Source organism: Streptomyces sp. NPDC002004, from assembly GCF_053593975.1.
Window position 1 is genome coordinate 1 of record NZ_JBSFDP010000003.1, and the last position, 451,309, is coordinate 451,309.

The following is a 451,309-nucleotide window of genomic DNA, read 5'->3' on the forward strand; positions in this document are numbered from 1 at the left end:
TGGGAGAGTAGGACGCCGCCGAACAAATTTTGAGAAGAGCCCCAACTTCTGGATCCGGTCCGGGAGTTGGGGCTCTTCTGCGTTTACGGGGCCATCATGCCCATCGCCTGGTGGCCCCGGTCTCCATCACCGAGGGGCCCCTGACAGGGCGAAATCTCCTTGCACAGGGTGCGGTTCGCGTTGATCATCGGTGGATGACTCATGTGATTCGTGCCGTGCGTGCCGAGGAGTGGCCGGCCGTCAGGGAGCTCCGGCTGGCCGCGCTCCAGGACCCGGCCGCGCCGATCGCCTTCCTGGAGACCTACGAGAACGCCGCCGCCCAGCCGGACGAGTTCTGGCAGGGGCGGACGACCCGGGCCGCCGACAGCTCCGCCGTGCGGCAGTTCGTCGCCGAGGGCCCGGACGGCACCTGGGCGGGCTCCGTCACCGTACTGGTCGAGGAGGCGGGCACCGAGGGCGTCTTCGGGGACCGTATCGACCAGCGGCAGGGCCACCTCGTCGGTGTGTACGTGCGCCCCGAACACCGCGGTAGCGGCGTGGCGGACGGGCTGTTCGAAGCGGCCGTCGACTGGGCCGCCTCGCTGGAGGGAGTGAGCCGCGTCCGGCTGTATGTGCATGAGAAGAACGCCCGGGCCGAGGGCTTCTACCGCAGGGCCGGCTTCGTACGCAGCGGAGTGACCACCCCGGTGGCCGGAGACCCTTCCGCCCAGGAGGTGGAACTCGTGCGCGAACTCAAGACGTCCTGGGTGGCGTCCTGAGTTCAGCGGGGCGTCCTGGTCAGAGCGGAGGCACCGGCAGGTCGTCGTGCGGCCAGCGGGCGCGGCCCTGTTCGCGGGAACGGAGCAGGGCCAGCGCCGGCATTCCCCGGTCGGCCCCCGAGGTCAGCAGCTCGGGGAGCTGACGGAGCGGCGCCACCGCCGCCACATCGTCGAGGACCAGGGCGAGTGGTGGGTCGAGCCGACCGGAGGATGACCGTTCGGCCATGCGCCGGCCGTGCTCGACCACGCTTGAAACGAGCGCCGTGAGCAAAGGCATCGCCCCCGGGCGGGACTTGGGGTCCTCGATGGCTTCACCCACCACATAAAGCGTGCCCCCTTCGTTGACGAAGGAATCCAAGGCAAGGGCATCATTTCGGTTGGGAGTGCAGGCCTCACGCACATGGACGGTGAAGAGGGCGGAGAGAGCGCGGGCCGTGAGTTCCACGGCCATGTCGCGCCGCTCGGGGTGCGCGGTGAGTGCGGCTTCCAGCTCCCCGGCGGACCCGGCGGCCGCCCTGGGGTTCGTACGCAGCGCGCGTACTGCCTCCTGGAGACCGGAGCCCTGTGCCCAGCGGTGGACGTGGCGGAACTGGCGGCCCTCCACGGCGGCGGCGTGCAGGAAGCTGCGGAGGAGCGTTTCGGCGGTGTCGGCCAGCGCGGAGTCCACCTTGGCGGTGGGTCTGACGGGGGCCAGCAGATCGGCGGCCCTGCGTCCGGCGGTGGCCTTGTCCTCGCAGCCCGTGGTGGGGGACCAGTGCATCCGCGCGGGCGTGTCGCACAGATGCGACGGGTCGTAGAGGAGCACCGGGCCCAGCTTCGCGCGGGCGTCCTTGGTCTCCGCCCACACCGTGGGGTCGGAGGTGAGGACCAGCGCGGGACCGTCGGCGTCCCGGACGGCCTGGACGGCGACGGGGCGGCGGGACGCGGGCGGGCCCAGGACGACGGGCGTACGCGGGGCGGGCAGGCCGGGCTGAGCCGCGGGGCCCCCGTCGAACGTTGCCGGTTGCGGGACGGCGCTCTCGGCGTGTGCCACGGTCGCCTCGACGGGCGATGCGGATTCCGGGCCGGGGCGGGACTCCGCCGGGTGCGCCGCCGTCGCGGCCACCGGCACCGGACTCGTGGGCTCTGTGGGTCCCACGGCCGAAGTGCCCGCTGCCGCTGCCGCAGCCGCGGGCTCGGGGACCGCGGGCCCTGGTGCCTCGTAGTACGTCCCCGGCCGCTTCGCGCCGTGCGCGTGCGCGAGTGAGGCGGACGCTCGGGCCGGGTGCGGTCTGCCCGCCCGGCGCGCCCGCCAGCGAGCCACCACGCCCATGCCGAACAGCGTCAGCACGAGCAGCACCATCAACTGCCCGATGAACAGCCCCCAGAACAGCCCCCACCCGGAGAGCTGCTCGGTCGGCGTGTCCGGCCAGGCTCCCGGCAGGTCGTGGGGCTGCCCGATGAGATGCCGCATCGCGAGCGGGGTGTGCGCGAAGGTGACGGCCGACGGCCACGAGCCCCGCGCGAACAGCGCGCCGAGCCCCGTCGACGTCCACACCAGCAGGGTCATGCCCAGCAGGAAGGCGAGAGAGCCGACCAGCAGCCCGTCGGGGACGCCCCCGGCGCGCCGCTGTCCCGGGCCCGCCTCGTACCCGTGGCCTGCCTCGTGCCCGTGGCCCGTCCCGCGCCCCTGGTCCTGCATGTCACGCCACCGTGGATTCCGACGAGTCGTTCAACTGGTGTTCCATGAACGCGGCCGCGCGCTCCTCCGCCTCCCTCTCCGCGGCGGCGAGGGCGTCGTCCGCGAGGTCGCTCGAGGACTCGGTCATGGCCCGGTCGGTGAAGACGAGCGGCCGCTCCGTCTCGGTGACCAGGTGCTTGACCACCTGGACATTGCCGTTGACGTCCCACACCGCGATGCCCGGTGTCAGCGTCGGGATGATCTCCACCGCCCAGCGCGGCAGGCCGAGGACGCGTCCCGTCGCCCGTGCCTCGTCCGCCTTCTGGGCGTAGACGGTACGGGTCGAGGCCATCTTCAGGATGGCGGCCGCCTCCTTGGCGGCCGCGCCGTCCACCACGTCGGAGAGATGGTGGACGACGGCGACGAAGGACAGGCCGAGCCGGCGCCCGAACTTCAGCAGCCGCTGGAACAGCTGGGCCACGAAGGGCGAATTGATGATGTGCCAGGCCTCTTCCACCAGGAAGATGCGCTTCTTGCGGTCCGGCCGGATCCAGGTGTGCTCCAGCCACACACCGACGATCGCCATCAGGATCGGCATGGCGATGGAGTTGCGGTCGATGTGGGAGAGGTCGAAGACGATGAGCGGGGCGTCGAGGTCGATACCGACCGTCGTCGGGCCGTCGAACATGCCCCGCAGGTCGCCGTCGACGAGGCGGTCCAGGACGAGCGCGACGTCCAGGCCCCAGGCCCGTACGTCGTCTATGGCGACGTTCATCGCCTGCGCGGACTCGGGTTCGGGGTGCCGCAGCTGCTCGACGATGTCGGTGAGGACGGGCTGCCGGTCCACGATCGTCTCGTTGACGTAGGCGTGGGCCACCTTCAGCGCGAAACCGGAGCGCTCGTCGAGGCCGTGGCCCATCGCGACCTCGATGATGGTGCGCAGCAGCGCCAGCTGGCCCGTGGTCGTGATCGAGGGGTCCAGCGGGTTGAGGCGGATGCCGTGGTCCAGGGCGGCGGTCGGGTCGAGCCGGATGGGAGTTATCCCCAGCTCCTCCGCGATCAGGTTCCATTCGCCGACGCCGTCCTCGCCCTGGGCGTCGAGGACGACGACCTGCCGGTCGCGGAAGCGGAGCTGGCGCAGCACGTACGTCTTCTCCAGCGCCGACTTGCCGTTGCCCGACTCGCCGAGCACCAGCCAGTGCGGCGCCGGCAGCTGCTGTCCGTACAGCTGGAACGGGTCATAGATGTACCCCTTGCCGGAGTACACCTCACGCCCGATGATCACGCCGGAGTCGCCGAGGCCGGGCGCGGCCGTGGGCAGATAGACCGCCTGCGCCTGCCCCGTCGACGTACGCACCGGCAGCCTGGTCGACTCGACCTTCCCGAACAGGAAGGACGTGAAGGCATCGGTGAGGACCGACAACGGATCCCGCATCACCACATCAGCCCCTACCTACGGATCCCGGTCGCGAACGGCAGCGTGTTGACGAATGCCCGGTGGTGCTCCCGGTCGCACCATTCGAGCTTCAGATACGACTTCCCGGCCGAGGCTCTGATGGTGCGCTTGTCGCGGGCCAATGACTCGGGGGAGCGGGCGGACACGGTGATGTAGCCGACGAGGTTCACCCCGGCGGCGCCGCTGGCGAGGTCCTCGCCGCGCTGGTCCAGGCGCGAGTGGGCGGCGATGTCGCGGGGGTCGACGGTGCGGTTCATCTTGGCGGCGCGGCTGGCGTCCGCCTCGTCGTTGGTCTTCTCCGTCAGCATGCGCTCGATGGCGACCTCCGTCGGCTCCAGGTCCATGGTCACGGCCACGGTGCGGATGACGTCCGGGGTGTGGACGAGCAGCGGGGCGAGGAAGTTCACGCCCACGGGAGTCATCGGCCACTCCTTGACCCAGGCGGTGGCGTGGCACCAGGGAGCGCGGGTGGACGACTCCCTCGTCTTGGCCTGGAGGTAGGTCGGCTCGGTGGCGTCCAGCTCGGCCGGCCAGGCGTTGCGCCTCGACATCGCCTGGATGTGGTCGATCGGATGGTCCGGGTCGTACATGGAGTGCACCAGGGAGGCGAGCCGGGCCTGGCCCAGAGGCTGCCGTACGCGGATGTCGGCCTCCTGGAGGCGCGAGCAGATGTCGGTCAGCTCACGGGCCATGACGACCGCGAGGCCCGCGTCCCGGTCGAGCTTGCGGCCCGCCTGCGGGCGTGCGGCGCGGGCGACGGCCTGTGCCTCCGCGGCCAGTTCGCGGGTGTAGTGCATACAGGCCACGAGGTACGCGCGGTGCTGCTCGCTGCTCGTCGACACCATCGACTGGAGCTGGTCGTAGGAATGCCGGAGCCAGGTGGGGGCCTTTTCGTCGCCGCGGACGGTGACGTCCTTGGCGTGCGCGTCGGGGTCGGCGGGCAGCGTGCGGGCGAGCATCTGCAGCCGGGTGACGAACCCGTCTCCGTTGGCGACGTGCTTGAGCAGCGTCCCGAACCGGTCGACGAGCGCCTCCTGGTCCTCGGAGTCGCGCAGCCCGACGCCCGGTCCCTCGATCTCGATGGCTGCCGTGACGGTTCGCCTGTCGGCGTGCAGCAGCACGGCGATCTCGTCCGGGCCGAAGGGGGCGGCGAGCCAGGTGATGCGGCCGATGCCCGGCGGCGGACCGACCTCGACCTCGCGCCCGTCGAGCCGGGTGCCGGCCTCGGCGGTGCCGGACCGGTAGGTGGCGCCCCGTCGTACGGTCCGCCGGTAGCTGCGGTTGATCTCGAACCACTTGTAGAACGTGCGCCGCTTGTACGGGACGTACACGGCGGTGAGCGCCAGCAGCGGGAAGCCCATGAGCAGCACGATCCGCAGGGACAGCACCGGGACGAGGAGGCCGCACATCATCCCGAGGAACGCCCCCGCGATGATCAGGGCGATCTCTCCGGTCTCACGGTTCCGGCCGACGATCGCGTTCGGCCGTGCCCGGCCGATGAGATAGGTGCGGCGGGGCGTGACCGGGTGGGACAGATGAGAGTCGGTCGTCAACGCCCTTCACCTCCGGTGCGGTTGCTGTTGCGGGTGTTGCCGGCGTGGGGTGAGTTGACGGGGCTGGGGCTCCGCGGCGGGGGTGCGGCGGAGGGGACAGTTCCGCCGCCTCCTCCCGTGCCGGTACCGCCGCCTGACGCCTGGCCGCGTGTGCTGTGGGCGGCGACGCCACCGCTGACCGGGTTGGCGGGGCGCGGGGCCGCTCCGCCGCCGCTCTCGGCCGCCCGGCCCCGGGAGCTGTGCGTCTTGATGCCCTGGGAGACGAGCGCGGCGGGGGAGCTGATCACGGCGGCGGCCTTGTTCTCGGCGCCGCTCATGATGCGGTTGTTGCGGCCGGCGGCGATCTCGTCGCCGAAGCCCGGCACGAACCGGTAGATCATCGCGCTGGCGAAGATGGCCAGCAGGATGATGGCAAGGCCGGAGACCACCGCCGAGAAGGCGTTCGGGCCGTCCCCCGTCGACAGCGCCCCGGCGAGCCCCAGCACGATCACGATCACGGGTTTGACCAGGATCACGGCGATCATGATTCCGGCCCAGCGGCGGACGTGTCCCCACAGGTTCTTGTCGACGAGGCCCGCGTACACGACGGTGCCGAGCAGCGCTCCCACGTAGAGCAGAGCGGCCCGGATGACGAGCTCCAGCCACAGCACGCCCGCGGCCAGGATGGAGACGAGGGACACCACGATCAGCATGATCGGGCCGCCGCCGATGCTCTCGCCCTTCTTCAGGGCCTCGGAGAACGAGCCGAAGAAGACGTCCGTCTGGCCGCCGGTCGATTTCGCGAGGACCTCGGTGACGCCGTCCGTCGCCGATACGACGGTGTAGAGGATCAGCGGGGTGAACGCCGACGCGATCACCGTCAGCCAGAGGAACCCGACCGCCTCCGAGACGGCCGTGGACAGCGGTACGCCGCGGACGGCCCGCTTGGCCACCGCCAGCAGCCACAGCAGCAGCGTCAGCACGGTGCTCGCCGCGAAGACCACGGCGTACTGCTGGAGGAACTTCTGGTTCGTGAAGTCGACGTTCGCCGTCTCGCGCACGGCCGTGGACAGCTTGTCGACGGTCCACGACGCGGCCTCGGCACAGCCCTTCGCCAGGGAGGAGAGGGGGTCCAGGGGGGCGGTGGGGTCGGTGTCGGTGAGGTTGCTCCGGCCGCCGGGGGATTTGTTGCCGCGTTCGCAGTAGTTCTTGGCGGGGCCCCGGATCAGGTCGCACGGGTCGTTGCTCGGTTTCGGCGAGGGTGCGGCGACGGCCCTCGTGGCCACCAGCACGACGGTCGTCTGGACTGCGACCACGACGGTGGCGAGTGAGAGGGTGCGGCGACGCTGACTACCGGGCATACGTGAACCCTCCGTACTGCTCCACGGCCTTTGCCATGTCCTCGGCGGTGGACGCCGTCTGGTCACGGCCGACGGGCACCGGGCCGTCCTTCTGTTGGAAGTCGGTCACTTTCCAGTCGCCGTCGATCCACTGCAGCTCATGCGTGGTCGTGTACCAGCTCTCGGTCACCGGGTTCTTGGAGCCATCGCCGGCCAGACCGAAGAGCGAGGTGTACCAGACGTCGACCGTTGCCTTGTCTCCGCTGAAGCTCTTGACCTTGGTTCCCACCGGGATGACGCGGGACACGAAGGTCGTGCCACTCGGAGCGGTGCCGTCCTTGTTCAACCCGATGCTGGTCAGGAACTTCTCGCCCGAGTACACGCTGTCGAGGTCTCCCTGACGCCGGGCTGCGACGTCAGGGGCGTACACGGCGTTGACGATCTCGTGTCTCCGGGCTCGGTCGAACATCTCGGTTGAACTGAGCGCCACCGCATAGTTCGCCGCCGCCGACTGCGCCCCCTGCTGGTCGTGTGCGAACCCCGACGGGATGCCGTCCGTGCTGCCGCTCACCGGCTGCTTCCCCGATGCGGCCGTGGGCGCGGCCGCCGCTCTCTTGGGGGCTCCGTCGGACGACGACTCGCTCCCGCCCCGGTTCGCGAACGCGATCGCGGCGATGAGCAGCACCGCCACGCCGACGACCGTGACGAGACTGCGCGAGGAGGACCGTCCGGTCCGCCTCGCGCCGCCGTACACGTCGCTGTCGCGTTCCGGGAGCCGGGTGCGGGTCTGTCCGGTTCCTCCGAACCCGTCGTCACCGGCGCCGCGGCCCAGGTCGCCGCCTCCGTACCCCTGGTCGTCGCCGAGACTCATACAGCGAACGCCCCCTCAACGTCATGCCGAACCGCCGGACTCGCGTAGTACGACGGTAGCCGTGCTGGTTCCCGCGCGGGCGCGGTGTGGTGACTCGACATCAGGGAAACGCAACCTCAGCCGGTGGGCGCGACGGACGGGTGGGATAGGGGGAGTGGAGAGGGAACCGGTTCGAGGCGCCGCCCCGAGAGGGCGGGGGCTAGACCGCCATTCCGTACACGATGGTGAAGAGTGTGCCGAGCGAGCCGATGATGAAGACGCCGGTCAGGCCCGCGATGATCAGGCCCTTGCCCTGTTCGGCGCTGAAGGTGTCGCGCAGTGCCGTGGCGCCGATGCGCTGCTTGGCCGCGCCCCAGATCGCAATGGCGAGGCAGAGCAGGATCGCGATCGCCATCACGACTTCGACCATCACCCGCGCCTCGTTGCCCAGGCTCCCGAAGGGTCCCCAGTCCGGGGCGATCCCGCCGATGATGGTGGTGATGTCGCCCTTTTCGGCTGCCATAAGCATGTAACTCACCGCCCCTGTTGGGTAGTTCCGCACCCCCTGCGGGTGCGCAGAGGTCACGCTCATTCTCGCCGACAATGCCGCCGACGTATGTCGACTTGACGTCATTGCTTGGCGGGTTTCGTACGGATCCCCGGTCGACGGTCCGCGCGGGCCCCTCGCGGGTGCACGGGACGGTATACAAGGGAACGTATGGTCACTCTGTGTATCACGTGGGGTGACCTCGGGCAATGACGGCAAGGCCGACGTCCCGGATCTTGGAACGGTGGCGGCTCGCGTGGCTCCCGGTCGCGACCTTCGTCCCTGCGTTCGGGGGATCGGTCCGCGACGGAACGGGGACCGTGCCGTGGCCGCGGACGACGGCAGGGCGCCGACAAGAAGACGGTGGCGGTCGCGAGCCGGCGTGTCACGTCGGCGACGCCGGCATCGGTGCTTCTTCGCGGCCGTCGGAGAGTGGCGGCAGGACGATCCGCCGCGGTACGCGGCCGCCGACGTCGATCCCGGGCGGTCGGCGACCGGGCGTCAGATGTGCTCAGCGCTGGGGCGAGTTCCTGGTGTGGTAGCGACGGCGCTTCATGATGACGACGGTCACCGCTGCCACCAGGAGCAGTACTGTCGGCGTGGCCATTTCCCGAACCTCCTCGGCGACGCAGGGGGGCGTCCCCTGACGGGTCATGCCGATGATCGCATGTGCGGTGCACCGCGGGAACGCCCCGGTACGGCGTCGAACATCACGGGAACCCCCGGCGCCGTTCCGCCGTCAGGTCGTGGACCGACGCGTGCGTCAGAGCCGGAACACTCCCCGCCAGGTCCATCCGGCGCCGAGGACCGTGGTCCGCAGGGGATCGCGCATGTCCCGCGAGTCGAACAGGACCACCTTGTGCCGACGGCCGTCCGGACCCCGCTCGTACGTCCACTGCTGGTTGACGTAAGGTCCCCGACTCCACTGGCGCGACGCACCGTGCCTCGGAGGGTTCCCGACCAGCGCCACTTCCTTCACCTCGTCGAGGACGAGTGCCTCGCGCTCGGCGGGGACCAGTCGTATCCGGGTCTTCATGGTGCGCTCGAGGCGGCCGCCGGGGAGGGAGTCGTCCGTATTGGGCAGCACGATCCGCCACTGCGCCACCAGGTCGGCCTTCTCCGCGGCGAATGCCTCGCGCACGTGGAAGGGCACGCCCGTCCCGTTGAGCGCGAGCAGCCTGGCCCGGATCTCCGTCGTGGGGAGCGGAGTGACCCCGCTCTCCGGGTACTTGGTGCCGGTGCGCCACTCCCGGTAACGGGTCCGGATGTCCCGAAGACGGCCCATCGTCCTACCTCCTGGTGTCACTTCATCGACGTCGAAATCCAGGGAAGACGCGGGCGGTAGACACCTTTTACTCCTGGAACCAGAGTGGAAGATCTGGCTCGACTTGGTTTTGCCGAACGCCGGTCTGCGAGCCCGGCGGTAAGCCTGAGTTCCTCATCCGCATGCCGGAGGGGGCGTTCCGTCACTCTCCTCGGATGTTTTCAACTCTGCTTCCGCTTCTCCTCATCGAGGTAGGCGCGAATGGCTGCACGCCGTTCTTGCATGAACTCGGCAGGGTTCGCGTCGAATCTTGCACAGTCGCTGCGCCATCTGTCAAAGGCGGCGGCGATATCTTCGCCGGAGTGAACGTACTGGCACCCTTGGGGATGGGCATCGGTCATGGAGAAGCCATGCAAGTGAAGAAGAGCCGAGCCGACCATGGGATCTCCCACGTGAGTCTCTGCGACACCTACCCATTGGCTGGCCCAAGAGTGCACGTCTTCTCGGCTCTCGCCCTCCGCGATCAACCCGAGCCAGTGGGCGGCTACTTCCCCACGGGTGGGATCAGCAGGATGATGCGTGCGCACACTGCGTCCCTTCTCTTGACTACGGTGATGATTCAGGTCGCGCCGACTGCAGTCTGTGCATTGCTTTTGGGCATTGCCCGCTCCCTCCATTCGACCCGTTCACGGATGTGCGAGGTAGTTACTCAGGGCCTGGAGGGGAAGCGTCCACTCGGAGACTCGCTCGCCATCCTCGTCCACGTTCTCGTGACGGGTGACGAAATCCCAGGGGCGGGTTGGATCAAAGGGTTCTTCGAGCTCCTCCAGGAGGAGCATCTGGTTCTGGATTGTCACGCCCTCTGCAGTCCTGTACATCGGCCACCAGAAGATGAAGTTGGCCGTTGCCGGATCGGTGATCGAGCTGATGAGCGCGGCACGTTCATGCCCATCCAGGATTCGGCCGACGTTCTCGCGCCAGCTGGATTCATAGTGCCCACGTTCCCAATGGCTCAGATCTGCTTGGAAGGTTTCCTGATGTCTGCCCAAGGTGATCTCGCCGACGGCAATGTGAGACTCCGAAGATTCGGCGAATCGTTGCGGAAACTCAATCATGAATGACATGTCAGTCCTTGATCCGGTTCAATCGGCTGTCGGAGGGGTGCCGCCCGGCGTTGGCATCGCCGGTCGGGTCGACCATCGGCGGCACCCGGGCAGGGCGGTGGTCCGAACTCCGCGCTCTACGTTGCGTGCTGCGTCGGTCCGTGGGCGGCCGCCTGCCCGAAGTGGTGTCCCGGGCACGGCATGGTGCGCAACGGCGGGCTGTTGAAGTGATCACGGATCGGGCATCCCAGGTGTGACGGGCCGTTCGGTATGACAGGGTCGGTCCGGTGGACGTGCTGAAACCCCATGACCCCGCGCGGATCGGCGCCTATTCGCTCCTCTCCAGGCTCGGAGCCGGTGGCATGGGGCAGGTGTACCTCGGCCGCTCCCCCGGTGGCCGGCTCGTGGCGATCAAGGTGATCAAAGAAGAGATCACGGATCACCCGGACGCCCTCGCCCGCTTCCGGCGCGAGGTGGAGACCGCACGCGCCGTACGCAGCGCGTACACGGCGAACCTCATCGACGCCTCCCTCGACGCGCCGCCGTACTGGTTCGCGACGGAGTACGTCTCGGGGCCGACCCTCGGTCGGGCGGTGGCCGAGCGCGGGCCGTTGCCGGCGGAGACCTGCCGCGGGCTGTTCGCGGCCCTGGCCGAAGGTCTCGCGGCGGTGCACGAGCACGGTGTCACCCACCGGGACTTGAAGCCGCAGAACGTGATTCTGTCGGGGCAGGGGCCCCAGCTCATCGACTTCGGGATCGCGCGGGGCGTCGGGCACACGGCGCTGACCGAGACCGGCATGGCCGCGGGCACTCCCGGCTTCATCGCGCCCGAAGTGCTGATACGCAATGAGGTGGGGCCCGCGGCCGATGTGTTCGCGCTGGGCGCCACCCTTGCGTACGCGGCGACGGGACGTCCGCCCTTCGGGTCGGGCGACCCGTCGGGCGTCAGCTACCGGGCGGTCCACGAACCGGTCGACCTGGCCGGTGTCGAACCGGGGCTGGCGTCCCTCATCGAGGCCTGCGTCGCCAAGCAGGCGAAGGACAGGCCCGCGCTCGCGACGGTGATCGAGCGTTGTGCGGTGCGGTCGGCGCTGGTCGAGGACGACTTCTACCGGCAGCTCGCGGGGATCGGCGGGGCGAGCATCCCGACGCCGACGCCGACGCCGACGCCGACGCCGACGCCGACGCCGACGCAGACGCAGACGCCGACGCCGACGCCGACGCCGACGCCGACGGGCCCCGAGGCCGTGGCGACACCGGCCCAGCCCCCGGGCCCGCACGACCTCCCCACGGCGGTGCCCTACACGCCGACCCAGACGGTCGCGACGGCGCGCGGCCGTTCCGCGCGGTGGGTGTGGGCGGTCGCGGCGGGGCTCGTGCTGGGAGTCGGAGCGGCCACGACCGCCGTCGTGCTGATGAAGGACGACGACGGGAAGCGGCCGAGCGCGGCGTCCACGCCCGGCGACAGGCAGCGGTCGAGCCCCGGCGTGACGCCCTCCGCGTCCGCCCATGGTGCGGGGAAGGGCGGCGGCGGTACGGCGCCGCAGCCACCGGAGTACATCGAGCAGACCAACCCGTCGCGGGACTACTGGACAGCGCAGACGGGCTCCACGCACGGCGAGGGCTCCTGCGGGCTGCCCGCCGAAGAGCGAAGCGAGCAGTTCCAGTTCTCCGTGTCCGAGGCCGATTCCTACGACCCGTACACGTCCGGCAAGGGCAAGATCTCGCTCCGGCTGAAGTACGCGGCGCCGAAGCCGGGCGAGCGGTACGACGTGGCGGTGGCCGTCAAACCTCCGCACGAGATCGACCCGGACACCGGCAAGCCGTACCAGGGCGGGCTCCAGCAGAACCTCGACCTCGGCTACACGAGCCGCCCGGTCGACCTGTACGCGCGCTACCGGAGCGGCTCCACCGGGTTCGTCGACCTGACGTACCCCGACGACTTCGAGAAGATCGTGCGGGGGAAGAAGTACGGCACCGCCATACCCGTCGGGAACGACCCCGGCGACTGGACGGTCCTCTTCCTGCACGTCAAGGGTCCGAAGGAGTACGCGAGCATCGCCTGCTACGGGTTCACCGCCAAGTAGCCGACGCGACACGTCAGCTCGGCGAAAGGCTCATAAACAGGGCTGCGATGGGGGAGAGTTGGAGGGTGCGGAAGGTCTGGGTGGCAAGCGGCGTCGCGGTCGCTCTGTGTCTGAGCTTCGTCGGCCTCCTCGTGGTCGGCACCTTCATCGTGGCCGGGAACCTCACCAACGGTGTCGGGGGACAGTCCGTCGGGCTGGCCAAGGGCGCCGTACCGGCGGCGTACCAGCCCGTCGTGCAGAAGTGGGGCAACCTGTGCAGGGCCCTCAACCCCGCGCTGCTCGCCGCCCAGCTGTACCAGGAGAGCGGCTGGGACGCCCACGCGGAGAGCCACGCACAGGCCCAGGGCATCGCACAGTTCATCCCCAGCACCTGGGCCACGCACGGCATCGACGGCAACGGTGACGGCAAGCGGGACATCTGGAACCCCGCCGACGCCATTCCGTCCGCGGCCTCCTACGACTGCGAACTCGCCAAATATGTGAAGGACGTGCCGGGCGACGTCACGGACAACATGCTGGCCGCGTACAACGCCGGCGCCTACCGGGTCATCAAGGCGGGCGGCGTACCGGCGATCCGGGAGACCCAGGGCTACGTCAAGACGATCCGCACGCTCGAGAAGAGCTTCGCGCGCCCCCTCGGCAGGCTGTCGCCCTCGCGGCAGGCCGCCGGGGCGATCTACTACGCGCAGAACAAGCTCGGGACCGAGTACCTGTGGGGCGGGGACGGGACGCCCGACCAGGGCGGGCGGTTCGACTGTTCGGGGCTGACCAAGGCTGCCTACCGGAGTGTGGGCGTGGAGCTGCCCCGGGTCGCCAACGACCAGTACAACGCCGGGCCGCACCCCAAACGGGACGAACTGCTTCCGGGAGACCTCGTCTTCTTCTCCGACGACCTCAGCAACTCCCGGGCGATCCGGCACGTGGGGATCTACGTCGGCGGCGGGTACATGATCGACGCACCCCGGACGGGTGCCGTGATCCGGTTCGACCCGGTCGACACACCGGACTACTTCGGCGCCACACGGGTCACGGAGGACGGAGCGAAGGCGCTGGAGGCCGCGTCGCCTTCGCAGGTGTGAGGCGGGGTACCGCGGCGGAAGCCGGACGGAACTGCCGTGGCCGAAAATTTTCGTTACGCTCTGTGAGAGCTGCCCCCTGAGCTGCAGTGATGTGTCTCTCTTCGATAACGTCTGCGTGATCATTCGGTGGAGAGTGGAACGTAGGGAAGGGGACCGTGCGTTCCTCTTGCTGAAGCGGATCTACGACCACGGGGGTTGACGGAGAGGCGCGCGTACGCGGCGCGCGCCGCGCGAGAGAAGACGAAGGGGCCGCACCACGATGGCTGGACTCGCCGCATCCGGGCCTGACCTCGACGTCGACCTGCTGTACGACATCAATGGCCTGGCCAAGGAATCTCCCGGCTGGCTCGACCGGGGCATGGCGTTCGTCGGCGAGTACGGCCTGCTGCTCGCCCTGGTGCTCCTCGTCCTGTGGTGCTGGTGGACGCAGCGGCGCCGGGCCGGCTCCCTCGACGACGCCGCGTCGTCGGCCGCCGCCATCGTCTGGGCGCCCCTCGCCGCCGCCATCGGCGTGCTGGTGAACGTCCCCATCCGCGGATTCGTCGGCCGCCCACGGCCGTTCGTCGACCACCAGGGGCTCGACGTACTGGTTGCGGGCAAGAGCGACTACTCGTTCGTCTCCGACCATGCGACGCTCGCGATGGCCATGGGCGTCGGTCTCTTCGTCGCGAACCGGACGTTCGGGCTCGTGGGGATCGGGCTCGCTCTTCTCGAAGGGTTCTGCCGGGTGTACATGGGCGTCCACTACCCGACCGACGTGGTCGGCGGCTTCGCGCTCGGCACGGCGGTCGCGCTTCTGCTGTCCCCGCTCGCGACGGCGGCGCTCACCCCGGTCGCACGGGCCGTCGGGCGTACCGCGCGGGGCGGATGGCTGATCCGTGCGCAGGGCTCCGCGGAGAGCACGGCGTCCACCGGGTCGGACGCCGGGGTTCCGGGGCCGCGCGACGCGGGCGGCCCGGACGCCGATGGGGCCGGGGACGCTACTGGGCGGCCGGGGGCACAGGAGCGGGACCTCGCCGCGTAGTCCTGCGGTGCGGACGTGACGGCTCCGGCTCCAGGGGGCCCGGGTCGGTCTGCGCGGCCGCGGCCGGCAGTGCGGCCGTCTGCTCCGAACCGGTCCGCCGTCCCCTGCGCCGCATCAGCAGGACGCCGCCGGCGGCCGCCGTGGTCGCCACGGCCGCAGAGGCGATGGCCAGCGGGCCCGCCTCGGGGTGCTCGTCGCCGTTGTCGGTCACGGCGGCGGTGGCCGCGCCCAGGGTGAGGGCGGCGGCCGAGGCGGCCGTGGCCGCGGCTATTCGGGTGCGGGTGGTTCGTACGGGCGCGGTGCGCTTGATGCGTATGGGTGTCATGCCTTCAGGGCAACGCGGGGTGCGTCTCTAGGCCAGCCGAGGGCGTGTTGGGGCACCCGTACGGGTTGCGGGTGCCGCCGTACGGGGGACGTGGCGGCCCGGGAGGTTTCGTCCGCTCGTCAGGGGGCGGGTCCCCCGGACGGCGGCGGCTGCCGCAGGCCCGGGGCACGGCCGTGGCCATGCCCCGGGAGGCCGCTCACGAGGCCCCCGGGGACGCCGCTACAGGGCCTGCGGGAACGTGAAGACGCGGTTCGGGTCGTACTTCTTCTTCAGGGCGGCCAGACGGGGCGCGGACCCGCCGTAGTACGCGGTGCGCCAGTTCGTCAGCGTGGGGTCGGTGTAGTTCTGGTAGGCGGCGCCGGAGGCGTAGCGCTTCATGGCGTTGTGGGCGCGGTCCAGCCAGGCCGTGGCCGTCGCACCGGAGGCACCGGCGCCCCAGGAGGCGATGTACTGGGCCAGCATCCGGGAACGGCGGTGGACGAAGGCCGTCGCGGTCGGATCGACGCGGTTGATGGCGCCGCCGAGCGCGGTGAGCGCGATGCTGCCGCCGCCGCCCCTGACGGCCTGTATCTGTGCGAGCAGGGCCTGGATGCCGGCCGCGGAGAGGGAACGGTCGAAGAAGTCGGAGCGGGCCGCATACGTCTCGCGGCCCAGGGCGCCCTTGGGGGTGCGGCCCGGGGTCGACCCGGGCAGATGGCACTGGGTGGGCTCGGCGAATGCGGAGCACCCCGCGTATATCTCCATCGCCTGCTCGTACGAACGGCGCTTGAGGGTGACGCTGCGGGCGGGGGCGCCCACGCGGTCGGCGAGACGGTCGACCGCGTTCTGCAGCTCGCCGTAGGTGCCGAGCGAGAACGCGGCGACCGAGACGGTGGGCGTGCCGCCGGGTGTGTTGGCGAGATGGCAGGACGACCAGATCTCGTCGGGCTGGTCCGGGCCCCACTCCTGCCACGCCTTGACGACGGCGGCGGCCTTCGCCCAGGGCCAGGTCAGATAGGCGGTGACCGCCTGGGGTGCCGGGTGCGGGCGGAAGCGGAGTTCCGTCACGATGCCGAAGTTGCCGTTGCCCGCGCCGCGCAGCGCCCAGAACAGGTCGCTGTTGTGCGACTTGTCGGCGACGAGCTGCTTGCCGTCGGCGGTGATCAGCGTCGCCTGGGTCAGGCTGTCGCACGTCAGGCCGTAGGCCCGGGAGACCACGCCGTGGCCGCCGCCGAGGGTGAGGCCGGAGACGCCGACGGTGGGGCAGGAGCCGGCGGGGATGGTGACGCCCTTGGCGGCCAGGGCGCGGTACACGTCGATCAGCTTGGAGCCCGCACCGACGACCGCCTCGCCGGCGCTCGCGCGGATCTTCGACAGCTTCGACACGTCGATGATCAGCCGGTTGTCGCCGGAGGACCAGCCGGCGTAGGAGTGACCGCCGTTGCGTATCGCCACCGGTATGTGGTGGGCGCGGGCGTACGAGAGGGTCGTACGGATGTCGTCGGCGTGCGCGACGTAGGCGACGCCCGCGGGCTTCAGGTTGTCGAAGCGGGTGTTGTAGAGCTGGTGGGCGGTGGGCCAGGCACCGTCGCCCGGGCGGACCAGGATGCCGTCCAGGTCCTTGGCGAGGGCCTTCCAGTTGGCGGCGGACGCGTTGGCTGCCGTGGCGGTGCGCAGGGGCGTGCCCGAGGTGTCCGCCGTCGTGGCGGTACGGGCGGCGTCCGTGCCCTTGGTGCCGTGGGAGCCTCCCGCGGTGCAGGCCGTCGCGGCCGCCGCGGCCAGCGTGGCCGCGCCCGCCCCTATGAACATCCGCCGTTCCATGGTCTCGTCTCCCCGTCCCGCCGTGCCCCGGTCACGGGCTCTGGCATCCGTTGCTGGACGAGACGACTATGCGGGTGCCGGGGTTCCATCCCGATACCGGGGTCCCCGCGAGCGGAACACCCGCGCGCCGCACCGGCACAGGACCCGCGCCCGAGGCCCGCGGCTGGCGCGCCCGTGGCGGCCGGCGAACAGGTCGTGGCGGTCGGCGGAGCGGTCGTGCCGGTCAGACGGCCGTCGTGTGTTCGTCCGCGTCCGACCTCGCCCGGCTCCGCGCTCTTCTCGCCGGCCCCCGCCAGCCGCAGCTGCAGTGGGCCGCGCAGAAGCGGCCCTGCTCGACCGTGGTCGTGCGGTGGTCTTCGGGTGCGGGTATGTCCGCGGGGTCCTGGGGCTGTGCCACGGCTCCACGGTACCGGCGTGACGGGCGCCCCCACGGGTCGTTAAACGGAATGACAGGGCGTTCGGACACGCACGGACGGGCTTGGGGGTCGGACGATGGTGGCGCGACAGCACGGGAGGGCAGGCGGCGCGCTGGTCGCTGCCATCGCGGTGGCGGGGCTGATGGCCGGTGTCACGGGGTGTTCCGGAGGCGGCGCCGCGGCCGCCGAGGACGGACATGCACCCGATCCCGTCGAAGCGCTCCACCAGGCCGCCGCCCGGCTGATCGGCGCGGGGTCGTCGAAGGCGCATACGTCGATGGAGATGGCCACCGGTGGGACCAGGGTCACCATCCGGGGCGAGGGGGTGTACGACTACCGCCGGGGCCTCGGGCAGTTGAAGGTGACGCTGCCGAAGGACCCGGCGGGGGAGGCGGAGCACCGGCCGATCACCGAACTCCTCGCGCCCGGCGCGCTGTACATGAAGAACCGGGGCGCGGGTGTGCCCGAGAACAAGTGGGTGCGGGTCGAGACGGCGTCGCTGTCGGACGGGAATCTGGTCACCGGGGGCGCCACGGACCCCCTCGTCGCCGCCGAAGTGCTCCGCGGCGCCCGGAAAGTGACGTATGTGGGGGAAAGCGAGGTGGCCGGGGTGCCCGTGCGGCACTATCGCGGCACCGCCGATCTGCGCCGGGCCGCGCAGAACGCGTCACCGGAGAACCGGGCGGCACTGGCCGCGGCGGCGAAAGGGTTCTCCACGGCCGAGGTTCCGTTCGACGTGTACCTCGACCACCAGGGGCGCGTCCGCAAACTGCGCCACGAATTCAGTTTCGCCAGCTCGGTGGAGCGGGGCGGCGGCGGGTCGGCCGGGCGGGACAAGGGGCACGGGGAGCGGCGGGAGACCGTCGCCGTGGCCTCGACACTGCTGCTGTTCGACTTCGGAGCGCCGGCGAAGGTGCGGCTGCCGGAGGCCGGGGACATCTACGCGGGGAAGATCGCCGAGCAGTGAGGACCCCGGGCGGGGGGCTGGAAATGGCCCTTCCGTGCCATGCGCGGGCTGTGGAGCGGTCCCTACTCTAGGAAGTCGGTGGCGGCAAGAAAGAGGTGATGTGGGTGACTGCGGTACGCGCAACGGCGGTTCAGGACCACATCGCCCTCGCCGAGATCGAGCTGTGCGGTGAGCTGATCATCGCGGCGTCGGCGGCCCGGGAGGAACGGCTGAGCGCCGACCGCATCGACGAGGTGCTGAGAGTCGGGGACGACCGCGACAGGGCCGACGCCGACAGGAACTTCGGGTGACGCAGGTCCCGGGTGACCTTCGCCTCGGGTGACATGGATCTCAGGTGACCTGTCCCTCATGCCCCGGCGCCGGGGGCCGTGCATCCGTCCCCGGCCCGTCCGTCATCTGCGGCCCCGGCCCTGGCCCCGCGCCGTTCGCCGCGTCCCCGGCCGCGGCATCAGGTCCTGAGCAGCCGTGCGATTGCCTTCGTCGCTTCCTCGACCTTCGCGTCGATCTCGTCGCCGCCCTTGAGTGCCGCATCCGCCACGCAGTGCCGCAGATGCTCCTCGAGGAGCTGGAGGGCGAAGGACTGGAGGGCCTTCGTAGACGCCGAGACCTGGGTGAGTATGTCGATGCAGTAGACGTCCTCGTCGACCATGCGCTGCAGGCCCCGGATCTGGCCCTCGATGCGGCGCAGCCGCTTCAGATGCTCGTCCTTCTGCTTGTGGTAGCCGTGCACCCCGCGGTCGTGGTCGGTGACGATCTCCGCCGCGCCCGCCGCAGTCGTACCGGGCGCCGTCACGCCCGTCGTCGCGTCCGTCGTCATCGCGTCCTCCCGTTGGGACGGGAGCCTCCCGAGGCTCCCTGGCTGAAGCTGTACGCCCCGTATACCCCTAGTGGGTATATGGTACCGAATTTTCCTGGGTACGAGACCGTTGGCCGGACCCAGTACGGAGCACAGTGCCCGATGGGCGACACTGGGGGATGGCCCGTTAGCCGTGGCCGGATGATGCGCCTAGCATCAGCCTGACCGAAACCGATGTACCCCAAGGACCCCTTGTGCGCTTTCGTCTGACCCCCAGGGAGACGAGCTTCTACGACATGTTCGCCGCATCCGCGGACAACATCGTCACGGGCTCGAAGCTCCTGATGGAACTGCTCGGGGCGGACGCCTCCGCCCGGGCCGAGATCGCAGAGCGTATGCGGGCCGCGGAACACGCCGGTGACGACGCCACGCACGCGATCTTCCACCAGCTGAACTCCTCGTTCATCACGCCGTTCGACCGTGAGGACATCTACTCCCTGGCGTCGTCCCTCGACGACATCATGGACTTCATGGAGGAGGCCGTCGACCTGGTCGTGCTGTACCAGGTCGAGGAGCTCCCCAAGGGCGTCGAGCAGCAGATCGAGGTACTCGCGCGGGCCGCCGAGCTCACGGCGGAGGCCATGCCGCACCTGCGGACCATGGACAACCTCACCGAGTACTGGATCGAGGTCAACCGCCTCGAGAACCAGGCCGACCAGATCCACCGCAAGCTGCTCGCCCACCTCTTCAACGGCAAGTACGACGCGATCGAGGTGCTCAAGCTCAAGCAGATCGTGGACGTCCTGGAGGAGGCCGCGGACGCTTTCGAGCACGTGGCGAACACGGTGGAGACCATCGCCGTCAAGGAGTCCTGAGACACGTCCATGGACACCTTCGCGCTGGTGCTGACCATTGCGGTCGCGCTCTTCTTCACGTACACCAACGGCTTCCACGACTCGGCGAACGCCATCGCCACGTCCGTCTCCACACGGGCCCTGACACCACGGGCCGCGCTGGCGATGGCCGCGGTGATGAACCTCGCGGGCGCCTTCCTCGGCAGTGGTGTCGCTCACACCGTCAGCAAGGGCCTGATCGAGACGCCCAAGGGCTCGACGGGCATGGGCATCCTCTTTGCCGCGCTCATCGGGGCGATCGTCTGGAACCTCGTCACCTGGTACTTCGGGCTTCCCTCGTCCTCCTCGCACGCCCTGTTCGGCGGCCTGGTCGGCGCCGCGCTCGCGGGCGGTACGCAGGTCATCTGGTCCGGTGTGATCGACAAGGTCATCATCCCGATGTTCCTGTCGCCGGTGGTCGGCCTCATCGTCGGCTATCTCGTGATGTGCGCGATCATGTGGCTGTTCCGGCGGGCCAACCCGCACAAGGCCAAGCGCGGGTTCCGTATAGCGCAGACCGTTTCGGCGGCCGGCATGGCGCTCGGGCACGGTCTCCAGGACGCCCAGAAGACGATGGGTGTCGTGGTGATGGCGCTGGTCATCGCCGATGTGCAGGGGGCCGACGACCCGATTCCGGTCTGGGTGAAGATCGCCTGTGCGGTGATGCTGTCGCTCGGGACCTACGCGGGCGGCTGGCGCATCATGCGGACGCTGGGGCGCAAGATCATCGAACTGGATCCGCCGCAGGGGTTCGCCGCGGAGACCACGGGGGCGTCGATCATGTTCACGACCGCGTTCCTGTTCAAGGCGCCTATCTCCACGACGCATGTGATCACCTCGGCGATCATGGGTGTGGGGGCGACCAAGCGGGTCAACGCGGTGCGCTGGGGGGTCGCCAAGAACATCGTTCTCGGCTGGTTCATCACGATGCCCGCGGCCGCGCTCGTCGGGGCGGTCTGCTTCTGGATCGTGAACCTGGCCGTGCTGTAGCAGGGGTTCTCTCTTCCGGTGCCCGGCGCGGTGTACGCGCCGGGCACCGGCCGTTTCCGGGGGCGTACCCCCCGAGGCGGTGCGGTGCGTACCCGTGCCGGGTGCCCGGTGGGGTGCGTACCGCTTGCCGGCCGTTGCATCGGGCTGATGCAGCACGGCAGGCGCCCGGCACCGGGGTGCTGTGCCCACCCGTTCCGCCCCAGCGGAACGATTGCCCGCAGCGGGGGAGGGCCGCTTGCCCGCGGGCTGGGGAGAGTGCGGGGCGGTGTCGCCGGGTGTGGTGGGAGGGCGTGAAAAGGGGCCCGCCCCCCGGGAGCCAGGGGGCGGGCCCTTTTACTTCCTCGCGGTGGCACCGCCATGCAGCACCGCGAGGGGTCTGTCAGCCGAAGCGGCCGGAGATGTAGTCCTCGGTGGCCTGGACCGACGGGTTGGAGAAGATGCGCTCCGTCTCGTCGATCTCGATGAGGCGGCCGGGCTGGCCGACGGCGGCGAGGTTGAAGAAGGCGGTGCGGTCGGAGACGCGGGCCGCCTGCTGCATGTTGTGCGTCACGATGACGATCGTGAAGCGCTCCTTGAGCTCGCCGATCAGGTCCTCGATGGCGAGGGTGGAGATCGGGTCGAGGGCCGAGCAGGGCTCGTCCATCAGCAGGACCTGGGGCTCGACCGCGATCGCGCGGGCGATGCACAGGCGCTGCTGCTGACCGCCGGAGAGGCCGGAGCCCGGCTTGTTGAGGCGGTCCTTGACCTCGTTCCAGAGGTTGGCGCCCTTGAGCGACCGCTCGACGATGTCGGCCAGCTCGGACTTCTTGTAGTTGCCGTTCAGGCGCAGGCCGGCCGCGACGTTGTCGAAGATCGACATGGTCGGGAACGGGTTCGGGCGCTGGAAGACCATGCCGACCGTGCGGCGCACGGCGACGGGGTCGACCCCGGTGCCGTAGAGGTCCTCGTCGTCCAGGAGCACCTTGCCCTCGACGCGGCCACCGGGGGTGACCTCGTGCATGCGGTTGAGGGTGCGCAGGAAGGTGGACTTACCGCAGCCGGACGGGCCGATGAAGGCGGTCACGGAGCGGGGCTCGACGGTCATCGAGATGTCCTCGATGGCCTTGTGGGAGCCGTAGTAGGCGGTCAGACCGGAGACGTCGATTCGCTTGGCCATAATTCATTCACTTCCGGGGTGGCCGCGTCAGCGACCGGTCTTCGGGGCCTTCCAGCGGGCTATGCCGCGGGCCGCCAGGTTGAGGATCATGATGAAGGCGATCAGCACGAGGGCTGCCGCCCATGCGCGGTCGTACGCCGCCGGGCTGCCACCGCTGTTCGAGTACTGCTGGTAGATGTACAGCGGGAGCGAGGACTGGGGACCGTTGAACGGGTCGTTGTTGATCAACGGGTTGCCCCAGACCAGGAGCAGCACGGGGGCGGTCTCACCGGCGATACGGGCGACGGCCAGCATCACACCGGTGGTGATACCGCCGATCGACGTCGGCAGGACGACCTTGAGGATCGTGCGCCACTTGGGGACGCCGAGCGCGAGCGATGCCTCGCGCAGCTCGTTCGGGACGAGCTTGAGCATCTCCTCGGTGGAGCGGACCACGACCGGCACCATCAGGATGGCGAGGGCCATCGACCCGGCGAACCCGGAGTAGCCGAAGCCAAGGATCAGGATCCAGAAGCTGAGGATGAACAGACCGGCGACGATCGACGGGATGCCCGTCATGACGTCGACGAAGAAGGTGACCGCCTTCGCGAGCTTGCCGCGGCCGTATTCGACCAGGTAGATCGCGGTGAGCAGGCCGATCGGCACGGCGATCAGGGCGGCGAGGCCGACCTGCTCCAGGGTGCCGAGGATGGCGTGGTAGATGCCGCCGCCGGGCTCGTAGTCGGCGACGGTGCCCATCGAGTGCGACAGGAAGTACGGGCTGAGCGCCTTCACGCCGCGCGAGACGGTCACGTAGATCAGGGAGACCAGCGGTACCACGGCGAGGACGAACGCGACCCAGACGATGCTGGTCGCGACCCGGTCCTTGGCCTGGCGGCGGCCCTCGACCTTGGCGGCGAAGCCGTACGTGCCGGCGACGAAGAGCACGGCGGCGATCAGGCCCCACTGGACGCGGCTGTCGAGGCCGGCGCCGAGGCCGATCGCGATGCCCGCGGCGAGGGAGCCGACGGCGAGGGCCCAGGGGGCCCAGCGGGGCAGGCGGGCGGCGCTGAGGGAGTTCGGCGCCTTGGGGGCGGTGGTGGCGGCGTGGCTCATGCGTTGGCCCCCGAGTACTCCTTGCGGCGGGCGATGATCGCGCGGGCCGCGCCGTTGACCAGCAGCGTGATGACGAACAGCACCAGACCGGAGGCGATGAGGGCGTCACGGCCCTGCTCGGAGGCCTCGGCGAACTTGGCGGCGATGTTCTGGGCGAAGGTGCCGCCGCCCGGGTCGAGCAGGCTGGCGTTGATCTCGAAGCTGGGGGAGAGGACCGTGGCGACGGCCATGGTCTCGCCGAGCGCACGGCCGAGGCCGAGCATCGAGGCGGAGATCACGCCGGAGCGGCCGAAGGGCAGCACCGACATGCGGATGACCTCCCAGCGGGTCGCGCCGAGCGCGAGCGCGGCCTCCTGGTGCATCAGGGGCGCCTGGCGGAAGACCTCACGGCTGACGTTGGTGATGATCGGCAGGATCATGATCGCCAGCAGGATGCCGACGGCGAGCAGGGTGCGCGGGGCGCCGCCCTCCCACGACAGGATGCCGGTCCAGCCGAAGTAGTCGTTGAGCCAGCTGTAGAGGCCGGTCAGGTGCGGCACCAGGAAGAGGGCGCCCCACAGGCCGTACACGATCGACGGCACGGCGGCCAGCAGGTCGATGACGTACGCGATGGGGCCGCCGAGCTTCTTCGGCGCGTAGTGCGTGAGGAAGAGCGCGATGCCGACGGCGACGGGGACCGCGATGGCCATGGCGATGACCGAGGAGACGATCGTGCCGAAGGCCAGGACCGCGATGCCGAACACCGGCGGGGTGTTGTTGGCGTCCCACTGGAACGTGGTGAGGAAGTTGCCGTGGTCCTTGCTGAGCACCAGCGAGGCGCGGTACGTCAGGAAGGCCGCGATGGCCGCCATGATCAGCAGCAGCAGGATGCCCGAGCCGCGGGACAGACCGAGGAAGATCCGGTCACCGGGGCGGGTGGCGCGGCGGGCGCCCTTCAGCCGGACCGGGGCCGTGGCGCCGGCGGCGGGTGGAGGTGGAGTTTCTGTGGCGTTCTGTGTCGATATATCCATCGGGGGTCTCCGGTCTGCGGAGTCGTGGGGAGGGTGGCTCCCGTACGGCTCCAGGCGGCGGTGCACCGGACGGTGCGGTCCGCTCCGTCACCGGAGCGGACCGCACTTTGATCAGCTCAGGGAGGCGACGGTCTCGCGAACCTTGGAGTTGATCTCGGCGGGGATCGGCGCGTAGTCGAGGTCCTTGAGGGAGCTCTGGCCGTCCTCGCTCGCGATGTAGGTCAGGAAGGACTTGGTGGCGGCCAGGGTGTCGGCCTTGTTGCCCTTCTCGCAGGCGATCTCGTAGGTCACGAGGGTGATCGGGTAGGCGCCGTCGGCCTTGGTCGCGTAGTTCAGCTGGAGGGCGAGGTCCTTGCCCTTGCCCACGACCTTGGCGTCCGCGATCGCCTTGGTGGCGTTGTCGATCGTGGCCTTGACCGGCTGCGAGGCACCCGTGTCGATGTCCACGGTCTTGATGCCGTCCTTGGCGTAGGACAGCTCGAAGTAGGAGATGGCGCCGGCGGTCTGCTTGACCTGCTGGGCCAGACCCGCGGAGCCGGTGGCGGACTGGCCGCCCTTGGCCTGCCAGGCCTTGCCGCCCTCGTACTTCCAGTCGGACGCGGCCGAGGCCTTCAGGTACTTGGTGAAGTTGTCCGTGGTGCCGGACTCGTCCGAGCGGTGGAAGGCCTGGATCTTGGTGCTGGGCAGCTTGGCCTTCGGGTTCAGCTTCTGGATGGCCTTGTCGTTCCAGGTCTTGATCTTGCTGTCGAAGATCTTGGCCAGGGTCGGGCCGTCCAGGACGAGGTTGTCGACGCCGGGGACGTTGTAACCGACGGCGATCGGGCCGCCGACCATCGGCAGGTCGATGGCCTGGCTGTCCTTGCAGACCTTCTTCGACTGCGCGAGCTCCTCGGGCTTCAGCGCGGAGTCGGAGCCGGCGAAGGCGACCTGGCCCTGGAGGAACGCGGTGACACCCGCGCCGGAGCCCTCGGGCTTGTAGTTGATCTGCACGTTCTTGCACTCGGCGGTGTAGGCCTTGACCCAGGCCTGGATCGCGTTCGCCTGCGCGGAGGAACCGTTGGCCAGCAGCTGGCCCTTGGCGTCGTCGCACTTGATGTTGCCGGCCTTGGCGGTGGCCTGCTTGCCGCCGCTGTCCTTGGTGCCGCTCGTGTCGTCGGAGCCGCACGCCGTGAGGGCCAGGGCGCCGGAGACGGCGATGGCGCCGAGGGAGAGGGCGCGGAGCCGGTTCTTGCGCTGAGACTTCACTTTCGGATGTTCCTTCCAGGAGCCGCCGTCCGTTTCGGCGGCGTGCGGAGTCGGTGTCACTACACGTCTAGCGCGCGGCGACGGGGGCCGAATATGTGCCCGGCCCGTCCCGCGTAAGGCCGAAATTAGGCAGAAGAGGTGACGTGGCATCCGGTCGGAAGTGAACGGCGGGTGAACCTCGGCGGACGGTGTGGTTAGGTCACGGAATGCTTACGGAACGGCCGCTTCAGGGGCACGGCCCCGGCGGGCCGGGTCGGGGCCCGGGCTCCCGGTGCCCGTGGCGGTCCGGCTTCGGGGCCGGGGCGGGGCCCGGTGCGAACCGGTGGCCGATGGGCGGCGGGCGGCGGTGGGTCCCGAGTTCGTCGGCTCGGGGCGCCGTACTTCGTCCGGTATGCGAAGCCACCGGCGGGCGCCCGACGGATAGATGTACCTTTTAGAACTTTATGGGCTCGATCGTCCTAAAGGTAGACGATATCCGCTTGCGCCTCGATCCTTCCCGCGCTTGCTGCCCCGGGCGTTCCCGTGCGCTCGCGAGCATCAGGCGTTCCCACCGCGCCCGCCGGCGGGGGACAGGAGCGCGGGTGCCCGGGAGTCACGCGAAGTGCAGGGCGCTGAGGAGGTCGTCGACCAGCTGCTTGTCCCGCAGCCGGGTCGCGCGCAGGCGGGCGTCCCGCGGCGGGAGCCAGACGATGCGGTCGATCTCGCGGTTTGGCTTGAAGTAGCCGGTCGTCGCCTCGGCCGCCCAGTACTGGACCTCCTTGGGGCGACCGCTCACGAGGTAGTGGACGGAGGGGAGCCGCGCCCCGACCACGCAGCGGTGACCCGTCTCCTCCTCCACCTCGCGGATCGCGCCCGCCAGCGGGTCCTCGTCCCGTTTCAGCTTCCCCTTGGGGTGCGACCAGTCGTCGTACTTCGGCCGGTGCACCAGACAGATCTCCAGCGCGCCGTCCACCGGCGAGCGCCGCCACAGGACGCACCCCGCCGCACGTACGATCCCGTCGCTCACGAGGTGATCGCCGCCTCCCGCTGCCACACCTGCTGGAACGCGAACCGGGCCGCCTCGACCTCGTGCCGCTGGTCGGCGTGCAGCACGCCCAGCGCGTAGGCGGTGGCCGGAGTGATGCGCGGTGTCCGGGCCGCCGACGCCGCCGCGGCGGCCGCTTCGGCCGCGTCCCGGTGCCGGTCGAGCGCCTGTCCGGCGCCGATGAGCCGGACGTCCGTGCCGTCGTCGCCCTCCAGCACCTCCAGGGCGTACCGGTGCAGCCGCAGCAGCGAGCGCACCTGGTGCCACGGCGCGTCCTGCGACTGCGGCACCGTCTCCGGCGCCAGCCCGTGCACCAGCGCCTCGGCGTTGTACGGGTGCCCGGCGAGGCCCAGCGGCAGCGCGGCCACGGCCTCCATCAGCCGGGCCTCCGCCTCGGCCGCGAGCGGCTTCAGCTCCACGGTGTCGGCGGCCGGCGCCAGCGGTACGTCGCTGGCCAGGACGGCGACACCGTCGGCCACCGCGTGGAAGCGGGACGAGCCGAGCGCCTGCAGCGCGGTGGAGTGCGCCCGGGTCCTGGCCAGGGTGAGCTGCCGGTCGAGCAGCGCCCCGGCCTTGGCGGCGCCCACGGTCAGCTGCCCGCCCGCGGCGCCCGCCCGTCCCCGGTCCCGGACCTGCTCGGCCGCGGGCACCTCCCACGCGGGTACGGCGCCGTGCGACGGCCGGCCCGCGACGGTCGCACCGGGGGCCGGAACCGCAGCGGCTCCCGACCCCGACAGCCGCTGCAGCGCGGCGAGCAGCCGTTCCAGCCGCGCGGCGTACGCATGCTCGCGCGCCAGGGTGCCGGAGAGCCAGGCCAACTCCGGGCGCAGCCCGTCGGCCCACTCGGCGTCGAGGAGGGGCCGGAACGTGTGCAGCGTCCCGCTGATCCGGCGGGCCGCCCGTCTGAGGGCGAGCGCCGCCTCCCCGTTGTCGCGGTTGTCGCGGCCCTCCTGGTGTTCCCGGAGCGAGCGGAGGAAGTCGGTCGCCTGACCTTGCAGGTAACCGGTGACCGCGTCTCCCGCGGCCTGCCCCGAGGGGTCACGTCGTGCCACGCCGGCGCCTCCGGGCGTCTATGAGCATCTCCTGAACGTTCGGCAGCGGCATCCCGTCCCCGTCGGTCGCATGCCGGGTCCAGTCGCCGTCGGGACCCAGGTGCCAGGAGGACGTGGTGTCGGACATACCGGTCTCCAGGAGCCGGTTGAGGGCTGCGCGATGGGCCGGGTCGGCGACCCTGACCAGTGCCTCGATACGACGGTCGAGGTTGCGGTGCATCATGTCGGCGCTGCCGATCCACACCTCCGGCTCGCCGCCGTTGCCGAAGGCGAAGACCCGGGAGTGCTCCAGGAAACGGCCCAGCACGGACCGCACGCTTATGTTCTCGGACAGGCCGTCGACCCCGGGGCGTATCGCGCAGATGCCGCGCACCCACACGTCGACGGGCACGCCGGCCCGCGAGGCGCGGTAGAGCGCGTCGATGACGGCCTCGTCGACCATCGAGTTGACCTTGAAGCGGACATAGGCGGGCCGCCCGGCGCGGTGGTGCTGGATCTCCTTGTTGATCCGCGAGATCAGACCGTCCCGCAGGGACTTCGGTGCGACGAGCAGCCGGCGGTAGGTCTCCCGCCGCGAGTAGCCGGAGAGCCGGTTGAACAGGTCGGACAGGTCGGCGCCGACCTGGGGATCGGCGGTGAGGAGCCCCAGGTCCTCGTAGAGCCGCGCGGTCTTCGGGTGGTAGTTGCCCGTGCCGACATGGCTGTAGCGGCGCAGGGTCTCGCCCTCCTGGCGGACGACCAGCGACAGCTTGCAGTGCGTCTTCAGGCCGACGAGCCCGTAGACGACGTGGCAGCCCGCCTCCTCCAGCTTTCGCGCCCACTTGATGTTGGCCTGCTCGTCGAAACGGGCCTTGATCTCGACCAGGACGAGGACCTGCTTGCCCGACTCGGCGGCGTCTATCAGCGCGTCGACGATCGGCGAGGTCTCCGAGGTCCGGTACAGCGTCTGCTTGATCGCGAGGACGTCCGGGTCGGCCGCGGCCTGCTCCAGGAACGCCTGGACGGAGGTGGAGAACGAGTCGTACGGGTGGTGCAGCAGCACGTCCCGCTCGCGCAGCGCCGCGAAGATGTCGGGCGGGGACGCGGACTCGACCTCGGCGAGGTCCCGGTGGGTGCCCGCGACGAACTTCGGGTACTTCAGCTCGGGCCGGTCGAGCTTGGCGATGCCGAACAGGCCGGTGAGGTCGAGCGGCCCGGGCAGCGGGTACACCTCGGCCTCGCTGATCTTCAGCTCGCGCACCAGCAGGTCCAGCACGTACTGGTCGATGGACTCCTCGACCTCCAGCCGGACCGGCGGCCCGAAGCGGCGCCGCATGAGCTCCTTCTCCAGGGCCTGGAGCAGGTTCTCGGCGTCGTCCTCCTCGACCTCCAGGTCCTCGTTCCTGGTCAGCCGGAAGGTGTGGTGCTCCAGCACCTCCATCCCCGGGAACAGCTCTTCCAGGTGCGCGGCGATGACGTCCTCGATGGGGACGTACCGGTTCGGGGACGCCTCCAGGAAGCGGGACAGCAGCGGCGGCACCTTGACGCGGGCGAAGTGGCGGTGGCCGCTCACCGGGTTGCGCACCACCACGGCGAGGTTCAGCGACAGGCCCGAGATGTACGGGAAGGGGTGTGCCGGGTCGACGGCCAGCGGGGTCAGCACCGGGAAGATCTGGTGCCGGAAGAGCGTGAAGAGCCGTGCCTGCTCCTTCTCCGTCAGCTCGTTCCAGCGGACCAGGTGGACGCCCTCCTCGGCGAGCGCCGGGGCGACGTCCTCCTGGTAGCAGGCGGCGTGCCGCGCCATCAGCTCGCGCGAGCGGGACCAGATCATCTCCAGCACCTCGCGGGGCTGGAGGCCGGAGGCGGAGCGGGTGGCGACGCCGGTCGCGATGCGCCGCTTCAGGCCGGCCACGCGGACCATGAAGAACTCGTCCAGGTTGCTGGCGAAGATCGCGAGGAAGTTCGCCCGCTCCAGCAGCGGGGTGTTCGGGTCCTCGGCGAGTTCCAGGACCCGTTCGTTGAACGCGAGCCAGCTGCGCTCCCGGTCGAGGAAGCGTCCCTGGGGCAGCTCGGCGTCGCCCTCGCCGCCCGTCTCCTCGTACACGTCGAGGTCGGTGTCGATCTCCGGCTCCAGGTCGGAGACCCTGGCCGCCACGGTGTGCGGACGGTGCGCGGCGATGGAGCCCACGGAGGGCTGGGCGTTCTGGGCGTTCGGAATGTTCTCGCGGCCCGCAGGGCCTCCACCGGGGGCGGTGGTGGTTGACGGGTGGGCCGGTGCCTGGGCGTGGGGCTGGCTCATGAACCCATTCTTCCGCGCGAGAGCCACTACGGGCGCGTCGGAATCCAATGGGTCGGGCACGACGGGCTGCATTCACCGAGCGTCGCAAGCCCGGCTGAACCGTCGGTTACGGGGATATGACGTGCAGGACATCGCGGGGAGGCTCCCGGGCGTTCGACCGTACGTCCGGGAGCCCCCGTTTCACGCCGTACGACGGCGCAGCACCCGGAACGCGGCGTACCCGGCCGCCGCGGCGAGGGCCAGCACGATGCCGCTCTCCAGGAGCTGGACGTACCAGTAGTGGGAGTGGGGGTGGTAGTCCACGAACCAGCCGGTGATGTGGAGGTCCGCGGGGCACTTGCCGGAGTCCGGCGCGCGCCGGAAGCAGGCGTCCCAGGGGAGGCGGCCGCCGGAGGAGGTGAAGTAGCCGGACCGCATGCGGAAGGAGCCGAAGGGCTCCAATCCCACGTGGGTGCCCGACCCGGTGATCGTCCGTACCGGGAACACGTCCCAGCGCACCGATCCGATGACGAACAGCACCAGCCCGGTGACCAGCGCCGCCAGCGAGGCGGCGGCCAGCGTGCGGTGCACCAGCAGCCCGACGAGCGTGCCCACGGCGACCGCGAGCAGGCTGTAGGCGAGCAGCACCGGGCCCGACGCCTCGTACATGCCGCGGTCCGCCCAGTTCAGGTTCCACCTGCCCCACTCCAGCGAGGTGGCGAGCCTGAACAGGAGCATGAGTGCGAGTGTGCCGGCCGAGGCGACGACGGCCGCCACCGACAGCTTCGCCGCCAGCCAACGGGCGGGCGAGAGCGACTGGGTCCAGGCGAGGCGGTGCGTCCCCGACTCCAGTTCACGGGCGATCAGGGGGCCGGCGACGAAGGCGCCGATCAGCAACGGCACGAGGAGGAGGGCGACGGCGGCGTACTCCGTCACGGACGACAGGAACGTCTCGCCGCTGGAGTACCAGAAGAAGCCGGGGTCGCAGGGGCCCACGCATTTCATCCGGTCCGGCTCCGGGTACGCCCAGGCCGCCCACCGGGCCGAGCCCAGGACCGCCGCCGCGCACAGCACCAGCGCCGCTCCCGCCCACAGCGCCGTCCTGTGCACCCGGACCGTGGCCCGCTGTGCCCCTCGCAGGGCCGTGGCGCTCATGCGGACACCGCCGTGGCGTCCGTGGTGGCGCCCGGTGTGAGCAGCGGTGGGGCGTCGGGGGAGCGGAGGTGGGCGAGCACGATGTCCTCCAGGGTCGGCCGGGCGGTCTCCCAGGCGGGGCCGGGCGGGTCGGCGGGGGCTTCGGGGCGGATCAGGGCCGTGAGGCCGCGGCCGGTGGCGCGGGCTTCGACGACCGTGTGCGGGGCGAGGTCCTCGGCCCGTCCGCGGCCGGTGACGAGGGTGTGCGCGGCGACCAGGTCGTCGATGCCGCCGCCGAGCCGCACCGTGCCCCCACCGATGAGCAGCAGCCAGTCGCAGGCGTCGGCCAGCTCGCCGACGATGTGCGAGGACATCACCACGGTGGTGCCGTGCTCGGCGGCCTCGGCGAGCAACGTGCCCATCAGCTCGTGGCGGGCCAGCGGGTCGAGGTCGGCCATCGGCTCGTCGAGGAGGAGCAGCTCGGGGCGCTTGCCGAGGGCGAGGGCGAGGGCGACACGGGTGCGCTGACCGCCGGAGAGGGAGCGCACCCGTGCGGCGGGATCGACTTCGCCGCCGCGCACGATCCGCTCGGCGACGCCCGCGTCCCAGCGGCCGGGGTTGAGTTCGCGGCCCAGCCGGAGGGTGTCCGCGACGGTCAGCTGCGGGTACAGCGGCTTGTCCTGGGCGACGTAGGCGATGCGTTCCCGGGCGGCTGCCGGGGTCGTGCCGAGGACGGTGAGCGCGCCCTTGGTGGGGCGGACGAGGCCTGCCGCGTGGGCGAGCAGCGTCGACTTGCCCGCGCCGTTGGGCCCGACCACGGCGCAGATCCGGCCTGCGGGCAGCCGGAACGTGCAGTCGCGCAGCGACCAGCTCCGGCCGAAGCTTTTGCCGAGCGAGGCCGCCTCGACGGCGGTGTCGGTCATGGTGAGTCCCCCTCGGTGCGGCTGAACGTCGCGTCCAGCACGGATGTGAAAAGCGCTGCGGCGTCGTCCCTGTCCAGTCCCGCGGTGCGGGCGCGGCCCAGCCAGTCGGCGAGTTCCGCGCGCAGCGGGGAGCCCGTCGGCGCGGCGGTGCCCAGGGACCTGCGGACGAAGGTGCCGAGGCCCCTGCGGGCCTCGACCAGCCCTTCGCGCTCCAGCTCGCGGTAGGCCTTGAGCACGGTGTTCGGATTGACGGCCGTGGCCTCGACGACCTCACGGGCCGTCGGCAGCTTGTCGCCCGCCTCCAACAGACCGAGGCGGAGCGCCTGTTTGGTCTGCTGGACGATCTGGAGGTAGGTGGCGACGCCGCTGCGCCGGTCGATGCGGTATTCGACCACTCGAGCAACCACCCTTTCACTAATTGAGTAGTGAAAGGGTGGTGTGCGGAGGGTGTGCGTGTCAAGATCGGGAAGCGGGTAACCTTCTGGCTTCCGTTGTTGATATGTACATGAAGTAGGGGGACTCTTTGTCCAGGCCGAACCAATCGCCCCTGGTCAGGATCGCCGTGATCGTCATCGCGGTCATCGGCGCCAGCGTCTGGTGGTTCGTGAAGAAGGACGAGCCATACACGCCGCCGAAGGACACCACCAGCGAGTGGGCTGCCGAGGTCGGCGACTGCATGCAGAACCACGGCACCGACGACGATCCGGACCTCCAGGTCGTCGACTGCTCCGACAGCAAGGCGCAGTACAAGGTCGAACAGACCCATGCCGACACCTGTGAGCCCGGTCAGACCAAGTACACGCAGACCAGGCGGGGCAGGGTACTGCTGACCCTCTGCATGTCGGAGATCAAGAAGTAGCCCACCCCGCGGCGGGCCGCGCGCCCGGGTGCGGGCCGGACGCCGTGCGGACGGGGCCGGAGGCGGACCCGTACGGGTTCACCTCCGGCCCGTACGAGTCCGCGCTCCCGTCATGCACGGGAGCGCGCTCGTACGGGAGGACGCCCGTACGCGGTCAGGACTCCGTCCGGTACATCAGGTCCGTCTCGTGGGTGACGAACCCGAGCCGCTCGTACACCCGGACCGCGGACTTGTTGTCGGCGTCGACGTAGAGCATCGCCGTCGGCAGGCCGGCGGCCGCGAGGTGCCGCAGGCCGATCGTGGTCAGTGCCCGCCCCAGGCCCCCGCCCTGGGCGCTGGGCAGCACTCCGAGGACGTACACCTCGCCGAGCTGTTCCTCGGCGTGGACCTTCGTCCAGTGGAAACCGACGATCCGGCCGTCGTCCTCCCGCACCGCGAGGAAGAAGCCCTCCGGGTCGAACCAGGGCTCCGTCTTGCGGTCGTCCAGGTCGCGCTGGGTCAGGGAGCCCTGTTCCGGGTGGTGGGCGAACGCCTCGGCGTTCACGGCGAGCCAGGCGGTGTCGTCCTGGCCGGGGACGAAGGTGCGGACGCGGATGCCCTCCGGGAGCACCGGGTCCGCCAGCTCCATGCCGGTCAACGGCCGTCGCATCTGGCGCAGTTCGCGGAACAGGGTGAGCCCGAGCACCTGCGAGAGGTGCCGGGCGGCGGAGTGCCCGCCGTGCGCCCAGACCCGCAGCCGCTTGCCGGACTCGGCGAGCAGGGCGGTGCCCAGGGCGCGGCCGTGCCCGTGGCCGCGGTGCGCCGGGTGGACCACCAGCTCGGCCGCCGGCGCCTCCACCGGGTCGGTGTCCTCCAGCTGGGCGTATCCGATCAGCTCGTCGTCGACGCTGAGCAGCAGATGGCGTACACCCTCGCGGGGCCCGCCGCGCAGTTGGAGCCGCCCCTGTTCCGACACGGCCAGCTGCCCGTCGGCCCGCGCGGCATCCATGATCAATCCGAGCGCGGCCTCGGTCTGGTCGGGGGTGAGAGAGGTCAGGGTCTGGATCCGCCGGAGCGGGGTGGAAAAGCGGGCGTCGTTGCTGCTCATGTCTAGAGCGTACGGCGGCGGGTTGGGCGAACTGGGCCTTTCCCGCGTTGCGCACCGCTCCGACCGCCCCCGACGCCCCTCCTTCCGCGGCGTGTGGCGCCCGGGCAACCAGCTCGTAACCGGCAACCCCCTGTTGCGCTACGCGCGTTGACCCTAGGCTGCGGCGGGCAGGGACCACTTGTCGCATACACCTCACAGGGGGACGCGTGTCAACCACTTCCCAGCCGCGCAGGCAGCCGGGACGCCGTATCCAGAGAGCGCTCGCCGCCGCCGCAGGGCTCGCCACCGTCGGTGCGCTCGCCGCGGCGATGCCCGCGAGCGCCCACAGCGGACACCACGGCCACCGGCACGACCGTACGGTCGACGTGCAGTTGCTGTCCTTCAACGACTTCCACGGGAACCTGGAGCCGCCGGCCGGGTCGTCGGGCCAGGTCGTCGAGACGGAGCCCGACGGCACGACGAAGAGGATCGACGCGGGTGGCATCGAGTACCTCGCCTCCTCGCTGCGCACCGCCCGCCGGAGCCACCCGTACAGCGTGACCGCGGCCGCGGGAGACCTGATCGGGGCGAGCCCGCTGCTCTCCGGGCTCTTCCACGACGAGCCGACCGTCGAGGCGATGAACAAGCTCGACCTCGATGTGACCAGCGTCGGCAACCACGAGTTCGACGAGGGCGCCAGGGAACTCGCCCGGATGCAGAACGGCGGGTGTCACCCCAAGGACGGGTGCTACGAACCCGGCCGGACGTTCGAGGGCGCCGACTACCCCTACCTCGCGGCCAACGTGACCGACGAGAAGACCGGCAAGCCCATCCTCAAGCCGTACTGGGTGTGGAAGCACAAGGGTGTCAAGATCGGTTTCATCGGTGTGACCCTGGAGGGCACGCCGGATATCGTCTCCGCGGACGGCGTCAAGGGGCTGAAGTTCCACGACGAGGTCGAGACGATCAACAAGTACGCCAAGGTGCTCGACCGGCAGGGCGTGAAGTCGATCGTCGCGCTCATCCACGAGGGCGGCGCGCCCGCCTCCTCGTCGTACAACTACAACTGCGACTCGCCCGGCTCGGGTGACGGCATCTCCGGCCCGATCGTCGACATCGCCAAGGGCGTCACGCCCAAGGTCGACGCGCTCGTGACCGGTCACACCCACCAGGCCTACGTCTGCACGATCCCCGACCCCTCGGGGCGGCCGCGCATGGTGACCTCCGCCGCCTCCTACGGCAAGCTCTACACGGACACCACGCTGACCTACGACCGCCGCAGCGGGGACATCGTCCGCACCGGCGTGAAGTCCGCGAACCACGTCGTCGACCGGACCCAGCCGAAGGCCGCCGACATGACGGCCCTCATCGCCCGCTGGAACAAGCTGGCCGCGCCCGTCGCCAACAAGCCGATCGGCTACATCTCCGCCGACATCAACGGCCGTGGCGCCGAGACGCCCGAGCAGCCGCTCGGCGACCTGATCGCCGACGCCCAGCTCGCGCACGCCAAGTCCCTGGACCCGAAGGCCTCGGTGGCGCTGATGAACCCCGGCGGCATCCGCGCCGACCTCGTCTACAAGGCGAGCGGGAGCGAGGGCGACGGTGTGGTGACGTACGGCGAGGGCTTCACCGTGCAGCCCTTCAGCAACACCGTCAATCTGGTCGACCTCACCGGCGCCCAGCTCGTCACCGCGCTCCAGCAGCAGGTCAGCGGCCCGAACGAGGCCTCCCCGAAGATCCTCCAGATCTCCGACGGGCTGACGTACACCCTCGACACGACCAAGACCGGCGCTGCCCGCGTCGTCGTCGACTCCATCAGGCTGAACGGCGCGCCGCTCGACCCGTCCGCCACCTACCGCGTCGCGATGAACTCGTTCCTCGCCGGCGGCGGCGACGGCTTCACGGAGCTCGGCAAGGGCACGAACCCGCTCGTCGGCGGAGACGACCTGAAGGCGCTCAACGACTATCTGACGGCCAGGTCATCGGCCGCCAGCCCGATCGCGCCGCCGAAGGCCGACCGGATTACGGTCATCAACTGACCAATTTTCAAAACAACTTGGGGTTGGGCTTGCGGATGGGGTCGGGATGTATGGTGAAATCTACCGATGCGTTCCCCCCACCGCATAGCCACGCATCCGACGTACGAGGCGCGACACGAAGCGCCCTACGCACCGCCGTACGACGTCCCGCACGCACCCCTGTACGAAGACGAGTACGGCGGTCTTCGCATCCCCTCAGATGGGCCGGCCGGCGAATCGGTTCCCCCGACGGGCCCGTCCGCCGCGCCGGTTGCTCCGCGCCGCAACCCGTACGACGAGCTGGCGGCTCTCGCGGACAATCCGTTGGAGGACTTCCTCGTCGAGGAGCCCGAGCCCGGCACCGGGGGCCCCGAGAGCGATGACGACTCCTGGACCCCGCCCAACCACCGTCGCGGCAGCCGCCGCCGCAACCGCTTCGCCGGTCTGCCCATCGCCGTCAAGTTCGTCGCCGGGGTCCTGGTCCTGGTGTCCTTCCTCACGCTCGCCGACCGCTGGGCCGTCCTCTACGCCGAGCACAAGGCCGCCGACAAGCTGAAGCACCAGATGCATCTGTCCGCCGCCCCCGAGGTGGAGATCGGCGGCTTCCCCTTCCTCACCCAGCTGGCCGCGCAGCGCCTCGACTCGGTGCGCGTCACCGTCCCCGACGTCGCCGCCGACCGCGTCACCCTCGCCGAGGTCTCCGCCACCGCACACGACGTACGCATCGACGGCGACGGCCCCACGTCCGTGCGCGGCGCTCTGGTCCACCGCATGCGCGGCCAGGTTCTGCTCTCCTTCGCCGACATGAACCGGGAACTCGGCGCCTCCCAGGTGACCTTCAGCGGCCGTGGCCCGGACCGCGTGCTGGCCCGCGGCACCCTGCCGGTCGCGGGCCACGAGCTGCGCCTGCGGGCCGATGCACGGATCCGGCGCGAGGGTGACCGCGGCATCGCCACCTCGATCGGCGGGATGCGCCTGGACATCGGCGATCTGGCGACGTACCGGCCGGGCACCCGCCCCTCCGAGGGCCTGCACCTGACCCGCTCCTCCGTGCGCCGCCTGGCCCGGGAGACGGCGAAGGCGAAGGCCTTCCTCTCCGTCCCGGCGATCGTGCACCGCCTGGGCGTCCCGGACGGGGTGGTGCGCGAGGCGCTGCGCGACGACGACAGGCTGAGCCGGCTGACCGGGACCCCGCGCTTTCTGCACGAGGTGATGCGGATGAACCTCATCGACGTGGCGCTGGCCCACCCCTGGCTCCTGAAGCGCCTCGGCCTCGACCCGTCCCTGCTGACCGCCCTGACCCATCTCACCCGCCCGCGGGTCGCCGACCGCCTCTCCCTCTCCTTCCACCTGCCGAAGCCCCGCGCGGGCGATGTGCGGCTGCTGGGCGTCACCGTCGAGAAGGGCGGCATCCGGGCGGATGTGGCGGGGTCGGGCCTGATGCTCGGGCACTAGGGGATGTCGTTCGGACCAGCCCGGGTCCGACCTGATCCGAACGAAACCCCCCAGGGGGTGTCCTGCGGCTCGCGCCGGGCGCACCGGGCCCGGCGCGAGCCGCAGGAGGACGCCTCCCGGGCCGTGTCCGCGAAGCCGAGCCGGGCGCGACTCCGCGGACTAGGCCTAGGAGTGCGGGTTGTGCCTCAGGAGGGTCTCCACCAGGCCGCTCGTCCCGTCCGGGAAGTCGAGCGGCACGATGCCGAGTCCGGTCCAGGGGCCGGCCTCGGCGCCGTCGAGGAGGCTCTTCACCCGCGGATTCAGCCGGCTCGCGTTGTACTCGGGCGGCAGGAGCGCGGCCGTACTCACGAAGTTGACGTACTGCTTGCCCGGCTGCTGGGCCGCCTTGCGGAACTGCGCCTCGACCAACGGGTACTTGCGCAGCGGTTCGGCCATGTAGTCGTCCTGGACGTCGAAGACGGCGCCGTCGCCCCAGCGCAGCCCGCCCGGCAGACCGCCGTTGTCGGCGAGCAGGACCACACGCCCGCGCGCCGCGCCGAGCGAGGGCAGCGCGTCGGCGATGAGGAAGAGCGGCCGCCAGCCCTTCCCGTCCAGGTAGCTGTCGAAGACGCGCCGGAACTCGGCGTCGCTCTCCTCCGAGTACTCCTGCTTCAGCCGCATCAGCACGGTCTCGGACGGGTGGGCGCGCAGGAAGTCGCGGCACGCCGTCATGACGTCGTCGAAGTTCAAGTGCTGGTAGAACGCGCCGTGGTGGATGGCGAACGCGTTGTCGAAGAGCCGGCAGCGCACGTCCAGGAAGCGGATGCCCGCGTTGAGCAGTTCGGGGACGGTGAGCCGCTGGCAGGCGGTCCACGGGCCGCCGTAGCGCGCGCCGGAGTCGTGCGCGCCGGGGATCGTCAGCCGTTGCAGTGCGGTGCCGTCCGCGATGCCCGCCATCCAGTCCTGGACGCCCAGCGTGGCCGCCCGCGCCGCCGGCAGGTCGAGCGACGCGAGCAGCCCGGCGGCCGAGACCGCACCCGCCCGCAGCAGGAACCCCCGCCGGTCCATCCCCGCCGCCCCCGCTGTTGTCCGTGTGCCCCTCGCTGTGGTCATGGCGGCAGGGAAGCACGGCGGGGCGTCAAGTGACAGGTGTGGTACGTGAGTTGCTGAAGTTGACTAGTTATCGTCGGTGGGGGTGACGACCGCGGGGTGCGGGGACCTGCCGGCGCGGACGTGTCCGGGGGCCGGTGCGAGTGGACACGGATGCGGCCCCTCTCCCGGGGAGGGGGGCCGTCTCATTCCACCTTTCCTGTGGCCTGCTCAGCGTCCGCCCTGGCTTCCGCCATTGCCGCCGTGGTCTCCGCCACCGCCGCCGTGGTCGCCGCCGCCGTGGTCACCGCCGCCGTGGTCTCCACCGCCGTGGTCTCCGCCACCGTGGTCTCCACTGCCGTGGTCCCCATAGCCACCGTTGTCGTGGTCTCCGTGCCCTCCGTAGCCTCCGTTGTCGTTGCAGTCTCCGCCGTAGCTCCAGTCGTCGCAGCTGTCGTGGCCGGTCTGGTACGTCACGGCGTGGACGGGGGCGGCCGCTGAAGCCGCGCCCGCCGCGCCGATCGCGGCACCGCCGACCACCATCACACTGGCTGCTGCCACGGCGAACGAACGCCTGATGGTTGTTGCTCGCATGAATCCTTTCCTTCCACCGGATCGAGGTGGATGGCCACACGCATGCGATGGATGCAGTGCGGTCGCAAGAGATCACCGTTCGAAAGCAGGGGCAGGGTCGCCGCTTTCGAACGGGAGCACGTCCCCGGCTGCCGTTCCCACCCTGCAGGAACCTCGTCGCCCGGGGCGGGCCCTGGTTGCGACTCTCACGCCACCCACGCTAGTGCTGCCCCAGCACGCCAGCACCTTGAAATGGCAACTAAATAGAAGTCGCAGGTCAGGCAGGGTGGGGAGGGTGACGACGGTCAATTCGGCAGCACACGAGCCCTCCGAGGTGCCGCTATCGCACCTCGGCCGCCCCCGGAGGAGGCGTGGGCGCCCCGGGGAGGGTGATGGTGACCAGCGTGCCGCCGCCCTCGGCCGGGACGAGGGTCACTTCGCCGCCGCACTGCCCGATGGTGCGGGCGACGATGGACAGGCCGAGGCCGGAGCCGGGGAGCGCGCGGGCCGACGGGGAGCGCCAGAAGCGGTCGAAGACATGGGGAAGGTCCTCCGGGGCGATCCCGGGACCGTGGTCCCGGACCGTGAGACTGCCGCCGTGCAGGGCCACCTCGATCGTGCCTCCGGGCGGGCTGAACTTCACCGCGTTGTCCAGGATGTTGACGATGGCCCGCTCCAGGGCGGCCGGCTCGGCGCGGACGTACCAGGGGGCCAGATCGGAGACGAGGGTGAGCTCCGGGCCGCGCAGCCGGGCCCGCTCCAGGGCGGTGTCCGCGATGTCGTGCAGGGGCAGCACCCGGACCTTGTCGGTCTGCTGGCCCGGAGCCGGGCGGGACAGTTCCTGGAGGTCGCCGATCAGGGCGGCCAGCTCGGTCATCTGCGCGGTGACCGAGGCGAGCAGGGCCTTGCGGTCGTCGGGCGGGATCGCCCGGCCCGTCTCCTCGCTCCGGGCGAGGAGCTCGATGTTCGTCCGCAGGGACGTGAGCGGTGTCCGCAGCTCGTGGCCCGCGTCCGCGATCAGCTGCTGCTGAAGGTCGCGGGAGGAGGCGAGCGCCGACGTCATCGCGTTGAAGGAGCGGGACAGCCGGGCGATCTCGTCGTCGCCCTCGACCGGGATGCGCACGGTCAGGTCCTCGGTGCGCGCCACGTGCTCCACGGCCAGGGTCAGCTCGTCCACCGGGCGCAGGGCGGTCCGCGCGATCCACAGGCCCGCCGCGCCCGCGCCCAGGACGCCCAGGCCGGCCAGGAAGGTCAGGACGAGCGTGAGGTTCTTCAGCGCACCGTCGACCTCGTTCAGGGGGCGGGCCACCGACACGGCCCCGGTCAGACCGACGAGCGGGTAGGTCAGGACGCGGTACTTGACGCCCTTGCGGTCCGTGGTGTCGTGGAACGACTGGGGGGTGCGGCCGCCGGCGACGGCGGTGTCGTCGGAGGTGACGCGCAACGACTCCTTGCCGAAGATCACACAGCTGTTGCCCTCGCTGTCCACCACCTGGATCGTCTGCTTGAACAGATCGGGGGTGCCGCGCACCGGGGTGGCCCTGCGGCACTGGCCGTTGGCGTCGATCAGCGTGCGCACGTATCCCGGCTCCACCCGGTTGGTGCTCAGCGCGTTGTCCAACGAGCCGACCAGGGCGTTGTGCACCATGAACCAGCACACCGTCGCCACGGCCGCCACCGCCACCGCCACCGCCGCGGAGACCAGCACGGCCAGCCGCGCCCGCAGCGGCCACGCCCGGAACCTGCGGATCACTCCGCGCCGCCCGCCCGCAGCACATAGCCCACCCCGCGCACCGTGTGCACCAGCCGCGGCTCCCCGCCGGCCTCGGTCTTGCGCCGCAGGTACATGACGTACACGTCGAGGGAGTTCGAGCTCGGCTCGAAGTCGAAGCCCCACACCGCCTTGAGGATCTGCTCACGGGTGAGGACCTGGCGGGGGTGCGCCAGGAACATCTCCAGGAGCGTGAACTCCGTACGCGTCAGCTCCACCTGCCTGCCGTTGCGCGTGACCTCGCGGGTCGACAGGTCCATGCGCAGATCGGCGAAGGACAGCACATCGCCCTCGTCGGCCCGCCCGGCCGCGCCCGCGTACGAGCTGCGCCGCAGCAGCGCCCGGATCCGGGCGAACAGCTCGTCCAGTTCGAACGGCTTCACCAGGTAGTCGTCGGCGCCCGCGTCGAGTCCCGTGACGCGGTCGCCGACCGTGTCACGCGCCGTGAGCATCAGGATCGGCACGGTGCTGCCGGCGGAGCGGATGCGGCGGGCCGCGGTCAGGCCGTCCATCCGGGGCATCTGGATGTCGAGGACGACCAGGTCGGGCCGGTAGGCGTCCGCCTTGTCGAGGGCGTCCGCACCGTCGACGGCGACCTCGGTGCCGTAGCCCTCGAATGCGAGGCTGCGCCGGAGGGCCTCGCGTACGGCCGGTTCGTCGTCGACGATCAGGATGCGGTGCGCTTCGCCTTCGGCGGGACTCATGGCTGAGGTTCCTCGGGGTCGGGGTGGACGGCGGGGGCTGGTACCAGGCTCCCACGAGCACGGCACCGGGCCCGGGTCAGTCGCTGCCGCCGCTCCTCAGGGTGTCCAGGTCGGCCTTCACCGTGTTGACCGGGATGGCGAAGCCCAGGCCCACGCTGCCCGCGCCGGACGACGAGGCCGCGGCCGACGAGGTCGGGGAGTACATGGCGGAGTTGATGCCGACGATCTCGCCGTTCATGTTGAGGAGGGCGCCGCCGGAGTTGCCGGGGTTGAGCGAGGCGTCGGTCTGGATGGCCTTGTACGTCGTCTTCGACGAGCCGGTGTCGCCGTTGAACTGCCGGCCGCCGAACTCGAAGGGCCAGCCGCCGCCCTGCTGCTGCTCGCGGCCCTCGTCCGTGGGGACCGTGACGTCGCGGTCGCGCGCGGAGACGATGCCGCTGGTCACCGTGCCGGTCAGGCCCTCGGGGGAGCCGATCGCGACGACCTGGTCGCCGACCTGGATGCCGTCGGAGTTGCCGAGCGTCGCCGGCTTCAGCCCGGACGCGCCCGACACCTTGATCAGCGCGAGGTCCTTCCTGCTGTCGGTGCCGACGACCTTCGCCGGGTACCGCTTGCCGTCGCTGGTGGTCACCCGGATCGAGGTGGCCCCCGCGATCACGTGGTTGTTGGTGACGACCTCGCCGCCGGAGGTGATGATCACGCCGGATCCGGTGGACCGTCCGGCGCCCGAGGCCGCGCTGATCTCGACGATGCTCGGGCCGGCGGCCGCCGCGACACCGGCGACGGTGCCCCGGGTGGTCTGCGCGACGCTGGTGCCGTCGACGCCCGGTGCGCCGACGTCGTGCCGGGCGCTGAGCTCCTGGAAGGCGTACGCGGTGCCGCCGCCGATCGCGGCGGCCGCGAGGGCCACGGCGGACAGCAGGGCGACGGGCCCCCTGGCGCGCCGTCGCGGCCGCGGCTCAGGGACGGAACCGGGCCCGGGAGCGTACGGGGGCGGAGGGGGCGCGTCCTGGACGGAGCTCGTGTTCCACGGGGGAGGGTACGCACTCGGCGTACCGGCAGGACTGGGGTAGCGCTCGGGGTACTCGCCGCTGTGGCGAAAGCTCTCGGTCATGTACCAGAGGGTGTCCCGCGATCATGAGAGTTCCCTGAGTACGTCCTGAGAAGCCCGGCAGAAGTGCGTATGCCCCATATAAGGACGCCCGGGAGCCCGTTACCCGGCCGGTCCGCCCGGGGTGCGTCCGCGCGCGGGGCGTCCCGCTCAGTCGCAGCCGCAGGACTGGCGTACCACCAGGCGGGACGGGAACAGCTTCAGCCGCTCGCGGCGCGAGCCGGCGACCTTGAGCCCGTCGTCGAGGACCAGGTCGACCGCCGCCCGGGCCATCGCGGACCGGTCGGAGGCGACGGTGGTGAGCGGCGGGTCGGTGAGCCCCGCTTCCTTCACGTCGTCGAATCCGGCGACGGCGAGTTCGCCGGGCACGTCGATCCGCAGCTCACGGGCGGCCCGCAGCACGCCGATGGCCTGGTCGTCGGTCGAACAGAAGATCGCAGTGGGCCGGTCGGGGGCGGACAGGATGTCGAGGCCGACCCGGTAGGCGTCGTAGCGGTTGTAGGGCGCTTCGAAGAGACGGCCCTCCAGGGACAGGCCGGCCTCCCGCATCGCCCGGCGCCAGCCCTCGACGTGGTCGGAGACCGGGTCGCCGACGGCGGGCGTCTCCGCGGTGCCGCCGAGACACGCCACGTAGTCGTGACCGTGCTCCAGGAGGTGCCGGGTGGCGAGCTGGGCGCCGCCGAGGTCGTCCGTGACGACGGCGACGTCGTCGATGGCCTCCGGCCGCTCGTGCAGCAGCACGACCCGTGCGTCCCAGGCGTCGATCTCCGCGGCGGCGCGGTCGCTCATGCCGTGGCTGACGAGGATCAGCCCGGAGACCCGCATGCCGAGGAAGGCGCGCAGATAGTGGACCTCGCGCTCGTCGACGTAGTCCGTGTTGCCGACGAGGACCATCTTCCCGCGCTCGGACGCGGCCTGTTCGACGGCGTGCGCCATCTCGGCGAAGAACGGCTGCCGGGCGTCCGGCACGATCATGCCTATCAGGTCGGTACGCCGCGAGGCCATCGCCTGGGCAACCCTGTCGGGCCGGTAGCCCAGCTCCTTGATCGCGGCGAGAACGCGCTCGCGCGTGGCCGGGGCGACCGGCCGGGGTCCGTTGTTGATGACATAGCTCACGACGGCGGTCGAAGTACCCGCCAGTCGCGCCACATCGTCCCGCGTCACCTTGGCCACGCGCGAAGTCTACGCGGATGGACCCCCGTCTTTGCAGGCCGATGGGCGCACCAGTTTGCAGAACCTCGGTCCGGCTACCGCTTGCCGGACCCGGCGGCCGGTTCCTCCGTCTTGGCGGCGGCCGCCCGGCGCGGTGCGTCCTCCTCGGCGGGACGGGGCGTGGCCTCCTTCGCGCGCGCCTCGTCGGCGCCGCGCTCGACCTTCTCCGGGGCGACGAACCGGTAGCCGACGTTGCGCACGGTGCCGATCAGCGACTCGTGCTCGGGCCCGAGCTTGGCGCGCAGCCGTCGCACATGCACATCCACGGTGCGGGTGCCGCCGAAGTAGTCGTAGCCCCAGACCTCCTGGAGCAGCTGGGCGCGGGTGAAGACCCGGCCAGGGTGCTGCGCCAGGTACTTCAGCAGCTCGAACTCCTTGAAGGTCAGGTCCAGGACCCGGCCCTTCAGCTTGGCGCTGTACGTCGCCTCGTCGACCGACAGGTCACCGTTGCGGATCTCCATGGGGGAGTCCTCGCCCGCGATCTGCTGGCGGCCCATGGCCAACCGCAGCCGTGCCTCGACCTCGGCCGGGCCCGCGGTGTCGAGCAGGACGTCGTCGATGCCCCAGTCGGCGGTGACGGCGGCGAGGCCGCCCTCGGTCACCACCAGCATGAGCGGGCAGCCGGGGCCGGTGGACCGCAGCAGCTGGCACAGGCTGCGCACCTGCGGCAGGTCGCGGCGGCCGTCCACCAGGATCACGTCGGCACCCGGGGTGTCGACCAGCGCGGGTCCCTCCGCCGGGGCCACCCGCACGTTGTGAAGCAGCAGACCGAGAGCGGGGAGCACCTCGGTCGACGGCTGAAGGGCATTCGTCAGGAGCAGCAGAGAGCTCATCGCGTCCCACCTGCCAGGGTCGTCCCACTGTCGTGCACGGTTCGCTCGCCCATTACGTCGGTTCCTCCTCGGTCCCTGCGAGGACGTTGTGCGGTGCGGCACAGCTTTCGTACCTGCGGTCAAGCCTCGTACTGCGTACTGCTTCGTACCGGTGCGGAGCCCCGCGCCCTGGGATCCGCCGCGCTCTCGTTCGTCCGTCTCGTTCGTATACCCCGGTCGTATACGACCTCCCTGAAAGCACAAAAGGACCCGGGGGCTGCGCTGCCCGGATCCTCTCCCCAGCAGAATAGCCCACATGAGTTCCGGTACGGCAGGTCGAACGGCGCGATCTTGTGTGCGGCCGCTCACGTCGCGCGCACGGCGCGTGATGCTGCGTACGTCCGACGGGGTGCCGATCGACGCCGCGTACGACCCCGGTCCCGCCCCGGGCGGAGAGCTCGCGATCGTGGTCGCGCACGGCTTCACGGGGGATCTGGAGCGGCCGCACGTGCGCCGTGTCGCCCGGGTCCTCGCGCGTCACGCGGCCGTGGTGACCTTCTCCTTCCGGGGTCACGGACGGTCGGGCGGGCGGTCCACGGTCGGCGACCGCGAGGTGCTCGACCTGGCCGCCGCGGTGGAGTGGGCACGGGCTCTCGGGCACCGCCGGGTGGTCACGGTCGGCTTCTCGATGGGCGGTTCGGTGGTGCTGCGCCACGGGGCGCTCGGTCACACCGAGTACGGGGGGCGCACGGAAGCGCGCGCTGACGCGGTCGTGGCGGTGAGCGCCCCGGCGCGTTGGTACTACCGGGGCACGGCGCCCATGCGGCGGCTGCACTGGATGGTGACGCGGCGGGCGGGCAGGCTCGTGGGGCGCGTCGGATTCCGGACCCGCATCCACCACCGGGAGTGGGATCCGGTGCCCGTGTCCCCGGTGGAGTCGGTGCCGCTGATCGCGCCGGCCCGGCTGCTGATCGTGCACGGGGACCGGGACCCGTACTTCCCGGTGGACCATCCGCGCATGCTGGCGGGCGCGGCCGGGGGCGCGGCGGACCTCTGGCTGGAGCCGGGGATGGGGCATGCGGAGCACGCGGCGAGCGAGGAACTGCTGCGGCGCATCGCCGCGTGGGCGTCGGACGCGGGTCCGAGGGCGCCGAAGCCCTGAGGCCCGCGGACCGGGGTCCGAGGGCGCCGAAGCCCCGAGGCCCGCCGTGACCGCCTTGCGGGGTGCCGCATCATGTAACGGCACCCGACGAAGGAGAGGAGTGCCCGTGGCAACGGGGACCATCCGTTACTGGGCGGCAGCCAAGGCCGCTGCCGGCGTCGCCGAGGAGCCGTACGACGCCGACACCCTGGCCGAGGCGCTCGACGGCGCACGTCTGCGGCACCCCGGCGAACTCGCCCGGGTCCTGCAGCGCTCGTCGTTCCTGATCGACGGTGACCCCGTGGGCACCCGGGAACATGAGACGGTACGGCTGGCCGAGGGCGGCACGGTCGAGGTGCTCCCGCCGTTCGCAGGAGGGTGACCATGAGCAACCAGCCGTACGGATACGAGCCGCCCCATGAGGGCGACCACACGCAGCAGTGGGAGGGCCGGACCTGGGACACCCAGACCCAGTCGTCCCTGCACCACTCGGCGGACGCCGCCGAGACCGCCTATCTGCCGCCCGTCCAGTCCGGGCAGCCCCTTCCGCCACAGGCGGAGCAGTCGCCGTACGCGGCCCCCGGTACCGGGGGCTTCGGACACCAGGCCCACCCGGGCGCCCACGACGGCAGCGGGTACGGGGCGCCGCAGGGCGGGAGCACCGGTACGGGCTACGGGGCGCCGGCGAACGGCAGCGGCTACGGGGCGCCGCAGGGCGGGAGCACCGGTACCGGGTACGGAACGCCGCAGGGCGGGAGCACCGGGACCGGGTACGGGATGCCGCCGCAGGGCGGGAGCACCGGGACCGGCTACGCAACACCGTCGAACGGCGCCGGCACCGGCTACGGCGCCGTGCCCTCCGCGCCCGGTGCGGCGGACAGCACCGGCGCGTTCGCCGGGACCGGCCGGGACACCGGCGCGCACGGCAACGGGACCGGGCAGAGCACCGACGTCCCCGAGTACGGAGCCCCGACCACCACGGGCAACGCCCGGATCACCGACGCGCAGCGCGCCCGCGCCGAGGGACGCTCCCCGGTCATCGAACCGGGCATGCAGCCGGCCGCGCTCACCGCGGTGCTGGGGCTGCTCCTGGCCTCGGCCGCGCCGCTCGGCGCCTACGCCCTGTTCATCCCGCTGGTCGCGCTCCAGGCGCTCACCGCCGCCGGATGGTTCCGCCTGAACGGGATGTGGCCCGCCCGTCAGGGCATCGCGCTGGCCTTCGCGGGCGCACTCACCGCGGACGTGACCCTGCTGGCCGCGGGCCGCGAGAACGCGCCGGCCGCGATCCTCGGCACCCTCGGCGTGTGGGTCCTGCTCTCGCTCGTCCTCCAGCTGCGCAGCCACGCCTCTCAGGACGAGCGGATGTACGGACTGATGGCGACCGTCGCCTCCGCGGCGCTCGCGATCGTGGCGGCAGGGCAGCTGGCCGCCGCTCCGGAGGCCGTCACCGTGGGCGGGGTCGCGGTCGCCGTCGCGGTCCTCGCACGAGCGCTCCCGCTGCCCACGGCGGCGTCGGTGGTCGTGGCACTGCTGGCCGCCACGGGCGCCGGATTCGCCGCCGGCGGCTTCACCGGCTTCGGTGCGCACGGCGCGCTGCTGGGCCTCGGCGCCGGCGCGTGCGCACTGATCGGGCACCGGGTGGCGAGCTACGACTACCCGTCGCGGTTCGTCCACATGACCGCCGGCATCGCCCTGCCCCTCACGGCCGCGGCCCCGGCCGTCTACCTCCTCGGCAGGGTGCTCGGCTGACGCCGTCCGACGGCCCGGACGCTCCCGTGCCGTGCGTCACAGGTGATCCACAAGTACGCGGTCGGGTCCTCGCAGAGGGGACCCGGCCGCGTACGCTCGCGCACAGCGACTGTTGACGTCAGGTGGGGGGAAACACCGAGCATGCGCGCACTGCGAATACTTCTGATCATCACCGTCGTCCTCATGGGACTGTTCGTGGCTGCCGACCGCCTCGCCGTCGGTTTCGCCGAGGACCAGGCGGCGGACAAGCTGCGCAGCAGTGAGGGCCTGACGAGCACGCCCGACGTGACGATCAACGGTTTCCCCTTCCTCACCCAGGTCGCGAACGGTCAGCTGGACGACGTCGAGATCGGGATCAAGGACTACGAGGCCTCGACGGGCGGCGCGAACGGCACCGGGGGGAACGCGGGCGGGTCCGAAAGGATCCGGATCGACCGGCTGCACGCCCGGATGCGCGGGGTCACGTTCTCCGGCGACTACTCCTCCGCCACCGCGTCCGAGGCCTCCGGCACGGCCGCCGTCTCGTACCCGGAGCTGCTGAAGGCCGCGCACGTGGAGCCGGTGCGGCTCACCGCGGGGGTCACCGCCCAGGTCGTCGGCCTGTCCGACGGGGGCAACGGCAAGATCAAGGTGGCCGTCGAGGCCACCGTCCTCGGCCGGAAGCTGCCGCGCCCCCTGACCGTGCTCAGCTCGGCCCGCGTGGACGGCGACGTCGTGAAGGTGCACGCCGACGCGCTGCCCGCGCTCGGGGTGCCGCTCGCCGAGGCGAAGGTCCGTCAGATCACCGACTTCCAGCAGAAGATCACCGGGCTGCCTGCGGGCATCCGGCTGGACAAGGTCGAGGCGGCGCCGGACGGTGTGAACCTCTCCGTGACGGGTTCGGACGTCAAGCTGGTCGGGTAGGGACGGACCGCACGGCGGGACCCCGTCCGTCCGAAAGGCGAGACGGAGGCGTCCGTTCCATAGATGCAGAGGCAGCCGGCCGACCCTCGGGGACGGCCGGAAGGGGCTTCGACGTGATCAGCGTCCCATAATCCGGACGATCGCGTCTCATCATGCGACACGCCGGTGACACGACAGCCTGTCCGTCCCTACGATCGCACCCATGAAGCGACAGGCGGATCTCACGAAGCGGCGGGCAGTAGACCTGTGCCGCGTCGCCGCCATGCTCTGTCGCTCCTTCTGAGCGGGATCTCTCGCATCCCGTTTCCCCAGGCCGTAGGACGGCCACCCGTGTAATGCGCAGCGCCGTGCCCCGCTCCCGGGCACGAGTCGCACCTACGCGCATCCCACTCGACGCACATCCCGCCGCAACTGCCCCGGAGGAGAGAAGAGCATGAGCCGCAGCGACGTCCTGGTAGACGCCGACTGGGTCGAGGCCAACCTCGACAACCCCAAGGTCGTCATCGTCGAGGTCGACGAGGACACCTCCGCGTACGACAAGAACCACATCAGGAACGCCGTTCGGATCGACTGGAAGAAGGACCTCCAGGACCCGGTCCGCCGTGACTTCGTCGACCAGGCCGGCTTCGAGAAGCTGCTGTCGGCCAAGGGGATCGCGAACGACGACACCGTCGTCCTCTACGGCGGCAACAACAACTGGTTCGCGTCCTACGCCTACTGGTACTTCAAGCTCTACGGACACCAGGACGTGAAGCTCCTCGACGGCGGCCGCAAGAAGTGGGAGCTCGACTCCCGTGACCTGGTCGACGGTGCCGAGGTGCCGCAGCGCCCGGCGACCGAGTACCGGGCCCAGGCCCAGGACGCCTCGATCCGTGCCTTCCGCGACGACGTCGTGGCCGCGATCGGCAGCCAGAACCTGGTCGACGTGCGCTCGCCCGACGAGTTCAGCGGCAAGCTGCTCGCCCCGGCGCACCTGCCGCAGGAGCAGTCGCAGCGCCCGGGCCACGTCCCGAGCGCCCGCAACATCCCGTGGTCCAAGAACGCCAACGACGACGGCACGTTCAAGTCGGACGACGAGCTCAAGGCCCTCTACGCCGACGAGAACGTCGACCTGGCCAAGGACACCATCGCCTACTGCCGCATCGGCGAGCGCTCGGCCCTGACCTGGTTCGTGCTGCACGAGCTGCTCGGCGTCGGGAACGTCAAGAACTACGACGGCTCGTGGACCGAGTACGGCTCCCTCGTCGGCGTGCCGATCGAGCTCGGCGCAGCCAAGTAACCCCGGCCCCAACCCGAAACATCAGGAGAGACACATGTGTGGAGCGAAGGCCGGCGGCCCCGACGCGTCGACCATCAAGCCCGGTGAGACCACCATCCAGGGGCAGGTGACCCGCGACGGCGAGCCCGTCACCGGTTACGTGCGTCTGCTGGACTCGACCGGCGAGTTCACGGCCGAGGTCCCGACCTCGGCGACCGGTCAGTTCCGGTTCTACGCGGCCGAGGGCACGTGGACCGTTCGCGCCCTGGTTCCGGGTGCGACCGCCGACCGTACGGTCGTCGCCCAGACGGGCGGACTGGCCGAGGTCGCCATCGCCGTCTGAGCAGGAGCCCCCCGTCCGGGCGCAGCCGGGGCGGGGGAGCGGGACGGCGGGCCCGCGCTTTCATGAACGGCCGGAGGGCCGCTCCCCAGGGGGGTTGGACGCCACCTGGACCGGGGAGCGGTCCCTCCGGCTCCGCCGTTCTCCGAGCCGGTGCGGTCGGCGGTCCCGGCCGTACTCTGGACGTATGTACGCGCGTAGGCGGCACGTCTACTTCGCCATGATGGGCACGTGCCTGGCGCTGTTCGTCCTGGCCTGGGGAGTCGTGCGCCTCTGGTCCGTCCCCGCGGCCGTGGCGATGTGCGTCGTGGCCATGGTGATCCCGCCCGTCGCCGCGATGGTCGCGAACCGGCGGGGTCCCGAGGACCGCTGGTGGGACGACCCCTCGGGCGACCCGAAGTCCGACGAGTGGTGGGACGAGCTGGACGGCAAGAAGCGGCACTAGATTGCCGGCCCTGTGCGCCCGTCCTGCGAACCCGGAGAAACCCGCCGGCAGCCCCGCGCCCGCGCCGCCGCAACCCCGGCGGCCGCTCCGTGCCCGCCCCGTCAGTACACCAGCGCCTGGACGCCGTCCGTCGTCGCCTCCTGCACGAAGACCTGCGCACCCGCGATCCGTACGCCCTCGATGACGTCCTTCTCGGTGATGTCACGGCGCGCCGCGCACTGCGTGCACAGGGTCAGCCGGCCGCCCGCGAGGACCGAATCGATCAGGCCCGGCAGCGGTGCCGCGTGCGGCAGCTCGAACTCGGCGGCCCGTCCGGGCAGGGCGAACCACGACGACTCGCCGGTCAGCCACAGCGAGACCTCGACACCGCTGGCCACCGCCACCGCCGCCACCGTGAACGCCTGCGAGCAGCGCTCGGGGGCATCCGCCCCCGCGGTCACCTTGATCACGAGCTTCTTCGCCATGCCCGGAACTGTAGCCCGCGCGGTGCCCTACTAAGCTGGAGCCCGGCTCTGTACAGCTCGTCACCCTCATCAAGGAGCACCCGTGCTTGAGGCATTCTTCGAAGCTCTGCTCGTCCTGGTCTGCGTCGGCGTGCTCGCCTTCGCCGGGCTGACCGTGAAGAAGCTGTACCAGGGCCAGCGCTGACCGCCGCGCTGACCGTCACCAGGAGATATACGAGCACCCCATGATCGAGATCCCGTCCGACCTCCACAAGGACCTCCTCCCGCTGGCCTTCCTGCTCGGCAACTGGGCCGGCGCGGGCGTCACGGACTTCCCCGGCACCGAGAAGGCCAATTTCGGCCAGGAAGTCACGTTCACGCACGACGGGCGGGACTTCCTCGAGTACCACTCGCACACCTGGGTGCTCGACGCCGACGGCAACAAGGTGAAGCCGCTCGAGTCGGAGTCCGGCTACTGGCGCGTCGACGCCGACCGCAAGGTCGAGGTCGTCATGGTGCGCAACGACGGTGTCGTCGAGGTCTGGTACGGCGAGCTGGCCGAGAAGAAGCCCCAGATCGACCTGGCCACGGACGCGGTCGCCCGCACGGAGGCCTCCGGTCCGTACAGCGGCGGCAAGCGGCTCTTCGGCTACGTCAAGGGCGACCTGATGTGGGTCGGCGAGAAGGCGACGCCCGAGGTGCCGCTGCGGCCGTACATGTCGGCGCACCTGAAGAAGGTCGTCACGCCCGAGGACGTCGCCGAGATGGCGCGCAACCTGGGCGACCTCCCCGACGACGGCATCGCCTTCTTCAAGTAGGCGGTTCCGACCGAGGCCGGTCGGCCGCATTCAGGCGGCCTACGCCCGGCGTACTCCTACACTGGATCCGTGGTGAGCACCGACTGGAAGAGCGATCTGCGGCAGCGCGGCTACCGGCTGACCCCGCAGCGGCAGCTCGTGCTCGAAGCCGTGGACACCCTGGAGCACGCGACCCCCGACGACATCCTCTCCGAAGTGCGGAAGACGGCGTCGGGGGTCAACATTTCCACGGTCTACCGGACGCTGGAGCTGCTGGAGGAACTCGGCCTGGTCAGCCACGCCCACCTCGGGCACGGCGCACCGACGTACCACCTCGCGGACCGGCACCACCACATCCACCTCGTCTGCCGCACGTGCAGCAACGTCATCGAGGCGGACGTCTCCATCGCAGCCGAGTTCACCAGGAAGCTCCGGGACACCTTCGGCTTCGAGACCGACATGAAGCACTTCGCGATCTTCGGGCAGTGCGAGAGCTGCGCAGCGGGCGGGAAGCCGGACGAGAAATAAAACCGGCGGCCGCCTGGTCGTAGGGTGAGTGGATATGAAGAGCCCCCTGCTGATCCTGCCCGGCGCCGTCCCCGCCGAGGGTGTCGACGAAGGCGTCGCCGCGCACTACGGCGACCTCTTCCGCGAACAGCGCGCCCTCGCCGACGGGAACGGCTTCGTGGACCTGTCCCACCGCGGCGTCGTCACCGTCACCGGCGAGGACCGCCTGAGCTGGCTGCACCTGCTGCTCACCCAGCACGTCAGCGAGCTCCCCGCGGGCCGCGCCACGGAGGCACTGATCCTCTCCGCGCACGGGCACGTCGAGCATGCCCTCTATCTCGTCGACGACGGCCGGACGACCTGGGCGCACGTGGAACCGGGCACCCAGGAAGCGCTGATCGCGTACCTGGAGTCGATGAAGTTCTTCTACCGCGTCGAAGTCGCCGACCGTACGGCCGACTTCGCGGTGGTGCACCTCCCCGCCGGTTCCATCGCCGACGTGCCGGAGGGCGTCGTCGTACGGGAGACCCCGCACGGCCGCGACCTCTTCCTGCCGCGCGGCGAACTGGAGGCGTACGCACAGACGCACGGCCCGGCGGCCGGCATCCTGGCTTACGAGGCGCTGCGCGTCGAGGCCCACCGGCCGCGCCTCGGCTTCGAGACCGACCACCGCACCATCCCGCACGAGCTCGGCTGGATCGGTACCGCCGTGCATCTGCAGAAGGGCTGCTACCGCGGGCAGGAGACCGTCGCCCGGGTCCAGAACCTCGGCAAGCCGCCGCGCCGCCTGGTCTTCCTCCACCTCGACGGCAGCGACGTCCATCTGCCGCCGCACGGGACGCCCGTCCAGCTCGCGGACGAGGGCCCGGACGGCCGGAAGCTGGGCTTCATCACGACCTCGGTGCGCCACCACGAACTCGGGCCGATCGCCCTCGCCCTGGTCAAGCGGAACGTCCCCGTCGACGCCCGGCTGACCGCGGGCACGACGGCGGCGGCGCAGGAGGTCGTGGTCGAGCCGTAGCGGCCCGACGCCGCCCGTGGGTGCCCCGGTGCGGGGCGCCCACGCCGTCCGCCGGGCGGGGCCTACATCTCCAACAGCACCGTGAACGGACCGTCGTTCGTCAGCGACACCCGCATCCGTGCCCCGAACCGTCCCGTGGCGACCGTGGCCCCGAGCGCCCGCAGCTGTGCCACCACCTCGTCGACGAGGGGCTCGGCGACCTCGCCCGGCGCCGCCGCGTTCCAGGTGGGGCGGCGGCCCTTGCGCGCGTCGCCGTAGAGCGTGAACTGGCTGACGACCAGGAGGGGCGCATCGATGTCGCTGCACGACTTCTCGTCGTGCAGCATCCGGACCGACCAGAGCTTCCGGGCCAGTTGGGCGGCCTTCTCCTTGGTGTCCTCATGGGTCACGCCCACCAGGACGCACAGACCCTCGCCCGTGATCTCGCCGACCGTCTCACCGTCCACGACGACGCTCGCGCCGTCGACCCTCTGCACCACCGCACGCATGCCGACCATCATGCCGTGTCCCCGCACGCGGCCATATGGGCCCCTCGCATGCCGCGGATCCCCCCATCCGGGGCCGATCGGGGGCACTCGGTCACATATGACCCACCGGGAGTGGCACGATGCTCACACGCGGTGCAACCGCGAGCCGGTCGAGGGGACGGTGGAGGACCATGACCACGCCGAGCACCGGGCAGCCGCCCGGACCTGTGTCGCTGACCCGTACGAGCCTCCGCACGGCGGGCCCTGCGGTGCCGTCGCGCCCGCCCACACAGCGGACCTGCAGCCCGCTGGCGGACGACGAACCGGTGCCCGAGCTGGGCGGGCTGCGGCTGCCCGAGCTGCGGGCCCTGCGCCGCGAGGCCCAGCAGGACGAGGCCGACCTCAGCTATGTGCGGCGTCTTCTCCAGGGCCGGATCGACATCCTCCGGGCCGAGCTCGGGCGGCGCAGCCCCACCGGGCCGGCGGAGGTCGCCGGGCCGCACCCGCAGGGGCCCCTGCTGGACCGGCTCCCGGAGATCCTCAGGGACCAGCCGGCGCGCCAGCGCTCCTCGGCCCGCCATGTGAGAGTGGGCACACCGCACAGCGAGAAGTACCGGCTGCTGGCGGCCGACATGCTCGCGGAGGTCGAGCTCTCCGACCTCGGGGCCAGGACGGATGACGAACTGTGCGCCGCGATGGGCCGGCTCGTACGCTGCGAGCAGCAGGTCTCCCGGCGCCGCCAGCAGCTTCAGCGGACCGCCGACGGGTGCAGCGCCGAGATCGCCCGCAGGTACCGTGAAGGTGAAGCACAAGTGGACGACCTGCTCTCGTGACGCGGAGGCCCCGGCGATCCCGGTGACCGTCGCCGGTGGCGGGTCCTCGTGGAAGGCCACCCGCCATGACCCCCGCGCCCGCGCACCCCGCCGACGCCCCCGCCATATCCCCGGTCCTCGCCGAGGTCGTACGCTCCGGCTTCGTCGAGGGCCGTCATCGGGGCAGCCTGGTGCTGCTGGCGGCGGACGGCAGCGTGGAGCTGGCGCTCGGCGATGTCGGCGCGCCCGTCTTCCCGCGCTCCTCCAACAAGCCGATGCAGGCCGCGGCCGTGCTGCGCGCAGGCCTGGAGCTGTCCGGCGAGCGGCTGGCGCTGGCCGCCGCGAGCCACTCGGGCGAGGGGTTCCACCTCGACCTGGTGCAGAAGATGCTCGCCGAGTTCGGGCTCGCCGAAGGACTGCTCCAGTGCCCGCCCGACCTGCCCCTCGACCCCGCCGAGGCGGAGACGTACCTTGCACGGGGCGCGGTCCGTGAGCGGATCACCATGAACTGCTCCGGCAAGCACGCCGCGATGCTCGCCGCCTGCGAGCTGAACGGCTGGGCCGCCGAGGACTACCTGGACCCCGGGCACCCGCTCCAGCGGCTCGTCCTCTCGGTCGTCGAGGAAGCGGCGGGGGAGCCGGTCGCCTCGGTCGGCACGGACGGCTGCGGTGCGCCGCTGATGGCGGTCAGCCTCGTCGGACTGGCCCGCGCCTACCGGCACTTCGTCCTCGCCGCCCCCGGTACGCCCGAGCGCCGGGTCGCGGACGCCATGCGCGCCCACCCCGAGTACGTCGCCGGGACGCGCCGCCCCGACACCTGGCTCATGCGGGAGCTCCCCGGGACCCTCTCCAAGATGGGCGCCGAAGCCGTGCAGGCGGTCGCCCTGCCCGACGGCCGCGCCCTCGCCTTCAAGATCGACGACGGCGCCACCCGGGCCCTGGGCCCGGTGCTGGCCCGGGCCCTGGAGCGGGTGGGCGTCTCCTCGCCGGTGCTGGAGCGGATAGGGCATGTGCCGCTGCTGGGCGGGGGCGTCGAGGTCGGAACGATCAGGGCGGCGTTCTAGGGGGGTCTTGCCGATCACGCCGGGCTCGCGGGGCTTGGCACGCACATCCGCGGCGTTGTCGTCAGTCGCCGCCTCCCCCACGCTCGGCTGCGCTCGCGCGGGGGGACCCCCATCGCGTCGACTCCCTCCTCCGCCTTGCAGCTGCGCTCGGCATCCGGAGGATGAATCGAAGAGCCGAGGCGGAGAGAGCGAAGCGAACGCAGCGCACCAAGCCCCGCTCCCTGATCCGGCCTGAACGACAAGACCCCCCCTAGACCGCCGAGCAGCCCGGTACGCCACGTACGCGACGCCGGCGGGCGGCCGCTCGCCGGCGGCCACGGGACACCGGAACGCCGAGCACGCAGCCGGGCCGGTGGCGGGAGCGCCGGTTCCACCGTCAGGCCGACGACGGGAGTGCCGTCACCCGTCGGGCCGGTGGCGGGAGTGCCGGTCCACCCGTCGGGCCACCGCAGGCAGCGCCGGGCCACCGGAAATTCGGAGGCAGTGCCGTGGGCCGGGCGCCTAGCGTGAGGACATGCACCTGGACGTCCGCCACATCACGCCCGCCGACATCCCCGCGTGGACCCGTGCCCTCAACACCGGCTTCCTCCGCACCCCGGCCGTGACGCCCGAGGAGATCGAGGACCGCTCCTCGTACGTCGACCCGGACCGCACGATCGGCGCCTTCGAGGACGACCGCTGCGTGGCGACGTTCCGCTCCTTCCCGCAGCAGCTCACCGCCGTCGGCGGCACCCCGGTGCCGGCGGACGCGATATCGAATGTGACGGTCACCGCCACGCACCGCCGCCGCGGTCTGCTCAGCCGCATGATGACCATGGACCTGGCGGCGGCCCGGGACCGGGGCGACGTCGTCGCCACACTGATCGCCGCCGAGTACCCGATCTACGGCCGCTACGGCTTCGGCCCCGCGACCTGGACCGCGGAGTGGACCGTGGACGTGCCGCGCGCCGGCCTCGACCCCCGCTGGTCGGGCCCGGACGACGGCGGCCGCATCGACCTGGTGGGACCCGAGGACGTACGCAAGCTCGGGCCGGAGCTCCATGAGCGCTTCCGCCGCGCGCAGCCCGGCGCGACCGACCGCGACGAACGGTGGTGGCGGATCCACACGGGCGCCGTCGACCTCGCGAGGAGCCCGTGGACGGAGCCGTTCTACGCCGTGTACCGCTCGGCCGCCGGCGAGGTCGAGGGACTGCTCACCTACACCGCGGACGATCACTGGGGCGACGCCAAGCAGCCGCTGAACACCGCGAGCGTGCAAGCGCTGATCACGGTGACCCCGGCCGCCGAGCGCGCCCTGTGGCACTACCTCTGCTCGATCGACTGGATCACCATGGTCAGGACGGGCCATCGAGCCCCGGACGACCTGCTGCCGCTGCTCCTCCCGGACCCGCGCGCCGCCCGGATCACCACACAGGCGGACTACCTGTGGGTGCGGATCCTGGACGTCGTACGGGCCCTGGAGGCACGGACCTACGCCGGACGGGGCGCCCTCACGATCGAGGTGGGGGACGGGGACGGGCTGTCCGCCGGGCGGTACCGGCTGGAGGCGGGGCCCGACGGGGCGGTGTGCGCGCCGACCTCCGAGTCCGCCGATCTGGTGCTCGGCGTCGGTGAGCTGGGCGCGCTGTGGCTCGGGGACGAGTCGGCGGCGCGGCTGGTGGCGCTGGGCCGGGTGACGGAGGAGCGGCCGGGTGCCGCCGCCGTCGCCGACGCCCTGTTCCGCACCTCCCGGCGCCCGTGGTGTCCGGACGGCTTCTGAGCTGCGGTCCCCCGTCGGTCCGGGTACCCGGATCCGGCGTCCCCGGGCTCCCGGCTCGTCTCCGGCGAGCGGGCACCCCGAGTGGGCATGACCGGGCTCCCGGCTCCCCTCCAGGAAGGGAGCCCGGTCAGCCGGACCGGGGTGGTGCCCGTGCCGCACCGTGACACGGGCAGGAGGATCACGGGGCGGCGAGCAGCAGCACGAGGACGATGGCGCCGATGCTGCTGCACGTCGTGTTCCTGGCCTTGAGGCCGATGGAGAGCAGGGCGAACGCGATGATCCCCAGGGGGCCGTACTTCCACTGGACGAGCTGCTCGAATCCGACGGCGACTGCGGCGATGACGAGGGCGAGGAGCGGCATGGCGGTCCCTCCTTCGGGCCGGCTGGTCGCTCGCGCTTGGCGACCACGTTCCGCTAGGTGTGGGAAGTTGGCGACCAACTCCACTTGAGTTATCTCCGTGATGGCCGACCTATAATCGCCATAGCCTCAACTCCCCAAAGATGGCGTGAAGTTGTAGGGTTCGGGCTGTGAACCGGGAACAGGCCCCCGTCGACGAGCGGAACAGGTCACGGAGGTCCCACCACGAGGTCGCCGACGAACTGCGCGACCGGATCAGGGACGGCCGGCTCCGCCCGGGCCAGCGCATGCCGACCCAGGCCGAACTGGCCGACGAGTTCGGGGTGGAGCGGACGACGGTGCGCCAGGCGCTGCGCGTTCTCCAGTCGGAACGGCTGCTCGCCCATGCGACGAAGGGCAGCCCGGCCACGGTCGCGGACCCCGGGGACCGCGCCGCCGCAGGACCCGGGGGCGCGCCGCAGTCGACCATGGTGGGCCTCGCACCACGCATCGCGGCCGCCTTCGATGCGCCGCACGTGGAGATCGACGCGCTGTGCCTGACGGCCGTCTCGCTCACCCTCGCGATCGGCGAGCCGCTGCGCCAGATCCATGCGGGGCGCATGAAACCGGCCACGGTCGACGTCCGTGTGCTGCTGCCCAGCCGGGACATCGACCTCGCTTTCCCGGCCGCCGTCGAGCATTCCGGCGACCGGGTGCGCCCCGGTGCCGACGAGCTGCTGCACCGTCGCTGGCTGGTTCAGCGCAATGCCCAGGGGCAGGTGCTGCGGCACAATCTGCTCGCGCTGCGCGCGACGCACGGCATCGACGTCAACGTCTCCTTCCGCGCCCTGCCGTTCACCCCGCCCGTGAAGCTCTATCTGCTGAACAACAACGAGGCGCTGTTCGCGTACTACACGCTCAAGAGGCGGGGCGAGGAGATCGACCACGAGTACCTGGAGCTGTACGACGCCCAGGGCACCCAGTCCACCCTGTTCCCGTTCGAGCAGGGCGAGGGGCTGCGGGACACGACGTTCGTGGAGCAGTCGCACGTCTGGTTCTCCGCGCTGTGGAACACGATCAGTTCGGAGCTCACGCTCACCTGACGGCCCACGGCGTCCTCCCGGACGGGCGGTGCGGGCGGCGGACCGCCCCGGGTGTCACAGGGCGGGAGCGGCGACCGTCAGGGCGAGCACCACCGCCCCGATCGAGCTGCACGTCGGGTTCTTCGCGCGGACGCCGACGGTGAGGAGCAGCAGTCCGGCGATGCCGAGCGGGCCGTACTTCCACTGGACGAACTGCTCGAAGCCCATGACGAACAGGGCGGAGAGGAGGGCGATGGCGGGCATGGTGGTTCCTCCTTCGGATGCGGGGGCGCATTCCTCCTTCGAGGGCCGAAGCAGCGGAGGTAAAACTTCCGCCATCTTGGCCAAGTTGGCAACCAACTACAGCTAGGTTGTGCCCACTTGGTCGTTGTCCATAAACAACTTTCAAACAACTCCCGCTTGACTACGGCAAGTTGTAGCGTTTGGTTGTGACCCAGGAGAACGTTGCGGTGAACGGCAGTCGTCAGAGGCCCACTCCTCAGCACATCGCCGACGTCCTGAGGGAACGCATCCGTGCGGGTGCCCTCAAGGCCGGTGACCGCCTGCCCACCCAGGCCGAGCTCGCCGAGGAGTTCGGGGTGGAGCGCGGTGCCGTGCGCCAGGCGATCAAGTACCTCCAGAACGACGGCCTGCTCAGTGGTGTCACCAAGGGCAGCCCCCCGCGCATCGCCCGGCCCGCGCCGGTGCGCGAGGAGCCCCAGCCCACGATGGTCGGGCTGGCTCCCCGCCTCACCGAGGCCTTCGCCGCCCCACAGGTCCGTATCGACACGGTCTCGCTCACCGCCGAGACCCTGATGCTCGCCCTGAGCGAGCCGCTGCGTCTCATCCACGAGGGCCGGCTGCGCCCGGAGTCCGTCGACGTCCGGCTGCTGCTGCCCAGCCGGGACATCCAGCTCGCCTTCCCGGTCTCCGTGGGGCTCCGTGCCGATGACGACCCGGTCCACCAGCGCTGGCTGGTTCAGCGCAATGCCCAGGGGCAGGTGCTGCGGCACAATCTGCTCGCGCTGCGCGCGACGCACGGCATCGACGTCAACGTCTCCTTCCGCGCCCTGCCGTTCACCCCGCCCGTGAAGCTCTACCTGCTGAACGGCGCCGAGGCGCTGCTCGCCTACTACACGATCGTGCGGCGCGAGGAGGACGGCGACAGCGGCAGGCTGGACATGTACGACACGCTCGGCGCCGAGTCCCTCCTCTTCTCCTTCGAGAAGCGCGCCGGACGGCGCGACACGGCGTTCGTGGAGGAGTCGCAGAACTGGTTCGACGCCCTCTGGGAAACCGTCACGTCGGACCTGACACTCTCCTAGTGACTTCTGATACGACACGGACAGAACTGGCGGCGGAAGAGATCGGGAAGCTGCGAGAACTGATCGACCGGGCTCGCTTCGTCCTCTTCGACTTCGACGGCCCGATCTGCCGCCTGTTCGCGGGGCACAAGGCGGAGCGGGTGGCCGGAGAACTGGTCGACTGGCTGGAGGGACAGGGGCTGCACGGCCTGCTGACGCCCGAGGAGCGCGAATCCCTCGACCCGCACGACGTGCTGCGCGCCGTCGACCGCCGGCATCCGCACAGCGATGTGGTGACGGAGCTGGAGGAACGTCTCACCCAGGCCGAGATGCGCGCCACCGCCACCGCCTGGCCGACCGCGTACGCCGACCCGCTGATCAGGACGTGGAGCGCCGTGGGCGCCCGTCTCGCCATCGCGACGAACAACTCCCCGGGCGTCGCCCGCACCTATCTGGAGGGCCGCGGGCTGGGCGCGTGCTTCGCCCCGCACGTCTACGGCCGCACCGGGAACCTGCATCTGCTCAAACCGCATCCGCACTGTCTGCACCAGGCCCTCAGGGCCATGGGCGCAGACCCCGCCACCGCCCTGATGATCGGGGACACCCCGTCGGACCACGCCGCCGCGCAGCAGGCCGGCGTCCCCTTCCTCGGGTACGCACGCAACGACCGCAAGGCCAAGCTGCTGAGGGAGGCGGGAGCCGGGCTGGTCGTGGGATCGCTCGAAGTGGTGCTGAAGGTCCTCAGGGGACAGGCCTGACGCGGCATCGAACACGAGGTCCCCTGCGAGTGGCGTTACCGCTTTCGGCTCAGGTCTTGACACGTCCGTGTCGTGACGGGGCGCGCCCGCCACTAGGGTGTGCATCACCTTTTCATGCGGTGCACGAGTATGCAGGAGTGGCCCGTGGGCGGACGCCCTGTGCCCCGACCCGCGCGTCCCTCCGGGGATTCGGCGTACGAACGGTTCGTGAGGACCGCCGTCTACTTCGGTGCCCCGGTCCGGGGGCACCACCACCGTACGTATGCGGTGCGGCCGTTCACCCGCTCCATGGCCCGCCTGGCGGGCGGCGCCGCCGACGAACCGGTGGCGGTGCGCCTGCGGTTACCGGATGCGCCGCCCGTGGCGATCAGGACGTGGGCCGACGAGGCCGGAGTGCTCGCCGCCGTCGGAAGCGTGCTGCCGCACGTCCCCCACTACATCGCGGGCCGCGGCGACACCGCCATCCACAGCCATGTGGACGGTGTACCCCTGTCCGGCGTCTGCCCGGACGGACACCCCGTCGACCCGCCCCTGATCGGGGCCCTGACCGGGCTGCTCGCCGGGCTGGGCCGCGTCCGCAGGGACGCCCTGCCGCCCTTGCCGCAGGGCTGGCCACGGCCCGAGGCCGGCGACAGCCGTGCGTTTCTGCGCACCCTCGCGCAGTTGACGGAGCGCCGGATCCGGCAGGCCAACTGGCCGGAGTTCGGCGGGCTGTTCACCTCGCTCGGCATCCCGGACGACGCCGTGCTCCGGTACGCCGAGCGTGCCCCGGCCCTGACCCGGCGCCCCTACGGGCTGCTGCACACGGACCTGCACCGGGACAACGTGATCGTCCCCCGCCACGGTGACGTCCCGCTGGTCGCCGTCGACTGGGAGTTCGCGAGCTTCGGTGACCCGTTGCACGACCTCGCGGCCCATCTGGTGCGCATGCGGTACCCCGACGCGCAGTGGCGGGAGGTCACCACGGCCTGGGCGGCCGCGACGACCGCGGTCCGGCCCCGGGCGGTGGAGGGACTGGAGCGGGACCTGCCGCACTACGTCGCCTTCGAACGCGCCCGGTCCGCATATCCCGCCGTGGTGCGGGCGGCCCGGTCGCTCGGCGCGTCCTTCGACCAGAAGGCCCTCGACGAGGCGACCGCCACGGTCCACCGGGCGCTCGCGGACGCGGCGGAGCCGCTGCGCCTGGCCCGCGTGCCGGACGTGGAGGAGATCGAACGCCTCCTGTTCCGGTGGGCGGCGTGCGGCGGCCGGCGCGAGGGCGCCGGTCCGCGCCCGGCCGCGTCCTGGATCCGGCACCGGCCCGATCCGCGCGTCCCCGCGCGCGGCGACTTTCCGCAGCGGTGCGTCCAGGACGCGCTCGCCGCGGAGGGCGCCGCCCCCGCGGAGCACGTGTTCAAGGGCACGGCCCATCTGAACACCGTCGTCCGTGTCGACAACGCCGACTTCCCCGTCGTGGTCGTACGCCGCAGGGCGAGCTCCGTCGCCCAGCCGGAGCGCAGGTTCCTCAGCGAACACGCGGTCCTCGGGGCCATTGAGCGGTCCGGGGCGCCGGTGCGGGCACCCCGGGTGCTGGCGCTGGGCGTCAGCGATCTGCTCGGCGACCGGCAGGACCCCTTCGCCGTCCACTCCTACGAGGGGCCGGCCGGCACCTGCCGCCCGCCGAGCCACCCGGTGAACGGGCTGCTGCCGCACGAGGCGGACGACGTCGTCGACCAGCTCTGCGCGCTCACGCGGGTCGACCACGCCGGTCTGGACCCGGCTGCCGAAGGCGTCGACTTCTTCCGCTGGCTGAGCGCCGAACTCGCCCGGCTCGTGCACGACCTGCCCAGGACCACCCAGCAACTCGCCCGCGAACTCGGGCTCCCCGACGGGTACCGGCTCCGCGAGATCCTCGACCAGTACCGGGTCGCGCCGCGCGCGCCGGCCCTGCTCCACGGCGACCTCAACCCCTGGAACCTGGTGCGCCGTGACGGGACCATCACCGTCATCGACTGGGAGATGGCGATGATCGGCGATCCGCTCTACGACCTCGTGCGCCATCTGCACCTCACCCCGACCCGCCCGGAGATCCGGCGCCGGATGTTCGAGCGGTGGAGCGGCCGGCTGCCCGAGCGCCACACGACCGGCTGGGCCGACGACTGGCGGGTCTACCGCTGGATCGAGATCGTCCGCTCGGCCTACGTCGACCTGGACCGCCTGGTGACCGGTGCGGGCCTCGACGCGCCGAACGTGCAGCGGGCCGTCGACTCGTACGCGATGACGCTGCGGGCGGCCACGGCCCTGCTCGGGCTCTCCGTGGGCTCGACGACCAACCCGTATCTGGCCCGGGCGTTCCCCGGCAAGGGCGGCCGGGGCCGTACGGGGGCGGCGCGCCCCCGCCCGGCGGGCACGGGGGCGGGCGGGTGAGGCCGCCCGGCACGTACGCTCACGGCATGAGCGGGACGGGAGCGCACGGAACGGACCGGCAGCCGGGGCGCGAGGCGGGCCTGGGACTGCGCGAGCGCAAGAAGCTGCGGACGTACCAGGCCGTCTCGGACATCGCGATCACGCTGTTCCTGGAGAAGGGGTTCGAGAAGGTGTCGGTCGCCGAGATCGCGGCCGCGGCCGAGATCTCCAAGCCGACGCTCTTCCGGTACTTCCCGACGAAGGAGGACCTCGTCCTGCACCGGTTCGCCGACCACGAGGACGAGGCCGCGCGGGTGGTGCGCGGGCGTCCGGCCGGCCGGACGCCCCTGGAGGCGCTGCGGCTGAACTTCCTCGACGGCCTGGAGCGGCGCGATCCCGTGACCGGCCTCAACGACGCCCCCGAGGTCCTCGCCTTCCACCGGCTGATCTACGGCACCGCGTCGGTGGTGGCCCGGCTGTCCGGCTATGTGGAGCGCTCGGAGAACGCCCTCACGGAGGCCCTGTCGGAGGGTGACGACAGCCTCGACGCACAACTCGACGCCCGCCTCGCCGCCGGCCAGATCATCGCCGTCCAGCGGCTCCTCGCCCTCGACAACTGGCGCCGCATCTCCGGGGGAGAGACCGCCGACGCGGTCCACCCCGCCGCGGTCGCCGCGGCGGAACGGGGCTTCGCCCAGCTGGGCACCGGCCTGACCCGGTACGCCGCCCCCGGCGCGGCAGGCGGGTGACGTGACGGAACGGGCCGGATGACCCGCGGGACTCCGGGTAGAAGGAGACGGTGCGCCGGGTGCGGCGCGACACGTGGCGTACTTTTGCAAGCGGGTGCTTGCAAAAGTTAGCGCCGATGCGGCACCATCGGGGCATGGCATCGCTCAACGTCGGCAATCTCGGTGAGTACCTGCGCGAGCAGAGGCGCAGTGCGCAGCTGTCGCTGCGGCAGCTCGCCGAGGCCGCCGGGGTGTCCAATCCGTATCTGAGCCAGATCGAGCGCGGGCTGCGCAAGCCGAGCGCGGAGGTGCTCCAGCAGGTCGCCAAGGCGCTGCGCATCTCCGCCGAGACGCTGTACGTGCGGGCCGGGATCCTCGACGCCGAGCGCGGGCAGGAGGAGTGGCAGAGCGAAGGTGCGACGCGCGCCGCCGTCCTCGCCGACCCCTCGCTCAACGAGCGGCAGAAGCAGGTGCTGCTCCAGATCTACGACTCCTTCCGCAAGGAGAACGGGGTCGTGGTCGCCTCCCGAGACCGGGAAACCACGGATGTCGCCCAGGGCGCCGCCGAAGACGCGGCCGGTGCCGATGCCGACCACACACCCTCAAGCTGACGGATCCGGGAGGACCACAGCCATGGCCATCACCGACGACCTGCGCAAGACGTTCACCGACCCCACCCCCTTCTACTTCGCCGCCGGCACCGCCGACCTGGCCTACCAGCAGGCGAAGAAGGTGCCGGCGATCGTCGAGCAGCTGCGCGCCGAGGCCCCGGCCCGTATCGACGCCGTCCGCAACACGGACCCCAAGGCCGTCCAGGACAAGGCCACCGCCCGTGCCAAGGAGGTCCAGGAGGTCATCCAGACCAGGGTGACCGAGTTCTTCGGCACGATCGACACCGACCTGAAGAAGCTCGGCGAGTCCGCCCAGGACCTCGCGCTGCGCGGGGTCGGCGTCGCCGCCGAGTACGCGGTCAAGGCGCGCGAGACGTACGAGAAGGTCGCCGAGCACGGCGAGCAGGCCGTGCGGAACTGGCGCGGCGAGGCCGCCGACGAGATCGTCGAGATCGCCGACGCCGTCGAGCCGAACCCGAAGCCGGAGCCGGTCGAGGTCAAGGAGGAGCAGGCCCCCGCGGCCGCCGCCGACGCCTCGGCCCGCAAGACCCCCGCCCCGCGCAAGGCCGCGCCCAAGAAGAACACGGCGAAGAAGGCCACGCCGCCCGCCAAGTGAACCGCCGCCACGCGACGTGCCGGGCACTCCAGGAGTGCCCGGCACGTTCAGTGGGTAGCGGGGACCCGGTACGGCGGTACCGTGGCCGCGTGTCGACTCGATCGGACCGGGCCGGCTTCGACTCAGGACTCAGGTGGTGGGCAAGGTGCTGATGACGGCATTCGGCGGCTTCATGTGGCTGCTCTACACCGCCATGCTGGTCATGGCGGTCGTGGCCCTGGTGATGGCCGCGGTCGCCCGGGAGGACGCGTACCGCGCCGCCGACAAGCAGAACAAGGTGTTCTGGCTGATCATTCTCGGGATCGCGGTCGCCGTGAACCTGGTCGTGCCGATGCTGTTCCTGCAGATCGCGGGGCTGATCGCGACGATCGTCTTCTTCGTCGACGTGCGGCCCGCGCTGCGCCAGGTCTCCGGCGGCGGACGCCGGCGCGGCAGCAGCAGCGACGGACCGTACGGCCCGTGGAACGGCGGCCGCTGAGTACCCCCTGGGCGCCCGCGCCCTCTCGGGGCGCCGGGCCCCGGCGTGCGGGCACCCGGCGTACCGGCCTCAGGCCGGCGGGGTGCGGTCCAGCAGCAGGACCGCCACGTCGTCCGTGAGATCGCCGCCGTTGAGGTCGCGGACCTCGTTGACCGTTGCCTCCAGCAGCTCCTGGCCGGTCAGGCCGGTGGCCATCTGGCGGCGCACCAGCTCCACCATGCCCTCCTGACCGAGCCGCTGTCTGCCCTCGCCGATGCGGCCCTCGATCAGGCCGTCGGTGTAGAGCATCAGGCTCCAGGCGCCGCCCAGCTCCACCTGCCGGCGCGGCCAGCGGGCGCGCGGCAGCAGGCCGAGTGCCGGACCGCTGTTCTCGTACGGCAGCAGCGACGCCGGGCGACCGGCGCGCGCGATGAGCGGCGTCGGGTGGCCGGCCAGGCTCAGCCCGGCCCGGCGGCCGTCCGGCGAGATGTCGATCGTGCACAGCGTCGCGAAGATCTCGTCGTTCGGCCGCTCGTGCTCCAGCACCTCCTGGAGCGTGGAGAGCAGCTCGTCGCCGCACAGCCCGGCGAGGGTGAGCGCGCGCCACGCGATCCGCAGCTCCACGCCGAGCGCGGCCTCGTCCGGGCCGTGGCCGCAGACGTCGCCGATCATGGCGTGCACCGTGCCGTCCGGGGTCCGGACGACGTCGTAGAAGTCGCCGCCGAGCAGCGCCCGGGACCGGCCCGGGCGGTAGTGCGCGGCGAAGTGCAGCGGGGAGCCGTCCAGCAGCGGTGTGGGCAGCAGTCCCCGCTCCAGCCGCGCGTTCTCCTGCGCGCGCAGCCGGGACTCGGCGAGCTTGTGCTGCGCCATGTCGGCGCGTTTGCGCTCCACGGCGTACCGGATGGTGCGGCTCAGCAGCCGGCCGTCCAGTTCGTCCCGGAACAGATAGTCCTGGGCGCCCACGCGGACCGCCTCCGCGCCCATCTCGGTGTCGCCGGTCGCGGTGAGCGCGAGCACGGCGTGCCGGGGCGCGAGCTCCAGCACGTGCTTGAGCGTGGCGAGCTCGTCCGGGCCGTCCTGCTCGGACCCGCGGCCCGGAGCGGGCAGCGCGAGGTCCAGCAGGATGCAGTTGACGTCGTCCGTGAGCAGCCGCTCGGCCTCGGTGAGGTTGCGGGCGGTGCGTATACGGATCGGCTTGCCGGCCGCGTCGAGCAGCTCGGGCACGCTGAGGGACCCCGCCGGGTCGTTCTCGATCACCAGCAGGGTGAGGTTGGTGCTGCCCTGCGCGGGCCGTCCGGTGCGCGCAGGGGTCGCCGGAGCGTCCTGTGCCGGGACATGGCCGGACACGGACGCGGTCCCCGGTGTGGACGGGGACGCGGTGCCGGATGTGGACGTGGGCTTGAGATCGGACTGGGGCTGAGCCTGACCACTTTCCACGGCCGGGATGGCTCTCTGCCGCGGTATGGGTGCGGGCATCCTCTTCGTTCCTTCCCTCCCCCCGAGGGCATGGGGGAGCGACCTACGACGCCCCACCAGACGCGAAGGACCATAGCGTCAGCCGGCCGGGCAATGGAATGCCGAGCGGCAAACAGCCACCGTCATATGCCGCATCCCCTGGCGGAATTGGGCAGGTCGCCCGAGATGTCGGGATGACGTACATCACGCGATCGGCGCGGGGCGGTCACGGGAACGTGCCGGAGGTCACGTGAGGGCGGTCACGCACCGGCCCGCCCGCGCCGGAGTCGTGTGTGCGGCGGGCGCGCCCGACCTGTACATGAGGTGGGCGCACCGGACGGCCGGGTGAGCGCCGTCACTTGTCGGGCCGCACCACCCCGAGGATCGGCATGGATCCCGCGCCCGTGATCGTCACATTCCGCCCGGGGCGCGGTGCGTGCACGATCGCGCCGTCGCCGATGTACATCCCGACATGGCTGGCGTCGTCGAAGTAGATGATCAGGTCGCCGGGGCGCATGTCCTTGATGTCGACGTGCGGCAGCTGCCTCCACTGCTCCTGCGAGGTGCGCGGAATGCCGTGTCCGGCGGAGAGCCAGGCCTGTGAGGTGAGCCCCGAGCAGTCGTACGACCCGGGTCCCTCCGCTCCCCACTGGTACGGCTTGCCGATCTGCGCCGTCGCGTACTCCACGGCCTTGCGGCCCCGGACGCTCGCCTTGCCCTTGATGTCCTTGAGGATGCCGGAGCGCAGCCAGGTCGTCTGCCGGTCGTACTCCGCCTTCTGCTCGAGCTTCGCGAGCTGTGCGCGCTGCTTCGCCTCCAGCTCCGACTCGAGCTTCTCGGCCTCGGCGATCCGCTCCTTGATCTGTTTGCGGGCCTTCGCCTTCGCCTTGCGGTTGGCGTCGAGCAGCTTCCACTGTTCCGAGGCGTCCTTGGCGTACTGCCGGAGGTCGTGCTGGGTGCGGGTCAGATCGGAGATCAGGCCCTTGGTCGCGTGCTGGCCCTGGCGCACGCGGTCCGCTCCGTCGAGGAACTGCCTCGGGTCGTCGCTCAGTACCAGCTGCGCCTCGGGCGGTACGCCGCCGCCGGTGCGGTACTGGGCCCGGGCGGCGGCGCCGGCCCGGGCCTTCAAACCGTCCAGCTTCTTCTGGCCCTTGACGATCTCGCGGGCCAGTTTCACGATCTCGGCGGACTGCTTGTCGCTCTTCTCCTCGGCGGAGTTGTACGCGTCCGTGGCGACCGCCGCCTCGTGGTAGAGCCGGTCGAGCTGGTCGCGGACGTCCGCCAGGTTCTTGGAGACTGGTTTGTCCGGCTTCTTCGGCTTCGGCGGGCTCGCCTGGGCCGGTCCCGTCGCCGTGAGCACCGTCGCCGCGGCCAGTGCGCAGATCAGCGCAGCGGACGCCGTCGTCGCGCCTCGTTTCCGGATCACTCCCGCCCCCAAGACGAATTCCCGAGCCGACGGCAAAAACTGATTTACCGTCAGTAACTTACGATGCCTTCGGGATGGTGCCATGTCCGCGCTCCATGCGACAGAGGCAGACAACAACTCCGAACCCCCTCCTGCCTCCATCCGACGTACGAAGGGCCGAGATCGTTCCCTCCCGGGAGCCGGCCGCGGCCGTCGGGTGCCAAGGGCCGGTCGCCACCACGTCGGAAGGGTCCCCGCGGGGCAGGGGCGGGAGGTGCTCTCGGGCGCAGGCGGGTCAGCCGCGCGGCGCCAACGCCCCCCACCGCACGGTCACTTCGCCCTGCCGCCAGCGCACCGGCCCGTCGACGACCGGCCAGTCCGTCGTCAGGTCCCGCACCGTGCGGATCCAGCGTTGCCGCGCCCCGTACGCCGCGTAGGGCGCCGCGGCAGCCCAGGCCCGGTCGAAGTCGCGCAGGAACGCATGCACCGGCTCGCCCGGCACATTCCGGTGGATCAGGGCCTTCGGCAGCCGTTCGGCGAGGTCGGAGGGGCGGTCCAGGGAGCCGAGGCGGGCCGCGAACGTCACCGTGCGGGGCCCTTCCGGGCCGAGCGCCACCCAGACGTGGCGGCGCCCGATCTCGTCGCAGGTCCCCTCGACCAGGAGCCCGCCGCGGGAACCGGTCGCCGGGTCCGCGGGGGCGAGCCGGGCGCACAGCCGCTCCCAGACGGCGGCCACCTCGCCCTCGTCGTACTGACGGAGCACGTTCGCGGCCCGGATCAGCAGCGGCCGGTGGGGGAGCGGCACCTCGAAGCCGCCGTGCCGGAAGGTGAGCCCGTCGCGCTCGTACGGAAGCGCCGCGGCCACCCGCGCGGGGTCGATCTCGACGCCCACCACGTGTGCGCGGGGAGCCGCCGTGCGGAGCCGGGAGAGGAGCTCCACGGCGGTCCACGGCGCGGCGCCGTAGCCGAGGTCGACGGCGATGGCCTGGGAGGTGCGGCGGAGCTCCGCGCCGTGGGCGGCGGTGATCCACCGGTCCATACGGCGCAGCCGGTTCGGGTTCGTGGTCCCGCGTGTCACGTTGCCCACGGGGCGGGACGTGCGCGGGGCCATGCATCGAGGGTAAGCGGTGGGCGCGGGTCGCCCCGACGAAGGTAATGATTGGGCAAAGGGGAAATGGAGGAGCGCTCTCCGGTGTTTTCGCCTTGGAGGGTGGGCCGCGCCCTCCGGAGGACGACACCAAGGAGGACCGCCACGTGAGCCAGTACGCAGGCAGGCTCGGGCGACGCTCCACGGCGGCGGCACGGAGCACGGCACACACCCGGCTCCGGCTGCCCGGCACCCACCGCAAGCCCCGCCGCGTCGCGATGCTCAGCGTGCACACCTCTCCCCTGCATCAGCCGGGCACCGGCGACGCGGGCGGTATGAACGTCTACATCGTGGAGCTGGCCAGGCGGCTCGCCGCGATCAACGTCGAGGTGGAGATCTTCACGCGCGCCACCACCGGCGCCCTGCCGCCCGTCGTCGAACTGGCACCCGGCGTCCTCGTACGCCATGTGGACGCGGGCCCGTACGAAGGCCTCGCCAAGGAGGAGCTGCCGGCGCAGCTGTGCGCCTTCACGCACGGCGTGATGCAGGCCTGGGCCGGGCACCGCCCCGGGTACTACGACCTGGTGCACTCGCACTACTGGCTGAGCGGCCACGTCGGCTGGCTCGCCGCCGAGCGCTGGCGCGTCCCGCTGGTCCACGCCATGCACACCATGGCCAAGGTCAAGAACGCCGCGCTGGCCGAGGGCGACACCCCCGAGCCCGCCGCCCGCGTCATCGGCGAGACCCAGATCGTGCGCGCCGCCGACCGTCTCGTCGCGAACACCGCGGAAGAGGCCGACGAACTCGTACGCCACTACGACGCCGCCCCCGGGAAGGTCGCCGTCGTCCACCCGGGCGTCAACCTGGACCGCTTCCGCCCCGCCGACGGCAGGGCCGCCGCCCGCGCCCGCCTCGGGCTGCCGCAGGACGCGCTGATCCCCCTGTTCGCCGGCCGCATCCAGCCCCTGAAGGCGCCCGACGTCCTGCTGAAGGCGGTCGCCGTCCTGCTCGACGAGCGCCCGGAGCTGCGCGGCCGGCTCGTCGTCCCCGTCGTCGGCGGCCCCAGCGGCAGCGGTCTCGCCAAGCCCGAGGGGCTGCAGAAGCTGGCCGCGCGCCTCGGCATAGCCGACGTCGTGCGCTTCCGGCCCCCGGTCGGCCAGGACCAGCTCGCGGACTGGTTCCGAGCGGCCTCCGTCCTCGTGATGCCGTCGTACAGCGAGTCCTTCGGACTCGTCGCCATAGAGGCACAGGCGGCCGGCACGCCGGTGCTCGCCGCCGCGGTCGGCGGCCTCCCCGTCGCCGTACGGGACGGGCGGACCGGTTTCCTGGTCGCCGGGCACGAACCTGCCGCCTACGCGCGGGTGCTGCGCGACTTCGCCGACGACCCCGCCCTCAGCACGCGGATGGGTACGGCCGCGGCCCGCCACGCCGAGTCCTTCGGCTGGGACACGGCGGCCGCCGCCACGGCGGACGTGTACACCGGAGCGATGCACGACCACCGCCGTCGCGTACGCTCGCACCATGGCTGACGCAGCTGCCGCGCAACAGGCGCACCAGGTCATCGAGTCCGTCCTCAAGGACGCCGAACTGGAGTGGGAGAGCCCGGAGCACGGCTCGTACGTCGTGAAGCTCCCCGGCACCCGCAAGCTCTCCACGACCGTGTCGCTGATCGTCGGCCGGCACTCGCTCTCGCTCAACGCCTTCGTGATCCGGCACCCCGACGAGAACGAGGCGGGCGTGCACCGCTGGCTGCTGGAGCGCAACCTCAAGCTGTACGCCGTGAGTTACGCGGTCGATCCGCTCGGCGACATCTACCTCGTCGGCAAGCTGCCGCTCGCCGCGGTCACACCGGACGAGGTGGACCGCCTGCTGGGCTCGGTCCTGGAGGCCGCGGACGGGTCCTTCAACACGCTTCTGGAGCTGGGTTTCGCGGGCGCGATCCGCCGGGAGTACGAGTGGCGCGTCGCCCGCGGCGAGTCGACGCGCAACCTCGAAGCCTTCACCCACCTGACCCAGCGGCCCACCAGCTGACGGCCGGCCGGAGCACGGTGCCGTACGACGCCGTGCTCCGGCCGGCCCGGGCCATCACGCGCTGCTGACCTCGGTCCTGGCGGTCTGGGCCGGGGCGGCCGCGGGCACGGTTTCCTCGGGCGGGAGCCGGCGCATCAGCGCCCAGTAGCCCACCGCCGCGACCGTCCCCACCACCGCGCAGCCCGCCCACAGCCACGACGCGCCGAAGTGGTCGATCGTGTAGCCCGACATGAGCGGTGCCACCAGGGCGGCGACGGACCAGGACAGGGTGTACATGCCCTGGTAGCGGCCGCGGCCGTGGGTCGGCGAGAGGCGGACGACGAGGCCGGTCTGGGTGGGTGCGTTGACGATCTCGGCGAGGGTCCACACGCATACCGTCAGGGCGAAGACGCCGACCGAGCCGGCGAACGCGGTGAGCCCGAAGCCGTATCCCGCGACGAGCGCGGACAGGACGAGCAGGCGGCCCGGGTCGCGGTGCTCGATGAAGCGCGTCACGGGGATCTGGAGGGCGACGATCAGAACGCCGTTGACGGCGATGGCCGTTCCGTAGTCGGCCGGGGTGAAGCCCGCCGTTCCCATCGCGACCGGGAGTCCGACCGAGCCCTGCTGGAAGATCAGCGCGACGAGGAAGGACAGGCCGACGACGCCCATGAAGCGGCCGTCGCGCAGCACCGTGCCGAGGCCCGCCTCGGGTTCGGCCCCGCCCACGGAGTCCGCGCGGACCGGCCGCGACTCCGGCAGCTTCGCGAACACGACGAGCGCGCAGACCAGCGTCATGCCCGCCTCGATCAGGAAGCCGGCGAGGTAGCTGACCTCGGCGATGAAGCCCGCGGCCATCGAGGAGACCGCGAAGCCCAGGTTGATCGCCCAGTAGTTCAGGGAGAAGGCGCGCACCCGGTCCTCGGGGCGGACGATGTCCGCCATCATCGCCTGCACGGCGGGCCGGGACGCGTTGCTCGCCATGCCGACCAGGAAGGCGACGGCGGCGATCGCGACCGGGTCCCGCATGAAACCGAGCAGCGCCACGGACACGGCCGTCGACGACTGTGCGATCAGGAGGGTGGGCCGGCGCCCGAGCCGGTCGGTCATCACGCCCGCGCCGAGCGAGGAGACCACCCCGCCCAGGCCGTGGAGCGCCGCGACGAGACCCGCGTACGACGCCGAGTAGCCACGGCCCAGCGTCAGGTACAGCGCCATGAAGGTGGCGACGAAGGCGCCGAGCCGGTTGACGAGCGTGCTCGTCCACAGCCACCAGAACGCGCGGGGGAGCCCCGAGACGCTCTCCCGTGCGGCTCGTCTCAGGCTGGCTGGTGACATCGATATCCCCCCACGGGTCGGCGGCGTGCGCGCGATGATGGTGTAAGCGGCTCAGGCGGTGATCACAACTTACGAGTCGGGGAGCCCGCGGGGCCACTGGATTAACGGAAACCGTCAATGGTGGGCGGCCGGCACCCGCCGGTGGCCGCCCGCCGGATGCGTGGTCTGTCCGCCCCTCGGCCGGGCGCACCCGCGCTCTGCCGGTTCGATTACGCTCAGAGGCATGGCCGACGCACCGTACAAGCTGATCCTCCTCCGCCACGGCGAGAGCGAATGGAACGCGAAGAACCTGTTCACCGGCTGGGTGGACGTCAACCTCAACGAGAAGGGCGAGAAGGAGGCAGTCCGCGGCGGTGAGCTGCTGAAGGATGCCGGCCTGCTCCCCGACGTCGTGCACACCTCGCTGCAGAAGCGCGCGATCCGCACCGCGCAGCTCGCCCTCGAGGCCGCCGACCGTCACTGGATCCCGGTCCACCGCAGCTGGCGCCTGAACGAGCGCCACTACGGCGCCCTGCAGGGCAAGGACAAGGCGCAGACCCTCGCCGAGTTCGGCGAGGAGCAGTTCATGCTGTGGCGCCGCTCCTACGACACCCCGCCGCCGCCGCTCCCGGACGACTCGGAGTTCTCCCAGGCGCACGACCCGCGCTACGCCTCGATCCCGCCGGAGCTGCGCCCCAGGACCGAGTGCCTCAAGGACGTCGTCCACCGGATGCTCCCCTACTGGTACGACGGCATCGTCCCGGACCTCCTCGACGGCAGGACCGTCCTGGTCGCCGCCCACGGGAACAGCCTGCGCGCCCTGGTCAAGCACCTGGACGGCATCTCCGACGCCGACATCGCGGGCCTGAACATCCCCACCGGCATCCCGCTCGCCTACGAGCTCGACGCCGACTTCAAGCCCGTCGTCCCCGGCGGCACCTACCTCGACCCGGAGGCCGCGGCGGCCGCCATCGAGGCCGTGAAGAACCAGGGCAAGAAGAAGTAACGCCGCACGATCGAGGCCCCTACCGGCGGTTCTTCCGTCGGTAGGGGCCTTTTCCCGGTCCTCGGGCCGTCTCCGGGCCGTCGAACTGCGAGGTGGGGCCTCGCACGCCGCGAACCGTGAACCGGCAGGCCATCAGGACCGCGATCGACAGGGCCACGACCCTGGGAACGCCGGTCCAGTCACTCATCATGCCTGCACTACTGCCGGCCAGAATGTCCCGCAGCTCGGGCATTTGAACCTCGATCCTCAGCCGTGGGCGTGACGCCATGGCAGCCTCCCTCTGTGTTGATAAAGAGTGGTTAGGCGCTGCTCGCGCGCGGATGCGTAAATGGGTCGCTCTCTTTCAGGAGAGCGGCCTTGCGCGCTTTCGAGGGCTCTGGTCGAGATTTATCCGGGCGGCCTGATATGGCAGCCGGAAGCCTGATGGGCGTGGTGATAGGCGCTGTCGCGCATAGCGGGTCCGGCCCGCTTGGCAGGGCGGTTCGAGGGGCGAGGCGCCCCGTCGTCACATCACCTGGAAGGGCGCCCAATGCCTGGCGCCCGGTGTCCAGGGCCTCCTGATGCGGAGGACGAGCTCAGGTTCCGGATGGTGCGGTGGCGCCGTTTGCGAATCCGACGCGATGAAGTGTGACGCCGGCGTGTGGTGAAGTGTGATGCGTGAAGTCATCGTAACAGTTCCGGTGATGTGATCTGTGAATCTACTCGCCCGAAGATTTGGGCGCGGCAACCCTTAATCGTTCACGCGGTGCATGTGAGCCGGGAAGCGAAACTGGGCAGAGTTTTCACGAATCAGGCCGACCCGTCGGCGCTTTGGATATCTGTCCCACGGGTTTTTGCGTTGGGCGCCCGGGTCGGTGAGCATCTTCGGCGACGACGCACGCCATGGTGTGCGGGGTCCGCGGCTCATGTGAAGGGTGACAGACCCTTGTTCTCCAGATGTGCGAGCAACGAGTCGAGGCAAGCGTCCGCGGAGGCGAGGTCCGTACGGAAGAAGGAGTCCTCGCCGAGCGGACCGCCGCTGACGATGACCGTCCAGGCCTTCCTGCGTTCCAGCGTGCGCTCGCCGTCCGCCTTGAACACGGTGGTCACCCCCTGCTCGGCGAGCCATTCCATCAGCTCGAGCACGTCCACCCGCGCCCCCTCCCGCAAGATCCGGTTCCCGGGCCATGATGCCTCGGGCCGTCTCCGGGCGGTCGGGTGACCGCGAGGCTGGTCGGGGTGCTCCCGAAGAGGGGGCAGAGGGGCGGCGGTTGCGGGAGGAAACCGGTCGTCTTCGGGGACCGGGGCGAGAGAGCATGCGCTCATGGAGATTTCCGGACCGCCTTCCGGCGTCGTCGACGTCCCCCCGCGGATCGCCCGGCTCGCCGGGGACCAGCCGCTGTCGCCTGTGTGGCAGAACGAGTTGGGCGGTCTGACCTTTCGGATCGGCGACGGGGACGGGCGGCTGTTCGCCAAGTGGGCTCCGGTGACGTCGGGGCTGGATCCGGTCGCCGAGGCGGAACGCCTGGAGTGGGCCGGTCGCTTCACGCCCGTGCCCCGGGTGCGGGAACACGGAGCGGACGGGGACGGTGCCTGGCTCGTCACCGAGGGGCTTCCCGGCGAGAGTGCCGTCGCGCCCAGGTGGACGGCGGATCCGGGGACGGCCGTACGTGCGCTGGGGGAGGGACTGCGGGCCCTGCACGAGCGGTTGCCCGTGGCCGACTGCCCGTTCGGCTGGTCCGTCGAGGACCGTCTGGAACGCGCCCGGCTCGCCGGCATCCGCGTCCCCGCGGATCTGCCCGCGGCCCCCGCGACCGACCGTCTCGTCGTGTGCCACGGCGACCCCTGTGCACCGAACACCCTGCTCCACGAGGACGGCACCTGGTCCGGGCACGTGGACATGGGCGCGCTCGGTGTCGCCGACCGCTGGGCCGATCTGGCCGTCGCCACCTGGAGCACCGAGTGGAACTACGGCCCCGGTTGGGAGGGCGCCCTCCTCGACGCCTACGGAATCGCTCCCGATCCGGAGCGCACCGACTTCTACCGCCGTCTCTGGGACGCGACATGACGGCGGCTTTCGCTCCCGGCGGCGAGAGCCCGGGCGCCCGGGTCGGTCCCGGCGTGGCGTTGATCTTGCGGCCGGGGCGCTTCCTAGGGTGAGGGGGCGATGGAGTGGACAGGACATGAGGTTCTTCGGCCGGCGGGTGCGGGGGACGTCGGGGCGTTGATGGCGCTCCGGGCCGAGGCGGAGGAGTGGCTCGCCGCTGCCGGGGTCGACCAGTGGTCGGACACCGGTCTGGCGCGGCGGGCCGTCGAACGGTGGCGGCAGGCCGTCGACGAAGGACGCACCTGGGTGGTCGGCGACGCCGACGGGACGATCAGCGCCACGGTCAGCCGAGGCCCCGCCGACCGTGACTTCTGGGGCGACGGCGACCGGCCCGAATCCGGCTTCTACCTCTGCAAACTGATCGTCGCCCGGCGTGCGGCGGGCCGGCGCCTGGGCGCGCGGATCGTCGACTGGGCCGCCCGTGTGGCGGCCGTCGAGGGCCGCGACTGGGTGCGCGTCGACGTATGGCGCACCAACCACGGATTGCAGCGGTACTACGCGGACCTGGGTTTCCGGCACGTCCGCACGGAGGCGCCCCCGCACCGCAGGTCGGGCTGGCTCGCCCAGCGGCCGGTCGCCTTGGTCGCGCACCCGGAGGTCCCGCTCGCGGTACGGGGCTGCGGCGCGGACGTTCCCTGAGGGAAGGGCCCCCGGCCCGGGCCTCCTGGACGTCCTCCGAGGAGAAGCGCAGGATCGGTGTGTGAGAGCCGTGAGCCGGCGCTCTCCCACGAGGCCGTCCCCGATCCCCGGCGATCCCGTGTGCGCGTGCCGCGCACCGTCGGCCTCCACAACTGTTGGTCCGCGCTCTGCGCGACCTGTTCTCCCCGACCCTCACCCCCACCCCCACCGCACGGCGGCCCGGGCACCCGGCCCGGTGTCCGGACCGGGCGTCGGTGCGGGAGGCGATTTCCCTATGAATATGCGTACACCGCGTACCGAGAGTTCTCAGCATTCCGCCGCGCACGCCGCGCGGCCCGCGCCCCTTCCCTTGCGTGCCGCCGATGCCGGGCTGCTCCTGCTGCGGCTGACCGTGGGGCTGATCATGGCGGGCCATGGTGCCCAGAAGCTGTTCGGACTGTTCGGGGGGCCCGGTCTGGACGCGACGGGCAAGGGCTTCGGCGACCTGGGCTGGCACCCGGGCGTGCTCTACGGCGGCCTCGCCTCGGTCTCCGAGTTCCTCGGAGGGCTCGGCCTGGCCCTGGGCCTGTTCACACCGCTCGCGTCGGCGGCCCTGGTCGGGGTCATGATCGACGCGATGGCGGTGGGCTCCGACAAGGGCCTGTGGGCCGAGAAGGGCGGCATCGAGCTGCCCCTGACCATCTGCGTCGTCGCGCTGGCCGTCGCCGCCATCGGGCCGGGGCGTCTTGCCCTCGACCGGCCGTTCCCCTGGCGGGACGGCGGATGGATGCCGGCGGCCGTCGCCCTGGTGCTGGGCGGCGTGGGAGCCGCCGTCGTGCTGGTGCTGCGAGGCGGCCCTTAAGCGGCCCAGGGAGCTCTCCCGTGGTGCGGGACGGGACCGGGTGCGCGTGTGCGCCGTTGATGCGCCCGCCGGAGTGGGCATGAAATGGACAAGGAGGCGGTCTTCTCGTGCCTCCGAGGTCCTCAAGGTCCTTCAGGGAGGGAACCCCATGGCCGAATCCCCCACCATCGAACCCACGTCCGACCAGTCTGCCGGGGCGCCGGGGCTGCCGGTGCTCGTTCTGCTCGGAGCCTGCGGGTGCGGCTCCGGCTGTGGGTGCGGGTGCCAGTCCGGGGCGCCGTGCCAGTGCGGAGGCTGCTGCGGCTGACCGTTGTCACGCGAGGGCGCCCGGCGAGTCCGGGCGCCCTCGCGCGCAGCTCACGCTCCGTCGACCACCGTCGGCGGCTGGATGTCGTCCGCGTGCTCACCGGTCACCAGGTAGACGACGCGCTTGGCGACCGACACGGCGTGGTCGGCGAAGCGCTCGTAGTAGCGGCCCAGCAGGGTGACGTCGACGGCCGTCTCGATGCCGTGCTTCCAGCGGTCGTCCATCAGGTGCTGGAAGAGCGTGCGGTGCAGCAGGTCCATCTCGTCGTCGTCCTGCTCCAGCTGCAACGCCAGGTCGACGTCCTTGGTGATGATGACCTCGGCGGCCTTCGCCATCAGACGCTGGGCCAGCTGACCCATCTCCAGGATCGTGGCGTGCAGGTCGCGCGGCACCGCACTGTCGGGGAAGCGCAGACGGGCCAGCTTCGCGACATGCTGCGCGAGGTCGCCGGAGCGCTCCAGATCGGCGCTCATACGGAGCGAGGTGACGACGATCCGCAGGTCGGTCGCCACCGGTTGCTGGCGGGCCAGCAGGGCTATCGCCCGGGCCTCCAGGTCGTGCTGAAGATCGTCGACCTTCTGGTCGGCGGCGATCACGCTCTCCGCCAGCTTCAGATCGGCGTCGAGCATGGCCGTCGTGGCGCGCCCGATCGCCGAGCCGACCAGGCGGGCCATCTCGACCAGGCCCTCGCCGATCGAGTCCAGTTCCTCGTGGTACGCGTCCCGCATGTGGGTCGTCCCTCTCTCGCTCTGCTCCGGCAGTACCGAGCTCTCGCTCCGCTCCGGGGGTTCCTGGAGGCCCGGAGGCCCCCACGCTCCCACGTTCCGGCTCGAACGCATCCGTTTTTGTCACCCCAAGTGAACCCACCCTGTCCCCGTGGTGAACTCTGGGCGACGCATCCCTCGATTCCCCGCAGGGGCCGATCGGATGAAGTGAACCCGCCCGGTCCCCAAGGTGAACTCTGAGCGACGAGTGTTCGAGGTGGCGCACGGATGGCTGTGAGCGGACCTTTCACCCCGCATAACCTGGATGCATGGACGTGAACGCGGCGGTCGCCGCAGCGGCAGCGATCGCCGGGGTGTGCACCGGCGTCATCGCCATGCTGGCGTTCCGCTGGAGCGAACGCGACCAGAAACGCCCCACCCGCACTTCCCTGCACACCGATCCCGTGCTCCCGCCCGGCGTCGACACCGTGCTGTCGGTGCTCCGCTCCTCCGCAGTGGTCCTCGACGAGGCCGACGCCGTGGTCAAGGCCAGCTCGGCCGCGTACGCCCTCGGGCTGGTCCGTGGCGGAAAGCTGGCGGTGGAGCCGATGCTCCAGATGGCACGTGACACCCGCCGTGACGGGGAGATACGTCAGGTCGAGCTGGACCTGCCACGGCGCGGGACCGGCCGCGGCGAGGCGCTGGCCGTCTCCGCACGGGTCGCCCCGCTGGGCTCCCGTCTGGTGCTGCTCCTGGTCGAGGACCTCACCGAGGCCCGTCGTATCGAGGCGGTGCGGCGTGACTTCGTCGCGAACGTGAGCCATGAGCTGAAGACGCCCGTGGGCGCGCTCTCCCTGCTGTCCGAAGCCGTCATGGGCGCCTCCGACGACCCGGAGGCGGTGGAGCGGTTCGCCGGACGCATGCAGATCGAGGCCACCCGGCTGACCAATCTGGTGCAGGAGCTCATCGACCTCTCCCGGGTGCAGAACGACGACCCGCTGGAGGACGCCGAGCCCGTCGGCGTCGACGAACTGGTGGCCGAGGCGATCGACCGCTGCCGCCACCAGGCCGGCACCAAACAGATCACGATGGCCTCCGGCGGCACCGCGGGCCTGCACGTCTGGGGCAACCGCGGCCAGCTCGCCGCCGCCCTCGGCAACCTCGTCGAGAACGCCGTGAACTACTCCCCGGCCCGCACCCGCGTCGGCATAGCGGCCCGCCGGGTCACCGCGCCGGGCGGCGATCTCATCGAGGTCGCCGTCACCGACCAGGGCATCGGCATCTCCGACAAGGACAAGGAACGCGTCTTCGAGCGCTTCTACCGCGTCGACCCGGCCCGCTCCCGCGCCACCGGCGGCACCGGCCTCGGCCTCGCCATCGTCAAGCACGTGGCGGCCTCGCACGGTGGAGAGGTCACCGTCTGGAGCTCCGAAGGCCAGGGCTCCACCTTCACCCTTCGGCTGCCGGAGGCGGGCGTCGCCCGTGACCGCGCGCCCCACGAGCCCGGCCTCGCCGACGAGGACGGAACCACCGACGAGACGACCGTCTCATCCCCGTACGAACCGCTTCCCTCCCCGGAGGTCCTTCCGTGACCCGAGTGCTCGTCGTCGAGGACGAGGAATCCTTCTCCGACGCCCTGTCGTACATGCTGCGCAAGGAGGGCTTCGAGGTCGCCATCGCGACCACCGGCCCGGACGGTCTCGACGAGTTCGAGCGCAACGGCGCGGACCTCGTCCTGCTCGACCTGATGCTGCCGGGCCTGCCCGGCACGGAGGTCTGCCGGCAGCTGCGCAGCCGGTCCAATGTCCCGGTGATCATGGTGACCGCCAAGGACAGCGAGATCGACAAGGTCGTCGGGCTGGAGATAGGAGCCGACGACTACGTCACCAAGCCGTTCTCCTCGCGCGAGCTGGTCGCCCGTATCCGCGCCGTGCTGCGCCGCCGCGGTGAGCCGGAGGAGGTCACCCCGGCCGCTCTGGAGGCGGGACCGGTCCGCATGGACGTCGACCGGCACGTCGTCACGGTCGGCGGCTCCAAGGTGGACCTGCCGCTGAAGGAGTTCGACCTGCTGGAGATGCTGCTCCGCAACGCGGGCCGTGTGCTCACCCGCATGCAGCTCATCGACCGCGTCTGGGGCGCCGACTACGTGGGCGACACCAAGACGCTGGACGTCCACGTCAAGCGGCTGCGCGCGAAGATCGAGCCGGACCCGGGGGCGCCGCGCTTCCTGGTGACGGTGCGCGGACTCGGATACAAGTTCGAGCCGTGATCGGCTTACGGTACGGCGTCCGCACGTACCCGAGCCCCCACAGGGACGGGAAAGGGCGGGAACCCCCGGGGTTCCCGCCCTTTTCGTATGTCCGCGGTCACTGACCGGCGGCGGCCTGCGAGGCGCTCGGCGTCGCCTTGCCGCTCGGGGTCGCCTTGCCCGTGGAGGCGGGCTGCGACGACTTGCCGGCGCCCGGCCTGCCGGAGGCCGAGGCCGAACCGGACGGCGAGCCGCTGGGGGAGCCGGACGGCGCGGCCGGGATCTCGCTCGGGCCCCACTCCTTGAAGTAGTTCTCGGCGGGGACGACCCACGTGAGCAGCTTCACGTCGCCGGCCCGGCTGAACGAGAAGGTGACGTTCTGGGAGTTGCCCTCCTGGATGGCCTCGTTGCCGTTCGGCAGGACCGCGGCGGCGTTGCCCTTGCCGCCGATGACGACCGAGCCCTGGGCGGGCACGACGACCTTGCCGGAGCCCTTGGCGGGCGACAGCTTGGCCTTCAGGCCGGTGCCGGGGATCGTGATCGAGTCCAGCGTCTGGGGGAGGCCGCCGTTGTTGAACAGCGTCGCGCTGACCACGGCCGGGCCCTTGGCGGTGCGGTCCGGCTGGGTGATGATCGTGGCGTTCTGGACCTTGATCTCACCGACGGTGGTCGCGGCGACGTTCGGCTTGACCTCGAGCGTCTCGGCGTTGTTGCCGGCCGCGCACGCGGCGAGCGGGAGACACGAGAACGCGATGGCGGTGGCGGCGAGAGCGCCGCGTCGAAGGCTGCGGCTCACGGCGGCGGCAACTCCTTGAACGTGGGCGGAACACGGGTGCGGAACGGGGCGGGCGGCCGCAAAGCCGCCCTAAGGGTCTGTCAGCGGGGTTAGGTTACCGAGCCGTTCCCGGGCCGCCGCACCCGACCCGCCCCTAGAGCGATCAGGGGGTCGGCGTGCCCCCTTCCGTCACCCTCACGGCATCCGTCCCGACCGCGGGGCGCCCGGCATGTCGAGCATCCGTTCGCCTTTCGCGCATAAGAACTCACGGGGAAGGGCGGGAGAACCTGCTGCCAAGAGCCGGTGATGCCGTGCTCCGGGATTTTCCGCAAGGAATGCACGGCGGCCCTGGAATTGATCACACGGCCGTTGATCAATTCCGGATTCGATCGCCACTCCGATGGCACTCGGGTGGCACTTCGGTCAGTACTTCGGTCAGTACTTCGATCCGCACATCCCTGGATTCGTCTCCGGGTGTGGCCGGCGATTCGTTCCGTTCGTGGCTCCGTACGTGTCCTGGGACACCGAACGGAGTACCGGAACCGGACCTCTTGGAACCGGGCAAATCGGGACGTTCAACCACTTGAGCGTGGCGCCCGGGGCTTGTAACGTGCACGTTTCACCTTGCCTGGAGAGCGGCTCCCACCTGCGAATACCCGCCTCCGCCACCCCTCCGCAGCACGTTCCGGTTGTTGTTGTCAAGCCCCGAGATATGCCCTGACCTGCGAAAACGCCATTCAGAAGACGCCGTTCTCGTGTTACCCTGGATAGCCACGGAAGGGGTACCTGTCACATGACGTTCAAGGTTGGCGACACCGTGGTCTATCCCCATCACGGGGCCGCGCTGATCGAGGCCATCGAAACTCGCCAGATCAAAGGCGTGGACAAGACCTACTTGGTGCTGAAGGTCGCCCAGGGTGACCTGACGGTGCGTGTGCCAGCGGACAATGCGGAGTTCGTCGGCGTGCGTGATGTGGTCGGTCAGGACGGGCTGGACCGGGTCTTCGAGGTGCTGCGCGCGCCGTACGCGGAGGAGCCCACGAACTGGTCCCGTCGCTACAAGGCAAATCTCGAGAAGCTTGCATCGGGTGATGTCATCAAGGTCGCCGAAGTAGTGCGCGACCTGTGGCGCCGCGAGCGTGAGCGCGGTCTCTCCGCAGGTGAGAAGCGCATGCTCGCCAAGGCGCGGCAGATCCTGGTGAGCGAGCTCGCGCTCGCCGAGAACACCAATGAGGACAAGGCCGAGGCACTGCTCGACGAGGTCCTCGCGTCCTGACGTCCGTACGTCTGGCGTACACAATGCCGCGGTGCCCGATGACGCAATTGCTGTCGCCGGGCGCTGCGGCATGTTCGTACGCCTTTTTGGTGTCAGAGTTCTGAATGTTGCAGAACTCCTCACAGACCCAATGGCACAGACCCTGGAACCCCTGCCGTGCCGGGTCCGGGCGGCTGACTCGACCGACTGTCACGGAAGGGTCCGGTCGAGGCGTCGCGCCCGGCACTCCCCCAGCTCCCCGTGCAGGGGGTACCTCCCAGGCCATACCCATGTCGGCCGAGCACACAAACCTGAACGGAAGCGATGTCTGACGATTCGCGCCCGGTCCCCGCTGGGGGACCCGCACGAGCAGGGGGAACGGCCGTCGCGGCCGTGATCCCCGCCGCCGGACGGGGCGTGCGCCTCGGTCCGGGCGCCCCCAAGGCGCTCCGTGCGTTGGGCGGCACGCCCATGCTGATCCACGCCGTGCGGGCGCTCGCCGCGTCCCGCGCGGTCTCCCTCGTCGTGGTGGTGGCCCCGCCCGACGGCGCGGCCGAGGTCAAGGCGCTCCTCGACGCCCACTCGCTGCCCGAGCGCACCGACTACCTCGTGGTGCCCGGCGGCGACACCCGCCAGGAGTCCGTCAGGCTCGGCCTCGACGCGCTGCCGCCCGGTGACGCCGTCGACGTCGTCCTCGTGCACGACGCGGCCCGGCCGCTGGTGCCCGTCGACACCGTCGACCTGGTCGTCGAGACCGTCCGTGCCGGGGCCCCCGCCGTCGTTCCCGCGCTGCCCCTCGCCGACACCGTCAAGCAGGTCGAGCCCCGCCCGGCCGGCGAGCCCGAGCCCGTCGTCGCCACGCCCGACCGGGCCGTGCTGCGTGCGGTGCAGACGCCGCAGGGCTTCGACCGGGAGACCCTCGTGCGGGCGCACGGGACCGTCACCGACGACGTCACCGACGACGCGAGCATGATCGAGCGGCTCGGCCTCCAGGTCGTGGTCGTGCCCGGCCACGAGGAGGCCTTCAAGGTCACCCGGCCGCTCGACCTCGTCCTCGCCGAGGCCGTACTGGCGCGCAGGAGGGCGAACGATGGCTTCTGACGCCTCCGGGTCCAGGCCGCCGACGGGCGGCGCCGTCCTGCCGCAGGTCGGTGTGGGGACCGATGTCCACGCCTTCGAGAAGGGGCGTGAGCTGTGGTGCGCGGGGCTGCTGTGGCCTGACGAGGAGTACGGGCTCGCCGGGCACTCCGACGGGGACGTCGCCGCGCACGCGGCCTGCGACGCACTGTTCTCGGCCGCCGGGATCGGTGACCTCGGCGCGCACTTCGGGACGTCACGGCCCGAGTGGTCCGGCGCCTCCGGCGTCACCCTCCTCGCCGAGGCCGCCCGCATCGTGCGCGCTGCGGGCTTCGAGATCGGCAATGTGTCCGTCCAGGTCATCGGGGTGCGCCCCAAGGTCGGCAAGCGGCGCGACGAGGCGCAGAAGGCGTTGAGCGCGGCGGTCGGGGCCCCGGTGTCGGTCTCCGGCACGACGACCGACGGCCTCGGGCTGACGGGACGGGCGGAGGGGCTGGCGGCGATCGCCACGGCTCTGGTGGTCCGAACGCCCTGACCTGGCGGGGGCGCCTCCACCAGCCCCCTCCTCAAGCCTCCCGCCCGGTGCCCGGCACCGGGGCTGTGCCCACCCTCCCCCAAGCTCTCGACTGCGCTTGAGCAGGGGGGACCCCCATCGCCCCTGGGGGTACCGCCCAGGCCCTTGAGGAACTGGGGGAGGAACGACTGCCCACAGCGAGGAGCGACCCCTCATCACCGCACCCGCCACGGCGGGACAGCCGCCGTCCGGCGGGAGGGGGCGTGGCGGGACCTCCGCCCGCAGTGGCCGGCGCGCAAGTGCCGGGTTGCCGTCCGTGTGACGGAGGCGCGCCGGTCCGAGGACGGAGGTCCCGGCGCGCACCCGACCCACCACGAGGCGAGGCGCACCGCCCAAGCACCGCAGGCCGCCCACGCACCCGACCCACCACGCACAGACGGCGCACCCGCCCGAGCGCCGCAGGCCGGAACGCGGCGAGACCCACCACACGCAGGCGGCGCACCCACCCAAGCGCCGCAGACCGGAACGCGCCCGGCGCACGACGAGGCGAGGCATGGCGGCGGCTCGGTGCCGGGTGGTCCGGGGAAGACGAGCAGGCGGCGCCGTACGCCGGTGCAGGCCCCCGGCCAGGTCCGGTGCAGGCCCCCGGCCAGGTCCCGCCAGGTCTGGGGCCGAATGGGGTGGGAGCTGTTGGCGGGGTGGCCGTGACGGGTACGCGTACAGCCGTCATCCACCCCACGCCCAGGGAGCGCGCCATGTCCGTCGAACTGTCCGAAAAGCTGAAGCAGCTCCTCGACAGTCCCGTGTTCATCGTCGTGGCCACCATCCAGCCCGACGGCAGCCCCCAGACCTCGCCCGTGTGGGTGAAGCGGGACGGCAACGACGTGCTGTTCTCCACGACCGTCGGCCGCCGCAAGGAGAAGAACATCCAGCGTGACCCGCGGGTGAGCGTCGTCGTCCAGCCCGCGGACGACCCGTACACGTACGCGGAGATCCGCGGCACCGCCGAGATCACCACGCAGGGTGCCGACGGACTGATCGACGAGCTGTCGATGAAGTACACCGGCAAGAAGTACGCGGAGTTCAACCCGGACTCCGCCGCGGACTCCCAGCGCGTGATCGTGAGGGTCACACCGCAGAAGCTCGTCGGCCGGCTCTGAACCTCCGCGAACGTCACGAATCGGTGCCCGCGGCCCCGAGGGTCGCAGGGCACTGTCCGCGGGCCACTACTCTGGAGTGGTGACTATTCGCCTGTACGACACCAGCGCCCGGCAGATCCGTGACTTCACCCCGCTCCAGCCGGGTTGCGTCTCGATCTACCTGTGTGGTGCCACCGTGCAGGCCGCACCGCACATCGGCCACGTCCGCTCGAACCTCAACTTCGACATCCTGCGCCGCTGGTTCACGTACCGGGGGTACGACGTCACGTTCGTGCGGAACGTCACCGACATCGACGACAAGATCATCAAAAAGGCCGGTGAGCAGAACCGGCCGTGGTGGGCCATCGGTTACGAGAACGAGCGCGCGTTCAACGACGGCTACGCCGCGCTCGGCTGCCTGCCGCCCACCTACGAGCCGCGTGCCACCGGGCACGTGACCGAGATGGTCGAGATGATGCGCGGTCTCATCGAGCGGGGCCACGCCTACGAGGCCGACGGCAACGTCTACTTCGACGTGCGCTCCTTCCCGGAGTACCTGAAGCTGTCCAACCAGGACCTGGACGAGCTGCGCCAGCCCGAGGGCGAGGGCGAGACCGGCAAGCGCGACCAGCGCGACTTCGCCATGTGGAAGGCCGCCAAGCCGGGCGAGCCGAGCTGGGAGACGCCGTGGGGACGCGGCCGCCCCGGCTGGCACCTGGAGTGCTCCGCCATGGCCCACAAGTACCTGGGCCGGGAGTTCGACATCCACGGCGGCGGCATCGACCTGATCTTCCCCCACCACGAGAACGAGATCGCCCAGGCCAAGGGCTACGGCGACGAGTTCGCCCGTTACTGGCTGCACAACTCCTGGGTCACCATGAGCGGCGAGAAGATGTCGAAGTCGCTCGGCAACTCGGTGCTCGTGAGCGAGATGGTCCAGCGGTGGCGGCCCATCGTGCTCCGCTACTACCTGGGCACCCCGCACTACCGCTCGACCATCGAGTACAGCGAGGACGCCCTGCGCGAGGCCGAGTCCGCGTTCGCGCGGATCGAAGGCTTCGTCCAGCGCGTGGTGGAGAAGGCGGGCGGCGGCGTCGAGCCCGCCGACGAGGTTCCGCCCGCGTTCGCCGAGGCCATGGACGACGACCTCGGGGTGCCCCAGGCGCTCGCCGTCGTGCACACCACGGTCCGCCAGGGCAACTCCGCCCTCGCCGCCGACGACAAGGAGGCGGCCGTCGCGCGGCTCGCCGAGGTCCGCGCCATGCTCGGCGTCCTGGGCCTCGACCCGCTCGACCCGCAGTGGGCGGGCGAGGGCGACCGCGGCGATGACCTGCACGGCGTCGTCGACTCGCTGGTGCGGATGGTGCTGGACCAGCGCGAGGCCGCCCGCACCCGCAAGGACTGGGCCACGGCGGACGCCATCCGCGACCAGCTCAACCAGTCCGGACTGGCCATCGAGGACGGCCCGCAGGGGCCCCGCTGGTCCCTCGGACCGCGCTAGCCGACGGCAGAGGTGCCGCCCGGCCGTCCGGGCGGCACACTTCATAGACGTACACACAGACAACGCTTCACGAAGACAGGTAGGTCATGGCCGCTCACAACCGTCGCATGTCCGGCAAGAAGGGCGCGCAGGTCGGCAGTGGCGGCCAGCGACGCCGCGGGCTGGAGGGCAAGGGCCCCACGCCGCCCGCCGAGATGCGCAAGGGCCACGCCAAGCAGCGTGCCGCGCAGGCCAAGGTGCGCCGCGCGACCGGGCGTCAGGCGGCGCCCAAGGGCCGGGGCGGCAGGTCCGCGTCCGAGCTCGTCGTCGGGCGCAACCCCGTCGTCGAGGCCCTGCGCGAGGGCGTACCCGCCTCCACGCTCTACGTCCAGCAGTTCATCGACAACGACGAGCGCGTCCGTGAGGCGCTCCAGCTCGCGGCCGAGCGCGGCGGCATCAACCTCATGGAGGCGCCGCGGCCCGAGCTCGACCGTATGACGAACGGGCTCAACCACCAGGGCCTCGTGCTCCAGGTGCCGCCGTACGAGTACGCGCACCCCGAGGACCTGGCGAGCGCCGCGTACGACGACGGCGAGGACCCGCTGATCGTGGCTCTGGACGGGGTCACCGACCCGCGGAACCTCGGTGCCGTGGTGCGGTCCGTCTCCGCGTTCGGCGGGCACGGTGTCGTCGTGCCCGAGCGTCGGGCCGCCGGGATGACCGCGGGTGCGTGGAAGACCTCCGCCGGGACCGCCGCCCGTACGCCCGTGGCGCGGGCGACCAATCTGACGCGGGCGCTCGAGGCGTACAAGAAGGCCGGGATCGTCGTGGTCGGGCTCGCCGCCGACGGCGAGGTCGAGCTCGGTGAGCTCGAAGCCCTCGGGGGCCCCGTGGTGATCGTGGTCGGCAGCGAGGGCAAGGGACTCTCCCGGCTCGTCGGGGAGACCTGCGACTTCCGGGTGCGGATTCCGATGCCGGGTGGCGCGGAGTCCCTGAACGCCGGTGTCGCCGCGGGTGTGGTGCTGTACGAAGCGGCTCGCCGCCGGAGCTGAACGGGGCCGTCCGCGCCCGTAGCTGATCGTTTGACGCGGTCCGGACATTTCTCCTCGGTCAAGCAGTGTCCTAACCTCTCGTCACTCGGTTAGATGAGTGTGGACACCAGAACACCCCGCACACCCACGGGGGACCGCTCGTCGGGATTCGACGACGCTCCCGCGCTGAGCATGGTGAAGGTGCCGTGCGATCCGGCGCAGGTCATCGTCAATCACGCGAGCTTCCGCGTGCAGCTCCCCACCGAGCGGCAGGCGCGGTCCCCGCGTATCGCACGGCACTTGGGCTCGGCCCAGGACACCGCGCGCATCCCCGTCGTCGGCGCGCGCCGACGCGCACCCGTCGTCTGGAGCGGCAGGTCCGCGCCGGGAGACCCGGGTGCGAGCGGACTGCTCCAGGCCGTGCGGAACACCGGCGTGCGCCACGCGGGTGACGGCGCGCCGGTGAGCCGCGGTGCCGCCACGCAGGTCATCCCCCGCATCGGCTTCGACGAGGACGCCACCGTCGGGACGCCCGGTGTGACCGAGACCCGGCGGACCCCGATCCTGCCGCAGCAACTGCGCACCGCGGGCAGCGCCTTCGAGGAGGCGCCGTACAACCTCCCGTACGACGACGGCTCCTACGGGGACGCGTCCTACGACGACGAGTTCGGGCCCGGCGGCCCCGGTGACGAGGACGCGTACGACCTCGACAGCGTGCGCGTCCGGCGGCACGGGAACGACCCCGTGCGCCACGCCTACTACCCGGGCCGCCGGATGAACCTCGGGGTCGTGCTGCTCCCGCTGCGGGTCTTCCTCGGTTTCATCTCCATCTACGCCGGCATGGGCAAGCTCTGCGACCCCGTCTACTTCGACGGCGGCGAGCGCGGCTCCATGGTCAAGTGGCTGCACTCGCTGCACCCTTGGGCCCTTGCCGAACCGCTGCGGGAGTTCGCGCTCCAGCACCCCGTCGGCGCCGGGCTGAGCGTCGCCTTCCTCCAGGTCATCGTCGGCGTGCTCACGGTCCTCGGACTGTGGCAGCGGGTCGCGGCCGTGATCGGGGCGCTGCTCTCCGCCGCGCTGATCGTCACGGTCAGCTGGCGGACGCTCCCGGCGTACGACGCGCCCGACATCATCTACCTCGCCGCCTGGTCGCCCCTGATCATCGCGGGCGCCCCCGTCTACTCCGTCGACGGACGCCTCGCGTCGGAGGCCTGGCGCACCCTGGGCCCGCGCGCCGAACTGTGGGAGCTGCGGCGGCGTGTGCTGCGGCGCGGCACCATCGTCTCCGCGATCGCCGTCGGCGTGACCCTCCTGGTGGGCTCGCTCCTCGGCGGCGCCGTGCGCGACGCCGACCGGGTGACCGTGCCCGGCCCCGGCGAGGCCCCGCGCAACGAGATTCCCGGCTCACCGCTCCCGCAGGAGCCCGGCCGGCGGCACTCCGGCAGCACCAGCGGGCCGTCCGCGTCCGGTACGCCCACGCAGGGGCAGAGCGGTTCGGCCGGCCCGTCCCGGTCCGCCGACACCCCCGGTGCCTCCCGTGCGACGGGCAGTGTCAGCGCCGGGCAGCCGACCCAGGGGGCCGGGCAGGGCGTCCCGCAGCACTCGGCGGCCCCGCAGGCCCCGTCCACCACATCCGGGCCCGCCGCGGGCGGCACCAGTTCCCCGGGTGGTGCCGCCGCCAGCGGCGGCACCGGCGGGGGGAGCGCCACGGGCGGTTCCGGCAGCGGCAGCGGAAGCGGCGGAAACGGCGACTCGAACGGTCTGGTGGGCGGCCTGCTCGGCTGACCCCCCGCCCCACGGCACCTCGTCCGCGCGTGCCCGGCACCGGAGCCCCCGGTGCCGGGCACGTGGCGTGCAGGGGCTGAGGCCGGCACGGCTCGTGTGCGGCGAGGCCGGCCCGTCGTCGCGCCAGCGGGTCACGAGAGGCCCGGCCGGGCAGTCGGAGGCGCGGAGGCCGGGAAGCCGTGAGCCGGAAGGTGCCGGACCGGGAAGGCCGTGAGCCGGGAAGCCGTGAGCCGGAAGGTGCCGAACCGGGAAGGCCGCGAGCCGGAAAGCCGTGAGCTGGAGCGCCTCGGCTCTATCGCCGGAGCGCCTCCAACTCCTTCGCGGCCTCGGTCAGGTCCTTCGCCGTGTCGATGGCGCGCCAGTACGCGCCCTGCGGGATCGGAAAGCCCGCGAGCCGCTTGGCGCGTGCGAGCCGCGGGAACGTCGTGCGCTCATGGTCGCCGCGGTCCGGAAGCATCGCGGTGAAGGCGGCCGAGAAGACGTAGACGCCCGCGTTGATCAGATACGGAGACGGCGGCGCCTCGACGAAGTCGGTGATGTGGCCGAAGCGGTCCGTCTCGACGGCGCCCCACGGAATCCGCGGCCGGGCCAGCGCCAGTGTCGCCGTCGCCTCCCGCTCCGCGTGGAACGCGGCCATCTCGCGGAGCGAGAAACGGGTCCAGATGTCGCCGTTCGTGGCGTACCAGGCCTCATCGGGGTGCGGCAGATGGGCCGCAGCGAACTTGAGGCCGCCACCCCGGCCCAGCGGCTCCTTCTCGACCACCGTCGTGACGCGCAGGGGAAGGTCCGCGGACTCCAGCCACTTCTGGAGCACCTCGGCGAGATGGCCGCACGAGACGACGGCGTCCGTCACGCCTTCCTCGGCGAGCCAGGCAAGCTGATGGCCGATGATCGGGGTCCCGGTTCCCGGGATCTCGACCATCGGCTTGGGCCGGTCGTCGGTATAGGGGCGCAGGCGCGAACCCTGGCCGCCGGCCAGGACGACGGCTTGGGTGGGGCGCGCGTGGGCAAGCGGATCGGTCATGTCGGCACTGTACGTGCCGACGGTAAGAGCCGATGGCAGGAGCCGCCCGTGCGCCCCGTGGCCGGTCAGCCGCGGTGCTGGTCGGCGACGCCCGAGGCGAAGGACGTGTCGCACACCGGGCGGGCGTAGGACTGGGCGCGGATCGGGCCGTACTTGCGGACGGCGGCCTGGCCCAGCGCACGCGCGATCGACATGCAGTGCCGGGCGAGCGACGGCTTGCCGTTCACGGCTTGCTGAAGGTGCGTCAGCGCGGTGCCGGGGTTCTTCTCCTGGAGCTCCAGCAGGAGCTTGTCGCGCAGGACGTCCTGGGGCGCGCGCGACCTGGCCTTCGTGGAGACGTTCTGCGCGGAGGCCGTGAGGATCGAATCCGTCGCGTGACCCGACCAGTTGACGCTGGTCACCGCGAGCGTCCCGGACAGGACCAGGACGACGGGCAGGACGAGAGCGAGAGTGCGGCCGATACGGCGGGCGGCGCCGGGTCGGGGCGCGGTGCCACGCCGCTCCGCCGGCTTCTTGGAGTGCGTCGAGTGCGTCACCCGAGTGAGAGTAGCGGGCGGTAATGATTTGGCGACATTTGGTCACCCTGATGAGCGACAGCCGCTGAGGTTTTTCTTTACGTGTGTTGACGTCGAGGGTGCGGGTGGTGAGTGAAATGCCCGGTATGCAGGGGTATTTATCGACAACGTACGGGAGCCCCGCACCGGGGTGCGGGGCTCCCTTCCGGCGCCTGCGGAATGCGGGTGCCGTACGACGCGTGCGTGCCGTGCGTCAGTCGCTCAGGCGCTCGCCCGTCGACGTCGAGAACACATGGATCTCGCCCGGACGCGGCACCACGTGGAGCTCGGAACCCTTCTCCGGGACCTGGCGGCCGCCCACGCGGACGACGAGGTCCTTCTGCTGGCCGCCGACCTCGGCGGTGCCGTAGACGTAACCGTCGGCGCCGAGCTCCTCGACGACGTTCACACGTACGGCGAGGCCGGCCGGGGCGTCGTCGGCGTCCTTGGTGAGGGTCTTGGCCGCGGCGCCGCCGAGCTCCACCACGTCGAAGTGCTCGGGGCGGACGCCGACCGTGACGGTGCGGTCGCCCCGGTCGGCCGCGGCGGCCAGCGCCTCGCGGTTCACCGGCACCACGGAGTTGCCGAACTTCACACCGCCGTCGGTGATCGGCACCTCGACGAGGTTCATGGCGGGGGAGCCGATGAACCCGGCCACGAAGAGGTTCGCGGGGCGGTCGTACATGTTCCGCGGCGAGTCGACCTGCTGGAGGAGGCCGTCCTTCAGCACGGCGACCCGGTCGCCCATCGTCATGGCCTCGACCTGGTCGTGGGTGACGTACACCGTGGTGATGCCGAGGCGGCGCTGCAGACCGGCGATCTGCGTACGGGTGCTGACCCTGAGCTTGGCGTCGAGGTTCGACAGCGGCTCGTCCATCAGGAACACCTGCGGCTCGCGCACGATGGCGCGGCCCATCGCGACGCGCTGCCGCTGGCCTCCGGAGAGGGCCTTCGGCTTGCGCCCCAGGTACTCGGTGAGGTCGAGGATCTTCGCGGCGTCCTCGACCTTCTGCCGGATCTCCGCCTTCGGCACGCCGGCGATCTTGAGCGCGAAGCCCATGTTGTCGGCGACCGTCATGTGCGGGTAGAGCGCGTAGTTCTGGAACACCATCGCGATGTCCCGGTCCTTGGGCGGCAGATGCGTGACGTCGCGGTCACCGATGCGGATGGCGCCGGCGTTGACGTCCTCGAGTCCCGCGAGCATGCGGAGCGAGGTGGACTTGCCGCAGCCGGACGGGCCGACGAGTACGAGGAACTCGCCGTCCTCGATCTCGATGTCCAGGCCGTCGACGGCGGGCTTCTCGGAACCCGGGTAGATCCGGGTTGCCTTGTCGAACGTGACAGTGGCCATGCTGAAGGGCCCCCTTCACCGGCAGGAACGTGCCGGACGATCCGTTGTAAAGGTGGTCGGCCACCGCGAGGCTCCGCGGTGGCCCGGTACCCGTGGACTAATCCACGGGAGTGAACTGGGTCAGGACGCTACCTGCCGTTCAGCGGCTCTGTCAGTACCCACTGCCCTGTGAACTTCGACGAAATTTTCGACGAGCACCGTCCCGGGGATGGGTACACTGCACGGGCAACGCCTCCTTAGCTCAGCTGGTCAGAGCGCCGCTCTTGTAAAGCGAAGGTCGTCGGTTCGAATCCGACAGGGGGCTCTTGGTGCACCGCGCCGACCTGGGGTTTCTCTCCAGGGGCGTCCTGTTCGGCCCCGGACGAAGCGTCCGGGGCCGTTTGTGTGCGCAGGACCGCGACGGGCCCGACCGGTTCCCCGCTCCGGTCGGGCCCGTCACCTGTCTCTCGTGGACCTTGAGCTCGACGATCGGCTCAGCTGTGCTCCTGCTCCACCGGCAGCCACAGCTCGGCGTCGGCCTCGGTCCCGTCCGGCGACAGCCGGGTGCGCAGGATCTCGGGGCCGGGTCGGCTGCGGTACGGGTTCGACGGGAACCACTCGGTGTACACGTCCCGCCACAGCTCCTGGATGGCCTGCGGCGCCGGCCCGCTGGTGGTGAACACCGCCCACGTGCCGGCCGGAACGGCCAGGGTCTCCATGCCCTCGGGGGCGACCGCCGAGGTGATCACGGCGTGGTAGTAGTCGAGTTCCGTACCCTCGGCACGGCTCGGGTCCAGGTCGTCGCAGACCGAGACGATGCCCTGCGGCTCCTGGTCCGGCAGCTTCTCCAGGCGCCCCGAGATCTGCGGGTCGATCCCGCGGACGAAGTCCATGATCGCCTGGTTCATCCCGGAATGCACCAAGGGGACCCGGGTCTTGAGACCGACGACGGTGAAGTCCGGCCGGTTCGCTATGCGGTGACGCATACTGCTGCTCCCTTCGATGATGAGGCGGAAGGCCATCCGGGGCTGGGAGCTGAGCGCGGCGCCGGTGCGTCTGGCCTCGCCGGGCCCGACGCCGTGCATGGCGCGGAACGCCCGCGCGAACGCCTCCCCCGAGCCGTAGCCGTAGCGCACCGCGATCTCCAGCAGAGTGTCACGTCCCGCGAGCACTTCCGCGCCCGCGAACGTGAGCCGCCGACGCCGGATGTACTCCGACAAGGGCATGCCTGCGAGTGCCGAGAACATCCGGCGCAGGTGGTACTCCGAGGTGGCCGCGATGCGAGCCAGTTCAGCCACGTCGACGGGCTGGTCGAGGTGCCGCTCGACGTGCTCCATGGCCTGGTTCAGCCTGTCCAGCACTCCCCGTCCCCTTCCTCTTTGCGATCACCACGCTAGGCAGCGCAGGGGTGCCGGACCCGACATCCTGTGCCCGATCCTGTCGGGTGCACGCGCGCGCCCGGCCGGCGGAGCGCAGGGCGGGCGCGCCGGGGCTCGTCGTCCGCCGCGCCCCGACCTTCCGCGGCAGGCCGCACGCGGGGACGGCCGGCGGCATACGCGGCGCCGGGGGGGCGGGGGCTGCGGTCACCGACCGGCGTACAGCGCCTCCAGTTCACCCGAGAGCGCGGCGCGCACATACCGGGTGGTCTCGTCGGCCAGCACCTCCGGTTCGTCGTGGAGCAGCGCCGTCATCGTCTTCTCGGCCACGTCGGACGCCAGGATCTTCGGGGAGTCGATGTCCGCCGCCAGGTCGGTGTCGACATAGCCGGCGTGCACGCCGACCACCAGGGTGCCCTGCTCCCGCAGCGCCAGCCGGAAGGCGTTCGTCAGCGACCACTGGGCGGACTTGGAGGCCGCGTAACTCGGGAGCCGCCTGTTGGCGACCCACGACGCCACGGACAGCATGGTGACCAGCGCTCCGCCGCCGTTGGCGGCCAGTACGGGAGCGAACGCACGCGAGACGGCCCAGGTGCCGAAGTAGTTGACCTCCATCTCGCGCCTGGCACCGTCGAACGACCCCTCGAGGAGGGACGGGCCACCGGCGACCCCGGCGTTGTTGATGACGATGCTGACGTCGTCGGCGGCACGCGCGGCCGCGGTGACCTGCTCCTCGTCGGTGACGTCCAGTCGCAGCGGAACGAGCCCGGTGTCCCGGACGGTCCCCGGGTCCCGGACACCGGCGTAGACCTTGGCGGCGCCGTGCGCGAGCAGCGCCCGGGCGAAGGCCAGTCCGATGCCGCGGTTGGCTCCCGTGACGAGGGCCGCCGAACCCTTGATGTCCATGATCACCCTCCCTGCGGGCGGAGGTGGGGGCTTTCCTTCGACGCTAGGCCGCGGACGGCGGCTGCTCCACCCGTCACCCGGCTGCACCTGCGCGGGGGCCGGCCGGGGCCCGGACCCGTGCGGCGGTGCGAGGGACCATCGGACCGTGCGTGGCTCGTCCCGGAATGTCGATCACCGTGCCGGTCGTGGGGAGCCGCGTTTAATCGGGACATGCGCAGCGAACCACACCGCATCGTCCGGCCGCGGGACGGCGCCTCCGGCGGCGCCGTCCCGCGGGTGTCGCCCGTGCGCCGCGCCCTGCGTACCGCGGGCCGCCGCACCGTCGCGTACGTCCGCGCGGCCCCCGGTACCTACGTCTGGCTCGTGGTCCTGTTCGTCACCACCGTCGCCCTGCACCACATGTCGCCGCAGTTCGAGGAGGATTTCCTGCGGCAGCGGTCCACCAACCTGCACGAGCTGTCGCAGAACCCGGTCCGGGTGCTCATCGCCAGTGCCTTCTGGATCGACGGCAGCCACTGGCTTCCGTACGCCGTTCTCTACACGGTCTTCCACGCCCCGGCCGAGCACTGGCTGGGGACGGCGCGCTGGCTGGCCGTCGCCTGTGCCGCGCACGTCCTGGCGACGCTGATCAGCGAGGGCGCCCTGCTGTGGGCCATCGGTCACGGGCTGGCGCCGCTGTCGGCGGTGAACACCCTCGACGTCGGGGTGAGTTATGCGCTGGCCGGAGTGATGGGCGTGCTGACGTACCGGATCGCTTCGCCGTGGCGGTACGCGTATCTCGTCGCCGTGCTGGCCGTCTACGGTGCGCCGCTGGTCCGGGACCCCACTTTCACCGGTCTCGGCCATCTCACCGCGGTCCTCATCGGCCTGGCGTGCCGGCCCCTGGCGTCGAGAAAAACACGGATTTCGTCGCGCCCTTCCCCCTGCCCGGAACCCCCCTCCGAGCAGTAACGTCCGCCCCATGAGCAGCACGATCAACGGCGGAATCTCCTTCTGGTACACGGACGACGGCCTTCCGGCGCCGCGTGAGCCGCTTCCCGGTGACGCGAGCGCGGACGTGGTGATCGTCGGCGGCGGGTACACGGGGCTGTGGACCGCGTACTACCTGAAGAAGGCCGCGCCCTTCCTGCGGATCACCGTCCTGGAGCAGAAGTTCTGCGGCTACGGGGCCTCGGGCCGCAACGGCGGCTGGCTCTACAACGGCATCGCGGGCCGCGACCGGTACGCCAGGCTCCATGGGCGCGACGCCGCGATACGCCTCCAGCAGGCGATGAACGACACCGTCGACGAGGTCGTGCGGGTCGCGGCCGAGGAGGTGATCGAGGCCGACGTCCACCAGGGCGGGGTGCTGGAGGTCGCCTACACGCCCGCGCAGCTGGCACGGCTGAAGTCGTTCCACACCACGGAGCTCTCCTACGGGGAGAAGGACCGGGAGCTGTACGGCGCCCGGGAGACGGCCGAGCGGATACGTGTCGCCGGTGCCGTCGGCTCGACCTGGACGCCGCACGGGGCGCGGCTGCACCCGGTGAAGCTGGTGAAGGGGCTCGCCGACGCCGTCGAGGCGCTGGGCGTCACGATCCACGAGTCGACGCCGGTGACGGAGATCAGGCCGAAGCACGCGGTCACGCCGTACGGGACGGTCCGGGCGCCGTACGTGCTGCGCTGCACGGAGGGGTTCACGGCGTCGCTGAAGGGACAGCGCCGGACCTGGCTGCCGATGAACTCGTCGATGATCGCGACCGAGCCGCTGCCGGACGCGTTGTGGGAGTCGATCGGCTGGGAGGGGCGCGAGACCCTCGGCGACATGGCGCACGCGTACATGTACGCGCAGCGCACCGCCGACGGCCGCATCGCGCTGGGCGGCCGCGGCGTTCCGTACCGCTTCGGATCGCGCACCGACAACGACGGCAGTACGCAGCCGGAGACCGTGGAGGCGCTGCGGGCGATCCTGGTGCGGTTCTTCCCGACGCTGGCCGGGGTGCGGATCGATCACGCCTGGTCGGGTGTGCTGGGGGTGCCGCGCGACTGGTGCGCCACGGTCACACTGGACCGTGCGACGGGCCTCGGCTGGGCGGGCGGCTATGTGGGCTCGGGGGTTGCCACGGCCAATCTGGCGGCCCGGACGCTGCGGGATCTGGTGCAGCAGGATTCGGGTCAGGCGGGCCCCTCCGGGCTGACGGCCCTGCCGTGGGTGAATCACCGGGTCCGGAAGTGGGAGCCGGAGCCGCTGCGCTGGCTGGGCGTGCACGGGATGTACGCGACGTACCGGACGGCGGACCGGCACGAGCTGTCGCGTCCGACGACGCGGGACTCGCGGCTGGCGCAGCTGGCGGACCGCGTCGCGGGTCGGCACTGACCATCAGTCCGGCGACGAGGGCACCGAGCAGCATGATCGCCACGGCCACCCAGATGGCGACGGTGTAGCCGTGGACGATGCCCGCCTTGGTGACCTGTGCGCGCCGCGCAGGGTCGGCGAGGCGGGCGGCGACGTAGGCGGCGGCGCTGGACGTGGCGATGGTGTTGAGCAGCGCCGTGCCGATGGAGCCACCGACCTGCTGCGAGGTGTTGACCGTCGCGGAGGTGACCCCGGAGTCCCGGGCGGCGACGCCCGCGGTGGCGGTGGCCATGACCGGCATGAAGGTGAGGCCCATGCCGAGCCCGAGGAGGAGTTCGGCGGGCAGGACGTGCCCGGCGTAGGAGCTGCCGGGGGTGAGCGTCGTCAGCACGAGGAGTCCGCAGGCGGCGAGGAGCATCCCCGGGACCATCAGGGCGCGGGGCGGGACCCGGGAGATGAGCCGGGCGGACACCTGGGTCGAGCCGGTGACGATCGCGGCGGTCATGGGCAGGAAGGCGAGTCCGGTCTTCAGCGGCGAGTAGCCGAGGACGACCTGGAGGTAGTACGTCATGAAGAGGAACAGCCCGAACAGCCCGATGGTGGCGAGCGCCATGGTCAGGAAGCATCCGGCGCGGGTGCGGTCGCGGATGATGTGCGGCGGCAGCAGGGGGTGCCGGGCGTGGTTCTGCCACTCGACGAACCCGACGAGGAGCGCGGTGCCGCCGCTGAGGAGGGTCAGCACCAACGGGCTGCTCCAGCCGTGGGACTCGGCCTCGCTGACGCCGTAGACGACGCAGACGAGGCCGCCGCAGCCGAGCAGGACGCCGGGCACGTCGAGCCGTGACTCGGCGTTGCCGGGGCGGTCCCGGAGCAGGGTGAGGGCGCCGGCGACGGCGATCACGGCGACGGGGATGTTGACGTACAGGCACCATCGCCAGGTGAGGTATTCGGTGAGCACCCCGCCGACGATCAGTCCGATGGCGCTGCCGCCGCCCGCGAGGGCGCCGTAGACGCCGAAGGCCTTGCCGCGTTCCCCGGGGTCGGTGAAGGACGTGGTGAGCAGGGACAGCGCGGAGGGGGCGAGCAGGGCGGCGAAGGCGCCCTGGAGGGCGCGGGCGCCGAAGAGCATGCCGGGTGAGGCGGCGGCGCCGCCGATGCCCGATGCGGCGGCGAAGCCGATGAGGCCGACGACGAAGGTGCGCCGACGGCCCACGCGGTCGGCGACACGGCCGCCGAGCAGGAGCAGGCCGCCGAAGGCGACGGTGTAGGCGGTGATCACCCACTGCCGGTTGGCGTCGGACATGCCGAGGTCGCGCTGGGCGGAGGGGAGGGCGATGTTCACGATGGTCGCGTCGAGGACCACCATCAGCTGTGCCAGGGCGATGACCACGAGGGCCCACCACCGGTGGGGGTCCCGAGTCCCTTCGACCACACCGGGCGGATCACCTTTCCGGGTGATGGTCACATGGTCAGAACAGCATGGATCGGGGCGTGTCGCATCCGCGTGTCAGGGCTTCGGGAGCAGCCCTGCCGTCCGCGGCGGTGGTGCCTACACCCGCGGGAAGCGCGCCTGGAGCGTCCAGACCGCCGGGTTCTCGCCGAGTTCGTCGTGCAGGTCGGTGAGGTCGGCGAGCAGATCGTGCAGGAAGTCGCGGGCCTCCCGGCGCAGCTCGCCGTGCGAGAACGTCAGCGGGGGCTCGTCGCCGGGCATCCAGTCGGCCTCGATGTCGACCCAGCCGAAGCGGCGTTCGAAGAGCATGCGGTCGGTCGACTCGGTGAAGTCGAGCTCGGCGTGCTGGGGTCGGGATGCGCGGCTGCCCTTCGGGTCCCGGTCGAGCCGTTCGGCGATGTCGCACAGTGCCCATGCGAAGTCCAGCACCGGCACCCATCCCCAGGCTGTGGACAGTTCCCGGTCCGCCTCGGTGTCCGCGAGGTACACATCGCCGCAGAACAGGTCGTGACGCAGGGCGTGCACGTCGGCGCGCCGGTAGTCGGTCTGCGGTGGGTCCGGGAAGCGGTTGGAGAGGGCGTAGCCGATGTCGAGCACGTAGGTGATGGTGTCACGCCGGGGCGGCCTCCGTGGACGGCCGGGGCGGCCACCGTGGGAGGCCCGGGGCGGCCCCATGGGCGGTCCATATTGAGGTAAAGATGCTCGCTCTCTGTCGTAAAGTCGGTCACGCTCTGGCGCAATTACACAAACTCCTGTCATCAAACGGACATGGCTCGCATAGGATCGCGCCCGTGGACCGACCCCTCCCCAAGCGGATGACGTACGCCTCCGCCGGACTCGTGCTGGCCCTCGCCGCCTGCGCGGCGCTCAGCGGCGGAGTGCGGGGCACCCCCGGAGCGTCCGGGGTGCACGACCCGTACTTCCCGCGGATGGGCAACGGCGGTTACGACGTCGCGCACTACGCGCTGGACCTGGACTACGAGCCCGGGAACCGGCACCTCACCGGCACGGCCGACATCACCGCCCGGTCCACCCAGGCTCTCAGCGCCTTCAACCTCGATCTGAAGGGGCTCACCGTCCGATCGGTGACGGTCGACGGCACCCCGGCCCGGTTCAGCCGTGCCGGGCAGGAGCTCACGATCCGGCCGCACGACGACATCCGCAAGGACAGGACGTTCCGTACGACCGTCCGCTACTCCGGGACCCCGCAGACCATCACCGACCCGGACACCTCCAAGGAGGGCTGGCTGCCGACCGAGGACGGCGCCCTCGGCCTCGGCGAGCCGACCGGGTCGATGGCCTGGTACCCGGGCAACCACCACCCGAGCGACAAGGCCACCTATGACATCACGGTCACCGTCCCGAAGGGTCTGGAGGCCGTCTCCAACGGTGAGTTGCGGCGCCGGAAGACCCAGGGAGGACACACCACCTTCTCCTGGCACGAGGGCCGGCCGATGGCCGACTACCTCGCCACCGTCGCGATCGGCGACTTCGAGACGAAGACGTACGACACCAAGGGCCTGCACGTCTTCACGGCGGTCGACCCGGACCAGTCCGGCACGGCGCAGAAGGTCCTCGGGCGGCTTCCCGAGGTCATGGAGTGGGAGCAGCGCGTCTTCGGCCCGTACCCCTTCTCGTCGACCGGCGCGATCATCGACCGCAAGGGCGACGCCGGCTACGCGCTGGAGACCCAGACCCGTCCTGTCTTCCCGGGCACGCCGTCGCTGCACACCTTCGTCCACGAGCTGTCGCACGAGTGGTACGGCGACTCGGTGACGCCGAAGTCGTGGCAGGACATGTGGCTCAACGAGGGCTTCGCGACGTACGCGGAGTGGCTGTGGGACGAGCAGCACGGCGGCGACAGCGCGCAGAAGACCTTCGACGACCTCTACAGCGGCAGCGACGGCTCCGACGGCATCTGGGCGTTTCCGCCGGCCCGCCCCTCCAGCGCGGCGCACATCTCCGACAGCCCGGTGTACGAGCGGGGCGCGATGGTGCTGCACAAGGTCCGGCAGACCATGGGCGACAAGGCGTTCTTCGCGCTGCTCAGGAGCTGGCCCGGGGACCACAGGTACGGCAACGCCGACACAGCCGACTTCACCGCCTATGTCGAGCACGCGGCGGGGCCCGCCAGGCGCGGGCAGCTCCGGAAGGTCTGGGACGACTGGCTGTACGGGGACGGGAAGCCGGACCACGCCTGAGGCTCGGGCCTCCGGCCGCGGGTGTCACAGGGGTTTGCGCAACACCGTGCAGGGCCGTCCCCGTTGGAGGTCCCTGCGCTGCCCGACGGTCTTGTATCCGAGCGCCGTCCAGAAGGCGAACGCGCCGGGGTTGCCGTCCAGGACGGCGAGGCGGACCGCGGTGCGGCCGGCGGCGCGGAACCGTTCCTCGACGAGGGCCGCCAGCCGGCGTCCGTGTCCCTGCCGCTGCGCGGCCGCGTCCACCATCAGCAGCCCGATCCACGGATCCGGGTCGGCCGGATCGGGGTGGTGGGCCAGCGTGACCGCCACCCCGACGAGGCTCCCCTCACTGCGCGCGAGCAGCACCTCGGCGTCCGGGTGCGCGAGTTCGTCGGCGAGCGCGGTGGCGACGTGCTCGGGCCGGATGTCGTCCGGGTCGGGGAAGTCGCCGCTGAGGGCGAGGAACTCGCGGTTCGAGGCGTAGAGGACGGTGAGTTCCGACAGCAGGGGCCCCGGAATGTCGTGATCGGGGGCGGGGGAGAGGGGTTCTAGGAGCACTCGGGCAAACTACCGGGCCGCCGTGGGCCCGGTCCGGGTCGCGGCCCGGCGTGGCCGTGGTCGGCCGGGTGGAGCACGAGGCCCCCGGCCGCGGGCGCGCGACCGGGGGCTCTCGAGGTGCGACGGGACGTCAGACGTTCACGCCGGAACTCAGACGTTCACGCCGAAGTCCTGGGCGATGCCGACCAGGCCGGAGGCGTAGCCCTGGCCGACCGCGCGGAACTTCCACTCCGCGCCGTTGCGGTACAGCTCGCCGAAGACCATCGCGGTCTCGGTGGCGGCGTCCTCCGACAGGTCGTAGCGCGCGATCTCGGCGCCGCCGGCCTGGTTGACGATGCGGATGTACGCGTTGCGCACCTGACCGAAGTTCTGGCTGCGGGTCTCGGCGTCGTAGATGGAGACCGGGAACACGATCTTGTCGACGTCGGCCGGGAGGGCCGCAAGGTTGACGTTGATCGCCTCGTCGTCGCCTGCGCCCTCGCCCGTGCGGTTGTCGCCGGTGTGGACGATGGACTGGTCCGGCGTCTGCTTGTTGTTGAAGAAGACGAAGTGCGCGTCGGAGTAGACCTTGCCCTGGGGGTTCACCGCGATGGCCGAGGCGTCCAGGTCGAAGTCGGTGCCCGTGGTGGTCCGGACGTCCCAGCCGAGGCCCACCGTGACGGCGGAGAGGCCCGGCGCCTCCTTGGTGAGCGAGACGTTGCCGCCCTTGGTCAGGCTTACAGCCATGTCGGGAGGTCCCTTCCTAGAATCGTGTCTGCGGGCTTCGCAGGGTCGAAGCTACCGTCACCGCTATGAACGCCGGGCAGGGGTGTGAAGGTTCCAGGGTTCTTTGCTTTCTTTACTCCGTTCACCCTGGACGGTAGGCGGGACGGGAGCCGGACGGGAGCGGTACGGCGTCCGCGGGGCCGCTCGGGACCCGGCGGGGGCATCACCCCAGACCCCGGGCGGTCTCCCCCCGGCCCCGCGAAACGGTCTCCCCGGCCACCGGGGTGGCTTCTCCCGCCCCCGCGGGCGGTCTCTCCGGCCCCGGGGCGTCCGCAAATTCGGGTGCGGGCACTGCCGGGAGCCGGGACCATGGGAGTCATGTCCGGTCCCTATGTCATCCGCGGTTCGGTCGCCCTGCCGGAGGCCGAGCTGATGTGGCGTTTCTCCCGCTCCTCCGGCCCGGGCGGTCAGCACGTCAACACGAGCGACACCCAGGTCGAGTTGAGCTTCGACCTGGCACGGACCGAGGCGCTGCCGCCGGTCTGGAAGGACCGCGCGCTGGCGCGGCTCGCCGGGCGGCTGGTGGGGGGTGTGGTCACCGTCCGCGCGTCGGAGCACCGGTCGCAGTGGCGCAACCGCGAGACTGCGGCCGTGCGGCTCGCCTCGCTGCTGGCCGAGGCGTCGGCGCCGCCGCCCAAGCCGCGCAGGGCCACACGGATTCCGCGGGGGATCAACGAGCGGCGGCTGCGCGAGAAGAAGCAGCGCGGTGAGACCAAGCGGGGGCGTTCGGGGCGGGACTGGAGCTGAACCGGGCGGCGTCCGCACGGTGACGCGGGCCGAATCCGGCGGCGTTCGCGCGGGGGACGCGGGTCGAACCCGGCGGCGTGTGCGCCGGGACCGGCGCCGAACCCGGCGACGTCCGTGCCGGGACGGGGGCGGAACCGGGCGGCGTTCACGCCAGGTGCCGGTAGCGGCCCCTGAAGTACAGCAGCGGACCCCCCTCCGCGCTCGGCAGATGAGCCGTCAGGACGCGGCCGATGACGAGGGTGTGGTCGCCCGCCTCGACGCGCTGCTCCGTGTGGCACTCCAGGGTGGCCAGGGCTCCGCCGACCATGGGGGCGCCGGAGACCTCGCCGCGGACGTAGGGGATGTCCTCGAAGAGGAGGCGGTCGCTGATCCGGCCCTTCATGGCGAAGCGGCCGGCGATGTGCCGCTGGCTCTCGGTGAGGACGGAGACCGCCCACCGGGGCTGTTCGGCGAGCAGGTCGTCCATGCGGGACCCCTCGCGCAGGCTGACCAGGACGAGCGGCGGGTCCAGGGACACCGACATGAAGGCCGTCGCCGTCATACCCACGTCCTCGCAGCGCGGCCCGTCGGGGGCGAGCGCGGGTTCGCGCGCGGTCACCAGGACCACACCCGCGGCGAGCCGGGACATCGCGGCACGGAACTCGTCATCGCTCACCCCCACAGCATGCCCGTCGGCGGTCGGGGCGGGCGGGACACGGAGGGTCTTCGGCGCGGGCGTCTTCAGCACGGGAAAACGCTAACCGGGCGCTCCCGGCCGCCGGATCGGGCCCCGGACGGAGCCGGGACCTAGGGGAGGGGACCTAGGTCCCCGTGCGGCGGCGGCCTGCGGGAGTACGCGGGAGAACGCCGGGAAAGCAGCCGACCGCCGGCCGCGAGCACGGAGGTATTTGCGTTCAGTAAGTAGACGGCCGGACAGTAAATGCACGGCCCAACCGTTCGGCCCCTGTTGTGACTTGAGTCACAGGTGCCATATTTTGTTGACCCTGTGTACCGGCTGGGCAGCGCGCTGTGATTCAGTGGCGGAGACACTGCTAGGAGTACGCGCCGACGCGCGTCCGTAGACCGATGACCAAGCTTGGAGTTGCTGTCGGAGTCCCTCGGGGAGAGCTAAGCATGGAGACCGAGTCGGAGCCCTACGTCCGTCTTGCGACCCTGCGGCAGCTGCACCAGGTCATGGCGGACATGAACACGGCGCGCAGCCTCGCCGACACGCTGCAGACCGTCGCCGACGGCGTCGTCAACGGCCTCGGGTACGAGCTGGCCTGCGTGAACCTCGTGCGTCCCGACGGAGACCTCGTCGTCGCCGCGTTCTCCGGCAACGCCGCCGCCGAGGCCCTCATCACCGGCCGCGTGGGCTCCCGCGGCTCCTGGGACCGCCGGCTGAGCATGGGCGAGGCCTGGGGCGACCTGCGGTTCATCCCGCACACCGAGGGCTGGGTCCTCGACGACGACGACGTGCCCCAGTGGCACACCGACGGCCCCGAGCCGCGCTTCGAGGACGAGTGGCACTACGCCGACCGCCTCTTCGCGCCCATGTACGCGCCGGGCGCCTCCGGGGGCGAGCTCATCGGCGTCATCTCGGTCGACCGGCCCCGCAACGGCCGTCGACCCGGTGCCTGGGGGCGCGAGGCGCTCCAGATGTACGCGTTCCAGGCCGCCATTGCGATCAGCAACGCCCGGCTGCGAGCAAACATGCAGCGCGCGCTCGTCCGTCTGGAGCGGGAGCAGCAGGCGCTGCGGGCCAGTGAGGAGTCGTTTCGGCAGGCCTTCGAGTACGCGCCGAGCGGCATGGCGATCGCCGAGCTGGGCGGGGACCAGCACGGCCGGATCCTGCGGACCAACGACGCGTTGTGCCGGTTGCTCGGCCGGCCCGCGTCGGCCATGCGGCGCTACTCGTTCTCCGACCTCGTCCACCCCGAGGACATCGGCACGCTGCTGCGCACCTCCGCCGAGGGCGGCCGGGCCGAGCTGCGACTGGGGCGGCGGGACGGCACGTATGTGTGGGTGTCCCTGCGCAACAGCGTCGTCGCGGACGCCGCGGACGGTCCGCGCTTCCTGCTCACGCACGTCGAGGACATCGAGGACCGCAAGCGGCGCGAGCTCCAGCTCGCCCACCGGGCCAGCCACGACTCGCTGACCGGACTGCCCAACAGCGCCGAACTGCGCGCCCGGCTCTCCTCGCGGCTGTGCCGCCGCCCGCAGTCGCTGCCGCACGATGCCGCCGAGTCCCTGGACGCGGCGTTCGGCGGCCCCGGCGCCCGCGCCGCCTTCGGCGGGGGTCCGCCCGGCTCGAGTGGATTCGAGAACATCGGGGACGACGGCCAGGGCCCCGGTTTCGACTACGCCCCCGGCGAGGGGCAGCGCCTCCCGGCGTACGACGGCTTCGACGGGCACGTCCACACCATCGCCCCCGAGGGCGACACCGACGACGGCGCGAAGGGCCTCGCGGTCCTCTTCTGCGACCTCGACGGCTTCAAGTCGATCAACGACCGGTTCGGGCACCACACGGGTGACGCCGTGCTCATCGAGGTGGCGCGACGGCTCACCCACGGTGTGCGCGACGGGGACACCGTGGCACGGCTCGGCGGCGACGAGTTCGTCGTGCTCGCGGACGGACTCGGCCGCGCCGACGCACAGGACCTCGCGGTGCGGCTGCGGAACGCGATCATCCCGCCGATCCGGGTCGACGGCAGGGCCGTACGGGTCGGCGCGAGCTTCGGGATCGGGTGGGCGCACTGCGGGATGACGGCCGAGGAGGTCCTGCAGTCGGCCGACCAGAGGATGTACGTGGAGAAGCGTTCGCGTGCGAAACAGCACAGGCGGGCCGGCTGAGCCCCAGGTCAGCGTTTCGATGCGGTCCAGGACACCTGTTTGCGTCACCTGATGGGGGTAGGCTCGCCAAGTCCCCCACTGACCGCACTGCACCCGCTGAGGAGTGACGAAGGGATGACGGCCGGCAACAACGGCGCGAGCACGCCCGAGAACGAGGACCCGTTCGGCTATCTGTACGCCGACGGACAGGCATCCGGCGCCACCCCGCCGAGCGGGGGCGGTGGCTATGGATACCCGGGGCCCCGCTCCGTCAATCGCGTCCGTACGGTCGGTGACCGACAGTACGGACAGCAGGGGCAGACCGCGGCGTACGGGCAGGCGCCCACGGCCGCATACGGCCAGGTCCCGCAGCAGGGTCGCCCGAACCCGCACTACCAGGCTCCCGAGACCCTCCCGGGCGGTGCTCCCCGCCAGTCCCCGCCGCCGTCCGGCGGCCGGGGCCGCGGCCCCAACACCAAGGGCCTCCTGATCGGCGCCGTCGCCGTGGTCGCCGTCGTGGTCATCGGGATCGGCGTGGCCGTCCTCACCGGCGGCAAGGACAACAAGGGCACGGACGACCAGGCGGGCTCCGGCCCGGCGGCCACCCAGTCGTCCGAGCCGACGGACAACGCCTCGAACTCCAGCCAGGCACCGGGCGAACTGCCCAAGTCCGACGCCAAGGCGCTCAAGCTGAGCGGCGCCACCACGGCGTCGGACATCCCGGGAGCCAAGTCCGCGGGCGGCGTCTACGTCGGGAACTTCAACCAGCCCGGCGCGTCGGCCACCTGGACGGTGAGCGTGCCCAAGAGCGGTGACTACACCCTCTTCGTGGGGTACGGCGTCCCTGGAAAGGCTGCGAAGCCGACCCTCACGGTGAACAGCCAATCCTCGAATCAGAAGCTCAACATGGACAACTTCGCCCACGCTCCAGAAGGGGCCTGGGACAAGGGCTGGACGAAGACGTTTGCCTGGATCTCGCTCAACAAGGGCACAAACACGCTGACTATCTCCTGCGAGAGCGGCGACCAGTGCGACTTCAATCTCGACCAGGTCTGGCTGAAGGCCGGTCACGTCAAGAATTAAGCCTCGGGTTCCGGGAGCGGGCGCCTCGTTGAAGCGACCCGCTCCCGTTGCTCAGCTCACGAATGCACCCAGGGGCACGTGTAACGGTTGAGAATTCTACTGCCGTCGAAATTTGCGACCTCTACGGTCCAGGCAAACATTCCCCCGTTGTAGCTGGCTTCAGTGGTCCAGTACTTCCAGTTCGGTGCGTTGTCATAGTTGTGGTGCCAGGACCAGTACTTGGGGTGCCCGTTGTAGTCCTTGGTCACGAAGCGGACAGCCGGGTGGTGTCCGTCCGATGCCATGTCCTTCACCCCGAGCGTCAGGGGCTTTACCAGGGTCGGGTCCACAGGTGTACCGCTCCATGACCCGTAGGCGCCTGACGTACCACAAGCGCTTGTTGCTGCCTGGGCGGGTGTGGATACCGCGACAGCTAAGACCAGTGCCGCCAATCCAGTTACCGGAATCGCTACTGCGCGCTTCACGTCTCTCCAAAATCGGGGGCCTGAAAGCTAGCAAGCGTATGTCAGAATCGCGACCGATATGGCGATGGGGGAGTGCCATATCTTGCCATTCTGGCCGGGGAGTTTAGTTCCCCCCGCTTTTAAATGGCCGAATGCTGCCTTGGCTGCGGAACGGCAATTACCTTGGCTCGACGGAGGATCAGAGGGTGCCCGGCAGGTCGCGAGCTCACGCCCCGGTCGGCTATTGCGTGACGGTGGTCTGGCCCAGCAGCTTCTCGTAGGTGTCGCGGTCGAACTCCCCCGCCACCGGCGCCAGTACCGTCGCCGCAGAGAGGGCGACGGCCCGGGAGAGGCGGTCCGGCCAGGGGAGGTTTTCCACCAGGCCCGACAGCAGGCCGGCGACCGCCGAGTCGCCGGCGCCGGTCGGGTTGCCATGGGTGCGGGCCGGGGGCGCGGCCTGCCATGTGCCGTCGGGGGTGACGGCGAAGAGGCCGCGGGCGCCGAGCGAGGCGACGACCGTGCGGGCCCCGCGACGGCGGGCGTCACGGGTGGCCTGCGACGGATCGTGGGAGCCCGTCAGCTCGGCGAGTTCGTCGGCATTCGGCTTGATGATGTCGGGACGGGCGGCGAGCCCGCGGCGCAGGGGTTCGCCGCTGGTGTCGAGCAGCACGGGAACGCCCGCAGTCCGGGCGGTCCGCACCAGTTGGGCGTAGGCACCCACGGGCACCCCCGGCGGCAGGCTGCCGCACAGGGCCACGGCGGCGCACGACGGCCGCGTGAGCAGTGCCTCGTACGTCCCGGTGAACGCCGCCCACTCGGCGGAGGAGACGTGCGGGCCCGGTTCGTTGAGCTGTGTCGTGTCGCCGGAGGCCGCGTCGACCACGGCTATCGTGCGCCGGGTCGCACCGGCGACCGGCACCAGCGCGTCCGTGAGGCCGTCCACCTCGGCGAGCGCGTCCCGCAGCGCACGGCCCGTGCCGCCGCCCGCGAATCCGGTGACCGTCACCTCGTGGCCCAGCGCGGCCAGGATCCGGGCCACGTTGAGGCCCTTGCCGCCCGGCCGCTGCAACACCTCGGACACGCGGTGCGAGGCATGGGGCCGCAGTGACGGAACGCGATACGTGATGTCGAGAGCGGTGTTCAGCGTGACCGTGAGGATCACGTGGCCCTCCCCCGAAAGACTGTCCTTACCCATGGTTCGGGGCCTGATCATGCCAAAGACATGGCGGTAGGCCCAGACCGTGGGTCGCCCACCGCCACCGAACCGGGTCGAGAATCAGCCGAGTTCGGGCACAACCACCCATTCGCCCTTGCGCATCACGCCCTTGAGCGTGAAGCCGGCGTCCAGAACCACCAGGTCGGCGTCCTTGCCCGCTTCGAGGGAGCCCACCGTGTCGTATCGGCCGAGGAGCTTCGCGGGGTTGGCCGAGACGGCCCGCACGATGTCCTCGACGGGCAGCCGGTCGACGGTGGCCGCCCGCTGGAAGGCGCGGTCCAGCGTCAGCGTGGAGCCCGCGATCGAACCGCCCTCCGCGAGCCGCGCGACTCCGTCCCTGACCTCGACCGCCAGTGGCCCCAGATGGTAGGTGCCGTCGCCGAAGCCCGCCGCGTCCATCGCGTCGGTGATGAAGGCGACCCGGTCCGGCCCCGCATGACGGAACGCCAGCTCCAGTGCGGCCGGGTGCAGATGGGTCCCGTCGTTGATGAGCTCGACGGTGACCCGCTCGTCCTCCAGCAGCGCCGCGATCGGGCCCGGCGCACGGTGGCCGAGCGCGGGCATCGCGTTGAACAGGTGCGTCGCCACGGTGGCGCCCGCGTCGATCGCCTCCACGGTCTGCTCGTACGTCGCGTCGGTGTGCCCGATCGCCGCGATCACGCCGTGTTCGGCGAGCAGCCGCACGGAGTCCAGGCCGCCCGGCAGCTCGGCGGCGAGGGTGACCATGACGGCCCGGCCGCGCGCAGCGTCGACCAGTTTGCGGACCTCGGCGGGGTCCGGGTCGCGCAGCAGCTCGGCGGAGTGGGCGCCCTTGCGGCACGGCGAGATGAAAGGGCCCTCGAAGTGGATGCCCGCGATGTCGTCCTGCTCCGCCAGCTCGGACAGCAGCCCGGCGCGCTGCGCCAGGGCGTCCATGTCGCCGGTCACCGTCGACGCGACGACCGTGGTCGTGCCGTGCAGCCGGTGGGTCCGGACACCCTGGAGGACGTCCTCGACGGAACCGTTGGTGAAGGAAGCGCCGCCGCCGCCGTGGTTGTGGAGGTCGACGAAGCCGGGGACCACCCAGTGGCCGGAGAGGTCGAGCGTCTCCGCGTCCTCCCCTGCGCGGTTCGCGATCCGCGTGCCCTCGACGATCACCCGGCCGCCGTCGACCGTGCCGGTGGGCAGCACCACCCGGGCCCCCGCGAGAACCTTGCTAGTGGCCATCAGGTGGTTACCTCCGAGGGGTCCGTGGGGTCCGTGGGGCGGGCGTCGGGGTCCTGCGGGGCCACCGGCCGGCCGGTCCGGTCCGCGCCGTCGGCCCGGAGGGCCCGGCCGGTCCGGTGGCTGCGGTCGGCACGGCCGGCGAGCAGGTCCCAGGCGAGCAGGCCCGCCCCCAGACAGCCCGCCGTGTCACCGAGCGCGGCCGGGACGATCGCGGGCAGCTTCTGGAAGGTGACGCGCCGCTCGACCGCGGCCCGCAGTGGTGTGAACAAGGTTTCCCCCGCCTCGGCGAGACCGCCACCGATGATCAGGGTGCGCGGGTCCAGCAGGGTGAGCGCCGTGACGAGCCCGTCGGCGAGCGCGTCCACCGCGTTCTGCCAGACGGCGACCGCGCGGGGGTCGCCCGACTCCACGGCCTTGGCGCAGTCCGCCGCGTCCGCCTCGGGGTCGCCGCTCGCCTCCGCCCAGGCGAGCGACACCGCCGACGCGGACGCCATCCGCTCCAGGCAGCCCCGCTGCCCGCACGGACAGGGGATGCCGCCCGGGCGCACGACGATATGGCCGATCTCGCCCGCGAAGCCGTGCGCGCCCGCCTCGACCGCGCCGTCGATGCCGATGGCGCCCGCGATGCCGGTACCCAGCGGCACGAAAAGGAACCGGTCCGAGCCCTTGCCCGCCCCGATACGGCCCTCGGCGAGGCCGCCGGTGCGCACGTCGTGGCCGAGCGCCACCGGTACCCCGTCGAGCCGTCGGCTGAGCAGCTCCCGCATCGGCACGTCCTGCCAGCCCAGGTTCGCCGCGTACACGGCGATGCCGCGCTCGGCGTCGACGATGCCCGGCACGGCGACGCCGGCCGCCGATGCGGACACGCCGTAGTGCGTCTCGCCGTGGGCGCGCAGCTCCGCGGCGAAGCCGAGGATCGACTCCACGACCGCGTCCGCACCGCGCTCGCGGCCGGTCGGGCGGCGGGCCTCGTGGAGCAGGGTGCCGTCCGCCCCGACCAGGGCCGCCTTCATCCCGGTGCCGCCCACGTCCAGGGCGATGACATGTCTCACGGGGGACAGTGTGGCCCCTGCACCCATGAGAGGTCTAGTCCACTCGCGCAGCTTGAAGCGTTCATGGTGACGCAGTGGAGACCCAGCCGTATCGAACCCGTTGCCCGCATCGTGGGACACGTGGTGTAGACCTTGTACCTCTTGATTGACGATGGAACGAAACACGAATGTGGGTGGGACACGCTGTGCAGCGGCGCGTGACTGGTCTGACCGCGGCGGTGGCCGCACTGGGGATGACGGCGACGCTCGCCGGCTGCGGCAGCTCCGGTGACTCCGGTGCCGTCACCCTGCACCTGGTGGCCGCCGACTACGGCGACTCTCCCCAGAACAGCTCCAAGAAGTACTGGGACGGCCTCGTGAGCTCCTTCGAGGCCAAGAACCCGGGCATCAAGGTCCAGGTCAGCGTCTACTCGTGGAACGACGTCGACCGCAAGGTCAAGCAGATGGTCGACAAGGGCGACGCCCCGGACATGGCCCAGATCGGCGCGTACGCCGACTACGCCGCCGCGCACAAGCTGTACAGCGCGGACGACGTGCTCTCCATACCCGTGCAAGCCGACTTCCTGCCCTCGCTGAGCGACGCGGGCCTGGTGAACCGCGTCCAGTACGGCATGCCGTTCGCCGCCTCCACCCGCCTGCTCTTCTACAACAAGAAGCTGTTCCGGGACGCCCGCCTCACCCCGCCGCAGAGCTGGAGCCAGCTGCAGGCCGACGCCAAGGTCCTCAAGGCGCGCGGCGTGAAGATCCCGTACGCGCTGCCGCTCGGCCCGGAGGAGGCACAGGCCGAGACCATGATGTGGCTGCTCAGCGGCGGCGACGGCTACACCGACAACGTCGGCACCTACAGCCTCGACTCCAAGCCGAACGTCGCCACGTTCAGCTGGCTGAAGAACGAGCTCGTCGGCAAGGGCCTCACCGGCCCGACCCTGCCCGGCAAGCTCAACCGCGCCGACGCCTTCGCCGCCTTCACGCGCGGCGAGGTCGGCATGCTCAACGGCCACCCCACGCTGATGCAGATGGCGGCCCGCAAGGGCGTGAAGTTCGGCATGGTCCCGATGCCCGGCGTCAACGGCAAGGCCAGGGCCACGATGGGCGTCGCCGACTGGATGATGGCCTTCAAGCAGCACGGCCACCGCAAGGAGATCGGCAAGTTCCTCGACTTCGTGTACGACGAGCAGAACGTCCTCGCCTTCTCGCGCGAGTACGACCTGCTGCCGGTCACCACGTCGGCGTCCGAGACGATGGCCTCCGACGGCAAGGACAGCCAGCTCGCCGCGTTCCTCAAGGAACTCCCGAACGCCCAGCTCTATCCCGTCGGCAAGACGTCCTGGGCGCAGGTCAGCGCCAACGTCAAGCAGCAGATAGGCAAGGCGGTGGCCCCCAACGGCAACCCGGCCTCCATCCTGGGCCAGCTCCAGCGGGAGGCCGCGACGATGGACAACGCGGAGTAGTCCCCGGCTGCGCCGAACCGGAGGGGCGGCCGTGCGCACGCCGCCCCGCCCTGTCCCGGTACCGGCCCCCCCCGGATCCCGCACCGGCCCGGTCCGCCTCGTCACCGGACGCCGGGCGGGCCGGATGCCACGGTGCCGGCCGGCGGCCCGGACGGCGTCCGCTACGGTTCCGGTGTGGACGAGGGAGACCTGTCGGAGCGCGACCGCGAGGTGCTGGCGCTGGAGCGGCGCGGCTGGCCGACCGCCGGCGCCAAGGAACGTGCCATCCGCGAGGAGCTCGGCATGGCCCCCGTCCGCTACTACCAGCTCCTCAACGCCCTTCTGGACGATCCCAGGGCCCTGGCCCACGACCCGGTCACCGTCAATCGGCTGCGCCGTGTCCGGGAGGCTCGCCGCGCGGAGCGCTGACCCCGGATAGGGTCGGCACATGGGCAGCCTTCCGGACTCCTTGCCGACGCCGGTGACTCCTGCCGGCCGTGACGGCCTCGACGCTCTCCTGACCCGGCCCGACCGGGCCTTGATCGCCCTCGACTTCGACGGCACCCTCGCCCCCATCGTGGACGACCCGGAACAGGCCCGCGCCCACGCGGACGCCGTCCCGGCACTGGCCGCGCTGTCGCCGAAGGTGCGCTCCGTCGCGGTGATCACGGGACGCCCCGCGGGCGTCGCCGTCCGCCACGGCGGCTTCGCCGACGTGCCTGGCCTGGAGCACCTGGTGGTTCTCGGCCACTACGGTGCCGAACGCTGGGACGCCCGCACCGGCACCGTGCACGCCCCGCCCCCGCACCCCGGCGTCGCCGCCGTCCGCGCCGAACTGCCGGGTCTCCTGGACCGGATCGGCGCCTGGCACGGCGTCTGGATCGAGGAGAAGGGCCGCGCGGTCGCCGTCCACACCCGCCGCGCCGAGGACCCGCAGGCCGCGTTCGACGCGCTGCGTGACCCGCTGGCCGACCTCGCGGCCCGGCACGGACTCGTCGTCGAGCCGGGCCGGATGGTCCTGGAGCTGCGCCCGCCCGGCGTGGACAAGGGCGTCGCGCTCTCCGAGTTCGCGCGCGAGATCGACGCCGGTGCCGTCGTGTACGCGGGCGACGACCTCGGCGACCTGCCCGCGTTCGCCGCCGTCGACAAGCTCCGCTCGGACGGGGTGCCCGGCCTGCTGGTGTGCAGCGGCAGCGCCGAGGTGACGGAGCTCGCCGAGCGCGCCGACCTGGTGGTGGACGGCCCGCCCGGCGTCGTACGCCTCCTCGCGGCCCTGGCGGACCGGCTCTCCCGGGACGTCCCCTAGGCCTGTCGGCGACGGGAATTCGACGACAGGCCCTGGCGTCCCCGGCTCTGATCCGCGCCGATGTTCGACGGCACCAGGATCGGGTTCCCGAAGTAGTCGTGCGCCGTCCCGTCCCCGCTCACCGTTCCGGCTCCCCGCGCCGGGGAGCCGGCCCGCAGCCGGACGTCGTCGGGGACCCGGGGCGTCGGCGAGGCCGGCAGGGGGTCGGCGTTCACGGCGGAGGTGTCCCGGGGTCGCGCGGTGTGCCAGTACAGGTTGTTCGTGTACGTACTGAGCGTGTCGTACGTCGCACGGACATGGCCCGGACGCCGGCGGCGCCCCCGGCGGGTCCCCCATGGACAAACGGACCCCGCTGTCGGACAACCCGTCACGGACAACGCCCCGTCGGTCAGCCCCCGAGCGCCCGCAGCTGCTCCAGGAACCACTGTGCCGGGGGCAGCGCGGTCGCCGCCGCGGCGAGCCGCTTCGTACGGTCGGCCCGCTCGTGCTCCGGGAGCGACAACGCCGTGTGCAGCGCGGCCGCGGTACCCGACACGTCGTACGGATTGACCGTGACCGCCTCGTCGCCCAGCTCCTCGTACGCCCCCGCCTCCCGGGACAGCACCAGCACGCACCCCCCGTCGGAGACGACCGGCACCTCCTTGGCCACCAGGTTCATCCCGTCGCGCACCGGATTCACCAACGCCACGTCGGCGAGCCGGTACGCGCCGAGCGAGCGCGCGAAGTCGTCCTTGACGTGCAGCTCGACCGGCGTCCAGCCCTCGGTCCCGTACTCGTCGTTGATCTCCGACGCGATCCGCGCCACCTCCGCCGTGTACTGCCGGTAGACGGCCAGGTCCTGCCGTGACGGATAGGCGAAGGCGACGTGCACGACCCGCTCGCGCCACTCCGGGTGGTCCGCGAGGAGCTGCCGGTACGCGAGCAGCCCGCGGACGATGTTCTTCGACAGCTCGGTCCGGTCGACCCGGACGACCGTCTTGCGGGGACTTCCGTCCGGCGCCGTCCCGATCTGCTCGCGCAGCGCCGCCATGCGCTCCTCGACGTCCGCCCGCCGTGACCGCTCCCGCAGGAAGTCGGCGTCCGCGCCGAGCCCGTGCACGGCGATCTCGGTGTCCCCGGTCCCGCCCGGCAGGGCGGTGCAGCACGCGGTGAACGCGTCCGCCCAGCGCCGGGTCAGGAACCCGGCGTGATCCGCGCCGAGGATGCCCCGCAGCAGCTGTTCCGCGATGTCGTCCGGCAGGATGCGGAAGTAGTCCGGCGGCGCCCACGGCGTGTGCGAGAAGTGCCCGATCCGCAGATCGGGGCGGAGCTCGCGCAGCATCCCGGGCACCAGCGCGAGGTGGTAGTCCTGCACCAGCACCGCCGCTCCCTCGGCGGCCTCCTCGGCGAGCGCATCGGCGAAGGCGCGGTTGTACGTCTCGTAGGAGCGCCACTGGCTCCGGAAGTTCTCGTCGAAGACGGGCTCGAACGGGGTCTGGTACAGCATGTGGTGCACGAACCAGAGCACCGAGTTGGCGATGCCGTTGTACGCGTCGGCGTAAACGTCGGGCGCGATCCCCAGCATCCGTACCCGCTGTCCGCCGGTGTCGGCCGGGTCGAGTATCCCGCCGGTGCGCCGCACCGCTTCACGGTCGCCGTCGCCGAGGGCGGCACACACCCAGACGGCCCCCGCGTCCGGTCCGATGGCGGAGAGTCCCGAGACGAGTCCGCCGCCGCCACGGCGGGCACGCAGCGTTCCGTCGTCGGCGAGGTCGTACGAGACGGGGCCGCGGTTCGAGGCTACGAGAATGCGGGCGTTCTGTGCGTCCTGCGTGGAAGCCATACCGCGAAACCTAGCCCTCCGGGAAAACGCTCAAACGTACGGCCGGGCGCATGGGTGCACACCTGTATACGGTCGGCTCACCCGGGTCACGCGACCCGGCGCGCGATGTACTCCGTGATGTCCACCATCGGCGGACGTTCCTCCGTGTCCACGTCGTGGGTGCGGGGTTCGAACCCGTTCTCGCCCCGTACGAACTGGGTGAGCCGGGGGCGCACGAGGTGTCCGCGTGCGAGCCGCAGCTGTGCGGTCCGGTAGATCGCCGCGGCCATCCGGCCGAGCGCCTGTCCGTCCTGGTGCCGGTGCCGGCGCTCGCCGACGTCGACCTGGGCCAGCGCGTTCAGGCCCACGGTGTGCAGCGAGTCGACGAGCAGGCCGAGCTCGACGCCGTATCCGACGGGGAACGGCAGTCGCTCCAGGAGCGACCTGCGGGCCGCGTACTCGCCGCCCAGCGGCTGCACGAACCCGGCCAGCTGCGGCCAGTGCATGTTCAACAGCGGGCGCGCCATCAGCTCGGTCACCCGTCCGCCCTGCCCGGCGGCGGTCGTGGCGGACGCCGTCCCGTCGGACACGGTGAGCGGCCGGTCGTACATCGCCTTGACGAGGGCGACGTCCGGCTCGGTGAGCAGCGGTCCCACGATCCCGGAGACGAAGTCGGCGGAGAACTCCCTCAGGTCCGCGTCGATGAAACAGACGATGTCGCCCTCGGTGACCAGCAGTGACCGCCACAGCACCTCGCCCTTGCCGGGCAGCGCGGGAATGCGCGGCAGGATGGCGTCCCGGTGCACCACACGGGCGCCGGCGGCGGCCGCGACCTCCGCCGTGCCGTCCGTGGAGCCGGAGTCGACGACGACGAGTTCGTCGACCAGCGGCACCTTCTCGATCAGCTCACGGCGGATGACGGTGACGATGTCGCCGACCGTCTCCTCCTCGTCGAGTGCGGGCAGCACCACGCTCACCGTCAGACCGGTGGCGCGTTTCGCGGCGAGCAGCTGGTGGAGCGGGCGATCGGTCACGGACCAGGAGCGCGTGTCCAGCCAGCGCTCGACCTCTTCCAGCATGGTGCGCGCCCCCTCACTGTGATCGGATGGGATCGTCCGGCGTGATCCATCTCGCGGTTCGGACGACTATCTCAACTGTCCGGGCCTTCGGTTACAGTCTTGAACAACGCGGATGACCATCGCATGTCGGGGGTCGTCCACGACAAATGCACCGGCCCCGTCCCCTCAGGGGGTGCGCCCGGCGCCATACCGCTCATCCAGAGGGGCAGAGGGATACGGCCCGTTGAAGCCCCGGCAACCCTCCAGTCGGTTCTCGTCGTACGCACAGTCGCGAGGCTCCCGGCTAGGGAAGGTGCCAAATCCGTCTCATGACGAGATGCGTCATGAGGAAGATGAGGAGAAAGGGCCTCGCCATCCATGGCTGTACAGACCGTTGCACCCGCCACCGACTCCGTCGATCTGGGCCCGGCATCCGGCCTCTCCTGCCGCGAGTGCGGTGAGCTGTTCCCGCTCGGTCCGATCTTCGCCTGCGAGCTGTGTTTCGGGCCGCTCGAAGTCGCCTACGACCTGCCGAGCGGCGATCCGGAAGCCCTGCGCAAGCAGATCGAGAACGGCCCGGACAGCATCTGGCGCTACGCGCCCCTGCTGCCCGTCCCCGCCGACGTGGCCGACAAGCCGAATCTGAACCCGGGCTGGACCAAGCTCGTCAAGGCCGACAACCTCGCCCGTGAGCTGGGCGTCACCGGCGGCCTGTACGTCAAGGACGACTCCGGCAACCCGACGCACTCCTTCAAGGACCGGGTCGTCGCGCAGGCGCTGGAGGCCGCCCGCGCCTTCGGGTACACCACGCTCTCCTGCTCCTCCACCGGCAACCTCGCGGGTGCCGTCGGCGCCGCCGCCGCCCGCGCCGGCTTCCGCTCCTGCGTGTTCATCCCGCACGACCTGGAGCAGGGCAAGGTCGTCATGGCCGCGGTGTACGGCGGCGAGCTCGTCGGCATCGAGGGCAACTACGACGACGTCAACCGCTTCTGCTCCGAGCTCATCGGCGACCCGGCGGGCGAGGGCTGGGGCTTCGTCAACGTCAATCTGCGTCCGTACTACGGCGAGGGCTCGAAGACGCTCGCGTACGAGATCTGCGAGCAGCTCGGCTGGCGGCTCCCCGACCAGATCGTCATCCCCATCGCCTCCGGCTCCCAGCTCACCAAGATCGACAAGGGTCTCCAGGAGCTGATCAAGCTGGGTCTGGTCGAGGACCGGCCCTACAGGATCTTCGGTGCCCAGGCGGAGGGCTGCTCCCCGGTGTCGGTGGCCTTCAAGGCAGGCCATGACGTCGTGCGCCCGCAGAAGCCGGACACGATCGCCAAGTCGCTCGCCATCGGCAACCCGGCCGACGGCCCGTACGTCCTGGACATCTGCCGCCGCACCGGCGGCGCCGTCGAGGACGTGACGGACGAGCAGATCGTGGACGCGATCAAGCTGCTGGCCCGTACGGAGGGCATCTTCACGGAGACCGCCGGCGGTACGACGCTCGGCGTGGCGAAGAAGCTGATCGAGGCCGGTGTCATCGACCCGTCCCTCACCACGGTCGTCGTCAACACGGGTGACGGCCTGAAGACCCTGGACGCGGTGGCCCCGACGACGGGTATGACCGCAGTCATCCGCCCCAACCTGGACTCTTTCCGAGAGGCTGGCCTCGCATGAGCGTCAACGTCCGCATCCCCACCATCCTCCGCACGTACACCGGCGGCCGGTCCGAGGTGCCGGCCGAGGGCGCGACCCTCGCGGAGGTCATCGCCGACCTGGAGAAGAACCACGCCGGGATCGCCGCGCGCGTCCTGGACGACCAGGGCAAGCTGCGCCGGTTCGTCAACGTCTATGTGAACGACGACGACGTGCGGTTCGAGCAGGGTCTGGAGACCGCGACGCCGGACGGCGCTGGCGTCTCGATCATCCCGGCGGTGGCCGGCGGGTGCTGAGCCGCTGAGCGCCCCCGTGGTGGCCGCCGAGCGTCCCGGCTGCACAGAGTCACTGGAATTGCCCCCTCCGCGAGAGAAACGGAGGGGGCAATTCTGCATGGTTGTGCACGGTAGAGTTGGGGAAGCAGCAGCACCGCACCTTGCCGGGTGCATATGAGTTCTTGGCCCGCACCATCGAGATGCAGCCAAACTGGTGCGCCCTTTTGCGCCATTGATTCCTTTTGCGGGGCCCGACTTGCCCTGAATTCAGTCACATTCTGTGCATATTTCGGATCGGTCGTGCCCAGATTTCTCGTCCGATTGACCTGTTGCAGACGGCAGTTGGACAGATACATTCAGCCGCGGTCGACGCGTTCCGGCGCACACCCCGAACCATTCGGAGGGGTGAGGTCTGACCCGGGTCCGCGAAGTGCGGTCCTGTGCAAGGGCCAGTAATAGGGGAGTTAGGCATGGCTCAGGGCACCGTCAAGTGGTTCAACGCGGAGAAGGGGTACGGCTTCATCGCGGTCGACGGTGGTGCGGATGTTTTCGTCCACTACAGTGCGATCCAGATGGACGGCTACCGCACCCTTGAAGAGGGCCAGCGGGTCGAATTCGAGATCTCGCAGGGTCAGAAGGGGCCGCAGGCCGACATGGTCCGCGTGACCGCCTGAAACGCGCGACCGGCACAACACGTCACGGAGGGCCCGCATCCCCGGGGATGCGGGCCCTCCGGCGTGTCCGGCGCCGCCCGGCGGGCCCGCCGCGGCCGCGGCACGGGCGGGCGAAGGCACGGAAGCGTCTTGCACTCGGCAGGGGTGAGTGCTAATCATTGGCGTTAGCACTCTCCGAGTGAGAGTGACAGATCGAGGATCGGGTCGGTGAGGTCCGCAGGCCGGTGGGGCAAGGAACCACAAGGCATGCAGGCCGTCCGTCGCGGGCGCAGGCGCGATCCGGAGCAATCCACCCCTGTCCGGGAGGACCACTTCACATGGCCAAGATCATCGCGTTCGACGAGGAGGCGCGGCGCGGCCTCGAGCGCGGCATGAACCAGCTCGCGGACGCCGTCAAGGTGACCCTCGGCCCCAAGGGCCGCAACGTCGTCCTCGAGAAGAAGTGGGGCGCCCCCACGATCACCAACGACGGTGTCTCCATCGCCAAGGAGATCGAGCTCGAGGACCCGTACGAGAAGATCGGCGCCGAGCTGGTCAAGGAGGTCGCCAAGAAGACGGACGACGTCGCCGGTGACGGTACGACCACCGCGACCGTCCTCGCCCAGGCACTGGTCCGCGAGGGCCTGCGCAACGTCGCCGCCGGCGCCAACCCGATGGCCCTGAAGCGCGGCATCGAGAAGGCCGTCGAGTCCGTCTCGGCCGCCCTGCTCGAGCAGGCCAAGGACGTGGAGACCAAGGAGCAGATCGCCTCCACCGCCTCCATCTCCGCCGCCGACACCCAGATCGGCGAGCTCATCGCCGAGGCGATGGACAAGGTCGGCAAGGAAGGCGTCATCACCGTCGAGGAGTCCCAGACCTTCGGTCTGGAGCTGGAGCTCACCGAGGGTATGCGCTTCGACAAGGGCTACATCTCGGCGTACTTCGCCACCGACATGGAGCGGATGGAGGCGTCGCTCGACGACCCGTACATCCTCATCGCCAACTCCAAGATCTCCTCGGTCAAGGACCTGCTCCCGCTGCTGGAGAAGGTCATGCAGTCGGGCAAGCCGCTGCTGATCATCGCCGAGGACGTCGAGGGCGAGGCCCTGTCGACCCTGGTCGTCAACAAGATCCGTGGCACCTTCAAGTCCGTCGCCGTCAAGGCCCCGGGCTTCGGTGACCGCCGCAAGGCCATGCTCGGCGACATCGCCATCCTCACGGGCGGCGAGGTCATCTCCGAGGAGGTCGGCCTCAAGCTGGAGAACGCGTCGCTGGACCTCCTGGGCCGCGCCCGCAAGGTCGTCGTCACCAAGGACGAGACCACGATCGTCGACGGCGCCGGCTCCTCGGAGCAGGTCCAGGGCCGCGTGAACCAGATCCGCGCCGAGATCGAGAACAGCGACTCCGACTACGACCGCGAGAAGCTGCAGGAGCGCCTGGCGAAGCTGGCCGGCGGCGTGGCCGTCATCAAGGCCGGTGCCGCCACCGAGGTGGAGCTCAAGGAGCGCAAGCACCGCATCGAGGACGCCGTTCGCAACGCGAAGGCTGCCGTCGAGGAGGGCATCGTCGCCGGTGGTGGCGTGGCCCTGCTCCAGGCCTCCCAGGTCTTCGAGAAGCTGGAGCTCGAGGGCGACGAGGCCACCGGTGCCGCCGCGGTCAAGCTGGCGCTCGAGGCCCCGCTGAAGCAGATCGCCGTCAACGCCGGCCTCGAGGGCGGCGTCGTGGTGGAGAAGGTCCGCAACCTCACCCCGGGTCACGGCCTCAACGCCGCGACCGGTGAGTACGTCGACCTGATCGCCGAAGGCATCATCGACCCGGCGAAGGTGACGCGTTCCGCCCTGCAGAACGCCGCCTCCATCGCCGCGCTGTTCCTCACCACCGAGGCCGTCATCGCCGACAAGCCGGAGAAGGCCGCCGCGGCCGCTCCGGGCGGCATGCCGGGCGGTGACATGGACTTCTGATCCGTCCCGGCGGATCGGAGCGTCCGGCCCCTCCGCGGACCGGACACGTCCTTCACGTTCCGAGGGCGGCACCCTTCTCCCAGGGGTGCCGCCCTCGGGCGTTTCCGCACGCGGGAGCGAAGGGCACCGCGTCCGCATCAACGGGTGACGGGGCGGTCAAGCACCGCGGGCCATGTCTCTCGACCAGTGACCATCGGCACAAACGCAACCCCTCTGTGCGGCCCCTGAGCCCGCCCGCCTAGGGTCAAGAGCGACCAAAGAACCTGTTCGCAGGGGGGATTGCATGCGCTCCACGACCAAGAGGCGCAGGTCGGCCGCCATGGCCACCCCGGCGCCGCCGGCCGTGGCCGTGCCGGCCCCCGTCGTTGAAGCCGAAGCCGAAGCCGTCGCCGAAGCCTTCGCCGGAGAGACCGGCGGCGGCCGTCCGTCCTTCTCCGCCGCCGCGTGAACACCCAGAGCTGATCAGGAACATCGTGTCCTTGCGCGACAACACCGCCGCGGCCGGCGCCGCCCCGTTGGCGGTGGTCACGGGTGTGACGGTCCGCTACGGGGCCCTGACCGCCCTCGACGACGTTTCGCTGGACTTCCCCTCCGGGGTCACCGGCCTGCTCGGTCCGCACGGGGCGGGGAAGAGCACCCTGCTGTCCCTGCTGAGCACGGCCCGCAGACCCCGGTCGGGGGCGGTGACGCTGCTGGGGGAGTCGGCGCAGGGCCGTTCGCAGGTGCGGCGCCTGCGGCGGCGGATCGGCGTACTGCCGCAGACGTTCGGCTTCCATCCCCGTTTCACGGTGCTGGAGTTCACCGAATACGCGGCCTGGCTGCGCGAAGTGCCGTCGGGGGTGCGCCGGGAGCGGGCGCGGGAGGCGCTCGGGCTTGTCGGGATGGAGCGGTATGCCGACCGGAGGATGGGGGCACTGTCCGGCGGGATGCTGCGCCGTGTCGGCATCGCGCAGGCCGTGGTCAACGCGCCGTCCCTCGTGCTGCTCGACGAGCCCACGGCCGGGCTCGACCCCGCGCAGCGGGTGGGGTTCCGCACGCTGATCCGGGAACTCGGGGAGCGGTGCGCCGTGGTGATGAGCATGCGCCTCGCCGGGGATGCGGCCCGTGTCTGCGACCGCATCGCGGTGCTTGTGGAGGGCGAGGTCCGCTTCACGGGCACCGTCGCCGAACTCTGCCGGCTGCCCCGGACGGACACCGGGGACGAGGGCGCGGACGTCGACGGCGCGGCGGTCGAGGCCGGATATCTGCATCTGGCCGGCGCCGAGGCGGCCGTCGGGTGATCCGCGTCCTGCTGATCGAGATGCGCCGCGCCGAAGCGAAATGGGCCGCCTGTCTCGTGGGGTTCGTCGGCTGGGTGTACTTCGCCTCCGAGAGCCCGGACGACAGCGACTGGATCGGCTGGTGGACCCAGACGAGCCTGGAGACACAGCTCTTCGGTGTGATCGTGCTGGGCCCGGTGATGAGCAGCGCCGCGGCCTGGGGAGCGGGGCGCTCCTTCCGCCACCGGACCGGGGACTGGGTGGACACCGCGCCCCGCAGCGGATGGACCCGGGCATTCGTGCAGTGGCTCGCCGCCTGGCTGTGGGCGCTGCTGGCCTACGCCGTCCTCGCCGCCGTCGCGGTCACGCGCACCGTGCCCGTCGGTGACGCCGACGGGCCCGTGTGGAGCCCGTTGCTGCTCGGCGCCGGGATGCTGGGCCTGCAGACCGGCGCGGGGGTGGCATTCGGCGCGGCGCTTCCGTCCCGTGTCTGCGCACCTTTCGCCGGTCTCCTCTGGTACGCCCTCTTCGCGGCCCTGGCCTGCGTGCCCGACAGCCCCTTGAACAGGCTCTTCCCCGCGATCGACGAACACTGGGACACGGTCTTCGAGCCGAACGTCCCCCGGATGCTCATCGCGACCACCTGGTGTCTGGCGCTGGCGCTGGTTCTGCTCGCCGTGCCGGTGCTGTGCCGCCGCGGGACCGGTGCGATCGGGCCGCAGCCCGTAGCCCTGGCGACGGTCGCGCTCGTCGCGTGCGGCACGGGCGCCGCGCTCGTCATGTTCCGTACGCCGGCCCCCGACCCGTACTGGGCCGTGCGCAAGCCACAGCCCGCACACGCGGCCTGCGTCGGCAGCGGCCGGACCACGGCATGCCTCTGGCCGGAGGACCGGCACCTGCTGCCGGCGGTCCGCACCGCCGTGCAGCGGGTCGACCTCGGCCTGGGCTCCCTGTCGGGCCTCAACCGCAGGTTCTACGCGACCGGGCTCACGCCGCCGCCGGGCCATGCGGCCGAACTCCGGCTGAGCGGGCCGTCGGAGGGCGAGGCCCAGCTGACCGACGCCTTGTTCGCGGCCGCCCTCCCGCAGCCGCCGCCCCACTGCGCGACGCATCCGATGGAGGCGACGGGCGGCTACCCCGACACCTTCCTCTTCGAGGCCGTGGTCCGTAACCGGATCGGTTCGCCGGCCGACTACTACGGCAGGCGGTTCGGTGCGGCGCTCGACCGGATCACCTCCGCGCCGCGCGGCGCACAGGACACCTGGATCGAGCAGGCGGCCGAGCACATCAGGTCCTGCCGCCCCGTCCCCACGCTGCCCCGGTGAACGCCGCCCTCGCCCATGTGCCCGGGCCCGCCACGCGCGCTCGTAGTCGCCGCGGTCGTCGCGCGGTTCGCGTGGACGGTGCCCGGGCGGGCGTTCCGGCCCGTGGGTCCGGTGGACACCGCTTGCGGGCGGCGCGAAGCTGAACATGATGCGGACCGATGTGCACGCCCACCTGTGGAGTGAGGGGTATCTCCGCCTCCTGGAGTCCTACGGGCGCGAGGACACGGCGACTCAGCGGGGGCTGGGAGCGGGAGACACGCCGGCGGAGCTCGACGCCCGGTTCGAGGCGAACGACGCCGCCGGCATCGAGCACCAGATCCTGAGCGTCTCGCCGCAGACCCCGTACTTCCCGGGCGAGGCCGAGGCGGTACGGGCCGCGCGCTACGCCAACGACCTCTACGCCGATGTCGTACGCGACTGGCCGACCCGGTTCTCCGCCTTCGCCGCGCTGCCCCTGCCGCACCTCGACGCCTCCCTGGCGGAGCTGGCACGGGCGCTCGACGAACTGGGGATGGCCGGGGCGGCGGTGACGACGTCGGTCCTCGGACGCAGCATCGGCGCCCCGGTCTTCGTTCCGGTGTTCGAGGAGCTGGACCGCAGGGGCTCGGTGCTGAGTCTGCATCCGGCCGGCCGGGACGCCGGGTCGCCGCTCGTCGCCGAGAACCGGATGCGCTGGATGGTCGGCGCGCCCATGGAGGACACCATCTGCGCGATGCACCTGATGATCGAGGGCATTCCGAGCCGCTTCCCGCGGGTGCGGATCGTGCATGCGCACCTGGGGGGCGCGCTGCCGATGCTGCTGCCCCGCGCGGACGACCACGTGCCGTGGGAGGCGCCGGACATCGCCGAGATGCCGGGCGTCGCGGCCCGCCGCATGTACTACGACACCGTCGCCCACGGTCACGAGCCCGCGCTGCGGGCCGCCGCCGACACGTACGGGGTGGACCGGCTGATGCTCGGTACGGACTTCCCGTACCAGTCGGGGGACGCGCTGCGCCGGGCCGTCACCTTCATCGAGGAGACGCTGATGCCGGAGGCCGCCGAGGAGGTGCTGACGGCGGGCGCGGAGCTGCTCCCGGCGGGGGCCGTCGCGGGCCGCCGTATGCAGCACTAGGGGGTGTCCTGCCGATCGGGCCGGGCATGCCCGAGGGGGGCGGCGCCCTCGGGTGCCGCCCCCTCGTCGGGTGCGGGTGCGGGTCAGGCGACCCAGCCTTCGGTGAGGCCGAGGACCGCGGAGCCTTCCAGGTCGGTGAGCTTGGTGCCCACGAAGCCGCGGGCCCAGTCGGAGGTCTGGAGGCGGAAGACGGGCTCGTCCGCGGTCAGCGCCTCGATCACCGACAAGGCGGCGCCCTCGGCGGTCTGCGCGCCGTCGAGGAACTGCGCGACGGTGCGGTTCAGATAGGCGCTCAACTGGGGCGCGTAGACCCCGGCCTCGGCGACGGCAGCTTCCAGGTCGACGCCGACGTTGGCGACGAACTCGGTGGCCACGGCGCCGGGCTCGATCACGGAGACGGCCACGCCGTGCGCCGCCGCCACGGGCGCCAGGCTCTCCATGTACCCCTCGACGGCGAACTTGGCGGCGCAGTAGGCCTCGTTGAAGGGCTGGCCGATGACGCCGCCGACGCTGGTGACGGTGATCAGACGGCCGCCGGAGGCGCGCAGGTGGGGCATGGCGGCCTTCGAGACGTTCAGCACGCCGAAGAAGTTGACCTCCATGACCTTGCGGACCTCGGCCACGGACTCGTTCTCCAGGGTGCCGAGGTGTCCGGCGCCCGCGTTGTTGACGACGGCGTCGAGGTGGCCGTAGTCGGCGAGCACGCCGTCGATCGCGGACGTGATCGAGGCCTCGTCCGTGACGTCGAGCCGGCGGATGTCGAGCTCCACGCCCGCCTCGGCGGCGGCCTTGCGCAGGGCGTCGGAACGGCTGGGGTCACGCAGCGTGGCGACCGTCGTCCAGCCGAGGCGTGCGGCGGAGACGGCGGCGGCGAGGCCGATGCCGGAGGAGGTGCCGGTGATGAGGACGACCTTGGGGGACTGGGAAGACATGGGGAGGCCTTTCGTGGCACGGGGATGCCGAGGAGGTCGGCACATTTGAGTGCGTGTACACACACCGTAATGCTTACGTGCGTGTACACGCAACCGCTAAGCTGATGACATGCCGAAGAAGAAGCTCGCGCAGGCGGAGATGCCCGTGGCCGACCACGCCTTCTACGGGCTGGTCTGGGCCGGAACCGTTCTGACGGACCGCGTGGACCGCGCCCTGAGCAAGGCGCACGACCTTCCGGTCTCCTGGTTCGAGGTCCTGCTCTGGCTGGCCTCCAGCCCCGACCCCGTCCCGGCCTCGGTCCTGGGCAACAGCACCATGCTCAGTCGCAGCCAGGTCTCGCGCGTCGTCGACGCCCTGCAGAGCCGCGGCCTCGTCACCCGCACCCCCTCGCCCCGCGACGCGCGCTCCGTCGAGGTCTCGCTGACTCCCGAGGGCCATCGGCTCTTCGAGGCGGCCGACACCACCCGCCGCGAGTGCCTCGCCCCCGTCTTCACGGACCTCCTCGACGAGGACGACCTGGAGGCGCTCAGCGCGGTGTGGCGGAAGCTCAAGGCCAACAAGGACGCCGCCTAGGGTGTGACGACAGGCCCTAGAAGCCCCCGCACGCGCCGTCGGTGACCGTGGCCCTCAGCATCACCTCGTCGCCGTGCGGTATTTCGGCGATGCGCATGCAGAACGCGGCGTCGGTTCCGGATCCGGTGACGGTGTAGTCGTCGTAGTCGCGGGTCTCGTGGGTGTCCTCGCGCTCGACCCGGGCGCCGAAGGACGGGCCCTCGCCGGTCCTGTCGATGGCGTCCTCGATGAGCATGTCGTAGCCGAGCGAGTCGTCGCTGACGTGGGGCTCCTTCTCCAGTGCGGCCGCCGCCTCCGTCGTTGCGTCGTGCAACTCGTCCCGGCTCCACTCGGAGCTGTCGTGCAGGTAGTACAGCCCGCCGATCAGCACCAGGACCGCGAGGACGATCAACGCCATGCCCACGGGGTTGTCGGGGTTGTACTCGTAGCGGTTCGTGCCCCAGCGGCTCTTGCGGAAGACCGGCTCGTAGCCGTCGTCGCCGCTCAACCGGCCACCCCGACGGCGGGCCGGGATGCCGGGGCGAGCGCGGCGCGGGTGTCCCTACTGCCGTCTCCGCGGCGGAACTTGTGGCGCGGCGCGGTGCTCGGGGGGTGGTCGGAGCCGGTCCTCATGCGCGTCATCCTCCGCCACCGGTGCGACCGGGGCCAGCGGATTCCCGCGGCGCCCGGAGGGCCGTTCGCCGTCACCGTTCGGGTCAGTCACGCATGGCCACGCTGAGTGAGGGAACGAAAACACTCGGTATGGAGGGATGTGGGTGAATCGCATGGCGTTGAGTGCGGAGGACAGGGTGCGGGCGGCCGAGGAGGTCGTGGAACAGCTGCGGCAGGGGCTGCGACGGGCCGGGGTCGTGCTGCCCTCGCTGTGTGTGGACCCGTTGACGGTCGCGGCGGCGGAGCCGTTGCCCCTGGTCGAGCTGGGGCGGTGCAACCTGGACACGGCGTTGCGACTGGCGGCGGTACTGCACGGGCTCGGTGACACCGAATGAGCGGGCACGGAGCGGGCGCCGGAGTGAGCGGGCGCGAGGAGAGCGCTCACGGCGGGACCGGCCGCGCAACCAGCGGCTGGGGAGCGATCGGTGAGCAGCCGTCGCCCGGGGCTCCGGACCCGGGGACGTATGCCGTCGACACCCGCGACGGGCGGATCGGTCAGGTCATGGGCCACGTGGGCGGGTACGTACAGCTGCGCCCGCCGGGCGGCGGACGGGAGTGGGACTGTCCGCCGGAGGCGCTGGGGCCGGCGCCCCCGGCGGGCGAGGTGCTGCGGGCCCGCGTGCGCGAGCTGAACCGGCGCGGACGGCTGCCGTGACGAGCCCGGGTCGGTGCGCCGTTCACGCGATCGTGGGACGCTGGTGGGCATCGCACGCAGTCGCAAGCACGCCGAGGTACGTTCGCCCTCCGCAGGCCACGCGAAGGGACCCGCGATGACCGCCGCAATGGTCGCGAAGGACCAGGCCCCGGACACGTCCGCCTTCCCGGTCGACTAGGCGGCGCCTTGCCGGTCACGCAGACCGGGGTGCGTGCCAGGCCCCCTCTCGGCCCGGCGTGATCCGGAGGGACACCCCCTAGCCCGTCGCGTTCGACGTGCGGGTCCGGGGGGACGCGGCATCGGTCTGCGGTGTGGGCTCGGGGGCGTCGGGGTCGAGGTCCCGGAGCATCTGCTTGCTGAAGCCGAAGAGGTACGTCGCCGCGAAGCCGACCGTGTAGCCGGTGAGGAGGCCGCCGGCGTAGATCGCCGCCGTGAGGGAGAGGCTCCTGTTGCCGGCCAGGAGCGGGAACAGCGCCCAGCCGGACGGGCCGATGGCGGTGGAGCCGACCTTGTCGCCGAGCATCGAGAAGAGGCCGATGAAGGCGCCGCCGGCCGCGCCGCCGGCGCACGCGGTGAGGAAGGGGCGGCCGAGAGGGAGCGAGACGCCGTAGATCAGGGGTTCGCCGACGCCGAGTACTCCCGCGGGGAGCGCGGACCTGATCGTCGTACGGATGGAGTGGTTGCGGCGCAGCCGGAGGTAGACCGCGACGGCCGCGCCGACCTGGCCCGCGCCCGCCATCGCCAGCACGGGGAGGAGCACCGTGTAGCCCTGCTGCTGGATGAGCGTGGCGTGGATGGGGATCAGGGCCTGGTGCAGGCCCAGCATGACGAGTGGGAGGAACAGACCCCCGAGGACGAGCCCCGCGAACGCCCCCGTGTTGTCCAGCAGCCAGTTCGCCGCGGTGCCGATGGCCGCCGAGACCTCTCCGGCCGCGTACATCAGTCCGTAGAGCGTGGCCAGTCCGGAGAGGAGGACGGTGAGGGTGGGGGTCACCAGCACGTCCAGCGCCACCGGGACCCAGCCGCGGCACCACTTCTCCACGTATGTCGCGAGCACCGCCGCGGCCAGCGCGCCGAGCACCCCGCCCTGACCCGGAGACAGCTTCTGGCCGAACGCGGTGATGTGCGCGACGCCCGGAAAGACGGTGACGGCGGCCACCGCCCCGCCCAGAACGGGCGTACCGCCGAACTCCTTAGCGGTGTTGAAGCCCACGAACACCGCGATCAGCGCCATGAAACCGGAGGCCGTGGCCGTCAGCGCCGGGGTGAGGGACGGCAGCCGGCCCAGGTTGACCAGGACGCCGCCCAGTCCGGCGATGATGCCGCAGCCGATCAGGGCCGGGATCAGCGGGACGAAGATGTTCGCGATGCGGCGCAGGAGTTGCTTCACCGGAGTGGCGTTCCTCGCCTTGTGCGCGGCACGCAGGGCCTCGCCCTGTGCGGCGAGGGCCTCGGCGGTCACGGCCTTCGCGGGGGGCGCGGACATCGCGGGTGCCGGAGTCGTCAGCAGTCTCTCGAACTCCGGGGCGACCCGGGCGACCGTGCCCGGGCCGAGGACGATCTGGTACGTGTCGTCCTCCACGACGCCCAGCACGGCCGGAAGCGCCGCCAGGGCCTCGCCCCGGACGAGCGAGCGGTCCGCCAGACCCAGGCGGAGGCGGGTCATGCAGTGGGCGACGGACGTGACGTTCCCGGCGCCGCCGACCAGAGGCAGGATCGCGGCGGCGATGGCGTGGGAGCGGTCGCCTGGTGAATCGATTTGTCCCATGGTCATGCAGCTTGGCATGCGATGGGGGGAATTGCCGGGAAGGGTGGCCGTGGCCGCCGTAGTCGCTGCGCCCGCGCCCCGGGGTCGTCGCCGCCACCCCGCCCCGGTCGCGTCAGGCGTGGAGCGCTCTGCGCAGGTGGCCGTCCGCCTCGTCGAGCAGCCGTGCCGCGGTGGGGCCGTCCACCTCGGCCAGGATGATCAGGATCGCGTTCTTCACCTCGCCGTCGGCCGCGGTCAGGGCCGCCTCGATCGCGGCGTCGGAGGCCCCGGTGGCGAGGGAAACGATCCGGCGGGAGCGGGCGCGGAGTTTGTCGTTGGACGCACGCACGTCGACCATCAGGTTCCCGTAGGTCTTGCCCAGGCGGATCATCGTGATCGTCGACAGCATGTTCAGGACGAGCTTCTGGGCCGTGCCCGCCTTCAGCCGGGTGGAGCCGGTCAGCAGTTCGGGGCCGACGACGACCTCGATGCCGTGGTCCGCGGCGGCGGCGAGCGGGCTGTCCGCGTTGCAGGAGAGGCCGATGGTCAGGGCTCCGTGTGCGGCGCGGGCGTGTTCGACGGCGCCGACGGCGTAGGGGGTGCGGCCCGAGGCCGAGATACCGACGACCACGTCGTCCGCGGTGAGGGCGAGGCCGTCCAGGTCCTTCGCTGCCAGCTCCCGGGAGTCCTCCGCGCCCTCGACCGCGGTGACCATCGCGGTGGGGCCGCCCGCGATGAGGCCCACGACCTGGGAGGGGTCCGTGTTGAACGTGGGCGGGCACTCGGACGCGTCCAGCACGCCGAGGCGGCCCGCGGTGCCCGCGCCCGCGTAGACGAGCCGGCCGCCGCGGGCCATCCGGGCCGCCGTGGCGTCGATGGCGGCGGCGATGTGCGGGAGCTGGGCGGAGACGGCGGCGGGGACCGAGGCGTCCTCGCCGTTCATGAGCTTGGCGATGTCCAGGGTGGGGAGTTGGTCGATCTCGGAGAGCTCGGGGCGGAAGGCCTCGGTGGTGAGGGCGTCCAGCTCTGCGCGGAGGGCGCCGTAGGCGCCGGGGGCGGTGTTCATGGGGACGGCTCTTTCGCGGTTCGGGTCGACGTGGTGCCACGGCTGGGGACGGTCGTCCTCCGGGGCGGCGGAGGCGCCCCGCCCGGGCGTGTGCGGGGAGCTTCGTCCGCAGCGGCGGCGATGCGGCTGCGGCGGCGTCAGGTCCGCCGGATGCTGCGGGGGCTGTGACGGTGGGCCAGGGCCTCGTAGGAGGCGGAGAGTGCGGGGGCGGCGGTTTCGTAGGTGCGTTGGGCCACGCCCACGAACAGGCAGTCCACGACGAGCAGTTGGCTCGTACGGGAGGACATGGCCGCCGGCCGCAGCTCGCTCTCGCGGGCCGTCGAGGTCGTCAGGACGTGGTCGGCGTACTGGGACACCGGGCCGTCCGGACGCCCGGTTATCGCGACGGTCGTCGCGCCGCGCTCGAAGGCGACGCGGAGGGGTTCGATGACGTCGCCCGTGGAGCCGGAGTGCGTGATGGCGATCGCGACGTCCTTGGCGCGCAGTTGCACCGCATTGGTGATCGCCAGGTGCGGGTCGCCGTGGGCGTGTGCGATCAGGCCGATGCGGAGCAGCTTCTGCGCGAGGTCCTGGCCGACCAGGCTGGAGGCGCCTATGCCGTAGATGTCGACGCGGCGGGCGCTCGCGAGCGCGGCGACGGCCGCGCCGAGCTGGACGGTGTCGAGCCCCGCGGCGGTGTCGGCGAGGGTCTGCTGCTCGTCGTAGGCGAGTTTCGCCACCACGTCCGCGATCGGGTCGTCGACGGCGATGTCCGCCGTGACGGCGGGCGCCCTGCCCGACTGCTGCTGGGCGGCCAGGCCGGCGAGCGCGAGCCGGAGGTCGCGGTAGCCGGGGTAGCCGAGGAGGCGGGCGGTGCGCACGACCGTGGCCTCGCTGGTGCCGGTGAGCTCGGCGAGGCCGGTGACGGTGAGAGCCGCGCAGCCGGCGGGGTCGCCGGCGACGGCTTCGGCGACCCGCTGCATGGAGCGGGTCATCGACGGCGCGAGCGTGCGCACCTTGGCGGCGAGCGCGGCGGGCGCGGGCGGGGCGTCGCCCGCGAAAATTTCCTTCACGTCATGGGTCACAGTTGAAAGATATTTTCGGTGCGGTGCGGGGTCAAGGGTGCCGCAGGGCCCCGGTTCGCCGGGTTCGCGCTCCGGGGAAGGGGAACAGAGCGCACAATGAGTCCATGGAGCACATCACCCCCCTGGAGCAGGCGCTGCACGCGGCCCGTGCCCTCGTGCTCGCCGACCTCGTCGCGGGCGATGTCGCCCAGGCGGACGTGGTGTCGATGGTCGAGGAGTCCGTGGCACAGCGGCGCTGGTGGGTCGAGCAGTGGCCGGAGGGCGCGGAGTACGTCGCGGGGCTCGTCGCGCAGGACGTGCAGGACGCGCTGCTGGAGCGGCACGGACGGTGGCCGCTGTGCCCCGTGTGCGGTTCCGGCGATCCGCATGCCCTCGACGTGGAACCGGAGTTGGGGCCCGACCCGCACTGGGTGTGCGGCAAGGCGGGCGTGAAGGTCGCCGCGGTCGGTTCGCTCGGCGGCATCACCGACCTCGGGATCCCGCCCTCGTGACGGTCTACATCGACCCGCCGACCTGGCCGGGGCACGGCCGTCTGTGGTCGCATCTGATCAGCGACGTGTCGTACGACGAGCTGCACCGTTTCGCCGGGAGGATCGGCGTGCCGTCGCGCGCCTTCGAACGCGACCACTACGACCTGCCCTCGCACCGGTACGAGACGGCCGTGGCCGCCGGTGCGGTGCAGGTCAGCACCCGTGAAGTGGTGCGGCTGCTGACGGAGTCGGGGCTGCGCAGGCCCAAGGGCCGCCCGGCGTAGTCGGCTTGCGGCGGCGGGTTCCGGTGACCGTCGGCCGGGTTCCGCGATGCGGGACTCCGCCGCCGCCCGCGGGTTCCCGGCCTCGGCCGGGGGGAGGACGCGGGCTCAGTGGGCCCGTTCGCGGGCCTCGGCGCCGCTCGGCACGGCGGTCGCCGGCCCGGACCCCGTGACCACCCGGGACGCCGTACGACGGTGCAGACGCAGGGACACCGCCGTCGCCGCGATCGCGGTGAGGGTCATGGCCGCGCCCGCCCAGGCCGGGGAGGAGAAGCCGAAGCCGGCGTCGATGACGGCGCCGCCGAGCCAGGGGCCCCCGGTGTTGCCGAGGTTGAAGGCCGCCGTGGTGGTGGCACCGGCGAGGGTCGGCGCGGCGCCCGCGACGTTGAACATCCGGGCGTTGAGCGCCGGGGCCGTGTAGAAGGCGGAGACGCCGAGGAGGAAGGAGAGGGCGATCGCGGCGGCGGCGTGGTGGCCGAGCAGTGCCAGGACCGAGAGCAGCACCGTGGACGCCGCCGTACCGGAGAGCAGGACGCCGAAGAGATGGGCGTCGGCGACACGGCCGCCGATCGTCGTACCGATCAGCGCGCCCAGCCCGAAGAGCGCCAGGACCGTCGGCACCCAGCTGTCGTCGAGGCCCGCGACGTCCGTCAGCAGCGGCGCGAGATAGCTGAACGCGCAGAACACGCCGCCCGCGGCGAGCGCGATGACGACGACGGACAGCCACACCTGACGGTCGCGGTAGATGCGCAGTTCCCGCCGCAGCCGCGGCTTCTCGGCCGGCAGGGGGATCGGTGGGATCTTCGCCAGGACGCCGGTCAGGGCCAGGCCCGAGGCCGCGGCGACCGCCCAGAAGGCCGACCGCCAGCCCAGATGCTCGCCGAGGAAGGCGCCTGCGGGGACACCGAGGACATTGGCGATGGACAGGCCGCCGATCATGACCGCCATCGCGCGGGCCCGCGCGTTCACCGGCACCATCGCGACGGCGACCGCCGCGCCCACCGCCCAGAATCCGGCGCAGGCGAGTGCGCTCAGTACGCGGGACGCGAACAGCACCCCGTACGACGGGGCGACCGCGCCCGCGATCTGCCCCAGGCCGAACGCGGTGAGCAGCGCGACCAGCGTCGTACGCCGGGGCAGGCGCAGCGTCGCCACCGCGAGCAGCGGCGCGCCCACCACCATGCCGATCGCGAACGCCGAGATCAGCAGGCCCGCCTGCGGAATCGTCACGCCCATGTCCGCGGCGATCGGCGGCAGCAGCCCCGACAGCATGAACTCGCTCGTACCGAGCGCGAAGACCGAGAGGCCGAGGATGTAGACGGCGAGGGGCATACGGGAGCGGTCGGCGCCGTCGGCGCGCCGGGTCGGAGCAGGCATATCACGTGACAACACGATGATCACCGACGTCATTCCCGGGGCCGCGCCGCCGCGCCGGACGCATGGTGGCGCTTCCGTGACCCCGGCCGGCGGCGCGCCGCGGAAGCAGCACGCGCCCGCTGCGTCACCGGGTGAGCTCGTACGCCATCACGTCCTCCCCGGCACCGCCCTTCGCCGTTCCGGCCGGGGCGAAGCCGGCGCGGGTGATCACCGCGTGGGACGGTGCGTTGTCGGGGTCTATGCGGGCGCGCAGCGTACGCAGCTGCGGATGCGTGAAGGCCCAGGCGGTCAGGGCGCGCAGCGCCTCGGTCGCGTAGCCGCGCCCGCGGGCCGCCTCGGCGAGGTCGTATCCGACCTCGGCGCGGCCCTCCTCGTCGGGGGCGCCGTGGAAGCCCATGGCGCCGAGCGCGCGGCCGTCCTCGGCGCGGATGATCACGTAGACCCCCCAGCCGGTGCGGTGCCGCCCGGCCTCATGGGCCTCCACGACCTTGCCGGACGCGACCCGCGTCCCCTCGTACGGGCCGCCGTCGATCCAGTCGAAGCCGCCGGTGCCGCCGGCGGAGAGCTCGGCCGCGGCGTCCCGGGACAGCTCGACCAGGCGGACCCGGTGCGCGGGAATCGTCAGAAGAGTCATGGGGCGAGCATGCAGGGCCCGGGCCCGGGGATCAACGGGGTCGTCGGGTCAGGGGGCGAGCAGTGCCAGTTCGTCGGCCAGATTGCGGCGCGCCGCGGCCTCCCAGTGCTCCGCGCCGTACGGGGTGCGGAACAGGCGTGGCAGGGACAGGAGTTGGCCGAGTACCGCGGCCCGGCCCGCGCGGAACGCGTCGTCCGGCACGAACCCGTACTCCTCGCGGACGGCGGCCGTGTACGCGGCGTAGTCCTCCGCGCCGCCCGCCAGGACCGCGAGGTCGGCGTCGCACAGGACCGCGCCGTTGCCGTCGCCGTCCTCGGGGGCGTGGGTGACGGTGAGGCGGACGAGACGGGCCACCTCGCGGGTGCGGGCCTCGTCGACGCCGAGCTCCGGCAGGGCGCGCTCGGCGAGCCGAGCGGAGCGCTCCTCGTTGGTGGACCGCTCCGGCAGATAGACCGCGTCGTGGAACCAGGCGGCCAGCCGCACCAGCGCCGGGTCGTCCGCGTACCGCTCCAGCACGTCGACCCGGTCGAGGACCGCGAGCAGGTGATCGGTCGTGTGGTAGCGGCGCTGCGGCTCCGCCCAGCGCGTGAGCAGTGCGTCGGCGTAGCGGTACGGCGAGGGCATGCACTCGTCCGTGTCGCGCGCCTGGATGACGGCGGTCGCCCACCGCTCGCGCAGGTCGTCGTGGGCGGGGTGCTCGGGGAGTGCGGGCATGTCCGCCATTGTGCCGCGGTCAGCCTGCGGGTGTGCCGAGGACGCCGTTGACGAGGACCCGCAGTGCCCAGGTCGCACGGTCGCCTCCGGACAGCAGCGGCTCGCGCAGGGACGTGATCATCGGGTAGCGGTCGGCGGGCAACGACGCGTAGTGCCGGTCGACTTCGGCGATGTAGTCCTCCTCGGCCGTCTCCTTGACGTCGTACGCGCTCTGTTCGGCGCCGGCGGCGACGATGTGGAGATGGAGGAGGTCGACGGCCCAGGCGGCCGTCGCGTCGTCCAGACCGCCCTGTTTCAGCAGGGCGAGCATGCGGTCGAGGACGAGGAGGGCGTTGGCCCCGGTGGGGATGCCGCCGAGTGCGACGTTGGCGAGCCCTTCGTGCCGGCCCATCGCCTCGATCGTCGCGGCGGCGAGCGCCAGGAGCTGCTCCTGCCAGGTGCCTTCGGCGGTGAGGGGCACCTGCCCCAGGGCCTCGTCGAGCATCGCGGCCATGAGGTCGTCGCGGTTCTTGACGTAGACGTAGAGCGAGGCCGGCCCCGTGTCCAGCTCCTGGGCGACCCGGCGCATGGTCAGGGCGTCCAGGCCGTCGCGGTCCAGGACCTGCAGTCCGGTGCGCACGATCACGTCGCGGCTCAGCGGCGCCTTGGCGGGGCGCGCCCGGCGGCTCGTCGGCTGGGTGCTCATGGGGAGAGCCTAAGCCCCGACGAACACCGTTTGACACGAACGCTGTTCGTTGCCTAGGGTCGGTGATCAACGGAACGAACAATGTTCGCCACGATCCTTGTTCGTCCTCCCGCTCCGCTCCACCGCGCGGCGTCCCGGGAGGGCCGCGGTCTTCCGCGGCCCCGTCCGGCACTCCCCGGTGGCCCCGCTCCCGGCGCACCTCGTCGGTCTTCGGTCCGCGTGCTCCTGGTGCGTCCATGTCCGGCACCGCACCCGTCGGCTTCGTCCCGGCCCGCCCGTCGGGCCGCCGTCCGGTGCCACCCATCCCACGCCGCCGTCGTCCGGTGCAGCCGCTGCCCGCACGTCATGCGCCGACGGCACCGGCACAGCCCGCTCCTCGCGAACAACCAAGAAAGGAAAGCGACATGATCCTCGTCACCGGAGGCCGCGGTGCGGTCGCCGCCCATGTGCTCACCCTGCTCCACGAGCAGGGCCTGCCCGTGCGCGTCGGCTCCTCGGCACCGTCCGAACTCGACCTGCCCGACGGTGTTCCCTCGGTCGCGCTCGACCTCACCGACCCGGCGACCTTCCCCGCCGCCCTGACCGGCGTCACCTCCGTCTTCCTCTACGCCTCGGCGGAGCGCATCGACGACTTCGCCGACCACGCGGTCGCCGCCGGAGTCGCCCATGTCGTGCTGCTCTCCTCGTCGGCGGTGTTCAGCCCCGACCCGGAGTCCAGCCCGGTCGCCAAGTCCCACCTCGACGTGGAGAGGGCGCTCCTGGCCTCGTCCGTCCCCACGACGATCCTGCGGCCGGGCTCCTTCGCGGCCAACGCCCGCGGCTGGGCCTGGGCGATCAGGTCCGGCAGCCCGGTGAGCCTTCCGTTCCCCGGCTCGCACAGCGACCCCGTCCACGAGAAGGACGTCGCCGAGGCCGCCTTCGCCGCGCTCACCGACCCGCGCCACCGGGGTGGACGGTTCACCCTGACCGGGCCCGAGAGTCTGACCTTCGCCGAACAGGTGGAGCAGATCGCCGCGGTGACCGGTCTGCCCGTCACGAGCGCGCACGTCACTCCGGACGCGTGGAAGCGGGAGGTGGCCGGATACCTCCCCGGTTCCTACGCCGACGCCCTGCTCGACTGGTGGGAACTCCACGACGGCAGGCCCGTGGAGGTGACCCGGACCGTCGACGACCTCACCGGCCACCCCGCCCGCACCTTCGCCGCGTGGGTCGCCGACCATGCCGACGCGTTCGCGGGCGACCCGCAGTCGGCCGGATCCGCCGGCTGACGCTCCCGGTTCGCGCACCCTGGCGGGAACCCTCCGCGACACGGCCGTGCGGGAACCGGGCCGCCTGCGGACGTCAGCCCCTACCGTGACCGCATGACTGCTGACGTACGAGGCACAGGAGAGAACCGGGACCCGGAGCTGCCGGGGCTGCTGCTCGGGATCGAGCGGGATGCGCTGATACCGCTGCTGCGGGACCGGCCCGAAGGGGACTTCGCGGCGCGGACGGCCTGCCCGGGGTGGACCGTGCGGCATGTACTGGCGCACTGCTCGGCCGCGTTGCTGCGCGTCGTCGAAGGCCGCTTCGAGCCCGGTGTGTTCAGCCCCGAGTCGAACGACCGCGACATCGCCGAGCGCGCCGACTGGCCGCTCGCCCGGATCGTCGACGAGCTGGAGCGGGGCATGACCGAGGCGGGCCCGGCCATCGCCAGGGCCGGAGGCGCCCTCGACGCCGTCGCGCTGGGCGAGTGGGTGCACGCCGGTGACGTCCGGGAGGCGTTCGGGGAGCCCGGCGCGTACGGGGGCGAGGGGCTGGAGCACGCACTGACGCTGCTCGCCCGCACCAGCCGGGTCAAGGAGCACCTGTCCGTCCATGCGGACCTCGACGACGTCGACGAGCCGCTGCTCCTGGGGGTCCCGTCCGGCGAGCGCCCGCCCGCGCGCTACCTCGGCCCGGCCTCGACGCTGGTGCGGCTGTACGCGGGGCGGCCCCTGGTCGGCACGCGGTACGAGCTCGCGGGTGCGGCGGAGAAGGAGCTGGTCATCTTCACGTGAGGCGTGACGGGTGACGCGTGACGGGTGACGGCTGACGCGGTCCGTGGCGCGGGGCCCGGCCGGTGCCCGACCAGCGCGTGGGCCGGGACCCGCGCGCCCCGGCCCGAGGGCCCGGGAACCCCGTCCGCGCCGCGCCGTGGCCCCGTTCGGGGATCTTCGGTGCGGCGCGGACGCGTATCGGCGTACGCTGGAGATTGGACTAGACCTCTAGTCGCTCCCGATGAGCCGCCGTCGTTCCCGGATGAAGAGGAGCCCCATGAGCAAGCGTGCAGTGCTGGAGGTGATCGCCCTCGACGCACAGGACGCGATCGCCGCCCAGGCCGGAGGCGCGGACCGCCTCGAGCTGGTCACCGACATGGCCGCGGACGGCCTCACGCCATCGCGCGAGACCTTCGCGGAGATCCGCTCCGCGGTCGACATCTCCCTGCGCGTGATGCTGCGGCTCGCGGACGGGTTCGCGGCGGGCGGCCCGGGAGACCTCGACGAGCTGGTCCGGGTGGCGGGGGCGCTGCGCGCCGAGGGCGCCGACGAATTCGTCCTGGGCTTCCTGACCGGGGACGGTGCTGCGGACGTCGCGGCCATCGGTGCCGTGCTGGACGCGCTGGACGGGTGCCGGTGGACCTTCCACCGGGCGCTCGACCACGCCGCCGACCGTGACGCGCTGCGCAGGCGGCTCGACGGCCTCCCGGGGCTGGACACCTATCTCACCGCGGGCTCGGCCGACGGCGTCGACGCCGGGCTCCCGACGCTCATCGCGGAGGCGGCACGCGCCGGGGAGCCCGGGTACGGCCAGCGGCTGCTGGTCGGCGGCGGGCTCCGCCTGGACCATGTGCCGCGGCTCCGGGCCGCCGGGGTCGACGCCTTCCACATCGGTGGCGCGGCCCGTCCCGGCGGCTGGGAGAAGCCTGTGTCGCCGGATGCGGTACGGGAGTGGCGGGCCGCGCTCGACACCTGAGTGGCGCCCCCCGGGTGCGGCGGCGGAACCGGCCGTGAGCATCAGGGGTATGACGCGATGTCACGGATTCATCTCCGGTGCGTGCTTGTTGTGTGCTGGCTGTGCCCCCGCCGACGGTTGCCCGTCCGCCTGCGTGCATAGTGAAGGGCGCCCCAGGTAAGCGGGGGCATGACAAAAGCACAGCAACAGGGGGACTTGGCTCCATGGCATCCATACGTCGCCGCACGGTGGCGGCAGCAGCGACCGTGATCGCGGCGATCATGGTCACCACAACGGCTTGTGAGGGCAAGAAGGACGACGGGGCTGCGTCGAAGCCCTCCGCGACGGCCGGGGCGGACCAGGCCGGCGAGTCCGGCGGCGACGGCGGGGCCGGGGGCATCAAGCTCCCGAAGGGGGTTCCCACCAGCCTGAACATCAAGGACCTCCAGAAGTGGAAGAACGGGGGCTGGAAGGACTACGGCCACTGGGCCTCCAAGGCCGAGGACTTCGCCAACCCGTACATCAAGGACTTCTGGACGCCCGAGCGGATCGCCCAGGCCAAGGAGAGCCTGCCCGGGATCACCGTCGCGGGCAACAGGTCCAGCGGCTCCAGCGGGCGGGTCGGCGCGTACACGCCCGACGGCCAGGTGAAGCGCTACCGGGCCAAGCGGGTCGCGGCGACGTACCACCACTACGCGCCGCCGGTGGGCAAGCTGTTCTTCACCACCCCGCAGGGTGCCTCGGTCTGCTCCGCCGCGGTCGTCAACGACCCGGCGCACCCCGGCAAGTCCAACATGGTCTGGACGGCCGGCCACTGCGTGCACGCGGGCGCCGAGGGCGGCTGGTACCGCAACATCGCCTTCATCCCGTCGTTCAACAACAGCGGCCGGCTGAACAGCCGGCAGGCGGCACAGAACTACCGGTCCCCGAGTGTCTCGCCGTACGGCCTGTTCTGGGTCGACTGGGCCACCACGTCCGCGCAGTGGATCCGCGGCGGCGCCGGGCACAAGGGCACCTGGGCGTCCACGTACGACTACGCCGTGCTGCACGTGAAGCCCGAGAGCGGCCAGAAGTCGCTCCAGGAGCGGGTCGGTTCGGCCCTGCCCGTGTGGTTCGGCGCGCCCGCCGCCAACAAGGTCAAGAACATGAAGGTCCGCGGGTACCCTGCCGAGGCGCCCTACGAGGGCTCGAAGATGTACGACTGCCACGGTGCGACCAAGCGGTTCGTGCTCGGGACGAGCTACCCGAGCCAGTACCCGTCCGAGTACATGGTGGGCTGCACCATGACCGGCGGAGCCTCCGGCGGCCCCTGGTTCATGGACCACAACGGGCGCAACTACCTGGTGTCCAACACGTCGTTGGGTGACCGGGACCGGTACCTGACCGGGCCCCGGCTGGGTTCCAACGCCCACGCGGTCTACATGGCGACCAGCAACAAGTTCAAGCACAGCCGCTGAACCGGTGCCGCTCGGCACGGACGAGCGACTGTCACGGCCCCCGGCGCCCCGCGCCGGGGGCCGTGGCCGTTTCCGGGGCGCTGCGGGAGGACGGACCGGCCATGGCGGTGGGGGCGTCGGCCCGTGGTTCCCGGGTCGTCAGCGCCGCCACCACGAGCGCAGCCAGCGTCAGCCCCGTCGCCGCCCACGGGAAGTGGTGGTCCCCCAGAACCGCGATCGCCGCGCTGCCCGTCGCTCCCGCCGCCGCCACCCCGAGGTACAGGGCGCTGCTGTTCAGGGACATCAGCAGCGGGGCGCTGGGCGGGTCGACGGCGGCCAGACGGGCCGGCAGGGCCACGGCGACCGACCAGGCGGCGAGCGGGCTGAGCGCCGACGAGACCAGGGCGGTCGTCATGGACTGCATGGTCCAGGGGACGAGGGCCGAGACGACCGCGTAGCCGGCTCCGCCCGCCAGCAGCACGGCTCGCGGCCCCCAGCGGTCCACGAACCGGCCGCCGAGCTGGCTGCCGGCCACGGAGGCGACGCCGGAGGCCAGCAGAAGCAGCGTGAGGCGGTCCTGGTCGCCGCCGGTCGCGGGCCGTGCGGCGACCGTGAAGTAGATGAACACGGTCTGGAAGGCCAGGAAGAACAGGAACGTCGTGGCCGTGGCGCCCAGGACCCGGCGGTCGCCCAGCGGTGTCAGCCGGTCGCGCAGGCAGAGGGCCGTCGTGGGCGCCGGAAGCCCCCGCAGCAGGGCCGCGAGCCCCGTGAAGGCCGCCGCCCCGAGACCCGTCACCAGCCACATCGTCAGCCGCCAGTCGGTGCGGCCCAGCCAGGTGCCGAGCGGTACGCCGAGTGCGGTGGCGACCGTCAGGCCGCCCATCACCGTGGCGAGGGCCCTGCCGCGGCGCTCCGGTGGTACGAGGGCGGTGGCGACGGCGTTGGCCGTCGGGGTGTAGAGCGCGGCGCCGGCCGCGGCCAGCACCCGGGTCGCGAGCAGTGCCCCGAACGACGGGGCCAGGGCCGTCAGCACATTGGCGGCCGTGAACACGGTCAGCGCGGTGAGCAGCGTACGGCGGCGCGGCCAGCGGGCCGTGGCCGTGGCGAGCACCGGGGCCAGGACGGCGTACGACAGGGCGAAGACGGTCACCGTCTGGCCCGCCGCCGAGATCGAGATGCCCAGGTCGCGGGCGATGAGCGGCAGGATGCCGGCCATCACCATGCCGTCGGTTCCGACGGCGAAGGTGCCGAGAGCGAGCAGTAACAGACGTAGACGCACGGGTCCCCCAGTGTCCGGCTGCGCACCAGAAATGTTTGATGCTAGTCAAACGATATGGGTTGTTGGATGCTTGTCAAACGGTTTGGTGGCGAGAAAGAGTGCGGACATGGGCGCAGGGCAAGGCAGCGGCACGGAGGGTGAGTTGGCGCCCCGGCCGCAAGGAGGCGAGTCGCACGACGAGTTGCTGTCGCATGCGCAACGAACCGCTGCAGAAGGGCAGTTGACAGCCCAAACGCAACCAGGCGACGAGAGCGGCGAGTTGTCGTCGCGCTCCCAAGAGGCGGCCGTGGACAGCAAGTTGTCCGCTGCGTCGAAAGGGGCGGACGTGGAAGGCGAGTTGTCCGCATCTCCGCAGGAGGTAGCAACGGAGGGTGAGTTGCTGCCGCAGCCCGACGTCGCCGACATCGAGCTGGTCAAGGTGCTGCACGCGCTCGGCGACCCCGTGCGGCTGTGGCTGCTCAAGGTGTACTCCGGTGCCGAGCAGTTCAGTTGCAAGCCCGAGGCCCTCGGGCTCGGGCACCTCCACAAGTCGACTGTGTCGCACCATATGCGGATCATGCGCGAGGCCGGGATCACCTCGACGCGGGCCGTCGGGCGCAACCGCTACGTCCAGCTGCGCCGCGCCGACCTCGACGCCCGGTTCCCCGGTCTCGTGGACTCGCTGCTCGTCTCCATGCCCTGGTGACGCCCGTGAACGAAGAAGGAATCCTCGGCCCTGTTCATCTGCGTCCCATGGCGCAGTTGAACTCGTTGACCCGAATACCGGCTCCCGGCGAAGATTTCATCAGTCGCCGGGAACGGCCCGGGGAAAAGGCGAAAGGAAGTGAATCGCGATGGAGAACGTCGAGTTCGACGACATCGAGTTCATCGAGACGGCCGAGGAGCTGCTCGCCACCTCCTACTACAAGAACATCCAGTAATTGTTCTTGAGGTAGCGCAGTGGTGAAGGGCGGCGCCTCGTGCGCCGCCCCTCGCCGCCGCACCGTACCCATCACATCGCAAAAAGAGTGCTGAGCGCGCAGTTCGCAGAGCGCGCAGAGCTGGAAGGTTTCGCCGTGACGGCATCAGAGACGTCCTGGGAAGACCGCATCGCCTCCCTGTGGGCCCGCATCGACGACCACGAGGAGGACGACTTCCGCGCGAGGATCGACGAACTCGCTGCGGAGCTTCCCGCGGACGATCCGAGAGCTTCCTTCGAGCGCGCCTGCGCCTTCGACTCCACCGGCCACTCCGACAGGGCCGTGCCCCTCTACCGACAGGCGATCGACGCCGGTCTCACCGGCGAGCGCCGCCGCCGCGCGGTCATCCAGATGGCCAGCTCGCTGCGGAACGTCGGCCGCGTCGACGAGAGCGTCGCCCTGCTGGAGGCCGAGCGCAAGGCCGGCTCCGACAACCTCGACGACGCCGTCGCCGGCTTCCTCGCCCTCGCCCTCGCGGACACCGGACGGGAGCGGGAAGCCCTGTCGTACGCGCTCGTCGCGCTCGCCAAGCACCTGCCGCGGTACAACCGCTCGCTCGCCAACTACGCGCAGGATCTGACCGCGTAGGCATTTTCACCCCTGCACAGCCCGGGTGTCATCGTGCGATGACGCCCGGGCTTTTTCTTTTCCCTTTCCGGCCCCCTGTTCCACGGAAAGTTTCGTGTTCATCTGCGTCCCGCGACGCAGTTGAACTCGTTGACCCGAATACCGGCTCCGGGTGAAGATTTCATCAGTCGCCGGGAACGCCCCGGGGAAAAGATGAAGGGAAGTGAATCGCGATGGAGAACGTCGAGTTCGACGACATCGAGTTCATCGAGACGGCCGAGGAGCTGCTCGCCACCTCCTACTACAAGAACATCCAGTAATTGTTCTTGCAGTAGCCCTGTGGTGAAGGGCGGCGCCCTGTGCGCCGCCCCTCGCCGCCACGGGGCCGCAGGCCACCCCGGCTTCCCACGCCCCATACGCAATCGAATTCACTGAGAGGCAGGCATGGCGGACTACGCATTCGCGGACCTGGTGGGGGACGAAGACGTCTTCTTCGCCGAGTACTTCAACAAGAAGCCCATGCTGCGGAAGAACGCCGTGCCGGGGGACCCGCGCGACATACTCTCGCTGCGCAAGCTGGACCAGCTGGTCAACCTCGAGGTCGTCCGGCCGCCGTACATCAAGGTCAACCTCAAGGGCAACGGTGTGCCCGAGCAGGGCTACACCCGCAACGTCGTCGTCCAGGGCCAGACCATCACCGATGTGGTCGACCCCGGGAAGATCTACGAGCTGTTCCGGGCCGGCGCCACGGTCACCTGGTGCTCGCTCAACCAGATCGTCCCCGAACTGCGTGACTTCACGCGGATCATCAGCGACAGGATGGCGGTGCGGACCGACTCGGTCGCCTTCCTCACGCCCACCGGGAAGAAGGGCTACCCGCCCCACCACGACCCGGTCGACCTGTTCATCGTCCAGCTCGAGGGCACCAAGCACTGGAAGCTGTGGAACCCGCCGGCCGCGCGTCTGGGAGACAACGCGCAGTACACCCTGGAGGGCCTCGGGGAGCCGGAGATCGAGGTGTCCCTGCAGCCCGGTGACGTGCTCTACCTGCCCTACGGCACGCCGCACGCGGCCGTCGCCGAGGGCAAGGCCTCGCTGCACCTGTCCATCATGATGCGGCCGCGCATGTGGCGGGACCTGCTGCGGGAGACCGTCGAAGAGCTGGTCGCCGACGAGGTGTTCACCGAGTACCCGCACATCGGCGAGGCACGCGACGTCGAGGTGGGGGCTGCCTTCAAGGAGAAGATCCGCGAACTGACCGCCCGCCTGGAGTCGGTGGACTCGGCCACCGAGCTCGACCGGCTCGCCGACCTGGGCCGGCGCCTGGAGGGCAGCTCGTCGGGCACCACCTTCCAGAGCGTCGCCGACCTGGACGACATCGGCCCCGAGGCGCGGCTGCGGCTCGGCAGGGCGCCGCTGACGTTCGGTGATGACGACGGCGGCCGCACCCAGATGACCGTCAACGGTCACAAGATCGCGGTACCCACACCGATCGCCGAAACCCTGGCCGCGCTCGGCCCGGACGCGTCGATCGCGGCGTCCCACGTGTTCCCCGGTGTGGACGAGCTCCGCTCGACCAAGGCCGCTCAGGGACTCACCCGGCTGGGTGTGTTCGAGCTGGTCGCGGCCGGCTGACGGGCTGCCGGTACCCGTTGCGAACCGCCGCGGCCCCCTGGCCGCGGCGGGTTCGCCGGATGTCCGGCGGCATCCCGCCCCGATCGCCGGCACGAGGCAACAGCACGCGGACGACACCGCGACGACCCCGCGACGACACCGCGGAAGAGAAGGCGGAACAGACGGTGGACACCTACTCCTTCGAGGACTTCGTCGGGGACACCGACGTTTTCTTCACCGAGCACTTCAACACGAAGCCGCTGCTGCGCAAGGGAGCGCTCGCGGGCCGTCTCGACGGCCTGCCCTCGGTGCGCACGCTCGACGACATCCTCGCCCTGGAAACGACCCCGCCGTCCTATCTGCGGGTCACCAAGGGCGGCAAAGGCGTGCCCTCCGGCGCCTACACGCGCACGGTCGCGCGCGGCTCGGCCCTCGCCGAGGCCGTCAACGCCGAGAAGGTGTACGAACTGTTCCGCTCCGGCGGCACCGTCACCTGGAACTCGCTCAACCACGTCCTGCCGTCGGCCCGCCGCCTGATGGAGCCCTTCACCGACGCGCTCGCCTGCGAGGCCGAGGTGGTCCTCTTCGTCACCCCGGCCCGCAACGACGGCTTCGCCCCGCACCGCGACTCCATCGACGTCTACGTCGTCCAGGTCGACGGCACCAAGACCTGGCGGGTGTGGGCGACCCCCGAGCACCGCCCGGGCGACGAGGGCTCCTACACGCCCGAGGAACTGGGTGACCCCGTCATCGAGGTGACGCTGGAGCCGGGCGACGTGCTGTACGTACCGCACGGCACCCCGCACGCGGCCGCGGCGAAGAGCGAGCTTTCGCTGCACCTGTCCGTCGGGGTCGAGCCGCGCCGGTGGCGCCATCTGCTCGGGGACACCGTGGCCGCCCTCGTCGAGGAGGACGGCTTCCACGGTGTTCCCCACCTGGCGGACGGGGACGACGCAACAGCCGTCGCCGCCCTCGCCGACCGCCTGGAGCTGCTGCGCGACCGGCTCGCCCGGCTGGACGTCGCCACCGAGGCCAAGCGGCTGGTCGCGGCGGGCCGTGCCCGCGGCGGAGCCGGCCGGAGCAGGGAATTCGCGCGCCTCGCCTCCGTCGACGGCCTCGGCCCCGGCTCGCTGCTGCGCCGCGGCACGGCCCCCGTCGAGATCGGGTCCAGCGACGGCGGCAGGACCGGGCTCCAGGTGGGCGGGCACCGGCTGGCCGTGCCGGACGCGGTCGCCGACGCCCTGCGCGCCCTCGGCACCGACCGGACCGTCACCGCCGGCACGTTCTTCCCGGGGGTCCCCGAGGCCCGCTCCCTGAGCGCCGCCCGTGGCCTCGCCCGCCTCGGCGTCCTCGACGTCGCCCCGGCCGGCGCTGCCCCCATCGCCGTACGCACCGCCCACGAGAGCGCCGTACCGCCCGCGGACGGGACCGCCGTCCCGCCCGCCGACGAGAAGAGGAAGTGAGCCACGAGATGGCCACCGACACCACACCCCCGATCACCGCCGCCGAAACCCCGCCCCCGTCCCGCGCCGCCTGGCGCGACGTCTACTTCCTCGCCGGCATGCGCGGCCTGTCCTTCGCAGGTGACATCGCCGCCGAGACCGCCATCGCGCTCCAGCTCCAGGCGCAGGGCGCCGGTTCGTACGCGGTCATGGCGCTGCTGCTGGCCGCGACCGTCCCGCCGGTCCTGCTGTCCCCGCTCACCGGCAGGGTCGCGGACCGCTTCGACAGCCGGACCCTGATCGTCACCGTCGGCGCGCTGCAGGCACTGATCTGCGTGGCCATGACGATCTGGACCTCGCCCGCCGTCCTCATCGGCCTGTCCGTGCTGCTCTCCGCCGGACTCGCCTTCACGCACCCGGTGTTCGGGGCGCTGCCGAGCGCGATCGTCGGCAAGGACAACGTGCCGCGGGCGTCGTCGATCTCCCAGACCTGGGCGATGGCCGGCATGGTCGCCGCACCCGGTATCGCGGGCTTCCTCATCGGCCGCTTCGGCGTGACCGTGCCGCTGCTGATCGACGCCCTCAGCTTCGCCGCCGTCGTCGCGGGCGGCCTGCTCATCCGCACCCGGCTGCACAAGGGCCGCGGCGACGGCGCCCCGGCCAAGGGCGACGGCGAGCCCGCCGGCACCCCCTACAAGGTCGGCTCCGACCGGTTCCTCACCGCCGTGCTCGTCCTCAGCGGTGCGGTCATGGCGGCGGCCAGCATCATCAACGTCCTGATCGTGTTCTACGTCCGCGAGACGTTCGGCGCGTCCGAGGAGACGTACGGCCTGATCATGTCCGCGTGGATGCTCGGTCTGATCCCCGGCGGGATGCTGGTGCGCCGGCTGAAGCGGGTCAGCCACGAGGCCATCCTCGTCGGCACGTTCCTGTGCATCGGCGTGGCCATCCTCGGCACCGGACTCGCCCCGGGCGTCTGGTGGATCCTGCCCTTCTACGTCCTCGGCGGCATCGGCAACGGCGCCCAGGCCACCGTCACGCACATCCTGCTCAACGTGCGGGTGCCCGACACCCACCGCGGCCGTGCCTTCGCCGCACTCGGGGCCGTCTCCAACACCGGCCCGGCCGTCGGCTACCTGGTGGGCGGCGCGATCCTGAGCTTCACCACACCCCGCTACGGCTTCCTCGCCGCCGGCGTCTTCGCCCTGGCCGCGCTGGCCGTCTTCGCGAACGGCGTGCTGAAGAACTCCGGTGCCGACGCGCCCTCCGGACAGCTGAGCGAGGCCCTGCGATGACCCTGGCCCCGGACCCGGCGGTCGTGCGGACGGACCTGCCGGACGATGTGGAACTCGACCTCTCCGTCAGGCCGCAGGACGACTTCTACCGTCATGTGAACGGACGCTGGACGCACGCCCACGTCCTGCCGGCCCACGGGGCCGAGGCCACCACTCTGACGCTCCTCGCGGACAAGGTGCAGGACGACGTCGAGCAGGTCGTCCACCGGGCCGCCCAGCGGCCCGACGAGAGCGCCACCAGCCGCCGGATCGCGGATCTGTACGCGAGCTTCATGGACGAGGACCGGATCGAACGGCGGGGCGCCGCAGGGGCCTTCGCCGCCGATCTGGCCGCCGTCCACTCGGCTCCCGACCGCGAGGCGCTGGCCCGGGTCATGGGCCGGCTCCAGGCGCAGGGCGTCGGCGGCGCGATGGACGTCTCCGTCGCCGTCGACACCGCCCGCGCCGACGGGTACGTCCTCACCCTGTCCCAGGCAGGACTCGGACTGCCCTCCGCCGCGTTCTACCGGCGCGAGGGCGGCGAGGAGCTGCTGGCGCAGTACACCGGGCACATCCGCACGATGCTCACCCACGCCGGACTGCCGGGCGCGGACCGGGCCGCCGGGGACGTGCTCCGCCTGGAGACCGGGCTGGCCGGCCGGCACGCCGTCCCGCGGCCCGGGACACGGACCCCGGTCCGGGCACTGGCCTGCACGGTGGCCGAACTCGCCGCGCGGGACGGCGGGTTCCCGTGGGCGGCGTGGCTGCGCGGCCTGGGCGACGTACCGGACGGGGCGGCCGTGCGGCTGCGCCAGGCGGACTTCGCCGAGGCGCTCGACGACTGGTGGCAGCGCCTCGGCCTGGACGAGCTGAAGCTCTGGCTGTCCTGGCGGTACGTCCACGAGATGGTGCCGTTCGGGCCGCGTCGCGTCTTCGCGGACAACTTCGCCTTCTACGGGCGGACCCTCAATGGCTTCACCGAACCGCGGCCCCGCCGGATGCGGGTGATCTCCTTCGTCGAGACCTTCCTCGGCGACGCCGTCGCCGAGCGCTATCTCGCCGGGCACCTGGCCCCCGGCACCGTCGAGGCGGCCCGCGAACTGGTCGACGCGCTCGTGGCGGCCTACCGGGAACGCCTGGAACGGGCCGACTGGATGGCGCCGAGCACCCGGGACGCGGCGCTGCGCAAGCTCGACGACATGGTCTTCGAGATCGGCCACCCCGCGGACCCGACGGGCGGGGACGAGGACCTGCGCGTCGACCCGGCCGACCTGCTCGGCAACGTCAAGCGCGGCCGGGCCCGGCACACAGCGCGCGAACTCGCCCGCCTCGGCACGCCCGTCGACCGCTCCGAGTGGAAGATCCACCCCCACCAGGTCACCGCGTACTACCGGCACGGACTCAACCAGGTCGTCATCCCCGCCGGACTGCTCCAGCCCCCCGTCTTCGACCCCGCGGGCGACCCCGCGCGGAACTTCGCGGTGCTGGGTGCGATCGTCGGCCACGAGATGGCGCACGCCTTCGACAGCCGCGGTTCCCGCTATGACGGCCGCGGCCGGCTGCGGGACTGGTGGGCGCCGGAGGACCGCGCCGAGTTCACCCGGCGTACGCGGCTGCTCGTCACGCAGTACGACGGCTACGAACCCGAGGGCTGCCCCGGCCGGCGCGTGAGCGGGGCCCGCACGGTCGGCGAGAACATGGCCGACATCGCCGGAGTCACCGTCGCGCACGCGGCGTTCGCCGCCCGTACGGGCGCGGCGGACCCGGCGCGGACCCGGCGGTTCTTCGTGCACTGGGCGACCATGTGGCGCGCGAAGACCACCCCGGCCCGGATGGCGGAGCGGCTCGCGTCCGACCGGCACGCGCCCGCCGAATTCCGGTGCAACGGGGTGCTCGGACACGTCGGGGCGTTCCACGACGCCTTCGACGTCCGGCCCGGCGACGGCCTGTTCCTCGATCCCGCGGCGCGCTTCGCCCTGCTCTGACACCGGCGCCGAGCCCGACCCCGCGGGCCCTGCCCCACGACGCGCGCCGAGCCCGGCCGGGTGACCGGCACCGGGACCCCGCGCGACCACGATTTCCCGGCTTTCCGCTTCCTGTGACTCTGTGAGGCCACGACATGCTTCCCACCGACATCGATCTGCTCCCCGTCCTCGGGCGCCCCACCCTGTCGCCGGACGGCCGGCACGCCGTCGTGGAGGTCACCCGCGCCGACATGCCGGGCGACGACTACACCACCGAGCTGCTGATCGCGGACACCACCGGGGCGACCCCGCCGCGCCGCATCACCCAGGGCCCGTACGACGGCGCGCCCGCGTTCTCGCCCGACGGACGCTTCCTCGCCTTCCTGCGGCCCGGCGCACACGGCCGCGCGCAGATCCATCTGCTGCCGATGGACGGCGGCGGCGAGGCCTACCCCGTCACCGACCACCCGATGGGAGCCGGGCAGCCGGTGTGGAGCCCGGACTCGGCCCGGATCGCCTACACCAGCCGGGTGCCCGCGCCGGGCCGCTACCAGGGGCCGCCCGAGCAGGAGGCGCCGCGCCGCATCACCACGCTCGTGCACCAGCTGGACGGCTTCGGCTACACCTTCGACCGGCCCCGCCAGGTCTTCGTCACCGACCCGTTCGACGCCGAGGCCCCGGCGCTCCAGCTCACCGACGGCGACTACGACCACGGCGACCTGACCTGGCGCCCGGACAGCGGTCTGCTGGCGTTCGCGGTGGCCCGGCACGAGGAGCGCGGCGACGACTCCCGCGTCGACATCTGGGCCGTCGCCCCCGACGGAACCGGGCTGCGGCCGCTCACGCACGGCGGGATGTACCTGTTCACCCCGCGCTTCACCGCCGACGGCGGCTCGGTCGCGTTCTGCGGCGCCGAGCTCGACAAGAACAACCACTCGTGCGCCACGGCCAGTTACGGCCTCTGGTCGGTCCCCGTGGAGCCCGGCTCCCCGGCCGACGGGCCGGTCGCCCCGCGCCGCCTCACCGGGGACGCGCACCACCTCAGCTTCGCCAGCCAGATGATCTGGCCCGCCGCCGACGGCGTGTACTTCGCGAGCGACCACCGCGGCGAGGTCAACCTCGTCCTCGTGCCGTACGACGGCGGTGAGCCGACGCCCGTCCTCACCGGCCGCCGCCAGGTGGGCGGCTTCGCGGTCGCCGAGACCCCGGACGGCCCGACCGTCGCGGCCGTCGTCGCCAGCGACCGCAGCGCGGGCGACCTGCTGGTGCTGCGCGACGGCACCGAGCGCGTCCTCACGCCGTACGGCGCGGAACTCGCCGCACGCGGCGGGCTCCTGCCGATGGAGGAGTTCACCGCCCACGCCCCCGACGGATACCCCCTGCACGCCTGGGTCGTCCGGCCGCAGGGACCGGGCCCGCATCCGGTGATCTTCCAGGTCAAGGGCGGCCCGTACACGCAGTGGGGCTACACCCTCAACGGGCCGGCCGCCTTCGACGAGGCCCAGGTGTACGCGAGCGCCGGGTACGCGGTCGTCCTCGGCAACCCGCGCGGCTGCTCCGGCTACGGGCAGGCCCACGGCGCGTACGTCCGCGACGACCTGCCGAAGAAGTCCGCCGTCGACCTGCTCGCCATCCTCGACAAGGCCCTGGAGGCCCCCGACCTGGACGGCGGCCGGGTCGGCGTGATGGGCGGCTCCTTCGGCGGCTACATGGCGGCCTGGTTCAACGCGCACCACGGCGACCGCTTCCGCGCCCTGATCGGCGAGCGCGGTCTGTACGCCGTCGACAGCTACGCCGCCACCAGCGACGACGGCGTGGACCTCGCGATCGCCCTGTACGGCGCCGACCGGGACCGCTGGGCCGAGCAGAGCCCGCTGACGTACGTGGACCGGATGGCCACCCCGATGATGATCATCCAGTCCGAGGAGGACCGGCACTGCCCGCCGGAGCAGGCGCAGCGCCTGTTCACGGAGCTGAAGCTGCGCGGTGTGCCGGTCGAGCTGCTGATGTTCCCGGGCGAGTGCCACGACATGTCCCGCAGCGGGCTGCCGAGCCACCGCCTGGCGCGCTTCGCGGCGGTCCTGGAGTGGTGGGAGCGGCACCTGTGAGCGGCCTCGCGGACGTGGTGGGCCTCGCGGACCTTCGACCGGAGCGGGAGGACATGGGAATGAGCGACACCCTGGTGCAGGGCGCCGGCGGACGGCTGAGCCTGGACATCGACGCCGACCGGCTGCTGCGGCGGATCGCCGAACTGGGCCGGATCGGCCTGGACGAGCGGACCGGCGGTATCACCCGGGAGGGGTTCGGTGCCGCCGACCGGGAGGCCCGCGGCTATCTGATGGACGAGGCGCGGGCCGCCGGCCTGGTCCCCACGGTCGACGCCGCCGGGAACGTGATCGTCCGGGCCGGCGCCGCCCGGCCCCGCGACCGGCAGGCCCTGATGATGGGCTCGCACCTGGACACCGTCGTCAACGGCGGCCGGCTGGACGGCGCCTACGGTGTGCTCGCCGCCCTCGAAGTGCTCCAGACCTTCGAGGAACGCGGCGTGGACTCCCCGTACGAGCCGGTCGTGGTGGCCTTCGCCAACGAGGAGGGCGCGCTCTTCCCCCAGCCCTTCTGGGGGTCGATGGCGATCGCCGGACGGCTCGCGGGGCTGCCCCGGGAGCCGCGCGACCACGACGGACGCCCGCTGCGCGAGGCCCTGCGCCTCGCGGGCGGCGACCTGGACGCGCTCGGCAGCGCCGGCTGGCCGCACGGTTCGGTGGCCGCCTACCTCGAACTGCACGTGGAGCAGGGGCCGGTGCTGGAGCGCAGCGGCAACCGGATCGGCGTCGTCGACGCGATCACCGGCCGGACCGTGCTCACCGTCGAGGTGCGCGGCGCGGCCGGGCACTCCGGCACCAGTCCGATGGAGGGGCGCCGCGACGCGCTCGCGGCCGCCGCCCGGGTGGTGCTGGCGGCGGAGCACATCTCGCGGGACCGCGGCCTGTGCCGGGTCGCCACGGTGGGCCGGCTCGACGCCCATCCCAACACCCCGAACACCATCGCCGGTTCGGTGCGGCTCACCGTGGACCTGCGGGACACGGACGTCTGGCGGGCCGCCGCGGCCGAGGAGGCGCTGCGCCGGGCGCTGCGCGCCGTCGCCGAATCCACCGGCACCGAGATCGAGGTGGTCGCCGAGACCCGCTCCGACCCGGTCTCCACGGACTCCGTGCTGCGCGCGGCCATCGAGTGCAGCGCCGACGAACTCGGCCTGGCGCACGAGACCTTGCCGAGCGGCGCCGGGCACGACGCGCAGATGGTGGCCGACATCGCGCCCATCGGGATGATCTTCGTGCCGAGCCTCGGCGGCATCAGCCATGTCCCGGAGGAGGACACGGCGCCGGAGGACCTGGTCGCGGGGGCGCGGGTCCTGTTCCGTACCGCATTGCGCATCACCGGCCTGAGCGGGCAGCCGGCTCGCCAGGAATGACTCCAAGGAGCGGAAAGCCATGCAGACGAAGATCGACAAGAGTCGGCGCATCGCGGTGTTCTGCGGTGCCCGGCCGGGCGTACGGGACGATCACATCGACTTCGCCCGGCGGTTCGGCCGGTCGGTGGCCCGCCGCGGGCTCGACCTGGTGTACGGCGCGGGCGGGGTCGGGGTCATGGGGGCGGTCGCCGACGGGGTGCTGGACGGCGGCGGGGCCGTCACCGGTGTGATCCCGCGCAGCCTGCACGAGCGGGAGCGCGCCGACAACGCGCGCGGGGCGGTCTTCGTGGTCCGCTCCATGCACGAGCGCAAGGCGCTCATGTACCGGCTGTCGGCGGGCTTCGCGGTGCTGCCCGGCGGCATCGGCACCCTGGACGAGCTGATGGAGGTGGCGACCTGGAACCAGCTGTCGCTGATGGAGAAGCCGATCGTCGTGGTCAACCACGGCGGTTTCTTCACCCCCATGCTCGCCATGCTCGACCACCTGGTCGCCGAGGGCTTCCTCAGCGCCAAGGAGCGACGGCTGGTGCAGGCCGCCGAGACGGCCGAAGAGGCGCTGGACCTGCTCGGCTTCCCCGAACCGGCGGCGGCGGGCGCGGCGGTGCCGGCCTGACGGCCCGGTGCGGTACGGGCCGGCGGGCGGCGCGCCGGCTACTCGGAGGTCGCCGGCAGATATCCCTTCTGCACGGCGAGCACCCCGGCCTGGAAGCGGCTGCGGGCGTCCAGGTAGGTCATCAGGCCGTGTGCGATCCGCCGGGCGGTGCGGGGCGACACCCCGAGCCGCTTGGCGATGGTCTCGTCCGTGCAGCCTTGCGCCAGCAGCTTCAGCGCCTCAGACTGCTGACGCGTGAGCGCGCCGGGATCCGGCTGCTGTACACGGGCCTCCAGCGGGTCGGCCGACTGCCACACACTCTCGAACAGGGCGTGCAGGGAGGCGATCATCCCCTGGGAGGTCACCTGGACGGCGCCCGCCGCGGTGTTGTCGGTGTCCGCGGCGAGTATCGCCGCTTTCCGGTCGTAAATGATCATCCGGTTGGGCAGGGAGGGGGCCGTCCGCACCTGGCAGCCCTGTTCGGTGAGCCAGTGCGCGTATTCCATGGTCTCCGGGGAACTGCGGATCGACTCCAGATACACCGTGCGCATCTGCACACCGCGCTCCAGGAGTTGCTCGTTCAGCGGACGTGAGGCCCGCATATTCGCGGGCGTTTGCGGCCCGCCGGGAGCGAAGGTCAGGAGTTCCTCGGTGACCCGATTGTGCAGAGCGGAGAGATGGTCGCGTATGGCGTCGAGCCCCTCGAGATACTGCACACCGGAAGCGGACGGGCCGGGCCGTCGGTGGCCGTCGAATTCGAGAATCAGTTGTGCGGCGGCCGCGCGACTGGCCTCCAGGCGCTGCTGTTGTACGGCGAGCCGGGCCTGCTGCTGGGCCAGCAGGAGTTCCATGCCGACCTGCGGACTGACCGCGTGCAGCTGGCCGGGGTTCTCGGTCGAGGCGCGTACCAACGCCATGGAGCTCAGCCGGTCGAGGGCCCCTCGTACGTCCTGCTCCGGCAGGTCCAGCAGCGCACACAGATCGGCGACCCCGCCCTGGGGATGCGCGAGCAGTGCTCTGTAGACGGACTCCGCGACGGCATCAAGTCCCAGGAGATCAAGCATCGGTTCGGCGGCTCCGGTGTGGTGTCCAGAAAAAGACTGTCGGACCAATACGGCCGATGAACAGCGTGCGAGGGTGATGTGACGGTACGTTGCCGGGCTGTTATCGGCAAGCAGGTGTCCGGAATAGGGCGTTCTGAAGTGGCGTTCTCCACAGCCGTAAGGCGCACTCCTTGTGAATGCGCCTGCGCAGACCCGAGGTAGGCATGTATCTCGTCCATGTACATCTGGCGTCCCATCCACGTGGGGATATCCTGCCGGGCCGCCCGACCGTCGCCGCCATTGCCGGTTGCGGGGCCGGTGTCGACGGTTTCGAGCATGTGAGCGTGCACACGGAAGCCGGTCCGGCTCCGGTTATCGGGATGTATCTGCGGGCTTCTTCTCTCGAAGCCGCCGAGGCGGCCGCCGAGACCCTGTGGTGGCGCTCCTGTACAGCGCATCCCTGGTTGTACGCCTGGGAGTTCAGGCGAGCCGAGGTGCCCCTGCTGCTCTCCGAGTCCAGTCGGCGGAACACGGAATGAATTGTTCCAACGCGTGTTTCAGGCCCTCTTGACTTCTTCGTCGGTCAGTCATGGGTTGCATGCCCGGCACCGGACGCGTTGGACACAGTAGGCCAGGGCCGGTTTGACCCACCCGAAACCTCTGTTCCCGCACCTCGGGCTGGAGCAAGACTTCTGTCCGTCAGCGCACGACAGGACCGCCGACGGAAAGGCAGAAGCAATGTCGCGCAAGATCTCCCGCAAGATGTCCCGCGGCTTCATTCGCGGTGTTCTCGTGGCCGGAGCGTTCGCCATGACCACCGGGGCCGGCGCCACCGCCGCGTCCGCCGCGACCTCCTCCACCGCCCACATCTCCATCGCCCCCGCCGCGCAGGCGAGCACCGAGGACGACCTGGGCTGGCAGTGAGCCGTCACGCACGGCCATGACCCGGTGTGCACTCAGGGGGACTTCCCAGGGGGGAGCTGTTGTGGACCGAGACATACGACATCACGGACAGCAGGAAGAGCGGCGACAACCGCAGCAGGAGCAGAGGCAACGGCACGGAGAACAAGGACAGTCGGGACCGCCCCGGCGGCGCGTCGGACGCGACCGGCAGGGCGAAGGCGGCCGGTACGCGGCCGTGGGGGAGCGGGACGCGGGCTCGACGGACCGGTACCGGGCCTCGGAGGAGCGGTACGGCACCGCGGACGGCCGGTACGGATCCCGGGAGGGCCGGGCCGAAGGCCCGGAGGGGCGGGTCATCGCGGAGAGCGCGGACCGGCCGGAGGCGCAGGAGCGCCCTGTCCCGGCCGACGACCGCATCGCCGCCGCACGGAGCATCTTCGCCTCCCATCCGCTGTGGTCGGACCGCGCGGTCGCGGCGCTGACCGGGCTCTCCGCGAAGAAGGTCGCCCAACTGCGCAGCGGCGCCGCCGCGGAGCGCGGGGCGCGGCGGATCGGCCGCGACGGCCGGGCCCGCCCCGTCGACGCCACGCGGGGCCGGGAGCTGGCCGGAGAGCTCATCAGGAGCGACCCCGGTGCCTCGCTGCGGCAGATCGCGGCGAAGACCGGCCTCGCGCCGGCCACCGTGGCCGACGTCCGGGCGCGGATCCTGCGCGGGGAGAGTCCCGTGCCGGCCAGGCGCGGCCGTGCGGCGCCGCAGCCCTCGGCCGACGTGCCCGTTCCGCTGGCCGAGCGGCGGATGACCCCGCCCGGGCCCCGGTCCCGGCGGGTCGTGCCGCCGCCCGACGAACTCCTGCGCATCTTCGACGCGTTGCGCCGCGATCCGTCGCTGCGGTTCAGCGAGTCCGGCCGCAGCGTGCTGCGGTTGCTCGACGCCTGCGCCCTCGTCGCCCGCGACCGAGGGCGTATCGCCGCCACGGTCCCGGCGCACTGCAAGGAGTCGCTGGCCCAGCTCGCCCATGCGTACGCCGGGATCTGGAACATGCTCGCCGACGACCTGGAGAGCGGGCGCACCGATCTGCCGGGCCCGGCCGGAAAGGGGCGGGTGGCGTCGGTGGGGGTCTGAGGGCCCCGGCGCGAGCCGACGACGGCCGGCGGGCAGGAGCTGTGTTCGAAGGCGCGTGATTCAGGGGCGCCGGACGGGTGGAGGGACGGGGGAGTGAGGGGAAGGCACGGTGCGGTGGCCCGGTCGCGGCCACGGGAGGGTGCGCCGTCGCGTCAGGGGGAGGCACCGGCCGCACCCCGGGAGGCGGCACCTCCGCCACGGCCGGGGCCGTCGTCCCGGAGGACGGCCGCCGCACCCCGGCCCACCGGGAGTGCGGAGGCCGGGGGCGTGGATGTCATCGATCTGGTGTCGCCCGCTTCGCCCCCACCCGAGCCGTGGTTCTCGCGGGCGGTCCGCGCGGCCGGCGCGGAGCTGGCGGAGCACGGACGGCGTACCCGGGAGTGCAGCCCCGCAGGGGTGTGGGAGCTGCGGGCCGCGGTGGCCGAGCGGTACGCCCGGCGCGGTGTGCCGACGGAGCCCGAGCAGATCCTCGTCACGGCCGGCGCGGGCGACGCCTACGCGCTGCTGGCGCGGGAGTTGTGCGCGGCGGGCGACCGGGTGGTGGTCGAGTGGCCGGGGGACCCGCGCCCGGTGCGGGCGGTGCGCGCCGCCGGGGCCGAGGTGGTGCCGGCCGGGATGCTCGACCACGGGTGGGATCTCGCGGTCTGGGCGCGCTCGTTGCGTGTGGCCGCCCCCCGGCTCGCCTGCGTGGCACCCGACTTCCAGCAGCCGACCGGTCTGCTGATGCCGGAGGACCAGCGCCGCGCCCTGGTCGCCCTGGCGGCGGCCACGGGGGTGACGCTGGTCGTCGACGAGACGTCGGCCGGGCCGGGTCCCGCGCCCACGGGCGCCCGCCCCCCGGCGCCGCTCGCCATGCACGACCCCGGCGGCACCGTCGTCGGCGTCGGGTCCGCCGACGGGGCGCTGTGGGCGGGGCTGCGGATCGGGTGGGTCCGCGGGACGCCTCCGCTGGTGCGGCGGCTGGCCGCGCGCCGGGCCGGGGGCGAGCCCGTGCCGGGTGTGCCCGGTCAGCTGGTGGTGCGGCGGCTGTTGTGCGGCGAGGGGGCCCCGGGAGCGGACGAGTGCGCGTTCGCCCGTCAGCGGGCCCGGACGCGGGAGGGACGGGACGTGCTCGTGGCCGCGCTGCGGCGCCGGATGCCCGCGTGGAGCTTCCGGGTGCCGGAGGGCGGTCCGGCGCTCTGGGTGCGCACGGGCGGCCGGTCGGCGGAGGCGTACGCCGCCCGTGCCGAGCGGCAGGGGGTGCGGCTCGCGCCGGGCACCCGCTTCGGGGCCGGCGTCCGTGACGTGGGCGATGTACCCGGCCTGCGCGAGGTGCATCCGCCGGTGCGTGGTGTGCCGTCGGCGCCCGGTGCACGTCACGGACGCCTCGAAGGGTTCCTCCGTATCGCCTTCACCCAGCCTCCCGAGGTCCTGGAGGAGGCGGTACGCCGCATCGCCGCCGTGCCACCGCCGTGAAACCGCGTGCGGCGCCGCCGCGACCGCACGTCCGCGCAGCAACCGTCACGATCACTGGAGGTACGTCATGAAGGTGCAGTACGACACCGTGGCCCACACCCCGGCCCCGCACGAGATCTCCGGCGTCGTCGACGCCCTGGTCACCACGCACCGGGGAGCCGACGGGAGTCTGGCGTTCCATCTCGTCGTCGGGCCGGCGGACCGGCCCGAGGAGTGCGACCGGATCGAGTTCGCCCTCGACCCCGAGCACGCGCGGGCCCTCCTCGGCGCGCACGCCGGTCACCGGATTCCCGGCGACGGCGCCCGGTCGCCGGTGCCGTGCCGCGTCGGCGTCGAGTTCCACGCCGTCGGCCCGGCCCACCGCTAGCCGTCGGCCGGGCCCCGCCCGGCCGACGGCCCCGCGTCGGGGCGCGGCCGGGCCCGTGTCATCGCAGCGCGGCCGGAAGCTCCGTCGTGTGGAGCACCGTCAGACCCGACACCGCGCGGGTCAGGGCCACGTACAGCCTGCGCAGGCCGGTGCGTTCGTCCGGCTCGCCGTCCACGACGGCCGCCGGCTCGTCGAGGACCACGTAGTCGTACTCCAGGCCCTTCGCGAGGGACGCCGGGACGAGGGTGAGGCGGGTGTCGGGGGTCGTCTCCTCGCCGGGCGCCAGAAAGCCGAGTCCCGCGGCCGCCAGCGCATCGGCGAGCGCGGGGATCCGGGCGTCCGCGGCGATCAGGCCGATCGACCCCTCGTGGGCCAGGGACTCGACGCAGGCGTCGACCACGGCCGCGTCGAGAAGGCCGTCCGGTCCGTCGCCGGGACCGCTCTCCACCCGGCGTACCACCAGCGAACCCGGTGTCTCGCGCACCGAATCGACCTGGGCCAGCCCAGGTGCGATCGACGGGAGCAGACGGGAGGCGTAGGCGATCACCTCGCGCGGCACACGGAAGCCCGCCGTCAGCTCCTCGACGATCGCGTCGTCCTTGCCGAGGTGCCGCAGGGCGTCGTCCCAACTCCGTGTGGCCCAGGGGGTGGTGCCCTGCGCCAGGTCGCCGAGCACGGTGGCCGAGCCGGTGGTGCAGCGGCGCCCGACCGCCCGGTACTGCATCGGCGACAGGTCCTGCGCCTCGTCGAGCACCACATGCCCGAGCGAGTGCGTGCGCCGGACGAGGTCGGCCGCCTCGTCGACGAGGACCGCGTCCGCAGGCGACCACTTCGCCGACTTCACGCTCCGGGCGGGCTTCGCCCACAGCAGCGCCTTCTGCTCGTCGTCGTCGAGGATCCCGTCCGCGTGCGCGGCGAGGAAGTCCGCGTCGGACAGCAGGCGCAGCACGAGCTTCGCCGGGTCGACGGCCGGCCAGAGCGCCTTGACCGCCGCCTTCACCGCGCTGTTGCGGGCCACCGCGTCCTGCACCCGGTCGTCGGGCGCCTCGCCCGCGCGCTCCATCTGGACGAGGACGGCGTGCGCGATCCGCTGCGGCAGCGCCTCGCGCGCGGCGCCGTAGCGGATGTCCCGGTCCAGCAACTCGCGGACGATGTCCTCCAGTTCGTACGCCGGAACCCGCCAGCGGCGCGATCCGCGCACCACCACGACGGGTTCGGACGGCATCGTGACGTGCGAGCGGACGGCCCGGCGCAGGACCTCCGCCATCCGTACGTCGCCCTTCACCAGGGCGGTGGCCGGCTCGTCCGTGCCGCGCACCTCCACATGTGCCACCAGGTCGTCGACGGTGGCCTGTTGCACCTCCAGCTCGCCGAGGGCGGGCAGCACCTGCTCGATGTAGTGCAGGAACGACGCGTTCGGCCCGATGACGAGGGTGCCGGTGCGGGCGAGCCGCTCGCGGTGGGCGTAGAGGAGGTACGCGACGCGGTGCAGGCCGACGGCGGTCTTCCCGGTGCCGGGGCCGCCCTGCACGCACACCGTGCCGGACAGCCCCGACCTGACGATCTCGTCCTGCTCGGGCTGGATGGTCGCCACGATGTCGCGCATCGGGCCCACGCGCGGGCGTTCGATCTCCTGCTGGAGCAGCCTGCTCGCGCGGGCCGACTCGGCGGGGTCCGAGAGGTGCTCGTCCTCGTACGCGGTGAGGTCGCCGCCGGTGTAGCCGAAGCGACGGCGCAGCGCGATGTCCATCGGGTCCTTCGTGGACGCCCGGTAGAAGGGCTGGGACACCGGGGCGCGCCAGTCGATGACCATCGGGTCGCCGTCCGCGTCGTGCACGTGCCGCCGTCCGATGTAGAACTGCTCGCCGTCCGCGCCCTCCGCCCGGTCGGCGCCGGGGGCGTGCAGATAGTCGAGGCGGCCGAAGAAGAGCGGGGTGTGGGAGAGGTCGGCGAGGGCCTTGATGCGGTCGTCGATCTGGCGCTGCAGCACCGCCGCGTTCACCCAGTTCGCGGTGACGTCTCTGATGTCGAGGTTCTCGACGTCCTCGCGCATCGCGCGCAGCGCGGACCTCGACGCGGCGAGGTGGGAGCGCTCACGGGACAGCGGGTCGTCGGACGGGCGGGACATGGTGGGGTGCCTCCGGCAGCGTGTGCGTGTGCGACATGGTCGGACGCCGCCCGGTTTCCGTCCGGGCGGTGGCTCTCCGGCTGAGGGAGGCGGGCAGGAGCGGAGATTCTAGGCGACGGGCTCGGGGCGCGACGAATGATTTTTCGCGGGGGCGCCGCGGGAAACCCATCATGGAGACATGAGCATCTATGCCTTCTCCCCCCACCCCGTGCACCGCGGCCCGCCGGGCGCGACCGCCGTCACCGGAACCCGCCACCTCCACCTCGTCGGCGATGCGCTGCACGCCGTCAAGGTCTATGTGAGCGCCGCCTTCCGGGTCGCCGTCCTGGGGGAGTACGCCGAGGACGCGGGGGTCCACCGGCGCTGAACGCCGGTTACCGGCGCGACCGCGGGGCCGCGCCGGCCGAGTGGGGGTTTTCGTGCGCCGTCCCGGTCACGCATCGGGGTCGGCCGGGGGCGGACCGTCAGGGACCGCCCGCCCGGGGGCGCGGTCCTGTCGCCGACGGTCCGGCCGCGGACGGGGGTCAGGAGCGGTCCGCCGAGAACGTCGTGCAGTTGGGGCCGTAGACCAGGCCGTCCAGGTGGTCCGGGGCCGAGGTGTCGTAGGTGGCCTGGAGGTCGACCGTCAGATAGTTCGGCGGTTCGTTGATCCAGTGCGTGGCCCGCAGGGTCAGCACGCCGTTCTGCATCGTCCCCGCCATGGCGAACGAGCCGCGCGGCACCTGGGGGTTCGAGGGGGCCGGATAGAACGAGAACACGGCGTCGGCGGTGCCGTCGTCGTGCTGCTCGACGGTGAGCACCAGCCCCGTGATGCCCTGGTTGCAGACGTAGCTGCCGTTCCACCGGCCGGACAGGTCCGTCACGTCGGCGGCCGGTGTGGAGGGCGTCTCGGAGGGCGTGTCCGACGGCGTCTCGGACGGGGTCTCGGAGGGCGTGTACGACGGGGTGTCGGACGGCGTCTCGGACGGGGTGTACGACGGCGTGTCCGAGGGGGTGTCCGACGGGGTCGATGTGTCCGAGTACGACGGCGACACGTAGGGCGAGGCGCCTCCGCCGAGCACGGCGTCCGCCTGCCAGGCCGCCAGACCGATCGCCAGCACCGCCGCGAGCGCGGAGGCGATCACGATCCCGCGCCGTCTGCGCGGGGAGCCGTCGCGAGCGCCGCCCGGCACCGGCGTCGGCAGCGTCCCCGGCGGCGGGGTCGCGGGCGGCAGGTTCCCCGAGGGCACGGTTCCGGGCGGCGGCGTCGCCCCGCCGAATCCCTGCCCGGCCGGCGTCGGCGGCCCGAACCCCTGGCCCACGGGCGTCGGCGGCCCGAACCCCTGGCCCGCGGGTGTCGCGCCGCCCGCAGCGTCCGACGCGAGCGCGGTGGGCGTGTACGCGGGCGGCGGCGTCCCCGGGACCGGTCCGGTGACGGTGGGCGCCTGGTGGGACGGCGGGTGCGCGCCGCCGGGCGGGGTGGCGGAGCCGGGCGGCGGGGGAGTGCCGGCCGGTACCCCGGGGCCGGCGTCCGGTGCGCCGGGCCCCGGCGTCCCGGGCCCCGCGTCGTCTCCGGCCCCGCCGTCGGCGCCGGACGCCACCCCGTCCCGTACCTCCCGTACCGTCGAGGCCACCTGCGGCGGAAGCCAGGACGCGCTCGTGAACAGCAGGGTCGTACGGGCGGCGCCCGCCGCGTCCGTCAGCTCGGAGAGCAGGCCGTCGACGCCGGGCCGGTCCTCGGGCCGCTTCGCCAGGCACCGTCCGACCAGCCCGCGCACCTCCTCCGGCACCGCGTCCAGGTCGGGTTCGCCGTGCACGATCCGGTACATCAGGCCCTGGGCCGACCCGGTGCCGAAGGGGCCCGTGCCCGAGGCGGTGAACGCGAGGACGGCGCCCAGAGCGAACACATCACTGGCCGGTCCGACCGGCTCGCCGGTCAGCTGCTCCGGGGACATGAACCCGGGCGTCCCGATCACCACGCCGGTCCGGGTGATCGCGCTCGCCTCGGTCGCCGTCGAGATGCCGAAGTCGATGACGCGGGGGCCGTCGGCTGCCAGCAGGACGTTCGACGGCTTCAGGTCCCGGTGCACGAGCCCCGCCGCGTGGATCGCCTCCAGCGCCTCGGCCAGCCCGGCCGCCAGCGTCGTCACGGGGCCCGCCTGCCACGCCCCGTGCCGGGCGACGGCGGTGTCCAGCGAGACGCCCGGCACATAGGCGGTGGCCAGCCACGGCGGGTCCGCCTCGGGGTCCGCGTCCACCACGCCCGCCGTGAACACGCCGTTCACCCGGCGGGCGGCGGCGACCTCGCGGGCGAACCGCTGGCGGAACTCGCGGTCCTCGGCGAGCTCCGGCCGTACGACCTTCACGGCGACGGCGCGGCCCCCCTTGGACCGCGCCAGATACACCCGCCCCATACCGCCGGCCCCCAGCCGGCCGACCACCCGATAGGGCCCGACCCGGTCGGGATCCCCCGCCCCCAGCGCACGCACAGCTTCCATCGGACCCCCCAAGGTCTCCCCCACGGTCTCCCCACGCAGGGCTCACATCATGACGTCAGCAAGCGCTTGTGGGGTTTCCGTTTTCAACAGACTCGGGGTGACTCGCGCGGACTCGGGGTGACTCGCGGAGGATCAGGACGACTCGCGGGAGCTCACCCCGCCTCGCGCCGGCTCAGGCCGAGTCGAGCAGTTCGTCCGCGTCCATGATCCGGTACGCATAGCCCTGCTCCGCCAGGAAGCGCTGCCGGTGGGCGGCGAAGTCCTGGTCGATGGTGTCGCGCGCGACGACCGAGTAGAAGTGGGCCTGGTGGCCGTCGGCCTTCGGGCGCAGCACCCGCCCCAGGCGCTGGGCCTCCTCCTGCCGTGAGCCGAAGGTGCCGGACACCTGGATGGCGACGGTCGCCTCCGGCAGGTCGATCGAGAAGTTCGCGACCTTGGACACGACCAGCACGTTGATCTCGCCCTGCCGGAAGGCCTCGAAGAGCTTCTCGCGCTGCGCGTTCGTCGTCTCGCCCTTGATCACGGGTGCGCTCAGGTGCTCGCCCAGCTCGTCGAGCTGGTCGATGTACTGGCCGATGACGAGGATCTGCTGCCCCGCGAAGCGGCGCACGATGGCCTCGGTGACCTTCCGTTTGGTGTCGGTGGTCGCGCAGAAGCGGTACTTCTCCTCCGCCTCGGCGGTGGCGTACGCGAGGCGCTCCGACTCCGTGAGGTTGACCCGGACCTCCACGCAGTCCGCGGGGGCGATGTAGCCCTGGGCCTCGATCTCCTTCCAGGGCGCGTCGAAGCGCTTGGGCCCGATGAGCGAGAACACGTCCGACTCGCGTCCGTCCTCGCGCACCAGGGTGGCCGTCAGGCCGAGCCGCCGCCGGGCCTGGAGGTCGGCGGTGAACTTGAAGACCGGTGCGGGCAGCAGATGCACCTCGTCGTAGACGATCAGCCCCCAGTCGCGGGAGTCGAACAGCTCCAGGTGCGGGTAGATGCCCTTCCGCTTCGTCGTGAGCACCTGGTACGTCGCGATGGTGACCGGCCGGATCTCCTTCTTCGTGCCGCTGTACTCGCCGATCTCGTCCTCGGTGAGCGAGGTGCGGCGCACCAGCTCGTGCTTCCACTGGCGGGCCGAGACGGTGTTGGTGACGAGGATCAGGGTGGTGGCCTTCGCCTCCGCCATGGCACCCGCCCCGACGAGGGTCTTGCCGGCGCCGCAGGGCAGGACGACGACGCCGGAGCCGCCGTGCCAGAACCCCTCGACGGCCTGCCGCTGGTAGGGCCGCAGCGCCCAGCCGTCCTCGGCGAGCTCGATCGGGTGGGCCTCCCCGTCGACGTATCCCGCGTGGTCCTCGGCGGGCCAGCCCAGCTTCAGCAGGGTCTGCTTGATCTGCCCGCGCTCCGAGGGGTGCACGGCGACGGTGTCCGCGTCGATGCGGGTGCCGACGAGCGGGATGATCCGCTTGGAGCGCAGGATCTCCTCGAGCACCGGCCGGTCGGTCGTCGTCAGCACGAGGCCGTGGGCCGGGTGCTTCAGGAGCGTCAGCCGGCCGTACCGGCCCATGGTCTCGGCGATGTCGACAAGGAGGGCGTGCGGGACGGGATACCGGCTGTACTGCACCAGCGCGTCCACGACCTGCTCGGCGTCGTGCCCGGCCGCCCGCGCGTTCCACAGCCCGAGCGGTGTCACACGGTAGGTGTGGATGTGCTCGGGCGCCCGCTCCAGCTCGGCGAACGGCGCGATGACCCGCCGGCACTCGTCGGCCTGCTCGTGGTCGACCTCCAGGAGCAGTGTTTTGTCGGACTGGACGATGAGCGGACCGTTCACGCGCGTCCCTTTCCTGCACTCGCCGTCCGCGCGAATGCGCGGCCAAACGTCCAGTGTGCACGACCGGCCGCCGATCACGGCCTGGACGGCGGCCGCGTACGGCCGACGACGGGCGTGCCGACCGTCGGGACGAGGACCGGGCCCTGTCGTTCCGTCGTCGGCCCGGGACGTGTCGTCCCGCCGTCGCTCAGGACGCGTCGTCGGCGAGTTCGGCGACCCCCGTGATCCGGTGCAGCGGGTAGGTGCGGACCTCGTCCGCCGTGTGGTCGTACGCCGTGACGAAGCCTCCCTCGACGCGGATCGGGGCGATGACGCGCTGGCTGGCGGAGCCCTCGGCGTTGACGTAGCCGATCCACAGGGCCTCGCCGGTGAGGACGGCGGCCTGCACGGTGGCGAGGGTGTCGGCGGAGGAGGTACGGGGCAGCGCCTCGGGGCGGTCGGCGTCCGCAGGGGTCTTCCGCGGGGCCGTGGACGCCATGTCGCCGGCCCGGATGGCCCGGACGGCGGCGGCGAGGAGGGTGGCGTCCGGGACGGGCGGGCCGTCGGGGACGGGCTCGGGGGGCGTGCGCGGCGGGGTGCGGTGGGCGTGCGCGCGCGTGATCAGCACATCGCCCTCGGGCGACTCGGCGGCGGGCGCGAAACCCATCGCGCGCAGGCCTTCGAGGAGCGCCGCGGGGTCGGCCTGCGCGGCCAGCACCGTCGGGGCCAGCCGGCGCAGCCGCAGCGGCTGGGCGCGCCGGTCGGCGAGGATCTCGTTCAGCAGGGCGTCGTCGTCGCAGCGCACGTACGCCGATGCCGCGCCGATGCGCAGATGCCCGTGCTTGCGGGCCACGTCGTCGATCAGATAGGCGAGCGGCTGCGGGACCGGCGTGCGGGAGTGCGCGGTGAGGAACGCGTGCAGGTCGGACGCGGACTTGCCCGCGTCCAGCGCCCGGCGCACCGAACCGGGCGTGAACCGGTACACCGTCGCGCCACCCTTCGACTCCACGTCCGCGAGCACGCTCAGCACGTCCGCGAGCGGGCGCCGCAGCGGGCCGGGGGCGACCGCCGTGAGGTCGGCCTGGAGGAGCACGTGGTCCAGAGGCTCGGGCAGCAGCGGGGCCAGCAGGGCGGCGGCTCCGGCGGCGGCCGCGGCCGTGTCGGCGGGGCCGCGGACGGCGGTGCCCGCCGGGCCGGGCCCGTCCGGTGCGCCGGCCGGGGCGGTCTCGGTGGCCCGGAGGCCGATGAGGGCCCGGCCGTGGGCCGACAGCGCGCCGCGGCCCGTGATGCCGAGCAGTTCCGCCTCCGACAGGGTCCAGCGCGCGAGGCGGGTACGCAGGTCCTCCTGGTCCCTGTCCGCGGCCGCGCCGCGCACCGGGCGCTCCCAGCGCAGGCGGAGGAGGAGCGTCGACGGGTCGGCCGCCGCGCCCTCGGGGAGGGCGGCCAGCAGCGCGAGGACACGGTGGCGGACCTCGGGGGCCGATGAGCGGTCCAGGCCGGGCCCGAGGGCCGAGAGCGAACGGTCCTTGGCGTCGCGGCCGCCGACCAGGCCGGGGGTGCGGGTCGCGGCCAGCCATGCGGAGACCAGCTGTGCCCAGCGCTCGTGCGCCGGCAGCTCCACCCACTCGTCGTACCCCGGCGTCGCCGCGTACCGCTCGTCGGCCTCGCCGTCGGAGGCCAGCAGCCCGGCGGCGTAGGCGAGTTCGACCCAGAAGGCGGCGAGGGGCTCCGGGGCGTCCAGCGCCACCGCCGTGCGCTTGAGGTCGCGGACGCTGAGGCCGCCGGCGCGCAGCACGGCGGGACCGCCCTCGTCCCAGTCCCTGAGCAGTTCCTCCACGGTCGCGAGCGCGGTGTACGCCTGGCCGGCGGCCGTCGCGTCCACAACCTGTGGACGGTGGTCCGCCGCGGCCTCCACCGTCGGCGGCAGCGGCTCCAGCGTCCGGTGCGCGCGGCCCCCGCGCAGATGCAGGGCGGCCTCGCGCGGCAGGACGACCGTGCCGGGCGCCGTCGGCAGCAGCAGACCCCGGTCCAGCAGCCAGCGCAGATGCGCGGCGGGCGTGGCGGTGACCTGGCCGTAGGGCGGCCCCCACACCAGTCGTGACAGCACGTCGAGGGAGTCCGGCGGCGCGCCGTCGAGCAGCGCCGACATCCGGGTGCGGTCCGTGAACAGGGCGCTGAGCCCGGCGACCGCGGACACCGTGTCGTGCGTCGACGGCAGTCCGGCGGTCGTGACGATCTCCTGGACGCGGCCCGGCGACATGCCCGCCGTGGCCTCGGCGACGGTTGGCCCGAGGCCGGTCGGGGACGGGTGCTGCGGGGACGGGGCGAGCAGCTCGCGGGCCGTGCGGACCAGGCGCAGCCGGTCGTCGGTGCCCCATACCAGGGCCTGTTCGCGGAGGGTGGTCAGGGCTCGGGGCAGCGCGCCGACGGTGTCCGCGACGTGCGGGTCCTCCGGATCCGGGGCCGCGCCGGTGAGCAGCGTGCGCAGCGTGTCGAACGTCGCCGGTTCCGGGGCCACCGCCAGGGCCTCCGCGGCCTGCAGGGCGAAACGGTCCAGCCGCTCCAGCGCGCGCACCACGGAGGCGCGGGTCCCGGCGCGGGTCGCGAGCTGGGTGAGGTCGGTGGGGACCGGGGTGAGCAGGTCGGGGCGGGTGCGCAGGAGCGTGGCGAGCGAGGTGTCGTCGCGGGTGCGGAGCGCCTCCGCGAGGGAGCGCGGGGCCGACGGGGGCGTTGGATCGCTGCTCATCTCGTTTACGTTACCCGCCGGGGTCGGGAACCCGGGGGTTGTCGGGGACGCCCTCGTAATTCGCCCCCGCCCGGCCCCCGCAGCCGTCGGCCGCCGCTGCCGGACCGTTGGGGGAAGCGGCCGCCACGCTCGCCGCGGTGGCGGCGAGCCAACTGTCCTGGCGGTACCGTCGGTTCGTGGGGATTGAGAGTGATCAGCTCGTCTTCGACTATCTGAGCCGGGTCGGGGATCTGGCCCAGCAGCGGCAGTTGGCGTCCGGGGTGCGGATGCGGCTGGTCGCGGAGTTGCGGAGCGAGATCGAGCAGCGGCGGGCGACGGCCGGCGGCGACAGCGCGGCTGCGGTCCGCCGGATCCTGTCGCGGCTGGGCAGCCCCGACGAGGTGGTCGACGCGGCCGGCACCGGGGACGGCACGCCCGGGGACCGGGCCGGGAGCGGCGAACGCGGCGACGTACCGCCGTCCGGGCGGGGCGGCGCGCCGCGGGGCAGGCGGGCCGTGCCGTCGCAGCGGGTCGCCGGACCCGATGTGCGCAGCCGGCCCTCGCCTCCCCACCTCGCGGGCATGGACGAGTTGGGCCCGGGCGGCGGGCGGGAGCCCGACTGGTGGCGGGCGGAGGGCGGCCCGCCGGGCGCGACGGACCAGGTCCCCGGGTTCGTGGGGGGCGTGGAGATCCCGGAGATACTCAAACCGCCGCCCGCCGCGAAGGACGAGGAGGAGGCGGACGGTACGGGCGAGCCCGTCGAGGCCGCCGTCCCGGACGAGGAGCCGGTGGTGGCCCCGGCCGTGCGCCGGCGGTGGTTCCCCGGGCGCGCCGTCGTCGGCGGAACCCGGTGGACCAACCCGCTGTTGCTGCTCGCCGCCGCGCTGCTCGTGGCCGGGGCGCTGCTCGGGAACCTCGTCGCCCTGGGCGCCGGCTGGCTCATCGCATGGGCATCGCGGCGGCTGACCGTCGCGGAGTCCAAATGGGCGGTGATGGGCGTGCCGGGGCTGGCGGCCGCCACGGGCATCGGGTGGCTGTGGGGGCGGATGAACGGCAAGTGGGGCGAGCCGATCCGGCAGGGGCACATGGCCGACGCGATCGCCGGGACCTGGCCGTGGGTGCTGCGGGGCGCGGCCGTCGGCTCCGCGCTGTTCCTGGTCTGGCGCTCGCAGCGGGGACGGTATCCGCGCGGCTGAACCGATTGTCCCCTTTTCCCCGTCCTCCTTTCCGGCAGAGCAGCCCAACCGACCGGAAAGCAGGAGCACTTGACGACCCCGACTTCTTCCCTCGTCCGCCGTGGCGCGGCCGTGGCCACGGCGCTCGGGCTGTTCGCCCTCGCCGTGCCGCAGGCGGCGGAGGCGGCGCCCGCCGCCACCGGGCCCGCCGCGCTCCACTGGTCCACCTGTCCGGCGGGTTCCGAGGCGCCGCACGGCACGTACTGCAGCACGCTGAAGGTGCCCCTCGACCCCACCGCGCCGGGCGGCCGGCAGATCAAGCTCACCCTGTCGGTCGCGGGCGACGTGAACGCGCCGCGCACCCTCGTGGTCAACCCGGGCGGGCCCGGCGAGTCGGGCATCGGCGCCGCCAAGCTGGTGTGGAGCTCGCTGCCCCAGGACGTCGCCGCGCAGTACAACGTGGTCGGCTTCGACCCGCGCGGCGTCGGCGCCAGCACCCCGGTCTCCTGCGGGGACACGAGCGGGCTGATCAAGCACCCGGCCGGACCGTACACGCCCGCGAACGACCGGCAGGAGCGGGCGCGGGTGACCGTGGCCCGCAAGGTCGCCGAGCAGTGCGCGGCGCACTCCGCGGACCTGCTGCCGTACATCACGACGGAGAACGCGGCCCGCGACATGGACCGCATCCGTGCCGCCATGCACCGGGAGAAGCTGGACTACCTCGGCTACTCGTACGGGACGAAGCTCGGTGCCACCTACGCGACGCTGTTCCCGTCGCACGCAGGGCGCATGATCCTGGACAGCGTGGTCGACCCGACCGTCACCGCCTACGCCTCGCAGTTCGACCAGAACCCCGCGCTCCAGCACCGGGCCGGCCAGTTCTTCGCGTGGGCGGCGAGGAAGAACGGCACCTACCACCTGGGCACCACGCAGGCGAAGGTCTCGGCCGCCTGGGACGCCGCCCGCAGGAAGCTCGCGGCCCGGCCCGCCGGGGGCCGGGCGGGCAGCGCCGAGCTCGACGATCTGCTCGCCTCCGCCATGTACACGGATCTGTTCTGGGGCGATGCGGCGCAGGCGGTCGCCGACTACCGGGCGGGCGACCCGAGCCATCTGCTCGGCGCCACCGACCAGCTCGCCCTCGGCATGGTGGACCCCGCCCGGCTCGCGTACAACTGCGTGGACGACGCCTGGCCCCGTGACTGGACGACCTGGCACCGGGACACCGCGGCCGCGGCCCGCAAGGCGCCGCTGTTCGCCTGGCTGAACAGCTGGTACAGCGCGCCGTGCGCGTTCTGGAAGGCGCCGACGGCCCGCCCGGTGAAGATCGGCTCGGCGGCGGTGCCGCCGGTCCTGCTGCTCCAGGCGAAGGACGACCCCGCGACCCCGGTCGTGGGCGCGCGCCGGATGCACCGGGCGCTGTCCGGATCCCGTCTCGTCGTCGCGGGCGGCGGCAACCACGGCCAGTACCTGTTCGACGGGAACGCCTGCATGGACCGGTACGGCAGCCGCTATCTGCTCACCGGGAGGGTCCCCTCCGCCGACGCCACCTGCCCGGCGGCCCCGGCGCCGTGAGCGAACCCCGGGGCCCCGGGGCGTGCGACCCCCGGGGCCCGGAGGCGGGCGTCCGCCGGGAGACCCCGCGGGCGGCGGAGCACTCCGGGACCCGGGAGGCCGTGGCACCCCCCGGACCCCGCAGGTCACCCGCCGCGCACAATGGCTCCATGACCTCGCGCACTCTGACGGTCGGCTTCGACCTCGACATGACCCTGATCGACTCGCGGCCCGGGATCCGCGAGGTGTACCAGGAGCTCTCGGCGAGCACCGGGGTCTGGATCGACGCCGACCTCGCCGTGTCGCGGCTCGGGCCGCCCCTGGAGATCGAGATCGCGAACTGGTTCCCCGCCGAGCGGGTCGCCGAGATGGCCGACCTCTACCGCGAGATGTACGCGGTGCGGGCGATCGCCGCGACGCCCGCGCTGCCCGGTGCCCTTGACGCGATCGACGCCGTGCACGCGGCGGGCGGCCGCGCCATCGTGGTCACGGCCAAGTACGAGCCGAGCGCCAGGCTCCACGCCCAGCACCTCGACCTCGGGGCGGACGCCGTGATCGGCGATCTGTGGGCGGAGCAGAAGGCGCTCGCGCTGCGCGAGCACGGGGCGAGCGTGTACGTCGGCGACCACACCGGCGACATACGCGGCGCGCGTACGGCGGGTGCGCTGTCCGTGGCGGTGGCCACCGGGCCGTGCGGCGTGGAGGAACTGTGCGCGGCGGGCGCCGACGTGGTGCTCCGCGACCTCACGGAGTTCCGCGGCTGGCTGGACGAGTACCGGGCGGCCTCCGACGGGCAGGCCTGAGGAAGCAGTTGGCCCCGGGCGGGCCGGACGGCACCGGATGCGACCGGTGACCGGCCCCCTCCCGGGCGCCGGACGGCCGGACGGCGGGGACGGCTAACCGGCCGCCGCGCGGGCCCGGCGGCGCTGCTCGGCGATGGAGCGCAGCACCCCCGCCCCGGCGACCAGGAAGCCCACGCCCATGAGCATGCTCAGTCCGAACATGTAGGTCGGGAACGGTTTCGCGCCGAGCAGCAGCGGGGCGACCGTGACCAGAGTGGCCGCGGCACCGAGGAAGAAGATGATCGCACCGGCACGGATCAGGCCATCCCCGGGTCCGGCCGCGTCGTCAGTGGTTTTGTCACGCACTCGACCAGGGTAGTTCCCAGCGGGTGGAGCAAACCGGGGGAGGTGCACCGGGGGCGTCTTGTCAGCGGCCCTGGGACCATTAGCCTTGGTGCCGGCGGGTCGGTCGACCCGCTGTAGTGCTATCCAGAGCCGTTTTTCTTCGTCGCTGGGACGGAGCGGCGTGACGAGTACGAGGACGAGGACTTCACGTGCCTACCGGCAAGGTCAAGTGGTTCAACAGCGAGAAGGGCTTCGGCTTTCTCTCCCGCGACGACGGCGGGGACGTCTTCGTGCATTCCTCCGTCCTGCCCGATGGTGTCGATGCCCTGAAGCCGGGCCAGCGCGTCGAGTTCGGTGTCGTCGCCGGCCAGCGCGGTGACCAGGCACTGTCCGTCACGGTGCTGGATCCGGCCCCCTCGGTGGCGGCGGCGCAGCGCCGCAAGCCGGACGAACTGGCCTCGATCGTCCAGGACCTGACGACGCTGCTCGAGAACATCACGCCGATGCTGGAGAAGGGCCGTTACCCCGAAAAGGCCTCCGGAAAGAAGATCGCGGGCCTGCTGCGCGCGGTCGCCGACCAGCTGGACGTCTGACCCACCGCCCGACCCCGACGCCCCGCCCCATCCGGAGCGGTACGGCACCCCGACGCACGGCCGGACACGCACAGCGGTCCGGCCGTACTGCTGCCCCGCGGCGACCGCGTACGCGTGCGGCCGCGGGCACGGGCCTCACGGGAAGGCGAGCGCATCCGGGCCGAGGGGTGGGACGAGTCCCTCGGCCGCGGCGCGGGTCAGCAGCCCGCGGACGGCCGCGTACCCCTCGTCGCCGAGGTCGGCCGTGAACTCGTTGACGTACAGGCCGATGTGCTGGTCCGCGACCTTCGGGTCCATCTCCTGGGCGTGCTCCAGGACGTAGCCGCGGGACGCCTCCGGGTCGTCCCAGGCCATGCGGACCGAGGTGCGCGCCGACTCGGCGAGCAGATGCAGGGTTTCCGCGCCGAGGGAGCGGCGGGCGATGATCGCGCCGAGCGGGATGGGGAGCCCCGTCGTGCGCTCCCAGTGCTCGCCCATGTCGGCGAGGCGGTGCAGCCCGTAGTTCCGGTAGGTGAAGCGCGCCTCGTGGATGACGAGTCCGGCGTCCACACGACCGTCCCGCACCGCGGGCATGATCTGGTCGAACGGCATGACGACGATCTCGCCGACCCCGCCGGGGACCGTGTCCGCGGCCCACAGCCGGAACAGCAGGTACGCCGTCGACTTCTCGCTCGGCACGGCGACGGTCGCGCCCGTCAGCACCCCGGGCAGAGGGACGGCGCCCCCGTCGCCCGGCTCCCGGGTCAGCACCAGGGGCCCGCAGCCGCGGCCCAGCGCACCGCCGCACGGCAGCAGCGCGTACTCGTCGAGCACGTAGGGCAGGACGGCGTACGACACCTTGAGCACATCGAGTTCCGGCGCGCCGCGCTCGGCCATGCCGTTGGTGATGTCGATGTCGGCGAAGGTGACGTCGAGGGCGGGAGCGCCCGGGACGCGGCCGTGGGCCCAGGCGTCGAAGACGAAGGTGTCGTTGGGGCAGGGCGAGTAGGCGATGCGCAGGGCGATGTCCTGCGGCCGCCGGGGCCTGCCGGTAGCGGGGTCAGTCGTCGTCATGCGGTTTCCAACTCTCCAGTACGGGCGCCAGCTTCCCGAACGCGTCGGTGAGCGCCGTCAGGGCCTCGCCGATCCGCCAGGCGGCGCGGTCGCGCGGGCCGACGGGGTTGGAGATCGCGCGGACCTCCAGCACGGCACAGCCGTACGCGGCGGCGGCCTCGGCGACGCCGAAGCCCTCCATCGCCTCGGCGAGGGCGCGTGGATGACGGGCCCGCAGGGCGGCGGCGCGAGCGGCGGTGCCGGTCACCGTGGAGACGGTGAGCACCTCTCCGGTGGCGCAGTCCGCCGCGGCGGCGGCCGCTCGTACGAGTGAAACGGGCGGACGGTGGGTGACGGTCCCGAAGCCCAGCTCGGTCACCGGGACGAAGCCGTCGGCGGTCTCGGCGCCCAGGTCCGCCGCGGTGATCGCGTCGGCGACGACGACCGATCCGACGGGGGCCGCGGCGCCTCCCGGGGCCGAGGGACCTCCAGGGGCACCGGGGGGCGCGGCGGCGAAGCCGCCGGCGATACCGGCCGAGACGACCAGGTGGTAGGGCTCACCGGCGAGGGCGGCGGCGGTCAGCGCGGCGGCGGTGGACGCGGCGGCTCGGGCCGGGCCGACACCGGCGGCGAGCAGATCCCACCGGCCGGCGGCCGGTACACGGTGCAGGGTCGCCCCGGGGAGCGTCACCTCCCGTGCCGGGTGGACGAACGCGAGGGCCACCGCGTCCCGTTCCGGCGGGACCGCGGTGGCTACCAGGACGCGCACGATCGGTTCTAGCCGCTGATCAGGCGTTCTTCTTGAGCTTGAACGACCACAGGCCGTACGCCTTGCCGGCACTGCCCTCGACGATGCTCACGGTGGAGGTGCTGCCGCTGGCGCCGTACTGCTGGTTGAAGAACACGCTGCCCGGGATGGTGCGGTACGTCTTGTTGCTGGACTCGGTGAGCGCCTGGCCGTTGAGCAGGATCGTCCAGCCCTTGTCCGCGACGGCCGGGTCCACGCCGAACCGCACGGTCGCGTCGGGGTCGACCTTGAGGGACTTGAGGTCGGTGTCCTTCAGGCACGTGGCGAGATCGGTCGGCTTGACCGGGTTGCCGTTGTTGTAGCAGGAGGCTTCCGAGCTCACCGAGCCGTCGCCGACCGTGACGGTGGCCATCGGCGACGGCTTCTCGCAGGCCGACAGGAGCATGAGCCCGGCGGAGACGACGCCGACGACGGCGACGGCGCGACGGCCGGAGGCGGAACGCAGGGAGGTCATGGCCGAAGGCTATCGGGCACCCTGTGCGGACATGCCACGTGGGGGTACGGCGTGCCGTACGGTGCCGTCGTCGGCGTGGCTCAGTCAGGCCACGTGGGGGCGTGGGGCGCCGCGCCGCCGGGCGGCGGACAACAGCCCCCGTACGGTCGTCAGCCAGCCGGCGGCGACGATGACGGCGGCGACCGTCAGGCCCAGCGGGCCGTTGAGCGGCAGCGAGATGCCGATGGCGCCGCCGACCACCCACGCCATCTGCAGCAGCGTCTCCGAACGGGCGAACGCCGACGTCCGCACCAGCTCCGGCACATCGCGCTGGATCAGCGCGTCCAGGGACAGCTTCGCGAGGGCTTGCGCGAAGCCCGCGACGGCGGCCAGAAAGGCCACGAGGACGGTGCCGAAGAAGACGGCCGCCAGGACCGCGACGCCCAGGACGACCGCGACGACCGTCACGATGATCAGCTCGGGCGCCCGTGACTTCAGCGCCGCGCCGACGGCCGTGCCGAGCGCGTTCCCGGCGCCCGCCGAGACGGCCACCATGCCCAGGGACACGGCCGCGCTCTGTCCGGTCAGCGGATGCTCGCGCAGCAGGAAGGCGAGGAAGAAGATCAGGAACCCGGACAGGCAGCGCAGCACGGCGTTCGCGGCGAGCGCGTGGGTCACGGCGGGGCCCACCGTGCGCAGCCCCGGGCGGGGCGCCTTCTCCATGGTCTTCGCCAGGTGCGGGCCGTGCAGGTGCTCCGCGTCGGCGGCGAGCAGCGCCCGGCTCTCGCCCTTGGAGGAGTCGACCTTGGGCGGCAGCGTGAAGGACAGGAAGGTGCCAGCGCAGAAGATGAGGAAGGCGCCGTACAGGGGATAGCGGGTCCCGGCCACGTGCAGTCCGGCGCCGATGGGCGCGGCGATGCCCGTGGCCAGGAGCCCGGCGAGGGTGACCCGGGAATTGGCCCGTACGAGCGAGAAGCCGGGCGGGAGCAGCCGCGGGACGACGGCGCTGCGCACGACGCCGTACGCCTTCGAGGCCACCAGGACCCCGAGCGCCGCCGGATACAGCTCCAGGGTGCCGGTGACGACCGCGCTCGCCAGGATCAGCGCCAGCATCGCGCGGGCCAGCATCGCGCCGGCCATCGCGGCCCGGCGGCCGTGCGGCAGCCGGTCCAGGAGCGGGCCGATGACCGGGGCGAGCAGCGCGAAGGGCGCCAGCGTGATGCCGAGGTAGAGGGCGACGCGGGTGCGTGCCTCGTCGGTCGGTACGGAGAAGAAGACGGTGGAGGCGAGCGCGACGGTGATCATGACGTCCCCGGCGCCGTTCACCGCGTGCAGTTCGATGAGCTTGCCGAGCCCGGACTCGCCCGCGCCGTGCGCGTGCGTCGCCTTCCTGATGCCGCGCGCCGCACCGCTGAACGGCAGGTGCAGGGCGCGCCCGACCGCACGGCCCGCCCGGCGGACCCACCCGGACCCGCTGTCGGTAGAGGACGCCCTCGCGGCTGCCACCTCGTCATAGTGCCCCGTGGAGGGGGCGGCTAGTGCGGTTACCGCGCGTATGGGCGCGGCGGCGCCGGGGGTTCGCCGGCCCCTGCCGTGCCGACGTGCCGCCGGGGCGCGGGCGGGGGACCCGCGGGGGAGTGGCGGTGCGGCGCGCCGGGCGCGGGGCGTGACCGGCCGGGATGTCCCGGACCCGGGAGGGCGCCCATGCCGCGGCGGAGGCGCCGCACAGCGGCCGTGCGCGGCCGTTCCGGTACCGGGGGAGCGGACGGCGGGGACCCGTCGCGGACCCGCGGAGAACGGCCCGTCACCGGTGCCCCGGCAAGAGGGGCGGGCACGGTGCCGTACGTCGGTGTGGGCTCCGGAGCCGGGAGAGGGTAGCGTGCGTAGCGCGCCCGCGGCGGTCGGTCCCGTCCGTGCGCCTCTGAACCATCGCGCACAATGGATGACAGAGGTGCGCCCCGAGGACGATCGATCGGGTGCGGACGTCGACGCGGCCTTCCTCCGGTGCCCCAAGGGCCCGCGAGGATGCCCCAGCCGCTCCGTCCGCGTTCCCGGTCGCTTCCGCCGCTGAACGGCGCACCCGTGAGACGGCGTAGGAGAGAAGCGATACCTGTGAGCGCAGCGACAACGCGAAGCCGTACCCCTGACCGCATGTGCGCCGAGGCGGTCGACCTCGCCCGGGCGGCGGCCGAGGAGACCGCCGCGCCCGGTGTCGTCGGCGAGCATGTCGCGCTCGTCTCCGAGGGGGACCGGGTCGTCACCCATCTCTTCGAGTGCAAGGAACCGGGCTACCGCGGCTGGCGATGGGCCGTGACCGTCGCGCGGGCTTCCCGCTCGAAGGTGGTCACCCTCGACGAGACGGTGCTGCTGCCCGGGCCCGACGCGCTGCTCGCCCCGGAGTGGGTGCCGTGGAGCGAGCGGCTGCGGCCCGGGGACCTGGGCCCCGGGGACCTGCTGCCCACGGACGCCGAGGACCTGCGGCTCGAACCCGGGTACTCCGGCGAGGACGAGCCGGTGCCGAGCTCGGCCGTGTCCCACGAGATGGCCGACCTCGTCGAGGCCGAGGACGCCGAGGTGACCGCCGGGGTCCCGGCGCACCTGCCGGTCGTGCCGACGCGCGGATCGATCGCGGCGGTGGCGGAGGAGCTCGGCATGCGCCGGGCGCGGGTCCTGTCCCGGTACGGGCTGCACACGGCCGCCGACCGCTGGGAGGAGTCGTACGGGCCGAAGACGCAGATGGCGCAGGCCGCGCCGGCGTCCTGCGCGTCGTGCGGCTTCCTGGTGCCCGTCGGGGGCTCGCTGGGCCAGGCGTTCGGTGTGTGCGCGAACGAGTTCGCACCGGCCGACGGACGGCTGGTTTCCCTGTCCTACGGCTGCGGTGCCCACTCCGAGGCCGCGGTCATGCCCAAGCCCCCGCAGCCGCCGGCGCCGGTCATCGACGAACTCCGTGTCGACGCCATGCCGCTCAGGCCGTCCCCCGACTCCGGCTCGGTGGAGCCCGAGGGCCCCGAAGAGGAACTCGGCCACTCCTGACCCTCCCCGGGGCCCGCATCGGCGGGCCCCGGCACTCCGGCCGTCCGCCGTTCCCGGTCCGCCCGGCACCCCGGCCCCTCCGGGGCGACTCGTGCGTGTGGAGCGGTGGGTGGGTGGCCGGGGGGAAGATGGGGGCGCGGTACCTTCGGGCGGCGGTGGTGCCTCGTGGTGGGGTGCCGAGGCCGCGAGAAGGAGTGAGTGGCGTGAGCAAGTTCGTGCGGCCTGCCCCTGAGGGCGCCGACCCGTTCGGGACGGCGCGGTTGCGGCGTGGCGTGCTCGACGCCTGGGGGGCGTCCCCCGCCCGCTTCCGCGAGGACGCCAACGCCGAGGAGGACCTCGCGCTCGGCGGCTACCGCGACCGGCTCGTCGTCGAGCTGGCCCAGAACGCCGCGGACGCCGCATCCCGCGCCGGGGTGCCGGGACGGCTCCGGCTCACCCTCCGCGACGGCGTCCTCGTCGCCGCCAACACCGGCGCCCCCCTGGACGCGGCGGGCGTCGAGTCCCTCTCCACCCTGCGCGCCTCCGCGAAGCGCGGCGACGGCCACCGCGGAGCCGTCGGCCGGTTCGGCGTCGGCTTCGCCGCCGTGCTCGCGGTGAGCGACGAACCCGCCGTCGTCGGCCGCACCGGCGGTGTCCGCTGGTCACTCGCCGAGGCCCGGGAACTCGCCCGGGACACCGCCCGCCACAGCCCCGGCCTGGGCGACGAGATCCGGCGCCGTGACGGCCACGTACCGCTGCTGCGACTGCCGTTCGCCGCCGAGGGCACCGCACCCGAGCCCTACGACACGGTCGTCATCCTGCCGCTGCGCGACGCCGCCGCCGAGGACCTCGTGCAGCGGCTCCTCGACGAGATCGACGACGCGCTGCTCCTCACCCTTCCGGGCCTGGAGGAGCTCGTGGTCGAGGGTGCGGACGGGACGGTCCGCACCATCGGCCGCCGCGCCGGCGCAGCCCCCCACGGCGTCGTCGTCGAGGACAGCCGTGACGGTACGACGCGCTGGCGCGTCCTCGCGCACCACGGCGAGTTGGACCCGGCGCTGCTGGAGGGCCGCCCCGTCGAGGAGCGCCTGCGCCCCCACTGGGCCGTCACCTGGGCGGTCCCCGTGGACGACGAGGACGCCCCGCGCCGCCCCCGTACCGCCCCCGTCGTGCACGCCCCGACACCCAGCGACGAGCCCCTCGGCGTACCGGCGCTGCTGATCGCCTCGCTGCCGCTGGACGCCACCCGCCGGCACGTCGCGCCGGGGCCGCTCACGGACTTCCTGGTGCAGCGCGCGGCCGACGCGTACGCCGAACTCCTCGGTGGCTGGCAGCCCGTGAGCACCGGCCTGATCGACCTGGTCCCCGGTGCGCTCGGCAAGGGCGCCCTGGACGGGCGGCTGCGGCAGGCGATCCTGGACCGGCTGCCGCGCACCGCCTTCCTGCCGCGTGCGCTGGAGGCGGACGCACGGACGGCCGAGGAGACGCAGGCCGACTGGTTCGACGGTGAGGGGGAGCGCCCCGGCGGCTCCTCCGAGGCGCTGCGGCCCCTCGAGGCCGAGGTCGTCGAAGGCGCCGGTGCCGAGACCGTGCGGGTCCTCGCGGAGGTGCTGCCGAGCCTGCTGCCCGCCGGGCTGGAACGCCGGGTGGAGCTGCGCACCCTCGGCGTGGCACGCGTCCCGCTCACGGAGGCGATCGACCGGCTGGCCGGCCTGGAGAAGGAGCCCGGCTGGTGGCACCGCCTCTACGACTCCCTCGCGGGCGTGGACCCGGACCGCCTCACCGGCCTCCCGGTCCCGCTGGCCGACGGCCGCACGACGATCGGCCCGCGCCAGGTGCTGCTCCCGGTGCCCCCGTCGGAGGCCCCGGAGGGCATCCGGGCGGACTACGCCGACGCGGAGTACGCCCGTGCCGCCATCCGCACCGCGCAGGCCGGCCACCCGGTACGCCACGGAGAGGCCCCGGGCGACCCGGCCGGCCCGTACGCACCTGCGGACGGGCCGGACCCGGCAGCCTCCGCGGACGGGCCGGCCCCGTCCGCCCTTGCCCGCATCGGCCTCAAGGTCGCCCACCCCGACGCCGCGCACCCCCTCCTGGAGAAGCTGGGGGCGCTGCCCGCCACTCCCCGGGCCGTGCTGACCACCCCGCAGGTGCGGGCCGCCGTCGCGGGGTCGCTGGACGACATGGCCTGGGACGACGAGGACGGTCTCGACGCGGACGAGCTCGCCGACGTCGTGCTCGCCCTCGTACGGGACGCCGGTCTCGAACCCGGCGAGGAGCCCTGGCTGGGCGCGCTGGCGCTGCCCGACGAGGACGGCGAACTCGCGCCCGCGGGCGAACTGGTCGTGCCCGGCTCCGCCTTCGCCGGCGTCATGCGCGAGGGCGAACTCGCCGCGGTGGACCCCGATCTGGCCGCCCGCTGGGGCGAGCAGCCGCTCGCCGCGTGCGGCGTCCTCGCCTCCTTCGCGCTGGTCCGCGCCGCCGACGTGGTCCTGGACCCGGACGAACTGGAGCCCCGCGAGGGCGACTTCGCGGAGTCCGACGACGCCGGGCTGCTCGACGCGGTCGACGTGTGGTGCGAGGACGTGCTCGACCGGCTGCCCGACTCCCCGGTGCCGCCGGTCGCCACCGAGATCGTCGCCGTACGGGACCTCGACCTCGTCGACGACGACCGCTGGCCGGAGGCGCTCTCCCTGCTGTCCCGGCCGCCGCTGCGGGACGCGCTCACGCAGCCCGTGCGGATCCTGCTGCCGGACGGCACGACGGAGACCGTCCGCCCGTACACGGCGTGGTGGCTGCGCGGGCACCCGGTGCTCGACGGGCGCCGCCCGGCCGGTCTGCGGGCCGCGGGATCGGACCCGCTGCTCGCGGGCCTGTACGACTCCGCCGACGCCACCGGCTTCGACGACGCACAGGTGCTGCGGGCCCTCGGAGTCCGCACATCGGTCGCCGCGCTCCTCGAGGAGCCCGGCGGCGCCGCCGAGCTCCTGGACCGGCTCGCCGACCCCGGTCGGGACGTGACGCCCGCCCAACTGCACGCGCTGTACGGCGCGCTGTCCGAACTCGACCCGGAGCAGGTCACGCTGCCGGACGAGCTGCGGGTGGTCGTGGACGGGCGGGTCGCCGTCGTCGACGCGGCGGACGCGGTCGTCGCCGACGCCCCCGACCTGCTTCCGCTCACCGCCGGGACGCCCCTGCTCCCGGTGCGCCCCTCGCGGGCCGCCGACCTCGCCGAGCTGTTCCAGGTGCAGCGCCTGAGCCGGACGATCGCCGCCGAGATCACCGGCGACGGCGTGGTCCGCCGGGTGCCCGAGTCGGTCCGTACGCTGCTGGGGCCCACGACCCCGGTGACGTACACGGAGCACGACGAGTTGGTCGTCGACGGCGTCGAGCTCGACTGGCGGCGGGCCGAGGACGGCGCCGTGCATGCGGCGACCCTGGAGGGTGTCGCGGCGGGCCTCGCCTGGGCGACGGCCCAGTGGCCGCGCCGCTTCGAGGTCGCGGCACTGCTGGAGGACCCTTCGCGCACGGACGAGCTGGCCCGCGACCGCTGGTTCGACTGACACCCGCCGGACGGGACGCATCGGAGCGGATGTCGCGGACGGGGCACTTCGGTCGGGATACTGCGGAAGGGGTCATTCGGGCCGGGTTCACCCGTCGGCCGGGGTGGGCGGCAGAACGGCCGAAAAAAAGGTTTCATCTGCCGTACAACCCATCACGCGGGTCACAGGTCAGATCTTGCGAGTCAACAGACTCCTAGATCACTTGGGTCCCTCGTGACGGCACTTGCACCGCGGGACCCCTTCTCCACATGGGGAAACACATGCGCATTCGTGCCACCATGGCCGCCGCTACGGTCTCCGGCGCTCTTGCCCTGACGGCTCTCGCCGTGCCGGCCGCGCAGGCCGCCGACTCCCCGGCCGCCGCCGCCGCGAAGACCGCGACGTCCGTGAACGCCCCGGCGGACGAGAGCAACGGCGACACCGCGATTTCGAACCTCGTGGTCAACGGCGGCAAGCCGGTCGTCGTCGGCACCACCAACAAGGTGACCTTCACCGTCTCCTTCACCGTCACCGACGACTCCGGTGTCGCCCGGGCCCAGACCGTGCTGTGGCACGGCACCGACTTCAACAACGACATCGACGGCGGCATCGTCTCCGAGTCGGACTGGGCCAGCTGCACCGCGGTCGACAGCACGACCTCCAACTGCAAGGAGTCCTTTACGGTCGACCCGCAGACCCAGCTGGCCAACTTCCTGGCCGGCGGTGGCTGGAAGGTCTGGGCCATCGGTCAGGGCAACGACGGCGACTACGTCCAGAAGGACAACGCCAAGGGCTTCAGCGTCCAGCGCTACTCGAAGCTCACCGTCAACGCCTCCCCGGAGCCGGTGAAGAAGGGCGGGACCATCACGGTCACCGGTGCCCTGACCCGCGCCAACTGGGACACGCACAAGTACGCCGGCTACACCGTCCAGCCGGTGAAGCTCCAGTTCCGCAAGAAGGACTCCAGCACCTACAGCACCGTCAAGACGGTCACCTCCAGCAGCACGGGCAGCCTGAAGACGACGGTCACCGCCTCCGTCGACGGCTACTGGCGCTACTCGTTCGCCGGTACCTCGACCACCCCGGCGGTCAACGCCACGGGCGACTTCGTCGACGTGCAGTAGGCACCACCCGCGTACGCCGCCGTCAGGCGGGGAAGCGGCGGTCGACCCATCTCCACAGGAGTTCCAGGGCGGCCGCCGCCACCGCGGATATGCCCACCGCGGTCCACGGCATCATCGTGCCGACCAGCTTCAGCGCGAAGAACTGCTGAAGCGACGGCACGACGAGGACCACCACGAAGGCGGCTCCCATCGCGGCGACCAGACAGATCCGCCACCAGGTGTAGGGGCGGGCGACGATCGCCAGCACCCACATCGACACCAGGAACAGCGTGAGCGTCGCGACGCTGGTCTCCGCCTCCAGGGAACCCGGCCCGCTGTAGTGGTGGCGGGCGAGCAGATAGGTCACGAAGGTCGCGATCGCCGCGACGATCCCGCCCGGGACCGCGTACCGCATCACCCGCCGGACGAAGTGCGGCTGCGCGCGCTCCTTGTTGGGCGCGAGCGCCAGGAAGAACGCCGGGACGCCGATGGTGAGCGTCGACAGCAGTGTCAGATGGCGCGGCAGGAACGGATACTCGACCTGCGCGCAGACCACGAGGACCGCGAGCAGCACCGAGTAGACGGTCTTGACCAGGAACAGGGTCGCCACGCGCGTGATGTTGCCGATGACGCGGCGGCCCTCGGCGACCACCGACGGCAGGGTCGCGAAGCTGTTGTTCAGCAGCACGATCTGGGCGACCGCGCGGGTCGCCTCCGAGCCCGAGCCCATGGACACGCCGATGTCGGCGTCCTTGAGGGCCAGCACGTCGTTGACGCCGTCGCCGGTCATCGCGACGGCGTGGCCGCGCGACTGGAGCGCACCGACCATGTCCCGCTTCTGCTGCGGGGTGACCCGGCCGAAGACGGTGCTCCGGTCCAGGGCATCCGCCATGGCGTCCCGCTCGGCGGGCAGCCGCCGCGCGTCCACCGTCCGCGCCGCGCCCTCCAGGCCCAGCTTTCCGGCGACCGCGCCGACGGACACCGCGTTGTCGCCGGAGATGACCTTGGCGCGGACGTTCTGGTCGGCGAAGTAGCGCAGTGTGTCGGCCGCGTCGGGGCGCAGCCGCTGCTCGAGCACGACGAGGGCGGCGGGCCGGACCCCGAGCCGTACGTCGGGGTCGTCCAGGTCGCGTGAGGTGCGGGCCAGCAGCAGTACCCGCAGCCCCTGCTCGTTGAGGTGCTCGACCTCGGTGAGCGAGGTGTTCCTGGGCGGCAGCAGCACGTCGGGCGCGCCGAGCAGCCAGGTGCTGGACTCCCCGTCGCCCTCGCTGAAGCTCGCGCCGCTGTACTTGCGGGCCGAGGAGAAGGGCAGCGACTCGGTGCAGCGCCAGTCGTCGCTGTCCGGATAGGCCTCGATGATCGCCTGCAACGAGGCGTTCGGCCGTGGGTCGGACTCGCCGAGGGCGCCGAGCACCTTCTGCACGTACGTACGGTCGTGGCCGCCGAGCGGGCGCAGCTCGCTGACGTCCATGCCGCCCTCGGTCAGCGTCCCCGTCTTGTCGAGGCAGACCGTGTCGACGCGGGCCAGGCCCTCGATGGCGGGCAGCTCCTGCACGAGGCACTGCCGGCGGCCCAGCCGGATGACGCCCACCGCGAAGGCGACCGAGGTGAGCAGCACCAGGCCTTCGGGGACCATCGGGATGATGCCGCCGACGGTCCGGGCGATCGAGTCCTTGAAGTTGTTGTTCTTGACCACGAGCTGGCTGATGATCAGCCCGATCGCTGTCGGGATCATCATCCACGTCACGTACTTGAGGATCGTGGAGATGCCGGAGCGCAGTTCGGAGTGGACGAGCGTGAACCGGGACGCCTCCTCGGCGAGTTGTGCCGCATACGCCTCGCGGCCCACCTTCGTGGCGGTGAACGCGCCGCCGCCCGCGACCACGAAGCTGCCCGACATCACCGGGTCGCCCGGGTGCTTGACGACGGGGTCCGCCTCGCCGGTGAGCAGGGACTCGTCGATCTCCAGGCTGTCGGTCTCCGCGCAGGTGCCGTCCACCACGACCTTGTCCCCGGGCCCGATCTCGATCAGGTCCCCGAGCACGATCTCCGAGGTGCTCACCTCGACCGCGATCCCCTCGCGGCGCACGGTGGGCCGCGCCTCGCCGACGACGGCGAGCGAGTCGAGGGTCTTCTTGGCCCGCAGTTCCTGGACGATGCCGATGCCGGTGTTGGCGAGGATGACGAAGCCGAACAGGCTGTCCTGGATCGGCGCGACGCACAGCATGATCACCCAGAGCACGCCGATGATCGCGTTGAAGCGCGTGAAGACGTTGCCGCGCACGATGTCGGCGGTGGAGCGGCTGCTGCGCACGGGGACGTCGTTGACCTCGCCGCGCGCGATCCGCTCCGCGACCTCCGCCGCGGTCAGCCCCGTCGACCGGGTGCCCCCGGGCATCGGCACCGGGTGGACGGGGTCGAGTTCGGCGCCCGCGTCGATGTGGGTCATGCCTTCGACGTTACGGGGGGAACGGCGGGTTCACCCGCCGGGCGGACGGGGGCGTCCGGATCCCTGCGCAGGGGTGGGACACGGGTGCGGAGGGGGCGGCACAAGGGTGCGGAGGGCTCGGCGCACCGGCGGGGGAGAGGCCGACGCACCGGTGCCTTCCGCGCACGCCTGACGGGTGCTTTCCGGACGCCGGACGGGTGCGTATCGCCCCAGGACCGACGCGGCGGCCCGGGGATCACGCGCCGAGCGCGTCGCTCTCCTGGGTGTCCGTGGTCCCGCCGGCCCGAGCGCGCTTGATCGCGGCGTCCCGCTTGCGTACGTACCAGATGCCGATGACGCCGAGTCCGGCACCGGCCAGGCAGGTCCACAGCCACCACAGGTGCCCGTGGTCCTCGAACCAGCCGTAGAAGGGGAGCTGGACCAGGAAGAGGACGAACCAGAGGATCGTGCCGCCCGTGATGGTGGCGACGACGGGGCCCTCCAGGGGCTCCGGTGCCTCGTGCTTGGGTGTCCACTTCGCCATGGGCACAGCTTACGAGGCCGCCGATCGGGGGTGCACGGGCCTGCCCGGGAGCCGGGACGAGCCCGGTGCCCCAAGGCTCTACGCGCGGAGATAGCGATCTTTTCCTCATCTGTTCATACTGAAACGGTTTGCGAATGACTGCTTTCTTTCGTAAGAACCCACGAACATCACCCTGAGGATCACCGCATGCCCCCCTCGGCCCCCGCTCCGGTCGACTCTTCCCAGACACCCCAGGCGGGGCCCCCGCACGGGGCGATCGACCGCTACTTCAAGATCTCGGAGCGGGGTTCGAGCATCCCGCGCGAGATCCGCGGCGGGTTCGCCACCTTCTTCGCGATGGCGTACATCATCGTGCTGAACCCGATCATCCTGGGCAGCGCGAAGGACATGTACGGGCACCACCTGAACCACGGCCAGCTGGTCACGGCGACCGTGCTGACCGCGGCCTTCACCACGCTGCTCATGGGTGTCATCGGCAACGTCCCGATCGCGCTGGCCGCCGGCCTCGGTGTGAACACCGTCGTCGCGCTCCAGCTCGCGCCCCGGATGACCTGGCCGGACGCGATGGGCATGGTGGTCCTCGCCGGCCTCATCGTGATGCTGCTGGTGGCCACCGGCCTCCGGGAACGCGTGATGAACGCCGTGCCGCTGGGTCTGCGCAAGGGCATCGCGATCGGCATCGGCCTGTTCATCATGCTCATCGGCCTGGTGGACTCCGGGTTCGTCACGCGCATCCCCGACGTCGCCGGGACGACCGTGCCGCTCCAGCTCGGCACCAACGGCCATCTGCTCGGCTGGCCGGTCCTGGTCTTCGTCCTGGGCACCCTGCTCACCCTGTCGCTGATCGTGCGCAAGGTGCCGGGCGCGATCCTGATCAGCATCGTCACGATGACCGTGCTGGCCATGGTCATCAACCTGGTCACCAAGGTGCCGTCCTGGGGTCTGACCACGCCGAAGTGGCCGGGCAACCCGGTCGCCTCGCCGGACTTCGGGCTCGTCGGCCAGGTCAGCCTGTTCGGCGGCTTCGGGAAGGTCGGTCTGCTGACCGGCATCCTCTTCGTCTTCACCGTGCTGCTGTCGACGTTCTTCGACGCCATGGGCACGATCATGGGTATCAGCGACGAGGCGCATCTGACCGACAAGGACGGCCAGATGCCCGGCATCAACAAGGTGCTCTTCGTCGACGGCATCGCGGTCGCCGCGGGCGGCGCCACCTCCTCGTCCGCCACCACCTGCTTCGTGGAGTCCACGGCGGGCGTCGGTGAGGGGGCGCGCACCGGTTTCGCCAACCTGGTCACCGGCGGTCTGTTCGCCGTCGCGCTCTTCCTGACGCCGCTCGCCACGATGGTGCCCTCGCAGGCGGCGACCCCGGCGCTGATCGCGGTCGGCTTCATGATCATGGCCGGTTCGGTGCGTGAGATCGACTGGAGCGACTACACGGTCGCGATCCCCGCCTTCGTCACGATGACGATGATGCCGTTCACGTACTCGATCACCAACGGCATCGGGATGGGCTTCATCACCTTCACGATCCTGCGCCTGGTGGCGGGCCGCGGCCGCGAGGTGCCGATCCCGATGTACGTCGTCGCGGCGGTGTTCTCCTTCTACTACCTGATGCCGGCGCTGGGCCTCACCTGATCCCGCGCCGGCCCGGGGTGCCGGTCTCACGGGCCCCGGTCCCATCGGCCCCCGTGTCCTCTCCGGTCCGGTGGATCACGTGACCCCGTAGAACCGTTCCGTCTCCTCGACCGCGGTCTTGAACCGCTCGTCGAAGTCATCCCGAATGAGCGTCCGGACGACATAGTCCTGGACGCTCATTCCTCTTTTGGCGGCGTGTCCCCGGAGCCGGTCGAGCAGCTCCCCGTCTATGCGCAGGCTGAGCACCGTCGATCCCATGCGGCCAGGGTCGCCGCCCTGTTGCCGGCGAGGGGGCGCTTTTCGGCATCTGCTCACCCATTTGGGTGATCGAAGGAATCCGGACGGGCGGGGTGATCCGGATCATGGGATACCAGGTGGTCTTTAGACAGAGTAATGAGTTACTCTAAAGAACATGCCGGACCTCACCCATGGCGACGACGCTGCCGCCGTGAACGCTCTCCGCTCCGCGGTGATGCGGCTCTCGCGCCGCCTCAAGCACCAGCGGGTCGACGAGTCGCTGAGCCCCACCGAGATGTCGGTGCTCGGCACCCTCGCCCGCTGCGGTTCCGCCACACCAGGCGAGCTCGCCCGCAAGGAGCACGTCCAGCCGCCGTCGATGACCCGCATCGTCGCGCTGCTCGAAGCCAAGGGGCTGGTCCGGCTGGAGCCGCACCCCGAGGACCGCCGCCAGAAGGTCGTCACGCAGACCGAGCAGGCCGAGGCCATGCTCGAAGAGAGCCGCCGCAAGCGGAACGCGTGGCTGGCCGACCTGGTGGAGGGCCTCGACGAGGACGAGTGGGCGAAACTTCGCGCCGCCGCCCCCGTGCTGGAGAAGCTCGCGCACCTGTAACCGGACGCCGCAAGGAGGCGAACCTTTTTGAGTTCGGGACCCGGAGCAGACTCCGCCCCCGCACCAGCCGCCCCCAACCCCCTGCCCGCCCCCGATCCCACCGCCCGCACGTCGTCGATGTTCAGCTCGCTGAAGATCCGGAACTACCGGCTCTTCTTCACCGGGCAGGTCGTCTCGAACACCGGCACCTGGATGCAGCGCATCGCCCAGGACTGGCTGGTGCTCAGCCTCACCGGCTCCTCCGCCGCCGTCGGTATCACCACGGCGCTGCAGTTCCTGCCGATGCTGCTCTTCGGCCTCTACGGCGGCGTCCTCGTCGACCGCCTGCCCCGGCGCCCGGTCCTGCTGCTCACCCAGTCCGCGATGGGCCTCACCGGCCTTGCGCTCGCCGTTCTGACCCTCACCGGGCACGTCCAGGTCTGGCACGTCTATCTGACCGCCTTCCTCCTCGGCCTCGTCACGGTCGTCGACAACCCGGCGCGCCAGTCGTTCGTGTCCGAAATGGTCGGCCCCGGGCAGCTGCAGAACGCGGTCAGCCTGAACTCGGCCAACTTCCAGTCGGCGCGTCTGGTCGGCCCGGCGGTCGCCGGTCTGCTGATCACCGCCGTCGGCAGCGGCTATGCCTTCCTCTTCAACGGCCTGTCCTTCCTCGCGCCCATCGCGGGACTGCTGCTGATGCGCACGCGCGAGCTGCACGTCGTCGAGCGCGCACCCCGCGGGAAGGGACAGCTGCGGGAGGGGCTGCGCCATGTCGCCGGCCGTCCCGAGCTGATCTGGCCGATCGTCCTCGTCGGGTTCATCGGCACCTTCGGCTTCAACTTCCCGGTGTGGCTCTCCGCCTTCACCGACGACGTGTTCCACGCGGGAGCCGGCACGTACAGCCTGCTCAACACCCTCATGGCGACCGGTTCGCTGGCGGGGGCGCTGCTCGCGGCCCGGCGTGGCACGTCCCGGCTGCGCCTGCTGGTCTCGGCCGCGGTGCTGTTCGGCGTCCTGGAGGTGGTGGCGGCCGTCACCCCGTCCTTCTGGGTGTTCGCCGCGCTCCTGGTCCTGATCGGCGTGTTCGGCCTGACGGTCAACGTCACCGCGAACTCGTCCGTGCAGATGGCCGCGGACCCGGCGATGCGCGGTCGCGTGATGAGCCTGTTCATCATGGTCTTCACGGGCGGTACGCCGCTGGGCGCGCCGCTCGTCGGATGGGTCACCGACGTCTACGGAGCCCGGATCGGCTTCGCGGCCGGCGGCCTGGTCTCGGCGGTTGCGGCCGTCGCGATCGGTCTGATCCTGGCCCGGGTGGGCGGCCTGCGGCTCTCGGTGGGCTGGCGCCGCGGCCACCCGCAGGTGCGGTTCGTGCCGCGCGAGGAGCTGGCCACCGCGGCGTAGCGAGGTCCGGAGGTCCGTGCCCTGCAAGGGGCCGCCGACGGCGGCCCCTCCCGCACGGCACGGACCTTTCCGTGCGCCCGGCCTCCCGCGCGCGGAGGCGACCGGGCGGGCCTTCCTCGCGTCCTTGCACCCCCTAGAGGACGCGGCGGGCCAGCACCTGCCCCGGCCACCGGTCCTCACCGACCGTGAACGCCTCGGTCCGGGTGAATCCATTGCTCTCGTAGTACGCGACGAGCTTGCCGTCGTCGCCCGCGTAGCAGTCGACGCGCAGCAGGTCGATGCCCGCCCGGCGGGTCTCGTCGGCGGCGTACGCGAGCAGCGCGGCGCCGACGCCGTGCCCCTTGTGGCGCCGGTCGGACACGAACAGGTGGATGTAGCGCTCGGGCTCGTCCGCGGGCTCCAGGTAGGGGCCCGGCGCCTCCGAGAGCGTCAGCGTGCCGACCGGGACGCCGTCCGTCTCGGCGATGAGCGGGACACCCTGCGCCACGTACTTCTCGACCATCTCCACGGCCCGCGGCTTCGCCGTCCACGGCTCGGTGCCCCACTGCCGGGTGCGCCCCTGCGCCACGAGCCACTCGACCGCGCCGTCGAGCATGCCGAGTATCGCGGGGATGTCGTCGACCCCGCCCTTCCTGATCGTCACGTCGGTCATGGGCGTGAGCGTAGTCACGGCCCGGGTGCCCCGGGCGGGAATCGGCCACGGGAGCGGGCAGGCGCCGGGCCCGGGGGCTGTCGCCGGGCCCGCGGCCCGGTGAGACTGGACCCATGAGACTCTTCGCCGCGGTCCTGCCGCCGGAGCCGGTGCTCGCGGAGCTGGCACGGGAGGTGGAGGTGCTGCGGGCCATGCCCGACGCCGACCGGCTGCGCTGGACGGGGCGCCCCGGCTGGCACTTCACGCTCGCCTTCTACGGCGAGGTGGACGAGGAGACCGTGCCCGCTCTGTCGGAGCGGCTGGGCCGCGCGGCGCACCGGACACCGCCCTTCGACCTGGCACTGTGGGGCGGCGGCCACTTCGGCGGACGGGCCCTGTGGACGGGCGCCGACGGCGATGTACGCACCCTGGGGCTGCTCGCCGACCGGGCCGAAGCGGCGGGGCGCAGGGCGGGCGCACCGATGGCGGAGCACCGCCGCTACCACCCGCATCTGACGATCGCCCGCAGCCGCGACCACACCAACCTGCGGCAGTTCGCCACGGCCCTGGACGCCTTCGGGAGCAGCCGCTGGCAGGTCGCCGAGCTGGTCCTCGTCCGCAGCAACCTCCCGCGGTCCGGGGCGCCCGGCGAGCAGCCCCGGTACGAGAAGGTCGCCGCCTGGGCCCTCGACGGCGCAGGTTAACCTCGAAGGCGTGGACCCGAAGACCCGTAACCGGATCATGGCCGGTGTGCTCGTGATGATGTTCGCCGTGGTGGCGGTCGCGGCGGCGGTCGGCAGGTAGCCGAGCCCCGCCGCGGGATGCGCCGCGCCCGCCTTCGGGGGATCGGGCGCCCCCGAGCCGGCCTGATCCGCAGGACACCCCCGAGCGCCGGGGCGTGGGCCCTCACGCGGTGAGGACCCACGCACCCGGGAAGCCCGTGCCCCCGGACCGCCGTCGGGGCGGCCGCGTCGCCGGCGCGGCGGTGCCTACCAGGCGAACGCCTCCGGCGCGGGACCGGGGCCGGGGAAGATCTCGTCGAGCCCGTCCAGCAGCTCCTGCGGGAGCTCCAGCTCCACGGCCCGCAGAGCGGACTCCAGCTGCTCGCCCGTGCGGGGGCCGACGATGGGTCCGGTGATGCCGGGCCGGGTGAGCAGCCAGGCCAGGGCGACCTCGCCCGGTTCGAGGCCGTGCTTGTCCAGCAGGTCCTCGTACGCCTGGATCTGCGTCCGCACGGCGGTGTTCGCGAGAGCGTCGGCGGACCGCCCCGATGCGCGCCGGCCGCCCTCGACCTCCTTCTTGATCACACCGCCGAGCAGGCCGCCGTGGAGCGGCGACCAGGGGATGACCCCGAGCCCGTAGTCCTGCGCGGCCGGGATGACCTCCATCTCGGCGCGGCGCTCGGCCAGGTTGTAGAGGCACTGTTCGCTGACGAGCCCGAGCGACCCGCGGCGGAGGGCGGCCTCGTTGGCCTGGGCGATCTTGTACCCGGGGAAGTTCGACGACCCCGCGTAGAGGATCTTGCCCTGCTGCACCAGCACGTCGATCGCCTGCCAGATCTCCTCGAACGGAGTCCGGCGGTCGATGTGGTGGAACTGGTAGATGTCGATGTAGTCCGTCTGGAGCCGCCGCAGGCTGGCCTCGACGGCCCGGCGGATGTTGAGGGCGGACAGCCGGTCGTGGTTCGGCCAGACGGCGCCGCCGTCCGGCGCCATGTTCCCGTACACCTTGGTGGCCAGTACGACCTTGTCGCGCCGCTCGCCGCCCTGGGCGAACCAGTTGCCGATGATCGTCTCGGTGCGGCCCTTGTTCTCGCCCCAGCCGTAGACATTGGCGGTGTCGAAGTAGTTGATCCCCGCGTCCAGGGCCGCGTCCATGAGCGCGTGGCTGTCGGCCTCCCCGGTCTGCGGCCCGAAGTTCATCGTGCCGAGAACGAGCCTGCTGACCTTGAGTCCCGTACGTCCGAGCTGCGTGTACTTCATGGGGCCCTAGCCAACGTCCTGGAGTGCGCTCCAGGCAAGAGGGTAGGGGGTGTGGCGGGGCGTCAGTCGCGGGGGAATTCCTTGGTCTTGAGGGTGAGACCCACCACCGTGTCGACGAGATCCAGGTCCTTGCCGAAGGGGACCTTCGTCTCGATCTCGTAGTCGCCCTCCTTCGGTTGGGTGTAGATGCGGCACCGTCCTTGGTAGGGGTCGGCAATGACGTAGACGGGTACTTCGGCGGTGGCGTATGCGGTCTTCTTGGGGCCGTAGTCGTTGGCGGCGGTGCCCTTCGAGATCACCTCGGCGACGAACTCGACGTCCTCGTGGCGCCAGTGACCGTCTTCTGTCTTCACGGCGTCCTCGGCCATGACCGTCACATCGGTCGCGAATCCGTTGAGGTGACCGGGGTAGTCGATGCGCACGTCGGACTTCACGCGCTTCCGGGGGTACTTGGTCCGCAACTGCTCGACGATGCCCAGGATGATCTCCCAGTGGGTGTCCCGCTGCGGTGATATGTAGACGGTCCCCTCGACGATCTCGACCTTGTATCCCTCGGGGACGGGCATCTTCTCGAGCCGCTCGAACATCTCGTCGAGCGTGCTCGTGTTGTCGCTCTCGGCCATCGCGATCCTGTCTTCAAGGACGGTCATCGTGGCGTTCCTCCCCGGCTGCCGCTCGTCTGCGGGCAGCCGCGCAGTACAACGATACGCACGGTGACCGGGACATCGACCTGCCGAGCGCACGACAGTGATCGGTCGGGTGTTCGGGTTCATCCGGTCGTGGCGGGCGGTGGGCCCGGGCGCTGCCGGAACAGTGCGTTCGCGGCGACCGAGGCCAGGTCGTACTCGGGGTGGTTCTCGGGCAGTTCGCGGAAGAGGTCCTCGGCCTCGGGGGTTCGTCCTGCCATGGCGAGCGCGAGCATGAGCGGGGCCACGCCGGCCGCCGGTGCCTCCCCCAGTGCCCGGGCGAGCACAGGCGCGGCCTCGTCCGGGCGGTCGAGGAGGACGAGCAGAAAGCCGAGGACGGCCGCCGCGCCGGGTGTTCCGTCGTCGGCCGCGGTGCGCAGGAAGGGCTCCGCGCGCGCCGGGTCGTCCGTCATCAGGTAGTGGCCGCCCAAGGCGTACGAGGCCTCGCCGCTGTCCGGTTCGAGAGCAAGTGCGCGGCGGAACATCTGTTCCGCCTCCTCGGCGCGACCGGTTTGGGCAAGCAGCACGCCCAGTTTCAGCGGGGTGTGCGGGTGCCCCTCGTCGAGCGCTCCGCGCAGCACGGCCTCGGCCTCCTCGGTGCGCCCCTGCGCGGTGAGGGCGGCGCCCAGATAGGGCGCGGCGTCCGGATGGCCGCTGTCGAACGCGTCCCGGAGCAGGTGTTCCGCGTCGACCGGTCGTCCGCCGCGGGTGAGGAGGGCGCCGAGCACGATCCCGGCATCGCGGTCGCCGGCGTCGAGGGCGTCGCGCAGGAGCCGTTCCGCCTCGTCGGCGCGGCCGGTCTCGTTCAGCAGGAACGCGAGGCCGACCGCGGCGTACGGGGTGCCCTTGCCGACCGCGTCGAGGAACAGCGCCTCGGCCTCGTCGAGCCGGCCGGTGTTCGCGAGCAGGTATCCGAGGCTGGTCGTGGCGTGCGGATCGCCCCGCGCCGCGAGCGGGCCCAGGGCCCGCTCCGCGATGTCGGGGGCTTCGTCGGCGGCGTTGACCCCCACCCAGAAGCGGTCGCCGTCGTCCGCGGCGTGGGCCAGGGCCGTCTGCCACACCCAGTCCGGGACGGCGGAGTCGGTGTGGTCGACGAGGTAGTCGAAGACGTGCCACGTCCCGCCGCCCGCGGGCAGCAGCAGGCTGGTCACTCCGAAGCGTATGCGCGACGCCCAGTCGAACGCCTCGTCCAGGGACTCCGGACGCAGCACCGTCCCGCCAGCCCCCTCCAGATGGCGTTCGTGCAGCTCGGCCAGCACGGACCGGTCGTAGGGGCCGAACAGCCCCGCGCGTTTGAGGTCCACGGCCGCCGCCACGAGCGCGGCACCCCGCGGATGTCCCGTCGCCGACCGGGCGCGCCTCCACTCGCGCAGCAGTGCGGGTCCCGCGGCCAGGTACTCCGCGACCCCGTGGGGCCCGTGGTGCGTGAGCGCGTCGACGATACGGGTGTCGGAGGACTCCTCGGCGCGGGCCAACTCACCCTCGCTCCAGAGGCGTTCAAGGTCCACCACGTCGGCCCGCCGCAGCAGCCGGGTGCCGCCCTCGGCGCCGCGCTCACCGCCGAAGGGCCCATGGGCGCCGAAGGTCTCGTACGGTCCCTGCCGCATCGTCGCCACGACCGGTGCGCCCACCCGCTGGAGCTCGTCCAGCAGGTCCGGCTCCAGGCCGCCGGGCCCCAGGTACCGCTCCAGGTCGTCCAGCCACACCACGCAGCGCGTGCCGGCACGCTCGACGGCCTCGGGCAGGCGCCCGAAGTCGCTTCCGGCGGGCGGGGCGAGTATCCGCGCGTCCGGGAGTTCCGCGCGTACCGCCTCGAAGGCCGTACGCGTCTTGCCCGCCGTGGAGTCGCCGACCAGCAGCACCAGTCCGCCGTCGGTGATCCGGGCGCGCAGTTCCGCGTCCACGTCGCGCGGCACGTACGGCGGGACCTTGCTGCCGTCCTCGCCCGGGCGGGCCCGGTGGGCTCCGGCTGCCAGGGCCTCCCACTCGGCGGCGAGGGGCCAGCGGGACGGGTCCTGGAGATGGCGGGGGAGCGGCTCCCGGCCCGCCGGGGCCGTGGTGATCGTCAGGTTCTCTATGGCGTCGGCCTGGACCACGTACTCCTGGTGCCCGCCGGAGACGCTGTTCTCCCCCATACACCCACACGCTAGCGGGACTTGCCGCGGCGCGGCGCCCGCGGCGGGCCGCCGCCCGCCCGCCTACGCCGCGGCCCCGCACTCCTCCGGAGCCCGCACGATCCACCGGATGATTTCCCAGTGGGCATCACGCTGTGGCGTCATGAAGACGCTTCCCCCGACGATCTCGACCTTGTATCCCTCGGGGACGGGCATCTTCTCGAGCCGCTCGAACCATGCGTCCAAGGGGTCGGCGGCGTCGTTCTCGGCCATCTCGATCCGGTCCTCCAGGACGGTCATCGTGGCGTTCCTCCCCGACTGCCGCTCGTCTGCGGGCAGCCGCGCAGTACAACGATACGCACGGTGACCGGGCACGCCGGCGGTCGAGCGCCGCGGTGAAGGCCGGTCAGATGTTCGGGTCCGTCCGGAGGGTGCGGCGAGGTCGCACGGTGCCGTGCAGGTGGTCCCACTCGCTGCGAGGGCGGTCGACCGGGCCCGGGATGCGGACCGGTGACGGCGCGCGGATCAGGTGTGTGTCCCCGTGGGGTACCGGTCGGCCACGTCCCATGCCTCGTGCATCGCGTTGGCGAAGGCGGCGGCGAGTGCGTGCTCGCCCTGGGCGTTCGGGTGGGTGCCGTCGTAGGTGTCGTGGTGGATGTTCCACTCGGCGGGGGGCGACGCCAGGAGGAGGGGGGACGAGGGGGAGTCCAGGTCGGCCACCGCCTTGGCGAGGAGCTCGTTGAAGCGGGCGACCTGCGCGGCGAACGGGGCGTCCGTGTCGGCGCGGACGTTCGGGATGACCGGGAGCAGCACCATGCGGATGCCGGGGCGGGCCTCGCGGGCGGCCCGCACGAAGGCGCGGGCGTTCTCGGCCGTCTGCTCCGCGTCCGTGTAGAAGCCCAGGTCGATCAGGCCGAGCGAGACCAGCAGGATGTCGGCCCGCTCCTGCCGCACGGTCTCGCCTATCAGCGGGGCCATGTGCAGCCAGCCCTCGCCCCAGCCGGCGAGGTGCCGGCGCGGGAAGTCCGGATCGGCGTACTCGTACGAGACGGGTGCGTCGGCCGCCTTGTCGTAGAGCGTCTCGCGGGGGCCGACCACGGCGAAGGGCGCGCCGAGGGTCCCACGCAGGTGCTGCCACATGCGATAGCGCCAGGTGTGCTCGCCCGCGCTGCCAATGGTCATCGAGTCACCGACGAACATGAACCTGAGCATCCGCTCATCATTCCGGATGAAGAAGATCGCGGCGTCCGCGCGGGATGTGAGGCTGGACACGGGGGCGGGGTGACAGGGTAGGGACATGCGTTCGTCTTTGTGGGTTCGTCGGTCTTCGTCCTTCGCCGGGGCCTCGTGCCGACGTGCGGCGGTGCTCTCCGCGGGTGCCGTGCTCGCGCTCGGCGGTGCCGCTCCGGCGGTCGCGGACGGCTCCGGCGGCCATGGGTTCACGATCAAGGACCCCCGGATCACCGAGTCCAGCGGCCTGGCCGCCTCCCGTGCGCACCCCGGCGTCTACTGGACCCACAACGACAGCGACGACGGCCCGTACTTGTACGCCGTCGACTCCCGGACGGGACGTACCGTCGCCACGGTGACCCTGACCGGCGTCGGCCGCCCGCGCGACGTCGAGGCCATCTCCATCGGGCCCGACGACCGCATCTACGTGGGCGACATCGGCGACAACCTCGGCGGCCAGTGGGACCACGTGTGGATCTACTCCCTGCCCGAGCCGAAGGAGCTCAGGGACCAGACGGTCCGGGCCACCCAGTACGTCGTGAAGTACGCGGACGGGCCCCGGGACGCGGAGGCGCTGATGGTGCATCCGAAGACCGGCCGGATCTACATCGCCGACAAGGACGAGGACGGCGGGCGGCTGTACGCGGGGCCGAAGCGGCTGTCGGCGTCGGGCACGAACGTCTTCACGCGCGTCGCCGACACCGACCTGTGGGTCACCGACGGCGCCTTCTCGCCGGACGGGAAGAGGCTCGCGCTGCGCGGGTACTTCGGCGGTGTGGAGTTCGCCTGGAAGGACGGCGTGCCCAGGCGGCTGGGCAGGCTGAACGTCCCCATGCAGCCCCAGGGCGAGTCCGTGACGTACAGCACGGACGGCACGACCCTGCTCTACGGCAGCGAGGGCGCCGACAGCAAGGTCGACGCCGTACCCGCGAAGGACGGGGACGGGGGTGCGGCCAAGTCGCCGTCGGAGCGGGGCGCTTCGGCCGATGCGGGGCTGGACGCGAACTACACGATGGGCGCGCTCGCCCTCGGCGTCGCGCTGGCCCTCGTCTTCGGGCTGAAGCGGCTGCTGCGCAGGCGGTAGTCCCGTCCGTCCGTACCGGGGGGCGTACACGTCGTACGTGCCGTACGGCACGGGGGTGTACGTGTCGTACCTGTCGTACGGGACGGGCGTACGCGCGAGGGGTGCGAGGCGCCGGACCGGCACCCCGCACCCCTCGCGGCGCGTGTGGGATCAGAGGTGGTCGATCACGTAGTCCACGCAGTGGGTGAGCGCCTCGACGTCCGCCGGGTCGATCGCCGGGAACATCGCGATGCGCAGCTGGTTGCGGCCGAGCTTGCGGTACGGCTCGGTGTCGACGATGCCGTTGGCGCGCAGGGCCTTGGCCACGGCTGCGGCGTCGATCTCGTCGGCGAAGTCGATCGTGCCGATGACCTGCGACCGCTTCGCCGGGTCGGTGACGAACGGCGTGGCGTACTTGGACTGCTCGGCCCAGGTGTAGAGACGGTCCGAGGAGTCCTTCGTACGGGCCGTCGACCAGGCGAGCCCGCCCTGGCCGTTCATCCAGTCCAGCTGCTCGGCGAGCAGGAACAGCGTCGCGAGCGCGGGCGTGTTGTACGTCTGGTTCTTGCGCGAGTTGTCGATCGCCGTCGGCAGCGAGAAGAACTCCGGGACGTGGCGGCCGGACGCGTGGATCCGCTCCGCCCGTTCGATCGCGGCGGGCGAGAACACGCCGAGCCACAGGCCGCCGTCGGAGGCGAAGGACTTCTGCGGCGCGAAGTAGTACACGTCGGTCTCTGCGACGTCCACGGGCAGGCCGCCCGCGCCGGACGTGGCGTCGACCAGCACCAGGGAGCCCTCGTCGGCGCCCGCCACCCGCTTGATCGGCATGGCGACACCGGTCGAGGTCTCGTTGTGCGTGAACGCGTACACGTCGACGCCCGCCTCGGCCTGCGCCTCCGGGTGGGTACCCGGGTCGCTGGAGACGACGGTCGGCTCGGCGAGCCACGGAGCGAGCTTCGCCGCCTTCGCGAACTTCGACGAGAACTCGCCGAACGACAGGTGCTGCGACTTGTCGTCGATGAGCCCGTGCGTCGCGACGTCCCAGAAGGCCGTCGAGCCGCCGTTGCCGAGGATCACCTCGTAACCGTCGGGCAGGGAGAACAGCTCGCGGATGCCCTCGCGCACCCGGCCGACCAGGTTCTTCACCGGGGCCTGGCGGTGGGAGGTGCCGAGCAGCGACGTGCCGGTGGCGGCCAGCGCGTCCAGCGCCTCCGTACGCACCTTGGAGGGGCCCGCGCCGAAACGGCCGTCCGCGGGCTTGATGTCAGCGGGAATCTGGATCTCAGCCACGAGCGGGAGCCTAGCCGTTTCCGGGGAGGTACCGGACGCCGTGTCCGTCGGATGAGACGACGGGGTCCGTGTCGTGGCCTGTGCGATCACCCCGCCGGGGGAGCGGGGGCGGTGCGCGGCGCGCCCCCACCCCTTCGGTCACCCGGCACCGGGGAGGCGGTGAAGGCCCGCTTTCACGCACGCACCCGGCACCGGGGGCTGTGCCCGCCCTCCCCCGAGCTCTCGACTCCTCCCCCGAGCTCTCGACTCCTCCCCCGAGCTCTCGACTTCGCTCGAGCAGGGGGCACCCCCACGAGCAGGGGGCACCCCCATGAGCAGGGGGCACCCCCATGAGCAGGGGGCACCCCCATCGCCCTGGGGGTGCCGCCCAGGCCCTTGAGGCACTGGGGGAGGAACGTCTGCCCACAGCGGTAGCGGTATCGGGTGCTGTCGGCAGATCGCGCCCCCCGTGCGTACCCGCTGGTGCGCCCCGTCCCGTGGTGGTGGTGTGTGCGCCCGCGCGAGGAACCCGTGGAGGATCGGCGCGGTGGGGCGGGTGGGGGCGGGGCATTCTGAGGACATGGCTGAGCTTTCCGATGGTGAGCGAGGAGTGTCCGAACTGGCCCGGCGCCTGCGCCGGGCCGTCCGCGGCGGTGTCGACTTCGGGGCGACGGCCCGCGCGCTGACCACCATGGACGCGTCCAACTACCGAAGGGTCCCCCTCGGCGTGGTCGCCCCGCGCGACGCCTACGACGTGGCCGCGGCCCTGGCCGTGTGCCGGGAGCACGGCGTCCCCGTCGTGGCCCGGGGCGGCGGCACCTCCATCGCGGGGCAGGCCACCGGCACCGGCGTCGTCCTGGACTTCACACGCCACATGAACCGCCTCGTCTCCCTCGATCCGGAGTCCCGTACCGCCGTGGTGCAGCCGGGCCTCGTCCTGGACCGGCTCCAGGAGGCCGCGGCCCCGCACGGCCTCCGCTTCGGCCCCGACCCGTCGACGCACGGCCGCTGCACCCTCGGCGGCATGATCGGCAACAACTCGTGCGGCTCGCACTCGGTGGCCTGGGGCACGACCGCGGACAGCGTCGAGCAGCTGTCGGTGATGACGTACGACGGCTCCGCGTACCGCGCGGGCCGGGACTGGGAGGGCGCCCCGGACGGCCTGCGTGACCTCGTCGAGGGCGAGTTGGCCCTGCTGCGCACCGGTTTCCCGGATCTTCCGCGCCGTATCTCCGGCTACGCCCTGGACGCGCTGCTCCCCGAGAACGGTGCCGACGTCGCCCGTTCCCTGTGCGGCTCCGAGGGCACGCTCGGCCTCCTCACGGAGGCGGTCGTACGGCTGGTCGAGGCGCCCCCCGCGCGGGCGCTCGCCGTCCTCGGGTACGCCGACGAGGGCGCTGCGGCGGACGCCGCCGCCGGGCTCCTGCCGCACAGGCCGCTCACGGTCGAGGGCATGGCGGCCGACCTGGTGCCGCCGGACACGGCGGGGCTGCCCCGAGGCGGCGCATGGCTGTTCGTCGAGACGGGCGGCGCGGACGCGGCCGACGCCCGTGCGCGCGCCGGGGAGATCGTGCGCGCCGTGGCCGACGACACCGTGGACGCGGTCGTGGTGACCGATCCGGCCGGGCAGCGCGCCCTGTGGCGGATCCGCGAGGACGCGAGCGGCACCGCGACGCGGATGCCGGACGGCGCGGAGGCGTGGCCGGGCTGGGAGGACTGCGCGGTGCCGCCGGCCCGCCTGGGCGGCTATCTCCGCGACTTCCGGGGCCTGTTGGCGCAGCACGGGCTGCGCGGCACCCCGTACGGCCACTTCGGCGACGGATGCATCCACGTGCGGATCGACTTCGACCTCATGACGGAGGGCGGGATCGCCGGCTTCCGGGGGTTCTCGGAGGACCTCGCGGACCTCGTGGTCGCGCACGGGGGCTCGCTGTCCGGCGAGCACGGCGACGGGCAGGCCCGGGCCGAGCTGCTGCCGCGGATGTACGGCGCCGACATGGTCCGGCTCTTCGAACGCGTCAAGGGGATCTGGGACCCCGCGGACGGCCTCAACCCGGGCATGCTGGTCCGCCCGGCCCGCATCGACGAGAACCTGCGGTTCGCCGTGCTGCCCCGGCGCCCCGTCGACGTGGCCTTCGGCTACCCGCACGACGGCGGGGACTTCGCGGCGGCGGTGCGCCGGTGCGTGGGCGTCGCCAAATGCCGTACGACGACGGCCGAGGCGTCGGTGATGTGCCCGTCGTTCCGTGCCACGGGCGCCGAGGAGCACTCCACGCGCGGGAGGGCTCGGCTGCTGCACGAGATGCTGGCGGGCGAGGTCGTGCGCGACGGCTGGCGTTCGCCCGAGGTCCGTGACGCCCTCGATCTGTGTCTGTCCTGCAAGGGCTGCCGGTCCGACTGCCCGGTGGGCGTGGACATGGCCACGTACAAGGCGGAGTTCCTGCACCACCACTACGCGGGCCGCAGGCGCCCGATGGCGCACTACGCCCTGGGGTGGCTGCCCCTCTGGCTGTGGGGGGCCGCGGTCACCCGCACGGCGCCGCTGGCGAACGCCCTGGCCCGCGTCCGCCCCCTGGCGGCGCTCGCCAAGCGCGCCGCGGGCCTCGCGCCGGAGCGGGGGATCCCGGAGCTCGCCCCGGAGCCCTTCACACGCTGGTGGCGCCGCACCTTCCGGCGCCGCATCCGCGCCCACGTCCGCACGCTCGCCCCGCTCACCTCCGGCGGCCCCGCGGTGGTGCTGTGGCCGGACACGTTCACCGAGTACCTCGCGCCGTCCGTCGGACGGGCGGCGGTGCGCGTCCTGGAGGCGGCGGGCCTGGCCGTCCTTGCGCCGCCGACCCGGCGCATGACGGGCTCGGCCCCCGGGGTGCGCGTCCTCGCCACCCGGCCCGGCCGGGTCTGCTGCGGGCTGACGTACGTCTCCACGGGCCAGCTCGACCGGGCCCGCAAGGTGATGCGCCGCACCCTGGACCTCATGGAGCCGGTCCTGGACGCGGGGCTGCCGGTGGTGGTCCTGGAGCCCAGCTGCGCCGCCGCGCTCCGCACCGACCTGCCCGAGCTGCTCCACGACGACCCGCGCGCGGCCCGGCTGGCCGAACGGGTCGTCACCTTCGCGGAAGCCCTGGAACGCCACGCCCCGCACTGGACGCCGCCCCGGCTGGACCGCCCGGTGGCCGGCCAGACCCACTGCCACCAGCACGCGGTGCTCGGCGACGCCGCCGACGCCCGGCTGCGCGCCGCGGCGGGTCTCACCGGCACCCTCGCCGCGGGCTGCTGCGGCCTCGCCGGCAACTTCGGTTTCGAGCGCGGCCACTACGCCGTCTCCGTGGCCTGCGCCGAGGACCAGCTCCTGCCCGCGGTGCGCTCCGCCCCGTCCGACGCGGTCCTCCTGGCCGACGGCTACTCCTGCCGCACCCAGCTCGACCAGCTGACGGGTCACCGCGGGCGGCACCTGGCCGAGGTGCTGGCGGAGGGTCTGGACGCGCAGGCGGGGACGGGGGCGGACCCGGAGGCGGCCGGATAGCGCGCGCCCGGCGGAGAGCGGGGGGTACCCCGGCCGGGGCCCCGCTCAGCGGGTGCGCAGGCCGCTGGTGGTGGCGCCGGTGCGGTCGCGCAGCAGGGAGCGCAGGGTGGTGGCGTGCTCGTAGCCGACCTTGCGGGCGATGGTCTCCAGGGACAGGTCGGTGGTCCGCAGCAGATGCGTGGCCTGTTCGACGCGCAGGTCCTGGACGAACCGCACCGGTGTGGTGTTCAGGACCCGGCGGACGGTGCGCTGGAGCGTGCGCTCGCTGACGCCGAGGGCGCGTGCCGCCTCGGCCAGGCTGTTCGGCGCGTCGAGGTGCAGGCGCGCCCAGCGCTCGAACGCGGCGATCAGGGGGTCGCTCTGGGCGAGGGCGCTGGGGATCGTGTAGGCGGACTGGGAGGGGCGTTCGTCGACGACCAGATAGCGGGCGACGAGATCGGCGAGGGCCGGGCTGGCCATCCGTACGACGGCGAGGGCGAGATCGACGTGCCCGAAGGCGGCGCCCGCCGTCGTCACCCCCTGCGACGAGATCACCATGCTGGTCTCGTCGAGTGCCACCGCCGGATAGCGGCGGCGGAAGACCGGCGCCAGCCACCAGGTGGTCGTCGCCCGGCGGCCGTCGAGAATCCCCGTCTCGGCGAGCAGGAAGGTGCCCGTGCAGGCCGAAGCGACGGGTGCGCCCCGGTCCCGGCGGTCGGCGACCAGCTCCCGCACCTCGGCCAGGCCGGGGCCCGCGACCCGGTCCAGCAGCGCGTCGGGCCGGCGCTCGGCGAGTGCGGGGACGAGCAGCAGGTCCGCGGTGGCCGCGGCGCCCGCGGGCTCGGCCGTGACGAGGTGTCCCGCGCCGGTGCGCACCTGCCGGCTGAAGCCGATGGTCGTGACGTTCCAGGCCGGTGGCGGCTGGGGGAGTTCGCCGCGCATCGCGTTGGCCGCCTCCAGGACGTCCAGCGCCGCACAGAGGCCCGAGTCGAACACGCCGTCGTACACCAGCACCGAGACGTCCATGTCGGGAACGCTATCAGACGTGTCGTTTCCGACACTGGGGGCGGATGGATCGCCGACCTAGCGTGAGTGATGTCCCCGATGACGGGGACACGCGACCGCGCCGACGACGGCCCCCGGCCCCCGGGGTGCCGCGCGAGTGCGCCGAGGGTGCCCCGACGGCGGGGCACCGCATCGATCCGAGGGAGCCCACCGTCATGAACAACATCGGCCTGCTGGCCCGCATCGAAGCCAAGCCCGAGTACGCCGACCAGGTCGCCCGGATGCTGACCGACGCCGTGCAGCTCGCCGAGGAGGAGAAGCGGACCGTCACCTGGTTCGCCTTCCGGGAGGACGCCACCACCTTCGGCGTCTTCGACACCTTCGAGAACGACGAGGACCGCACCGCGCATCTGCGCGGACGGATCGCCGCGGCGCTCATGGGTGCCGCGGAGACCATGCTCGCCTCGGCACCCGACATCCGGCCCGTCGACCTGCTCGCCGTGAAGCTGCCCTGAGCGGCCCCGCAGCCCCGTAGGTCACGCACCGCGCCCCACGCCCCCGAAGCACAGGAGATCCACCGGTCATGACATCGACGACCCCAGCCCCGGCCGCGGGCGCCCGTGCCCCGCACGGGACGGGCTCCGGCATCCGCTCGCGCACCCATACCTGGGCGCCGCCCACCGGCTACGCCGACGGAGCCGGCCGCTCGGGTCTGGAGGTGCTCCGGCTGTGCATCGCGGGCCACTTCCCGCAGGCTCCGATCTGCGGGACGCTCGGCTTCCGTCTCGTGGCGGCCGAGCACGGCCGGGCCGTCTTCGAGGGCGAGCCCGCCGAGCACCTGCTCAACCCCATGGGCACCGTGCACGGCGGCTTCCTCGCCACGCTCCTCGACTCGGCCCTCGGCAGCGCGGTGATGTCGACACTGCCCGCGGGGCGCGCCTACACCACCATCCAGCTGGGCGTGAACATGGTGCGCCCCGTCTTCGCGGACACCCCGCCGCTGCGCTGCGAAGGCACCGTGATCCACGCGGGCCGCACCACCGCGACCGCCGAGGCCCGGGTCACCGGCACCGCCGACGGGAAGCTGTACGCGCACGCCACCACCACGTGCGCGGTGTTCGCACTGCCCGAAGCGGCCTGAGCGGAAGGGACGGACCGTGGGCCGTACGACCGTGGTCAACCTCAAGGGCCGACGCGACGACTCCGCGTACGCGGACGTGGTGTACGTCGGCCGTGCCCTGCACCGGGGAGGCTGGCACCTCGACGCCTCCCCGCTGGCGAGCCCCTTCCGCCCGGGCCGGGACGGGACCCGGGAGGAGGTGGTCGAGAAGTACCGCGCCCATCTGCTGGGCCGTCCCGATCTGCTCGCCCTGCTCCCCGCCCTGCGGGGGCGCCGGCTCGGCTGCTGGTGCGTCCCCGAGCGCTGCCACGCCGAGGTGATCGCGGATCTCGCCGACGCCGGAGCGGGGGGCACGTCCTAGCGGGCCCGCGGATGCCCACCCACTGGACTCGGGGCGCACGATCCCCGGGTCCGCTCGTAAGCTGCAATAAGGGTTGACAGCCCTGACCGCGGTGCACTGTCCTGGACGGCGGAGTGCAGTAGGGTGGACTGAAGGGGAAGGCTCAGCACGTGAACGACGCACGCACCGAACAAGTGGTGGCGGCCGCCGCCGTGGCCGCCGCGCCGGAAGCCGCCGCAGCGCGTTCCGGCCCCGGCGGCCGCGGCCGGTTCGGTGCGCTCGGTCCCGTCGGGCTGGTCCTCGCCGGCGGGATCTCCGTGCAGTTCGGTGCCGCCCTCGCCGTCCTGCTCATGCCGCGCGCGGGTGCACTCGGCGTCGTCACGCTCCGGCTCGTCGTCGCCGCGCTCGTGCTGCTCGCCGTCTGCCGCCCCAGGGTGCGCGGTTACACGCGCGCCGACTGGGGCACCGTCGTAGCGTTCGGCATCGCGATGGCCGGGATGAACGGCCTCTACTACCAGGCCGTGGCCCGCATCCCGCTGGGCACGGCCGTCACGCTGGAGGTCCTCGGCCCGCTCGCCCTGTCCGTGCTGGCGTCCCGGCGAGCGGTCAACCTGGTCTGGGCGGGGCTCGCGCTCGCCGGCGTCTTCCTGCTCGGCGGGGGCGGCTTCGGTCAACTCGACCCCGTGGGCGCGGCCTTCGCCCTCGCGGCCGGAGCCATGTGGGCGGCGTACATAGTCTTCAGCGCACGCACCGGGCGCCGCTTTCCGCAGGCCGACGGGCTCGCCCTCGCCATGGTCGTCGGGTCGGTGCTGATGCTTCCGCTCGGCATCGCCGAGTCCGGCGCGAAGCTCGTCGACCCGACCACGCTCGGCCTGGGCTCCGCCGTCGCCGTGCTCTCCTCGGTCCTGCCGTACACCCTCGAACTGCTCGCGCTGCGGCGTCTTCCCGCCCACACCTTCGCCATCCTGATGAGCCTGGAACCGGCCATCGCCGCGACCGCCGGCTTCCTGATCCTGCACCAGGCCCTGTCGGTCACCGAAGCGCTCGCGATCGCGCTGGTCATCGCCGCGAGCATGGGTGCGGTCCGCACCCAGGTGGGGCGGGGCAGGCGCCCCGATCCGGGTAACTGACCGCCGGGTTCCGGCCGTCCGGGCGGCGGGAGCCGCCGGCCGCGGGTGTCCGCGTGCGGCCAAAAATCCATGCAAGCACGCTTGATTGTTTCTCCGGGCGCTGCCATGCTCCGGGGCACACCGCCGTGCCCCGAGGGGAGCGCACCGTGTCCGACCCGTTGCCCGTGTTCGACGATCTGCGAGCGGAGAGCGAGGAACTCGACCGGCTGGTCGCACCGTTGCCGGTCGACGACTGGGCCCGTGACACCCCCGCCGCCGGGTGGACCGTCGCCCATCAGATCGCCCATCTGGCCTGGACCGACCGGGCGGCGCTGCTCGCCGCTACCGACCAGGACGCCTTCGCGGCGGAGGTGGAGAAGGCGCTCACGATGCCCGACACGTTCGTGGACGAGGGGGCAGCGGAGGGCGCGGCGCTGCCGCCCGCCGAGCTGCTGGCGCGCTGGCGCACCGGGCGTGCCGCGCTCGACCGCGCGCTGCGGGCGGCCCCCGACGGCGCACGCTTCCCCTGGTACGGGCCGCCCATGTCCACCGCGTCGATGGCGACGGGCCGCATCATGGAGACCTGGGCGCACGGCCAGGACGTCGCCGACGCGCTCGGCGCCACCCGGGGCCCCACCGACCGGCTGCGGCACGTCGCACGGATCGGGGTGCGCGCACGGGACTTCGCCTTCGGGGCGCGGGGACTGAAGCCGCCCGCCGAGGAGTTCCGCATCGAACTCGCCGCCCCCTCGGGAGCCCTGTGGACCTACGGCCCCGAGGACGCGGCCCAGCGGGTGACCGGCCCGGCCCTCGACTTCTGTCTGCTGGTGACGCAGCGGGCGCACCGGGACGACCTCGGTGTACGCGCACAGGGGCCGGACGCGGACCGGTGGCTGGACATCGCGCAGGCGTTCGCCGGGCCACCGGGACAGGGACGGGAGCCGAAGGACCCCCGCGCCACGGCGGAGGACCCGCGCGGCACCGCGGAGGCAGGCCGGTGACCCCGTCCCCGCAGCCGGTGACCGAACCCCTGCGCATCGGCAACGCCTCCGGCTTCTACGGCGACCGCTTCGACGCGCTGCACGAGATGCTCACCGGCGGCCCGCTCGACGTCCTCACCGGGGACTACCTCGCCGAGCTGACGATGCTCATCCTCGGCCGGGACCGGCTGCGGGACCCCGCGCGCGGATACGCGAAGACGTATCTGCGGCAGCTGGAGCAGTGCCTCGGCCTGGCGCGGGAGCGCGGGGTGCGGCTGGTCACGAACGCCGGCGGCCTCAACCCGGCCGGCCTGGCCGAGGACGTCCGGGCCCTGGCCGACCGGCTCGGCGTCCCGGTGCGGGTGGCGCACGTGGAGGGCGACGACCTGCTGGCCCGGGGCGGCTGGGGCGAGGGCGTGCTCACGGCCAACGCCTATCTCGGCGGCGCCGGAATCGCCGCCTGTCTGAACGCGGGCGCCGACATCGTGGTGACCGGCCGCGTCACCGACGCCGCCCTCGTCACCGGCCCGGCCGCCGCCCACTTCGGCTGGGACCTGGGCGGCGGCAGCCCGGGGCGGGCGGGGTCCGGCGCGGAGGACGGGGGCGCGTACGACGCACTCGCCGGAGCCGTCGTCGCCGGGCACGTCCTCGAGTGCGGCACCCAGGCGACCGGCGGCAACTACGCCTTCTTCGACGGCCTCGACGTGCGCCGCCCCGGCTTCCCGCTCGCCGAGATCCACGCCGACGGATCCGCCGTCATCACCAAGCACGAGGGCACCGGCGGCGTCGTCGACATCGGCACGGTCACCGCGCAGCTGCTCTACGAGACGGCGGGCGCCCGGTACGCGGGCCCCGACGTCACCGCCCGCCTCGACACCGTACGGCTCACCCAGGAGGGCCCCGACCGGGTCCGTGTCGAAGGGGTCCGCGGCGAGGCCCCGCCGCCCACCCTCAAGGTCGGTCTGAACCGGCTCGGCGGCTGGCGCGGCGAGGTCGTCTTCGTGCTCACCGGGCTCGACATCGACGCCAAGGCGCAGCTGGTGCGGGCGCAGATGGAGGACGCGTTCACGGCGGCCAAGTCCCGTCCGGAACAGGTGCGGTGGGAACTGGCCCGTACGGACCATGTGGACGCGGCCACCCAGGAGACGGCGAGCGCGCTGCTGCGGCTCGTCGTGCGCGACCCGGAGGAGGACAAGGTCGGCCGGCGCCTCGGCGGCGCCGCCGTCGAGCTGGCCCTCGCCAGCTACCCCGGCTTCCATGTGACGGCTCCCCCTGGCAAGGGCACGCCGTACGGGGTGTTCGAGGCGGCGTACGTCGGCCAGGGCGACGTCGAGCACGTCGCGGTCCTGCCCGGCGGCGCACGGACACCGATCGCGGCACCCGCCCGGACCCGGGACCTGAGCGACGTACCGGAGCCCGAGCTGCCGCCCCCGCCACCGCAGGGACGGCCCGGCCGGCACGCGCCCCTGGGGCTCGTCGCCGGGGCCCGCAGCGGCGACAAGGGCGGCGACGCCAACATCGGCGTCTGGGTGCGCACCGACGAGGCCTGGGCCTGGCTCGTGCACACCCTCACCGTGGACCGGCTGCGCGAGCTGCTCCCGGAATGCGCGGGGCTGGACGTCGTACGCCATGTGCTGCCGAACCTGCGGGCGGTGAACTTCGTCGTGCGCGGCCTGCTCGGCGAGGGCGTCGCCGCCCGGCACCGCTTCGACCCGCAGGCCAAGGCGCTGGGGGAGTGGCTGCGGGCCCGGCACGTCGAGATACCCGTCGATCTGCTGGAGGCCACTCCGTGACCGTTCTCCCCACCGCACTCGACCCCGCGTCCCCCGAGTACGCGGCCTCCCGCGAGGCCATGCTCGCGAAGCTCGCCGACCTCGACGCCGAGCACGCCAAGGCCGTCGCGGGCGGAGGCGAGAAGTACGTGGCCCGGCACCGGGCGCGTGGCAAGCTACTCGCCCGTGAACGCATCGAGCTGCTGCTCGACCCGGACACTCCCTTCCTGGAGCTGTCGCCTCTCGCGGCGTGGGGCAGCGACTACACGGTCGGCGCGTCCCTCGTCACCGGCATCGGCGTCGTCGAGGGCGTGGAGTGCCTGATCACGGCGAACGACCCGACGGTGCGCGGCGGCGCGAGCAACCCCTGGAGCCTGAAGAAGGCCCTGCGCGCCAACGACATCGCGTACGCCAACCGGTTGCCGTGCATCAGCCTCGTCGAGTCCGGCGGCGCCGACCTGCCGTCGCAGAAGGAGATCTTCATCCCCGGCGGGGCGATCTTCCGGGACCTGACCCGGCTGTCCGCGGCCGGCATCCCCACCGTCGCGGTGGTCTTCGGCAACTCGACGGCCGGCGGCGCCTACGTCCCCGGCATGTCCGACCACGTGATCATGGTCAAGGAGCGGTCGAAGGTCTTCCTCGGCGGTCCGCCGCTGGTCAAGATGGCGACCGGCGAGGAGAGCGACGACGAGTCGCTGGGCGGCGCCGAGATGCACGCGCGGACGTCCGGCCTCGCCGACTACTACGCCCTCGACGAGCGGGACGCGCTGCGGCAGGCGCGGCGTGTGGTGGCCCGCCTCAACCACCGCAAGGCGTACCCGGATCCGGGCCCGGCGCTCCCGCCGAAGTACGACGAGGACGAGCTCCTCGGGATCGTGCCGGGGGATCTGAAGATCCCCTTCGACCCGCGCGAGGTGATCGCCCGGATCGTCGACGGCTCCGACTTCGACGAGTTCAAGCCGCTGTACGGGACGAGCCTGTGCACCGGGTGGGCCGCCCTGCACGGCCACCCCGTCGGCATCCTCGCGAACGCCCAGGGCGTGCTGTTCAGCGCGGAGTCCCAGAAGGCCGCACAGTTCATCCAGTTGGCCAACCAGCGCGACATCCCCCTGCTGTTCCTGCACAACACGACCGGCTACATGGTCGGCCGGGAGTACGAGCAGGGCGGCATCATCAAGCACGGCGCGATGATGATCAACGCCGTGTCGAACTCGCGGGTGCCGCACCTCAGCGTCCTCATGGGCGCCTCGTACGGGGCCGGGCACTACGGCATGTGCGGCCGCGCCTACGACCCGCGCTTCCTGTTCGCCTGGCCCAGCGCCAAGTCCGCGGTCATGGGCCCCCAGCAGCTCGCCGGCGTGCTGTCCATCGTCGCCCGGCAGTCCGCGGCCGCGAAGGGCCGGCCCTACGACGACGAGGCCGACGCGGCGCTGCGCGCCATGGTCGAGCAGCAGATCGAGTCCGAGTCCCTGCCGATGTTCCTGTCCGGGCGGTTGTACGACGACGGGGTCATCGACCCGCGCGACACCCGGACCGTGCTCGGCCTGTGCCTGTCCGCGATCCACACGGCGCCCTACGAGGGCGCGCGTGGCGGGTTCGGCGTCTTCCGGATGTGAGGGGTGCTGTGATCACTTCAGTCCTGGTCGCGAACCGCGGCGAAATCGCCTGCCGCATCTTCCGCACCTGCCGGGAGTCGGGGATCCGCACGGTCGCCGTGCACTCGGACGCCGACGAGAACGCCCTGCATGTGCGGCTGGCCGACGCGGCGGTGCGGCTGCCGGGTGCGGCGCCGGCCGACACGTATCTGCGCGGCGACCTGATCGTGAAGGCGGCGCTCGCCGCGGGCGCGGACGCCGTGCACCCGGGATACGGATTCCTCTCCGAGAACGCCGGGTTCGCGCGTGCGGTCCTCGACGCGGGGCTGGTCTGGATCGGCCCCTCGCCCGACGCGATCGAGGCCATGGCCTCCAAGACCCGGGCCAAGGAGCTGATGGGCATCGCCCCGCTGACCGAGGTCACCGAGGACGATCTGCCGGTGCTGGTCAAGGCGGCGGCGGGCGGCGGCGGGCGCGGTATGCGCATCGTCCGGGACCTCGCCCACCTGGAGGAGGAGCGGACGGCCGCCCGCGCGGAGGCGCTCGGCGCCTTCGGGGACGGCGAGATCTTCGTCGAGCCGTACATCGAGAACGGCCGCCATGTGGAGGTGCAGGTCCTCGCCGACGCGCACGGCACGGTGTGGGCCCTCGGCACGCGTGACTGCTCCCTCCAGCGACGCCACCAGAAGGTGATCGAGGAGGCCCCGGCACCCGGGCTGGACGCCGGGCTCACCGAGACCCTGCACGAGCTGGCCGTGCGCGCCGCCCGTGCCGTGGACTACGTCGGCGCCGGCACCGTCGAGTTCCTGGTCGCCGACGGCAGGGCCCACTTCCTGGAGATGAACACCCGCCTCCAGGTCGAACACCCCGTCACGGAGGCTGTGTTCGGCGTCGACCTCGTCGCCCTCCAGCTCCGCGTCGCCGAGGGCGAGCCGCTGGAGAAGGACCCCCCGCGCCCCCGGGGGCACGCCATCGAGGCGCGCCTCTACGCCGAGGACCCCGCACAGGGCTGGGCGCCCCAGACGGGAGTGCTGCACCGGCTTGCCTTCCCCGACGGCGTGCGCCTCGACACCGGCTACGCCGACGGCGACGTGATCGCGGTGCACTACGACCCGATGCTCGCCAAGGTCGTCGCCCACGCCCCCACCCGGGCGGAGGCGGCCCGCGCACTCGCCGCCGCCCTCGAACGCGCCCGGGTCCACGGCCCCGTCACCAACCGCGACCTGCTCGTACGCTCCCTGCGCCACCCGGACTTCGCGTCCGCCCGCATGGACACGGGCTTCTACGACCGGCACCTCGCGGCGCTGACGGCCGCCGACGACGACGGCGAGGCCGTGGCCGCGCTCGCGGCGGCCCTCGCGGACGCCGCGGCGCGCCGCGGGAACGGCGCCGGCGTCGCCCACCGCATCGGCGGCTGGCGCAATCTGTCCTCGCAGCCGCAGGTCAAGAGCTACCGGGGGCGGGACACCGAGCACGAGGTGCGCTATCGCGTCACCCGCGACGGCACGGAGGCGGAGGGCCTGCCCGGGGTGCGGGTCGTCGGCGCGAGCCCGGACGCCGTGCGCCTCGACGTGGACGGTGTGCGGCGGACGTTCGCCGTCGGCCGGTACGGCGACCGCGTCCATGTCGACACGCCCACGGGCGCGTACACCCTGGTGGAAGCGCCCCGCTTCCCCGACCCCGCCGCCCAGCGTGCCCCCGGCTCCCTGCTCGCGCCCATGCCCGGCACCGTCGTCCGGGTCGCCGAAGGGCTCGCCGAAGGCGCCCGCGTGGAGGCCGGGCAGCCCCTCTTGTGGCTGGAGGCGATGAAGATGGAGCACAAGGTCACCGCTCCCGCATCCGGCACGCTCACCGCACTGCACGCCGCCCCCGGCCACCAGGTCGAGGTCGGCGCCCTGCTCGCCGTCGTCACCGAGTAAGCGCACCTGTCCTGCGTCGTACGGGAGGAACCGCCATGAGCACCGTCCTCGAAACCGAAGAGCACCAGGCACTCCGCGCGGCCGTCGCCGCGCTCGGAAAACGGTACGGACGTGACTACACCACGACCGTCGTCCGCTCCGGGGCCCACCCCGACGAGCTGTGGGCCGAGGCCGCCAAACTCGGCTACCTCGGCGTCAACCTCCCCGAGGAGTACGGCGGCGGGGGCGGCGGCATCGCCGAACTCTCCATCGTCCTGGAGGAGCTGGGCGCCGCGGGCTCGCCGCTGCTCATGATGGTCGTGTCGCCCGCGATCTGCGGCACGGTCATCGCCCGGTTCGGCACCGAGGAACAGAAGCGGACGTGGCTGCCCGGCCTCGCCGACGGCAGCCTCACCATGGCCTTCGGCATCACCGAACCCGACGCCGGATCCAACTCGCACCGGATCACCACGACGGCCCGCAGGGACCCGGATTCGGGTGATTGGCTGCTCACCGGGCGCAAGGTGTTCATATCGGGTGTCGACATCGCCGACGCCACACTGATCGTCGGCCGCACCGAGGACGCCCGCACCGGCAGCCTCAAACCGTGCCTGTTCATCGTCCCGCGCGACGCCGACGGCTTCCAGCGGCGGCAGATCGACATGGAACTCCAGGCCCCGGAGAAGCAGTTCGAGCTGGCGCTCGACGACGTGCGGCTGCCCGCCGACGCGCTCGTCGGGGACGAGGACGCGGGGCTGCTCCAGCTGTTCGCAGGCCTCAACCCCGAACGGATCATGACGGCCGCCTTCGCGGTCGGCATGGGGCGCTACGCCCTCGCACGCGCCGTCGAGTACGCCAGGGACCGCTCCGTCTGGAAGGCGCCCATCGGCGCCCACCAGGCCGTCGCCCACCCGCTCGCGCAGGCCCACATCGACCTCGAACTCGCCCGTCTGATGATGCAGAAGGCCGCCCGGCTGTACGACGCGGGCGACGACGTCGGCGCCGGGGAGGCCGCCAACATGGCGAAGTACGCCGCCGCCGAGGCCTGTGTGAAGGCCGTCGACCAGGCCGTGCACACCCTCGGCGGCAACGGACTCACGCGCGAGTTCGGGCTGGCGTCCCTCATCACCGCGTCACGGGTGGCACGCATCGCTCCGGTCAGCCGGGAAATGATCCTCAACTACGTGTCCCATCAGACCCTGGGCCTTCCCAAGTCCTACTGAGGGAACCGCTGTTGACGAGAGGCGGCACAGCATGGCGTTGCACAGCGACCAGCGTGAGGGCGGCGGGGACGGCGAGCGCGGCGCGTACCGGGTCTTCCGCAGCCAGTACCCCGACGTGCCCGTCGTCGACGAGCCGATCCATGACGCCGTACTCGGCCACGCCGCCGGGTTCGGCGACGCGCCCGCCCTCGTCGACGGCGTCGACGGCACCACCCTGACCTACGCCCGGCTCGACGCGCTCCACCGGCGCGTCGCCGCCGGGCTCGCCGAGGCCGGCGTCCGCAAGGGCGACGTCCTCGCCCTGCACAGCCCGAACACGGTCGCCTTCCCGGTCGCCTTCTACGCGGCCACCCGCGCCGGGGCGTCCGTCACCACGGTCCATCCGCTGGCGACGCCCGAGGAGTTCGCCAAGCAGCTGCGCGACGCGGGGGCCCGCTGGATCGTCACCGTGTCGCCGCTGCTGGCGGCGGCGCGGGCCGCCGCCGAACTCGCCGGGGGGATACGGCAGATCTTCGTGTCCGACGGCGCGCAGGGGCACCGTTCGCTCCAGGAGCTGGCGGCCACGACCGCGCCCGAGCCGCAGGTCGCGATCGACCCCGGGGAGGACGTCGCGGCCCTGCCGTACTCGTCCGGCACGACCGGTACGCCCAAGGGTGTAATGCTCACCCACCGTTCCATCGCGACGAACCTCGCCCAGCTGGAGCCGCTGACGCCGATGGGCCCGGGCGACCGGATCCTCGCCGTGCTGCCGCTCTTCCACATCTACGGGCTGACCGCCCTGATGAACGCGCCGCTCCGGAACGGCGCCACCGTCGTCGTCCTGCCCCGCTTCGACCTCGACGCCTTCCTCGGCGCGATCGAGAAGCACCGCATCACCGGCCTGTACGTGGCGCCGCCGATCGTCCTCGCGCTCGCCAAGCACCCCGCGGTCGCCCAGTACGACCTGTCGTCCCTGAGGTACCTCATCAGCGCCGCCGCACCCCTCGACGCCGCCCTCGCCGAGGCCTGTTCGCGGCGGCTCGGCCTGCCGCCCGTCGGCCAGGCCTACGGCATGACCGAACTCTCGCCCGGCACCCACGTCGTCCCGCTGGACGCGCGGAACCCGCCCCCCGGAGCGGTCGGCAAGCTCATCCCCGGCACCGAGATGCGGCTGCTGTCCCTCGACGGCGCCGCGAGGGACGCCGGCGTCGGCGAGCAGGGCGAGATCGCCATCCGCGGCCCCCAGGTCATGAAGGGCTATCTGGGGCGGCCCGACGCGACCGCCGCGATGATCGACGCCGACGGGTGGGTGCACACCGGTGACGTCGGCCGGGTCGACGAGGACGGCTGGCTCCACGTCGTCGACCGGGTGAAGGAGCTCATCAAGTACAAGGGGTTCCAGGTCGCCCCCGCGGAGCTCGAGGCGCTGCTGCTGACCCACCCGGGGATCGCCGACGCGGCCGTCGTCGGAAGCCACGACGACGACAACAACGAGATCCCCCACGCGTACGTGGTCCGCCAGCGCACCGCACAGGACCTCACCGAGGGCGAGGTCATGGCGTACGTCGCCGAGCGCGTCGCCCCGTACAAGAAGATCCGCCGGGTCGCCTTCGTCGACGGCGTGCCCCGCGCCGCCTCCGGGAAGATCCTGCGCCGTGAACTGAGGACGGCCCGGCCGTCCGGAACCGTGGAATCCGCCGGGAAGGCAGAGGAGACACCATGACGTCGATCAGGTCGGAGCACGAGCGCGGGATCACCACCCTCGCCCTCGCCGCGACCGAGCGCCGCAACGCCCTGTCGGCCGCCCTCGTGGGCGAACTCGCCGATGCGCTCACCGCGTGCGGCAAGGACCGGGACGTCCGCGCCGTGGTGCTCACCCACACCGGAGGGACGTTCAGTGCGGGCGCCGACCTGCGCGAGCCCCCCGACCCGGAGGCGTTCGTGGCACTGCTCCGGCAGATCGTCGAACTGCCCAAGCCGGTCGTCGCCCGGGTCGCCGGGCACGCCCGCGCGGGCGGCCTCGGCCTGCTCGGCGCCTGCGACATCGCCGCCGCAGGGGCCGCCGCGAGCTTCGCCTTCACGGAGGTGCGCATCGGCGTCGCCCCCGCAGTGATCTCGCTCCCCCTGCTGCCGCGTCTCGACCCGCGCGCCGCCGGCCGCTACTACCTCACCGGGGAGCGCTTCGACGCGGCCGAGGCGGCCAGGATCGGCCTCGTGACGACCGCCGCCGACGACGTGGACACGGCCCTGGAGCCGGTGCTCGACGGGCTGCGCAAGTCGTCCCCGCAGGCCCTCGCCGAGACCAAGGCGCTGGTCACGGCTAAGGTGCTGGACACCTTCGACCGGGACGCGCAGGCGCTGACCGCGCTGTCCGCCCGGCTCTTCGCGTCCGCCGATGCCCGCGAAGGGGTGACGGCCTTCCTCGAACGACGGGATCCCGCATGGGCGTTGTGACACCACCGAAGCAGGACCGCAGCCGCGCCACGCGCCAGCGTCTCCTGGAGGCCGCCGTCGCCTGTCTCGCCGCCCACGGCTGGGCGGGCTCCACGGTCTCCGTCGTCGCCGAACGCGCAGGCGTCTCGCGCGGTGCCGCCCAGCACCACTTCCCCACCCGCGAGGACCTGTTCACGGCCGCCGTCGAGTACGTCGCCGAGCAGCGGTCCACGGCCCTGCGCGACCTCTTCCCACAGGGGCCGGGCGACCGCCGTGCCGTCGTCTCCGCCCTCGTCGACCTCTACACCGGCCCGCTGTTCCGCGCCGCCCTGCACCTGTGGGTCGCCGCGTCCGACGAGGACCAGCTGCGGCCCCGCGTCACCGAGCTGGAGGCCCGCGTCGGCCGCGAGACCCACCGCATAGCCGTCGAACTCCTCGGCGCCGACGAGTCCCGGCCCGGGGTCCGGGAGACCGTCCAGGGCCTGCTCGACATGGCCCGCGGGCTGGGGCTCGCCAACCTGCTCACGGACGACGCGGCGCGCCGCCGCAGGGTGGTCGCCCAGTGGGGCGGGATCCTCGACCGGGAACTGGGGTGACCGCCGGGGAGCGACCGCCGGGGCGTGGTCGTAGGGAAGCGCCCGCCGAAATGACCGGAATACGTAGGTAGCCGGGCGAGTGTGACCCCGGTCACTTGCCCACCCCTCGTCCCGCAGTACCCTTGCCGCATGCTTCTGCTCGTTCGACGCCGACACGTGGACTTCGTCCGTGTCACGAGCATGGGCTGTCGACGCTCAGCCTGATCCCGGCCCGTCATCACCGGCCAGCTGGAAGCTCCACCGGCACTTCTCGCCAGACAGCTCCACCAGGCACGCCTTCCGCCTCCACCAGGCGCACCCTCCACCGGTCCTTCCCATCCGGCATCCGAGGCCCGCCCCACCCCGGCGACGCCCCGGACCCCGTACACCCGCGGACGCACCCATGACGCAGACCTCGGCGAACCCGTCGTCGTACCAGCAACTCCCGATCATCGACCTCTCCGCGGCCGACCGCGGACCCCAGTCCCGCGCGCTGCTCCATGCACAGCTGCACAGCGCCGCCCATGACGTCGGCTTCTTCCAGCTCGTCGGACACGGTGTCCCGGACGCCGAGACCGCCGCGCTGACGCGCGCGATGCGGGCGTTCTTCACGCTCCCCGAAGCCGACCGGCTCGCCGTCGACAACCTCAACTCGCCGCACTTCCGCGGCTACACGCGCATCGGAGACGAGCGCACCGGCGGCGCCCGCGACTGGCGCGACCAGCTCGACATAGGAGCCGAACGTCCCGCCCGCGTTCCCGGCCCCGGCGAGCCGGCCTACTGGTGGCTCGAAGGCCCCAACCAGTGGCCCGACGCGCTGCCCGGGCTGCGCACCGCCGCGCTCGCCTGGATCGACCGGCTGAGCGCCGTCGCCGAGCGGCTGCTGCACGAACTCCTCGCCGCCATCGGCGCGCCGCCGGACTTCTACGACCCGATCTTCGGCGACCGTGCCCACCCGCACCTCAAGCTGGTCCGCTACCCCGGCAGCGCCGCGGACGGCGACGCGCAGGGCGTCGGCGCGCACAAGGACTACGGGTTCCTGACCCTGCTGCTCCAGGACCAGGTCGGCGGCCTCCAGGTGCAGCGCGAGGACGGGCTCTTCCACGACGTGCCGCCGCTGCCGGGCGCCTTCGTCGTCAACCTGGGCGAGCTGCTGGAGGTCGCCACCAACGGCTATCTGCTCGCCACCAACCACCGGGTGGTCAGCCCGCCCGGTGCCACCGAGCGGTTCTCGGTGCCGTTCTTCTACAACCCGCGCCTCGACGCCCGGGTCGCCCCGCTGCCGTTCGCCCACGCGGACACGGCGCCCGGTGTCACCACGGATCCCGCCAACCCGCTCTTCGCCGAGTACGGCCGCAACGAGCTCAAGGGCAAACTCCGCGCCCACCCCCAGGTGGCCTCCCGCCACCACGCCGACCTGCTGGTCCCGGCCTGACGCCGTAGCGCCCCGGGGCACCGAGCCCTAACGCCACGGGCAGCCGACCGTTCCGCTGAGGGCTCGGCCCCTTCCGCTGTGGGCAGGCAACTGTCCGGTGTGACGGTCCGGTGGTGCCGGGGGGCCCCGGCACCGGGCGCCCTGCTGGGCGACGGCAAGGTGGTGCCGGGAGGGAGCCGACGGCGCCGCGAGCCTGACGGCCCACGCCCAGGTGGTACCGCGCAAGCACACGGGCACCGCACCCCTCGCGCAGAGGGGGAAGCGGTGCCCGGAGAGGAAAGCGCGCCGGCTAGCGGGCGATGCCGTCGTACCCCTCGATGGCCCGGGGGTCCCGCGGCCCTGGCCCCACGTACCGGGCCGACGGCCGCACGAGCCGCCCCGTCCGCTTCTGCTCCAGGATGTGCGCCGACCAGCCGGCCGTACGCGCACACGTGAACATCGACGTGAACATGTGCGCCGGGACCTGGGCGAAGTCCAGGACGATCGCCGCCCAGAACTCGACGTTCGTGGCGAGGACCCGGTCGGGACGCCGCGCGTGCAGCTCGGCCAGGGCCGCCTTCTCCAGCGCCTCGGCCACCTCGAAGCGGGGCGCGCCGAGCTCCTTGGCGGTGCGCCGCAGCACCCGCGCGCGGGGGTCCTCGGCGCGGTAGACGCGGTGCCCGAAGCCCATCAGCCGCTCGCCCTTGTCCAGGGCCTGCTTGACGTAGGCGTCCGCGTCGCCCGTCCGCTCGATCTCCTCGATCATGCCGAGGACGCGGGAGGGCGCACCGCCGTGCAGCGGGCCGGACATGGCCCCGACGGCGCCCGAGAGCGCGGCCGCCACGTCGGCGCCGGTCGAGGCGATGACACGCGCGGTGAACGTGGACGCGTTCATGCCGTGTTCCGCGGCGGACGTCCAGTACGCGTCGACGGCCGCGACATGCTTCGGGTCCGGCTCGCCGCGCCAGCGGATCATGAACCGCTCGACGACGGACTGGGCCTTGTCGATCTCCCTCTGCGGCACCATCGGCAGCCCCTGGCCGCGCGCCGACTGGGCGACGTACGACAGGGCCATCACGGCGGCGCGGGCGAGGTCGTCGCGGGCGCGCTCGACGTCGATGTCGAGCAGCGGCTTCAGGCCCCACACGGGGGCCAGCATCGCAAGCGCCGACTGGACGTCGACGCGGATGTCGCCGGAGTGCACAGGGATCGGGAAGGGCTCGGCGGGCGGCAGGCCGGGGTTGAAGGCGCCGTCGACGAGCAGTCCCCAGACATTGCCGAAGGAGACGTGGCCGACCAGATCCTCGATGTCGACGCCGCGGTAACGCAGGGCGCCGCCTTCCTTATCCGGTTCGGCGATCTCCGTCTCGAACGCGATGACTCCCTCGAGTCCGGGTACGAAGTCGGACATCAGGCGGCTCCTCATGACGTGGACGATGTCGAGGGGGGACGGACACGCGGTCCGGATCGGTCACCCCGGTGATGCCCCGCGCGGTTGGAGGTCACCCAACCGAATCGGCAGCAGGACACTAGTCCCTCGCACCCCCGCATGGGGAGACCCGAGTGCCACCGTGGGCAAGGTCTCATGGCACTCAGTGCCATGAATGGGTGTATCCCAGCCTCGCCCGGCGCCGCCGATACGGCAAGATGACCGCGTGACCGACCGTGACCACGCCGCCCACGAGGGCCACGCCGCTCTCCACTCCGACCCCCCGGCCGGCCTCGATCCGGCCCATGTCGACCCGGCGGTGATGCGCAAGCACTACCGCGCCGAGGGGCTGCTCGAGGCGGACCTCGCCCCGCACCCCATGCAGCAGTTCGCACGCTGGTTCCGCCAGGCGGCCGAGGCCGCCGAGCAGGGTGCGCTCTACGAGCCCAACGCGATGGTCGTGTCGACGGTCGACGCCGATGGCCGGCCGAGCGCCCGCACGGTGCTGCTCAAGGCGTACGACGAACGCGGCTTCGTGTTCTTCACCAACTACCGCTCCCGCAAGGCCCGCGACCTCGCCGCCAACCGGCAGGTCGCGCTGCTCTTCCCGTGGCACCCCATGGCCCGTCAGGTCGTCGTCACCGGCACCGCGACCCGCACCGGACGCGACGAGACGGCGGGCTACTTCCGCACCCGCCCCCACGGCTCCCAGCTCGGTGCCTGGGCCAGCGCCCAGTCCGAGGTCATCGCCTCCCGGGACGAACTCGACCACGCCTACGCCGACTTGGCCGCCCGCTACCCCGAGGGCGAGCAGGTGCCCGTGCCGCCGCACTGGGGTGGCTACCGTGTGGCGCCCGAGACGGTCGAGTTCTGGGCGGGCCGCGAGAACCGCCTCCACGACCGTCTGCGCTACGTGTTCGAGGGCGACGGGGCATGGCGGGTGGAGCGGCTCGGTCCGTGAGCCCGGCCGCCGGGCCCCGCGAGCCGGGCCCGGCGGCCGTCCGGCTCAGCCCGTGAGCACTCCGTCCAGGAACGGCTCGATCGCCGCGCGCCACCCCTCGGGCTGGTCGTAGTGCACCAGATGGCCCGCGTCGACCACCTCCGCGTACTGCCCCGCGGGCAGCACCCGCACCATCTCCTGGGCCTCGGCCCGCCCCAGCTCGCCGTCCAGGCCCCGCACCACCAGCGTGGGGCAGCGCACCTGCGCCAGCTCCTCCCAGTGCGCGTCGTAGACCCAGGTCTCCCGGGACCGCAGCATCTGCTCGGGGTCGAAGACGGGCCGCCAGCCGTCCGCGGACTCGGCCATCACCTCGGCGTAGAACGCACCGCGGGCGGGATTCGGCCGCTCCACCCAGGGGTCGTCCTCGCCGAACCACTTGCGTACGTCGGCGAGGGTCGCGAACGGGACGGGCCAGGCCCGGAACCAGTCCTCCCACTCGCGCTGCGACGCGGCGCCGAGCGCCGAGGCCCGCATGTCGCAGATGACCAGGCCGCACACCAGATCGGGCCGGTGGGCGGCGAGCTGCCAGGCGGTCAGCGCGCCCATGGCGTGCCCGATCAGAACCGCCGGCCCCAGGCCGAGCTGCTCCAGGGCCGCCTCCGCGTCCTCGACGTAGGCCTCGCGGGTGAAGGGGCCGTCCGCGGGCTTGTCGCTGCGGCCGTGTCCGCGCTGGTCCAGGGCGACCGCGCGGTGACGCTCCGCGAGCCAGCGGGCGGTGCCGGCCCAGTGGGACGCGCGACCCATGAGGCCGTGCAGTAACAGCACACCGGGCGCTCCCTGGACCTCGCCGGTCTTGGGCGGGTCGGCGAACTCCCAGGCGGCCAGCCGTACGTTGCCCGAGCCTGTCACGTCGATGCGCCGCACCATCTGTCTGGCACCCCCCTTGTCACGGGCCCACCTTGACTTCGTGTGCGCCCCGTACGCCGTCCGCGCCGTACGCGCCGCACTTGCCGTACGCCCCCGTGTCACAACACCACCACGCTATCGAACCCCCATTCGAAAGCGGGCCTTATGCCGTCAACACCCCTCGTACGAGTGACCCTGCTCGGCGCATGACTTGCGCTGCCGCGGGGAGATCTTCTGCGGGAGGCGGACCGCTCGGGGAAATCGGTCCGAAGGGGATGACCCTGAGAGCTCGGGGCTCCGGGTCAGCACAGGGGAGGACAGGCCCCGGCGCCTCAGGGCGCCGGGGCCCTCTCATGTCCTTCAGGTCCTCGGCTCCGCCGCGCATGCGCCCCACCCTCCCCTGCCCCGGTGCATATGCCTCACGCGACAGCCTGACACGCGAAGCCGCCGCCCGCTGCCGTTCCGCGGACTGAGTGTGCCGTGTGTGGTGCGGGCCGCATCCCGTATGCGTCAGCACGGCCGAAAACGCGTGCGCGGCACCCGCCGCACACGCCTCACCGGGACCGCAGACGGGTCAGCGCTTGGCCACGAACACGTGCGAGGCGACCTCCGCCTCCAGCTCCGCCGCCTCGCCGCCGCTGCCCACGAGCACTCCGCCGGGCGACTCGGTCACGCTCACCACGGACCCGGGCTGCACCCCGGCCCGCCGCAGCGTGTACATCAGCTGCGCGTCCTTCTGGATGGGCTCGCCGATCCGTCGGACGACGACGGTCATGCCTTCCGGGCCCGCCTCCAGATCGGCCAGCGACACCATGCTCTCGTCCAGGAACGGGTCCGCGCCGTCCTTCTCGCCCAGCTCCTCGAGGCCCGGGATCGGGTTCCCGTACGGCGACTCGGTCGGGTGGCGCAGCAGGTCCAGCACCCGCCGCTCCACCGCCTCGCTCATCACGTGCTCCCAGCGGCAGGCCTCCGCGTGGACCTGCTCCCACTCAAGGCCGATCACATCGACGAGCAGACACTCGGCGAGCCGGTGCTTGCGCATCACCCGCGTGGCCAGCCGGCGGCCCTCCTCCGTCAGCTCCAGATGACGGTCGCTGGCGACCGACACCAGACCGTCGCGCTCCATTCGCGCCACCGTCTGGCTGACTGTCGGGCCGCTCTGGTCGAGCCGCTCCGCGATGCGGGCGCGCATGGGGACCACGCCTTCCTCTTCCAGCTCGAGGATGGTGCGGAGATACATCTCCGTGGTGTCGATCAGTCCGGACATTCATGCCCCTCGATTAGCTCTTGCCGGATGGCTGCTCGTCGCCCCACCCGGCGTGTGCGCTGGCCCTGTGCCAATTCTGACGCATGGCGCCGACAACCGGGCCGTGCCGGGGGGAACGGACGGTCATGCCCCGGCCATTCCGTGTTGACAGGGCGCTGGTCCGGACCGCAACGTGATCCGCGACACCGTGGGGTACCGGGACCGGGTACGAAGGGGCATCAGCGATGAGCGACGGCACACTGGCCGACGAGTACTTCGACGCCGCGATCGGTCTCCTCCGGCGTGTCCGCGACGAGGAGGGCGCCGCCATCGCGGCCGCGGGCGAGCTGATCGCCGACACCGTCGCCGCCGGCGGCCGTCTCTTCGCCTTCGGGGCCGGGCACTCCTCGCTCGCCGCGCAGGACGTCGTCTACCGCGCCGGCGGGCTCGCCCTCATGAACCTGCTGGCCGTCCCCGGTGTCGTCGGCGTCGACGTGATGCCCGCGACGCTCGGCTCCGCCCTGGAACGGGTCGACGGGCTCGCCGGTGCGGTCCTCGACTCCAGCCCCGCCGCCGCGGGCGACCTCCTCGTGGTCGTCTCCCTGTCCGGGCGCAACGCCCTTCCGGTCGAGATGGCCATGAACGCCCGCGCACTCGGCCTCAAAGTCGTCGGCGTCACCTCCGTCGCCTACGCCACCGGGACCACGTCCCGGCACGTCACCGGCACCTACCTCAAGGACCACTGCGACATCGTCCTCGACACCAAGATCGCCGTCGGGGACGCGGAGCTCAGCGCCGCCACCATCGCGGCGCCCTTCGCACCCGCCTCCACCGTGGTCACCAGCGCCGTCCTCCAGGCCGTGATGGCCACGGCCGCCGGCGAGCTCGCCGAGCGCGGCATCGAGCCCCCGCTGCTGCGCTCCGGGAACGTCGACGGCGGCCACGAATGGAACGGCCGGGTGCTCACCGAGTACCGGGACCGGATCTTCTACCGCCACTGAGGCGCCCACCGGGCCCCGCGCCGGTCACTGCTTCTCCTCCAGCGCCAGCGCGAGGTCCAGCGCCGCGGCGATCCGCACCGCGACGCTCTCACCGTACGTCGCATCCGCCCGTTCGAACCGCGTACGGCTCGCACCCCGCAGGAAGGTCACCACACCCAGCGTCCTGCCCCGGCTGCGCAGCACCGCGCACAGCGCATGCACCGCGTCGTCGGGCCACTGCCGCCCGAGCGCCCACTGGCGCCCCTGGTCCGGCCCCGACGCCCCGGCACTCGCCCGCACCGACCCGGCCCGCTCCACGCACTGCACCGCAGGATGCCCCGGTGCGTAGCGCACCGGCAGCGCCGAGCGCCCCGCGAGCAGACTCGGTCCCGGAGCACCGGACGGCGTGGCGACGGCCCGCACCAGCCGCACCGGCCGCACGTCCTCCTCGTCCGGGGCCGTGGGCGGCAGGGGCACGACCAGGTCGACCAGGGCGTGGTCGGCGAACCCGGCGAGCGCGAAGTCCAGCTGGACCGTCACCGCCTCGCCCGGGTCCTCGCACTCCGCGGCGGCGCGCGCCGCCCGGTGCAGCTGCTGCGCCCGGAACCGCAGCTGCGCCGCCTCCTGCTCCGCCTGCTTCGCCTCCGTGACGTCCTGGAAGAGCCACCCCACGCCGAGCGGAACCGGCTCCTCCGTGAGGGGGGAGGCCAGCCGCAGGAAGGCGCTGCGCCAGCACCGCCGGCGCTCGCCCTCCGGCGTGCGCACCGACACCCACATCTCGGCGGGCGCGGGCGGCGCGCCCTCCGCCAGCACATGCGCCAGCGCGCTCTCCACGTCCTCCACGCCCTGCGACAGCAGTTCGCCCAGCGGACGTCCCAGGACGGCGGTGCGGCCCGTGCCCAGCGCCCGCGCGGCGTGCGCATTGACGACGGCGGGCCGCAGATCGGCGTCGACGAGCACCACGCCCCACGACGCCTCCTCGAACATCGCCTCGCTCAGCGCGATGGACCGTTCCAGATCCATCTGCGCGTGCACCTCGCTGAACGCGCAGTACACCCCCGCGGGCGACCCGTCGGGCCCGCGCACGGCGGCCGCCTGCATCCGCACGAGCACCCGCCCGCCGTCCTTCGTCAGCAGCGCGAACTCGTGCACCTGGCGTCCGGGCGCCTGCATCGCCGACAGCAGCCGCTCCTCCACCTCGCCCGCGTCGGCCGTCCGCACCGCCCAGCCCGCGAACCCGGGCCGCCCGACCGCCTCCGCCGCCGTCCAGCCCAGGACCCGCTCGGCCTCGCGGTTCCAGTGCGTCACCACACCGTCCGCGTCGAACGCGCACAGCGCCGCGTCCATGCCGTCCAGCAGCGCCGCCAGCAGGTCCGCCCCGTCCCGCCCGGGAACGGGCTCCGGCTCTGGCTCTGGCGGCCCCAACTCGTCCGTCGTCCCACTACGCCTGGAAGCACTCACCTGGCACCCCCTGCAGGCCGTCTCCGCGTACGGCGCACCCGTTCCGAGTACGCCTCGGATCATTCAACTGGAACGTGACGCAGCCCACATCTAGTTCCCCGAAGTTCGAGGGAAAACCTCGGCCGGGCCGATCCGGGCCGATCCGGGCCGTTTCGTGCGGTTCCCGGTCCGGCCGGGCCCGGCGCGCACGGGGAGAAAAAAATGCTTGAGCGGGGCCGGGGCGGTGCCTAGGCTGTGAGGCACTTCGGAAAGGAGGTGATTCGGTACATGTGTGATTACCGGACAGAAGAGGTGTCTGCGGGCTAGCGGCCCGTCACCCCACCCAGTGCGGTGCCGGACCAGCGCGTGTGATGTGCGCGCAGCCGGCCCAAGCCAAGCAGTCACCCGACCCGCAGGCCGCCGGTACGTCCGGCCGGCTTCCTCCTCGGAGGAACCATGGCCTGCGGGTCGTCCGCGTTTCCGGGGCCCGGGCCCCGGCCCCGGGAGGTCCCGAGGCCGGCGCGGGGCTCAGTCGAAGACGACCGTACGGCTGCCGTTCAGCAGGATGCGGTGCTCCGCGTGCCACTTCACGGCGCGGGCCAGTGCCTGGCACTCCACGTCGCGGCCGATGGCGACGAGCTGCTCCGGGGTCACGTCGTGGCCGACGCGCTCGACCTCCTGCTCGATGATCGGGCCCTCGTCGAGGTCCGCCGTCACATAGTGCGCCGTGGCGCCGATGAGCTTGACGCCCCGGGCGTGTGCCTGGTGGTAGGGCTTCGCGCCCTTGAAGCTCGGCAGGAAGGAGTGGTGGATGTTGATGATCCGGCCGCTCAGCTCCTTGCAGAGGTCGTCCGAGAGGACCTGCATGTAGCGGGCGAGGACGACCAGTTCCACGTTCTCCGCGCCGACCAGGTCGAGGAGCCGCGCCTCGGCGGCGGCCTTGGTGTCCCTGGTCACCGGGATGTGGTGGAACGGAATGTCGTACGACGCCACCAGCTCCTGGAACTCGGTGTGGTTGGACACGACTGCGGCGATCTCGACGGGCAGCGCGCCGATGCGGGCGCGGAACAGCAGGTCGTTCAGACAGTGCCCGAACTTGCTGACCAGGAGGACGATGCGCATCTTGTGGTCGGCGTGGTGGATCTGCCAGTCCATCTGGAAGGCGTCGCCGATCGCCGTGAAGCTCGCGCGCAGCTTCTCGACGGTCACCGGCGGCTCGGCCGAGAAGTGGACCCGCATGAAGAAGAGGCCCGTGTCCTGGTCGCCGAACTGCTGGCTGTCCACGATGTTGCAGCCGGTCATGAAGAGGTAGCTCGACACGGCGTGCACGATGCCCTGTTTGTCCGGGCAGGAGAGGGTGAGGACGTACTGCTCGGCGGGGGCGTCGGCCTGCTGGTTCATGCCGGTAAGACTAAGGCAACGCTTCTGGGGCCGGGGGAGTCCCGCAGCCCGGCCGCCGCGGCCTCCGTCCCGGCCGGTGCGGGCCCCGCGCCCGTCCGCTCAGGCGGCCCGCGTCATGATGCGCAGCACCTCGAGCGTCCGCGGGGCCGCGTCGGGGTCCTCGCCGTCGCTCACCGCGAGCCGCACATGGGCTTCGCGTGCCGCGTGCACGGCCTCGGGCCACGCGGGGTGGTCCACATAGGTGGCCACCGGGGCGTCCGGGCCGACCTGGTGCATGATCCGCAGGACGCGCAGGACGGCGGTGTCGACGAGGGCTGCTTCCTGGGCATCCCGGAAAATCGTCCCGACGTACTTCTCGGCGGACCAGTTGTCCAGCCAGGTGTCCTCGACCAGGCGGTACACGGCGTCGGTGACGTCCCCGTACCCGTCGACGCCCGCGAGCCAGACGTCCCGCTGGAACACGGGGTCGGAGAGCATGTGCAGCGCCGAGCGCACGTTGCTGCGCCAGCGCCACCACGGCATGTCGTTGAGGGGCATGCCGCCCATGGTGAGGGAGCGGCGGCCACGACGGGAAGACTTCTCCGAACCTTGCACGGTTGTCGATCGTACGTTCCCTTGCCTGCCGGGCATATCGGCCCCCGTAATTCACCTTTACGTCACCGCTCGTTGACCGCGGGTCACTCCAAGGTTAGGGATGCGGCGGAATCGTGCGTGTCCATGACCGGCAGGCGACGCACCCGTTCCTTCCTTCCTTCACTTCGCAGGGCCCTCCGCACCGGTCGAACAGGGGGGATCCCCGTCGCCAGGGCGGCCGCGCTGGCGACGGGCGCCCTGCTGGCGTGCGCCTCGCTGGCCGCGGGTTGTGGCGTTCTCCCTGGAGTCACGGGGGGCTCCAGGGGGAGCGTCACGGTCATGACCTGGGCGCCCGAGAAGACCCGGGCGACCAATATGCCGGGCATGCCCGCCATGGCGCGGGCCTATGCGCGCTGGGTCAACGCCCACGGCGGTCTCGACGGACGCACTCTGAAGGTCCTCACCTGCAACGACCACAACGACAGCGTGGGCGCGGCCGACTGCGCCCGCCGTGCCGTCAGGGAGAACGTCGCCGCGGTCGTCGGCTCCTACAGCCAGTACGGCCGCTCCGTGCTCTCCCCGCTGGAGGGCGCCGGCATCCCGTACATCGGCGGCTACGGCATCACCGACGACGAGTTCACCAGCCCGCTGTCCTACCCCGTCAACGGCGGCCAGCCCGCGCTCATGGCGGGCATGGGGGAGCAGCTGGCCGGGCACTGCTCACGGGTCGCCCTGGTGCGGCCGGACACGATCGCGGGCGACGACCTGCCGGTACTGCTCGACTCGGGGCTCGCCGAGCGACGTCACCCCTCCGCGATCGACATCCGCGCGGCCGAGGACGCCACCGAGTACACGGCACAGGCGCGCGACGCGCTGAGCCGGGTGGCCGTGGGGGCCACAGCGCCCGCGACGAGCCCGGCGTCCACGACGGCCGGCTCCCCGGCGGCCCGCGCCTCGCAGGGCTGCGTCATGGCCGCGCTGGGGGACCGGACCGACACCTTCTTCGACTCCTTCCGCCGCAGCCGCGAGGACTATCCGGAGGTACGGGTCTCCTCGGTGCTCGGCAGCGTCGACCAGTCCGTCATCGACCGCACCGGCGGCCAGGACAGCCCGTACGAGCGCGCCTATCTCACCGGCTGGTACCCGGCGGCCGACGATCCGCGCTGGGACGGCATGAAGAAGGTGATCAGCGAGCAGGCCTTCGGCGACAACCGGATCGACCCGGCGGACGCGGGCGTGCAGACCACGTGGATCGCGTACACCGTCCTGAAGCAGGCCGTGGAGAAGATCGGCGACGGCGATGTGAGCGCGCTGTCGCTGCGCCGCACCCTCGACTCCGGGCTCAAGGTGGACACCGGCGGACTCACCCCGCCGCTGAGCTGGCGGTTCGAGGACCTGATCGCGGTCAAGGGCTTCCCGCGCCTGGTCAACGCCGACGTGACCTTCCAGGTGGTGCGCAACGGCCGGATGGTGTCGGCGCGGCGCGGGTTCGTGAACGTGTCGAAGACGCTGGAACGCACGTCCTAGCGACGCGACAGCCGGGGGACGACGACCGCGAGGACGACAGCCGGGGGACGACGACCGCGGGGACGACGAGGGAGGGGCGGGCCCCGAGCGGGCCCGCCCCTCCCTCATGTCACAGCTGCGTCCTGTCGCGGGTCGTGAGCCCGTACTGCTTCGCGATGGCGTTCCACAGGTCCGCCGCCTCGGACTTGGCCTGGGTGGCCACACCGCTGGCGCCGTTGCCGGCCGCCGTCTGGGGGGTGGTGCGGGCGTGGCCCTTGTGGCAGCCGCCCTTGCGGCCGACCTGGTCAGCCCAGGCCGCGTAGTGGTTGTCGGCGGACGCCGACGCCTTCCACGCGCGGTTGAGGGCGGAGGTGAGCTGCGCGTGGTTGGGCAGCTTGTCGACGGACAGGCCGGCGAGGCGGGTGACCAGGCCCGCGCGCTGCTTCGCCGCGGCGCGCAGGTCGTTCGCGGCCTGGCCCGTGTTGGAGCAGGTGCGGATGGAGCCGACGGCTCTGATCACCGACGCCCGGCTGTCGTTGCTGTCGCCGAGGAGCTTGTCCAGCTCGACGGCCTGCGCCTTCACGGGGTCGGCGGCCTGCGACTGCTTCCCGCCCGCCGTCGGGCTCGCCGCCGACACGGGCGTGCTGTCGTCCTTCTTCTTGTCGTCGCCCCCGCCGCTCAGCAGCGCGCCGACGCCGACGCCGATGACGATCACGCCGACGCCCACGGCGGCGAGGAGCGGCACCTTGGATCCGGTGCGGCCCGACCTGCGGCGGCCGTCGTCCTCGTACTGCTGCGGCGGCTGCGGCTGCGGGGAGCCGTGGGTCCGCGGGTCGAACCGGGGCATCTGCTGCGTCGAGGAGGCGCCCTCCTCGCCCGGCGCGGACCGGAAGAGGCTGTCGAACTCCGCCGGGGGCTGCCGCTCCTCCGGCGTGCCGGGCCGGATGCCGTAGGGGGCTCCGGTGGGCTGTGCCGGGACGGGGGCGATGTACTGGGTCGCCTGGGCGTCCGGGTGCGCGGCGTCCGCCGCTCCGGGCATCGGCCCGGGGGACGCGGCCCGCGGGATGGTGCCCAGGTACTGGGTCGCCTCGGCGGGTGCCTCCGGCTTCGCCTCGGGCGGCAGCGCGCCCGGAGTCACGGGCGGGATGTACTGGGTGGCGCCCTCGTCCACGGGGGCGGGCGCGCCGCCCGGGCCGCCGGTCACCGGCGGCAGGTACTGGGTCGCGTCGGCGTGGTCGCCGTGGGCCTGCAGCGGGGCGGCGGCCGGGAGCGCCGTGCCGGGGGCTGCGGGCTGCTGCGGGTGAGCGGGCTGCTGGGGGTAGCCGTAACCGGCGCCCGGGTAGCCCTGGCCGGGGACCGGCGCGGCGCTGTAGTCGGTGGGCTGCTGCGGATAGCCGTAGGCGGCGGGTGCGGCCTGGCCCGGCGCTGCGTGCGGCACTTCCCCGCCCGCGTGCGGAAGGGCCCCGGAGGGCGGCAGGTGTCCGCCCTGGGCCGCGGGGGGCAGCAGGTGCGCGCCCTGGGCCGCGGGGGGCAGCAGGTGCGCGCCCTGGTCCTGCGGCGGAATCGGTGCTCCGTGGCCCCCGTTCCCGGACGGCGGCGGGGCGCCGTGGCCCTGGTGCTGCGACACGACGGTGCCCTCCAGCGGACCGCCCGGCACCGACGGGGGCATCGGCTGCCCCGGTGCCGGCTCCTGCGGGGCAGCTCCCCACTGGCCGCCGGTGTCGGGGGACGCGGAGCCCCACTGGGGCGCCGCGCCGGGACCCCACGCTCCGCCCCAGGGGTCGCCGGCGGACGGCGCCGGCTGGTTGCCGGGGGCGCCGGGTATCAGCGGCTCACCTCCGTCGGCGGGCAGCACGATGCCTTCGCGCGGCTGCCGGTCGCCTTGTCCGCTCTGCGTCACCGGGACTCCTACTATCGGGGGACTTTCGGAATCGTCGGCTCACGCTACCGGGTGTCCCGAGCCCGGTGCCACGCAGCTCAGGAGCTGTTCACCTCGCTACGCAGGGCAGTAACGAATCCGGCCCGCGGGACGCTGTTAAAAACCTCACGCCACCTGGAGCTCCAGCCGCGCCCCGAACTCGCGCACCACCGGCTCGTCCCGGTACGGCTCCAGTCGCTGCCTGAAGTCCTCCAGATACTCGGCCCCGCGGTTGGACCGCATCGTGCCGAGCAGCTCGACGGCCCGCAGCCCCGTGTGGCACGCCTGCTCCACCTCGCGCTGCTGCACCTGCGCCGTCGCCAGCAGGACGAGCCCGATCGCCCGCCGCCTGGCCCGCGACGCGGGGAGCCCGGACAGCGCCTGCTGGGCGTAGCGGGCCGCTCCCTCCGCCTGGCCCAGGTCCCGGTGGCAGTGCGCCAACTCGTCCGCCAGATAGGCCTCGTCGAAGTGGGAGATCCACGCGGGGTCGTCCCCGGTCCCGGCGCCCGTAGAGCCGTCCGCCCGCTCCATCGCGCCGAGGGCCCTGCCCGCCGCGTCCTGGGCCGCCCGGGAGTCCCCGAGCAGTGCGTGCCCGCGTGCCTCCGCCGCGTGGAACATCGACTCGGCGCGCGGAGTGACCCGCCCGCGTGCGCCCTCCTGCGCCGCACGTGCCAACTGCGCGATCTCGCGCGGGTTTCCGAGCTGCGCCGCCAAGTGGCTCATGGAAGCGGCCAGTACGTACCCGCCGTACCCGCGGTCCCCGGCGGCCTGGGCCAGTCGCAGCGCCTGGATGTAGTAGCGCTGGGCCAGTCCCGGCTGGCCCGTGTCGACCGCCATGTACCCGGCGAGTTCCGTCAGCCGGGCCACGGCGGCGAAGAGGTCGCGGCCCACCGCCTCCCGGTACGAGCCCGCCAGCAGCCCGGACACGACGCTGTTGAGGTAGTGCACGACGACCGGGCGCACATGCCCGCTGCCGTACTGGTGGTCGAGGTCCTTCAGCGCCTGGGTCATCGCCAGCACCGCCGCCACGTCCGACGGACCGACCCGTGGTCCGGCCGACCGCGCCACCTGGGTGTCCGGCGACGAGATCAGCCAGTCACGGCTCGGCTCCACCAGCGCGGAGGCCGCCACCGACGAGCCGGAGAGGAAGTCCCGGCGCCCCACGTCGCTGCGCCACAGCTCACATACCTGCTCGATCGCGCCGAGTACGGTCGGCGAGAACTGCAGCCCCACGCCCGATGCGAGGTTTTTGCCGTTCGCCATGCCGATCTCGTCGATCGTCACGGTACGGCCGAGCTTGCGGCCCAGTGCCTCCGCGATGATCGCCGGCGCCCGCCCGCGCGGCTGCTGTCCTCGCAGCCAGCGCGCCACCGACGTCTTGTCGTAGCGCAGATCGAGACCGTGTTCCGCGCCGCACATGTTGACCCGGCGGGCCAGCCCGGCGTTGGAGCACCCGGCCTCCTGGATGAGCGCCTGCAACCGTTCGTTCGGCTGACGTGCGACGAGCGGCCTTGCGGCCATGTGTTACCCCCTGTGGCTGCGGTGTTCGACTCGCGGTGGTCCTCTCGATGATCAATTCCCCACGCCCCGACGGATGATGCTGGCATATGCGGTTGTTCAGCACATACGTGGAAATGCGCGGAAAGGGCTGACGCCTGCCCCCCACCTGGCTACCCGTGCCCCGTGGCCCTTGCCCATGCGCGCCCCCGGCCGTGCACCTGTGCGCCCCGGATGCGGGAAGGATGCTCCTCCCCCGCGCGCGGGCGGCCCGTAACCCCGGGTGACGGCGGAAGTTGAGAACGGTGTGGAAGAGACCATCGGAGTCACCCCAGTCACGTCCGCCGCCGTCACGTCCGCCGTGCACATCCCCGAGCAGCGCGGAGAATCCCTGCAGGACAGCGCCGTGCGCTATGCGGAAGAGCGTCACTGGGACGTCTTCCCCGGCACCTGGCTCGAGGTCGTCGACGGCGTGCAGCGGTGCTCGTGCGGCGACGCCGCGTGCGCCCTGCCCGGCGCACACCCCGCGCGCGAGGACTGGGCGACCCGGGCGACCGGCAGCGCGACCGTGGTGCGCCGGCTCTGGTCCAAGCAGTCCACGGCGTCGATCCTGCTGCCCACCGGGCGGACGTTCGACGCGATCGACGTGCCCGAGACCGCGGGGTTCCTGGCGCTGGCCCGGATGGAGCGCATGGAGCTGACGCTCGGGCCCGTGACCTGCACGCCCAACCGGCGCATGCAGTTCCTGGTGCTGCCGGGGGCGTCGGCGAAGGTGCCGGAACTGGTCCGGAAGCTGGGGTGGATGCCCACCTCCCTGGATCTGATCGCCCTCGGCGAGGGGTCGTGGGTGGCGGCGCCGCCGACACGGTTCGGTGCGCACGGTGCGGTGCAGTGGGCGCGTCGGCCCACGGCGGCGAACCGGTGGCTGCCGGATGTGGAGGAGCTGATCTCGCCGTTGGCGTACGCGTGCGGGAGGGAGCCCGCCCGACGCCGTTAGGGGGTGATGCCCGTGTCCTGGTGCACCGTCCGGGCCGTGGGGGGGGCGTCCCGGGGCACGGGCCGGAACCACTGTCCACAGGGGTGAGCCGCCCACCGGCGGCTGACCGTAGTCTGGCCGGGTGACTGACCACAGTGTCGCCGTACGCATACAGGGTCTCTGGAAGCGGTTCGGACAGCAGATCGCCGTCGCCGGAGTGGATCTGGAGCTGCCCGCCGGGAAGTTCATCGGGCTGGTCGGGCCCAACGGGGCCGGGAAGACCACGACCCTTTCGATGGTGACCGGGCTGCTCCGCCCCGACCAGGGCTCCGTCGAGGTCGTCGGCCACGACGTGTGGCAGGACCCGGTCCAGGTCAAGGCCCGCATCGGTGTGCTCCCCGAGGGCCTGCGGCTCTTCGAGCGGCTCTCCGGCCGCGAACTCCTTTCGTACACCGGCAGGTTGCGCGGTCTGCCCGGCGCGGAGGTCGACAAGCGCGCCACCCAGCTCCTCGAGGTCCTCGACCTCGCGGGCTCCCAGCACAAGCTGGTCGTCGACTACTCGACCGGGATGCGCAAGAAGATCGGGCTCGCCGCCGCGCTGCTCCACAATCCGGAAGTCCTCTTCCTGGACGAACCGTTCGAGGGCGTCGACCCGGTCTCCGCGCAGACCATCCGCCGCGTACTGGAACGCTTCACCGGCTCCGGCGCGACCGTCGTCTTCTCCAGCCACGTCATGGAGCTCGTCGAGTCGCTGTGCGACTGGGTGGCCGTGATGGCCGCGGGCCGCATCCGCGCCCACGGCCCCCTCGCCGACGTACGCGGGACGGCGCCCTCGCTCCAGGAGGCGTTCCTCGAACTCGTCGGCGCGGGCGGCCGGGACACCGGCGACACCCTCGACTGGCTCGGCGGCGCCCGATGACGGTCCCCGTGGCCCAGGCGCCCACTCCAACCCTGGTTCGGCTCAAGCTGGCCCTGCTGCGCAACGGACTGCGGCAGTCCGCCGGCCGCCGCGCCGCGTACGTCACCTCGGTGGTCGTCGTCCTGCTGTACTCCGCCCTCCAACTCGTCGGCCTGATCGCGCTGCGCGGCAACGCCCACGCGGCCACCGTCGCCATCGTCCTGACCGCCGTCGTGGCGCTCGGCTGGGCCGTGATGCCGCTGTTCTTCCCCAGCGGCGACGAGACGCTCGACCCCACGCGGCTGGTCATGCTCCCGCTGCGTCCCCAACCCCTCGTCCGTGCCCTGCTCGTGGCCTCGCTCGTCGGCATCGGCCCGCTCTTCACGCTCTGTCTGGCCGTCGGCTCGGCGATCTCCGTGGCGCACGGGGCCGTGGCCGCCGTGGTCGCGGTGGTGGCCGTGCCGCTCACGCTGCTCGTGTGCGTGGCGCTCGCGCGTGCCGTCGCCACCGCGAACATCCGGCTGCTCAGCTCCCGCAAGGGCCGCGACCTGGCCGTGCTCAGCGGAATCGCCATCGCCGTCGGCGCCCAGGTGGTCAACTTCGGCGCCCAGAGGCTGGGTGCCGCGGGCGGCCTCGGAGCGCTCGACCCGGTCGCGGACGTGCTCCGCTGGCTGCCGCCCGCGAGCGCCCTCGGCGCGGTCGACTCCGCGGGCGACGGTGCGTACGGCACCGCGGCCGCCCAACTGGCCCTCGCCGTGGCGGCCCTCGCGGCCCTGCTGGCCTTCTGGAGCGGGAGCCTCACCCGGCTGATGACCTCGCCGGACGGCTCGACGGTCCAGGCCGCGGACCCGGGGCGGACCTCGGCCGGGCGGCGCTCGTCCGGACCGGCCCGGCTGCTGCCCTCCGGCCGCACCGGCATCGTCATGGAGCGCAGCCTCCGCTACATCTGGCGCGACCCCAAGACCAAGGCCGCCTGGGTCACCTCCCTCGCGATCGGCCTCATCGTGCCCCTCGCCAACGCCCTCCAGGGCACCGGCTCCGTCTACCTCGCCTGCTTCGCGTCGGGGATGCTCGGCATGCAGATGTCCAACCAGTTCGGCCAGGACACCTCGGCGTTCTGGATCGTCGCCCTGACCATCGCGTCACCGCGGGACGCGTACGTCGAACTGCGCGCCCGGGCCCTTGCCCTCGTCACGGTCACGGTCCCGTACGCCACCCTCGTCACGGTCGGGACCACCGCGCTGCTGGGCGCGTGGCCGGCGCTCCCCGAGGCACTCGGGCTGTCCTTCGCGCTCCTGGGCGCCATGCTCGCCACCGGCGCGTGGACATCCGCGCGATTCCCCTACTCCATCCCGCAGGAGGGCTACAAGAACGTCGCCGCCGGCCAGACCGGGCTCGCCTGGATCAGCATCTTCGGCGGCATGCTCTTCGCGGCCCTGATCTGCGCCCCTGTCCTGGCCCTCACGATCGTGCTGCACCTCCTGGGCGCCGACCGCTGGACCTGGCTGCTGCTGCCCGCCGGCACGGTCTACGGGATCCTGGCCACCCTGGTCGGGCTCCGCCTCGCGGCTCCGCGCACGGCGGCCCGGCTGCCGGAGATCCTGACGGCCGTGAGCAAGGGCTGAGACCGCAGGGCCCGTTCGGTCGGACCGACCGTCGGACCCCCTAGATCCTGCTCAGCGAAGCCGCCGCGGTCAGGACGTCCCTGATCGCCTCGCGGTCGCCGGTCTGCCCGGCGGCCGCCTCCTCGGGCGGGACGTGGCCCGCGGCCAGCCGGCAGAACTCGACACCGTCGAGCGCCACGTGCGCGACCTCGTGCTCCGGCGAGGCGAGCGCACCGGGGGAGTCCAGGGCGATCAGCCACTCGCCGCCGCCCGCACCCTCGATCTCCAGGCGCAGACTGCGGCCCGGGGCGCCCGCCGCGACCAGCGCGCGGGGAGCGCCCGCCAGGCCCGCGCGGCGGCGCGCGGCCAGGACGCCGGGGAGCATCCGGGCCGCGAGGTCGATCATGCGGTGGAGATGACGGGGTGCGGGTGGCTCGTAGGGGTAGTCCACGGCCCGGGCGATGTCGTCCGCGTGCACCCAGCACTCGAAGGCCCGGTCCAGCAGCGCGTCGCGCAAGGGCAGCGCGAAGCCGCCGTAGGGCACGGTGAGCCGCCCGGAGCCCGTGCCGCTCCCGGACCCTCCGCCGCGCCCCGCGGTTCCGTCCCGCTCGCTCGCGCTGGTGTGGGCGGGACCCCCGGCCGCGAACGACACCGTACGGACCAGATGGTGGGACTGCTCGCGCCAGGGCGTGCGGATGGCGCGGGTGGGCGGGAAGTGGGCACCGCGCCAGTACGCCTCGGTGCGCTCGCGGGGGCCCAGCAGGCGCGGGGCGTCCGGGGCGGCGGGCGGCGATTTCCGTTTCGCGGCGCCGCCTCCGTCGGCTCCGGACGGACGGCCTGCGCATGCGCCCGGCGTGCCGGGTGCGCCGTCGTCCGGTGCGGAGCGGCGGCCGCCGGGCAGCGGGTCGTCCAGCCCCAGGGCGACCGCCACGAGACCGTCGACCGTCATCAGATGCGCGATGACTCCGGCGACCGTGGTCTTGCGGCTGACCTGCGCTCCGCCCTCGTACCAGCGCAGCCGCACCGGTGCGTGCCATTCCGCGTCGCCGATGTCCTGGAGCAGGGCGTCGAGACGGGCGGTCTCGGCGTCGTAGGGCCCGGCCCAGTCGGGCACCGGGATGCGCGGCGGGCGTCGGCCGAGGCAGCTCTCCAGGACGCGGGTGCGCAGGCCGGGGTCGAGGTCGAGGCTCTCGGCGGGGTGCAGCAGTCCGACCGCGTCCCGCAGCCGCAGCGCCTCCTCCGCGCAGGGTCCGCAGCCGCCCAGATGGTCCTCGACGGCTGCGGCCTCTCCGGGGGAGCAGGCCGACAGCGCCCAGGCACCGAGCAGGGCCTGGAGCACACGGTGCTCCAGGACGAGCGGCGGGGGCAGCGGACGCACATGGATGTTCGCCCGCACCGGGGGCCCGTCCCGCTCGGGGGCCGCCGGGGGCGGGAGCTGCCCCGGAGGGAGGTCGGGCAGGGGGTGCCCGGTGTCCTCGACGGAGGCCCGGGGCGTCGGTATGCGGGGCTCACGGGGCGCGGGGCCCTGGTCCTGCCCGCCGGGAGGCGTGTCGGAGCCCGCGGGCCCGCCGGGCTCACGGCCACCGCGCGGGGCGCCGCCGGCACCGGCTTCACGGCCCTCGTGCGGCTCGTCGGTTCCGCGGTGACCACGGCCCTCGTCCGGCCTGTCCGTTCCGTCCGGCCCCTGCTGCTCGCGGCCCGCGTACGGCGGCTCGTCCCCTCCGTTCGGCTCGACGTCGTCCGGGCCGCTCACAGCGCCCTCCCGGGGCCGGGCGGAGCACCCGGCGTGCCGCCGTCGTGGGCCGTGGACAGCAGTTGAAGGCCGAGCCGGAGACGGCGGCGGGCCTCGTCGGCGGTGACGCCGAGGTCCGCCGCGGTCTGGCGGTAGTCGCGGCGCTGGAAGTAGGCCAGTTCCAGGGCGGCCCGCAGAGGCGCGGGCATCGACGTGACGATGTAGTCGGCGCGGGCGGCCGCGGAGGCGCGGCGGACCTTGCGCTCCAGCTCCTCCGTGCCGCCGTCGCCGCCCCGGGCAAGGGCGGCGGCCTCGGTCCGGCGCAGCCGCTGGACGGCGAGCCGGTGGGTCAGGGTGGCGACGAAGGAGCGCAGGGGTCCCTGCTTGGGGTCGTACGCGTCCGGGTGCTCCCAGACATGGGCGAACACCTCGCGCGTGAGGCGGTCGGCGGCCGACTCGTCGCCGAGGACGCGGTGGGCGAGGCCGTGCACGAGGGAGGCGAAGCGGTCGTACAGCTCGCCGAGCGCGGCGGCCTCGCCGCGCGACAGCCGCTGCTGCATCCTGCGGTCCCAACGGGCCGGTGCTTCCTTCGCCATGCGGCCCCCTCGCCCTGCTCGTGTCCGGTGTTGTCCCTGTGCCCACCTGCCAGGCCGTCTTCTCGAATGTAGTCGGCGCCACCGACACGGCAGGTGTCTTTGCTGCAATGAGCATCGGGCCGCCGGGGCCCTGCGGGCCATCCCCGGAGCCTGCCCGTCCGAACCGGCTTCATGTTGACTGAATATGTCTGGGATCCATGCCACAAAGGTTCGAACCAGTCTATTTGCGTCCCGCCCCCGGGTGTTTCATGGGGTGACGGCGGGGCAGCCGCGAGGTGGAAGCGAAGGGGCTGCTTCCGCATCGGCGAACGAGAGGCGTGGCGGTGACGCTCAAGGTGACCGTGGCCGAGCACGGCAAGTGGGCCGTGCTGCGAGTGTCGGGCGAGATGGATCTGGTGACCTCGCCGGTGCTGCGCCAACGGGTCCACGACGCGGTGGCCGAGGGCCGCCGCAGCCTCGTTCTCGACCTCTCCGACGTGCTCTTCTGCGACTCCAGCGGGGTCGGTGTCCTGATAGCCAGCCGCCGCCTCATGCGCTCCTTCCAGGGGCGTCTGCGGCTCGTTCTGCCCGCGCAGGGGGCCGTGGACGGCTCCCATGTCAATCGCGTGCTGGCCGCACTCGGTGTCCGCCGCCTCTTCGAGGTCTTCCCGGACGCCGCCACGGCGGTCTCGGACGAGGCGGCGCCCCTCCTGGCCTAGGGCCCGTCGTCACATTCCCGTCCGCCCCGCGACGCCTGGGCCGCGTGTGCGCGCCGGCATCGATCGGGTGACTGCGGGAGCCCGCCTTGACGCCGCACGGTACAACTCTGTCCCAGTTTGTCGGCAGTCCTGGGACAAGGAGCTTCGTTGGCCGGTGCGGAGGCGGCGGAGGACGTACGCTCCCGGCATGGTCAGTTCCGATTACGAGCGCAGGATCGCCGCCAGGTTCGCCACCTTCGACCAGGACGGCAACGGCTACATCGACCGTCAGGACTTCAACGGCGCGGCGAAGGCGCTGCTCGGGGAGTTCGGCGTCGCGGCCAGATCCGACAAGGGGCAGGCCCTGTACGGCGGAGCCGAGGCGTTCTGGCAGGGCATGGCGGGCATCGCGGACCGCGACGGGGACCAGCGCATCACCCGTGAGGAGTTCGTGAACGGCGCGGTGAAGCGGCTGCGCGACAACCCCGAGCGGTTCGCCGGGATCGCCCGTCCGTTCCTGCACGCCGCGCTGGCCGTGGCGGACGGCGACGGCGACGGCATGGCGACCGTCCCCGAGACCGAACGCGCCCTGCACGTACTCGGTGTGGGCGACGAGCTCGCCGTAGCCGTCGCCGGCGCTCTGGACGCTGACGGGGACGGGCTCGTGCGCGAGGCGGACGTGGTGACCGCGTTCGCGCAGTACTTCACCGTCGAGGAGTAACCCGGCCCGTGGGCCGGCCGTGCTCCCCGTGTGCCGACGGGGCGCGGGGAGCGGGACCGCTCACGCGTATCTCTCCCGCAGTTTGTACTTCAGCACCTTGCGCAGCGTGTCGTTCCGGGGCAGCGCGTCCACCAGTTCCAGCTGCTCCGGCAGCTTGTGCACGGACAGGCCCTGCTCGCGCAGATGGGCGGTCACGGCGTCGAGGGTCAGTCTCTCGGCGCCGTCCGGCTGTTCGACCACGGCGCAGACCCGTTCGCCCCGGTCCGGGTCCGGCAGCCCGATGACCGCCGCGTCGCCGACGCCGGGGTGCCGGTGCAGGAGGTCCTCGATCTCCTTCGCCGAAATGTTCTCGCCCTTGCGGATGATGACGTCCTTCGCCCGCCCGGTGAGGACCAGGTGCCCGCTCGGTCGCAGGTGCCCGAGGTCACCGGTGATAAGGAAGCCGTCGGCGTCGAAGACCTCCGCCGTCTGGGCGGGGTCGAGGTAGCCCTGGCAGACGGCCTCGCCGCGCAGCCGCACCTCGCCGTCGACGCCCGCCGGCAGTGGGGTCCCCGCCGCGTCGGTGATGCGGATCGTCATCTCCTGCGGCGCTCTGCCCTCGGTCGTCGCCAGGTTCTCGGCCGTGTCGTCCGGCGCGCCCATGGTGATCATCGGTACTTCGGTCATGCCGTACCCGTGGGTGAGGTTGCAGCCCATCTCGCGGACGACGGCGTGGTGGAGCTCGGGCGGCTTCGGCGCTCCGCCGCCCGCCAGCAGCCGCAGCGACGGGATCAGCTTCGTTGCCGGATCCTTGCGCTGTTCGGCGAGGAGCATCGAGTAGAAGGCCGTCGAGCCGCCCGCCACGGTGACCCCGTGCCGACGGTAGCCGTCCAGTGCGGCCGGCAGCGCGAACTGCTCGAACATGACCGCGGGGAACCCGTACAGCAGGAGCATCACCGTGTAGTCGGGGCCCGCTATGTGCGCGAAGGGGAAGGCCATCGAGCCGACGTCCGACGCGGACAGGTGCAGTGCGTGGGCCAGGCAGGAGCCGCCGGCGATGAGGGAGCGGTCGGTGTGCAGGACCCCCTTGGGGTCGGACGTCGTGCCCGATGTCCAGTAGATCCAGCGCACCGCCCGCCCGTCGGAGGGCGGGGGAGGCAGTACCGAGGGATCGCCGTCGGGCAGCGAGGCGTACGCCTCGAAGATCCCGCGGGCGCCCAGCCGCCGTGCCATCCCGGTGTGGTCGAACCCGCGCCACACCCCGGGCACCGCGAAGAACTCCGCCTTCGCCTCGCGCAGCGCGAAACCGACCTCGCGGTCCCGGTAGAAGGGGATCACGGGTGACTGCACGGCGCCGAGCCGGGCCAGGGCGAAGGACAGCAGCGCCGTCTCGATGCGCGTGGGCAGCTGCCAGGCGACGACCGTGCCTGGGCGTACGCCCATGCCGTACAGGCCGGCCGCCACGCGCTCGGCGCGGTCGTGCAGCTCGCCGAACGTGAGCGTCCGGTCGTCCGCGGGGTCGGGTTCGGCCTGGATGAGGACGGCGGCGTCGGGCGTGAGCGCGGCGCGGCGCTCGATCAGGGCCCACATGGTGGGGGACGCGCCGAGTTCCCGGGCGACGGCGCCGCTCCGGCCCGTCCCGGCGCCCGCAGGGGTGTGCCTCATGCCGAACCCTCCGTAACCAGCCATCGCAACTGACGGACAGTCAGATCGTGCCCAGAGCGTAGGCGGCACCGCCTTGTCGGTCCAGGGGTGCGGGGCTAGCCTGCTGTCGAGAGATCTGACTGGTCATCAGATAAAGCGCCGGCCGACAGGGCCGCCACAGGGTCATCAGACACAGCGGAGGGGAACCCCCATGACCGAACTGCCCCGGATCATCAGCGTCGACGATCATGTGATCGAGCCCGCCCACCTCTTCGAGACCTGGCTGCCGGAGAAGTACCGGGACCGCGGCCCCAAGCCCCTCACGGCGGGCATCGGGGAGCTGGCCTACGTCGGCGGGAAGTACCAGATCACGATGGACCCGGACGGCCCGCCCACGGACTGGTGGATCTACGAGGACCTGAAGTTCCCGTACAAGCGGAACATCGCCGCCGTCGGCTTCGACCGCGACGACATGACGCTGGAGGGCATCACGCGCGCGGAGATGCGGCCCGGCTGCTGGGACCCGGTGGAGCGCCTCAAGGACATGGACCTCAACCACGTCGAGGCCAGCCTCTGCTTCCCGACCTTCCCGCGGTTCTGCGGGCAGACGTTCGCCGAGGCGCACGACAAGGAGGTCGCCCTGGCCTGTGTGCGCGCGTACAACGACTGGATGGTCGAGGAGTGGTGCGGCGACAGCGGCGGCCGGCTCATCCCGCTGTGCATCATCCCCCTGTGGGACATCGATCTCGCGGTCGCCGAGATCGAGCGCAACGCCGCGCGCGGCGTGAAGGCGGTGACCTTCTCCGAGATCCCGACCCATCTGGGCCTGCCGTCCATCCACTCCGGTTACTGGGACCCCTTCTTCGCGGCCTGCCAGCAGACCGGCACGGTCGTCAACATGCACATCGGGTCGTCGTCGCAGATGCCCGCGGCGTCGCCCGACGCGCCGCCCGCCGTGCAGGCCTCGCTCTCCTTCAACAACGCCATGGCGTCGATGATGGACTTCCTGTTCAGCGGCGTGCTGGTGAAGTTCCCGCGGCTCAAGCTCGCCTACAGCGAGGGCCAGATGGGCTGGATCCCCTACGCGCTGGAGCGGGCCGACGACGTCTGGGAGGAGCACCGCGCCTGGGGCGGGGTGCGCGACCTGATCCCCGAGCCGCCGTCCACCTACTACTACCGGCAGATCTTCTGCTGCTTCTTCCGCGACAAGCACGGAGTGGCCTCCCTGGACGTCGTCGGCCGGGACAACGCCACCTTCGAGACGGACTACCCGCACGTCGACTCGACCTTCCCGCACACCAAGGAGGTCGCCCTCGACCACGTCAAGGGACTGGACGACGAGACGGTGTACAAGCTCATGCGCGGCAACGCCATCCGCATGCTCGGTCTGGACCTGGACGCATAGCCGTGGACCTCACGTACACCGACGAGGAGGAGGAGTTCCGCGCCCGCCTGCGGGAATGGCTGGAGAAGACCCTGCCGGGCCTGCCGCCCCGGCCCGACCCCGGCGACTGGCCCGGCCGCCGGGCGTACGACCTGGGCTGGCAGCGCAGGCTGTACGACGCCGGGTACGCGGGCCTGCACTGGCCCGTGGACGCGGGCGGCCGCGGGGCGACGCCGACCCAGCACCTGATCTTCCTGGAGGAGACCGAGCGGGCCGGTGCGCCCTATGTGGGCGCCAACTTCGTCGGGCTGCTGCACGCCGGGCCGACGATCGCCGCCGAGGGCACGCCGGAGCAGCGGGCGCGCTGGCTGCCGCCGATCCTGCGCGGGGAGGAGGTCTGGTGCCAGGGCTTCAGCGAACCGGACGCCGGTTCGGACCTGGCGGCGCTGCGCACCCGTGCCCGGCGGGACGGCGACGACTACGTGGTGAGCGGGTCCAAGATCTGGACGTCCCACGCCGAGGTCGCGGACTGGTGCGAACTGCTGGTGCGCACGGCGCCCGTCGAGGAGGCCGCGCCGAAGCACCGCGGCATCACCTGGCTCGCCATGCCGATGGACGCCCCCGGCATCACCGTCCGGCCGCTGCGTACGCTCGCCGGCTCCACCGAGTTCGCCGAGGTCTTCCTCGACGAGGTGCGTGTGCCCGTCTCCCACCGCGTGGGCGCCGAGAACGACGGCTGGCGGGTCACCATGGTCACCCTCTCCTTCGAGCGCGGCACGGCGTTCGTGGGCGAGGTCGTCGCCTGCCGGCGCGTCCTGGGCGACCTCGCCCGCGAGGCCCGCCGCAACGGCCGCTGGGACGACCCCGCCCTGCGCCGCCGCCTCGGCCGGCTGAACGCCGAGTTCCGGGCGCTGTGGCGCCTGACCCAGTGGAACGTGAGCGAGGCGATGGGGGACCCCGCGGCCCGGGGGAGGACGGGCGGGGTGCCCGGCGTCGGCGGTTCCGTCTTCAAACTGAAGTACTCCCACGCCCGCCAGGAGTTGTACGACACGGCGGCGGATGTGCTGGGCCCCGAGTCGCTGGACCTGTCCCGGGAGTGGACCCTGGACCGCCTCTCCTCCCTCTCGTACACCATCGCCGCCGGCACCTCGCAGATCCAGCAGAACATCGTCGCCGAGCGCATCCTCGGCCTGCCGAAGGACCGGTGACCGTGCACTTTCAACTCACCGATGATCAGCGCGCATTGCGCGGGGGGATACGGGAGCTGCTGTCCCGGCGTTTCGGCCGTGACGCACTCCGGGCCGCGGCCGACTCCGGCGGCACCCTGGACCGGGCGCTGTGGCGGGACCTCGGAGAGGCCGGCTTCTTCGCCCTGTGCCTTCCCGAGGCCGAGGGCGGTGTGGGTCTGGGACTGCCGGAGGCCGTCCTCGCCTTCGAGGAGGCCGGCCGGGTGCTGCTGCCCGGTCCCCTTGTCGCCACCCAGCTCGCGGCGGGCCGTATCGCGGGCGCCGCCGAGGGCACGACGGTCGTCGCGGCCGTCGACGGCACGACGGTGGAGTGGCTGGCCGCGTCCGACGTGCTGGAGGGGGACGCGAGCGGTGCGGAGCCGATGCGGTCGGTGGACCCGCTCACCCCCGTGCACCGGGTGCCGGCGGCCGCGCCGGGCGCCGGGGGACCGGCCGCCGCCACCGCCGCGCTGCTGACCGCCGCCGAACAGCTCGGCACCGCCGCGCGCGTGTGTGAGCTGGCCGTCGAGTACGCGGGCCGGCGGGAACAGTTCGGCCGGCCGATCGGCGCCTTCCAGGCCGTCAAACACCTGTGCGCGCGGATGCTGATCCGGGTGGAGCTCGCCCGGGCCGCCGTCTACGCGGCCGCCGTCACGACGGACCCCCTCGACGTCATGACGGCCCGGCTCCTCGCCGACGAGGCGGCCGTCCGCAACACCCGCGACTGCCTCCAGGTGCACGGGGGCATGGGCTTCACCTGGGAGTCGGACGTCCATCTGTATCTGAAGCGCGCCTGGATCCGTACGCAGCGGGGCGGCCCGGCCGCGGTGCGTGAGGAACTGTTGGCGGCGGAGCTGCTGTGAGACCGCCTCCGCCGCGCGGAAGGGGTGGGAACGGGCCGGGCACCGGGCACGATGACCGACAAGTCCACCTCGGTCACCCAGGGTCACGATCGGCGTCGATACAACCTCGTGTCCAAGGCGTGACAGTCACAACCTGGAGTCGCCGCCGGAACGGGGTACCGTGTGTTTTCGACGCCCCCGGCACGCGTCGCACAGTATGCCGCACGCGTACTCCTTCGCGCTGGAATATGCCCGAAGCGCTTGTTGGGGTGACTGTACGTCAACCATGCTGTCTCGTAAGGGGTTCACGTTCCGTGAGCGGAACGCGGCACGTGGATCCGTGGAGGCGCGAGGCGATGTGTCCGCCGGTTCGGATGGTGTGAGCGGTGCAGGTGCTTCAAGTGCAGCTGGAGGTCCGTCCCGACCCAGCGGAGGTGGGGCGCGCCCGGAGATGGGCGCGTTCACGGCTCGCGGGGTGCGGAATAGAGGCCGATGAACCACTCGCGGAGACGCTGATCCTGCTCGTCTCCGAACTGGTCACCAACGCGGTCGTGCACACCGGCTGTCCTGCCGTGCTGCGCATGCTGCTGCCCGGGGCGCCGGACAAGGCGCCCGACGGGCCGGACGGGCCGGACGAGGCCGACGCAGTGTCCAGGGAGACGGTGCGGCTGGAGGTCGCCGACACCAGCGCCCGCCCGCCCCGCCCCCGGCACGCGGAGGGCGACGACACCAACGGGCGCGGCCTGGAGCTGGTGGACGGCCTCGCCGACCGGTGGGGCTGGCAGCGCGAGGGCGCCGGCAAGCGCATCTGGTGCGAGGTCGACCGGTGCGCGCCGCACGTGCGCGGCACGGCGGCGTACGGAGACCTCGCCTACGAAGCGGTCTAGGTCCCTGTGCGCCCTGGGTGCACCACTGCGCGCGCCCTCACAAAACAGACATAACTGATAAATCACCGTCCGGGTGTTGACGTGTGGTGTCCGTTTGATCACGCTTGTGGGCAGCGATTCGTCGCGAGGGGACGCCGAGGGCTCCGGGGTCTGCCGGGTACGGCCCTCGACGAGTACGGGTCGTGACGCGGTGTCGGGCCCCTTCGGGGCCAAGTCGGGCTCCCGCCGCGGCCGGATGGCGGCACGTCGTGACGCGCTCGGGGCGAACTGCGGCGCGCCGCCATCGAGCGCCTTTGTGCCCGGAATGCCAGGCTTGTCATTCTTCTCAGAGAACGGCGACCGGTGCGACGGGAGTTCCGGTCGCACCGACGAACGGCTCGGGCATCGCGGTGAGCAGAAAGGCGTACCGCCGGAGTTCCGCACAGGCTGTGGACAACTCTTCGAGATTCCAGTTCTGGCCCTGGAGCATGCCCATCTCGACGAGGTCGAGCGCGTGCACCGGCAGCCACAGGTCCTCGATCTCCGGCGGGAAGATCTCGAAGGTGAGGGTGTCGTTGGCGACGGCGGCCACGTCGCGTGCGTGGAACCACTCGGGTGTGCGCACCGACAGCCCGGGCGACGGGTAGCCGTAGGCGTGCTTGTCCCCGGCGAGGTAGACCTGCACCTGCCCGGTCCGTACGAGCACGATGTCGCCGGCGTGGACCTCGACGCGGCCGAACTCCTCCGCCTCCGCCAGGTCCTCGGGTGTGACCGCATGGCCGCCGGGCAGCCGGTCGAGGCCCTTGGCGCGTGCCACGTCGAGCAGTACGCCGCGCGAGACGATGTGCCGCGGCTTGTCGATGCCGCTGAACCGGGCGCCGCCGTGCGCCGTGATGGTGTCCGCGGGGCGGCCGTTGTAGATCTTCCCCGAGTGGGACACATGGGTGAGGGCGTCCCAGTGAGTGGCCGTCTGCAGGCCCATGGTCACGGCGTCGTCGCTGGTCGCGACCGTACCGGGCCCGAAGAGCTCCTGGTTGATCTGGACCATGGTGTGCAGCGGGTTGACACGCCCCGGAATCACCCCGGTCTGGACGCCGTCCTGCTGGAGCGGCAGGGCGAGCGGCACGCGGAGCCCGGAGCGGACGGCCGTAGCGGCCTCGCGCACCACCTCGTCACCGATCAGGTTGAGGGTGCCGATCTCGTCGTCGTCGCCCCAGCGGCCCCAGTTGTTGACCCTTTTGGCGATCTCGTGGAACTCGGCGGGCAGGGAGGGGGTCCCTGGCGCGACTCCCGGTGCGGCTCCTGGTGTATCGGCTGACATGAGTCCTCCCCGGGGCTTGTCTTCCGGTGTCCGGCGGGCCGTAGAATCGGCGTCAGCTGAATCTAACGGTCCGTCAGAAACCACGGGAAGGGGCCGGACGTGGGGAACTTCTTGGCAGGCAGGGCCGTCGCCGTGACGGGTGCCGGACGAGGCATCGGGCGCGCGGTCGCGCTGGCCTGCGCCGCCGAGGGCGCGAAAGTCGTCGTCAACGACTACGGGGTCTCCATCGAGGGCGGCGAACCGACGAGCGACGTCGCGTCGGAGGTGGTGAAGGAGATCGAGGCCGCCGGCGGGGAGGCCGTCGCCGTCGCCGACGACATCTCGACCATGGCGGGCGGGCAGCGGGTCGTGGACACGGCGCTGGAGAGCTACGGGCGCATCGACGGAGTGGTCTGCGTGGCCGGGATCCTCCGTGAGCGGATGCTCTTCAACATGTCCGAGGAGGAGTGGGATCCGGTCGTCGCCACCCATCTGAAGGGCACGTTCACGGTGTTCCGGGCGGCCTCGGCGGTGATGCGCAGGCAGCGCTCCGGCACGCTGATCGGCTTCACCAGCGGCAACCACCAGGGGAGCGTGGCGCAGGCCAACTACAGCGCGGCCAAGGGCGGGATCATCTCGCTCGTGCGGAGCGCCGCGCTCGGGCTCCACAAGTACGGGGTGACGGCGAACGCGGTGGCGCCGGTGGCCCGTACCCGGATGTCCGCGAACGTCCCCATGGAGCTGAAGGAGATCGGCGAACCGGAGGACGTGGCGGCCCTCGTGGTCTACCTGCTGTCCGACCGGGCCGCCGCGGAGCGCATCACCGGCCAGGTGTACACGATCGCCGGCCCCAAGATCGCGGTCTGGGCCCAGCCGAGGGAGCTCCGCGCCGCGTACGGGGAGGGCCCCTGGACCCCCGACCGCATCGCCGACTTCCTGCCCGGCACGGTCGGCACCGATCCGATGCCGATGCTCGCGCAGCTGGAGGCGATGGCGAAGGCGGCGGCTTCGGGGGAACGGCCCAACACATAGCGCCCGGCGGTCGCGCGGGGCGGCGCGGTGGACGCGCACGCCCCGCCGGACGGGGCGGGCGGACGGGAGGAGACGCGATGTGGGATCCGGGGAGCGACGACGGGTTCCGGGCGGAGGCCCGGGGGTGGCTGGCCGCGCGGGCCGGCGACTGGGAGCGCCGCGCCTGGGAGCGCGAAGTGGGCCGCGGCGGATGGATCGGCCTCGGGTGGGGCACCGAAGGGTTCGGCAACCGGGCAGCCCCGCTCGGCCACCAGGTGATCTGGGCCGAGGAGTACGCCCGGGCCGGCGTCCCGCCCCGGTGCGGGCACATCGGCGAGAACCTGCTGGCCCCGACCCTCGTCGCCCACGGCACCGAGGAGCAGAAGCAGCGCTTCCTCCCCCCGATCGCCCGCGGCGACGAACTCTGGTGCCAGGGCTACTCCGAGCCCGGCGCCGGTTCCGACCTCGCCGGGGTACGGACCACCGCGGTCCGCGCGACCCCGTCGGCGTACCGCATCACCGGTCAGAAGATCTGGACCTCGCTCGCCCACGAGGCCGACTGGTGTTTCGTCCTCGCCCGGACGACGCCCGGCTCCCGGGGCCACCGCGGACTGTCGTTCCTGCTGGTCCCGATGGACCAGCCGGACCACATCGACGTACGCCCCATCCGGCAGATGACCGGCACCAGCGAGTTCAACGAGGTCTACTTCGACGGCGCCACCGCCCGTGCGGACCACGTCGTCGGCGGCGAGGGCAACGGCTGGCGCGTCGCCATGAGCCTCCTCGGCTTCGAACGCGGCGTGTCCACCCTCGCCCAGCAGATCGGCTTCGCCGAGGAGCTCACCGAGGTCGTCCGCGCCGCCGCGGCGTCCGGCGCCACCGCCGACCCCGTCCTGCGCGACCGCCTCGTACGTCAGTGGGCGGAGCTGCGCACCATGCGCTGGAACGCGCTGCGCACCCTGGGCGGTCATGCCGCCGGGAGCGCCGACCCGGGTGCCCCCAGCGTCGCCAAGCTGCTCTGGGGCCGCTGGCACCAACGCCTCGGCGAACTCGCCGTCGAGGTGCGCGGCGCCCGGGCCGCCGTCGGCCCCGCGGACTGGTCCGCGTCCGCCCCGTACGCACTCGACCCGCTCCAGCACCTGTTCCTGTTCAGCCGTGCCGACACGATCTACGGCGGCTCGGACGAGATCCAGCGCACCATCATCGCCGAGCGGGTGCTCGGCCTGCCGAAGGAACCCAAACAGCCGGAGAAGTCCGGGCAGTGACCGAGGGAGACCGGATGAGAGGCGTCGTCTTCGACGGCAAGCAGCCCCAGGTGGTCGACGACCTGGACGTACGCGACCCGGGCCCGGGCGAGGTGTCGGTCGCGATCGCGGCGGCAGGCCTCTGCCACAGCGATCTGTCGGTGATCGACGGCACGATCCCGTTCCCGGCGCCGGTCGTCCTCGGGCACGAGGGCGCCGGCGTCGTCGCGGCCGTCGGCACCGGGGTCACGCATGTCGCGCCCGGCGACCACGTGAGCCTGTCCACGCTCGCCAACTGCGGTGCCTGCGCCGACTGCGACCGGGGCAGGCCGACCATGTGCCGCAAGGCGATCGGCAGACCCGGCACCCCCTTCTCACGGGCCGGCCGGCCGCTGTACCAGTTCGCGTCCAACTCCGCCTTCGCGGAACGCACCGTCGTCAAGGCCGTCCAGGCCGTCAGGATCCCGGAGGACATCCCCTTCACCTCGGCCGCGCTGATCGGCTGCGGCGTCCTCACCGGCGTCGGCGCCGTTCTCAACCGCGCCCGCGTCGAACCCGGCGACACGGTCCTGGTCATCGGCACGGGCGGCGTCGGACTCAACGTCCTGCAGGGGGCCCGGCTGGCCGGGGCCCGGGTGATCGTCGCCGTCGACGCCAACCCCGCGAAGGAGGACGTCGCCCGCCGGTTCGGCGCCACGCACTTCCTCACCTCCACGGACGGGGTGCGGGACGTCCTGCCGACGGGCGCCGACCACGCCTTCGAATGCGTCGGACGGGTGGAACTCGTCCGACGGGCCGTCGACCTCCTCGACCGCCACGGCCAGGCCGTCCTCCTCGGCATGACCGCCCCGGACGCCGAGGCGAGCTTCGCGCCCGCCGCCATGTTCCTGGACAAGTCCATCCTCGGCTGCCGCTACGGCTCCTCCCGGCCGCAACGCGACATCGCCCGCTACGCGGACCTCTACCGCCAGGGCCGCCTGCTGCTCGACGAACTGGTCACGGAGACCTACCCGGTGGAGGACTTCACCAAGGCGGCGGACGACGCGCTGGCGGGACGGGTCGCCAGGGGGGTGCTGACGTTCTGAGGCGCGCGGACGGGGCGCCGGCCGGAAAACCGGTACGGCGATGTCGGTGCCGTCTCCTAACGTCGGTCCATGACCTACCGCGACCTCGCGACACGGCCCGTCCTGGCCTGGGCGGCCGTGGCCGTGGGCGGCCGCCTGCCCGTGGCCATGGCCCCGCTGGCCCTGGTCTTCCTCGTCCGTGAGCGCCCCGGCGGTTACACCATCGGCGCGGTCCTGGCCGCGGCCTATGTGATCGGCGAGATCGTCGGCGCCCCGCTCCTCGGTATGCGCATGCCCGCCGACCGGGCCCGCCCGCACATCGCGGCGGGCCTCGCCACCGGCGCGCTCGCGTTCGCGGCGCTCGGCGCGCTGCCCGACGCGCATCCGGCGGTGCTCGCGGTGTGCGCGTTCGTCGCGGGCGCCGGACCGTCCGCCACATCGGGCGGCCTGCGCGCCCTCCTCACCAGCCTCGTGCCCGAACACGCCACGGCCCAGGCGATGTCGTTCGAGTCGATGCTGGTGTCCGGCATCTGGTCGCTCGCCCCCGTCACCACCACCGGCCTCGCGCTCGGCGCGGCCCCCCGACTGCCGCTGCTGGTCGCCGGTGCGCTCATGGGCTCGGCGGTCGCCGGGCTGTGGCTGCTGCCGGCGGGCTGGGACGCCGACGGGAAGGACCGCGACGGCGAGCCGATGCTGCGCATCATGGCCGGGGCCTGGCCGCTGTTCGTGACCGGCGCGGCGGGCCTTTCCCTGCTCGCCCTGGCCGAGTTGGTGCTGCCCGCGTTGCTGGAACAGCGGGGCATCGCGGTCGGCTGGTCGGGACCGCTGCTCGCCGGGTTCTCCATCGGCTCGGCGGTGGGCGCCTTCGTGTACGGGCTGCGCACCTGGCCCTGGCGGCTGGGGACGCAGAGCCTGGTGCTGCTGAGCGGCGTCACGTCCTGCGTGGCCCTGGCCGCGGTGGTCCGCGGCACCGCCGCCCTCGCGGTGTGTCTCGTGGCCGCCGGGCTGCTCCAGGCGGGCGCGATGCTGACCCGGAACCTCCAGCTGCGCGAAGCCCTGCCGCCGAGCGCGCTGGCCGCGGGCTACTCGCTGATGTACGCGGCGGTGGGCGCGGGTTACGCGATGACCGGTTCCCTCGCGGGCGGTCTCCTCAGCGTCGTCGCACCGTCCACCGCGATCCTCGCAGGGGTCGGGCTGACCGTGCTCCTGATGGTCGCGGGGGCCGTCGGCGAACGGCGGATGCGGCCCTCCACCGGCCGGCCCGCCACCGGCGACGGGGGCTCCACCGGCCGGTCCTCCGGCGACGCGGCCCCCACCGGTGCGGCGCCCGACGACGGGACCACCGCCGGCCGCCCTGCCACCGGCCGGACCCCTGCCGCCCCGTCCGGGCCCTCCTAGGCCCGGTCCGTCTCGGCCGCGCTCCGTGACGGCGCGGCGGTCCGGAAGGTACGCCGGTACGCGGTCGGGGTGACCCCCAGAGCCGTCTGGAGGTGCTGTCGCATCGACTGGGCGGTGCCGAACCCGGCGTCCCGCGCCACCTGGTCGACCGACAGGTCGCTGGACTCCAGGAGCTGCCGGGCCCGCTCGACGCGCTGCTGGGTCAGCCACTGCCCGGGGCTGACGCCGACCTCCTCACGGAAGCGGCGCGTGAAGGTGCGTACCGACATGGACTCCTGCTCTGCCATGTCGCGCAGCTGGAGCGGCTCGTGCAGCCGCCCCAGGGCCCAGGAGCGCGCGGTCGCGGTGGTCGCGATCTGCGGTTCGGGGACCGGACGCCGGATGAACTGGGCCTGCCCGCCGTCGCGGTGCGGGGGTACGACGGTGCGGCGGGCCACTTCGTTGGCGACGGCGGTGCCGTGGTCGCGGCGCACGATGTGCAGGCACAGGTCGATGCCGGCGGCGACCCCGGCCGAGGTGAGGACGTCGCCGTCGTCGATGAACAGCACATCCGCGTCGACCGCGATCTGCGGGAAGAGCCGCTGGAAGTGCTCGGCCGAGGACCAGTGCGTGGTCGCGGGCCGCCCGTCGAGGAAGCCCGCGGCGGCCAGCACGTAGCTGCCCGTGCAGATCGACACCAGCCGGGTGCCGGGGCGCAGATGCGTGAAGGCGGCGGCGAGTTCGTCGGTGAGGCGGCCCTCGTCGAAGACGGGCCCGAGTTCGTACGAGGCGGGGACGACGACGGTGTCGGCGGTGGCCAGGGCCTCGGGGCCGCGCTCGACGAGGATCGCGAAGTCGGCGTCCGTCCGTACCGGCCCGGGCGGGCGGACCGAGCAGGTCACGACGTCGTACAGGGGCCGCCCCGCGGAGTCGCGGGCGAGGCCGAAGATGCGCCGGGGGATGCCCAGCTCGAAGGGGAGCAGCCCGTCGAGGGCGAGGACGACGACGCGGTGCAGGCGCGGGTCGGTGCACTCCGTGGTCCCATCGGTCATGGCCCGATCCTAGCGAATGCTGTCCTTCGGGCCACTCGATCGATGTGATCCGGCCGGTGAGGCTGTATGACGTGACGCCGACAACTTCTCCCGCAGCGGTCCCCGCCACCTCCGATCCGTCCCCCGCCGGCCCCCGGCGCCCCCGTGTCCACCGCGCCTGGTTCGTCGCCGCCGTCACCTTCGTGACGATCACCGGCGCCGCGGCCTTCCGGTCGCTGCCGGGCCTGCTGATCGACCCGCTGCACCAGGAGTTCGGCTGGTCGCGCGGCACGATCGGGCTCGCCGTCTCGGTCAATCTCGCGCTGTACGGTCTGACGGCGCCCTTCGCCGCCGCGCTGATGGACCGGTTCGGCATCCGCCGCATGGTGGCGCTGGCGCTGGTGGTGATCGCGCTCGGGTCGGGCCTGACCATCTGGATGACGGCCCCCTGGCAGCTGCTGCTGGGCTGGGGTCTGCTGGTCGGCCTGGGTACGGGCGCCATGGCGCTCGCCTTCGCCGCGACCGTCACGAACCGGTGGTTCACCGAGCGGCGGGGCCTGGTCACCGGCGTCCTCACCGCCGCGTCGGCCTCCGGTCAGCTGATCTTCCTGCCGGTGCTCGCCTGGATGCTGCAGACGTGGCACGACTGGCGGCCTGGCGCGGCCACGGTCGCCCTGGCGGCGCTGGTGGTCGTCCCCTTCGTCTGGCTGCTGCTGCGCGACCACCCGGCGGACGTGGGGCTGAAGCCGTACGGATCAACGGAGTTCGTGGAGAAGCCGGCGCCGGTGCCGGGTGCCGCGCGGCGTGCGGTCCGCGTGCTGGTCTCCGCGGCCGTCCCCCGGTCCCGGGCCCGCTCGGGCGAGGGGCCGTCGGTCGCCCCGTTCTGGCTGCTGGCCGGCACCTTCGCGATCTGCGGCGCGTCCACGAACGGCCTGGTCCAGACGCACTTCGTGCCCGCCGCGCACGACCACGGCATGCCGGTCACGGCGGCCGCGTCGCTGCTCGCGGTGATCGGCGTCTTCGACGTGGCCGGGACCATCGCCTCCGGCTGGTTCACGGACCGTTTCGCACCGCGCCGTCTGCTCGCGGTCTACTACGCCCTGCGCGGTGTCTCGCTGCTCTTCCTGCCGATGCTGCTGGCCCCGTCCGTGCACCCGCCGATGCTGTTCTTCATCGTCTTCTACGGCCTCGACTGGGTGGCCACCGTGCCGCCGACCATCGCCCTGTGCCGCGAGCACTACGGCGACGACAGCGCGATCGTCTTCGGCTGGGTCCTCGCGTCCCACCAGGTGGGTGCCGCGCTGGTCGCCTTCCTCGGCGGCGTGGCACGGGACGTGTTCGGCTCGTACGACATGGTCTGGTACGCCTCCGGGGCGCTGTGCGCGGCGGCGGCGCTGATGGCGCTGGTGATCCGGCGGGGACCGCGGGCGGCGGCGGTCTGACCCGCCCGGGACCGGGCGGGGGGCCCCGCGGGGCCCCTGTCCGTCAGGCGTTGGGGCGCTTGCCGTGGTTCGCCTTCTTCTTCTTGCGTGCGCGCCGCTTGTTCCCTCGTGTGGACATGACGGATGTCTCCCTATGTCCGGAGCTTTCGGTGCAGTGCCAGTCTAGGAGGGGTCCTGCCGGGTCGCTTGGGGAGCCGTCGGGACCCCGGTGCGCCGCGGCCCCGCCGGCCGACGGATGATCTCCCTGACCGGGTCCCACGGTCGTGAGGGGGGTGATGGCTGTGCCGGTGGATGCGTCCCGTGAGGGACGGGGGCTCTCGCGGGAGGCCGTCGAGGGTGCGGCCGTGGCGGTCGTGACCCTGGCGGTGGAGGCCGGGCTGGGTCACGCGCTGACGGTTCTGCTGGATCCGCCGGACGTCGCGTTCTCCGAGACCGTCGTCACGCTGCCGGTCCTGATCGCCCTCGCGGTGGTCGCCGCGCTGGTCTTCACGGCGGTGTACGTCATGCCGTCGGTCCTGCTCGCGCACTGGGCGGGGCGCGTCGTCCTGGGCCGCACACCGTGGTGGACCGTGCCCGTCGCCACGACGGTGTGGCTGGTGCCGGCCCTCGGCCCGCCGATGCTCCCGGCCCTGCTCGCAGGCCCCGGCCGGGAGCCGGATCCGGACGACTGGTTCACGCCGGCGACCCTGCCCGAGTGGGCGGTCGTCCTCCTGGTCGTCATGACTCCGGCGGCCCTGCTGGCCCATGTCGCCGTCACCCGGTCACGGGCCGGCCGTCCGGTCCGCCTCTGCACCCGCATCCTGGGCTGGGGCACGCTGGTGATCGCCGGGGTGCTGGTGGGCGGCCTGCTGCGCGCGCTCGTGTGATGCCCGCGGCGCGCAGCCCGCGGCGCCCGCTCAGCCGCTGAAGCGGCCGAACCGTCCGCGGTGGAAGAGCAGCGGGCCGGGGGCGCACGGATCGTCGTCCGGGGTGCCCAGGGCGTCGACGCGGCCCACGACGATGAGGTGGTCGCCGCCCGTGTGCACGGCCTGGACCGTGCAGTCGATCCAGGCGGTGGAGCCGGTCAGGAGCGGGGAACCGGAGACCGGGGACGGCTCGTGGTCGACACCGGCGAACTTGTCGGCGCCGCTCACCGCGAAACCGCGGCAGAGGTCGCCCTGGTGCTCACCCAGGACGTTCACGCAGAACACGCCCGCACGGGCGATGCGTGGCCAGGTCGTCGACGTACGGGCGACCATGAAGGCGACCAGCGCAGGGGTGAGCGAGAGCGAGGAGAAGGACTGGCAGGCGAAGCCGGCCGGGCCGTCCTCGCCGTCCGCGGCCGGTGCGGTGACCACGGTCACGCCGGTCGCGAAGTGGCCCAGGACCCGCCGGAATTCGGCCGCCTCCACCGGCGCGCGCTCGTCGTCGCCGACCGTACGCAGATCCGGGCGCGGCAGCGTCTCGTACGGGTCCGCCGTCGTGGGCGCCCCGACCGACCTGAGGTATCGGACGACGGTGGCCGCCATCCCTGCGTGTCCCATCACGCCACCCATTGAACCTGACGAGTCGTCAGATAGGAAGGCCGAGTATCGACTGGACGGGGCGGACGGGAATGTGACGACAGACCCTGGGGCGCGCGCGGTCACCGTCCCTCGTACCGGGGCGTGCGCCGTTCCACGAAGCCGGCCACGCCCTCGTTCGCGTCCGCCGTCGTCATATTGATCTCCTGGGCCATCGCCTCGGCGGCGAAGGCGGCCGTCCGGTCCGAGTCGAGCGAGGCGTTGACGAGCTGCTTCGTCAGCGCAAGGGCGCGTGTGGGGCCCTGCGCCAGCCGCTCGGCCCAGTCGCGCGCCGTCTTGACGAGCTCGTCGCCCGGTACGACGCGGTTGACGAGACCCAGCCTTTCGGCGTCGGCCGCGGGCAGGGCGTCGCCGAAGAACAGCAGCTCCTTGGCCCGCTGCGGCCCGATCAGCCGGGGCAGCAGATAGGCGCCGCCGCCGTCCGGGACGAGCCCGCGCCGTACGAACACCTCGATGAACCGTGCCGTGTCCGCGGCGATCACCAGATCGCAGGCGAAGGCGAGATGGGCGCCGATCCCGGCCGCCGTCCCGTTCACGGCGGCGATCACCGGCTTCTCGCAGTCGAGCACCGCACCGATGAGCCGCTGCGCACCGTCCCGGATCGTCCGGGCCACGTCCCCGGCCACGCGCTCGCGCACCACGGGCGCCCCGCGCAGGTCGGCACCCGCGCAGAAGCCCTTGCCCGTGGCCGTGAGGACGACGGCCCGTACGTCCGGGTCGGCCGAGGCCTGCGCCAGCAGCTCGACGATCCGCTCCCGCTGGTCGCGGGTCAGGGCGTTCAGGGCCGCGGGCCGGTTGAGCGTGATCCACGAGACCCCGTTGTCAGTGGCGTGGAGTACCCATGACTCGGGGGAGTCCTCGGCAGGGGATTCCTCGGGGGACTCATGGGGGGAGTCGGACATGGGAGTGCTCCGTTTCGCGGGGAGGGGTGGCGGCCGTGCCGGTGCGGGTGGCCGTGCCGGCGCCCGTACCGGCATCGGCGTGGGTGTGGGTGTCGGGGACGGCGGCGGTGTGCGGGCGGCCGGGCCGTCACCGGCACACGGCGAGGGCGTCCAGCGCCACGGCCCCCTGCCCCCGCGGCAGCACCATCAGCGGATTCACGTCGAGCTCGGCGAGTTCGTCCCCGAGTTCCAGCGCCATGCGCTGGACCCGCAGCACGACCTCGACGAGCGCGTCGACATCGGCCGGGGGCGCCCCCCGGACCCCGTCGAACAGGGCGCGTCCGCGCAGTTCGCCGAGCATCGTCCGGGCCTGGTCCTCGCCGAAGGGCGGCACCCGCACCGCGGTGTCGCGCAGCACCTCGACGAGCACGCCTCCGAGCCCCACGGTCACGGTCGGCCCGAAGAGGGAGTCGTGCGTGACACCGACGACCATCTCGACGCCCCGCTCGACCATCTGGCAGACCAGCACGCCGTCCAGGGAGATGCCCTCGTACCGGGCGATGTCGGTCAGTTCCCGGTAGGCGTCGCGGACCTGGCTGGCCGAGGTCAGCCCGATCTTCACCAGGCCGAGCTCGGTCTTGTGGGCGATCTGCGCGCCGGACGCCTTCATCACGACGGGGTAGCCGACCAGCCCGGCCGCCCGCACGGCCGCCGCCGCGCTGGTCACCAACTGCTCGCGCGGCACCCGGATCCCGTAGGCCCGCAGAAGCTGCTTCGCCGCGTGTTCGCTGAGCTGGTGGCCCGGGCGCATCAGGGCCTGCGCCTTGCGGAAGGAGGGCGAAGGGGAGCGCGGCGCCTCGTCGAAGGGCGAGCGGTAGGCGGTGGTGAACCGATGGTGGTCGAGGTAGGCGCGGACCGCCGTGATGCAGTTGGCGAAGGTGCGGAAGGTCGCGACGCGCGAGGACCCCAGCAGGGTCGTCCGGTACGCCTCCTCGGTGCCGACCGGCGACCCCCAGACCACGCACACCAGCTTGTCCGTCCGCTCCGCCGCGTCCACCAGGTCCTGCGCCAGCTTGTCGCTCATCGGCGGGAAGGGCCCGGTGATGGGGCAGATGAGCACGCCGACCTCCGGGTCGGCGAGGATCGCGTCAATGATCTTGCGCCCGCGCCAGTCGCCGACCGGGTGCCCGCCGTTGTCGACGGGGTTGGCGACGTTCAGGTACTCCGGTATCCACTGGTGCAGCTCGGTCTGCTTGGCCGCGGAGAGGGCCGGGAGCCGCAGCCCCGCCTCCGTCGCCAGGTCCGAGAAGTGCGCGCCCGTGCCGCCCGAGATCGAATAGACGACCACGCCGTCGGCCCGTGGGGTGCGCGCCCGGGCCAGCAGGGCGGCGGTGTCCTGGAGTTCGTCGAGCCCGTCGACGCGGATCACGCCGTACTGGCGCATCGCCGCGTCCACCACCGCGTCGGCGCCGGTCAGTTTGCCGGTGTGCGAGGCGGCGGTGCGCGCCCCGGTCTCGGTGCGGCCGACCTTGACGGCGACGACGGGCACGCCGTTGCGGGCGGCCCGGTCCGCGGCGAGCAGGAAGGACCGCCCGTCCTTCAGGCCCTCCACGTAGCAGGCGATGGCGCCGACCTCGGGCTGCTCCGAGAAGTAGGAGATGAAGTCGGCGGTCTCCAGGTCGGCTTCGTTGCCGGTGGGCGCCCAGTGCGACAGCCGTACGCCGATTTCCTGGAGGGCGAAGACGGGACGGCCCTGGTGCCCGGACTGGGTGATCAGCGCGATCGCCGGCCCTTCCAGGTCGTCGCGGAACCTCTCGAAGGCGTTGAGGTTGGTGTTGGGGCCGAGAAGGCGCAGCCCCGAGCGCCGTACGGCCGCGGCGAGGCGGGACTGCGCGGCGGCGCCGTCGGCCCCGGTCTCGGCGAAGCCCGAGGCGAAGGCGACGGCGAACTTGACCTTGGCCTCGCCCAGTTCCTCGATCACGGGCAGGGGGTCGCCGACCAGCAGCACGGCCAGGTCGACCTGCTCCGGCAGGTCCGCGACGCTGGGGGAGCAGGGGATGCCGAAGACGGATCCGCGTGTGGGGTGCACGGGGTGGAGCCGGGCGCCCACGCGCTCGGCCCAGGCGAGCAGTTGCCTGGTGATACCGGTGTTCGGACGGCCCTCGGCGTCCGAAGCGCCGATCACGGCGACGGACTCGGGGTGGAAGAACCGGTCCAGGTCGGGTAGGTCGGCGTGCAGCGGGCGACCGCTGACGTCCACGTCGTCGGCGGTGGCCGCGGTGCCGTGGACGACGGTCGCCGAGGATTCGCCGCAGGCCACGACGCGTGCGCGGCGGGAGTCGGTGGTGAGGGTGCCGTGAGTAGATCCAAGCATCGGTCCGCCCGCTCCTGTGTGACAGCAACATAACTGACGCATAGTCAGATTACTGAACTGACGCCCCGTCAGGAATGGGCCTGCAGGCAAAGGAGTGCGAGGGGTCGGGTAGGTGGTACCCGGCGCAGGGGGCACATGAACCGCACCGGCCGCACCGTGCGCGGCGCTCCGGGTGTCGCTTCGCTACGTCGCGGAGGTGCCCGCACGCACGGAGACATGGGGTGGGGCCGGTACGCCCGGGGGCAGGGCGGGGTCGGGTTCGGGGGTGCCCCAGGTGCTGTGGAGCGGGAGGACTCCGGCCCAGAGCCCGAGTCCGGCGTCGGGGCCGTCGCCGTCGTCCGGCGGGCCCGTGCGGATCTTCACGGAGGCCTCGTCGAGGGAGAGGGCGAGCAGTGCGGTGGCGGCGAGCTCCTTGCGGCTGGGGCGGCGCGCGTAGTCCCACTGGCCGGGTGTCGCGTGCTCGGTCAGGATGCGCAGGCCGGCGAGCTTCTCGTCGGGGTCGGTGACCGGGCGCGGGGTGCCGTGGATCATCGCGCTGCGGTAGTTGACGCCATGCTCGAAGACCGACCGGGCCAGGACGAGTCCGTCGACGTGGGTGACCGTCACGCAGACGGACGCCCCGGGGGAGGAGGCGAGGCTGCGGCTCGCCACCGAGCCGTGGAAGTAGAGGGTGCGGCCGTCGGTTCCGTACACCGTCGGCACGACCATCACGGAGCCGTCGACGGTGACGCCCAGATGGCACACGAACCCCGCGCCCAGGATGGCGTCGAGCTCGGCCCGTTCCGTACGGCCCTGCTCCCGAAGTCGCCGGTGTGTGGTCCGGTCGGTGTCGGACAGCGGGCGGTGCGGCGGATGGGCGGTCATGCCAGTCCTTCTTCGGGCCGGGGAGCGACTATGGCGCGAGCATACTGATTCGGTGGATTCCTGCCTAGGTGGCGACTGTTTTCGTGGTTGCAAGTCACGATGGCAACGAAATCAGCGAGTGTGGTCGGGTGGGTCCAGGTGTGCCGGGCGGTGGTGCGGCGCGGATGAGCGACGGTGGTCGGGTGCCGGGCGTGGACGGTGGTGGGGCGTGCCCGGTGACGGGGCGCGTCCATGGTCGGGCCGCGGTGGTCAGGCCCGCCCGACGCTGCGCCGGGCCGCCCCGCGGGCCACTGCCTTGGCGATGCGCTCGGCGTCGATCGCGAGCTCGCGGAGCATGCCGCTGATCGGCTGGGTGAAGCCGGTGAAGTAGAGGCCCGGGGCGTGCTGCGGCGAGCGGCGGCCGTGGGCGGTGGGACGCCCCCGGGGATCCAGGACGTCGAGGTGACCGACGAGGCCCTCGAGGTTCCGCCGGTATCCGGTGGCCGCGATGACCACATCCGGGGTGAGGTCCGTGCCGTCGGAGAGCCGGACCGTGCGGCCGGAGAAGGACTCGACGGCGGCGACGGGTTCGATCCGCCCCCGGCGCACGGCCTTGATGAGGCCCATGTCCAGCACGGGGGTCGCGCCCGCCTTGGCGCGGGTGTAGAGGCCGGTGTCGGGGCGCGGCAGCCCGTGGGCCGACAGGTCCGGTACGCAGAGCTTCTGCAGGGGCCGGGCCAGCCGGTCGACCAGGGCCACCGGAAGGCGGCGGCACAGGATGCCCGAGGCCTGCGACGGCCACCCCAGCGTGGACCGGCGCGCGATGTGCGGCGGGGTGCGCACGGCGAGCCGCACGCGTGCCGCACCGCCCTCGACGAGGTCGACGGCGATCTCGGCGCCGGTGTTGCCCACGCCGACGACGAGGACGTCCTTGCCGGCGAAGGGGGCGGCGTTCCGGTACTCGGCGGCGTGCAGCAGCTCACCTTCGTACGCCGTGCGGCCCGGCCAGTCCGGCAGGAGCGGAGTGTGGTTGAAGCCGGTGGCGACGACGACCGCGCTGCCGACGAGTTCCCGTCCGCCGGTGGCCCGCAGCAGCCAGCCCTCCTCGTCCGGTGTGCGTTCGACGCGGGTCACCTCGACGCCGGTGACGATCTCCAGGCCGTGGTGGTCGGCGTACTTCTCCAGGTAGCGGACCATGTCGTCGCGCGCGACCCACCTGCCGAAGGAGCGTGGCATCGGCAGCCCGGGAAGGGACGACAGGCGCCGTGTGGTGTGCAGATGGAGCCGGTCGTAGTGCCCCCGCCAGGCGGCGCCGACCCGGTCGGACCGCTCCAGCAGGACCGTGCGTATCCCGCGGGCGCGCAGCGCGTAAGCGGCGGCGAGCCCGCCGGGGCCGCCGCCTATGACGTACACGGGGTGCGCGGCTGCTCGGGAGCTGCTCGGGGTGGTCGTGGTCCGGGCGGTCAGGTCGGCCATGTGCGGGAGCGTAATCGTGCGATCACTTGATGGGTCTCGACCAAGACGGAAATCGGTTGCGAATTGATCACAGGGTGGGATGTGTGCGACCTGCGTCACATCCTCACCCCTTGCCGTGATGTCGCCTGCTGTGCGTGGGTGCCGTACGACGTCTTGCGTGCACCGTGTCCCATGCGCTGAACTGACGTACCGTCAGAAATGTGTGTCGGAAGCGTCCCGACCGGAAGGGGCCCGGGCATGGACTCGATCTGGCTCAGCGGGGCCGAGTGGCTCGCGGTGCTCCGCATCGGCCTCGGTCTGTGGTGGCTGGAGAGCTGGCGCCACAAGGACCGGAAGGGCTGGTTCGAACGCGGCACGGGCATCGCGTGGGCCGCGGGCGTCGCCGCCGAGCACCGGTGGAACGCGGTGCGCAGCGGCTTCGACGCCGTCGTCGCGCCCCGCCCGAAGACGATGGCCTACGTCGTCGTCTACGCCGAACTGGCCCTGGGACTGGGCCTGATCAGCGGATTCCTGACGCCGGTCGCGCTGCTCGGCGGCCTCGTCCTCAACCTCCTCTATCTCGTCCTCATGATCCACGACTGGGCGGAGCAGGGGCAGAACGCGATGATGGCGCTCATCTCGCTGGTCGGGTTCTTCGGCATGTCCTGGCAGGCCTGGTCCCTCGACCACGTGACAGGGCTCTTCTCCTGATGTGCGCCGCTTTTCCGGTGCGCCCCGCCGGCCGGGTGGGCCCCGCCTGCCGGGTGTACTTCGCCCGTCTGGTGCGCCTCGCCCCTCGGGTGCGCCTCACCCGCCGGGTGCACCCCGCTCACCGGTCGCGCCCCGCCTTTCCGGTGCGCCTCGTCATTCCGGTGCACCTCGCCCCCACCCGCCCTGCGATCGGACTCCGCCCATGACGACCACGGCCGGCGGCGCCGGCGCCCGCCACGACCTTCCCGAACCCGACGCCTTCACCCGTCCCTACTGGGACGCGGCGGCCGCCGGCCGGCTGCTGCTGCGCCGCTGCCGGGACTGCGGGCGCGCGCACCACTACCCGCGCGAGTTCTGCCCGCACTGCTGGAGCGCGGACGTCGTCTGGGAACCCGCGAGCGGGCGCGCCACGCTGTACACGTGGTCGGTCGTGCACCGCAACGACCTGCCGCCGTTCGGCGCGCGCACCCCGTACGTCGCCGCGGTCGTCGACCTCGCCGAGGGGCCGCGGATGATGACGGAAATCGTGGACTGCGGGGCAGGCGGGGAGACCGCTCTGCGGATCGGCATGGAGCTGGAGGTCGCGTTCCGCCGGGACCCCGATACGCCGGAGACCGTCCCGGTCTTCCGTCCCGCACCGGGGTGACCCGCGCGCGATGCCGAACGCGGGCCGTGGAGCTGAACACGGGCTTCCGCTCCGGGTGCGGCCGCGGCCCGTGGTGCTGTATGCGGGCTTCTCCACTGGTCCGTTGTTCAATGGTCCGATGACCGATCTGCACGAGACCCATGACTCCGGAAGTGCCGTCATATCCGGCGGCGGCCTGCACCTCAGGCGTTGGCGGGCGCAGTCCCAGGAGGACGCCGAGGCCTGGCTGCGCGGCCACTCCGACCCGGACTTCCAGCGCTGGAACACCCCGCTCCGGCCGGTGCGCGACCTGGACGGCGCCCGCGCCGCGCTGTGCACCCGCGCCGAGGGCGACGCGGGCGGTACCACCTCCTCCTTCTGCGTCACCGACCAGGAGACCGGGGCGGTCCTCGGGCACGTCGGCCTCAACTTCATCGACCACGCCCTGAGCTACGGCCGCGTCGGCTACTGGATCCTTCCCGAGGCGCGCGGACATGGCATCGCGACCCGTGCCCTGAAGCTGGCGAGCGCCTGGTGGTTCGCCGAAATCGGCCTGAACCGCATCGAGTTGGATCACGCAATCGGGCACGAGGCCTCGTGCCGGATCGCCGAGCGCTGCGGGTACGTGTACGAAGGCACGTTGCGCGGCGCGATGTTCGAGGCCCACCGGCGGGACGCCTTCCGGGACGCCCATCTGCACGCCCGGCTCGCCACGGACCAGGTGCCGGGCGTCTAGCACGCGCCCACCCGGGAGGCGACGGAGCCCCCGCAGGCCGCGGAAATCCCGTGCGGGGGCGCACCCGCGCCTGGTAGTGGTGTCGCATGACCTCCACCACCGACGGCTGGCAGTTCACCGACGACCTGGACGTGTTCCTCGACCGGGCCGACGAGTGCCTGCGGGCCGAACCGGCGCTCAACACGGTGCTGCTCAGCGTCGGCGAGGCCCTGCGGGGATCGGGCGTCCAGGTGTACGGGGAGGGGGCGCCGCTCTTCGGGACGCTGACCGTGGGCGGCGCGGTCCGCGGCGCGTTCCTGCGGACGCCGCCCCATCGACTCGTTCTGGGCGTGGTGTCCGAGGAGGCTGCGGCCGCCCTGGCCGCCCGGCTCGCAGCGACGGACGCATGCCCCGGGCTGCCGGGCGTCACCGCCGTCCATGCAACGGCGGAGGCCTTCGCCACCGAGTGGTCCCGGCGCACCGGCACCACGACCGTGCTGCACCGGCGGGAGCGCCTGTACCGGCTCGGCACGCCCACCCCGCCCGAGCCGGCCCCCGCAGGCCGGGCCCGGCCCGCGGCCGAGGGGGACCGCGAGCTGCTGGCGCGCTGGTACGGCGCGTTCGGCGAGGCGATCGGTGAGGCACCCGGGACCGCACCGGAGTCCTGGGCCGAGGCGCGCATCGCACAGGGCGGTGTCACCCTCTGGGAGACGGACGGCGTGCCGGTGGCCATGGCGAGTGCCACCCCGCGTATCGCGGGCCAGGTCCGCATCGCCACCGTCTACACCCCGCCCGAACTGCGCGGACGCGGCTACGCCGGTGCGGCGACGACCGAGGCCGGCCGTGCCGCGCGCGCCGCGGGCGCGGACGAGGTGCTGCTCTTCACCGACCTCGCCAACCCCACCAGCAACGCCCTCTACCGGCGCATCGGCTACCGCCCGGTCCGGGACTTCGCGTCGTACGCCTTCACGGCCACAGCAGCTCCTTGAGCCAGCCGCCGTCCGCCGTGCGCCGGTAGCGGAGCCGGACGTGCCGCCGTTGCTCGTCCCCCTGGAAGAACTCGACCTCGTCCGGGTCGACCACGTACACGGTCCAGGACGGCACCGGTGCGTCCGGCTCCGCCCGCGCCCGCTCCCAGGCGGCCGCCGACGCCTCCGCCAACTCCGCGCGGGAGCCGAGCACCTCGCTCTGGTGCCCCACCAGCGCCGCTGCCAGCGCGCCCGTAGACCGGGCGTGCAGGTCGGCATGGGCGGCCTCGGGCGGTGCCACGTCCACCCGGCCGCGCACCCGGACCTGGCGCGCCTGCACGGGCCAGTAGAAGCCGAGCGCCGCATGGGGCCGCGCGGCCAGCTGGCGGCCCTTGCGGCTGCCCGCGTGCGACGCGAACACCCAGCCGCGCTCGTCCGCCCCGTGCAGCGTCACGTACCGCACGTCCGGCAGCCCGTCCTCGTCCGTCGTCGCCACGGACATCACGTGCGGCTCGGTCTGGCCCGCCGCCACGACGTCCTCGAACCAGCGGGTGAACAGGGGGAGCGGCTCCCCCGGTGCGCCGTCCGTGTCGAAGTCCGGCAGCTCGGGCACGTCCCAGACGCGCAGCGTCCGCAGCACGCTGTGAAGATCGCTCATGCCCTCATCCAACAGTGCGGACGGCGGCTGCGCCACGTCGGCCGGAACGGCACCGCGGTCCGGGCCGCAGGTCTAAGGTGGGCGCCATGTCCGCCCCTGAGCTGATCCGTATCGTCTCGCGCGACTCGCCGATGGCGCTGGCCCAAGTGGAGCGTGTGCGCGCCGAACTGGCCGCGCTGCACCCCGGTACCCGTACCGAGGTCGTTCCGGTGAAGACGACCGGCGACAAGTGGATGGGCGACCTGTCCAAGGTCGAGGGGAAGGGCGCGTTCACCAAGGAGGTGGACGCCGCGCTGCTCGCGGGCGAGGCGGACCTCGCGGTGCACTGCGTCAAGGACGTGCCCGCCGACCGGCCCCTCCCGGCCGGGACCATGTTCGCGGCGTTCCTCGAACGCGACGACATCCGCGACGCCTTGATCCACCCCGGCGGCCTCACCCTGGACGAGCTTCCGGCCGGAACCCGGATCGGCACCTCGTCGGTACGCCGGGTCGCTCAGCTCGCCGCCTCGCACCCGCACCTGGAGTGCGTGCCGTTCCGCGGGAACGCCAACCGGCGTCTGGAGAAGCTGGCGGCCGGCGAGGCCGACGCGCTGCTGCTCGCCGCGGCCGGCCTGGAGCGCATCGGCCGCCCGGACGTGATCACCGAGGTGCTGTCCCCCGAGACGATGATGCCGCCGATCGGCGCGGGCATCCTGGCGCTCCAGTGCCGGGAGGACGACACGACGGTCATCGACGCGGTGAGCGACCTCGGCCATGCGGACACCACCCGCGAGGCCACCGCGGAGCGCATGTTCCTGCACGTTCTGCAGGGCCACTGCAACTCGCCCATCGCCGGGTACGCGCGGGCCGGCAGGGGCGGGGAACTGTCCCTGCGCGCCTGTGTGTTCACACCCGACGGCAAGACCGTGCTCAACGCGCACGAGTGGGCGGGACCGCTCGACCCCGCGACGCTCGGAACGTCCGTGGCGGTGGCGCTGCTGCGCCAGGGCGCGCGCGAGCTGATCGACGGCATCCCGCACTGAACGGAGCGGCGCGGCCGGGGCGTTGCCCGGCCGCGCCGTGAACGCCCGGTCCGCGGTCAGACGAGGTCCATCGCCGCGACCTCGTCCGGACTGCCGTAGCTCACGGGGCCCTGGAAGCGGCGGCGGGCCGTCGCGAACCACCACATGGTGGCGATGACGAGGACCGCCACGAGGGCGACCGGGGCGTAGTTGAAGTTGGTCGCGTTGATCGGTGCGGCCTGCGGCAGCATGAACAGGATGCTGCTGAGGACGATCCAGACGACGGCGACCGCGGCGACCGGCTTGCTCCAGCGGCCGAGGTGCCAGGGGCCCCGCTCGAACTCGGCGTCGCTCAGCCGGAGCCGCAGGAAGACCGGTACGGCGTAGGCCAGGTAGAGGCCGACGACGTTGACGCTGACGATCGCGGTGAACGCGGTGTGGGACCACCAGCCGGGCACGACCAGCAGGACGGAGCAGGCGGCGGCGAGCCAGACCGCGTTCACGGGGGTGCGGGTGCGCGACGAGACGGTGTGCCACCAGCGGGAGCCCGGCATGGCGCCGTCGCGCGAGAAGGCGAAGATCTGGCGGGCGTTGCTGGTCATGTTGGCCAGGCCGCAGAAGAGCATCGCGCCGATGACGACGAGGAGCAGGAGCTTCGCCGTCGTCATGCCCAGGCCGTCGACGAGGATCTGCACGGGAGGCGCCGCCGCCTTCGCCTCCTGCGCGTAGTCGCGGATCGCGAAGACCAGCGCGAGCATGAGCAGCAGTCCGGTGATCGCCGAGTAGCCGATGGCGCGCATGATGCCGCGCGGGGCGTTCACCGTGGCCTGGACGGTCTCCTCGGACATGTGGAAGCTGCCGTCGAAGCCGGTGAACGTCCAGCTGGTGACGAGGAGGCCGAGGAGGGCGGCGTACACGCCGTTGCCGAATCCGGTGTTGTTGGCGAAGTGGGTGACGACGGACGCCGACTGGTGCTGGTCGGGGACCACGGTCAGGGCGACCACGATCACGATCATGCCGATGAGCAGCCACCACACCGAAATACGGTTCAGCAGCGCGACGAGCTGGACCGTGTAGGTGTTGGCGAGTGCCTGGACCAGCAGGATCGCCGTGGTGATCAGGACCGTTTCCCGGCCGCTCGGCTCGTACGACGGCCATTGCATGTGGATGAAGGCCTGGATGAACGTCGCCGCCGCATATCCGGTGGCCGCCGTTCCGCCCACCTGACCCACGAAATTCAGCCAACCCGTGTACCACGACCAGGCACCCTTGTGGCGCTTCGCAAGCTTGCCCGCCGAGAAGTAGAGCGCCCCGCTCGTCGGGTAGGCGGATGCGATTTCGGCCATGGATGCGCCGACGAACAGGACCATCAATGCGACGGCGATCCAGCCGAAGACGAGAATCCGGGGGCCGCCGGCGTTCATTCCGAAGCCGAAGGACGAGAAGATTCCCGAGATGATGTTGATGATGGTGAAAGATATTGCGAAATTGTCGAACGCCTGGAAACGGCGGGTCAGTTTCCGGGGGTAACCCATTGCGTGCAGTGTTGCATCGTCGTCGAGTGCGGCGTTCGACGACACCGGAATTGTTGAACGGGGCACAATCTCGGCCTTCCTGGTGGGGGCAGGGGAACGAACGGGATCACGGCGCCTGCGGAACGGGGAGACCGCAGGCGCGCCGGGCCTTGCTCAACTGCTCCTCGGGGTCGCCGAAGACGCTCCACGGCATGCGAGAGGCGTACGGGCCCATGGCCATGAAGACCGCCCGTGCCTCGAACGCGCAGTCCGCCATGAACAGGGCATGGGCCAGATAGGCCAGGTCCAGGACGGGCGTGAAGGGGTGGAAGCGCCGGTCCTGTACGTGGGGGAGCCAGTTCTGGTACGTCCCGAGCGCCGTGGACCGCCACTGGGTCTCCTCCCAGATGCGGCCGGCCAGCGGGGACGCGGGGTTGTGGCTCTCCACCAGGGCCACGAGCGGCAGCAGCCGCAGCGGTGAGGAGGACGGGGCCCGCTGGGCCAGGAAGGCGGCGACGTCCCAGGCGGCGTTCACGGAGCCGCCGTATCTGGCGAAGTAGAACGACTGGAAGCGGTGGTGGGCCTCGCGGTTCCAGGGGTCGAGCCGCAGGATGTGGGAGAACAGCTTCCAGGGGCCGGGCGGGGCGGTCAGCAGCCCTCGCGGGGCCGGGTCGCGCGGGCGCTCCAGACGGGCGAGGGCGAGCCTGGTCACCCAGGGTGTGGGGTCGTGGGGGGCGAGGTTCGCGGCGCGGTCGCAGGCGGCCAGGGCGATGCGGTCCAGGGTGACCAGGCGGTCGTCGTGCGTGTCGGCGGCGCGCAGCGTGCGCAGGGCGGCGACCCGGGCCCACAGGAGGGCCGACTCGGGACCCGGTTCCTCCTCCAGCCAGCGCTCCGCGAGGTCGGAATCCGCTGCTTCGGAGGCGAGAACGAGGGAGCGGTGGGCGCGTACACCGAAATCCGTGCGGGCTTGTCTGAGTACCTCGTGCGCACTGAAGTAGCGGCCGGCCCGCACATCCACACAGGCACCCGCGAGCTCACGATCGTCGGCTGCCGGATGCCATACGTATTGCCCCTCGAACAGCCCCGCGGCCATGTTCCCCCGCCGATCGCCACTTTCTGGTCAGCATGCACGGCCCGCGTGGTCAACATGCGTTTCACGGGCCGCACATGACACAGTACTCAGAATCAAGTTCGATCGAAACGGGTCACCCGAAATCACGGATTCCGCGCCATTGGTGGCTGGAATAAGTGGCGGGCATATGCTCAGCCGCGGGCCAGGATCACCGTCCCCGACGAGCAGAACCATCCGCCGGTTCCGGAGGCCACCGCCAGCTCCGGCAGGGCCCCGCCGGGCTTGCGCACCTGCCGCTCGCCCGCCTCGCCGCGCAGCTGCCGCACCGCCTCGACGAGCAGGAACAGGCCCCGCATCCCGGGGTGCTGGGCCGAGAGCCCGCCGCCGTCCGTGTTCGTCGGCAGCTCGCCGTCGCGCAGCAGCCGCCCCTTCTCGACGAAGGCGCCCCCCTCGCCCTTCCCGCAGAAGCCGAGGTCCTCGAGGGTCACCAGGGTCATGTAGGTGAAGGCGTCGTAGAGTTCGGCGACGTCGATGTCCCGGGGGCGCACCCCGGCCCGCTCGAAGGCGAGACGCCCGCTGACGGCCGCGGGGGAGACCGTGAAGTCGTCCCACTGCGACATCGACGTGTGCGAGACGTGCTCGCCGGTGCCCAGCACCCAGACCGGTGTTCTCGCGGTGCCGGGCACGTACTCCTCGGCGGCCAGCAGCACGGCCGCTCCGCCGTCGGAGCGGATGCAGCAGTGCAGTGTGGTGAACGGGTCGGCGATCACCGGGCCCGACAGCACCTCGTCGACCGTGATCGGGTCGCGGAACATCGCGTCCGGGTTGTGGCCGGCGTTGGCCCTTGCCTGCACGGCGACTTCGGCGAGCTGTTCCAGGGTGGTGCCGTACTCGTGCATATGGCGGCGGGCGGCCATGGCGTACTTGGCGATCAGGGTGTGCCCGTGGGGCACCTCGAACTGGAGGGGGCCGCGGGCGCCGTACGACAGGTTCGACGTGCGGCGCCGCGCCTTGATGTCGGCGCGTGCGGTGGAGCCGTAGACCAGCAGCACGGCGTTGGCGTGGCCCGCGGCGATGGCGTCGGCGGCGTGCGCCGCCATGACCTCCCAGGTGGACCCGCCGACGGAGGTCGAGTCGGCCCAACGGGGCCGCAGACCCAGGTAATCGGCGACCTCGGCGGGGGCGAGGACACCGAGCCCGGCCGACGCGACACCGTCGATCACGTCCCGCTCCAGCCCGGAGTCGGCCAGCGCGCGCCGCGCGGCCTGGGCGTGCAGGGCGTAGGGGGTGGCCTCGTCGACCCGGCCGCAGTCGGAGAGGGCTATGCCCACGACGGCGACCCTGCGGTTCCCTGAAGTCATAAATCTGACGGTACATCAGATACATGGCTCCGGGGGAGGCCGCCGCCTGTGCCGTCCCTCGCCGCCCCGCGGTCCGTTGCCCCCGCCCCCGCCCCCGCCCCCGCGCCCGCCGTGCGGCCGCGTCCCTGTCCATCTGGGGTCGGCGGCCCTACGATGACGCCCCCTTGAGTGACGGTCCGTCAGATAAGGAGGGCGTGCCGATGGACGCCTCGTTCACCGCCGAGCAGGAAGGGATCCGCCGCACCCTGCGCGAACTGATCGCCAAACGCTGCGGCCCCGACGAGGTCAAGGCGGCCGTGCGCAGCCCCGCCGGCCACGACACCGCCCTCTGGGGCGCCTTCGCCCGGCAGCTCGGGCTGCCCGGACTCTCCGTGCCCGAGGAGTACGGCGGTGTGGGCTGCGGCCCCACCGAACTCGCACTCGCCTGCGAGGAGACGGGCCGTGCCCTGGTGCCGAGTCCGCTCCTCGCCACCGCGGCCCTCGCCGCACCCCTGCTGCTCGCCCTCGGGACGCACGAGCAGCGCACCGCGCTGCTGCCCCGGATCGCCGACGGCACGCTGACGGCGGCCCTCGCCGTGCCGGGCGCGGGGCTCGCCGAGGCGCTCGGCCTCACCGGCGACAACCACGGCGACTGGTCCGGCGGCGGGCGCGCGGGCGGCGTCCAGGCGTCCCTGCGGGACGGGGCCTGGCGGCTGTACGGACAGGCCGAGCAGGTGCTCGACGGCCACAGTGCGGGCCTGCTGGTCGTGGCCGCGCACACGGGCGGGTTCGCCCGCTCCCGTACGCTCCTCTTCCTTGTGCGCGAGGGTGCGGGCGGCCTGGTCCGCGTACGCCGGACGTCCCTGGACGAGACACGGCCGCAGGCGCGTGTCGAGCTGCGGGACGTCGAGGCCGAACTGCTGGGCGGGGACGACCGGTGCGATGTGCCCGCGGCGCTGGCCGCCATGGGGGACACCGCGGCGGCGGTGCTCGCCGTGGAGGCGGTCGGGGCGGCGGACCGCGCCCTGGAGCGCACCGTCGAATACGTCGGGCAGCGCGAGCAGTTCGGCCGCCCGATCGGCTCCTTCCAGGCGGTGAAGCACCGCCTGGCCGATGTGTACGTACGGGTGCAGGCGGCCCGCTCGGCGGCGTACTACGGCGCCTGGGCCGCGGGCGGCGGGGGCCCGGCGGAAGAGCGGGGCGACGGGGCGGCCGGCGAGCGCGTCGGGGGCCTTGCGCTGGCGCAGGCGCTGGAGGCCCTGCGCACCGCCGCTGCCGAGGCGGTGCAGCTGCACGGCGGGATCGGCTTCACCTGGGAGCACGACGCCCATCTGTACTTCAAGCGGGCGGCGGGCGACGAGCTGCTGTTCGGCCCGGTGCACCGGCTGCGCGGGCACGCCGCCGAGCGCGCCGGTCTCTTCGCGGGGGCCGCCCCCGTGCGGGAGGTGGCGGTCTGATGCCACCCGGAGTCCGGCTGGTGCAGAAGGTGTCGTCGACCCGCGCCTTCGCGAAGGTGGCGCCCCGCTTCATCCCCGCCCTGGACCGTGCGGTGCACCGTCTCACGCGCGGAAAGGTGCTGCTCAGCGCCACGATGCTGCCGGGCGTCGTGCTCACGGTGCGCGGTGCGCGGAGCGGGCTGCCGAGGCGTACGCCGCTCGCCTGCATGCCGGAGCCGGCGACGTCCACGTGGATCCTGGTCGGGTCGAACTTCGGCCGCCCCGGCCATCCGGCGTGGACGGCGAACCTCCTGGCGCATCCGGAGGCCGAGATCAGCTGGCGGGCGCAGGACATCCCGGTGCGGGCGCGTCTGCTGGAGGGGGAGGAGAGGGAGGAGGCCTGGCGCGCGGTGCTGCGCTTCTGGCCGCCGTACGCGACCTACCAGGCGAGGGTTGAGCGACGGATCCGCCTCTTCAGGCTGACTCGCAGGTGACGCACGCGCGGCAGCGGCGGCCCGCGGAGGAGACACGCGAACCGCCGCTGCGCGCAGACAGGACGACGTCGAAGTCGGTGCAACGGCACTGACCCCGGCGGGACTTACTTCGTGGGCTTCTTTCCGGTCACGCCCAGATGGACCAACTGCGCCAGGCTCGGCTTGAGTTCGGCCTGCTTGACGCCCCAGGTCTGGAACCCCTTCTGGTGCGCGGCGACGGCGGCGAGCATGGCGACCAGGGACCCGGCGACCGCCGCCGGGCTCACGTCCTTGTCGACCCTGCCCTTGGCCTGAAGCTCCTTGATCGTGTCGACAAGAGAGTTGTTCACGGAGTTGAGGATCTTCATACGGATCTTGTAGAAGCGCTTGTCGCCCTCGGCCGCGCCGAGATCCACGACCCGCAGAATCGCGTCGTTCCTGCGCCAGAAGTCGAGGAATCCGTCGACGAGCTCCTGGGCGGTCTGCCACCCGGCCTTGCCGACCCAGGACCGCCCCGCCAGCAACTGGGTCAACCCGGCGCCCTCGGCGGCCATTTGCTCGGCCAGCTCCAGGACGGCGCCTTCGACGTCGGGGAAGTACTGGTAGAACGTCGCCGGTGACGTGCCCGCCTTCCGGGCCACGTCGATGACCTTGACATCCCGGTAGGGCGAGGAGCTGAGCATCTCGCCGAGGCATTCGAGGAGCTTCTGACGCGTCGCCTGACCACGCCGCCCGGCCACGCGGCCGTCGACGGTACGTACTTGTCCTGTCATGCCGTCAGCTTACCGAGGGGTGATCGGAGCGCGATTCGGCCGACTGCAAATGGGGTTGCCCCCCTGTGGGGCCTGTCCGCGGCGGCCCCCGGAGGGTCTTTCCAAGCGGCTTCCGGAGGCCTTCGGCGGGCCTCGGGGGACGGCCCGGGGGCGCTGTTCGAAGGTTCCGCCCTCCCGGGCGCGCCGCTGCCGGGGGGCGGGCGCCTCGCTCCCCCGGAGCTCCGTACGGACACCATCCGGCCTCCGTCACGACCCTCCGGGGACGTGCGCCGGACTCCTCCGGGGACTCCGTGTGCGCCGGCGTACGCGCACCGTGCCTGCTCCCAACGTTATCAACAGCCTGTGGATATCTTCGGTGGATAACTCACGTGTTCGAATCGATGCCCTGCGGGCCCACGGGAACCCGGTTAGCTTGACTGTGACGGGCGCCGTCCCATGGCAGCCGTCCGGCTGTGACGGTCGTCACTCTCGCACGGGAAGGTGCTGGCCGATGGCCACGTTCGCGGAAGGTGTCCCCTGCTGGGTCGACGCGATGCTCCCCGACGTGGAGGCGGGCAAGCGCTTCTACGGCGAGCTGTTCGGGTGGACCTTCGATCAGGGGGCGGGCGCCGAGTACGGCAATTACACCCAGGCCTACAGCGGCGGCGACCGCGTGGCCGCCCTCGTCCCTAAACGGGACGGCCGTATGCCCACCGTGTGGACGGTCTACCTCGCGACCCCGGACGTCCACGCACTCGCCGCGAGGATCCGCGACGCGGGCGGCCGGCTGATCACCGGGCCCCTCTCCGTGGGTGCCTTCGGCACGATGGCCCTGGCCGCCGACCCCGAGGGCGCGGTCTTCGGGCTCTGGCAGGGCGGTACGCACCAGGGGTTCGAGAAGCAGCGCGAGCCCGGCACCTTCTGCTGGACCGGCGTCTACTCGCACGACCCGGAGGTCGTGGACCCCTTCTACGAGGAGGTCTTCGGCTACCGGAGCGTCGACCTCGCGACGGCCGGGGTCGACTTCCGCACCTGGTCGCCCTCGGACGCCGAGCCCGGGCCGCATACGGCGATCGGCGGACGCAGCCTCGTCGCCGGGACCTTTCCCGCCGAGATGCCGGCCCATTTCGTCGTCTGCTTCGCCGTACGGGACTGTGATGCCGCCGTGGCCGACATCAGGGAGCTGGGCGGCCGGGTCCAGGTGCCGGTCTTCGGCATCCCGGACGGGCGGATGGCGGTCGTCTCGGACAACCAAGGGGCGTCGTTCGCCGTCCTTGAGCGGTGAGGCTGCTTCCGGCCGGGGTGGCGCAGGCGGCTCTCCGGGCGGGTGAGCCGGCTCCCCGGCGGTGCGGGCGGCTCTCCGGGGTCGTTCCGGCGGCTCATCGGACCGTGCGGGGGCTCATTGGAGTGAGACAGCTCCCGCGGGGGCGCGTAGTTGAGTAATGAACCTTCGGGGTGCGAGGGATTTGTCCCGAGACACCCCGATCCGGCCCCCGGTTCGCAAGCGGGGCCCGGGACAGGAAGAATCTGGGGTGCGTGCCGCCTGAGCGGTTCGGTGGTGAGACGCTGCACGGGGCCGCGTTTCCTCACGTCTTTGCGCGGCTCGTACGGGGAGGTGGCAGGCAAGTGGTGGGTCAGCTGACGCAGCACGATCCGAGGCGGATCGGACCCTTCGAAGTGCTGGGCAGGCTGGGTGCCGGCGGCATGGGGCTCGTCTATCTCGCCCGCTCGGCATCCGGGCGGCGAGTGGCGATCAAGACGGTCAGGACCGAACTCGCCGAGGACCAGCTGTTCCGTGTCCGCTTCACCCGTGAGGTGGAGGCCGCACGGGCCGTGTCCGGCTTCTACACCGCGGCCGTCGTCGACGCCGACCCGCGCGCGGCCGTCCCGTGGCTGGCCACGGCGTACGTCCCGGCCCCCTCGCTCGAAGAGATAGTGAACGAGTGCGGGCCGCTCCCGGCCCAGGCGGTGCGCTGGCTCGCGGCGGGTGTCGCCGAGGCCCTCCAGTCCATCCACGGCGCCGGTCTCGTGCACCGCGACCTCAAGCCGTCGAACGTCCTCGTGGTGGAGGACGGACCCCGCGTCATCGACTTCGGTATCGCGTCCGGTGTCTCGAACACCCGGCTGACGATGACCAACGTCGCCGTCGGCACGCCCGCGTACATGTCGCCGGAGCAGGCGAAGGACTCGCGCAGCGTGACCGGCGCGAGCGATGTCTTCTCGCTCGGTTCGACGCTGGTGTTCGCCGCCACCGGGCATGCGCCCTTCCACGGCGCGAACCCGGTCGAGACGGTGTTCATGCTGCTCAGGGAAGGCCCCGACCTGGAAGGCCTGCCCGACGAGCTGCGTCCGCTGATCGAGTCCTGCATGCAGATGGAGGCGACCGGCAGGCCCAGCCCCGCCGACCTCCAGGCGCAGCTCGCGCCGCACCTGTTCGCATCCGGCTCGGACGACAGCGGCACGGCCTCCGCCTGGCTGCCGGAGAGCTCCGTCGCGCTGATCGAGGCACGGCGGGGCGGACGAGCGCCCGCCGCCCCTGCCACCGGGCCGGGCGCCTCGGGAGGCGGCCGGGGCGCCGCGCCCGCCGTCCCCCCGCCCCCGTCGCATGCGCCGTCCGTCCCCGTGGCCACCCCGTCCCCGGACTCCGGTCCGGTGCGGCTGGCCGGGGCGAAGGTGCCGATCGGGCCCGGCCCGCGGGTGGCCGACGCACGCGCTGCCGCCGTGCGGGCCGCGCCCCCGGAGGCGGGCCTCGCCGCGACCTGGACGCGCTCGAAGCCGTCCGTCAACGGCGCCGACCCCGTGGCCGCCGCGCCCGTGGCACCGGTGCAGACCCCGGACACCCCGTCCGGCTGGCGGCCGTGGCGCTTCCGGATGTCCAACGAGGTGTGGGGCACCCCCGTCGTCGCCGACGACCTCGTCTACGTCACCTCCTTCGAGGTGCATGCGCTGGACGTGGCGACCGGGCGGCGGCGCTTCAAGACCCGGGACGTGGCCTGGTCGATGGCGGTGTCCGACGGGCGTATCCACGCGTCCGACGGGCCCACGCTCGTCGCGCTGGACGCCCGCGAGGGCTCCGACCTGTGGCGGCTGCCCTCCGACGGCTGGATCTACTCGCTGCGCGCCGACCACGGCACCGTCGTCACCGCCACGCGCGGCGGCGGCGTCCAGGCCTGGGAGGCCTCCGGCGGCCAGCAGCTGTGGGAGATCACCGGAGCCCAGACCGACTTCGAGGCGCCGGAGGCCGGGCCCGTCATCCACGACGGCACCGTGTACGTCTGGAAGGACGCCCGGCTGCGCGCGCTGGAGGCGCGCACCGGCGACGAGCGCTGGTCGTACCCGATCGGGGACGCCGCCTCCTGCGGCGGGGTACCGGTACGGCTGACGCAGGCGCCGGACGGATACGTCTACGTCGTCGCCGGTACCCGTGCCCTCGCGATCGACGTGGCGAGCGGTCATGTCCGCTGGCACTTCGAGGCGCCCGCGGTGTTCCTCTGCCCGCCCGCCTTCGCGCCAGGGCCTGCGGTGACCGGCGGCGGCGTCTACCTCGCCGACTACCTCGGCACGGTGTACGCCCTCGACGCCACCGACGGCCGCGACCGCTGGCGTATCGCGACCGAGGCCCGCGCCTCGGTCGAACCGGTCCTCGTCACCGGCGGTCACGTCCACGTGGGCAGCGGCAAGGGCCTCTACACCCTGGACGCGGTCACCGGCACGCCGCAGTGGCGGTTCCAGGCGGGCGGCGACATCGTCGGGTCGCCCGTGGTCGCCGAGGGGCGCATCCACTTCGGCTCCACGGACCATCTGCTGTACACGCTGAAGTCCGACGACGGGCGGCTGCGCTGGAAGCTCGCCACCGGCGGCGAGATCACCGGTGCGCCGGTGGTGAAGGCGGGGGTCGTGTACGCGTGCAGCAAGGACCGGTGCGTGTACGCGCTGGACGCGGAGAAGGGCACCGGCACCTCCCGCGCCTGACGGCGCGCCTGGGGGTGTCCTGCCCGTTCCGTCGCGACCTCCTCCCCGCCGCGACCCCCGCCCGGGCAGGCGGCGAGCGGCCGCGGGCCCCGGGTGTCCCGGATCCGCTACCGCAGCCGGTACCCGCCCCGGCGCCGCTCCGCGAAGAGTCCCGTCTGTCGGGACGGCGGCAGGTTGCCGAGGGCGATGAGGTGCGGTGCGAGCGTGAACGCCTGGGCGCGCGCCGCCTCCTTCGCCGCCCACACCGCGCGCACGGTGCCCTGCACCGCCTCGGCCGGATACGAGGCGATGACCTCGGCGCACTCCCGTGCCCGGTCCAACGACCGCCCGGGCTCGCAGAGTTCGGACACGAGCCCGATGGTGTGGGCGCGCTGTGCGGAGATCCGTTCGGCCGTCCCCATCAGCGCCATCCGCGCCACCTCGCCGTACGGCATCCGCTGCGCCATCGCCATCGCCTCGTACGCGCTGACCATGCCGTACGACGTGTGCGGGTCGAAGAACGTCGCCGTCTCGTCGGCCACCACGAACTCCGCCTCGCCGAGCAGATAGAAGGCGCCGCCGCAGGCCATGCCGTTGACGGCGGCGATCACCGGCTTCCACAGGTCGTTGGCCTTCGGCCCGGCGGTCAGCAGCGGATCGTCGACCGAGTACGGCGACGAGGGCTGGGGCACGTCGGCGGAGCGGTCGATGCCGGTGCAGAAGGCCTTGCTGCCCGCCCCCGTGAGGACGACCGCCCGCACGTCGTCGTCGAAGCGGAACTCCCTCCATACTCGCGTCAGTTGAGCGGCCGTCTCCAGGTCGACGGCGTTGTGCTTCTCCTCGCGGTCCAGCGTGACGACGGCGACGCCGGTGTCCTTGTCCCGTTCGACCCGCAGCGTCATGGGCGCTCCAGGACCCAGCGCGGGACCGCGACCCCGCCCACGTCGGCGAAGACGACCTGCACCCTGGCCCCGATGCGCAGCCGCTCCGGCGGCACCGAGTCCAGCGGCGCGCCGGCCCCGGCGACGACATTGCCGACGAGGCGGATGCGCGGGGCCTCGGCGAGCTCCACGAGGACGGCGTTGTACGGGGCGTGCTCGGCGTAGGCGGGCAGCAGCGGCGGATGCGGAACGACGTACGACCAGATCCGCCCCCGCCCGCTCGTCCGCCGCCATTCCACGGCGAACGACTGGCAGTGCGGGCAGCACGGCCGCGGCGGGAACCGCAGCTCGCCGCAGTCGGCGCAGGCCTGCACGCGCAGCTCGCCCCGGGCGGTGTACTCCCAGAACGGCGCCCCGTCGTCGTCGGCGACCGGCAGCAGCAGCCCGGCGTCCGTGGTGGTCCTCATCTCAGCTCCTCAGCAGTACGGCCGACGTGGGAACCCCTTCTCCCGCGGTGACCAGGCAGGTCGCCGCGTCCGGCACCTGCGCGGTGGAGGTGCCGCGCAGCTGCTTGACGCCCTCGGTGATGAGGTTGAATCCATGGACATAGGCCTCGCTGAGTCCGCCGCCCGCCGTGTTGAGGGGCAGTCGCCCCCCGATCTCCAGGGCGCCGCCCTCCGTGAAGGCGCCGCCCTCCCCGCGTCCGCAGAAGCCGTACCCCTCCAGTGACAGCGGGATCAGGGGGGTGAACGCGTCGTAGATCTGGGCGACATCGACGTCCTGCGGCCCGAAGTCGGCCTGCTTCCACAGGTGTCGGGCCGCGGTCCAGGCGGGTCCGGTCAGCGGGTCGTCGTTCCAGTAGTTGACCATGCCGTGGTGCTGGGAGGGCAGGCCCTGGGCGGCCGAGTGGACGTACACGGGCCTGCGCCGGCAGTCTCGTGCACGCTCGGCGGAGACGATCACGCAGGCGAGGGCGCCGTCCGTCTCCAGGCAGTTGTCGAAGAGGCAGAGGGGTTCGCTGATCCAGCGTGCCGTCATGTACATCTCGCGGGTCAGCGGGCGCTCGTACATCATCGCGGCGGGGTTCTGGTTCGCCCGGTTCCGGCAGGCGAGCGCCACGTTGAAGAGGTGGTCGCGGGTCGCGCCGTACTCGTGCATGTAGCGTCGCGCCAGCATCGCGATCTCGTCGGCGGGGCGCAGCAGCCCGAACGGCCGGGTCCACTGCGCGGGCGTCGGCAGCTGGACCGCGGTGTTGGTCCAGGGCCGTGGCCCGCTGCCGCGTTTGCGCGAGCGCCAGGCCACGCCGACGGTGGCCTGTCCGGTGGCGACCGCGGCGGCGAGGTGGGCGACGGTGGCGCAGGACCCGCCGCCGCCGTACCCGACCTTGCTGAAGAAGGTGACGTCCCCGGCGCCGATCGCCTTCGCGACCTCGACCTCGTCGGTCTCCTCCATGGTGTACGAGGCGAACCCGTCGACCTCGGACGGCGCGATCCCCGCGTCGTCGAGAGCGGCGAGGACGGCCCGGCAGGCGAGCGTCCTCTCGGACTCGGGAAGCCGTTTGGCGAAGGCGGTCTGTCCTATGCCGACGATCGCCGTAGCGTCCTTGAGTGTCGCCACTGAGCACCTCCGTGGGTCCGTGCGGGGCCGTGCGCCCGCCAGTCCGAACGGCTGACAGCGCGTCAGGCTACAGCTAATCTGACGGATAGTCAGCTACGGCGGTGACGGGGCGCCGGCGGATGCACCGGGGAGGTCTGCCATGGACGGTGAGGGCGCAGGAGAGGTCGTGGTCGCGGACGGGGGGCCGCGCGGAGACCTGGAGTGGGGGAGCATCCCGCGGCTGGTCCGCGCCGCCGCCGAGCGGTACGGGCCCCGTGAGGCCGTCGTCGACGGCCGTACCCGGATCTCGTACGCCGAACTGGGCGAGCGGGTCGAGCGGGCGGCGGCGGCCTGCATCGCCACCGGGATCCGCCCCGGCGACCGGGTCGCGGTCTGGGCACCCAACACCCTGGACTGGATCGTCTCCGCCCTGGGCGCGGTGAGCGCGGGCGCGGTCCTGGTGCCGCTGAACACCCGCTTCAAGGGAGCGGAGGCGGCGTACGTCCTGTCCCGCAGCCGGGCGCGCCTGCTCTTCGTCACGGGCACCTTCCTGGGCACCTCCTACGTGGCGTCCCTGCGCCGCGCCACCGCGGAGGGACCCGGCGACGGGCCGCTCCCGGCCCTCCCGCACCTCGAACAGGTGGTGGTCCTGGCGGACGACGCCCCCGCCGAGTTCCGCACCTGGAAGGACTTCCTGACGGCCGGCGACGGGGTGACCCCGCAGGAGACACGGGCGAGGGCGGACGCGGTCGACGGCGGGCACCCCTCGGACATCGTCTTCACCTCGGGCACGACGGGCCGCCCCAAGGGCGTGGTGATCACGCACGCACAGACGCTGCGGGGCTACGCGGTATGGAGCGACCTGGCGGGGCTGCGGGAGGGGGACCGCTACCTCATCGTGAACCCGTTCTTCCACACCTTCGGCTACAAGGCCGGCATCGTCGCGTGCCTGATGCGCGGGGCGACGATGGTTCCGCAGCCCGTCTTCGACGTGGACACGGTGCTCGCGAACATCGCGGCCGAACGCATCTCGGTCCTCCCCGGCCCGCCCACCCTCCACCAGTCGCTCCTCGACCACCCGGCCCGCTCCACGCACGACCTGTCGGCGCTGCGCCTCGTGGTCACCGGCGCCGCCGTGGTCCCGCTGCGCCTGGTGGAACGCCTGCGCGCCGAGCTGAGCGTGGACACCGTCCTCACCGCGTACGGGCTGTCGGAGGCGAGCGGCATCGTCACGATGTGCCGCCGGGGCGACCCACCCGAGACGGTCGCGGCGACGTCGGGACGGGCGATACCCGGCACGGAGGTCACCGTGGTCACCGCCACCGGCGAACCGGCGCCGCCCGGCACGCCCGGTGAGGTCCTGGTCCGGGGCTTCAACGTCATGCGGTCCTACTACGAGGACCCGGAGGAGACGGCGAAGGCGATCACCCCCGACGGCCGGCTCCGCACCGGCGACGTCGGCGTCCTGGACGAGGCCGGCAACCTCCGCATCACCGACCGGATCAAGGACATGTTCATCGTCGGCGGATTCAACGCCTACCCCGCCGAGATCGAACAGCTCCTCGGCCTCCACCCCGACGTCGCCGACGTCGCCGTCATCGGCATCCCCGACCCCCGCCTCGGCGAGGTCGGCAGGGCCTTCGTGGTGCGCCGCCCCAGCACGACACTCACCGCCGACGACCTCATCGCCTGGTCCCGCCGCGAAATGGCGAACTACAAGGTGCCGAGGGAGGTCACCTTCGTCCCCGAACTCCCGCGGAACGCGAGCGGGAAGGTGGTGAAGGGGGAGCTGCGGGACCGCGCGACGCGCTAGCCGCGCGGGCTCATACGGGCCAGGTGGTCACCTGGAGGACGTACACGCACTCGTGCCGCGCGACGGTGAGGTAGAGGAACATCCCACCGGGTACGTAGGCGGTCTGGACTCCCTCACCGGCGCCTTGGTGAGGGACCTCCGATGACGTGTTCTTCGTTCGGGTCGTACTCCCACCGCCAGCCAAAGCGTGTTGCAGATGGCCAGGGTCAGGGCATTGCCTTTGCATACGTGGGGTGTTGAGGGCTGAGCCGCTGTGGGTGGAGACGTTCACCGGCCTGCGGATGCGGCGGTTCGAGGGCTTGTTACGCGTGGTGCGCGAACGGGGTGGCGATGGCCCCAGTGACGGTGTGCCAGGTCGTCCAGCGGCTGCGGATTGTGGGCGGCACCCTGATTCTGGTCCGCGACCGCAAGGCCGGGGCTTCCTCGCGTAACTACCGGTTCTCGGCACGTGGGCAGGCCATCATCGACGCCGACACCAAACTCGTGGTCGCGGCGGCCAGGCCGGTACCCGGCACCACCGGTGATGCGAAGGCCTGGCGGGACTCTGGTATGGCCGAGCAGTGCGACGGCGTGACCGTGCTGGGCGACGGCGCCTACAACAACGCCGGTCGCACACATGCACAACCTAGCCCTCGCCGCAGGGGCAGAGCGCAACGAAACCGGGGTCTGACCTGACAAAGAGGCCGATGGATTGCACCTGCGCAGAGGCCACCCTTGCGGCTTCGTGCCAGGGTGGCCTCTGCGACAGGTGCTTCAACTGTTGGCCCAGGCGCTGGCTGTGTCGCCCACACTCTTCAGAGTGCCCTTGTCCCAATTTGCTGCGAAAAAGGCGATCTGAGCGGACTCTGCGAGGTCGAGATTGAGAATCCAGCAGTCGGGCAAGGGTCCTGCGACGGCGGCGTCGCTGTCGTACCACTGCCCGTAGACCTTGTAGTAGACACCGGGGTGACGGCCGTCGGCCCTCAGATCGCAGACGACTAACTGATCGCCATGCGGAATGAAGCAGGCGCTGGCTCCATTGTCTTGGGTCGTGCTGTTTGCCACGCAGTGCCAGGTGTCGGGAGGTGCGACGCTGCCGTCCGGCATAACGTGCTGGGAGGGCGGCAGAGTTGCTGCGCTCGCTGGACTCGAGGCGAGCAGCAGGGTCCCGGTGGCTGCAGTTGCTAGCGCGGCGGCGCGTGTGAATCGGCGCATGGTCACTAGCTCCCCGTTCGTCATACGGAAGCGCTCGTATACCTCAAGCACATTGCAGGAACATGACAGGTGGCGTCAATGAGACGTCAGGGATTGGCGGGATATGGATACTGGCGACGGGCATGTGCGGCGCCTCGGCTATCGAGGAGGGGTGGGGCAGTCACTTTGCCCAATCGCACATCAATTGACACCAGGTCGCTCAATCATTCGCGCATTGATAACCGGATCTTCGACTTCAATCGGTTCAGATGGCCAGCGGACGTGGAGAATCTGCTGCTCGTTCTGCGGCGGGTGGTCAGGCATCGCCTGGTCCCGCCGCGAAATGGCGAACTACAAGGTGCCGAGGGAGGTCACCTTCGTCCCCGAACCCCCGCGGAACGCGACGGGGAAGGTGGGGAAGGGGGAGCTGCGGGGGCGGAGCGGGCTCGGTCAGTAGTGGTAGCGGGCCTGGGCGATGATGATCTCGTCCGCCGTCACGCCGTAAACGAGTCGGTGTTCGTCGTCGATCCGACGGGACCAGAAGCCGGCGAGGTCGCCTTTCAGCGGCTCCGGCTTCCCGATTCCGGCGAACGGATCACGCTGCGCTTCTTCGATGAGCCGCACCAGACGCTTGAACATCTTCTTGTCGGTGAAGGCCCAGTGCGTCAGGTCGTCCCAGGCCTGGGCGTGGAATACCAGCTTCCTCACGCAGGGCCTGCCGTTTCCGTACTGTCGTGCCCGAGCCGGCCCAGGTCGTCCTCGGTCTTCGTGATGAGGTTCGCGCCCTGGCGGATGTCGGAGACGGCACCCATCAGTCGCTGGGCGTTCGCCGGGGATCGCAGGAGGTAGATCGTCTCCTGCCAGGCGTTGAAGTCGTCCTCGGACATCAGGACCGCGTTGCCGTTGCGCGACGTGATCACCACTGGCTCGCGGTCGTCGTTGACCTGCTCGATAAGGGGGAACAGGCGCTTGCGTGCCTCACTGGCGGTTATCGACATGATTACTCCGAGCAAGGACTCCGAGGGAGTGGTACGGGATTACGGTACCACTCTTGTGGCGAGTGGGCCTCTGAAGCGCCGGTCCCGTGCGCGCGGCGTCACGCCACTCACCTCGCTGTCCGTCGGGGCGACGCAGGAGTGGTTCCGGGCGGCCCGGAGAGGGTCCGACCCGGCAGGCGTTCCCGCGAATACGACCGCGGGGCCGGGTATCTGCCCGGCCCTGCATGCCTTACGGCGTCCCCCGACGCACATCGGCCGCGACGGCTCCCCCTCCGCGCCGCCGCGGCCGATCCCCCGTGGGTGCTGGCTCAGTTCTTCGTCGGTTTGAAAGGCTCCGACGTGGCGTGCATGTCCTTCGTGACGACGGGCTCGTCCGTGGCGTGCATGTCCTGCGGCGCGACCTCCTCGCCCGTGGCGTGCATGTCCTGGGGGCTCATACCCCCGTCCGCCGCGACGGTGGCGTGCATGTCGAGCGGCTTGATGGTGGGCTTGGTGGTCTTCTTGTCACCCATGGCTCGTCAACTCCCCTTGAGTGTGGCTTGGTAAGGGCTGGAAAGATCCGCCCGGCCACTCCCCCGAGGGTGTCCGGACGGATCCTTCTGGGCCGCTCACACTAGCTCGCAGCTGTGGGGCCCACTGTGGTGACCCGCCTGCCCCCCGACGCGACGAATCGACCAAGAAAGAGAATGCCGGGTCGCGATAAACGAACGATGAACGTCCGATCCGGGCTCAGGCGGCCTGCGTCGGCGCCAGGAGAAGCCGCACGTCGGCCGCCTCCGGGGAGCCCAACTCCTCATAGATTCCTGCCGCTTCCTGCCAGCAGACGTGCGCCCGGCCGGTCTGACCGAGGCTGGAGAGAGAGCGGCCGAGAACGGTGAGAACATTACCGCGCCGCCATTCGCCACCGATGCCGCGCAACACGGTCAGCGCCATCTCGGCGTTGCCCGCTGCCTGCGCCGGGCGACGGGCCGCGAGGTCGACCTCGGCGAGGCGGAACAGCGTCATTCCTTCCCACAATCGCTGTCGACTGTCCCGGAACACGTCCAGGGCCTCGTGCAACCGGTCGCTGGCCGCCTGGAGTTGCCCGCTCTGGGTCAGCGCGAGACTCAGGGCGTAGCGGCCGTTCGCCCCACGCATGGACTGTCCCATCGCGTCGTAGATGTCGATGCCCTGCTGAGCCAGGGCGACCGCGCTCGCCGTGCGCCCTGTCGCCAGATGGATGCGGGAGAGGTTGCACAGCGCGGCGGCCTCGCCGGGCTGGTCCGCGACGGTGCGGAAGTTCTCGATGGCCAGGGAGAGGTGTTCCTCGCCGTCCGCGTGCCGATTCTGGTACAGCGCGATGATGCCGCGTGCATTGTGGGCCCAGCAGCCGGGGAGCAGGTCGTCGGCCTCCTGCGCGAGCCTTATGGCACGTTCGGCCTCCCGATCGGCCATGTCGAAACGGCCGGAGACATGGTGCACGTTGACCAGTGTCATGAGGGCGCGCGCCTTGGCCCGGACCTCGTCGAGCACGTCCGACGCCTCCAGCACCGCCTTCGCGGTGGCCTCGTACTCCTTCGAGTTGGCGCCGGACTCACTGAGGTCGAGCGTCGCCCACAGGAGGTCCACCGAGCGGGGCAGAGTGGACGCCAGGGAAGCAGACTGACGCACGCAGGCCAACAGGCAGTTCGCCTCCGCATAGAGCCAGTCCTGCGCCTCGTGCCGGTCCGTGAACGTAATGCCCGGGTACGACACGTGCTCCAGGTGGTCGACCAGGCGGTCCCCGGGCCGTTCGATCGCGTACACGCCCGCTGCCGTGGCCAGGTAGAAGTCCAGCAGCCGCGACATCGCGGCCTCGCGCTCGCTCGGGGGGTGTTCGTCGCGCTCGGCGCACGCCCGGGCGTAGAGGCGGACCAGGTCGTGCAAGCGGTAGCGCCCGGGTGCCGCGGATTCGAGCAGGGACGTGTCGACCAGGCACTCCAGCAGGTCCTCGGTGTCCTCCGGCGGAAGGTCCAGGACGGCGGCCGCGGCGGCGAGGGAGATGTCGGGGCCGTCGGCCAGACCCAGGAGCCGGAAGGCGCGGGCCTGTGCCGGCTCCAGCTGTCCGTAGCCGAGTTCGAAGGTGGCCTTGACGGCCAGGTCGCCCGCCTGGAGCTCGTCCAGGCGGCGCCGCTCGTCGGCCAGCTTGGCGGCCAGGACCGAGACGGTCCAGGTGCGGCGCGCCGCCAGGCGGGACGCGGCGATGCGGATCGCCAGGGGGAGGAAGCCGCAGGCGGCCACCACGTCCAGCGCCGCCTCGCGCTCGGAGGCGACCCGCTCCTCGCCGACGATCCGGGTGAAGAGCTGAAGGGCCTCCTCCGGGGACATGACGTCCAGGTCCACCAGGTGGGCCCCTGCCAGGTCGACCATGCGGACCCGGCTGGTCACGAGCGCGGCGCAGCCCTCCGTGCCGGGCAGCAGCGGCCGCACCTGGGCCGCGTCCCGGGCGTTGTCCAGCAGGACGAGGACGCGCCGACCGTCCAGGACGGACCGGTACAGGGCCGCCCGCTCCTCCAGGGAGTCGGGGATGGCGGGGTCGGCGGTGCCCAGCGCCCGCAGGAACGCGCCGAGGACCGTCTCGGGCTCCGCCGCCCGCGCGCCCGCGCCCTGGAGGTCCACGTACAGCTGGCCGTCGGGGAAGTGGGGCCGGGCCATGTGCGCCACATGGACGGCGAGGGTCGTCTTGCCGACGCCGCCGATCCCCGCGAGCGCCGAGACGGCCATGACACGGCCCTCCGCCGCCCCGAGCACGTTGCTGAGCTCGGCGACGAGGGAGGCGCGGCCCGTGAAGTCCGGGACCGTCGCCGGAAGCTGGGCCGGGCGCACCGGCGCGGAGGGCGCCTCGGCCGGCGGGGCCGAAGGCTCCGCGAGAGCCGGGTCCGCCTGGAGGATGCGCTGCTGGAGCTCCTTGAGGCCCGCGCGCGGGTCGACGCCCAGTTCGTCAGCCAGCAGCCGGCGCGTGTCCGCGTACACCGCCAGTGCCTCCGCCTGACGGCCCGAGCGGTACAGGGCGAGCATCAGCAGCTCGCGCAGGCGCTCCCGCAGCGGGTGCGCCGCGGTCAGCGCGGTCAGCTCCGACACCGCCTCCGCGTGGGCGCCCTGTTCCAGGTCCATGTCGAGCCGGGACTCGAGCAGTTGCAGGCGCCATTCCTCCAGGCGCGTGCGCTGGGTCTCGGCGTACGGTCCGGGGATGTTCGCGAGCGGTTCGCCGTCCCACAGGTCCAGGGCCTGGTTGAGCAGGCCGCGGGCGTGGCACAGGTCGCCGGAGCCGCGGGCCTTCTCGGCCTCGCCGTGCAGTTCCTCGGCGCGAGCCAGGTCGAGCGCGAGGGCGTCGCCGAGCGCCCGGATCGCGTAGCCGCCGGCCTCGCTGACCAGGACGCCCGGGTCCAGCACCTTGCGCAGCCGCGACGCGTAGGTGCGGACCGCGGCGAGGGCCTGCGAAGGGGGCTCGTCGCCCCACAGCGCGTCGATGAGCTGTGCCGCCGTCGCCGTGCGCCCGTCGCGCATCAGCAGCGCCGCCAGCAGCGCGCGCTGCTGCGGGGACCCCATGGACAGAGCTTCCGAACCGCGCCAGGCGCGCACCGGGCCGAGCACGCTGAAACGCAGGCCCGGCCCTTCCGCGTCGTGTCCCGGGGCCGGAAGTCGCTGCTCCGGCACTCGCGGCACACCGTCCATCGCTGTCCCCCCTGCCGTGCCCGTGAAGGCTGCACTCGTGAAGGCCGTACTGGTGAGGCGTTCTTGTACGTGCGCGTCGTCCATGTGATGCGTAGGCGTCGGCGGTGCGTCCGGGCCGTGTGCCCGGGCGGTTCGCCTGCGCCGTTGGTCCTTTCTCTCGTCCGACGCACCCATCGGTCCGCTCCCCGTCAGTTTGCCTTGTTCATGGCGGATGCGTCAGCCGTGGGAGACAGCTCTCACAACGTCCCCCCACCGGGGGAACGCGTCCAGGCCACCCGCGTATGCCCGAACGACAGCTGACGGAGCGTCAGATCGGCGCTACCGTGAGAGCCATGGACCCCATGGAGACCTTCCCCAAGATCATCTCAGTGGACGACCACACGGTGGAGCCCCCGCACGTCTGGCAGGACCGGCTCCCGGCCAGGTACCGGGACACCGGGCCCCGTATCGTCCGTGCCCCGCTGAAGGAAATGACCTTCCTGGGCGGCAGGTTCGCGCCGGTCATGGGCGCGCCCGGCGACGACGGGCCCGTCGGCGACTGGTGGGTGTACGAGGACCTGCACCGGCCGCTGACCCGGCTCGACACGGCCGTCGGGTACGACAGGGACGAGATCAGGCTCGAGGTCATCACGTACGAGCAGATGCGCCCGGGGTCGTTCAGCGTGCCGGAGCGGCTCGCCGACATGGACGTGAACCATGTGCAGTCCGCCCTGTGTTTCCCGACGTTTCCCCGGTTCTGCGGGCAGACGTTCACCGAGGCGAAGGACCGCGAGCTGGGGCTGCTCGGCGTCCGCGCGTACAACGACTGGATGGTCGATGAGTGGTGCGGGCCCGAGGCGGGCGGACGGCTGATACCGCTCACGCTCATCCCCCTGTGGGACGCGGAGCTGGCCGCCGCGGAGGTGCGGCGCAACGCCGCGCGCGGGGTGCGGGCCGTCGCCTTCTCCGAGATACCCCCGCACCTGGGGCTGCCGTCCGTTCATACGGACGACTGGGATCCGTTCCTCGCCGCGTGCGACGAGACGGGGACGGTCATCGCCATGCACATCGGCTCCTCCAGCAGGATGCCGTCGACGTCGGCGGACGCTCCGCCTGCGGTCGGATCCACGATCACCTTCGCCAACTGCTGCTTCTCGATGGTCGACTGGCTGATGAGCGGCAAGTTCGAGCGGTTCCCGAACCTGAGGATCATGTACGCCGAGGGGCAGATCGGCTGGATTCCGTACATCCTCGAACGTGCGGACGTGGTCTGGGAGGAGAACCGGGGCTGGGGCGGCGTCGCCGACAAGGTCCGCAAGCCGCCCTCCGAGTACTTCGCCGACCATGTGTACGGCTGCTTCTTCGACGACGCCTTCGGCCTCAGGAACCTGGACGCGATCGGCGTCGGGAACGTCCTGTACGAGACCGACTACCCGCACTCCGACTCCACCTGGCCGAAGTCCCGGGAGGTGGGCGAGGCCCAGATGGGCCACCTCGCCCCGGACGTCGTCGACCGGATCGTACGGCGCAACGCGATCGAACTGCTGGGGCTGACGGAGGACGGGCTCTGGCCGGGGGCGTGAGCCCGGTGCGCGGTCCGAGGTTCCGGGTGCTCCTTCAGGGAGGCGGGGCGTCCCCGGTTGTTTGGGGCGGCCCGCCGGGCGGCACTATCGCCCCATGACCCTCTCCGTCGCCGCAGCCGACAAGATCCTCTCCGACAACTTCGCGCCCTGGGTGCTGGAACTCGGCCTCGGTGTCGTGGAGGCGGGAGACCGTCACGCCGTGCTGCGCCTTCCCTGGTCGGACCGGCTCGCCCGGGAGGGCGGAGGTCTGTCCGGGCAGGCGCTGATGGCCGCCGCCGACACGGCGACCGTGATCGCCGTGTCGTCCGCCCGCGGCGGCTTCGTCCCCATGACGACGGTCCAGCAGTCGACGACCTTCCAGCGTGCGGTGACCGGCGCGGACGTCCTGGTCGAGGCCCGGATCTCCCGGCTGGGCAAGCGGATGGCGTTCGTCGACATCACGATGACGGCGGAGGGGGAGGAGGAGCCGGCGGCGCGCGCGTCGACGGTGTACGCACTCCTCGGGTGAGCCGGGTGAGCCGGGTGAGCCGGGTGAGCCGGGTGAGTCGGGTGGCGTGAGCGGGCTGGACGTCCGGGCGAGGGGCGTCCTCCCCGGTCGGGCCGGTTCCCCGGGCGACTGTCAGTGGCCGGGTGTTCAATCGGCGCATGACCGGTGGACGACAGCACATGGGCGACGGCCCCTCCCCGCACGACCCCTCGGGGGAATCGCCGCGCGAGCGGCACGAGGACCGGGTCGTCAGCGGCGAGGACTGGTACGGACGGGATCTGTCCGGTGAGACGTTCACGCGCTGCACGTTCTACGACGGCGACTGGACGGAGGCGACCGGCGAGGGCGCCGTCTTCGACGAATGCACCTTCGCGGGGGTGCGGTTCAACGCCGCGCGGTTCACCGGGTCCGCGTTCACCAACTGCACCTTCAAGGGCTGCAACTTCTTCGACGCGCGGTTCGAGCAGTGCAAGGGCGTGGGCAGCGGCTTCCGGGACTCGGACTTCGGCCTGCTGGAGGTGAGCGGGGGCGACTGGTCGTTCGTCGGGCTGGCGGGCGCGGATCTGCGGAAGGCGTCGTTCGACCGGGTGCGGATGCGGGAGGCCGACCTCACGGGCGCGCGGCTGGAGGGAGCGGCGGTCACGGGGTGCGATCTGTCGGGGGCGGCATGGCGCGGGGCGAGGCTGAGCCGGGCGGATCTGCGGGGGAGTGACCTCTCCTCCCTCGACCCGCTGACCGTGGAGGCCGGGCGGGCCGTGATCGACTTGGAGCAGGCGGTCGTGCTGGCACAGGCCCTGGGGTTCGAGGCCGGCTGAGGCGGCGTACGCCCCGGGGGCGACGCCGGCCGCGTCCCCGCCCGGGGTTCCCGCGCCCCAACCCTTGCCTGACGAACCGTCAGCTACGACGATGGGTCCCCGACCGTGCAGGTGACGGTCCGTCAGTTGACCTCATGCGAGGGGACGGGTACCCATGGCACGAACCGTGCCGCCGCCGGTGCCGCGGCGGCTGCTCTACGGAATGCAGCTCCCGGTGCAGTCGCAGAGCACCATCTACGCCGAGTCCTGGGAGACGGACGCGGGTCCCGAGGATCTCGTGGAGATCGCGCGGACGGCGGACCGCACCGGCTTCCACTACATCGCGACCTGCGACCACGTCGCCATCCCGCGCCGCCTGGCCGCGGCGATGAGCACGGTGTGGTACGACCCGGTGGCCACGCTCTCCTATCTGGCCGCCCTCACCACGCGCATCCGGCTGCTCAGTCATGTCGCGATCGTCGGACTGCGCCATCCGCTGGCCACGGCCAAGCAGTACGCCACCGTCGACCACCTCAGCGGCGGCCGGCTGATCCTCGGGGTGGGCGCGGGCCATGTACGCGAGGAGTTCGATGCGCTCGGTGCCGACTTCACGCGCCGCGGGGCGGTCCTGGACGAGAGCGTCGACGCGCTGAAGGCGGCCCTCGGACCGGAGGAGTACCCCGAGTTCAAGGGGGAGCGGTACGCCTTCGAAGGGCTCGGGCAGCGGCCCCGGCCCGCCCAGCCGCATGTGCCGGTCTGGGTCGGCGGCTCCTCGCCCGCCGCCGTGCGCCGTGCCGCGCTCAAGGGCGACGGCTGGCTGCCGCAGGGCGACCCGCGCGACCGGCTGCCGGAGCAGATCGCCCGGCTGAGGCGGCTGCGGGAGGAGGCGGGCATCGATGCGCCGATCACCGTCGGCGCGATCACCGAGCCGCTCCATGTGGGAAAGCCCGGCTGGGATGTCGGGCGCCGCACCCTCACCGGAGCCCCGGAGGCGCTGGCCGAGTCGCTGCGCGCGTACGCGGCGATGGGAGTGCACCAGATACAGGTCCGGTTCCGTTCGCGCGGCCGGAGCGAGCTGACCGACCAGATGGCGGCGTTCGCGCGTGACGTGGCCCCGCACCTCGACGACTGAGCACGGCCGGATGCGGCCGATGCACCACCCGGCGCGGCAGGGCACGGCGGGCGCGGCAGCTCGCGACGGGGGGCGAACCGAGGACGACAGAGGAGAGGACCTCGCATGGGCAAGCTGGACGGGCGCGTCGTACTCATCACCGGTGCGGCGCGCGGACAGGGTGAGCAGGAGGCGCGGCTCTTCGTCGCCGAGGGCGCCAAGGTCGTGCTCGGCGACGTGCTCGACGACCAGGGCGAGGCCCTCGCCAAGGAGATCGGCGGGCTGTACGTCCATCTCGACGTCGGGCAGGAGTCCGACTGGCGGCGGGCCGTGGCATCGGCCGAGCAGCACTACGGAAAGATCGACGGACTGATCAACAACGCGGGCATCCTGCGGTTCAACGAACTCGTCAGCACTCCGCTCGAGGAGTTCCAGCAGATCATCCAGGTGAACCAGATCGGTGCGTTCCTGGGGATCAGGACCGTCGCGCCGAGGATCGAGGCGGCCGGCGGGGGCACGATCGTGAACACCGCCTCGTACGCGGGGCTCACGGGCATGGCGTACGTCGGTGCGTACAGCGCCACCAAGCACGCCATCGTCGGTCTGACCCGGGTCGCGGCGATGGAGCTGGCGCCCAAGCGGATACGGGTCAACGCCGTGTGCCCGGGGGCCATCGACACGGCCATGAGCAACCCCGCCCAGCTCGACCCCGACGCGGACCCCGTCGAGACCTCGGCGGCCCTGGACGAGCTGTACCGCAAGCTCGTGCCGCTGGGGCGGGTGGGGCAGCCCGAGGAGGTGGCGCGCCTCGCGCTGTTCCTCACCTCCGAGGAGGACTCGGCGTACATCACCGGCCAGCCCTTCGTGATCGACGGCGGCTGGCTCGCCGGGGTCAGCGTCATCTGACGGTTCATCAGTAAGGCGCCGCGTCTTCTCTTGACGGCTCACCGGCGCACTGCAACAGTCGACGGCATTACATCTGACGGATCGTCAGAAATGAGCGACGGGCCCCCGGAGCTGTGGGACCGGTGGTCCGCCGCGGCGCCCCGGCGCTGTCGGACACATGAACAGGGACGGTGAACCTCCTTGGAATTCGGGCTCTTTGTACAGGGATACGTGGGCAAGCGGGCCGAGACCGACCCGCTCGCGGAGCACAAGGCGCTGATGGAGGAGACCGAGTACGTCATCCAGGCGGACAAGTCCGGCTTCAAGTACGCCTGGGCCTCCGAGCACCACTTCCTGGAGGAGTACTCGCACCTCTCCGCCAACGACGTCTTTCTCGGCTACCTCGCCCACGCGACCGACCGCATCCACCTCGGCTCCGGGATCTTCAACCCGCTGGCCCAGGTCAACCACCCCGTCAAGGTCGCCGAGAAGGTCGCGATGCTCGACCACCTCAGCGGGAACCGCTTCGAGTTCGGCAGCGGGCGCGGCGCCGGCTCGCACGAGATACTCGGCTTCCTGCCGGGCATCACGGACATGAACCACACCAAGGAGATCTGGGAAGAGACCATCGCCGAGTTCCCGAAGATGTGGCTCCAGGAGGAGTACGCCGGGTTCCAGGGCAAGCACTGGTCGCTCCCGCCGCGCAAGGTGTTCCCCAAGCCGTACGGGAAGTCGCACCCTGCCATGTGGTACGCGGCCGGGTCCCCGCCCTCGTACGCGATGGCGGCGCGCAAGGGCCTCGGCGTGCTCGGCTTCAGCGTTCAGAAGGTCTCCGACATGGAGTGGGTGCTGGAGCAGTACAAGAGCAACATCGCCAAGGCCGAGCCGGTCGGCGACTTCGTCAACGACAACGTGATGGTCACGTCGACGGCGATCTGCGCGCCCACGCACGAGGAGGCGGTCCGGATCGCGGCCGGCGGCGGACTGAACTATCTGCAGTCCCTCGTCTTCCGCTACCACGACACCTTCCCGCGCCCCGAGGGCTTCCCCGTGTGGCCCGAGACGCTGCCCGAGTTCAACGAGGAGATCGTCGAACTGCTCATCGCCGAGGAGCTGCTGATCTGCGGCGACCCGGACGAGGTGCTGCGTCAGTGCAAGCGCTGGGAGCAGGCCGGCGCCGACCAGCTGAGCTTCGGCCTGCCGATCGGCATCTCGCCCGAGGACACGTTGCAGACGATCAAGCTGGTCGGCGAGCACGTGATCCCGAAGATCGACACCGATCCGGTGCACCGGACGACGCGCTTCCGCCAGGCCGCCTAGGGGGTCCGCCGACATGCTCGACCATCTGATCAGGGGCGCGACCGTCGTGGACGGGACGGGCGCGCCCGCCTACAGCGCCGACGTCGGCATACGCGACGGCCGCATCGCCGTCGTCGCCCGGCCCGGCACCGTACAGGAAGAGGCCGGGACCAGCGAGGACGCCACCGGGCTCGTCCTCGCCCCCGGCTTCGTCGACCCGCACACCCACTACGACGCCCAGCTGTTCTGGGACCCCTACGCGACCCCGTCCCTCAACCACGGGGTGACGACGGTCGTGGGCGGCAACTGCGGCTTCACGCTCGCACCGCTGAACCCGGACCGCCCCGAGGACGCCGACTACACCCGCCGGATGATGTCCAAGGTCGAGGGCATGTCCCTGGTCGCGCTCGAACAGGGTGCGCCCTGGAACTGGCACGGCTTCGGCGAGTACCTGGACGGCCTGGAGGGCCGCATCGCCGTCAACGCGGGCTTCATGGTGGGGCACTGCGCGCTGCGCCGGTACGTCATGGGTCCTGACGCGATCGGCGGCCGGCCCTCGCCGGACCAGCTGGAGCGGATGGTCCGGCTCCTCCACGAGGCCATGGACGCGGGCGCCTGGGGCCTGTCGACCACGCAGTCCGCCACGCACTCCGACGGCGACGGCAAACCCGTCGCCTCCCGGCACGCGGAGCCCGCCGAACTCCTCGCCCTGTCGAAGGCGGTCGGCGAGCACGAGGGCACCCAGCTGGAGGCGATCGTCGCTGGCTGCCTCGACCAGTTCGGCGACGAAGAGATCGACCTGCTGGTGGAGATGAGCGCCGCGGCCGGCCGCCCGCTCAACTGGAACGTCCTCACGATCGACGCGGCCGTCCCCGAGCGCGTCCCGCGGCAGCTGGTCCCCAGCGAGCGGGCCCGCAAGGCCGGCGGCCGGATCGTCGCGCTCACCATGCCGATCCTCACCCCCATGAACATGTCCCTCGGCACCTTCTGCGCGCTCAACCTGATCCCCGGCTGGGGCGAGATCCTGGGGCTGCCGGTGCCGGAACGGATCGCCAGGCTCCGTGACCCGGACGTCCGTGCCGAGATGCTGCGCCGCGCGGACAGCAAGGAGGCAGGCGTCTTCCGGCGGCTCGCGCACTTCGGGCGGTACGTCATCGGGGACACGTACTCCGAGGCCAACAAGGGCCTCACGGGACGGGTCGTCGGGGACATCGCCGCCGAGCGCGGCCAGGACCCCTTCCAGTGCCTCGTCGAGATATGCGCCGAGGACGAGCTGCGCACGGTGCTGTGGCCGATGCCCACCGACAACGACCCGGCGAGCTGGGAGCTGCGCCGCGGGACCTGGGAGCACGAGGACGTCCTGCTGGGCGGCTCCGACGCCGGTGCGCATCTGGACCGCATGTGCGGCGCCCCGTACACCACCCGCTTCCTCGGCGACTGTCTGCGCGGGCGCAGGCTGGTCGGCCTGGAACGGGCGGTCAGGATGCTGACCGACGACCCCGCGCGCCTGTTCGGGCTGCGGGAGCGCGGGCAGATCCAGGAGGGCTGGCACGCCGACCTGGTCCTGTTCGACCCGGAGCGCATCGACGCGGGCAAGGCCACGCTCGTCCACGACCTGCCCGGCGACAGCCCGCGCCTGGACTCCAGGGCGATCGGTGTGACGGCGGTGTGGGTCGGCGGTGTCGAGGCGATGCGCGACGACGTCGTCACCGGCGCCACGCCCGGCCGGGTCCTGCGCTCGGGGCGCGACACGAGGACGGTGAGCACCCGTTGACCCGGGACCCGCAGCGGCTGTTCATCGGCGGGGAGTGGGTCGAACCCGACGCCGGCCACTACGCGGTGGTCGACCCGGCGACCGAGGACACCGTCGGGCTCGCCCCCGAGGCGAGCCGTGCGCAGGTGCACGAGGCGGCCGGGGCCGCGCGGGAGGCCTTCGCGACCTGGTCGCGGACCCGGCCCGAGGAGCGGGCCGCGATCCTCGACCGGGCCGCGGACGTCATGCAGCGCAACTTCGCCGGGTACGCGGACCTCGCCCAGGCGGAGAGCGGTGCCACGACCGGCACCGCGCGCGGTATGCAGGTCGGCGTCGGCGTCGCGCGCTTCCGGCGGTATGCGAAGGGGGCGCTGGAACCGGCCGAGACGGCGCTCCCCCCGCAGATCAACGAGGCGGGGCCCATGGGGAGGGCGGGTGTCATGGGCGCCCTCGCGGTCCGCCAGCCGGTCGGCGTCGTCACCTGCATCACGTCGTACAACAACCCGTGGGCCAACCCGGCGGGCAAGGTCGCCCCCGCGCTCGCCATGGGCAACACGGTGGTCGTGAAGCCCGCGCCGCAGGACCCGCTGTCGGTCTACCGGATGGCGGAGGCGCTGGCGGAGGCCGGGGCTCCGCCGGGGGTCGTGAACGTCGTGTCCGGCAGGGACGTCGGCGTCGGCGAGGCGGCCGTCGACTCCCCCGACGTGGACATGGTGAGCTTCACCGGGTCCACGGCGGTCGGGCAGCGCATCGCCGAGGTGTGCGGACGCGCAATGAAGCGCCAGCTGATGGAGCTGGGCGGCAAGGGCGCGGCCCTCGTCCTGGAGGACGCCGACCTCGATGCGGCGGTGCAGGGCATCGGCACGACGTTCTCCTTCTACAGCGGCCAGATCTGCACCGCCCCGACGCGCGTGATCGTGCACCGCTCGGTCCACGACCGTCTGGTGGAGGAACTCACCGGCTACGTCGGGCGGTTGCGGATCGGTGACCCCCGGCAGCAGGGCACGGTCGTCGGGCCGGTCATCTCGGCGGCCCACCGGGACCGGGTGGAGTCGTACGTCGAGCTGGGCCGCAAGGAGGGCGCGCACGTGGCCGCGGGCGGCGAGCGGCCGTCCGTACCCGGCGGCAGGGGCTTCTACGTCGCCCCCACCCTCCTCACCGACTGCACCAACGACATGCGGGTCGCCCGGGAGGAGATCTTCGGGCCGGTCGTCGTGGTCGTGCCCTTCGACGACGAGGAGGAGGCCATCGCCCTCGCCAACGACAGCGACTACGGCCTCATCGACTACGTCTGGTCGGCCGACGTCGCCCGCGCCTTCCGCGTCGCCCGGCGCCTGCGGGCCGGCGGGGTCGGCGTCAACACGGTCGGCCGCAACCTGGAGGCGCCCTTCGGAGGCTTCAAGAGGAGCGGCGTCGGCCGCGACGTCGGCTCCTACGCCCTGCACGCGTACAGCGAACTCCAGGCGATCGTCTGGCCCGGCTGACCCCCGTCCGCCGGACCCCGGTTCCGCCCCGCCCCGCAGTTGTCAAGACATGGTCAAAGGGCGTTCGTGCGGTCCCTATGATCTGTGACCGTTCAAGATCGGCAACGTCACGGAACCAACGGGGACATGAACAAGTACACACGGGCAACTGCGGGGCTCTTCCTGTCACTCGGACTCGTCGCGGGCTGCGGCCCCACCGGCGGCGACGGGTCCGACGACCGGGGCAAGGACCATGGTCCGGCCGCACAGGAGGGCGGGGCGAAGGCCGGGGGGCCGGCTTACGGCGGGCCCGCGATACCCGGTCTGGCCGCGCGCCAGGCGTGGAGCCTGCCGCCCGCCAAGGCCATCGACCTCGGTGACGCCCTGCTCTTCGCCAAGGACGCGAAGGGCACGTACGCCATGGCCGGTTACGAGAAGGAGCCGGTCGACGGCACCACCGGCGCCCTCCACATGAGCGACGAACCGGAACCGCTGACGCTGGAGTTCCGCGACGTGAAGACCGGAGCGGTGCGCAAGACCCTGAAGGTGAAGGCCGACCAGGTCGTCGCCACGACCTGGCACGACGGCGTCCCCGCGCTGGAGGTGCGCACCACCAGCACCAAGCAGTCCGACGGGCTGAGCGCCGAGAAGAAGACGGCCACGGTCACCGTCTACGGCAGCGACGGCACCCTGCTGGGGAAGGCCGAGCACGACGCGGACACGGAGTTCCACGTCCTCGACGGCTACTTCGTCGACCAGGCGGGGGACGCGGGCCTGCGCCTCACGCCCGTCGACGGCGGCACGGCCCGCACCGTCACCTGCTCCGGGGAGATGGCGCGCTGCTCCTTCGACCCGCGGAACAAGGAGATCGACGGCGGCCAGGCACACGCTCCCCTGATCACCGGGAAGTACGCCATCCACGTCGAGAACGCGACGACCTACACGGACGAGCCCGAACAGCTGGTCATGTCCGACCTCGCCACCGGCAAGAAGGTGTGGAGCACCGCGGACGTCACCCCGCCCAAGGGGGTCGAGCTGAACGACGACCACGAGCGGACCAGCGGCGCCCTCCGCATCCTGGACGTCCGCGGTGGCCGGGTCCTCACCGCCTGGGGCGCCGGCGCCCTCTCGCCGAGCACCTGGGTCACCGCGACCTACGACCTGGCGAGCGGCAAGCAGATCGGCGGCTCCACCACCTACTCCTACGAGGACGACCCCACCGACACCGTCAACACCGAGGGCTCCTCGGTGTTCTCCCCCGACCACGAGCTCGCGGCGGCCGCCACGAAGGCCGGAACCGCCGTGTGGAGGCCCGCAGGCGGTACACAGGTCTGGACGCAGGGCGGCGACGAACACCCGCTGACCCCGCTGCGCTTCTCCCCGGGCGGCGACGTGCTGTACGGCACCACGGCCGGCGACGGCATCGGCGGCGGCGAAAAGGTCCTCGCCGTCGACGCCCGCACCAAGAAGGTCCTCGCCAAGGACCTCCCCGCCGACAACGTGCCGCTCTCCACGAAGCAGTCCGGCTACGGCTACTTCACCACGGACAAGGGCTTCTTCGTCTTCCCGGCAAGGGCCCGGTAGCGCACGGCGGGAAGGGGTGGGACGGGGGAAGGCCCCGCAGGGCCCCCGCCCACCCCCACCAGCCCTCACACCCCCAGAAAGACCGGATTGGTGAAGGCCGCCATCGGCCCGGGCACACCGATGAGCACCGGGTCGTGGCGCAGCTCGGCCCGCACGTACGCCGCGTACGACGCAGTCGTCCGCCACTCGGCGGACCCCGCCCCGGACACCGGCAGGTTGTCGCTGGTGAAGAGCGTCCCCTGGTCGGTGACGAAGCGGATGGTGCAGCGCGGTGCGCCGGTGACGTCGAGACGGACGGTGACCGGCGCGTCGGCGTCCACCCGCAGCCGCTCACCGATGCCGGCGTGCTCGCCCCGCGGCCCCGACACCGAGAAGGACAACTGCACCGCCGATGACTCGGCGACATAGCTGCGCCCCGCGCGGATGCCCTCCTGGACGGCCTCCCGGGTGAGGTCGTCCGCGAGGACCACGGTCTGCGGCATCCCCACCCGGTCGGGGTCCCGGTGGGCGTCGCTGTTGCCCATCGCCGGAAGCCAGTCCCGCCGCCCCTCCCGCGCCGCCGCCACCAGCGTGTTGTCCCACTCGGCGAGCGTCACCTCGTCGTCGGGCGTGTAGGGGCCGTTCCACACCTCGACGGCGTCGGCCTCACCGAACCCGAACTTCCAGTTGCAGCCCACGCAGGTGGCGTGCGGATGGGCCGGGACGACGAGGCCCCCGGTCCGCCGGATCTCCCGCGCGTACCGGCCGAAGCGGTTGTCGCGGGCCCGGTAGCGCCAGTCGACGAAGGTGCCCGGATCGGTGCCGAGCGCCACCACGTGACCGTTCCGCGTCGTCACCTCCTCGCCGAGCATGACGAGCAGGTCGTCGCCGGCCTGGTCGGCCCAGTGCGCGTGCGCGGAGTGGGTGTTGTGCTCGGAGCTGTTGATGAAGTCGAGCCCCGCGGCGCGGGCGAGGGCCGCGATCTCGGCGGGCGTGCGCCGGCCGTCGGAGTGCCACGAGTGCAGATGGCAGTCGCCGCGGTACCAGGCGCGCCCCCGGCCCTTCGCCCGCTCCGGCGGGTACACCGGCCTCGGGGTCGTGCCGGGCTCGCCGTAGGTGAGCGTGACGGTGATCTCGTACGAGAGACCCTGCGGCGCCACCGTGTAGGGGCCGAGCGCGATGTGCCAGGTGCCGGGACGGACGGGACCGGGGATGTAGCCGGGCGTGGCGTCGTCCGCGCGGATGAAGAACTCCGTGCGCGCCCCGCCCGACCAGCCGCGGAAGCCCGCGCCGCCCGGCTCGGTGCCGCGCTCGTCGAAGATCCCGATGTCGAGCGCGTTGCCGGCGGTACCGGCCGGGACGGACGGCTTGTCGTAGGTGTACGAGACGTGGATCTCGCGCACCCGGCGCGGCACCTCCACCGGCACGTACACGAAGTCCGGGGACCCGGTGGGAAGGGTGCCGCGCACCGTCTTCGTCTCCTGGCCCGATGCCGCGCCGTCGGCGCCCCGCGCGAAGCTCACGTGTCCCAACGTAAGCGCGGCCGCGGCTCCCGTCACGACGAGAGCGCGTCGTCCCCAACCCGTGTCGGCGCCGGTTCCCTGCGTGTCCTCGCACATGCATGCCCCCTGGGTGTCGGAGTGGGCTTTGACATGGGTGGTGCTCGCAACAATGACAGTGAGCCGTGAACTGCCTTGTAAGGGAAGGGGATGGGCCGGTGGACTCCTGTCGCCGCTCCGGGTAGTAAGAGCCCCACCCCCGTCGCACCCCCCAGGAGTCTGCCGATGCGGATCTCGACCACGATCTTCCTGACCGACGAGACGATCACGCCCGTCCGGCTGGCACGGGAGCTGGAGGAGCGCGGCTTCGCGGGCCTCTACCTGCCCGAGCACACGCACATCCCCGTCGAGCGCACGACCCCGTACCCGGCGGGCGGGCCGCTGCCGCCCGAGTACGGACGCACCCTCGACCCGTTCGTCGCGCTCGGCCAGGCCGCCGCCGTCACCGAGCGGCTGGGTCTCGGCACCGGCATCACGCTCGTCGCCCAGCACGACCCGATCGACCTCGCCAAGCAGATCGCGACGCTCGACCATCTCTCCGGCGGCCGGTTCACCCTCGGCGTCGGCTTCGGATGGAATGTGGAGGAGGCCGCCGACCACGGGGTCGAGTGGCGTACGCGGCGTGAGCTCGGGCGGGAGCGGATGGCGCTGATGCGCGCGCTGTGGGCGGAGGAACCCACGGCGTACGAGGGCGGGTTCGGGGTCTCCGTCCGGGCCAGCCACGCCCACCCGAAGCCGGTGCAGAAGCCGCGCGGGCCGGTCGTCGGGCCGCGCACGCTCCTGGGCGGCGCCGCGGGGCCGAAACTGTTCGCGCACATCTGCGAGTACGCCGACGGGTGGCTGCCGATCGGCGGGCGCGGCCTCACCGAGTCGCTGCCCGTGCTGCGCGCCGCCTGGCAGGAGGCGGGCCGTGACCCGCACGCCCTCCAGGTCGTGCCGTACGCGGTCCTGCCCGCCCCCGGGAAGCTCGCCCACTACGCCGACCTCGGCATCGAGGAGGTCGTGCTGCAACTGCCGCCCGCGGGCGAGGACGAGGTGCTGCGGGTGCTGGACGCCTACGCGCCGTATCTCCAGCTAGGGGGTGTCTTGCCGATCACGCCGGGCGTTGCCGGACCGGGCTCCGCTCGGAGACCGTGGCCCGCTCAGAAGTCGTAGCAGACGTAGGCGCCCTCGGGCTCGCGGGCGATCCGGTCCGAGCCCCAGCAGTGGAGCATCGGCCCAACGCGGTACAGGGCGGCGCCACCGGCCAGCAGGACGAGGACGGCGAGCACGGCGGTCACGATCCGCATGGCCCTCATCCGCCGTACGAGCCACCAAGCCCCGGCGACCGCAAGCGCCCCCAGCCCCAGCATGACGGCCGATATCGGGGCGGTGTTGTTCTGGATCCCTGGAAAGTGGCCCGGGTGCGTGGCCCGTTGGACGGCGGCGAAGGCGAGGAAGAACAGCAGCAGCCCCAGCAGCAACAGTCCGACGGAGCCGACCCCGCGGCCGACGGCCCGGCCCCGGCTCCGTGGGACTCCGGGCGCCTCGGCGTCGTCCGCGCGCACGAGCCGCCGGTCGAGGACCGCCCGGAGCCGGTCCACCTCCTCCGGGTCCGCCACGGCCCGCTTGGGCAGGACGGCGAAGCCGACGGCGGACTTGTCGGCGCTGAGCAGCACGAACAGCTCCGGCGTCTCGACATAGCGCGAGTAGAGGTGCCAGTCGTGGCTGGCCGAGCTGTGCGCGGTGGTGAGCCGGACCCCGGTGTCGTCGACCGTCCCGCAGATGTCCCCCTGCCGTTCGGCGAGCCGGTGGAGGCGGCGCGCCTGCAACCACGGCACCGCAGTCATGAAGGCGACGGAGAACACCACCCCCGCATACAGCGGCCACGGTCTGTCCCGGTGGTCGGAGCCGGCCGCCGACAACAGGGCACCGACGGTCGTGACCGCCACCGTCCAGACCAGCGCACCGCGCTGCAGGCGTCCCGAGCCGGTGCTCCTCGCGCGTGCCCGCAGCCCGGACGCCAATTCGCCGACGGTCGGCCGGTAGGCCAGCTCCACCGGTCTCTCGGCGACCGTATCCGTTTCCCGGCCCTCGGTCATGTTCCCTCCCCGGTTCGGTGATCAACCGGATCGTGAGCCCGGCCGGCCTGGCGGCGGTCGGCACCATACGTCATCGAGGTCACGTAATGATCGGAGGGCAGAGCCACACGGAAGGTGTACCCCTGTTCGTTGTTGGTGGCGTGAGCCAGGAGGGCGTGCCTCTGTCCGGCGTATTGCTGGACCTCTTCCCATGGAAGGTCCCGTACGCGTGCGGACGGGTTGCTGATGAAGACGCCGGCGGAGATCTCCAGGAGCTAGCGGGTCAGGAAGCCGCGCAGGCTTGCGGGGCAGTTGGTGAGAACGATGACGGTCACCAGAGCGCCCCGGGGTCTTCGTCCTCGCAGTCGCGGCCTGCGGCCGAAGCCGGCAGCTGCTGGATACCGTTCCAGCGGCGGTCGTGGAAGAGACCGTGTTCGAAGTGGCAGTGAGCGGTGCTGAACGCCTGCAGGCGGCCGGTGCCGACGTGCGCCTGGTGTGCCTCGTGACAACAGAGCGTGGCCGCGACGGGCAGCCGTGCGTCCTGGCTGCGATCGGAGTGGCGGTCCTCGGGTCGCGGGGCTGCACCGGAGCGCCCCCCATCCGACGTCCCGACGCCACATGAGTGGCGCCTGCCGGGTGAGAGCAATAGCATCGGACTTGGTGAGTTCTCATGTTTTCGCCACCACCAGCACGAGCGCCACCAGCCTTGATCGTGGCGCTTCTAGTTAACCGGCGATCCTGTTCGTCTCCGACGAGATCGCTGGGCCAAGCGAACGAGGCTCCACATCGGACGTTTCCTGGAACAGGCGCGATTGACGCTCTGACCGGCTCCGCAGCAGACCACCTTCTTGTGAGTGATCCGATGACCCCCGTGGAAGTCAGAATCGACCTCACCGAGCAGCAGTACCGTGACGCGTTCCGGGCTCTGTCCGTCGACAGGAATCTGCGGCTTGTCGAGGTCTGCGGCTACGAGGTCAACAGTCAAGCCCGCTTCTCTGCGATCTGGGAACCTGGGCACGGGGCGTACAGTGCGTCCGCACAGTGGACGCAGCACATGATCAGAGCCGCCGATTTCCAACGTGTCTTCGACGAACGCAAGGTCTTGGGGTACCGCCCCGTGCGGATCAACGGGTACAACGTCGCCGGTGAGACGTTCTTCGCCGCCATCTGGGAGAAGGCGGACGGTCCGTCATGGGCTTGCCGGCACGACTTCCACATCCTCAACCTCGCCGAGCATCTCCGCCAGGTCCGGCTCCAGGGCTATCGCGTCGCGGACATAGGCTGTTATCGCAATCTTGAGCCCAATCCCGAAGTGCCGCCGCCTGCACCGCTCACCTACATCACCCGCTTCTCGTCGATCTGGGTCGAATCCGATGGGCGGGACTGGGACGTCGTGGGACCGAGCCGCGTCTATCAGTCCGATTTCGACCGCCAGGTTCAGCTCGGACGCTTTCCGGTGCGCGTCAGCGGCTACACGCCCGGCAACACTGACGAGTTCGTTGCTCTCTTCGAGAAGGCACCGGGGATGCCCGCCGAGGCGGGGCACGGCAAGGACACAGTCCATTACGAGGCCGACCGGCTCAGGCTGACGAACGCAGGTTGGCGGCCAATCGCCACTGGCGCCTACTCGGCGGGCCGCGGCTCCGGCGCCGTGCCGCGATTCAACCCCATATGGGAGCAGCGGAACGCCGCGTCCGTCGTCCCCGGGCTTGCGGCGACTTTCCTCAGGGACTTCGACATCCCCGGTATGGCGCTGGCGGTGGCCAAGAACGGTCGTCTGGTCTACATGGCGTCGTCCGGGGTCGCGAACAAGGCCAGCGGGACACCAGCATCGCCAGCCAATCTGTTCCGCATAGCCAGCATCTCCAAACCGATCACCTCGGTGGCCGTCCTGCGACTCGCTGCTGAAGGGAGAGTAGATCTGCAGCACTTGGTCTTCGGACCCAACGGCTACCTCAGCGCGCTGGGAACTCCGACGGATCCGCAGGTCGAGAACATCGTTGTGCGTCAGTTGCTGGAGCACTCCAGCGGCGGTTGGCCCAACGACGCAAACGACCCGATGTACACCAATTATGGGCTCAGTGCGCGCGAGTTGATTTCCTGGGTATTGAAGAACCGCTCCCTGAGTAACGCTCCGGGAACCAAGTATGCGTATTCCAACTTCGGCTACTGCGTTCTGGGCCGGGTCATCGAGCAAGTGACCGGCCAGACGTACGAGGAGTACGTCCGGCAGAACGTCCTGCTGCCCTGTGGAGCGCAGGCCATGTTCATCGCTGGGGACACCGAAGCGGAAAAGCATCGGTATGAGGTCACGTACTACGGCCCTGACGGCTTGGACCCCTACGGCATCCGGGTGAGTCGGATGGACGCCCATGGCGGATGGCTGGCCAACGTGAGCGATCTGCTGCGCTTCGCGGTTCACGTGGACGGTTTTGCCGCACCTGCGGACATCCTTTCCAGTGAGTACATCACCTTGATGACCACCCCTTCAGGGCTGGCGGGGTCCGACGGGTACGCGTTGGGCTGGTACGTGGGAAGCGACGGGACGTGGTCTCACTCCGGATGGCTGGCCGGCACGACGTCCGTGCTGTCACGGACCGCAGACGGATACTGCTGGGCAGCGCTGGCGAACTCTGGGCGGAGGAACGCGACGGACGGTCTTTCGGACCTGATGTGGAAGATTCACGACCGGGTCGACATCTGGCCGGAGAACACTCAGCTGTGAGACATGGCATCAAAGCGCCAAGGCCGGCTACTTCATGACCGTCACCAGCATCGCCTGCGCCCTCATCCGCTACCGCAGACTCGCCACGACAGACGGCGGTTCAGTTCTCGCTCGGTGTCAACGCCACCGTTCTCCCGGCGGCACGTATCCCTTGTGGAAGGGGTGGTCCTCGTACCGCTGCCCCCTCCCGCAGATGGCGGGTGGGTTCGACCAGGCGCCGGGATGGTGCGGTTGGGGTTGCGGCCGCCGACGTGGTTGAAGACAAGCAGCACGGGCGGGTGCGGGACGTCGCCGGGCCGATCTTCCCGCCGAGCAACTCCTCGTCGCGCGCTCCATGGCCGACGTGCCCCTCGATCAAGCATCCACAGTTCAGTGGCTCGACAGCGAAGGTGTGTAACTTCAGAGCCTCGCGCAACGTGACACCATCCCGCGGAAGACCCCTAGCCCCTCCGGGACGGCCCCAGGGCCGGCGGCCGCTCGTCCTCGCCCGAGAGGCCGTCGCCGTCCTTCCAGCCGGGGTCGTAGGCGCAGGGGCCGGAGGCGCCGCCGGTGAAGTACCCGCGGTCCGCGTACCAGGTGAAGGACATGCGCTCCTCGCCGTCGTTCCGCTGGACGAAGAGCTCCCACATGTCGCCCGACACCGCCTCGCGGTAGGAGGTCACCGTCCAGCCGGTGTCCTCCAGGTGCTTGTGCAGCCGGCGCAGGGCGGGCACGGCCTGCTTGGCGGTCACATGGTCGAGCGCCCAGCTGTGGTTCATGCTGTAGGCGCCGTCGACGGTCTTGTCGTCCAGCCCCAGCGGGCCCCCCGAGTAGCAGTACGACGAGTCGAGGGTGTTCTCCGGGCTGACGCCGACCTTCTCCACACCGGGTTCGACGGTGCGCCGGAACCCGAGCACGTCGTACGCCTCCTGGGAGCGCTGGAAGACACGCGCCGCCGTCTCCTCGGGCGCGGCGCGGGGGTAGTCCGTCGAGCCCGACGCATTCCACATCAGCCGGCCGACGAACGCGATCACGACGAGCAGCGGCAGGCCGACGAGCACGGCGAAGCCACACCCGAGGGTGCGGAGGAATTCGGAGCCTGCGTCCGGCTCGGTCGTGGTGTTCTCGGTCATGCGAGGACCGTAGATCGGGCAGGTCGCGCCGCGTATCGGTGCGGCTGCGCAGCAAGGAGTGGGTATCCGTACTCATTTGATCCGCGCTCGTATGCTCGGGGGATGACGACTTCCGCAACCGGACCGACGGGACACGCCGGGGCGACCGGGCCCACCGAGAACGCCATGCGTCGAGCGCTGAGGCGGGCGCGCGACGGCGTCGCGCTCGACGTCGCCGAGGCGGCGGTGCTGCTCCAGGCCCGCGGCGCGGACCTGGACGACCTCGCCGCGTCCGCGGCCCGGGTGCGGGACGCGGGGCTCGCCGCCGCGGGACGGCCCGGTGTCATCACGTACTCGAAGAGCGTGTTCATCCCGCTGACCCGGCTGTGCCGGGACAAGTGCCACTACTGCACCTTCGTGACGGTTCCGGGCAAACTGCGCCGTGCCGGGCACGGGATGTTCATGTCCCCGGACGAGGTCCTGGACGTGGCCCGCCGCGGCGCCGAACTCGGCTGCAAGGAAGCGCTGATCACGCTCGGCGACAAGCCGGAGGACCGCTGGCCGGAGGCCCGCGAGTGGCTGGACGCGCACGGGTACGACGACACCATCGCCTATGTACGGGCGATGGCGATCCGCATCCTGGAGGAGACGGGGCTGCTCCCGCACCTCAACCCGGGCGTCATGACCTGGACCGACTTCCAGCGGCTCAAGCCCGTAGCGCCCTCCATGGGCATGATGCTGGAGACCACCGCGACCCGGCTGTGGTCGGAGCCGGGCGGTCCGCACCACGGCTCCCCGGACAAGGAGCCCGCCGTGCGGCTGCGGGTCCTGGAGGACGCCGGGCGTTCCTCCGTCCCCTTCACCAGCGGTCTGCTGATCGGGATCGGTGAGACGTACGAGGAGCGGGCCGACTCGCTGTTCGCACTGCGCCGTGTCGCCCGCTCCTACCACGGCATCCAGGAGCTGATCATCCAGAACTTCCGCGCCAAGCCGGACACGGCGATGCGCGGCATGCCGGACGCCGAGCTGGACGACCTGGTCGCCACGGTCGCCGTCGCCCGGCACATCATGGGCCCGAGCGCCTGCCTCCAGGCGCCGCCGAACCTCGTCGACGGCGAGTACGAGCGGCTGATCGGCGCCGGCATCGACGACTGGGGCGGGGTGTCCCCGCTGACCGTCGACCATGTGAACCCCGAGCGGCCGTGGCCGCAGATCGACGCGCTCGCCGCGCGTTCGGCCGCCGCCGGTTTCGAGCTGCGCGAACGCCTCTGCGTCTACCCCGAGTTCGTGCAGCGCGGCGAGCCCTGGCTGGACCCGCGGCTGCTGCCGCACGTGACCGCGCTCGCCGACCCGGCCACCGGGCTCGCCCGCCCGGACGCCGATGTCGTCGGCCGCCCCTGGCAGGAGCCCGAGGAGGGGTTCACGCCGGGCGGCCGCACCGATCTGCACCGCACCATCGACACCGAGGGCCGCACCGCCGACCGCCGCGACGACTTCGACGTCGTCTACGGCGACTGGGAGGCCCTGCGCGAGCAGGCCGCGCCCGGGATGGTGCCCGAGCGCATCGACGGCGACGTGCGCGCCGCGCTGAGGCAGGCCGCCGACGACCCGACGGGGCTCACCGACGACGAGGCACTGGCGCTGCTGCACGCGGACGGCCCGGCGCTGGACGCACTGTGCCGGATCGCGGACGACCTGCGCCGCGCCACGGTCGGCGACGACGTGACCTACATCGTCACGCGGAACATCAACTTCACGAACGTCTGCTACACCGGCTGCCGCTTCTGCGCGTTCGCACAGCGGCGCACCGACGCCGACGCCTACACACTGTCCCTGGAGCAGGTCGCCGACCGGGCCCGGCAGGCGTGGGACGTGGGCGCGGTCGAGGTCTGCATGCAGGGCGGCATCCATCCGGACCTGCCGGGCACCGCCTACTTCGACATCGCCCGCGCCGTGAAGGAACGCGTCCCCGGCATGCATGTGCACGCCTTCTCGCCGATGGAGGTCGTCAACGGTGCGACCCGCACCGGCATGTCGATACGGGAGTGGCTGGCGGCCGCGAAGGAGGCCGGGCTCGACACCATCCCGGGCACGGCCGCCGAGATCCTCGACGACGAGGTCCGCTGGGTCCTCACCAAGGGCAAGCTGCCCGCCTCGACCTGGATCGAGGTCGTCGAGACCGCCCATGAGCTGGGCATCCGTTCGTCCTCGACCATGATGTACGGGCACGTGGACCAGCCGCGCCACTGGCTCGGCCACTTCCGCACCCTGGCCCGCATCCAGCGCAGTGCCCTCGCGAAGGGCGTGGAGGGCTTCACCGAGTTCGTGACCCTCCCCTTCATCCACACCAACGCGCCCGTCTATCTCGCGGGCATCGCCCGCCCCGGCCCGACCGCCCGCGACAACCGCGCGGTCACCGCGATGGCCCGTCTCCTTCTCCACCCGCTCATCCCCAATATCCAGACGAGCTGGGTGAAACTCGGCACCGAGGGGGCCGCCGAGATGCTCCGTTCCGGCGCGAACGACCTGGGCGGCACGCTCATGGAGGAGACCATCTCCCGCATGGCGGGCTCGTCCTACGGCTCCTACCGCTCGATCCAGGACCTGATCGCCATCGCGGACGCCGCCGGCCGCCCCGCCCGCCCCCGTACGACGGTCTACGGCGAGGTCCCCGAGGAGCGGCAGCGGTCCGCGGCGGCGTCGGACGGGCACCTGCCGGAGCTGCTGCCGTTGATCGACTGATATGCCGATACGATGCTCGGAATTCTCAGAATTCCGAGCATCGAGTCGAGGAGACCCCCGCGTGTCTGCCCGTCGGCTGCCCACCTGGGCCCCGGTCACCGCTCTGACAGTGGCGGCCCTCGCCGCTGTCACCGTCCTGGCCGTGCAGGCGAAGGGCGCAGCCCCGGAGGACCTCAAGGCGCAGGGACCGCGGCCGTCCGCGTCCGCCTCCGCGCACGGCGGCTCGACGCCGGGCACCCACCAGTCCTCGCGCCCGAAGCCGTCGCAGGCGCCGGTGCCGCCGCACTCCGGTGACGGCAGGCGCGTCGTCTACTCGCTCGGCGAGCACCGGGTGTGGCTGGTGAACGCCGACAACAGTCTGTCCCGCAGCTTCACCGTCTGGCCGGGCACCGTCAGCCCGGCCGCGGGCAGCTACAAGGTCACCTACCGCCGCCCCGCCGTCGAGGGCTCCGACGGCGTCCAGATCGAGAACGTCATCTACTTCACCGCCGTCGACGGCCTCAACGTCGCCTTCTCCAATGCCCAGGACGGCTCGTCCCCGAAGCCGGCGCCGGGCGCCAAGACCGGCGGCATCCGCCTGCACAAGGAGGACGGCGCCGCCCTGTGGAAGTTCGGCGACGAGCAGACGGTCGTCAGGGTCGTTCCCTGAGCGGAGACAGGAACGCGGCCCAGGCCGCGGGCGTCACCGTGAAGGTCGGTCCGGCGGGGTTCTTGGAGTCGCGGACGTGGATGGCGGCGGGGTGGGGGGACACCTCTACGCAGTCGCCGCCCTCGCTGCCGCTGTAGCTGGACTTCCGCCATTCGTGGGCGACTTCGAGGCAATTGCCGCCCTGCTCGGTGCTGTAGCTGGACTTGCGCCAGTTGTAAGCGACTTCGATGCAGTCGCCGCCCTGCTCGGTGCTGTAACTCGACTTGAACCACTGCAGTGCGGTGCTCATTGCTCTCCTAGCAACCGGTCCAACAGGTCCTTGGTCTCCCGGTGGTTGAGGGCCTGTGTCCGCAGCATCGCATACTTGCGCTCCAGGATGGACACCTCGTCGGGCTCGGCGATCAGCCAGCCCTTTCGCTGTCCCTCGACGTAGGCGACCCGCTGGTGGTCAGGGGTCTCGATGAGGATGAACGGGCCCGAGAGCCCGGCATGGAAGTCGCGTCCTACCGGCATGACCTGGAGGGTGATACCAGGCAGGTCGGCCCAGTCCCGTAAGTGGCGCAACTGACCGAAGTGCACCTCGTCGCCACCCAGGCGGTCCATGAGGGTCACCTCGGAGATGATGAAGCTGGCGGTCGGACGCTCCTTGCGCTGCAAGATCTCCTGGCGCTGCAAGCGGGCTGCGACGCGTTGAGCGATTTCATCCTCGGTGAGAGCGGGTACCTCGTTGCGGAACACGGCGTGGGCGTACGCATCCGTCTGGAGCAGTCCAGGGAGCGCCTGATTCTGGTACGAGGACAACGCCAAAGCCTCCCGCTCCAGGTCGATGAACTCCTCCGCCCACCGTGGGAACAGGTCCACCTCCGGCATGTTCGCCAGCGCCGCCGTCAACACCCCCCTCCCGTCCAGCACCTGATCCAGCAGCGCCGCGAAGTCCTCCTTCAACGGCCGTCTGCCCTGCTCGATCGAGGCGATCGTCTCCTCGCTCGCGACGACGAGTTCGCCGAGGGACCGCTGGGTGTGTCCGGACGCCCTCCGCAGGGCGGCGACCTGCGCACCCACCATCTTCAACGCCGAAGCGTTCTTCGTGCGAGGCAGCTTCTTGGGGTTCATGAGGTCCAACTCCCCAGCTCGGACCGTACGTTCACCGCACCGAACCCGTACAGAAATGCCGTACGGGCTCACACACTGCCCCATCATGGCCACGGAGCGTCACCCTCGTCGCATGAACGACGAAACACCACCGGGACGGGAGCGCTTCTACCGGCGGGAACGCCGGTCCGTCCCCGCCGCGCGGGAGTTCACGCGTGCCGCGCTCGTGGACTGGGCCGTACCCGAGCCGGCCCGGCACGACATCCTGCTGTGCGTCAGTGAGCTCACCACGAACGCCCTGCTGCACGGCGCCCCGCCAGGACGCGGCTTCCAGTTACGGCTGCTCCCGTACCGCGACGCGCTGCGGGTCGAGGTCCACGACAGCGGTGACGGCGAGCCCCATGTCGTACCGGACGAATCGCGGGACCGGGAGGGGCGTGAGGGCGAGTCGGGCCGCGGTCTGCTGCTGGTGTCGGCGCTCGCCGGCAAGTGGGGCGTCGCGGACCGTTCGCCCGGCAAGATCGTCTGGTGCGAGTTCGGATGGTCCCCGGAATGGGCGCGAGTGGTTGCAAAAGTGATCTGAAGGGCGGCGGGTCACAAAACTGTGCACGCCTCTGGAGACGTGTTCGCGTTCGATTACAGTGCTGCCGGATCGGCCGTAACCGGAACACGTGCAGGGAGGAGGTCCGGTGAGTGCAGCAGCCACCGCTGTCTGGGGCCGCACGGAGCAGCAGGACTTCCGCAGCCGGGTCCGCGGAACCCTCCTGGGGTCGGCGCTCGGGGACGCGCTGGGCGCGCCGGTGGGCGGGCTGTCGCTGGACGCGATCCGCGCCGAGCACGGAGCCGAAGGGCTGACCAGGTTCGCGCCCGCATACGGTCGGCGCGGCGCCGTGACCGCCGCCACGCAGCTCTCCCTCTTCACGGTCGACGGGCTGATACGGGCGCAGGTGCGCCGTGACACCGGCGCCTGGCACCCTCCGACCGATCTGCACCGCGCCTACCGGCGGTGGATGGCCACCCAGAACGACTGGGGGCCCGACGAGCGGCGCAGGGACGACGGCTGGCTGGCCCGCGAGGAGTGGCTGTACGCCCGTCGCAGCCCCGACCGGGCGAGCCTCGTCGGGTTCGGGGACGACGTCATGGGCACCCTGAACATTCCGAAGAATCCGGATGAAAGGGGCATCGGGGCCACCCTGCGGTCCGCCGGGTTCGGGCTGCTCGTCGGCTGGGAGCCGCAGCTCGTGATGCAGCTCGCCGTGGAGTGCGCGGTGCAGACGCACGGGCACCCCACGGCCTACCTGGCCGCGGCCGCGTACGCCCTGATCGTGCACGGGCTCGCCCGGGGAGACGGGCTGGACGGAGCCGTCCAGCGCACCCTCGGACTGCTCGGGACGCGGCCGGGGCACGGGCCGGTGACCGATGCCCTCCAGCACGCGCTGGGCGCGGTGCGGCAGGGGATGCCCGCGCCGGCGCGGGTGGAGGCGCTGGCCGAGGACGGGGCCGCGGAAGGCGTGCTCGCCGCGGCCGTCTACTGCGCCCTCGTCGGTGAGGACGTCCGTCACGGGCTGTGCCTGGCGGTCAACCACGGCGGGGATTCGGTGGCCGTCGGGGCGCTGGCCGGAGGGCTGCTCGGGGCGATGCACGGCGAGACCGCGCTGACGCCCGGGTGGGTCGCCGAGGTGGAGGGGCGGGCCACGATCCTGGAGCTGGCCGACGACTTCGCGATGGAGATGACGCAGGGGGCCGCGCTGCACGGGCCTGCGCTCTCCGTGTCGGGGTGGCTCGCGCGTTATCCCCGGGGCTGAGCCCTTCTGCGGCACCGGGAGGCAGGACTCCCACAGCGGTGCCGCGGCGTCATGACTGCGCCGCATAGAGATCCGCAAGTGCCGCAACGCTCCGGGCGACCGCTGCGCGCAGCGCGGGCGGCCCCAGGACCTCCGCGTCGGCGCCGAGTCTGAGCAGGTCGCCCACCGCGACGGCCTCGGTCTCCACCGGCAGCTCCACCCGCACCCAGCCCTCGTCGTCCGGCGCCCCCGCACCCTTCAGGGCGCGGCTGCCCGCCGCGCCGAACATCATGGGCAGCAACCGCTGTGCCCGGGGCGAGATCCGCAGGCGGGCGGTCTCCGGGTGCAGCGCCGCCTCCAGACGGCGGGACGACTCCTCCCAGTGGGCAGCCAGATCGAACCCGACCGGGCGCTCGAAGACCTCGTCCGTGGTGTGCACGGCCAGGAACCTCGCCACGCGGTAGGTGCGTACGTCGTCGTCGGCGAGCGCCACCAGGTACCAGATGCCGCCCTTGAGGACGAGGCCGAGCGGGCGGAGTTCCCGGTGCACCTCGCCGCGCCACCGCCGGTAGTGCGCCCGCAGCACCCGCTGCTCCCACACCGCGTGGGCCACCGTGGCCAGATGGGCGACGGGATCGGCGTCCCGGAACCAGGCGGGAGCATCGAGGTGGAAGCGCTCCTGGACCCGGCGGGTCCGGTCCGCGAGGCCGGCCGGGAGCGCGGCCTGCACCTTCAGCTGGGCGGTCGCCAGGACCGCACCGAAGCCCAGGTCCCGCGCCGGGCCGGGCGCGCCGGCGAGGAAGAGCGCACCCGCCTCGGCGTCGGAGAGGCCGGTCAGCCGCGTGCGGTACCCGTCCATCAGGCGGTAGCCGCCGAGGGGGCCGCGCTCGGTACGGACCGGGACGCCCGACGCGACGAGCGCCTCGACGTCGCGGTAGACGGTGCGGAGCGACACCTCCAGCTCCGCCGCGAGTTCGGCGGCGGTCATACGGCCGCGGTTCTGGAGCAGCAGGAGCAGGGACAGGAGCCGGTCGGCGCGCATGGAGCGATTGTCCCGCGTACCTGACAGAAGGTGTCAGGTACGGCCGCCAGGCTGGGCGCGCACCGTGCGGCACCGGCCGTGCGGCCCGATCGAGAGGACCCCCATGCCCGTGAGGACCACCGGCCGGATCAGCTACGCCAACTGGGAGGAGAGCGTCATCGGTTCGGACGGGGTACGCCCGAAGCTCGCCCGCGCCTCCGTCACCAACACCTTCTCCGGAGGCATCGAGGCCGCCGCCACGACCTGCGAGTACACCATCGTCTACGGCACCGAGAAGACCGGCGCCTTCGCCGGCATGGAGCGGCTGGCCGGCACGCTGGACGGACGGGACGGCTCCTTCGTCGTGGAGGAGCGCGGCACCTTCGAGGAGGACGGCTCCGTGCAGTGCTCCTTCGAGGTCGTGCCGGGAACGGCCACCGGAGAACTCACCGGGCTGCGCGGCACCGGCATCTTCACCTACCGCCCCGGCGAGTCGCCCTTCCCCTACACCTTCGACTACGACCTGGAGTGACCGCGGCTACCGCATCAGTTCGCCCGCGTTCACCAGCAGGGACTGGCCGGTGATCGCCCGCGCCCGGTCGGACGCCAGGAACACCGCCGCGTCCGCCACGTCCCCGTCGGTGGCGAGCTCGGGCAGCGCCATGCGCGAGGTCAGCCGCTCCAGCACCTCGGCCTCCGGCACGCCCTCGGTGTGGGCGGTGAACTGCACGTACGCCTCGACCGGCGGCCCCCACATCCAGCCCGGCAGCACCGTGTTGACCCGGATGCGGTGGGGGCCGACCTCGTGGGCGAGCGAGTACATGGCGGAGGTGAGCGCGCCCTTCGACGCCGCGTACGCCGCCTGCCGGACCTGGGAGGGCGCGGCCACCGACGACTGCGTACCGATGATGACGACCGAGCCGCCGCGCTCCTTCAGGGCGGGCAGGCAGGCGCGGGTCATCCGGAGCGTGCCCAGCAGGTTGACGTCGACGACCTGCTGCCAGGTGCCGAAGTCCGCATCCTCGACGCCGCCGAAGTAGCTGTCCCAGGCGGCGACGTGGACGACCGCGTCGATCCGGCCGAAGCGCTCGGCTGCCAGTGCCGCCAGTGCCTCGCACTGCGTCTCGTCGGTAATGTCCGTCGTGCGGTACGCGGTGCGGGTGCCCTTCGGGTCGATCTCGGCCGCCGACTTGGCGAGGTTCGCCTCCGTGCGTGCGCCGAGCACCGCGTTGCCGCCGTCGCGTACGACCGCGGCGGCGACCTGATGGCCGAGCCCGGCGCCCACACCGGACACGATGACGGTCTTCCCGTTCAGCAGCATTCGGTCCCCTCCCGGCACTGGCGCATTGTCTGACGGGGCGTCAGAGTAAGGGCGTCCGGTGGAGGACGGAAGGCTCGTGCAGCGCCCCGGGGGAGCCCGCGGAGCGCTCAGGTCCTGCATGTGCTCGTGCCCGTGATCGTGTGCGTGACGGTGCGCGTGCCCGTGCCGGCGGGAGGAAGGGGAGTCGTGATGGGTCAGGAGGACACACGGCCCGAGGTCTACGCGGAGTTGGCCGCCGTCGGCCCCTACGGGGTGCGCCCGGGGCATGCCCTGATCACCATGGTCGAGCCGCATCCGGGCCATGAGTACGCGTACAACCGCTGGTACGAGGACGACCACTACTACGCGGGCGCGATGGCCATGCCGTGGATGTACGCGGGCCGGCGCTGGGTCGCCACCCGGGACCTCCAGCTGCTGCGCTACCCCGAGAAGTCGGCAGTCGCCCAGCCCGTGACCGCCGGGTGCTACCTCTCCACGTACTGGATCACCGAGGGCCGCTACGACGAGCACATGAAGTGGACCGTGGCGATCAACAAGCGCCTCAACCGTGACGCCCGCGTCCACCAGGAGCGCACCCATGTCTTCACGGCCTTCCAGGACCACGAGGCGACCGTCTACCGCGACGGGGCGGCGGGCCCGCGCGACGTGCACGCCCTCGACCATCCCTACGCCGGCCTGGTCGTCGAGGTGATCGACACCGACGGGCCCGAGCAGCGGGCGCAGCTGCTGGAGTGGCTGCGTGCCAGGGAGCTCCCCCGGCGGCTGGCGGGGTCGCCCGCCGCGATGGTCACGATGTTCCGGCCGACCCCGCTGCCCGGCGACCGGATGACCTACGTCAAGCAGGTCGAGGGGGTCGACACCCGGCTGACCCTGCTGTGGTTCCTGGAGCGCGACCCGCGCGAGTGCTGGGAGCACTTCACGGGGCTGCACGCGGGGGAGTCGGGGCGGGTGGAACTGGTCGCGCCGTTCATCCCCACGGTGCCGGGCACGGACCGGTACGTGGACCAGCTGCGCTGAGCCCGGAAGCGGCCGGGGCCGGAAGCGATGCCGGTGACCGGAAGCGGCCGGGGCCGGGGCCGGAAGCAGTGTCGGCCCTGAACAGCCGGGCCCGGGGAAGACCGGGCCCGGGCAGCGTCGGGCCCTGGGGAAAGCCGGGCCCGGAAAAAAGCCGAGCCCCCTCGGCCGGGACGGCGGGCCAGTCGAGAGGGCTCAATCCGTGGTGCTGGTGCGTGCAGGGGCGTCCTGTGGTCGCCTCTGCCTCAGTGCTGCCTGAAGCGCGCGACGAACGCGGTCCAGGAGTCCGGCGTGAAGGCGATGGACGGGCCCTCGGGGGCCTTGGAGTCACGCACGGCGATCGCGTGCAGAACGGGGGACTTGACCTCGACGCACGCACCGTTGCCCGTGGAGTACGACGACTTCGTCCACGAGTCGGTGGCGCCCTGGTGAATTGCCATGACTGTTCCGGCCTAACTGTTGTCGAGCTGATGTCGAGTGCTGCCTGATGGCGTGATCGACGCTACTCGTCCGCCTCGAGGCGCGAAGCGGCCATTCACTCAACCGGATGGCATATTCCATGGGGGTCTTCCGCCCCGATGTGGCGAAGGTGTACCGTGCGGCGCCTTCCCGCTGGGAGCGTTCCCATGACTCCAGGGTGCATTTAATCAGCCGATCCCACCCAGTCCTTCGAAGTCGTCGCCGCGCTCGCCGTGGCCGTACTCCCTCGCATACTCCTTGGCGATCTTGGCGATGAATTGCCGCGACTGGTCCACGTTCAGCGCCTGCGCCCGCAAATGCTCGTACATGACGCTGTATTTCTGGACGTCGTTCGCCTTCTCCAGATAAAGGTCGCTCGTGACGCCCTCGATGTAGACCACGCTGGAATCGGCGGCGTCCGGGAACTCCAGAATCGCGTACTGGCCGTTCAGCCCCGGATGGGCGCCCATGTGGAACGGAATGACCTGGACCGTCACATGCGGCAGCAGCGACTGCTCGACCAGGTGCTCCAACTGCTCGCGCATCAGCGTCCGGTTGCCCACGACGCGGCGCAGCGCCGCCTCGTCCAGCACCGTCCACAGGCGCAGCGGATTCTCCTCGGCCCTGATCCGCTCCTGGCGGCGCATCCGCACCTGGACCCGCTTCTCCACGTCGCTCTGCGCGGTTTCCGGAAGCGCGCCCGCGATCAGCGCCTCGGCATAGGGCCGCGTCTGCAGCAGGCCCGGAACGACCTGGGGGTCGTAGACGCGCAGGGACGCGGCATCCGTCTCCAGGCCGATGTAGACGCTGTACGGAATGTCGCCGAAGGAATGCCACCAGCCCTGCTGGCGGGAATCCTTGGCCATCTGCATCAGCGATTCGACGATCCGGTGGTCCTCGACCTCGTACACCCCGCACAGGTCGCGCACATCGCGCTGGCTGATGCTGCGGCGGCCGTTCTCCAGCCGGCTGATCTTCGACTGGGAGACGAGCAGCCGTTCCGCCACCTCCTCCGCCGTCATGCCCTTGAGCTCACGGAGCCGGCGCAGCTCCTGGCCCAATCGGCGTCGCCTCACCGTGGGATTGACATTGGACGCCACGGAACGTGCACCTCCGGCTCACTGCTGCTGCTCGCCGTCGACCGCCGGCATTCCGCCCGCCGTCCACAACGTGCCCGCAACTATGCGTATCTGCTGTTCAGCAGATTGCCACCAAAGGGCTTTCTACCGCTGGAAAACAACGGATATGCGGCTGATGGCTCGGCAGTTCCGTTGGATACCACGTCTTCGGTGTCATCGGCGGCACCGACAGCGCCGACAGCACCGACGGCGGCGCCGGCGCCCGCGGCGTTCGCGAACCGGCGTGGCGGAACGCGGCCGCGCGGGGCGGCGGCCCGGAGCCGTCGTCCCGACGGTCCCGGTCATCGCCCCGCGCGGCCCAGCGGCTCCCGAACCGGGTCGGAGGACTGCGGTGCTTGTGAGGGGGGTTCAGTGGGCCACGGCGCGTGCCATGGACCCGCGGTGCGGTTGCAGCGGGACCCTGTCCTGGGCCGCTGCGGGCCTGGCTCCCTGGCGGCTGCCGGGGGCCGGGCTCCGGCGTGGCTGTGCCGCCGCGCCGTTCTGGACGTCCATCACGGCGTGCGCCACGAGTCCGCCCATGGGGTCGTGCCTGATCAGGTCCCGGAGCCGGGAACGCGATGAGCGCCCCTCGTTGCCCGGGTAGAGGTGCTTGCCGAGGCCGACCGCGTGGGCCAGCGCGGCGAGCGCCGCGGTCCGCGGGTCCGGCGGTACGCCGGTGCGGATCGCCGAATCCAGCCGGGCCCTGATCTCCCGGCTGATCGCCGTGTCCGTCGCCTGGTAGCGAGTCGTCGGCAGTACCCCGCACATCTGGCCGGGCACGGCATGCACCATGCCGCACCGCTCCAGATGCGAGAGATACGTCTGGCGCAGCCCCAGGCGGGGCCCGCCGATCCAGTGCACCGCGCGTACGGGTGCCCCGCGCCTGCGGAGCAGTTCCAACGCACAGTCCAATGTCGGATCTCCTGTCGGCCGTGGCACGACCACGGCGATACGATCCCCGTCTGGGGCTATCCGTCCGGCGAGCGCCAGCTCCACTAGCTGTGCACCGGCCAGACCGAGGTCGAGCGACTGCGGCTGCGCTGTGGTACCCGTGGTCGGGTCCAGAGCGAGCAGCAGAAGCTCCTCCGGAATTGTTCTGCGGCTCCTGCCCATCCATGCCTCCCCGCGTGGATGAATGACAGGGTGACCCCTCTCACATTGGTCTGTCGAGGGTGCGAGGGGGCTTTGTCATGGAACCGGTAGCTATGTCGTTCTCGTCTAGCAGGTCGGCCGGGCTCGCACACAGGACACTGGTAGATGTAGCGGACCGGTGGAGTCCGCGGCTCCCTTCGGCTGTTGGGAGCCCAGGGGGGTTCGGGGTGGCATCTCGTGGCATTTGAGTGGTTGAGGACACGGTGCAGGGGCGTATGAAGGAGGCATCGGTGGCGGGCGAGTCCCCCGACAGGTCGAAGCAGCAGAAGTCGTCGGACGGCGACCATGACCCGCGTGTTGCGATGTTCTCCCGGGGGGAGGCAGGGGGGTCGGCTTCCGAGGACTCGGGGTCTTCGGGCGGGAAGACGCTGATGCTGGGGTCCGTGGTTGCACCGGAGAAGTCCTCTCCGGACGCAGGGGACCCCACGGAGTCCGCGGACTCCACGGATTCCGCCGGGGGTGCGGGATCCGAGGGGGCCGGGACGTCCTCCCGGGCATCGGGGGGCGAAGAGCCCGCGAATGACCCGCGGTCCGTGGACGGTACGGAGTCCGCCGGGGGCGCGAAGTCCGCCGAGGGCGCCGAGGCCGAGGAGCCTGCGGAGGCCGGGGCGGATGCCTCGGGGGACGGTGGGCGCGACGGCGCTGATGACGGCGACGGCGGCGACGTGCACGCCGACGCCGACGGCGACGGCAAGGCGGACGCCGACGGCAAGGCGGACGCCGACGGCAAGGCGCATGCCGATGCCGACGGCGAGGGTGACGCGCGGCTGAAGGCTGCGGTCGCCGCGTGGATTTCGGGCGACGGAAACGGCGAGGGGGAGCCGAAGGAAGCTTCCGCCAGGTCGACGGACGAGGCGGACGACGCTGACGGCTCCGCCTACGGCTCGTCGGCCGAGGACGGCCCCACGGCCGATGCGGCCGATGCGGACCGCGCCGCCGATGCCGACAGCGCGAAGGCCAAGTCCGGCGTGGACGCCGCGAAGTCGGGCACCGAGAAGTCCGGTGCCGAGAAGCCCGGCGCCGAGAAGCCCGGCGCGGGCGCCGTGACGTCCGACGGTCCCGCCGAGAAGTCCGGCGCGGACTCCGGGAAGGCGGATGCCGAGAAGCCCGGCGCGGACTCGCGGAAGTCCGACGCCGAGAAGCCCGACGCCGAGAAGCCCGACGTGCCCGCGGCCAAGGCCGAGGCGCCCGCCGGGAAGTCCGGTCCGGACGCCGAGAAGGGCGACCGGCGTGCCGTCGACCAGGCCACTGCCATCTTCCGGGCCGTGAAGCCGCCCGTCGACCAGCCGACGACGATGCTGAAGATCGGCGACAAGGCCGGCAAGGCGGAGCAGGCCGGCAAGGCGGAGCAGGCCGGCAAGGCCGAGCAGACCCGGAAGCCGAGCTGGGCCGAGAAGGCGGGCAAGGCCGAGGACACCGGACGGCCGGAGAAGGGCCAGGGCACCGGTGCGCCGGGGAAGGCCGACGGTGCCGGCACTGCCGGGAAGGGCGACGACGCGGGCAAGGGGAAGCCCGGTGCCGAGTCCGACTCCGAGCGGACCAGCAAGTTCGTCGCGCTGAAGTCGTTGGACGCGCCCGCGCCGCCGAAGCAGCCGGCCGCGCCGGAGAAGCCCGCTGCGCCGAAGAAGCCCGTGGCCGAGGAGCCCGCCCCGCCGGCCGGGCCCAAGGCGTACGTCGGGCCGGAGAAGACCACGCAGCAGCCGCTGCCGCCGAGGCCGCCGCTCGATCTGCTCGCCGAGCTGACGAACACGCCGCCGCCTCCGGAGACTCCGCTGCGCACCGCCGTGCGCCGGGTCAAGATCTGGACGCCGCTGCTGGCGCTCCTGGTGGTCGTCCTCGCGATCGTGCAGGCGGTCCGTCCGCTGCCGGCGCCGACGCTGTCGCTCACGGCCGACGAGACCTTCGTCTTCTCCGGTGACAAGCCGTCCATCCCGTGGCCGAGCGCCGGCCAGGCCGCGATGGAGGTCGACGGCATCGGAACCTTCGGCTCCTCCGGCGAGCAGAAGCCCGTGCCGATCGCGAGCGTGGCCAAGGTCATGACCGCGTACATCGTGCTGCGCGACCACCCGGTCAAGGACGGCACCGACGGGCCGCTGATCACCATGGACCAGAAGGCCGAGGACGACGCCAAGCTGGTGTCGGCCGGCGAGTCCACGGTCGATGTGACCAAGGGCCAGAAGCTGACCCAGCGCGAGACCATTCAGGCGATCATGCTTGCGTCCGCGAACAACATCGCCCGTCAGCTGGCGCGTTGGGACGCGGGTTCCGAGGCGGCGTTCGTCAAGAAGATGAACGCCACGGCCAAGGAACTCGGCATGACCAACACGACGTACACCGACCCGTCGGGTCTGACCGCGAGCACCGTGAGCACCGCCGTCGACCAGGTCAAGCTGGCCAAGAAGGCGATGGAGAACAAGCTGTTCCGCGAGGTCGTCCGGATGCCCTCCTACAAGGACATCAACGGCAAGAACCAGCCGAACTGGAACCGCCTCGTTCCCGTCAACGGCGTCATCGGCATCAAGACCGGTACGACCACCAAGGCGGGCGGCAACCTGATGTTCGCCGCGCGCCAGGACATCGGCGGCACGACGCAGATCGTCGTCGGCGCCGTCCTCGCGCAGCCCCCGGCCGCGCGCGACAACTCGATCCTGACGGGCGCGCTCGACGCGGGCGACAAGCTGATGCAGGCCGCGCGGGGCGTCCTGGAGTCGAAGGCCGTCGTGAAGAAGGGCGACGTCGTCGGCGTCGTCGACGACGGGCTCGGCGGGACCACGCCGGTCGTCGCGACCAAGGACGTGTCGGCCGTCGGCTGGGCCGGGCTGACCGTGAAGCTGGAGCTGGACGACGACGGCAAGGCGCTGCCGCACGAGGCGAAGGCGGGCACGAAGGTCGGCGTCCTCAGCGTCGGCGACGGCACCGGCGGCGCCGTCGAGGTCCCGGTGGCCCTCCAGAAGGACCTGGCGGAGCCGGGCTTCGGCGCCAAGCTGACCCGTCTGGGGTAGTCGCCGTGGGCCGCGGCCCCCGTACCGTGAGCGGTGCGGGGGCCGCGGCCGTGGTGCGCGACGGGGCCGCCCCTGCGGGCACATCCGTCGTGCCGACGACTGGCTGCCGGGGGCCCGGGCGGCCAGCATGGTGCGTGTTAGCGTCGTCCGGCTGGCTCCGGCCGGGACGGCACAGGCCGACAAGGGAACAGACACGGGGAGTGCCATCAGTGGCCACTGCGGAGCCGACGCGGGCCGGCGGGACCGGAACGGACGTCGACGAGGGGAAGCGTCCGCGAATACCGTCGTCGCCCCCGGTGCCGGACGGCGAGCCGTCGCGTGCCGGCCGGGCACGCCGGTTCCTGCAGGACCTCGTGGACCGGTCGGCCGAGCGCCCCGTCCTCGCCATCACCGCCCTCGCGGCGGTCCTGCACGTCGTCTGGTTCTTCGCGTTCGCCAACAGTGGCGGTGACCTGGCGGCGCAGGACGCCTGGGCGGAGTTCGTGGGGCGGCACCCCGATTCGGCGTACAACCTCGCCTGGTACGGCGGTATGCACCCGGTGTCGTACAGCGTCGTGTCGCCGTATCTGATGTCGCTGCTCGGCGTGCGGACGACGATGATGCTCGCGGGCACGGCGTCCGCCGGACTGCTCACGCTCGTGCTGGTCCGCAGCCGGGCGGTGCGCGAGCCCCTGTGGCCCGCGCTCGCGGGTGTGTTCGGGCTGTGGTGCAACGCCGTGTCCGGCCGTGTGACGTTCGGGCTCGGCACGATGTTCGCGCTCGCGGCCGTCGCCGCGGTGTTCTGCTGGCCGTACCGGTGGCGCCACCGGCGCTGGGCCAAGGCCTCCGTCGCGGCGCCGCTGGCCGCGCTGGCGACCGCCTCGTCACCCGTGGCCGGGCTGTTCGTCGGGCTGATCGCGGTCGCGCTGTTCCTGGAGAAGCGGCGGCCGGGGGCGTACGCCCTGGGCCTCGCGCCCACGGTGGTGGTGGGCCTGTCCGCCCTGCTGTTCCCCTTCTCCGGTACGCAGCCGATGTCCTTCTGGTCCATGCTGCTGCCGGTGCTGTTCGCGGTGCTGGTTCTGGCGCTCTCGCCCAAGGACTGGGCGACCGTGCGGTTCACCGCCGGTGTGTACGCCATCTCCGTGCTCCTCACCTGGCTGATCAGCTCGCAGATCGGCTCCAACATCACCCGGCTCGCGATGCTCTTCGCCGGTGTCGCCCTGGTCGCCGCCCTCCCGTACACCGTGCCGCGCTCCCGCAAGTGGTACGCCCTCGTCGTCGCCCTGACCGGGTTCACCGTGTGGATCGGGATCAAGACCGTCGACGACATCGTGCACACCACGCCCAAGGCCTTGGGGGCGCGCGAGCTCGCGCCCCTCATCAACCAGCTGCAGAAGACGCACGCCGAGAAGGGCCGCGTCGAGATCGTCCCGGCCCGCAGCCACCGCGAGGCCTCCGCGTTCGCCCCGTACGTGAACCTCGCCCGCGGGTGGAACCGTCAGGCCGACATGGAGCGCAACCCGCTCTTCTACGACGACACGCTCAACTCCGCGAACTACCACGAGTGGCTCCAGCGCTGGGCCGTCCACTACGTCGTGCTGCCGGCGGGCGAACCGGACGGCGACGGCGGTCAACGCGAGCGTCAGCTCGTGCTGCGCGGCCAGCCGTACCTGCGGCAGATCTGGGGCGACTCCAACTGGCGGCTGTTCCAGGTCACCGACGCGACCCCGCTCGCCGATCCGCCCGCCGTCGTCGACCGCGCCGAACAGGGCGAGCTGACCATCGAGGTGAAGCGGCCCGGCCGGGTGCTCATCCGGGTCTCGTACTCGCCCTGGCTCGGCCTCGTCGACGAGCACGGCAAGGCCGTGCAGCCGCCGCAGGAGACCGAGGAGTCCAAGCAGAGCGCCAACGGCTTGCCGAAGACGTACGACAACGTCAACGGCTGTCTGGTGGAGACCGCCGAGGACACGGCCGGCGACCGGTGGACCGAACTCCTCGCCCCGCGCCCCGGCACCTACCGGCTCGCCGCCCTCTACCAGCTGCCCCGCGGCACCCCCTGCCCGGAGGAGCTGCGCTAGGGCTCCAGCCCCCGCGCACGCCGCGCCCCGCGAGCCCGGCGCCGTCCGTACGGCATCCCCCGGCGGTCACCCAGACCGCTGGGACGCCGGGTGCGCGCAGATCCCGTCCAGCGGGGGCCCGGTCCGGTCCGCCCCCTTCACCCTGGACTGCACCTGATCCAGTTCGTCCAGCAGGGCGGTCAGCTCTCCGGGGCCGGTCTGGTAGTTGTCGAAGTACTTCAGGACCGCCCGGTAGAAGGCGTCCCGCAGCTGCGGAGGCATCACGTCCGAGGCGTCGAAGCAGAGCTCCGTGGCCTGGCCGTTCTGTCCGGAGAGCTGATGCGCCACCTCCTTGCCGATCTCGTCCTGCGGCTGCGGGTCCTGCTCCGAGGGGAACAGCGGGCGGACGGCGGTGCCCGCCGTCCGCATCCACAGGCTGCGGCCCTTCGGCCCGGAGAGCTCGTCGACGAGTTCCTGCGCCGCGTCGCTGTCCTTGAACACGGCGGCCATGTCGCCGGACACCTCGTACGCCCCGTCGTACTCGCTCGGCCCGGGCAGATAGCGCGCCGACGGCTCCCATCGGACGGGGGTCCTCGCGTACACGTACCGGATGTAGGCGTTCTCGTGCTCGTGCGCGCAGTCCATCGAGTTGAGCAGGCCGCGCGGCTGTCCGTCCCTGCCGTCCGACGGGCCCATGTACGACGTCGTCAGCGACCGGCGGATCGAGTCCGCGGAACGCCTGCCGAGCAGCGACGCCCAGGTGGTGAACGCCTCCCGGACCGGGCTGCGGTTCCAGTGGAGCTGTCCCGTCGCCCACTGGCCGTAGACCTGCGGGCCCGACCGGTGCAGCAGGATGTCCTCGATCCAGTCCGTGCCCGGCCAGCCCGACGTGGCCTGCGACGCCAGGCCCACGCACCAGCGGCGGTCGCTGCTCGGCGTGCCCCGCTTGCTCCACACCAGGCTCTTCAGATCGACCTTCAGGGGCACCCAGTAGGTGTCACGGACGCCGTCGACCAGCAGGGTCGGCGCCCACGGCGCATAGGCGCGCTTCGACGCTCCCCCTCTGAGCGGGAAGGCCTTGTGACGGCGCGCGTAGTCGCTCAGCTCGCCGATGCTGTTGAGGATCGCCACGTCCGGCGGGTCGCCGGCCTCCAGCTGCGCGACCAGCGTCTCGCGGAGCGAGCTCGTGCCCTCGTAGGTGTAGGTGTAGCCGTCGTGGTCCAGTGTGCGGAGCGTCGCGGCGAACGCCTTGCCCTCGTCGCCCGTCCACGGCCCGAGCACCCGCAGCGTGGTGTGGCCGCCCCGGGCACACCCCCCGGAGGACAGCGCCGTCAGCGCGAGCAGACAGAGCACGAGCGCGGTGCGCAGCGCCCTGACGGGACGCGGGCGCCCGGGACGCGGCGGCCTCGGACGGGACCGTCCGGGACCTGGGGGACCGGCGTGCGCCGGTGTGGTGGGTGCCGGTTCCGTCGACACCTGCTCCATGGGCGCGGGCTTCCTGTGCGGCAGCTTCATGTGACGGCCCCCGGGCGCGTGACGAGGAGGTACTCGCGTCGGTACATGTGCAGCGCGGCCCCGGTGACCGCCGCGCTCAGCAGTCCCACCGGGACGACGTAGGGCGCGGCCCCGGGCACGCCCGGGACGCGGCCCGCGGCGAGCTCGTGGTCGATGCCGCCGCCCAGTCGCTCGATGGAGTGCCGATCGACGTCGCCGGGCGCGTCGTCCTCGGCGCTGATCTCGATCTGCGGCGTCGTCTCCTCGGACAGCGTGCGGGCATCGCCGACGACCGTGTGCTGGGCGTGTTGCGCAAGCACGGCGTCGACGGTGAGCAGCGGCACGGCCGCCAGCGGCAGCGCGGCCAGCAGCAGCGGCAGGCTCGGCCGGACCCGGAATCTGCGGTGCAGGAAGCTCAGGGTCCGCCACAGGCCGAACACGAGCAGCGCGAACGCGACCAGCGACCCTCCGGCCGCAGCCAGCACCCCGTCGCCCCAGGCCGCCCGCTCCGCGAGGCGTCCGTGCAGGGCCTGCTCCAGCGCCGAGATCTGGTCCACGACGGTGGTCGCCCGGTAGCCCCGGTCGGCCCGGCACTGCTTCGTGAGGTCGTTGGGCCGGAGATGGGTGCACAGGATGGTCCGGGAGTAGGACAGTTCGGCGGTGCGCAGCGCCGGGTCGTCCGCGTCGCCCTCCGCGCGGCTGATGTAGGAGCCGTACTTCTCGACGAGTGCCCGGGTGACGCTCAGCTTCTGCTGCTCCGGCGGCGTCAGGGCGCCGGAGCGCGCGACTTGGTCGAGCTGCTGGGCGCTGCGGGTCATCCGCAGTCCGTACTCGTCGCTCAGACCGCTCAGCCGGGCGGCCTGCCCGTCGGCCAGGCTGTCCTCGGCCTCGTGGTGCGCGATCTGCAGGGACGTCTTGGCGTCGGCCAGACCGACCAGTGCGGGTGCGACCCGGCCACGCAGATAGTCGGTGTCGGAGCGCACCTGCGCGTACGCCCAGCCGAACGAGGTGAACGCGACGACGGCGAGCACCGGCAGCGCGATCAGCCGGTCGCGCAGATACGTGCGGTTGCGGCGCGGGACCCGCTCGGGCCAGAGGTACGCCCACAGCCGGGCGCCCACCGCGGCGGCGACGGCCGGTAGATGGCGCGAGCGCGCCCGGAGCGCCGTGCTCCGGCGGGATTCCGTCACGGCTCCTGCCCTTCGTACCAGCGCACGCTCATGCTGGCCTGGACGCGGGTCGCCGCGAGGTCCAGCTTCGGGATGGCGGAGCGCAGGCGGACCTCGCCCTGTTCGGAGTCGAGGACACGGACCAGGCCCCGCAGATGGCGGCGCATGTCGGCGTTGCCGACCGCGGCCGCCAGCGACCAGGCGCGGCCGAAGTGGGTCTCGGCGGCGCGGCGCTCGCCGGCCTGGAGCGCGGCGCAGCCCGCCTCGAAGGCGTCCCGCAGCGCCTGCTCGTCGCGGTAGTGCTGCACCCGCGGGTTCCGCGACCTGCCGCCCGCCGGCGCCGCGTGCGCGGCGCCGCCCCAGCGCAGATGGACACCGGCCGGGGCCGGCAGCCGCACCCGCGGGGAGCCGGACCCGGCCCGGTCCACGCCCACCGACGCCAGCAGCAGCCGCACGCCGCGCTGCGAGGGCCGGAAGGGGGCCGTGGCGCTCAGCAGGTACTCGCGGTGCTCCTCGCCCCACGGTCCTGTGTCGTACCACTGCACGGGCCCGCCGGCGCCCCGGTGGACGGCCGTCAGATCGGTGTCCGACGACCACAGGGCGACCCGGCTGGGGTGCACGCGCTCCACCGAGTGCAGCGTGACGTCCTTGCCGAGCCGCAGCCGCAGCCGCAGGCCCGTGACATCGCGGGACAGGGCCTGTGCGGTGAGCTCGGTCAGCGCCTCCGGGAGCCGCGCCAGGTCCTCGACGGTACGGGCCTGCCCCTCCAGCGCCTCGGTGACCCCGAGGAGTTCGGGGCTCTCCCACGCGTCCCCGATCCCGACGACGTCGCACTGGAAGAGGGACCGGCATCCGTCGATGCGCCCCCGTAGCTGCTCGGGGGTCTCGTACGCGGGGTCGTTGCCGCTGTCGGTGAGGAGCAGCGCATGCCGTACGCAGCCGTCGCGCCGGTCCGCGGGGATCCGCTCGAACAGCCGGCGGGCGTGGTCGAGCCAGAGGCCCATGGCGGTGCCGCCGCCCGGGGCGTGCCGCCGCAGCGCCTCGGCCGCCTCCCGCCGGGTCCGTCCGCCCGCGACGGCGAAGCCGTCCCCCGTGGCCGGATAGACCGTCTCGGTCCGGTCGCTGCACGCGACGACCGCGAACTCGGCACCGTCCGGGAGGCGTTCCAGCGCGGCGAGGGCGGCGGTGCGGGCCGCAGCCATCCGGCCGGCCCGGCTCACCATGGACGACGCGTGGCTGATCAGCAGCACCGTGGCCACGGGCGGCGCCCCGGTCCGGGCGCCACGGCCGGCGGCTGCCTCCCCGGCCCTCGCCCGGTTCCTGCGCACCGTCATGGAGACCACCGCGTACACCCGGGACGGCGTGCGGGGGTCGGCCGGCTCGGGCACCTCCTCCTCCTGGTCCACCCTCAGCGCGACGGTGGCGTCGTGCTCCTCGCCCGCTCCGCTGCCACGGTCCGCAGCCATGCGATCGCCCTCCTCCCGAACCATGGACTGTCCCTGTGGTGACGCCAGCTCACCGGGCGTACGCCGTAGGCCAGGTCGAGCAGCCGCTCCGCGAGCGCTCCGGTGTCGACCCCGCAGCCGGGGACCGCGTCGGGCGACCGGGCCACCTGGTGCGCGAGGCCCTGGTACAGCCGCGACAGGTCCGTGCCGAGTCCCGTGCGGTCGGCGGGGAAGCCGAGCCGCGGGTCGGCCTCGCTGTGCAGCGTGGCCAGATCGGCCCCGGTGAGCGCACCCGCGTCGAGGAGTTCCCGCGCCTTCTCCCAGACGGCCGTGGTCATCCGCATACGGGCCTGCTCGTCGGTGAGGCCGTGCTCGTGGAAGAGCCGGGCCAGCCGGTTCAGGACCGTCCCGAGGTCGCGTGCGTCGACGGTGTGGGCGACGCTGATCCGCACGGCCGCGGCGCGGGCGGCCGTGTGGTGCCGGGAGTGGTTCGGCACCTTGTGCAGGGCGCGGATCGCGCTGCGTGCCGGATTCGGCCCGCCCAGGTGGAGCAGGGCGCGTGCGGTGCCGAAGGCGGCGCTGCCCAGCGACGGGTTGCGCAGCCGCACCGCCTCGTAGAAGGTCAGCGCGGCCTGCCACTCGCCGAGCCGCTCCGCGCAGTGCCCGAGGGCCAGCTTCGGCGCGTACTCGCCCGGTATCGCCGCGTACACGCGGTCGAAGTGGTCGCGGGCGACGCGCACATGGTCCTGGGCGAGCGCGAGGAGCCCACGGTGCCAGTCGATGCGCCAGTCGTACGGGACGCGGGACATGCCGAGCGTCGTGATGGCCTTGTCCAGCTCCGCGGCCGCCTCGGTCATGCCCGCCTCGTACGCGTCCCGCGTCCGCTCCGCCGCCTGCGCGGCACGCAACTGCAGGCGGCAGCGCAGCAGATGCACCTCCGGGGACCCGTCGAGCGTGCTGGTGCGCTGGAGCAGCGTCGCCGGGTCGTCGTCGGTGAGACGGTCGAGCGGACCGTGCTGCGGGTCCTCGGGGTCGGGCCGCGGTACCGGCAGGCCGCGCGCGACCTCGCCCGACGGCGGGGGATCGTACTGCCGTGCCGTGCGGGCGCCGTCGGTGGCCCACCGGGACACGGGGGGAGCGGCGCCCAGCTGGGCGTCCAGCGCGTACGACGACTGGAGGAACAGCGGCGACGGCTCGAAGGTCTCCTCCCGGGTGCGCAGCGAGCGCAACTCGCGCAGCACGCCGCGCAGTTGCTGCTCCATCTCCTGGGCGTGCGCGAACCGCTCCTCGCGCTTGACGTGCGTGGCCCGGTGCAGCACGCGCGCCAGGGAGACCAGACCGAGGCCCTCCGGGGCGGGCGCGGTCATGTGCCGGGCGGCGTGCGCGAGACGGCCGGACGACAGGGCCGTGCCGGTGGCCGGCTCCGGGCCGGTGTCCGGGTCGGCCGACGCGGTGAGCCCGGTGCCCGCGGCGAGCGCGGCCAGCTCCCGGTGGTGGGTGCCCAGACCGCTGAGCACCCGCAGCGTCTCGCCGAGGCTGAACAGGTCGTCCTGGGGGCCGTATTCACCACGCGGCCCGGCGGTGGGTGCCCGGAACGCCAGCGTGTACGGCCCGGGCCTGCCCGCCTCCCGCACGCTGCCCACATCGATGATCTTCGTCGCGGCACCGTCGTGCATGAGGTTGTCCGGCTTGAGGTCGCCGTAGACCTTCCCCGCCGCATGCAGATAGCCGAGCGCCGACAGGATCCTGATGCCGTACGCGAGGACGAACTCGTGGAAGCGGGACCCGCCGAACTCGTCCGGGTCGCGGCGGGCCCGTCCCCGCACTTCGTCGAGGGTGAGCCCGTCGACGTACTGGAGCACCAGGAAGTCGCCGACGCCCGGGTGATGGCCGTAGTTGTAGACCCGGATGATGTCGTCGTGATTGAGGTCGACGAGCTCCTTGCGTTCGCGCAGCAGGATGCTCGGTGGCACCGCCGCGCCGGTGCCCTGCTCGGGATGCAGGATCTTGACGGCGACCTCCCGCAGGTCGACGTTGCTGTCGAGCGCGAGGAACACCTGGCCCATGCCGCCGTAGCCGAGCGGGCGGATCACGCGGTACTGGTCCGCGAGCAGGCCGCTCGGCGGGAGCTTCAGCACGCGCAGGCTGAGCGGGTCGACGCGCGGGTCGGTCCGGTCGCCGTCCCCGCGCCGCCCGGCCGCCCGCTCCTCCAGGGTGATCTCCGGCAGCGCCGTCGGGTCGGCGGTCTCCGGCGGCATCACGACCCGTGCCGGGCGCCCGGGGCCGTCCACCGGCAGCGGGTCCCGCGCCCCCGCAGGTTCGCTGGGGAAGGGCGCCGCCGAATGCTGCCGCGTGGTGAAGTCGACCCGCTCCAGGGTCACCAGACAGTGGCCGAGCTCGACGGCGCCCGGGCAGCCCTCGAACGGGCACGGGGTGGCGCCGGTCAGGGGTGCGCTGCCGGTCATCGGCCGCCCTCCTCGTCGTCCTCCGGGCGCCTGCCGGTGAGCCGGCGCACCACGGTCACGAACTCCTCCACCGCCCGGGCCGCCGCCTCCAGCGTCACCGGCCCGCCGTACAGATGGCGGTGGGCCGTGCGATAGGGGCCTACGGCGCCGGGGTGTTCGCCGAGGCCGTGGCGCACCAGCCGTGCCCGGTACGCGTGCAGCATGCCGATCAGCCGGTCCCGCTCCTCGCTCAGCGCCTCCAGCGCCCAGCCGGCCTGCTCGACCCGCAACAGCCGCCGCTCGATGCGCTGTTCGCCGTGCGACAGCCGTTCCAGATACGTCGCCGGGGCGGGCCGGTCGCCGTGACGCTCGGTGTCCATCGCGAGCAGCGCCTGCCACAGCCGTGCCTCCGAGGTGTACTCGGGCGGCCGCAGGTGTCCCGCGATATGGGCCTCCACGGTGTCGTAGACGTGGCTCACGAAGATCTCGGCCTCCGCGAGGGCACCGATCCGGCGGCCGATCCGGTCCAGCCAGTCCGCGGCCCGCGTCGGGGGCAGCAGCCGGGCCATCTCGTCGGCGAACGCGCTGTCCGGGCCGGCCAGCACGATCAGCAACCGGGCCCCTGCGAGGGCCAGTTGGTGCAGCCGGTGTGCCGTGGCGTACGGGGCGGAGGTGCTGCGGTCGGCGCCGAGGACGGCGATCGCCGGGCGCACGGCGTAGCTGCCGGCATGCGCCAGCGCCTCGTTCAGCCCCTCCATCGCCTCCCGGACGGAGGCGGTTCCGGGCGGGTCCAGCGAGGTACCGGCGAGATTGAGGACGAGGCTGATGCTGCCGACGCGCGGGGTGATGCCGGCCTGGCCGAGCAGCGGGGCACCGGAGAGACGGCGTCCGTCCCGGGCACCGCCCCGTGCGGTGGCGCCGGTGGCCGGGGCCGCCCGCCTCGGCACGCCGTTGCCGGTGCCGTGTCCGTCGATGCGCAGGTGTCCGTCGGTGGGTCCGTCGATGTGCCCCCGTGCGTCGGCGGGTCCGTGGTCGTCGCCGCTGCGCCGCCGTGGGATCACGTGCCGTGCCGGGTCGGCGGAGAAGCGGGGCGCGCGCTCGCGGTCGGCGAGGGTGAGCAGCAGTCGCAGCGCCTGCCGCGCCCGCTCGTCGTCGGACCCGATGAACAGCACCTCGACGTCCCAGGCGTCGGGGTCCGCCGGGTCGCCGTGCAGCCAGCGCAGCACCGTCCGCTGGAGGGCGTGGGGGCGCGCGGTGAGTGCGTACTCGGCGGGGACCGCGTCCTCGTCGGACATGGTGCGCGCCCCGTGCACGAAAGGGGCGACGCCGGGGAGGCAGGCGGCGACGATGGACGTCGGGATCATGTAGGCGCGGCGGCCCTCGGCATCGGCCCGGACCAGGACGCCGATCACCCGGTCGGTGTTCCTCAGGACGACGCCCGCGCCGTCGAACCCCGCCAGGGCCCGGTCCCCGCCACCGTCGAGGTCGATCCGGTCCCACTCCTCGCTCGGCCCGCCGGGACCCAGGTGCGTGCCGGTCGGCCACGGGTCCGCGTCGCTGCCCGCCGGGAAGCCGTGGATCCCGACCGGCGCCCCGTACCAGCCGGCCGCCCGGAACAGCGTCACCGGCGACGCCTCGGGCACCGGCCTCACCAGTGCTAGCAGGGCCAGGTCGCCCTGGTCGTCCCCGAACCGCGGCCGCCAGTTGCCGTCCATCACGGTCGCCGTGAACCGCTGCACCCGCCGGGGCCGGTCCGCGCGCAGCAGCTCGACCTGGACGCGCTCGGGGCGGCGGTGCGTGACCGGGTCCTCCTCGACCACATGTGCGCACGTCAGCACGCGGTCCCTGCCGAGCAGCACCCCGGCACCGAGCACCCGGCCGCGCCCGCGCGCGTCCCAGCTGCGTAATCGAACCCGCCAACCACCCTGTACGCCGAGGGAGTCGGCCCGCCCCGAACCCCTTTCCGCATCCCCCTCCATGTTTCCTCAGGATAGGCGCGGATACGGACAATGACGCCTGGGATGCATGGGGTGACCGATCTCGTGCCCGGCGCGCGGAAGCGGGCCCGCGCGTGGGCGGCGGCGTACGACGAGGTCACCCCCGTCGACGGCGACCGCGCCGTGCGCCGCCGGCCGTGTCCTCCGGTGCGCCCTATCCGTGCCGTGCCACGACCGGGAAGGCGACGTCGCACACCTCGTCCTCGGGCCCGGACGCGTCCCAGTCGGCGAAGTAGACCTCGCGGCAGGGACCGGCGATCTCCAGGCCCTCCCGCGCGATCCACTCCTCCACGGCCTCGAACGCGGCGAGGATCTGCGGATGCGCCACCTGCGCCTTGGTGATGCGGGTGCAGGCCAGCCGGTGCGCCGGCTCCACCCGGGCCGCGGTCTCCCAGGCGCGCCCGCGCGCCTCGGCCCAGGCCCGAGCGGCCGCGGTGTCGGTGACGGGCACGCACGACTCGGCGGGCCCGTCGCTCTCCTGGGTGACCTCGGCGTGGTAGACGACGAAGGGCGCACCGGCGACGCCGCCGCATTCGCCCGCCGCGCTCTCCAGCCGCTCCAGCGAGGCGCCGATCCACTGCGGCAGCTCGTCCGCGAGCGTGTGCCGTGTCTCGGTCAGCACGAACTGCTCCGGCACGTCCACGGTCCTGACCTGGAACATCGCGTCGTTCATCTCGGAACTCCTTCCCGACAGCCGTCCACGGAGGAAGTGCGCTAGCGTCCGCTGTCCCGCGACCCGCTCCTCGACGCCGGCCCAGTACTCGCCGACGGCCTCGGCCGCCTGCCCGCCGTCCTGTTCCAGGACCTCGGCGATCAGCGCGAGCGGCATGTCGATCCGGCGCAGCAGCGCCACCGTCCGGGCGCGTTCCACCTGCTCGGCCCGGTAGTACCGGTAGCCGCTCGCGGCGTCGACGTACGCGGGCGAGAGCAGCCCCAGCCGGTCGTACAGGCGCAGCGCCTTGGCCGACAGCCGGGCGCGGGCGCCGAACGAACCGATGGACAGCAGATCGCTCTCGTTCACGGGTGCATCCTCCGTCACCGGGCGCGGTTGGCCCGGTGAAAGGACGGTGGGCTCTGCCCCAGGGGCAGGGTCAACCGCCGGCGTGTCCCGGCCGGGGTCCCGCGCCGCCCCGGCCGGTCCGGGGTTCTCCGCCCCCGTATCGGTCGGGGCGTTCGTCCCCGTACCGGTCGGGGTGTTCGCCCGCGCACGGGTCGGAGTGTTCGCCCGCGCACGGGCCGGGGTGCTACGCCCCGGCGGCCGGGAGCAGCCGCTCGATCGCGGCGGTGACCTCGGCGGACTCGGGTTCGGTCTGCGGCGAGAAACGGGCGGCGACCCTGCCGTCGGGCGCGATCAGGAACTTCTCGAAGTTCCAGCGGATGTCGCCGGTGTGGCCCTCGCCGTCCGGCACGTCCACGAGGTGCTGGTACAGCTCGTGCCGCCCCGCGCCGTTCACCTCGGCCTTCTCTGTCATCGGGAAGGTCACGCCGTACGTCGCCGAGCAGAACTCCGCGATCTCGCCGGACGTACCCGGCTCCTGCCCGCCGAACTGGTTGCAGGGCACGCCCAGCACGCTGAATCCGCGCCCCGCGTACTGCTCGTGGAGCCGCTCCAGGCCGGAGTACTGCGGGGTGAGCCCGCACTTGGACGCCACATTGACGATCAGGACGACCGAGCCGCGGAAGCGCTCGAGCTCGGCGGGGCCGCCCTGGAGGGCGTCGATCTTGACGCCGTACACATCGGTGTTGTCAGTCATGCCCGGATGCTATGCCGGGCGGTCGGCGGGCCGGGGTCCGGCCCGGGCGGCCCGATGGCCGGGCGGCCTCCGCAGCCCGTGGGACCGGGCGGCCCCGGAGGGCCGTGGGGCGGGGCGGCTCCGCGGCCCGGGGGACTACGCGGCCTCGGCGACCCGCTCCTCGGCGGCGGCCCGTGCCGCCCGCTCCGCGCGGGTGGAGGCGAGCGCCCACTCGGTGACCAGCACCGCGTACTCGGCCCGCTCCTCCTCGGTCAGCCGGCCACCCGAACGTGCCCACAGCGCACGGATCTGCTCGTTCACCTCGGCAGCAGAGCGCACGGAACCAGGGGCATCAGAGCGTAAGGACATGCGGCAAAGCCTAGGGCCTTGGCATGACAATGCGCTACCGGATGACTACGGCAGCGGTGTGGGGTGGCCAACACCGGGCCCCGGCGCCGCCGGGCGCCGCGCCGCGGCCCGATGCGCCCCCCGCCGGTGGGCGCCGAACCCGCGGTGCCCGACCACGGACGACCGCGGACGGGGGCGCTCGCCGAGCCCTCAGAGAATGCACACGGGCGCGAAGTCTTCTAGATTTTTACTGGTAAGGGTGATTGATGCTGAGCTGAACGAGTGACGGCGATATGTCCGCCGGTCGCACGGGCGGCGCGGCTCGACGCCGACGCGATCGGCGGGAACCCGCGTCACTCTCGGGGTGCTTGCTCAGCGCTTCCCTCGTCCGCGCGGTCCGGCGCGACCGGGGCCGCGTGACCCGATCGAAAGAGCAGGTGCAGCCGTATGCGTGCGTCGCCTCGAATCGTCAGCACTCTCGCCGGCCTGGCCATCGCCCTGGGCGGCACCGTCGTCGCCACCGCCCCCGCCGCTCACGCGGACCTGGACGCCTGCCACGCCTACGTCGAGTCCCAGGGCGTCACGGTCACGGACGCCGTCAGGATGGCGTGCTACGTCGGCCTGGTGGGCGACCAGCCCGGATGCGTCAGGGATCTGACACAGCTCCACCTGTCGGACACCGCCGCGACCGAGGCGTGCCGCCGGGCCCCCTGAGGCCCCGCGCAACGACGACGAAGGGCACCTGCCGATCGCGGCAGGTGCCCTTCGTCGTTCAGGACGCGGCCGCCCCCGTCGCCGGGTCGCTCCTTCGCCCCGTCGCCCGGTCGCCCGTTCGCTCGGCCCGGTCGCCCGTTCGCTCGGCCCGGCGACTTCCGACCGAATGCCGCTGATCCCGGGCGGTGCCTGTCAACCGAAACCCGACAAGTGGCCTCTTCCTCAGGGGACATGTGGTGCCGGTGAGTTCCGCAGCGGCGCAGACTTGCCCCTGCCGCCCCCGGCCGGTGTGGACTACGCGCCTCTTCGGCGTCCTGCGCAGTACAACAGCCGGTCCGGTGGCTCCAGTTCCTGTCCCTTGTCCGTCCCCTGTCCGTCCCCTTCCCGTCCATGGACCGCTGACGTCGGTCGCACCGCCAACCCGAGGGCCCGAACAACTTCATGACCTCCCGTACCGACGTGCGCCGGCGCCGCCTGCCCATCTGGCCGATTCCCGTGCTCTGGACCCTCGCCCTCGGCGTGTGGGGGCTGTCCCGGCAGCACAGTGTGTGGCGGGACGAGGCCGCGACCTGGCAGGTGGCCCGGCGGTCCACCGCCGAGATATGGCACATGCTGGGCCAGGTCGACTCCGTCCACGGGCTCTACTACCTGCTGATGCACGGGCTGTTCGAGGTCTTCGGGCCCAGCACCACGACCCTGCGGCTGCCCTCCGTGCTGGCCATGGCGGTGGCGGCGGCCTGTGTGGCGGTCACCGGCCGCCGGCTGGCTGGGGACTGGGCGGGCCTGGCAGGCGGGCTGGCCTTCGGGATGCTCCCGGCCGTGCAGTTCTATCTCCAGGAGGGCCGCCCGTACGCACTGGTCGCGGCCGGAGCCGCGATCTCGACGCTGTTGCTGGTGACCGTGCTCCAGGGACGCGGCCGGACGGTGCACTGGGCGGCGTACGGCGGCACCGTCCTGCTGTGCGGGCTGCTGAACTGGCTGTCGCTGCTGGTGCTGCCCGCGCACGCGGCGACCCTGGTCCGGACGCGGGCCGGGCGCGGAACGTGGACCCGCTGGGCGGCGGCCTCGGCGGCCGCCACGGCGGGTGTGCTGCCGCTGATCCTCTTCAGCCGGCGCCAGGCCGACCAGATCTCCTGGATACCGCCGCTGACCTGGCACATGATGATCGGCCCCGCGGTCCTGCTGGCGATCGGCGGCCTCGGGGCCCTGCTGGACCGGCCGCGGGCGGGCCGGCTGTCGGCGGCCGCCGTCGGGCTGCCCCTGCTGGCGGTGCCGCAACTCGCCCTGATCGGCATCTCGCTGGTCCAGCCGCTGTTCCTGGACCGGTACGTGCTGTCCAGCATGCTGGGTCTGGCGCTGTTGATCGGGGCGGGACTGGGCGCGGCGATACGGGCGGCAGCGCGGCGGTTCCCGGCGGCATCGACATGGATCCTCCCCGTGGTGGTCGCCCTGGCGATGGTGGCGCTGCTGCCGGTGTCGCTGGCCAAGCGGTCCCCGTCGAGCCGGGTGGACGACGTCCTGGCAGTGGCGGCGGATGTGCAGCGGCTCAAGGGGACCGGGGACGCGGTGCTCTTCGTGCCGGCGGCGCGGCGCGACACCAGGCTGGTCACCCCCGGCGCCTTCACCGGCTTGCAGGACATCGCCCTGGCGCACGGCCCGGTGGAGTCCGGGACGCTGAAGGGCGTGGAGGCCGGCCCGGCCCGGATCAGGGCCGAGATCCTGAGCCGGCGGCGGATACTGCTGGTCACGGACGCGATGTCGGTGGCGAAGCCGGTGTCGGCGGAGCGGGACCGCGTGAAGCTCTCCGTGCTGAGGACGCACTTCACGGTGGTGGCGGACGAGCAGATACGCGGGCGGAGGGTGACGGTGTACGAGCGGCTCGGCACGGCCCACCGCCGTGAGTCCGGCGGGTGAGCGGGGCCTGACGCGCCGACCGGTCCGGCGGGTGCGCGGGGCCTGATGCCTTGACCGGTCCGGCGGGTGCGCGAGGCCTGACGCCTCGAACGGTTTGGCGGGTGACCCGGCATGACGCCCTGTCCGCTCCGTGCGCGCGGTCGCACCGGGGCGCACCGGGGGTGATCGTCAGGTGAGCCGGAGAAGCCGGGCGGCCGTTCCTCCCAGCACCATGTCACGGACCTCGCCGGAGGGGGTGACGCGCTCGGCGGTCGCGCGGGCGAGACTCGGGTCGCCGTACGGGGCGTCCGAGCCGAAGAGGGTGCGGTCCGGGATTTCCCGGACCGCCAGGCGGACGGCGAAGATCAGGTTGGCGGTGGACGTTTCCAGGAACATGCTGGGTGTCTCCCGGACCAGCTCGATCGCGTCCATCCAGTGCATGCCGCCGAGTTGGCCGATCACCACGGGCACGGCCGGATACCTGGCCGCCAGCCGCGCCAGGGTCCGAAGGTCGGCCGCTGTGGTCGGCGCGAAGCCGTGGACGACCACCGGCAGTCCGCCGTGGTCCGCCGCAGCCCGCAGCACGGGCTCGACGAGGTCCGCCCGCCCCGGCGGCGGTGTCAGCTCACCGATTCCCCGCAGGCCGCGCCCGACCACGTCCCGCTCGACCATCTCGGCGATCTGCTCCGGAGCCATCCCGAGCGGCACGCTCCTGAAACCGATGAAGCGATCAGGGTGGGCGGCGAGTGCCGCGTCGAGCTCTCGCCAGGCGGTGCGGTACCCGTCGGCCGTGTTCGCCCGGCCCCCGACGGCCTCGTCGAGAACGGCCATCTCGCGGCGCAGCGACTCCAGGTCGGTGGCACGTTCCGGGTGCGGCCGCGTACCGAAGAGCACCGCGCGGTCCACTCCGGCCTCGTCCAACAGCGCGATGTGGTCCTCGACCGGGTCGTGGACATGGCTGTGCGCATCGATGATCATGCTTCTCTCCCTGTGCGAGACGGCAGGCCCGGAATGCGAGCGGCCCGAACAGGGTTGCGCCCTGACACCGTTGGAAGGTCAAGCCGAAGGAGGAGGCTGTTGCTGATCGGGGAGCTGGCACGCCGCACGGGAGTGAGCGAACGCCTCCTGCGCTACTACGAGCGCGTCGAGCTGATCCGGCCGGAACGACGCGCGAACGGCTACCGCGAATACGCCGACGAGACCGTGGAGACCGTCCGGCAGGTGCGCGCCCTGCTCGCCGCGGGCCTCCCCACCCGCGTCATCAGCCAGATCCTCCCGTGCGCGACCGACGGCAACGCCCTGCGCCCCTGCCCTGGTGTCCTCGACCGCCTGCGTGCCCAACTGGACGTCCTGGACCGCCGCGCCGCCGACCTGGCCGTGGCCCGCGACCTGCTGCGCCGGACGATCGCCGACACGGAGACACCCGCCGCCCCGGCCGACCGGGGTGACGCCCCGGCGGTCGGTGAGCGGGCCCGCTGAGGCCGGGCGCGTTCGGCGAAGGCCGTCCACCGAGATCGAAGGGTGGCCGGGCGCCGGGAGGAGCACCCGCGCCCGCGACGAGCGCGTCCGGACGTGCAGGGAGCCGACCGGACCCGGGTGGAGCCGACCGGGCCGGTGCCCCTCCGTCAGGGAACCCGACCGTCGGGAATACCCCTGCTCACCGCGGACTTGGCAGTGATGTCGGACCGGTATCCAGTGGTGGGGGGCAGGAATGAGGAACGGACGCGCGTTGGTCATCGGCGGTGGCGGGGTGGCCGGCATCGCCTGGGCGACGGGCGTGCTGGCCGGCCTCGCCGACGGCGGGGCCGATGTCGTCGACGCGGACGTGCTGATGGGGACGTCGGCCGGGTCGGTGGTGGCGGCACAGATCGCCAGTGGCACGCCACTGCCCGCGCTGTTCCGGGCCCAGGTGGATCCCGCACTCCAGGGGGAGGAGCTGAAGCCGCGGGACGGCGCGCTCGCCGAGGTGTTCGAGTTCGCCGAGAAGGTGGACGCCGAGGTCACCGACCCGGTCGAACGTCTGCGCAGGATGGGCGGGATGGCGCTTGCCGCCGACACCGTGACCGAGGCCGAGCGGCGGTCCGTCATCGAGGCGCGGCTGCCGTCCCACGACTGGCCCGAGCGCAGCCTGTCCGTGGTCGCCGTGCATGCCACCACCGGTGAGACCCGCCTCTTCGACCGCGCCTCCGGCGTCGACCTGGTCGACGCCGTCTCCGCGAGCTGTGCCATCCCCGGAGTCTGGCCCGCCGCGACCGTCGGCGACGCCCGCTACATCGACGGCGGAGTCCGGTCCTTCACCAACCTCGATCTCGCGGCGGACCACGCCCGCACGCTCGTCATCGCCCCGATGCCCGACCCGGTGCTCGAAGCCGACGCGGCGTCGATCGCCGAGCGGGGCGGCCTCATCGAGGTCATCACCCCCGACGAGGCGGCTCTGGCCGCCTTCGGCACCGATCCGTTGTCCCCTGCCAGCAGGACCCCGGCGGGGCACGCCGGCTTCGCCCAGGGCCGGGCGGCCGCAGCGGCGGTCGCCGTGCTGTGGCACACGGCGTAAGGCCGCACCGCGACCGGCGGTCCGTTCGCCTCGGCACCTCTACCGCCGGCTCACCCATCGCGCCCGCATCCCTCGCGCTCCCCGGCCTCTCCGGCCGGGCACCGGCGAACTCGGCGGCCCGCGGGGGCTGTCGGTGGCTGCGGCTATCGTCGGCCGAATGGATCAAGGTGAACTGATCGCCGAGCTGGAACGGGCCGGACGCGACAAGGAGTCGGCGGCGGAGATCGTCCGCCGACTGGCCGAGCCGGGTGACGCCGCAGTGCCCGGACTGGTCGCCGCGCTGGGCACGGTGGACCGGCAGACGATGTGGGGGCTGCGGGACGCCCTGCGTCTGATAGGCCCGGCCGCCTTCGACGCCGCGGTGGCGGCCCGCGCCAGGGCCGAGAAGGTCCCCGACTGGTGGGAGCTGGGTCATGTGCTGCGCAGCTTCGACGAGCGGTGCCTTCCGCAGTACGTGGCCGCGCTGTCGCACCCCATGAAGGAGATACGCCGGCAGGCGCTGGGGGGATTGCAGAACCTCGGCGACGCTGCCGCCACCGCAGTGGTGGACGTCCTCCCGTTCCTGAACGACCGGGACAGCTACACGCGCTACCAGGGCGAGCAGACGATCCGGGCCATCGGCCGGCGGACGGGCCCCGTGCTGCGGGGCATTCGCCGTGAGGGTCCCGCCCACCTGCGACGGCACGCGCTGACCGCACTGGCCCTCATGGGCGGCGAGTCCGAGCTCGACGAGCGGGACCGGCGGGCCCTGGAGCGGCTCGTCCGGATCAAATCGGCCCAGGACACACCCGAAAGCCTGCCCGAGCACCGCTGGCTGGCCGTCCCCGGTGCCACGTACGAGGGCCTCTTCGACGCCATGGGGCTGCACGACAGGAGGCCCTGCACGCTCTCGATGGGGCTGTCCGCCATGGAGGACGACATGGCTCTCGTCGAGGGCCCCGACGGCACGGAGCGCACGGTGTACCGGGTGTTCGTCACGCCGGAGCTCGACGGCTGGCGGCTGGTCTACGCCGACACGCCGCTGTGGGAGATGCACTGGGACGTCGACGACCTCCTCGGCCGGATCAGCGCTGCCTGCGGCCAGGCCCAGTTCTTCTTCCAGGACGACCACAGCGACTCGATGGTCTGGTCCGTCGCCGTCGACGGCGCGGTGCGCCGCAGCTACTGGCGCTACGGGGAGCCGGAGTGGAAGGGCGAGCCGATGGACTGGGAGGAGCTCCTCGGCGAGGACCCCGACTACGACCCCGAGGAACACCACGAACCGAACGCCACCCAGGAGTCCAGCGTCGGCCGTGCCGCCTGGCAGCTCTCCCTCGATCCGGCGGGGGTCGGCGAGCACACCTCCCTGCGCGGCCACGGCTGGCTGGCGGTCACGGAGCCGGGAGTGGGCCACGGCCCCTTCACCGGAGCGCTGCGCATCTAGCCTTCGGCGTGCGTTCGTTGTTTCCGCGGCCATAAGCCGCTCGTACGAATCGGTGGCCCGTCAGGGCGGTCTTCCCGGACCGCCCTTCACCGTGTGCAATCGCATCGTCACGTTGCATTGCCCGGGGTTGGCTTCGACGCAGTCCGTTTGCATATCGAGGCAAACAAGGCTCAAATCAAGCCAGTTTCACCTTACCGTTAGTTACGTCACAGTCCCATGGAATAGCACCCCCTACGCTGATCATGGTTACCAGCGGGTAATGCGCATGCCTGATTCTTACCTTCTCGGTGGATGAACTCCGTTGTGCGGTGCGGAGTTCCGGGCTGCGGACGATGCCACCGCTGGGGGATCCGAAAGAACGGACGGGGGAATGGCGGCAGACGTGGGCGGAGGAACATCCGTGCTCTGTGAATCGTTCTACGAGCGCCTGGACAAGGCGAAGTTCGCCAGCAGTTCATCCACCGCGGGTCCATGGGGCCCGGAAATGCAGCATGCCGGACCTCCGTCGGCGCTGCTGGCCATGCAGATGCTGGACGACCATGCGCGCGAGGGATTCCATCCGGCGCGGGTGACGTTCGAGCTGCTCGGACAGATTCCCGTGGCAGAGCTCACGGTTGAGACCTCGGTGCTGTATTCGACGAAGCGGACCGATCTGCTGTCGGGGACGCTGCTGTACGGTGACAAGCCCGTTGCGCTGGCCCGGATGTGGAGATACCGAACCGCCCCCGAGTCGCTCGCCGCCGTACGGAGACCGGGTGGCCGTCACCGGCCGTTGGCGTTCGAGGATTCCGTGGCTCCGGCGGAGCCCCTGGTGCTTGCCTACGACGATTCCGTCACTCCCCCCGTCCCGTTGGAGATGACCAACCACACGGACGGCTACATCTCCGCCATCGAATGGAGATTCGCCGACGAGCAGCCTTTCGGGAAATACGGGCCGGGGCAGGTGTGGGCCCGGCCGCGCATTCCACTCGTGCTCGGCGAACCCGACACGCCCTTCGGTCGACTGATGACGATGGCCGACAGCTGCTGGTCCATGGGGCGCCAGGTCGAGATGCCGAAACATCTGGCGATCAACACGGACATCACGGTGCACTGCCATCGGCTGCCGGAGGGCGAATGGCTCCGCCTCGACGGCTCGACGGTGACGACGCCTGGCGGGGCCGGAGTGAGTCATTCGACGATGAGCGACCGCGAGGACGAGTGCGCCTATGTGCTCCAGTCGATGTTCATCGCCTAGCGATCACCGCTTGGCGTTCGTCGCTTAGCAGGGACGGCAGTTCACCGAGACGAGCGGACACTTTATGTTAGTGGACGGGAAAGCCCGCAGCTTTTCCTTTTTCTTGATCCTGGCCAGTGTCGTGGTCGTCATGGCGCACACCGCGATGCCCACCCCGATCTACGCGATCTACAGCAGAGAGTTCGGGCTCACCACCCTTCAGGTGACCGAGGTGTACGCGATCTACGCCCTGGGCGTGATCGCGGCGCTGGCGATGTTCAACTCCCTCTCCAACACCACCGGTCGGCGGCCACTGCTGATGATCGGGCTGCTCTGCAGCGTCGCCTCCAACCTCGTCTTCCTCAACGCCGACTCGATCGCGTATCTCTTCGCCGCTCGGCTGCTGACCGGACTCGCGGCGGGAGTGTTCATGGGGACCGCGACCGTCGCGGCGGTCGAGGTGGCGCCGCCGAGAATCGCGCACCATGCCGCCGTGTGGGCCACTGCCGCCAACATCTTCGGTCTGGGACTCGGTCCCGTGATCGGAGGGCTCGGCACGCAGTTCCTCGACAGGCCCCAGAAGGACCTCTTCCTCGGCCACCTCGCCGTGGTCGCCGCCCTCGTCGTCCTCCTGCCGGCCACCCGGGAACCGCTGGCCAGGGCCGATCGCGTGCCCTTCTCCTGGAAGGGGCCCAAGCCGCCTTCCGAGAATCGGCTCACCTACGCCGGGCTGACGATGATCGGCGTATCCGGGATGGCGACACTCGGCATGCTGGCGGGTCTGACCCCGCACTTCCTGGGCAGTTTCTACCCGCATGCCAGCGGTCTCGCCGCCGGTCTCATCGTCGGATGCGGCTTTGGCGGTTCCGCACTCGCGCAGTTCGCCTTCCGCCGCCTCACCATCACTCGTGGCCTGGTTTCCGGAGTCTGTGTGATGAGCCTGGGCCTGCTGACCCTGATCGCTGCGATCTTCTTCGGCAGCGGAGTCCTGTACACCTCCGCGGCCCTGCTCGCCGGCCTCGGACAGGGCCTGTCCATCGCCCGGTCCGTTCAGGAGATCTCGCTCAAGACCTCGCTCGCCGAGCGGGTGAGCGCGGTCAATCTCTACTACGTGGCGCTGTACACGGGCGCGGCGGTGCCCGTCATCGGGCTGGCCTTCATCGAGAAGAGCTTCGGTCTGACCACTGCCGGCTTCGCGTTCTGCCTGTTCGCGTTGGCCTTCGTCGTCATCGGAGTCCTCCAGCTGAGCAGGGCCGGCATGTGGCGCGGGGAGCCCGCAGCGGACCACGTGGAATCCATCAGGACTTGAGCCACGGCCGACCGCACCGTACATCCGCGGCGGTCGGCGGCTCTTGAATCTGGCCGACAGGCCAGTACATCACCATGCGGCGTCATCGAAGCGCCGCGAAAAACAGGGGGAAAAACGCATGTCACATGCGGACAACAAGGACGGCCTGCTCGGTCGCACCAGCATCCTGGTGGACCACGACCGTACCTTCGCGTCGGAGGTGTCGGACTGGTTCCGGCACGTCGGGCGCGAGAAGACTCTGCGGCAGGAGATCGACCGGGAGTTCCCGGCCGAGTACCTGTACTTCCTGAAGTCGACCGGGCTGCTCGAGCGGTCGTTAGTCCCGGAGTGGATCGGTACCCACGCCGACGGCTGGACGCCGTACCGCGTCACCGGGCTGAGTGAGCACCTGGCGTTCCACAGCTTCACCCACTGGCTGATGTGGCACGTGAGTTCGCTGTCGGGCACCCCGGTGTGGATGTCGGAGAACGCTGCGGTCCAGAAGACCTACGCGGAGCAGTTCAAGGCCGGAATGCTCGGCTCGTTCGGCATGTCGGAGCGCGGGGCCGGAGCGGACTGGCGGCACACCGCCACCTCGGTGAAGCGTCTCGCCGAGGGCTACGTCGCCAACGGCGGCAAGGACTACACCGGCAACGGCAACGTGTCGAGCCTGATCACGACGTTCGCGCAGCGGGCGGACGGCGGCGACCGGGACTACATCCTCTTCCGGGCGGACTCGCACAGGGCCGGGTTCGAGCTCGTCGGCAATGCGGTCCCCGAGCAGATGTACGTCAGCGAATTCCGCCTGCTGGACTACGAGTTCGCCGACGAGGACGTCATCTCCACGGGCCCGCAGGCGTTCGCCGACGCGGTCAACACCATCAACGTCGGCAAGTTCAACCTGGCGACGGCGGCCACCGGGCTCCTGTCCCGTGCGCTGGTGGAGACCTACCACCACGCCTCGAACCGCACCATCTTCGGGCGGACCACCGCCTCGTTCGGCCAGAACGAGGACGCGCTGTGCCGCGCGACGCTGCGGCTCATCGGTATGAAGGCGTACACCTCACGGTGCGTGGACCACATGCACGCGGCCGGCGAGGACGACGACCGCTACGTCATCATGAACGCCGTCGCCAAGGCCAAGGTCACCCACGACGTCACCGACGCCCTGCGCTCGCTGGGCGACGTGATCTCCGCGAAGGGCTTCGAGGCGGACTCGGCGTTCCGCCCGATCCTGAAGTACGCGGAGTACCTGCCGCGTCTGGAGGGCACGAAGTACGTCAACCTGATGCAGGCGGTCCGCTCGGCCCCGGCCTTCTTCGACTTCGCCCGCAACACCCAGCAGGCACCCGGTGCGGCCACGGACTCCACGGAGGCGCCGCGCTACCTGCTGACGCAGCGCAAGCTGGGCGGGCTGGAGAAGCTGTCGTTCAGCGACCACACCCCGTCGAAGGAGGCGCTGGGACACCTGCCGTCCGTCGCGCTGTTCTTCGACGTGGTCGAGCGCCTGGCCGAGCTCTTCCGCCTGCCGTTGGACCAGAAGGACCAGCGCAGGGTGCAGGCCGTCGGCGAGGTCTTCGCCATCGCGGTCTACGGCACCGTCGTCGCCGAGTACGCGCGGCAGCGGCCCGACGACGAGGTGTGGGAGGCGGTCTTCAACCTCGTCCTCGAGGATCTGGCCCTCACCCTCGTCCGTACGAGGCAGGACCTGGCCGACCACCGTGAGGTGGCCGACGCGGTCCTCGACGCCGTCCAGTCCATCCGCGCCGTGTGGCCCGTGAGCCGGATCACCGACCACCTCCAGGCGGCCGTCGACCGTTCGATCGGCCTGCTCTGACCCACCGGGGGGATCCGTTTCCGGCGGATCCCCCCGGCTCTCGCTCCACCGTCCGGACCACAACGGGGATAGACCATGCTGAACATCGCCATCATCGGGGCGGGCGTTGGCGGGCTGACCGCCGCAATTGCGCTGCGCTCCAAGGGCCACCACGTCAACGTCTACGAGCAGACCGCCGAACTGAAGGCGATCGGCGCCGGCTTCGGCGTCCTGCCGAACGCCATGCACCTGCTGGCCACCGTCGGTCTCGACGACGACATCAAGCGGATCGGCTACTCGGCCGGCGCCTCGATCGTCCGGGATCTGGACGGCAACAAGCTTCCCGTGGAGAACTGGCCGCAGAAGCCCAGCCCGCTGGGCAGCACCTACGCCGTGCACCGCGGCGAGTTCCAGCAGCTGCTCGTGTCCAAACTCCCCGCGGACCTGGTGCACCTGGGCAAGCGGGCCGTCAAGGTGCACCAGCTCCAGGGCCAGGCCAGGATTGACTTCGCGGACGGCACGGATGTCACGGCCGACCTGGTCGTCGGCGCGGAGGGGATCCGCACCGTGGTCCAGGAAGCCGTCGGCGTGGAGGCCCCCGCCACCAGCGAGGGCGTCATGGCCTACCGGGCCCTCGTCCCCGTCGAGAAGCTCGGCTGGGCGCTGGAGGACCAGCGCCTGGCCATCTGGTTCGGGCCGCGGCGCACCTTCCTGTGCTACCTGGTCTCCTCCGGCAGGATCATGAACGTGGTCGGCTACGTGCCCAGTGACCGCGACGCCGTCGAATCCTGGTCCGCGCCCGCCCGGCTCGACGATCTCCGCGCCGAATTCGCGGGCTGGGAGCCCCGCGTGCAGGAGACGATCGATGCGGCCGAGTCCACCTTCAAGTGGGGGATCTTCGACCGGCCTTCGCTCCCCACCTGGTCCACGGCGTCCATCACGCTCCTCGGCGACGCCGCGCACGCGATGGTCCCGCACCTGGGTCAGGGCGCGAACCAGGCCATGGAGGACGCCTTCGCGCTGGCGACCATCCTCGACGGCGCGGACAAGGACTCGCTCGCGCAGCTGCTCAAGATCTACGAGAACGTGCGCATAGAGCGCACCTCGCTCGTGCAGCGCGTCTCCCGGGAAGCGGGCCACCTCTACCGTGACTTCGCCAACGACGACATGACGCGGAAGGCCGAGGCGATCTCGGACCTCATCGCGGGCAACCACATCGCGGGCTACGACGCGATCGCGGAGGCGAAGCGAGCCCTCGCCCAGCGATAGGCACGCGCGCACCGCAGGGGTGGGGCCCGGTCCGACTCGGACCGGGCCCCACCCCTGCAGCATTTGACGCCTGCGACCGCCGCCCCACCCGGGTGGCTGGGCGTCACGGCGGGTTGGCCGCCATCCGGCAGGCACCGTTCGCCGCGCCGCCCGGCACGCCGACCCCGGTCAGGGCGTTCACACAGCCCTGCAGGTCATTGTGCACACCTTGGGTACACGCCGTTCTGACGGTGTCCGAGACGCCGACGCCCGCCATCTGGACCATTCTTGTGCAGGCCGGGATGTCCGCCTGGGCGGACGGGGCGGCGAACACGCCGCCGAGTACGAGGGTCAGACCGGTGAGGACACCGGCGGTACGAGCCGACACACGCATGGGAGGCACCTGCTCTCCGGGGTTGCTCGGGGACACGCGGAATCAACGTGCGAAGCAGCGGACGCAGCCGGCGTACGACTGTGGACCCGGCCCCCGCACCCGCTCCCAGCCCCGGCAGGACCGCCCTCCTTCGACGCTAGAACAGCGCACCGCCGCGCGCACTCCGGCCCCGACGGCGGCACACCGCGGCACCCGGCCTCCGGCATCCCCGGGCTCTGTGTTCCCTGTGTCCCCGGGTTCACTTTCCGTGACTATCCGCAGGTCTTGGCATGGGTCCCGCACGACCATCGTGACAGCTGTGACCCCGGACGCCGTCGGGCCGTAACGCGGAGGCGCCCTCACCGCGTGTAAGAGGTGACGTCCGACCACGAAGGGACACACGGTGAGGGAAGCACCCGCGGACTACCTGGAGTTCGCAGAGGCCCGCAGCGGGCCCCTGTTCCGGACCGCCTGCCTGCTCACAGGGGACTGGCACCTCGCCGAGGACCTGGTTCAGGAAACCCTCGCCAAGATGTACCGCTCCTGGCGGCGGATCAGCCGCGTGGAATCCCCGGTGGCCTACGCCGACACCGTGCTGGTGCGGACCTACATCTCACAGCGCCGCCGCCGCAGCTCCACGGAGCGCCCCAGCGACCGGCTGCCCGACGCGGCGAGCCCGGCGCAGGACCCGGAGCTACGGATGGCCCTGCTGGACGGCTTGGCCCGGATGACGGCCAAGGACCGTGCCGTGCTGGTGCTCCGCTACTGGGAGGACCGCTCGGCGGAGGAGACCGCACAGGTGCTGCAACTGTCGCCGGGAGCCGTCCGCGCCAGGAGCATGCGCGCCCTGCAACGGCTGCGCGACCTGCTCGGCAATCAGCTGGCCGACCTGACCGCATGAGGAGCACGGCCCGGCAGCGCTCCGCGCCCGGGTCGCGACCGACGCCCCGAACGAACGGAGATCCACCATGCCAGTCGACGAGGACTTCGAGAATCGGCTGACCCGTGCCATGAGCCGCGCCAGCAACGAGTTTCCGCCCCACTCCGCGGACCTGGTACGACGTTCCGTCGCCCGGGGCCGTCGGATGCGGCTGTTCCGCGCCACCAGGACTGCCGCCGCGGCCTTCGTGGTGGTCGCCGTGGGCGGCACCCTGATGGCCACGGACGTCATCGGCAGCCGGGGCGGCGGCACGCCCGATCAGCTGAGGGCCGACGCCCCGGTGCGCTCCCGGACACGGCCACCCTCGTCGATCAGCGGCGAGGAGATGGTCCGTGCGCTGAAGGGCCTGCTGCCGCCGGGCGGCACGGTCTCGGAGGCCTCGGGCAGGGGTTCCCGGGCGGGCAGCCCCGTCGTCTGGCCGACCGCCAAGCTCACCTACTCCACCGCGAAGGGCTCCTCCGGCATCGATATCGCCGTCGCGCGGCTGGAGCCCGGCGTCCCCGCTGACCAGCAGGGCCAGGGCGGGTGCCTTCCGGTGGAGGTGCGCCCGTACGACAAGTGCACCACCGAGAGGCTCCCCGGCGGTGCGGTGGTCAATACCACCAAGTCGTTCACCAACCCCGACAGCGACACCGGGCAGAAGCGTTGGTACGTGGTGCTCACCACCTCCGACGGGGCTCAGCTGACGGTGCAGGAGTTCAGCGGCGGCGGCGAGAAGGGCTCGTCCAGTGGAGCCGACCCGCTGTTGTCGATCGCCCAGCTGACCTCCGTCGTGCGCAGCCCGGTGTGGCACAAGGCGATCGCCGCGCTGCCGGCCCCGCAGGACGCCCCCTCCTCCCGTGCCTCCACGAGTGCCTCCGCCAGTACGAGGCGGGTATCCGGCGCACACATGACCCGGGTGCTGAAGTCACACCTGCCCCGGGGCGGGACCATCTCCGACCTGAACGCCGGCGACGGGATGGTCCAGCTGGTCTACGACGACGGCCGCGGGAAGAACATGGTGGAGGTCAATGCGCAGTACGACAGGTCCGCCGTCCTGGCCGGGCACATGGGCTGCGTCGATGTCTCCGGTGACTGCGAAGCCACGACGCTGACCGACGGCACCCGGGTCAAGAAGGTCAAGGGCCACTCGGAGAAGGGCGGCTCGGCCGCGGTGTGGCTGGTCGACATCCTGCGATCGGACGGCCGCCGGGTGGTGGCCCGAGAGGTCAACTCGTACGCCGAAAGCGCTCCGGTGACGCGCCCTCGGCCCGCGCTGAGCACGGACAAGCTGCTGAGCATTGCGCTCGACAGGAGGTTTTTCACGGGCTGAGCGCCCATACGGACGGCGCAGCGGAACGACGGACGCCCCGGAGGTCCCGAACCGTGATAGGTCCGGGGCCTCCGTGGTCCGGCTCGGCGAACGACCTGGCCGGCTAGCCGTTGCTGCAGGTGTTGCCCATCGCCGGGTTGAGCAGTCCGATGACGTTCATGGTGTTGCCGCAGGCGTTCACCGTGATGTCCACCGGGGCCTGTACGACGTTGCCGGACAGCACACCGGGCGAGCCCGTCGCGGTGCCCACGGCTGCTTCCTTCTTCCTTACGGTCGGGGTCGCGGTTTCCGGGAGGTCCAGGCCGACCGCAGTGACCGCTTCGGGGCGGTTGACGTAGCTCCCCGCCTTGTCGGCGGTGACATTCACCGTGACCGTGCAGGACTTCTGCCCGGCGGCCGGGTCGCCGCCGGCCAGGGCAACGGACGAGTCCCCCGCCGCCGCGGAGACCGTGCCGCCGGGCCGGTCCGTGCGGGGCGGAACTCCGGGGCAGTCCGGATCGACCTTGCCTGTGCAGCGGGCAGCGACCTGCACGGGTGGATGCCGGGCCGGTCGCCGCCTGCTGCATTGGTGTCACCGGTGTCACCGGGTCGGGGGAGTTCGCCACCGGCCGCCGAGCAGGACATCCCGAATAGGTGTGACTATCACTCCAAGGTGACCTGGCGACTCCCGACCGTCACCACAGCTGGCAGGAGGACCAATCGATGAACCTCACTCTGAAACGCCTGCTCGGCGCCACCGCCGCGGTGGCCACGGGCGTGGCGGCCCTGCTCGGCACCGGCGCCGGCACCGCCGGCGCCTCCGGCGGCTCCCACAGTGCGCACTGCGATCGCGCCCAACGGGACATGTTCAGCGCCGGCCCCGGCACCGACGTGATCGGCCACGGCTGCGACATGTCCGACAACGGGCGCCGCTGGTACAACGTCGATATCGACTCCCTCGTACAGACCCACTACAAGAGGGACTACGTGGACGGAGGGATAGAGCGGACCGAGACGGTGCACGACACATCCGTCAGGTGCATGGGCTACATCTCCGACGACGACAATGACACGGTGCACTGGTTCGGCTGCCCACCCTCCTGACACACCCGCCGAGGGTTCCCGACGCCCTGCCCTCTCGGCCCGGCCGTCCGGAACGCCGTCGTGCGCACTCCTCTGTGGTCACCTCGGCGTGATCCCCGTCGGCCGTTGGTGAACAGCACGGGACGCCACCGTGATGCGACCCGGTCGTCAGCGGTCACCCGCGTTGGTGCCGGAAGAAGATGCCACAGGCCCCGGACCATGAAAGGTCCGAGGCCTTTTGGCCGGTGCCCCGCAGGACTCGGCCCGGCGAGACCCGCTTCGGCAGTTCGGCCGACCGGACGCTCGCCGCGGGGGTCGAACCGCGTGGGGTACGAAGCAAGCCCTGATAAGGAAGCCGGCCATCATCCGGCCTGATCCACAGGACACCCCTGGTCGTCGACGCCCAGATCGGCGCGCATGGACTGCTTCAGTGCCCACAGACAGGGCCAGACCTCCGCGTGGAGTCCACCCTCCAGGGCCGTCAGCTCCTCCGCGTACGTGGAGGGTGCCGTTCCGTACTTCCTGAGCTTGCCGTACGCGGCGTTCAAATGCGTTTTTGCCGTGCTGGAGGCGCGCAATACCGCGTTCGAAACGATCATCTGGGATTCCGCGTAGCTGTCCCGATAGGCGAGCCTGGCCGCCTCCAGATTCTTCAGGGACGTGGCAACGTCCTCGCTGCGTTGAAGCGCGTAGAGGTAGTTGGTCATCGCCGTCAGGTACTGGCGTGAGGCAGTGTTCAGTGCGATGTAGCAGGTGCGCCGCCGTTCAAGGCTCTCGCGCTGCCACTGTCTGGCCTGCTCCGCCCTGAGCAGCTCCTCGGCATGACCGCGTTCCTCGCGCCGCTGTTCAGCGGCGGCCCGGAGCTCCATGCGCTTGGTGCGGTCCGCGCGGTTCTGTGTCAGCAGCGCGGCTCCCAGCGTTCCCGCTACGCCCACCATGGCGATCAGCAAACCCGTCCAACTGGCGTCCATGATCCCCCCTTTGTGAAGTCGGAAGACCTCGCCCGCGGCAGGCCCCGTGCGCCTTGCCGGAACTCATGGCCTGCATCCCACCATCAATGTCAGTGCCTGCGGCCATGGTCTCAAGCACGCCCTCGGCTTACGGAGGTTCCAGCTCGGGAGGGAATGGCTGCGTGCCCGGCCTGCGCCGGCCTCATTCCGATCGGGTCGACCACGGACGAGGGGCGACGCACCACCGGTCTTGTCATCCGCGGTCACAGTCTCCTGGCCCGTGGTGTGAGGGCGGCGCAACTGAATGTCCCGCGTGGCCTAACAGGCCGGAAACCGGCCGCTACGGCGGTCGGACTAGCTTCGTGGCCATGAGGGTGTGGAAGCCAGTACGATCGGCGCTCGGCAGGCTGAGCGCAGTCGGCAAGGGTGTTTTATGCCAGGGCAGTTCGGGACGCCGCCGCAGTGGCCGAACCCCTCCAGGCCGTCGGCCGATGCCTGGCTGGCGCAGCATCAGGGGCCGTGTGGCGGTGGTCATCACGGTCCCGATCTGCCTGCTGCTTGCGGTCGCCGGTCTCGCCGTGCACGGCCGCGCCGTGGCCCTCGGCGACGCCCGGACGACCCGTTCCGAGGTTGGCCTCAGCCTGCGAATCCAGGCCCTGGTACACCAGCTGCAACGCGAACGCGGCCTGACCAACGGTTTGTTGGGAGGTGAGGAGCAGTTCCGCTCCCCGCTCGACGCCACTCGCAAGCGCGTTGACACGGCACTGCGCGGAATGCGCCGCGAAGGCGCCGTCGAGGATGTCATCCGGCGGCACTTGCAGAGGCTCGCCGACATCCGGGCCGCCATCGATACGGACACCGCAGACCGGGCCTCGACCCTGACCTTCTACACCACCGCCGTCGAAGCCCTCAACGCCGTCGACCCGGTGGCGGAAACCGTGTCTGGCGCCGACCGTGAACTGCGTGACGGAATGGCTGCGCTGCGGGAGCTGGCCGCGGCCAAGGAGTCGGTCGCCCTCGAACGCGGCTTACTCAACGGCGTGTTCGCCGAAGGCGGCTTTCACGCCCGTGAGTACCTCACGTTCACCGAGATACGTGCCACGCGCGTCGCCGCCCTCGCCCGTTTCCGGCAGATCGCCACCGCACCCCAGCGCGCGGCCTTGAAGCACGCCTTCGGCACCGAGGACGCCGAACGCGCCACCGTCTACGAGAACCGGGCGGAAGGCGCCGCCGACGGGTCCGCGCTGCACGTCGACGCCAGCGCCTGGTGGGATGCGATGACCGCACTCGTCGACGATCTGCACGCCGTCCAGCAGTCGGTCGGTGACGACGCAAGGGACCGGGCCGACCGGCTCAGCCACGATGCCGAGACGGGCCTCGCCGTCTATCTCGTCGCGGGAGCGCTCATGGCCGCCCTCGTCGCGAGCCTCGCCGCTTTTGCCTCCCGTTCCCTCACGCGCCCGCTCGGCGCGCTCGCCGAGGCCGCCCACGACGTGGCGCAGCACCGGCTGCCCGCAACCGTCGCCCGTATCCAGCAGTCACCGCAGGACCATGTCGAGCTCCTTCCGCGGGCGGACGCGCCGGACGATCCCGACTCACGGCTGCTGGGCGGCGCGGCGGAGATCGCCGAGGTCGCAGCGTCCCTGCACCAGGTGGAACACACCGCCCTCCGCCTGGCCGCCCAGCAGGCCGGCCTGCGCCGCAACACCACCGAATCGCTCGCCAATCTCGGGCGCCGCAACCAGAACCTCGTGCGTCGTCAGCTCAGACTCATCACCCGCCTGGAGCGGCAGGAGCTCGACCCGGACGCCCTCGCCGAGCTCTTCGAGCTCGACCACCTCGCCACCCGTATGCGGCGCAACGCCGAAAGCCTTCTGGTCCTGGCCGGGCAGAATCCACCGCAGCCCACGGCGGCACCCGCCGACGGCCTGGAAGTCGTCCTGTCCGCCGTCGCCGAGGTGGAGCAGTACCGACGGGTCCTGATCGCCACCGTGGAGCCGGTGCGGGTGCGCGGACACGCTGTCGCCGATGTCGCCCACCTCCTTGCCGAACTCATCGAGAACGGGCTGACCTTCTCGCCACCGACCGAACCGGTCGAGGTGCACGGCTGGTACGACACCGAGGACGACACGTACTGCTTGGCTGTCGTCGACCACGGCATCGGCATGTCCGAAGCCGAGAGGGAACGTGCCAATGCCCGCCTCTCCGGCGCCGACGAGGAAGTTCTCCTCGCCGCGCCCACCCGGTTCCTCGGCCACCTCGTCGTCGGCCGACTCGCCCACCGCCTCGGTGAAGGCGCACAAGTCCACCTCTTCGACACCCCCGGCGGGGGCGTGTCCGCACTCCTTGCCCTCCCAGGGCGCCTGCTCACCCCCGTGGAGGGCTCCTCCGCCTCACTCCCGCACGCCGGACCCGCTGTCTCCTCCCTGCTCAACGGCTTCCGAGCAGGTGTCGCCCGTGCCGAGGCCCGAAGCACACAAGGAGCGTCATCGTGACCACCGCCACCCAGAATTTCGGCTGGCTCATCTCGGAGTTCGTACGCACCGCCGACGGCGTCACCGATGCCGTCGCCGTCTCCTCCGACGGCCTGCTCATGGCCGCATCGGACAACCTCGGCCGAGATCGCGCCGACCACCTCGCCGCTGTAGTCTCCGGCATCACCAGCCTCGCCCAGAACGCAGCCACGGCACACGGCTTCCGCGGCATGAAGCTCGTCATGATCGAAATGTTCGGGGGCTTTCTCATGGTGGGTCGCATCCGCGACGGCAGCTGCCTCGGCGTCCTCGCTGCCGAGGGGTGCGACGTCGGCCTGGTCGGCTACGAAATGGCCATCCTCGCCGACCGCGCCGGCGAACTGCTCACCCCGCAGTTGGTACGCGAACTCCACTCCGCTCCCCTGGCCGCGGGGTAGCAACGGCGCGCTCCGGCCATCTGCGTCTCAGGACCCTGCATCCGCGACAGATCCCATCCGTACGCGCGCACCGCATGTGTGCCATCTGCGTGCTGCGAGCGCCGGAACCCACCTGTCCACCTGTCCGCCTGTCCGCCTGTCCGCTGGACAGAAGGGCCGCTGGCCCGATGTTTCTCCGTGCCCCCGGCATTCGAACCTGCGACACCTGCTTCAGGAGCGAGGTTGGGGCTGCAGGACAGGTGCCCTGCGGCTTCGCCGGCTGAGCCGGCGGGCACGAGTGCGCCCGTTGGCCGCCCTGGTTGACCGTGACTGACCCCTGGATCCGGCACGGTTGTGGCACGCGAGTCCTTCGTGGATGCGTACGCGGTCAGTTTCCTTCCCGCTCGTAGCGTTCCACCCGACGCGCCAGCTTGGCGCGGTACCTCTCGGGTGAGTGGAAAGCCTGAGAGCGGCGGATCATGTCCTCCGGCCTCAGGCTCTCCGCGTAGGCCCGGAGCGCGGGTATCCGGAGGAGGACAGCACGCTGCGCCTCGGCTTCCTCGACACTCCCCAGCGGGGTGCCGACGTTGCGTTCATGGTTGCAGCCCCAGTGTGTGAGGCGCACATTGTCCCGCGTGTCGGTACCGCCGGCCGCGATGGTGCGGACGTGGTCGATGCTCGGTGACCGAGGGTCCGGGTGCCGACGGGCCCGGTCCACTGGATCTCGGCACAGGCCACAGATCCACCCGTCCCGTTCACCGATCTCCTTCATTGTGTAGCGCTCGATGCTCCCACTGCTCCGCATGCGCTCACGGCGGCGCCGGTCCTGGGCGCGCTTGGCATCGCTGCGCCGAGGCGTGGGCAGATCCGCATTGCTCACCTGTGCGCTCCTGGCGAAGCTTCTCGCGGCGGGTGAACCGATGACTTCTGTCGGTGGTGCGCTGCTTGTCTGCTTCTCGGTAAGGGCGCCACTCAGTCGCCGTGACCGGCACGACGAGCCTTGGCGAACGCTCCGCCCCGGACCTGAAGCACCGCACCGAGCACGATGAGCCCCAGGGCAACGGTGGAAAGAACCATCGCCGCTTCGGAGGGGAAGCCGAGGAGTTTGGGTCCTCCGTCCAGGACGAAGCCACCACCCGCCGCAATCCAACCCCAACCAGCCCTGGGCGACGGCGCATACGCCGCGGTTCCCCGGCCGTTCAAGGTCAGCACACCCAGAACTACGAGAAAGCAGCCGGACCCCAACATGATCCACGCAGACATGGCACCCCTCCGCGGGGAGGCTACTGCATGGGCATAAGGGCTGTGGCCCGGCAGTGCCGTGGAGCAGCAGCTCGGAAGATCGCGTAACCGGATCGGGGCTCCACCCCGATCGTCCAACTCGCGCCGCACTCCGGGCAGTTCGCCGTCCGGTCAACCTGGATCGCCTCGGTCCTCGCCCGCGCTCTCCGCATCCGCCGCCAGTGGCGCGCACGACAAGCCGACGAGCAGAAAACCGCCGCCGCCTTCACCGTCGGCATCTCTGGGCCACCACATCCACGGCAGAGCCGCGGCCCGGGATCGTCGTCCGTGACCACGACCAGCCTCAGCCGGGGCGCTCCATCCCTGCCCACGGGACCACCATAGGGGTCCAGCCGAGGTAAGCCGAAACCCTGTGGAGCCCACCTGCATGGCGTGGAATGCTCTTGGGCGACTGCTGACGGAAGGGAAGGTCAACAAGGTGTACGTCCCGTCATCTGCACGAGTTCTCGATGATGACGAGCGTGAGCTCGTGGAGCTGGCACGCCGCACCATAGACGCGCATACCGACGCCGGGCCCGACGAAGACGGGATCCACACGGTGGGCGCCGCGGTCATGGCCGCCGACTACCGGATGTTCGCTGGCGTGAACCTCTACCACTTCACCGGCGGACCCTGCGCCGAACTCGTGGCTCTGGGAGCCGCGCGAGCCCAGGGCGCCCGCCAGATGCGCTGCATCGTCGCCGTGGGAAACCACGGGCGCGGGGTCATCGGCCCGTGCGGGCGCGATCGGCAGGTCTTCGTGGACTACTACCCCACCATGCGCGTCATCGTGCCCACGCCCGCGGGGCTCAGGTCCGTACTCGCCGCCGACCTGATGCCGCTGGCTCAGCAATGGACCCCGGAGGCGGGCATGAACGGTCTCGACCCATCGCTCTGCCAAGACCCCGAGACGGCCGGTCCCCCGATCATTCGGTTCAACCCCCGCTACCTCGAAGTCGTCCGCTCCGGCGCCAAGACCAAGACCACCCGCTTCCGGGACCCGGCCCAGCTCGGGCCGGCACGGCTGGTGTTTGAGAGCGACCCCGAAGTCGTCCTGTCGGCAGAGGTGACCGGCATCAGGCACTGCCTGGTCAGCGAACTCACCGACCAGGACGCCCAAGCTGAGGGGCTGACGACCGCAGCCGAACTCCGGGAAGGCCTCAAGGGCCACTACCCAGATCTGGCCGGAACCGACGAAGTCGACGTCATCACCTTCCAGATCAACGACAAGACGGGCGCCGCTTGAACCGCGGATGCGCCAACGACGACTGGGCCGCGAGGTGACGACGAGCACTGAGGGAGCCGTGATCGTCCCACTGCCCTGTTCGGCTTACCTCGGCTGGACCACAAATATGGACGGCATCGGCGTTCGTCCGCCCCGCCGCTTCGGGCAGATAGCGAGCGTGACAACCGGTGCAGCGTGCGACGAACGGACCGACGTCGGGGTTCGTGAGAACGCTGTAGTGGCTGGAGGGCTGAGCCGGGAGCATGTGCCCGTTCGCCGTCGTCTCCAAGCCGGGCCACTCCGGCGAGCACTGGCACGGGCGCTCCACTGCGAACGGGTCGCCGTCAGGAGTCCTGGCCGTGCTCTTGAAGAGCTTGGCGAAGTCCTTGCGTAGCGACATGGCGGAGGCCCCCTCGCTGTGCCCGACCCTCGGACCTCCAGACGGTAACCGAGGCCGAGTTGGGTCGGCGGGCGCGGTGTTCGGGAGGGGAACGCGCGCGCGAGTCTCCGGGGAGGGATCAAGGGATCCCCGCATCTCGTCGTGGCTCGAAAGAATCTGTACGATGCGTGCGCCCATGGGCTCTTGTCGGGAAACGTCCCGCGGGGGCCCTTCTTCTCACCGTGGGGATGCATATGCGCAGACGCGCTTCGGTCGCCGCTCTGTCCGGCGCCGTGGTTCTCTCTTCAGCTCTGGTGTTTCCCGCCGCCGCGCAGGCGCACCCGGGGCCTATGACCAGTGAGGACACGACGATCACGAAGGTCGTCGTCAACGGCGGCAAGGACATCGTCCTCGGCACCTCCGCCGAGAAGTCGTTCACCGCCACGGTGACCGCGACCGACCCGGACGGCGTCACCGGCGGCTGGGTCGCCCTGTGGCACGGCACCTCCTTCGACGACCAGGGCAGGGACGGCGCTCTGTTTCCCGCCGAGGAGGGATCGGGCTCATGCGTGGCGGCCGATGCCCAGACGTCGACGTGCACGGTCCACTTCACCGTGGCCCCGAAGGTCGACATGACCACGAACTCCTATGCGGGCACCTGGCACGCGTACGCCGTCGCGTACGGCCTCCCGAGCGGTTCCGTCAACGACGGATACGCCGGCACCGTGCAGGTGAAGCGCAACACCACGCTGACCGCGAATGCCTCGCCCGAGCCGGTGGTCCATGGCCGGACCATCACGGTCAAGGGCACGCTCACCCGCGCCAACTGGGAGACCCATGCGTACGCGGGCCTGAGCAACGTGTCGGTGAAGCTCCAGTACCGCAAGTCGGGCACCAGCACGTACACGACCCTCAAGACCGTCACCAGCGGCTCCGGCGGAGCGGTGACGGCCACCACGACCGCGACGGGCGACGGGTACTACCGCTTCTCCTACGCGGGTACCACGGCCACCGACGCCGCGACGTCGGCCAGCGACTTCGTCGACGTCCAGTAGGAACCCGGGAGCTTCCGGGACCAGGGACAGGGGAGCGGGGAAACCCGCCGTCGAGATCAGTCTCGGTCTCCCGGATGCGGGGTTCCCGTCGTGTACGGGTTCTCCTCGCCCTCCTTGAGGATGCCCACCGGTCGTCCCCTGGGGACAGATCGATGTGCCGACCCGCCTGCTCTGGGAGTCGGCGGCCCAGGCACAATCAGCAGGCATGTCCACTCCTCCCGATCCTGCTCTCGTGTACCCCGGCATCGCAGCCTTCGGCAGCCTCGCCCTCGCGCTCCGGGCCGAGGCGGAAGGCTGCCTCGGCGTCGTCGCTGTCAGGTCCTCGGACTCCGCCCCGCTGCTCTACGCGTACGTCGACAGCGTCCTGCCGCACCGCGAGCCGCTGCGGATCAGCGCGTGGCAGTACGAGCGGCGGTGGTCCATCAGCGGCACCGAGCCGTCCGAGGGTGCGACCCTTATCGACGGTACGACGGACGACTTGGCGGAGGTCGCCAGAGCCGCCCGGGCCTGGCATGACGGGGAGGCTCTGAGCGACATCCGCCGGGCGGCACCGTTCGTTCACCTGACCGGCAGGTTCGAGGTGCCCGACCATGACCCCGCCCGCCTGGCTGAATCCGAATGGCAGCGCATGCGCCAGGAAGCGGCCGAGCTTGAGTGCGACTGGCAGGAGTCGTACCAGGCCCTGATCGAGGCGGCGTACGCCGAGCCGTCGCTGCGCGCCCTCTATCCGTTCACGAGCCAGTGGGTCCTGCGATTCTCGACCACCACCCGTCCGACCGTGACCATCGTCGGGCCGTGCCTGACCGCGAACGGTGACGGCCCATACGGGGTGGGCAGGGGCTTCATCACTCCCGACCTCGGCCTGTTCGATTCCGTGCACGACGCCGTGGCACTGGCCGTGCGTGAGCTGCCGTCCGGCCTCGGACCAGTCGCGCTCGGCCCCTTTCCCCAACCGGCCAACTAGAGCACTCAGTCACAGCGGGGGACTGAGCGCCACGTCCTTGCTCTCGTGTCGTACCGCCGTGGGACCCGTGCCATCGAGCGGGGAAGTCAAAGGCCCCGGACCATGATCGGTCCGGGGCCTTTTGGCTGGTGCCCCCGGCAGGATTCGAACCTGCGACACCCGCTTTAGGGGCGAGGTTGGGCGGTTGCTGGCGTGAGCTGCGGTGGCCTGTCCTGAGCTAAGTCCCGGCGCGTGCCCTGCTATTGCTGCTGAGTCTCCGTGAGTCCCCGCCCGTTCTGTCACGAGTGTGGCACGGCCATCTTCTGATCCGTAGCTCTATGTGAATCCGCCGCTCAGGGCCATACCGGTCGCATCATGGTCCCAGGCGGACGGGGGTGGTTCGTGGTCGCTGCGGTTGCCGTACTTCGCTGCTGTGCGGCTGGCTGCGAGAAAGGGCGTGACGAACGCTGCTGAATCCGCGTACGGGCCGACGACCTTGGCCCATGTTGCTGAGACGACCACGATCCCTCTGGCGGGCGCTGGAGCCTTACTTGAGGTTGAGGCCCGGACCAGGGTGACCGCCCTTGTAATGCCTGTGGTAGCAGATCTTGACGGGCCCAGCTCCAACGCAGACCTCAATGCAGCCACCCTGAGGCGTCATCTCCACCGGTCGCAAAGTAACCGGGAGTGACAAGTGAATTTCATCCCGCCCGTCAGTACCAGGAAGTTCTTTCTGGGCCTCTTCGAGTACGTAATCGATTAGAAGATCGGCAAATTCTTCAGGTGCATCAACGGTGCATCTACCGGTGCGGGGCTCTCCTTGCATGTGGTTCTGCAGGTATTCCTGGGTCAGCTTGGGCATAGTGTCCCGCCTGTGTTTGGTTCCTCGCGGCAAAGCCAGTTTGACGTGAATTCTGGTGTTGTCCACAACCTAGAGTGCTGTTGTTGATTTCGTGTCGGCTGATGCAGCTGCGGTCGACCAGTCGTTTGCGCGCGTCGTTACTAAGTAGAAACCGAAGAGGTGATCGCCGCCGCTTGGGCGCCGAGTTGGCGCGCATGATGCGGTTTCCGACGCGCTGGAGATCCTTTCTTCAAGGACGTGATGACCCTGGCCGATGTCTACCGTTACGTCACTCACTGGGCGCCGTACTGCTCCCGCAGGACGCGCAGGATGCCCTCGTGCAGCCACGTGCCGAGGATCGCGGCGTGCATATTGTCGGCGAGGTCGGTCGGCCAGGTGCCGTGGACCTCGTGGGCGGCTCGGCGTCTGCACAGGCCGACCGACGACGGGCCGAGAAGGCGCTGGCGGGAGCGGGGTCTGGCGCGGTCGTCGCGGTGCGCGCCCTTCCACAGGTCGGGTACGGGGACGCCGAGGTTGTCGACGACGCTGTCGGTGGTCATGGTGTTCTCGCACTCTGTCGGGAGGTCTGCTCCATCGCCTGACGAGCAGAGGGGCTACTGAGCCGTGGTGGCGTCGGCCTTGCTCCGGGAGGAGCTGCGGGGCGATGCCTTCTTCGCAGCGCTCTTTCGTGACGCCGTCTTCTTCGCGGCGGCCTTGCGCGGCGCCGCCTTCTTGGCCGGGGCACGTCGGCGAGTGGGTGGGGTCTCGGCCGTCGCGTAGTCTTCGGCGGAAGCGTCGCCATCGGTTTCACCGTCCGGCTGCAGCGAGCCGAGGAGGGCACGCAGCTGTTCGGCACTGGCGTCCTGGTAGGAGACGCCGAAATCGTCGAAGCACCGGTCGTTGACGGTGTCGAAGGCCATGCCGAGGCGGTCGGCCAGTCGCTGAACTTCCCTGCGTGTCTTGTCCAGTTCGGCGTGCGGGTCGGCAGGTGGCGATGTCTCGTTCTCCCGCGCCGACACGGTGCTCGACGTCTCGTCGCCATTCCGGGTTTCGAGGACTTCGGCCTCGACCACATCTCCGGGCGACGGAGCCTTTCCGGCCGACTGGGCCTTGTCGGGCTGCTCTGTCGTGTCGTTCTTCAGCCGTGCGGCGGCGGCCTGGACGCGCTCACGGGACTCCGCCGCGTCGGCCGCGTGCATCTCCTCGTCGACGTGCAGGCCGGAGAGGTCCGCGGGACAGGCCCGGCGCAGGGCGAGCGCCTCCGCGACCTTGCTCAGCTGGCTGGCGGGCATCTGCGGCCACAGGCCACCCAGCTTGTACTCCTGCGCCTCGTAGTCCCACACCTTCGGCGCGTACTCCCGCCAGTGGGCGACGGCTGGGAAGCGGGAGTCACCACGCCAGACGACGACCCGGCAGGCGGCTGGTGGTTCGTCACGTAGCCACACCGTGTGCTCGCCGCCCTCGGCGTCGTACCAGACGAAGTCCTCGTACGCGATGGACTGGCCGGCACGGTCGGCGGCTCGGCGCGCGATGAGCCGGTAGCCGTCGATGCCGGTCTGGATGGTCCAGCGGATCTCGCCGCGCGACTTGCGTTTGATCATGTAGATCTGCCGGCCGAAGGGGTCGAGCCCCGACGCCTTGCAGTAGTGGAAGAAGATCCCCAGCTGCGCCGGACTGGCCTCCGCCAGATCCGGGAACGCCGCGCGCAACGCGCGCAACTGCTGGTCCTCGAACGCCTTCTGGTCCTCGCGGATCGCGAGCCAGGTGACCGGAGCGTCGGCCACATCCCCTCCATGCATTGTGGTCTCCTCGCTTGGATTTCAACTGTCACAACACATGTTGAGATCAATTGAAGTTACTCAAAATCTATTTCACTGACTCTTGATCGTCAAGTTTGAACTATCAATCCTCGTCGGCTGTGCGCAGGCTGCGCAGCTGGAACACGCCCGCCCACTCCGGATGGCGCGAGCGCAGCAGGCGCGCGTAGCGCGAGGTGAAGTCGTTGTTCAGTCGGAACGGCCTGCCGTTCGAGATCTCCGGCCGCGACCAGCGGAGCTGCTCGAACAGTGCCTTGACGCCGATTCGTCCGCCGCCGGCTTCGAGCCAGCGTGCCGTGAGGTCTTCCAGGGCTTCCAGCACCCAGGGGTGTGCGGCGTGGAAGTCCTCGAAGCGCTCGTCGATGGTTGGCTCGTCGTGAAGGTGGGCGTGGTCTGGCTCGGCTATCTCCAGCGGTAGCTCCGCCTGATGGTGCGTGTACATCGCTATCCCCAGAAAGGCTGACGTCTGTCACAACACATGTTGGCTCACTACCTTAAGCGGGACGGCGTCGAAGTGTGCTGCCTGCGAGACGATTGGCCCGGATGCGCATGAGATGCAGCGGCGCCGCCCTCTTTCCGTGACGGTCCCCGGGCCAAACGTCAACCACCCTCCGTATCAGCGCCGTTCGCAACCTTGTACGGTGCCAGGGGCATCCGTAACAGCTCTGCGGGGGAACTTTGGATCTTCGGCATCAGACGGCGAACTTCGTCAACGCGTCCTGGTCGATGGTGGGGCTGCGTGACCTGATCTACGAGATGCTGAGCCTGCTCTTCACGGAACTCAGCGAGAACGGCGGCATGGCCGGCGACGGTGAGGCGGGCCGGGCCTTCGCCAAGGTCTACAAGGAGGCCGTCAAGACGGTGTTCGACAAGGCCGGATTCGCTCACCAGGTTATGGCCAACGGCGCGGGCGCCCTGCTCAAGGCGTCGGAGGAGTTCCTGAAGCAGGAGAGCAAGATTGCGGCAGAGCTCCTCGGGCAGAGCCCACAGGGGCCGGGGATCGGTACGCAACCGACTGGCCCTGACTGCAATCCGCGCGCCAGCCACAATGCGGAGGACCTGCCAGAGGTCGTCGGTGAAACCAGCGGCGTCGACCAGTACCTGTTCAACGAGCGCTTCCTCGGACAGCCGCAGAAACTCCGTGCCGTGGCCAAGACTTGGCGTGCGGCGTCCAAGATTCTCGAGGACGCGTACTGGGACTCCGACACCGCCTGGAAGACCGCGAACCTGGCCCAGGTCGGTGAGACCGCGGACGCGGTCGAGGGCTTCTTCAAGAAGTTCGTCGGTAAGAACTCGCCCCCCGGTGAGGTCGGCGAGGACGAGACCCTCATGGCCAACCTTCCCGTGGCCTGCAAGATGATCGCCAACGCCTGTGACGCCTATGCCGATCACATAGAGACCGCCAAGCAGCGGCTGCCATACGAGGAGACCTCTCCCACCGGCGAGTTCCTCTGGCCGTGGGAGCAGCCGAGGTTCGGAGGAGACGGCCACGACGGCGGTCTGCACGAGCTCATCGCGGGAGACATGCGGATTGCTTCCCTTGGCAAGATCCCAGCCGCACTCGACAGCTCCAAGGCGCGGGTGCCGATGCCGCAGCCGGACAACGACGGCTTCCTGCCCGGCGTACCCCCGTTCCTGGCCCCGCTGATCCGCGTCCCCACCCTGGTGCCGGTCGCCTACCGCCCCGCCAACGGCCCCCGTGTCCAACCGATCCCGCCGACCACTCCACCCGACGCGCGCTTTCCACCGCTCACCGCCGGACAACAGCAGAAGTTCCAGACCTGGCTGAACTCCCTGCGACAAGGGGACGTCTCGGGTGGCAAGCCCGCGGAAGTCGCCTACCAGTTGCGGGTGGCCGGCTACCCCGAGTACGAAGTCCACATCCCAGCCGGGCACAGCGTGAACAACACCCTGATGGTGGACGGGTTCCGGGACCTCGACGGCATGGCCGTCGAAGCGAAGTACGTCAACAAACCGAACCAGCGCTGCTACCGCTCCCTCGAGGAACTCCGCGAGAACCACGCGTCGGGAAAGAAGGACTTCCTCTACCGGTCGGACCGCGACGAGCTCAAGAAGTACGCGGCTGCGCTCAACGATCCGCGGAACACTGAGATGCGGGGAGTCGAGACCGTCACCAACAACCAGGAGTCAGTCCAGTACTGGCGCATCATGATGGCCGCCTATGGCGTCAAGGGCAGCGCCCGCTACGTCCCCTGACACCACCACCTGTCGCAGAGGAAGCACCGCAACACGATGGAACTGGACGAGATCGCCGAACTCCGCACCATGTACATCTTCACCCCGCCGGACGGGCAGAGCTGGGGCCTGACCTACGAGGGCCTGGAAGCCGTGCTGCGTGAGCGGAACCCTGAAGAGTTCGTCCGTGTCGACGACAGCACCGACGGACCCGTCAGCGGGACGTCGATGCACTTCGGGATCACCCTGGACGACGAACAGCTGGAAGGCATGGCCCTGCTGTCTCCCGAGGGCGTGTCCGTCAAGGACTGCACCGCCCAGTCCGCGGCGAGGTTCGTCCTCTGGCTCAGGAACAACGTGGTGCCAGCGGGCATGGCCGTCATGTTCAACACTGAGTGGGGGGCAGAAGCCGACCTCCCTGACACCCCTGTCCCGGACGCCACTCGCCCGCGCATCGTTGCCGCCTTTGTGGCCCATCTCGTGGAGACCGGGGACCTCGACTGAACCCGGTGATCGACAAGACCGCTCTCCGCCGACCAACGTCGCTGCAACGCGACGTGACCGGTCGGCTCGGCAGCGGGCTGTCCTACCGCTTGGGCCGGACGGTCATGGAGAACCCGGAACTCAATAGCTCGGTGACGAACGTGGTCACGTCTTCCACGGTGTGCTTATCCGGTGTGAAGGTGCGCGCCTCCGGAAGCGGCGGGGGCGTCGGCTTCGGCTCCGCGGACGGCTTCCGGCCCCGGGGCTTGATCTGCTCGCGCTCGCCCGACCGGATGCGGTCGATGCCGTCCTGCACGGTCGCCCGCCCGCGATGCTCGGCGTCCTCCAGCACGGTGTCCAGCAGCCACAGCGGCGAGCCGGAGATCACGGCGTCCTCGGATGCGAAGCTCCTGCGGACCCTCCATTGGTAGACGTCCATGTACTTCTTGCCGAAGACCCAGGGGATCTCCTTCAGGCCGACGATGGCCGGCAGCTCCGCCGCGTCGCTGACCTCGTAACCGCCGTCGATGCCGGCCTTGTACTCCTTGAGCTGATCTGGCAAGTACTCGCGTGTCCCGTCCTCGGCAAGGGTGAGCACGGTCGGCAGCAGCCAGTACGGGTTCCCGGAGATCACGACATCCGGCTCACCCAGCACGCCACGGGTCTTCCACAGCTGGGAGGTCTGCCGCTCGACGTCGTAGAGGGACGCGATCTCGGCGTGCCCCAGGAGATAGGGGAACCGCTTCTTCGCCACAACGCCCTCCGGGACCGTTCGACTGCATAAAACTGACTTGATGCGTCAAGCATAGTTGCTGGGCGGGAGTGCCGTGATCACGCTTAACGGTCACACGTGGGCGACCCTCTCGCTCTCGGGGCCGAGAGCGACCTCGGTGATGCCGAATTCCTCGCGGAGTCCCCTATGCTCGCGAGGCAGTTGGTATGAACAGTCCATTTGGGGGGCGCGGAGCCGCATGGCCGACGAGATCAAGTACGAGTACAAGACCGTGCAGACAGTTCGCGGCACCAACGGCTTGGTGATCTCGAAGATGCAGAAGGATGGCTGGGAGCTCGTGGAGCAGGCCCAGGGCACGCTTCGCTCCACCCTCAACTTCCGTCGGCCGAAGAAGCCGCAGCCGTGGCTCCTGATCGGCACGGCGACCGCCGTCCTCGTGATCCTGACCGTCGTAATCGGCGTTGCCTCCGCACTCAGCGACGGAGGCGAGAAGAAGGACGAGTCCGACAAGTCGACGGCCGCTGCGAGCGAGAAGCCTTCCGCTACGCCGACTCCGACCGTGGCCGAGTCGGCTGCCACTGAGGTGATCACGCCTCAGAACAACCCGGAGTTCGCGGCGCTGCTGAAGGCAGACTCGTGCGACGACGCGAACCTGGACTTCGCGACCAGGCACCAGGGGCAGACGGTCGCGTTCAACGGCTCGATCGTGAACATGGCGCCCCACGGTGACTACGACACGCGCTACGACTTCCTCCTGGGCCCAGGCGACAAGGGACGGAACACGACGGTCGGCCCGGCCTTCAAGTACGAGGACGTCAACATCTCTGACCTGAAACTGACCGGCAAGAAGATCCCCGCTACCGTCGGCGCAGGCGACAAGTTCCGCTTCGTCGCCAAGGTGGGCGAATTCAACGCGGACCAGTGCCTCTTCTTCCTCGACCCGGTCTCGACGGAAGTCCGGTAGTCAAGATGGGCAGCTTGACCATTTCTCGACGCCGCGCCTCGATGCCCCTGCGGGGGCGTCGCTTGTCCGCCGCAGGCCCGCGTCCTAGGCTGGCGGTCTCTTTCCTTTGTGGAGCGGCGCCCCGGGATCTGACTCGCACTCTGCCCGGGGCGCCGTCGCTTTCAGCCGGGCAGAATCCCCTCCGGGCGGTACGGCACACGCGTCTACGGCGACGAGGCGGCCTGCGCGTAGGGGTTCCAGCCGTGCTGCCGCAGGGAGCCCTGGACGTGTCGGATGAGGTGCTCCAGGTCCGCGCAGTAGACAGACGGGTTCCGGTAGCCCTGGGCTTCGCTGAAGCGGTGCGGGAGGTAACCACCGCCGCACACGTCCACGAGTGGGCAGGCGCGGCACTTCTCGGCGAGCGCGCCCTTGCCGTGCTGCCGGTGCAGCAGCTTCGGGTGCGACAGCGCTTTCTCGAAGGAGTGGTGGAGGACGTCGAGCCCGAGCCAGGAGGCGCCCTCCTCGACCGTTCGCAGGGTGTCCACGGCCTCGATGGATCCGTCGGACTCGATCACGACGCTCGTCGGCGGGGCCAGGCCGAGCGTCTCCACCGAGCCGCGCACGCCAGAGCTGAGGGCCACGATGTCCTCCAGCATCCGGACGCTGTGCCGGTACTCGGGCCGGTCGAGCCAGGCGTCGTACACCCTGCTCATCCACAGCCCGTACTCGGGCACGCTCGGGTCGGAGCGGTGCGGCGGGTCGTCGTGGGTCGCGTGCGGCAGGCCGAAGTCGATCACGGGCGGTTCGAACGCCGCCAGGTAGTCGTGGACCTCCACGGGGTCGTTGGCCAGGTCCACGACGGCGAGCAGCCCCGCGAACAGGTGTGGCCGCGACCGCAGGAGTTCGATGCCGCGCACGGCGGAGGCGGCGCTCGACCGCCCGGCGTGGGTCAGCCGGTGCCGGTCATTCGCAGGTGGCGGCCCGTCGAGGCTGACGCCGACCGCGACCTCGTACCGTTCGAAGAGGTCCAGCCAGGCACCGGACAGAAGAGTCCCGTTGGTCTGGAGCTCGAAGAGGACCCGGGTCCTGGCCGGCACGCTGTCCCGGACGGTCTCCAGCAGACCGGTCATGTGCCCAGCGCCGACGAGAAGCGGCTCTCCGCCGTGCAGGACGACGTGGATGGTCCGAAGGCGGTGTGCGGAGGCGTGTTCACCTATCCGCCGGGCCGCAGTCTGGGCCACAGCGAGGTCCATTCGGGCGGGCAGACGCCGTGCCGCCTGGTCCTTGGAATTGAAGACGAAGCAGTAGTCGCAGTCGATGTTGCAGCGGTTGGCGACCTTGAGGATGAACGTCCGGAAAGGAACGGGTTCTTCGGGTTCTGTCATCGAGCGGACGTGCTCACAGCGGCCAGGGCCAGATGAGCGAGGCCGCGTGGGCACCGTCGCCGACCCGGGCCGTCGCGCCCTCCTCGGCCTCCAGCCGTTGCCGGACGCGGACCGCCACGCGGTCCAGGACGGCGGTGCCGGCCGCCGTCGGCTCCGTGGACGCCGGGCCGGCGGGCGTGATGGTGCGTGGCTCGGTGAAGGACGTGGGTGACGGCATTCAACGCTCCTCGTGAGGTACGTGCCGGAGGTGGCACGGTGCGACGGGGTTGAAGCGACAGATCAGCCGGAAACGTAGCATCCTCAACCACCCACCTGGCACGGAAAATTCGGCCACATGGTCGGCGTCAGCCGGACCGCTACACCAGCAACCGTTCGATGTCGTCCACGGACGCGCTCACTCCCAACCGCCGGTAGAGAGTCACGGCGGCTCGCAGCGAGTCCACGCCGTGACCTGGCCCGTCAACCGTCCAGTCGCAGCGGCCGATGCCCTCCAGCGCCCGCGCCTCCTCCAGCGGGCAGCGGATATCCCGCGCGAGCGTGAGCCCCTGACCGAAGTGCCGACGGGCGGCTGTCGGTTCATCGGAGGTGAGCAGCAGCATCCCCCAGTGGCTCAGTGTCTCCGCCTCGCCGCACCGGTCGCCCAGGCCCCTCAGGATCTCCAAACCGCCTTGGAACGCCTCGATCGCGCCGTCGCGCTCACCGACGATGCCGCGCGCCACGCCCAGCTCGCTCAGCGAGGCGGCCTCACCTCCGCGGCTGCCGAGCTCACGGTAGGCGTCCAGGGCCTCCACCAGAAGCCGGATCGCCTCTGCCGTATCCCCGGAAATGCGGTCCACGACGCCAAGGTGGCGAACGCTGGTCGCGCGGCCGAACCGTTCACCGAGCTCGGTGAAGTGCGTCAGGGCCTGGCTGTGTGCCGTCCGCGCTCCCTCGACGTCTCCGGTCAGCCGTCGGACGACGCCCAACTCGTTCAGCGCGTAACCCTGGTGCACACGGTCGTCCAGCTCCAGGTAGATGTCGAACGCTTCCTGGTGATGCTGCGCGGCCAGGTCGTATGCGCCCATGAGGCAGTGCACGACACCCAAGTCCCGCAGGGAGTTCGCCTCCCCGTACCGGTCACCGAGTTCTCGGTAGATCGCCAGGGCCTCGCTCTGGGCCTCCACTGCAGCGTCGAACCGGCTCATCTGCCGGTGTGTCATGCCGAGATCCGCGAGCGCGTTCGCCTGTCCGAGCCGGTACCCCAACTCTCGGTAGAGGGCGAGTGCCTCAGTCTGGGCGCGGGCCGCGTCCTCGTTGTCCGCAGTCAGGTACCAGACGATGCCGAGCTGGTTCAGTGCGTCCGCCTTGCCACGCCGGTCGTCGACCGCTTCGTACGCCGTCACGGCTTCGTTGAGGGCCTCGATCGCCTGTGGGTAGGCGGCCATGAAGCGGCGTACGACACCGAGCTCGGCGAGAGCGTCGCCCCGTGCCCGCTGGTCGCCGGTATGGCGGGCGGCCTCGGTGGCGGTCCGATGGAGCGCGACGGCCTGGTCCCAGGGTCCGGCCTGGCGCAGGAAGGGTGCCATGGCCGCGGCGAGCCGGACCACGAGGTCGTACAAAGCGAGGCCGTTCGCCCGCCGGACGCAGGCCAGGATGTTGGCCCGCTCGGTCTCCAGCCAGCTCAGGGCATCCGCCCGTGACTCCAGGACCGGGGTTTCCCCCTGCGAGGTGTCGTCCGGCGCCGGTGGCACCGCGGCTCCGCTGCGCACGGTGTGCCCGTTCGCGACAGCGAGAGCGGCCAGGTAGTAGTTGCACACGCGCTGGACGGCCTGAACGTGGTCCATGCTGTCTCCCTCGACGGCGAGACCGCGAGCGTAGTCGCGCAAGAGATCGTGGAGCCGGTAGCGACTCCCCGGTTGCTCGTCGATCAGGTGGTCGTCGTAGAGCGCCTCAAGGTGCTGACGGGCCACCACGACGGAGACCTCACCAAGTGCCGCACCGACGTGCGCGTCGAGATCGGTGCCGGGGAAGACCCCAAGCTGTCGGAAGAAGCGCTGCCGCTCCGGCGCGAGATCCCGATAGGAGAGATCGAACGTCGCGGTGACGGCGCGTTCCCCGGCGCGCAGCTCTCCCAGGCGGTCCCGCGCCGCCACCAGTCGCCCGCGCAGGTCCTCGGCGGTCCATGACGGATGGTGCCGCAGCCGTGCCGCGAGGAGCGACACGCCCAGCGGCAGACACCCGCACAGCCGCACCAACGCGTCCACCACATCCCGGTCGAACGCATCGGCCAACCGCCCACTGAGCCGTCCGAAGAGGTCGACAGCGTGTTCCGGCGGCAGTGCGTCCACCGACATGACCACCTCCTCGTTCGCCACCAGCCGCTTGCGGCTGGTCACCAACACCAGGCACCCGCTCCCACCGGGGAGCAGCGGCTCCAGCTGCCGGTAACTGGCCGCGTTGTCGAGAATCAGCAGCGCCTTCTTGTCCGCGAGACTGCTCCGCCACATGGCGGCCCGGGCCTCCGTGACCGCTCCGACGTCATCACCGACGGGAATCTGCTGCGTCGGCACGCCGGCGGCCGCGAGAAGCGAGGCGAGCGCCTCGCCAGCCTGTACCGGAGTGCGCCCCGGCGTGTACCCGTTGAGGTTCACGAAGAGCTGTCCGTCGGGGAACCGCTCGGAGAGCAGGTGGCCAGCGTGCACGGCGAAGGTGGTCTTCCCGACGCCGGGCATGCCGTCGATCACGTGAACGGGCAGCCCCTCGCCGCGCTCCTGTGAGGCCCGCACCGAGCCCACCAGGCGCTCCAACTCTGCGGCACGGTCGGTGAACGCGGCGGTGTCGCGCGGCAACGAACGCAGCACCTGGGCGGCCCCCGGCGGCCCCGCTCCATCCTCCGGTCGCCCGGCGGGGTGGGAGGCCGCGTCTCGGAGAGTCCGGCGAGCAGGGCCGTCAGCCCCGCCATCGTCACGCCCAACACGACGAACGAGAACCAGGCGTGCTCCTGTAACCACCCCAGCCAGCCGGGCCACCGCGACTCATCGGACACGGCGTTCGTGACGAGCCCGACCAGCATGGTGGTCAAGGCGCCGCCTCCGGCGACGACGGCGATCGCTATGCCGCGTCTCCGTCTCATACGGTCATCATGCCGCTGTGGGCGAACCGTGAGAGCGCAGGTGGAACCAGCCTGGATAACAAGGGACCCCCGAAATCGATACCCGACTGTCCAAGCGCATCAGGCACACGCCGACTGGTCAAGGACGCCTCAGGTCGAGCTCAGGACTCGGCCCTGTCTCCTCGAAAGTCTCCTGTCGGCCAATTTCCCTGACTACGCTTGTTACCAGCACCTGAGACGCAGCGAGGCTCGATGCAGGAGACCTGGAACAGCGACCGCCGTCGTACAGCCATCGGCCGCGCAACCCTGTCCGTACCCGCCCGTCAAGCCCTCGCCGACAGGCAACTCACCCCGGACCGAACAGTTCTCGACTACGGCTGCGGCCGCGGTGACGATGTCCGGGCTCTAGAACGACTCGACTGCAAGATCACCGGATGGGATCCGTACTACCGCTCTGGCTCCCGCGTCGAACCCTCATCCGTCGTCCTCCTCACTTACGTGCTGAACGTGATCGAGGACCCCGCAGAACGCCGGGAGACCCTGAAGCAAGCCTGGGAGCTGGCAACTACCGTCCTGGTCGTCTCCGCTCGCCTTACCTGGGAGAAGTCCAAAGTTCGCGGCGAGACGTTCGGCGATGGCTTGCTCACCAGCCGTCAGACGTTCCAGCACCTTTACGGCGCCAGCGAGCTGCGCTCGTACGTCGAGGAGGTCACGGGGGCCCGGGTCGTCTCGGCGTCCCCCGGCATCGTCTACGCCTTCAGGGAAGATGCCGCCCGTCTCAGCTACCTCGCGCAGCGGATCGTCCCAGATGCCGAATGGCTTGCATCTGAAGACACTGCGACCGCAATCACCGCACTCGTGGACTACGTGGAGCGGCGAGGCCGCCCTCCCCGCATCGACGAGATGCCGCGTGCCACCGCGGAACTTCTGGCACACCTCAAGCCGAACGAGCTCAAGCGTCTCGTCCGAGACTCAGCCGACGCCGACAAGATCTCCGAGGGGGCCAAGCGCTCGACCCTGAACACCCTGCTCTACCTAGCTGTGGAACTCTTCAACGGGCGCGGCCCGTTCAGCAGCCTCCCGGCAAGTGTGCAGTTGGACGTACGCGCCTTCTTCACGTCCTACAAGGAAGCTTGCCAGCGCTCAGACCGTCTGCTCCTCAAGCTTCGCGATGACGGATACGTACGCGGCGCGATGAATGCGTCACAGGTCGGAAAGCTGACGCCAACAGCCCTATACGTACACCGAAGAGCCCTGGACCAAATGCCCACCGTGCTACGGCTGTACGAGCACTGCGCATCGATCGCCGCCGGCCGCCCGCAGGACTGGACCGTGGCCAAGCTGAGGCACCAGGGGCGCGCGGTCTCTTGGCTCGACTACCCAGACTTCGACAAGGATCCGCACCCGCGGATCCTCTCCTCCTACCAGGTCGACTTGAAGACCCTTGAGACGTCACACACGTCGTACGCGAACTCCGCCAACCGTCCGCTGCTCCACCGCAAGCACGAATTCCTCACCCCGGATGACCCCGACGTGCCCCGCTACCGCCGGCTCACCGAGTCCGAGGTGAGGGCGGGTCTCTACGAGCACCCACACCTCATCGGTACCGAGAACGGATGGGAAGCTGAGCTGATCAGATGTGGCCGTGAGCTGCGCGGGCACCGACTGGTGCGCCGCACGACAGGCTGACTGGAGTCTTCAAGCGACTCAAGAGGCGGTCGGTTGCATCCGCACGACCGTCGCCACGAACTCCTCCGGGTCGAAGTCGGCGACCTGGCTGGGGAACCAGGAGAAGCGCAGCCCGTTGGTGGCTACCTCCTTCGGTAGCCCCATGGCCATCAGTACGTGACTCGGTGTGTACGAGGCACTGGTGCACGCTGAGCCCGTCGCGACGGCGATCTGTTCCTTCAGCCTCACGATCAGCGCTTCCGCATTGAGCCCCTCGAAGGTCACATTGAGGATGTGCGGCACGCTGTGATCAGTGTCCCCGTTGATGTGGAAGACGGTCTTGCCAAGGGCGGTGAGCATGCGCTCGCGCATTGCAAGGGCATCTCGCTCCCAGCGCTCCCGTCCCTCTTGAAAGATCTTCGCTGCCTCATAGAGGCCCATGATCAGAGGCACGGGGAGCGTGCCGGGCCGGAGCTTCCGCTCCTGGCCGCCTCCGAACATGATGGGCTCCAGAGGAGCTTTGTCCCAGCCGCGGCGGCGAGTCACTAGAGCACCCACGCCCTTCGGCGCTCCGATCTTGTGGCCGCTGATGCTGATCAAGTCGATGGGGGCCTTGAGGTCCTCGGGGAGCTTGCTGTAGCCCTGAGCCGCGTCGACATGGAAATAGGTGGAAGTCTCCCGAAGCTTCTCTGCGAGCTCGGCGACTGGCTGGATCACTCCGGTCTCGTTGTTCACATGCATCAGAGAGACCAGGAGAGTGTCCGGGCGGAGCTTCTCCAGCACAGCTTCCGTCGTGACCCTGCCAGACGGTCCAGGCTCCAGAAAGTCAACCTCGAAGCCGTTGCTCTGCAGGTGCATGAGGGGCTCGATGACTGCCTTGTGCTCGATGGCGGACGTGATGATGTGGCGCCGCTGATGCTTCTCCCCGTACGGCGCCATGCCCAGGAGAGCGATGTTGTTGGACTCCGTCGCTCCGCTGGTGAAGATGACCTCCTCCGGTTTGGCTCCGACCGTTTCCGCCAGGAAGGTCCGCGCCTCCTGAACCGCCGCCTTCGCCCGCGTCCCGTACTCGTGGGTACGGCTGCCCGCGTTCCCGAAGTCTTCGGTCATCCAGTGCAGCACCACGTCAGCAACACGAGGGTCCACCCGCGTCGTCGCCGCCGCGTCCAAATACGCCACCACAACAGCCACCCACTTCTAAGACGTTTTCCTGTCACCACGTACGTCAATCCGTTAACGTACACACGTGACGTGCAAACGCACAGCAGGACCTTACGACGTACCTCAACACCTAGCTCGGCTCACGTCATCCCTGTGGGTGGCGATACGCCAAGTACGGCACGCGCAGCCCGGCGATGACATGCACTACCTCCGCCGCGCCTGCACACCCTGAAGGAAGCGCTGGTACGTCAACCGAGAGCCGACAGTCACCGCGAGTACGTTAAAGTCGCCGAAGTGGAGAACGAAGCTGTGGCACCTGCGACCCGAGTAGTCGCCCCACGCGCATCCGCCGGGTTCGAGTACACCTTCCCGGCGATCCGCGGCATCCAGGCGGGTCGGGAGTACTACGTCTCGATGTGCCCGCTACGCGTCATCCCCAAGATCTTCACCTTCGACGAGGACGAACTGTCTGCCGAGCTACGGGCGCAGCGCATCCTGAACAAGGGGCGCCTTCCGGCGCTCTCCAAGTACATCTTGGACAATCCGGATGATTACGTCTTCAGTGCTCTCACTGCCTCCGTCGACGGGATCATGGAGTTCGAGAGCCACAGCCCCGACGGAACCGGCTTCCGCACGGGCCAGCTGCGCATTCCTATGGACTCCCGGTTCCTGATCAACGACGGTCAGCACCGTCGCGCCGCCATTGAACTCGCCCTCAAGGAGAACCCTGACCTCGGCGAAGAGACGATCGCAGTTGTCTTCTTCCACGATGCGGGGCTGGCTCGGTCCCAGCAGATGTTTGCCGACCTCAACCGGCACGCGATTCGCCCGGCGCGCTCTATCGGCGTGCTCTACGATCACCGGGATCCGTCCTCCCAGGTCGTACGCGTCATGGCTGGCCGCTCGCGCATCTTCAAGGGCTACGTCGAGATGGAGAAGAGCAACCTCTCCGCGCGCTCGCGGATGATGTTCACCTTGAGTGCCCTCTACTACGGCACCCAATCCCTCCTCCAGGGCCTGACGTTCAGGCACGAGGCAGCGGTCGATCTGGCCCAGTCGTACTGGGAGGAGATCGACAAAGCCCTGCCAGAATGGGCCATGGTTCGAGAGCGGGAGCTCTCCGCAACGGAGATGCGCCGCGACTTCATCCACAGCCACGGCATCGCTCTCCACGCCCTCGGACGCATCGGGAATTCCTTGTTCAGGGAGTCGGTTGCGCCTTCCAAGTGGAAGAAGCAGCTCGCCCCTCTGAAGACGGTGGACTGGACCCGGTCGAACACAGACTGGGAAGGGCGTGCCATCGTCGGCGGCCGTGTATCCAAGAGCCACCAGAACGTGACCCTTACCGTGAACTACCTGCGTATCCACCTTGGCCTCGAGCTCAGCCCCGAGGAACAGCGGGTGGAAGACGCTTACCTGCGAGGCGACGCATGACCATCCCTCTGCCTCTTGGCATCCCCTCCGTCCGGCGTCTGCCATTCGACGGCCGCTCGCTCGACGAGGTGACCGACGAGCTCGCCGAGGAGATCCGCGAGCTGTACACCGCGGACGAGGTTCCTTGGGTCATCGGCTACAGCGGTGGCAAGGACTCCACTGCTGTCTTGCAGCTGGTCTGGACGGCGCTCAAAGAACTGCCGGCCGAGAAGCTGGCCAAGGCGGTGCACGTCATCAGTACGGACACCCTGGTTGAGAACCCTGTGGTCGCAGCGTGGGTCACCGCTTCCCTGGAGACGATGGAGAAGGCCGCCACCGCGCAGAACCTCCCCATCCAGCCTCACCGGCTGACCCCGGAGATCAAGGACACCTTCTGGGTCAACCTCATTGGTCGCGGCTACCCCGCCCCGCGTCCGAAGTTCCGGTGGTGCACTGAGCGCCTGAAGATCAAGCCCTCGAACTCCTTCATCCGTAACGTCGTGGCTGCTCACGGCGAGGCCATCATGGTCCTCGGTATCCGGAAGACAGAGAGCCAGGCTCGCGCCCGCGCGATGGAGAAGCACGAGAAGCGCCGTGTCCGGGACCGCCTCTCACCTAATGCCAACCTGCCCAACTCGCTCGTTTACAGCCCGGTCGAAGACTGGACCAATGACGACGTGTGGGAATTCCTGATGCAGAAGCCCAACCCCTGGGGCTACAACAATCACGACCTGCTCAGCATGTACCAGGGCGCCTCCGAGGACGGCGAGTGTCCGCTCGTCGTCGACTCGACCACCCCGTCGTGCGGCTCCAGCCGTTTCGGCTGCTGGACCTGCACCCTGGTCGAGCAGGACAAGTCCATGGCTGCCATGATCCGGAATGACGAGGAGAAGGAGTGGATGCTCCCCCTCCTCGAGCTGCGAGACAAGCTCGATTCGCCCTTCGGCTTGGTCAAGGACAAGGACGACCCCGACTACCAGCCAGGCAAGAAGCTCCCGCACCCCCGCCCGGACAGGGACGCGCGCGACTTCCGCAGGATGAACGGGCAGGTGAACCTCTTCACGCGCCGCAGCGATGGCGAGGATGTGGTCGTCCACGGCCCATACCTCCAGGACTTTCGCGAGAAGTGGCTCAAAGACCTCCTCTCAGCCCAGACTTGGATCAGAGCGAAGGCCCCCGAGCACGTCCGCAATATCGAGCTGATCACGCTCGACGAGCTGCACGAGATCCGCCGCATCTGGGTCTTCGACAAGCATGAGGTTGAAGACAGCGTGCCGACGATCTACAAGCAAGCAACGGGCGAAGACTTCCCTGGCGGCCCCCTCGATGAGCAACTCGTCATGGGCGCCGACGAAATGCAGCTCCTCAAGGAGATTTGCGGCGACGACCAGGTGCACTACGACATGGTGCGAGAGCTGCTTGCTGTGGAGCGTAAGTACCGCACCATGACCCGCCGTTCCGGGCTCTTCCAGGCACTCGAATCGGCTGTCCAGAAGGGCTTCTACGAAGACCGAGACGACGCCTTCGCTTTTGCGCAGCGCAAGAAGCAGTGGCGCAAAGAAGTAGCGACCAACCCGACCTTCGAGGACGAAACCAGCATCGATGCTCCTGCATAAGATCACCCTCGAAGAATTCGGGGCATACCGAGGCAAGCAGTCTCTCGACCTCAGCGTGAAGAATAATCGGCCGATCATCCTGATCGGTGGTCTCAACGGCTGCGGGAAGACGACCCTGCTCGATGCCATCCAGCTGGTTCTGTACGGCCCTCGCGCGCGGTGCAGCGGCCGAGGCAACAAGGCGTACGACACCTATCTCCGCGAGAGCATCAACCGCCAGCACGACCCGAGCCGCGGATCGTCGATCACCTTGGAGTTCACCGTCACGGTCGATGCCACGGAGCACTACTACAAGGTCGTCCGCAGTTGGCACGTCAGCGGTAAATCGCTGAAGGAGTTCCTCAACGTCTTCGTCGACGAGGAGTACGGCAGCAAGATCCAAAATTCGCGTCGAGCGAAGGCTGACCCAAAGTTCAGCCGGATCCTCAGCGAGGGATGGGCCGACCATGTCGAGGACCTCCTCCCGCTGGAAGTCGCATCTCTGTCCTTCTTCGATGGGGAGAAGATCGAATCCCTTGCCGACCCGGAGCGGGCAGCCACGGTCATTGAATCGGCGGTGCAGTCGCTGCTTGGCGTCAGCACGGTCGAACAGCTCCGCACCGACCTCCTCGCCCTGCAACGCCGTCAGAAGCTGTCCGATGAGGAGCAGCACCTCATGGACAATATCCATGACCAGGAACAGGAACTCGCCTCTGTCCAACAGCAGCTGGACCAGGCAGCGCAAGAACGGGCTGCCCGCGGCAAGACGCTGAGGGAAGCAGAGCGCAAACTGGGCAGCCTGGAAGAATCGTTCAAGAAGGAAGGCGGCGGTCTCTTTGAGCGCCGCCAGGAGCTAACCGCAGCACGCGATCGAGTCGCCAGCCAGCTGTCCGACCTCCGCGCCTCGCTGGTCCAACTTGCTGCCGGCCCGCTTCCCTTCCTACTCATGGCGCCTCAGGTGAAGGAACTTCGGAAGCAGGCCAAGCAGGAGTCCTCGGCCGCGGAGGCAAGCCAGGTCCTCGACGTGCTGGCTGAGCGCGATGCATGGCTGCTCGAACTGGTGCCGGAAGACGCCCGGGGCGAGGTGATGAAGAAGCTGGAGCAGGACAGAGCCAAGCGCTCGAAGTCGACTGCTCTCAAAGTGAACCTCGGTCTTCCCCACAACGCTCTGGCCCAGCTCTCAGCTTTGGACGAGGGCCTCGCGCGTGACACAAACCGAGCGAACGAGCTTCTGAAGCAGGCTGCGTCCGCAGCGGAGGAACTGGATCAGCTGGACCGCCAGCTGGCCGGCGTGCCGGAGCAGAGCAAGGTGGAAGCGCTCCAGCGAGCACGTGATGAGCAAGCTCAGAACGTCACTCGCATCCAGGGCGCTATGGAGCGTGATGATCAGCAGATCGCGGAACTGAAGCGGCGCCGTGAACACGTCGCTGCTGCCCTTGAACGAGCTCACAAAAACTTCGTCCAGACCAAGGTCAAGGCTGAAGAGGTTGAGCGCATCATCAAGTACTCGGAGAAGGCCCGCGGCACTCTCGAGCGCTTCGGCGAAGCGCTCCTCGAGCGCCACATCAGCCGCCTAGAGGTCGCCGTTCTGCAGAGCTTCAAAGAGCTCATGCGGAAGCAAGGGCTGGTCCATGACCTTCGAATCGACACCGACAAGTTCACGCTCACTCTGTCCGACAGCGAGGGCGAGGCAATCGATCCAGGACGCCTCAGCGCAGGCGAGCGGCAACTGCTGGCAGTGTCTCTCCTTTGGGGCTTGATGAAGGTCGCCGGTAACCGCCTGCCCAGCGTCATCGACACCCCGCTCGGCCGCCTGGACAGCCGACACCGGGAGCACCTAGTTGATCGCTACTTCCCCTACGCCAGCGACCAGGTCCTTCTCCTCTCAACAGACGAAGAGATCGATGAGTACCTGCTGGGCCGCATGAAGAAGTCCGTTGCCCACATGTACACGCTGGCCCACGACGACACGGACTTCACCACCAAGGTCGTCGAAGGTTACTGGTGGAATGCAGGAGCCTCCCATGTCGCTTGACACCGTCCGCCTGTCCCAGCCGGCCAAGGACCGGTTGGTCTGGCTGAAACGCCCCGCCTCCACCGGCATCACCCAGTGGAACGTTCTCTGCCGCTGGGCGCTCGCCCTGTCCCTCCAGGACCCGTCGACGCCCCTGGTGAAGGACATCGTCACCGACTCCAACGTCGAGATGACCTGGAAGACGTTCGCTGGGCAACACCGCGACCTCTACCTGGCGCTCCTCAAGCAGCGCTGCATTGCTGATGGAGAGGAGCCCACAGACGAGAATGTGGCCAGGACGCTCATGGTGCATCTCCACCGTGGAATCGGCTACCTCGGCGGGGACAAGGAGAAGACCACGATCGAGGGCCTCGTCCAGTCCGCGGTGGCTTCCTGAATCTGGTCCCATCACACGGCGGTGGGGAGGGAGCAGCCAGCTTCTGCTCGCTCCTCACCGCTATACGCAACCTCGGCTACCAGTCCAGAGATGCCACCTGCATCAGCTCGGACACATCGTTCTGGCGCTCGTCGGGGGTGGTCAAGGCGTCCATCACCAGCGTGCTGACGATCGAGACATAGTCCTTCCCGCCACTTGAGTTGACCTCGCCCTGGATGAAATTGAGGCCACCGTTCGCGTACTCCTCGAAGATCCGGACCCTCTCGTCTTGACGCCCGTCAGCAAGGATCTTGGGATCGTCGGTGTCCTCGACGACAGCGATCATGTCCATCAACACATCTCCGTACTGGCGCCCTTCCATGACAGACAGACGGATCGGCTCACCAGCCTTTGTGAAGGGCTCCCGTTTTCCCTTTCGCTTACCCAGCATGGCAGCGAACATCAACACGTCTACCATTGCGTTGAAAGGGCCGTCCTTGCCGGACAAGGCCCCGATCAGGTCCTCGTGAGCAGCCGGTCGTCGGAAACGGTCTTCGTACCCCATTAGACGGTCACCTCTTCCAGAATGGTGTGCTCGAACTCGCCGTGCGTGACGAAGGGGACAGCACGGTTGTTGATCTCAATGCTCTCCTGCATGGCGTCAGTGTTGGGGGTCACCGAGCGCAGTACGTACATACGCGTCGCCGATCCCTGAAGGTGCTCCATCACTTCCCCACGCGCTTGAGAGTTGGACAGGAGAGTGATGATCTGCGAGGTGAGCTTGGGCAGTGCCTGAGCAACGTCCTTCTGGTACGCCAGATCGAGGCTGCCGAACGGTGCGTCCATGACCACGGGGTAGATACCCCCTTCGCCGAGAATGTCTCCGTCGCCCTTCGACTTCCGCTGATGAATCAGCTTCGCGATCTCCGAGACGGCGCCAACGAAGCTCAGGCCGAGAACCTGATTCTCGCCGGTGCTCCGGATCGCAGCCCCTGCCGCAGATTTGAGGTGCAACTCGAAGGACTCTGTCAGCTCAGGCTCGTATGTCTTCCTGAAGATCCTGGAGAAGACTTCCTTGACCTTGGCATCGAGCTCCGCCCGAACCTCTTCAGTCTTGAGTTCAAGGGCCTCCTGGAAGGTTTCCAGAACCTCGTTCACAAGGTTGACCTGGCGCTGCACCCGTCGCGACTTTTCGTCCTCGGACTGAGCGGACCGGAACTGGCGCTTCACCTTGTCGATCTCGACTTGGAACTCCTCAAACCTCTCTTGAAGGCGTCGGTGCTCGCTGATTCCATCGATCCGCTTCTCGTCGTACTCTTTGCGCTTCTGCTCCAGCCTCTGCACGTCCTGGATGTTCACGCCCTGGAGCTGACGGTCGATGTCGCTCTTCTCAGCCTCAAGCCGCTTGATCTCATCCTGGCAGCTCTGAATCTCAAGAGTCGCTTGCCGGAGATCTTCCAGGAGGGCTTCCCGAGCTTCTCCTAGGTGTCGCATCTGCCCACTGACGAACATCCAGCGGGCTTCAACGTCCTGAAGTCCTGCGTTGTAGCGCCGCTTGTCGAGTTCAGCGTAGGCCGCGCTCCCCTCCGGCACTGGGGTGCCGCACATGCATGCGCCATCCTCGATAAGCCCATCAATGAAGTCTCGCTGAATACCGGCGGGTAGCTGCCGGCGCTCCCTCATCGCCTCAGCAAGCTCAATCACCTGCTTGTCGATTCCCGAGGTGAATGCAAGAAATCCACCCTTTGACAGGATTTCGCTCTTTCGAGAGTACCGGGCGACCAGCTCGTCGCCCTTCACCTTGATCTGCCACTCAAGCTTCTTGCGCGCGTTCTGGAGCGGCTTCGACTCCGAGTGACTACGCAAAGCCTTCTCCATCGCTTTGACTTCGCGCTCGTAACTGCTGATCTCCTCCGAGACCTTCTCCGCCCTCTTGCCTGCTTCAGCTCGCTGCTCTTCGAGGCGCTCCTGCTCCTCTTGTAGCTTGGTGAGGCGGCTGTCACCCCCCTTGGGAAGCTGTCGTGCGAGGCGCCGAGCAGCTGCCGGCAGATGCTCGGCGATGGCCCGTTCCATCGGCTCTAGATCCATCAATGTCTTGATTGCTTGCTTTACCTCGTGGTTGCTCTCTTCCCCGGCGAACATTTTCTCCATGCGCTCACCATTGAAGAAGAAGAAGCGTCGTAGCCCCTCGGGAAGGATCTTCTCAATACGGTCCTGACCGTTGGGAATGACTTCGCTCTCTCCACGCTCAACCTTAGTCAGGGAAAGCGTGGCTTGCACCGGTACTTGGTTGTTGCTGTTCTTGATCGCAGAGACCTCACGCAATGCAGAAAAGGTAACTCCAGCGTGCGTGAACTTGAGTTCCACTGAGGCACTCACCGAACTTCCCGGCGGGGTCTCTGCCCATTTCTGGTCGTGAATGACTCGCTGCTGCTGCTCGACGTCATCAGAGAACTTTCCATACAGCGCCCAGGCAAACGCATTGAGCAGTGTCGTCTTCCCTGCGCCGTTGTTGCCGAAAATGAGTACTGAAGGACTCCCTTCCTCAACGTCGAGGTTGAGGACCTGCTGCCCATAGAACGCACGGAAGTTGTTGAGCGTGAGCTTGAGGAGCTTCACTTAATGATTCCCTTCACAGCGGCAACAATGTCATCGACGATGGCAGTTGAGTTCCGAATGTGCAGGTACTCCCGTTCGAGCTCAACGACTCGCTTCGCCAGCTTCACCCCGTCAGGAGACAGTTTCCCCAGCACTTCATGCGCCGTCTTCTTTTCACTCACGGTGGCTCCTTCGTCCGATATGAATGCATTGATGGCTAGACATCCAGAAGGCCGTAGCGGATACGTAGTGGCCGAAGGATGTCGAGAGTTTCTGCTTCATTCTCTGCAAGGTGCGCGAACTCAGTGACCCGCGCGAGTTCACGAGCCACCATCCCTCGCTCAGTCGTGTCTCGCATCCCGGTCGCGCCTTCTGGCGGGACGACGATGAAATCGACGATGTCCGCCATAGTTTTTCCTGCTGCTTGGCGGAGCACTCGCCCGCGTCGCTGGATGAATTGCCGCGGGTTGGTCGAGCTGGCGAGCAAGTACGCCGTGCGGGCGGCGGGCACATCGACGCCTTCATCTAGGCAGCGCATCGAGGCGACTACCTGAAGCTTGCGGTCTGCGAAGCGCTGAAGCACCTGCCGCCGTTCCGGCCGCTTGGTCTCCGATGTGTATCGAGCCGCCGGCATCTGCAGCTCATTGCCCACGAGAGCCAGGGCCTGGTCGATCTGTGGAGGTTCATCGGGAGCGCCATCTGCGTAGGAGAGCGGGTGCTTACCCTCCGCACAGTAGAGCAGCTGATACCAGTCTTCCTGACGTTTCTCGATCTCCTTCTTGAGCGCAGGAAGCTTGGCCCGGGCGTGTCCCAGAAGGTTGGAACGCTTACGCAGCAGCGCGCCCAAGACGCTGTCCTCGTCTGCCTGCTCCGAACCTTGCTGGGCAGCGAAGATCCTGGCGATCTTCTCTGTGATCTCTACGTACAGTTCGGTCTCTTCATCGTCGAGCTCAATGATGACCGGCGTGTAGGTGTACCGGCACAAGGCTCCGGCCTTGATGGCCTCGCCGATACCCATCTCAAAGACCACATCGCCGAAGTAGCTGGTCAGAGCTGAGGTTCCCTCATCATCGAACCAGCGCTCAGGGGTAGCCGATAGGCCGAGCCGAAACTCTGCACTCTCAGGCAACTTGGAGCTGACGTGCTTGGCACCAAGGTTGTGCGCTTCATCAGCGATCAGGAGCAGGCGCCCACTGTAGCGGCTCAAGATTGACTGAAAAGCACGGTCCCCGAATGTCTTGTTCGTGGTGATGACTACACCACCACGGCTCGCCCCGAGCGCCAGAGAGTCCAAAAGATGTGATGCCTGCCCATACCACGATGTCATCGACTCATAGGCGCGGATCGGAGATACCCCAAACCACTCAATGTCTTTCGCCCACTGATCGACTAGGTGCTGATAAGGAGCAACCACGACGGTGAGGAGTGACTCGCCCACCTTGTCCAACATCTTGGCTGCCTGCGCCCCTGCAGAGAGAGCTGTCAGCGTCTTCCCTGTGCCTGTAGCCATCCGTAGAATCCCGCGGCCACTCTGGGCAAACCAGTTACCCACCGCTTGCTTCTGATATTCACGGACCTTGAGTTCTGCCGGAATTCTCAACATGCCGGCACTATCTTGGACAGGGACGGTCAGCGGTGCACCACCATAGTCAAAGATGTCAGGCTCGCCGAGCCCTGAAGTCCCCTGACTGACACGCTCAATTACCTTCTTGGCTGCATCCGTGAATGGGAGAACCCGAAGTTTCTCTGTCCTGTCTTCCCAGAGAGCATCAAACTGTCTGCCGATCCGCAGAGCCCTTGCGCGATCGCGCTGATCCCAGCTACAGAAGACTTCAATGGACTCAAAATTTCCAACCAAGCCCGAACGCGTCTCGTTTGCGCTCCCTTTGAAAGCTACTAGATCCTCTCCGTCTCGAAATATTCCGATCTTCTCGTGATACATACCCACGCGGTTTTCGGCAGTTACATAGGCGAGCTTGAAGTCGAGTCGCCCCTCCGCGACGAGTTGGCCTAGCTTCCCCAACCCTCTAGCGGCTCGAGGGTCTTCGACGGATCGCTCCAAGTCTCGGACTGCGGCCTTCTCCATAACCGATCGGAGCGAGTATCCCGATTCGATTTCCTCGATGTCCTCAGGGAGAAGATAAGGCGAAGCGACTACGCGCATTAGTCCACCACGACGAGCAAACTCATCAATACCTTCACCGATCACGGAAAGAACCGAGGCGGTGAAGTACCCGACGGCGCGATCGTACGACTGGGAAATCTTTAGAGACGGCACATAGAAATCGCCAACGATGTTCCCTTGATCGCTGCGGTATTCCTCTGCGAAATCGATTGAACGCAAGGCGTTGGAAGCGGTCATCAGAAGTCCAATCCGAGATCTTTCGCGAGATCGATATGCGCAGATGGGTCTGCTTCATTCGTGAGCTGGCCGGAAGGTTCAGACCCTTCTCGTCTATCCACATCCACAGCTCGGCGGACGATTCCGCTTTGCACGACAAACGGATACTTGTACATCATTTGCCGTATCGAAGCATCCTTTACGGCAAATTCTCGCGTAAGATTTTTTATTACTTCCTCGGCGAGAGCGCTCCCCCCTGCTTTGTCAATCTCCTCGGCAATCAGGTTCTGGATTCCTGTGTAGCGACGAAGCCCCCAGTCGCTGAGAGCCCAGGAGTCGACGTCGCTCCGCATGAACCTCGAGTCGTTGGCGAGCTGCACCTTCAGTGAGCGCTCGTTGATGCCATCGCCCATCCTGGAGGCGAGCGATGGAGACGTCAGAGGGTGATCCGTCTCGTGCAATACATTCCATGCGCGATCCTTGAGCGTCGCCCGCCGCGATACAGACCCGTCTGTTCGGGCATCGAGATTACTTATATTCGGCGCTGGAATTGCATCTATCACCCACCCGTTCTCTTCCAGCTTCGCCCCCAGGATGCTCCGAACCGTGTCAGCGGCATGCGCTGGCAACGGCACCTCACCGGAGAGCACCGCACCAAGGGTGATGCCCTCACTGCTCACTCCGAGGGCAACCGCCAGATCGTCCAGAAGTGCGGCGATCGGCTCATATCTGACGTAATCATCCTGCCCCTGCGATGCCGGGTTATGCTGCACATCACCGGGTGGGCGAGTCCTGCCCATTGCCTGTATGTACGCGTTATGGACGATCGATGGAATACGCCCTCGGTCTCCAACGGCATAGCCGTGGCGCCTTGCCCAAGAGCGAATCTCTTGATTCCCCGCCGGCGCACGAGTGTCGCTTTGGGCGTCATCGACTTCGACTGGATTTGTGCTTTCTAGATTAGCGGCAGAAGCATCTGAGTGAGCGCGTTGCTTCTCGTCTTGCTCTGCAAGCTGCAACTGCCCATCTCCGACTGAAAGTCCGCAGCAATCCAGCCAAGAGTTCAAGTCACCTGCTGCCACGCCCCGTTCGGCAAGAATCCGGTGCGCCACGTTTAGCGACATAACCTCGCCGGCTTCGAGGCCGAGCATCTCAATCGCAAAAGATCGTTCGCGATGCAGATCCTGGTCATGCACCTCCCCAGTTTCACGAAGAACGTCGGGCTGGATCGAGTCGTCACCAGAGATCGCGATCCGCACCAGCTCGCTGAGGAGGTGGGCCTGGTTCCTTCGTGTCATCCGAGGAATCCGGCCAATGCTCTGCGGCGTCTCTGCCGTGAGGGTGTCAAAGCTCAGGATTCCCTGTTCCGTCAGGGCGGATAGTACAGAGGTACTCACACCAAGAGAGTCCAGTGGAGCCTTACTCGCTACACCAGGGATCAGCGAATTGATTTCGTCGTACGCCAGAAACTTGTCCACTGCCAAGATATGGCCAAGCAGGTCGAAAACGTCGTCCATCGAGGAGCGCCTGGCCGACGTCTCAGCTGGGCACTCCGCATGCCACCATTCGGCGCGTCCACCTAGCTGCTGAAGCCACAGGAGTGCATCGGGTGCGACCCGGTTCAGCCAGGGGAACGTCTGGCTCCACGTTGCGCCGTTTTCTACCCCGCCTTGCACTGGCACTCCCTGATTTTCAATCGATATTTACGGCCCACTAGAAACGTCGAGGAAGCAGAAGGCAGATCGGAGACCTTCTAGCGTACTGCAGCGGAACTTATTGCCCCGCCACAAGTCTCAACGTCGCACCTGAACTTACGCTTGCTACAGGACATCTTTGATCTTGTCCATGTACAGCTGGGTGAAGCTGCCCCAGTGCTTCCTTAGTTCCGCGTACTGAGTATCTGGGGTCGCATGCTGTGTCTCAGCCTTGGCGTACGCCACGATAAGGAGCGTGATCGCTTCGAGGGCTCGTTTTGCCGTTGAGGCGACGACGCCACTTGCTCCGCCTGCGTCGGCTCCATCGGTAATCTGCTTCAGCGGTTCGTACATTTCCCGGTAGAAGGTATGCCGAGAGTTTAGGCGAATGAAGGTCTGTTCACCGAGGTGAGTGAGCTCGAAGATCTGGTCACCAGGGAAATCGACCGTCTCGATCACGAACGGCAGGTCTGCGATTCCCTGCGCGTAAGCCTCTTTCTCTTCCTCCGTTGTCTTTCCGGCATCCTTCGCCATGTCGTCATAAGCGCGGTCCAACTGAGCAGGACTGGGCTTGTCCTTGACACGGGACTTAGGCATGGTGCGTTCCGCATTCTTCACCTCCTTGACGATCGGTGCGTGCTCCCCTGCGTGCTCAGCGCTCTCGCGCTTCTGCTGCCCCCAGATTCGCTGCAACTCTGCGCGGGCGGCAGGAATGATCTTCTTCGCGATTTCTCGCAGAGTCTCCCGAAGCTCGTCATCGGGGACAGCGCCACGCTTTACGTTGCGAACACCCATCAATCGGTCAAGCTCTGGCGTGAATCGAACTTCGAAACCGATGAATCGATCTGGAGTATCAACTGGAGCTGGATACAGGCCGGCCACATTCGTGTAGCTGATTTCTCGATCATGTCGCAGGAAGCTGACGGCTCGTTCATTCTCAGGCAGACGGAGTTGCTTAGCCATGCTGTCACCGCCAGAGCCCCGGTGTCGGAGTACCTCGGCTGGCGCGAGGGTGATCGTCACCTGAATCTTATGCTTGGCGCCCCCAACTTTCACGTCCACTTCCTCGCTGAAGAAGACCTGCGGTTCGAAGTGGCGATCCCCGCCGGGGAAGGTAGCGTTGGCAGTTCGGCGTAGATGTTCGCTCAGTACGTGATCTACCCAACTCCCCTTCTGTCGGAAGGTCGGGTCATGCGGCCTGAGGTCTACCCCATCCACGGAGATCCTGATTCCCCCGCCGATGAACTCACGGAAAATACGGGACAGTTCCTTGGTGAGCTCATTAATCACATGGTCAGGGCTCGTTTTGCCATTCCCATCCGAGACCCGATCAATCTTTGACCATACGACAAGGGTTCCCGAACCTTCCGGGAAGTAGGCGAGCAGGTGAGGCGGAACAGGCTCGTCATCGGGCGGCTGAATTCCGACTTCGTTTCCCGCCTTCTCTTCAGCCACAGCCTCGTCAAGGTCGAAGAAGACGTGCCGGATTCGATCACTGCCCTCAACTCGGGACCAGGCATCGACGCGCATGGCAACACTGAGTCCAGCAAGTTTTGCGCCGACTCCAAATTTTCCGATCGTATCGTTCGACATGAATCGGGTGGAGTAGCCGAGCTGAAGGTAGTGGTGGAGTGTGTCCTCCTCCATTCCCTTGCCGTCGTCGATGACGGCAACCTCACTGATGACCTTCTTGCGTCCGAATTGCTGGGTTTCGGTGAGGATCTGAACTTGGTTGGCCTTCGCCTCGATGCTGTTGTCGATCACTTCTCCCACAGCGGAAGGGAAGTTGTGGCCCGACTCCCGGAGGCTCAGCAGGGCCTGACCGGACAGCACTACAGGGATGGGCTTTGGGGCGATGTCGTTCATCGCAATGCTCCTAACTGCTATGCAGCACGCGGAAGTTCTTCGGCGGGTGACGTGGCGCCGGGCGGACGCTGCCGCTGTTGAGTTACCGCTGGGTCACCGTTGAGGGGCTGGCCGGGACACAAGACCCCCGGCCAGCCCTGTCATCGTGAGACGTTCAGCTTCCTGTAACCGCGGACGGCTATTCCTGAGGCGTGATCAGTTCCTCGGCATACAGCCGGAGCGCACGCCGCGCCCGTTCGACAGTGGCCGCGGACACCATCGCCCGCCGGGACGTGGCCGCGATGGACTCACCCAGCAGCAGGCCGTTCAGGCACGCGGGTCCGTGCGGCCCGAGAGTGTACGCACGGGTCTGCAGATTCTGGATGAGCTCGTCCGCGACTACGGTCTCTTCCGGGGTGACGTGAGTGACGAGCTCAGCGTGGAGGGAACCGTCAGGCCCGTAGGTCGTAAGGCGACGGTGGCGTGCGTCAGCGAGAGGGCGGCCGGCTGCCGTTTCGCGGGAGCGCTCGCGGGAGCGGCTAATGGTGCGCCGTGCGTCACGACGCAGGCTGCGGCACAGGTGGTCCGGGTCTTCGGCAGTGCGCCTCTCACCCAGGGCGAGATTGAGCGCCGTATCGATCTCGTCCTGAAACGTTGCCGTACGCGGTCCCTGCTTCTGCAGGGCGTACAGGCGGCACATCGCGTCGATCCTCACGCAACACAGCTGCTGGAGCAAAGCTCCCCCTCTGGGTCTCGACCTGCTCTCCCTTTGGCCCGCGTCGCCATCTGGTCGACTCGGCATGAGCAAGTACCTGAACGGTAGACCACCCCACTGACATCCGTCCGTGAAGTGGCCCCAACACGTATGGGACACGAAAGGGCTGAACCCCCTCATGAGCAACGGAAGTTCTCCGAAGTTCCGTTGCGGATCACGGCGGCAGGGAGCCTCCGAGTATGTCTTGCTCGCGCGGGCACCCTTATCGGATACGGCGCCTGACCAGCAGCATCGGCTGCAATGGTGCCGAAGTCGACGCCTCCGCTTGTTCCAACAGCGCCAGCTGGCGCTCCAGAGCACGGACGTTCTCTGCGTTGTTCACCGTCGCGACCCCTTGAATCGTGACGGTCAGAGGGTCGGCGATCAGCGCCGCCTTGCGCTCTCGCAGGACCTCGACGGCTACCGCCTCGACTGTGCCAAGGCGCTGGTAGCGGACATCCAGGTCGCCGCGGTCGATGTCGCCGAGCTCGGATCGCAGATATGCGTACTCGGCGTCGGAGAGCATCAGGGCTGCTCGGACTCGTCCGTCGCGGACTTCGCACGACGCTGAGGGTGAGCTGACTGTGGGTCAGCGCTATGTACCTGCTCTGGCTCCCAGGCGTCCGGATGCGTGATCTGCTCGGCGACGGTTGGATCGGCGACCGTGGTGCCTGCCGCGAGCAGCAGCGTCTCGTGCGTCTTGGGGTCGGTGACAAAGACCGCGGTGGCGAGTGTGCGGGTGGTGGCCGGCATCAGAGGACCTTCGCGGTGATGTGGATGTCCGGGACGTACATGACCGGCATGGCGACGGCAGCCCCCTTCGTCCAGACCTGGACCGGGTCGTCCTGGTAGTCCGCGGTGATGACGATGCCCGGGGCGTCCTCACGGGTGATCGCCGGGTTGGTGCCGGAGGAGAGGACCAGGGATTCCGCCGTGATGCCGTACTGGGTCTCCGCCCAGGACTCGGGGTTGGGCGGGAGGAGAATCCAGCGGTCCTCCGGGATGACACGCTGGTAGGCGTCGTCGACGGAGATCTGGACGTCGTACACCGTGATCGGTGGGAGGTTGTACCGGGCGCGGACGACCTCGACCTCGTTGGGCGCGAGGACGGCCGTGGGGGTGGTCGAGCTGTTGACGCTGCCGTAGTACGCCGCTCGGTAGGCATTGTTCGCGGCCAGCGTCGCGCGGGCTTTGTACGACGTGAGTACCCGGGCCGGGAGCGGGGCGCCGATCGAGCGCAGGTACTCGATCCAGCGGAGCTCGTCGGCGATGGGGTCGCTCGTCGGGTCCGACCAGGGCTTGGCGGCTGTGGGCATGTTGGGTGCCGGGACGCCGAAGTCGGCCTCCAAGGTGAGGCCGTTCTCGCCATTCAGGCTGAACTTGCCGTCGACCAGGAGGTCGCCGGCGGCCAGTTCCATGCGGTTGTGGATGGACTCGACGTGGCGCTCGATGTCGTCGTAGAGCAGCTCGATGAACTCCGAGGCGTCGGCGCCGCGGGCGGTGTCGAGGAGGATCTGCTCCAGTTCGCCGACGATCAGCTTCTGACCCAGGGGCGGCAGCATGCCCTCCGTGATGATCTTCTCGGCCTGGCGGCGGGCGACGGCGGTCTGGGCGTCGTACGCGCGGAACTTGGCGGCGTTCACGCGCCGCTTGCTGCTCCTGATGCGGAACTTGACGGAGTTCAGGCGGCGTTCGGGCATGACCGTGCGGGTCAGCTCGAAGTCGGCCGGGGTGGTCATGGTGCGGGCGAAGGCGTTGAGGTCGGCGGCGTCGATGTCGCGCAGCAGGGTGTCGAGCACGGGGGCTGCTCCTCGGCGGAGTGGGGGTCAGATGAAGTGGATCTGCGAGGTCGAGGTGGTGATGGCGGCAGGGTCGAGACCTCCCGGGAGCTGCGCGGCGGTGATCACGCCGTGCCAGAACAGGGCCGCGCCGGCACGGCTGCCGCTCTGCGCGAAGGGCACATCGGTGAGGAGGACGCCGGTGAAGGTGGCACGGCCGTCCGTGGCTGTGGCGGTCCATGGGCCGTACAAGCCGGTGGCGGTGACTCGGCCGAGGGGGATGCCGGCCTTCATGATGTTGCGGGGCTGGCCGAGGGCGGGCGGTGTGTAGTGGGTGCCCTCGGTGAAGAGCGCGGTGTCGAGGGTGATGGTGAGCGGGGTGTCGAGTCCGTGGCGTGAGGCCAGCCAGGGGCGGTCTGCGGTGGCGGACTCGGAGTAGGTGATCGGCTGGAGATCCACGCCGGGTTCCTCCGGATAGGGCGTCTCGGTGGCGATGCGTACGGTCACCGGGTCATGTGCCGTAGTCCGCGGAGGTGGAGCGGGGCGCGGTCCCCGTGGGCGGCCGTGAGTCAGGAACTCTTCAGGTGACCGCGGCGCCGGGCGATGTCCAGGCCGAACTGGCCCGGCCTTGGCGGGGTGCCGCCCGAGCGGGCCGGGACTCCGGCTGGGCTGCCTGAGGGAGGAGGCGCGGGTGTCTGCGGGGCTGTGGTGCCGAAGAGTTCTGGGCGGCGCTGCTTGAGTTCCTCAGCGGCTTGGGCGAGTGCGGTGTTGTCAGCGTCCGGTTCGATCTCGCGGGACAGGAGAAGCACCGCGTCCTCCAGCTCCGCGCCGGTGGCGCCCAGGCCGACCAGTGCGGCCCGGCGGGCGGCGTCCTGCTCCCGGGTGGTGGCGGCTGCCTCCCGTTCCCGGGCCTGGCGTTCGCGCTCTGCGGCGGCCTGTTCGCGCTGCTCGGCTTCGGAGAGGCGCTCCCGTTCGGCTTCCTTCTGCTGCTGTTCGGCCTGGCGCTGGTTGAGCACGTACTCCGTCAGGGCCTTGGCCGACTCGAAGCCGAGCTGGCCGAGCAGGTCACGGACGCCGGCACGGCGACCCTGGTCCTTCTCGCGGGCGAAGCGGCGGGACAGTTCGTCCTGGGGGATCGAGACCACCGTGATGCCGGTGTCCTCGGTCGTCGGATCGCCGGTCGACGGGTCCCCGGGATCGTCGGAGGACGCCCCGACGATCGGGAGGATTGGGCGGCCGTCGCGGCGGTAGCCGAGGGGAGCGAGCGGCAGCGGCGGACGCGTACCTCGCGTTCGTACGGTCATGGGCAGACGTTCTCCTCGCCCAGACGCCCCCGCGTCGGCGCGGAGTCTAAACCCCTGGGGGGGGGCTGGCGTGCCTGCCGAGGCGCACGGGGTCACGCGGCTTGGGCGCCTTCCTCCTTCTAGTCGGTGCTGTTCGCCGGCGTGGGTGCCGAGGACGAGGCGACCGCCCGGATACGTTCGACCTCCAGCGCGGCGTCCTCGATCGGGAACCCCGCTTCGATCAGGAGCCGTACCCCCGTCTCCAGCGCCAGAACGCCACCCTGCACGCCGCGTACCACCAGGTCCAGGGCGGCCGACTGGTCCGTTGGCAAGTAGGTGCCGAAGGCGATCGTGGCTCGCGGGTTGTCGCCGGGCGGCAGCACGCCGCCGAGCTGGTACAGCCGCTGCGCCATCTTCAGCAGCAGTGGGTACTTGGCCTCCCGAGCCAGGCGCATCGAGCGCACCATGGCGTCGAGCGGACCGAAGCTCAGCTGCAGCGCGTATCCGGACGGCACCTCGGAAGGGCTGACAGTGCCCAGCACGCTCGCCGGCAGCCGGGTCACGACGGACAGGCGATCGCGCAGCGCCTCCACGTACGCACGGAGCTCGGCGAGCTGGGCCGAGGTGTCGACGGTACTGAGCTGCCCGTTGTCGCCGAGGGGCCAGACCATGCCCGGTTCGACCTCGACTGGCAAGGGCTGGCCGGTCCTGCGGTCCACCGGGAGCCGCGCTCCGGACAGGCCGATGATCGGCGAACCGGTGGTCGCCGACGCCCGTTGGCTGTCGGTGTCGGCCGCGGCGAGGTCGTCGAGGAGCTGGGCGACGGACAACAGGCTCGACTGCCCGTAATGCTCGGAGCCGTTGATGGTATTCGGGACGTGGACAAGCGGGATGAAGTCCAGTTGGAGGTCGAGGCGGTTCAGGATGTCGCCGTCCGCGTTGGTGCGGAAGCGGGCCCGGGAGAGCGAGAGAGCGTCGATGTGGCCGGTTCTGTCGACCTGATCGAGGTCCCATTCGGCGTCGGTGAGGTAGCAGGTGGTGTCGCTCGGACGGTTGGACCACGGGTAGGTGCGTCGGCCGCCGTCCTCGATGGGACCGAGTTCGTACGTCACCCGCCGAAGGGTTCCCTTCCGCCCGGTGCTCGAGTCCTCCGGGATCTCCCAGGCAAGGTGGACGCGCTCCGGGTAGGCATCCGCGTCGAGTGCGCTGTCGGGCAGGACGGGGAAGTAGAAGCCGGGATCGAACGTCCTCAGGACCGGACGGCCCTTCGCTCGGGACCAGGCGAGCAGGTAGACGGTGTCGCCGAGCAGGACAGCGGTGCGTTCGGCGTGCTGCATCCGCATCCGCAGGTGCTCCGTCTGAGCCCAGTCGCGCAGCAGCGCCTCCCTGTCCTGGGCCACCGCCTCGTCCTCGGTGTCGTCGACGACGATCTGTTGGGTCTCGCCGAGCAGATGGCTCAGCGTCTGGTCGACGATCAGGGAGGCGTCACCGTACTCTCGTCGGTCGTCTCCGTCTCCGGAGAGCAGCACTGCGGCCTGGTTGGTGTCGTAAGCCGCGAGCACCGTGTACGCGGCCAGACGGCGCCGATCGGCCTCGGGTACCCACGATGCCGTCGTCGCCCCTGGCAGGCTCGTTGGCCTACCTGCGGCAGCTGCGCGGAAGGCTGGCTTGTACGACAGTGCACCCCAGGTGTCGGTGATCAACCTGCGTAAACGCCGCATCTGTAACTCCCCCTCCGAACTGAGTGGCGCAGTCTAAGCCCCAGTTGCAGGGCGGATGGGCGGAGGTGATGCCGCTTGATAGATTGCTCTGCTGTCTCCTGTAAACTAGAGTAGAACGCAGATAGTTGAGATGGGTGCAAGCCATCGACTACGGGAGGGATCTCTATGGCAACGCTCACGATCCACTTTGACCCGGAGGTACTGGCGCACATCGTTGCGGCCGGCGCGGAAGGGGCTGTGGAAGTCAACGTGTCGCTCGGTGGGAGTGCCGGGGCGGCCAAGACCACGCCAGCACCTGCAACTGGGCCCCTGGCTCCGCTCATGGTGGCGGGCCTCCTGAAGGCCAACGATGTGCTGACATTCCGCCAGACGCGTGCGAAGCGGTCCGCCACGGCGATCGTCCAACCGGATGGGCAGCTGATCGTTGAGGGGAAGGCCACGCCGTTCCCGTCGCCCAGCAAGGCTGCGAGTGCAGTGACGGGGAGCGCGATCAACGGCTGGACGCTCTGGAGACTGCGCGATGGTCGAACCCTGGATGAGCTCCGTAACGAGCTGATGTCCGGCGACGACTGATGCGATCGTTAGCCCCGCCTGCACGCATCGGACGCTGTTAGTCGCACCCCGGCAGGCGGGGCCGACGGCCGCCGTTCAGCGTCTTCCGCTGAGACGCCGGTCTGCGGATGCCGTAGGTGCTCCCGGTGCCGCTGGGTCAAGGAACAGGTCTGTCAGCGCCCATACGCAGGAGTCGAGAAGGTCAGGGGACTTCTCCTCGGCCTCCGAGGCGCCGACGTACGTCGTCATCTGCTCCTCCAGGACGGCGAACAGGCGTGGCGGCCCTGCGTGGCTGATGCGGGACTGCTCGTACAGCATCGCCACCGGTGCCGCGCGGGCGCGCTTGCCGCGCGTTGCGTGGACGACACGGCACGGGACCGTGGGGTCGATCTCGGCGAGGAGGGCGGGGAGGTAGTCGCCGCCGTTGTTGGCCTCGATGACCACACAGTCGGCCTGGTGCTCGTGGTACAGCGCGGCGGCGCGGGGCATTGCGGCCGTGGGGGTGTGGCGCTCCTGCTCGGCGTGGAGGACGTAGCCGCGGGGGCGGCGGTCGCCGTACATCTGCTCCAGCGGGTAGGAGCGGCCGGCCACGGTGAAGGCGGTCAGGTCCGCGGTGTCTGTCGTCGTGACTGCCGGGTCGACGGCGACGACCAGGCGGTCCAGCGGCGGGACCGCGGTGCGGGCGATGCGGAAGCCCTCGACCTCGAACATCCACTGCTTCCACAGGGCTCCTTCGACGTCTTCGAGGAGTACGCCGTCCAGCTCCTGGCGGCCCAGGCGGGTGCCGCCGTACTCGGAGTCGAGCTCGGCGAGCGCGGCGGGGGAGAGGTTGGCGCGGTTGTCCTCAGTGCGGCCGGTCGTCAGGACGACGGTGGAGCCGGGGCGCCGGCCGCGTTCCACCAGGCGCTTGACGTGGGGGAGCGGCTTGGGCGTGGTGGAGATGACGACCTGAGGGCTTGGTGCCTCGCGCAGGCAGAACCACAGCATGTCGTACACCGACTGGGCTGTGTGGCGGTTCCAGGCGGCGTACTCGTCGAGCCAGCCCTTGTCGAAGGCGAAGCCGCGCAGGTTGTCCGGGGTCTCGGCCCCGAAGCCGTAGATCGCCGAGCCATTCTTCAGACGGAGGGTGGTCAGGCCGTTGCCGGGGCTGTAGCGGCGGACGTCCTCGGGCGGGATGACCGCCAAGAGGCCCGACTTGGGGGACTCGAAGCAGATCTCCTTGACCAGGGTGGCGTTCTTCGCGACGACCGCGATCATCGTTCCCGGCGTCGTCGCCCACCCCCGTACAGCCTCTGCCGCGGACTTCGTCTTGCCCCAGCCTCGGCCGGTCAGCATCATCCATGCCGCCCAGTCACCCTCGGGCGGGCGCTGCGTGGCGCGGGCGTGGTGGTGCAGCCAGCCGGAATGGGGCAGGCCGTCGCAGGCGGGGCGGTCGCAGGCCCAGCGGCGCGCTGAGACCGCGTCGGCCTCGATCAGTGCGGTGATCTCGGCGTGTAGTTCCGCGTCGGACATGCCGACCGGGTCCGGCAGCGCGGCCAGCGGATCGGCGGTCACGGCTGGTCACCGCCCAACGTGCCGATGCGGGACTCGAGTTCGCGGCGCAGCTGCTCCATGCGGGCCCGGCGTTCCTCGTCCGTCAGACCCGACACGTCCGCCGTCTCCGGGCCCTTGGAGGCCGCCGCGGCGGCGTCGGCCAGGTCCATGCCGTACGCCTGGCGCTCGATGCGGATCGTGACCTCCAGCCAGCGGATCACGTCCGACGGGCTGAGGCGTGCGGGGTCGAGCTGCTGGAGCTGGGCGACGATCTTCGACTGGGCTGCGGAGGCGAGGCGGGCGTGTCGGCGGGCCACCTCCCGGGCGGCCTGCTGTTGTTCGCCGCGCCAGAGCCGGTCCTGCTCCCGGTCCCACGCCTCGGCGCGTAGCACCCAGCGGTGTGTCGTCGACCAGCGCTCGATGAGCGTGCGGGACTTGGCCAGGCGTTCGGCGACCTTGCCGATGCTGCGGGACAGGCCGAGGTCGCGGTAGCAGGCGAACGCCTCCCACGCGGCGGCCGACTCGCTCGGCTGCCGCTCCCATGCCTCGGCGCTGTCCGCCATCCGATCAGTGCTCTCCCGCCTGGTCTGTCTGTCCTCCCGCTCCCCTCCTGCGCAGGGACGTTGTGTCTCAGCTGGACGGGCTGCTCAAGGCCGGGTCGAGGAGGCCGAGGTGCGCCAGGAGGTCGGCGCAGTCGGCGCGACGCTGTGCGCGCTTTTCGCCGGTGGCGCGGGCGGCGACCTGGAGGGCGGCCCTGCGGCGTACGGAGTCGGGCAGCGGGGTGACGGAGACAGTGCGCTCCCACGACGCCGAGTCCTTGGCGAGGTTCATCGTGCGTTCCCTTTGGGGATGTCGTCAGGCTCCAGCTCGCCCGCGAGGAGACGAGCGAGCTGGTCGGCGAGGCGGAACGGTTCGTCCGCGAGGTGTTTGGTCAGGGCACGGGCCAGGCCGGCGGCCGTGCGGCGGACGGTGGTCAGGTGGTCGATCTCGGCGTGGAGCCCGTTCAGCTCGTCGGCGTGCGGGCCGCTCACGAGGCGGGCCTCCGGAAGTTAGGGGGAAGGGCGACCCGCTGCCGCGCCGGGCCCAGCACCTGCAGGACGGTGGGCAGATCGCGAGGGCGCCATACGGCGACCTCGAACCCGCTGCCGGCAAGGTGGGCCAGCCACTCGCGCTGGGCCGGACGGATCCGCCCGGTGTCGGTCTTGAACTCGACGAACAGCGTGCGGCGCTGGCCGAGGTGCCCGAACACCTCGTCGGGCCAGCCCGGGTCGGAGCGCCGAGAGTCCGCCGTGTGGTACTGCAGACGCCAGCCGTAGCGCGTGGCGATGTCGCGGACCTGACGGCGCCACTGCTCCTCGCTCGTGCCGGCGACCGACTCCGCCCGGTCGACGGCCAGCGGGAAGCGCTCGGCCTCCAGTCGATCGAGGGGCCCGTACCGTTCGGTGAGCAGCTTGCGGTACAGCTCCCCGTTCACGGTGCACCCTCCAGGAGCCGGTAGCCCGTACTCGTCGGCCGCATACGCTCCAGTGCGATCCGGGTCCGCTGCCCGGTCCGGCCGCCGGGTGTGGCTGTGGTGAGCACCGTGCAGTACGCATAGCGGGCATCGACCTCGTCGACGCGCACGGTGCGGCCCTCGCTGCGCTTGTCGTTGTCGGTCCACACCTGGCCGACCCGAACACCGGGCCGCTTTACGCCGCACCCGCCAGGTAGTCGGCGGCCCACAACTCCAGGGCCCGCCACCGCTGGCCTACCTCGATGTCGCCTTCCCGCTCCATGCGGTCGATGGCCCGCTGCACGACGGCCGCGGCGTCCGCAGGCATCGTGCGGGTGGCAAGCACCGTCTCCACCGGGGCGGTGCCTTTGCGGGTGGCGGTCTGCTCGTCCGGGTCGTACCAGCCCTCCGTCAGTTCACCGAGGTGGCGTTCGACGAGCGCCAGGGTGATCGCGAACACGGCGGCGACGTTGCCGATGTTGTGCGCGCCCTTCACCGTGTCGAGCGTGTCCAGCACGCTCTCGTACTGCTCGATGCGCGCGAGCCAGCGGGCGTCGGCCGAGGCGGCCTTCCGCGCGGCCTCGAAGGCTTTCTCCGCGGCCTCCTTCTCGTCCGGGAGGAACACGATCTGCACTGTCGCGAAGTCGAGATTGGCCTCCGCGAGGCTCGGCACGCTGACCTCGTCCAGCAGGTCGAGTGTCTTGTCGTCCAAGCCGGAGTACAGGCGCATTGAGACGTCCTCCAGCTCCTCGTACAGCGCCTTGAGGGTGGCCGGGTCGTCCTCGCCCACGATCGCGTTGTGCGCCAGCTGCAAGGCGATCTGCCGCTGCCTCGGCAGCGGCTCGGTGATCTCCAACCACCAGATCCGCTCCAGGCCGGCCTTGATGGCGGCCTTCGTTCGGTGGCTGCCCGACAGCACGATCAACCGCCCCGACTCGCTGTCGTTCCACACCAGCGGTGTCGAGGTCAGCGCCCCGTCGGCGCGCACGTTCGCCACGAGGCGCTGGAACTGCTCATGCCGCATGAACCGTGCGTTGACATCCAGCAGCGTCAGCTCACGCGGGTCGCCCTCGACGATGTGGGGCTTGAGCGGCTCACTCATGGGTTCCCGTCCTCCTTCAATCCCTCGGCCTGTCCGTGCTTGCTCCTCCACTGCGCGAACCCTTCGGTCAGCGACCAGCGGCCCAACTCGCCGCCGTAATCAAGCTGGTAGCGGTAGACGGGATCGGTGGAGTCCTTGCGGGAGTTCAGGCGCAGCAGCCCGCGGTACTTCATGGAGACCGGGTGCTGGGTGAACGCCGTCGTGTTCAGCCGGGTCAGGCGGGTGTTCATCGCCCGCTGTGCCAGGAACTGGGCCTCTGTCGACAGCGCCGCGTACAGCACGAGCTTGGCCAGGCGCCCGTACGACGTCGGCGCCACCGGGAAGTCGGAGAGCAGGTACACGTTGTGCGGGTCGTACTTCGGCGTCGAGAACGCGAAGGCGCCCACCACGACCCCGTCGACCAGCACCGCGATTGCCATCGTCGGTGTGCCTGGGCGGATGTTGTGGTTCATGTACTGCGAGCGCAGCGTCGCGAACTGGCCCATCGACAACGGGGCCAGCGTCAGGGTCTCGCCGAGGCGCTGGCCCGGTACGAGGCGCGGGGCGCGCACCGGCTCCAGGCGCTGGTTGGGTCGTACGATCCGCGACCGCGGCACCGACGAGTACACGTTGATCGGCAGGCCGCGGTTGGCCGTCTGCACCTGACCGCGCAGGTGGTCTGCCAGCTCGGCGACGTCGTAGTGCAGGCCGAGGACCCAGTGCGGCCGGTCGGTGATGCGCTCGATCAGGGTCTGCTTCGCCGCGTCGTCCAGCGTCGGGTACTCCGGTGCCGGCCAGTCCAGGTGCTTGTCCAAGGCCGCGAACTGGCCCTCGTAGTCCCCGGCGTAGAACGGCGGGAAGGCGACGACCGGGGCGTCCGCCGGGACCTGTTCGGCGAGCCACTGGTTCACGTCCATCGGCGCGTACGACGCCAGTCGCAACGGGAGCGCCTCGATCTTCGCGACCGTCTTCGCGTGCAGCTCGGGGAACTGCTGCTGGTACGCCGCCAACATCCCTCCGTAGTACGGGTGGTCGCCGCGCCCGATCCACTGGAAGAACCGGGAGCCGAGCAGCACAACGGCGAGTGTCCCGGCCCGGCCGTCCAAGTACGGGGCCAGCCAGTCGAGTTCGTCCGCCGGCTCGGCGCGGGTGGTGATGGGCAGTTCCTGCCCGGCCAGGTACCAGCCGATCGCGGAGGAGTACAGCTGCACGTCGCAGCCGTGGAGCCGGAAGCCCGAATCGTGCAGGACGCGTTCGATGGTGAAGTTGCCCGAGCAGCCGACGTAGATGTCCTCGGCCTGGCCGCGCCAGGTTGTGGCGTGCTCGTGGATGATCGCGCGAAGGTCCGCGGGGATCGAGCCGTGGAACACCGGGCCTCCCCGCTGTGGTGACTTCTTCCTTCTTTCGGACTTGAGCCCTCGTCGAGGGGTGGGACGCGGGCCCGGAGGGGCAGGGGGCTGGTCCTGCCGTGCCGGACCGCCTGGGAACCAGGAGGCGCGGGGGACGCCTGGAGGGGGATGGTTCCTTGGCTGGTCGGCTCCGCACCACGTGCCTGTGCGAACGCGTCCTCGAGCGCCGGGCCCGACTCGAACGAGCTCCTCCCCACCGGGGGCGGGGCGTGCTACCAGATGCACTACCGGCGCGCGGCGGGGGCAACCGAGAAGATCACCCCGCCACAATCGAACGCTACCAGACGAAGAACTGTCACAACACACGTGGCGGGTGTGATACCGCACCCGCCACATGGATCGTCAGGCCGGGACGACCGGCATCACTGCTCCAGTGCCAGCATGTCCAGCAGGCTCAGCGTCCCCATCGGGCACTCCTCCGGGCGACCCGGCTTCGCCTTCGCCTTCGCCGGCCCAGGCTCGAACAACTCCATCTGGCCCGGCGGTGCCGGCTTCGGCCGGGGCGGGGCCTCGAAGTCCTCCGGCCTCATCTCGGCCCAGTTGGGCCTGCGCTTATCGCTCACAGCAGCGTCCCCTGCTCGTACGCGGGCCCCAGCGGCCCAAGTTCCCTCACCTTCGCGCCGGTCTTCTCCTGCCACCAAGCGGCGAACATCCGCCGGTGACACCACTGCTCCGGCTTCGACAGGTCCTCAAAGCACAGCAGCACCAGCCGCAGATCCCCGGCCGCCACCGCGATCTCCTGGAACCGTGACGCGAAGAACTCCACGCCGTGCCGGTCCAGTTGGGCCAGATACGCCGCCTCGTACGCCGGCCGCGCCGACCCGAAGTACTCGCGACTCGGCGCCGCCTCCCGCACCTGGTGCTCCAGCGCGTACGGCAGCGTCCACCGCGGCGCGCCCAGGGTGATGCGCACCGGCACACCCATCGACGGCTCGAAGCCCTGGTACCTGTGCGTGAACAGCTCGAACACGTTCCTCCCTCGCGCCGGTTCTGCCGTACCGCACAGCGGGCAGTCCGGGTCCGGCTTCTCCTTATGGCCCTCGTCGCCGTGGGTGTTCTCCCACCCGGCGAGCTCGAAGCAGGCGTCGCACAGCCGCGCACCGAGCGCGTCCCGCGCGACGCTGCCGGAGCCGAACACGAGGCGACCCTCACTGTCCACTGCCACGGTGTCACTCCCGGGTCCCAATACAGGGACCACCCGTAGGTGCCGCCCGCACGACCGGCAGGGGATCACCGTGCCCAGCGCGGCTGCCAGCCATCGGCACCCTGGCGTCACCACGCCACTTGCCAGGAGACCGGCCGCCTGATCCGGGTCCAGGCGCCCGCCCTCTTCGACGACGACTTCCATGTCGCCCACCTTTCCGCGCGTCATGAGGGGCGTCACTGCAAGTCAGCGGCCGGCCGGGGGGCTGCCTCCCTGGCCGGCCGCCGGGATCGTTCCGCGCACCTGTGACGCGCTCGCTGGTTCTCTAGGTGCCGACTTTCGGCAATAACATTCTATCGTCAAACAGTCTTGCGCGTCAATATTGTTTTATCGTCGAGGTGGCCTGCCTGCTGCCCCACCTGCGCCCCACAACCACCCCATCCTGCGCACGCGCCCCGAGTGCTCGCCGACACGAAACAGCCGGGACCCGCCCCCGGGTCCCGGCTGTAACGCACGCGCTCACACAGGAGCTCGGGCGGCAGCCTCGAGTTCCGCCTCCGAGGGCTCCTCTGTCGCGACCTCGGCGATCTCGGCCTCGCTCGGCTCCTCCTCGCCCTCGACCTCCTCTGGCTCAACCGCCAGCTCCGGCCGCACTGTCAGCTGCTTCGCCTCCGACATCGCCTTCGCCTTCCGCAGCTTCTTCACCGCCTCGGCCGCCGCCTTCCGGACCCTGTCCACCGCGTCCAGCTGCTTGCCAACCTCGCCCTCGAACAGGTCCGCCAGCTCCGTCGGCGTCAGCTTCGCCAGCTCCTCCAGGAGGGTGCCGGCCCGCTCGACCTGGTCCACCTTGCCCTTGGCCTGCTTGCGCTCCTTGGCCTTGTCCTTCTTCTCCTTCTCCGACAGCTCCTTCTCGGAAAAGAAGCCCTCCTGGTTCTCCTTCATCCGCAGGGCCTGCGCGAAGGTGGAGGCGTCCGTCTCGGTCTTGAAGTCGCCCTTCATGTACCGGGTGACCGCAACCTTCTGGTTCGCCGGCGTGAGCTTCGACAGGTACCAGGCGAAGTCGGCCTTGATCTTGCCCTCGGAGACCAGCTCCGCGATGTCCGTGGTGAGGTTCAGCAAGTCCATCCGCCACCGCACGTAGTCGGTGGTCTTGCCGAACATCTCCGCGATGCCTTCTGCCGTGTAGGCGAACCCGACGAGGTCGGCGTACGCCTGTGCCTCCTCCATCAGCGTCATGTCCGCGCGGCCGATGTTCTCGGAGATGCCCATCACGAACGCCTTCTCGTCGTCCACGCTGCCGACGATCTTGGCCTCGATGGTGGTGGCGCCCTCCACCAGGTGCATCGCCCGCCAGCGGCGCTCACCCATCACGATCTGGAACTTGTCGCCGGCCGGGCGGACCACGATGGGCTGGAGCTGCCCCACCGAGCGGAACTGGGCCGCCAGCTCCTCCAGCTTGGCCTCGTCGAAGAACTTGCGGGGCTGGTCCGGGTTGGGCTCGATGTCCGCGAGCGGGATCGCGGTGACCTGGATGTTCGCCTCGGTGACGTTCATGTCGCTGGCTCCTCGCACTCTCGGTCTCGCAGGATGTGTTCCTGTGAGGTGATGACTAAATACTATTGTCAGTCGATCTTGACCGTCAAGTGTTATTCGGTGATGGGTTGCCGGGATTGCCCCGTGTTCGCCGGGGGTTGAACCGAGTGAGCCCCGGCCGCCTATCGTTGGCGGCCGGGGCTCTTGTCTAAATGAACTTGCTCAGATGGCTCTACTCTTCCTCGACACATGTTGACCCCAAATCCTCGGGCTCGAACTCAACGTCCGCCCCCATCAAGACCTTGAGGATCTCCCCATCGAGCCAGTCGTCCTCGCCCGGTGGATCGACGTCCGTCGCCGGGTTCACCCCGCCCCCGTCGGTCCGTCTGTCCGCCCGCGACGAGTCGCGCCGGTTCATGCTCCTCCCCTTGAGCCATGGCGCAGTCTCGGCCCCCCTGCGCTCCCGACCGCCCTCTGCGGGAGCGTCGCAAGGACGCACCACGAGCGGTGACGAGGTCTTCCACAGAGAGCGAGATCGTCAGCGTATTCGGGGTTACTCGTCAGTGCAAACAAATGTCCGAACGAAGAGTGTCCTGTCCGACACCTCGAACCTCAGTGATCCGTTTGCCAGTTGTCACTTCCATCGCCAGAAGATCTCGAAGCGGGCCTCGTCGAACTTCCGCGAGCCCCGTACGGTGGCCGGCCCAACGCGCACCTCGCGCACGACGAGCTGAACGAGGTTGCGGCGCTGCTCGCGGCCAGCGGTCTCGTTCCACCAGGTCTCGACTCCCTTAGGGGTCAGCTCCGGGAGTTGCTCAAGCGCCTTGCCACGACGTACGTCCGCCATCGCCGCGGTGCGCCGCCCTTCCAGAGCGGCCTTGGCCGTCCTGTACTCGCCGAGGTTCATCTCCTTCGCCCCATAGGCGTGCGCCAACTCGTTCTTGTGTCCGCTCAGTTCCATCAGGAACCGCTCCGCCTCGCGAGCCTCGGCGGCGTACCTGTCGCGGACGGCGGCCAGCCGCTTGAGGTGCGTGGGGCCCTGCAGGCGAGCTACGACCCGCTCCCCGATGTACTCGTCCAGCGGCTCAGCGGAGATCCGGACCTTGCCGCAGCCCTCGGTCTCGCAGACGTACCCCCGTCCGCCGTTCGCTGTAGACCGGGCCACCAGGGGCTGCCTGCACAGGGTGCATGTCGCGATGCCTCCTGACAGGTAGTGGACGTGCTTCGGCTTCGTGCCCTGGCCCTTCTTGTTCTCCTGGAATAGCTCCTGCAGGGCGTCGAACGTCGTGCGATCGATCAGCTGCTCGGCCGGCCCCGGAACCAGTTCGCCCTCGCCGTTCTCCTTGAGGCCGGCGATTGCCGGGTTCCGTAGTCGGCGACGTAGTGTCGTCGGCGACCATGATCGCCCGGAGACCGTCGGTCCGGCGTTCTCCGTCATCCAGTCCGCGGTCTCTGTGAGCGTCTTCTTCCCCTCGAGAAGACGCTTGGCCGCCGCCGCCAGGTGGGCGGCCTCCTCGGGAACGGCAGTCACGCCGTCCGTTTCGTGGCCGTATGCCCTCATGCTCTCTCCAGCCCAAAATCCCCCGGTGTCACCCATATGGTATGCGAAGGCGCAGCACTGTCACCCCTACATGTGAACCCTGCCACCCACCGCTTACGTGTTGGGTTTCGATCTGTAGGGCGCAGTATGCCAACTTGAAGTTGGCCTGCAACTGCGTGACTTCCCCGCTGGAAGGTAATCGGCGGGCTCTAAGCGGGCGAAACGGCAGTTGAGCGGTCTCAGGAGGCGCGTCAGTGCGCACCGACGATGTCGAGAAGACCGTACCGCACTTGGATCACGTCATGCCCAGACCCGCCGACTCGCGTGGGTCGGTGGCGGCGCGAGCTCGCCGCCGCAACAGGGGCGTAAGCCAGTGACGGGGCAGACCGTCGCTACTCCGGACGCACGCCCAGAGCCGCCCACAGCTCCGACGTCAGCACCCTGCGCTTGCCTTTGCCGTACGGATGCACGGGCACAGGGAACTCGCCGGACCTGATCAGTTCGTACGTGGTGTTCCGGCTGAAGCCGAACGCCCTGCCGGCCGTCAGTACGTCGACCGTCACGGGCAAGGCCAGGACCTCGTCCCGCGTCATGGACGCACCACCACCGCTGTGTTCTCGGTGGCCGGATCGTTTCGATCTCGCATGGTCAGACTCTCCTGTTCCGCCCCCGCGCCTCCCAGGAAGTCCCGATCGAGTCTAAGTTCTCTCCGGGGGACCGAACAAGATCGGGCTCGGAGTCATTGAGCGCGATCGTATGTGTCTGCTGCCACACATGTGCGTTGATTGCAGGCTCGGTGACCGCGTGGTCATTTACGAGACTCTCGGTCAGGAAGTAGGCACAACCGGATGCGCTCAGGAGTGATCCGGCACCTAGTAGTTGGAAGACCTCTCATTTGTCTCCACATATGATCGCCCATCGTGGCTGGTCACAGCACACAGAAGGAGGGGATGTGTTCAAGGGCTCGGTCTACAGGCGCTGCGGCTGCAAGGAACCCGTCACAAGCGAGGACGGGCTCTCCCGTCCTCGACGCCAAGAACAGACCGAAGATGAGAGAGCTCGGCGGAGAGTGCCCCGATCTCGGCAAGAGGGACCACGGCAGCTGGTACTACTACGTCGAACTGCCGCCGGGGCCCAGGGGAGAGAGGCGTCGCCCACGCAAAGGAGGATTCCTCACCAAGAAGAAGGCTGAGGAGGCAGCCCAGGAGATCTGGGACAAGGCCCAGGACGGCATCGACGTGCTCTCGGACGAAACCGTCGAGCAGTACCTACTCCGCTGGTTCAGCAAGCGGGTCGACCTCAAGCGGTCCACCTGGAAGACCTACAACGACCACATCCACCGTGTCTTCATCCCGCACCTCGGTGACATCAAGATGCGGGACCTGCGCACCCGGCACATCCAGGAGATGTTCGAGCAGATCTGGCGCGACAACGAGCAGCACGCCGACAACGCGGATGCCGCCGGGCCGCCCACCGCGCTTGGAAACAGACCGCCAAGCCGCGCCCGCCCGAACTGCGGCAGCGCTGGAACACGGCCAGGGAGAAGCTTCGGGAGGCCCGTAGGAAGCCGCGGTACATCGCTGGCCCAGGCGTGCAGCTCAAGATGAAGAACGAGCTCAGCGCCGCGCTCGACTACGCCAAGAACACCGAGAAGCTCATCAGCGAGAACTGGGCCCAGCACCTCGTCCTGCCGAAGTACACCCCGCCCAAGCCGCTCGTGTGGACCGACGAGCGCGTCGCGCGCTGGCGCGAGACAGGGGAGAAGCCGGGACCGGTCATGGTCTGGACGGCCGAGCAGACCGGCGCCTTCCTTGACGGCGTTGCCGAGCACCGGCTCTACCCGATGTTCCACCTCATGGTCTTCCGGGGTACCCGGCGCGGTGAGTCCTGTGGCCTGCCCTGGCGTGAGACCGACATGACCGCCGGCACCGTCCACATCAGTGAGCAGCTCGTCGCTGCCTCCTACGACGTCTGGGAGGACACCCCGAAGAGCGACAGCGGCGCCCGCACCGTCCGGCTCGACAGCCAGACCCACGAGCTCCTGAAGTTCTGGCGGCGACGTCAGCAGGCCGAACGCGCGGAGTGGGAGGGGAAGCACCGCAAGGAGCCGAAGAAGTACGGGCCGTACGTCGACTCCGGTCGCGTCTTCACCTGGGAGGACGGCCGCCCGTACCACCCGGAGTATCTCTCCCAGGTCTTCAACCGGCTGGTCCAGAAGCTGGGCCTGCCGCCGATCCGGCTTCACGACCTGCGCCACTGCGCTGCGACGCTGTCCCTGGCGGCCGGCGTCCACATGAAGGCCATTCAGGTCCTTCTCGGGCACTCCTCGTTCAAGCTCACCGCCGACACCTACACCAGCGTTCTCCCACAACTCGAGGTGGAGGCCGCAGACGCGCCCGTGGCGCTCGTCCCGCGCAAGGCGGCACAGCAGGGTGGGCAGGGCGGGGACGACGCGCCGCAAGGCCCTCAGCTCGTACCGGCCGCCGAGCCCACGGCGTCCCCGGCTCCCGCTGCGCCTCGCTCCAGCGACGTGGCGGGAGCGGAAGTCCATCCCATGGTCGGCCCCGCGGAGGGCGCACCCGAAGCCGCAGATGAGGCGGCCGCGTAGCCGGTCCGTCGGCCTGCGGGAGGCAGCACACATACGGCACACACGCCGTGTCCCCACCTTGTCCCCACCAGGCACGAAACAGGCCCCTCGGAGATCACTCCGAGGGGCCTGTTCGATACATATCGCCTGGTCAGGCAGTGTGCCCCCGGCAGGATTCGAACCTGCGACACCCGCTTTAGGAGTTCGATCCGAGTCTGATCTGGCTGCTGCCGTCCACTGGGCCGACAGCCGGGCAGAGACGCTGGTGTGCGCCTCCGTCCGGCGTCGTTGATGTCAGCCGTGGATGTCAGAAGCTCTCTGGTTCGCTCGGTGTTGCAGGAGGGTGGGCTGGGTATACCACCGCTATCGCGGGTAACGTGTCGGGTCCGAACTCACCGCGCCGAACCAAGCCCAGGTATGCCGGTATAGGTCATCCCGAAGCGCTACGAAGCCGGATTCGGACAGGCGAGCCGTAGGTAATGGGACAACTTCTCCCTGAGGAGCTGTCCATGTCTACCTGGCTCTGCGTTGTTCCCGCGGCTGGGATCCTCGTCGGCTCTGTCTTGGTGTCGTTCGTCGCAGTGGTTGCCGTCCGGTCGTCTGACGAAAGGCGTGCTCAGCGGGCCGAACGAATCCTGCGCGTTCTCTTGCGTCGGCGACGCATCTACTCGCCCGCAAGTCACCCCACTGTGCGGCCCGGTGCTTAGAAGGCGCTCGGCATGTCTCCCTGCTGTCGCGCTCTGACCTGGACAGTGACCCAGTCCGGCCACGACTGCTCATCCGACGTCGACACGCATTCGACACGCCCCAGATTACTCATAGCTGGTCGCCGTGCGCAGAGCTCGTGCGAAGAACCGTCAGTCACCGCTGGCCGGCACCTCTCGACCGGTGTTGCGGTACCAGCCGTCTGCGTCGTCAATCCATGCTGACAGGGCCTTCAGGAAGCTGGGGAGATCCGAGTTCTCCCACGCGCTTTCACTCTCGGCGTGGCTGCGATGCAAGGAACGAACGAAGGCGGCTAGGTCCTCTCGTCCGTTGACGTGTTCAGGGCAAGCTGTCATACAAGGCAACCTGCATGGCACGGCCTCCCGGAGCCTATTGACGGCTGATGGAGACCTACCTGATGAGGCACGCGGCTCCGGAGGGCATGCATGTGCGTGAGGCGAAGGGGCCTTTGAACAGCAGGTTTCTACCGTGTGGGGTGTGATCGAGCGATCTCACTCGCCACTCACTCGGGATGCCTGGCTCACCTGGCCCTGTAGGACGCCTGAGGACTTGCACTGAACCAGCCCGGACTGGTGGCTCGGCAGGTGATGATCTGAGTGGCCTACGTCATCCGCGGCGGTCCCCGCATGGGTGACAGGGCGACGGTCAGGATCCGAAGACTCCGGGTGGCGCGCTGCCGCGCAGGCTCCGCTGCCAAGAAGATTCGCGCCAGCTTACGAGGAGGAAGCGGGATGGAAGGTTCGTCCTACGCGTCGCAAAAACTGTGGGCATCGATGGATTCCTTCGAGCCGGACACCTATGTGAGGCGTATAGAATTCCTGGGAATGGAGGCTTATGCAGGTGTGGATTTAACCCTGGCTCCATTCACATTGATCTCAGGGACTCACGGATCTGGGAAGAGTACGATCCTTTCGCTCGTGGCCGAGGGGGTGGCGCCAGGGAGCAGGACTTACTCTGACCAGCCGCCCTTTGTTGGCATCTCGCCTTACAGTCAAGCCGTAGGTCGGCTGGGTGGAAAGTTGAGATCAACGATTTCGAATCGAGGCACCACTCGGGTGAGCGAAGTCGATCTGGACTCCGCTGAATTAGGTGGGGATGGAGCGGCGGTTGCCTACATGGAAACCCCCTACTCGATCGCCAGCGACATTCAAATATTCTTCCAGGACGGCCGCGACCTGCGGCCGAGCGATGAAGAAAGTTTTTCCGCGCCCGAGGAAAGGCAGAAACCGCGAGACCTGAAAGCGCTGAGGGGGATTTTAGGGTTCGAATATGACGAGCTCGCTTATCGCCCTGTAAATGATTCGGTTTCGAGCGGGATCGTCAACCACTTCCCTTTCGTGTATGGAAGGAGGGGAGGGGTGTGGCATGACTCGTACACCATGAGTTATGGGGAGCTTGTAGTTCATCTGCTTCGTTGGAGGGCTAAGCACCTCAATGGTGGTCGCTATGTCTGGCTGCTCGACGAGCCGGAAGCCCATGTTTCACCGCGGGGGCGTGCTGAGTTTTTGGATGAGTTGGCACGCCTTGCGCGAGCTGCGAAGTTGCAGGTGGTCATGGCGACTCACTCGCCAGAGTTCATTACGAGGGTCCCTTTGAAAGCTGTTCGCGTCTGCCTTCGAACGGGTTCTGGCAGGGTCATCTTCACGCCGGAGCGACATTCTGACCTGCGCGACACGTTAGGCATTTCTCACCCGCTCAAGAATGTGGTGGTAGTTGAAGATGAGATGGCTAGGAGCAGTCTCGGCCTAATTCTCTCGGCGCACGGGTATTCTTCTTTGCCTGAAACGGAATTTATTGAGGCGGGTTCCTGGAGCGACGTTCTCGTGACACGTAGAGCGCTTGAGACCTCCCGAAGGCTGCGAAGTGTCGCGGTAGTTGACGGTGATCAGAGATCGAACCTTGCGCGACGAGAAGATTCAGTGCTTTTCCTCCCAGGTGAAGGCCCTCCAGAAAAAGTATTCATCGAGTATGCCGTCAGGTCTCCACAGCGATTTGCGCAAAATCTCGGCTGCTCCGTGCACTCGATGAACATCTATACGTCTGAACTGCTCGGAGTGGATCATCATAGGTGGATCTCTCTGCTAGCGTTTCGAACGGGGCGTGATGAGCAACACTGCTTGCGGGCCGCTTTCGAAATATGGCACGACGACGATGTGAATCGGTGTGAAGCCGAATCGCTTTGTGTGCAAATTCAAGAGGCACTTGGGCAGGGTTGACGGTCCTGGCCCATCGTCTAGGTGGGATGCAGAGTCAACACGCAGGTGATCTTGAAAACCGTCGTGGCAGCGATGTCACCGTGGGTCCAAATCCCACCGCCTCCGCGTGGTGAGCAGTGAGAACGGCCCCTGACCTGGGAGTTCGGTCGGGGGCCGTTCTCGTCTCCGGCTACCGTGACTGCCCGGTGTTCCCCGTTGCTTACCGCTCTATCGGGCACGGCTGGGGCACGCCCACTGGGCACCCGCGTGTGACGCTTGTACCGTTCCGAAGTGGCCTGGATATCACTACTTGCAACACTTGCTGGTGGCGTGATTGCTCTGGGATCGGCACTTCTCGTGGAGCACCGAAGGGCGCGGCGAGAGGCGGTGTCTGAGTGGCAAAGGACACGGCGGGAGCTCTACTCAAGGTTTCTCGCGGCTCATGCCCAAGCTGGCAGCGATCTGCGGAACATTGCCGCCACGCCCGGCCTTGATGCGGGCGAGCGGTACCGGCTGACACGGTCGGCCTACACTCACTGCTACGCATCACGCCATGAGTTGGAGCTTCTCGCGCTGCCCTCCGTCGTTCGCCCGGCTGAGGAATGTAGTCAGGCGGTGCGAATGATGCGCGATGCCGTGAGCGCGGGGGCGCGTCTTGACAGCGATGAGCTCGAGGAACTGACACGCAGGTACCTGGAACTGCGTCTGGAGACCAGAGGTGCCATGCGCTCGGACATCTCGGCCGACAACAATTGACCTGCTCGGGCTTTCGCCTGCGCTACGACGTTCGGCTTCGCCGAAGCCTAAGCCCATCACTCTCCCCAGCTCCCATCCCGTACGCCGTCGACCCACACACCGTGGAGCGGGCGTGGTTCCTGGCGTCCAGGTGGAGCGCGCCACTGTACGAACGACCTGGACGCCAGGGGCCGCGTCTGCTCGGCTCTGCCTGGGTCGATGGCGTATGGGATGGGAGCTCCCCGCGCACGCCACTAGGGGCCCGCAGTCGGGCACGGCGCCCCCTCTATCCCGGTGCCGGCCGATCCCCCGCCGGAGGCTCAGTTCTGACCGTGGCCGCGATGTGTGGTGATCGACTCATGGCCACCGGCCCTATCCACCAGTGGGCGCGCGTCGGCGCAGCGCGGGCGGAGCGGGCCGAAGGCAGGAGCGTCGCGCGGAGCGGAGCCGGGAAGCGCGCCCGGCGGAGCGGAGCGCAGCCGGGTGCCTTGATGAGGTAGAGAAACCTGTAACAGCTCGCCCTGGCCACGCGGTCTTGTCGGTCCAGCCGTCGGCTGCTGGCATATGTGTGGGGACGGCACGCATTGGGGGGAGCGACCGATGAGCGATCTCACGGTGAATCCGTGGAAGCGGCACGGCAAGGATCGGCTCTACGTCAATCTCCCTGACGGAACCGCTGTCGCATGGGCAGATCGAGCGACGAACGTCGTGACGATCAAGGTGCAGAAGTATCGGGACGAGGCCTTAGCCCTGCTCCGGCGGCACCTCGGTGACGGGATCTCGGTTGACCTCACACCCTCCAGCGCCTCTAAATCGCGCCTCGCGCCACCCGTTCGACAACCCAACCACTCGGCTCCGAGGCGCCGCACGGAGCAGCCGGCCTCCCTCCCACCCCTCTCTCCCAGTGAGGACCTGGCGAGGAACCGCCCCGGCGCCAGCCTCCTCGGGATGATTGCGGAGCGGGGCCCATCCACAGCCCAACGGTTACGGGCGAAGGTCCTGCGGCAGTCCTCGGAATGGGACAACTGGTACACCGGGCTTGAGGGAGAGCGACGGGTCGGTCGAGAGCTGGCACGCCTGTCCCCACTCGGCTGGCGGGTTCTTCACGGCATCGAAAAGAGCAACGGCGGCGACATCGATCACTTACTGATCGGCCCCGGGGGCGTGTTCAACATCAACACCAAGACTCACCAGGGCGCCTCGGTCTGGGTCGGCGACACCATGGCCAGAGTCAATGGTGGACAGCCACAGCCCTATGCCGCTGCGAGCAAGGCGGAAGCCGACTACATACGAGGGGTGCTGGGGCGGTACTGCGACTTCACCGTTGCTGTGGACCCGGTTCTGGTCTTCGTCGGTGTCGCTTCCCTACGCCGCGCCGCCACGCAGTTCACCGTACGGATCTATCAAGAACGAGAAGTGGCGGCCCTCGGTCCCCTCACCGGCAAGCTCACCCCTGAACAGGTGGAACGGGTGTACGCCGTGGCCCGTCATCGCCGTGTCTGGCTCAAAGCTTGACCATGCTCATCCGACAGAAGACGACTCGTGAAGCCCTGTCGGCACAGCCGTTCGTACGCCTCGATCACATCGCCCGGTACTTGCTGGCTGATCATGAAGCCCTGCTCCGGGTAGATCAGCAGTCGCTGTAGCGCCCCCACGAGCATGTCGATCACCAAACGGGCGTCACCGATGGAGTCGACGTACTCGTCCAGCGTCATCGGGCTGGACGCGCTGACGATCTCAACTTCGGGCCACAGCTTGCGCGCGGTGGCGTAGGCCCGCCTCTCCTCGTACGGCTTGCTGATCAGTAGGACAGAGGACACGTCGACGTCGGCCTCTTCCAACAGCTCTCGGGAGAAGCGGATGTTCTCACCCGTATTCCGAGCACGCGGCTCCACGAGCACGGCAGAACTGGGGATGCCAAGTTCGAGTGCCCGTTCTCGATAGTGGACGGCTTCACCTCGGGGCATGCGTTCCCGCGTCGTGGGGCTGGTGGATCCGGTGAACACGAGCAGTGGAGCCATGCCGCGCTTGTACAGGTCGACTGCGGCATCGGCAACACCCAGGTCGTGGCTGCCGAGTCCGACGGCGACCGAGCACGGCCGGGGTGCGTGGCCCATCTGGTGGTAATCCCACAGACGCCGTGTGTCCGCCCAGTCTTGCCTCGAGATCACTGCTGACCTTCCCTGTCCTTCGCCGAGTCGGGCACCTTGAAGTCGTACTCCCAGGCGAAGCGTGAAGCCGCATGCACCCCAATGGCGAATTCGACCACCGTGCCGGAAGCCGTATAGGTCGTCCGATGCAGCTCCACGACCGGTTCGCCGGGTGGCAGTTGCAGGAGCTTCACCTCGTCCGCGGTGGGGGTACGAGCAAAGAGCTCTTCCTTCATGTGATCGATCTCGTAACCCGCGTCGTACAGCACGCGAAATCCGCCGCCTCGGCCGGCCGGGCCCGGCGTCGAGTCCACCAAACGCGTTCCTTCCACGTGCTCGGGCCGGTAGTAGCTGGTCAGCGAGTGGGTCGGCTGGTCGCCCTCCTTCACCAACCGTGCGCGAGCGTAGACCTCGGCACCCACCGGTAGACCGTGTGCGGCTGCTACCGCGGGGGGTGCTTCGACAAGGCTGACTGTCTGGGTCTGCTCGTTGCGTCGGTACGCCCGCCCGGAAGCCACGCGGTCCGCGATGAACGCCACTTCGTCCCCGTCCCGCCACTTCGCCTTGTCGTACCGGGCGATGCCAAGTCGCTTGAGCGGGACCTGCTGTCGCACGACAGTGCCGTGGCCTCGGGATGAAGTGACCAGGCCTTCCGCTTCCAGTGCCTTATAAGCGGCGTGGACGGTGGCCTTGGAGCCCTCGCCCACCTCAACCAGCTCTCTGATGTGCGGCAGCTGCTGGCCCGGCGCGTAGTCACCCCGCTTGATCTGCTCAGCCAGCTTGTCTGCCAGCTCTCGCCACTTGGGCGCCATCACGAACCCCTCTCGACCAGGGCCTAGTGAAACATAGTCCTAGGACTGTTGGCAGTCCTAGGACTGCCGTGCACTATCTCTGTTGTCGCCCGCAATCCTAGGACAGCGGGCGGTGAGGGGCCCTTCTTTGGGCTGCCCGACGTCAACGCAGGGAGTGCTGATGCCGTCCTTCAAGATCGATCTTTCGACCGCTGTGGTGTTCGTGGCGACTGCGCCTGAGCCGAAGCTGGTGAACAAGAAGACCGGTGAGCGGGCTGTGGACCGGGAGACCGGTGCGGGCATGTCGACCGTGGGCCTGCTGGTCTCGGACGAGGGGGAGGGGAACCTCTACCAGGTGGCCGTGCCCGAGACGGGCATCCCGGAGGGTCTGACGCCGGGTATGCCGGTGAAGGTGGTCAGCCTGAAGGCCAGGGACTGGGAGAACGAGTTCAACGGCCAGAAGCGCCACGGCATCTCGTTCCGCGCAGTCGCGATCACATCGGCGGTCTGACCATGACGGACCTGACGACCTGGATGGAGGCGACTGGGGCCTTAGCGGGCGCCGGTGGTCTCGGCTATGCGAAGGTCCGCGCTCCGCGCGTGTACTGGTCGCTGGTCGGGCTGCCGGTGGCCTGGGGCCGGTTCACGATGACCTACCGGTCCACGATGGACGTGTGCGGGCTGACGGTGCACCCGTCCGGCCTGCGGGCGTTCATGGTCCGCAACGTCGCCCGCCGCGAAGTGCAGCCGGTGCCGCCGAAGGTCCGCCTTGTCCGCGGAACCTCGACGGGGCTCCGGGTGACCCTGCGCCTGCCCGCTGGCCTGGAACCAGCCGATGTGGCGGCGGCCTCGGAACGGCTGCGTCACGCCTGGGGCGTCCACGCGGTGAGCGTCATCGAGACCAAGCCCGGGTTCGTGGAACTGCGGATGACCGGCTACGACGTGCTGCGCCGGGTGCGGATGCCGCGCAAGGCCCAGCCCAAGGACATGGTGGTTCCGGTCGCGCTGCGCGATGACGGGACGGCGTTCGTTCGGGACTACCGCAAGGTGCCGCACTCGCTGACCCTCGGCGCCAACCAGTCCGGCAAGTCGATGTACCAGCGCAACCTGATCAAGGGCCTGGCACAGCTCCCTGTTGCGCTGGTCGGCATCGACTGCAAGCGCGGTGTGGAACAGACCGCGTACGCGCCCCGCCTGTCCGCGCTGGCCACTACCCCGGACGAGTCCGTCTCCCTGCTCGATGTGCTGGTAGGGGAGATGGAAGACCGCTTCGACCTGCTCAGCACACACGGCGTCTCTGATCTGTGGGAGTTGCCGGAGAAGGTGCGGCCGGTGCCGGTCGTGGTCCTGGTCGACGAGGTCGCGGAGCTGTTCCTGATCTCCAGCAGGAAGGACGAGGAACGCCGTGAACGCCTGGTGACCGCGTTGATTCGGCTGGCGCAGATGGCTCGTGCGGTCGGCATCTACCTGGAGGTGTGCGGGCAGCGCTTCGGATCCGAACTCGGCAAGGGCGCCACCATGCTCCGTGCCCAGCTCACCGGCCGTGTCGTGCACCGGGTCAACGACAAGCAGACCGCCGAAATGGGACTTGGTGACATCGCCCCGGATGCCCTGCCCGCGGTGACCACGATCCCGCCCGACCGTCCCGGCGTGGCCGTGGCGGCGGACTCCTCCGGCGGCTGGTCCCGCATCCGCACCCCCAGCACGACCGCGGCCGAAGCTGCGGCGGTGTGCCGTGAGCACGCGCACCTGATCCCGGACTTCCCCGCACTCGACCCGTTCCGGCCCCACGTGCCCGCCGACACGACGCCCGTCGAGACACCGCCGCTGGCTGCTCCGGTGCCGGTCACCGAGTAGCACCCCGATCCATCCCGGTTGGTGCGACCGCTTCGCGCCGGGTCCCTACCCCACCCATGTCCGAAACCGGAAGGAGGTGATCGACGTGTTCCGCCTTGTCCGCCCCGATGCCGTGCTCGTCCAAGCCGTGATCGCTGGTGCGCTGTCCTTCGCGCACCTTCACGACCTTGCCGCAGCTGCCGGGCAGACCGGCTGGAAGGCCTGGGCCTACCCCGTCAGTGTCGACCTGCTCTTGGTCGCGTCCTGGCACCGGATGCGCGTCTTGCGCGCCAACGACCGCGCGGCCCGCGCCGCCTGGTCCTGGTTCGCGGTCGCCTTGGCTGCCTCGCTGGGAGCCAACGTCTCCACCGCTGGCCTGCTCGACCTGCACCACGTACCGGCCTGGCTGCGCATCCTCGTCGCCGGGTGGCCCGCACTCGCCTTCCTCGGCGGCACCCTCCTCGCCCACCAGCCCACCCCCGAACCGGCTCCGGTCGAGACCGCTGCGGACTCGGCGCCGGAACCGGTGGCGGAAGTGAGCGTGGAACGCGCCCCCGACCCGGAACCCGCACCGGAACTCCCGCCCGCCACGACCCCGGCGGCTACTGGGCCGGCGCCCGCGGTGCCCCCGGCTCTGCTCGATCACGCCCGCAAGGTCGCCGACACGCACCGTGCCAGCACTGGCGCCCCGATCGACGCCGACACCCTGCGCGCCCGCCTCGGGCTTCCCGGCTCGATGGCCACCGCGATCGCAACCCACCTCCAACTCACCTGATCAGAAAGGAGTCGACGTGACCGCTTACCGGCGCTTCCGCAACGTGATCCGCATCGGCCCCGTCGAGGTCGCCACGTACTACGACGGCCGCGGCATCGAGAAGCACGCCGTCGCGTGCACCGCGCCGGGCTGCGGTTTCTCCGCGGACTACCGCGACCGTGCCGCTGCCGAACTCGCTGCCCGCACGCACCGCTGCAAGGCCTAGGAGGCCCCCGCCATGCAGGTTCCCCTCTGGCTCGCCCTGATCGTCGTCGGCTTCCTCGGGATCAAGCTCGTCCGCCCGCCGTGGTGGCTCGTGGCTGTGCTCGTCCTCGGCGGCTACCTCCTCGCCGACAGCCTGTTCGCCCCCGCGATCAACACCACCGTCAAGTAGCCCAACCCGAAGGGAGAACACCGATGCTCCGCCCGAAGATTCCAATCAACCCGACACCGACCGGCCTCGTCACACCACCGGCGGTCGTCGAGCCCGCCGCACCCGAGGCCCCGAGTCCGGCGCCCGTCCCCGCGGTCCCGGCGTCTTCTCAGCCTGCGGTTCAGCTCACGCCGGGCACCGTCGCTGGACTCGTCGCCGGAGGGACCGCGGTGGTCCTCGTCGTCGGCGCGGTCCTGGTCTCCATGCTCCTCGCCATCGCCGTCACCGCCACCTCCGTGGCCGTGTGCGCCGTGGTCCTGCGATCCCTCCTCAACAACCAGAAAGGCCACTGACATGGGCATCTTCAGCCGCAAGAACAGCAATCCCGAACCCGCCCGCGACGAGCGCATGGCCGAACTCGGCCGGGACTACGCGATCGCCCGCCGCCACCGCGACACCAAGGCCATGAACCGGATCATGCGCGAGATCGGCACGGACAAGGACGTCACCGACCTGAGCGACTTCCGCTCCGGCCAGGAGTCCTACGACTCCATCCCGCCCATCCCGCGCGGTCGCAACCGCCGCCGCTGAACGGCCCCCGGGGCGGCCTCGGTCGCCAAACTTCCGCCGCCCCGGGCGCCTGCACCTCTTCCAGATCCAACGGACCCGAAAGGGAAGCCTCATCATGCCCCAGCGCGCCCAGAACACGCCCGTCTGCCGCGACTGCGACGGCTTCGCCAACGTCGCCATCACCACCGGCACCCGCCACCGCGACGGCTCCCGCACGACCGTCATCGCCGCCTGCCCGGCCTGCAACGGCACCGGCCACACCACCCGCGGCGTGCTCGCCCGGGCCGGGAGGTGAGTGCGGTGGCTCTCCTGAACTGGCGATCGCCTGAGCACTACGACCACACCGGCGACCAGCCGTGCGTGATCTGCACCAAGCCCACCCCGCTCCGCTCCGACAAGGGCACGCCCGTCCACAAGGTGTGCGCCGAGGACTGGCTCGACCGCCACCCGCCCAAGGAGGACAAGGCGTGACCGACACCGCCACTGCGGCGGGCCTGGACCCGGCCACCCTGGGGGACATCCTCCGGATGGCCGGGTCCCCCGGCTTCGACCGCCTGCGCGAGCAGATCCGCCGCACTGGGGGATGCTCCGATCCGATCCACCTCCAGGGCACGACCGTCACCCGGGACGCCGCCTCCGGGCAGGTGCTGTTCTCGTATTCCACCGACACCGAACCCGGCGGCCGCCTCCGTGTCGCCTGCGGCAACCGCCGCGCCTCCCGCTGCCCCTCCTGCGCCTGGACCTACGCAGGCGACACCTACCACCTGATCCGCGCAGGCCTGACCGGAGACCCGGACAAGGGCACCCCGCACACCATCCGCGACCACCCCCGCGTCTTCGCCACCCTCACCGCCCCCTCGTTCGGCCCCGTCCACAACCGCCCCGGCAACCGGCCCTGCGCCTGCGGCACCCGCCACGCAGAGGACGCGCCAGAACTGGGCACCCCGCTCGACCCGGACACCTACGACTACGCGGGCGCGGTGCTGTGGAACAACCACGCCTCCGAGCTGTGGCGCTACTTCACGATCTACCTGCGCCGCGAGATCGCCCGCCGCGCGGGCCTCACCCAGCAGGCCGCCCGGGAACAGTCCCGGGTCTCCTTCGGCAAGGTCGCCGAGTACCAAAAGCGCGGCGCGGTCCACTTCCACGCCGTGATCCGCTTCGACGGCCCCGAAGGACCCGACTCGCCGCCCCCGGCCTGGGCCACCCTCGGCCTGCTCACCGACGCCATTCACGCAGCCGCCGCCCGCGTCCAGGTCGACGTCCCTCCCGCCGGGGACCAGCCCGCCCGCACCTTGCGCTGGGGCACCCAGCTCGACGTTCAGCCCATCGGTGCCTTCGGCAACGGCGAAGAGATCACCGAGCAGGCTGTTGCCTCCTACGTCGCCAAGTACGCCACGAAAGCCGCGGAAACGACCGGCACCGTCGACCGCCGGATCGGCAACAAAGAGGCCCTGGTCCTGCTCGGCGTCCCTGACCACCCCCGTCGGCTCATCGAGGCCTGCCTAGACCTCCACGCGCTCTACCCGGACCGCAAGCTCCGCGACTGGGCCCACATGCTCGGCTTCCGCGGCCACTTCTCCACCAAATCCCGCCGCTACTCCACCACCCTCGGCGCCTTACGCCAGGTCCGCGCCGACTACCGCGCCACTCAACAGCGCGCCGCGCTCGGCCTGCCCGACCCCGACGACTCCCCGGAGACGAGCACGCTCACCCTCGCCCACTGGACCTACGCCGGACACGGCCACACCCCCGGCGAGTCCTGGCTCGCCGCCAACATCCGCCGCGACATCCAGCAGAGCCGCGAAATCGCACGGCATGAGCTGCCCGCACAACTCGACCTGGAAGGAGCCGCAGCATGACCACAATCACCGCCGAGCTGCTGACCGTGAAGGAAGTCATGGCGCGGCTCAAGCTCGGGCGCTCCAAGGTCTACGACCTGATCCGTTCGCATCGCCTGGTCTCGATCAAGATTGACGGGGCTCGGCGTATCCCTGCCGACGCCGTCCGGGACTTCATCCTCGGCCGGATCGAGGAGGCTGCCTGATGGCCGGTCAGCGCAAGCGCAACCCGAACGGGGCAGGCACCATCACCAAGCGCAAGGACGGCCGCTATCAGTGCGCGGTTTACGTGCTCCAGCCGGACGGGACTCGCGCCCGTAAGTTCGCCTACGGCAAGACCTGGCAGGCGTGCGATGCCAAGCGTCGGGAACTCCTCGACAAGGTGGACCAAGGCGTGCCCGTGCCGACGCGGTCGGCCAAGCTCTCCGAGTGGCTGCCGTATTGGCTGGACAACGTGATCAAGCCTCGGCGGAAGCTGAGCACGTACGACAAGTACGAGGCGCACGTGCGGATCTACCTGGTGCCCCTGCTCGGCGCCAAGCGGCTCGAATCCCTCGGCGTTGCAGACGTCCGTCGCTTCCTCGTCCGCCTGGAGAAAGAGACCACGGCGGCAACCGCCAAGGAATCGCACCGAGTTCTGCGGTCAGCGCTCTCCTCCGCCTGCCGCGAGGAGCTGATCACGCGCAACGTCGCCAAGCTCGTCGAGCCGCCCCGTACCGACAGCCGCGAGCTGAATCCCTGGACCCTCGACGAGACGCTCGACTTCCTCGCAGCCTCCCGCAAGGACCCGCTCTACGCGGCCTTCGTCCTCGCCATCGCCATGGGGCTCCGCCGGGGAGAGATCGTCGGTCTCCGCTGGTCCGACCTGGACCTCGACAACCGCGTTCTTTACGTCCGCCAGCAGACGCAGCGTCGGCGCGGCGTCCTCTACGACGACGACCCCAAGAGCCGCCGTCGCCGTGCCGTCCCGCTCCCCGCCCTCTGCATCGCGCCTCTCCGGTGGCACCGCATGCGACAGGCAGCTGCCCGCGCCAAGGCGGGGGAGAAGTGGCAGGAGTCGGCCTACGTCTTCACCACCCGCACCGGCCGCCCGGTCGAGCCGCGCAACCTGTACCGCTCCTTCACCCGCATCGCCCAGTCCGCCGGCCTCCGCGTCATCCGGCTGCACGACGCCCGCCACGGCACAGCGACCCTCCTCACGGCGGCCGGAGTCGCGCCCCGCGTCGTGATGGAGATCCTCGGGCACTCCCAGATCAGCATCACCATGGACGTCTACACGCACGTCGTCCAGGACACCCAGCGGGAGGCCATGAGCCACATGGACCGGCTGCTGCGGAGGCGTCGCGGTCGTCAGTGACCACCCGCGTTGATGTCATAAGTAGATGTCAAAGGCCCCGGACCGTGATCGGTCCGGGGCCTTTTGGCTGGTGCCCCCGGCAGGATTCGAACCTGCGACACCCGCTTTAGGAGAGCGGTGCTCTATCCCCTGAGCTACGAAGGCAAGGCTTCAGGCCCGGAGGGCCTGGTGGTCGTCAGTGTAGCGGGGTCCCGGGACCGGATGGTCAGGGACGGGTGATCGTGATGTGGTAATCGCCCGAAGGATCGGCTTCGGTCACCTCGATCTTGATGCCGCTGGCCCGGTCGGTGAAGGTCTCGCCGGGGTCGTAGGTGGCGTCGGAGAGTTCCGCGTGGACGTTGGGGCTGCGGGTGCAGCCGCCGCTCGCCGGCGTGGAGTCGGAGACGGTGATCGGCCCCCGGCCGGTGTCGATGTCGGCGTCGACCCGGTAGACGAGGACCCCCGGCTTGCACACTGCCTGGTCGTTGCCCTCGTTCGTGCGGACCTCGACCGCGAAGCCCGACTGCGCGTCGACGGGTATGAAGACGAGTTTGGGGCCGCCCTTGCGGGCCAGTGGGGTCAGGGTGAAGTTGCTCGTGGCGGCGTGCTTCGACACGCAGCCGACCTGGTCGTCGTCCAGCCAGCCCAGCTTCCACTTGTGCCAGCCCAGCAGGTCGTTGTTGGCCCCCCAGTCCTCGCTCATGATGTCCCAGTGCCCGACGGTGTCCCCGCCGTCCTGGGTGTAGAGGTCGGGCAGTCCGAAGGTGTGGCCGTTCTCGTGGGGGAGTACCCGGTAGCCGGTCTCCGCATAGGAGCCGGAGCCGTCGTCCTGGCGGCTGTAGACGAAGGACGCGTTGGATATGGGGACGCCGTCCGCGACCGGGGCCTCGTTGTTGCCGGCGAACGTCACCGACAGCACGGTGTCCAGGGCGGACGGGCCCGCGTTCGGCGTCACCAGGACGTTCACCAGGTCGTAGTCCCTGAAGTCCACCGCCGGGTCGGCCGCGGCGACGATGTCCTGGACGAGGCGCCGGTAGCCCGGCTCGAACGGCGCCCCGCGCTCTATCCCGTAGTCCTTGAACGCCTTCGGCATCCGCAGCCAGTGCGTGATGGGGGTCTCGGGCTGGTAGTCGAGGCGCCCGTACGACGCCGTGTGGAACCACTTCCGGGTCTGCGGGAAGAACTCCATCACCCGGTCCGTGGCGCTGCCTTCGCCCGGCGCGTCCGAAAAGTCGATCATGAGGTTGAGGGCGTGCACCGTGCCCGTGGAGTGGGCGTAGCCCGGTGTCGTCGGTACGCCCTCCGACATCTGCACCCCCAGCGCCCCGCTGATCATGCAGGGGCCGAGTGCCGGTTCCCGCGCCACGGAGGCGGGCCCAGCGGCGGTCGCCGCGCCGTGGGCCGGCCGTCCCGTGCTCGCCGACATGGTGACCGCGAAGGTGAGCGCGGTTATGGCGGCCAGTACGGGCACGCGGCGCGGGCCGCGTATGCGGTGGCGCCGGCCCCGTATGCGACGGCGCTGGCCATGTATGCGACGGCGTGTCGGCTGCATGCATGGACCTTTCGCTCCACGGCAGCCGGCCGCTCTGGCTGCCCCCTGTGGATCACCCTCCGTGGCCGGGTGCGGGGGCGCTCGCTGGGTGCGACCGGGCGGGGGAATTCCGGCGCAGGCGAGTGTGAGCTACATCACAGTGAAGAAGGGGCGTCCAGGAAATAACCGGGGAGTCGTTCCCCGTTTGGATGTATGTTCGTCGAACCGGGGAGTCTGTCCCCGGATCGCAATCCCAAGACGGCAGTCAGGAGTGTGCCCCCGTGGTCACCGCAGCCCCCGAGACGCAGCGCCGTACGCCCCGCCCGCGGGCCGACGCCCTGCGCAACCGGGAGCGGATCGTCGCCGCCGCGCGCGAGATGTTCGTCGAGTCCGGCGCCGATGTGCCGCTCGACGAGGTCGCTCGCCGCGCCGGCGTGGGCAATGCCACGGTGTACCGGCACTTCCCCGACCGGCAGGCCCTGCTCCGCCAGGTCATCTGCACCGTCACCGACCACGTCACCGAGCACGCCGAGCGCGCGACCGCCGACGCCGACGCCGAGGGCGGCGACGCCTTCGGGGCCCTGCGTCGCTTCGTGCACGCCGCGGCGGACGAACGCATCGGGGCCCTGTGCCCGATGCTGTCGTCCGACTTCGACCAGGACCACCCGGATCTGCTCGCCTCCCGCAACCACCTCGAAGAAGCGGTCGAGGGGCTGATGGAGCGAGCCCGCGCGGCCGGGCAGCTGCGCACCGACATCGCCGTCGGGGATCTGATGGTCGCCCTCTCCCAGCTCACCAGGCCGCTGCCCGGCATCGCGTGCCTGGGCATCGACCAATTCGTCCACCGCCATCTCCAGCTGTTCCTGGACGGCCTGATGACACCCGCCCGCTCGGAGCTCCCCGGGCACGCGGCCACCTTGGAGGACCTCCGAAGCCAGTCCCGTCCGTCCTGACACCAGCTGTTTCCGAGTACGGCGACGGATGCGTACCGCGACGCACTGCACGGCGGCACGCTCGTGCGGCGAGCGGGTCCGTCCCGGGAGGCGTTCGCACGGCGAGCAGGTCGCCCCGTGACGCCTCCGTACGGCGGGAGCGTCGCCGCGCGACCGGTTCGCGCGGGCGACGGCCCCGTACGCCGATGACCATGGGCGCCGATTCCGCGCGCCGATGAGTTCCGCCGGTCCGGCCGGTCTCAGTCAGGGACCTCTCCGGAGGTCCGGAGCCCAGAACCCCAGCAGTCCATTCCCTTTGCCCTTACCGAAGCCCATAGGTGAGTACCGCCATGCCTGAAACGGCCCTTCCCGACCCCCGGCGCTGGAAAGCGCTCGTCTTCATAGCCCTCGCCCAGCTGATGGTCGTGCTCGACGCGACCATCGTGAACATCGCCCTGCCCTCCGCCCAGCACGACCTGGGGATCTCGGAGGGCAACAAGCAGTGGGTCATCACGGCCTACGCACTCGCCTTCGGCGGACTGCTCCTCTTCGGTGGCCGCATCGCGGACCTCTGGGGCCGCAAGCGCGCCTTCGTCACGGGCCTCATCGGATTCGCAGCGGCCTCCGCGCTCGGCGGTGCCGCACAGAGCGCGGGCATGCTGCTCGGCGCCCGCGCACTCCAGGGCGTGTTCGGCGCGCTGCTCGCGCCGGCCGCGCTCTCCCTGCTCGCGGTGATGTTCACCGAGGCCAAGGAGCGTGCCAAGGCCTTCGGCATCTACGGTGCGATCGCCGGTGGCGGTGGCGCGGTCGGTCTGATCCTCGGCGGATTCCTCACCGAGTACCTGGACTGGCGCTGGACGTTCTTCGTCAACATCCCCTTCGCCGTCGTCGCGGCGGCCGGCGCGTACTTCGTCATCCGTGAGCCGGAGGGCGCCCGCAACCGTTCGCCCCTCGACATCCCCGGTGTCGTCCTGTCGACCCTCGGTCTGGTCTCGCTGGTCTACGGCTTCACCCGCGCCGAGTCCGACGGCTGGAGCGACGTCACGACGGTGGGCCTGTTCATCGCCGCGGCCGTGCTGCTCGCCGCGTTCGCGGTCGTCGAGTCCCGGGTCAAGGCGCCGCTGCTGCCGCTGCGCGTCGTGACCGACCGCAACCGCGGCGGCGTGTACCTGTCGCTCGGCCTCGCCGTGATCGCGATGTTCGGGCTCTTCCTCTTCCTGACGTACTACCTGCAGATCGTGAAGGGTTTTTCGCCGGTCAAGACCGGCTTCGCCTTCCTGCCGATGATCGCGGGCATGATCACCGGTTCCACGCAGATCGGCGCCCGTCTGATGACGCGGGTCCCGCCGCGGCTGCTGATGGGCCCGGGCTTCCTGGTCGCCGCGTCCGGCATGCTGCTGCTCACCCAGCTGGAGATCGGGTCGTCGTACGCGGGTCTGCTGCTTCCGGCGCAGCTGTTGCTCGGCCTCGGCATGGGTACGGCGTTCATGCCGGCGATGTCGCTGGCCACGTACGGCGTGGAGCCGCGGGACGCCGGTGTCGCCTCCGCGATGGTCAACACCTCGCAGCAGGTGGGTGGCGCGATCGGCACGGCGCTGCTGAACACCATCGCCGCGTCCGCCACGACCGCGTACATCAAGGACCACATCGCCACGGCGACGAGCAAGCCCGCCGCGCAGCTGGTCAAGCTCGAGGGCATGGTGCACGGCTACACGAACGCGATCTGGTTCGCCGTCGGCATCCTGGTCGTCTCCGCAACCATCGCCATGACCCTGATCAACACGGGCCGCCCGGATTCCCGCCCGGTCGCCTCCGGAGCGGACGAGGGCGTGGAGGACGCCGTGAACGTCCCGGTGGTCGCGCACTGAGCCCACCGGCGACAGGGCCCGCGCGCACGGACCGAAGGACCTGCCCGCACGGACCGAGGGACCTGAGCGTGCTGACGACAGGACGTGAGCGTGCTGACGACAGAACCTGCGCGCGCTGACGACAGGACCTGAGCGTGCCGGCGACAGGGCCTAGCGGAGCCACGGCAGGTCCGCGCCCGCCTCCTTCGGCTGAAGTCCCTCGGCGATGATCCTCATGATCTCGCCGAGGGACTTCTGCTGTTCCGGGGTGAGGCGGTCGAAGAGGGCCTGGCGGACCGCGTCGACATGACCGGGCGCCGCCTTCTTCAGCACCTCGAAGCCCTCGTCGGTGAGCACCGCGAACTGGCCGCGCTTGTCCGACGGGCAGTTCTCGCGGCGGACCCAGCCCTGCTGCTCCAGCCGGGCGATCGCGTGGGAGAGGCGGGAGCGGGTGATCTTCGCGTGGATCGCCAGCTCCGTCATCCGCAGCCGCCGGCGCGGGGCCTCGGAGAGACGGGCCAGGAATCCGTAGTAGATGTGCGGCATGTTCGCGTCGCGCTGGAGCTGACGGTCGAGATGGTCGTCGAGCAGCATCGTCGCGTGCAGGTACACCTGCCAGACGCTCTGCTCCTCCGTGCTGAGCCAGCGGGGCTCTTCCGGCCCTTCGGGGGGCGTGGCGGTCGCCGGGAATGCCGTCGTCATGCCTCCACTGTAAGCCCCCCATTCTTGAAAATTAAACAACTTCGCTGTAGCGTGAGCGTGGAGAGCTTGAAGTTTCAAGTTGATGGGACGATGCCGGTGCGGGGCGATCCGTGCGGAGCTCGTCCGGGCCCCGTCCGGAGCCGGTACGAACCTGCGGGCCGGAAGCGGTACGGGCCTGGTCCCGGGCCGTACGGGTCCGGGCCGGAGTCCGCTGGAGGTTAGTCATGCGCATGCCCGCCGTCTATATCAGCCACGGTGCGCCGCCGCTCGCCGACGACCCGGTGTGGCCCGGCGAACTCGCCGCCTGGTCGGCGGAGCTGCCGCGCCCGACGGCGATCCTGGTGGTCTCCGCGCACTGGGAGGAGGCCCCGCTGGCCCTCGGTGCCACGCGGACGGTCCCCCTCGTGTACGACTTCTGGGGCTTCCCCGAGCACTACTACCAGGTTCGTTACGACGCCCCCGGCGCCCCCGCGCTCGCCGAGTCCGTGCGCAAACTGCTCCGCGGCCCCGGTCTCCCGGTCCAGGACATGCCGGACCGTGGCCTCGACCACGGCGCGTACGTCCCGCTCGTCGAGATGTACCCCGGCGCCGACATCCCGGTGCTGCAGGTGTCCCTGCCCACGCTCGACCCGCAGCGGCTGATGGACATCGGCCGCCGGCTCGCGCCGCTGCGCGACGAGGGCGTGCTGATCGTCGGCTCCGGCTTCTTCACCCACAACCTCGCCGCACTCCGGCACGCCGGGGGCGTCCCGGACTGGTCCGCGGAGTTCGACGACTGGGGGCACCGTGCGCTGGAGGCGGGCGACGTGGACGGCCTCCTCGACTTCACCCGGAAGTCCCCGGCCGGCCGTCTCGCCCACCCGCGCACCGAGCACTTCGCCCCGCTGTTCGTGACCATGGGCGCGGCCGACGCGACGGGTGAGCTCGATGCCCGGCGCAGCGTCATCGACGGATTCTGGATGGGGCTGGCCAAGCGTTCGGTGCAGTTCGGCTGACCGGCCGGGCCCCGCTCCGCCCCGGGGTCAGGGGGAGTGCGGCTCGCGGCCGCCGGCGGGCGGCTGGAGCTCCTTCTCGTGCCAGGCCACGTCCCAGTACCGTCCGAACTTCCGCCCCACCTCGTGGAACATTCCCACTGGGCGGAAGCCGAAGCGGGCGTGGAGGCGGGCGGAGGGCTCGTTCGGCTGGGTGATGCCCGCGTAGGCGCGGTGGACGTCCTCGCCGGCGAGAACCTCGAAGAGGCTCTTGTAGAGGAGGGTGCCGACGCCCCGGCCGCCCGCGTCCGGGGCGAGGTAGATGCTCACCTCGACGGACGTGACGTATGCGGCCTTCGGGCGGAACGGGCCGGATGTTGCGTATCCCAGAATTCGCCCGGATGTCCGCTCCTGGGCAACCAAGAGCCGGTGGGGGCCGTCTTCAGGGTGGGAGAGCAGCCAAGGGCGGCGCTCTTCGGGGGTGAGGACGGTCGTGTCGAAGGTGATGGGCGTCTCGCGCACGTAGTGGTTGTAGATGTCCGTGAGGGCCCGGAGGTCGCCCTCGACGCCTGCTCTGACCTGGACCTCTGTGGGTTCTGTCGACATCGCCCTCCCTCGTGGCGGGACAGGGTACTGCATGATCAGAAAACTCGAGGGGCAGGTTGGGAATTCTGTCCTGATTCCAGTCGTTGTTTCCATCGGATGCCGCCCACCCGGGAGGGTGTGAAGGCGTCCAGCGGCCCAGCTGACCAACCATCGCAAGGGAGCACGCATGGCAACCCGTGCCGTCGCCCGTCGTCAGTCCGGCACCACCGCGCCCGAGACCGACACGGCAAGCAGCGTTCGCGCCGTGGGTGGAGAGATCGCCGACCGCGACCTGGTCGGCATGTACCTCGACGAGATCGCGCGCACACCGCTGCTCGACGCCGCCAAGGAGGTGGAGCTGTCCGAGACGATCGAGGCGGGCGTGTACGCCCGGCAGATCCTGGACGGCGAGGTGGAGAGCAAGGTGGCCGGGGGCGCTTCCCGTGAGGAGCTCGAGGCACTGTTCGCCGAGGCCGAGCGGGCGAAGGACGTCTTCATACGGTCCAACCTGCGGCTGGTCGTCGCCGTCGCCCGGCGCTACCCGCGCAGCGGTCTGCCGTTGCTCGACCTGATCCAGGAGGGCAACGCGGGCCTGGTCCGCGCGGTGGAGAAGTTCGACTACCGCAAGGGCTTCAAGTTCTCCACGTACGCGACGTGGTGGATCCGCCAGGCCATCACCCGCTCCATAGCCGACCAGTCCCGCACCATCCGCCTCCCCGTCCACCTGGTCGAGGAGTTGGGCCGGATCCGCCGTGTGCAGCGCGAGTTCAACCGCGAGCACGGGCGTGACCCGGAGCCCGCGGAGGTGGCGGCCGAGCTCGGTGCGAACCCCGCGCGGATCACGGACGTGCTGGACTGGGCCCGCGACCCGGTCTCGCTGAACATGTCCGTGGACGACGACGGCGACACGCAGTTCGGCGATCTGCTGGAGGACACCTCCGCGGTGTCGCCCGAGCAGTCGGTGATGACGCTGCTGCGCAGCGAGGAACTGGACGGCCTCATCGGCCGGCTCGACGACCGCACGGCATCGATCATCAAGATGCGGTACGGGATCGAGGACGGCCGCGAGCGCACGCTCACGGAGGTCGGCAAGGAACACGGTCTGACGCGTGAGCGCATCCGTCAGATCGAGAAGCACGCGCTGCTGGAGCTGAAGAAGCTCGCCCGCAGCACGGGCTTCGACGCGGCGGCGTAGGACCGTACGCGGTCCCGCGCCATGACGCCGGCCCGGCAGCGGCCCTGAGGGGTCGTCACCCCGGGTCCGGCCCGAAGACGAGTCCCGGTGCCTACCCCCCCCCGGCGCCGGGACTCCCTGTATCCGGCGCCCGGCCTTTGCCCCTGAACGGCAGCACCCAGTCGTCGAGCCGCACCGGCGGTGCCGCTCCGCCGTCGCGCAGCGGGAAGGGCGCGTGGGCGTACGGCACATGCGTGGGCCTACGCTGCCTCCCATGTCCCCTGGTTCTCCTCCCCCCGCGCCCCGTGGCTCGCTGACGGAGCGGCGCAAGGCCGAGACCCGTCTGGATATCGCCCGGACCGCCGCCGAGCTCTTCGTGGAGGGCGGCCTGCGGGCCACCCGCGCCGAGGACATCGCCCGCGCGGCCGGGGTGGCTCCGCGCACCTTCTACCGTTACTTCGCGACGAAGGAGGAGGCAGTCGCGCCGCTGTTCGCCGCCGGGGCCCAGCAGTGGGCCGAAGCGGTGCGCGACGCGCCCGCCGGGCTGTCCGTGCCGGAGGCGCTCCGATTCGCGGTGCGCCGCGCCCTCACCGCCGACGACCCCGCGAACCTCGCGTCGCTGGAGTGGGTCCGGTCGCTGCTCCGCCTCGCGGCGGAGAGCCCCGCCCTGCGGTCGGTGTGGACCGATGCCTGCGCGGCCTCCGAGCGCACGCTCACCGAGGTGCTGCAAGAACGGGGCGCGGGCACGCTCCGCGACCTGGACCTCCGCCTCGTCGCCGGGTTCGCCGGTACGGCGGTCCGCGTGGCGGTGGAGACCTGGGCACAGGGGGACGCCGCCCCGGCGGACGGGGCGGAAGGCCCGGCCGCGCTGGCGCTACGGTGCCTCGACGCACTGGGAGGGGCGATCGGCCCGTCCGGGGTGTGACCGGGTGAGGGCGCGGGGGAGCCGCCCGCCGGGCGTCAGGCCTCGGCGGCCCGGCTGAGACGGGCGCCCAGCTCCCTTGCGTAGTCGGCGAGTTCGGCCGGTCCGTGGACGGTGAACTCGTACCCGATGAGGGCCAGCCGGACCGCCAGCCAGTCGACGGAGGCCTCGACCCTGGCCCGCAGCCGGCAGGTGTCCGCGTCGATCGGTTCCGGCATGCCGATCCAGCGCGGCAGCCGCGCTCCGACCGCATCGGCCGGCGCCGCGAACGCCACGTCGATGTCGTACGCCTCCTGCCGCCGGAACATCTTCTGCCGTACGAACTCCGCGGCGCTCCCCGTCGGCAGCTCGCGCGGTGCGAACCGCGCGCCCGTCGCGAAGGGTTCGGAGACCCGGTCGACCCGGAAGGTGCGCCAGTCGGCACGGTCGAGGTCGTAGGCGATGAGGTACCAGCGCCGCCCCGTGCTCACGAGCCGGTACGGCTCCGTCAGCCGCCGCGACTCGGTGCCGTCGCCCGAGCGGTACGCGAACCGCAGCCGCTCCTGCCCGGCCGCCGCCGAGGCCATCACGGTCAGCGTCTCGGGTGCGATGGTGTCGCCGTCGCCGCTGGTCAGATGGGTGGTCGCGATCTGCAGGGTGGACACGCGGCGGCGCAGCCGGGACGGCAGCACCTGCTCCAGCTTGGCCAGCGCCCGTACGGACGCCTCCTCGATGCCCTCCACGGCGTGGCCCGCACCGGCCCTCAGCCCCACGGCGATCGCCACGGCCTCCTCGTCGTCCAGGACGAGCGGCGGCATGGCCTTGCCCGCGACCAGCCGGTAGCCGCCGTCGGCGCCGCGCGTGGACTGCACCGGATAGCCGAGCTCGCGCAGCCGGTCGATGTCCCGCCGGATGGTGCGCCGGGAGACGCCCAGCCGCTCGGCGAGTTCGCCGCCGGGCCATTCGCGCGGAGTCTGGAGCAAGGAGAGGAGCTGCAGCATCCGAGCCGGTGTGTCCGTCGTCATGTATTCCAGGATGCCGGACACAGAGGACACTCTCTGGCCTAATGGGCCCCTACCTTTTCCGTCATGACCTCCACGTCCACCTCCAGCACCACCGAGATACCTCCGGGCGGCGCCGAGACGCCCCCGGGCTCCGGCGGGACATCCCCGGCCCGAGCCGCGGCGACCCCGGATTGCGCGCCCCCGACCGTCGGGGCCTCCGGCGCGGGCGACCGCCGCCGCTGGTTCGCGCTCGCCATCGTGATGACCGCGGCCTTCATGGACCTCGTCGACGTCACGATCGTCAACATCGCCATCCCGTCGATCAAGCGGGACGCCGGCGCCACCTTCAGCCAGATCCAGTGGATCACCGCCGGTTACGCGCTCGCCTTCGCCGCTCTGCTGATCACCGGCGGACGGCTCGGCGACATCCACGGCCGCAAGCGGCTCTTCCTCGTCGGCATCGGCGGCTTCACGCTCGCCTCGGCGCTCTGCGGCTTCGCCGCGAACCCGGAGATGCTGGTCGCCTCCCGCATCCTCCAGGGCGGCATGGCCGCGATGATGGTGCCGCAGGTGCTGTCGATCGTGCATGCCACGTTCCCCGCGGAGGAGCGCGGCAAGGTCTTCGGCCTGTTCGGCGCGATCGTCGGACTCGGTGCGGTCTCCGGTCCGCTGCTGGGCGCGCTGCTCACCCAGTGGAACCTGTTCGGCCTCGAGTGGCGGCCGATCTTCCTGATCAATCTGCCGGTGGGCATCGTGGGTCTGCTGCTGGGACGGAAGTTCATCACCGAATCGCGGGCACCCCGGGCGCTGAAGCTGGACATGGTGGGCGTGGCGCTCGTCTCGCTCGGGCTGCTGATGCTGCTCTACCCGCTGACGCGCGGCCGTGAGCTGCACTGGCCGCTGTGGGGCTACCTGTCGATGGCCGGTGCGTTCGTCGTCTTCGGCGCGCTCGTGGCGTACGAACGGCGCAAGACCCGCAAGGACGGTTCGCCGCTCGTCGAGCTGTCGCTGTTCCGGGTGAAGAGCTTCAGCGCCGGCATCGCCGTACAGCTCACCTTCGGTGTCGCGTGCGGCATCTTCTTCCTGGTCTGGACGCTCTACATGCAGATCGGTCTGGGCTGGAGCGCGCTGCGTGCCGGTCTGACCGGCGTGCCGTTCTCGATCGCCGTGTCGGTGGCGGCCGGGATGTCCGTGCAGCAGCTGGTGCCCCGGTTCGGCCGCAAGGTGCTCCAGGCGGGGGCCCTGATCATGGCCGCGGGTGTCGGGCTGTACATCTGGGAGTCCGACCGGTACGGCGCCTCGATCGCTTCGTGGCAGATGGCGCTCCCCCTCGTCGTGATGGGCGTCGGCATGGGCCTGATCGTGGCGCCGCTGACCGACGCGGTGCTCTCGGAGGTGCCGAAGGAGCATGCCGGTTCGGCGTCGGGCCTGATCAACACCGTGCAGCAGATGGGCAACGCCCTGGGGCTCGGGCTGGTCTCCGTGGTCTTCTTCGGGGTCATCGGCGACCATCTGACCCGGGCGCAGGTGCCCGCGGCCTTCATCGACGGCTTCCAGCACGCGCTGGGATGGGTGGCCGGGGTGCTCGGTCTGATCTTCCTGGCGATGTTCGCGCTGCCCGCCCGCGCGGGGGGCAACGCCGAGGCCGAGGCGGCCGAGGTCGGCGCGGTCGAGCAGGAGGCCGTTCCGGTCGCCTGATTCCGGCGGGCCGGACCGACCCAGGACGTGCGGGGTCGTCCGCATCAGGGGTGCAGGGGTTTCCCTGCACCCCTTCTTCGCGCCTTCTTCCCGTCGCACCGCATCCCGTTGCAGGGGAGGCCGAGCGCCTGTGTGGGGAGGCCGAGCGCCTGCACCGCACCCCGCTGAAGCCCGTTCATGCCCGAATCGTGCCCGAACCTGTTTACTTTCGGGTCATGGAGTCGTAGTCTCGTGGTGAAACCACAGGTTCGGGCATCAATCGGAGGCATCCGGACATGTACGCCCCGGAGCGGCAACAGGAGATCCTTCGGCTGGCACGCGAAGGCGGCCGGGTCGACGTCCTGTCGCTCGCCGACGCGTTCCAGGTCACCGCCGAGACCATCCGGCGCGATCTGAAGGCGCTCGACCGCGCCGGCCTCGTCCGCCGGGTGCACGGCGGCGCCATCCCCGCCGGCCGCCTCGACTTCGAGCCGGACCTCGCCGAACGCGAGGGCACCGCCGCCGACGAGAAGGACCGCATAGCGCACGCCGCCCTCGGTGAGCTGCCCGCCGACGGCGGCACCGTCATCCTCGACGCGGGCACCACCGTCGCCCGCCTCGCCGCCTCGCTCCCGCTGGAGTCGACCCTCACCGTCGTCACGCACGGCCTGCCCACCGCCGCGCGCCTCGCCGACCACCCCGGCATCCAGCTCCACCTCATCGGCGGCCGCGTCCGGCACCGTACGCGCGCCGCGGTCGACGCATGGGCCCTGCGCGCCTACGCCGAGATCCGCGCGGACGTCCTGTTCCTCGCCGCCAACGGCTTCTCCGCCGAGCACGGGCTGACCACGCCCGACCTCGCCGAGGCCGCCGTGAAGCGTGCGGCCGTCGCCGCCGCCCGCCGGGTGGTGCTGCTCGCCGACTCGGCCAAGCACGGCGAGGAGCACTTCGCACGGTTCGGGGACCTGGGCGATGTGGACCTGCTGATCACCGACAAGGGACTGAGCCCCGACGACGCCGCCGTCATCGAGGGAGGCGGCACGGAAGTACTGCGTGTGTGAGGTGCCTCCGCCCCGGCGGGCGCACCTGGTTCGAGAAACGAGTGAGCATGATCCTGACCGTCACCCCCAACCCCTCCCTGGACCGTACGTACGAGGTCCCGTCGCTGGACCGCGGCGAGGTCGTCCGGGCCACGGGCGAGCGCATGGACCCGGGCGGCAAGGGCGTCAACGTCTCGCGGGCCGTCGCCGCCGCGGGGGTCCGCACGCTCGCCGTGCTCCCGCTGGGCGGCGCGCCGGGCGCGCTGGTCGCCGGACTGCTCGACGCGCAGGGCATCGAGGTGGCGCCGGTACCGGTCGCCGGGCAGACCCGCTCCAACATCTCCCTCGCCGAACCCGACGGCACCCTGACGAAGATCAACGCGCCGGGCCCCGAACTCGCCCCGGACGAGCAGGAACTGCTCCTCGGCACCGTCCACCGGCGCTCCGTGGGCGCCGACTGGATCGCCTGCTGCGGCAGCCTGCCACGCGGGCTCGCACCCTCCTGGTACGCCGAGCTGGTCGCCCGAGCGCATGCGGCGGGCGCCCGGATAGCGCTGGACACCTCAGGCCCCGCGCTCCTCGCGGCCCTGCGCGAACACCCGGACGTCGTCAAGCCGAACGCCGAGGAGCTGGCCGAGGCCGTCGGCCGCCCGCTCGCCACGGTCGGCGACGCGGTCAAGGCCGCCGAGGAGCTGAGGGAGTCCGGAGCCCGGGCGGTCCTCGCCAGCCTCGGTGCCCACGGTCAACTGCTCGTCGACGGGGCGGGCGTGTGGTTCGCCACCGCTCCGGCGGCCACGGTCCGCAGCAACGTCGGCGCCGGTGACGCCTCACTCGCCGGCTTCCTCATCGCCGGAGGCGACGGACCCGGATCCCTGGCATCGGCGGTCGCCCACGGCGCCGCCGCCGTCCAGCTCCCCGGCAGCGCCATGCCGGCCCCGTCCGACCTGAACCCGGCCGCGGTGCAGGTCACCACGGACGTACCCCTCGACCGCCCCCTGACGGAGCCTGCGCCATGACCGCTTCCCCCACCTCTGCCACCCCCGTCCCCACCTCCGCCCGCAGGGCGATACGCGTGTGAAGGAGCCCGCGATGAGCGAGATGATCACCGCGGACCTGGTCGACCTCGACCTGTCCGCCGACACCAAGGAGGCGGCCGCCCGCGCGCTCGCCGAGCGGATGGTGGCCCTGGGCCGGGTGACCGACCTGGAGGGCTTCCTCGCCGATGTGGCGGCGCGCGAGGCGCAGATGCCGACCGGCCTGGACGGCGGTATCGGCATCCCGCACTGCCGCAGCGTGCACGTGACCGAGCCGACCCTCGCCTTCGGGCGCAGCGCGGCCGGCGTCGACTTCGGAGCGGCGGACGGTCCGGCCGACCTGATCTTCCTGATCGCCGCTCCGGCGGGCGCCGACGACGCCCATCTCACGATCCTGTCCTCGCTGGCCCGGCACCTCATGGACACGGGGTTCACGGGAGCCCTGCGGGGTGTGCGGGACGCGGGCCGGGCGGCCGCACTGATCCGCGGGGACGCGCCCGCCGAACCGGAGCCGCGGACGGAGGTCGAAGCGACGCACGCGGCCGGTGAGGCCGTGGTCGCGGCGGCAGCGGCAGCGGCCGCGGCCACGGGCCGAAGCGCGGCCGACTCCGGGGGCGTGCCGGAGAACGCGGAGAGCAACGCCGCGGTGGAGGGCGAGGGGGCGCGGGCGAGCGGAGGGACAACGGCGAGCGAAGGGGTGGCGCCGAGCGCGGTGAGCGAGGGAGTGGCGGTGAGCCGGGGTGCGGGCGGGCCTTCCGCTGGCCCGGCCCGGGACGAAGGCCGGGCCGCGCCGTCCGCGGGTGCCGTGCAGGAGCAGCCGGCCACCGCTCCCGAGAACGCCCCGGCACCGGACGCCGCGCCCGCTCCGGTGCCGGGTGCGCAGAACGCCACCGAGGCGCCGGAGACCGCGGACTCCGGCGCCGCGCGGCCCTTCCGCATCGTCGCCGTCACCTCCTGCCCCACCGGCATCGCGCACACCTACATGGCTGCCGAGTCCCTGGAGAACGCGGGGCGGGAGGCGGGTGTCGAGGTGGCCGTCGAGACCCAGGGGTCGGCGGGGTTCACCCGGCTCGACCCCGCGGTCGTCGCGGCCGCCGACGGCGTGATCCTCGCGCACGACGTACCGGTCCGGGAGAAGGAGCGGTTCGCCGGGAAGGCGACCGTCGACGTCGGCGTGAAGGCCGGTATCAACCGCGCTGCCGGCCTCATCGCCGAGGTGCGGGAGAAGGCGGCCCGCGGCGAGGTGTCCGCCACGCACCCGACTCCCGTCGAGAGCGCGGGAGCCGTGGGTGACGGCTACGGCACCAGGCTGCGCAAGTGGCTGATGTCCGGCGTGAGTTACATGGTCCCGTTCGTCGCGGCAGGCGGTCTCCTGATCGCGATCGCGTTCGCGATCGGCGGCTACACGATCAACAAGGCCCCCTCGGTGGCCCAGCACTTCGTGTGGACCGACCACACCAGTTGGGCCGCCCTCATGTTCCAGGTGGGCACCCTCGCCTTCAGCTTCCTCATTCCGGTGCTCGCCGGATACATCGCCTACGGCATGGCGGACCGCCCCGGTCTCGTGCCCGGCTTCGTCGGTGGCGCCGTCGCGATCACCATCAACGCGGGCTTCCTCGGCGGCCTCGCCGCCGGTCTGATCGCGGGCGGCGTCGTCATGGGCATCCAGAAGGTCCGGGTCCCGGCGCCGCTGCGCGGCATCATGCCGGTGGTCGTGATCCCGCTGATCTCCTCGGCGATCGTCGGGTTCCTGATGTTCCTCGTCATCGGCAAGCCCATCGCGGCGCTGCAACACGCCCTCACCGGCTGGCTCCAGGGCCTGTCCGGCGCCAACGCGATCTTCCTGGGCATCGTCCTCGGCCTGATGATGTGCTTCGACCTCGGCGGCCCGGTCAACAAGGTCGCGTACGCCTTCGCGGTCGGCGGCCTCGCCAGTCCGACCGAGGGCAGCCTGAAGGTCATGGCCGCGGTGATGGCGGCCGGTATGGTCCCGCCGCTCGCGATGGCGCTCGCCACGACCGTGCGCGGCCGGCTGTTCACCAAGGCCGAGCGCGAGAACGGCAAGGCGGCCTGGGTGCTGGGTGCCTCGTTCATCTCCGAGGGCGCGATCCCGTTCGCCGCGGCCGACCCACTGCGCGTCATCCCCGCTTCGATGGCCGGCGGCGCGGTCACCGGCGCCCTGTCGATGGCCTTCGGCTGCACCCTGCGGGCCCCGCACGGCGGCATCTTCGTGGTTCCGCTGATCGGCAACCCGCTGCTCTACCTGCTCGCCGTCGCCGCGGGCGTATGTGTGACGACGGCGGTGGTCGTGGTCCTCAAGGGCCTGCGCAAGACGGGCACCGAGACGGACGGGCCGGCCACCGCGTCATCGGCCCCGGCGCGGGGCTCCGGCGCCACGGATGCGAAGGGCAGGGAGCCGATAGCGGCGTAAGCCGCACCGCGGACGGTGGGTGCCAAGGCCACGGCGCCCACCGCACCGGCCTCTCATCGGAAGCTCGAATGTCTGCCTGACGGACCCGCACCGCGGGCGGTGTCACGTCAGCGTATGCCCGTCGCGCGCCTCTCCATCGCCTGTCGGGCCGCCGCCTCCGTGTCGTAGACCTCGCACATGTGGCGGTGGTCCGGCGTTGCCGTGTGCTCGACCTCCCACAGGCTGAGTTCGCTGCCGTCGCGCAGCAGGAACGCGTGCTCGTAGAGCGCGAAACAGAGCCGGGCGGGGCCGGGGCGCGTGCCGGACGCCCGGAAGGGGCGGCCGAAGGCCTGGGTGATCCGGTGGGCGCACGCCGTCCGCAGCAGCCCCTCGGTATCGGTCCCCGGCCCGTCGGTGTTCTCGGCGCGCCGCAGCAGTCGCCGTGCGTGGTCGGCCGAGTCGTCGGGCACATAGGTGAGCCGGGGGAGCGCCACCGGGCAGATGCGCACCGCGGGCAGCTCGAAGTCCGGGGCATCGGGCGGTAACGGCAGCCGCGAGGTCGCCGTACGCAGCTCCTCCTCGTCCACGTACAGCTCGTGCTGCCGGGCGCCCCCGCGGGTCGCGTTGTGGACCAGTTCCCAGAGGGTCAGCGCGCTGCCGTCGGCGAGCAGGAAGGTGTGGCGGTACGTCTCGCGGTGCAGGCCCGCGCTGTGGTGCGCGGAGTGCAACGAACTGTCGTGCACGAGCGCGCAGTCGAGGCTGCGTATCGTCTCGTCGGGCAGCTCGAAGGAGTTCAGGGCGCGTCCGAGCAGGCGTGCGAGCTGTTCCTCCGGAGTCGCGGGCACGGGCGACTCGGATGGCTCGTACGCTGCCGTCTCGTGCTCGTACGGAACGCTCAAGGGATCTCCCGGCATCGCTGCATGTCACCTTGTGGGTGCATACCGTAGCCCCTGTGCAGGACCTTGTGACCGCGAAATACGAAACGGACGGGCCGCGCGGGGAGTTCCCCCGCGCGGCCCGTCCGCGTACGCCCTGTTGTGTGCTCCGGAGCTCGGTCGTGAGGCGTCGCGCCGTCAGACGGCGCTGCCCGCCTTCCACTCGCTCCAGGACATGTTCCAGCCGTTGAGGCCGTTGTCCGGCGCGACCGTCTTGTCCGGCGAGTGTTCCACCTTCACGACGTCACCGATGAGGGAGTTGTCGAAGAACCACTTGGCGATCGTGTCGCCCTGGGCGCCGCGTACGTCAGCGAGACCCACGCACCCGTGGCTGGTGCCCTCGCGCCCGAACGGCGGGTTGCCCTTCGGGTACCAGTAGTTGCCGTGGATGAAGGTGCCGGAGGACGACAGCCGCATCGCGTGCGGCACGTCGGAGATGTCGTACTCGCCGCCGAAGCCGACCGTCGAGCCGTTCATACGGGTCTGCGTGAACTTCTCCGAGATCACCATCTGCCCGTTGTACGTCGTGTGCTGCGGGCTGCCCGACGAGATCGGTATCGTCTTGACGGTGCGCCCGTCCCGCACGACCTTCATGGTCTGCGTGTTGACGTCGACCGTGGAGACCTGGGAGCGGCCGACGGTGAAGCTGACCGTCTTGCGCTGCACCCCGTAGACACCGTTCGCGCCCTGGACGCCGTCCAGGTCGATCTTCATCGTGACCTTGGAGCCCGACTTCCAGTAGTCGTCGGGCCGGAAGTCGAGCCGCTGCGAGCCGAACCAGTGCCCGACGACCTCCTGGCCGCTGCTGGACGACACCGTGATGTGCGACTGCACGGCCTTCTTGTTGCTGATGGCCTTGTCGAACGTGAAGGACACCGGCATGCCCACGCCGACCGTGGTGCCGCCGTCGGGCGTGTACGTCCCGATGAAGCTGTTGGAGTTGCTGACCGTCGTGAAGATGGAGTTGGCCGCCGAGGTCCGGCCCTTGCCGTCCTTCGCGGTCGCCGAGAGCCGGTACTTCGTGCCGCGGTCCAGCTGCTCCTTGGGCTTCCACACGGAGCCGTCCGCCGAGATCGCGCCGGCCACGTCCTTGCCGGTCGCCGACTCGGTCATCTTCACCTGGGTCAGCTTGCCGCCGCTGACCTTCACACCCGTGGCGTTGATGGACGCGCCCGTCGAGCCGTCCTTGGCGGAGATGGTGATCTGCGCCGCCGAGGTGTCGGTCCCGCCGCCCTTGTCGTTCTTGTCGTCGGCCTTGGCGCCGCCGCCGCACGCCGTCAGGGTCAGGGCCCCCACCGCGAGGGCGGCGCATGCCATCAGGACGCGCCGTGGAGTGCGGTTCCTGCTCCCCTCGCTGTGATGCTGAGGCTGCGCGACCTTGTCCGGCGTTGCCACGGGCTGCTCCAGGTTTTCGTGATTCAAGTGGTCAAAGCGGTGTGCTCCGGTGTGTGTAGAGAGCGTGATCGCATTGGAATAGTTCCCTCCACTTGATGTGAGGGGCGACACGGACGTGCCGGCGGGCACGTTGAAGCGGGAGCGCCGCTAACTCCCGTACAACTCCCGGTACGACGGGAAGTCACCACCGGGCCCGGTCACCGTCTCCGCGGCCCGCACCGCCCGGACGATCGCCCGGGTCACCAGGTCCGCGCCCGCCGCGAGGATCTCGTTCAGCGCGAGTGGCTTCCCGGCCGCGAGGGGGCGGTCACCGGTCGCCAGCGCGAAGACCGTGTCACCGTCGTTGAGCAGGTGCACGGGGCGGACGGCCCGTGCGATGCCGTCATGCGCCGTGCCCGCGAGCTTCTGCGCCTGGGCCCGCGTCAGATCGGCATCGGTGGCGACGACGGCGAGCGTCGTGTTCAGCGGCGGCGGCGTGCTCCCCCCGGCCGCTTCCTCCAGCCGCCGTCGCGCCGCCTCGTGCACCCCGGCCTCGGGACGGTCGATGCGCCCCTCGAAGAACTCCCCGTACAGCACACCCGTCAACGGGTCCACCGCAGAGCCCACCGCATTGGCCACCACCAGCGCGGCCACGGTGATGCCGGAGTCGAGCACGGTGCTCGCGGTGCCGACCCCGCCCTTCATCCGGCCGATCACCGCGCCGGTCCCCGCGCCCACGCCGCCGCTCGCCACCGGCGCCCGCTCGTCCGACCCGGCCGCAGCCTCCACCGCGGCCCGGCCCGCCGACGCATCCGGCCGTGCCCCGAAGTCGCCGCCCCGGCCCAGGTCGAAGACGCACGCGGCGGGCACCACCGGCACGACGTGCCGCGGGTCGGCTCCGACCCGTACGCCCCTGCCCTGCTCCTCCAGCCACGCCATCACCCCGGACGCGGCGTCCAGCCCGTACGCACTGCCGCCGGTGAGCACGACCGCATCGATCCGCTGCACCAGGTTCCGCGGGTCGAGCGCGTCCGTCTCCTTCGTGCCGGGGCCGCCGCCCCGCACGTCGACGGCGGCGACCACCCCGCCCTCCGGGGCGAGCACGACCGTGGTCCCGGTGAGCCGGCCGCCACCGGTGAGCGTGGCGTGCCCGACCCGCAGTCCCGCGACATCCGTCAGAGCGTCAACTGTCCGCCGATTCCCAGGTGTGGAGGTCATGCGGCCATGCGTATCACGCGGGCCGGCCGGTCGGGGACGCACCGGCCTCCCGTCAGACGGTCCCCGGTGCCTCCCGGGCCTCCCGGGCCACCATCCGTGCCGTCAGGGTCGTGCCCGTCACCACCGTCAGGGCCGCCACGACACCGGCCGCGAACACCGCCCAGTGTCCCGCGAACGTGCAGGCCAGGATCGCCATCGATGACACGGGCAGCACCAACTGCTGCGCGATGCCGACCTTGAAGTGCCGGGCGTGCAGCAGCCAGACGGTGAACAGGTACAGCGCCATCGGCAGGGTCACCGCGGCCGACGCCTCCAACTGCGGGATGTGCGCCTGGCCCACGGCCTCCTCCACGGCCACCTCCAGACCCGCCCCGATCGCAGCAGCCGAGGAGAAGATCAGATAGTGGCCGTACCCCCACAGGAACGCCTGACGGTTGCTGCGCAGGCGGCCGTGGATCGGCACGACGAAGTAGATCCACCACGCGGCGAACACCATCAGCAGCCCGCCCGCCGCGATCGGCAGCAGCTCGCCCAGCGCATCGAACTCCACGACGCCCGTCTTCACGGCCGACGTGGCCGCGGCGACGGACTCGCCCAGCACGATGATGGTGAACAGGCCGTACCGCTCGGAGATGTGGTGCGGATGCCATGTCGTGCTCCAGCACCGCTCCGCCCAGATGGGCACCGCCAGCTCCGCGACGACCATCACCAGGAACACCCACGGCAGGTAGGGCCCCGGCAGCACCACCAGTCCCGCCCAGCCGATCTGGCAGAGCAGCACGCCGGTCGCATAGCGCAGACAGCCGGCCCGCTCGGCGCCGTGGGACGAGGCCGCGGCCCGCAGCCACTGCGCGATCATCGCCAGCCGCATGATCACGTAGCCGATCCAGACCACGAAGAAGTCGTGGTGCGCGAAGGCCGCGGAGACCCCCGCGGAGAGCACGAGCACACCGGCGATCTGGATGAGCGTCACGACCCGGTAGAGCACGTCGTCGTTGTCGTAGGCCGAGGCGAACCAGGAGAAGTTCATCCAGGCCCACCAGATGGCGAAGAAGATCATCGCGTAGTTGAGCACTCCGCTTCCCGCGTGCCCTCCGGTGACCGAGTGCACGAGTTCGGCGCCCGCCTGTGCGACGGCCACGACGAAACACAGGTCGAAGAACAGCTCCAGCGGGGATGCGACACGGTGCTTCTCGCCGCGCTCCCGCGCCTTCATCCGCCGCAACGGACGGTGCCCGTCGGCGCCACCGGGCACCACGGGTTCAACGGGGTCAGGGGTGGATGTCATGAGCCCAGCACACCAGAAGGGAGCGTCCGTAACCCTCATTGCGCAGGCTGAGTCCGGGCCGTCGGCTCTCGCGCACGCGGGCGGCCGTTCCTCGCGCACGAGGACGGGCGGTCCTTGCGCACGCGGACGGTCGGCCCTCGCGCACGCGGGCGGTCGGCCCTCGCGCACGCGGACGTACGCTTGTGGCATGAGCACCACCCCCGCCTCCGCGCCGCGCGAGCCCCGGCGCGACCCGCATCCCCGGCGCGATCCGCAGGATGCGCTGGTCTTCGACGACCCGCTGAGCCAGCAGTCCTCCGACGACACGGACCGCGGCTGGGGCGAGCGGCCGCGCGGCGACGGCGACAGCGCCGCGGACCTGGCACGCTTCCTCGACGAGAAGCCGCCCCACCACATCTGAGCCGGTCCGGGCGGTCTCCGGGCCGGAGGGGGCGGTCTCCGGGGATGCAGCGGGCGAGCTCCTGGGCGGCAGGGTGGTGAGCTCCGGGGCGGCAGGCGAAAGGGCTTCGGGGAGGCAAGGGGACGAGGTCCGGGCCCTCCCGACGGGGCCTGCCCGTATCCGTCGCACGCTCCGCGCCCGCCGGCCCCTCGTCGTCCCGTGCGGCGCCCCGGCTACGACTCGCCGCGGACCGCGCCCCGCTGGGCGAGCAGGGCGTCCCGGATCTCCTTCAGGACCTCGAGCTCGGTCACCTCGATGATCTCCTTCGCGCCTTCCCTGGCACGCTTGCGGGCCTCCAGGCGTGCCAGGTACTTCGCCATCGGCAGCACCATGCCGAAGTAGACGACCGCCGCGGTGATCAGAAAGGTCAGTGTGGAGCTGAGCACCGAGCCCCACATGATCTGGATGCCGTGGACCGTACCCGTCTTGTCCACGGTGCACTTGCTCGTCAGGCACGAGCTGTACTTCTCCAGGTCCTTCGTGCCGAAGGCACCGACCACCGGGTTGATGAGTCCCTTCACCACGGAGTTGACGATGTTGGTGAACGCGGTACCGATGACCACCGCGACCGCCAGATCGACCACATTCCCGCGCATGAGGAAGGCCTTGAAGCCCTCCCAGACACCTGGCTCCTTCTTCTCGGTCACGACGACCAGGCCTTTCTTCATATCGGCAGGTTGTTGAGCAAGCGACTCCGCAACCTACGGCAGGGCGCGGGCCGCCTGTCCACCGCCGTGACGCGATCGAGCACTTTGCCGGTGAACGCTTCACATCGGGCACACACCACGTCACCACAGCGTCACCGCCAGCCGGGACGTCGCCGCGGCTCCGGCCAGCCGGGCCGCTGTCGGGCGGGGCACGGACAGCACCACTAGGGCGCCTCCCTCCGCCGCGGTGTCCTGCGCCTCGGGCACCTCGACCACGCGGGCACGCGGCGCGACCACCCGGGCCCCGGTCTCCCCGGCCGCCACCACGTCGACACGGTCGCCGGGATGCAGCAGCCGCACCGCCGCCGCGTCCGCGATGCGCACCGGCGCGGTCACCAGCTCAGCGGCGCGCGGCCCCCGGTCGGGTGCGGTCGCCTGCGCAGGCGGCGCTTCCCGGGCCGCGGACCGCGCCGTCGCCGCCTGCGGGGACGCCACGTCACCCGGCCTCGCGGCCACCAGCGCCGCCGCTGTCATCGCGAGCCCCGCCGCCACGGCCCGCCGTCTGTGCCGTACGAGCCGGCCGAACCGGAACCGGCCGCCCCGCACACGCAACGGCGGGAAGAGCGGGACCTCACGGGCCGGGGGAGGGGCTGAGCAGCGTGGGGGATACGGGGACCGGGCGGAGCGCGAAGGAGTCCGGGGACGGGCCGGGGGCCGGGAACGTGTGGAGGACATGGGACCACCGCCTGCGGAGAGGAGTTGTGCCTGCGGTCCCACGATCCGGCCTTGTGCCGATTCCCGCCGACGCCCGTGGACTACCGGGGAGTTGTGGACAACGCCCTCACCCGAAGGAGTCCCTCCGCTGCTGCCTCCGCCGCCGCGCTTTCGCGGCTGCTGCCGCCGCTGCCGCCGCTGCCGCTGCCGCTGCCGTGTCCATCGCCGCTACCACTGCCGCGACGGCCGCAACTGCAACTGCCGCGGCCAGTCCCGCCCCGCCCAGTTCCGCGCCCCCGTCCTCGGCTACGGCAGTTCGAACCCCGGGTCCATCCCGCCCAGCGCCCCCATGCACAGGCAGTCCCGCTTCGCGGTGTCCGGCAGGGCGGCCACCGCGTCGAAGAGGACCCCGCGGAGCCGGTCCACATTGGCCGCGAAGACCGTCAGGACCTCCTCGTGCGAGACGCCTTCGCCGGTCTCGGCCCCGGCGTCGAGATCCGTGACCAGGGTCAGCGAGGTGTAGCACAGCTCCAGTTCACGGGCGAGCACGGCCTCGGGGTGCCCGGTCATGCCGACCACGGACCAGCCCTGCGCCGCGTGCCACAGCGACTCGGCGCGGGTCGAGAACCGCGGCCCCTCGACCACCACGAGCGTGCCGCCGTCGACCGGCTCCCAGTCCCGCCCGCGGGCGGCCTCCACCGCGGTCCTGCGGCCGACGGGGCAGTAGGGGTCGGCCATCGACACATGCACCACGTTCGGCACGTTGCCGCCGGGCAGCGGCAGCCCGTCGAAGTAGGTCTGCGTGCGGGTCTTCGTACGGTCCACGAGCTGGTCCGGCACGAGCAGCGTGCCCGGCCCGTACTCCGGCCGCAGCCCGCCCACCGCGCACGGGCCCAGCACCTGGCGTACGCCCAGGGAGCGCAGCGCCCAGAGGTTGGCGCGGTAGTTGATGCGGTGCGGCGGGAGGTGGTGCCCGCGGCCGTGACGCGGCAGGAACGCGACCCTGCGTCCGGCGATCTCGCCCAGGAAGACCGAGTCGCTGGGCGGCCCGTAGGGGGTGTCGACGGTCACCTCGGTGACGTCGTCGAGGAAGGAGTAGAAACCGGAGCCGCCGATCACACCGATCTCGGCCTGCTGCGCGTTCGCCTGGTTCGCCATGTCCAGCACAGTAGCCGGGCTCCGGATACGCCCGAGACCCCGCCGTCGGAACGACAGGGTCTCGTAAGAGGCTGTGGACGCCTTAGGCGGCGGAGGAGGAGCCGGCCGAGGACGTCGACGACGAGGACTTCGCGTCCGACGTCGAGGACTTCGAGTCCGACGAGGAGGACTTCGCGTCCGACGATGCGGGCTTCGACGACGCCGGGCTGCTGCTCGACGAGGAGCCGCGGCTGTCGTTGCGGTAGAAGCCGGAGCCCTTGAAGACGATGCCGACCGCGGAGAACACCTTCTTCAGGCGACCACCGCAGTTCGGGCACTCGGTGAGCGCGTCGTCGGTGAACTTCTGCACCGCCTCGAGGCCCTCGCCACACTCGGTGCACTGGTACTGATAGGTCGGCACTTGCTTCCTCCTGGCACTCTCACTCATTGAGTGCTAACGACGGTCCATAGTGACGTATTCCGAAGGATCAGTCCACCGTCACAGGCTCGCGGTGACCGACGCCACGCGCGACGGTCCGGCCGGGGGAACGGGGGGCGAGTCGGTCACGCAGCGCCACCACGGTGGCCAGAGCCAGCGCCGTACCGCCCAGCGGCACCAGGAATCCGGCGCCGGTCCACAGGCGGTCCTCCAGCTGTCCCGCGACCGTGACGGCCGCTGCCTGGCCGAGTGCGACGGCCCCGGTCAGCCAGGTGAAGGCCTCGGTACGGGCGGTCGCCGGCACCAGACGCTCGACCAGCGTGTAGCCGGTGATCAGGGCCGGGGCGATGCACATGCCGACCAGCAGGCCGAGGCCGGCCAGGACCAGGGCTGAGTGCGCGAGCCACAGCCCGGAGGCGGCCAGGGTCAGGGCCGTGTAGCCGACGACGAGGCGCTGCTGCGGGGCGACCTTCCAGGCGATCGCGCCGCAGACGATGCCGGAGAGCATGTTGCCCGCGGCGAAGACGCCGTACAGGACGCCGTTCATGCCGGGATCGCCGATCGACTCGGTGAACGCGGCGAGCGAGACCTGCATGCCGCCGAAGACGGATCCGATGCCCAGGAACGTCACGATCAGGACGCGCACCCCGGGGATCCGCAGCGCGGAGACGTGCTCCACCTGCGTCCGCGCTTCGCCGGCGGACCATGCCACGGAGGGCTGTGTGCTCTTCTGCGCGGCGAACAGCAGGCCGCCGACCAGGGTCAGTCCGGCCTCCGTGACCAGACCGGCCGCAGGGTCCACGGCGGTGCACAGGGCCGTCGCGAGGAGCGGGCCCAGGACGAAGGTCAGCTCGTCCGTGACCGACTCGAAGGCGGCGGCCGTCGTCATCAGGGGCGTGCCCTGCAGCTTCACGCCCCAGCGGGCGCGCACCATGGGGCCGATCTGCGGCACCGACGCACCGGTCGGGACGGCCGCGGCGAACAGTGCCCACAGGGGGGCGTGCGACAGCGCGAGCGCGGTCAGTACGAGGGCGGCGGATGTGTGCACCAGCACGCCCGGCAGCAGCACGGCGCGCTGGCCGTGGCGGTCCGCGAGCTTGCCGCTGAAGGGCGCGAACAGCGCCATGGAGACGCCGGTGACGGCGGACACGGCGCCGGCGGAGCCGTAGGACCCGGTGGTGTGCTGCACCAGCAGCACGATGGAGATCGTGAGCATCGCGAACGGCTGGCGCGCCGCGAAGCCTGGGAGCAGGAACGTCCAGGCGCCACGGGTGCGCAGCAGCTGCCCGTAGCCGGGGCGGGCGGAGTCCTTCACGTCCTTCTTCGCAGAGGCCGCGGCAGGCGTCGTCGCTGTCGTGGTCGGGGACGCCGCTGCCGTCGTCGAGGACGGAGCGGCGGTGGGCGAGCCCGTCGAGGCGGTGGTGGTGGCCGTCGCGGCGATGGCCGAGGCCGTGTCCGCAGCCGCCGGAATCGCCGGAGCCGTCGAAATCGCCGAGGTCGCTGAATGCGCCGAAGCCGCCGCAGGGGTCGCCGAAGCGGGGGAGGTGACCGTGGATCCCACGGCCCTTGCCTTTCTGCCACCTGGTAGCGCGCCCGGTCAGGGCCGCCGAGAGCTGTCCACTCGCGCAGAACGCGGTAGATACCGGGGCCCAGCGGGTGGGGGCCGCGGCCGCCGTGCGGTCGCGCCAGCTCTGCGTCAGGCAGAGTTGGTCTAGCAGTGCGGCTTGATTCTATAGGAAGCTACTCGCGTAGACCCTGTGAAGTCCGGCACCGTGCGGATCGTTCACCTGCAATTCGGAAAAGCGCGCCGGCGGGCCGTCGTCGCGCTCCGGGACCCGGCGGAGCCGTCGGACGCGCCCCCGGCGGCAAGTCCCGCACCCCCTCCCGGGGCGTACGGTCCCCCGCCGGAGGCTTCACCCCCGCCCCGCGCCCCCCACGCCGCCGCCCAGCCAACCGGCCAGCTTGCCGCCCTGGCCCACGGCGCGCAGCCGCGCCTCCGCGGCGTCCCGCACGGGGTCCGTCGTCACGACGAGCAGTTCGTCGCCGCGTCGCAGCACCGTCGTCGGCAGGGGCACGAAGGACTTGCTCTCGCGCACGACGAGGGTGACCGCTGCCCCGGCGGGCAGGCGCAGTTCGTTGACCTCGACGCCGTGCATCCGGGAGCCCTCGGGGATGGTCACGGACAGCAGATGGCCGCGCAGCCGCTCCAGGGGCGCCGACTCGATGCCCAGGTCGGCGGCCTCCGCCTCGTCGCCCAGGCGCAGTGCACGGGCCAGCCAGGGCAGTGTCGGCCCCTGGACGAGCGTGTAGACGACCACCAGCACGAAGACGATGTTGAAGATCCGGCGGCTGTCCGCGACGCCGTTCACCATCGGGATGGTGGCCAGGATGATGGGCACGGCGCCGCGCAGCCCGGCCCAGGACATCAGGGCCTTCTCGGCCCAGGGGATGCGGAACGGCACCAGGCTGAGCACGACGGACAGGGGCCGTGCCACCACCGTGAGGATCAGGCCGATGAGGAGTGCGGGGAGGGCGTCGTCGACCAGGTCGTGCGGGGTGACGAGCAGGCCGAGCAGGACGAACATGCCGATCTGCGCGATCCAGCCGACGCCCTCGGCGAAGCCGCGGGTCGCGGGGGAGTGCGGCAGCCTGGCGTTGCCCAGCACCAGCGATGCCAGGTACACGGCGAGGAAGCCGCTGCCGTGGGCCAGGGCCCCGGCCGCGTACGCGGAGACCGCGATGGCCATGACGGCGATCGGGTAGAGGCCGGACGCGGGCAGCGCCACATGGCGCAGGCCGAAGGCGCCGAGGAAGCCGACCGCGAGTCCGATCGCCGCGCCGATGGCCAGTTCGAGGGCTATCTCGCCGATCAGGACGTACCAGTGCTCGACCGGGCCGGCCGTGGAGAAGGCCACGACGAGGATGACGACCGGGGCGTCGTTGAAGCCCGACTCCGCCTCCAGGACACCCGTCACGCGCGCGGGCAGGGGCACCCTGCGCAGCACGGAGAACACCGCCGCCGCATCCGTCGACGACACCACCGCGCCGATGATCAGCGACTGCCGCCACTCCAGGCCCACCAGATAGTGCGCGCCCGCTGCCGTGACCCCGACGCTCACCGCGACGCCGACGAGCGCCAGCGCCGCCGCTGCCGGGATGGCCGGCCGGATCAGTTTCCACTTGGTGCCCAGGCCACCTTCGGCCAGGATCACGACAAGTGCGGCATACCCGATGACCTGGGTCAACTCGGCGTTGTTGAACGAGATGTGGCCCACCCCGTCCTGGCCCATGGCCACGCCGATGCCGAGGTAGATGAGCAGGCTGGGGAGCCCGCTGCGGGAGGAGATCCGCACCGCCGCCACCGCGACGAGGAGGACGAGGGAGCAGACGAGCAGGAGCTTGTCGAGGTGGTGGACGGTCAGGGGCTGAATCCTTTCTGCACGGGACGCCGGGGCGTGCGGCCCTCTGCAACGGGGCCGTCGCCACGCCTCTGCAGGCACGCGAGGTACTTCGTTACCTTACCTAATCGTTGACGATTTCTTGACGTGTCCCGATGCTCGTGCGGCCGGCTTCCTGACTCCGCGTCCAGGTCGCACAGGCCCTGCGCCTATGGTTGCTCCAGCGCTCCCGTGACCGCACAGACAGCCCGACAGCCCCTGCCGCTCGCGAAGGACAGCAAGGACAGCGATGCCCGCGAATACCACCGCCTCCTCCGAGGAGACCACCGGCAAGTCCAGCCGGAAGAAGGGGCGCCGAGCCCGACTGCTCGTGATCGTCCTGGCTCTGGCCCTCGTCGGAGGCGTCGGATTCGGCGCGTACTGGGGCGTCAGCACCGTGCGCGCCTCCCTCCCGCAGACCACGGGCTCGATCACGCTCAAGGGGCTCTCCGGTCCCGTCGACGTGAAGCGGGACGCCTACGGCATTCCGCAGATCTACGCCTCGTCCGACGCGGACCTGTTCATGGCCCAGGGCTTCGTGCAGGCGCAGGACCGCTTCTGGGAGATGGACGTACGCCGTCATACGACCTCCGGGCGGCTCTCCGAGATGTTCGGCAAGAGCCAGGTCAAGACCGATGAATTCCTGCGCACCCTCGGCTGGCACCGGGTGGCGCAGCAGGAGTACGACTCCAAGCTCTCGCCCGAGACGAAGAAGTACCTCCAGGCGTACGCCAGGGGGGTCAACGCCTACCTCGGCGGCAAGGACGGCAAGGACATCTCCCTGGAGTACGCCGCCCTGGGCTTCACCAACGACTACAAGCCCGAGAAGTGGACCCCGGTCGACTCGGTTGCCTGGCTCAAGGCGATGGCCTGGGACCTGCGCGGGAACATGCAGGAGGAGATCGACCGCTCCCTGATGACGAGCCGCCTCGGCCCGTCCCAGATCAAGGACCTGTACCCCGAGTACCCCTACGCCCTGCACCAGCCGATCGTCACCGACGGCTCCTACGACCCGGCCACCAAGAAGTACGACCCGAAGGCCGCCCACAGCCAGTCCCAGGGCGGCAGCGCGGGCCCGTCGCTGGCCGGCGGCAGCACGGCGCCGCAGGGCACCTCCACGCAGCTGTCCAAGCTCTCCGCCGCCCTGGAGACCGTCCCCGCGTCCGTCGGCCCGAACGGCAACGGCATCGGGTCGAACTCCTGGGTGGTCTCCGGCGCGCACACCATCACGGGCAAGCCGCTGCTCGCCAACGACCCGCACCTGGCGCCGCAGCTGCCGTCCGTCTGGTACCAGATGGGCCTGCACTGCCGGTCGATCTCCAGCACCTGCGGCTACGACGTCTCCGGCTACACCTTCGCCGGCATGCCCGGCGTGGTCATCGGCCACAACCAGAACATCGCCTGGGGCATGACGAACCTCGGCGCCGACGTCTCGGACCTGTATCTGGAGAAGTTCGCCGGCGACGGCTACGAGTACGACGGCAAGGTGCTGCCGTTCAGGACGCGCACCGAGACGATCAAGATCGCCGGGGGCGGCCAGAAGAAGATCGTCGTCCGGGAGACCAACAACGGTCCCCTGCTCTCCGACCGCAGCGACGAGCTCGTCAAGGTCGGCAAGAAGGCCACCGTCGACACCGGCGCACCCGACCGCGGCGACGGCTACGGTGTCGCGCTGCGCTGGACGGCGCTGAACCCGGGCAAGTCGATGGACGCGGTCTTCGAGCTGGACCGGGCGTCGGACTGGGGGCAGTTCCGCAAGGCGGCGGCGTCCTTCGAGGTGCCCTCGCAGAACCTGATCTACGCCGACACCCAGGGCAACATCGGCTACCAGGCGCCCGGGCGGATCCCGACCCGCGCCGACGGCAACGACGGCTCGCTGCCCGCCCCGGGCTGGGACCCGCACTACCGCTGGACCGGCTACATCCCGCAGGGCGCGCTGCCCTACGAGTTCAACCCGAAGCGCGGGTACATCGTGACCGCCAACCAGGCGGTCGTCGACCCGAAGAAGTACCCGTACACGCTCACCTCGGACTGGGGCTACGGCTCGCGCAGCCAGCGGATCGCCGATCTGATCGAGACGAAGATCAAGGGCGACGGCAAGATCTCCACCGAGGACATGCGCCAGATGCAGACGGACAACAGCAGCGAGATCGCCAAGCTGCTGGTGCCCAAGCTGCTCAAGATCGACGTCTCCGACAAGTACGTCCGCCAGGCGCAGGAGCTCCTGGAGGGTTGGAACTACACCCAGGACCCGGACTCGGCCGCGGCCGCGTACTTCAACTCGGTCTGGCGCAACATCCTCAAGCTCTCCTTCGGCAACAAGCTCCCGAAGGAGCTGCGCGTCGACGGGCAGTGCCTGTGGGTCGAGCCGGCGGACAACACCGGTCCGGTCGACGAGGACCGCAAGGTGCGCGAGTGCGGCGAGCGGGACACGGACACGGCGCAGCCGGACGGCGGTGACCGCTGGTTCGAGGTGGTCCGCAGGATCATCGACGACGAGCACAACGACTGGTGGAAGGCTCCGGCGACCCGCCGCGACAAGGCGACCACGACCCGGGACCAGCTCTTCAAGCGGGCCATGGAGGACGCCCGCTGGGACCTGACGGCCAAGCTCGGCAAGGACGTCGACACCTGGAGCTGGGGCCGGCTGCACCAGCTGGAGCTGAAGAACCAGACCCTCGGCACCGAGGGTCCCGGCGCCCTGAAGTTCGTGCTCAACCGCGGCCCGTGGAAGCTCGGCGGCGGCGAGGCCGCGGTCGACGCGACCGGCTGGAACGCGGCCGGCGGCTACAGCGTGATCTGGGTGCCGTCGATGCGCATGGTGGTGAACCTCAAGGACCTCGACAAGTCCAGGTGGATCAACCTCACCGGTGCGTCGGGCCACGCCTACAGCGCGCACTACACCGACCAGACCGACAAGTGGACCAAGGGCGAGCTGCTCCCCTGGGACTACTCCGCGAAGGCGGTCGGCGCCGGCACCCAGGACACGCTGGTCCTGAAGCCGTGACGCCCGGCCGGCGCACGCCGAAGGCCGCGACGTCCGGCACATGAAGAACGGCCTCCCACGCGCGGGAGGCCGTTCTTCATGTGGCACGGGGCCGCCCGCCGCAGGGGGCGCTCACGGCGCGAGCGCCCCCTGCGAGCAGTTCCCCAGCAGCTTCTCCGGCCGGGCGGCCACGCTCCTGCCGCAGTCCTCCACCGAGTGCACACCGCCCCGGACGGCCGTCGACACCAGGTCGGTCCTGACGGGCCCCGTGCCGGTCCCGCCGTCGGCGAGTGCGGGTGCCGCGGCGCCGACGAGGGCGCCCAGGACGGCGGCCGACGACAGGGCCAGGGTGCTGATTCTCTTGGTCATGCATGGGCCAACCCCGCGCGGGCCGCCGGGGGTACGCGCGAGGGCGCGGCCTCATCCGGACGTGGGACCGCCGGTCCGCGGAAAGCGCCGCACTCCCGACGGCGTGACGACCGCGTGGACGGGCCGGTCGTGGGGCTCCTCGGGGACCCGTTCCACGATCTCCGCGTCGTACAGCAGCACCACCAGGGCGGGGTCCGCGCCGGCGCGCTCCAGGCGGGCCAGTACGCGGTCGTAGGAGCCGCCGCCGCGGCCCAGGCGCATCCCGCGCGCGTCGACGGCGAGCCCGGGCAGCAGCACGGCGTCCGCCGCCACGACGGCGTCGGGGCCGAGCCGCTCGCCGCGCGGTTCCAGGAGGGCCATCTTCCCGGCATGGTGGATCTCTTCCAGGCCACCCGCTCCGGCGTACGCGCCCCAGTCCAGGTCGTTGTCGGGCAGCAGCACCGGCAGCAGGACGCGCACCCCGCGCGCGTGGAGGGCGTCGAGCAGCGCGAGGGTGCCCGGCTCGGTCCCCACGGAGACGTACGCGGCGACCGTCCGCGCCCCGGCGAGCTCCGGCAGCTCCAGGGCGCGCACGGCCAGGACCTGCGCGGTTTCCCTGACGTCATCCGCCGTCAACCGGCCCCTCACCGTCAGGAACTCCCGCCGCAACATTCGCTTGTCAGACTCGGGCTCACCCTCGGCGTGACGCATGGTGTGCTCACAAACCCCTCTCAAACGGCGCACAGGTGTCATACAGGTGCCAATTATCTGGAGTCACAGATTCCGTACATTCTCACCGGATATGGTGGCGGGCATGACTGAGTCGCACCCCAGGATCAGCAAGGCTGTCATTCCCGCAGCAGGTCTCGGTACCCGGTTCCTGCCGGCCACCAAGGCCACTCCCAAGGAGATGCTGCCGGTCGTCGACAAGCCGGCGATCCAGTATGTGGTCGAGGAGGCCGTGTCCGCGGGCCTCGACGACGTCCTCATGGTCACGGGTCGCAACAAGCGCCCCCTCGAGGACCACTTCGACCGCAACTACGAGCTGGAGTCGGCCCTGCAGAAGAAGGGCGACGCCGGCCGGCTCGCCAAGGTCCAGGAGTCGAGCGACCTCGCGCAGATCCACTACGTGCGCCAGGGCGACCCCAGAGGACTCGGTCACGCCGTCCTGTGCGCCGCCCCGCACGTAGGCCACGAGCCCTTCGCCGTCCTCCTCGGCGACGACCTGATCGACCCCCGTGACCCCCTGCTCGCGCGCATGGTCGAGGTGCAGGAGCAGCGCGGCGGCAGCGTCGTCGCGCTCATGGAGGTGGAGCCCGAGCAGATCCACCTCTACGGCTGCGCGGCCGTCGAGGCGACCGACGAGGGCGACCTCGTGAAGGTCACCGGCCTGGTCGAGAAGCCCGACCCGGCCGACGCGCCCAGCAACTTCGCGATCATCGGCCGGTACGTCCTCGACCCGCACATCTTCGACATACTGCGCAAGACCGAGCCCGGCCGCGGCGGCGAGATCCAGCTCACCGACGCCCTCCAGCAGCTGGCCGCCGACGAGAAGGTGGGCGGCCCGGTGCACGGCGTGGTGTTCAAGGGACGGCGCTACGACACCGGCGACCGCGGCGACTATCTGCGTGCCATTGTCAGACTCGCGTGCGAACGTGAAGATCTGGGACCGGAGTTCCGGACCTGGCTTCGCAGGTATGTCACCGAGGAGATGTAGGCCTTTGAGCAGTTCCACACCGCCCGCTGCCGGTCACGACCCGGACCTCTGGTCGGTGACCGAGCATCTGGAGGACATCCTCGGGACCGTTCGCCCGCTGGAGCCCATCGAGCTCCAACTCCTCGACGCCCAGGGCTGCGTGCTCGTCGAGGACGTCACGGTGCCCGTCTCGCTGCCGCCGTTCGACAACAGCTCGATGGACGGATACGCGGTCCGGGCCACCGATGTCGCGGGCGCGAGCGAGGAGTTCCCGGCCGTGCTGACCGTCGTCGGCGACGTGGCGGCGGGCCAGGGCGAACAGCCGGCCGTCGGTCCCGGCGAGGCCGCCCGGATCATGACCGGGGCGCCGCTGCCGCCCGGGGCCGAGGCCGTCGTCCCCGTCGAGTGGACCGACGGCGGGCTCGGCGCCGGCCCCGTCTCCGGCATGCGCGCCCACAGCGCGGCGCCCGACGGGGCGTCCGGCCAGGTGCAGGTGCACCGCCCGGCGGAGCCCGGCGCGCATGTGCGCGCGCTGGGCAGCGACGTCCGCGCGGGCGATCGCGCGCTGGAAGCCGGCACGGTCCTCGGCCCCTCGCAGATCGCGTTGCTCGCGGCGATCGGCCGCGGCACCGTCCGGGTGCGCCCGCGCCCGCGCGTGGTGGTCGTGTCCACCGGCAGCGAACTCGTCCAGCCCGGCGAGCCCCTGCGCAACGGCCAGATCTACGACTCCAACAGCTTCGCCCTCACCGCGGCCGCCCGTGACGCCGGCGCGATCGCCTACCGCGTCGGGGCCGTGGCCGACGACGCCGACACCCTGCGCGCCACCGTCGAGGACCAGTTGGTCCGCGCCGACCTGATGGTCACCACGGGCGGCGTCAGCGTCGGTGCGTACGACGTCGTCAAGGAGGCCCTGTCGCACGTCGCCGAGGAGGACGAGGCGGGCAGCGGCATCGAATTCCGCAAGCTCGCCATGCAGCCCGGCAAGCCGCAGGGCTTCGGCACGATCGGACCCGACCACACCCCCCTGCTCGCCCTGCCGGGCAACCCGGTGTCGTCGTACGTCTCCTTCGAGCTCTTCGTACGCCCCGCGATCCGCACGCTCATGGGGCTCCCGGACGTCCACCGGCCGACCGCCCGGGCCACCCTGAGCTCCGACAAGGCGCTCGGCTCGCCCGCGGGCAAGCGGCAGTTCCTGCGGGGGCGGTACGACGCCGAGGCGGGCACCGTGACGCCGGTCGGCGGCAGCGGTTCGCATCTGATCGCCGCGCTCGCCCACGCCGACGCGCTGATCGTCGTCCCCGAGGACGACACGTCCGTCGAGCCCGGCACGGAGGTCGAGGTGGTCCTGCTGGGCTGAGCCCGGCCCAGGGCTGTGAAGCCCTGCCGGGCCGGTCCCGCGGGGGTTCCGGTTCTCCGCCGGGCCGGTCCCCCAGTGGCTTCCGGCTCCCGCCGGGCCGGGGCCCGCGGGCACTTCCGTGGTCCTCCCGGGGGACACCCGCCGGAGGTTCCGGTGGCCCGCCGGGCGTGCAGGCGCCGCCCGCGCGGTCGCGGTGCGCCCGCGCGCGGTACCGTGTCGCACACCACAGGCCTCCGCGCCGCACCGCGGTGGGCCCGGACCGGGAGCGCCACACCACATGACCGCGATTTCCCGGGGGGAGACCCCCGGACCCTCCGAGCAGGGCGAGCAGCACCAGCAGGGGCGGCTCACACACATCGACGAGGCGGGCGCCGCGCGCATGGTCGACGTGTCGGAGAAGGACGTCACCGCCCGCACCGCACGCGCCAGCGGCCGCGTCCTCGTCTCGCCGCGCGTGGTCGAGCTGCTGCGCGGCGAAGGGGTCCCCAAGGGCGATGCCCTGGCCACGGCCCGTATCGCGGGCATCATGGGCGCCAAGCGCACCCCCGAGCTGATCCCGCTCTGCCACCCGCTGGCGGTCTCCGGCGTCAAGGTCGACCTCGCGGTCGCGGACGACGCCGTCGAGATCACGGCCACCGTGAGGACCACCGACCGCACCGGTGTCGAGATGGAGGCCCTGACCGCGGTCTCCGTGGCCGCGCTGACCGTGATCGACATGGTGAAGGCCGTCGACAAGGCCGCCGTCATCACCGACGTACGGGTGGAGGAGAAGTCGGGCGGGAAGTCCGGCGACTGGTTCCGCTCAGGGGGCGCGGCGTGAACGCCGCCGCGGGCACCCCGAAGCCCTACCGCGCCCTCGTCGTCACCGCGTCCAACCGCGCGTCGGCCGGGGTGTACGAGGACAAGGGCGGCCCGGTCCTCGTCGAGGGGCTGCGCGGTATGGGGTTCGAGGTCGACGGACCGCAGGTCGTCCCCGACGGCTACCCCGTCGAGCAGGCCCTGCGCGAGGGCGCGACGGCCGGCTACGACGTCATCCTGACCACGGGCGGCACGGGCATCTCGCCCACCGATCGCACCCCCGAGGCCACCCGCCGCGTCATCGACCACGAGGTGCCGGGCATTCCGGAGGCGATCCGGGCGTTCGGAGGGGTGAAGGTACCGACGGCGGCGCTGTCCCGGGGCGTCGCCGGGGTCGCCGGGCGCACGCTGATCGTGAACCTGCCGGGTTCCACCGGCGGAGTGCGCGACGGAATCTCCGTGCTGGAGCCGCTGTTGATCCATGCCGTGGACCAGCTGCGCGGCGGTGACCATCCGAGACCCAGCGGGAGCCCGAGCTGAACAGCCCATCCTGGCCCGTCGAGCTGGTGGACGGCGATGTCGCCCTCCGCCCGATAAAGCTGCGCGACCAGCGGGCGTGGCGGGAGGTCAACAGGCGCAACCGGGACTGGCTGCGCCCCTGGGAGGCGACCATTCCGCCGCCCACGCCGAGCGGGCCCATCGCGCACCGGCCCACCTACCGCCAGATGGTCCGGCATCTGCGGGCCGAGGCCCATGCGGGCCGGATGCTGCCGTTCGTCATCGAGTACCAGGGCCGGCTCGTCGGACAGCTGACGGTCGCGGGGATCACCTGGGGTTCCATGTGCTCGGGCCACGTCGGCTACTGGGTGGACGAGGCCGTCGCCGGCCGCGGCGTCATGCCGACGGCCGTCGCGCTGGCGGTCGACCACTGCTTCCGCACGGTGGGCCTGCACCGGATCGAGGTCTGCATTCGCCCCGAGAACGGGCCCAGCCGCCGCGTCGTGGAGAAACTGGGATTCCGTGAGGAAGGGCTTCGCCCCCGGTATCTGCACATCGACGGGGCCTGGCGCGACCACCTTGTCTTCGCGCTCACCGTCGAGGAAGTGCCGGAAGGGCTGCTGTACCGCTGGCACCAGGCGCGATCCGGGAACTCGCCGCGGAAATGAGCGGCCGCTCGGCAAATCCCCATCGCTTCCGAATAAATGTTCGAAAATAAAGCGAGAAGTGGTCGCCACCGATCGTCGGAGGGCATTGTTTCGGGCCCGGCTCGACCTGGTGATCGCACCAGTCGCACAAAAAGCTCGGAATATCAGCCAGATCGTGCGACACACCGGCCGAATTGGCAGATGGCCTCACGCAAACCCCTCTACCGTGTGAGGCGTGAGCAGCAGCGGCCTCATCTACGCAGTCATTGTCGGGGCCTGGGCCGCCTACCTGGTGCCGATGTGGCTCCGTAGGCAGGACGAGCTGAACGAGGCCCGTCCGACGGAGCGCTTCAGCACCGCCATCCGGCTCCTGTCCGGACGGGCGGCCATGGAGCGCCGGTACGCCAAGGACCTGAGGGCACGCTCGACCGACGAGGGCGAGCCGTGCGTCGACCCGGACGCCGTCACCGACTCGGTGGACGTCCGGGCCTTCGCCATGCCTCCGGCCCGGGACCACACCCGGGTCGAGGTGCGGGCCGACGTGCGCGACGCGGACGACGCGTCCGACCAGGGCCGCCCGAAGGCGAAGCCCAAGGCGCCCCCCGAGACCTCGCGTCCCGAGGGCCGTCCCGCGCCGCGGTTCGCCGCCGGGCGGCGGCCCGCCCGACCCGCCTCCGCCGAGGCAGCCGCGCGCGCCCGGCGTACCAAGGTGCTCGCGCGTCGTCGGCGGACCACGGTGCTCCTGTTCCTCGC

At 71.1% G+C, this 451,309-nt stretch carries 421 protein-coding genes, 3 tRNA genes, 3 pseudogenes and 1 riboswitch (1 of these 428 cut by a window edge); of the genes and pseudogenes, 224 read left to right on the plus strand and 203 right to left on the minus strand.

Translation table 11 applies throughout. The features are described from left to right. Positions 1-194 precede the first annotated feature (194 nt). Positions 195-758, plus strand: a complete 564-nt coding sequence (locus ACWCP6_RS05895; RefSeq protein WP_450931120.1) for a GNAT family N-acetyltransferase — start codon at positions 195-197, stop codon at positions 756-758. 19 nt (positions 759-777) lie between these two features. On the opposite strand, the gene ACWCP6_RS05900 is transcribed toward ACWCP6_RS05895, so the two are convergent. From ACWCP6_RS05900 to ACWCP6_RS05940, 9 genes are all read right to left on the minus strand, one after another. Next, positions 778-2,439 carry a type VI secretion protein gene (locus ACWCP6_RS05900; protein WP_450931121.1) on the minus strand — a complete coding sequence of 554 codons (1,662 nt, stop codon included), beginning with the start codon at positions 2,437-2,439 and terminating at the stop codon, positions 778-780. A gap of 1 nt (position 2,440) precedes the next feature. Beyond that, positions 2,441-3,853, minus strand: a complete 1,413-nt coding sequence (locus ACWCP6_RS05905; protein WP_450931122.1) for an ATP-binding protein — start codon at positions 3,851-3,853, stop codon at positions 2,441-2,443. Between the two features lie 14 nt (positions 3,854-3,867). Then, positions 3,868-5,427 carry an SCO6880 family protein gene (locus tag ACWCP6_RS05910; protein WP_450931123.1) on the minus strand — a complete coding sequence of 520 codons (1,560 nt, stop codon included), beginning with the start codon at positions 5,425-5,427 and terminating at the stop codon, positions 3,868-3,870. Beyond that, on the minus strand, positions 5,424-6,767 hold the full coding sequence (locus tag ACWCP6_RS05915; protein ID WP_450931124.1) for a hypothetical protein: 1,344 nt from the start codon (positions 6,765-6,767) through the stop codon (positions 5,424-5,426). Before ACWCP6_RS05915 ends, ACWCP6_RS05910 begins: the two co-directional genes overlap by 4 nt. After that, entirely contained in the window at positions 6,757-7,617 is an 861-nt protein-coding gene (locus ACWCP6_RS05920; protein WP_450931125.1) for a hypothetical protein, read from the minus strand. Before ACWCP6_RS05920 ends, ACWCP6_RS05915 begins: the two co-directional genes overlap by 11 nt. A 199-nt stretch (positions 7,618-7,816) precedes the next feature. Further along, on the minus strand, positions 7,817-8,125 hold the full coding sequence (locus ACWCP6_RS05925) for a hypothetical protein (RefSeq protein WP_450931572.1): 309 nt from the start codon (positions 8,123-8,125) through the stop codon (positions 7,817-7,819). Between the two features lie 781 nt (positions 8,126-8,906). Further along, a complete protein-coding gene (locus ACWCP6_RS05930; protein ID WP_450931126.1) occupies positions 8,907-9,428 on the minus strand; it encodes a hypothetical protein in 522 nt (173 codons plus the stop codon). A gap of 200 nt (positions 9,429-9,628) precedes the next feature. After that, complete coding sequence (locus ACWCP6_RS05935; protein ID WP_450931127.1) at positions 9,629-9,847, minus strand: hypothetical protein; 219 nt, start codon at positions 9,845-9,847, stop codon at positions 9,629-9,631. Between the two features lie 246 nt (positions 9,848-10,093). Then, positions 10,094-10,531 (minus strand): hypothetical protein, encoded by a 438-nt coding sequence (locus ACWCP6_RS05940; protein ID WP_450931128.1) that lies wholly within the window; start codon positions 10,529-10,531, stop codon positions 10,094-10,096. Positions 10,532-10,797: 266 nt separating this feature from the next. Between ACWCP6_RS05940 and ACWCP6_RS05945 the strand changes: the two genes are divergently transcribed. From ACWCP6_RS05945 to ACWCP6_RS05955, 3 genes are all read left to right on the plus strand, one after another. Beyond that, entirely contained in the window at positions 10,798-12,597 is a 1,800-nt protein-coding gene (locus ACWCP6_RS05945; RefSeq protein WP_450931129.1) for a serine/threonine-protein kinase, read from the plus strand. A 47-nt stretch (positions 12,598-12,644) separates the two neighbouring features. Continuing rightward, positions 12,645-13,676, plus strand: coding sequence for a C40 family peptidase (locus ACWCP6_RS05950; RefSeq protein ID WP_450931130.1), 1,032 nt, complete (start codon positions 12,645-12,647; stop codon positions 13,674-13,676). 259 nt (positions 13,677-13,935) lie between these two features. Beyond that, positions 13,936-14,700, plus strand: coding sequence for a phosphatase PAP2 family protein (locus ACWCP6_RS05955; protein WP_450931131.1), 765 nt, complete (start codon positions 13,936-13,938; stop codon positions 14,698-14,700). On the opposite strand, the gene ACWCP6_RS05960 is transcribed toward ACWCP6_RS05955, so the two are convergent. The 3 genes from ACWCP6_RS05960 to ACWCP6_RS05970 form a co-directional block, all read right to left on the minus strand. Further along, positions 14,657-15,025, minus strand: a complete 369-nt coding sequence (locus ACWCP6_RS05960; RefSeq protein WP_450931132.1) for a hypothetical protein — start codon at positions 15,023-15,025, stop codon at positions 14,657-14,659. The two genes, ACWCP6_RS05955 and ACWCP6_RS05960, sit on opposite strands and share 44 nt — an antisense overlap. A 219-nt stretch (positions 15,026-15,244) precedes the next feature. Next, entirely contained in the window at positions 15,245-16,825 is a 1,581-nt protein-coding gene (locus ACWCP6_RS05965; RefSeq protein ID WP_450931133.1) for an FAD-binding oxidoreductase, read from the minus strand. Between the two features lie 223 nt (positions 16,826-17,048). Further along, the gene (locus ACWCP6_RS05970; RefSeq protein WP_450931134.1) at positions 17,049-17,222 is read right to left on the minus strand and encodes a hypothetical protein; all 174 of its coding nucleotides are present in this window, start codon (positions 17,220-17,222) and stop codon (positions 17,049-17,051) included. Between the two features lie 95 nt (positions 17,223-17,317). Between ACWCP6_RS05970 and ACWCP6_RS05975 the strand changes: the two genes are divergently transcribed. Next, the gene (locus tag ACWCP6_RS05975) at positions 17,318-18,208 is read left to right on the plus strand and encodes a hypothetical protein (protein ID WP_450931135.1); all 891 of its coding nucleotides are present in this window, start codon (positions 17,318-17,320) and stop codon (positions 18,206-18,208) included. Between the two features lie 98 nt (positions 18,209-18,306). Next, a complete protein-coding gene (locus ACWCP6_RS05980) occupies positions 18,307-18,498 on the plus strand; it encodes a hypothetical protein (RefSeq protein ID WP_450931136.1) in 192 nt (63 codons plus the stop codon). Between the two features lie 158 nt (positions 18,499-18,656). Here the strand turns inward: ACWCP6_RS05980 and ACWCP6_RS05985 are convergent, their stop codons facing one another. Further along, on the minus strand, positions 18,657-19,025 hold the full coding sequence (locus ACWCP6_RS05985; protein WP_450931137.1) for a metal-sensitive transcriptional regulator: 369 nt from the start codon (positions 19,023-19,025) through the stop codon (positions 18,657-18,659). Between the two features lie 233 nt (positions 19,026-19,258). On the opposite strand from ACWCP6_RS05985, the gene ACWCP6_RS05990 reads away from it, so the two are divergent. After that, positions 19,259-19,879, plus strand: a complete 621-nt coding sequence (locus ACWCP6_RS05990) for a DUF47 domain-containing protein (protein ID WP_016644813.1) — start codon at positions 19,259-19,261, stop codon at positions 19,877-19,879. Between the two features lie 9 nt (positions 19,880-19,888). Next, positions 19,889-20,887, plus strand: a complete 999-nt coding sequence (locus ACWCP6_RS05995; RefSeq protein WP_450931138.1) for an anion permease — start codon at positions 19,889-19,891, stop codon at positions 20,885-20,887. Positions 20,888-21,266: 379 nt separating this feature from the next. Here the strand turns inward: ACWCP6_RS05995 and pstB are convergent, their stop codons facing one another. The 10 genes from pstB to ACWCP6_RS06045 all read right to left on the minus strand — a co-directional run bounded on the left by pstB (position 21,267) and on the right by ACWCP6_RS06045 (position 32,178). Continuing rightward, positions 21,267-22,043 (minus strand): phosphate ABC transporter ATP-binding protein PstB, encoded by a 777-nt coding sequence (gene pstB, locus ACWCP6_RS06000; RefSeq protein ID WP_450931139.1) that lies wholly within the window; start codon positions 22,041-22,043, stop codon positions 21,267-21,269. A gap of 27 nt (positions 22,044-22,070) precedes the next feature. Then, positions 22,071-23,138 (minus strand): phosphate ABC transporter permease PstA, encoded by a 1,068-nt coding sequence (gene pstA / locus ACWCP6_RS06005; RefSeq protein WP_450931140.1) that lies wholly within the window; start codon positions 23,136-23,138, stop codon positions 22,071-22,073. After that, complete coding sequence (pstC, locus tag ACWCP6_RS06010; protein WP_450931141.1) at positions 23,135-24,148, minus strand: phosphate ABC transporter permease subunit PstC; 1,014 nt, start codon at positions 24,146-24,148, stop codon at positions 23,135-23,137. The genes pstA and pstC overlap by 4 nt, the downstream gene beginning before the upstream one ends. 111 nt (positions 24,149-24,259) lie before the next feature. Then, the gene (gene pstS / locus ACWCP6_RS06015) at positions 24,260-25,393 is read right to left on the minus strand and encodes a phosphate ABC transporter substrate-binding protein PstS (protein WP_450931142.1); all 1,134 of its coding nucleotides are present in this window, start codon (positions 25,391-25,393) and stop codon (positions 24,260-24,262) included. A 592-nt stretch (positions 25,394-25,985) separates the two neighbouring features. Further along, positions 25,986-26,399, minus strand: coding sequence for an NUDIX hydrolase (locus tag ACWCP6_RS06020; RefSeq protein WP_450931143.1), 414 nt, complete (start codon positions 26,397-26,399; stop codon positions 25,986-25,988). Beyond that, positions 26,396-27,469, minus strand: a complete 1,074-nt coding sequence (locus tag ACWCP6_RS06025; RefSeq protein ID WP_450931144.1) for a CHAD domain-containing protein — start codon at positions 27,467-27,469, stop codon at positions 26,396-26,398. The genes ACWCP6_RS06020 and ACWCP6_RS06025 overlap by 4 nt, the downstream gene beginning before the upstream one ends. Then, positions 27,456-29,747, minus strand: coding sequence for an RNA degradosome polyphosphate kinase (locus ACWCP6_RS06030; protein WP_450931145.1), 2,292 nt, complete (start codon positions 29,745-29,747; stop codon positions 27,456-27,458). Before ACWCP6_RS06030 ends, ACWCP6_RS06025 begins: the two co-directional genes overlap by 14 nt. Before the next feature lie 180 nt (positions 29,748-29,927). After that, on the minus strand, positions 29,928-30,881 hold the full coding sequence (locus ACWCP6_RS06035) for an ABC transporter permease (RefSeq protein ID WP_450931146.1): 954 nt from the start codon (positions 30,879-30,881) through the stop codon (positions 29,928-29,930). Beyond that, on the minus strand, positions 30,878-31,783 hold the full coding sequence (locus ACWCP6_RS06040; RefSeq protein ID WP_450931147.1) for an ABC transporter ATP-binding protein: 906 nt from the start codon (positions 31,781-31,783) through the stop codon (positions 30,878-30,880). Before ACWCP6_RS06040 ends, ACWCP6_RS06035 begins: the two co-directional genes overlap by 4 nt. Continuing rightward, positions 31,780-32,178 (minus strand): GntR family transcriptional regulator, encoded by a 399-nt coding sequence (locus ACWCP6_RS06045; RefSeq protein ID WP_450931148.1) that lies wholly within the window; start codon positions 32,176-32,178, stop codon positions 31,780-31,782. Before ACWCP6_RS06045 ends, ACWCP6_RS06040 begins: the two co-directional genes overlap by 4 nt. 128 nt (positions 32,179-32,306) lie before the next feature. Here ACWCP6_RS06045 and ACWCP6_RS06050 point away from each other — a divergent pair, with 128 nt between their 5' ends. Beyond that, positions 32,307-32,642, plus strand: a complete 336-nt coding sequence (locus tag ACWCP6_RS06050) for an LppU/SCO3897 family protein (RefSeq protein WP_450931149.1) — start codon at positions 32,307-32,309, stop codon at positions 32,640-32,642. A gap of 154 nt (positions 32,643-32,796) precedes the next feature. Here ACWCP6_RS06050 and mshD read toward each other — a convergent pair whose 3' ends face one another. After that, positions 32,797-33,729 (minus strand): mycothiol synthase, encoded by a 933-nt coding sequence (gene mshD, locus ACWCP6_RS06055; protein ID WP_450931150.1) that lies wholly within the window; start codon positions 33,727-33,729, stop codon positions 32,797-32,799. A gap of 206 nt (positions 33,730-33,935) precedes the next feature. Between mshD and ACWCP6_RS06060 the strand changes: the two genes are divergently transcribed. Next, entirely contained in the window at positions 33,936-35,747 is a 1,812-nt protein-coding gene (locus ACWCP6_RS06060; RefSeq protein ID WP_450931151.1) for a bifunctional metallophosphatase/5'-nucleotidase, read from the plus strand. Positions 35,748-35,813: 66 nt separating this feature from the next. After that, the gene (locus ACWCP6_RS06065; RefSeq protein WP_450931152.1) at positions 35,814-37,181 is read left to right on the plus strand and encodes an LmeA family phospholipid-binding protein; all 1,368 of its coding nucleotides are present in this window, start codon (positions 35,814-35,816) and stop codon (positions 37,179-37,181) included. Between the two features lie 165 nt (positions 37,182-37,346). On the opposite strand, the gene ACWCP6_RS06070 is transcribed toward ACWCP6_RS06065, so the two are convergent. The 7 genes from ACWCP6_RS06070 to ACWCP6_RS06100 form a co-directional block, all read right to left on the minus strand. Further along, entirely contained in the window at positions 37,347-38,273 is a 927-nt protein-coding gene (locus tag ACWCP6_RS06070; RefSeq protein WP_450931153.1) for a phosphatidylinositol-specific phospholipase C, read from the minus strand. A gap of 207 nt (positions 38,274-38,480) precedes the next feature. After that, entirely contained in the window at positions 38,481-38,843 is a 363-nt protein-coding gene (locus ACWCP6_RS06075) for a hypothetical protein (protein WP_450931154.1), read from the minus strand. Between the two features lie 319 nt (positions 38,844-39,162). After that, complete coding sequence (locus tag ACWCP6_RS06080; protein WP_450931155.1) at positions 39,163-40,575, minus strand: HAMP domain-containing sensor histidine kinase; 1,413 nt, start codon at positions 40,573-40,575, stop codon at positions 39,163-39,165. Next, positions 40,572-41,297, minus strand: a complete 726-nt coding sequence (locus ACWCP6_RS06085) for a response regulator transcription factor (protein ID WP_450931156.1) — start codon at positions 41,295-41,297, stop codon at positions 40,572-40,574. Before ACWCP6_RS06085 ends, ACWCP6_RS06080 begins: the two co-directional genes overlap by 4 nt. 76 nt (positions 41,298-41,373) lie before the next feature. Next, positions 41,374-42,411: a S1C family serine protease gene (locus ACWCP6_RS06090; RefSeq protein ID WP_450931157.1), complete on the minus strand. Its 1,038-nt coding sequence runs from the start codon at positions 42,409-42,411 to the stop codon at positions 41,374-41,376. A 147-nt stretch (positions 42,412-42,558) separates the two neighbouring features. After that, positions 42,559-43,581 carry a LacI family DNA-binding transcriptional regulator gene (locus tag ACWCP6_RS06095; RefSeq protein WP_450931158.1) on the minus strand — a complete coding sequence of 341 codons (1,023 nt, stop codon included), beginning with the start codon at positions 43,579-43,581 and terminating at the stop codon, positions 42,559-42,561. A 74-nt stretch (positions 43,582-43,655) separates the two neighbouring features. Beyond that, positions 43,656-44,453, minus strand: coding sequence for a winged helix-turn-helix transcriptional regulator (locus ACWCP6_RS06100; RefSeq protein ID WP_450931159.1), 798 nt, complete (start codon positions 44,451-44,453; stop codon positions 43,656-43,658). Between the two features lie 295 nt (positions 44,454-44,748). Between ACWCP6_RS06100 and ACWCP6_RS06105 the strand changes: the two genes are divergently transcribed. The 8 genes from ACWCP6_RS06105 (at position 44,749) to ACWCP6_RS06140 (ending at position 50,268) form a co-directional block, all read left to right on the plus strand. Next, on the plus strand, positions 44,749-45,594 hold the full coding sequence (locus ACWCP6_RS06105; RefSeq protein WP_450931160.1) for an alpha/beta hydrolase: 846 nt from the start codon (positions 44,749-44,751) through the stop codon (positions 45,592-45,594). A 106-nt stretch (positions 45,595-45,700) separates the two neighbouring features. Further along, positions 45,701-45,955 (plus strand): MoaD/ThiS family protein, encoded by a 255-nt coding sequence (locus ACWCP6_RS06110; protein ID WP_450931161.1) that lies wholly within the window; start codon positions 45,701-45,703, stop codon positions 45,953-45,955. Between the two features lie 2 nt (positions 45,956-45,957). Next, positions 45,958-47,322, plus strand: coding sequence for a hypothetical protein (locus tag ACWCP6_RS06115; protein ID WP_450931162.1), 1,365 nt, complete (start codon positions 45,958-45,960; stop codon positions 47,320-47,322). A 141-nt stretch (positions 47,323-47,463) separates the two neighbouring features. After that, positions 47,464-48,225, plus strand: a complete 762-nt coding sequence (locus ACWCP6_RS06120; protein WP_450931163.1) for an LmeA family phospholipid-binding protein — start codon at positions 47,464-47,466, stop codon at positions 48,223-48,225. A 202-nt stretch (positions 48,226-48,427) separates the two neighbouring features. Beyond that, positions 48,428-48,508: a putative leader peptide gene (locus tag ACWCP6_RS06125; protein ID WP_351515640.1), complete on the plus strand. Its 81-nt coding sequence runs from the start codon at positions 48,428-48,430 to the stop codon at positions 48,506-48,508. Between the two features lie 150 nt (positions 48,509-48,658). Beyond that, on the plus strand, positions 48,659-49,504 hold the full coding sequence (locus ACWCP6_RS06130; protein ID WP_450931164.1) for a sulfurtransferase: 846 nt from the start codon (positions 48,659-48,661) through the stop codon (positions 49,502-49,504). Positions 49,505-49,538: 34 nt separating this feature from the next. Further along, positions 49,539-49,826 (plus strand): DUF1416 domain-containing protein, encoded by a 288-nt coding sequence (locus ACWCP6_RS06135; protein ID WP_266770873.1) that lies wholly within the window; start codon positions 49,539-49,541, stop codon positions 49,824-49,826. A 184-nt stretch (positions 49,827-50,010) separates the two neighbouring features. Continuing rightward, the gene (locus ACWCP6_RS06140; protein WP_450931165.1) at positions 50,011-50,268 is read left to right on the plus strand and encodes a DUF3099 domain-containing protein; all 258 of its coding nucleotides are present in this window, start codon (positions 50,011-50,013) and stop codon (positions 50,266-50,268) included. Between the two features lie 101 nt (positions 50,269-50,369). Here ACWCP6_RS06140 and ACWCP6_RS06145 read toward each other — a convergent pair whose 3' ends face one another. Continuing rightward, positions 50,370-50,732: a DsrE family protein gene (locus ACWCP6_RS06145; RefSeq protein WP_450931166.1), complete on the minus strand. Its 363-nt coding sequence runs from the start codon at positions 50,730-50,732 to the stop codon at positions 50,370-50,372. Positions 50,733-50,956: 224 nt separating this feature from the next. Here ACWCP6_RS06145 and ACWCP6_RS06150 point away from each other — a divergent pair, with 224 nt between their 5' ends. The 3 genes from ACWCP6_RS06150 to ygfZ all read left to right on the plus strand — a co-directional run bounded on the left by ACWCP6_RS06150 (position 50,957) and on the right by ygfZ (position 53,036). Further along, positions 50,957-51,529, plus strand: coding sequence for an FABP family protein (locus ACWCP6_RS06150; protein WP_450931167.1), 573 nt, complete (start codon positions 50,957-50,959; stop codon positions 51,527-51,529). Between the two features lie 69 nt (positions 51,530-51,598). Next, positions 51,599-52,036 (plus strand): Fur family transcriptional regulator, encoded by a 438-nt coding sequence (locus ACWCP6_RS06155; RefSeq protein ID WP_450931168.1) that lies wholly within the window; start codon positions 51,599-51,601, stop codon positions 52,034-52,036. Between the two features lie 34 nt (positions 52,037-52,070). Then, on the plus strand, positions 52,071-53,036 hold the full coding sequence (ygfZ, locus tag ACWCP6_RS06160; protein WP_450931169.1) for a CAF17-like 4Fe-4S cluster assembly/insertion protein YgfZ: 966 nt from the start codon (positions 52,071-52,073) through the stop codon (positions 53,034-53,036). A gap of 62 nt (positions 53,037-53,098) precedes the next feature. Here the strand turns inward: ygfZ and dtd are convergent, their stop codons facing one another. Further along, positions 53,099-53,524: a D-aminoacyl-tRNA deacylase gene (gene dtd, locus ACWCP6_RS06165; protein WP_450931170.1), complete on the minus strand. Its 426-nt coding sequence runs from the start codon at positions 53,522-53,524 to the stop codon at positions 53,099-53,101. A gap of 170 nt (positions 53,525-53,694) precedes the next feature. On the opposite strand from dtd, the gene ACWCP6_RS06170 reads away from it, so the two are divergent. The 3 genes from ACWCP6_RS06170 (at position 53,695) to ACWCP6_RS06180 (ending at position 57,138) form a co-directional block, all read left to right on the plus strand. Next, the gene (locus ACWCP6_RS06170) at positions 53,695-54,336 is read left to right on the plus strand and encodes an RsiG family protein (RefSeq protein ID WP_450931171.1); all 642 of its coding nucleotides are present in this window, start codon (positions 53,695-53,697) and stop codon (positions 54,334-54,336) included. A 65-nt stretch (positions 54,337-54,401) separates the two neighbouring features. Beyond that, positions 54,402-55,379: an asparaginase gene (locus tag ACWCP6_RS06175; protein WP_450931172.1), complete on the plus strand. Its 978-nt coding sequence runs from the start codon at positions 54,402-54,404 to the stop codon at positions 55,377-55,379. A gap of 514 nt (positions 55,380-55,893) precedes the next feature. Next, on the plus strand, positions 55,894-57,138 hold the full coding sequence (locus tag ACWCP6_RS06180; protein ID WP_450931173.1) for a GNAT family N-acetyltransferase: 1,245 nt from the start codon (positions 55,894-55,896) through the stop codon (positions 57,136-57,138). Positions 57,139-57,316: 178 nt separating this feature from the next. Here ACWCP6_RS06180 and ACWCP6_RS06185 read toward each other — a convergent pair whose 3' ends face one another. Then, complete coding sequence (locus ACWCP6_RS06185) at positions 57,317-57,499, minus strand: hypothetical protein (protein ID WP_450931174.1); 183 nt, start codon at positions 57,497-57,499, stop codon at positions 57,317-57,319. 167 nt (positions 57,500-57,666) lie between these two features. Here ACWCP6_RS06185 and ACWCP6_RS06190 point away from each other — a divergent pair, with 167 nt between their 5' ends. Next, the gene (locus tag ACWCP6_RS06190) at positions 57,667-58,578 is read left to right on the plus strand and encodes a GntR family transcriptional regulator (protein WP_450931175.1); all 912 of its coding nucleotides are present in this window, start codon (positions 57,667-57,669) and stop codon (positions 58,576-58,578) included. Between the two features lie 54 nt (positions 58,579-58,632). Here the strand turns inward: ACWCP6_RS06190 and ACWCP6_RS06195 are convergent, their stop codons facing one another. Continuing rightward, positions 58,633-58,821, minus strand: coding sequence for a hypothetical protein (locus ACWCP6_RS06195; protein ID WP_450931176.1), 189 nt, complete (start codon positions 58,819-58,821; stop codon positions 58,633-58,635). Between the two features lie 179 nt (positions 58,822-59,000). Between ACWCP6_RS06195 and ACWCP6_RS06200 the strand changes: the two genes are divergently transcribed. The 7 genes from ACWCP6_RS06200 to ACWCP6_RS06230 all read left to right on the plus strand — a co-directional run bounded on the left by ACWCP6_RS06200 (position 59,001) and on the right by ACWCP6_RS06230 (position 65,437). Further along, positions 59,001-59,882, plus strand: coding sequence for a GntR family transcriptional regulator (locus tag ACWCP6_RS06200; protein WP_450931177.1), 882 nt, complete (start codon positions 59,001-59,003; stop codon positions 59,880-59,882). Beyond that, positions 59,882-60,619, plus strand: coding sequence for an HAD family hydrolase (locus tag ACWCP6_RS06205; protein ID WP_450931178.1), 738 nt, complete (start codon positions 59,882-59,884; stop codon positions 60,617-60,619). The genes ACWCP6_RS06200 and ACWCP6_RS06205 overlap by 1 nt, the downstream gene beginning before the upstream one ends. Before the next feature lie 129 nt (positions 60,620-60,748). Further along, positions 60,749-63,025 carry a phosphotransferase gene (locus tag ACWCP6_RS06210; RefSeq protein WP_450931179.1) on the plus strand — a complete coding sequence of 759 codons (2,277 nt, stop codon included), beginning with the start codon at positions 60,749-60,751 and terminating at the stop codon, positions 63,023-63,025. 26 nt (positions 63,026-63,051) lie between these two features. Next, positions 63,052-63,753, plus strand: coding sequence for a TetR/AcrR family transcriptional regulator (locus ACWCP6_RS06215; RefSeq protein ID WP_450931180.1), 702 nt, complete (start codon positions 63,052-63,054; stop codon positions 63,751-63,753). A gap of 134 nt (positions 63,754-63,887) precedes the next feature. After that, positions 63,888-64,343 (plus strand): helix-turn-helix domain-containing protein, encoded by a 456-nt coding sequence (locus ACWCP6_RS06220; RefSeq protein WP_450931181.1) that lies wholly within the window; start codon positions 63,888-63,890, stop codon positions 64,341-64,343. 22 nt (positions 64,344-64,365) lie between these two features. Continuing rightward, on the plus strand, positions 64,366-64,959 hold the full coding sequence (locus ACWCP6_RS06225) for a hypothetical protein (RefSeq protein ID WP_450931182.1): 594 nt from the start codon (positions 64,366-64,368) through the stop codon (positions 64,957-64,959). 151 nt (positions 64,960-65,110) lie between these two features. Then, positions 65,111-65,437, plus strand: a complete 327-nt coding sequence (locus ACWCP6_RS06230; protein WP_450931573.1) for a DUF2516 family protein — start codon at positions 65,111-65,113, stop codon at positions 65,435-65,437. A gap of 69 nt (positions 65,438-65,506) precedes the next feature. Here ACWCP6_RS06230 and ACWCP6_RS06235 read toward each other — a convergent pair whose 3' ends face one another. From ACWCP6_RS06235 to ACWCP6_RS06245, 3 genes are all read right to left on the minus strand, one after another. Next, the gene (locus ACWCP6_RS06235; RefSeq protein ID WP_450931183.1) at positions 65,507-66,892 is read right to left on the minus strand and encodes a PP2C family protein-serine/threonine phosphatase; all 1,386 of its coding nucleotides are present in this window, start codon (positions 66,890-66,892) and stop codon (positions 65,507-65,509) included. 334 nt (positions 66,893-67,226) lie between these two features. Beyond that, on the minus strand, positions 67,227-68,309 hold the full coding sequence (locus ACWCP6_RS06240) for an NlpC/P60 family protein (RefSeq protein WP_450931184.1): 1,083 nt from the start codon (positions 68,307-68,309) through the stop codon (positions 67,227-67,229). A gap of 262 nt (positions 68,310-68,571) precedes the next feature. Further along, on the minus strand, positions 68,572-69,387 hold the full coding sequence (locus ACWCP6_RS06245) for a class I SAM-dependent methyltransferase (protein ID WP_450931185.1): 816 nt from the start codon (positions 69,385-69,387) through the stop codon (positions 68,572-68,574). A gap of 143 nt (positions 69,388-69,530) precedes the next feature. On the opposite strand from ACWCP6_RS06245, the gene mshA reads away from it, so the two are divergent. After that, the gene (gene mshA / locus ACWCP6_RS06250; RefSeq protein ID WP_450931186.1) at positions 69,531-70,892 is read left to right on the plus strand and encodes a D-inositol-3-phosphate glycosyltransferase; all 1,362 of its coding nucleotides are present in this window, start codon (positions 69,531-69,533) and stop codon (positions 70,890-70,892) included. Continuing rightward, complete coding sequence (locus tag ACWCP6_RS06255; protein WP_450931187.1) at positions 70,885-71,394, plus strand: YbjN domain-containing protein; 510 nt, start codon at positions 70,885-70,887, stop codon at positions 71,392-71,394. Before mshA ends, ACWCP6_RS06255 begins: the two co-directional genes overlap by 8 nt. A gap of 54 nt (positions 71,395-71,448) precedes the next feature. Here the strand turns inward: ACWCP6_RS06255 and ACWCP6_RS06260 are convergent, their stop codons facing one another. Continuing rightward, entirely contained in the window at positions 71,449-72,711 is a 1,263-nt protein-coding gene (locus tag ACWCP6_RS06260; protein WP_450931188.1) for an MDR family MFS transporter, read from the minus strand. 223 nt (positions 72,712-72,934) lie between these two features. On the opposite strand from ACWCP6_RS06260, the gene ACWCP6_RS06265 reads away from it, so the two are divergent. Beyond that, positions 72,935-73,696, plus strand: a complete 762-nt coding sequence (locus ACWCP6_RS06265) for a phosphoglyceromutase (protein ID WP_450931189.1) — start codon at positions 72,935-72,937, stop codon at positions 73,694-73,696. A 903-nt stretch (positions 73,697-74,599) separates the two neighbouring features. Here ACWCP6_RS06265 and ACWCP6_RS06270 read toward each other — a convergent pair. After that, positions 74,600-74,827 carry a hypothetical protein gene (locus ACWCP6_RS06270; protein WP_450931190.1) on the minus strand — a complete coding sequence of 76 codons (228 nt, stop codon included), beginning with the start codon at positions 74,825-74,827 and terminating at the stop codon, positions 74,600-74,602. A 172-nt stretch (positions 74,828-74,999) separates the two neighbouring features. Between ACWCP6_RS06270 and ACWCP6_RS06275 the strand changes: the two genes are divergently transcribed. The 3 genes from ACWCP6_RS06275 (at position 75,000) to ACWCP6_RS06285 (ending at position 77,262) form a co-directional block, all read left to right on the plus strand. Further along, positions 75,000-75,743, plus strand: a complete 744-nt coding sequence (locus ACWCP6_RS06275; RefSeq protein ID WP_450931191.1) for a phosphotransferase — start codon at positions 75,000-75,002, stop codon at positions 75,741-75,743. A gap of 99 nt (positions 75,744-75,842) precedes the next feature. Further along, positions 75,843-76,421, plus strand: a complete 579-nt coding sequence (locus ACWCP6_RS06280) for a GNAT family N-acetyltransferase (RefSeq protein ID WP_450931192.1) — start codon at positions 75,843-75,845, stop codon at positions 76,419-76,421. 280 nt (positions 76,422-76,701) lie between these two features. Further along, positions 76,702-77,262 carry a DoxX family protein gene (locus ACWCP6_RS06285; protein ID WP_450931193.1) on the plus strand — a complete coding sequence of 187 codons (561 nt, stop codon included), beginning with the start codon at positions 76,702-76,704 and terminating at the stop codon, positions 77,260-77,262. Between the two features lie 357 nt (positions 77,263-77,619). Here the strand turns inward: ACWCP6_RS06285 and phoU are convergent, their stop codons facing one another. Further along, a complete protein-coding gene (gene phoU / locus ACWCP6_RS06290; RefSeq protein WP_450931194.1) occupies positions 77,620-78,297 on the minus strand; it encodes a phosphate signaling complex protein PhoU in 678 nt (225 codons plus the stop codon). A 305-nt stretch (positions 78,298-78,602) separates the two neighbouring features. Here phoU and ACWCP6_RS06295 point away from each other — a divergent pair, with 305 nt between their 5' ends. Both ACWCP6_RS06295 and ACWCP6_RS06300 read left to right on the plus strand, forming a co-directional pair. After that, on the plus strand, positions 78,603-79,865 hold the full coding sequence (locus ACWCP6_RS06295) for a sensor histidine kinase (RefSeq protein WP_450931195.1): 1,263 nt from the start codon (positions 78,603-78,605) through the stop codon (positions 79,863-79,865). Continuing rightward, the gene (locus tag ACWCP6_RS06300; RefSeq protein WP_450931196.1) at positions 79,862-80,542 is read left to right on the plus strand and encodes a response regulator; all 681 of its coding nucleotides are present in this window, start codon (positions 79,862-79,864) and stop codon (positions 80,540-80,542) included. Before ACWCP6_RS06295 ends, ACWCP6_RS06300 begins: the two co-directional genes overlap by 4 nt. 97 nt (positions 80,543-80,639) lie before the next feature. Here the strand turns inward: ACWCP6_RS06300 and ACWCP6_RS06305 are convergent, their stop codons facing one another. Continuing rightward, complete coding sequence (locus tag ACWCP6_RS06305; RefSeq protein WP_450931197.1) at positions 80,640-81,317, minus strand: DUF461 domain-containing protein; 678 nt, start codon at positions 81,315-81,317, stop codon at positions 80,640-80,642. Between the two features lie 772 nt (positions 81,318-82,089). Here ACWCP6_RS06305 and ACWCP6_RS06310 point away from each other — a divergent pair. The 7 genes from ACWCP6_RS06310 to ACWCP6_RS06340 all read left to right on the plus strand — a co-directional run bounded on the left by ACWCP6_RS06310 (position 82,090) and on the right by ACWCP6_RS06340 (position 89,577). Next, the gene (locus tag ACWCP6_RS06310; protein WP_003953493.1) at positions 82,090-82,572 is read left to right on the plus strand and encodes a CarD family transcriptional regulator; all 483 of its coding nucleotides are present in this window, start codon (positions 82,090-82,092) and stop codon (positions 82,570-82,572) included. Positions 82,573-82,875: 303 nt separating this feature from the next. Then, positions 82,876-83,652: a 2-C-methyl-D-erythritol 4-phosphate cytidylyltransferase gene (ispD, locus tag ACWCP6_RS06315; protein WP_450931198.1), complete on the plus strand. Its 777-nt coding sequence runs from the start codon at positions 82,876-82,878 to the stop codon at positions 83,650-83,652. Then, positions 83,642-84,163, plus strand: a complete 522-nt coding sequence (gene ispF / locus ACWCP6_RS06320; protein ID WP_450931199.1) for a 2-C-methyl-D-erythritol 2,4-cyclodiphosphate synthase — start codon at positions 83,642-83,644, stop codon at positions 84,161-84,163. Before ispD ends, ispF begins: the two co-directional genes overlap by 11 nt. A gap of 734 nt (positions 84,164-84,897) precedes the next feature. Next, entirely contained in the window at positions 84,898-85,302 is a 405-nt protein-coding gene (locus ACWCP6_RS06325; protein ID WP_450931200.1) for a PPOX class F420-dependent oxidoreductase, read from the plus strand. Positions 85,303-85,381: 79 nt separating this feature from the next. Next, entirely contained in the window at positions 85,382-86,782 is a 1,401-nt protein-coding gene (cysS, locus tag ACWCP6_RS06330; RefSeq protein ID WP_450931201.1) for a cysteine--tRNA ligase, read from the plus strand. Between the two features lie 86 nt (positions 86,783-86,868). Then, complete coding sequence (gene rlmB / locus ACWCP6_RS06335; protein WP_450931202.1) at positions 86,869-87,813, plus strand: 23S rRNA (guanosine(2251)-2'-O)-methyltransferase RlmB; 945 nt, start codon at positions 86,869-86,871, stop codon at positions 87,811-87,813. A gap of 93 nt (positions 87,814-87,906) precedes the next feature. Then, positions 87,907-89,577, plus strand: a complete 1,671-nt coding sequence (locus ACWCP6_RS06340) for a DoxX family membrane protein (protein WP_450931203.1) — start codon at positions 87,907-87,909, stop codon at positions 89,575-89,577. A 292-nt stretch (positions 89,578-89,869) separates the two neighbouring features. Here the strand turns inward: ACWCP6_RS06340 and ACWCP6_RS06345 are convergent, their stop codons facing one another. From ACWCP6_RS06345 to ACWCP6_RS06355, 3 genes are all read right to left on the minus strand, one after another. Continuing rightward, complete coding sequence (locus ACWCP6_RS06345) at positions 89,870-90,601, minus strand: nucleotidyltransferase family protein (protein ID WP_450931204.1); 732 nt, start codon at positions 90,599-90,601, stop codon at positions 89,870-89,872. Between the two features lie 65 nt (positions 90,602-90,666). Beyond that, positions 90,667-91,137, minus strand: coding sequence for a hypothetical protein (locus ACWCP6_RS06350; RefSeq protein ID WP_450931205.1), 471 nt, complete (start codon positions 91,135-91,137; stop codon positions 90,667-90,669). A gap of 232 nt (positions 91,138-91,369) precedes the next feature. Next, positions 91,370-92,506: an ABC transporter ATP-binding protein gene (locus tag ACWCP6_RS06355; RefSeq protein ID WP_450931206.1), complete on the minus strand. Its 1,137-nt coding sequence runs from the start codon at positions 92,504-92,506 to the stop codon at positions 91,370-91,372. Between the two features lie 230 nt (positions 92,507-92,736). On the opposite strand from ACWCP6_RS06355, the gene ACWCP6_RS06360 reads away from it, so the two are divergent. Further along, positions 92,737-92,810: transfer RNA gene (locus tag ACWCP6_RS06360), tRNA-Thr, on the plus strand. 169 nt (positions 92,811-92,979) lie between these two features. On the opposite strand, the gene ACWCP6_RS06365 is transcribed toward ACWCP6_RS06360, so the two are convergent. Both ACWCP6_RS06365 and ACWCP6_RS06370 read right to left on the minus strand, forming a co-directional pair. Then, on the minus strand, positions 92,980-93,846 hold the full coding sequence (locus tag ACWCP6_RS06365) for an AraC family transcriptional regulator (protein WP_450931207.1): 867 nt from the start codon (positions 93,844-93,846) through the stop codon (positions 92,980-92,982). A gap of 222 nt (positions 93,847-94,068) precedes the next feature. After that, entirely contained in the window at positions 94,069-94,767 is a 699-nt protein-coding gene (locus ACWCP6_RS06370; protein ID WP_450931208.1) for an SDR family oxidoreductase, read from the minus strand. 210 nt (positions 94,768-94,977) lie between these two features. Here ACWCP6_RS06370 and ACWCP6_RS06375 point away from each other — a divergent pair, with 210 nt between their 5' ends. Beyond that, entirely contained in the window at positions 94,978-95,718 is a 741-nt protein-coding gene (locus ACWCP6_RS06375) for a rhomboid-like protein (RefSeq protein ID WP_450931209.1), read from the plus strand. A gap of 10 nt (positions 95,719-95,728) precedes the next feature. After that, entirely contained in the window at positions 95,729-97,123 is a 1,395-nt protein-coding gene (locus ACWCP6_RS06380; RefSeq protein WP_450931210.1) for an NAD(P)/FAD-dependent oxidoreductase, read from the plus strand. Here the strand turns inward: ACWCP6_RS06380 and ACWCP6_RS06385 are convergent. Together ACWCP6_RS06385 and ACWCP6_RS06390 are read right to left on the minus strand one after the other, a co-directional pair. Next, a pseudogene (locus ACWCP6_RS06385) lies at positions 97,077-98,567 on the minus strand (MFS transporter); the annotation flags it as partial. The gene ACWCP6_RS06380 and the pseudogene ACWCP6_RS06385 overlap by 47 nt on opposite strands. Before the next feature lie 84 nt (positions 98,568-98,651). Then, complete coding sequence (locus tag ACWCP6_RS06390) at positions 98,652-99,149, minus strand: hypothetical protein (protein ID WP_450931211.1); 498 nt, start codon at positions 99,147-99,149, stop codon at positions 98,652-98,654. Positions 99,150-99,367: 218 nt separating this feature from the next. Here ACWCP6_RS06390 and ACWCP6_RS06395 point away from each other — a divergent pair, with 218 nt between their 5' ends. Continuing rightward, entirely contained in the window at positions 99,368-100,753 is a 1,386-nt protein-coding gene (locus tag ACWCP6_RS06395) for a M1 family metallopeptidase (RefSeq protein ID WP_450931574.1), read from the plus strand. 24 nt (positions 100,754-100,777) lie between these two features. Here ACWCP6_RS06395 and ACWCP6_RS06400 read toward each other — a convergent pair whose 3' ends face one another. Further along, positions 100,778-101,290, minus strand: coding sequence for a GNAT family N-acetyltransferase (locus ACWCP6_RS06400; protein ID WP_450931212.1), 513 nt, complete (start codon positions 101,288-101,290; stop codon positions 100,778-100,780). 150 nt (positions 101,291-101,440) lie between these two features. Then, positions 101,441-102,016, minus strand: coding sequence for a TerD family protein (locus ACWCP6_RS06405; RefSeq protein ID WP_450931213.1), 576 nt, complete (start codon positions 102,014-102,016; stop codon positions 101,441-101,443). A gap of 357 nt (positions 102,017-102,373) precedes the next feature. Here ACWCP6_RS06405 and arfB point away from each other — a divergent pair, with 357 nt between their 5' ends. Next, the gene (gene arfB, locus ACWCP6_RS06410) at positions 102,374-102,802 is read left to right on the plus strand and encodes an alternative ribosome rescue aminoacyl-tRNA hydrolase ArfB (RefSeq protein ID WP_450931214.1); all 429 of its coding nucleotides are present in this window, start codon (positions 102,374-102,376) and stop codon (positions 102,800-102,802) included. 145 nt (positions 102,803-102,947) lie between these two features. On the opposite strand, the gene ACWCP6_RS06415 is transcribed toward arfB, so the two are convergent. Further along, positions 102,948-103,529 carry a flavin reductase family protein gene (locus ACWCP6_RS06415; protein WP_450931215.1) on the minus strand — a complete coding sequence of 194 codons (582 nt, stop codon included), beginning with the start codon at positions 103,527-103,529 and terminating at the stop codon, positions 102,948-102,950. A gap of 386 nt (positions 103,530-103,915) precedes the next feature. Between ACWCP6_RS06415 and cdgB the strand changes: the two genes are divergently transcribed. Then, positions 103,916-105,634, plus strand: coding sequence for a diguanylate cyclase CdgB (gene cdgB / locus ACWCP6_RS06420; protein WP_450931216.1), 1,719 nt, complete (start codon positions 103,916-103,918; stop codon positions 105,632-105,634). 114 nt (positions 105,635-105,748) lie between these two features. Further along, complete coding sequence (locus tag ACWCP6_RS06425) at positions 105,749-106,696, plus strand: carbohydrate-binding protein (RefSeq protein ID WP_450931217.1); 948 nt, start codon at positions 105,749-105,751, stop codon at positions 106,694-106,696. A gap of 56 nt (positions 106,697-106,752) precedes the next feature. Here the strand turns inward: ACWCP6_RS06425 and ACWCP6_RS06430 are convergent, their stop codons facing one another. The 4 genes from ACWCP6_RS06430 to ACWCP6_RS06445 form a co-directional block, all read right to left on the minus strand. Beyond that, on the minus strand, positions 106,753-107,025 hold the full coding sequence (locus ACWCP6_RS06430) for a hypothetical protein (RefSeq protein WP_450931218.1): 273 nt from the start codon (positions 107,023-107,025) through the stop codon (positions 106,753-106,755). Positions 107,026-107,380: 355 nt separating this feature from the next. After that, a complete protein-coding gene (locus ACWCP6_RS06435) occupies positions 107,381-108,301 on the minus strand; it encodes a 1-phosphofructokinase family hexose kinase (RefSeq protein WP_450931219.1) in 921 nt (306 codons plus the stop codon). Positions 108,302-108,415: 114 nt separating this feature from the next. Next, the gene (nagA, locus tag ACWCP6_RS06440) at positions 108,416-109,561 is read right to left on the minus strand and encodes an N-acetylglucosamine-6-phosphate deacetylase (RefSeq protein ID WP_450931220.1); all 1,146 of its coding nucleotides are present in this window, start codon (positions 109,559-109,561) and stop codon (positions 108,416-108,418) included. Continuing rightward, positions 109,561-110,613, minus strand: coding sequence for an ROK family protein (locus ACWCP6_RS06445; RefSeq protein ID WP_450931221.1), 1,053 nt, complete (start codon positions 110,611-110,613; stop codon positions 109,561-109,563). The genes nagA and ACWCP6_RS06445 overlap by 1 nt, the downstream gene beginning before the upstream one ends. Before the next feature lie 185 nt (positions 110,614-110,798). Here ACWCP6_RS06445 and ACWCP6_RS06450 point away from each other — a divergent pair, with 185 nt between their 5' ends. The 3 genes from ACWCP6_RS06450 (at position 110,799) to otsB (ending at position 113,349) form a co-directional block, all read left to right on the plus strand. Beyond that, positions 110,799-112,064 carry an extracellular solute-binding protein gene (locus ACWCP6_RS06450; protein ID WP_450931575.1) on the plus strand — a complete coding sequence of 422 codons (1,266 nt, stop codon included), beginning with the start codon at positions 110,799-110,801 and terminating at the stop codon, positions 112,062-112,064. A 174-nt stretch (positions 112,065-112,238) separates the two neighbouring features. Continuing rightward, the gene (locus ACWCP6_RS06455) at positions 112,239-112,472 is read left to right on the plus strand and encodes a DUF3263 domain-containing protein (RefSeq protein ID WP_450931222.1); all 234 of its coding nucleotides are present in this window, start codon (positions 112,239-112,241) and stop codon (positions 112,470-112,472) included. A 19-nt stretch (positions 112,473-112,491) separates the two neighbouring features. Continuing rightward, positions 112,492-113,349, plus strand: coding sequence for a trehalose-phosphatase (otsB, locus tag ACWCP6_RS06460; protein ID WP_450931223.1), 858 nt, complete (start codon positions 112,492-112,494; stop codon positions 113,347-113,349). On the opposite strand, the gene ACWCP6_RS06465 is transcribed toward otsB, so the two are convergent. From ACWCP6_RS06465 to ACWCP6_RS06475, 3 genes are all read right to left on the minus strand, one after another. After that, the gene (locus tag ACWCP6_RS06465) at positions 113,346-113,564 is read right to left on the minus strand and encodes a hypothetical protein (protein ID WP_450931224.1); all 219 of its coding nucleotides are present in this window, start codon (positions 113,562-113,564) and stop codon (positions 113,346-113,348) included. The genes otsB and ACWCP6_RS06465 overlap by 4 nt on opposite strands. A 173-nt stretch (positions 113,565-113,737) precedes the next feature. Next, the gene (locus ACWCP6_RS06470; protein ID WP_450931225.1) at positions 113,738-115,171 is read right to left on the minus strand and encodes an alpha,alpha-trehalose-phosphate synthase (UDP-forming); all 1,434 of its coding nucleotides are present in this window, start codon (positions 115,169-115,171) and stop codon (positions 113,738-113,740) included. An 86-nt stretch (positions 115,172-115,257) separates the two neighbouring features. Beyond that, a complete protein-coding gene (locus ACWCP6_RS06475) occupies positions 115,258-116,229 on the minus strand; it encodes a glucosyl-3-phosphoglycerate synthase (RefSeq protein WP_450931226.1) in 972 nt (323 codons plus the stop codon). Between the two features lie 190 nt (positions 116,230-116,419). Beyond that, a riboswitch (SAM riboswitch) is annotated at positions 116,420-116,568 on the plus strand. Between the two features lie 18 nt (positions 116,569-116,586). On the opposite strand from ACWCP6_RS06475, the gene thrC reads away from it, so the two are divergent. The 8 genes from thrC to ACWCP6_RS06515 all read left to right on the plus strand — a co-directional run bounded on the left by thrC (position 116,587) and on the right by ACWCP6_RS06515 (position 124,436). Beyond that, positions 116,587-117,870 (plus strand): threonine synthase, encoded by a 1,284-nt coding sequence (gene thrC / locus ACWCP6_RS06480; protein WP_450931227.1) that lies wholly within the window; start codon positions 116,587-116,589, stop codon positions 117,868-117,870. After that, positions 117,867-118,145, plus strand: coding sequence for a MoaD/ThiS family protein (locus ACWCP6_RS06485; RefSeq protein WP_450931228.1), 279 nt, complete (start codon positions 117,867-117,869; stop codon positions 118,143-118,145). The genes thrC and ACWCP6_RS06485 overlap by 4 nt, the downstream gene beginning before the upstream one ends. Before the next feature lie 449 nt (positions 118,146-118,594). After that, the gene (locus ACWCP6_RS06490; protein ID WP_004986573.1) at positions 118,595-118,798 is read left to right on the plus strand and encodes a cold-shock protein; all 204 of its coding nucleotides are present in this window, start codon (positions 118,595-118,597) and stop codon (positions 118,796-118,798) included. A 317-nt stretch (positions 118,799-119,115) separates the two neighbouring features. Next, positions 119,116-120,738, plus strand: a complete 1,623-nt coding sequence (gene groL / locus ACWCP6_RS06495; protein WP_450931229.1) for a chaperonin GroEL — start codon at positions 119,116-119,118, stop codon at positions 120,736-120,738. A gap of 283 nt (positions 120,739-121,021) precedes the next feature. Further along, positions 121,022-121,186 (plus strand): hypothetical protein, encoded by a 165-nt coding sequence (locus ACWCP6_RS06500; RefSeq protein ID WP_450931230.1) that lies wholly within the window; start codon positions 121,022-121,024, stop codon positions 121,184-121,186. A gap of 31 nt (positions 121,187-121,217) precedes the next feature. Next, on the plus strand, positions 121,218-122,018 hold the full coding sequence (locus tag ACWCP6_RS06505; RefSeq protein ID WP_450931231.1) for an ATP-binding cassette domain-containing protein: 801 nt from the start codon (positions 121,218-121,220) through the stop codon (positions 122,016-122,018). Beyond that, positions 122,015-123,322, plus strand: coding sequence for a DUF7224 domain-containing protein (locus ACWCP6_RS06510; RefSeq protein WP_450931232.1), 1,308 nt, complete (start codon positions 122,015-122,017; stop codon positions 123,320-123,322). Before ACWCP6_RS06505 ends, ACWCP6_RS06510 begins: the two co-directional genes overlap by 4 nt. 145 nt (positions 123,323-123,467) lie before the next feature. Continuing rightward, entirely contained in the window at positions 123,468-124,436 is a 969-nt protein-coding gene (locus ACWCP6_RS06515) for an amidohydrolase family protein (RefSeq protein WP_450931233.1), read from the plus strand. A gap of 83 nt (positions 124,437-124,519) precedes the next feature. Here ACWCP6_RS06515 and ACWCP6_RS06520 read toward each other — a convergent pair whose 3' ends face one another. Then, on the minus strand, positions 124,520-125,368 hold the full coding sequence (locus tag ACWCP6_RS06520) for an SDR family oxidoreductase (RefSeq protein WP_450931234.1): 849 nt from the start codon (positions 125,366-125,368) through the stop codon (positions 124,520-124,522). A gap of 109 nt (positions 125,369-125,477) precedes the next feature. Between ACWCP6_RS06520 and ACWCP6_RS06525 the strand changes: the two genes are divergently transcribed. Then, on the plus strand, positions 125,478-125,942 hold the full coding sequence (locus ACWCP6_RS06525) for a MarR family winged helix-turn-helix transcriptional regulator (protein ID WP_450931235.1): 465 nt from the start codon (positions 125,478-125,480) through the stop codon (positions 125,940-125,942). A 16-nt stretch (positions 125,943-125,958) separates the two neighbouring features. Here ACWCP6_RS06525 and ACWCP6_RS06530 read toward each other — a convergent pair whose 3' ends face one another. Next, positions 125,959-126,429 carry a hypothetical protein gene (locus tag ACWCP6_RS06530; protein WP_450931236.1) on the minus strand — a complete coding sequence of 157 codons (471 nt, stop codon included), beginning with the start codon at positions 126,427-126,429 and terminating at the stop codon, positions 125,959-125,961. Positions 126,430-126,706: 277 nt separating this feature from the next. Here ACWCP6_RS06530 and ACWCP6_RS06535 point away from each other — a divergent pair, with 277 nt between their 5' ends. After that, positions 126,707-126,928, plus strand: coding sequence for a hypothetical protein (locus tag ACWCP6_RS06535; protein WP_450931237.1), 222 nt, complete (start codon positions 126,707-126,709; stop codon positions 126,926-126,928). Further along, a complete protein-coding gene (locus ACWCP6_RS06540) occupies positions 126,925-127,248 on the plus strand; it encodes a hypothetical protein (RefSeq protein WP_450931592.1) in 324 nt (107 codons plus the stop codon). Before ACWCP6_RS06535 ends, ACWCP6_RS06540 begins: the two co-directional genes overlap by 4 nt. Before the next feature lie 256 nt (positions 127,249-127,504). Here ACWCP6_RS06540 and ACWCP6_RS06545 read toward each other — a convergent pair whose 3' ends face one another. The 3 genes from ACWCP6_RS06545 to ACWCP6_RS06555 all read right to left on the minus strand — a co-directional run bounded on the left by ACWCP6_RS06545 (position 127,505) and on the right by ACWCP6_RS06555 (position 131,125). Continuing rightward, entirely contained in the window at positions 127,505-129,022 is a 1,518-nt protein-coding gene (locus tag ACWCP6_RS06545) for a PTS transporter subunit EIIC (protein ID WP_450931238.1), read from the minus strand. A gap of 106 nt (positions 129,023-129,128) precedes the next feature. Further along, positions 129,129-130,061, minus strand: coding sequence for an N-acetylmuramic acid 6-phosphate etherase (gene murQ / locus ACWCP6_RS06550; protein ID WP_450931239.1), 933 nt, complete (start codon positions 130,059-130,061; stop codon positions 129,129-129,131). A 137-nt stretch (positions 130,062-130,198) separates the two neighbouring features. Next, entirely contained in the window at positions 130,199-131,125 is a 927-nt protein-coding gene (locus tag ACWCP6_RS06555) for a MurR/RpiR family transcriptional regulator (RefSeq protein WP_450931240.1), read from the minus strand. Between the two features lie 104 nt (positions 131,126-131,229). Here ACWCP6_RS06555 and ACWCP6_RS06560 point away from each other — a divergent pair, with 104 nt between their 5' ends. Next, on the plus strand, positions 131,230-131,616 hold the full coding sequence (locus ACWCP6_RS06560) for a hypothetical protein (protein WP_450931241.1): 387 nt from the start codon (positions 131,230-131,232) through the stop codon (positions 131,614-131,616). After that, on the plus strand, positions 131,613-131,879 hold the full coding sequence (locus tag ACWCP6_RS06565; protein WP_450931242.1) for a DUF4031 domain-containing protein: 267 nt from the start codon (positions 131,613-131,615) through the stop codon (positions 131,877-131,879). The genes ACWCP6_RS06560 and ACWCP6_RS06565 overlap by 4 nt, the downstream gene beginning before the upstream one ends. Positions 131,880-131,984: 105 nt before the next feature. Here ACWCP6_RS06565 and ACWCP6_RS06570 read toward each other — a convergent pair whose 3' ends face one another. From ACWCP6_RS06570 to ACWCP6_RS06585, 4 genes are all read right to left on the minus strand, one after another. After that, a complete protein-coding gene (locus ACWCP6_RS06570) occupies positions 131,985-133,208 on the minus strand; it encodes a Cmx/CmrA family chloramphenicol efflux MFS transporter (protein WP_450931576.1) in 1,224 nt (407 codons plus the stop codon). A gap of 169 nt (positions 133,209-133,377) precedes the next feature. Next, the gene (locus ACWCP6_RS06575; protein ID WP_450931243.1) at positions 133,378-133,887 is read right to left on the minus strand and encodes a GNAT family N-acetyltransferase; all 510 of its coding nucleotides are present in this window, start codon (positions 133,885-133,887) and stop codon (positions 133,378-133,380) included. A gap of 48 nt (positions 133,888-133,935) precedes the next feature. After that, positions 133,936-134,601, minus strand: coding sequence for an HD domain-containing protein (locus tag ACWCP6_RS06580; protein WP_450931244.1), 666 nt, complete (start codon positions 134,599-134,601; stop codon positions 133,936-133,938). Positions 134,602-134,620: 19 nt separating this feature from the next. Further along, a complete protein-coding gene (locus ACWCP6_RS06585) occupies positions 134,621-135,286 on the minus strand; it encodes a TetR/AcrR family transcriptional regulator (protein WP_450931245.1) in 666 nt (221 codons plus the stop codon). A 404-nt stretch (positions 135,287-135,690) separates the two neighbouring features. Between ACWCP6_RS06585 and ACWCP6_RS06590 the strand changes: the two genes are divergently transcribed. The 4 genes from ACWCP6_RS06590 to ACWCP6_RS06605 all read left to right on the plus strand — a co-directional run bounded on the left by ACWCP6_RS06590 (position 135,691) and on the right by ACWCP6_RS06605 (position 139,716). After that, a complete protein-coding gene (locus ACWCP6_RS06590) occupies positions 135,691-136,554 on the plus strand; it encodes an SDR family oxidoreductase (protein WP_450931246.1) in 864 nt (287 codons plus the stop codon). A 93-nt stretch (positions 136,555-136,647) separates the two neighbouring features. Then, positions 136,648-137,325, plus strand: coding sequence for a maleylpyruvate isomerase family mycothiol-dependent enzyme (locus tag ACWCP6_RS06595; RefSeq protein ID WP_450931247.1), 678 nt, complete (start codon positions 136,648-136,650; stop codon positions 137,323-137,325). Between the two features lie 256 nt (positions 137,326-137,581). Continuing rightward, positions 137,582-138,280, plus strand: a complete 699-nt coding sequence (locus tag ACWCP6_RS06600) for a copper homeostasis protein CutC (protein ID WP_450931248.1) — start codon at positions 137,582-137,584, stop codon at positions 138,278-138,280. Positions 138,281-138,483: 203 nt separating this feature from the next. Further along, on the plus strand, positions 138,484-139,716 hold the full coding sequence (locus tag ACWCP6_RS06605; RefSeq protein ID WP_450931249.1) for a trypsin-like serine peptidase: 1,233 nt from the start codon (positions 138,484-138,486) through the stop codon (positions 139,714-139,716). 31 nt (positions 139,717-139,747) lie between these two features. Here ACWCP6_RS06605 and ACWCP6_RS06610 read toward each other — a convergent pair whose 3' ends face one another. Beyond that, the gene (locus tag ACWCP6_RS06610; RefSeq protein ID WP_450931250.1) at positions 139,748-140,974 is read right to left on the minus strand and encodes an MFS transporter; all 1,227 of its coding nucleotides are present in this window, start codon (positions 140,972-140,974) and stop codon (positions 139,748-139,750) included. Positions 140,975-141,260: 286 nt separating this feature from the next. Between ACWCP6_RS06610 and ACWCP6_RS06615 the strand changes: the two genes are divergently transcribed. The 9 genes from ACWCP6_RS06615 to ACWCP6_RS06655 all read left to right on the plus strand — a co-directional run bounded on the left by ACWCP6_RS06615 (position 141,261) and on the right by ACWCP6_RS06655 (position 152,879). Continuing rightward, positions 141,261-141,659: an ArsR/SmtB family transcription factor gene (locus ACWCP6_RS06615; protein ID WP_450931251.1), complete on the plus strand. Its 399-nt coding sequence runs from the start codon at positions 141,261-141,263 to the stop codon at positions 141,657-141,659. 370 nt (positions 141,660-142,029) lie between these two features. Further along, positions 142,030-142,521, plus strand: coding sequence for a tetratricopeptide repeat protein (locus tag ACWCP6_RS06620; RefSeq protein WP_450931252.1), 492 nt, complete (start codon positions 142,030-142,032; stop codon positions 142,519-142,521). 423 nt (positions 142,522-142,944) lie between these two features. Beyond that, the gene (locus ACWCP6_RS06625) at positions 142,945-144,135 is read left to right on the plus strand and encodes a cupin domain-containing protein (protein ID WP_450931253.1); all 1,191 of its coding nucleotides are present in this window, start codon (positions 142,945-142,947) and stop codon (positions 144,133-144,135) included. 164 nt (positions 144,136-144,299) lie between these two features. Further along, positions 144,300-145,577 (plus strand): cupin domain-containing protein, encoded by a 1,278-nt coding sequence (locus ACWCP6_RS06630; RefSeq protein WP_450931254.1) that lies wholly within the window; start codon positions 144,300-144,302, stop codon positions 145,575-145,577. Then, positions 145,574-146,851, plus strand: a complete 1,278-nt coding sequence (locus tag ACWCP6_RS06635) for an MFS transporter (protein WP_450931255.1) — start codon at positions 145,574-145,576, stop codon at positions 146,849-146,851. Before ACWCP6_RS06630 ends, ACWCP6_RS06635 begins: the two co-directional genes overlap by 4 nt. After that, positions 146,848-148,815, plus strand: coding sequence for a M13-type metalloendopeptidase (locus tag ACWCP6_RS06640; protein ID WP_450931256.1), 1,968 nt, complete (start codon positions 146,848-146,850; stop codon positions 148,813-148,815). The genes ACWCP6_RS06635 and ACWCP6_RS06640 overlap by 4 nt, the downstream gene beginning before the upstream one ends. Positions 148,816-148,949: 134 nt before the next feature. Continuing rightward, the gene (locus ACWCP6_RS06645; protein ID WP_450931257.1) at positions 148,950-150,902 is read left to right on the plus strand and encodes a S9 family peptidase; all 1,953 of its coding nucleotides are present in this window, start codon (positions 148,950-148,952) and stop codon (positions 150,900-150,902) included. Positions 150,903-150,961: 59 nt separating this feature from the next. Further along, positions 150,962-152,266, plus strand: coding sequence for a hydantoinase/carbamoylase family amidase (locus ACWCP6_RS06650; RefSeq protein ID WP_450931258.1), 1,305 nt, complete (start codon positions 150,962-150,964; stop codon positions 152,264-152,266). A gap of 19 nt (positions 152,267-152,285) precedes the next feature. Next, positions 152,286-152,879: an LOG family protein gene (locus ACWCP6_RS06655; RefSeq protein WP_450931259.1), complete on the plus strand. Its 594-nt coding sequence runs from the start codon at positions 152,286-152,288 to the stop codon at positions 152,877-152,879. Positions 152,880-152,917: 38 nt separating this feature from the next. Here ACWCP6_RS06655 and ACWCP6_RS06660 read toward each other — a convergent pair whose 3' ends face one another. Next, complete coding sequence (locus ACWCP6_RS06660; protein WP_450931260.1) at positions 152,918-153,922, minus strand: LuxR C-terminal-related transcriptional regulator; 1,005 nt, start codon at positions 153,920-153,922, stop codon at positions 152,918-152,920. A gap of 203 nt (positions 153,923-154,125) precedes the next feature. Between ACWCP6_RS06660 and ACWCP6_RS06665 the strand changes: the two genes are divergently transcribed. From ACWCP6_RS06665 to ACWCP6_RS06685, 5 genes are all read left to right on the plus strand, one after another. Beyond that, positions 154,126-154,440 (plus strand): hypothetical protein, encoded by a 315-nt coding sequence (locus tag ACWCP6_RS06665; RefSeq protein ID WP_450931261.1) that lies wholly within the window; start codon positions 154,126-154,128, stop codon positions 154,438-154,440. Positions 154,441-154,639: 199 nt separating this feature from the next. Continuing rightward, a complete protein-coding gene (locus tag ACWCP6_RS06670) occupies positions 154,640-154,825 on the plus strand; it encodes a hypothetical protein (protein WP_450931262.1) in 186 nt (61 codons plus the stop codon). 61 nt (positions 154,826-154,886) lie between these two features. Next, on the plus strand, positions 154,887-155,927 hold the full coding sequence (locus tag ACWCP6_RS06675) for a streptomycin biosynthesis protein (protein WP_450931263.1): 1,041 nt from the start codon (positions 154,887-154,889) through the stop codon (positions 155,925-155,927). A 267-nt stretch (positions 155,928-156,194) separates the two neighbouring features. Then, positions 156,195-157,382 carry an aminotransferase class I/II-fold pyridoxal phosphate-dependent enzyme gene (locus ACWCP6_RS06680; protein WP_450931264.1) on the plus strand — a complete coding sequence of 396 codons (1,188 nt, stop codon included), beginning with the start codon at positions 156,195-156,197 and terminating at the stop codon, positions 157,380-157,382. Between the two features lie 67 nt (positions 157,383-157,449). Continuing rightward, entirely contained in the window at positions 157,450-157,749 is a 300-nt protein-coding gene (locus ACWCP6_RS06685; RefSeq protein WP_450931265.1) for a hypothetical protein, read from the plus strand. Positions 157,750-157,807: 58 nt separating this feature from the next. Here ACWCP6_RS06685 and ACWCP6_RS06690 read toward each other — a convergent pair whose 3' ends face one another. Beyond that, on the minus strand, positions 157,808-159,877 hold the full coding sequence (locus ACWCP6_RS06690; protein ID WP_450931266.1) for a HelD family protein: 2,070 nt from the start codon (positions 159,875-159,877) through the stop codon (positions 157,808-157,810). Positions 159,878-160,055: 178 nt separating this feature from the next. On the opposite strand from ACWCP6_RS06690, the gene ACWCP6_RS06695 reads away from it, so the two are divergent. Then, positions 160,056-160,244, plus strand: a complete 189-nt coding sequence (locus ACWCP6_RS06695) for a hypothetical protein (RefSeq protein WP_450931267.1) — start codon at positions 160,056-160,058, stop codon at positions 160,242-160,244. 157 nt (positions 160,245-160,401) lie between these two features. Here the strand turns inward: ACWCP6_RS06695 and ACWCP6_RS06700 are convergent, their stop codons facing one another. From ACWCP6_RS06700 to ACWCP6_RS06710, 3 genes are all read right to left on the minus strand, one after another. Next, positions 160,402-162,354, minus strand: a complete 1,953-nt coding sequence (locus ACWCP6_RS06700) for a protein kinase domain-containing protein (protein WP_450931268.1) — start codon at positions 162,352-162,354, stop codon at positions 160,402-160,404. 172 nt (positions 162,355-162,526) lie between these two features. Then, a complete protein-coding gene (locus ACWCP6_RS06705) occupies positions 162,527-164,170 on the minus strand; it encodes a DNA repair helicase XPB (protein WP_450931269.1) in 1,644 nt (547 codons plus the stop codon). 187 nt (positions 164,171-164,357) lie between these two features. Next, positions 164,358-166,895, minus strand: coding sequence for a helicase-associated domain-containing protein (locus tag ACWCP6_RS06710; protein ID WP_450931270.1), 2,538 nt, complete (start codon positions 166,893-166,895; stop codon positions 164,358-164,360). A 176-nt stretch (positions 166,896-167,071) separates the two neighbouring features. On the opposite strand from ACWCP6_RS06710, the gene ACWCP6_RS06715 reads away from it, so the two are divergent. From ACWCP6_RS06715 to ACWCP6_RS06725, 3 genes are all read left to right on the plus strand, one after another. Beyond that, positions 167,072-168,070 (plus strand): hypothetical protein, encoded by a 999-nt coding sequence (locus ACWCP6_RS06715; protein ID WP_450931271.1) that lies wholly within the window; start codon positions 167,072-167,074, stop codon positions 168,068-168,070. A gap of 69 nt (positions 168,071-168,139) precedes the next feature. After that, positions 168,140-169,621, plus strand: coding sequence for an alpha/beta hydrolase (locus ACWCP6_RS06720; protein WP_450931272.1), 1,482 nt, complete (start codon positions 168,140-168,142; stop codon positions 169,619-169,621). Between the two features lie 149 nt (positions 169,622-169,770). Continuing rightward, on the plus strand, positions 169,771-170,403 hold the full coding sequence (locus ACWCP6_RS06725; protein WP_450931273.1) for an HAD family hydrolase: 633 nt from the start codon (positions 169,771-169,773) through the stop codon (positions 170,401-170,403). A gap of 93 nt (positions 170,404-170,496) precedes the next feature. On the opposite strand, the gene ACWCP6_RS06730 is transcribed toward ACWCP6_RS06725, so the two are convergent. Beyond that, entirely contained in the window at positions 170,497-170,748 is a 252-nt protein-coding gene (locus ACWCP6_RS06730; RefSeq protein ID WP_450931274.1) for a hypothetical protein, read from the minus strand. A gap of 188 nt (positions 170,749-170,936) precedes the next feature. On the opposite strand from ACWCP6_RS06730, the gene ACWCP6_RS06735 reads away from it, so the two are divergent. Further along, the gene (locus tag ACWCP6_RS06735; RefSeq protein WP_450931275.1) at positions 170,937-171,320 is read left to right on the plus strand and encodes a cold-shock protein; all 384 of its coding nucleotides are present in this window, start codon (positions 170,937-170,939) and stop codon (positions 171,318-171,320) included. A gap of 135 nt (positions 171,321-171,455) precedes the next feature. Here ACWCP6_RS06735 and ACWCP6_RS06740 read toward each other — a convergent pair whose 3' ends face one another. From ACWCP6_RS06740 to ACWCP6_RS06755, 4 genes are all read right to left on the minus strand, one after another. Next, positions 171,456-172,373 (minus strand): 1,4-dihydroxy-6-naphthoate synthase, encoded by a 918-nt coding sequence (locus ACWCP6_RS06740; RefSeq protein WP_450931276.1) that lies wholly within the window; start codon positions 172,371-172,373, stop codon positions 171,456-171,458. Continuing rightward, positions 172,360-173,121, minus strand: coding sequence for a futalosine hydrolase (locus ACWCP6_RS06745; RefSeq protein ID WP_450931277.1), 762 nt, complete (start codon positions 173,119-173,121; stop codon positions 172,360-172,362). The genes ACWCP6_RS06740 and ACWCP6_RS06745 overlap by 14 nt, the downstream gene beginning before the upstream one ends. Before the next feature lie 19 nt (positions 173,122-173,140). Further along, entirely contained in the window at positions 173,141-173,614 is a 474-nt protein-coding gene (locus ACWCP6_RS06750; RefSeq protein WP_450931278.1) for a DUF2771 domain-containing protein, read from the minus strand. 84 nt (positions 173,615-173,698) lie between these two features. Next, positions 173,699-175,099, minus strand: a complete 1,401-nt coding sequence (locus ACWCP6_RS06755; RefSeq protein WP_450931279.1) for an MFS transporter — start codon at positions 175,097-175,099, stop codon at positions 173,699-173,701. Positions 175,100-175,705: 606 nt separating this feature from the next. Here ACWCP6_RS06755 and ACWCP6_RS06760 point away from each other — a divergent pair. From ACWCP6_RS06760 to ACWCP6_RS06770, 3 genes are all read left to right on the plus strand, one after another. Continuing rightward, positions 175,706-176,626 (plus strand): DUF3027 domain-containing protein, encoded by a 921-nt coding sequence (locus tag ACWCP6_RS06760; protein ID WP_450931280.1) that lies wholly within the window; start codon positions 175,706-175,708, stop codon positions 176,624-176,626. Between the two features lie 203 nt (positions 176,627-176,829). Further along, positions 176,830-180,168 carry a sacsin N-terminal ATP-binding-like domain-containing protein gene (locus tag ACWCP6_RS06765; RefSeq protein ID WP_450931281.1) on the plus strand — a complete coding sequence of 1,113 codons (3,339 nt, stop codon included), beginning with the start codon at positions 176,830-176,832 and terminating at the stop codon, positions 180,166-180,168. A 260-nt stretch (positions 180,169-180,428) separates the two neighbouring features. Next, positions 180,429-181,271 carry a DUF5707 domain-containing protein gene (locus ACWCP6_RS06770; RefSeq protein ID WP_450931282.1) on the plus strand — a complete coding sequence of 281 codons (843 nt, stop codon included), beginning with the start codon at positions 180,429-180,431 and terminating at the stop codon, positions 181,269-181,271. Between the two features lie 22 nt (positions 181,272-181,293). Here the strand turns inward: ACWCP6_RS06770 and ACWCP6_RS06775 are convergent, their stop codons facing one another. Beyond that, positions 181,294-183,699, minus strand: a complete 2,406-nt coding sequence (locus ACWCP6_RS06775) for an HAD-IC family P-type ATPase (protein ID WP_450931283.1) — start codon at positions 183,697-183,699, stop codon at positions 181,294-181,296. A gap of 235 nt (positions 183,700-183,934) precedes the next feature. Further along, a complete protein-coding gene (locus ACWCP6_RS06780; RefSeq protein ID WP_450931284.1) occupies positions 183,935-184,222 on the minus strand; it encodes a DUF2530 domain-containing protein in 288 nt (95 codons plus the stop codon). A gap of 186 nt (positions 184,223-184,408) precedes the next feature. Here ACWCP6_RS06780 and ACWCP6_RS06785 point away from each other — a divergent pair, with 186 nt between their 5' ends. Next, positions 184,409-185,860, plus strand: coding sequence for an NCS2 family permease (locus ACWCP6_RS06785; protein WP_450931285.1), 1,452 nt, complete (start codon positions 184,409-184,411; stop codon positions 185,858-185,860). Positions 185,861-185,935: 75 nt separating this feature from the next. On the opposite strand, the gene ACWCP6_RS06790 is transcribed toward ACWCP6_RS06785, so the two are convergent. Next, positions 185,936-186,118 carry a ribbon-helix-helix protein, CopG family gene (locus tag ACWCP6_RS06790; protein WP_450931286.1) on the minus strand — a complete coding sequence of 61 codons (183 nt, stop codon included), beginning with the start codon at positions 186,116-186,118 and terminating at the stop codon, positions 185,936-185,938. Between the two features lie 154 nt (positions 186,119-186,272). Between ACWCP6_RS06790 and ACWCP6_RS06795 the strand changes: the two genes are divergently transcribed. Both ACWCP6_RS06795 and ACWCP6_RS06800 read left to right on the plus strand, forming a co-directional pair. Further along, entirely contained in the window at positions 186,273-186,710 is a 438-nt protein-coding gene (locus ACWCP6_RS06795; protein ID WP_450931287.1) for a MarR family winged helix-turn-helix transcriptional regulator, read from the plus strand. 27 nt (positions 186,711-186,737) lie between these two features. Continuing rightward, entirely contained in the window at positions 186,738-188,093 is a 1,356-nt protein-coding gene (locus tag ACWCP6_RS06800) for an MFS transporter (protein WP_450931288.1), read from the plus strand. Between the two features lie 133 nt (positions 188,094-188,226). On the opposite strand, the gene ACWCP6_RS06805 is transcribed toward ACWCP6_RS06800, so the two are convergent. Further along, positions 188,227-188,745: an N-acetyltransferase family protein gene (locus ACWCP6_RS06805; RefSeq protein ID WP_450931289.1), complete on the minus strand. Its 519-nt coding sequence runs from the start codon at positions 188,743-188,745 to the stop codon at positions 188,227-188,229. Positions 188,746-188,858: 113 nt separating this feature from the next. On the opposite strand from ACWCP6_RS06805, the gene thpR reads away from it, so the two are divergent. Next, entirely contained in the window at positions 188,859-189,428 is a 570-nt protein-coding gene (thpR, locus tag ACWCP6_RS06810; protein WP_450931290.1) for an RNA 2',3'-cyclic phosphodiesterase, read from the plus strand. Between the two features lie 285 nt (positions 189,429-189,713). Here thpR and ACWCP6_RS06815 read toward each other — a convergent pair whose 3' ends face one another. The 5 genes from ACWCP6_RS06815 to ACWCP6_RS06835 all read right to left on the minus strand — a co-directional run bounded on the left by ACWCP6_RS06815 (position 189,714) and on the right by ACWCP6_RS06835 (position 194,718). Further along, entirely contained in the window at positions 189,714-190,706 is a 993-nt protein-coding gene (locus ACWCP6_RS06815) for an aldo/keto reductase (protein ID WP_450931291.1), read from the minus strand. A 62-nt stretch (positions 190,707-190,768) separates the two neighbouring features. Next, positions 190,769-191,356 (minus strand): Uma2 family endonuclease, encoded by a 588-nt coding sequence (locus ACWCP6_RS06820; protein WP_450931292.1) that lies wholly within the window; start codon positions 191,354-191,356, stop codon positions 190,769-190,771. 119 nt (positions 191,357-191,475) lie between these two features. Beyond that, complete coding sequence (locus ACWCP6_RS06825; RefSeq protein WP_450931293.1) at positions 191,476-193,527, minus strand: tetratricopeptide repeat protein; 2,052 nt, start codon at positions 193,525-193,527, stop codon at positions 191,476-191,478. 63 nt (positions 193,528-193,590) lie between these two features. Next, the gene (locus tag ACWCP6_RS06830; RefSeq protein WP_450931294.1) at positions 193,591-193,806 is read right to left on the minus strand and encodes a hypothetical protein; all 216 of its coding nucleotides are present in this window, start codon (positions 193,804-193,806) and stop codon (positions 193,591-193,593) included. Between the two features lie 225 nt (positions 193,807-194,031). Then, positions 194,032-194,718, minus strand: coding sequence for a GDSL-type esterase/lipase family protein (locus ACWCP6_RS06835; RefSeq protein WP_450931577.1), 687 nt, complete (start codon positions 194,716-194,718; stop codon positions 194,032-194,034). A gap of 85 nt (positions 194,719-194,803) precedes the next feature. Here ACWCP6_RS06835 and ACWCP6_RS06840 point away from each other — a divergent pair, with 85 nt between their 5' ends. Further along, entirely contained in the window at positions 194,804-195,820 is a 1,017-nt protein-coding gene (locus ACWCP6_RS06840; RefSeq protein ID WP_450931295.1) for a WD40 repeat domain-containing protein, read from the plus strand. A 150-nt stretch (positions 195,821-195,970) separates the two neighbouring features. Here the strand turns inward: ACWCP6_RS06840 and serC are convergent, their stop codons facing one another. Continuing rightward, on the minus strand, positions 195,971-197,089 hold the full coding sequence (gene serC / locus ACWCP6_RS06845; protein WP_450931296.1) for a phosphoserine transaminase: 1,119 nt from the start codon (positions 197,087-197,089) through the stop codon (positions 195,971-195,973). A gap of 559 nt (positions 197,090-197,648) precedes the next feature. Between serC and ACWCP6_RS06850 the strand changes: the two genes are divergently transcribed. Beyond that, the gene (locus tag ACWCP6_RS06850; protein ID WP_450931297.1) at positions 197,649-200,591 is read left to right on the plus strand and encodes an FAD-binding and (Fe-S)-binding domain-containing protein; all 2,943 of its coding nucleotides are present in this window, start codon (positions 197,649-197,651) and stop codon (positions 200,589-200,591) included. Positions 200,592-200,636: 45 nt separating this feature from the next. Here ACWCP6_RS06850 and ACWCP6_RS06855 read toward each other — a convergent pair whose 3' ends face one another. Continuing rightward, positions 200,637-201,596, minus strand: coding sequence for a GlxA family transcriptional regulator (locus tag ACWCP6_RS06855; RefSeq protein WP_450931298.1), 960 nt, complete (start codon positions 201,594-201,596; stop codon positions 200,637-200,639). Positions 201,597-201,790: 194 nt separating this feature from the next. Here ACWCP6_RS06855 and ACWCP6_RS06860 point away from each other — a divergent pair, with 194 nt between their 5' ends. The 13 genes from ACWCP6_RS06860 to ACWCP6_RS06920 all read left to right on the plus strand — a co-directional run bounded on the left by ACWCP6_RS06860 (position 201,791) and on the right by ACWCP6_RS06920 (position 216,034). After that, positions 201,791-202,090: a putative quinol monooxygenase gene (locus ACWCP6_RS06860; protein WP_450931299.1), complete on the plus strand. Its 300-nt coding sequence runs from the start codon at positions 201,791-201,793 to the stop codon at positions 202,088-202,090. Positions 202,091-202,158: 68 nt separating this feature from the next. Next, a complete protein-coding gene (locus ACWCP6_RS06865; RefSeq protein ID WP_450931300.1) occupies positions 202,159-202,716 on the plus strand; it encodes a PaaI family thioesterase in 558 nt (185 codons plus the stop codon). Between the two features lie 16 nt (positions 202,717-202,732). Next, a complete protein-coding gene (locus ACWCP6_RS06870) occupies positions 202,733-203,056 on the plus strand; it encodes a DUF4326 domain-containing protein (protein ID WP_450931301.1) in 324 nt (107 codons plus the stop codon). Positions 203,057-203,247: 191 nt separating this feature from the next. After that, entirely contained in the window at positions 203,248-204,165 is a 918-nt protein-coding gene (locus ACWCP6_RS06875; RefSeq protein ID WP_450931578.1) for an EamA family transporter, read from the plus strand. A gap of 146 nt (positions 204,166-204,311) precedes the next feature. Next, positions 204,312-205,145, plus strand: a complete 834-nt coding sequence (locus tag ACWCP6_RS06880) for a TIGR03084 family metal-binding protein (protein WP_450931302.1) — start codon at positions 204,312-204,314, stop codon at positions 205,143-205,145. A 17-nt stretch (positions 205,146-205,162) separates the two neighbouring features. Next, entirely contained in the window at positions 205,163-206,917 is a 1,755-nt protein-coding gene (locus tag ACWCP6_RS06885) for an acyclic terpene utilization AtuA family protein (protein WP_450931579.1), read from the plus strand. After that, complete coding sequence (locus ACWCP6_RS06890; RefSeq protein ID WP_450931303.1) at positions 206,914-208,512, plus strand: acyl-CoA carboxylase subunit beta; 1,599 nt, start codon at positions 206,914-206,916, stop codon at positions 208,510-208,512. The genes ACWCP6_RS06885 and ACWCP6_RS06890 overlap by 4 nt, the downstream gene beginning before the upstream one ends. A gap of 8 nt (positions 208,513-208,520) precedes the next feature. Beyond that, positions 208,521-210,410 (plus strand): ATP-binding protein, encoded by a 1,890-nt coding sequence (locus ACWCP6_RS06895; protein WP_450931304.1) that lies wholly within the window; start codon positions 208,521-208,523, stop codon positions 210,408-210,410. 35 nt (positions 210,411-210,445) lie between these two features. Continuing rightward, positions 210,446-211,612 (plus strand): acyl-CoA dehydrogenase family protein, encoded by a 1,167-nt coding sequence (locus ACWCP6_RS06900; protein ID WP_450931305.1) that lies wholly within the window; start codon positions 210,446-210,448, stop codon positions 211,610-211,612. Between the two features lie 31 nt (positions 211,613-211,643). Then, positions 211,644-213,314 carry a 4-coumarate--CoA ligase family protein gene (locus ACWCP6_RS06905; RefSeq protein WP_450931306.1) on the plus strand — a complete coding sequence of 557 codons (1,671 nt, stop codon included), beginning with the start codon at positions 211,644-211,646 and terminating at the stop codon, positions 213,312-213,314. Further along, positions 213,311-214,045 carry an enoyl-CoA hydratase family protein gene (locus ACWCP6_RS06910; protein ID WP_450931307.1) on the plus strand — a complete coding sequence of 245 codons (735 nt, stop codon included), beginning with the start codon at positions 213,311-213,313 and terminating at the stop codon, positions 214,043-214,045. Before ACWCP6_RS06905 ends, ACWCP6_RS06910 begins: the two co-directional genes overlap by 4 nt. After that, complete coding sequence (locus ACWCP6_RS06915; protein ID WP_450931308.1) at positions 214,033-214,620, plus strand: TetR/AcrR family transcriptional regulator; 588 nt, start codon at positions 214,033-214,035, stop codon at positions 214,618-214,620. Before ACWCP6_RS06910 ends, ACWCP6_RS06915 begins: the two co-directional genes overlap by 13 nt. A 382-nt stretch (positions 214,621-215,002) precedes the next feature. Further along, a complete protein-coding gene (locus ACWCP6_RS06920) occupies positions 215,003-216,034 on the plus strand; it encodes an isopenicillin N synthase family dioxygenase (RefSeq protein WP_450931309.1) in 1,032 nt (343 codons plus the stop codon). A 289-nt stretch (positions 216,035-216,323) separates the two neighbouring features. Here the strand turns inward: ACWCP6_RS06920 and ACWCP6_RS06925 are convergent, their stop codons facing one another. After that, on the minus strand, positions 216,324-217,424 hold the full coding sequence (locus ACWCP6_RS06925) for a citrate synthase 2 (protein ID WP_450931310.1): 1,101 nt from the start codon (positions 217,422-217,424) through the stop codon (positions 216,324-216,326). A gap of 340 nt (positions 217,425-217,764) precedes the next feature. Between ACWCP6_RS06925 and pdxH the strand changes: the two genes are divergently transcribed. Continuing rightward, entirely contained in the window at positions 217,765-218,403 is a 639-nt protein-coding gene (gene pdxH / locus ACWCP6_RS06930; RefSeq protein WP_450931580.1) for a pyridoxamine 5'-phosphate oxidase, read from the plus strand. 45 nt (positions 218,404-218,448) lie between these two features. On the opposite strand, the gene ACWCP6_RS06935 is transcribed toward pdxH, so the two are convergent. After that, positions 218,449-219,309, minus strand: coding sequence for an alpha/beta fold hydrolase (locus ACWCP6_RS06935; RefSeq protein ID WP_450931311.1), 861 nt, complete (start codon positions 219,307-219,309; stop codon positions 218,449-218,451). Between the two features lie 553 nt (positions 219,310-219,862). Continuing rightward, entirely contained in the window at positions 219,863-220,555 is a 693-nt protein-coding gene (locus ACWCP6_RS06940) for a metal-dependent transcriptional regulator (RefSeq protein ID WP_450931312.1), read from the minus strand. A gap of 224 nt (positions 220,556-220,779) precedes the next feature. Here ACWCP6_RS06940 and ACWCP6_RS06945 point away from each other — a divergent pair, with 224 nt between their 5' ends. After that, the gene (locus ACWCP6_RS06945; RefSeq protein WP_450931313.1) at positions 220,780-221,535 is read left to right on the plus strand and encodes an SIS domain-containing protein; all 756 of its coding nucleotides are present in this window, start codon (positions 220,780-220,782) and stop codon (positions 221,533-221,535) included. 24 nt (positions 221,536-221,559) lie between these two features. On the opposite strand, the gene ACWCP6_RS06950 is transcribed toward ACWCP6_RS06945, so the two are convergent. From ACWCP6_RS06950 to ACWCP6_RS06960, 3 genes are all read right to left on the minus strand, one after another. Beyond that, positions 221,560-222,975, minus strand: coding sequence for a PAS domain-containing protein (locus tag ACWCP6_RS06950; protein WP_450931314.1), 1,416 nt, complete (start codon positions 222,973-222,975; stop codon positions 221,560-221,562). A gap of 507 nt (positions 222,976-223,482) precedes the next feature. Then, positions 223,483-224,355: a formyltetrahydrofolate deformylase gene (purU, locus tag ACWCP6_RS06955; RefSeq protein ID WP_450931315.1), complete on the minus strand. Its 873-nt coding sequence runs from the start codon at positions 224,353-224,355 to the stop codon at positions 223,483-223,485. A 99-nt stretch (positions 224,356-224,454) separates the two neighbouring features. Beyond that, positions 224,455-224,901 carry an SCO4402 family protein gene (locus ACWCP6_RS06960; RefSeq protein ID WP_450931581.1) on the minus strand — a complete coding sequence of 149 codons (447 nt, stop codon included), beginning with the start codon at positions 224,899-224,901 and terminating at the stop codon, positions 224,455-224,457. A gap of 171 nt (positions 224,902-225,072) precedes the next feature. On the opposite strand from ACWCP6_RS06960, the gene ACWCP6_RS06965 reads away from it, so the two are divergent. Beyond that, on the plus strand, positions 225,073-226,455 hold the full coding sequence (locus tag ACWCP6_RS06965) for an ABC transporter substrate-binding protein (RefSeq protein ID WP_450931316.1): 1,383 nt from the start codon (positions 225,073-225,075) through the stop codon (positions 226,453-226,455). 109 nt (positions 226,456-226,564) lie between these two features. On the opposite strand, the gene ACWCP6_RS06970 is transcribed toward ACWCP6_RS06965, so the two are convergent. Together ACWCP6_RS06970 and ACWCP6_RS06975 are read right to left on the minus strand one after the other, a co-directional pair. Continuing rightward, positions 226,565-228,334, minus strand: coding sequence for a hypothetical protein (locus ACWCP6_RS06970; protein ID WP_450931317.1), 1,770 nt, complete (start codon positions 228,332-228,334; stop codon positions 226,565-226,567). 144 nt (positions 228,335-228,478) lie between these two features. After that, complete coding sequence (locus ACWCP6_RS06975; protein ID WP_450931318.1) at positions 228,479-229,873, minus strand: transcriptional regulator; 1,395 nt, start codon at positions 229,871-229,873, stop codon at positions 228,479-228,481. A 283-nt stretch (positions 229,874-230,156) separates the two neighbouring features. On the opposite strand from ACWCP6_RS06975, the gene ACWCP6_RS06980 reads away from it, so the two are divergent. The 3 genes from ACWCP6_RS06980 (at position 230,157) to ACWCP6_RS06990 (ending at position 233,348) form a co-directional block, all read left to right on the plus strand. Continuing rightward, on the plus strand, positions 230,157-230,846 hold the full coding sequence (locus tag ACWCP6_RS06980) for a bifunctional DNA primase/polymerase (RefSeq protein WP_450931319.1): 690 nt from the start codon (positions 230,157-230,159) through the stop codon (positions 230,844-230,846). A 121-nt stretch (positions 230,847-230,967) separates the two neighbouring features. Beyond that, complete coding sequence (locus ACWCP6_RS06985) at positions 230,968-231,744, plus strand: ABC transporter ATP-binding protein (RefSeq protein WP_450931320.1); 777 nt, start codon at positions 230,968-230,970, stop codon at positions 231,742-231,744. Beyond that, the gene (locus ACWCP6_RS06990; RefSeq protein ID WP_450931321.1) at positions 231,741-233,348 is read left to right on the plus strand and encodes a transporter; all 1,608 of its coding nucleotides are present in this window, start codon (positions 231,741-231,743) and stop codon (positions 233,346-233,348) included. The genes ACWCP6_RS06985 and ACWCP6_RS06990 overlap by 4 nt, the downstream gene beginning before the upstream one ends. Positions 233,349-233,388: 40 nt before the next feature. On the opposite strand, the gene ACWCP6_RS06995 is transcribed toward ACWCP6_RS06990, so the two are convergent. Both ACWCP6_RS06995 and ACWCP6_RS07000 read right to left on the minus strand, forming a co-directional pair. Beyond that, positions 233,389-235,080: a zf-HC2 domain-containing protein gene (locus ACWCP6_RS06995; RefSeq protein ID WP_450931322.1), complete on the minus strand. Its 1,692-nt coding sequence runs from the start codon at positions 235,078-235,080 to the stop codon at positions 233,389-233,391. Then, a complete protein-coding gene (locus ACWCP6_RS07000; RefSeq protein ID WP_450931323.1) occupies positions 235,077-235,655 on the minus strand; it encodes a sigma-70 family RNA polymerase sigma factor in 579 nt (192 codons plus the stop codon). The genes ACWCP6_RS06995 and ACWCP6_RS07000 overlap by 4 nt, the downstream gene beginning before the upstream one ends. A gap of 317 nt (positions 235,656-235,972) precedes the next feature. Between ACWCP6_RS07000 and ACWCP6_RS07005 the strand changes: the two genes are divergently transcribed. Both ACWCP6_RS07005 and ACWCP6_RS07010 read left to right on the plus strand, forming a co-directional pair. After that, on the plus strand, positions 235,973-236,353 hold the full coding sequence (locus ACWCP6_RS07005; protein WP_450931324.1) for an STAS domain-containing protein: 381 nt from the start codon (positions 235,973-235,975) through the stop codon (positions 236,351-236,353). Positions 236,354-236,540: 187 nt separating this feature from the next. Continuing rightward, positions 236,541-237,053, plus strand: coding sequence for an EF-hand domain-containing protein (locus ACWCP6_RS07010; RefSeq protein ID WP_450931325.1), 513 nt, complete (start codon positions 236,541-236,543; stop codon positions 237,051-237,053). 60 nt (positions 237,054-237,113) lie between these two features. Here ACWCP6_RS07010 and ACWCP6_RS07015 read toward each other — a convergent pair whose 3' ends face one another. Next, the gene (locus tag ACWCP6_RS07015) at positions 237,114-238,697 is read right to left on the minus strand and encodes a class I adenylate-forming enzyme family protein (protein ID WP_450931326.1); all 1,584 of its coding nucleotides are present in this window, start codon (positions 238,695-238,697) and stop codon (positions 237,114-237,116) included. A 190-nt stretch (positions 238,698-238,887) separates the two neighbouring features. On the opposite strand from ACWCP6_RS07015, the gene ACWCP6_RS07020 reads away from it, so the two are divergent. The 4 genes from ACWCP6_RS07020 to ACWCP6_RS07035 all read left to right on the plus strand — a co-directional run bounded on the left by ACWCP6_RS07020 (position 238,888) and on the right by ACWCP6_RS07035 (position 243,015). Next, positions 238,888-240,081, plus strand: a complete 1,194-nt coding sequence (locus ACWCP6_RS07020) for an amidohydrolase family protein (RefSeq protein ID WP_450931327.1) — start codon at positions 238,888-238,890, stop codon at positions 240,079-240,081. Positions 240,082-240,083: 2 nt separating this feature from the next. Continuing rightward, complete coding sequence (locus ACWCP6_RS07025; protein WP_450931328.1) at positions 240,084-241,268, plus strand: acyl-CoA dehydrogenase; 1,185 nt, start codon at positions 240,084-240,086, stop codon at positions 241,266-241,268. A 2-nt stretch (positions 241,269-241,270) separates the two neighbouring features. Next, a complete protein-coding gene (locus tag ACWCP6_RS07030; RefSeq protein ID WP_450931329.1) occupies positions 241,271-242,149 on the plus strand; it encodes an acyl-CoA dehydrogenase family protein in 879 nt (292 codons plus the stop codon). Positions 242,150-242,514: 365 nt separating this feature from the next. Then, positions 242,515-243,015, plus strand: coding sequence for an ATP-binding protein (locus ACWCP6_RS07035; protein WP_450931330.1), 501 nt, complete (start codon positions 242,515-242,517; stop codon positions 243,013-243,015). A 325-nt stretch (positions 243,016-243,340) separates the two neighbouring features. Here ACWCP6_RS07035 and ACWCP6_RS07040 read toward each other — a convergent pair whose 3' ends face one another. Further along, positions 243,341-244,315, minus strand: coding sequence for a cyclase family protein (locus tag ACWCP6_RS07040; RefSeq protein WP_450931331.1), 975 nt, complete (start codon positions 244,313-244,315; stop codon positions 243,341-243,343). A 99-nt stretch (positions 244,316-244,414) separates the two neighbouring features. Here ACWCP6_RS07040 and ACWCP6_RS07045 point away from each other — a divergent pair, with 99 nt between their 5' ends. The 4 genes from ACWCP6_RS07045 (at position 244,415) to ACWCP6_RS07060 (ending at position 249,011) form a co-directional block, all read left to right on the plus strand. Further along, positions 244,415-245,326 carry an SDR family oxidoreductase gene (locus ACWCP6_RS07045; RefSeq protein ID WP_450931332.1) on the plus strand — a complete coding sequence of 304 codons (912 nt, stop codon included), beginning with the start codon at positions 244,415-244,417 and terminating at the stop codon, positions 245,324-245,326. Between the two features lie 77 nt (positions 245,327-245,403). Continuing rightward, positions 245,404-246,570, plus strand: a complete 1,167-nt coding sequence (locus ACWCP6_RS07050; RefSeq protein ID WP_450931333.1) for an acyl-CoA dehydrogenase family protein — start codon at positions 245,404-245,406, stop codon at positions 246,568-246,570. Between the two features lie 14 nt (positions 246,571-246,584). Next, complete coding sequence (locus ACWCP6_RS07055) at positions 246,585-247,634, plus strand: Zn-dependent alcohol dehydrogenase (protein WP_450931334.1); 1,050 nt, start codon at positions 246,585-246,587, stop codon at positions 247,632-247,634. Positions 247,635-247,703: 69 nt separating this feature from the next. Then, complete coding sequence (locus ACWCP6_RS07060; protein ID WP_450931335.1) at positions 247,704-249,011, plus strand: MFS transporter; 1,308 nt, start codon at positions 247,704-247,706, stop codon at positions 249,009-249,011. Here ACWCP6_RS07060 and ACWCP6_RS07065 read toward each other — a convergent pair. After that, positions 249,008-250,042 (minus strand): GlxA family transcriptional regulator, encoded by a 1,035-nt coding sequence (locus tag ACWCP6_RS07065; RefSeq protein ID WP_450931336.1) that lies wholly within the window; start codon positions 250,040-250,042, stop codon positions 249,008-249,010. The two genes, ACWCP6_RS07060 and ACWCP6_RS07065, sit on opposite strands and share 4 nt — an antisense overlap. Before the next feature lie 71 nt (positions 250,043-250,113). Here ACWCP6_RS07065 and ACWCP6_RS07070 point away from each other — a divergent pair, with 71 nt between their 5' ends. Then, positions 250,114-251,463, plus strand: coding sequence for an MFS transporter (locus tag ACWCP6_RS07070; protein ID WP_450931337.1), 1,350 nt, complete (start codon positions 250,114-250,116; stop codon positions 251,461-251,463). Between the two features lie 43 nt (positions 251,464-251,506). Here ACWCP6_RS07070 and ACWCP6_RS07075 read toward each other — a convergent pair whose 3' ends face one another. Further along, positions 251,507-251,581 carry a 50S ribosomal protein bL37 gene (locus ACWCP6_RS07075; RefSeq protein ID WP_411977145.1) on the minus strand — a complete coding sequence of 25 codons (75 nt, stop codon included), beginning with the start codon at positions 251,579-251,581 and terminating at the stop codon, positions 251,507-251,509. A gap of 226 nt (positions 251,582-251,807) precedes the next feature. On the opposite strand from ACWCP6_RS07075, the gene ACWCP6_RS07080 reads away from it, so the two are divergent. After that, positions 251,808-252,329: a hypothetical protein gene (locus tag ACWCP6_RS07080; protein ID WP_450931338.1), complete on the plus strand. Its 522-nt coding sequence runs from the start codon at positions 251,808-251,810 to the stop codon at positions 252,327-252,329. A 30-nt stretch (positions 252,330-252,359) separates the two neighbouring features. Here the strand turns inward: ACWCP6_RS07080 and ACWCP6_RS07085 are convergent, their stop codons facing one another. From ACWCP6_RS07085 to ACWCP6_RS07105, 5 genes are all read right to left on the minus strand, one after another. Continuing rightward, complete coding sequence (locus ACWCP6_RS07085; RefSeq protein WP_450931339.1) at positions 252,360-252,998, minus strand: flavin reductase family protein; 639 nt, start codon at positions 252,996-252,998, stop codon at positions 252,360-252,362. An 89-nt stretch (positions 252,999-253,087) separates the two neighbouring features. Then, on the minus strand, positions 253,088-253,927 hold the full coding sequence (locus ACWCP6_RS07090) for an enoyl-CoA hydratase/isomerase family protein (RefSeq protein ID WP_450931340.1): 840 nt from the start codon (positions 253,925-253,927) through the stop codon (positions 253,088-253,090). Between the two features lie 127 nt (positions 253,928-254,054). After that, positions 254,055-256,280 carry an acetate--CoA ligase family protein gene (locus ACWCP6_RS07095; RefSeq protein ID WP_450931341.1) on the minus strand — a complete coding sequence of 742 codons (2,226 nt, stop codon included), beginning with the start codon at positions 256,278-256,280 and terminating at the stop codon, positions 254,055-254,057. Positions 256,281-256,463: 183 nt separating this feature from the next. Beyond that, the gene (locus ACWCP6_RS07100; protein ID WP_450931342.1) at positions 256,464-257,144 is read right to left on the minus strand and encodes a pyridoxamine 5'-phosphate oxidase family protein; all 681 of its coding nucleotides are present in this window, start codon (positions 257,142-257,144) and stop codon (positions 256,464-256,466) included. Between the two features lie 249 nt (positions 257,145-257,393). Then, positions 257,394-258,599, minus strand: a complete 1,206-nt coding sequence (locus ACWCP6_RS07105) for a flavin-containing monooxygenase (RefSeq protein ID WP_450931343.1) — start codon at positions 258,597-258,599, stop codon at positions 257,394-257,396. Between the two features lie 237 nt (positions 258,600-258,836). Here ACWCP6_RS07105 and ACWCP6_RS07110 point away from each other — a divergent pair, with 237 nt between their 5' ends. The 4 genes from ACWCP6_RS07110 to ACWCP6_RS07125 all read left to right on the plus strand — a co-directional run bounded on the left by ACWCP6_RS07110 (position 258,837) and on the right by ACWCP6_RS07125 (position 261,618). After that, positions 258,837-259,289, plus strand: a complete 453-nt coding sequence (locus ACWCP6_RS07110; RefSeq protein WP_450931344.1) for a DoxX family protein — start codon at positions 258,837-258,839, stop codon at positions 259,287-259,289. 202 nt (positions 259,290-259,491) lie between these two features. Next, entirely contained in the window at positions 259,492-259,935 is a 444-nt protein-coding gene (locus ACWCP6_RS07115) for a Zn-ribbon domain-containing OB-fold protein (protein WP_450931345.1), read from the plus strand. 118 nt (positions 259,936-260,053) lie between these two features. Further along, complete coding sequence (locus ACWCP6_RS07120) at positions 260,054-260,650, plus strand: GNAT family N-acetyltransferase (protein WP_450931346.1); 597 nt, start codon at positions 260,054-260,056, stop codon at positions 260,648-260,650. 86 nt (positions 260,651-260,736) lie between these two features. Then, positions 260,737-261,618, plus strand: a complete 882-nt coding sequence (locus ACWCP6_RS07125) for a GNAT family N-acetyltransferase (protein ID WP_450931347.1) — start codon at positions 260,737-260,739, stop codon at positions 261,616-261,618. Here the strand turns inward: ACWCP6_RS07125 and ACWCP6_RS07130 are convergent. Next, a complete protein-coding gene (locus ACWCP6_RS07130) occupies positions 261,596-262,255 on the minus strand; it encodes a pyridoxine/pyridoxamine 5'-phosphate oxidase (protein WP_450931348.1) in 660 nt (219 codons plus the stop codon). The two genes, ACWCP6_RS07125 and ACWCP6_RS07130, sit on opposite strands and share 23 nt — an antisense overlap. Positions 262,256-262,341: 86 nt before the next feature. Between ACWCP6_RS07130 and hemC the strand changes: the two genes are divergently transcribed. Next, positions 262,342-263,277 (plus strand): hydroxymethylbilane synthase, encoded by a 936-nt coding sequence (gene hemC, locus ACWCP6_RS07135; protein ID WP_450931349.1) that lies wholly within the window; start codon positions 262,342-262,344, stop codon positions 263,275-263,277. Between the two features lie 56 nt (positions 263,278-263,333). Here hemC and ACWCP6_RS07140 read toward each other — a convergent pair whose 3' ends face one another. The 3 genes from ACWCP6_RS07140 to ACWCP6_RS07150 form a co-directional block, all read right to left on the minus strand. Next, the gene (locus ACWCP6_RS07140) at positions 263,334-264,791 is read right to left on the minus strand and encodes an amino acid permease (RefSeq protein WP_450931350.1); all 1,458 of its coding nucleotides are present in this window, start codon (positions 264,789-264,791) and stop codon (positions 263,334-263,336) included. 106 nt (positions 264,792-264,897) lie between these two features. After that, positions 264,898-265,863: a hypothetical protein gene (locus tag ACWCP6_RS07145; RefSeq protein WP_450931351.1), complete on the minus strand. Its 966-nt coding sequence runs from the start codon at positions 265,861-265,863 to the stop codon at positions 264,898-264,900. 170 nt (positions 265,864-266,033) lie between these two features. Beyond that, on the minus strand, positions 266,034-267,203 hold the full coding sequence (locus ACWCP6_RS07150; protein WP_450931352.1) for a thiolase C-terminal domain-containing protein: 1,170 nt from the start codon (positions 267,201-267,203) through the stop codon (positions 266,034-266,036). A gap of 200 nt (positions 267,204-267,403) precedes the next feature. Here ACWCP6_RS07150 and ACWCP6_RS07155 point away from each other — a divergent pair, with 200 nt between their 5' ends. Next, positions 267,404-268,639 carry an acyl-CoA dehydrogenase family protein gene (locus ACWCP6_RS07155; protein ID WP_450931353.1) on the plus strand — a complete coding sequence of 412 codons (1,236 nt, stop codon included), beginning with the start codon at positions 267,404-267,406 and terminating at the stop codon, positions 268,637-268,639. Next, entirely contained in the window at positions 268,639-269,112 is a 474-nt protein-coding gene (locus ACWCP6_RS07160) for a nitroreductase family deazaflavin-dependent oxidoreductase (protein WP_450931354.1), read from the plus strand. Before ACWCP6_RS07155 ends, ACWCP6_RS07160 begins: the two co-directional genes overlap by 1 nt. A 104-nt stretch (positions 269,113-269,216) precedes the next feature. Here the strand turns inward: ACWCP6_RS07160 and ACWCP6_RS07165 are convergent, their stop codons facing one another. Then, positions 269,217-269,864, minus strand: coding sequence for a TetR family transcriptional regulator (locus ACWCP6_RS07165; RefSeq protein ID WP_450931355.1), 648 nt, complete (start codon positions 269,862-269,864; stop codon positions 269,217-269,219). A gap of 490 nt (positions 269,865-270,354) precedes the next feature. On the opposite strand from ACWCP6_RS07165, the gene ACWCP6_RS07170 reads away from it, so the two are divergent. Continuing rightward, the gene (locus tag ACWCP6_RS07170) at positions 270,355-271,128 is read left to right on the plus strand and encodes a VOC family protein (RefSeq protein ID WP_450931356.1); all 774 of its coding nucleotides are present in this window, start codon (positions 270,355-270,357) and stop codon (positions 271,126-271,128) included. A gap of 341 nt (positions 271,129-271,469) precedes the next feature. Further along, the gene (locus tag ACWCP6_RS07175) at positions 271,470-273,815 is read left to right on the plus strand and encodes an outer membrane protein assembly factor BamB family protein (RefSeq protein ID WP_450931357.1); all 2,346 of its coding nucleotides are present in this window, start codon (positions 271,470-271,472) and stop codon (positions 273,813-273,815) included. Positions 273,816-273,922: 107 nt separating this feature from the next. On the opposite strand, the gene ACWCP6_RS07180 is transcribed toward ACWCP6_RS07175, so the two are convergent. Genes ACWCP6_RS07180 through ACWCP6_RS07190 form a run of 3 tightly spaced genes read right to left on the minus strand, consistent with a single transcriptional unit; the run spans position 273,923 to position 276,292 of the window. Next, positions 273,923-274,696 carry an enoyl-CoA hydratase/isomerase family protein gene (locus tag ACWCP6_RS07180; protein WP_450931358.1) on the minus strand — a complete coding sequence of 258 codons (774 nt, stop codon included), beginning with the start codon at positions 274,694-274,696 and terminating at the stop codon, positions 273,923-273,925. Beyond that, positions 274,693-275,118, minus strand: a complete 426-nt coding sequence (locus tag ACWCP6_RS07185; RefSeq protein WP_450931582.1) for a Zn-ribbon domain-containing OB-fold protein — start codon at positions 275,116-275,118, stop codon at positions 274,693-274,695. Before ACWCP6_RS07185 ends, ACWCP6_RS07180 begins: the two co-directional genes overlap by 4 nt. Before the next feature lie 25 nt (positions 275,119-275,143). After that, a complete protein-coding gene (locus ACWCP6_RS07190) occupies positions 275,144-276,292 on the minus strand; it encodes a lipid-transfer protein (protein ID WP_450931359.1) in 1,149 nt (382 codons plus the stop codon). 139 nt (positions 276,293-276,431) lie between these two features. Here ACWCP6_RS07190 and ACWCP6_RS07195 point away from each other — a divergent pair, with 139 nt between their 5' ends. Then, complete coding sequence (locus tag ACWCP6_RS07195; RefSeq protein ID WP_450931360.1) at positions 276,432-278,084, plus strand: FadD3 family acyl-CoA ligase; 1,653 nt, start codon at positions 276,432-276,434, stop codon at positions 278,082-278,084. A gap of 224 nt (positions 278,085-278,308) precedes the next feature. Continuing rightward, positions 278,309-278,732 (plus strand): annotated as a pseudogene (locus ACWCP6_RS07200) (transposase); the annotation flags it as partial. 105 nt (positions 278,733-278,837) lie between these two features. On the opposite strand, the gene ACWCP6_RS07205 reads toward ACWCP6_RS07200, so the two are convergent. The 5 genes from ACWCP6_RS07205 to ACWCP6_RS07225 form a co-directional block, all read right to left on the minus strand. Beyond that, positions 278,838-279,128 carry a hypothetical protein gene (locus tag ACWCP6_RS07205; protein ID WP_450931361.1) on the minus strand — a complete coding sequence of 97 codons (291 nt, stop codon included), beginning with the start codon at positions 279,126-279,128 and terminating at the stop codon, positions 278,838-278,840. Between the two features lie 579 nt (positions 279,129-279,707). Next, positions 279,708-279,965 carry a Txe/YoeB family addiction module toxin gene (locus ACWCP6_RS07210; protein WP_450931362.1) on the minus strand — a complete coding sequence of 86 codons (258 nt, stop codon included), beginning with the start codon at positions 279,963-279,965 and terminating at the stop codon, positions 279,708-279,710. Next, a complete protein-coding gene (locus ACWCP6_RS07215; RefSeq protein ID WP_450931363.1) occupies positions 279,962-280,255 on the minus strand; it encodes a type II toxin-antitoxin system Phd/YefM family antitoxin in 294 nt (97 codons plus the stop codon). The genes ACWCP6_RS07210 and ACWCP6_RS07215 overlap by 4 nt, the downstream gene beginning before the upstream one ends. 308 nt (positions 280,256-280,563) lie before the next feature. Further along, complete coding sequence (locus tag ACWCP6_RS07220) at positions 280,564-280,767, minus strand: hypothetical protein (RefSeq protein ID WP_450931364.1); 204 nt, start codon at positions 280,765-280,767, stop codon at positions 280,564-280,566. A gap of 217 nt (positions 280,768-280,984) precedes the next feature. Further along, a complete protein-coding gene (locus ACWCP6_RS07225; RefSeq protein WP_450931365.1) occupies positions 280,985-283,948 on the minus strand; it encodes a BTAD domain-containing putative transcriptional regulator in 2,964 nt (987 codons plus the stop codon). A 341-nt stretch (positions 283,949-284,289) separates the two neighbouring features. On the opposite strand from ACWCP6_RS07225, the gene ACWCP6_RS07230 reads away from it, so the two are divergent. From ACWCP6_RS07230 to ACWCP6_RS07270, 9 genes are all read left to right on the plus strand, one after another. Next, positions 284,290-285,510: an amidohydrolase family protein gene (locus ACWCP6_RS07230; protein WP_450931583.1), complete on the plus strand. Its 1,221-nt coding sequence runs from the start codon at positions 284,290-284,292 to the stop codon at positions 285,508-285,510. 94 nt (positions 285,511-285,604) lie between these two features. Beyond that, positions 285,605-286,018, plus strand: a complete 414-nt coding sequence (locus ACWCP6_RS07235; RefSeq protein WP_450931366.1) for a PaaI family thioesterase — start codon at positions 285,605-285,607, stop codon at positions 286,016-286,018. 137 nt (positions 286,019-286,155) lie between these two features. Continuing rightward, entirely contained in the window at positions 286,156-286,812 is a 657-nt protein-coding gene (locus tag ACWCP6_RS07240) for a pentapeptide repeat-containing protein (protein WP_450931367.1), read from the plus strand. A gap of 154 nt (positions 286,813-286,966) precedes the next feature. Next, a complete protein-coding gene (locus ACWCP6_RS07245) occupies positions 286,967-287,923 on the plus strand; it encodes an LLM class F420-dependent oxidoreductase (RefSeq protein ID WP_450931368.1) in 957 nt (318 codons plus the stop codon). A 105-nt stretch (positions 287,924-288,028) separates the two neighbouring features. Continuing rightward, positions 288,029-288,808 carry an SDR family NAD(P)-dependent oxidoreductase gene (locus ACWCP6_RS07250; protein ID WP_450931369.1) on the plus strand — a complete coding sequence of 260 codons (780 nt, stop codon included), beginning with the start codon at positions 288,029-288,031 and terminating at the stop codon, positions 288,806-288,808. Between the two features lie 180 nt (positions 288,809-288,988). Continuing rightward, positions 288,989-290,107 carry an LLM class flavin-dependent oxidoreductase gene (locus ACWCP6_RS07255; RefSeq protein WP_450931370.1) on the plus strand — a complete coding sequence of 373 codons (1,119 nt, stop codon included), beginning with the start codon at positions 288,989-288,991 and terminating at the stop codon, positions 290,105-290,107. 13 nt (positions 290,108-290,120) lie between these two features. Continuing rightward, positions 290,121-291,860 carry an N-acyl-D-amino-acid deacylase family protein gene (locus tag ACWCP6_RS07260; protein ID WP_450931371.1) on the plus strand — a complete coding sequence of 580 codons (1,740 nt, stop codon included), beginning with the start codon at positions 290,121-290,123 and terminating at the stop codon, positions 291,858-291,860. Further along, on the plus strand, positions 291,857-293,323 hold the full coding sequence (locus ACWCP6_RS07265) for an aldehyde dehydrogenase family protein (RefSeq protein WP_450931372.1): 1,467 nt from the start codon (positions 291,857-291,859) through the stop codon (positions 293,321-293,323). The genes ACWCP6_RS07260 and ACWCP6_RS07265 overlap by 4 nt, the downstream gene beginning before the upstream one ends. 126 nt (positions 293,324-293,449) lie before the next feature. After that, positions 293,450-294,886, plus strand: coding sequence for a hypothetical protein (locus tag ACWCP6_RS07270; protein WP_450931373.1), 1,437 nt, complete (start codon positions 293,450-293,452; stop codon positions 294,884-294,886). Positions 294,887-294,951: 65 nt separating this feature from the next. Here ACWCP6_RS07270 and ACWCP6_RS07275 read toward each other — a convergent pair whose 3' ends face one another. Beyond that, positions 294,952-296,484: a CehA/McbA family metallohydrolase gene (locus ACWCP6_RS07275; protein WP_450931374.1), complete on the minus strand. Its 1,533-nt coding sequence runs from the start codon at positions 296,482-296,484 to the stop codon at positions 294,952-294,954. A 165-nt stretch (positions 296,485-296,649) separates the two neighbouring features. Between ACWCP6_RS07275 and ACWCP6_RS07280 the strand changes: the two genes are divergently transcribed. After that, complete coding sequence (locus tag ACWCP6_RS07280) at positions 296,650-297,579, plus strand: LLM class F420-dependent oxidoreductase (RefSeq protein WP_450931375.1); 930 nt, start codon at positions 296,650-296,652, stop codon at positions 297,577-297,579. Here ACWCP6_RS07280 and ACWCP6_RS07285 read toward each other — a convergent pair. Both ACWCP6_RS07285 and cas2e read right to left on the minus strand, forming a co-directional pair. Beyond that, entirely contained in the window at positions 297,567-298,505 is a 939-nt protein-coding gene (locus tag ACWCP6_RS07285; RefSeq protein WP_450931376.1) for a YcxB family protein, read from the minus strand. The two genes, ACWCP6_RS07280 and ACWCP6_RS07285, sit on opposite strands and share 13 nt — an antisense overlap. After that, a pseudogene (gene cas2e, locus ACWCP6_RS07290) lies at positions 298,502-298,819 on the minus strand (type I-E CRISPR-associated endoribonuclease Cas2e). The gene ACWCP6_RS07285 and the pseudogene cas2e overlap by 4 nt, the downstream one beginning before the upstream one ends. 536 nt (positions 298,820-299,355) lie before the next feature. On the opposite strand from cas2e, the gene ACWCP6_RS07295 reads away from it, so the two are divergent. Then, complete coding sequence (locus ACWCP6_RS07295) at positions 299,356-301,209, plus strand: serine hydrolase (protein ID WP_450931377.1); 1,854 nt, start codon at positions 299,356-299,358, stop codon at positions 301,207-301,209. Positions 301,210-301,649: 440 nt separating this feature from the next. On the opposite strand, the gene ACWCP6_RS07300 is transcribed toward ACWCP6_RS07295, so the two are convergent. Further along, positions 301,650-302,321: a hypothetical protein gene (locus ACWCP6_RS07300; protein WP_450931378.1), complete on the minus strand. Its 672-nt coding sequence runs from the start codon at positions 302,319-302,321 to the stop codon at positions 301,650-301,652. Positions 302,322-302,423: 102 nt separating this feature from the next. Here ACWCP6_RS07300 and ACWCP6_RS07305 point away from each other — a divergent pair, with 102 nt between their 5' ends. Continuing rightward, on the plus strand, positions 302,424-305,042 hold the full coding sequence (locus ACWCP6_RS07305; protein ID WP_450931379.1) for a bifunctional FO biosynthesis protein CofGH: 2,619 nt from the start codon (positions 302,424-302,426) through the stop codon (positions 305,040-305,042). A gap of 61 nt (positions 305,043-305,103) precedes the next feature. Next, complete coding sequence (locus tag ACWCP6_RS07310) at positions 305,104-305,691, plus strand: hypothetical protein (RefSeq protein ID WP_450931380.1); 588 nt, start codon at positions 305,104-305,106, stop codon at positions 305,689-305,691. On the opposite strand, the gene ACWCP6_RS07315 is transcribed toward ACWCP6_RS07310, so the two are convergent. Together ACWCP6_RS07315 and ACWCP6_RS07320 are read right to left on the minus strand one after the other, a co-directional pair. After that, positions 305,675-305,980 carry a DUF397 domain-containing protein gene (locus ACWCP6_RS07315; RefSeq protein WP_450931381.1) on the minus strand — a complete coding sequence of 102 codons (306 nt, stop codon included), beginning with the start codon at positions 305,978-305,980 and terminating at the stop codon, positions 305,675-305,677. The genes ACWCP6_RS07310 and ACWCP6_RS07315 overlap by 17 nt on opposite strands. Next, positions 305,977-306,804, minus strand: a complete 828-nt coding sequence (locus tag ACWCP6_RS07320; RefSeq protein ID WP_450931382.1) for a helix-turn-helix domain-containing protein — start codon at positions 306,802-306,804, stop codon at positions 305,977-305,979. The genes ACWCP6_RS07315 and ACWCP6_RS07320 overlap by 4 nt, the downstream gene beginning before the upstream one ends. 112 nt (positions 306,805-306,916) lie before the next feature. Here ACWCP6_RS07320 and ACWCP6_RS07325 point away from each other — a divergent pair, with 112 nt between their 5' ends. Both ACWCP6_RS07325 and ACWCP6_RS07330 read left to right on the plus strand, forming a co-directional pair. Beyond that, complete coding sequence (locus tag ACWCP6_RS07325; protein ID WP_450931383.1) at positions 306,917-307,366, plus strand: ATP-binding protein; 450 nt, start codon at positions 306,917-306,919, stop codon at positions 307,364-307,366. Between the two features lie 106 nt (positions 307,367-307,472). Beyond that, on the plus strand, positions 307,473-308,588 hold the full coding sequence (locus ACWCP6_RS07330) for an ADP-ribosylglycohydrolase family protein (protein WP_450931384.1): 1,116 nt from the start codon (positions 307,473-307,475) through the stop codon (positions 308,586-308,588). A gap of 49 nt (positions 308,589-308,637) precedes the next feature. Here the strand turns inward: ACWCP6_RS07330 and ACWCP6_RS07335 are convergent, their stop codons facing one another. Further along, on the minus strand, positions 308,638-309,609 hold the full coding sequence (locus ACWCP6_RS07335) for a helix-turn-helix transcriptional regulator (RefSeq protein ID WP_450931385.1): 972 nt from the start codon (positions 309,607-309,609) through the stop codon (positions 308,638-308,640). 103 nt (positions 309,610-309,712) lie between these two features. Between ACWCP6_RS07335 and ACWCP6_RS07340 the strand changes: the two genes are divergently transcribed. After that, complete coding sequence (locus ACWCP6_RS07340) at positions 309,713-310,120, plus strand: DUF3224 domain-containing protein (protein ID WP_450931386.1); 408 nt, start codon at positions 309,713-309,715, stop codon at positions 310,118-310,120. 6 nt (positions 310,121-310,126) lie between these two features. Here the strand turns inward: ACWCP6_RS07340 and ACWCP6_RS07345 are convergent, their stop codons facing one another. After that, positions 310,127-310,909 carry an SDR family oxidoreductase gene (locus ACWCP6_RS07345; RefSeq protein ID WP_450931387.1) on the minus strand — a complete coding sequence of 261 codons (783 nt, stop codon included), beginning with the start codon at positions 310,907-310,909 and terminating at the stop codon, positions 310,127-310,129. A 189-nt stretch (positions 310,910-311,098) separates the two neighbouring features. Here ACWCP6_RS07345 and ACWCP6_RS07350 point away from each other — a divergent pair, with 189 nt between their 5' ends. Then, positions 311,099-311,926: a hypothetical protein gene (locus ACWCP6_RS07350; RefSeq protein ID WP_450931388.1), complete on the plus strand. Its 828-nt coding sequence runs from the start codon at positions 311,099-311,101 to the stop codon at positions 311,924-311,926. A 242-nt stretch (positions 311,927-312,168) separates the two neighbouring features. Here the strand turns inward: ACWCP6_RS07350 and ACWCP6_RS07355 are convergent, their stop codons facing one another. From ACWCP6_RS07355 to ACWCP6_RS07365, 3 genes are all read right to left on the minus strand, one after another. Next, positions 312,169-312,363: a DUF397 domain-containing protein gene (locus ACWCP6_RS07355; RefSeq protein ID WP_450931389.1), complete on the minus strand. Its 195-nt coding sequence runs from the start codon at positions 312,361-312,363 to the stop codon at positions 312,169-312,171. Positions 312,364-312,570: 207 nt separating this feature from the next. Further along, positions 312,571-313,482 carry a helix-turn-helix domain-containing protein gene (locus tag ACWCP6_RS07360; RefSeq protein ID WP_450931390.1) on the minus strand — a complete coding sequence of 304 codons (912 nt, stop codon included), beginning with the start codon at positions 313,480-313,482 and terminating at the stop codon, positions 312,571-312,573. Positions 313,483-313,869: 387 nt separating this feature from the next. After that, on the minus strand, positions 313,870-314,613 hold the full coding sequence (locus ACWCP6_RS07365) for a GOLPH3/VPS74 family protein (protein ID WP_450931391.1): 744 nt from the start codon (positions 314,611-314,613) through the stop codon (positions 313,870-313,872). A 572-nt stretch (positions 314,614-315,185) separates the two neighbouring features. On the opposite strand from ACWCP6_RS07365, the gene ACWCP6_RS07370 reads away from it, so the two are divergent. Beyond that, a complete protein-coding gene (locus ACWCP6_RS07370) occupies positions 315,186-317,654 on the plus strand; it encodes a D-alanyl-D-alanine carboxypeptidase (protein WP_450931392.1) in 2,469 nt (822 codons plus the stop codon). Between the two features lie 209 nt (positions 317,655-317,863). After that, positions 317,864-319,711 (plus strand): MFS transporter, encoded by a 1,848-nt coding sequence (locus tag ACWCP6_RS07375; protein ID WP_450931393.1) that lies wholly within the window; start codon positions 317,864-317,866, stop codon positions 319,709-319,711. Positions 319,712-319,777: 66 nt separating this feature from the next. Here ACWCP6_RS07375 and ACWCP6_RS07380 read toward each other — a convergent pair whose 3' ends face one another. The 8 genes from ACWCP6_RS07380 to ACWCP6_RS07415 form a co-directional block, all read right to left on the minus strand. Beyond that, positions 319,778-321,205 carry an alpha-glucoside ABC transporter substrate-binding protein gene (locus ACWCP6_RS07380; protein ID WP_450931394.1) on the minus strand — a complete coding sequence of 476 codons (1,428 nt, stop codon included), beginning with the start codon at positions 321,203-321,205 and terminating at the stop codon, positions 319,778-319,780. Next, a complete protein-coding gene (locus tag ACWCP6_RS07385) occupies positions 321,202-322,374 on the minus strand; it encodes a hypothetical protein (protein WP_450931395.1) in 1,173 nt (390 codons plus the stop codon). The genes ACWCP6_RS07380 and ACWCP6_RS07385 overlap by 4 nt, the downstream gene beginning before the upstream one ends. Then, complete coding sequence (locus ACWCP6_RS07390; RefSeq protein WP_450931396.1) at positions 322,371-323,819, minus strand: hypothetical protein; 1,449 nt, start codon at positions 323,817-323,819, stop codon at positions 322,371-322,373. Before ACWCP6_RS07390 ends, ACWCP6_RS07385 begins: the two co-directional genes overlap by 4 nt. Next, a complete protein-coding gene (locus ACWCP6_RS07395) occupies positions 323,762-326,263 on the minus strand; it encodes a tetratricopeptide repeat protein (RefSeq protein ID WP_450931397.1) in 2,502 nt (833 codons plus the stop codon). Before ACWCP6_RS07395 ends, ACWCP6_RS07390 begins: the two co-directional genes overlap by 58 nt. Then, a complete protein-coding gene (locus tag ACWCP6_RS07400; RefSeq protein ID WP_450931398.1) occupies positions 326,260-328,221 on the minus strand; it encodes a trypsin-like serine peptidase in 1,962 nt (653 codons plus the stop codon). Before ACWCP6_RS07400 ends, ACWCP6_RS07395 begins: the two co-directional genes overlap by 4 nt. 172 nt (positions 328,222-328,393) lie before the next feature. Beyond that, a complete protein-coding gene (locus tag ACWCP6_RS07405) occupies positions 328,394-329,278 on the minus strand; it encodes a MerR family transcriptional regulator (protein ID WP_450931399.1) in 885 nt (294 codons plus the stop codon). 205 nt (positions 329,279-329,483) lie between these two features. After that, positions 329,484-329,993: a glutathione peroxidase gene (locus ACWCP6_RS07410; protein WP_450931400.1), complete on the minus strand. Its 510-nt coding sequence runs from the start codon at positions 329,991-329,993 to the stop codon at positions 329,484-329,486. A 135-nt stretch (positions 329,994-330,128) separates the two neighbouring features. After that, positions 330,129-330,341, minus strand: a complete 213-nt coding sequence (locus tag ACWCP6_RS07415) for a hypothetical protein (protein WP_450931401.1) — start codon at positions 330,339-330,341, stop codon at positions 330,129-330,131. A 426-nt stretch (positions 330,342-330,767) separates the two neighbouring features. Here ACWCP6_RS07415 and ACWCP6_RS07420 point away from each other — a divergent pair, with 426 nt between their 5' ends. Both ACWCP6_RS07420 and ACWCP6_RS07425 read left to right on the plus strand, forming a co-directional pair. After that, positions 330,768-331,034 carry a hypothetical protein gene (locus ACWCP6_RS07420; RefSeq protein ID WP_450931402.1) on the plus strand — a complete coding sequence of 89 codons (267 nt, stop codon included), beginning with the start codon at positions 330,768-330,770 and terminating at the stop codon, positions 331,032-331,034. A gap of 441 nt (positions 331,035-331,475) precedes the next feature. Continuing rightward, complete coding sequence (locus ACWCP6_RS07425) at positions 331,476-332,948, plus strand: glycosyltransferase family 39 protein (RefSeq protein WP_450931403.1); 1,473 nt, start codon at positions 331,476-331,478, stop codon at positions 332,946-332,948. 168 nt (positions 332,949-333,116) lie between these two features. Here the strand turns inward: ACWCP6_RS07425 and ACWCP6_RS07430 are convergent, their stop codons facing one another. Continuing rightward, positions 333,117-333,905 (minus strand): amidohydrolase family protein, encoded by a 789-nt coding sequence (locus ACWCP6_RS07430; protein WP_450931404.1) that lies wholly within the window; start codon positions 333,903-333,905, stop codon positions 333,117-333,119. 99 nt (positions 333,906-334,004) lie between these two features. On the opposite strand from ACWCP6_RS07430, the gene ACWCP6_RS07435 reads away from it, so the two are divergent. The 7 genes from ACWCP6_RS07435 (at position 334,005) to ACWCP6_RS07465 (ending at position 342,493) form a co-directional block, all read left to right on the plus strand. Next, entirely contained in the window at positions 334,005-334,406 is a 402-nt protein-coding gene (locus ACWCP6_RS07435; RefSeq protein ID WP_450931405.1) for a MerR family transcriptional regulator, read from the plus strand. Between the two features lie 232 nt (positions 334,407-334,638). Then, positions 334,639-335,481, plus strand: a complete 843-nt coding sequence (locus ACWCP6_RS07440; RefSeq protein ID WP_450931406.1) for a patatin-like phospholipase family protein — start codon at positions 334,639-334,641, stop codon at positions 335,479-335,481. A gap of 157 nt (positions 335,482-335,638) precedes the next feature. Beyond that, complete coding sequence (locus ACWCP6_RS07445; RefSeq protein ID WP_450931407.1) at positions 335,639-336,904, plus strand: HEAT repeat domain-containing protein; 1,266 nt, start codon at positions 335,639-335,641, stop codon at positions 336,902-336,904. 370 nt (positions 336,905-337,274) lie between these two features. Next, on the plus strand, positions 337,275-338,141 hold the full coding sequence (locus ACWCP6_RS07450; RefSeq protein WP_450931408.1) for a thioesterase family protein: 867 nt from the start codon (positions 337,275-337,277) through the stop codon (positions 338,139-338,141). A gap of 103 nt (positions 338,142-338,244) precedes the next feature. Beyond that, complete coding sequence (locus tag ACWCP6_RS07455; RefSeq protein ID WP_450931409.1) at positions 338,245-339,429, plus strand: MFS transporter; 1,185 nt, start codon at positions 338,245-338,247, stop codon at positions 339,427-339,429. Positions 339,430-339,547: 118 nt separating this feature from the next. After that, positions 339,548-341,245: an acyl-CoA dehydrogenase family protein gene (locus ACWCP6_RS07460; RefSeq protein ID WP_450931410.1), complete on the plus strand. Its 1,698-nt coding sequence runs from the start codon at positions 339,548-339,550 to the stop codon at positions 341,243-341,245. A gap of 75 nt (positions 341,246-341,320) precedes the next feature. Then, a complete protein-coding gene (locus ACWCP6_RS07465; RefSeq protein WP_450931411.1) occupies positions 341,321-342,493 on the plus strand; it encodes an FAD-dependent monooxygenase in 1,173 nt (390 codons plus the stop codon). Between the two features lie 103 nt (positions 342,494-342,596). Here ACWCP6_RS07465 and ACWCP6_RS07470 read toward each other — a convergent pair whose 3' ends face one another. Continuing rightward, positions 342,597-342,866, minus strand: coding sequence for a hypothetical protein (locus ACWCP6_RS07470; RefSeq protein WP_450931412.1), 270 nt, complete (start codon positions 342,864-342,866; stop codon positions 342,597-342,599). Positions 342,867-343,248: 382 nt separating this feature from the next. Here ACWCP6_RS07470 and ACWCP6_RS07475 point away from each other — a divergent pair, with 382 nt between their 5' ends. Then, positions 343,249-343,746, plus strand: coding sequence for a SigE family RNA polymerase sigma factor (locus tag ACWCP6_RS07475; RefSeq protein ID WP_450931413.1), 498 nt, complete (start codon positions 343,249-343,251; stop codon positions 343,744-343,746). Positions 343,747-343,813: 67 nt separating this feature from the next. Then, entirely contained in the window at positions 343,814-345,097 is a 1,284-nt protein-coding gene (locus tag ACWCP6_RS07480) for a hypothetical protein (protein ID WP_450931414.1), read from the plus strand. Between the two features lie 103 nt (positions 345,098-345,200). Here ACWCP6_RS07480 and ACWCP6_RS07485 read toward each other — a convergent pair whose 3' ends face one another. Next, entirely contained in the window at positions 345,201-345,629 is a 429-nt protein-coding gene (locus ACWCP6_RS07485; RefSeq protein WP_450931415.1) for a chaplin, read from the minus strand. 170 nt (positions 345,630-345,799) lie between these two features. Here ACWCP6_RS07485 and ACWCP6_RS07490 point away from each other — a divergent pair, with 170 nt between their 5' ends. Further along, positions 345,800-346,180, plus strand: a complete 381-nt coding sequence (locus ACWCP6_RS07490) for a hypothetical protein (RefSeq protein ID WP_450931416.1) — start codon at positions 345,800-345,802, stop codon at positions 346,178-346,180. A gap of 341 nt (positions 346,181-346,521) precedes the next feature. Here the strand turns inward: ACWCP6_RS07490 and ACWCP6_RS07495 are convergent, their stop codons facing one another. Beyond that, complete coding sequence (locus tag ACWCP6_RS07495; protein WP_450931417.1) at positions 346,522-347,097, minus strand: hypothetical protein; 576 nt, start codon at positions 347,095-347,097, stop codon at positions 346,522-346,524. A gap of 533 nt (positions 347,098-347,630) precedes the next feature. On the opposite strand from ACWCP6_RS07495, the gene ACWCP6_RS07500 reads away from it, so the two are divergent. Both ACWCP6_RS07500 and ACWCP6_RS07505 read left to right on the plus strand, forming a co-directional pair. Continuing rightward, positions 347,631-349,604, plus strand: a complete 1,974-nt coding sequence (locus ACWCP6_RS07500) for a nitrate- and nitrite sensing domain-containing protein (protein WP_450931418.1) — start codon at positions 347,631-347,633, stop codon at positions 349,602-349,604. Beyond that, positions 349,601-350,020, plus strand: coding sequence for a roadblock/LC7 domain-containing protein (locus tag ACWCP6_RS07505; RefSeq protein ID WP_450931419.1), 420 nt, complete (start codon positions 349,601-349,603; stop codon positions 350,018-350,020). Before ACWCP6_RS07500 ends, ACWCP6_RS07505 begins: the two co-directional genes overlap by 4 nt. 367 nt (positions 350,021-350,387) lie before the next feature. Here ACWCP6_RS07505 and ACWCP6_RS07510 read toward each other — a convergent pair whose 3' ends face one another. Both ACWCP6_RS07510 and ACWCP6_RS07515 read right to left on the minus strand, forming a co-directional pair. After that, positions 350,388-350,879, minus strand: coding sequence for an HNH endonuclease (locus tag ACWCP6_RS07510; RefSeq protein WP_450931420.1), 492 nt, complete (start codon positions 350,877-350,879; stop codon positions 350,388-350,390). 92 nt (positions 350,880-350,971) lie between these two features. Then, positions 350,972-351,262: a hypothetical protein gene (locus tag ACWCP6_RS07515; protein ID WP_450931421.1), complete on the minus strand. Its 291-nt coding sequence runs from the start codon at positions 351,260-351,262 to the stop codon at positions 350,972-350,974. A gap of 406 nt (positions 351,263-351,668) precedes the next feature. Between ACWCP6_RS07515 and ACWCP6_RS07520 the strand changes: the two genes are divergently transcribed. The 3 genes from ACWCP6_RS07520 to ACWCP6_RS07530 all read left to right on the plus strand — a co-directional run bounded on the left by ACWCP6_RS07520 (position 351,669) and on the right by ACWCP6_RS07530 (position 354,903). Then, entirely contained in the window at positions 351,669-352,526 is an 858-nt protein-coding gene (locus ACWCP6_RS07520) for an ASCH domain-containing protein (protein WP_450931422.1), read from the plus strand. Between the two features lie 708 nt (positions 352,527-353,234). After that, complete coding sequence (locus ACWCP6_RS07525; protein WP_450931423.1) at positions 353,235-353,939, plus strand: calcium-binding protein; 705 nt, start codon at positions 353,235-353,237, stop codon at positions 353,937-353,939. 205 nt (positions 353,940-354,144) lie between these two features. Continuing rightward, positions 354,145-354,903, plus strand: coding sequence for a DUF6193 family natural product biosynthesis protein (locus ACWCP6_RS07530; protein ID WP_450931424.1), 759 nt, complete (start codon positions 354,145-354,147; stop codon positions 354,901-354,903). A gap of 1,113 nt (positions 354,904-356,016) precedes the next feature. Here ACWCP6_RS07530 and ACWCP6_RS07535 read toward each other — a convergent pair. From ACWCP6_RS07535 to ACWCP6_RS07545, 3 genes are all read right to left on the minus strand, one after another. Continuing rightward, positions 356,017-356,283, minus strand: coding sequence for a hypothetical protein (locus ACWCP6_RS07535; protein ID WP_450931425.1), 267 nt, complete (start codon positions 356,281-356,283; stop codon positions 356,017-356,019). Between the two features lie 54 nt (positions 356,284-356,337). Then, positions 356,338-357,507: a recombinase RecT gene (locus ACWCP6_RS07540; protein WP_450931426.1), complete on the minus strand. Its 1,170-nt coding sequence runs from the start codon at positions 357,505-357,507 to the stop codon at positions 356,338-356,340. A 118-nt stretch (positions 357,508-357,625) separates the two neighbouring features. Next, positions 357,626-357,982: a hypothetical protein gene (locus ACWCP6_RS07545; RefSeq protein WP_450931427.1), complete on the minus strand. Its 357-nt coding sequence runs from the start codon at positions 357,980-357,982 to the stop codon at positions 357,626-357,628. A 236-nt stretch (positions 357,983-358,218) separates the two neighbouring features. Between ACWCP6_RS07545 and ACWCP6_RS07550 the strand changes: the two genes are divergently transcribed. Next, complete coding sequence (locus tag ACWCP6_RS07550) at positions 358,219-359,757, plus strand: restriction endonuclease fold toxin-2 domain-containing protein (RefSeq protein ID WP_450931428.1); 1,539 nt, start codon at positions 358,219-358,221, stop codon at positions 359,755-359,757. A 36-nt stretch (positions 359,758-359,793) separates the two neighbouring features. After that, positions 359,794-360,240 (plus strand): hypothetical protein, encoded by a 447-nt coding sequence (locus tag ACWCP6_RS07555; RefSeq protein ID WP_450931429.1) that lies wholly within the window; start codon positions 359,794-359,796, stop codon positions 360,238-360,240. 82 nt (positions 360,241-360,322) lie between these two features. Here ACWCP6_RS07555 and ACWCP6_RS07560 read toward each other — a convergent pair whose 3' ends face one another. After that, complete coding sequence (locus ACWCP6_RS07560; protein ID WP_450931430.1) at positions 360,323-360,973, minus strand: hypothetical protein; 651 nt, start codon at positions 360,971-360,973, stop codon at positions 360,323-360,325. Positions 360,974-361,190: 217 nt separating this feature from the next. Between ACWCP6_RS07560 and ACWCP6_RS07565 the strand changes: the two genes are divergently transcribed. Beyond that, the gene (locus ACWCP6_RS07565; RefSeq protein WP_450931431.1) at positions 361,191-361,916 is read left to right on the plus strand and encodes a DUF4839 domain-containing protein; all 726 of its coding nucleotides are present in this window, start codon (positions 361,191-361,193) and stop codon (positions 361,914-361,916) included. Positions 361,917-362,119: 203 nt separating this feature from the next. On the opposite strand, the gene ACWCP6_RS07570 is transcribed toward ACWCP6_RS07565, so the two are convergent. The 3 genes from ACWCP6_RS07570 to haaT form a co-directional block, all read right to left on the minus strand. Continuing rightward, complete coding sequence (locus ACWCP6_RS07570; protein ID WP_450931432.1) at positions 362,120-363,280, minus strand: FxsB family cyclophane-forming radical SAM/SPASM peptide maturase; 1,161 nt, start codon at positions 363,278-363,280, stop codon at positions 362,120-362,122. Positions 363,281-363,293: 13 nt separating this feature from the next. Next, positions 363,294-363,497, minus strand: a complete 204-nt coding sequence (gene haaA / locus ACWCP6_RS07575; protein WP_450931433.1) for a HaaA family cyclophane-containing RiPP peptide — start codon at positions 363,495-363,497, stop codon at positions 363,294-363,296. Positions 363,498-363,636: 139 nt separating this feature from the next. Then, entirely contained in the window at positions 363,637-366,288 is a 2,652-nt protein-coding gene (gene haaT / locus ACWCP6_RS07580; protein WP_450931434.1) for a cyclophane-containing RiPP biosynthesis TPR protein HaaT, read from the minus strand. Between the two features lie 335 nt (positions 366,289-366,623). On the opposite strand from haaT, the gene ACWCP6_RS07585 reads away from it, so the two are divergent. Next, complete coding sequence (locus tag ACWCP6_RS07585; RefSeq protein ID WP_450931435.1) at positions 366,624-368,060, plus strand: DNA phosphorothioation-associated putative methyltransferase; 1,437 nt, start codon at positions 366,624-366,626, stop codon at positions 368,058-368,060. A gap of 18 nt (positions 368,061-368,078) precedes the next feature. Here ACWCP6_RS07585 and dndA read toward each other — a convergent pair whose 3' ends face one another. After that, positions 368,079-369,230 (minus strand): cysteine desulfurase DndA, encoded by a 1,152-nt coding sequence (gene dndA, locus ACWCP6_RS07590; protein WP_450931436.1) that lies wholly within the window; start codon positions 369,228-369,230, stop codon positions 368,079-368,081. Positions 369,231-369,494: 264 nt separating this feature from the next. On the opposite strand from dndA, the gene dndB reads away from it, so the two are divergent. The 4 genes from dndB to dndE are packed head-to-tail and all read left to right on the plus strand — an operon-like array spanning position 369,495 to position 374,619. Further along, a complete protein-coding gene (gene dndB, locus ACWCP6_RS07595) occupies positions 369,495-370,634 on the plus strand; it encodes a DNA sulfur modification protein DndB (RefSeq protein ID WP_450931437.1) in 1,140 nt (379 codons plus the stop codon). Further along, positions 370,631-372,229 (plus strand): DNA phosphorothioation system sulfurtransferase DndC, encoded by a 1,599-nt coding sequence (gene dndC, locus ACWCP6_RS07600; protein ID WP_450931438.1) that lies wholly within the window; start codon positions 370,631-370,633, stop codon positions 372,227-372,229. Before dndB ends, dndC begins: the two co-directional genes overlap by 4 nt. Continuing rightward, entirely contained in the window at positions 372,216-374,243 is a 2,028-nt protein-coding gene (dndD, locus tag ACWCP6_RS07605; RefSeq protein ID WP_450931439.1) for a DNA sulfur modification protein DndD, read from the plus strand. The genes dndC and dndD overlap by 14 nt, the downstream gene beginning before the upstream one ends. Beyond that, positions 374,233-374,619, plus strand: a complete 387-nt coding sequence (dndE, locus tag ACWCP6_RS07610) for a DNA sulfur modification protein DndE (RefSeq protein WP_450931440.1) — start codon at positions 374,233-374,235, stop codon at positions 374,617-374,619. The genes dndD and dndE overlap by 11 nt, the downstream gene beginning before the upstream one ends. Positions 374,620-374,695: 76 nt before the next feature. Here the strand turns inward: dndE and ACWCP6_RS07615 are convergent, their stop codons facing one another. The 13 genes from ACWCP6_RS07615 to ACWCP6_RS07675 form a co-directional block, all read right to left on the minus strand. Further along, a complete protein-coding gene (locus ACWCP6_RS07615; protein ID WP_450931441.1) occupies positions 374,696-375,163 on the minus strand; it encodes a DNA phosphorothioation-associated protein 4 in 468 nt (155 codons plus the stop codon). Beyond that, the gene (locus ACWCP6_RS07620) at positions 375,163-377,217 is read right to left on the minus strand and encodes an AAA family ATPase (RefSeq protein WP_450931442.1); all 2,055 of its coding nucleotides are present in this window, start codon (positions 377,215-377,217) and stop codon (positions 375,163-375,165) included. The genes ACWCP6_RS07615 and ACWCP6_RS07620 overlap by 1 nt, the downstream gene beginning before the upstream one ends. Further along, positions 377,214-377,378: a hypothetical protein gene (locus tag ACWCP6_RS07625; RefSeq protein WP_450931443.1), complete on the minus strand. Its 165-nt coding sequence runs from the start codon at positions 377,376-377,378 to the stop codon at positions 377,214-377,216. Before ACWCP6_RS07625 ends, ACWCP6_RS07620 begins: the two co-directional genes overlap by 4 nt. Before the next feature lie 35 nt (positions 377,379-377,413). Then, a complete protein-coding gene (locus tag ACWCP6_RS07630; protein ID WP_450931444.1) occupies positions 377,414-379,558 on the minus strand; it encodes a DNA phosphorothioation system restriction enzyme in 2,145 nt (714 codons plus the stop codon). After that, positions 379,558-381,054, minus strand: a complete 1,497-nt coding sequence (locus ACWCP6_RS07635; RefSeq protein ID WP_450931445.1) for an Lsr2 family DNA-binding protein — start codon at positions 381,052-381,054, stop codon at positions 379,558-379,560. The genes ACWCP6_RS07630 and ACWCP6_RS07635 overlap by 1 nt, the downstream gene beginning before the upstream one ends. A 303-nt stretch (positions 381,055-381,357) precedes the next feature. Continuing rightward, positions 381,358-383,097: an ATP-binding protein gene (locus tag ACWCP6_RS07640; RefSeq protein WP_450931446.1), complete on the minus strand. Its 1,740-nt coding sequence runs from the start codon at positions 383,095-383,097 to the stop codon at positions 381,358-381,360. 178 nt (positions 383,098-383,275) lie between these two features. Continuing rightward, entirely contained in the window at positions 383,276-383,791 is a 516-nt protein-coding gene (locus ACWCP6_RS07645; RefSeq protein ID WP_450931447.1) for a hypothetical protein, read from the minus strand. Between the two features lie 262 nt (positions 383,792-384,053). Continuing rightward, positions 384,054-384,356, minus strand: a complete 303-nt coding sequence (locus ACWCP6_RS07650) for a hypothetical protein (protein ID WP_450931448.1) — start codon at positions 384,354-384,356, stop codon at positions 384,054-384,056. Beyond that, entirely contained in the window at positions 384,356-384,583 is a 228-nt protein-coding gene (locus ACWCP6_RS07655) for a hypothetical protein (RefSeq protein ID WP_450931449.1), read from the minus strand. The genes ACWCP6_RS07650 and ACWCP6_RS07655 overlap by 1 nt, the downstream gene beginning before the upstream one ends. Beyond that, entirely contained in the window at positions 384,583-385,629 is a 1,047-nt protein-coding gene (locus tag ACWCP6_RS07660) for a major capsid protein (RefSeq protein ID WP_450931450.1), read from the minus strand. Before ACWCP6_RS07660 ends, ACWCP6_RS07655 begins: the two co-directional genes overlap by 1 nt. Before the next feature lie 27 nt (positions 385,630-385,656). Next, positions 385,657-386,115, minus strand: a complete 459-nt coding sequence (locus ACWCP6_RS07665) for a head decoration protein (RefSeq protein ID WP_450931451.1) — start codon at positions 386,113-386,115, stop codon at positions 385,657-385,659. A 62-nt stretch (positions 386,116-386,177) separates the two neighbouring features. After that, the gene (locus ACWCP6_RS07670) at positions 386,178-386,912 is read right to left on the minus strand and encodes a hypothetical protein (protein ID WP_450931452.1); all 735 of its coding nucleotides are present in this window, start codon (positions 386,910-386,912) and stop codon (positions 386,178-386,180) included. A gap of 119 nt (positions 386,913-387,031) precedes the next feature. Next, positions 387,032-388,612, minus strand: a complete 1,581-nt coding sequence (locus ACWCP6_RS07675) for a hypothetical protein (RefSeq protein WP_450931453.1) — start codon at positions 388,610-388,612, stop codon at positions 387,032-387,034. Between the two features lie 165 nt (positions 388,613-388,777). On the opposite strand from ACWCP6_RS07675, the gene ACWCP6_RS07680 reads away from it, so the two are divergent. Continuing rightward, positions 388,778-389,185: a DUF4357 domain-containing protein gene (locus tag ACWCP6_RS07680; RefSeq protein ID WP_450931454.1), complete on the plus strand. Its 408-nt coding sequence runs from the start codon at positions 388,778-388,780 to the stop codon at positions 389,183-389,185. 75 nt (positions 389,186-389,260) lie between these two features. On the opposite strand, the gene ACWCP6_RS07685 is transcribed toward ACWCP6_RS07680, so the two are convergent. The 15 genes from ACWCP6_RS07685 to ACWCP6_RS07755 all read right to left on the minus strand — a co-directional run bounded on the left by ACWCP6_RS07685 (position 389,261) and on the right by ACWCP6_RS07755 (position 399,489). Then, entirely contained in the window at positions 389,261-390,718 is a 1,458-nt protein-coding gene (locus ACWCP6_RS07685) for a phage terminase large subunit family protein (RefSeq protein WP_450931455.1), read from the minus strand. Beyond that, on the minus strand, positions 390,715-391,260 hold the full coding sequence (locus ACWCP6_RS07690; RefSeq protein WP_450931456.1) for a hypothetical protein: 546 nt from the start codon (positions 391,258-391,260) through the stop codon (positions 390,715-390,717). Before ACWCP6_RS07690 ends, ACWCP6_RS07685 begins: the two co-directional genes overlap by 4 nt. Positions 391,261-391,327: 67 nt before the next feature. Beyond that, positions 391,328-391,528: a hypothetical protein gene (locus tag ACWCP6_RS07695; protein ID WP_384866185.1), complete on the minus strand. Its 201-nt coding sequence runs from the start codon at positions 391,526-391,528 to the stop codon at positions 391,328-391,330. Beyond that, the gene (locus ACWCP6_RS07700; RefSeq protein WP_450931457.1) at positions 391,525-391,728 is read right to left on the minus strand and encodes a hypothetical protein; all 204 of its coding nucleotides are present in this window, start codon (positions 391,726-391,728) and stop codon (positions 391,525-391,527) included. The genes ACWCP6_RS07695 and ACWCP6_RS07700 overlap by 4 nt, the downstream gene beginning before the upstream one ends. Next, complete coding sequence (locus ACWCP6_RS07705) at positions 391,725-392,171, minus strand: VRR-NUC domain-containing protein (RefSeq protein ID WP_450931458.1); 447 nt, start codon at positions 392,169-392,171, stop codon at positions 391,725-391,727. Before ACWCP6_RS07705 ends, ACWCP6_RS07700 begins: the two co-directional genes overlap by 4 nt. Continuing rightward, the gene (locus ACWCP6_RS07710; RefSeq protein WP_450931459.1) at positions 392,168-392,359 is read right to left on the minus strand and encodes a hypothetical protein; all 192 of its coding nucleotides are present in this window, start codon (positions 392,357-392,359) and stop codon (positions 392,168-392,170) included. The genes ACWCP6_RS07705 and ACWCP6_RS07710 overlap by 4 nt, the downstream gene beginning before the upstream one ends. Positions 392,360-392,385: 26 nt before the next feature. After that, the gene (locus tag ACWCP6_RS07715; RefSeq protein ID WP_450931460.1) at positions 392,386-393,291 is read right to left on the minus strand and encodes a ParB/Srx family N-terminal domain-containing protein; all 906 of its coding nucleotides are present in this window, start codon (positions 393,289-393,291) and stop codon (positions 392,386-392,388) included. After that, positions 393,288-394,640 (minus strand): putative antirestriction adenine methyltransferase, encoded by a 1,353-nt coding sequence (locus ACWCP6_RS07720; protein WP_450931461.1) that lies wholly within the window; start codon positions 394,638-394,640, stop codon positions 393,288-393,290. The genes ACWCP6_RS07715 and ACWCP6_RS07720 overlap by 4 nt, the downstream gene beginning before the upstream one ends. Before the next feature lie 201 nt (positions 394,641-394,841). Further along, positions 394,842-394,913, minus strand: a tRNA-Gly gene (locus tag ACWCP6_RS07725). Between the two features lie 128 nt (positions 394,914-395,041). Beyond that, the gene (locus ACWCP6_RS07730; RefSeq protein ID WP_450931462.1) at positions 395,042-395,242 is read right to left on the minus strand and encodes a hypothetical protein; all 201 of its coding nucleotides are present in this window, start codon (positions 395,240-395,242) and stop codon (positions 395,042-395,044) included. Further along, positions 395,239-395,844 (minus strand): hypothetical protein, encoded by a 606-nt coding sequence (locus ACWCP6_RS07735; protein WP_450931463.1) that lies wholly within the window; start codon positions 395,842-395,844, stop codon positions 395,239-395,241. Before ACWCP6_RS07735 ends, ACWCP6_RS07730 begins: the two co-directional genes overlap by 4 nt. Positions 395,845-396,342: 498 nt before the next feature. After that, entirely contained in the window at positions 396,343-397,377 is a 1,035-nt protein-coding gene (locus ACWCP6_RS07740; RefSeq protein ID WP_450931464.1) for a ParB/RepB/Spo0J family partition protein, read from the minus strand. Positions 397,378-397,588: 211 nt separating this feature from the next. Then, a complete protein-coding gene (locus tag ACWCP6_RS07745) occupies positions 397,589-397,774 on the minus strand; it encodes a hypothetical protein (RefSeq protein ID WP_316749133.1) in 186 nt (61 codons plus the stop codon). 216 nt (positions 397,775-397,990) lie between these two features. Then, positions 397,991-398,887 (minus strand): recombinase family protein, encoded by an 897-nt coding sequence (locus ACWCP6_RS07750; RefSeq protein ID WP_450931465.1) that lies wholly within the window; start codon positions 398,885-398,887, stop codon positions 397,991-397,993. Positions 398,888-399,288: 401 nt separating this feature from the next. Beyond that, positions 399,289-399,489, minus strand: coding sequence for a helix-turn-helix transcriptional regulator (locus ACWCP6_RS07755; RefSeq protein ID WP_316749129.1), 201 nt, complete (start codon positions 399,487-399,489; stop codon positions 399,289-399,291). Positions 399,490-399,945: 456 nt separating this feature from the next. On the opposite strand from ACWCP6_RS07755, the gene ACWCP6_RS07760 reads away from it, so the two are divergent. Together ACWCP6_RS07760 and ACWCP6_RS07765 are read left to right on the plus strand one after the other, a co-directional pair. Next, the gene (locus ACWCP6_RS07760; RefSeq protein ID WP_450931466.1) at positions 399,946-400,503 is read left to right on the plus strand and encodes an N-terminal phage integrase SAM-like domain-containing protein; all 558 of its coding nucleotides are present in this window, start codon (positions 399,946-399,948) and stop codon (positions 400,501-400,503) included. Then, on the plus strand, positions 400,488-401,504 hold the full coding sequence (locus tag ACWCP6_RS07765) for a site-specific integrase (RefSeq protein WP_450931467.1): 1,017 nt from the start codon (positions 400,488-400,490) through the stop codon (positions 401,502-401,504). The genes ACWCP6_RS07760 and ACWCP6_RS07765 overlap by 16 nt, the downstream gene beginning before the upstream one ends. A gap of 836 nt (positions 401,505-402,340) precedes the next feature. On the opposite strand, the gene ACWCP6_RS07770 is transcribed toward ACWCP6_RS07765, so the two are convergent. Continuing rightward, the gene (locus ACWCP6_RS07770) at positions 402,341-402,544 is read right to left on the minus strand and encodes a DUF7660 family protein (protein ID WP_450931468.1); all 204 of its coding nucleotides are present in this window, start codon (positions 402,542-402,544) and stop codon (positions 402,341-402,343) included. A 396-nt stretch (positions 402,545-402,940) separates the two neighbouring features. Here ACWCP6_RS07770 and ACWCP6_RS07775 point away from each other — a divergent pair, with 396 nt between their 5' ends. The 3 genes from ACWCP6_RS07775 to ACWCP6_RS07785 all read left to right on the plus strand — a co-directional run bounded on the left by ACWCP6_RS07775 (position 402,941) and on the right by ACWCP6_RS07785 (position 406,654). Continuing rightward, positions 402,941-404,425: an AAA family ATPase gene (locus ACWCP6_RS07775; protein WP_450931469.1), complete on the plus strand. Its 1,485-nt coding sequence runs from the start codon at positions 402,941-402,943 to the stop codon at positions 404,423-404,425. Positions 404,426-404,695: 270 nt separating this feature from the next. Then, positions 404,696-405,160, plus strand: a complete 465-nt coding sequence (locus ACWCP6_RS07780) for a hypothetical protein (RefSeq protein ID WP_450931470.1) — start codon at positions 404,696-404,698, stop codon at positions 405,158-405,160. A gap of 579 nt (positions 405,161-405,739) precedes the next feature. Then, positions 405,740-406,654, plus strand: a complete 915-nt coding sequence (locus ACWCP6_RS07785; RefSeq protein WP_450931471.1) for a nuclease-related domain-containing protein — start codon at positions 405,740-405,742, stop codon at positions 406,652-406,654. Here the strand turns inward: ACWCP6_RS07785 and ACWCP6_RS07790 are convergent. Continuing rightward, the gene (locus tag ACWCP6_RS07790; RefSeq protein ID WP_450931472.1) at positions 406,627-407,310 is read right to left on the minus strand and encodes a YdcF family protein; all 684 of its coding nucleotides are present in this window, start codon (positions 407,308-407,310) and stop codon (positions 406,627-406,629) included. The two genes, ACWCP6_RS07785 and ACWCP6_RS07790, sit on opposite strands and share 28 nt — an antisense overlap. Beyond that, positions 407,307-408,101: a GntR family transcriptional regulator gene (locus ACWCP6_RS07795; RefSeq protein WP_450931473.1), complete on the minus strand. Its 795-nt coding sequence runs from the start codon at positions 408,099-408,101 to the stop codon at positions 407,307-407,309. Before ACWCP6_RS07795 ends, ACWCP6_RS07790 begins: the two co-directional genes overlap by 4 nt. 160 nt (positions 408,102-408,261) lie before the next feature. Here ACWCP6_RS07795 and ACWCP6_RS07800 point away from each other — a divergent pair, with 160 nt between their 5' ends. From ACWCP6_RS07800 to ACWCP6_RS07855, 12 genes are all read left to right on the plus strand, one after another. Beyond that, positions 408,262-408,591 (plus strand): SCO3933 family regulatory protein, encoded by a 330-nt coding sequence (locus ACWCP6_RS07800; RefSeq protein WP_450931474.1) that lies wholly within the window; start codon positions 408,262-408,264, stop codon positions 408,589-408,591. A 2-nt stretch (positions 408,592-408,593) separates the two neighbouring features. Next, positions 408,594-409,937, plus strand: a complete 1,344-nt coding sequence (locus ACWCP6_RS07805; RefSeq protein ID WP_450931475.1) for an FtsK/SpoIIIE domain-containing protein — start codon at positions 408,594-408,596, stop codon at positions 409,935-409,937. Positions 409,938-410,022: 85 nt separating this feature from the next. Then, positions 410,023-410,691 (plus strand): DUF2637 domain-containing protein, encoded by a 669-nt coding sequence (locus ACWCP6_RS07810; protein WP_450931476.1) that lies wholly within the window; start codon positions 410,023-410,025, stop codon positions 410,689-410,691. 16 nt (positions 410,692-410,707) lie between these two features. Beyond that, complete coding sequence (locus tag ACWCP6_RS07815) at positions 410,708-410,896, plus strand: mobile element transfer protein (protein ID WP_450931477.1); 189 nt, start codon at positions 410,708-410,710, stop codon at positions 410,894-410,896. Between the two features lie 12 nt (positions 410,897-410,908). Further along, positions 410,909-411,064 carry a hypothetical protein gene (locus ACWCP6_RS07820; RefSeq protein WP_450931478.1) on the plus strand — a complete coding sequence of 52 codons (156 nt, stop codon included), beginning with the start codon at positions 410,909-410,911 and terminating at the stop codon, positions 411,062-411,064. 23 nt (positions 411,065-411,087) lie between these two features. Then, entirely contained in the window at positions 411,088-411,396 is a 309-nt protein-coding gene (locus ACWCP6_RS07825; RefSeq protein WP_450931479.1) for a SpdD-like protein, read from the plus strand. A 1-nt stretch (position 411,397) separates the two neighbouring features. After that, positions 411,398-411,634: a hypothetical protein gene (locus tag ACWCP6_RS07830; RefSeq protein ID WP_450931480.1), complete on the plus strand. Its 237-nt coding sequence runs from the start codon at positions 411,398-411,400 to the stop codon at positions 411,632-411,634. A gap of 94 nt (positions 411,635-411,728) precedes the next feature. Next, complete coding sequence (locus ACWCP6_RS07835; RefSeq protein ID WP_450931481.1) at positions 411,729-411,908, plus strand: hypothetical protein; 180 nt, start codon at positions 411,729-411,731, stop codon at positions 411,906-411,908. 5 nt (positions 411,909-411,913) lie between these two features. Then, positions 411,914-412,084, plus strand: a complete 171-nt coding sequence (locus ACWCP6_RS07840) for a hypothetical protein (protein ID WP_450931482.1) — start codon at positions 411,914-411,916, stop codon at positions 412,082-412,084. After that, complete coding sequence (repSA, locus tag ACWCP6_RS07845) at positions 412,081-413,475, plus strand: replication initiator protein RepSA (protein WP_450931483.1); 1,395 nt, start codon at positions 412,081-412,083, stop codon at positions 413,473-413,475. The genes ACWCP6_RS07840 and repSA overlap by 4 nt, the downstream gene beginning before the upstream one ends. Beyond that, a complete protein-coding gene (locus ACWCP6_RS07850; RefSeq protein WP_450931484.1) occupies positions 413,472-413,660 on the plus strand; it encodes a helix-turn-helix domain-containing protein in 189 nt (62 codons plus the stop codon). Before repSA ends, ACWCP6_RS07850 begins: the two co-directional genes overlap by 4 nt. Beyond that, positions 413,660-414,811: a tyrosine-type recombinase/integrase gene (locus ACWCP6_RS07855; RefSeq protein WP_450931485.1), complete on the plus strand. Its 1,152-nt coding sequence runs from the start codon at positions 413,660-413,662 to the stop codon at positions 414,809-414,811. The genes ACWCP6_RS07850 and ACWCP6_RS07855 overlap by 1 nt, the downstream gene beginning before the upstream one ends. A gap of 68 nt (positions 414,812-414,879) precedes the next feature. Here ACWCP6_RS07855 and ACWCP6_RS07860 read toward each other — a convergent pair. Next, positions 414,880-414,955, minus strand: a tRNA-Arg gene (locus ACWCP6_RS07860). A 61-nt stretch (positions 414,956-415,016) separates the two neighbouring features. Further along, entirely contained in the window at positions 415,017-416,342 is a 1,326-nt protein-coding gene (locus tag ACWCP6_RS07865; RefSeq protein ID WP_450931486.1) for a M6 family metalloprotease domain-containing protein, read from the minus strand. Positions 416,343-416,602: 260 nt separating this feature from the next. Between ACWCP6_RS07865 and ACWCP6_RS07870 the strand changes: the two genes are divergently transcribed. Both ACWCP6_RS07870 and ACWCP6_RS07875 read left to right on the plus strand, forming a co-directional pair. After that, positions 416,603-417,274, plus strand: coding sequence for a TetR/AcrR family transcriptional regulator (locus ACWCP6_RS07870; protein ID WP_450931487.1), 672 nt, complete (start codon positions 416,603-416,605; stop codon positions 417,272-417,274). Positions 417,275-417,603: 329 nt separating this feature from the next. After that, positions 417,604-419,121, plus strand: a complete 1,518-nt coding sequence (locus tag ACWCP6_RS07875) for an MFS transporter (protein WP_450931488.1) — start codon at positions 417,604-417,606, stop codon at positions 419,119-419,121. Between the two features lie 150 nt (positions 419,122-419,271). On the opposite strand, the gene ACWCP6_RS07880 is transcribed toward ACWCP6_RS07875, so the two are convergent. Next, entirely contained in the window at positions 419,272-419,802 is a 531-nt protein-coding gene (locus ACWCP6_RS07880) for a MarR family winged helix-turn-helix transcriptional regulator (RefSeq protein WP_450931489.1), read from the minus strand. Between the two features lie 224 nt (positions 419,803-420,026). On the opposite strand from ACWCP6_RS07880, the gene ACWCP6_RS07885 reads away from it, so the two are divergent. Beyond that, entirely contained in the window at positions 420,027-420,797 is a 771-nt protein-coding gene (locus tag ACWCP6_RS07885) for a dioxygenase family protein (RefSeq protein WP_450931490.1), read from the plus strand. Positions 420,798-420,824: 27 nt separating this feature from the next. Here ACWCP6_RS07885 and ACWCP6_RS07890 read toward each other — a convergent pair whose 3' ends face one another. Next, entirely contained in the window at positions 420,825-421,379 is a 555-nt protein-coding gene (locus tag ACWCP6_RS07890) for an N-acetyltransferase family protein (RefSeq protein WP_450931491.1), read from the minus strand. Positions 421,380-421,545: 166 nt separating this feature from the next. Between ACWCP6_RS07890 and ACWCP6_RS07895 the strand changes: the two genes are divergently transcribed. Both ACWCP6_RS07895 and ACWCP6_RS07900 read left to right on the plus strand, forming a co-directional pair. Then, positions 421,546-422,553, plus strand: a complete 1,008-nt coding sequence (locus ACWCP6_RS07895; protein WP_450931492.1) for a sigma-70 family RNA polymerase sigma factor — start codon at positions 421,546-421,548, stop codon at positions 422,551-422,553. A 253-nt stretch (positions 422,554-422,806) separates the two neighbouring features. Continuing rightward, on the plus strand, positions 422,807-423,457 hold the full coding sequence (locus tag ACWCP6_RS07900; protein WP_450931493.1) for a TetR/AcrR family transcriptional regulator: 651 nt from the start codon (positions 422,807-422,809) through the stop codon (positions 423,455-423,457). Positions 423,458-423,492: 35 nt separating this feature from the next. Here the strand turns inward: ACWCP6_RS07900 and ACWCP6_RS07905 are convergent, their stop codons facing one another. Continuing rightward, on the minus strand, positions 423,493-424,458 hold the full coding sequence (locus ACWCP6_RS07905) for a helix-turn-helix transcriptional regulator (RefSeq protein WP_450931494.1): 966 nt from the start codon (positions 424,456-424,458) through the stop codon (positions 423,493-423,495). A gap of 63 nt (positions 424,459-424,521) precedes the next feature. Between ACWCP6_RS07905 and ACWCP6_RS07910 the strand changes: the two genes are divergently transcribed. The 4 genes from ACWCP6_RS07910 to ACWCP6_RS07925 all read left to right on the plus strand — a co-directional run bounded on the left by ACWCP6_RS07910 (position 424,522) and on the right by ACWCP6_RS07925 (position 430,619). Beyond that, positions 424,522-426,135 carry an MFS transporter gene (locus tag ACWCP6_RS07910; RefSeq protein ID WP_450931495.1) on the plus strand — a complete coding sequence of 538 codons (1,614 nt, stop codon included), beginning with the start codon at positions 424,522-424,524 and terminating at the stop codon, positions 426,133-426,135. A gap of 275 nt (positions 426,136-426,410) precedes the next feature. Continuing rightward, a complete protein-coding gene (locus ACWCP6_RS07915) occupies positions 426,411-427,175 on the plus strand; it encodes a DeoR/GlpR family DNA-binding transcription regulator (protein ID WP_450931496.1) in 765 nt (254 codons plus the stop codon). Between the two features lie 47 nt (positions 427,176-427,222). Further along, the gene (gene pfkB / locus ACWCP6_RS07920) at positions 427,223-428,170 is read left to right on the plus strand and encodes a 1-phosphofructokinase (protein WP_450931497.1); all 948 of its coding nucleotides are present in this window, start codon (positions 427,223-427,225) and stop codon (positions 428,168-428,170) included. A 73-nt stretch (positions 428,171-428,243) separates the two neighbouring features. Continuing rightward, positions 428,244-430,619, plus strand: a complete 2,376-nt coding sequence (locus ACWCP6_RS07925; RefSeq protein WP_450931498.1) for a PTS fructose transporter subunit IIABC — start codon at positions 428,244-428,246, stop codon at positions 430,617-430,619. 107 nt (positions 430,620-430,726) lie between these two features. Here the strand turns inward: ACWCP6_RS07925 and ACWCP6_RS07930 are convergent, their stop codons facing one another. The 4 genes from ACWCP6_RS07930 to ACWCP6_RS07945 form a co-directional block, all read right to left on the minus strand. Beyond that, on the minus strand, positions 430,727-431,497 hold the full coding sequence (locus tag ACWCP6_RS07930; protein WP_450931499.1) for a DUF6227 family protein: 771 nt from the start codon (positions 431,495-431,497) through the stop codon (positions 430,727-430,729). A gap of 174 nt (positions 431,498-431,671) precedes the next feature. Continuing rightward, positions 431,672-432,850 carry a L,D-transpeptidase gene (locus ACWCP6_RS07935; RefSeq protein WP_450931584.1) on the minus strand — a complete coding sequence of 393 codons (1,179 nt, stop codon included), beginning with the start codon at positions 432,848-432,850 and terminating at the stop codon, positions 431,672-431,674. A gap of 225 nt (positions 432,851-433,075) precedes the next feature. Further along, positions 433,076-434,125 (minus strand): P1 family peptidase, encoded by a 1,050-nt coding sequence (locus tag ACWCP6_RS07940; protein WP_450931500.1) that lies wholly within the window; start codon positions 434,123-434,125, stop codon positions 433,076-433,078. A gap of 52 nt (positions 434,126-434,177) precedes the next feature. Then, on the minus strand, positions 434,178-435,413 hold the full coding sequence (locus ACWCP6_RS07945) for a low temperature requirement protein A (protein ID WP_450931501.1): 1,236 nt from the start codon (positions 435,411-435,413) through the stop codon (positions 434,178-434,180). A gap of 187 nt (positions 435,414-435,600) precedes the next feature. On the opposite strand from ACWCP6_RS07945, the gene ACWCP6_RS07950 reads away from it, so the two are divergent. Continuing rightward, a complete protein-coding gene (locus tag ACWCP6_RS07950) occupies positions 435,601-435,813 on the plus strand; it encodes a hypothetical protein (RefSeq protein WP_450931502.1) in 213 nt (70 codons plus the stop codon). Between the two features lie 212 nt (positions 435,814-436,025). Here ACWCP6_RS07950 and mscL read toward each other — a convergent pair whose 3' ends face one another. The 6 genes from mscL to ACWCP6_RS07980 all read right to left on the minus strand — a co-directional run bounded on the left by mscL (position 436,026) and on the right by ACWCP6_RS07980 (position 442,211). Continuing rightward, positions 436,026-436,520, minus strand: coding sequence for a large conductance mechanosensitive channel protein MscL (gene mscL, locus ACWCP6_RS07955; protein WP_450931503.1), 495 nt, complete (start codon positions 436,518-436,520; stop codon positions 436,026-436,028). Between the two features lie 120 nt (positions 436,521-436,640). Then, a complete protein-coding gene (locus ACWCP6_RS07960) occupies positions 436,641-437,033 on the minus strand; it encodes a hypothetical protein (protein WP_450931504.1) in 393 nt (130 codons plus the stop codon). A 486-nt stretch (positions 437,034-437,519) separates the two neighbouring features. Next, positions 437,520-438,371, minus strand: a complete 852-nt coding sequence (locus ACWCP6_RS07965; protein ID WP_450931505.1) for an S-methyl-5'-thioadenosine phosphorylase — start codon at positions 438,369-438,371, stop codon at positions 437,520-437,522. Between the two features lie 82 nt (positions 438,372-438,453). Beyond that, positions 438,454-438,771: an FmdB family zinc ribbon protein gene (locus tag ACWCP6_RS07970; protein WP_450931506.1), complete on the minus strand. Its 318-nt coding sequence runs from the start codon at positions 438,769-438,771 to the stop codon at positions 438,454-438,456. A 67-nt stretch (positions 438,772-438,838) separates the two neighbouring features. Beyond that, positions 438,839-440,104 carry an MFS transporter gene (locus ACWCP6_RS07975; protein WP_450931585.1) on the minus strand — a complete coding sequence of 422 codons (1,266 nt, stop codon included), beginning with the start codon at positions 440,102-440,104 and terminating at the stop codon, positions 438,839-438,841. A 598-nt stretch (positions 440,105-440,702) separates the two neighbouring features. Then, entirely contained in the window at positions 440,703-442,211 is a 1,509-nt protein-coding gene (locus tag ACWCP6_RS07980) for a potassium/proton antiporter (protein WP_450931586.1), read from the minus strand. A gap of 265 nt (positions 442,212-442,476) precedes the next feature. On the opposite strand from ACWCP6_RS07980, the gene ACWCP6_RS07985 reads away from it, so the two are divergent. After that, positions 442,477-445,233 (plus strand): penicillin acylase family protein, encoded by a 2,757-nt coding sequence (locus ACWCP6_RS07985; RefSeq protein WP_450931507.1) that lies wholly within the window; start codon positions 442,477-442,479, stop codon positions 445,231-445,233. Between the two features lie 111 nt (positions 445,234-445,344). Here ACWCP6_RS07985 and ACWCP6_RS07990 read toward each other — a convergent pair whose 3' ends face one another. Together ACWCP6_RS07990 and ACWCP6_RS07995 are read right to left on the minus strand one after the other, a co-directional pair. Next, a complete protein-coding gene (locus ACWCP6_RS07990; RefSeq protein WP_450931508.1) occupies positions 445,345-445,581 on the minus strand; it encodes a hypothetical protein in 237 nt (78 codons plus the stop codon). Between the two features lie 51 nt (positions 445,582-445,632). After that, the gene (locus ACWCP6_RS07995; protein ID WP_450931587.1) at positions 445,633-446,232 is read right to left on the minus strand and encodes a 5-formyltetrahydrofolate cyclo-ligase; all 600 of its coding nucleotides are present in this window, start codon (positions 446,230-446,232) and stop codon (positions 445,633-445,635) included. Positions 446,233-446,374: 142 nt separating this feature from the next. Between ACWCP6_RS07995 and galU the strand changes: the two genes are divergently transcribed. The 6 genes from galU to sepX all read left to right on the plus strand — a co-directional run. Next, positions 446,375-447,277 carry a UTP--glucose-1-phosphate uridylyltransferase GalU gene (gene galU, locus ACWCP6_RS08000; protein WP_450931509.1) on the plus strand — a complete coding sequence of 301 codons (903 nt, stop codon included), beginning with the start codon at positions 446,375-446,377 and terminating at the stop codon, positions 447,275-447,277. Continuing rightward, on the plus strand, positions 447,258-448,613 hold the full coding sequence (glp, locus tag ACWCP6_RS08005) for a molybdotransferase-like divisome protein Glp (protein WP_450931510.1): 1,356 nt from the start codon (positions 447,258-447,260) through the stop codon (positions 448,611-448,613). The genes galU and glp overlap by 20 nt, the downstream gene beginning before the upstream one ends. A gap of 277 nt (positions 448,614-448,890) precedes the next feature. Then, the gene (gene moaC, locus ACWCP6_RS08010; protein WP_450931511.1) at positions 448,891-449,433 is read left to right on the plus strand and encodes a cyclic pyranopterin monophosphate synthase MoaC; all 543 of its coding nucleotides are present in this window, start codon (positions 448,891-448,893) and stop codon (positions 449,431-449,433) included. After that, entirely contained in the window at positions 449,430-449,951 is a 522-nt protein-coding gene (locus ACWCP6_RS08015) for a MogA/MoaB family molybdenum cofactor biosynthesis protein (protein ID WP_450931512.1), read from the plus strand. The genes moaC and ACWCP6_RS08015 overlap by 4 nt, the downstream gene beginning before the upstream one ends. A 26-nt stretch (positions 449,952-449,977) precedes the next feature. Continuing rightward, positions 449,978-450,577, plus strand: coding sequence for a GNAT family N-acetyltransferase (locus tag ACWCP6_RS08020; protein ID WP_450931513.1), 600 nt, complete (start codon positions 449,978-449,980; stop codon positions 450,575-450,577). A gap of 214 nt (positions 450,578-450,791) precedes the next feature. After that, positions 450,792-451,309, plus strand: partial view of a divisome protein SepX/GlpR gene (gene sepX, locus ACWCP6_RS08025; RefSeq protein WP_450931514.1) — the beginning only. Its footprint extends 664 nt past the window's final position; the window shows 518 of its 1,182 coding nt (coding positions 1-518); the start codon lies at positions 450,792-450,794; its stop codon lies beyond the right edge, outside the window.

What these genes read in the sequence shown, in the direction of transcription:
- ACWCP6_RS06255 (WP_450931187.1), top strand. Translation starts at nt 70,885, where the DNA reads ATGGCTGACGCAGCTGCCGCGCAACAGGCGCACCAGGTCATCGAGTCC.
- ACWCP6_RS07470 (WP_450931412.1), bottom strand. Translation starts at nt 342,866, where the DNA reads ATGCGTGTGTCGGCTCGTACCGCCGGTGTCCTCACCGGTCTGACCCTC.
- ACWCP6_RS07650 (WP_450931448.1), bottom strand. Translation starts at nt 384,356, where the DNA reads ATGCTCTCCGACGCCGAGTACGCATATCTGCGATCCGAGCTCGGCGAC.
- ACWCP6_RS06235 (WP_450931183.1), bottom strand. Translation starts at nt 66,892, where the DNA reads ATGCCCGCACCCATACCGCGGCAGAGAGCCATCCCGGCCGTGGAAAGT.
- ACWCP6_RS06150 (WP_450931167.1), top strand. Translation starts at nt 50,957, where the DNA reads ATGATCGAGATCCCGTCCGACCTCCACAAGGACCTCCTCCCGCTGGCC.
- ACWCP6_RS07245 (WP_450931368.1), top strand. Translation starts at nt 286,967, where the DNA reads ATGGCACGAACCGTGCCGCCGCCGGTGCCGCGGCGGCTGCTCTACGGA.
- ACWCP6_RS06345 (WP_450931204.1), bottom strand. Translation starts at nt 90,601, where the DNA reads ATGACCGATCCGCTTGCCCACGCGCGCCCCACCCAAGCCGTCGTCCTG.
- ACWCP6_RS06230 (WP_450931573.1), top strand. Translation starts at nt 65,111, where the DNA reads ATGACGGCATTCGGCGGCTTCATGTGGCTGCTCTACACCGCCATGCTG.
- ACWCP6_RS06065 (WP_450931152.1), top strand. Translation starts at nt 35,814, where the DNA reads ATGCGTTCCCCCCACCGCATAGCCACGCATCCGACGTACGAGGCGCGA.
- ACWCP6_RS07690 (WP_450931456.1), bottom strand. Translation starts at nt 391,260, where the DNA reads ATGGCGGACAGCGCCGAGGCATGGGAGCGGCAGCCGAGCGAGTCGGCC.
- ACWCP6_RS06965 (WP_450931316.1), top strand. Translation starts at nt 225,073, where the DNA reads ATGACCGGCAGGCGACGCACCCGTTCCTTCCTTCCTTCACTTCGCAGG.
- ACWCP6_RS06945 (WP_450931313.1), top strand. Translation starts at nt 220,780, where the DNA reads ATGAGCGACGGCACACTGGCCGACGAGTACTTCGACGCCGCGATCGGT.
- ACWCP6_RS07480 (WP_450931414.1), top strand. Translation starts at nt 343,814, where the DNA reads ATGCCAGTCGACGAGGACTTCGAGAATCGGCTGACCCGTGCCATGAGC.
- ACWCP6_RS06770 (WP_450931282.1), top strand. Translation starts at nt 180,429, where the DNA reads ATGCGCATTCGTGCCACCATGGCCGCCGCTACGGTCTCCGGCGCTCTT.
- ACWCP6_RS06600 (WP_450931248.1), top strand. Translation starts at nt 137,582, where the DNA reads ATGAGCAAGCGTGCAGTGCTGGAGGTGATCGCCCTCGACGCACAGGAC.
- ACWCP6_RS07165 (WP_450931355.1), bottom strand. Translation starts at nt 269,864, where the DNA reads ATGACAGGACAAGTACGTACCGTCGACGGCCGCGTGGCCGGGCGGCGT.
- ACWCP6_RS07880 (WP_450931489.1), bottom strand. Translation starts at nt 419,802, where the DNA reads ATGACGACGGCATTCCCGGCGACCGCCACGCCCCCCGAAGGGCCGGAA.
- ACWCP6_RS07335 (WP_450931385.1), bottom strand. Translation starts at nt 309,609, where the DNA reads ATGCGCGCCGACCGGCTCCTGTCCCTGCTCCTGCTGCTCCAGAACCGC.
- ACWCP6_RS07155 (WP_450931353.1), top strand. Translation starts at nt 267,404, where the DNA reads ATGGACGCCTCGTTCACCGCCGAGCAGGAAGGGATCCGCCGCACCCTG.
- ACWCP6_RS07775 (WP_450931469.1), top strand. Translation starts at nt 402,941, where the DNA reads ATGGAAGGTTCGTCCTACGCGTCGCAAAAACTGTGGGCATCGATGGAT.
- ACWCP6_RS07415 (WP_450931401.1), bottom strand. Translation starts at nt 330,341, where the DNA reads ATGTCCTTACGCTCTGATGCCCCTGGTTCCGTGCGCTCTGCTGCCGAG.
- ACWCP6_RS07675 (WP_450931453.1), bottom strand. Translation starts at nt 388,612, where the DNA reads ATGCGGCGTTTACGCAGGTTGATCACCGACACCTGGGGTGCACTGTCG.
- ACWCP6_RS07345 (WP_450931387.1), bottom strand. Translation starts at nt 310,909, where the DNA reads ATGCTGCTGAACGGGAAGACCGTCATCGTGTCCGGTGTGGGCGCCGGG.
- ACWCP6_RS07680 (WP_450931454.1), top strand. Translation starts at nt 388,778, where the DNA reads ATGGCAACGCTCACGATCCACTTTGACCCGGAGGTACTGGCGCACATC.
- ACWCP6_RS07885 (WP_450931490.1), top strand. Translation starts at nt 420,027, where the DNA reads ATGCGCATGCCCGCCGTCTATATCAGCCACGGTGCGCCGCCGCTCGCC.
- ACWCP6_RS07275 (WP_450931374.1), bottom strand. Translation starts at nt 296,484, where the DNA reads ATGTGCGAGGACACGCAGGGAACCGGCGCCGACACGGGTTGGGGACGA.
- ACWCP6_RS06185 (WP_450931174.1), bottom strand. Translation starts at nt 57,499, where the DNA reads ATGCCGCTCCTCGCCCTCGTCATCGCCGCAGTCGCCGTCGGATTCGAG.
- ACWCP6_RS07545 (WP_450931427.1), bottom strand. Translation starts at nt 357,982, where the DNA reads ATGTACACGCACCATCAGGCGGAGCTACCGCTGGAGATAGCCGAGCCA.
- ACWCP6_RS06085 (WP_450931156.1), bottom strand. Translation starts at nt 41,297, where the DNA reads ATGAGTCCCGCCGAAGGCGAAGCGCACCGCATCCTGATCGTCGACGAC.
- ACWCP6_RS06040 (WP_450931147.1), bottom strand. Translation starts at nt 31,783, where the DNA reads ATGACCGACACCGCCGTCGAGGCGGCCTCGCTCGGCAAAAGCTTCGGC.
- ACWCP6_RS05955 (WP_450931131.1), top strand. Translation starts at nt 13,936, where the DNA reads ATGGCTGGACTCGCCGCATCCGGGCCTGACCTCGACGTCGACCTGCTG.
- ACWCP6_RS06580 (WP_450931244.1), bottom strand. Translation starts at nt 134,601, where the DNA reads ATGCCCGCACTCCCCGAGCACCCCGCCCACGACGACCTGCGCGAGCGG.
- ACWCP6_RS07670 (WP_450931452.1), bottom strand. Translation starts at nt 386,912, where the DNA reads ATGACCGTACGAACGCGAGGTACGCGTCCGCCGCTGCCGCTCGCTCCC.
- ACWCP6_RS06285 (WP_450931193.1), top strand. Translation starts at nt 76,702, where the DNA reads ATGCGTACACCGCGTACCGAGAGTTCTCAGCATTCCGCCGCGCACGCC.
- ACWCP6_RS06910 (WP_450931307.1), top strand. Translation starts at nt 213,311, where the DNA reads ATGACGTCGATCAGGTCGGAGCACGAGCGCGGGATCACCACCCTCGCC.
- ACWCP6_RS07365 (WP_450931391.1), bottom strand. Translation starts at nt 314,613, where the DNA reads ATGGGCAGGAGCCGCAGAACAATTCCGGAGGAGCTTCTGCTGCTCGCT.
- ACWCP6_RS06625 (WP_450931253.1), top strand. Translation starts at nt 142,945, where the DNA reads ATGGCGGACTACGCATTCGCGGACCTGGTGGGGGACGAAGACGTCTTC.
- ACWCP6_RS07140 (WP_450931350.1), bottom strand. Translation starts at nt 264,791, where the DNA reads ATGGGTTACCCCCGGAAACTGACCCGCCGTTTCCAGGCGTTCGACAAT.
- ACWCP6_RS07875 (WP_450931488.1), top strand. Translation starts at nt 417,604, where the DNA reads ATGCCTGAAACGGCCCTTCCCGACCCCCGGCGCTGGAAAGCGCTCGTC.
- ACWCP6_RS06195 (WP_450931176.1), bottom strand. Translation starts at nt 58,821, where the DNA reads ATGCCCGCCATCGCCCTCCTCTCCGCCCTGTTCGTCATGGGCTTCGAG.
- ACWCP6_RS06850 (WP_450931297.1), top strand. Translation starts at nt 197,649, where the DNA reads ATGGCTGAGCTTTCCGATGGTGAGCGAGGAGTGTCCGAACTGGCCCGG.
- ACWCP6_RS07340 (WP_450931386.1), top strand. Translation starts at nt 309,713, where the DNA reads ATGCCCGTGAGGACCACCGGCCGGATCAGCTACGCCAACTGGGAGGAG.
- ACWCP6_RS06805 (WP_450931289.1), bottom strand. Translation starts at nt 188,745, where the DNA reads ATGACCGACGTGACGATCAGGAAGGGCGGGGTCGACGACATCCCCGCG.
- ACWCP6_RS07740 (WP_450931464.1), bottom strand. Translation starts at nt 397,377, where the DNA reads ATGAACGTCACCGAGGCGAACATCCAGGTCACCGCGATCCCGCTCGCG.
- ACWCP6_RS07315 (WP_450931381.1), bottom strand. Translation starts at nt 305,980, where the DNA reads ATGAGCACCGCACTGCAGTGGTTCAAGTCGAGTTACAGCACCGAGCAG.
- ACWCP6_RS07010 (WP_450931325.1), top strand. Translation starts at nt 236,541, where the DNA reads ATGGTCAGTTCCGATTACGAGCGCAGGATCGCCGCCAGGTTCGCCACC.
- ACWCP6_RS07805 (WP_450931475.1), top strand. Translation starts at nt 408,594, where the DNA reads ATGACGGACCTGACGACCTGGATGGAGGCGACTGGGGCCTTAGCGGGC.
- ACWCP6_RS05930 (WP_450931126.1), bottom strand. Translation starts at nt 9,428, where the DNA reads ATGGGCCGTCTTCGGGACATCCGGACCCGTTACCGGGAGTGGCGCACC.
- ACWCP6_RS06100 (WP_450931159.1), bottom strand. Translation starts at nt 44,453, where the DNA reads ATGAGCTCTCTGCTGCTCCTGACGAATGCCCTTCAGCCGTCGACCGAG.
- ACWCP6_RS05940 (WP_450931128.1), bottom strand. Translation starts at nt 10,531, where the DNA reads ATGTCATTCATGATTGAGTTTCCGCAACGATTCGCCGAATCTTCGGAG.
- ACWCP6_RS07325 (WP_450931383.1), top strand. Translation starts at nt 306,917, where the DNA reads ATGAACGACGAAACACCACCGGGACGGGAGCGCTTCTACCGGCGGGAA.
- ACWCP6_RS06785 (WP_450931285.1), top strand. Translation starts at nt 184,409, where the DNA reads ATGCCCCCCTCGGCCCCCGCTCCGGTCGACTCTTCCCAGACACCCCAG.
- ACWCP6_RS06370 (WP_450931208.1), bottom strand. Translation starts at nt 94,767, where the DNA reads ATGGACATCAAGGGTTCGGCGGCCCTCGTCACGGGAGCCAACCGCGGC.
- ACWCP6_RS07835 (WP_450931481.1), top strand. Translation starts at nt 411,729, where the DNA reads ATGCCCCAGCGCGCCCAGAACACGCCCGTCTGCCGCGACTGCGACGGC.
- ACWCP6_RS06280 (WP_450931192.1), top strand. Translation starts at nt 75,843, where the DNA reads ATGGAGTGGACAGGACATGAGGTTCTTCGGCCGGCGGGTGCGGGGGAC.
- ACWCP6_RS07055 (WP_450931334.1), top strand. Translation starts at nt 246,585, where the DNA reads ATGAGAGGCGTCGTCTTCGACGGCAAGCAGCCCCAGGTGGTCGACGAC.
- thpR (WP_450931290.1), top strand. Translation starts at nt 188,859, where the DNA reads ATGAGACTCTTCGCCGCGGTCCTGCCGCCGGAGCCGGTGCTCGCGGAG.
- ACWCP6_RS07990 (WP_450931508.1), bottom strand. Translation starts at nt 445,581, where the DNA reads ATGACCAAGAGAATCAGCACCCTGGCCCTGTCGTCGGCCGCCGTCCTG.
- thrC (WP_450931227.1), top strand. Translation starts at nt 116,587, where the DNA reads ATGGCTGTACAGACCGTTGCACCCGCCACCGACTCCGTCGATCTGGGC.
- ACWCP6_RS06135 (WP_266770873.1), top strand. Translation starts at nt 49,539, where the DNA reads ATGTGTGGAGCGAAGGCCGGCGGCCCCGACGCGTCGACCATCAAGCCC.
- ACWCP6_RS06900 (WP_450931305.1), top strand. Translation starts at nt 210,446, where the DNA reads ATGAGCACCGTCCTCGAAACCGAAGAGCACCAGGCACTCCGCGCGGCC.
- ACWCP6_RS07180 (WP_450931358.1), bottom strand. Translation starts at nt 274,696, where the DNA reads ATGACGCTGCGGGTCGAACGGGACAAGGACACCGGCGTCGCCGTCGTC.
- ACWCP6_RS07515 (WP_450931421.1), bottom strand. Translation starts at nt 351,262, where the DNA reads ATGTCTGCGTGGATCATGTTGGGGTCCGGCTGCTTTCTCGTAGTTCTG.
- ACWCP6_RS07655 (WP_450931449.1), bottom strand. Translation starts at nt 384,583, where the DNA reads ATGCCGGCCACCACCCGCACACTCGCCACCGCGGTCTTTGTCACCGAC.
- ACWCP6_RS06905 (WP_450931306.1), top strand. Translation starts at nt 211,644, where the DNA reads ATGGCGTTGCACAGCGACCAGCGTGAGGGCGGCGGGGACGGCGAGCGC.
- ACWCP6_RS06520 (WP_450931234.1), bottom strand. Translation starts at nt 125,368, where the DNA reads ATGTCTTCCCAGTCCCCCAAGGTCGTCCTCATCACCGGCACCTCCTCC.
- ACWCP6_RS06375 (WP_450931209.1), top strand. Translation starts at nt 94,978, where the DNA reads ATGCGCAGCGAACCACACCGCATCGTCCGGCCGCGGGACGGCGCCTCC.
- ACWCP6_RS06640 (WP_450931256.1), top strand. Translation starts at nt 146,848, where the DNA reads ATGACCCTGGCCCCGGACCCGGCGGTCGTGCGGACGGACCTGCCGGAC.
- ACWCP6_RS06340 (WP_450931203.1), top strand. Translation starts at nt 87,907, where the DNA reads ATGAGTGTGGACACCAGAACACCCCGCACACCCACGGGGGACCGCTCG.
- ACWCP6_RS07495 (WP_450931417.1), bottom strand. Translation starts at nt 347,097, where the DNA reads ATGGTGGGCGTAGCGGGAACGCTGGGAGCCGCGCTGCTGACACAGAAC.
- ACWCP6_RS07300 (WP_450931378.1), bottom strand. Translation starts at nt 302,321, where the DNA reads ATGACCGAGAACACCACGACCGAGCCGGACGCAGGCTCCGAATTCCTC.
- ACWCP6_RS07230 (WP_450931583.1), top strand. Translation starts at nt 284,290, where the DNA reads ATGGAGACCTTCCCCAAGATCATCTCAGTGGACGACCACACGGTGGAG.
- ACWCP6_RS07350 (WP_450931388.1), top strand. Translation starts at nt 311,099, where the DNA reads ATGGGTCAGGAGGACACACGGCCCGAGGTCTACGCGGAGTTGGCCGCC.
- ACWCP6_RS07960 (WP_450931504.1), bottom strand. Translation starts at nt 437,033, where the DNA reads ATGACAGCGGCGGCGCTGGTGGCCGCGAGGCCGGGTGACGTGGCGTCC.
- ACWCP6_RS07535 (WP_450931425.1), bottom strand. Translation starts at nt 356,283, where the DNA reads ATGACCACCGACAGCGTCGTCGACAACCTCGGCGTCCCCGTACCCGAC.
- purU (WP_450931315.1), bottom strand. Translation starts at nt 224,355, where the DNA reads ATGAACCAGCAGGCCGACGCCCCCGCCGAGCAGTACGTCCTCACCCTC.
- ACWCP6_RS07270 (WP_450931373.1), top strand. Translation starts at nt 293,450, where the DNA reads ATGAACAAGTACACACGGGCAACTGCGGGGCTCTTCCTGTCACTCGGA.
- ACWCP6_RS07900 (WP_450931493.1), top strand. Translation starts at nt 422,807, where the DNA reads ATGTCCCCTGGTTCTCCTCCCCCCGCGCCCCGTGGCTCGCTGACGGAG.
- ACWCP6_RS06170 (WP_450931171.1), top strand. Translation starts at nt 53,695, where the DNA reads ATGACCACGCCGAGCACCGGGCAGCCGCCCGGACCTGTGTCGCTGACC.
- ACWCP6_RS05995 (WP_450931138.1), top strand. Translation starts at nt 19,889, where the DNA reads ATGGACACCTTCGCGCTGGTGCTGACCATTGCGGTCGCGCTCTTCTTC.
- ACWCP6_RS05900 (WP_450931121.1), bottom strand. Translation starts at nt 2,439, where the DNA reads ATGCAGGACCAGGGGCGCGGGACGGGCCACGGGCACGAGGCAGGCCAC.
- ACWCP6_RS06310 (WP_003953493.1), top strand. Translation starts at nt 82,090, where the DNA reads ATGACGTTCAAGGTTGGCGACACCGTGGTCTATCCCCATCACGGGGCC.
- ACWCP6_RS07945 (WP_450931501.1), bottom strand. Translation starts at nt 435,413, where the DNA reads ATGACATCCACCCCTGACCCCGTTGAACCCGTGGTGCCCGGTGGCGCC.
- ACWCP6_RS07915 (WP_450931496.1), top strand. Translation starts at nt 426,411, where the DNA reads ATGTACGCCCCGGAGCGGCAACAGGAGATCCTTCGGCTGGCACGCGAA.
- ispD (WP_450931198.1), top strand. Translation starts at nt 82,876, where the DNA reads ATGTCTGACGATTCGCGCCCGGTCCCCGCTGGGGGACCCGCACGAGCA.
- ACWCP6_RS07250 (WP_450931369.1), top strand. Translation starts at nt 288,029, where the DNA reads ATGGGCAAGCTGGACGGGCGCGTCGTACTCATCACCGGTGCGGCGCGC.
- ACWCP6_RS07420 (WP_450931402.1), top strand. Translation starts at nt 330,768, where the DNA reads ATGCGTGCGTCGCCTCGAATCGTCAGCACTCTCGCCGGCCTGGCCATC.
- ACWCP6_RS06220 (WP_450931181.1), top strand. Translation starts at nt 63,888, where the DNA reads ATGGCATCGCTCAACGTCGGCAATCTCGGTGAGTACCTGCGCGAGCAG.
- ACWCP6_RS07450 (WP_450931408.1), top strand. Translation starts at nt 337,275, where the DNA reads ATGGCGGCAGACGTGGGCGGAGGAACATCCGTGCTCTGTGAATCGTTC.
- ACWCP6_RS06670 (WP_450931262.1), top strand. Translation starts at nt 154,640, where the DNA reads ATGTCGCGCAAGATCTCCCGCAAGATGTCCCGCGGCTTCATTCGCGGT.
- ACWCP6_RS06535 (WP_450931237.1), top strand. Translation starts at nt 126,707, where the DNA reads ATGGCGTTGAGTGCGGAGGACAGGGTGCGGGCGGCCGAGGAGGTCGTG.
- haaA (WP_450931433.1), bottom strand. Translation starts at nt 363,497, where the DNA reads ATGCCGTCACCCACGTCCTTCACCGAGCCACGCACCATCACGCCCGCC.
- ACWCP6_RS06425 (WP_450931217.1), top strand. Translation starts at nt 105,749, where the DNA reads ATGACGGCCGGCAACAACGGCGCGAGCACGCCCGAGAACGAGGACCCG.
- ACWCP6_RS07755 (WP_316749129.1), bottom strand. Translation starts at nt 399,489, where the DNA reads ATGACGCGGGACGAGGTCCTGGCCTTGCCCGTGACGGTCGACGTACTG.
- ACWCP6_RS06605 (WP_450931249.1), top strand. Translation starts at nt 138,484, where the DNA reads ATGGCATCCATACGTCGCCGCACGGTGGCGGCAGCAGCGACCGTGATC.
- ACWCP6_RS07760 (WP_450931466.1), top strand. Translation starts at nt 399,946, where the DNA reads ATGAGAGAGCTCGGCGGAGAGTGCCCCGATCTCGGCAAGAGGGACCAC.
- ACWCP6_RS07910 (WP_450931495.1), top strand. Translation starts at nt 424,522, where the DNA reads ATGACCTCCACGTCCACCTCCAGCACCACCGAGATACCTCCGGGCGGC.
- ACWCP6_RS06790 (WP_450931286.1), bottom strand. Translation starts at nt 186,118, where the DNA reads ATGGGATCGACGGTGCTCAGCCTGCGCATAGACGGGGAGCTGCTCGAC.
- mshD (WP_450931150.1), bottom strand. Translation starts at nt 33,729, where the DNA reads ATGAGCAGCAACGACGCCCGCTTTTCCACCCCGCTCCGGCGGATCCAG.
- ACWCP6_RS07825 (WP_450931479.1), top strand. Translation starts at nt 411,088, where the DNA reads ATGCTCCGCCCGAAGATTCCAATCAACCCGACACCGACCGGCCTCGTC.
- ACWCP6_RS07235 (WP_450931366.1), top strand. Translation starts at nt 285,605, where the DNA reads ATGACCCTCTCCGTCGCCGCAGCCGACAAGATCCTCTCCGACAACTTC.
- pdxH (WP_450931580.1), top strand. Translation starts at nt 217,765, where the DNA reads ATGCGCAAGCACTACCGCGCCGAGGGGCTGCTCGAGGCGGACCTCGCC.
- ACWCP6_RS07940 (WP_450931500.1), bottom strand. Translation starts at nt 434,125, where the DNA reads ATGACCTCCACACCTGGGAATCGGCGGACAGTTGACGCTCTGACGGAT.
- ACWCP6_RS07695 (WP_384866185.1), bottom strand. Translation starts at nt 391,528, where the DNA reads ATGAACCTCGCCAAGGACTCGGCGTCGTGGGAGCGCACTGTCTCCGTC.
- ACWCP6_RS05895 (WP_450931120.1), top strand. Translation starts at nt 195, where the DNA reads ATGACTCATGTGATTCGTGCCGTGCGTGCCGAGGAGTGGCCGGCCGTC.
- ACWCP6_RS07040 (WP_450931331.1), bottom strand. Translation starts at nt 244,315, where the DNA reads ATGTCAGCCGATACACCAGGAGCCGCACCGGGAGTCGCGCCAGGGACC.
- ACWCP6_RS06795 (WP_450931287.1), top strand. Translation starts at nt 186,273, where the DNA reads ATGCCGGACCTCACCCATGGCGACGACGCTGCCGCCGTGAACGCTCTC.
- ACWCP6_RS05975 (WP_450931135.1), top strand. Translation starts at nt 17,318, where the DNA reads ATGGTGGCGCGACAGCACGGGAGGGCAGGCGGCGCGCTGGTCGCTGCC.
- ACWCP6_RS06595 (WP_450931247.1), top strand. Translation starts at nt 136,648, where the DNA reads ATGACTGCTGACGTACGAGGCACAGGAGAGAACCGGGACCCGGAGCTG.
- ACWCP6_RS05920 (WP_450931125.1), bottom strand. Translation starts at nt 7,617, where the DNA reads ATGAGTCTCGGCGACGACCAGGGGTACGGAGGCGGCGACCTGGGCCGC.
- cdgB (WP_450931216.1), top strand. Translation starts at nt 103,916, where the DNA reads ATGGAGACCGAGTCGGAGCCCTACGTCCGTCTTGCGACCCTGCGGCAG.
- ACWCP6_RS06570 (WP_450931576.1), bottom strand. Translation starts at nt 133,208, where the DNA reads ATGCCCCTCGCCGTCTACATCCTCGGCCTCTCGGTCTTCGCGCTCGGT.
- dndC (WP_450931438.1), top strand. Translation starts at nt 370,631, where the DNA reads ATGACCATCCCTCTGCCTCTTGGCATCCCCTCCGTCCGGCGTCTGCCA.
- ACWCP6_RS07430 (WP_450931404.1), bottom strand. Translation starts at nt 333,905, where the DNA reads ATGATCATCGATGCGCACAGCCATGTCCACGACCCGGTCGAGGACCAC.
- ACWCP6_RS06105 (WP_450931160.1), top strand. Translation starts at nt 44,749, where the DNA reads ATGAGTTCCGGTACGGCAGGTCGAACGGCGCGATCTTGTGTGCGGCCG.
- ACWCP6_RS07355 (WP_450931389.1), bottom strand. Translation starts at nt 312,363, where the DNA reads ATGGCAATTCACCAGGGCGCCACCGACTCGTGGACGAAGTCGTCGTAC.
- ACWCP6_RS06865 (WP_450931300.1), top strand. Translation starts at nt 202,159, where the DNA reads ATGACATCGACGACCCCAGCCCCGGCCGCGGGCGCCCGTGCCCCGCAC.
- ACWCP6_RS06355 (WP_450931206.1), bottom strand. Translation starts at nt 92,506, where the DNA reads ATGGCCACTGTCACGTTCGACAAGGCAACCCGGATCTACCCGGGTTCC.
- ACWCP6_RS06180 (WP_450931173.1), top strand. Translation starts at nt 55,894, where the DNA reads ATGCACCTGGACGTCCGCCACATCACGCCCGCCGACATCCCCGCGTGG.
- ACWCP6_RS07570 (WP_450931432.1), bottom strand. Translation starts at nt 363,280, where the DNA reads ATGACAGAACCCGAAGAACCCGTTCCTTTCCGGACGTTCATCCTCAAG.
- ACWCP6_RS07400 (WP_450931398.1), bottom strand. Translation starts at nt 328,221, where the DNA reads ATGGAGGGGGATGCGGAAAGGGGTTCGGGGCGGGCCGACTCCCTCGGC.
- ACWCP6_RS05960 (WP_450931132.1), bottom strand. Translation starts at nt 15,025, where the DNA reads ATGACACCCATACGCATCAAGCGCACCGCGCCCGTACGAACCACCCGC.
- ACWCP6_RS06860 (WP_450931299.1), top strand. Translation starts at nt 201,791, where the DNA reads ATGAACAACATCGGCCTGCTGGCCCGCATCGAAGCCAAGCCCGAGTAC.
- ACWCP6_RS07280 (WP_450931375.1), top strand. Translation starts at nt 296,650, where the DNA reads ATGCGGATCTCGACCACGATCTTCCTGACCGACGAGACGATCACGCCC.
- ACWCP6_RS06275 (WP_450931191.1), top strand. Translation starts at nt 75,000, where the DNA reads ATGGAGATTTCCGGACCGCCTTCCGGCGTCGTCGACGTCCCCCCGCGG.
- ACWCP6_RS06500 (WP_450931230.1), top strand. Translation starts at nt 121,022, where the DNA reads ATGCGCTCCACGACCAAGAGGCGCAGGTCGGCCGCCATGGCCACCCCG.
- ACWCP6_RS07065 (WP_450931336.1), bottom strand. Translation starts at nt 250,042, where the DNA reads ATGACCGATGGGACCACGGAGTGCACCGACCCGCGCCTGCACCGCGTC.
- ACWCP6_RS06380 (WP_450931210.1), top strand. Translation starts at nt 95,729, where the DNA reads ATGAGCAGCACGATCAACGGCGGAATCTCCTTCTGGTACACGGACGAC.
- dndD (WP_450931439.1), top strand. Translation starts at nt 372,216, where the DNA reads ATGCTCCTGCATAAGATCACCCTCGAAGAATTCGGGGCATACCGAGGC.
- ACWCP6_RS07585 (WP_450931435.1), top strand. Translation starts at nt 366,624, where the DNA reads ATGCAGGAGACCTGGAACAGCGACCGCCGTCGTACAGCCATCGGCCGC.
- ACWCP6_RS06215 (WP_450931180.1), top strand. Translation starts at nt 63,052, where the DNA reads ATGAGCGGGACGGGAGCGCACGGAACGGACCGGCAGCCGGGGCGCGAG.
- ACWCP6_RS07925 (WP_450931498.1), top strand. Translation starts at nt 428,244, where the DNA reads ATGAGCGAGATGATCACCGCGGACCTGGTCGACCTCGACCTGTCCGCC.
- ACWCP6_RS07085 (WP_450931339.1), bottom strand. Translation starts at nt 252,998, where the DNA reads ATGGGTGGCGTGATGGGACACGCAGGGATGGCGGCCACCGTCGTCCGA.
- otsB (WP_450931223.1), top strand. Translation starts at nt 112,492, where the DNA reads ATGGGCAGCCTTCCGGACTCCTTGCCGACGCCGGTGACTCCTGCCGGC.
- ACWCP6_RS06920 (WP_450931309.1), top strand. Translation starts at nt 215,003, where the DNA reads ATGACGCAGACCTCGGCGAACCCGTCGTCGTACCAGCAACTCCCGATC.
- hemC (WP_450931349.1), top strand. Translation starts at nt 262,342, where the DNA reads ATGTCCGCCCCTGAGCTGATCCGTATCGTCTCGCGCGACTCGCCGATG.
- ACWCP6_RS05980 (WP_450931136.1), top strand. Translation starts at nt 18,307, where the DNA reads ATGTGGGTGACTGCGGTACGCGCAACGGCGGTTCAGGACCACATCGCC.
- ACWCP6_RS05985 (WP_450931137.1), bottom strand. Translation starts at nt 19,025, where the DNA reads ATGACGACGGACGCGACGACGGGCGTGACGGCGCCCGGTACGACTGCG.
- ACWCP6_RS06725 (WP_450931273.1), top strand. Translation starts at nt 169,771, where the DNA reads ATGACCTCGCGCACTCTGACGGTCGGCTTCGACCTCGACATGACCCTG.
- ACWCP6_RS07830 (WP_450931480.1), top strand. Translation starts at nt 411,398, where the DNA reads ATGGGCATCTTCAGCCGCAAGAACAGCAATCCCGAACCCGCCCGCGAC.
- ACWCP6_RS07850 (WP_450931484.1), top strand. Translation starts at nt 413,472, where the DNA reads ATGACCACAATCACCGCCGAGCTGCTGACCGTGAAGGAAGTCATGGCG.
- ACWCP6_RS07115 (WP_450931345.1), top strand. Translation starts at nt 259,492, where the DNA reads ATGACGACCACGGCCGGCGGCGCCGGCGCCCGCCACGACCTTCCCGAA.
- ACWCP6_RS07170 (WP_450931356.1), top strand. Translation starts at nt 270,355, where the DNA reads ATGGCCACGTTCGCGGAAGGTGTCCCCTGCTGGGTCGACGCGATGCTC.
- ACWCP6_RS07895 (WP_450931492.1), top strand. Translation starts at nt 421,546, where the DNA reads ATGGCAACCCGTGCCGTCGCCCGTCGTCAGTCCGGCACCACCGCGCCC.
- glp (WP_450931510.1), top strand. Translation starts at nt 447,258, where the DNA reads ATGTCACCGAGGAGATGTAGGCCTTTGAGCAGTTCCACACCGCCCGCT.
- ACWCP6_RS07120 (WP_450931346.1), top strand. Translation starts at nt 260,054, where the DNA reads ATGACCGATCTGCACGAGACCCATGACTCCGGAAGTGCCGTCATATCC.
- ACWCP6_RS07095 (WP_450931341.1), bottom strand. Translation starts at nt 256,280, where the DNA reads ATGCTTGGATCTACTCACGGCACCCTCACCACCGACTCCCGCCGCGCA.
- ACWCP6_RS07490 (WP_450931416.1), top strand. Translation starts at nt 345,800, where the DNA reads ATGAACCTCACTCTGAAACGCCTGCTCGGCGCCACCGCCGCGGTGGCC.
- ACWCP6_RS07615 (WP_450931441.1), bottom strand. Translation starts at nt 375,163, where the DNA reads ATGGGGTACGAAGACCGTTTCCGACGACCGGCTGCTCACGAGGACCTG.
- ACWCP6_RS06780 (WP_450931284.1), bottom strand. Translation starts at nt 184,222, where the DNA reads ATGGCGAAGTGGACACCCAAGCACGAGGCACCGGAGCCCCTGGAGGGC.
- ACWCP6_RS06485 (WP_450931228.1), top strand. Translation starts at nt 117,867, where the DNA reads ATGAGCGTCAACGTCCGCATCCCCACCATCCTCCGCACGTACACCGGC.
- ACWCP6_RS06120 (WP_450931163.1), top strand. Translation starts at nt 47,464, where the DNA reads ATGCGCGCACTGCGAATACTTCTGATCATCACCGTCGTCCTCATGGGA.
- ACWCP6_RS07425 (WP_450931403.1), top strand. Translation starts at nt 331,476, where the DNA reads ATGACCTCCCGTACCGACGTGCGCCGGCGCCGCCTGCCCATCTGGCCG.
- ACWCP6_RS06775 (WP_450931283.1), bottom strand. Translation starts at nt 183,699, where the DNA reads ATGACCCACATCGACGCGGGCGCCGAACTCGACCCCGTCCACCCGGTG.
- ACWCP6_RS06940 (WP_450931312.1), bottom strand. Translation starts at nt 220,555, where the DNA reads ATGTCCGGACTGATCGACACCACGGAGATGTATCTCCGCACCATCCTC.
- ACWCP6_RS07890 (WP_450931491.1), bottom strand. Translation starts at nt 421,379, where the DNA reads ATGTCGACAGAACCCACAGAGGTCCAGGTCAGAGCAGGCGTCGAGGGC.
- ACWCP6_RS07195 (WP_450931360.1), top strand. Translation starts at nt 276,432, where the DNA reads ATGGACGGTGAGGGCGCAGGAGAGGTCGTGGTCGCGGACGGGGGGCCG.
- ACWCP6_RS07530 (WP_450931424.1), top strand. Translation starts at nt 354,145, where the DNA reads ATGTCCACTCCTCCCGATCCTGCTCTCGTGTACCCCGGCATCGCAGCC.
- ACWCP6_RS06575 (WP_450931243.1), bottom strand. Translation starts at nt 133,887, where the DNA reads ATGACTCTTCTGACGATTCCCGCGCACCGGGTCCGCCTGGTCGAGCTG.
- ACWCP6_RS07555 (WP_450931429.1), top strand. Translation starts at nt 359,794, where the DNA reads ATGGAACTGGACGAGATCGCCGAACTCCGCACCATGTACATCTTCACC.
- ACWCP6_RS06840 (WP_450931295.1), top strand. Translation starts at nt 194,804, where the DNA reads ATGCGTTCGTCTTTGTGGGTTCGTCGGTCTTCGTCCTTCGCCGGGGCC.
- ACWCP6_RS06075 (WP_450931154.1), bottom strand. Translation starts at nt 38,843, where the DNA reads ATGCGAGCAACAACCATCAGGCGTTCGTTCGCCGTGGCAGCAGCCAGT.
- ACWCP6_RS07380 (WP_450931394.1), bottom strand. Translation starts at nt 321,205, where the DNA reads ATGAAGCTGCCGCACAGGAAGCCCGCGCCCATGGAGCAGGTGTCGACG.
- ACWCP6_RS07820 (WP_450931478.1), top strand. Translation starts at nt 410,909, where the DNA reads ATGCAGGTTCCCCTCTGGCTCGCCCTGATCGTCGTCGGCTTCCTCGGG.
- ACWCP6_RS06990 (WP_450931321.1), top strand. Translation starts at nt 231,741, where the DNA reads ATGACGGTCCCCGTGGCCCAGGCGCCCACTCCAACCCTGGTTCGGCTC.
- ACWCP6_RS07635 (WP_450931445.1), bottom strand. Translation starts at nt 381,054, where the DNA reads ATGGACGACGTTTTCGACCTGCTTGGCCATATCTTGGCAGTGGACAAG.
- ACWCP6_RS06470 (WP_450931225.1), bottom strand. Translation starts at nt 115,171, where the DNA reads ATGGCTTCCACGCAGGACGCACAGAACGCCCGCATTCTCGTAGCCTCG.
- ACWCP6_RS07800 (WP_450931474.1), top strand. Translation starts at nt 408,262, where the DNA reads ATGCCGTCCTTCAAGATCGATCTTTCGACCGCTGTGGTGTTCGTGGCG.
- ACWCP6_RS06260 (WP_450931188.1), bottom strand. Translation starts at nt 72,711, where the DNA reads ATGTCACCAGCCAGCCTGAGACGAGCCGCACGGGAGAGCGTCTCGGGG.
- ACWCP6_RS06125 (WP_351515640.1), top strand. Translation starts at nt 48,428, where the DNA reads ATGAAGCGACAGGCGGATCTCACGAAGCGGCGGGCAGTAGACCTGTGC.
- ACWCP6_RS07905 (WP_450931494.1), bottom strand. Translation starts at nt 424,458, where the DNA reads ATGACGACGGACACACCGGCTCGGATGCTGCAGCTCCTCTCCTTGCTC.
- ACWCP6_RS07390 (WP_450931396.1), bottom strand. Translation starts at nt 323,819, where the DNA reads ATGGCTGCGGACCGTGGCAGCGGAGCGGGCGAGGAGCACGACGCCACC.
- ACWCP6_RS06175 (WP_450931172.1), top strand. Translation starts at nt 54,402, where the DNA reads ATGACCCCCGCGCCCGCGCACCCCGCCGACGCCCCCGCCATATCCCCG.
- ACWCP6_RS07985 (WP_450931507.1), top strand. Translation starts at nt 442,477, where the DNA reads ATGCCCGCGAATACCACCGCCTCCTCCGAGGAGACCACCGGCAAGTCC.
- ACWCP6_RS06975 (WP_450931318.1), bottom strand. Translation starts at nt 229,873, where the DNA reads ATGGCCGCAAGGCCGCTCGTCGCACGTCAGCCGAACGAACGGTTGCAG.
- ACWCP6_RS06130 (WP_450931164.1), top strand. Translation starts at nt 48,659, where the DNA reads ATGAGCCGCAGCGACGTCCTGGTAGACGCCGACTGGGTCGAGGCCAAC.
- phoU (WP_450931194.1), bottom strand. Translation starts at nt 78,297, where the DNA reads ATGCGGGACGCGTACCACGAGGAACTGGACTCGATCGGCGAGGGCCTG.
- ACWCP6_RS07630 (WP_450931444.1), bottom strand. Translation starts at nt 379,558, where the DNA reads ATGACCGCTTCCAACGCCTTGCGTTCAATCGATTTCGCAGAGGAATAC.
- ACWCP6_RS07855 (WP_450931485.1), top strand. Translation starts at nt 413,660, where the DNA reads ATGGCCGGTCAGCGCAAGCGCAACCCGAACGGGGCAGGCACCATCACC.
- ACWCP6_RS06820 (WP_450931292.1), bottom strand. Translation starts at nt 191,356, where the DNA reads ATGACCGTCCTTGAAGACAGGATCGCGATGGCCGAGAGCGACAACACG.
- ACWCP6_RS05905 (WP_450931122.1), bottom strand. Translation starts at nt 3,853, where the DNA reads ATGCGGGATCCGTTGTCGGTCCTCACCGATGCCTTCACGTCCTTCCTG.
- ACWCP6_RS06960 (WP_450931581.1), bottom strand. Translation starts at nt 224,901, where the DNA reads ATGGGCGGCATGCCCCTCAACGACATGCCGTGGTGGCGCTGGCGCAGC.
- ACWCP6_RS07795 (WP_450931473.1), bottom strand. Translation starts at nt 408,101, where the DNA reads ATGGCGCCCAAGTGGCGAGAGCTGGCAGACAAGCTGGCTGAGCAGATC.
- ACWCP6_RS05915 (WP_450931124.1), bottom strand. Translation starts at nt 6,767, where the DNA reads ATGCCCGGTAGTCAGCGTCGCCGCACCCTCTCACTCGCCACCGTCGTG.
- dtd (WP_450931170.1), bottom strand. Translation starts at nt 53,524, where the DNA reads ATGCGTGCGGTGGTGCAGAGGGTCGACGGCGCGAGCGTCGTCGTGGAC.
- ACWCP6_RS06835 (WP_450931577.1), bottom strand. Translation starts at nt 194,718, where the DNA reads ATGCTCAGGTTCATGTTCGTCGGTGACTCGATGACCATTGGCAGCGCG.
- ACWCP6_RS06690 (WP_450931266.1), bottom strand. Translation starts at nt 159,877, where the DNA reads ATGTCCCGCCCGTCCGACGACCCGCTGTCCCGTGAGCGCTCCCACCTC.
- ACWCP6_RS06295 (WP_450931195.1), top strand. Translation starts at nt 78,603, where the DNA reads ATGGACGTGAACGCGGCGGTCGCCGCAGCGGCAGCGATCGCCGGGGTG.
- ACWCP6_RS06740 (WP_450931276.1), bottom strand. Translation starts at nt 172,373, where the DNA reads ATGACGACGACTGACCCCGCTACCGGCAGGCCCCGGCGGCCGCAGGAC.
- ACWCP6_RS06830 (WP_450931294.1), bottom strand. Translation starts at nt 193,806, where the DNA reads ATGACCGTCCTGGAGGACCGGATCGAGATGGCCGAGAACGACGCCGCC.
- ACWCP6_RS06070 (WP_450931153.1), bottom strand. Translation starts at nt 38,273, where the DNA reads ATGACCACAGCGAGGGGCACACGGACAACAGCGGGGGCGGCGGGGATG.
- ygfZ (WP_450931169.1), top strand. Translation starts at nt 52,071, where the DNA reads ATGAAGAGCCCCCTGCTGATCCTGCCCGGCGCCGTCCCCGCCGAGGGT.
- pstA (WP_450931140.1), bottom strand. Translation starts at nt 23,138, where the DNA reads ATGAGCCACGCCGCCACCACCGCCCCCAAGGCGCCGAACTCCCTCAGC.
- ACWCP6_RS06030 (WP_450931145.1), bottom strand. Translation starts at nt 29,747, where the DNA reads ATGAGCCAGCCCCACGCCCAGGCACCGGCCCACCCGTCAACCACCACC.
- ACWCP6_RS07220 (WP_450931364.1), bottom strand. Translation starts at nt 280,767, where the DNA reads ATGGGTGACAAGAAGACCACCAAGCCCACCATCAAGCCGCTCGACATG.
- ACWCP6_RS07865 (WP_450931486.1), bottom strand. Translation starts at nt 416,342, where the DNA reads ATGCAGCCGACACGCCGTCGCATACATGGCCAGCGCCGTCGCATACGG.
- ACWCP6_RS06855 (WP_450931298.1), bottom strand. Translation starts at nt 201,596, where the DNA reads ATGGACGTCTCGGTGCTGGTGTACGACGGCGTGTTCGACTCGGGCCTC.
- groL (WP_450931229.1), top strand. Translation starts at nt 119,116, where the DNA reads ATGGCCAAGATCATCGCGTTCGACGAGGAGGCGCGGCGCGGCCTCGAG.
- ACWCP6_RS07090 (WP_450931340.1), bottom strand. Translation starts at nt 253,927, where the DNA reads ATGTCCGACTCCCCCCATGAGTCCCCCGAGGAATCCCCTGCCGAGGAC.
- galU (WP_450931509.1), top strand. Translation starts at nt 446,375, where the DNA reads ATGACTGAGTCGCACCCCAGGATCAGCAAGGCTGTCATTCCCGCAGCA.
- ACWCP6_RS07320 (WP_450931382.1), bottom strand. Translation starts at nt 306,804, where the DNA reads ATGAACCCCAAGAAGCTGCCTCGCACGAAGAACGCTTCGGCGTTGAAG.
- ACWCP6_RS07785 (WP_450931471.1), top strand. Translation starts at nt 405,740, where the DNA reads ATGAGCGATCTCACGGTGAATCCGTGGAAGCGGCACGGCAAGGATCGG.
- ACWCP6_RS05965 (WP_450931133.1), bottom strand. Translation starts at nt 16,825, where the DNA reads ATGGAACGGCGGATGTTCATAGGGGCGGGCGCGGCCACGCTGGCCGCG.
- ACWCP6_RS07525 (WP_450931423.1), top strand. Translation starts at nt 353,235, where the DNA reads ATGACCAGTGAGGACACGACGATCACGAAGGTCGTCGTCAACGGCGGC.
- ACWCP6_RS07050 (WP_450931333.1), top strand. Translation starts at nt 245,404, where the DNA reads ATGTGGGATCCGGGGAGCGACGACGGGTTCCGGGCGGAGGCCCGGGGG.
- ACWCP6_RS07125 (WP_450931347.1), top strand. Translation starts at nt 260,737, where the DNA reads ATGACCTCCACCACCGACGGCTGGCAGTTCACCGACGACCTGGACGTG.
- ACWCP6_RS05925 (WP_450931572.1), bottom strand. Translation starts at nt 8,125, where the DNA reads ATGCTTATGGCAGCCGAAAAGGGCGACATCACCACCATCATCGGCGGG.
- ACWCP6_RS07100 (WP_450931342.1), bottom strand. Translation starts at nt 257,144, where the DNA reads ATGACCGCCCATCCGCCGCACCGCCCGCTGTCCGACACCGACCGGACC.
- ACWCP6_RS07410 (WP_450931400.1), bottom strand. Translation starts at nt 329,993, where the DNA reads ATGACTGACAACACCGATGTGTACGGCGTCAAGATCGACGCCCTCCAG.
- ispF (WP_450931199.1), top strand. Translation starts at nt 83,642, where the DNA reads ATGGCTTCTGACGCCTCCGGGTCCAGGCCGCCGACGGGCGGCGCCGTC.
- ACWCP6_RS06710 (WP_450931270.1), bottom strand. Translation starts at nt 166,895, where the DNA reads ATGAGCAGCGATCCAACGCCCCCGTCGGCCCCGCGCTCCCTCGCGGAG.
- ACWCP6_RS06655 (WP_450931259.1), top strand. Translation starts at nt 152,286, where the DNA reads ATGCAGACGAAGATCGACAAGAGTCGGCGCATCGCGGTGTTCTGCGGT.
- ACWCP6_RS06265 (WP_450931189.1), top strand. Translation starts at nt 72,935, where the DNA reads ATGGCCGACGCACCGTACAAGCTGATCCTCCTCCGCCACGGCGAGAGC.
- moaC (WP_450931511.1), top strand. Translation starts at nt 448,891, where the DNA reads ATGACCGCGATTTCCCGGGGGGAGACCCCCGGACCCTCCGAGCAGGGC.
- ACWCP6_RS06915 (WP_450931308.1), top strand. Translation starts at nt 214,033, where the DNA reads ATGGGCGTTGTGACACCACCGAAGCAGGACCGCAGCCGCGCCACGCGC.
- murQ (WP_450931239.1), bottom strand. Translation starts at nt 130,061, where the DNA reads ATGAACACCGCCCCCGGCGCCTACGGCGCCCTCCGCGCAGAGCTGGAC.
- ACWCP6_RS06540 (WP_450931592.1), top strand. Translation starts at nt 126,925, where the DNA reads ATGAGCGGGCACGGAGCGGGCGCCGGAGTGAGCGGGCGCGAGGAGAGC.
- pstB (WP_450931139.1), bottom strand. Translation starts at nt 22,043, where the DNA reads ATGGCCAAGCGAATCGACGTCTCCGGTCTGACCGCCTACTACGGCTCC.
- ACWCP6_RS07465 (WP_450931411.1), top strand. Translation starts at nt 341,321, where the DNA reads ATGCTGAACATCGCCATCATCGGGGCGGGCGTTGGCGGGCTGACCGCC.
- ACWCP6_RS07160 (WP_450931354.1), top strand. Translation starts at nt 268,639, where the DNA reads ATGCCACCCGGAGTCCGGCTGGTGCAGAAGGTGTCGTCGACCCGCGCC.
- ACWCP6_RS07015 (WP_450931326.1), bottom strand. Translation starts at nt 238,697, where the DNA reads ATGAGGCACACCCCTGCGGGCGCCGGGACGGGCCGGAGCGGCGCCGTC.
- ACWCP6_RS06405 (WP_450931213.1), bottom strand. Translation starts at nt 102,016, where the DNA reads ATGGCTGTAAGCCTGACCAAGGGCGGCAACGTCTCGCTCACCAAGGAG.
- ACWCP6_RS06525 (WP_450931235.1), top strand. Translation starts at nt 125,478, where the DNA reads ATGCCGAAGAAGAAGCTCGCGCAGGCGGAGATGCCCGTGGCCGACCAC.
- ACWCP6_RS07440 (WP_450931406.1), top strand. Translation starts at nt 334,639, where the DNA reads ATGAGGAACGGACGCGCGTTGGTCATCGGCGGTGGCGGGGTGGCCGGC.
- ACWCP6_RS06545 (WP_450931238.1), bottom strand. Translation starts at nt 129,022, where the DNA reads ATGACCATGGGACAAATCGATTCACCAGGCGACCGCTCCCACGCCATC.
- ACWCP6_RS07000 (WP_450931323.1), bottom strand. Translation starts at nt 235,655, where the DNA reads ATGGCGAAGGAAGCACCGGCCCGTTGGGACCGCAGGATGCAGCAGCGG.
- ACWCP6_RS06590 (WP_450931246.1), top strand. Translation starts at nt 135,691, where the DNA reads ATGATCCTCGTCACCGGAGGCCGCGGTGCGGTCGCCGCCCATGTGCTC.
- rlmB (WP_450931202.1), top strand. Translation starts at nt 86,869, where the DNA reads ATGGCCGCTCACAACCGTCGCATGTCCGGCAAGAAGGGCGCGCAGGTC.
- ACWCP6_RS07110 (WP_450931344.1), top strand. Translation starts at nt 258,837, where the DNA reads ATGGACTCGATCTGGCTCAGCGGGGCCGAGTGGCTCGCGGTGCTCCGC.
- ACWCP6_RS07715 (WP_450931460.1), bottom strand. Translation starts at nt 393,291, where the DNA reads ATGAGTGAGCCGCTCAAGCCCCACATCGTCGAGGGCGACCCGCGTGAG.
- ACWCP6_RS05950 (WP_450931130.1), top strand. Translation starts at nt 12,645, where the DNA reads ATGGGGGAGAGTTGGAGGGTGCGGAAGGTCTGGGTGGCAAGCGGCGTC.
- ACWCP6_RS07215 (WP_450931363.1), bottom strand. Translation starts at nt 280,255, where the DNA reads ATGTCGATAACCGCCAGTGAGGCACGCAAGCGCCTGTTCCCCCTTATC.
- ACWCP6_RS06585 (WP_450931245.1), bottom strand. Translation starts at nt 135,286, where the DNA reads ATGAGCACCCAGCCGACGAGCCGCCGGGCGCGCCCCGCCAAGGCGCCG.
- ACWCP6_RS07395 (WP_450931397.1), bottom strand. Translation starts at nt 326,263, where the DNA reads ATGACCGGCAGCGCACCCCTGACCGGCGCCACCCCGTGCCCGTTCGAG.
- ACWCP6_RS07745 (WP_316749133.1), bottom strand. Translation starts at nt 397,774, where the DNA reads ATGAACCGGCGCGACTCGTCGCGGGCGGACAGACGGACCGACGGGGGC.
- ACWCP6_RS06660 (WP_450931260.1), bottom strand. Translation starts at nt 153,922, where the DNA reads ATGCTTGATCTCCTGGGACTTGATGCCGTCGCGGAGTCCGTCTACAGA.
- ACWCP6_RS07060 (WP_450931335.1), top strand. Translation starts at nt 247,704, where the DNA reads ATGACCTACCGCGACCTCGCGACACGGCCCGTCCTGGCCTGGGCGGCC.
- ACWCP6_RS06035 (WP_450931146.1), bottom strand. Translation starts at nt 30,881, where the DNA reads ATGAGCGCCACGGCCCTGCGAGGGGCACAGCGGGCCACGGTCCGGGTG.
- ACWCP6_RS06665 (WP_450931261.1), top strand. Translation starts at nt 154,126, where the DNA reads ATGTATCTCGTCCATGTACATCTGGCGTCCCATCCACGTGGGGATATC.
- ACWCP6_RS07305 (WP_450931379.1), top strand. Translation starts at nt 302,424, where the DNA reads ATGACGACTTCCGCAACCGGACCGACGGGACACGCCGGGGCGACCGGG.
- ACWCP6_RS06140 (WP_450931165.1), top strand. Translation starts at nt 50,011, where the DNA reads ATGTACGCGCGTAGGCGGCACGTCTACTTCGCCATGATGGGCACGTGC.
- ACWCP6_RS07225 (WP_450931365.1), bottom strand. Translation starts at nt 283,948, where the DNA reads ATGGACGGTGTGCCGCGAGTGCCGGAGCAGCGACTTCCGGCCCCGGGA.
- ACWCP6_RS06225 (WP_450931182.1), top strand. Translation starts at nt 64,366, where the DNA reads ATGGCCATCACCGACGACCTGCGCAAGACGTTCACCGACCCCACCCCC.
- ACWCP6_RS06685 (WP_450931265.1), top strand. Translation starts at nt 157,450, where the DNA reads ATGAAGGTGCAGTACGACACCGTGGCCCACACCCCGGCCCCGCACGAG.
- ACWCP6_RS07260 (WP_450931371.1), top strand. Translation starts at nt 290,121, where the DNA reads ATGCTCGACCATCTGATCAGGGGCGCGACCGTCGTGGACGGGACGGGC.
- ACWCP6_RS07150 (WP_450931352.1), bottom strand. Translation starts at nt 267,203, where the DNA reads ATGACTTCAGGGAACCGCAGGGTCGCCGTCGTGGGCATAGCCCTCTCC.
- ACWCP6_RS07770 (WP_450931468.1), bottom strand. Translation starts at nt 402,544, where the DNA reads ATGACAGCTTGCCCTGAACACGTCAACGGACGAGAGGACCTAGCCGCC.
- ACWCP6_RS06650 (WP_450931258.1), top strand. Translation starts at nt 150,962, where the DNA reads ATGAGCGACACCCTGGTGCAGGGCGCCGGCGGACGGCTGAGCCTGGAC.
- ACWCP6_RS07640 (WP_450931446.1), bottom strand. Translation starts at nt 383,097, where the DNA reads ATGAACGACATCGCCCCAAAGCCCATCCCTGTAGTGCTGTCCGGTCAG.
- ACWCP6_RS06515 (WP_450931233.1), top strand. Translation starts at nt 123,468, where the DNA reads ATGATGCGGACCGATGTGCACGCCCACCTGTGGAGTGAGGGGTATCTC.
- ACWCP6_RS06245 (WP_450931185.1), bottom strand. Translation starts at nt 69,387, where the DNA reads ATGGCCCCGCGCACGTCCCGCCCCGTGGGCAACGTGACACGCGGGACC.
- ACWCP6_RS07240 (WP_450931367.1), top strand. Translation starts at nt 286,156, where the DNA reads ATGACCGGTGGACGACAGCACATGGGCGACGGCCCCTCCCCGCACGAC.
- ACWCP6_RS06490 (WP_004986573.1), top strand. Translation starts at nt 118,595, where the DNA reads ATGGCTCAGGGCACCGTCAAGTGGTTCAACGCGGAGAAGGGGTACGGC.
- ACWCP6_RS07445 (WP_450931407.1), top strand. Translation starts at nt 335,639, where the DNA reads ATGGATCAAGGTGAACTGATCGCCGAGCTGGAACGGGCCGGACGCGAC.
- ACWCP6_RS07145 (WP_450931351.1), bottom strand. Translation starts at nt 265,863, where the DNA reads ATGGCCGCGGGGCTGTTCGAGGGGCAATACGTATGGCATCCGGCAGCC.
- pstC (WP_450931141.1), bottom strand. Translation starts at nt 24,148, where the DNA reads ATGGATATATCGACACAGAACGCCACAGAAACTCCACCTCCACCCGCC.
- ACWCP6_RS06395 (WP_450931574.1), top strand. Translation starts at nt 99,368, where the DNA reads ATGACGTACGCCTCCGCCGGACTCGTGCTGGCCCTCGCCGCCTGCGCG.
- dndE (WP_450931440.1), top strand. Translation starts at nt 374,233, where the DNA reads ATGTCGCTTGACACCGTCCGCCTGTCCCAGCCGGCCAAGGACCGGTTG.
- ACWCP6_RS06115 (WP_450931162.1), top strand. Translation starts at nt 45,958, where the DNA reads ATGAGCAACCAGCCGTACGGATACGAGCCGCCCCATGAGGGCGACCAC.
- ACWCP6_RS06325 (WP_450931200.1), top strand. Translation starts at nt 84,898, where the DNA reads ATGTCCGTCGAACTGTCCGAAAAGCTGAAGCAGCTCCTCGACAGTCCC.
- ACWCP6_RS06750 (WP_450931278.1), bottom strand. Translation starts at nt 173,614, where the DNA reads ATGACCTCCCTGCGTTCCGCCTCCGGCCGTCGCGCCGTCGCCGTCGTC.
- ACWCP6_RS06925 (WP_450931310.1), bottom strand. Translation starts at nt 217,424, where the DNA reads ATGTCCGACTTCGTACCCGGACTCGAGGGAGTCATCGCGTTCGAGACG.
- arfB (WP_450931214.1), top strand. Translation starts at nt 102,374, where the DNA reads ATGTCCGGTCCCTATGTCATCCGCGGTTCGGTCGCCCTGCCGGAGGCC.
- ACWCP6_RS06825 (WP_450931293.1), bottom strand. Translation starts at nt 193,527, where the DNA reads ATGGGGGAGAACAGCGTCTCCGGCGGGCACCAGGAGTACGTGGTCCAG.
- ACWCP6_RS06145 (WP_450931166.1), bottom strand. Translation starts at nt 50,732, where the DNA reads ATGGCGAAGAAGCTCGTGATCAAGGTGACCGCGGGGGCGGATGCCCCC.
- ACWCP6_RS06815 (WP_450931291.1), bottom strand. Translation starts at nt 190,706, where the DNA reads ATGAAGTACACGCAGCTCGGACGTACGGGACTCAAGGTCAGCAGGCTC.
- ACWCP6_RS05935 (WP_450931127.1), bottom strand. Translation starts at nt 9,847, where the DNA reads ATGGTCGGCTCGGCTCTTCTTCACTTGCATGGCTTCTCCATGACCGAT.
- ACWCP6_RS07020 (WP_450931327.1), top strand. Translation starts at nt 238,888, where the DNA reads ATGACCGAACTGCCCCGGATCATCAGCGTCGACGATCATGTGATCGAG.
- mscL (WP_450931503.1), bottom strand. Translation starts at nt 436,520, where the DNA reads ATGAAGAAAGGCCTGGTCGTCGTGACCGAGAAGAAGGAGCCAGGTGTC.
- ACWCP6_RS07935 (WP_450931584.1), bottom strand. Translation starts at nt 432,850, where the DNA reads ATGGCATGCGCCGCCCTCGCGGTGGGGGCCCTGACCCTGACGGCGTGC.
- ACWCP6_RS07285 (WP_450931376.1), bottom strand. Translation starts at nt 298,505, where the DNA reads ATGACCGAGGGCCGGGAAACGGATACGGTCGCCGAGAGACCGGTGGAG.
- pfkB (WP_450931497.1), top strand. Translation starts at nt 427,223, where the DNA reads ATGATCCTGACCGTCACCCCCAACCCCTCCCTGGACCGTACGTACGAG.
- ACWCP6_RS06700 (WP_450931268.1), bottom strand. Translation starts at nt 162,354, where the DNA reads ATGGAAGCTGTGCGTGCGCTGGGGGCGGGGGATCCCGACCGGGTCGGG.
- ACWCP6_RS06935 (WP_450931311.1), bottom strand. Translation starts at nt 219,309, where the DNA reads ATGGTGCGGCGCATCGACGTGACAGGCTCGGGCAACGTACGGCTGGCC.
- ACWCP6_RS07950 (WP_450931502.1), top strand. Translation starts at nt 435,601, where the DNA reads ATGAGCACCACCCCCGCCTCCGCGCCGCGCGAGCCCCGGCGCGACCCG.
- ACWCP6_RS07965 (WP_450931505.1), bottom strand. Translation starts at nt 438,371, where the DNA reads ATGGCGAACCAGGCGAACGCGCAGCAGGCCGAGATCGGTGTGATCGGC.
- ACWCP6_RS06695 (WP_450931267.1), top strand. Translation starts at nt 160,056, where the DNA reads ATGAGCATCTATGCCTTCTCCCCCCACCCCGTGCACCGCGGCCCGCCG.
- ACWCP6_RS06090 (WP_450931157.1), bottom strand. Translation starts at nt 42,411, where the DNA reads ATGACCGAGAGCTTTCGCCACAGCGGCGAGTACCCCGAGCGCTACCCC.
- ACWCP6_RS07105 (WP_450931343.1), bottom strand. Translation starts at nt 258,599, where the DNA reads ATGGCCGACCTGACCGCCCGGACCACGACCACCCCGAGCAGCTCCCGA.
- ACWCP6_RS06645 (WP_450931257.1), top strand. Translation starts at nt 148,950, where the DNA reads ATGCTTCCCACCGACATCGATCTGCTCCCCGTCCTCGGGCGCCCCACC.
- ACWCP6_RS06210 (WP_450931179.1), top strand. Translation starts at nt 60,749, where the DNA reads ATGCAGGAGTGGCCCGTGGGCGGACGCCCTGTGCCCCGACCCGCGCGT.
- ACWCP6_RS07565 (WP_450931431.1), top strand. Translation starts at nt 361,191, where the DNA reads ATGGCCGACGAGATCAAGTACGAGTACAAGACCGTGCAGACAGTTCGC.
- ACWCP6_RS07995 (WP_450931587.1), bottom strand. Translation starts at nt 446,232, where the DNA reads ATGTTGCGGCGGGAGTTCCTGACGGTGAGGGGCCGGTTGACGGCGGAT.
- ACWCP6_RS07520 (WP_450931422.1), top strand. Translation starts at nt 351,669, where the DNA reads ATGGCGTGGAATGCTCTTGGGCGACTGCTGACGGAAGGGAAGGTCAAC.
- ACWCP6_RS06560 (WP_450931241.1), top strand. Translation starts at nt 131,230, where the DNA reads ATGGAGCACATCACCCCCCTGGAGCAGGCGCTGCACGCGGCCCGTGCC.
- nagA (WP_450931220.1), bottom strand. Translation starts at nt 109,561, where the DNA reads ATGGCCACTAGCAAGGTTCTCGCGGGGGCCCGGGTGGTGCTGCCCACC.
- ACWCP6_RS07130 (WP_450931348.1), bottom strand. Translation starts at nt 262,255, where the DNA reads ATGAGCGATCTTCACAGCGTGCTGCGGACGCTGCGCGTCTGGGACGTG.
- ACWCP6_RS07460 (WP_450931410.1), top strand. Translation starts at nt 339,548, where the DNA reads ATGTCACATGCGGACAACAAGGACGGCCTGCTCGGTCGCACCAGCATC.
- ACWCP6_RS06475 (WP_450931226.1), bottom strand. Translation starts at nt 116,229, where the DNA reads ATGCTGGAAGAGGTCGAGCGCTGGCTGGACACGCGCTCCTGGTCCGTG.